Genomic DNA, 461,373 nt, shown 5'->3' with positions numbered 1-461,373 from the left:
GAGGGTTTGCCGTGCCACGATTATCGTTATGGTACATGAGCATAGACGGTAGGCGGTAGGCGGCTTAATTGTACTTCGTACAACTAAAATGTCTGATTTGCTACCAGTTATCCGTTTAGCTGTATTTTGTACAATTAAAACCTCCACTTGTCTTGGTTCTCACCTATCCGGGCAGATTTAGTTGTATAGACTACAGTTATAAGAGTCACGCATTCCTTTTCACTGTTTTTAATTGCACGTTATACAGCTATCACTGAATATTCACTTAGAACAGAACTCCATCAATTGCTGCAATGTTGAATACACTCACTTCTTAGGTTCTGAACTGTAGGCGCAATAGCGTCTGCCTATAAAGCAAAAGCCAAAAAATTGGGTCATAACAAAAAGGATTGTCCCTTTAAGCGCGATATTAGATTCGATAGAATAAAGATGTTCTCTCATATGTAAGCGGTTACCTTCACTACCATTTAATTAAAGGAGGGCAAGTATGAAGCGACTTCACCTTAGGGATATCGGATTTAAACAGAAGGTATTATGTTTGTTCCTGAGCTTAGTGATGCTGGCCGGCATCGGCCTGCTGCCTGCTTCGAGAATTCAGACGGCGGAAGCAGCAGGTATCACTGTTAGCTCCATGACCTATTTTTCAGCAGCAGACGGTCCAGTTATCTCCAAATCAGGGGTTGGACAAGCGAGCTTTGGCTTCGTCATGCCAGTGTTCAACGGAGGCTCTGCCACCTGGAATGATGTGTCGGATGATGTAGGCGTCAAAGTCAAAGTAAACGGCAACTGGACAGACATCGACAGCGCAGGCGGCTATGTCTACAACCAGAACTGGGGGCACTGGAGCGACGGCGGGATGAACGGCTACTGGTTCACGCTCTCCGCTACAACCGAAATTCAGCTCTACTCCAAGGCTAATAGCGCGGTCACTCTTAATTACACACTGGCCTTTCAGAACCTGAACACAACAACCATCTCGGCTATGGCGCCTACACAAGGGCCGCAGATTACAGCAGGCTTTACAGGCAGCGCAGGCTTTACCTACCCTACCTTCAATAATGATCCGGCCTTAACTTATGAATCCGTGGCGGATGATCTGAAAGTATACGTGAAGCCTGTTAACAGCAGCACCTGGATTGATATCGATAATAACGCAGCCAGCGGCTGGATCTATGACAGCAACTTTGGCCAGTTCACCGATGGCGGCGGAGGCTATTGGTTCACCGTTACGGAATCCATCAATGTCAAGCTGGCATCCAAGACCTCTTCGGCCAGTCTCATCTATACGATTACCTTCAATCAGCCGGTCCGGAATTCATATGTCCTATCGGCATATGACGGTACGGCTTACACAGCGGATAACAACGGCTCCATCGGCTTCCCTCTCCCAAAAATAGACGGAGGCGCACCGGTTGGCAGCGAGCTTGGCAAATTCGTCTATCAGATCAAAGCGGGCGGCCAGTGGGTGGATCTCAGCGATTCCAGCCAGAGCGGATTCGTCTATGCCGGCAATGGCTATAATAATATGTCCGCTGCCAACCAGTGGGGCTACTGGGCCGATTACATCTATGGCCTGTGGTTCCAGCCGATCCAGGTGAATATGGAAATCCGCATCGGGTATCCGCTGAACGGGCAGCAAGGCGGAAATGTCGGCAGCAATTATGTCTATTACACCTTCACCGGTAATCCCAATGCCCCGCGTCCCGATGAAAGCGACCAGGAAGATATTACGCTGGGAACACCAACAGACCCGGCTGTGGCCGGGATGAACCTCCTCTGGCAGGATGAGTTCAGCGGGACAGCGCTCGACACCGGCAAGTGGAATTATGAACAGGGGTACTATATCACTAATGACCCCAACAGCTGGGGTTGGGGCAATGCGGAGCTGCAGCATTATACCAACAGTACCCAGAATGTATTTGTCCAGAATGGACAGCTGAATATCAAGGCCATTAATGAACCAAAGTCCTTCCCGCAGGACCCGAGCCGGTATGCGCAATATTCCTCCGGCAAAATCAACACCAAGGACCATCTGTCCTTCCAGTACGGCCGGGTGGACATCCGCGCCAAGCTGCCTACAGGCAATGGCATCTGGCCTGCACTGTGGATGCTGCCGGAAGATGCCGCTTACGGGGCATGGGCCGCATCCGGTGAAATCGATATTATGGAAGCCAAGGGACGGCTTCCCGGCACGACCAGCGGCGCCGTACATTTCGGCGGACAATGGCCTGTGAACCGGTATATCGCCGGTGAGTATCACTTCCCTTCGGGGCAGACCTTCGCGAACGATTATCACGTCTATTCCATGGTCTGGGAAGAAGACAATGTGAAATGGTATGTGGACGGCAAATTCTTCTTCAAGGTCAACAGAGAGCAATGGTATTCCGTAGCAGCACCGAACAATCCGAATGCCCCCTTCGACCAGCCCTTCTATCTGATTATGAATCTGGCGGTCGGCGGACATTTTGACGGCGGGCTCTCCCCCGCTCCGTCTGACATCCCGGCAACGATGCAGGTAGATTATGTACGGGTCTACAAGGAAGGCAGCGGCGGCGGGAATCCCGGCAACCCGGGCAACGTTCCGGTTAGCGGTGTCTCCGTAACTCCTTCCACCGCCCAGGTGCAGGCCGGACAGAGCGTCCAGTTAACTGCCAATGTGGCGCCGTCTGGTGCAACTAATAAACAGGTTGTCTGGAGCGTATCGAACAGCAGTACTGCCTCCGTGAACCAGAATGGTCTCGTAACCGGTCTTGCCCCGGGTACAGCAACCGTTACGGCCACAACGGCAGATGGCAACAAAACAGCCACCAGCACGATTACCGTGGTGCCCCAGCCTGCAACTGTAATTGTGATCGGCGATCAGGTGCGCGGCCTGAAGAAAACAGGCAATAACCTGCTGTTCTATGTGAACGAGGCAACCTTCGCCGACCTGCATTACAAAATCAACAACGGCGGACAGCAGAACGTGGCCATGACCTCAACGGGCAACGGCAACTACACCTACGCGGTAAATAACCTTCAGCAGGGTGATACCGTGGAATACTTCTTCACCTACAATCCGGGTCAGGGGGCGCTGGATTCCCCATGGCAGACTTATGTGCATGGGGTGACCCAAGGAACCCCGGAGTAGGAAGAGCATCCTGGCACAGATAAGCGGCTGAACGTATGGCCGCTTCATATGACCGCTAATACAGGGGATGGGGAAGTCTTAGGACTTTCCCATCCCCTGTTCTATTTCACTCAAGGGCCGGTAATGCAGCCCAAATAAATTTTGCGGAAACAAAATGTGACCAAATGCCGTCCTTAAGGGTGTTATAGGTAAAGGAGGGCATAACCTCATGCAGCAACCCATGACCCGGCCGGGCAATCATGTGATACAAAGTTACGAGGTCTACTCAGATATGCTGTTCCGGATTGCCCTGATCCATCTGGGCAGCCGCCAGGATGCCGAAGAAGCCACGCAGGACACCTTCATCAAGCTGATGGAGAAAGCTCCCGCATTTAAGGATGACGAACATCAGAAGGCATGGCTGATCCGGGTAATCACCAATCATTGTAATAATCTGCTGGGCAGAGGCTGGCGCAAGCGCGAAGTCAAGCTGGAGGGTATTGAGCCGGTTGCGGCCGACACCCCCGAGGATATGGCGATCCTGCAGCTTGTGCTGGCGATGCCGGTAAAGTATAAAACGGTGATCCATCTGTATTATTACGAGGATTACCCCATCCAGGAAATCAGCAGGATTCTGCAAATCAGCGAGTCTGCCGTGAAGATGAGACTTCAGCGGGGACGTCAGCTGTTAAAACTGGAGCTGGAAGGAGCGGACCCGAGTGAAGGAAGAAGATTTTCGCACAAACTATAAGAAAGCGGTGAATTCAATGAAATCCAGTGAAACCATGAAACAAGGATTAACCGATAAAATGGAGCAGAAACGCCGTCCGCGTAAAATGGTCTATGTGGCAGCAAGCGTACTGCTCGCCGCCGGAATCGGCTTAGCCGGACCAAGCATTATGCAGCAGCTGAATGGAACGGCCTCCCCGGGTCAAGTGGCTCAGGTAGACCCGGGCACACCTGCTGCGGGTACTTCCGCCAGCATCGTCATTCCCAAGATAGAGCTGCCGGATAAAAGCTCCGGTGTTTCAGCAGATATGATCGCCCTTGTCGTATATAAGGGCAACATCTATACTCAAGCGGCGACCCGTATCGATGCGGCTGATGCTGCAGCACTGCGCGGCGAGAAGCTGGGCCGGACGTCCGGCGGCATTGATGAATGGAGCGGCAAGGATGACTATATCGAGCTGGCCTCCAATATTGGCGAAGCGGATATCTATGCCGTAAAGGGATACGATTCCGGATTCCTGCTGATGTCCTATACGGAGATTGACGGCCAGGTATATGCGGAGCTGTATGAACACACGAATGGTATTACTGTAAGCAGCGGCGCTGATTTGTTCGGCAAGCTGAATCTGGAAGGCCGCATTGCCTCCGCCCAGTGGGAGAGCTTCAGCAGCTGGAATAATGGCCAGCAGCAGTATCTGCCGCTGCCGGAGGGTGTCGCGCTGGATGGCTTCCTGAGCGCACTTAATGCCGCCAAACCACTGGCAGCAGAGCCGCTGACGGAGCAAGGCATCTATGACAGCGAAGACCGCAAGATCATCTACCTTCAGCTGGATGACAAGGCCCGGGTGGAGCTGACCCTGTTCGGCCAGGGACTGGTACGCTACGGCAATGCTCCGGTATTCTTCGAGGTCGAATCCGGCGCTTTCCAGGCGCTGTGGAACAGCATGAATCCTTAAGCTGCTGCTTACGGGCATCAGCCCACTTCCACCAGAATCAGGTGCACTTTTACCCCTGAATTACCTCTTCAGCGGCAAACAAGTGGATAAAGGTATCTTAATTAGCCCAGTTCCGCGGGATATACGGAAGCAAGTGGAAAAACAGCATCTAATCTAGTTAGTTTTCGCTACTGTGGATGAAATGGGCAGATTTAAGTGTTATTTTTCCAACTGTTGGTTTAGATGCTGCCATTCGTTCATCAGCAAGTGGAGGAAATCCAACTAATTCCGCTTCCCCTCCCCTCTGCGCTTATCCAATTCACTCCATTCACCTTATCGGGTGCAAAAACTTTTAGAGCCAACGGCAATTTGTCCGTTGGCTCCTTTCTATCTTCCCGTTGCATTATAAACCGGACAGATGAACTCCTGGGAGCCTCCAGTTTCACGTTCATACACCCGTCCCCTTCTTCTCCTCACCAACGCTCTCATGCCATTTTAACCCAATGTATTCCTTGATCTGCTCCGCCAGCAGGGCTGGCGGCGTAGAAGTCGAGTCAAACGTAGGCATCGGCGGATCATAATCTGTATCCGCATGCTCAAGCAGCCACCGGGCGAACTCTTCATGCCGCTTCAGCATACCGTCATTCCACATCGCTGCATCTTCACGGGTACGCAGGCGGCTGTTCCGGGTAGAATCATCACAGTGCAGATTAATAAAGTGCAGTTCACTAAATGTACTGTAGACATCACATTTCCTGGCATCCCAGGGCATGAACGTTCCACATATAATGGTCCCTCTTCCCGACATGGCGACCGCATGGGCACAGTGCAGCAGCACGTTATACCGGTCCTGATATTCCAGCTTCCCAGCCGTTGTCCCGAAATTATCGTTATCCGTGCTGAACAGCACAAATTCAGGCATCCGCCCTCTCAGTTCGTGCATAACCGTAGTCTTTCCCACGCCGCTGGCTCCAGTGATAATGAATAATGGCAATTTCGCTTTCATAATCCCGCTCCCTTTAGGTATTCCGAAACAGCTTAATCATACCGGTGTTTGAGGACCGTTCATATGCCGGGAATGATTTAAGGTATTCCCGCCATAAACAATCCTGCACATAATACAACATTTCCCTCGAGATCCCGGCTTAAATCCAAAATTGTTGTACAAAAGGCAAGATTTCTCCTCCTGCAAGCGGTTTAAAGGAATAAATCTTGTATTTCATACAACAATCTGTCCAAACACCTAGGTTTCTGGCTAGCCAAGTTGCATTACGTACAACATTTAAGCCACATTGTCTGAAGAATCCCAGGTCTCCCAGCAACCAATGAGGCGCGGAAACACATATAATAAAAAACCAGCTGCAGCGCAGCCGGTCGGTTACTGTTCATATTTTCTCTATGATATGGCATTCAGAGCGTTCTTCATTTACCGCTAAGTGCACGTATCTTATTTCGCATGGACTCCTGATGGCTGGCAAACTGCTTATGTCGATGTCCGTTGGCGCCGGAAGGATGAGGGAATCCCCATAGACAGTCTCGTGCATCCAGCATCCCGTCCGCTACCAGCCGCTGAAGCACCTGCTCTACATTTTTGCCCAGAGGTATGATTAACGGCTGATTCATGAGACTGAGTTCATCTTGCAATGAGCGTAAGACAGTCTGGTTCAGAAAAGGGTTGGTCAGCAGAGGGGGATGGGTTCCGTTATAATTATTCCCCGCCACAAAAACCGGAAACCGCAGCAGAGAAGTGGTGTGCAGCAGCTCATGCTGATCCTGAAACAAATCTCCGCAAGATCCGGCACCCAGATATCGGTGCAGTTCAAGCGCGTCCAGCATGTCAATTAGATGGGTTCTCATGGTTCCGGCAAAGCCGGCCGCTTCCTTCGCCAGCCTGCACACTGCCTCATCGGAGAGTCCGGCCTTAAGGCCGGCTTTGGCTGCCTGCAGCGCTATTCTCATTTGTGTCCATCCGGGCGTAATTCCGATAATCACTACTTTGGCAGCAGGATTGACATACTCGTTGTGCGGAGCATAATACATTTCAAGCAGGCCGCTGCGCTTCATGAGCAAGTCACTGGCCAGCAATTCCGCTTTGGACAGCATTTTATCTTCCGGGAGCCCAAGAATCGTCTGTTTATACTTGTTCAAATGACTGGAAATAAGCATGCATCCACTCCTTTCAAGAAATCTCAGGGTATAACCTGCGCTTATCACTCCGCCAGTTCATACAATGCCGGGTCTTCCTCCCGGATGAAAGGCGTCCATTCCCCCGTCGTGTACAGCTGAAGCACATGCATCGCCCGTGTACATGCGGTATAAAAAAGCTTCCGCTCGTTCTCCCTCCGGTACGTCTGCGGGGAAGCATCATAGATCAGCACAGCGTCGAACTCCACGCCTTTGGCCAGATAAGCAGGAATCACCTGTACCCCTTTCTCAAAAGTAGGCGTGTTCTTCGTGATTAGCCGCAGCTCAGCGGCGCCTCCAGCGGTCAACTTCTTATAAGCTTCTATACTCTCAGCCGCAGTCTTCGTAATCACGGCAATTGAAGTGTACCCTTCCGCCTGAAGCGTGGCAAGATCTTTCACTATGCGTTCCGCCTTCATCTCATGGCTCTCCAGCTTAGTTAGAACAGGCTTTCTGCCTCTCCGCTCAAAAGGGACTATCGCCTCACCGCCGGGCAACAGCGGCTTCGTGAACTCCACGATCTCATAAGTTGACCGGTAGCTCCGGACCAGCTGATACTGCGTAGTCTCCGCCTCTCCATACAGCTGAACCAGCGGTGAACCCGCACCTGACAAATTCGTCGCCTGGGTGAAGATTGCCTGGCCGAAATCACCAAGAACCGTCATACGGGCGCGGGGAAACAGCTTTTTGAGAAACTCATACTGGAACATGGAGTAGTCCTGGCCCTCATCAACGAAAATATGCCGCACCTGCGTGTTCGTCCGGACGCCTTCGATCAGCTCTTTTAAATACAGATAGGGTGTCGCATCTTCATAAAAGAGTTCCTGCCCGCTCAGCTTCTCCTTCGTCTGCGCACAGATTTCCGGCCAAAGCTCCGGCACCTCCGCTTCACCTGTCATTTCCCTGTAGGCCCGTTCATCAGTGAACAGCTGGCGGTATAACCCGCTCATGTCGATAAATGTGAACCGCTTGATTCCCCGTCTCAGAGGTCTGAACTGCTCCTTCACGATCATCTGGCCCAGCAGCTCTTCCTCACGTTCGGCGTAATCAAAATCACTCTCATCCAGCTCGCGCTTGTGCACCAGCATTTCCTGAAGCCGGAGGTATTTCTCGGCAAAGTCAAACACCCCCTTCTCTCTGTGCAGCATGCCGTATACCTTAGCGTATTGCTCATTATCGAGGTAATTCATCTCCTCCTCTACCCAGGACGCTCCCTGCTCTTCCTTTTGTAGTCTGGCCAGCTCTTCCAGCAGCCATTTCTGCACCAGGGTGACGCGGTTCGGCAGACGAATCGAAGGATCATAGCTATACAGCCTGGTCTTGATCTGCTCTCCTGAGATCAGCACGCGGTCCCGGAAACAGATGTCGTTAAACAGCATGCCCTCTTGCTTGAGCCACTGCGAATAGCCCTGAAGTGCCCGGAGGAAGGCTTCCGATGCCTTATATTCAATAGCCTGAAGGCGGGAGCCATAACTCCTGTCCTGCTCCCCGGTCAATACATATTCAATCTGATCAAACGGATCTTCAAGCCGGAATTCCGGACTTAGCCAAGTTTCCAGATATTCCTGAAAAGTCGTCTGCTGCATATTCTCTTCACCCAGTTCGGGAAGAACAGTAGACACATAGCTGTTGAACATCGGGTTAGGGGAGAACAGCACGATCTGATCCGCCGATAGCCGCTCGCGGTGTTTATACAGCAGGTAAGCTACACGCTGCAGCGCTGCTGATGTTTTGCCGCTGCCGGCGGCTCCCTGCACAATGAGCATCTGGCTGTTATCGTTGCGGATGATCGCATTCTGCTCCGCCTGGATGGTTGCCACGATACTTTTCATTTGGGCATCCGCACCCTTGCCGAGCACCTGCTGCAGCAATTCGTCGCCGATCGTTACATTCGCATCGAACAGATGCTGAAGCTGGCCGTTACGGATCTGGTACTGCCGCTTCAGACTCATTGTTCCGCTGATCCGTCCTCCCGGTGTGTCGAAGGCTGCTTTTCCCGGCGGATAGTCATAGTACAGGCTCGCAATTGGAGTACGCCAGTCATAGACCACAAAGCTCAGTCCGTCTGTATCGACGAAGGAGGAGACCCCGATATAGACCAGTTCTTCAGCACTTTGCCCATCCTCATGAAAATCAATCCGCCCGAAATAAGGGGACGGCAGCAGCCGCTTCATATTCTTCCACTGCTGCAGCTTCCGCGCGTGGCTGCGTTCCCGCTCAGATAAGACGGCATCCTGCTGAGTTATGGTAAAGAAGCTCTCTTCAAAGTCTTCCTGGGTGCTGGTATTCACCGTTACCTCTTCCCAGAATCTTTTGCGGATATCTGTTGCCTGCTCCTTTAACCGGCCAACCTCCGGCTCCAGGTTAGCAATCCCCGATTTCAGCTTTTCTTTTACCTGCTCCAGCCACTCCTGTTCCTGCTCCCAGCTGCTTATCTTCTCCATCACCCGACCACTCCCTTTTCTTGAATGATATTCCTTATCTTCCCCGCTGCAATAATCCCAAACTGGCGGGTTGACAAACCGGATGTCCATTTGCTATAATTAAAATATAAGTAAGATGCATTACCTCCGTTCTTTTTTAAAAAAGTCAACAGTTCTTTAACATTAACATATTACTTCTTTGTATGCAATACTTCCCGATACATAATTAACCCTGGCGCTTGCGCCAGGGTTTTGTTGTTCAGATATAAGAAACTGAGTATAACAGACTTCCTACGGCTGCCTGTTTACCAGCACAGCCTTAAACCGGGCGCTCTATGGTAAAAACCTCACCAATCCCCGCATAATTATTCCCTGCCAGGCGGCTTACCGCTCCCAGCTGTACCGGATCAATTCTCCCCTGATTATAAATATCCTCATCGATATGAAACTGTACAATCCTGCCGATAATCAGGTCATTATTAGGCAGCTCCAGGCAATGCTCAAGTGTACATTCCATCCGCACCTTCGCTTCCTTAACCCCCGGAACAGTAATCTGCAGGCTATCTACAGGCGTCAGTTCGGCTAAAGCAACTTCACTCTGGTCCGGTGGCAGGGGCGCTGCGGTGATATTCACCTGCCCGACATTCTGCTGATCCACAATATGAACGACAAACTCCTTCGTCTGCATAATATTCCGCGCCGTATCCTTGGACTGGCCCGCAGCATGCTGAATCGAAATGGAGATCATCGGCGGGTTGGAGGAAACAATATTGAAGTAGCTGAACGGCGCACCATTCAAAATCCCCTCTCCCGACATCGTCGTCACAAAAGCAATCGGCCGCGGGATAATACTCCCGGTCAGAAGCTTATAATTATCCCGCTCGCTATTCTGCAGTGGATCAATTGAAATCATCTTAGCATCCCCTCTTCTCTGAAAGTCGGTTAATCTACTGCTCTTACGGTAAAAGGCAGCAATACCTGCTCAAGCTGTTCTCTGTGCGGCTCATATTGTGCCGGCAGCATCAGGTGGCTGCCCATCGTTTCCGGCGTTTCGTCATGGGCGAAGCCAGGAGGATCAGTAGCGATCTCAAACAGGATCTCCCCATGCTCTCTGAAGTAAATAGCATTGAAGTAATTCCGGTCCTGAACAGGCGTTACTCCATATTCATTATCATGCACATATTCCTGCCATTCAAGCTGATCCTGGTCATCCTTCGCTCTCCAGGCAATATGATGCACGGTGCCGACACCCATTTCGCCGCGCTGTACCGCTGTTACCTTCAGTTCAACCACATTTCCGAGGTCCGCAGTGGAATGGTAACGGGCGATATCGCCTTCTTGTCCTGCGAATGTAAGTCCCATCACCTTCTCCAGCAGCTCAGCAGTCTGCTCCGGATGCGTGGACAGCAGTGTCGCACCACCGAAGCCCTTGATCGCAACCTCCGGAGTTACCCCGCCGAAGGTCCATTCGTTACGCTCTCCAGCCTCCCGTTCCACCAGTTCGAGATGAAGACCGTGGGGATCATCGAATTCCAGATACTGCTCGCCAAACCGCTCCATTTCGGTAAAAGCAACCTTGAACTTCGTCAGTCTTTCTCTCCAGAAAGCCATCGCCCCTACCGGAATCACATATGAAGTAACGCCGACCTGCCCCCCGCCGATTTTACCCTGATATGCATCTGCCCACGGGAAGAAAGTAATAATCGTCCCCGGCTTGCCGCCATTGTTGCCGAAGTAGAAGTGATATGTTCCCGGATCGTCGAAATTGACCGTTTGCTTAACCAGCCGGAGTCCCAGCACACCTGCATAAAAATCCATATTTTCCTGCGGATGGCCGACAATTGCGGTGATATGATGAATGCCCATAGTTTGTTTGTTCATTTAAATTCACTCCTAATTAAATTTGGTTAGCTTAGATTAATATTTTATCTTTACTTTAAGATATTAGGTTAAATATTATCTTTAAGTTAAGATAATTTATATTCTCACTTTACTTTTTATTATTCCGCTTGTCAAGCACTTGTCTATCTCTCTTACTATTTACAATCCTGCACAAAATACAACATTCTCCTCCCAAAAACGTCCATAATCGAAAATTGTTGTACGGAATGCAGCATTCCGCCTCCTCCAAGCCGCTGAAAGAGATAATTCCTGCATTTCATACAACAATCCCCTCGAATACTTAGGTATTTATGAATCAAAGTTGCAATATATACAGCATTTTATAGTTTTATAACGTGAGCCTTAAATAAGCGTTTTTTCATAGAAGCACAAAGTCAGCTTGTCATTGATCTCTTTGGTCTCACCTGTTCTTCTGTAACCCAGCTTCTCATACAAGTAGCAGTTTCTTTCCTCTTGCACGATGGTAGCCAGCCCCCAAGACTTGGCGTCAGCATAGATGCGCTCAATCTGATTGAAAACTTGCTGGGCAATGCCTTGACCTTGATATTCCGGCAAGATAAATATTTGGCCGAGCCAATATTTCTGCTCATCTGTCTTCTTGACTCTGATACTGCCTGCCGCAACACCCGCATTCCGGATGATGTAATAATCTACACAAGCTTGATTGAGCCGCTCCACTACTCTGTCTACAGTCTCATTAGCAGGGTTCGTACCATAATCCTGATATTTCTCGAGCAAGGGCAGGAATGCCCGGGTCTGCATCTCATGAATCGCTGCCGCATCTTCTGCTACCGCTTTACTTAAAGTAACTTCCATCCTATGTACCTCCAGATTTTATACAAAATATACATAATCCAAGTGTTCGCCGACCATCCCTGCAATATGTTGATTCGGCCTTGTCTGATACATGGTGAATCCGATACTCTCATACATCCGCCGGGCAGGAACCAGATCATCATTTGTTGTTACAATAATTTTCCGGACTTCATTTTGGAGGATTCTATTCACTGCTTCTTGCAGCTGCATTTTACTGTAACCTTTACCTTTGTGGGCTGAAGCAATGCAGTTATGGCCGATTTCCGCAACCTCAGGCAGGTTCCTCGGGTCCCAGGAAACGAAGCCGACAGCTTCATCATGCAGCGTTGTGATGAACCCGTATTTATCTGCAATCGGCGGATTGTCAAAGAAAAAGTTATCAAATTCCCGCCATTCAGCAAGGCAGCTTTGCTCATACCGGCAATCAAAGGCATAGGCATCTTTCAATAATTCAAACAATATTCCCCGTTGAAAACTGCTCACCTTCTTAAATTCAATACCCATGCCTCGCCTCCTCGCCAGCTCCTCTTTAATTCACTTCCAAACATTACATTGAATTACATCATTCTACCATGACATATTGCATGTAAGTGATTGGACGCGAACAGGCAGAACTTCACTAAGGAAGCCCGCCTGTTTACACTTATTTCGCCTTTACCGGCTCCAGAAGGTTCAGATCATACAGGTTGCCGCTGCCCTCCGGATGATCGTTACGGATATGCTCTTCGAGGCAGAGCCTTCCGCGATCTGAACGGTACTTCTTGCTTTGCGATAATTGATTCATCAGACTTTTCCAGGAACCGCCGATGTCGTCACTGCTACCAAGCATGGCATACAATCCTCCCGGCAGCTGCATTTCCTTGAAAGGCTCTGGAACAACGACGGCCGCTGGAATTGACGCACACATCCCGTAACCATAGGGTTTGCCCGCACTGCTTGGCATGGGCTTCATATTACCACCGAAGAGCCGCGCCGTACCCAGCAGGTTCGCTGACTTCAGCCAGTCCATTAAAAAGCCCATCGCTTTGTCTTCGGGAGCTGCGTCCACAACAATATGAAAAGCCACTCTCATGGGAGGTAAATCGATAATTTTGAATACATGCGGTTCCGTTAAACTGCTCATAAATACAGCCTCCGTCTCGGTAAGAATATTATCCAAGTCCAGCTTGCCTTCGTTCTGCCGCTCAAGGTATTCCAGGACCCGGTTTAACTGCCGTTCAACAACCCCTATCTCTTCCCTTTGCTTCCTGATAGAATTCAGTTTATTCACTATGACTTTGCTAAGCCCGGCTACTGAATTCGCAATAATCACTGACTTTATTTCTTTGATCGGTATGTCCATCTTCCGCAGCACTGCCGTGATCCGAATACATGCCAGCGCATGTTCATCGTAGACACGCCATCCCGAGGAAACATCTCTACCGCTTTGGAATAACCCTTCCGCTTCCCAGTGGCGCAGCGTGCGGCTCGTCAGCCCAAGCTGCTCCGACATTTCTTGTATAGCAACAGATCTGTTCATTTCGCTCTCCTCTCTGAGATCTCATAGCTATCGTATCACTTGACGCCGCGTCAAATTCAAGGGGTGTTTCCATAAATCCAATAATAAAAATTGACTTTCGCCCGCATGTATTGTAAAAATACAGTAATACAATAGTATACAACTTTGCAATGACGAAGAGAGTACGCATAACGAATACTCCAGAGAGCTGATGATTGCTGCGAATCAGTGTAGGGATTATGCCGAAGTGGGCTTCTGAGCATCCAAACCGAACCTTCAGGAAGTAGGCTTTGGCGAAGGTCTCATCGTTACAAGAGACGCGTATTCAGGGCATATAGCGATGTCGCGATACGTTTAAGCGGGTCCGGATCATAATCCGGGCTAATTAAGGTGGTACCACGGGGTTCTCTCGTCCTTTTCAGGATGAGAGGACCCCTTTTTGATTACATAAACGGAGGGATAACATGAGTAAGGAAATTGTATTAACCGGAATTAAGCCTACGGGCAAAGTCCATCTGGGAAACTACATCGGAGCAATCAAGCCTGCCCTGCAACTCGCCGGGGCCGGTGATTGTACTGCACTTTATTTTATCGCTGACTATCATGGATTAACTTTCATTCAGGACAGAGACGAGTTTCGTGATCTGTCTTACGGTATCGCAGCTACATGGCTGGCACTGGGACTGGACCCGGAGCGGGTAGTCTTTTATCGGCAATCTGATGTGCCGGAGATCTTCGAGCTTCACTGGATTCTATCTTGTCTGACTTCCAAAGGTCTAATGAACCGAGCCCATGCGTACAAAGCCATTCATGAACAAAATATTCAATTAGGCGTGGATGCAGATGCAGGAGTCAATATGGGCCTGTTCACTTATCCGGTGCTGATGGCTGCGGACATTCTGCTGTTCCAGTCTGACAAGGTCCCTGTCGGTAAGGACCAGATTCAGCATGTGGAGATCGCCAGAGATATTGCCGAGGGCTTTAACCGGATTTATGGAGATACCTTCAAGCTCCCTGATTATAGGGTCGATGAGAACACATCCGTGATTCCAGGGCTGGACGGGCGGAAGATGAGCAAAAGCTACAATAATACGATTCCGCTGTTCGAAACACCAGAAAACCTGAAGAAGCTGATCAGCAAAATCAAAACGGACTCTACGCCTCCCCAGGAGCCGAAAGACCCGGATACGTCAAATATTTTCTTGCTGTACAAAGAGTTTGCGGCTCCCTCTCAAGTACAGGATTTCAGGAAGCAATATCTAAGCGGCATTAGCTGGGGTGAGGCCAAACAGGAGCTGTTCCAGGTGATTAATGCTGCTCTGGATGAACCCCGGAAGAAATACAATGAGTTCATGGCAGCGCCAGAGCAGATCGACGCGATCTTGAGTGAAGGTGCCCGGAAGGCAAGAGCCATAGCTGCTCCTCTGCTTGCGCAGGTCAAAGCGAAGATCGGGCGTTTTTAAATAAGCTCCCTGGAGCGGAGTTTAACTCAAACGGACGGTATGGTAAAATTATCAAATTCAAACTTTTACAAATAGCCGGTTGGGAGGCAATAGCTATGAACGTACGTAACTCCACGTATAATTTCCAGAATGTCAGTAACGGGGCAGAATCAGAACTGCTGCGCCTGCAGGAACAGGCTTCGATGGGCTGGAACAAAGAGTACCGCACCTTGCAGCAATTCGGATTGGCAGACGGGATGAAGGTTCTGGAGGCCGGTGCAGGTCCGGGATTCGTTACCGCCCAATTGCTGGAGCATTTCCCGCACAGTGAAATCACAGCCCTTGATATCGATGATGCTTTACTAGAAGAGGCTAAGCTCAGGTTAAGCCACATCCCCGAATCACGGCTTACCTTCGCCCATGCTTCGGTGTATGAGACTGGACTGCCCGACAATCAATACGATTTTGTTATTGCCCGTTTAATCTTTCTTCATCTACATAACCCGCAGCAGGCAGCAGCAGAGCTTAGACGTGTCCTCAAACCAGGCGGCAAATTAGTCATTATTGATGTGGACGACGGTGTCTTCGGGGCAATCGAGCCTGAGATCCGAGTTATGCCTGCTATTATCCAAAAGCTGGTCCAGCAGCAGGCTTCAAGAGGCGGTAACCGCAATATCGGCCGAAGCCTGCCGCGCCTGTTATCCGGCTCCGGCTATACAGATGTAGATATGGATGCCATCCTCCAGCATAGCGATCTGCATGGTATAGAAGGCTTCAAACGTCAATTTGATATTAACCGGTTCACCGGGTTCTATAAGAAAGGGATCATTACGGAATATGAGTATGAGGAATTGAACAGAGCCTATGAACAATTCGACCATTCCCCGGATGCGCATGCGATGATGCTATTTTTTATGGCCTGCGGCACCAAACCTTAATAGAGTACTATAGCATTCCGTTTAGTCTTGGTGAGCTATTGTCATAGACAGCACAAAGAAACCACTTCTTTAAAAGGTTTAATCCTACTTTAAGAGTGGTTTCTTTTGTATAAAATCGTTTCCCGCTTAAACAGCGGAGAGGACGGAATGATTGTGGAAAAGCGGCAGCGGTCGCCTTTGTCCCCGGATTTTCACCGCTAAGGAGAATCAATAAAATCTGGGGACAACAGCGATTGGAACAACAGTCCGTTCGCGCAGCGTCCACCCAAGTGCTCACGTTGATCCTGCTCAAGACAACAATGGCTACAACCTCAGAAACAACCGTTCCCCGCTAATCCGTATATATCTGTACATCCCGGCGCAGACCGCTGCCATAATAACACCGTAGCCCAGCAAGATGAGATTTCCATTCACCGAACGAAGCAGCATGAACAGCGCGGCCGGAACAACCAGACTGATGAACCCCAGAATCATCGATACCAGCACCGCTGCGCTCTGCTTGATCGCTGTTACCTCACTTGTCCAGTCCAGCTTAGGCAGCTTCAGGTTCACAATAACGCCCAGCATGGCAGAATAACAAGCGTAGATCACCGGGATCACAAGCATTAATATACTTTCCATCCATCCGGTCCGCAGTGTATAGATAAGCAGCACCCAGCTCACGGCAATGACCGGTAGCGTAATGGTGAGATTCACAGCTACTTTGCTGAGTATAATGGCGGGTTTAGAGACGGGCGAGCTTTGTAAAATCCACAAATGATTCCCTTCAAGCGAAATCGAACTCGCCGTAGTGCAGCTCAGAACCACAAATAAAGAAACCACAAGCGGACTCAGCGTGCTCAAATACTCCGATAGTTGCGGAATGTCGAGCACGACCCCAAGCTTCTCTGAGCTGACGAACAATAAGGAAACCGACATAACCAGCAATAGAACCATACCGATGCCTGTGTTCAGCACATAATTGGCTGAGCTGAAATAGCGGCGCAGCTCTTTGAGATACAACGCCTTAAAAGCAGAATTCGCCTGCAGCGGCTTCATGGTATATTTGCTGCCTGAGCGGCTGGTCATAAGGCCTGTATGAATGGCTTTGTACCGGGTTGCCAGCACGGCGGAGAAGAGTACAAATGCAAGGACAGACAGGGCAATGAAGAAGATCAGTGAACTTACTTGGTACGAGCAGACCGCATCGACATACACGGACGCCAGGGGATACAGCTTAAAGATCGCATCACCCAGCCCTGCCCCCATATCAGCAAGCTCCTGCTGGTCTCCATCCAGATTAAATGAACCCAGCATGAAGAGAATAAGGACGGCGAAAGTGAACACTACACTAATCATCTTGCTTGCTCTAAATCTCGAAGACACCCAGCTGATGAGTGCGGCAATGATCGTTGCCGCTATAATCGGCAGCAAGGTGATGAATAAGAGCGTCATTAGAAAGAACAGATAAAACAGCACTCCCGGATTCACTTGTATCGCATACACCGCACCCGCAGGCAGCATAACCAGCAGTGTAAAAAACAGATTCATCACATACAGCTGAAGCACACGGCTTGCCACCACATGACTCGTCTTCACCGGCAGCGACATGATCATATCATAATCCTTATAGCTGAATAATACCCCGCTGGCCTTATAGACCGTGGTGAAGAACCCGACAATCGAAGTAACGGCCATCATAATCGCCAGCAGCAGATCCATCCGCCCCAGCTCTTCAAATGCCATCGCCATCATGAAGCTGTAGCTGAAGGAGAACGCCCCAATCATGAGCACACCGGCCATAATCGTTATGCTGAGCAGCAGCGCCTTGCGTCTCTCTGCCGGGTCTTTCGTATGCAGCGCTTTATTCAGCCCGAAGGAGGACAGCAGCTGCAGCTTCGTCAATCTCCAGATATTAATCATTGTCGATCAGCTCCATGAATACTTCCTCAAGGCTGTTCTTGCCCTTCACCTCTTCAGTGCTGCCATGAGCAATGAGCTGGCCTGCCTTAATGATCGCGATCTTATTACAAATCTTCTCTGCCGTATCCAGCACATGCGTCGAGAAGAAGATCGCCCCGCCGCTGCTGCATAGCTCAGCCATGATGGTTTTCAGCGTATGCGCAGCTTTGGGATCCAGGCCTACAAAAGGTTCATCCAGCACCAGCAGCTTCGGCTCATGAATAAGCGCAGAGATAATCGCAAGCTTCTGCTTCATCCCGTGAGAATACGAGGAGATCATATCGCCCAGATTAGCCGTAAGCTGAAAGGCATCGCTGTATTTTTGAATAAGCCGCTCACGGTTGGCCTTGGATACTCGAAATAGATCGCCGATGAAATTCAAATACTGGATGCCCGTAAGATGATCGTACAGATCGGGGTTATCCGGAATATAGGCAATATTCGCCTTGCAGGCTACCGGATCTTTTTTAATGGAGATTCCATCAATTTCTATTTCCCCTTCTTCAAAATCAAGAACACCTACTACAGCGCGGATGGTCGTTGTTTTGCCCGCCCCGTTGTGTCCGATGAAGCCATAGATATCGCCCCGTTCGACCACTAAGCTTAAGTCATCTACCGCCTTCTTCCCGCCCTTATAGCTCTTCGTAAAATGTTTAATCGTCAGCATGTTCTCTCACCTCTTCATTGGTGTCTGCAAATAAATATAATACGTACAGCCCTCCCTAATCGTTCATTTGCGATCACTAAATCCCGATCTCCCGCATTTTCACCGTAATCATCTCCACCCGGCCCTCTATGTCCTTGCCGCTATATTTCGGCAGACGCATCTCGCTGACGATTCTGCCGTCACACATGAACATAATCCGCTCCGTCCTCGCAGCAATCGTTGCATCATGAGTGACCAGCATGACCGCAGTACCTTCCGCGTTAATTTCTGACAGCAGGTTCATTATGCCCTGAGCCGCTGCCTGGTTAAGTGCACCGGTCGGCTCGTCAGCAAAAATAATGCCCGGGCTGCTCATCAATGCGCGGCATATCCCTGCACGCTGAAGCTGCCCTCCCGAGGCCTGCGTAATATCCCGCTTCGCCAGCTCCGCGATTCCCACCTTCTGCATAAGCTGTCTTGCTTTCTCTGTAATCCCTGCTGCGTTGCGCCTGTTGTCACGCATGGACGGAAGGATAATATTATCCAGGATGTTCAAGTTCTTCATTAATGTCGGCTGCTGAAACACAAAGCCCATTCCCGTTCTGCGCAGGTCAGCAAGCTCATTCTCCGCAAGTGTCCCCAGATCCCTGCCGTCAAAAGTAACCCGTCCGCCGTCAATCCGCTCCATTCCGCTCAGCGCAAACATCAGCGTCGACTTGCCAGAGCCCGAAGGTCCCATAACCGACACGAACTCCCCTTCTTTAATTTCGATAGACACTCCGCCCAGAACATTACACTTGTCATCACCGGAGCCGTAATGTTTGGTTATATTTATACCGGTAATCATCATCTTCATCTCCATAACCTACTCCTTAATATTCCCGGATATTTGAATTCGCCCTGTTCCTGCTGTACCAATAATCGTGGCGATCAGCACTGAGCCTGCCATCATCAGCGGGCATAACACATACGCCGATAGCGGATTGATCACGAACTTGAACGATGAAGCTCCAAACGAGGAAATCAGCACCCCCGCTAGTACCTGCCCGAGCGTGTTTGCCAGCAGTGTGCCGAGAACCATCCCGATAAGCAGCACGAATACCGAACGTGAGAAATACTGTACAGTCAGATCCGAATTTGTAAACCCGAGTGACTTCATGACAGCAATGGAATGCCGGTCCTTGGCCACAAGCATCCGCATAAACAACAGCGTAATCAGTACATTGATGAACAGCATCACGGTAATGGCTACCCGGGAGGCCTTACCGACTGAGCTGATGGTAGAGCCGAAGGTCTGTGTAACATATTCATCAATGCCCGACACCTTCGCATAATTGAAGCGGTCCGCATATTCGGTTACCTTACTGCCGGTTAGCGACGGATCTGCAAGCTCCGCATAAATAACGGACCACATAACCTCAGCCGATCTCGTAGTGAACACCGCTTTGGCTGTTTTCCCGCCATTGGTCACATCCGAATAAATGCCGCTTACCGTGAGCTCCCTGGCCTCCCCGTCGATCATCAGGCTAAGAGCATCTCCGGTCTTTTTACCCAGTTCATCCGCATTCACAGCGGAGAGGGCAATTTCATGCTCCGCAGCCGGTCTGTTTCCCTGGGAATAAGCCACCGGGAAGATCGAATGATCGCCAAGCTCAACCTTTAACCGTTCCTCCGATCCATCCTCCAGCTTCACCTTGAGAGCCTGCGTTGTCAGCACTGCATAGCGGGAGATGGCTGCATCCTGCTCCATAGCCTGTGCAATATCTGCCGCCTTCACGGCAATATTACCGGTCTGCTGAATATCCAGGCGCAGATCACTGTCCCCGATTCCCATGTAGGTGATGAAGCTTTTGGAGGCAATCGTGTTGTAGAGGTTCTGGGGAACAATCATAATAAATGCAGAGATCACGAGTACAGCGAGCATTGTGCCGTATAGACTTTTCCTCGACAGGACATCCTTGACGCCTAGAAAAACATTCGTATTCAGCAGCCGGTTCCCGCTCAGATTGAAACGCTTCGAGCCCGCCGGTTGTTCCTGTGAAGTACCGAAGCGGATGGCTTCTGCGGGGGAAATCTTCCGGAAGCGTGTAAGCACCCTATTCACATAAGCGGTAACCGCAAGGAATACAAGCAGAACACCAATGCCCCCGCAGGCTAAGGCAAGCGCAGAGTTCTCACTCTCCCCCATGTATAACCTGATATTCTCAAGCAGCAGACCTCTGAATACGAACGAAAGCGCGAATCCGAGAATACTGCCCAGCGCCGCCACACCTGCGTATTTCGCAAGATAGATTTTCTTCAGGTCAGATACACGTAATCCGATGGCTTTCATCACACCGATCTCGCGGTAATCACTTTCTATGGTTGCAAGGAGCGTAAAGCGTATACACATAAATGCAATAACAACCACCAGCACGCTTGCCAGGAGGATGACTGTAATCATGAGTCCGTCGGATATGGCATTAAGCATTTTGAATAGCGGATAGGTTAGGGTCGGTCCGTTGGCTTCAAGACCTGCTGCGGTGTAATCTGATTCGAATGCGCCAAGCGTGGACAAGTCCTTGAGTCTGAATTCAATCAGATATTCGGTGCTTCCTGAATCCTTAATTTCTGCATAATCATGCTCGCTGACGAGGAATCTCTTGGACGAGGCAAGCAGCGAATTCATCTGTGAATCACGCAAAAAACCTGCTACAGTGAGAGTCTTGCCGGCCACTGCGAGCGTACTCCCAACCTTTGCTGAGCCGTTCTTCATATAGGTAACCGGAACATAGACCTCACCGTCAGCTGCCGTAATCACGTTCCCGTCCAGGTCCAGCAGATAATCAAATTTCCCGCTTTGCGTACTGAAGCCGTTATCCTGAACGCTGTCCGCAAGCGATTGGCCGTCAATCACAATCCTCGTACCTTCAACATTGAGGAAATCGAGCACCTGAAATTCGTCAACCTTGCTGTTCTGCTCGGCAAAGGCGGTAAACCGCGGCTTATCCAGTTCACCGGAATGCATCTGCATGAAATGCGGTGTTCCGGCCTGCTTCATGAGCGTATCAATGGCCCCGGACAGATTGACGACCAGGATTGCTGACAGAGAAACCAGCATCGCTGCGGCAGCCACAAATATCATCGTGGTCAGGGTAATCCCTTTGCTTTTGAGAATATCATTGCGGATTATTCGGTAGTACATATGTCACCTCTGTTCTCAAGGCTTCTAATTGATTTCAAATGATAAATGATGAGCGAGGCTAAGCTTAACAGCAGCCCTGCGATAATAATAAGCAGTCCCATGCCCCGCCCGCTGCCTGTGCCGATGACCCTCCCCACACTGCCGGCAAGCACTCCGCCTGTCACCAGCAATGGAGTGAACACATAATCAGCCAGCACACCGGATAGCGTATAAGCGGCGACAAACCCCAGTTGTGACACCAGTCCAATCAGTGACCAGGCTCTTCCCTGAACGGAATTATCGATGTTGGTGCGGACCAGATAATCCAGGGCTGTGTTCGTGAATGGCAGCATGGCAAAAAAGAGAAATCCTGAAATGCCAAGCAGCACAATATTCTCACGGAGTCCGAAAGCCGCCATACTTATTCCCGAGCAAAAGAGCGACACTGACAGGATTTTGACAAAACCCTTCTTCATCGGCAGCATTCCTATGATCACACTCGACACAAGCATCCCCGAAGCAATAATAGTCTCAAGCGTCCCTAATACCGCACTGTCCGAAAAAGTCAGGATCATCGGCATGGACAGGGTCTCAATGAAACCAATAAAAAATGTCATTACAGAGGTCATAACCACAAGCACGAGCACGCCCCGGTTACCGGAAACAGCTCTCCAGCCGTCTTTGAATTCACGGATAAAGGGTTGTGCATGCCCGGAGCTCTTCGGGGAAAGACCGCTGCGTACAGCAAGTGTTACAGCAACAGTTACGAAAAATGTGCAGATGTCGATGACCAGCAGCAGCTTCACATCTGAAACAACGAGCAGAAATCCGGCGATGACAGGCGAAATCAGATATTTGGCCGAACCGGCCACCTGAACAAAACCGCTAGCCTTCGTGTATTGCTCCTCGCTGAGCAGATCCGTAACCGTAGCCTTGTAAGCCGGATCAAGCAGCGAGGAGAACACCGAGCTAATAGTCACTCCTATACAAATCTGCCACAGCTGCGCTTCTCCGTTCAGTAAACAGATTAGAATGAAAATAAGTCCTGTTGCGGAAAGACTGTCGCCCAGTACCATCAGCAGCCTGCGGTCATAGCGGTCCGCCAGCACCCCCGCTAGCGGACTCAACAGCAGCGAAGGCATAAACGCCAGCAAAGTTACCAGTGCCATGGCGGATGCCTGACCGGTCTGCTGAAAAATATAAATCCCCAGCCCGAACGAGGTAAGCCCGCTTCCTATTGCTGAAATCAGCTGCCCTGACCAGAGCAGCAGAAATTTACTGAACCCTTTGCCGGATCTATTCGCCGTCTTCATCTCTGGCTTCCTCTCCGTTACCGAACATCTGCATTACGCTCATCAGACTTCCGCTTTCGGCCCCGAGCAGCCTTTCTACATTCGAAATAAACGCCAGTACCCGTGACATGCGTACCTCATCCGTCATTTCAACCATATCATCATCAAAAATCGTGTTCGCATAGATCACAACCATTTCCATACATTCATAGGGGTACTGGGTGTTGAATATTCCCTGCTCAATGCCTTCGCAGATAATCGGTGTCAGGATCGGCGGAACACCGCTGATGATCGCTTTTTGAATCTTCTGATGCATAAGCGCGTTCTGCGGCTTGTGAATATGCTCCATGATTTCCGTGCTGCTTCCGTTTCCGCCGCTAATGTTCAATGCCATAACCACGCGGAGAATCCGGTCAATGACAGGTATGCTCTTGTCAGCGGCAATGTGCTGCGCAGCCCCCAGAATATTGGCATTCGTCCGTTCAATCAGCGCATCCATAATATCCTCCTTGGACTTGAAGTGATAATATAGCGTCCCCCGTGCAATCCCGACCTTGCCCAGAATATCGCCCGTGCTGGTTCCGTCAAAGCCCTTCTGGCCGAAAAGCTCTTCCGCTGCGTCAAGAATTTCATTTCTGCGTATTTCGGCTTCTTTTACAATTCTCATGGTTTAGTTCTCCTTAAATTGTACCGACCGACTGTCTGTCGGTAATTGATTATAGAATAACATGCTTTTGCAGAGCTGTCGCGTTAAAAATGTTACAAACAGGAAAAAAGGGCGCAGCTCCGGCGCCCTTCTTCTTGCAAATATAGCGGGAATCACATTTTAATTAAAACTTCAGGCTGTTTAGATGAATGGATGAGGGATATAAAGTTCTTCCAGGCTTGTGATTTCTTCAGGTGTCAATTGAACAGACAATGCCGAAACCGAATCTTCAAGCTGGCCGATCCTGGTAGACCCGATGACCGGAGCTGTAACCTCCTCCTTATGCAGCAGCCAGGCAAGCGCAATCTGTGCGCGCGGAAGCCCACGGTTCGCAGCAACCTCAGCAACTCTCTGGGCAACCTTGCGGTCCGCTTCCTCCGTTCCTGTGAACATCGCCTTGGCTATCTGGTCTTTCTCTGATCGTTCCGTGAGCTGATCCCAATCCCGGGTTAACCGGCCCGCAGCCAGAGGCAGATAAGGTGTGATCCCTACCCCCTGATCTTTACATAGCGGGAGCATTTCCCTTTCTTCTTCCCGATACAGCAGGTTAAGTCTGTTTTCCATAGCCATAAATCTTGTCCAGCCGTTTCGCTCTGCGGTGGACTGCGCCTTCGCAAACTGCCATGCCAGCATGGAGGATGCTCCAAGGTATCTCACCTTGCCCGCCTTCACTAAGTCATGGAGAGCCTCCATCGTCTCCTCGACCGGCGTATCCGGGTCATAGCGGTGAATCTGATACAGGTCAATGTAGTCTGTTCCAAGCCGTCGTAGACTGTTATCAATTTCGGTCATTATGGTTTTACGGGAAAGGCCCATTGCATTGGGACCCTTACGCATCGGTACGAACACCTTCGTGGCAATCACCGCTTCGTCCCGGCGGGTAAAGTCCTTTATTGCCCTTCCGAGAATTTCTTCACTTGTGCCGTCGGAATACATATTAGCAGTACTGAAAAAGTTAATGCCTAATTCTATTGCTCTTTTAATAATCGGTCTGCTGTTCTCTTCATTCAACGACCACGGGGTATTGCCGCGTTCAGGTACCCCGAAGCTCATGGTTCCAAGACTTAACTTCGATACGTCCAAGCCGCTTCGTCCAAGCTTCACATATTCCATTGAACAGTCACACTCCTAGTATGTTTATGAATCTTTAGGTTGACATGTCAACCAATAAACACACAATAGCATCTTGTGGTTGATACGTCAACCGTGCTATGATCCTTCTATGGACAATATGAGCGAATTAAACGAAGATGAAATGCAATTATGGAATATGTGGAAAGGCTCCTTCAAACGTATCTTCGGCCGGGTTGTGAAAGAGATGTCTGAGCATACCGGGCTATCCGAGGGCGATTTCGGAGTATTAGACCGGTTAGTACAATTCGGGGAGGGCAAGCTTCGCCAACAGGAGCTGGCTGACTCTATGGACTGGGATAAAAGCCGGTTATCCCATCATCTGACGCGGATGGAGAAACGGGGTCTCGTGCTAAGAAAACCGCTGGACACAGACCGGGGTGTACAAATTATCATCACCTCCGCCGGCAGCTCCGCCTTGGAGGCAGCCCTTCCCATAGTCTCGAAGGCAATACGCAAGCATTTTCTGGACCAGTTAACCGATGAGGATATTAAGTCAATTACTACACTGGCGGAGAGAACGAAAACACCCTGACTACTTAAGATACGGCTGCCGCAATACATCATTACGGGTAATTCACGGGAAATTCCAGGCCTAGCCCCTCGCGGGCTGGCCTCTTCTCTATGTTCATTGTCTATATGCGGAGTCACCTTGGAATGAAGAGCTTCATGAATGTCACGTACACCGGATTAACCATAAGACCTTCCGGGTTTACGGAATACCTCTTCCCCGTGTCCAACCTCCGGATTCGTTCCATTTCCTCCCAATTCAATGCAAAGTCATAAATTTCGCTATTCTCTTGGATCCTCTGCGGATTGGACGACTTAGGGATAACAATACTCCCCCGCTCCAGATGCCAGCGCAAAATGACCTGCGCAACCGACTTGCGGTGAGCATGAGCGATGGCTGTCAGCTCCGGATGCTCCAGCAGCACCTTGCTTCCCTGCCCGAGCGGCCCCCACGCCTCATGAAGAATCCGGTTCTGAACCATATAGTCATACAATTCGTTCTGTTGGAACTCCGGATGAGTTTCGATCTGATTCACCATCGGCAGGATCCGGGCGTTCTTCTTGAGCTGCTCCAGATGCCGGATACCGAAATTGGCAACACCTATGACTTTGATCCTGCCTTCATCGTACAGCTCCTCCATCGCCTTCCAGGCCTCAACATAATGAGGGCCTGCGAAATGTATCAGATACATATCGAGATACGTTACGTTCAGCTTCCGGCAAGTCTGCTCGAACGCCTTTCTCGTCGCATGATACCCAAGATCCGTCGTCCAGGCTTTGGAGGTAATGAAGAACTCCTCGCGGTCAATGCCGCTGTGCAGGATGACCCGGCCCAGTGCCGCTTCATTACCGTATATTTTCGCTGTATCGAAATGGCGGTACCCGCTCCGGATAGCATTCTCTACCGTCCGCTCAAAGGCTTCCCCATTCTTGATCTTATACAGCCCAAACCCCAGTTGGGGAATGTTTACTCCGTTCACCGCTTGAACTGTCTGATTCATTGACGGTCCCCTCCCTTTTTCTTCCGGATTACGGCTCCGATGATTACCTGTCACATTGTGCAAGGGCCTTCTCCAATTCGCTTACTAAGCTTTTCAACAACATCAGCTTGCTTCCGGTGTCCAGACGATAATAGTTGCGTGTTCCTTCTTTCCGGACGCTTATAATCTGTGCCTCTTTCAATATTTTCAGATGATGCGAAACGGCCGGACGGGATAAGTGGGTTTCCACCCTTATCTCACCTACACGCATACCGGGATTCTGCGGCCCTTGAAGCAAGGCCATCAGGATGGCCTGCCGGGTCTCATCTCCGACCGCGTTCAGCACCTTGAGCGAGTTCCTAAATTCGATGGCAAGAGCAGCCACAAGTTCCTGGTCTACGGAAATCATCCCTTTTCATTTAATCGTTTATTTCTTTGGACGGAAATAAGATACCACAAATTCCACCCCGGCTGCATTTCGGGAAAGAAATTCAAGAACCTTTCTTTCCCATAACAGGAAGCAAGTCCGTTACTTTACATTAGCTTGGCCAACCGCCTGATCTCATCACTTAACCTTGGATTGACCGGATACACCTCTTCCAAGAAATCCAGAATGCATAGTGCCGATTCGGGCACATGATCGTATCCCTGAATCATCCCGCCGATAATCTCTGCAAAACGGGGGTATCTCTTCTCCAGCCGTCTTTCATTTCCAAACGGGTCGGGATAATAATCAACCTCGTCCTCCAGCAGATGGAGTACAGACAGAATCCTGTCTATAGCATATCCCTGAATAAACCGCGTAGCGGATAGACGCTCACCTCTTGCATAACGTCCGAGGCCTACGTATAGATTGGTTAAGGCTTCGTTCAAAGGAAAGTCCAGGGAATCCTCCTTCGGAGAAGGGAGAGGTCTTAAAGGTCTGGCGATTGCCGTATTGGCATACAGGGGGTTCTTCCATATCACCCGGCCCTCCGTATAAGCGGCGTCCGCCAGCTCCGATTCCTCGAATACAGCATATTCCGCGAAAATCCCATCCTCGAACAACACCTTATATCCAAGGTCCGAATTCTTGAAAGCATAGGCAAGAGGCTGTATGGCTTCGAGCCAATCCAACTGGTCGATATATCTCCGGGTCACTCCCGGCTTCACAATAACGAAGAAATCCAAATCTGAATACTCATCCATCCGTGCCGTCTCGACCCCAACGGAACCAACACCTAATAATAATAGAGCATCGCCCGTACGCTCCAGTGACTTACCGATTTCGTCCAGCCGCTGCAGCAGCAATTCTGTTCTCCGCATATGAATCCTCCTCTGGTCCGGCAATGCAAAAAGGGCCCAACCCCACTTCTCAGCGAGGTTGAACCCTTAGGTTACATTGCCTTTATTAATCTACCGTAAAGTTATCATGTTTGAATTGTTGCTGTCAAGATATAAGCGCGCACCAGCAATTTGACAAAAGAAGTTTCATCTCTTATGTTGAAATGAGAGTAAAGGGGGATGTCCATTGGCGCTCGAACAGAGTGAGAACAGCATTACTAAGACAGTTATACATACAATCTCTTCTGTAGCGGAAGCTATTGCATTATTATCAAGTTATACCGAGGCTGACCAGCATTCCTATGCACAGCATGAGCATGAGCTGTTGCATCAAGCGTTATCTGCTGAGGCCATTGCCTTGATTACTAACTGGAGAATAAGCAGCCGTTGGGATTTCATGTACCTGTATGAGTTTTTTATTCCGTTTCCCCATTTCAATGATATGGCTTTATTCCTGGATGAAATTTCCGGGCTGTCTGACGAGTCTTATCTATTCTATATTTTTGGCGGGGAAGTGCCACAGCAGCAGATTGCTGAAGCTTTGCTCCATCCGGATACAACTGCTGATTTTGGCCTTAATCCGGCCTCCATGTTTGGCGATAAGCCGGAATTTATAAAGGTCATGTTCACTGATATAAAGCCGATTCGTGTATCCATCAATCTCTTGCTGCAGGAGATAACAACCTCGGCTGTCTTTCAGGAGCACCTGAACACTAAGCAAGGTTTATATGAAGCTGCCATCCAAGAAGCCCAGGCTTTCGGGCTGGAGCCGCTTCACTTGGCGCAAAAGCTGATGGAAAAATCGTTTCGCAGAGTCAGTAACTATCAGACGTTCTACTTCATCCCTTCCTATTTCCTGACTCCCCGTCATATCCGGATATTCGATAATCATACCTGCATCGTCATTTATGGCTGTTATAACACTCCATTGAATACCCTGGAGCGGAGCCAGGAGCTGGAGAAGCAGCTGAAGGCATTATCCGACCGTAACCGCATTATGATTCTGCGAATTCTGCATCAGCATAAGGAGTACGGGGCAAGGCTTGCGAACACACTCGATTTAACGACTGCGACAATCTCGCATCATTTGGAAATATTGAAGCAAGCCGGTCTGATCGTTGAGGAGAAGGTTGGCAACATTAAATATTTCGAGCTTGATCATTCCAGGTTCAACAGGCTGCTGCAAGAGCTGAGTTCATTTGTGCAAATGGAATAGCTGTAAATTAGACGATCACCCGTTAACCGGGTGGTCGTTTTTCATTTCATCATAAAAAATGTACTTGCCTAAAATAGAAATGGGATGGTATTTTAATATTAGACGTTTATCTTATATTATAAAGGTGGTTATCTTACATGAGCATAGAGATCATCCAGGTTCATAATATGAAGCGGACCTATCAAACCGAGGAAGGCATTTTCAGAAGAAAGCGAAAGGTTGTCGAGGCTCTTCAGGGTATCAGCTTTTCTGTGCGTGAAGGGGAGATTCTCGGGTTATTAGGTCCGAACGGCGCTGGTAAAACAACAACGATAAAAATATTGACCACGCTGCTAACGCCGACATCCGGCGAGGTCCGTATTCTCGGGCTTGACCCTGTGAAGGAATTCAAGAAGCTGCGCTCACAGATCAACTTTATTCTCGGTGGAGAGCGCAATCTGTATTGGCGGTTATCGGCCTATGATAATCTCGCTTATTTTGCAGATTTATATAAAGTCCCCCGCCAGGTGCAGAAGAGCCGGATTCCACAATTGCTGGAGCTGGTAGGTTTGACCGGAGTTGCCCACCGCAGAGTCGAAACCTTCTCCAAGGGCATGAAGCAAAAGCTGCAGATTGCCCGCGGTCTGGTGAATGAGCCGAGAATTCTGTTCCTGGATGAACCGACGATCGGGCTTGACCCGGTGAGCGCAAGGCAGCTGCGTGATATTCTGCATCATTTAAAGCGGCAAGGTACGACGATTCTGCTCACTACGCATTACATGCCTGAAGCGGATGAGCTCTGCGACCGGATAGCTTTTATAGATAAAGGGCTGATTTCTGTACTGGACACTCCAGAGGAGCTTAAGAAGCGAATCGATCAAATTTCCGTTGTAACCTGCAGCATCACTGAATTTACGGAGGAGGAACAGGCGATAATCACGGCGCATCCGGCAACCCTCCATCTGCAAATTGATCAGCCGGAGCAGCTGCAGCGATTGCGATTGCGAATTCAAACCCGACTTCCCCAAGAGCTCATCATGGAGCTGTATCATATTGCAGGCCCGGTAAGAATGGCGAATTTGTCGATTACAACGCCTACTTTAGAGGATGTCTATATTCAAATATTAGGCGGGGATGCCTCATGAGTTACACCCTTACACCGGATCTGAGATCCTTACTCCATACGATTAAAGTACATATGAAGCTCTCACTCGCCCGTCCAATGTTCCAGTTTATTATCTTCCTGATGCCATTCCTGTTCTCGACCATAGCGATATTGGTATATGGAAATTCCTCTGCGGAGCAAATTTTTCAGTATGTTGTGCTGGGCTCCGGGTTCATTACCCTTTGGTCCTCCATCGTATTCTCTTCCGCCAGTGATGTTAACCGTGAGAAGTACTATGGAACTTTAGAGCTGTTGTTCACAGCCCCTACCCCATTCGGGCTTACGCTGGCCGGCAAAATTATTGCCAACACTCTATGGGGAATAGTATCCATGCTGATTTCTTATTTTTATTTAATCGTCATTTACCGCGTTCCAGTGATTATCGGGCATCCGTTGCAATTCATACTCGCTTACCTATTTGTCCTATGCGCTCTGTCGGTCTTCTCCTTCTTTCTGGCCATGTCTTTTACGCTGTCCCGTCAGGCTTATGCCCTGATGAACATGCTGGAATATCCGGTGTATCTCATATGCGGTTTTATGTTTCCGGTCTCCGTACTTCCAGACTGGGTCAAGCCTTTATCCTGGGTGCTGCCCCCTACTTGGGCCATTGAATTACTAAGAATCATTAGCAGGAAGGATATGAAACAGGATGAGCTTGTTGTTGCTTGGGGAGTACTGCTGCTGTTAACCGTCTTTTATCTCGTTATTTCTCTTGCCTACTACCGGCTTGTAGAGAAACGAGCCAGAATAAATGGAAATTTAGGGGTGTTCTAAAATGGAATCTGTTGCCCGGTTTTACCGGCATGCGCACCTGTCGTTCAAAGCACTGTTCGGCTGGCTTAATCCCGGTGTCTACCTGATGGTTATGGTCATTAACCCGTTAAGCCAATTGCTCTTCTTCGCAATGCTGGCCAAATACGCTTTCCAGGGAAGCAATCTTGCCGGTTATGTGGTTTCGAATGCGCTTCTGTTATGCGTGATGAACGCTGTCTTCGGCATGATGACCGTTATTAACTCTGACCGCCAGATGGGTACACTGCAATTGGTAGTGGCAAGCCCTGCCAGCAAAATAGCCGTCTTCTTTGCCCGGGCTATCTTTCATATTGTCAGCGGCCTGTTCACGGCAGCACTTGGACTCGCTTTCGGAATGCTGATCTTTGGGCTTACCTTCTCGGGAGAGCAGCTTGCATGGCTTGGCCTCGTGTGGACCGTATCCATTTCCGCCGCCTGCGGACTTGGGTTTGTGATCTCAAGCTTTGCGCTCTGGTCGCCTTCGATGCATATCTGGTCCAATTTGCTTGCAAGCGTGTTGCTCCTGTTCAGCGGAGCCAGCTTCCCGCGTTCTTATATGCCGGACTGGATGTACACATTATCTGAATTCTTCCCGCTGACAAGAGGTGTAGAAGCGACAAAACTGCTTATTCGTACCGGGGATAATGAATTTACAACCATCCTTACCCGGATGGCCGAAGAGGGTTTGCTTGGATGCGGATTTTTTCTCCTGGGTATACTGCTGTTCTATTATGCTGAATATTTAGCAAGGGTTAAAGGCACTATGGAGATGGAGTAGGATACATAGAGGCTTCCAGTGATGGCGGCCTTTATTCGTTCTTCCAATAGATATTAATCTTCATGTCAGGATATGGTATCCTTGATGACAGGTGAATATTGGGGGGATACGTATATGATTACCGCTACAGCGGCAAGAATCATAAATTTTTTGCCGGATAAATGGGTCACATCCATATCGAGAAATATTATTAATAATTACCTCAACAAATATGCAAATATACATATAACCGGCAGTGAAAACTTAAAAGAAATACAAACACCGACTATTTTTGTATGTAATCATCTAAGCAATTCGGATGGATTAGTGCTGGACAAAGCTCTAAAAGCGATTGATCCGACTTTTGTAGCAGGTGAAAAGCTGTCAAATAATGCAGTGACCAGCATCGGTGTTAATGTAATTAAGACTACAACTATTAAGCCCAATACCGCTGACAAAGAGGGTCTCGAAAAGATAATCAAGCTTGTTAAACAAGGGGAAAGCTTACTGATCTTCCCGGAAGGAACCCGAAGCAGAGCCAGCAGTTTGATTGAAGCGAAGAAAGGTATCCTTCTTATAGCAAGATTAACCGGAGCTCCCATTGTACCTGTCGGGTTATATGGGACAGAGAAGCTTTTACCTATTCATCAAGATGGCGATATGAAGGCGGAAACGTTCAATAAGGCAGATGTGCATATCCAGATCGGACAACAATTCGAATTGCTTCAGCGGGCGAAGGAGCAGGATAAAAAAGAATATGAAGAGTCCACCCTCTCATACATAATGAAAAAAATAGCAGAATTATTACCCGAAGGCTATCGGGGAGTCTATAAATAATCTGAGCTATCCTTTGAAATTTCTAAGGCCATCCTTTGCGGATGGCCTTCTTTCTGTTCAGCGACTCGCCCCAGGCGCAGTAATCAGAATCTTACTGGCAAGAGCAATAGTCTGTGCACGTTCCGCTTCAGTAAGACCTGCGGTTACCTCCGTAATCTGACGTTCAATCTGCTCTCCGACTTCATGAATGATCTGCCACCCTGCCGCAGTTGCCCTCACGTTGAATCCCCGCTTGTCGGCCGGTGACACGGTCCGCTCCACCAGTCCGCGGCGCTGGGCACGGTCCACGAGTCCGGTAATACTGGATTTATCAAGTCCCAGATGCTTGGCCAGCTGCAGCATACCCGGTTCCCGGTCCCTCAGGATACCCAGCAGACGGATCTGAATGATCGAGAGATCATGCTCCGCCCCTATTCTGGCGAGAATGTTCTGGATCAGGAAGGATAGCTGCACCAGACTGTCCACAATCGACAGATCATCCAGTTTATCAAAAGAATCATCGTAACTGCTCATATTCGCCCCTCCGGAATTCATCATTTATCTAACCTGCTGTCCACATTGTATCATAATCGCCGTTGACTTTGTACGTGAAACAAACTATATTGTTTGTATTACAAACTTTTTAGTTTGTGTCACAAACAAAATTCGCCCATGGGGCAAATGGAGGCCAATATTATGTATGCTGTTGTTGTACGATCCTTCGATTCAGATCCGAAATATGAAATTCACGATACTCCGGTTCCCTCTGGAGAACATGAAGCTCTAGTTGATGTGCTTGCAGCCGGGTTGCATCTCCGGGTACGGGCACAAGCCAATGGTTCTCACTACACCAGTACGGATGAATTACCCCTGATCCCTGGTGTTGACGGGGTAGGCAGGCTGTCGGACGGTCAGTTGGTCTATTTCGTTACAACAGATACTGCTCTAGGCTCTTTTGCCGACAAAACTGTAATTGACCTGCGGCGCAGTGTGCCAATTCCCGCTCATGCCGATCCTGTGCTCATCGCTGCCGCTATGAATCCGGCCATGTCAGCCTGGGTGACCCTGCGCCGCAGGGTTCAGGCACAGCCGGGGTTCAAGGTTCTCATTCTGGGAGCAACCGGCAATTCCGGACAGATGGCGGTCCAGATCGCCAAGCTTATGGGGGCCAGTCAGATTATCGCTGCCGGGCGGGACCCGGAGCGTCTCCGTTCGCTTACGCCGCTTGGCGCGGATGTAACGGTGTCACTTGCGGGTGATCCGCAAGCAGCTGCCCGGCGCCTCGGCGAGGCGGCTTCGGAAGTGGATATCGTTCTTGACTATCTGTGGGGCGAGCCTGCCGGACTGGCTATGATTCCGCTGCTGACCCGCCGGTCTGACCGCAGCCGGCTGCTGACCTGGATCCAGATTGGTTCCGTTGCCGGAGCAGATGCCGCTATCCCTTCTGCCGCACTCCGCTCGGCCAACTTCCAGATCATCGGCAGCGGTCAAGGGTCTGTGACTCCAGCCGGATACTTGGCCGAATTCCCGGCGCTCATCGATGCGATTGCTGGAGGCAAGCTCATTGCGAACCCTATTGCTTTTCCGCTGTCCAAGATTGAAGAAGTGTGGAATACTCCGGCAGGCAGTCAGCAGCGGGTAGTATTCACGCCGGCGAATTAAGTAATTCCCTGACCTGAATTGTATAAGCAGGTCCGTGTCCGGCTTTTGTCAAGCTTTGTTATCCCGGTTGTAACTTCTCCTCTTGATAAATCTGGAAAGTGAGTGATAAACTTAGCAGGGCATCCCGCATAAGGAAGCATGCTTACTCTCTACAGAACAGGAGGCCGAAGGAAAATTGGCGATTTATTGGGTAAGACACGGCAAAGATGATGAAGGATTCCGTGGCGGATGGAGCCAGCGGGGACTTATCACGCAAGGTTACCGACAATCCGAGAAGCTCGGCCGCTATCTTCAAGATAACCAGTCTTCATTTAACATAAAGCGTATTGTCAGCAGCGATCTGCAGCGGGCTCTGGATACGGCTGGTGAGCTGGCAAGAGAGCTCGGATTGCCGCTCGAGCGCAGTATGGACTGGAGGGAAATGAATAATGGCGTGATCGCCGGCATGCCGAACGAAATCGTAAATGAACGGTTTCCGGGTTTGTATTTCTCCGGTTTACGGATGGACGAGCGCTATCCCGGCGGCGAAAGCCCGCTGGAGTTCTTCACACGTATCAAGGAAGCGTTCGGCCGCTTATGCGAAGAACAGGCCAACCGCCATCCGGAAGGTAACCTCATGATTGTTACTCACGGCGGAGTCATTAATATTATCTATCATATTATAAAAGAATTAGACTGGAACAACCGCGGCAGTAAATTCCCGGCTTCCTATACCGGCTTGCACACCATCGAGCATCAGGACGGCAAATGGATCGTTTCCCTGGAGAATTATACTGTGTAGCTTACAAAAAAGGCAGACCCGCCAGCCATTACGGCTTTTGGGTCTGCCTTTTTTCAAACCTAAACCTATTCTTCTGACTGAACATCCGGACGGTCCGGCAGCTGCTCAAGGTAACTGTTAGACATATTCAGCAGCTTCTGCACGTTATTGAACTGCGCTTCAGTCGATCCGCCAGCAATCACAGAATTATCCTTCTGGCTGAAGTTGGTTCCGTCCGCGTAGGCTTCTCCGGTTACATAAATACTTGAATTATTGATAAAAGAGCCCGTCGGCAGGAAATGCCGGACCGGTAACAGATTGGTCTCCTGATTCAGCAGATCCTCCCCGAAGTGAAGCTGATTCTGCACGGAGACGCCCAGCAGATTGGCTACAGTCGGCAGAATATCAATCTGTCCTCCGGTATGACCGATCTCGGCAGGCAATATTCCGGACGGAGAGTGCACAATGAACGGGATATTGAACATGTCGGTATAACCGTACTCATACCCGATCAGCTCTTTCAGCCAATCCTTCTCGTTATCGCCAAGCGCATAAAGCGGTACGCCCTGGTGATCCCCGTAAAATACAATCAGGCTGTCGTCCCACACTCCGCTGGCCTTAAGTTCATCCAGGAACTGCCCCATCGCATAATCCGCATAATTCTGGGATTGGATATAGTCGCCAAGCAAGGTCCCCTGATACTGCACAGGCAGAGTCATCTTAAGCTTATCCTCCGGCAGACGGAAAGGATGATGAGCACTCATGGAGATAACCATGGCATAGAACGGCTCTTCCTTCGCATCCAGAGCGGCCAGCTCGGGAACGGTTTTGGCGAACAGCACTTCGTCTGAAGAACCAAAAGCAATATGGTCATCGTCGCCATAGAAGCTCTGATCATAATACTTGTCGAATCCGATGGCTGTGTAGAGCTCTTTGCGGTTCCAGAAATCCACGCTGTTGGTATGGAAGGTATACGTATGATAGCCGTTTGATTTCAGCAGACCCGGCAGACTCGGCAGTGCTTTGTTCATATAATCGGAAGAAGTCGCCGGCTCATTCTTGGGCACATAAAAAGAAGTATTCACTACGAACTCCGCGTCCGAGGTTGTACCTTGACCCGCATCCGTATAAAAATTATTAAAATAAGTATTGTCTTTCACCAGCTTGTTAATGTTCGGCGTAACTTCCTGTCCGTCAATGGTCAGGCCGACCAGGAAGTTCTGGAAGGATTCCATCTGGACCACGATCAGATTCTTGCCTTGGTCGGCAGCAAAATACTGGGGGGACTCTGGCACGGTAATGCCTTTCAATTCATTCACAGCCGTCTGCGTAATCTCTTTGCTGTCGATGATTTCTTCCTTCTCCGTAGAATCTGCGAACAGGGTATATACCTCGTAGTTGAGGATGCCCATACTCTCGGCTTTCTTGATCTCATTCATGCTCGCATGGTTCGGCCAGATATTGAAGATACACAGTCCGATGGAGACAGCAGTGATCACTGTCAGCACCGGCCGGCTCATCCGCACTGTACCTCTTTCTTTCCAGCGCGAAATATATTTCGGCCGGAACATCAGGAACAGGAAGAACACGACGTCCACGAAGATAAACAGATAATAAGGAGTGATGAGGGAATAGGTGCTCTCCCCAACCTTCGTAACTTTGTCGGCCTGCTGCAGCGCATGATATGTCGCAATGACGCCATAATACTTGTAGTACATCAGCACAGCGAAATAAATGACCGTTATAAACAGATTGGCCACCATATAATAGAGAATCTTCCGCTTGCGTGCCAGCCACTCGATGAGACTGAATACAATGAGGAAAAATGGAATTTCCGTAAACATGGTGCCCCAGTTAGGCCCGTCATTAAAAACAACATACCACGCCACCCCACTCTTGAGCAGCAAGAGAAAAGTGAACAGCAATATAGGCTTGTTGCGGATATCAAATGATTTTTTCATAAGTGGTCTCTAGCTCCTTGTATTTCAGAAAGAATTACATCACGTTTCAATAATATGCATAACAAGAGGTCTTTGCTCCAGCTGTTGCCATAGAAGGACTAACGATTGGTCACTTCCTCACATTTGTTGTAGGCATAAATTGTACTACTGAATTAAAACACAAATTACGTAGGTTATCAACCTATTTTAATTAGGCGGGTAAAAACGGCAATGCCGTCCTCCAAGGGACGGCATCTGTTTCATCCTTCATACTCGAACGGATCGTCGCACGAGTAAATCTCATCGAAAAATCCGTTATATAGAATATCGTCTTCCAGGCATTTAATGAGAAAAGACAGCCGCCCGCCACATTCCGGTTCCCCGCCGTTATTCCGCATGACCTCGAAGGCATCCACAACACTTTCCATCAGGGTAACTTGGATGAATAAAGGCAACTGATCCAGCACCGCTGGTTCAATCCGGGTCTCTGACCTGTACCCTGCGAGAACGGTTGCAAAGTAATCAGCCATGAATTCCTTACGTTTACCGGGATCGGGTTCAAATTGTATCCAGCCCACTCCATGTGTCCAGAGAGCTGCCAGCTCAAACATATACCAGCCGAAACAGCAATTGTCGAAATCGTATACGGTAATTTGTCCGGTATCATAATCTATTGAATAATTCCCGTCATTGTAATCGAAATGAAGCATTCCGAAAGTCTCCCCGTTCGCTTCCACTTCTCGCAGGGTGCTAAGCAGCTCAATCAGCTTCCCCTTAAGCAAGGCCAGGGATTCAGGAATCAGCTCATCCAGATATGCGGGATTGTATTTGTCAAAAAAGCTATACCGGCGATGGACCGGCGTGTACTCTTTGGATAACTGATGCAGTTTCCCCAGTACTTTACCGCAGTTATAATAATATTCGGTAATGGGCACACCTTCCCTGTACCGGTAATGATGCTCCACCAGCATTTTTCCTGCGGCCTTAGTGAACAGGCTGACAAAATACCTGTGATTATCGTGAGTAATCTCTTCCAGCAGATTCCCGTTCCGGGAGCTGATCACATTCGCGACGCTGCCTCCATGCTCATACAGGTAGCGGACATACTCCAGTTCACCCAGGAAATCGTCGCGGCTCCGGTCAGGCAGGAAAGCGAACCTGAGTATTTTGGGGCTGGCGCCTGCTTTTTCACAGGTGTATACAATATTACGCCCACCCTCATGCGCCTCAATCTGCCCGAACTCATAGCCGTATAACCCGTACAACTCTGATACCAGGGGAAGTAAGTGTGCAGTACTTTTTTGGGCAACCTCAATATAGTTTATGATATCTCCTCCAAATCTAATTTGCGCGGCGATTTCCTGTACCGGAATCCCAACCACCATATTTTACCTATAGCAACCACTCAAGCTCCATGGATAGTTTTTATATATTCAAACTTTACTGCCATTTATTTCATTCCGCTTCTATACAGTCATCCGCCAGCTTATTGAAGCTTTTTTGAGATTCACTTCCCCCTTTGGCCGGCAACATAGTTACGGAAATAATCAACAAATGGGCTATACAGCCTTTTCGCCTCAGCAATAGCACTCTGAAACTCTCTTTCCACACTCTCCGCCTGTTCAAGCTCTAACGGGCTCCAGTATTCATGATCCTCATAATCATTAAGCATATAATAAAAAAATTCACAGGGTTGCTTCACTGCCTGGTAACTGTCAGCAAATCTACCGGAGTCCGCCAAAAAGGAGGCCCATGAGATTTCCTTACGTTCATACCGCAAATAGAGACAGCCAATATGCAGATCGTATACAGTATCCGGAAAAGCCTCAAAGGGTTCTGAGAATGCGTACGTATTCACTATTCTTATAGCGTCCCCAATGTACTTTTGGGTTGCCAGGTCCATAATCCAATATGGCGGTTTATCCATCTGTTCAATTATTTCATCACAAAAGAAGTAATAATGCTTGTACCAGATAAGCCTGGCTTCAAGCATAACCCCCATTTTTCTTGCGAATAGTCTATTCAATTCGATTTCCATAGATCTGCTCACCTCAAACCTAATTTATTCCTTCAATATAGCACACTTCCAATTTCCAGAATGCTGCGACATCAGTGAATTAGAATATAATAACTAAACACAAAAAACAGCCCCGGTCATTCGCTGACCATCGGGCTGCTTTCTATTCGTATAAACAACGGTTCGAAGGAATTACACCTGCGGTTAAGACGTATAATTCTTGCCCAGTCCCAGGCTGGTCAGCAGCTGTCTGTAGGCAATCGATGTCCGGTCTGCCGGGATATGGGCTTCCGCCTGCAGATCGAGCGGCAGATCCTCCGGAGTCTGCGACTCCACCATCTCCGCATCCTCCTGGAACACCTGCAGATTGAACTTGATCGTATCCTCTACAGGGGCGCTCTTGTCAAAGTTACGGGAGATCGGGCAGAACAGCCGGGTATAGCGGGCGGATACCGGGGATGCACAGTTCAGAATCTTCAGCCTGCCCTCATCCGGGAAATAGACAGTCAGCGAAGCGGCAAACGGTGCAAAGACGCGGAACTCGCGCAGCCACATGAACCCTTCGGGTGCAGGGTTCTCCTGACCTTTGCCGTAGTTGCTGACTGTGCTCCAATACTCCGCTACCAGCTCCGTATCCCCTTCACGCCATACCTTATACTGGGGGACCTCTGTGTTGTTGCGGTCACCGAAGGTTGCCGTATGCACGTAAGCGAAATGCGATACATCCAGGAAGCCTTCCATCTGCCGCCCGGAGGAACCGGCAATATCAAAGCTCGGAATTAGAATATTAATGTAGTCGGGATCATCCCAGGCCGGAAAAGATGGGATTTGCTCCGGCGCGCCACCAAGGCAGGTCCAGATCAGGCCATAACGCTCCACGGCGGGATAGACAATCAATTTCAATTTGGGTGAGATCTTGCTGCTTGGATGCGCCGGCACCGCCGTACACTTTCCTTCACAGTTATACCGGAAGCCGTGATACGGGCAGACAATCTCACCGTTCTCAACCCAGCCCTTGCTTAAGGGCGCTCCACGGTGGAAGCAGAGGTCCCGGGCAATGACCACCTTGCCTTCGCTGCGGTACAATACCAGCTTCATATCCAGCAGCTTCACTGGAACAGGTTTATCCTGAACCTCATCTGCCCTCGCCACCGGATACCAGTACTGGGCCAGAATATGCCAGTCTTCTGGCGAGAAGGTGCAATCACGCGGGAGCTCCAGTTGTTCCTGCCGTTTCTTTTCCTCTATCATGACCGCTCCACCTCTCAATTCGCTATGAATGCATAAGATGATTTAATTATATGTTAGAATAACTAACTTGTTGTGTATATTTTAAACTGATTTCGCTACTAAAATCAATTACAAATCCATTCCTTTTGTAATTTCGCCTAAAATACACCTGTCAATGTTATGCATCATGACATAATGGGGGCAAAACCTTAATAGATGTATATTCAGGCCATCCTCCGCAAAAGTTAACAGGTGCGCTACCTTAAGCTGCAATACATACAGCATTGTGAATGGTACCGCTTTGCACACTGATGAACGGGTGCTTTCAATTATATCTGTCTAGTAAGATTCGGCTAATAATAGTTTCTAAAAATAACTTGCTTTATTTAAGTTATAAGCTATAATAAAAATATAAGAGATACTTCAAAAAACTTACAACACATTCGAGGAGGAATTACAATGACAACATTAAACATCGGAATTATTCTGGGAAGTACCCGCCAAGGCCGCGTTAGCCCACAGGTAGGCGAATGGGTGAAAGGTATTGCAGATGCACGCGGAGATGCCAATTACGAGATCGTGGATATTGCCGACTTCAAACTGCCGCTTCTCGGTGAAACCGACAGCTATGCGGAAGCCCAAGCGTGGGCAGCCAAGCTGGCAACACTGGACGGCTTCGTGTTTATCGTACAGGAATATAACCACAGTCTTACCGGAGCACTCAAGAATGCCCTGGACTCCGCCCGTGAAGAATGGAACAACAAGGCAGCCGGTATCGTAAGCTATGGTTCAGCCGGAGGCGTCCGCGCCGCTGAGCATTTACGCGGAATTCTCGGCGAGCTGTCCGTAGCGGATGTCCGCGTACACCCTCTGCTCTCCTTGTTCACTGACTTCGAGAACGGCTCCGTCTTCAAACCGGCCGATCTGCATACCGCCAACGTTAACGCCATGCTCGATCAGGTTCTGGCCTGGAGCGGCGCCTTGAAGACTTTGCGTCAGTAAATAAAGGGTAATGGCAACGCAACATTATCATTAATAAAGGAGTAAAGGGGTCTCAACCGCCAGAAATGGCTATTGAGACCCCTTTTTACATTGAGATAGATGGATGGATGGATAGATAAGATAGCGGAACTATGTGAGAATGCTGCGCGAACAGACTGTTGCTCCAAGCACTGCGGGAATGGCGCCGGCAGAATGGAGACTACTTGGTAGACATAAAAAGCTTTGTAGACATAAATGTTGCACGTTTTGCAACTTGTATTGGTATATACCCGGGTGTTCAGGCCGATTGTTGTAAGAAATACAACAATTGTCCCGCTAAACCGCATGGTGGAGGAGAAATGCTGCATTTTGTACAACATTATTGGATTTGAGCCGAAATCATGAGGAAAATGTTGTATTTTATACAACAATTTTGTATTCGGGCCGAAGTTATAGGTTCAGCCGATACCTCCATCCATACGCATACGCACAAGTCTAATCCTATCTTTAAGATGATTCATCAGGACCCCCGCTCTTCTTATCGTGACAGCAGCCTGCTGATCAGCTCCCGGCGGCTGGACACGCCTGCTTTGGCAAAGATTGACTTCAGGTGATCCTGAACGGTATAAGCAGAGATATGGAGCGACTCCGCCAGTTCCTTGGTGGATAACCCCAGCAGCAGCATCTCTGCAAGCTGTTTCTCGCGTGCGGTTAAGGTAAAGGCATCGGCCAGCAGGCGGAATACATCGGAGGATCTGGCATTTACAAATGAAACGGCCAGCATGCCTTCCGGACCGTCCAGCCTGCTGGCTGTAACGGTCAGATAAGTCCCATCCCCGGTTTGAAGGCATATTTTAGCGCTTGAAGGGACAGTACCGGAAGCTCTCTCCTCCGCTACGACCCGTAAGCACACGGCCCGTACCGGACCCGGCAATACTCCCGTATCCAGACGTTCGAACTTCTGCATCTGCTCCAGCCAATAATTCGCCGCTGCATTCGCACTCAGCGGAACCAGCCGCTCATTCAGCATCATAATTCCGTTATCTTCCGGCGCCCCGCTGTCCGAATCCTTGCCGGGCTGCGATGTGGCGTAACTGCGCAGTCCGGCAGCAATCAGCGGAGCAGCGGAAGCGATCCGGGCACATTCCTGCGCTTGAAACGGAAGGCTATCCAGCGGACGGAATAACGTCAGGAAGCCCCAGCAGACCCCGCCTGCCATGAGCGCTGCGCGCAGCTCATCTCCGAACCCGGCGGGCTGCAGTACTTTGCGGTAACGCTGACTCTTCTCAAGGCTTCCGCCGGTAACTCCGCTTAAGCAGGCTACCGGAAGCTCCGCCTCAGCCAAGTGCTCATACTTCATATAATCCTCATGCAGATATTCATATTCGAACAATACAGAGTGCACAGCTGCGAGCCCCTGCTCCGTGACCGCCCCGGTGGTTAGAAGCGTATGGGGATCTACTGTTGTGCAGCAGGCCGCGGCAAACGGGATAATAGAACGGAGTTTAGCAATAACCGCTTCCCTGTATTGCTGTGAATTCATAACTCTCCAGCCCCGGGCCGGGTCCAGCTGTAGAATGCTTTTCATCGCCTCGTTCATCTTGGTGTCCTCTCTAAATCCCACATATGTGGGATGGTCTCCCGTCCTTGAAATCCCGATAATGAAACATAATTCCTATTATATCGCAGGTAAGCTTACATTCAATATTCAAGGACGGAGAAGATACAATGAAAACAGATATTATAGTCATCGGCGGTTATGGTCATGTCGGGTCACAGATTTGCCGGCTTCTTGGCGGGAAGCATCCCGGGAAGGTCTATGCGGCGGGAAGAAACCTGAAACGTGCCGAAGAATTCTCCCGGAGTACCGGCGGTTATGTGAAGCCGCTGCGTCTGGCGGCAGAGGAGCCGCTGGACCAGAGGCTGCTTGAACGGGTGAAGCTGGTTGTGATGTGCCTGGACCAGCAGGATACCCGGCTGGCAGAAGCCTGCTTACAGAGCGGCACGCATTATGTAGATGTCTCGGCGAACGGCGAGTTCCTCAGCAAGCTGCAGAAGCTGGCCCCGGTGAAGAATGGCCTCCAGGCTGCAGCCCTGCTGAGTGTCGGTCTGGCTCCAGGGCTGACCAACCTGCTCGCGGCACGGGCCATGCAGGAACTGGAGCATACCGAGTCCGTTGACATCTCCATAATGCTCGGGCTTGGAGACAGTCACGGACAAGCTGCACTGGAGTGGACAGTGGATAATCTGGGTGCAGCCTTTGAGATTACTGAACACGGCAAAGCGCGCACGGCTTCAAGCTTCACCGGGAGCAAGTCCACCGACTTCGGCTTTGATCTGCGGACCCGGACAGCCTACCGCTTTCCCTTCTCTGATCAGCAGACTCTGCCTGTAACTTTAGGCGTTCCATCTGTTTCCACCCGGCTCTGCTTCGATTCCCGCATCTCTACCTCCGCTGTTGCTGTGCTGCGCAGATTAGGTCTGCCTGCGCTGCTGCGGAACAGAACCTGCCGTAACTTTGCTGTCCGGGCTTTCGGCAAATTCAGGTTCGGCTCGGCACGCTTCGCGGTTAAAGTGGATGCCTATGGGTTGAAGAACGGCAAGCCCATGCAAATAGAATATGGAGTAGAAGGTGTACATGAAGCAGACATTACTGCAATAACTGCCGCTGGTGTAATCCTTAACCTCTACGAATCTGCACCTCCGTCAGGTGTCTATCATATTGAGCAGTTATTCACACTTCAGCCGGACGGGAACCGTCTGTCACTGGTATCCGCAGGGAAGGCCGGAACCGGCGTAAGTATGTCCTACCCTCTGAACGGCGTCACTTTCTGGACGCGGAGTACTGTCCGATAGATTCTCTTTTTGCAAATAATGATGCGATTCGCTACAATAAAATGAATCATTAACCCGTCCGCCAAACATCTTAAATATGCAATTTTGGCGCGTCCAAGCTATCTATCTCTCCCTAAGGAGGACTACTCATGTCCAGCCAAGAACCCGTTCAGCCGACAGAGCTCCAGGAACAATTCACCCTGCTGATGCGCGGACTGGGAACCCGGACAGTACAATACCAGCAGAATGTGGCCTCCGCCCTCGGACTATACAATAATGACTTCATATCCGTAGATATCCTGCGTGAAAAAGGTCCGATTACCGCCGGAGAACTGTCGAAGCTAACCGGACTGACTACCGGCAGCGTCACCGCATTAATCGACCGGCTGGAGAAAACCGGCTATGTCCGCAGAGAAAATGACCCGGGTGACCGCCGCAAGGTGATTATCGTTCCGCTGTATGAGCATAAAGCGGATGTCATAGAGACATATTCCACACTTCATTCGGCTATGATTGCCTTGGCTGCTTCATATACGGAAGAAGAGCTCCTGCTGATTACTCAGTTTCTGGGCAAAGCTGGCGCAGTGCTGGAGCAGCAGATCGATCACCTGAATGCCAATCCTCCGGGCAGTTCTAATTCCTGACGCCTTCCTGAATACAACAAGGCGGCCGTTAACCTAACGGCCGCCTTGTTTATGATATTTTATTGGATTACGGATGAAATGAATCTGGCCATCTCACCGCTGGTCTCATTCAGCTTCTCAATGACATCGCTGAACTGGGTAACGAGCTCAGCCTGCGCCGAGGAAGACTTGGCGATTGCCTCAATCTCCTGTTCCATCTCCCGGATCGAGCGCTGTACCGTGCTAAGAGAATCCTCAATCGACTTCGTAGCTTCCTTCGTATGTACCGACAGCTTGCGGACCTCTGTCGCCACCACACCGAAGCCTGCCCCCTGCTCTCCGACCCGCGCAGCCTCAATCGCCGCATTCAGGCCCAGCAGATTCGTCTGCTCGGAGATCTCCCGGATGAATCCGGCAACCTTATTCACCTGCTTGGACTCTTCCACCGTCTTGCGGGAATTGTCCAGAATCTGCGCGGTTGTCGCCGACAGCTCCTGAGACTGGGCCGCCACATTCTGAACCATATCCACAAGCTGGCCGCTGATCTGATTAATGCTTTCCGTCAGCTGTTCCATTTTATCTTCATTTTCCAGCGTATAGGCAATTGCGAAAGCCCCGATCACTTCTCCCTCCGTACCGTAAATCGGGACTGCCGAAGAAATTACAGTTGCTCCATACAGCTCAGGTGACAGACGGTTTGTCGTGGCGCGTCCGGCCAGGGCATTGCCGAGGGACGGATCATCCGGCGAAACTGGACTTCCTTTGGTTAAGCCGAAATCCAGCACTTTACTGGGTGCATAATAATGGAATATTTCCCGGTCCGTAATGCCGATCATAATATCCTGTGCGTGAATCTGTTTGAAGAAAGGTGCTGCTGCGACCAATGCTGCCAAGTTATCCATAAGCATCTCCTAAATGTGAATGTTTAGAATTATTATCGACACATTTAGCCGATTAGTGAAGAGTGCTGATTATGAATTATGAACGTCCTGAATTATGAACGCCCTGCCTTAACATGCTTAAGCTGAGCCACAATAATGACGCTGATGATAATTAGCAGAAACCATGAGCTGATCTTGCTGAAGCCCACCAGATGCCAGGCTTCATGCTGGTCCGGATATTTCCAGGCACCCAGGAAGGTAGCGATATTCTCAGCGATCCAGATGAAGAAGCCTACAATGAAAAAAGCCAGCGTCAGCGGCATCCGGTACGTCCGCTCCTGCACCCGGTAGATGATCCATGTCCTCCAAAAAACAATTACCACGAGCGCCGTCAGCCACCAGCGGAAATCCGGAATAAAGTGGTGCGTGAAAAAGTTCAGGTAGATCGCTCCGCCCAGCAATCCCGCAGAGGCCAGCCCCGGCCAGCCGGTCATATCCATCTTCAGCCTGCGCCAGATCTGGCACATATAGCTTGCCACGCTGGCATACATAAATCCGCTGTACAGCGGTACCCCGAGCAGCTTCGTGTATCCCGGATCAGGGTATGCCCATGAGCCCATTCTTATTTTATAAATCTCCAGCACCAGACCAATCACATGAAATACGCAGATTACCTTGATCTCATCGAGGGTCTCCAGCCCGCTGCGGTACATAAGGTACTGCACGGTCAGCAGGATCAGCAGAATGGCATCATACCGGTGGATGAAGGGCACTTCTACTTTACTGGTAAGTATCAGGGTTCCAAAGATCGCAACGGGAAAAATGCAGCTCATCGCGTGATGATAGCCGAAATGCAGCAGCCGTACCAATGATTTCAATATCGTCCTCTCCTCGTTCCCCGCTCCCTTTTATTCTGTAGCTTCCGGAGTGTATTCTAATATATCTCCCGGCTGACAATCCAATGCCTTGCAGATTGCCTCGAGCGTTGAGAACCGGATCGCCTTCGCCTTGCCGTTCTTGAGTATAGACAGGTTAGCCATCGTTATGCCCACCTTCTCCGTAAGCTCAGTTACACTCATTTTCCGTTTCGCCAGCATCACGTCAATATTGATTATAATCCCCATGGTCATCACCTCAGACTGTCAAATCATTTTCAGATTTTAGTTCAATAGCTTCGTTCAACAGCTTCTGGAGCACTGCAGCGAATACAGCGATCACCATGGAAGCCAGGATAATGATCATTCCGATGACGATAATCCCCGGGGCATCATCCCTCTCCGCCATCAGATAGAACAGGGGCATGCCTATAACAAACATACCGCTGATGGCGACTGCACAGTTCTTGATATTCTTCAGCACCTGTACAGAGGTATCCGAGAATGCCTTGTTCTGGTCGATGTAACCTAATAGCTTAAAGGCCTGATAGAGTGCGATGTAAAAAGGCAGTGCCGCCCCGTACAGATCGATCATCACGAGAGCCTGTATGTAAGCCATATCCGGATACAGCTCTGCTGCAAACCCCGCGATCTCCGGCACTACAAATACACATAGAGCAAGTGCAGCCAATCCAAACAGCACAATCACTGCCTTCAAAAAAGTGGTCGACCCTGGTTTGCGTTTCATTGTAAAAGCACCTCACTTCAGAATTGTGAGTTTAATTTACCACATAATTTATCGTTTATCAATATATTTAGATTGAAACATGATATTTAATTATTGTTTATCTGTTACTCATTGGCGGCAGATATCAATAAACTGCTGCAGCGCGGCAGGCAGGGATTCATTCTTACGCGTGCAGACAGCAATATGGTTGCTTAGGTGAATCCCCTCCACATGCACACGGGAGAGCTGCTTCCACTCCACATATTCGTGCACTGCGAGAGAGGAGATGAAGTTTGCACCATACCCCGCGATTACTGAACGGATGGCTTCACCCAGTCCGCTGAATTGCAGTGCGACCTCTGGCGGCTTCAGGCCATAAGTCGTACATAACGAGACAAGGCGCTCTCTTGTTGAGCTGCCCTCCTCCCGCATAATGAACGGCTCCTGCATCATCTCCGGCAGTGAAACCGTACGGTCTGCATAGGGATGGGAAGGGGCTACCACGAACCACAGCTCATCCTCGAAAAGCTCCAGCCATTCGACATCCTCCGGTTTCTCCTTGGCTCCGCCCCCATAGAAGGCAACGTCTGCTTCATGCCGCTGCAATTGCTCAAAGGCCTGCTGGGAGTTCGTTGTTGTAATCTCGATCTCAATCCCGGGATGTCCCGTTTTGAATCTGGCAGCCCAGCCGGGAACCAGGAAATTAGCCGGCAGATAAGTAGCGGCGATACGCAGCTTCCCTTTTTTGCCCTGGCGGTAGTCTTCTACAAATTCATCCATTTGTTCCTCATAGGTGAAGAGATTCCCTGCCTGCTTCGCCAGTTCTGTTCCAAAGGAAGTAAGTGAAATACCGCGGCCGCTGGGGTTAAACAAAGGCAACCCCAAATCCTTCTCGAACTTCTTGATTTGGCTGGTAACCGCCGGCTGGCTGATATTGAGCCGTGCAGCCGCTTTCGTGACGCTGCCCGTCTCGGCAACATAATAAAATAGCCTTAGTGCATGCAGGTTCATGCAGATCGCCTCGATTCATAATCAAATTATATGCAAACTATAAAAACATATATTAGTTTTATGAATTATTTTACCTTATATTTAAAACAGATCCAATACAACACTTAACCAAACGGAGGGATTCACATGAAAGAACAGAACAAATGGAGTAAGGTTGACGCGTATTTCAATGACAAGCTGCTGGCGGCAGATCCGGTGCTGGACGCCGTTCTGGGCGCTAATGAAGGTGCAGGATTACCGGCGATTGATGTTGCTCCGAACCAGGGGAAGCTGCTGTATCTTCTGGCTAAAATGAAAGGTGCCGTTAATATTCTGGAGATCGGCACGCTGGGCGGCTACAGCACCATTTGGCTGGCCAGGGCGTTGCCGGAAGCAGGAAGACTGGTTTCGCTCGAGTTCGAGCATGAACATGTAGTCGTCGCTGAGGATAATCTGAGAATGGCAGGGTTAGCGGATAAAACGGAGGTGATTGAGGGGCCGGCACTTGAGACGCTGGCGACACTTGAAGCCCGGGGTCATGGCCCTTTTGACTTCATCTTTATTGACGCCGATAAACCGAACAATCCCCATTATCTGAAATGGGCATTGAAGCTGGCCCGGCCGGGAGCGGTAATTGTGGCCGATAACGTAGTGCGTGATGGTGAAGTCATTCAAGCGCATAGTACAGATGACCGCGTACAAGGCATCCGTCAGTTTATAGACCTGCTCTCCGCGGAACCACGGATAGAGGCCACTGCACTGCAGACGGTAGGCAGCAAGGGGTACGACGGCTTCGTGCTTGGCATTGTTATTTGAATGTCTATATCTTGCTGTTATTGTGCATGAATCGTCAGTATGAACAAGATAAGCGATTCTCAGTCCGCTTCACTCTCTTGTACAATACAAAAGTGCCCCGCAATATCACAGGGCACTCTTGGCTATCGGTTATTTTAAGTAGAATACATCTTTCAAATTCTTGGACACCGGGCTGTGGTCAGGGTTAGTCTCCATTAACGGCTCCATATACACCCACCACTTCCGGCAAATCTCCGTCTGCGACATCTGATCCCACCGCTCTTCGTCTTCAATCTCTACGTAAGCAAACAGGCTGCCCGTTTCTTCATCCAGAAAAATAGAATAATTATGTGCGCCATGGTTCTTCAGCTCTTCAGCCATATCCGGCCAAAGCTCATCATGACGGCGTTTGTACTCCTCATAAGCATCGGGATAAACATGCATAACACTCGCTTTTCTAATCACTGTTCAGCTCTCCAGACATATAGGGGTGTAGTTATAACTTAAATGAACTATTATATTGAACATTATAAAGCACAAGTGAACTTTATTGAATATAAATAAACACAAATAAACTCGAATATCTGACTTAAATCAAGGAATCCCCTATATCGCTGATCAGATGCCGCTTGAGCTTGTCCGCCTCTGTCTGCTGTAGCCCCTTCGCTACCAGTCTGGCCATTTCTATGGCCCCGGCTTCCGAGAAATGCGTGTTATCCTCTGCTCCCTCAGGAAGGTTAGCATATTGGCCCGGTTCCGCCCACAGAAATACTTGCTTGGAACGAGCCTCACCAAGCTCCTCAAAATATACTTTGCTGAGTGAAGCGAGATCCACAAAGGGTACAGCTTCCCGGACGGCCAGCTGCCTCATAGCTTCAATATAATCCCCGTGGGTATTCCGGATGGCCCCATCCTCCTCGAAGAACCGCCGGTGCATGGGTGCTACAAGCACAGGATACGCGCCGGCTGACCGCGCAAGATCAATATATTGCTTCAGGTAGTGCTGATAGGTTGTGAACGGACCCGCACCTTCTTCTGTTTCCTTCTCATCGTTGTGGGCAAATTGTACAAGCAGGAAGTCGCCCTTGCGCAGTCTTTTGGCTATCCGCAGCAGACGGCTCTCCTCAATAAAGGTTCTGGCGCTTCTGCCGGAACGTGCATGATTCGCCACAGCAATGTCTTCATCCAGGTACAATCCGATCATTTGGCCCCAGCCTGTATAAGGGAATTGCCCCGAGGCCTGATCCGTTACGGTAGAATCTCCGGCAAGAAATAGAGTAGGGATGGAGCTTACCCGGTTAACCGTCACCTGCCGCACACTTGGTGCAGCACCGCCGAAAGCCAGCTTGAGCACACCATCCTCGACATGCACAGCAAAGCTGCGGGTGGTGATCTCACCGGGCCCGGTCTTCAGCTCAAGCAGTCTGAGCCGGCCGAGTCCTTCTCTTACGGTAGTAACGGCGGAGGTGTCCGGTGAACCGATCTCCAGCGTTACGGTGTAATTGCCATTCGGCACATCCATCAGCAGTGTCGGCACCGCAGGAGAGAAATAATCTCCGGGCCATGAATCCTTGAGCTCCTCATTCTTCGAGCCTGCCGGCGCAGCGGCAAAGCCATAACCCTGTTCCATGTCATACAGGCTATCCAATGCGGGTACAAACGAATAGTTAAATATCATACGGGCATCCACCTTTCTTTTCCCGTCTACACTAATTCATCCGGCTATAGAAGACAATCGGACTCTTTTGCCGGTTTTGCACTTTTTTATTCCCGGACAATCTCCTCCAGCACTCTCCCGTCGCCATGCCCGAAATCGATCCCCAGAATTCTTCCCAGCGTTGGCGCAATATCGACCATTTCGATGTCGCCGATGGAATAGTCCTGTTTAATCATGCCGCCGGAGACGACAAAATTGCACCGGTAGCCGCTTTTGTCAGGAGAATAACCATGCGTAGCATAACGAATTCCATGTGTCTGCAAATCGACAACCAGCTGCTCCTCCAGACTCTCATCAAAGGAATAGCCGCGCCGCGCTTCAAGCATTACTCTTGTGGAATGGCTTGCATGAAGACGGTCTAATGTCTCTCTGTGGTATACGCTTTCAACCCCTGACATGTCATTCTGCCTACATTCTTCAATAGCCGTGAGCGCGAGCCGCTCTGCTTCTTCGTCTCCCGGCCGGACATGCAGGTACGCTGAACCTCCGCCGCACTGGAAGTATGCCCGCCATTTCATTACGCCGCCCTCTTCATAGATCAGACCCTTTGCCTGCAAAAGCTTGTTCAAATGCACTTTGTAGCGCACATTGAACTGGCCGTGGTCTCCGAGCACCATAATTACCGTATCCTGCCTGATCCCGGTATCTTCCACAGCCTGCAGGATCTCACCCAGCCGGTTATCCATGCGCAGGATGACTTCTTTCACCTCTTCGCTGTCTGTCCCGTACAGATGTTTGGCATCATCCAGGTCAATCAGATGCATCATGAGCAGATTAGGCTTGTTGCGCTTAATCGTGTCTATCGCACACTTCGTTGTAAAGTCATCCAGATAAGGCTGGGTAATCCCTTGCCTGATCCGGCCGTATTTCAGCTCCATCCGGATGCAGTAGGCGGGACTGCCGCTTCTCAGCACCTTAAGTGCCTGATTCTCACCTTTCAGCGCCCTGATTTCCGGGATATTATACCGGATCGAGGACTTGCCCGAAACCGGCCAGAGGAGTCCGGCGGTACTGAGCCCTGCCTTACGTGCAGCATCATAAATTGTCGGTACCTTGACCGCCTCACGGAACCAGAACCAGCGCTGATCCTCCTCCTTCACGAACGGCTGCAGCGGATTGTTGTGGTGAATGCCGTGCTTGTCCGGATGAACGCCGGTAGCGATGGTGGTATGAACTACATAGGTGAGTGTGGGGTATACGCTCCGCAAGCGGTTGCTGTGGGCACCTTGCTTAATCAGTCTGGATAAATTGGGCAGCCGGCTGGCCAGTTCCCAGTTGTCCTCCGAGAAGGCATCGTAGGAAATGACGATCAGATGTTTAGCTAATGGCGCGCGAGGCGTTGTCGGTTCCATGTCAGTTCCCCTTAGGTAGTGTGATGAAGATGAAGAATCCGATCAGAAACAGCGGAATGATGGATAAAATGCTAAAGCGGGCCTCGCCCGTTAACGTCGTAGTCAGTGACATCAGCGCCGGGCCGAGAATTGCCGCGAACTTGCCGAAGATATTATAGAAGCCGAAGAATTCATTGGAATTCTCCTTCGGAATGATTTTGGCGAAATACGAGCGGCTGAGCGCCTGGATGCCGCCCTGGGCCGAACCGATGAGCGCGCCGAGAATAAAGATATGCCACACTGAGGTGATGAAGAAAGCCGCAATACAGGAAATGATATAAGTGAAAATCCCGAAGATAATCAGCTTGCGGGCAGAGTGGGTTTTGGCCAGATTACCATAGAGGATCGCACACGGAAAGGCAATGATCTGGATGATTAGCAGAATTCCCAACAGGGTGAAAGTGTCCAGGGAATCCCCGCCCAGTACCGAAGTCGCATACGGCACCACCATTTTAATAATGGTATCTACCCCGTCGATATAGAAGAAATAAGCAATCAGGAACACAAATACAATTTTGTGCCGGCGGATATTCATGAAGGTGTTCGCCATTCTTTTGAAGCTGTTTGCAACCGGATTAGGTTCAGGCTCAATGTAGTAGCGCTGCTTCACATCTCTGATCATAGGCACAGTGAGCAGCCCCCACCATAGTGCAGTGATGATGAATCCAATCTGATAGCCGATGGCCTTATCCATCCCCATCATGAAGATCAGCAGCAGACTGATTCCGAACGGAATACAGCTGAAGATGTAACCGAAGGCAAACCCTCTTGTGGATACCTTATCCATCCGCTCATCATCTGTAATATCAACCAGGAAGGAATCATAGAAGATATTAGCCCCGGCAAACCCGACCGCTGACAGAATGTAAAAAGCAATCAGCAGCTGCCATTGTCCGCTATCCGGTGACACGAAGGCCAGGGAAGCCGTAGCAAGCACGCCTACCGCAGCGAAGAAGATAAAGAAGCGCTTCTTCCTGTCCTTGTAATCGGCAATCGTCCCCAGGATCGGACTGAGCACCGCCACCAGAATACTGGCAATGGAATTGAAATAGCCCAAATCCATACTGCTGCCCACAGTGGTGAACATGCCGAAGATAATGGGCAAAAGCGCCGTAGTCACCGCCATCGAGTAGGCAGAATTACCGCAGTCATACAGAATCCATGATTTCTCCTCTTTACTCAGCTTCATCTAATCTTCTCCTCCAATAACCGATTGTTTCAGTTATATCACGCGAACATATGAAGCATGTTAATGGGATGTAAAATCACAGAATCTCTGGTTTAGTGGCAATAGCCTTCCTAATATCCTGCAATATACATGGTCATTATAACCTGAATTACCAAAGGATAGGGTGAAAAATATAGATTAAGCTCACTAGATTCACGGAATACACGGGCAGAGGGCGCTGCAACAGAATGGAGACTTTTCAGTAAACACTGTCGACATAAATGTTGTACGTTTTACAACTTTTGATCATTGATAGTTAGGTTTCCGGGAGGATTGTTGTATAAAATACAAGAATAATTCGGCTAAGCCGCTTGAAAAAGGTAAAATCCTGCATTTCATACAACAATTCCGGATTTGGGGCGATATCAGAAGGGAAATGTTGTATTCTGTGCAGGATTTCATGACAAGTTATCAGAAATCAGCCACAGAAAGCCGATGAAACGGTAAAACCGCAGCTAAGGCGTCTAAGAACACCAGCAATTGAAACGCCGGGACAATACCTAGTCCGCACATAAAAATGGCACCTGTCCCGGAAGGTCCGGGAAGGCGCCATGCTTTTAATATCAGAAACCGGGCAGCCGTTCACGCCGCCTTCCGTTTGTATACGCGCATCGCAAACAGATATGCGGCAACCAGTATCCCCAGGCACCAGGCAAGTGCAGTCCAGATGTCATGTCCGGCAGGCTGCCCCGCCAACAGGGCGCGGATAGTCTCCACTATGGAGGTCACCGGCTGGTTCTCGGCAAAGGCGCGGACAGCCCGCGGCATAGTTTCAGTAGGCACAAATGCGGAGCTGATGAAGGGAAGGAAGATTAGCGGGTAGGAAAAGGCGCCTGCGCCGTCTACCGATTTGGCGGACAGTCCGGCAATCGCCGCGATCCAAGTCAGGGCCAGCGTGAACAGTGCGAGTATACCGGCCACGGCAAGCCATGATAATACGCCAGCCGGAGAGCGGAAGCCCATAAGGAGCGCTACAAGAATGATGACGGCAACCGAAATCGCATTGGACACGAGTGAGGTCAGCACATGCCCCCAGAGCGCCGCCGAGCGCGCAATCGGCATCGAGTGGAACCGTTCGAAGATGCCGCTCTGCATATCCATGAACAGCCGGTAGGCCGTATAGGAGATGCCGCTGGCAATTGCAATCAGCAGGATGCCGGGCAGCAGGTAATTCACATAGTTGTCCGTGCCGGTCTGAATGGCCCCGCCGAACACATAAACGAACAGCAGCAGCATGGCAATCGGAGTGATGGTGACTGTGATGATGGTATCCAGGCTGCGGATAATATGGCGCATGGAACGTCCAAGCATAACGCTCATATCACTGAAGAAGTGTCTCGCTGTCATTTCCATTTTACTTTCCCTCCCTATTACCGGTGATGGCAAGGAATATCTCTTCTAATGTGGGTTGTTTCTCCACGTACTCCACCTTGTCAGGCGGAAACAGCTTCTTCAGCTCCGTGAGTGTGCCGCTCGCAATAATCCTGCCCTCATGCAGAATAGCGATTTGATCGGCCAGCTGTTCGGCCTCCTCCAAATACTGCGTGGTCAGAAATACAGTCGTGCCCTTAGCGGCAAGCTCTTTGACTGTCTTCCAGACTTCGATCCGCCCTTCGGGGTCAAGTCCGGTGGTCGGCTCGTCGAGGAAGATAAGCTGCGGTTCTCCCACAAGGCTCATGGCGATGTCGAGCCTCCGGCGCATCCCGCCTGAATAGGTTGATACTCTGCGGCTCCCGGCTTCAGTCAGGCCGAACCGCTTCAATAGATCGTCTGCTAGCTGAAGCGGATGGTTCAGGTGCCGGAGCCTGGCGATCATGATCAGATTCTCCCGCCCGGTCAATATCTCATCCACGGCAGCAAATTGTCCGGTCAGGCTGATCGACTGGCGTACATGATCAGGCTTCGATGCGACATCAAAGCCGTTTACGGTTGCACTTCCCCCATCCTGTTTCAGCAGCGTAGTTAGGGTTCTGACAATTGTTGTCTTCCCCGCACCGTTGGAACCGAGCAGAGCGTAAATTTCGCCGCTCCGCACCTCAAAGTCGACGCCCTTCAGAACTTCTATATTATTGAAGGACTTTCGCAGACCTTTCACTTCAATGGCATTGCCCATTTCTGCTTCCCCCGTTCACTTTGTTTAGTCCGTTGCCTTTTTCATGGCCTTGGCTACTTCCTGGTCCACAGATTCCTGATAGAGATCAGCGTAGGTTTTGGAATCTTTGATGAGGTCGTCGCAGAACGCCGCTACGTCATTGCCCGTCACTTCAAGCACCCCTTTCCCCAGTGCAGCGCCCTCCTCAAAAAGATCGACAATCCCCGAGAGCAAGCCATTCCCCTCCGTCAGCTCCACAGGACCGACCTTAAACAGATATTTTTGCAGCTCTTTATAGACAATCTGGTAATCCTGCGGCAGTGCTTTGACACGCGCAACATGCGCCCGCCACTCTTTTTTCCCCTCGATCATATCCCGTATTTTCATTGTATCCTCCTCCTACTTCCCTAATTTCCGGGCAATATTATCATTAAGCTGCTGGCGCCACTTGTCGCGGTAAGACTTTGCCCCTTCTTCACCCGCCAGCGCTGAACAGAAGCCCCGGATATCATCACCTAATACCTCCCGGGCATTCTGGCCGTCCGCCGCCGTTTCTTCCAGCAGGCCAAGCACACCGTCAAGAATGGGCATGAGGTTACGGCCGGTGAAATCAGAATGCGGCCAAAGCTCGGCTTTAATTTTTTCCCAGGCCGTCTGATAATCAGGCGGGAGCTTTTTTACCCGCAACTCAAAAGCCTGGAATTCTTTGGTCATATCTCTGCCGGTGATCTTATCCCAAAAATTCATTGATTTCTCTCCTTTAACTCGTTCATTTTGGATGATACAAACTCCCATTTCCCCCAAAACTTCTGCAGCTCCTCACGCCCCGCATCATTCAGCGCGAAGAACTTTCGCGGCGGCCCCATATCCGAAGGTTTCTTAGTGGTATCGACCAGCTGGCTTTTCTCAAGCCGGATCAGGATGGTGTACACCGTTCCCTCTACAACATCGGTGAAGCCGAGGGCATTCAGCTGCCTTGTGATTTCGTAACCGTAGGTTTCGTTGCGGCTTATAATTTCAAGGACACAGCCCTCAAGTACGCCCTTGAGCATTTCTGTCAGATTATCCAGCACAATTCCTCCTCACTACTCTGTATGACTGGTATTCAGTATTACTTACTACCACTACATAGTAACACATAGTAGCAGATTGTCAATAGCTGTTAATCTGATAATTATGCTAAAGGGCGGATTTGTTTAATCCCCCCTCGTCCGTTAAACTAAAGCTGTATTTAGCGGGCTAAAATGTAACATAAGGAGGCTGCATATGGGACGTGTAATTCTGCAGATGAATGTGACACTGGACGGTTGCTGCGACCACACGCAGGTGATAGCGGATGAGGAGCTCCACCAGTATACGGCGGATTTGATGGACCAGGCCGATGGCCTGCTTATGGGACGTAAAATCTACCAGCTGATGGAAGGCGCTTGGCCAGCCATTGCTATTAGCGGTGAAGGACCCCAATTTATGGTCGACTTTGCACATAAGCTCGACCGGAAACCCAAGTATGTCTTCTCGCGGACGCTGGATCACTTGTCGTGGCAGAACTCTTTTTTGCTAACGGGGACCGTATTAGAGGAAGTGCAGCAGCTTACGGCAGAAGGAAAGAGCCTGATCGTTAACGGCGGTCCCGGCCTGGGCTCCACTCTGGCAGGGCTAGACTTGGTGGATGAATATCACTTCCTGGTACAGCCAATTGTTGCCGGACACGGTCCTAAGTTATTGGGGGAAATCCGTGACCGGCTGGATCTGAAGCTGAGCGGAACCACAACCTTCGGCTCCGGCGTCGTGGTGCTCCACTATACGCCCGTCCGTTAACCGCCTGACTGATCACCGAGTTTATGTAAGAAGCGCTTCAGCATAGCATACCTGGTTTCTGCCTTTTCCTTTAGCCTCATATAGAGCTTCGTCGGCTTTCTCCAGCATTTCTGCCGGGGCAGATTCCGGAAAAGAAGAAACCCCTACAGAAATCGTTATCCTTAGCTGGGACTGGTCAGGGAGTACAAAGATGCTGTCTTGAACCGAGGAACGCAGCTTCTCGGCAACCGTCATGCCCTTATCCGCCGTACACCGCAGAAGCAGAACCGCGAACTCTTCCCCTCCTTTGCGCGCACAATAATCGCGTATACGGATACCGGACTGGAGAATATCAGCGAGTTTGGACAGGACCACATCTCCGGCCGCATGCCCGTATGTATCATTAACAACCTTGAAATGATCGATATCTATTAACAGCAGAGAGAACGGTTCATTCTGGAGCGCGCTTATTTCCGCCGTTTTTTTGAAAATCAGATTAAAGGACCGGGGATTATGGAGTCCCGTAAGAAAATCCCGCTCTGCCGCCTCTTTAAACATTTCTAATGCGTCATGGGATTTCTCCAGGTGGTTAATGAGCAGATAATTAAACAGGCATGCCATGAAACAGATCATGTCAAATAAAAGAATCGTGCCTATGTTAGTCCAGCCTACCAGCGGAAGCAGTATACAGGTGGAGAGTATGACCATACCGCAAGCTGCAGCCAGCCACCGGTAAAATGCGGGGATTTTAAGCGAAAAAGCAAAAACGCCCACCAGAAAAGTAATCACGATATTTACAACACCCAACAGGGTCGCTTCATTAATTTGACCAAGGAAAAAAAGCCGGAACAAAGCAATTAAACTTGTCGAAATCATCCCGGTAACAGGCCCGCCAAGATATGTGGATGCCAGGATTGAGACTTGCCGGAAGTCTATAATGGTGCCATCGCCTAAAGGAAAAGCAAAATACAGCTGAACAATGCCAAACAGTCCAAACCCGATTCCGTATAAAGCATGTAATTGAAGCTTGGAGAACGCCCGCTTTCCTTTTAAGAGGGCCAATATCATATCCCCGAAAAAGATAAACGTAGTAAGCAATGAAAAATTGATGAGCAAATTAACAAGCATAACATACCCCTTACAAAATAAGTGATATCCCCTTTGATTCTATAGGGATAGTTGAAGACACCCCATCAGTATAGCATGTACATTCGTGTAATTCTCTATCAAAATAACCCCCAAAATCGTTTGCATTTTTGTCGAAAGATGGGGTCGTTTTATATAGAAAAAATTCCCTTTAATTGTTAAACTAATTGGAGTCAACTAATACATTAAAGGGGTTTATTATGTCACGTTCAAAAAAAGCTCTCATCATTAGTGCAATTGTTATTTTGTTTGAAATCCTCCTGCTATTATCCTTCCCTTTCCTTGTAGTAATCGCCTTCAATTTCCTTTTCCTTGCCCTCGCCGCCATCCCTGTCTGGTTATTCGGAATGATCTTCCCTCAGAAAGTGATCTGGTGGGGGAATGAGGATCACCGTAACCGGAAGAAGGTTTCAAAGTACGCAGGAATTCAGCTGCTCCTTTGTTTCATTATTGCAATCGTTATTATTCCCAAAACCGAAGATCAGACTTTAAGCGCGGCAGCCCCCTCACCTTCACCAGCTCCTGGGGCCACCACGAAGTCTGTTGCAACAGAGGAACCGGGTGTCTCAAGAAATACACTTGCCTCCATTCCAACACAGAAACCTGTTCCAACTAAGAAACCCGTTACTACAACCAAACCTAAAGCCACCAACAAACCCGTCACCACAACCAAGCCCAAGGCTACCAACAAACCTGTCACCACAACAAAACCCAAGGCCACCAACAAACCTGCGGCCACTAAAGCACCTGTCCAGGATGTATATTACAAGAATTGTGATGCTGTTCGGGCGGCAGGAGCTGACCCCATCCGTGCCGGAGAACCAGGGTACTCGCGCAAACTGGATCGGGATGGTGACGGCGTAGGCTGTGAATAAAAATAGGTGAATACACTCAGCAGCATATCAAAGAGGCCCATGCGCAAACCGCATGGGCCTCTCATATTTCATCCCGCCAATAGATCAGATGAGGTTATTGCCCCATCAATATTTTGGCATATGGCGAGTCAATCGGTATCATAATAACCGGCTCATTCTTCAGCGTGGTCACATAACTCTCCAGCGTACGATAGAAGCTATAGAACTCGGGAGACTTTCCATAGGCCTGGTTATAGATTCTGGCGGCTTCCCCTTCTCCTTCAGCAATGATTTTCTTAGAATCGGCTTCGGCCTGGGCCATCAGCTCTCTTGAGGAGCGGTCGGCCTTGGAGGTTATTTTCTTGGATTCCTCGTCACCTTCGGACAGATAACGCGCGGCAATGGACTGGCGGTCCGATATCATCCGGTTGTACACACTTTGTTTGTTCTCCTCCGGCAGATCCGTACGTTTGATCCGTACGTCAATCACTTCAATCCCGTAATTATCACGGGTTAAGGCGGCAATGACATCATTGGTGATCTCATCGTTAATATTGCCCCGTCCGGTGTCTTCACTGATAATATTCTCATAATTGACTTCCGACAGCTTGCGCCGCACGGAGTTATATACCGCTTCATCAATACGCTGAATCCCGCCGCCTACCGATTGTACGGTTCTAAGGAATTGCGAGGCATTGGTAATTCTCCAGACGGTGTAATTATCAACCACAATCGGCTTCTGGTCCTTCGTCAGAATGCTGGTGGGTGAGCTTTCGTATGTCATCTGATACTTGGGGAGAGCTGAGACATTCTCGATAAAAGGGATTTTCAGCCTCAGTCCAGGCTCCTCAACGGTACGCATCGCTTCACCGAAGCGCAGGACTACCTTGTATTCACCCTCCTTCACTACATACATAGAGCCTGCAAGCAGAATAGCTAGAACAATAGTTGATATCAGTCCGATGATCTGGTTTCTTGTCACTCTGCATCTCCTCCTTGCGGCGTGGCCGAAGCTGCCGGGCTGACCGGAGTGCTGCGCATCAGCTCATTCAGCGGCAGATAATTCACAGTATCGCTATCCGAGTTGGTAATGAAGATTTTGGCGCTAGGTAATATAGTCTCCAGTGTCTCCAGAATCAACCGGCTTTCGGTTACGCTCTTATTGTTGCTATATTCGGCAAATATGGCGTTAAACTGGGCTACATCGCCTTGCGCATTCAGGATACGTGATTTCTTCTCGCCCTCGGCTCTCTCAATCAGCGCCTGCGCTTCACCGCGTGCCTTAGGGATGATATCGTTCTCATATTTCTTGGCGTTGTTAATCTTCGTGTTCTTCTCTTCACGGGCATTGGTAACCTCGCGGAAGGCTTCTTCTACCTGACCGCTCGGCGGCTCAATATCCTGGAATTTGATATCAATGATCTGAATACCGGTGTTGTATTTCTTCTGCAGATCGACGAGCAGCACCCGGACCTTATCCTGAATAACCGTCTTTCCGTCTGTAATGGCATAATCCAGCTTCTCGGAACCAATGACCGCACGGATGGAGGAGCTGGCCGAGTTACGCAGAAATTTGTCCGGGTCATCAATGTTATACAGATAATTGCGGACATTGCTGATCTTCCACTGTACTACAGCATCGGCAGATACGATGTTCTCATCGCCTGTTATCATCATCGCCTCATCTTCAACAGCTACAGCTCCATCTGCCTCCTGGCGGTACCCGATATGTATCCGCTGGGTCAGCTCCGCAGGCACTGTTATCACTTCCTGTATTGGATAAGGCCATTTGAAATGAAGTCCTGCCGAGGACTCGTTGGTGTATTTGCCGAAGGTCAGGATAGCTGCACGTTCCTGCTCCTGCACGGTATAGAATGAAGTTGCGCCAATATAAATCAACACAGCGGCAGCGGCTACCCCTAATCCAATCTTCTTGTACATTCCCGGTTTCAGCTCGGGAAGCTTGCGTCCCGGGATCGGATTATTCCCATCCCCATTCATGAAATTCAAGATGCATCGCTCCTTTTTACGTATTTAAGTCTATATAGAGATACATATACGTAAATAAAACAAAAAAGTCGCAAATTTCGCGACTTTGTTCAATCTTATTGGATTTTACTGCGTTTCTCTTCTTCGCAGTAAGACTAGCGCCGGATATCTGTATGAAGGGTTGCTTTCACAGCAGAAACCAGCCACAGGAATAGCGGAATTCCGATCATATTCACAGGCAGCACATAACGGATCCATACCCCCTTCAGCAGCAGCCCGGCCGGAGGATTCAGAATGATCACCAGCATGGTGAGGATGAACGAGACTGCGGCTACGATCAGGGATATTTTTTTCCAGCTGCCGGTCTTGCCGGTCCACTGGGCCACGCCATAGCTGGTAATGAACATATAGATGGACAGCTTGACGAATATGCAGACCAGCCACACCGCCATCACAAATATATCCATATTCTGAATGAACTCCATCAGATAGACCAGCTTGACCATCTCAAAAAAAGGAAATTGCAGCCGTCCGCTTACAGCCGGACCGAAGGTCATAATGACCCACAATACGCCAAACAGCAGCATTACCGAGGATAAGGCCACTCCCAGCAGCACCGCTTTTCGGGTTCCTTTGCCGGGATGCTCCACAAAGGGAAACAGCATCATGAGCAGAACGGATTCGCCCAGCAGCGAGACCGGTGCCAGGGCTCCTTGCAGGATTGGTCCCGGTCCGGTATCTGCATATACGGGCAGCAGCATCGGCGCATTGAGATTATTGATGGTGAGCGCAAAGGTGAGCGCAAGAATAATCATCAGAATCGGCCCCCACAGCTCACTGACTCTGCCGATGGCTTCAATGCCTCCATGATAGACCGTGTATATAACTACGCCCAGCATCGTTCCGATGACTACCCAGGCAGGTGTTTTATAGAGGACACTCAAGCGTATGAACAAGAATTCATCGCGCAGAATGAGACTGATCACCCAGAACCATTGGAGAATGAACGGAATGACAATCAGCTTGCCGCCCCATTTTCCCAGAATAGTCACACTGTACTCTATCAAGGTCTGCCGGGGATACCGGGAGCTGAGCTTGGACGCAATATAGGTAATGACCAGACCCGCGCCTCCAGCCAGAATGTAGGAAATCCAGGCGTCCTGCTTGGCATAAAGAATCGTTGCTGTCATCGAAATCAGCAGGTTGATCCCGATTTCCAGCATCATAATCATCCAGAACAGCTGCCGGTTGTTGATCTTCATTTCCCTTCACCGCCGTCTCTCGTTGGAAGCAGCGATTGTCCTGTCAGGCCTGTTCCGGTGAGGTTCAGCTTAACGGTAACGTCCATATCAATATCCGGAAAGATCGTGTCCCAATCCGCAGCAAGCTTCTTCCACTGATAAGGATGGCGGTGATGAATCGTATCTCCGAAACCGAAGATATCGCATTTGAAATCCTTCTGCACTTTGGTTAAGACTTTCTTAATCCTCGCTTCAAGGTCTTGATTCATCCGGGCTTCGACCTTTTGCACATTGTCCGGCCTCGAGAGATTCAGCGGTGAATTATTCTCTTCAATGAACCCTTTTCCCTCCAGCAGAATCCGGAATTTGGGCAGAGCTCCGGTCATAACCGGCGTAATTTGACTCTTGAAGGTGTCCACATTAATGCTCACGGTCTTGCCTCTGGTTGCTCCAGAGAGGGCATCCGCTGCCGCTCCCCCCGGCTTGTCAGCATCAATAGAGTTGATAATTGTAGTGAAATTCCGGAAGGCCAGCCGGTTCGTAATCCAGAGTCTGACCCAGAATTCATCATAATTCAGATATCCCGCCAGCTTCAGCTTCTCATTAAAAACAGCCGCCCCGTATAAGCTTAAGGTCGTCTGCGGCGGGCTGTCCTCCGGTGTCTTCTTGTCCGTATTAACTTCCGGAGTTTCAATCGAGAGTGCAGGCATGACGCCGCAACCGGTGCCATTGGCCATGATGAAGAAGTCCAGCAGTGAGCGGCTGATCGGTGCCCCGCTTTTCTCCTGAATCTTCTGCACGGCAATTGCCGGATTGGCTTCAAGCTGATAAGCAATGCTCATCGCCTCCTGCGCAGTCCCGCCCTTGACAACAAAAATATTCGACCGCGGGCGGACCATCGGGCTTCGGCCATACTCGTCCATGATGGAGAAGACCCCCTTCTCCGCCAGCTTCTCCCCGATAAGGATATTCCGCCGGTGTCCCGGAAACAGTACCCGCGAAAGCTTTCTCTGCATATTCTGTTCGGCATCCCTGTTGTTCTTGCCGAAGGCACTTTCGGTCATGAACCCGGATGTGCTGCTCTGTCCTCCGCTTTCCTGACCGCCTGATTTGGATACCAGCGGCAGCACAAGATTGGCCGTAGCCAGATATTCTCCGTTCTCCATCAAGTCCATGCCCCAGCCCAGGACAATCGCCTGGTCGTTCAATTCCTGACGGTCCCAGCAGCCGGTCAGAATCAGGGATAAGGCGAGGAACACAGAGCTTATTTTCCTGAACATATGCCCCCGTCCCTTCCTGCCGGTTATTTGGTGCGTTTGGGGAACCGCTCAGTCTTGCCATTGGCCAGCCATGGCATCAGCCTGCGCATCTTATATTTGGGTGCACGTACAAGCACATCATTCAGATTCTCCATAGACAGCGGCGCATAAGGCGCCATATAAGGTATCCCAAACGGCTTCAGCGTCACCATATGCACCGAAAGCATAATCAGAAACAATACAATTCCATAGAAGCCGAGAATTCCGGCGGCAATGAGCAGAGGAAACCGGAGCATCCGGTAGGCAGCTCCCAGGTTATACAGCGGAAAAGCAAAAGAAGCGATCCCCGTCAGAGACACAATGATTACCATGGGTGTAGATATGATTCCCGCAGCTACTACCGCTTGTCCAATAACAAGGGCTCCGGCAATACTCACCGCAGGCCCTACCTGCTGGGGCAGCCTGATCCCTGCTTCACGCAGACCCTCGAAGATAAACTCCATAATCAGAGCCTCAAACACTGCCGGAAGTGGAACGCCTTCTCTGGCAAAGGCAATACTGACCACGAGCGGTGTAGGCACGACCTGCAGATGGTAAGTGGTCAATGCCACGTAAAGGGAAGGCAATAAAAGTGAAGTATGGACGAAGGTATATCTGATCCAGCGCACAAAGGAGGCATACATAAATCTGTCGGTATAATCATCTACAGCCTGCAGCCCGGACCAATAGGTCATTGGAACGATGAGCACAAACGGCGTGTTGTCCGTAATAATAATAACCTTGCCTTCCAGCAGGCTGGAGACCGCCACATCGGGCCGCTCGGTATTCTGAATCTGCGGAAAAGGCGAGAACACGTTATCCTCAATGTATTCTTCGATATTGCTGGAATGAATGATCCCGTCAATTTGGATTTTTTGCAGACGGGCTCTCACTTCCTTGATCAGGCTCTCCTTGACGATACCCTCCATATAGCCGATTACAATATCCGTTTCCGTGATACTGCCGAGTGTCATACTTTCCAGCTTCAGCTTGGAGGAGCGGATACGCCGCCGGAGGAGGGAGGTATTGGTCCGCAGCGTTTCCATGAATGCATCCCGCGGGCCGCGGACAACCTTCTCCGAAGTAGCCTCCTCAATCGAACGTTTCTCCATCTTGATCAGGCTGGCCACCATCGCAAAAGCGTTGGCCTCTGTGAAAATAACCGTCTCCCCGCGCAGAACGGCCTGGATGACTTCCTTCGTATCATAGACTATGCGGATTTGCAGCGTCGGAATAAAGACCTCTTTCAGCTCTGCCTCTCTGCCTTCATTGACCTTAGTGCTTCTGCGGAAATGCTCCAGCAGCGGCTGCAGCACAAATTCATCCACGGCATGCGTATCGCACATCCCGTCCACATAGATCAGTGTTGCCCGGTTGGTCCCGTCAATGCTGCAATTCCGGTACATAATATCAGAGCAACCCAGAAACTCCAGCTCCATCCGTTCTACGTTGAATGCAAGATCCGGATACAATCTCTCTGGCTCATTATGCTCTTTGGCTGTTTGTTGTTGTTCCATGCGGCATCCATCCCCCTCCAGTTGGTATTTGCTGGAGGGGACGAAATTATGCATAGATCCAGGACATTCACCGTTTAAGCCAGCTCAGTCCCAATCCCCATTTCTCTCGCCTTTTTAACATAATGCACCGCCACAGCGATATCAAAAACAGCCATGCCCATCGGACAGAAAAGGATTGGATCATCGGCGGCGAATGTACTGAGGCTGCGGCGGCAGACGACATCGGCAAGCGTCTGTGTTCCGGAACGGGTCAGCCCCTGTTCCAGGTGAAGCTGCTCGATATCCGTATTCTCCCGGCATACTTCCTCCCAGTCGTCGACGATGATCGCTTTCAGTGAAGCCAGCGCCTCCGGCTTGTAATCACGCAGTGAAACATTCAGCAGCAGCATGCCTTTGGCGGGGGGAATATCAATATACCGCTGATCGGACACTGTACAGGTGATGAGAATATTAGAATACAAGTAGACATCCGCCCACGTCTCTGCCACTTCCATACGCTCCATGTATGGAGATGGAATTCCTGACAAGTCTGCTCCCCGTATATCGTAGATACGGACCCGTTCAATCCGGTCTCCGAACAGAGCCATAACCATCTGACAATGATATTGCCCGATAGGCCCCCAGCCGATAATGCCAAGCTGAATCCGCTCCATTGAACGGCTCTGCAGCACATGGCGGATCATCAGCCCGCTGACAGAAGCCGTTCTGACGATGCTGGGAAGCGGCGAGTTCAGAATAGCTGAGGGCTGGCCCGTACCCTGGTCATTTAATACGATGATACTATGCGCACGCGGGAGACCCGACCTGATATTGTCAGGGAAGCTGGAAATCCATTTGATCCCGGCTGTATTGACATTCCCCCCGGCATAAGCCGGCATGGCAATGATCCGGTTACGGGGATTCTTGTACCTCAGGTAGGGCTTTACCGGCTGCACATAATCACCGGTATGAATGAGGTGCACCGCAGCTTCTGCTGATTCTGCAAGAGCAGCCCAATTCAGGCCCACTGCCCGCAGATCCTGGTCATTTAAGTACAGCAACCTGTCTCCTCCTTATGCGCTCAAGTTAGGAACTCTTCATCTGCTGGCGGCAGCTGTTGTCCGAACTGGCTCTGAACCCAGGAATCCGAGAATACCGTATCGAGATAACGTTCACCCTTATCGTGCAGAATAGCGGCGCAGACAGCTCCGGGAGTGAGCTGCTGCTTCATCTGCCGGATGGCCGCAAGAACTGCCCCGGAGGACGCTCCGGCCAGAATGGATTCCTTCCGCGCAAGCGCCCGGCAGCCCTGAACCATATCGGAATCGTTAACATGCACAATATGGTCAATCAAATCTGTTCTGCAAAAAGGCGGCACAATGCCGGCACCAAGTCCGGGGAACCGCCGTTTCTCCTGATTGCCGCCAAAAATTGCGCTGCCCGCCGCATCAACAGCCACAATCCGGGTCTGCAGCCCGTTGTCCTTCACGTATTCTGCAAGCCCGCGGATCGTCCCGCATGTACTGACAGCACAGAACAGATAATCCACCTGTCCAAGCTCAGTCACGATCTCTTTCATGGTTGTATGATAATGGGACAGATAATTATTGGGGTTCGCATACTGGTTCGGCCAGTAGCTGCCCGGCACCTCCGCGAGCAGCTGCTGCACTAGCTTCAGTCTGGCCGGCAGAAATTCCCCTGTTTCGGGATCGGGACAGGCAACATAATCGATGGTTGCGTCCAGGGCCCTCAGAATCTGAAGATTCATCTCTGTCGTCCTGGAATCCACAACACTGATGAAGCTCATTCCCAGATATTTGCAGATCATAGCCAGGCTGATCGCCATATTTCCCGAACTTGATTCAATGATGACTGTACCCGGCCCGATGAGCCCTTCCTTCCAAGCCTCCCGGATCATCCACAGTGCCGGACGGTCTTTCGCGCTTCCTCCCGGGTTCATCAGCTCCATCTTCGCGTATACGCTGAACCCGCCTCGCGGAAACAGATGGTCCAGCCTGATCAAAGGCGTCTTGCCGATGGCCGACAAGATACCGGTGTCCAGGTTCAGCTCTGCCCTGTCATTGACTCCATCCTTCTGATAATACAGCTTCTTGTTCTTCACCTGTCCGGTCTGGAGCTTCCCGTCCTCTGCTGCCAGAATGACGTCAATATCGTCAAGCAGATGATTGCGGATCATCAGACCGATTTCCGGAATGCATTCCCTGATTTCTTCCCTGATCGCCGGAACTGCGGATGGAACCGCAGATCTGCTCTGGATATACACAGTTAAAGCATTATTGCTGACCTGGACCCGGATCATTGCATCCTGGAGATGACGGTAGACCACCTGTTCAATATCGTAGATACTGATCTTCTCCCCGTGCTTCAGCTCGCGGCCCACCCGTTTGACGATAGATCCGAAGCTCTGCTTCTCCGTCCCGTCTATCTTCACTGTCCTGAAATCCCTTACGACATCATAGGTAACAAAACGGATAGCGGGCAGCAGCCTGCGGACAGCTGAGGTAAGCACCAGGATGCCTTCGCCAACTCCCAGAGGGTCCAGCCCTTCCCCTAATGCCTCAGTTCCGATGACTTCCGCAACAATTCCGTCAGCAAAGATATACCGGCCCAGATCATGCGAATAGTACGCGATTGTGCCGATTTCAATAGACCCGTACGTATCGGTAATGTCCTGCGGCTCAAGGCCGAACAGCCGGGCCATATTCCGCTGCCACTCCACTGTAGCGATCTCACCAACCAGAATGATCTTGCGGATTCCGAGCGAACGCGGATCTTCAGCAGCATATACGATATGGTCCAGAATAGAGGGCATCGTATACAGCAGGTCGGGCTTAAATGCCTGAATCCGCCCGATATGCTGCTCTATCGGCAGCTCGAAGGGGATTGAGCTGTTGACAAGTCCCAGCCGTTCGAAAATGGCCAGCGCCGTATTCGCAGCATGTCCGGTTCCCATATCGGCCAGCGCCCTAGTACATCCGCTTCCTGCAATCAACTCACCGAACAGCTTGGTTTTGATATTGATATAATGGGCGTCATCTTCTTCTGAGTAGACTATAGCCTTACGCCGGCCTGTACTTGTACCCGATGTCCGGTATACGGCGAGCGAAGCATCGGGTGAGCTGCTATAATAATGGGTTTCAAGAATGTCCGAGGTCATCAGGGGAAGGTTCTGCAGACTGTAATTCATAGTCTCACTGCTGCTAATAAGCCCCTTGTACCAGGGAAACTGCCCGATGACTTCAAGTACTTTATCCCGCCAATTGTCCATCAGCATCATGGATGCCTCCTGCTCCGGCTGCATGCCGCAGCCTCTTGGATTCACACCTTCAATAACATATGTAGCAATCTCCCGGTGTGTTCTGCCCATCACGTCTGCCCAATCAAAAGCCCGCTCTCTGCCGTACTATGGCCTATAAGAAGCTACCGGACGGAGGGTTACGATGAAGAAGCAGATCAGCCGGATTTCCAGTAAACTGACGAAGACAAGAGTACTGGCGGAGAAGCCGGAATTAAAGAGGCATATCCCGGACACACGAAGAATGAGCCGGAGTGTTCTGCATGCAATGCTGCAGAAATACCAGATGGTATATATTAAGCCCTGCTGCGGCTCACTTGGCGAGGGGGTTATCCGGGTTGAACAGAGGACACCTGCAAGCCGGGGCAGCTCTGGCGGGAGAGATTCTGTCGTGACGCAAAAATGCACCTACCGCTATCAGGCAGGTACACGGGTGAGCACATTCGCTGATTATGACAAGGCATATCAAGCAATCATGGAGGAGACCGGAGGGAAATCCTATTTAGTACAGAAGGGTATCCGTCTTCTGACATACGGCGGGCGGCCGTTTGATATCCGCGTAATGGTGCAGCGCAATCCTCAGGGAAAGTGGGAAGCTACAGGAGCGGCAGGACGCGTCGCGCATCCGCAGAAGGTGGTTACGAATGGAAGTCAGGGCGGGACCATATATCCGGTCGAGGAACTGCTTGGCGTTCACACCAGCCTGAAGAAGCACAGCGCTCTGATTACGCAAATGAACGAACTTGGCGTGAAGTCTGCCATTCAGTTAAGCTCTGCCTATCCGGCGCTGAATGAAATCGGCGTAGATTTCGCCTTAGACCGGCGGCTTAGCCCATGGATTCTGGAAGTGAATACCGCCCCCGATCCCTGCCCGTTCACCAAACTTAAGGACACCCGTATGCTTGACCAAATGATCAGATACGCCAAAGCCTACGGCCGCACCTATAATCTGAAGTGCATGAAGGCAAAACGCGGGATGAGATGATAGCATGAATCCCGCATTCTGCTCGCCGCCCCTCCGGGCTAAGGCTTCAATGCGCCTCCCGGTAGGCACCCGGTGTACTGCCGGTATATTTCTTGAATACTTTATTGAAGTAATGCTTATTCTCATACCCGACCCGGCGCCCGATCTCGCTAACTGGCAGATCACGGTGGGCACTAAGCAGCTTTTGCGCTTCTTTGATCCGGGTGGCATTCAGATAATTCACAAACGTATCGCCGGTCACCTTCTTGAAGAGGTTGCTGATGTAGTTGGGATGAAGCTTCATCAGGTCGGCCAGATGATCGAGGGAAAGGTCGTTCATATAATTCATTCGGGTATACGCAAGAATCCGTTTGGCATGAGGAGGACAGTCCGTGCTGTCCATAGAGGGAAGATCCCGGTTCACTTGACTCAGCAGACGGGACACCTCCTCCTTGTCCACTGGCTTCAGCAGGTAGTCCACCACGCCGTAACGGAGCGCCCGGCGGGCGTATTCAAAATCATCATATCCCGTAAGAATAATGAAGCGCTCACATAAACCGTTCTCCTTGGCCTCCTCCATCATTTCAAACCCGTTTTTCTCCGGCATATGCAGATCGGTTACCGTAACATCCGGCATGTATTCCTTCATGATCCCAAGAGCCTCGAAGGCGTCGCCGGCCTCCCGGATTTCAGTTCCGACCGGCGCGGCTGCGCCAATCACCTTGACCAGTCCTCCAAGGATGATCGGCTCATCGTCTACTATTAAGATTCGCATGCTCGCTCGCCGCCCCTTTCGCTATGATAATAGTCAAGCAGGTACCCTTGCCCTCCTCACTCTCCAGAACCAGCCGGGAAGCTCCGCCATAGAACGATTTAATCCGCTCGCTGACGTTATACAGCCCCACGCCTCCTTCCGCCTCCTCCCGGGGCTTCACCTCATCTCCCTGGGATAACCGGCTGTGGATCTGCTGCAACCGGTCTTCGGGAATCCCTATGCCGCTGTCCGACACACTTATCCTGATCTCGTCCTCCGTCTCGGCGGCCTGAATGCGGATATGGACAGGCCGGAGCGTCACGGAGGCTCCATGGATGATGCTATTCTCGACCAGCGGCTGGAGGATGAACCTTGGACAGCTCATCTGCTCGGCAGCCACAGCGATATCGACCTCATAGGTCAGTCTCTTCTGCAGCCGCATTTTATGAATATTGAGGTAGAAGACCACAGTCTCAATCTCTTGGGAGAGGACCGTATGATCCTCTTGGGCGGACAGGCTGTACCGCATCAGCTTGCCAAACCAGTACGAGATTTCAGCCACTTCCTGGTCGTTGTTGGATTCCGCCAGCATCCGGATCGTCTCCAGCGTATTATAGAGGAAATGCGGCTTGATCTGGGCCTGAAGGACTTTGTAAGCGGCTTCCTTATTGCGCAGCTCCGCACGGTGGACATTGTTGATCAGCTCATCCATACGCAGGAGCATGGAATTATAAGTCTCGGTGAGGAAACTGATCTCATCCTTGCGGCCCGGCTTGTCTTCCTTGCTGATCGACTGCTTCAGATTATCATCATTCAGGTTGCGCATATGCCGGGCCAGCCGGAGGACGCGCTTAGTGATCGTCGCAGCCAGCGTGTAATAAGCAAAAGACAATAACGCCAGCAGGACGGCGAAGGTGGTAATCATCACGATCTCCTGGCTCCTGATCGAACGGAACACCTCGGATACCTTGCCGATCACGGCGACCCGGACACCCAGCTCCTGAATGAACAGCTGGTTGACGATGACCTTACGGTTGATGAAATACGTCTGCGACTCCTCCGATGCCATTCTTGCCCAGGTTGCAGGATCAACCGCCGAGGGAATGCCTTCCCTCTCCGGCGGTAGAAGCAGCGCGGTCCAATCCCCTCCGCCTGTCGCCCGGTAGAATTTGCGGATCAGCTCACTGCCGACCCGCAGCTCCAGCAGTCCGACAATCTCGGTAAAGTCATGATTATATATGTTCTGATAGAACACCAGCGGGGGTGCTTCGACCTTGGAGTCGGGGAGTATCCATTTGCCCTGTCCCGGCCGCAGCATACGGGTAGCCTCGGCACCCTGTTCATCCAGCGCTGATAGTTCGAGCAGCCGGTCAGTAATGGGCAGCACGCCCTGCTTGGTTATATAGATTCTGAACGTGTCGATCTCCGGACTGATATTAAGCGATTGCAGAATCACCGGATTAATATAACGGTTATAGGCATATATGCTCTCTGAGTCCGTCTCATAGCTGCCGTCCAGATAGTCAGTGACATACGGGTTGTACTGGAGCATCCGCTGGGTGGAATCGATCCGGGCCAGATCCGCCTTCATATTGGAATAGGCCTGCTCCAGTATCTTCTGACGGCTCTCCACAAACTGTCTGCTTACACTGTCATAGAGCTTGCTGTAATAATAATAGCCGAAGGTAACGACCGGAATAAAAATCAGCAGGATATATCCTAATATCATTTTGCGTACAATGCTCACGGCAGCCTGTCCCCCCCGGTGCCCGACTTCTTTTTTTCTAATCCTACCATGAACATGTAAAACCCGGTAGAGACAGGTCTCTACCGGCAGGAATTCCCTTACTTGAATAATTCTTTTTTCTTCTGATAGGTTGTATTCGCCCAGTCGGTGAGCTTCTGCAGCCCTATGTTCTCTGCATTCTTCAGCATATTCTCATAGGCTGCCACTGCCGCCTCCTCCGATTCTGCCAGATAGATCTTGACCTTCTCATTCTTGACCATCTCGTCAATCTTCGTCTTGATGGTCTTCTCCTGTGAATCCGGCTGGGTCTGGATCAGCCCGATCTCCGGCTTATAGATTCTGACGGACTTCAGATCCATCAGCGCCTGCGTCTTCTGCAGCTCAGGAACATAAGACAGCATGCCCTCGGTAACCCCATCGTTATAGAGATACCACCACTTAATCCCGTTGCTGTTCACAAAATCGGCATCGGACGGATTATATTTGAAGTCGGGGTGGCCCTCTTCATTCCAGGTCCAGTGTACCCCTTCGACTCCGAACATCGTCAGCTTCTTACCCTCGTCGCTGGCCAGATACTGGATGAATTTGATGGAGGCCTCCGGGTCCCTATTCTTCTTGGTGATGAAGGTTCCGGAGAAGCCGAGTCCTGAGCTGACTACCTTGGCATCCTTCGACAATACGCTTGGCAGCATCTTGAAGGAGAAGTTCCCCTGATTGCTCTTGATCTTGATGTTATCGGTATCTGCGGTGGATACGGTATGGCTATGGGCGAAGGCTTTGCCGCCCGTAGCATATTGATCATCAATCTGGTCATTGGCCAGTGCGAAATTCTCAGCCAGGATATAGCCATTGCGGTACAGGCTATTCATGAACTTGAAGAAGTCCAGCATCTTGGGCTGCCTGATCGCATATTCCACCTTGCCGTCCTGTTCATACCAGCCGTCGAGCAGGGTCTCCGTACCGAACTGGGCCAGGAAATACTGTTCAATCCAGTCCTTGTCCATGATCAGCGGGACCATCTCGGGATATTTCTCCTTGACCATGCCCAGCACCTTGACGAAATCATCCAGGGTCTTGATCGGCGGATTTCCCAGCTCCTTCAGAATATCCTCCCGTACCGCGATGCCCGGGTTGCCGTCGCTGCCTAACGAATATTTACTATTCTTCATCTCCTCCTGGGTCGCAAAGGAATTCCGCACGGTATAGAACTTGCCGTCATCCATGGTATGGATGGCAATCCGGGTCTTGTCAATCTTGAAATCCGGCGCATATTTCTCAATCAGCTCATTCCAGGAATATGACAGCTTCGAGTCGGATAACCGGTCTATGTTGGAAGAGGTGAACACCAGGTCCGGCAGGTCACCGGAGGCAATCATCAGTGGAAGCTGCTTATCATCGGTAGCGACCGTAACCTTGAGCTTCACTCCCGTCTTCTCGGTAATCATGTCGGCGACCGGGCCCTTCCATTCCGTAACCGGGTACCACGACGCATCAATGAACAGGCTCAATTCCTTCACTTCCGCAGGTTTGGCCGGAGAATTCCCGCCTACTGCTGCGTCCGGACTGACGGACGGGGCGACCTGGACGGCATTTCCTCCGCTGCCGCAGGCGGATAATACGGCAATTGAGAGTGCGGCTGCAACCATCTTGAAGCTTCTGCTTTTGTTCAAGCTAATCCCTCCATGATTGAATTAATAATGGTCTAACCTTTTACCGACCCCAGCATGATGCCATGTACGAAATACTTCTGCAGGAACGGGTACACACAGATAATCGGAACAATGGACACGACCATTGAAGTGACCTGCAAGGAGAAGCTGGTGACACCCGCCGAGACACTGTTGGCTACCGCCAGCGAATCCATCGGAGAGTTGCTCTTGTTGATGACCTCCATCATGCGGAAGGCCAGCGTGCGCAGCTCTTCGGACTGGACGAAATAGGCTGAATCCAGCCAGGAATTCCATTGCCCGACCCCCATGAACAAGGCCATGGTCGCAAGCACCGGTGTTGAGACCGGCAGGATGATGCGGAAGAATATCGTAAGCTCGCCGGCCCCGTCTATATGCGCAGACTCTTTTAGCTCAGCAGGAATCTCGCGGAAGAACGAGATCGCAATGAGCAGGAAGAACGTGCTGAGCATGGACGGGACAATGTACACCGCAAAGGAATTAAGCAAGCCGAGTGAACGCAGCACCACATAATAAGGGATCAGTCCGCCGGAGAAGTACATGGCGAATACGATCACTGTGAAATAGACCTTGCTGAACAACAGATCACGATGGGACAGGCCGTAAGCGACGATGCTGGTGAGCAGCAGTCCGAGCAAGGTGCCGGAAACCGTCCGCAGTACGGAGACCAGGAATGCCTTCACCCACTTGGGATCATCCATGAACACCCGGTAATTCTCCAGGGTAAAGTTCCGGGGCCACAGATACACACCGCCCAGCAGCGAGTCCGAGCCTTTATTGAAGGAAGCAATTAACACATAATAGAACGGATACAGCATCGTGAGCATAATAATGAACAATACCACATAGATCACGCTGTCAAAAACAACATCCTTCTGCCGCTGACTCTTCAGCATAGCCTTTCCTCCTCTCTCTAAAAAAGACTTGAGCCTGACACCCGTTTGGCAATATAGTTACTGGAGAATATCAGGGCTACCGAAATCACTGATTGAATTAAATCTATCGCCGCTGCATAGGAGAACCGCCCGTCGCTTAGCCCCACCCTGAATGCGTAGGTCTGGACAATCTCAGAGGTTGGATTATTGATACTGTTGCCGAACAGGTAGGCCTGCTCGAAGTTGGAGCCCACCAGTCCGCCGCCGAGAATACTTCCGATGGTCAACACCAGCACAACAACAATGGTTCCCTTCATTCCCGGCAGGGTGATATAGCGGATTCTTGCCAGCCTTCCGGCCCCGTCAATCTCTGCAGCCTCATAGAGGGAAGGACTGATCCCCGATATCGCCGCCAGAAAAATAATCGTCCACCAGCCCATCTCTTTCCACACCGCACTCCCTACCGCCAGCCCCCAAAAGTAATTCGGACTGGTCAGGAAGGCCAGCGGCTCATCCGTGAAGCCTATAGCCATCAGCGCCTTATTGACCACACCGACATCGGCGGACAGGAAGGCATAGGATACGCCAACCACGACTACCCAGGAGATAAAATGCGGCAGATAGCTGATCGTCTGCACCAACCGCTTGAAGGCCATGTGCTTCACTTCATTCAGCATGATCGCCAGCAGAATCGGCGCCGGGAAGGCGAAGATGACCTTCAGCAGACTAAGGACCAGCGTGTTGCGGACCAGCTTGCCGAATTGATAATCATGCACGAATTCATCGAAATACTCCAAGCCGACCCAGTCACTCGTGAAGATCCCTTTAATCCCGCCGGAGATGCTGTAATCCTTGAAGGCCATCAGAATACCAAACATTGGAGTATAGGCGAAGATCAGCAGATAGATCATGCCCAACCCGACGAACAAATGCAATACCTTCTGTTTTTTGAAACGCTTCCATAAAAACGACCGCCGGCTTCCGCCGGTCCCGGGACTCCTAACCTGTGTTTGCAATTCCATATTCGCTCCTCCCTCGTACCTTTAGTTTACCTTCGAGCCCAGGGAGGGCGTAAGCCAACATTCTTAAGAAAGCGTTATCATTTTTACATGCGGTTATTGAACCGGCGTGGCTATCCATTTAAAGTGCGGTACCGGCTCAGCGATCTATCTTTATTCATCAGATTGCTTTACCCTAGTAGTATCATACTGTTGAAGGATACGGGTGCTGACTATGAACGCTAAGGAATACGGACTCAGCGAGGGTCCGCTGGTGAAGGGGAACGGGTATAAGCCACCCAATCTGCACAGATGGGGACCGGGCGTCCGTGATGTATATGCCCTGCATTATATCGTAAGCGGCAGGGGCTATTTGAAGACAAGCCAGGCGGTTTTTCCTTTGGAGGCCGGCGACAGCTTTGTGATTTTCCCGCAGATGGAGGTGTATTATTACCCTGATCCACAAGACCCGTGGGCGTATTGCTGGATTGAATGTGGCGGAACGGAGGCTTTGCGGTTACTGGATATGATTCATATATCACCGGATCACCCCGTTGTAACGGCTGCTCCGCAGGACCTCAAGCCCATGTTCGATAGAGTCGAGGCGAATGCAATCGAGCCGTATGAACGGGAGCGGTCGGATGCCGGATTTCGCCTGTTGTTAACCTATTACATGGAGTATTATCCAAGCGGACAGGCTTCCCTCAAGAAAGACTATGTAGGTTCAGCCAAGGCATATGTGGAGAGGAACTATTGGAAATCTGCCTTGTCGGTTCTGGATGTTGTAGATTATGTCAAAATCGAGCGCAGCTACTTGTTCCGGCTGTTCAAGAAAGAGACGGGCACCTCCATCTCAGGCTATCTCACCGCCTTTCGGATTCGGCGGGCCTGCGGGCTGCTGGGCGAGTCCCGGTTATCTGTGAAATCCTTGGCTTATTCGGTCGGCTACCACGACCCGCTGTATTTCTCTAAGATCTTCAAGAAGGTTACTTCTTACACGCCGTCACAGTACAGGAAGGTGTATAGGGAGGGGAATGTACTTCCTCCGGCGGATGGGGGTGGGGGGTGAGATTGGCGGATGCCTTGGTGGGCGCGGGGATAACTTACCTGTGCGGGTGAGCGATGTTGGTGCGGGTGCTAAGTTTTTCGCATACAATTGGCCCATACACCTCAGCACCGCCCAATGTGTTCGGTTTTTCGCTTACATTTGGCCCACACGCCTCCGCAGCGTCCAATGTGTTCGGTTTTTCGCTTACATTTGGCCCATACACCTCCGCAGCGTCCAATGTGTTCGGTTTTTCGCTTACATTTGGCCCACGCGCCTCAGCACCGCCCAATGTGTTCGGTTTTTCGCTTACATTTGGCCCACACGCCTCCGCACTGCCCAATGTGTTCGGTTTTTCGCTTACATTCCGCTCGTACGCCCCCGCACTGCCCAATGTGCTCGGTTTTTCGCTTACATTCCGCTCGCACGCCCCCGCACTCCCCAATGTGTTCGGTTTTTCGCTTACATCCCGGGTTGTACTATTCTTCAGACCAAATCCGGGCTTTGAATGGTACCTATGTACTCGTAGTATGTAACCCGTGGAGATATCCCTCTCGCTACAGGGCGAAATTTCCCCTTATCCACCAGCATACGGCTGTATTTAATAACTGTCGTGTTATGTAGCTCAAGTTCTCTCGCGGCATCACCCGGACGGAGGACACGGTGGTTACGGATGGCTAACCGCATCAGATCTCGTTCAATTCGAGAATAGGATTTGTCTTTTCTTTTATTAGCAGTTCCGGCCGACAAATAAGGAGCCAGAACGTTCCGCATTGTGGAGAGAACAAAAGGCGGATTGTCTTTCATCTCATCCAGCGAGATATAGAGAACCATGTAGTCCTGTGATTGCAGGAAGAGACCGCGATTCAAGTCCATCCGGTATTTGCTCCGGTCCGTGCCATGCGATCCATAATCCATAATCTCAAATGCAATACGCGAGGAACCGACCTTCCACAGTAAATCAATAAAATACGATCTCCCACGCCAGTCCTTAACTTCATATTCCGGATGGAGTCCCTGAAAATATCCAACAAGCGGCCACCACACATATTCCACGAATAAGCGGTTACCGTAGCTGTGTCCCCGCTTTAGCGCATCAAGGCGCTCCCCCTTTCTTCGTTTCAAATGATTGCTTAACCAATGGTCATGTTCTTCTGTAAATCCCACTCCAATTCCCCCGCTCTGCAATAAAATTAATCTCTAAACGCACAAAACCCCGCCGCCTTCTTAAAGAGAAGGGAGCGGGGCATTCTTTGCCACGTTTACTGCATCTATTACTAGTGTGCCACTTTTGGTCAGCGAACGCAAGATGAAGATCTCAGAAGACCTTATGGTCCAGCTACACAAGTACAATGTGTTCGGTTTTTCGCTTACATTCCGCCCACACGCCTCCGCACTGCCCAATGTGTTCGGTTTTTCGCTTACATTCGGCCCTCGCGCCTCCGTACTGCCCATCTCACAAAAAGGCTGCTCCCGGCGCGTCTTACCGCGCATGGGGAGCAGCCATATTCACGCATCAGAAACAGCCTTGTTCACACTTTGGCAACAGCCCTTATGCTGAAGGCCTGCTTCAGCTTACTCAGCCGGAACGGGTTCCAGCACTGGTTGGAGATCCAGTTGAAGCTCTGGCTCGACCATACTGTCCGGCTGGATCACACTATCCGTGATATCCATACTGTCCGTTGTTTCCATGAGAGCCGACGAGCCGCCCAGGTATTGCTTGAGCCATTTCAGCGCCGGACGCTCTGATCCGTTAGAATTCAGCAGATGCGTATTCGGTTCCCAGGTCTGATTCTGGATGTAGCCCCAGAGGGTCACGCCTTTCACCGCAGGATTCTCCCACAGCACAGGGAACTTCTCCTTATATCTGGCCAGCTGTGTATTGTCGTCACCGGTCATATCCAGCTCGGAGACGTAGATAGGCAGGCCTGTTGCGGACAGTTTACCAAGCACAGTATTCATGGTAGAGACACTAACTGTATTCATATTGAAATGATGGCACTGAATGCCGATGCCGTCGATCAGACCTCTGGACTTCAAGTGGTTGATAATCGTCACATATTTATCGGTCAAGCTTGGATCACCAATAATGCCATATTCATTGATGAGCAGCTTGGCGTTCGGGAACGCGGCTCTGGCCTGCTGGAAGGACCAGATCACCCAATCCCAGCCAGTACTTCCGTCGCCGCCGATGGCGTTGCGGTAAGAGGGCTTGGCATGCAGCGGTTCATTGACGACATCCACGAAGGCCGACTTAGGATAACGCTGTCCCGCTGCGGTAATCCATGCGCTGACCTCCGACTTCTGTTCTGCCGCCGACAGGCCGGCAACCCATGCAGGCTCTTGGCTTCCCCAGACCAGTGTATGGAACTTGAAGGGGAGGTTTCTGCTTACCGCATAATTATAGGAAGTATCCGCACCGCCCCAGTTCATATTATTGCGGTTGCCTTCAACCGCTCCCCATTTAGTTGCATTCTCAGGCGTCACCTGATTCCAATAGGTGGCGAAGCTCGCAGGAGCACTGCCTGCAATGATATTCCCCAGGAACTTAGGCCCATTGGTAAGTGCTGCGCTGGCATTGCCTGCCATGACAGAGGTGAGCAGGACACTGGCTAAAGCCAGCCCGCCTACAAGCTTTTTAATATTGTTCTTCAATTTGAATCCATCTCCTTTGGCGATTATAAGCTCCATTCAATATAATCCACAGAAGCATCCCAGGCTCCATTGTCCGTAGTTACGATCAGCTTAACCTCCTGATTTCCGGTGCCGTGGGCCACATTGGACAAGGTCTGCACGGTAGGTGTGGTTCCGCTGAAGTAGAAGGAGCCAACGGTCACCCCGCCAATTTGCAAATCGACCCTGGCTGCGGCGGAGCTGCTGGAAGCCCCACGGACTGAGATATTATGGGTACCATAGGCAAAATATTGATTGAACGCAGCAGCATCATCATTCCCGTACAACATTACCCCGCTGAACGGAGAAGTGATCTTGCCCGCATAAGTGCCGCTGAGGGTCATATCCTCTGCTTCCACTTTGCTTCCCGTTCCGGGAGCAGTGGTGCCCGTGGAGAACTGCCAGTAATCCAGATTAAACAGATTGCCCGAGCCTGATCCGGTGAATACCAGGTAGAGTCTGTGAACACCTGTCACATTGCTGACAGGGGTCTCAACCTCTTTCCAGGTCTGCGCGCCTCCGGTAGACGGTACATCAAGCGTGCCTGCGAGTGTGCCTGTTGCGCTATCCAGCCGGATTTCAATTTTGCCGCCTGTGGCGGAGGCCACATTAGCCTTGAAGCTGCTTGCCCCGGAACCGAAATCCGCGTTGCCTACGGCAATCCAGTCCCCATTGTTAATGCTGGTCACATTCATATTGCTTACAGGGCCGCCTGCAGCCTGAGTAGCTTCAGTAGCTATGCCTGCATTCCAGCCGATGGTTTCGGCTTCCACTCTGGTGAACGGATTCAGATTGGCAATCTGGGCAATGCCCGCCATGTCTCCCTGAACCTCCTGAATGTTCCCGTTCGCATTATGGACAAGCTTGTTGATATGCGGTGAGCGGTAGCCTTTGCCATCGCCGAGTACAGCCTTCGCTACGGTCTGGGCATGGTACACTACATACCATTGGTTGTTGAAGTTAAATACCGCATGGTGGTTGTTGCCGCCTACTCCGAAGAAGGTGTACGGATTCTTCAGGAAATGTCCGGTATACGTAAAAGGCCCCATCGGGCTGTTGCTCACCATGTACCCGATTTCACCGGCCGGATAGGCAGCCGGGTGTGTGCCGGAGAAATTGAAGCAGTACGAGTAATAATATTTGCCGCCATACTTATGAATGCCCGAATCCTCGAACATATAAGGGGCATCAATGGTGGATGCGCTTCCAACAATACTCGTCATATCCGCACCCAGCTTCAGCACACGGGCTGTCCGGGGATTGGCTATGGATGCCGGGTCCGAAGTGTTGGGGATACCCCCGCCTGCATACAGATATCCGCTGCCGTCATCGTCCACCAGGACAGCCGGATCAAATAGCCAGGTCACCCCGGACATGCCGGGTGTAGCCCCTGTCACCAGCGCTTTGCCCAGCGGGTCCGACCAGGGGCCAATCGGAGAATTCGCCGTTAACACGCCGATGCCTGATGCACCGTTTGCAAAATACAGGAAAAATTTATCCTGGCCGTTAATTTTTTTCACCGCCGCCGAAGGCGCCCAGGAGAGAGAGGCCCATTTGGCAATGCCGGCGCTGCCGTTGACATTATTGGCTCCGGCCACCGGGATGGCGCCGTGATCTGTCCAGTTCACCATATCCGCCGAGGAGATGACATTGATTTTGTTCAGGGCGCTGAAATCATTGTCCTTCACGGTTCCGTTGCTGTTATAGACGTAAGCATCACTGGACATATAGACATAGACTCTTCCGTTATACGTCAGTGCGAAAGGATCGGCACCCAGCTTGTGATCCATCAGGGGATTGGAATTCCCCGGCTGCTTGGCCGTGGCATTGTTTGCAGCAGACACAGACATCAAGGGCAGACCGTTCAGGAATAACACAAGGGTTACTGCAATGACCAAGAGCTTTTTAAACATCGGCATACCTCCATTAAGATTAATTGGTAATCCCTTTCAATCGGCTGCCGCACAAATAACGGTCGCCCGGCAGCCCCTCCCTTCTAGCATTCTTTGTACAAATCTACTAATATTTGTTATCTGAGATCATCTTAATATAGATTCCGGCTTGGAACAATGTAGTTTTTTGTTTGAAAAGTTGAATTTTTTTGGCGTTTTATCTGCAAAAAAAAAGCCGGAGCAAAAGCGCCAGGCTGCTTCTTCAATATTTACGGTTATCTATCTCCCTACCAGCCAGTTCTTGCGTGTAAATGTCCTCCGGCGTTACCATTCGCTTGGGCAGCGTCCGGCCAGCCATAATCTCTTTGACTGCCTGCATCAGCAGGGGACCCAGCATCGGATTGCATTCGACAACAGCATTAATACTTCCCGCCGCCATCTGCTCAAATGCCCGCCGTGTGCCGTCCACTGAAACTATTATAATATCGCTTCCCGGTACAATACCGGCCTCCTTCATAGCCTCCACCGCACCAATAGCCATATCATCATTATGTGCAAAGAGCACCCGGGGCCACTGCTCCTTCGGCTGCTGCAAAAAAGTCCGCATTACCTCACGGCCGCCGCTTTGTGTGAAATCTGCCGGGGCAGTCATTGTAATCCGGAGGTCCTGCTTATCCCCGAGCATCTTCCGGAACCCGCGCCCACGGTCAATCGACGGTGTCGAGCCTACGGTACCCTGCAATTCTGCGATATGGATGGCTTCGCTATGATGGCGCATCTTATCAATCACATATTTGGCTGCCTTTACCCCTTCTTCATAAAAGTCAGAACCGATAAAAGTGACATAGAGCGAGCTGTTCTCCACGTTGACTGAACGGTCCACAATAATAACCGGAATCCCTGCCTGCCTGATTTCCAGAAGAATCGGTTCCCAGCCGGTCTGAACCACAGGAGCAATCGCTATGACATCAACATCGCTCCGGATAAAGGCACGAATGGCATCGAACTGCTGCTGCTGATCCTGTTCGGCGTTCTTCAGGATGAGGGTAATCCCCGCCTCCCCGGCGGCTTCCCGGATCGAAGCGGTATTGGCCTCCCGCCAGGTACTCTCCGACCCAAGCTGGGAGAAGCCCAGCACAATCGGCTTGGCCATGGCTCTATCTGCCGGCGGCAGCAAGCCGGGATTCACTGCAGGAGAATGATGAGGCATCATCAATGCCTGCGTATTGTTGCCTCCGCTGCCTGAGCAGCCGCCCAGCAGCAGTAACAGCAGCAGAACCAGGCACCCCTTGGCCGTTCTCAACAGGACCCCTCCTTCATATGATAGCGATTACAATTATATAGCAAAAACATGGGGAGACAAGAATTTTTTGTCTCCCCATCCAATCTTCTTATTCTTTAAGAGTCAACCGCCTTGAGCTTAACACCCGCTGCAGGAGGATAAAAATGAACAGCAGCAGGCCAATAACAATTTTGGTCCACCAAGAGCTGAGTGTGCCCTCGAAGCTGATAATGGTCTGAATCACACCTTGGATGAGTACACCGAAGAAGGTGCCCAGCACATAACCTACACCGCCGGTCAGCAGTGTTCCGCCAATGACGACAGCCGCGATGGTATCCAGCTCAAAGCCTACGGCATGAAGCCCATAACCCGACAGCATATAAAAGGTGAAGACCACTCCTGCAAGTGCCGAGCACAATCCGCTGAGCGTATAGACAAGCACCTTGGTTCTTGCCACCGGAAGCCCCATCAGCAGAGCCGATTGCTCATTGCCCCCAAGCGCATACACATTGCGGCCAAACCGGGTGTAATGGGCGGTGAAGATCGCCACAGCAACGGCAACAAGAGCAATAATGGCGCTGATCGAGAGAAAGCTGCCGCCCGGCAGCGGGATTCTCGTCTGGGCAATGGCGGTATAGAAGGAATTATCAATGGTAATGGTATCAATGCTGATTACATAACATAAACCCCGGGCCAGGAACATTCCCGCCAGCGTTACAATGAACGGCTGGATTGCAAAATAATGAATGATCGCTCCCATAATGCTGCCAAACAACGCACCCATCAGGAGCACCAGCGGAATAACAACAGCCGGCGGCCACCCCTGCTGCTGCACCAGGCTTGCGGAGACCATGGTCGACAAGGCAATGATAGAGCCGACCGAGAGATCAATGCCGCCTGACAGAATGACAAAGGACATGCCAACGGCCGTAATCAGCAGAAAGGCATTGTCGATAAGCAGATTCATCAGCACCTGCAGGGAGAAGAATCCGGTATACCGGAAGGAACCGGCGGCGAACATGACGAGGAACAGCGCGATGGTGACCACAATCGGAATAAACTTACGGTTAAGAGACATGACGGGTCACTTCCTTCTCTGCGGGATAATGCCGCGACTTCCAGCGGGCGGCAATAGCGGCCCGGAAGGTATCCGACTGGATCAGGCAGACCGCCAGCACGACCAAAGCTTTGACGACCAGTGTAATTTCCGGCGGGACGCCGATCATATAGATGGTTGTGGTCAGCGTCTGGATAATCAGCGCACCGATTACGGTACCTGTAAGATAAAAACGTCCGCCGTTCAACGACGTCCCCCCAATGACTACTGCCAGAATAGCGTCGAGCTCATACCAGAGTCCGGCGTTATTGCCGTCAGCGCTGGAAACATTCGAGCTGAGCAATAGTCCGGCAATGCCGGCACATAAACCGCAGAATACATACACCGACAGAATAACCCAGCGGGCGCGGATACCGGACATGGAGCTGGCCGCCGGATTGCAGCCCACCGATTCTATAAACAGGCCCAGCGCTGTCTTACGGGTAAGCAGCACGGCAATGACCAGAACCAGGGCTACGACAAATATTGAAAATGGCAGCGCAGCAAGTGAGCCGGACCCGATATAGGCATATTTCGTGCTGGTTACCGTAATAATCTGTCCGCCTGTAACCAGTTGGGCGATCCCCCGCCCTGCAACCATCAGAATCAGCGTGGCTATAATCGGCTGAATTCCGGCCCCGGAGACGAGCAGACCGTTCCATGCGCCAAGCATCAGCGACAAACCTGCTGCCAGCAGCACCGAGGTTAGAATCAGACCCAAGGCATTCGGGTCTGAAGCTTGGCTGATGCTCAGGCAGGCAATGGCGCCGGATATAGCGACAATGGAGCCGACAGACAGGTCGATGCCCTTGGTTGCCACTACCAGTGTCATCCCAATGGCCACCAGAATAAGCGGTGCTCCGAAGTTAAGAATATCAATCAGGCTTCCGTATAAGTGTCCGTCATGGATTGTAATCGAGAAGAAGTCCGGCGAATAGCACAGGTTGAACAGCAGCAGTACAGCCAGAACGCACAGCGGCCAGAATAAATGATGTTTTACCAGTTGGCTCATGGTCGTGTCAGCCTCCCGCAATCGCCTGCATAATTTGCTGCTGGCTCATGTCCTTATCCGAAATTTCCTTCACTTTGCGGCGGTCGCGCAAGATAGCGATCCGGTCACTGACCCGCAGCACTTCCTCCAGCTCGGAGGAGATGAACAGGAATGACATGCCCTGCCGTGAGAGCGTCAGCACCAGCTTTTGAATTTCCGCCTTGGCTCCAATGTCGATGCCCCGTGTCGGCTCATCGAGAATGAACAGCTCAGGCTCCGTCAGCAGCCACCGTGCCAGGAGAACCTTCTGCTGATTTCCGCCGCTTAAATTCTTGATCAGCAGGTCGGGATTCGGAGGATTGATATTCAGCATGCGGATATATTCTCCAGCCATCTCCTCCTGCCGCCTGCGGGAGATGGTCTTGAACGTGCCGTACTTGGCCTGCAGCGCAAGGATAATATTCTCTCTTACCGTCAGATCGCCGATAATCCCCTCTGTCTTGCGGTTCTCGGAGCAGAAGGCGATCCGCCGTCCAATGGCCTCCCGCGGCGAATGTACCCCACCTCCTGATTCCGCCAGCTTCAATTGCCCGGAATCCGGTTTGTCGGCACCGAAGAACAGCCGGGCTGCCTCAGTCCGCCCTGAACCGAGAAGTCCTGCCAGCCCTACTACCTCACCCTTGCGGATCGACAGATCGAACGGCTCAATCCCGCCTTTGCGGCCCAGCCCTTCAGCCCTGATCAGCTCATCACCCAGGGCATCCTTGTATTCTGCTGCCAGACCCGGCAGCTCTTCCAGCAAATTAAGCTCCTTGCCGATCATTTTTAAGACCAGATCCAGCCGGGTTAGCTCCTTAACCCTATATTCACCGACAAGTTCACCCCCCCGCAGGATGGTTACCCGGTCGCAGATTTCGTACATCTGATCCAAAAAATGCGTGACAAACAATATCGACAAACCATCCTTTTGCAGCTTCCTCATAATGCGGAACAGCTGCTCCACTTCATTCTGATCCAGACTTGAGGTCGGTTCGTCCAGAATCAGTACCTTGGCTGAAATATTCAGCGCTCTGGCGATTGCGATCAGCTGCTGAACCGCTACGGAATACATATGCAGCGGAAGGGTAACGTCGATCTGCAGATTCATCCGTTCCCGGAGCAGCTCCGCAGCGCGCAGATTCATTTCCTTCCATAGAATGCATCCGAATCTCCGCGGCTCTCTGCCAATGAAGATGTTCTCGGCAACGGTCAGATTGGGGCACAGATTGACTTCCTGATATACTGTGCTGATTCCCGCAGCCTGCGATTCCTGCGGGCTGTGCAGGGAAATGGGCGCACCCTCCATTTCTACGCCGCCTTCATCAATGGAATAGACGCCGGTCAATACTTTGATCAGCGTTGACTTGCCGGCACCATTCTCCCCCATCAAGGCATGAACCTCACCAGGGAACAGGCGGAGGTTCACATTAGTCAATGCTTTTACACCCGGAAACCGTTTATGAATCCCGGTCATTTGCAGTATGGGCAGCTGCGTGCTCATGGTTGCATCCACTCCTCATTCTCCATAGAAACGCCAAGGTGGTTGTCCTGCCGCCTTAGCCGCGTTCTATTAGGCTTGCTGATTAATATTCCCGGCCAGCCAGCGCTTCCTTGGCCTGCTCGGAAGTGAAGGTTGATTCCTCAGTCACAATCCGGGCCTCAACCGCCTGGCCGTCAACTACCTTCTGCACCACCTGCATCAGCTGCGGTCCAAGCAGCGGATTACATTCAACGATGAAATTGATTTTACCTTCGCTGGCTGCCTGCATTCCGTCCTTCACCGCATCGACAGAGATTATCTTAATATCCTCGCCCGGCTTCAGCCCTGCCGCCTCTATCGCCTGAATCGCCCCGAGTGCCATATCATCATTATGGGCGTACAGCACATCAATATCCTTATTGGCCTTCAGGAACGCCTGCATAACTTCCTTACCTTTGGCCCGGGTGAAATCGCCGGTCTGAGAGGCAATGACCTTGAGATGCGGATTGCTCTTGATGACTTCGGCAAACCCTGCCATACGGTCATTGGCTGGAGCAGAGCCTGTTGTTCCCTGCAGCTCCACAATATTAACGTCCTCTGAAGCGTCTTTATACTGCTCAGACAGCCACTCACCCGCCTTGCGGCCTTCTTCCACGAAATCGGAGCCGAGGAAAGTAACGTATAGCGAGGTGTCTTTGGAATCTACCGCACGATCGGTCAGAACCACCGGAATTCCTGCAGCCTTTGCCTCTTTAAGTACAGTATCCCAACCGGATTCCACGACCGGGGAGAAGGCAATCACATCCACCTTTTGCTGGATAAAGGAACGGATGGCCTTGATCTGATTCTCCTGCTTCTGCTGCGCATCCGAGAATTTCAGCGTATAGCCTGCTTCCTTGGCTGAATCCTGAATGGACTTCGTATTGGCGCTACGCCAGCCGCTCTCTGCACCCACCTGCGAGAAACCGAGCGTAATGTCCTTGGCCTCCGTCTTGGTTCCGCCATTCGCCGCCGGTGCTTCTGTTGCCGCATTCCCGGCCTTTCCGGTATTCGCCTTGCTCCCCCCATTATTGTTGCCGCATGCTCCAAGCATGACCATAGATAAGGTTAGTGCAAGTACTGCTCCCATTTTCCCGAATCTCTTCATACGTATATATTCCTCCCCCTCGGCATTCACCAGGTTCTGGTGTTCTGCCCATTATAAACCGCTTACAAAAGTCCGTTATACGGGCAGCCTTTGGCGTTTGCTTTCTATTTTTGGCATTGTTCTGTCCACGGGAGGATTTTGTGTATTTTTTTATTTAAAAGGTGTGAATTTTGATTGCGCTTTCTTTTCGGGTATCGGCATCCCAGAATTTGTTATAAACTATATATTGAAGCCAAATCTACTCTACTTGCGAAAGGGAACTTCCGATGATGCGGATCACACACTGGATCTCCTCCAGTCTGAGGGCCAAACTGCTGGCTTTGTTTATTGTGCTGTCCACGATACCGCTGATCGCTGTCGGCCTCATTTCTTACCAGAAATCCTATACTTCCATTTCCAGTCACAGCAAGGCTTCAAGTATGCTTCAGGCTGACATGCTGGGAACGAATATCGATAATCTGTTCAAAGATACCGAGCGGCTGCTGGAGCTCAGCAATAACCCCCAGGTCATCCATTTTCTTTTCTCACAATCTGAAACCTATCAAGAGGCCAAGGCAATTCTGCAGACCTTCACACTCTACCGGGACACCTACAAATATGAGGATGTACTCAATATCAGCCTGATTAATCTGTACGGCAAGGGGATCAGCGAGCGGAGGGGCATTTTTCAATCCAATATTAATCCGCTGCGCAATCCGCATTTCCAGACACTGTCCCAGAACCCTGAGCTCATTCTCCGGATTCCTCCGCCCCTGATTTCCGGTTATGACCGGGTTGATGGCTTCACCTATAGGGATCAGGGCGTCATATCGATCATGACAGCCGTCAAGCAGCGGATCACGCATGAGGTGATCGGATTCATCATTGTGGATCTGAACGATTCCTTCATCAAGGAATTCTGCGACAAGATGACGATTGGTACAACAGGGTTCTTCTACCTGCTCGATCAGCAGAACAACCCCATCTATGTGCCGCCTGTTCAAGAAGCGGCTGTGGCCCTGGTTCAAGAAACGGGATTACCTGCCGGGCAACTAAGCGGGAGCGGGAGCTTTGTGCTTCAGACCGCCGGCCCGCCCTGGTTCATTGTCCATACCTCCTCCCTATCGACGGGCTGGAAGATTATCGGCATGGCCCCGCTGCAGGAGATCGTTGCCGAAGCCAACCGGATCAGGCAGCTGATTATAGTCAGCGTAGGCTTAAGCATCATTTTCGCGATAACGCTTAATTATTTGCTTACGCGGCGGCTGACCAGGCCCATCCAGCTGCTGCAGCACAAGATGCGCCTGACGGCAAGCGGCTACCTGGAAGCCAAGGTCAAACCGGACGGCAATGATGAAATTGCCGATCTGGGACAAAGCTTCAACATTATGGTCGAGCAGATCAAAGCGCTGCTGGAGCAGAGCATCCGCAAGCAGCAGCAGCTGCAAAAGGCGGAGCTGCGGACGCTGCAGGCGCAGATCAATCCACATTTTTTATACAATACACTGGATTCCATTGTATGGATGGCTGAAGCGGGGAATAACGATGGGGTCATCCGGATCGTGAAAGCGCTATCCGGGTTCTTCCGGCTTAGCCTGAATAAAGGGCGCGACTGGGTACTGATCCGCTCTGAGCTCGCCCATGCCCAAAGCTACCTGATTATCCAGCAGATGCGTTACCGTGACATTCTGGAGTTCAAGATTGAAGTTGCGGAGGAGCTGCAGGGATATCCGATTCTGAATATGACGCTGCAGCCATTGATAGAGAATGCCCTCTATCACGGAATCAAAAATAAAAGAGGCAAAGGGCTGATCAGCATTATTGGACACACAGACGCGAACTCCATCATGCTCACCGTAGCCGACAACGGAATTGGCATTCCCGGAGAACGGCTGACGCTGCTCAGAGAATATATAGAGCATCCCCTTCAATCGGAGGATACGGATACCGCTCAGAACGGATTCGGTCTGCAGAATGTACATCAGCGGCTGCAGCTGTATTTCGGAGACGAGTATGGAATCCGCTTGGACAGTTCAGAAGGTTATGGCACACAAATTACCGTTCGCATACCCAAGAACAGGGGGACCCGAAGATGAAAAAGGTTATGCTGGTGGATGATGAGATCCTGATCCGTGAAAGTATACGGGAATCCGTAGATTGGGAGAAAGAAGGCTTTATCTTTTGCGGTGACGCCCCCGACGGTGAGCTTGCACTTCCGGTCATCGAAGAACAGCTCCCCGACATTCTCATTACCGACATCAAAATGCCTTTTATGAACGGGCTGGAGCTGAGCTCTGTCGTCCGGCAAAAGTTCCCAAAGATCAAAATCATAATTCTAAGCGGTCATGATGACTTCCAATACGCCAGGGCGGCGCTACGGCTTGGGGTTGAGGATTATTGTCTGAAGCCGTTCAGCTCTGCGGATCTGCTGCAGCTGCTCCATAGTGTCAGCTCCAGGATTGATGAAGAATTGCGGATGAAACAAAAACAAGCCTATACCCCCGAGAATCTGTTCGCCGATCTGTGCGGAGGACTGATCAGTACCGCTGCCGCCATCGAATCGGCGGAACAGCTAGAGCTGATGATTATGGCCCCTTACTATGCAACTGCCATATTTACGTTAAATCCATTGGATAGCGATGCAGGAACGGGTTCCCCAGGTGCGCCGCAGGATGCCGAAGAGCTGCTCGCAGGCCTGCTGAAGGAGCTGGCAGAAGGCTTCATTTATAAGCGCAGCCGCACTGAAACTGTCCTGATCTATAAAGGCAGTAATCCGGCCCAGATGAGCATCGCCCTGGAAGAGATCTGCGGGATTCTGAAGCAGAAGCTGAGAGCGGCTTGCGGCCTGGAGCTATCCGTCAGTCTGGGTGATGTCCGGGAACGGCTGCAGGGCATTCATCTCTCCTATCTGGAGGCCGAGGATGACCGGATGTTCAAGAAGATGTCCAGACTGAATTCAGCAGCGTTGCTTGATGCATATTTCGATCCATCCGCCAGCGGTATCCTGCTCGACCGGAACCGGCTGATCCAGTTTCTGAAGCTGGGTGACCACAAACAGGTTCCCGCATTTCTGCTGGAGCTCTCTGCGGAGCTCCAGCAGATGAATTGGCAATCCGTGTACGCCTATTACCTGATGAACGACATCACCCTGGAGCTGGTGCAGACGGCTAAGAAATGTTTTCGCGCGGCCCCAAATCCTGAGGAGCTCATTAAGGAATTCCAGACACAGCTGAAGCATATTTCCAATACAGATGAAGGTCTGCATTATTTGAACCGGCTATTGGAGCGGCTATGGGAATGGAGATCCGAGGGGGCAGATAAATATCGTGAGCTGATTGACAAAGTTAAGCATTATATCCGTGAGCATTATGACAAAGAACAGCTCTCCCTTAACGACATCTCCAGTCAGGTCAGGGTCAGTCCCAGCCATCTGAGCAAAACCTTCAGCCAGGCGACCGGACAGACGATCACTGAATTCCTGACGGCCACACGCATGGATAAAGCCAAAGAGCTGCTGAAGTCAACGGGACATAAAACGTTTGAGATTGCGTTTAGTGTAGGCTACAACGATCAGCATTACTTCTCCAATCTGTTCAAGAAAGTAACGGGGATGACGCCTATGGAATATCGCAAGCACGGAAATTCCGGGGACCAGCTTCAGCCCAGCCGTAAAGGAGCGGGGAATTAGTGACTTCTTCCAGAATGCGGATCCGGAATGTCTTTATCCTGCTGCTGGCAGCAGGCTTCATCCTTGGCGGCTGCTCCCGTTCCTCCGGAGCCACTAATATTCCTTCGGAGGAAGCCCTGGACTCTTCATCAAGTCGGAGCGGGGAGCCGCCGCTGACTTTCGGTATTATCTATCCCATGGTGAACGCCACCTATGAAATGATAACAGAGAAAGCAGAAGCTGTGGCAAAAAAGCATAATGTAGAGCTGCTGGTTCAAGCGCCTGACGAAGCCAATCTGGAGCAGCAGATCCGGATTATGGAGACGATGATCAAGCGGGGTGTAGACGGAATCGCCATTGCCCCGGCGGATTCCCTGGCGCTTACCAGCGTTATTAACAAAGCGGTATCCCGGGGGATTCCCGTGGTTTGTTTTGAGTCGGATTCGTCTGCCAGCAGCAGAGAAGCCTTCATCGGGGCTGATAATAGAGCAACCGGCGCTACTATTGGACAGACTGTGGAACGCCTGCTTGGCGGAAAAGGGATGATTCTGGTCGAGTCTGGAATGTCCCGCATGCGGGGCACTCAAGAACGGCTGCGCGGATTGCAGGATTATTTGGCGGAGCATACCGAGATAGATGTACTGGAAATCCGTCATAATGACGGCAGTGAGGACAACGCAGCGTTGCAGCTGGAGCAAATGATCTCGGCCCATCCCCATTTCAGCGCTCTGGTCAGTCTGGATTTCGTGTCCAGCTCAAGCTCTGTCCTGGTCTGGAAAGCCAAAGGCCTGACGCGCTATAATATCGCTCTGGGCCTCACGCCTTCGTTGAAGCAGGCGATGGACAACGGGCAGATTACGCGGGTGATCTCACAGAATGAGCAGAATTGGGGAGAGGATATTATCAACACTCTGCTGCTAAGGGCCAAAGGCATAGCTGTAGCCAAATGGATCAATACGGAAATTACAATCATTGGTGAACAGCCTTAGCCCTCCAAAAAGCGGAGGGCCCGGGGTTCCATATTGACACTGCATCACCCTACTGGGCAGATACATTGATACTGTCTACATTCGGTCCTTCCGTACCGGTAGTCACCACTTTTACCGTATTGGTCCCGGCATTCATGGCTGCCTGAACCGTCTTCTCTGCCCAGGTTGACCAGCTCCCCGTTGCTGCAAAGGCGGTATTGCTGATGACCTTGGTGCCATTCACATATACATCCAGATTTCTTGTACCTGACTCCAGCGCATAGCGGAATTTCACATTCTTGGTCCCTGCAACCGCACAGTACACGCTGTTCCATTGAATTGCGGCATCGGTTGCGGCATTAAAATTGACGTAGCCGCTGCCGGTGTAGCCTGCATTGATCGTTTCTGCTGCAGCAGCCGTCAATGCTGTGTCTGTCTCGGCCTCATAGGTGGTGCCCGTTCCGGTGCCACTTCCGCTGCCAAGTGCAGCTACAAAGGTTGTCACACTTTGGGCTGGAAGCTGGGCCGTGAAGGAACCGTTCGACACATTAATGGATGTCCCGGCGGCTACCTTACGGCCGGCATCTGTGATCCAGGCGGATACGCTCGCTGCCGTGCCATTCTGCAGGACAAAGCTCTGGCTTGCAGCCGAAGTGCCTTTGTTAATGGCCACAATGACCACCTTGTTATCCCCTTTGTAGGCCGAGGTGTAGATGTTTGTATTGGGATTTTTGGTGGCGTCTACCCTTACATATCCGGGCCGGATGAATTTGGAGAATTGTGCCATGCTGTCTCCGCGCTTGCTGATCGTGCCATCCTCATTCATCGGACCGTATTGACGGCGGATGTACCACCACACATAGGCCTGGAAATCCGCCTCTGTCATCGCGTTGTGCATATGATAGGCTACTTCCAGTGCTTCCGGCCAAAGATTGGCCGAGTTATTATTGCTGTTGGGGTAGTAGACTTCTGTCATCCACAGCTCTTTCCCTGTCCCCTTCTGTTTGAAAAGAGGATAAGCAAAGTTGTTAAACGAAGTTCCATACGTATGCGCGCCTAGAATATCCATATTGGCAAGCGCCTGTGAATCATTAAGAATAGGGTCGGACATATTCTTCAGGTAAGAGAATGACTCAGGAGCTATAACCCTGCAGTTGATAGATCCGGCATTATTTTTCATGAAAGTAAGCATTTCTGCGGGAGTCCACCAGGTCCAGGTATGGGCATAATCCGGTTCATTCTGAACCGAAATCGCATACAGCTCCACTCCGTTATTCTTCATGTACGTAACGAAATCGTTCAGATGCTGGGCATAGGCTGCGTACTTGTCGTATCTGAGGCGTTTGGCCGATGTATCGCCATCGTGGTTGAAGGTCTCTGTCATATCGCTTGGGGGATTCCAGGGTGAAGCAAAAACAAGGGCTCCCTTAGCAATAGCTGCCTTCGCCGTATCTAATTCCTTGTACCAGTTATTCTTATTGTCATCCACATAGATTCTCAGAATAGAGAATCCCAGCTGGTTCGCACCATTGCCGAAGGCCGTTTCTCTTTGCGCTGCGGTCAGATCGCCTATCCAGGCAGGGAGGTTGATGCCTCCGAAGCCGCGGATCACCTGTTTCTCGGCTGACAAATTCACGTTCACATCGCTTGCTGCTGAAGCCTTGGGAGGTGCGGGTACCATCATAACAGACAGCACAGTTACACAGGCCAATAAGGTGCACAGTGATTTTTTTACCCTTGAAATCATTAATTCCATCTCCTCTTCGTGTAATCTCGGCCAAACCTTGTTCTTATCACCTCCAGTCCGGTCGAAGCGCAGCTGTACCACTCGTATGCTTGTCCAATTTTCTCACAATACTTGCAAACGCTTCCTTTAACTGTATTATATAAATTATTCGCTGTATAATCCTTGCATATTAACGATAATATATTGCGCGAATGCCTATTATTACATTAAATTACATTAAAGGGAATGTTAGCTATGGATCGGGACATACACTATATTTTCACCCCTATTCAGGAAGAATTGCTGTGCTTTCATAAAACAACAGATACCGAGCTCATTAACCCGGCCTTGCCTTATCACCGCCATGATGCTTACGAAATCTATTTATTTCTGAGAGGCAATGCTTATATGTATCTGGAGCAGTCCTGCTACAAACTGGTCCCCGGCGATTTAATCATTATCAGCCCCGGCGAAATGCACCGTTGTATCTGTATTGACAATCAAATGTATGAACGGATAGGGCTGAATATCAAGAAGTCAGCTTTGGAGAGACTTTCAAGCGGCCGCTCTAATCTGTTAGCCTGCTTTGAATCCCATCCCTTGGGACAGAACAATCTTACCCGGCTCTCGCGGGAGCAGACGGTGTTGTACTGCCGCCTTGCAGACCAATTGATTACTTGCCTGGGCTCGGAGGCATACGGACAGGATCTGCTGGCAGAGTCCTATGCAACCCGCCTGCTTGTGTTCATCAACACCTTGTATCAGTCATCTACCTGCTCATCGAACAATCTTATGCCGGCGCTGGTTAGCCATACGATGACCTACATCAAGGAGCATCTGGCCGAAGCTATCTCCTCTGAGCAGCTGGAGCAGGAGTTTCATTACAGCAGCAAATATATAAGCCGGCTGTTCAGGGAGCATACCGGACTTACGGTACGCTCTTACATTATCGATCAGCGCATATCACTTGCCAAAAGCCACCTGTCTGCCGGCAACTCAGTCGCCGAAGCTTGTGAGCTTTCGGGCTTCAGCGATTATGCCAACTTCATCCGCAGTTTCACCAAGATTACCGGAATCTCGCCTGGAAGATACGCCAAAAAAAACGCAAGCCTCCAGGAGTAGAAGGCTTGCGTTGCTCTATTATAAGACATGGAATTATTCAGAATTTATCAATCTTGTACCAGAACAGCGGCAGCGGGAACCAGCCTGTAGGCGCATCCACTTCCATGCAACGGCTGTGTTGTGACAGCAGAAGCGTCTGAGCCTGCAGCCTGTCAAGGACCACAGCTCCCGGCCGGGCAGACCGCTCAACGCTCACGCCCTCTTCGTCCACCCGCGCCGTCACCGGCTGTCCGTCCATCACTGCGGAGAATTCCCCCGGGACCAGACCTGTAGTCTTGAGCTTCAGCGTCAGATAAGCCTTCAGGACATTGGCGAAATCCAGAATATGATACATATCTGAGTTCTCGGTCACAAAGTCTTCGGCAATACCGCCAAGAGCCTTATTCAGCGGAATCTCATATTCCGGCGCGTACATCGTTATTCGCCCTGCTCTGCTATAGGCCATGTATGCCTTAAGCGTCCGCAGAATGTCGTCCGCCTTCTCCAGCGCGAATTCAGCTATATCATCGCCCGCTTCGTTGACAACCAGATAGCCGATCAGCTTACCCTGATCCAGAACGCCAAGTGCCTTTTGACAGAGGGTGCTGAAAATCAGCGGCAATTGCTCTAAGTTACGTTCAACATAAGCAAGGCGCGAGATGTTCAGGTTATGCGCAAATTCTGCTCCTCCTTCAATCTCAAACAGCGGACTGAAGGATATACCGGTGTCATCCACCTCTCTTAAGCCATGGCGCACATTGGCTTCTGCCACAGTATACTTGAACTTGACACCGCCAAGCGTGAAGCCGAAATACTCATATCTCTGCCGCTGCCCATATAATACAACCATATCGCATGTACCCCGCAGCTCTTCAATCCACAGATTCATAAGCGCTTTCATATGCCCTTCACCGCGCGCACGCGGATGGACCGATACGGTCCCCAGATAGCCGGTCCGCAACGTATCCTCACCTACCCGTAGAGACTCGGGGAACACAGCCACCAGTGCGCGCAGCCTGCCCTGCTCATCCTCAGCAACCTTATGCATGGCCGAAGAATCTACACTTTTGTCATAAGCCTTGGGCATCAGGATTTCAAAATCAAAGCGGAATGCCAGGTTGGCCAAATCTATGTATTCCTCGCGCTCATGCGGAGCTGCCGTTCTGTATTTAACCATTTGCCCCATCCACCCTTTCCCTTCCACTTTACACTCTCTCGCTATATAGATAAACATAAAGCAGCGGAGGTAACGCGTTTTAACGGAACAACACACATTTCCCCGACTCCCTGAAGTATTTGATCAGCCGCTCAATCGGCTCGCGCCCGCACTTCAGCTGCTCTCCAAGACAATCGATACACAGGAAATCCTGGGCATTGCGCGTGACCAGCTTCAGGTAAATCGCCACATCATCCGTCATCAGGGGAACACCGCATTGTCTGCATGTTCTATTCATGTTCACGCCCTTCTCTTCTCTACACCAATTTAGCCCGCACAATCAGACAATCATGGGCTGCAACGACCAGAGCATATCTTTCTCTGAATACGCCAAGCTCTTTATGCTCCCAGCAGTCATACAGGGACAGCGATTTGCCGGAGGCATACGGAAGTCCGAAATCCCAGAATTGCAGCGACATCTCTCTCTGTCCATCGCTCAGGTTGAAGAAGCCGATCGCAAGGTCTCCGTCCGACAATACTTTGACCAGCATGAATACATCATCTGCATGGAACCATTGGGGTTCCGGCTTGATGCGGTAAGCCCCGCGGCTCTCCACATCCTGATTGATCGCGATCAGATCCGGGTTCAGCAGAATATTCCTGGTAGCCTCGTTAGCTTTGCGGATATCGCTGCCAATCATCAGCGGAGAACCCAGCAGGCTCCATAGTGAGAAGTGGGTCTTGTACTCCACATCCGTGCAGCCTCCGATCTGGCTGCCGATGAAGTCGCTGTTGCTGCCTCCGTACATGCCGACTACCAGCATATCCAGATCGTTATGGCAGTAGGCGCCGGTGTAGGCGGCTTTATCCAGCTGCGACAGAGCCAGGGTCTTGATGGATTCCCAGCTGTCCTGGATATCTCCGGTAGAACGGTACATATGCGCGCCGGATTCACGAATCCACTGATAGACGTTGTCCTCGCCCCAGTTGCACGCGGAGAACAGAATGTCTCTTCCGCAGTTTTTAAGCGCCAAGCTCATCCGCTTGTACAGCAGCTCTCCCGACATATGTCTGGGCTTGAAGCAATAGTCATACTTAAGAAAATCCACGCCCCATTCGGCCAGCGATTCCGCATCCTGAAATTCATGCTCGAAGCTCCCCGGATACCCGGCGCAGGTATGTGTGCCTACACAAGAGTACATGCCGAACTTCAGTCCCTTGGAATGAATATAATCTGCAAGCGCCTTCATTCCGCTCGGGAATTTAACCGGATCGGCGACCAGCTTACCATCCTTGTCCCGTTCTTTCAGGCTCCAGCAGTCGTCAATGACAATGTAATCATATCCCGCATCCTTGTAGCCGTCTGCCACCAGAGTATCGGCGGCTTCCCGGATCAGTTGCTCGTTAATATCCCAAGTGAAGGTGTTCCATGAATTCCAGCCCATCGGAGGCGTCAAGCCGAGCTGTTGTTGTTTGTCCATAATTCGTATTCATCCTTTCGCATCATTCCAAATGTAGGTTCCAGAGAAAATGCTGTATTCTTTATGTATTTAATCACACACGAACCTTGTAATCTATAGCTTGACGTTGCTTTCATATCGACGAATGTTGCTTTTATTAAACGTGGAAATCAACGGATTGCAGAACAGGCTGACATGGAACGTAAGTGGAAATTGTACAACTAATTATATGATTTAACGCTACTGTCCGGCAGCAAGTGGAAAAACAGCACTTAATTATCCTGTTTATGCCATAAACCAGGATATCGGATTTATTAGTTGTACTTTTTCAGACTGTTGAAAAAGTCTTTATTTCACACGACACCGCGTTAATTTAGTATAATATAGGTAACTTTATTGGAAAGCGCGGTGTCTTATGTTAAACGAAAAGGATCACGGAGATAGAGGGAAATATCAAATGGAGCTTGTTTGTTTAGACCAATTGGTCCCCCCCGATCACCTCCTTCGGTTGGTCGAAAAGCATGTGGATTTTTCGTTCATCACCGAAATCGTGCGCCCCTATTACAGCGAATCCCAAGGGCGACCCTCGATCCCCCCCATCCGTCTATTCAAAATGATGCTGGTTGGCTATCTCTTTAACATCGGCTCCGAACGGATTCTGGAGAAAGACATTGGTGTGAACCTGGCCTACCGCTGGTTTTTGGGCCTGGGCCTTAGCGACCCCGTTCCGGACCACTCCACGATTAGTTCGAATCGCAATCGACGATTCAAGGGAACGACCGTCTTCCAGGATATTTTCGACGAAGTAGTACGGCTTGCGATCTCTCACCACATGATTGCGGGACGGCTTCTCATCACCGATTCGACGCATATCGAGGCCAATGCCAATAACAATCGCTACACGCAGCAAATCACAAGCGGGTCGCCTCAGGCCTATCTGCAGGAGTTGGACCGGGCTGTCCAGGAAAGCCGGGAGGCTCATGGAAAAAAGCCCCTGGCTCCTCTACGTAAAAGAGCGGCAGAGGAGCAACCGAAAAAGGAAAAGGCGAGCCTAACCGATCCCGAGAGCGGCTACATGAGCCGGAAGAACAAACCGGAAGGGTTCTTTTACCTGGACCACCGGACGGTGGACCACAAATACAATATGATTACAGATGTGTATGTGACGCCAGGCAATGTCAATGATTCCACGGTGTATATGGAACGTTTAAAACGGCAACTGGAGACCTTTGGTTTTGGCGACACGCTTGAGGCAATCGCCTTGGATTCAGGCTACATGGTCCCCCACATTTGCAAGCAAACGATCTCCTGGATGACGGTCATTGCCGAGCGTAAACCACCTAGCAAACCTGGCTTTTATACGAAAGAAGACTTCACGTATGATGCGCAAAAAGATGTATATGTCTGTCCCTTAGGACAAGAACTCACGTACCGAACGACAAACCGCTATGGTTATGATGAGTATGTCTCGGCCAAAGGGCACTGCGCGACCTGCCCGAAATTGACGCAATGTACCGAAAACCAGAAGCACCAGCGTTTGATTCAGCGGCATGTATGGGAGGACTTTAAAGAAAGAGTGCAGCAAAACAAGAAAAGCCCGGAAGGCGAAAAGATCTACAAGTACCGCGCTCAAACCATTGAGCGTAGCTTTGCTGATGCCAAAAACCTCCATGGGTACCGTCGATGCCGGATGCGAGGCAAAGCCAAGGCACAGGAGCAGGCGTTGATGACAGCCATTACGCAGAACCTGAAGAAAATAGCCCGGCATTTAGCTAAAAAGGAGGCCTGCGTTTTTCATTTGGGTATGAAAAACGATAGATCTTCTGATTTTAACCACTATTTAGGAATTCCCGGGAATGTAGCAGCTTGAAAATCGACTTTTTCAACAGTCTGCCTTTTTCCACTTCTTTTGCGGAGAGGACATGCTCATGATCCCATCCGGATTTCACCTCATAATAGATCAATAAGTGGTGAGGATCGGTCATTGTTAGTAGGTAGATGATAATTTATTATAGATTTCATATATGAAAGCGTTATCAATATAGAAGGGTTAGGGGAAACAATAGGGGAAACAACGAACAGCGCACTCCTCGGGGCCGTTGAAATTGCTTTTGAAAAAGGGGGATGACAGGCAGACTTAGACTTCCAGGAATAGCAGTCCTGGAAAGCTTCAACGAGGCAATTATACAAAGAGAATACGAAGAGGAGTGAAACGATGCGCAGCCAGAGCATTAGAAGCAATTCTTTCCGGAAATTCCTTTACATTTCGCCCTTTATGGTTTTACTTGCTGTCTTTGCGTATTACCCGCTCTACGGATGGGTATATGCCTTCTTTGACTATACCCCGCCCATTCCGTTGTCCCAATCGCCGTTTGTCGGCTTGAAGTGGTTCCACTCTCTGGTTGAGAATCAGGTGAAGGTCGACCAGTTGCTCCAGGTCATCAAGAACACCTTCGGCATTAGCGGTCTGGGCATTCTCTTCTCCTGGCTCCCGATGATCTTCGCCATCTTCCTGACCGAGATCAAGGCTGTGCGTTTCCGCAAATTCATTCAGACCGTAACCACGCTGCCGAACTTTATCAGCTGGGTCCTCGTCTACTCCCTGGCCTTCTCCATGTTCTCCAGTGAAGGTATGGTCAACGGCTTCCTCCACATGACGGGGCTGTCCGATTCTCCGGTCCTTTTCCTTCAGAGCTCGGATCATGTCTGGCTTACCATGTGGTTCTGGGCTACCTGGAAGACACTCGGCTGGTCAGCGATCCTGTATATCGCCGCCATCATGGGTATTGACGAGTCGCTGTATGAAGCGGCTTATGTGGATGGTGCAACCCGGATGCAGGTGATCCGGCATGTCGTATTGCCAAGCATGATGCCGACCTACTTCGTGCTGCTGATGCTCCAGATTGCAAGCTTCCTGAACAATGGACTGGAGCAATATTTTGTCTTCCAAAATGCGTTTAACAAGGACACTATACAGGTTCTCGATTTATATGTGTATAACCTCGCCATGGGCGGCGGCAGTTATTCCGTCTCCGTTGCCATCAGTATGCTGAAGAGCCTGATTAGTGTGGTGCTTCTCTTTTCGGTAAACGGACTGTCCAAATTGTTGAGAGGAGAGGGCATCGTATGAGTGACAGCCAGACGGGTCTTACGCCAAACAGCCGGGATATAGACATCTCCAAAACGGTCAAAATGCAGGTCAGCGCCACCGACAAAATCATTTCCACCGTCATCTATATCCTGTTCTCCCTCTTCGCCTTCATCTGTGTCTATCCGTTCTATTCGATCATTATCAATACCATCAGCGCGAACGATCTCAGTGCCAAGGGTGAGATTATCTTCTGGCCTAAGGGGATTCATTTCCAGAACTATGTCGATGTATTCAAAATACCGGGCCTCGGCAATGCCTTTGTCATTTCGCTGGCCAGAACGGTAATAGGTACCCTTCTCACTGTCGGCGCTTCTGCCTTCCTGGGATTCATGTTCGCGCAGGAGGATATGTGGGGCAAGAAATTCTGGTACCGCTTCACCATCATTACGATGTTCTTCAATGCCGGGATCATCCCGTGGTATCTGACCATGAGAACCCTGCATCTGACCGACAATTTCCTGGCGTATATTCTTCCGTCCGTGGTAGCTCCATTCTTCATCATCCTGGTCAAAACCTTCGTGGAAGCTACGCCCAAAGAGCTGCAGCAGGCGGCCAGCATTGACGGTGCCGGGATCTTCACGATTTTCTACAAAATCATTCTGCCGATCAGCAAGCCGATCCTTGCAACCGTTGCCATCTTCTCGGCAGTCAACCAATGGAACTCCTTCCAGGACACGCTGCTGCTGGTGACGGACAGCAAATTGTACAGCTTGCAGTTCATTCTGTATAACTACATCAATCAGGCAAGCTCCTTGTCCACTATGGTCAATCTGCAGAATGCCGGATCAACGGCGATGGCAACGCTGGCGACCAAGCAGACCTCTACCTCCATCCGCATGACGGTTACCATTATCGTAGTCGCACCTATTCTGCTGGTCTATCCGATCTTCCAGAGATTTTTTGTCAAAGGAATTATAATTGGTGCAGTCAAAGGTTAGTGCGCCTGCGCCATTATGATACATTAATCATTCGGGGGGCTACACATGAGAACACACATTAAGCTGGGAAGAAAGTCCGCGCTGTTACTCGGGTCGACCATTCTTCTGGTAACAACGGTACTAAGCGGTTGCAGTGGAAATTCCAACAATGCAGGACCTGCTGCCGGGACGGCCGAACCAGGGACACCTGCCCAGTCATCCGATTCGGGTACAGGCATTGATCACAGCAAACCTTTGACCCTTACGGTATTTAACAACGCAGCTAACTACCAGGGCGAGCAGACCGGGTGGTACGGTAAACTGCTGAAAGACAAGTTCAATATCACGCTGAACATTCTGGCTCCGCAGGTGGCCGGCGATCAGCTGTACAAGACCCGATCGGCATCCGGAGACCTCGGGGACCTTCTGATTATTGAGAACAGCCAGCTCGAGGAATTGATTCCGGCGGGGATGATTATGGATCTTACGGACTTGATCAAGAATACAGAGCATCTGTCCAAATATGTAGACAATCACTTCAAGCCGTTCAATGTTGCCTTCGAGAAGCAGAATCCGGACGGTAAAATCTATGCCCTGCCGGCCTTCACCGCCGATACTTCGCCAACCACCTTCTCGGAAGAGCTGCCATACTCCAGCCCGATTCTGCCTTGGGACTATTACAAGGGAATCGGCGCGCCGAAGCTGAATAATCTGAACGATCTGATGACCGCCCTGAAGGACATGCAGGCCAAATATCCGAAGACTCCGGATGGCAAGCCTATTGTTCCGATCACGCTGTGGAAGGACTGGGACGGCGGAAGCATGGAGAATGTCCGCTGGCTCAGCAACTGGTATGGCTACGAGCAGCCGAACGGGACTACAACCATTCAACTGAATGCCAAAGGCGATATCGTTCCGATCGTAGACGACAACAGTATGTACAAGAAGATTCTGCAATTCTACTATGACGCTAACAAGATGGGCCTTGTCGACCCGGACTCTCCTTCCCAGGACTGGAACAAGGTGTCCGAAAAGCTGACCAACAAACAGGTTCTTCTCCTGTGGTACTCCTGGCAGAGAGGCTTCTACAACACGATTGAAAGAGGCAATCAGGGCGACGGCAACGTTGCGGTTCCGATTGCGGACACCCACTTGATCCAGAACAGTGATGCTTACTTCGGGAACGGAAGAGTCTTTGCCATCGGCTCCAAAGCGAAAGAACCGGAACGAATCATGGAACTGATGGACTGGATGTCTTCCCCTGAAGGTCTGCGCTATTACACCAACGGCTTCGAAGGCTTCAACTATGAAAAGACGCCTGACGGCAAATTCAAGCTGACCGAGGTAGGCCAAACGGCATTTCAGGAGAATACCCCTGTACCTGATGAGTACGGCGGCGGCGGTTATCAGGATGGCCAGAGTAAGGTAAACTCGATGATTATGAGTGATTTCGTAGTCGACCCGGAAACCAAGGAGTTCTACAACAGCACCTATTGGGCTTCCACCATTGAAGCCAACAAAACAGCGCTGACTACAGACTGGCAGAAAACCTATGACGCGATCACTCCGACCGAATACTATCAGAAGAACAATATGATCGATATTGTACCTAACATCAATACAAGTCTCGGCTCCGATTCTTCAGACGTCAAGAACAAACGCAGCCAGATTTCGGATTATGTGAAGAACACCTCCTGGAAAATGATCTTTGCCAAGGATCAGGGCGAATTCGATCAGCTCTGGACGAAGCTCAAGGGCGATGTCGAAGGTCTCGGCTGGAATGATGTCTTTGCTGTCGACAAAGAAAGAGCAGACAAAATTGTTAAAATGCGTGCCGATGCGATTGCGAATAAATAAGCGTTGACCGGCAAGGCCAGGTATAAAAGAAAAGGCAGCCCCGGAGCCATGTACATGGCTTGGGGCTTCCTTTTTCGCGCTTAAGTGAGTATATATAAGCTAACTTCTCCAGCCTACTGCCGCCCAATTCCGGCCAATTGAGCCCCTCGTCGGCCAACCCGCCTGCTCCTATCCAACCAATCGCCCTCGTCAGGAAACAAGTGGAAAAACGTATCTTAATTAAGCGGATTCCGGCGTTTGCAGGCAAGCAAGTGGAAAAAGAGCATCTAATTTTGCTGTATTCTCCATTTAAGGTGAATTGCAATGAATTAAGTGCAGTGCAGTCTTGTGCGATCGGTGGACGAAAGGTGAGTGATTAGAGGCTGATTAGTTGGCGTTCGTCGGACGTTGGGTGTTTTTTTAGTGGGCGATTGATGGGCAAACGGCGGATAATCAATACTCAATCAGCACTTAATCAATGCCCGATCAGTACTCAATCAGTACTCAATCAGTACACGGTCAGCGCTTGGATCAACGCTTGCTCAACGGACAATCAGTGTACGTCCGGCAGGACGTTTCGCCGCTACAATAGCAGCACTTCCAGCGGCATACGAGGTGCCCATTCCGAACGCCCCTAACCATTTAAAAAATAAGCTGCGAGAACTGATACAAGCCGTTCTTCCAGACCGGCCAATCATGATCACCCTGTTCTTCAACCCAGATATGCGGCACCGCATGCTCCGCGAAATAGGCATGCGTCCGGTCGCTGACATACTTGAGGCTGTCCCGATCGCCGCAGGATAACCAGAGCAGGCTAAGCGCTGCGGACGTCTGCTGCGGGTCCGGTACCAGCAGCTCAGGCTCCTTCGTATTGGGAGCCGGGGAGAACGCCCCGATCCAGGCGAACCGGTCCAGTTGGCTCAGACCCATGTTGAGCGATTGCCCACCGCCCATGGATAACCCGGCCAGGGCACGGTGCATCCGGTCCGTCAGGACTGAATAATTCGCTTCTATATAAGGAATGAGATCGTTCAGCAAATCCGATTCAAATGTCGCAAAGGCCTGCACCTTGTCGGGGGCGAAAATATCGCCTTCCGCCCGGTCATTCAGCATCGCCCGGCCGTTAGGCAGCACAACGATCATGGGCTTCAGCAGCTGATCGGCATACAGATTGTCCAGGATGATCTGCGGTTTGCCGTGGGTATACCATTCGTCCTCATCTCCGCCAATGCCGTGGAGCAGATACAAGACGCTGTATTTCTCTGCACTGGAATATCCGGGCGGTGTATACACCCGGGCCTTCCGCGTGTTGCCTACTGTCGCAGAGGGGTATTCTATCATCGTGATCTCGCCACGCTTGATCCCTTCCCGCTCCTGATCATACCCTGGCTTTTGTGTTAAATACTTCGGATTATTCCCGTTCAATGTACCTCATCCCTCTCCTTGAATTTATGTATATCCCATACTTAGTTTATTTAATAAACCAAGTGTGGGAGCCTTGCCCGTTATTCTGCGTTACAGCACAATTTTCACCGGACTATCATCTAGCAATTCAAATGGTCCAGGCGTCATATTTTGATCCGGGCGCTGTTTGCCAAAAAAGTCGTGGTCAAAACGGTAGGCGGAGCCATCCGGTTCCTCGTAGTGCATCTCCGCGTGATAGCTTCTGCCGAGCAGCTCAGTCGTAACTACCGCTGGAGCTGCAGCATGCATCATTTCAGGGCTTTTAATATACAACTGCACCTTGTTTACAGCTGGATCGATTTCGATCTCAACACCGTTGTCGACATAGGCCCTTGCATCCGGCTCATGAGAACTGGGGACCGCGCCTTTCAAATACACATTGCCCTGTATCGCGACAGGAAGTGCCATCCTATCAGGCTGGAACGGCTTTCCGGCTTCCTCCATCGCCGCAATTTCTTCCTTGGTGTATTCCCACCACCGCTTGTGCATGGAGTCCGGGTAATCGTTGTACCCGCCAAGCCCCACAGGATGAAGATAACAGCGGGAGTTATCCGGGATACCGTCCATTACCCGGGTACCGCTATCATCCAGATTTTCTCTTGGAGTGAGTGGGAGATGCTCGAAAAAAGTCATCGGCAGCGGCTCGTTGCGCGGATCGTCATCACCTATAAATAGGTTGTTATAATACTTGTCGTCGCCACCCGTGATATTACTGAACCCGGCAACAGCTGTCTCATGAGGCATATGGTAGGGTGTATAACGGGTAAGCTCGGAACGCACCACAAACCTGCCGGCAAACAGATTATGAACAAACGCACCGCCTTGAGCCATATTGCGAAAGTTCATCGGAGACAGGAACAGGTTGTGATCCACCATATAAGGGCCGTGACAGACCTCTACAAAGAGATCCTCGGACAAATTGTCGTAAAAGGTGTTTCGGCTGATACGGGTGCCCTGCGCCTGCCAATCCAGCCAAAGTGCCCGGTAGCAGCTGTAAATGACATTCCCGCAAATCTGGGTATCCAGTGAAGCATGGAGTTTGATGCCTCCGACTTCTGCACCGTGGAAAATACGTTTATGATGGATATTGTAAATGCGGTTCTGATAGATTTGGCTAAAAGCACCTCCTAGATGCCCTACGATTCCAGCCTGTTCACAGTCATGAATCACGTTGTTGCGGACAATATGGCTTCCAATCCGGTCCTTGTGCCAGTCCTTGCGCAAAGCACGGAAAATAACCTCCTGCTCCCGTTGCGTTCCGCCCTTGATCCGGTTCTCCGACCATTCGTTATGCCCGGTGGTGATTTCTTTGCCGAGGCTGATGCCTGTACATTTGGACTCGCTGATCAGATTATCCTCAATAATCCAGCCCTTGCTCCAATGGGGGCCAATGAGCCCTTCCTGCAAAGCTGTTGGCGGAGCCCACTGGGGTGAGGCCTGCCGGAGTGTGAAGCCCCTGACAGTTATGTAGCTGCGGCCGGTCTTCTCCGGCCAGAAGCAATAAGGGCGCACATTGATTTCCACATTCTCTTTGCGCGGGTCCCTGCCGCCGAAGTTCGCCCATATTGTGGTGGCCGTGGAGCTTACTTCCGCATACCACTGCAGCAGAGAGTCCTCCGCATATTTGGCCTGAGGCCAAACCTGGGGATTGCGCAGCTTGTCAACGCCATCACATTCATATAGAGACTTGCCGTCAAGGTATACCTCTCCCAAATGCGGCTGGAACGCGCCTTCAAACAGCCAGTCCCCGTGCAATTTAACCTTATAGGGGTTGCGGACAACAAACAGGGTGTTCGGTACCTCCGTACTCCAGACGCCGTCCCCTTCATCCGTCCAATCGGCCACAGGCTCAGCACCGGTGATAACCACTTCCCCATCCCCGGCAGACTGATATACAATCCGCTGTTCCTCTGTACCTCCATTGGCCGGGCTGACCCATTCCCTGTATATCCCCGCATGTACTGTAATCGTATCTCCCGGCACCGCAAGAGCCGCAGCACGGGAAACGGAGCAGAATGGCTGTTCCGCCGTACCCGGCGCCTGATCGCTCCCTTGAATGGCAACATGATATTCCATAATCAATTCCTCCTCTTCCTTGCAAGTCTTCTGCATATTAAGGGCGTTATCGTCCACAATGATGATCCCGTTCATTCTTGCGTTCACTCTTCCAGGGAGACGCTGATGCGGATAACAGACCCACTAGCTAGCCTACGTTCACTTCCATGGATACCTGCTTCAGCTCCGGATTCAGGTCCTTATCCTCTGTGAGATCCAGAACCGGAGCACCGTCAATGTCAAAATGCACACGGCGGAGGCCGGAGCTTCGCGGTCCGTCAATTCCCGGTCTCGCATGATAGGCGTTCCAGATGACCCCATCCTCGTCCGTCACGTAAGAATTATGGCCCGGACCGTATTCTCCCGGCACACTTCTGGAGGTCAGCAGCGGATAATTGCCTTTGGTCCAGCTCTCTATATCCAGCAGATCCGCCCCCTTATCTGCAGTCAGGAGACCGACAACATAGGTGGCATCCACCGCTGCGCTGGCAAAGGTCACGTAGAGCTTGTCATCCGAATACAGGGCAAAAGGCCCTTCATCTACAAAGGTATGATTGTTGGCCCACCCATAGTCGGGCCGTGTCAGCAGCACCGGATCACTGGTCAGCTTCCACGGCTCCTGCGGATCGATGGTTGCGATATAGACCCAGGCCCCCAGATCGACAGGCACGAACTGGCGCTCCGACCATGCCGCATAGAGCTTGCCGTTCCACCGGATGACAGTCATGTCCAGAGAAATCGTCTTGCCTGCTTCACACAAATATGTGCCGTCCTTCTTCACTACACGCTCCGGGATGGTCCAGTCCGCCGCGTTCATCGGATGACCACCTGCCCGCAGCTTCATCACATGCGACTCTTCATAGAAGAATCCACCAGAGGTTGCCGCATGAAAAATGTACAGCTCATCTTCAATGACATGGAATTCCGGCGCCCACAGCAGACCGCGAATCTGTTCATGGGTGGACGAATCGAGAATCAGCACCTCTTCAGCCGTTACCAGTCCGGGAATAGTATCCGCTTCCCTCATATACAGCGTATGATTCTGATCCGCATCATTGGTGGCAATGAAATAATATTTCCCCTTCCACTGTGCAATGCAGGGGTCTGCACGGTCAAGTGCGATTGGAAACGGATAATGCTCCTGATGGATCTCCCCGGTAATTCTGTAGGTTCCCGACTGGCTCCAGTCGATGGCGCCCATATTCCAATCCACTTTTTTGGACGCCTGCGTACCATCGCTGTATAAGGCCGTTGCCCGCACAGCCTTCACTTCCTCTACCGAAGCCGCACTTACGCGGTCCGGTACCACGATAGCAATGTTCTCTGGAACAGTAAGCTTGCAGAAGAGTCTGCGGGCTGTCTCTGCGGAGACAGAGATCACATTACGCGGCAGAATCCCTTCAATATCGGCAAGCACGGTATCCAGAGTGAACGGCTTTGCTTTTTCCGGAGCCGAGACATTTTTGAGGCTCATGATGTCGGTCATCCAGCTCTCATACCCCTGACCATATTCATCTATCCAGCTGATCAGGTAACCGTTCCGCTCAGGATCGTATTGGCAGTAGACATCGCTTACAAAGGTATCGGCCTTAAGCTCCAGCAGTCCCACCTCGCTGTATTGCAGTAAATCGGCAGAGGAGAACAACAGCACCTTCCCCTTACTCTCTTCCTCGGCTTCACCGTCTGCCTCAGTACGCACGGCAATTACGCCGTAATTCCCGTTAGCCAAGTGGAAAAGATACGGATGATTCAGGCTCTTGGCCCGGAGTGTCCCGTCTTCATTCTCCGTCGCCTTGGCGAACAGAACACCCGAGTTATGATTCAATTCCTGAAACAGAAGCCCGTCTGTGCTGTAAGCCAAGTGCATGCTGTGGGCAAGCCTTGAAGCGTACACCATATCCTCCTGCGGCAGCCTTGTATAGCAAAGGATCTGATTCCGATCCTCGTTTCGTTGTGGTATCATTAATCAATAACCTTCCTTCTTATTGATAATTTCTAATAACCAGCAATACACCTTCCACTGTCATTATTCAGTTACGCTCGTGATACACACTATAAATTATAGAGATTGAGCGAATTTCTAACAATGATATTTACTGACCATTAATTGATCTATCCGAAGGAAGGAGAAGCCAATGCCCACAATACACTACGTTGAATATGACGCTGCGCATCAGCATGATTTCGTGTACAGCATTCCGGAAGGGCTGGATGCCTGGCTTCTTGTACTGACACAGACTCCGGCACTGTTTGAAGTCAATGGGGAATTGAAGGAATTCCCCGCTCATTCTGCTGTCTTGTATCCGCCTAAGCACAGCATCTATTACCGGGCCTGCTCCCGGAAGTATGTGAATGACTGGGTCCGCTTTGATGCGGATGAATCTTATATTACAGAGACCGTCTTACCGGTAGGTACTCCGTTCTCGCTGCCGGACCCCGGCTATTGTCATCAGCTGTTTCAACTGCTGACACTGGAGAACTCCTTCCAGAACGATTACCGGGAGCTATCCATTGACTACCTGTTCCGGCTCTTGTTCAATAAGCTGTCCGAGGCGTCCGAGGACAAGCTGACTCCGCAATATTATAATCTTCTGGAGCTGCGCAAGACGCTTTACAGCAACCCCGGCCACCCTTGGACCGTGTCCTCTATGGCCGGGCATCTGCATATAAGTACAGGCTACCTGCAGACCATATACAAATCCACCTTCGGCATCTCCTGCATGGAGGATGTCATTCACTGCCGGATTCGGCTGGCCAAGGAGAAGCTTGGCTATGGCCAGCACAAAATTGCGGAGATCGCCGCACTCTGCGGCTATGCGAATGTCGAGCATTTCTGCCGGCAGTTCCGGCAGCTTACCGGCTTCTCCCCCCGGGCCTACCGCGAGAAGCTTGCTTCCAAACAGGCTGAAACCCGGCAGGAAGAATAGGCAATTGTAGTTATCTCGGCAGTTTTGCTGGAGCGGGTGCGGGCTAGACGACAAGCAAATGAGAAGCATTAACCAATGCCCCTCATTTGTTGATTACGCCACTATTTGCACACCTTTACTCTGTGGCCGCCTCTGGCAGGTATTCTTAAATTGCCCCCTCCGCCTTCAGTATCCCAGGCTTCCGGGTTCGGTTTCAAGACCCGGACTTAGCCTTGTCTGCGATAACGGAAATAATCGAAATCGGCATAACCGCCGGCTGATTGGGTTGCATAATTGAACAAGCCAATCCGGTAGCCCATGAAATGATCCAGTGTATATTTCATATGCAGCGTCCCGCCAATCGCCTTCCAGACCGCCCCGTCCGCCGAATAGAAGAAATGGGCCTGGTCCACGCTATCCTCGAAATTGAAATCGATTCTTAGATATATCCTGTTGCCGGTGAATGGAATACTCTCCACCGTCTGCGGATAGCCGTCTCCGCTGTTGACGCACATATTCACGCTGAACCCGCCCTGCTTCAAGGCCGCAGCCTCGACCGTCCCGTACCCGTTCTGCAGGGCAACCATACCTGCCTTGTCGCCGGTCTGCATGCCTGAGAGATCAATCAGCGTCTCCGCGCTGCACGCCGGACCTTCGGTCCGCTGGGTCAGTGTATTACGCGCCCGCAGAATGCTGTCTGCTGTGCGTCCGGTGCGCAGACGCAGATAACCCGGCCGCTCGGTGAGCGACCATAGCCCGTTGTCGGGATTATGGTTCCACTGCCAGTTCAGCGCCAGCCGGCCGCTGGTATAATCGAACTCATCACTGATCACCAGCGGCTTCGGCTCACCCGCAGGAAGCTTCGTCCGGAACACTTTAGGTGCTTCACCGTTCTCCCCGATCACCGGCCAATCCTGCTCCCAGCTTACGGGGAGGACGCAGGGAATCCGTCCGACAGCCCCATGATCCTGGAATAGCACCGCGTACCAGTCACCGTCCGGTGTATCGACAATGCCGCCTTGCGCGACACCGTTATTCTGGTAGCCCAGATCATCATCCAGAATAACCTTCCGCTCGTAAGGACCCGGCAGCTCACGGGAACGGTAGCATAGCTGCCGTCTGCGCTGATTGCCGGTTCTCGGCCATTCAATGAAGAACAGATAATAATAGCCGTTCCGCTTATGCGCATGACAGCCTTCAATGCGCAGACCGATGTCTTCCCGTTCGCCTTCCAGCAGCAGCTGATCCGTTCCGCCGGGCTTCACAGCCGTCAGATCCGCTGTCAGCTCCTTGAGCATGATGTCCCCGTTCCCATAGATCACATAATTGCGGTTATCTTCATCCAGCAGCAGAGCCGGGTCATGATGAAGTCCCGGAATCACCGAACGCTCCCAGGGCCCATGCTCAATATCTCCGGTCCGGTAGATATAGAACTGGTCCATATCATTGGAGGAGAAGCATACATAGTAGATTCCTTCCTTATAGCGGAGAGAGGCCGCCCAAGAACCGCTGCCGTATATCCCTTGGCCGTCTTCCAGCCGGTGGGCCTCATGATCCTCGAAGGTGCCATAGACATAATTCACTATTTCCCAGTCGTACAGATTCTCTGACTTCATAATCGGACAGCCCGGCATGGAGTGCATGCTGGTGCTGACCATATAGAATACAGGGCCGACCCGGATAACATCCACATCCGGGACATCTGCCCACATTACAGGATTGGTAATGATCGCGGTATTCAATGCTTTGGCCTCCTTGAAGTTAGTTATGCTTCTGTCGTGAATTTCCAAGCTGCCAGCTTGAACAAGTCCTTGCCGCTCGCGCCTGTGAATACCAGATAGAGTGAATGTACCCCTATGGCTCCATGGACCTCCGTCTTCAGCTCCGTCCATTCTGCCCCGTTCGCCGCAGGCACGGACAGCTTGCCGGCGAGCGGGCCAGCCGGGTCATCCAGATGCAGCTCCAGTACACCGCCGGCTTCAAGGCCCAGAACCGAAACCTGGAACGCTTTTGCTCCCCGGCTCCCGAAGTCCACTCCGGATAATCCGATCCAGCCGCCGTTCTCTATATCCGTTACGATCTGCTCTCCCCCGGCAGTGAGAAATTCTGTCTTCACCCCCGCGCTCCAGCCCATTGTTGCCGCCGGAATGCGTTCATACGGGTTCAGTGTGACAAGCTGCTGCACGCCCTCATAGTCCGCATGAATCTCTTGAATGGACCCGTCCTCAAGATGAGTCAGGCGGTTAAGATGCGTGGAGCGGTAGCCGTTCGCAATCCCTTGTGCCTTGGATAAGGTCTGGGCGTGATAAGCAATATACCAGCTGTCATGAAATTCAAACACCGCATGGTGGTTGTTCCCAGAGACTCCGAAGAAATGTCCCGGGTTCTTCAGGATCGTCCGCTGATATGTCCAAGGACCCATGGGACTGTCACTCGTCATATAGGCGATCTCCCCCGCCGGAGGGCTGCCCTCTGGCCGTTCCCCGTCATAAAAGTTCGAGCAGTAAGTATAGTAGTAGACACCGTTCCGCTTATGAATCCCGGCATCCTCGAACATGAATGGCGCCGGGATCACTTCAGCAGTACCCACTACGCTGGTCATATCCTCACCCAGTCTCATCACCCGGGCTGTGCCCGGCTCTGCGAACTGTCCTTCCGGGACACCGCCTCCGAAGTAAATGTAGCCCTTGCCGTCGTCATCGACCAGAACCGCCGGGTCGAACAGCCAGGTCACATCCGCCACCCCCGGTGTGGAGCGCAGAATCAGCGCTTCCCCGATTGGGTCAACCCATGGCCCCACCGGACTGTCACTTGAGAGAACCCCAATCCCGCTGGCATTATTGGCGAAGTACAGGAAGAACTTGTCCTTGCCGCCAATCACCTTATGAACTGCTGCCGGTGCCCAGGATTGGGTAGCCCACTTCGCAGCGCCCTCCGGTCCGGCCACGGCAATCGCGCCATGATCGGTCCAGTTGACCAGGTCGGCAGAGGAGATGACGGTAATGGTATTGATACTGCTGTAAGAGTTCTCTTTCACCACACCGCTCTCATCATATTCCAGCGCGTCGTTGGTCATGTACAGGTAGACTCTGTCCCCGAATACCAGGGCATAAGGGTCGGCTCCGTATCTGTGCGCTACCAGCGGATTACCGTTAGGGGGTACCTTTCCGGTAGCCTGATTCAATTGAGTTGTCATTTAATTCCCTCCATTGTTGTTAGCGATAAGATGGTTATAACAATTAGGATTGCGAAACCGTCCAGCCAGGTATAATCATCGGCCACGCCTCAGAAGATCACCGAATCAATGGAAGCTTTGTATTCCAGCAGAAGGGCGAAGATCTCCGCATAACGCTCCTCCTGGAGCCTCAGCATTTCTAATGTTGGCGCTTTCAAGTCCGTGCGCTTATCCTCATTACGGAACATGGAGATATCCAGCTCCGTAATCAGGATTTTGAGCCCCAAAAGAAGCGTACAGCTCAAGGGCGCTGCGGATTTCTTCAATGGACGGGCCATAGATATTCCAATGGGCCTGCATGCCTATGCCGTGGACCTCCTGTGAATAACAGCATTGTTGGACAGCTATCTCTATCATAGCGAATTTGTATGCGTTTACCATTACCATACTAAATACATGGACCCTAATAAATTAATGGATCTATCCTTTATCAGACTGGGACTGTTCGCGGAATGCCACCGGCTTCAGTGCCGTCCGTTTCTCAAACTCTCTCAGGAAATGGTGATAGTGCACATAACCCACACTTTCCACAATGCTCCTGACTGTGTCGCGGGTTTCGATCAGCCGCTTTTTGGCTGCTTCTATACGCAGATTGTGAATGTATTCCAGAATGCTGATCCCATGCTTTTTGATGAAGGCCTGGCCCAGGTACACCGGATTGATATAGAAGTGCTCGGCAATCTCTTTTACAGTCAAATGCCTGGAATAATGATCCCGCAAGAAGCATTCTACGCGGATAAGCGGATGCTCTGAGTTACGTTCCTTGTGCTGCCGGATATAATTCATACTTGTTGCCAGCGCGCTCTGAAGGGTGGCTTGCAGGGCTTCCAGCGATTTGGGCTCCGTTCTGAAAAAATCAAGCGAACCGATCCACTGATCGTCCGCTCCGCCGAATTCCTTCAGCAATTCCATGCTTCTCAGCATGATATCCATGCTGGTCATCTGTACAACTCCCGGATCTGTCCGGTTCTCCTTGAACACGCTGAACATTTCGTTCAGCTTCTCCTGAACCTTCTGCTCCTGCAGCCTTTCCACAGCGCTTATTATTTCCTCGAGCAACTCTGTGGCAGGGAGATTGTAGTTCACCTGGCCCTCGCCCTCAATGGCCGAATGCACCGGACCGCTTCCGTCTGAATAGAAATAGTGGCGGGCCGCAGCCCCTGCCGCTTCCCTGTAGGAGACAGGCAGCTCGCGGAGTGACTGCACACTCGGCCCGATGCTGACGGAGCCCTTCACACCGCTGCGGACCAGCCCAGCGTATAGCTGCTCCGCCAGCCCGGCCGCCCCCGCCGAGCTCTCCACAACCAGTCCGGCCTGATCGCCGGGCAGGTCAATGAACAGGGCACCTGCCGGTCCGGCCAGCTCCCGGCAAAGGTCTGTGATATTGCTGCTATCGCCCTCCACATGCAGATACGTCCAGCCCGTGACGGTCTCATCCAGACGGTCCATCTGCTCGGCCGCCTCCTCTTCAGGCTCGGCCCAGTGGCCCTCAAGCATGCGCGCAATCGCCAGCGGCAGCAGCCGGCTCGCCAGCATGCTCTGCTGCATCCGCTGCTTAACGCGCAGCTCCAGCTCATCCGTAATGTCTGTAAGCACCTTATCCCATTCGGCCTCAACGACCGGCTTCAGCAGATAGTGTCTTACCCCATAACGAATGGCAGTTCTTGCATATTCGAATTCGCCGTAGCCGCTGAGAACGACGAAGATCGGCTGCTCCATCTCAAGGCTGCGTACGCGCCTTATCAGCTCCAGCCCGTCAATCCCGGGCATACGGATATCTGTAATCACAAGATCGGGCGAGTTTTGTACAATCGCAGCCAGCGCTTCCTCCCCATTCTCGCAGGCTCCGCAGATTTCAAAGCCCAGCTCTTCCCAATCCGTCTGCGTCCGCAATCCCTCTAATGCGATGGTTTCATCATCCGCGAGTACCACTTTATACATGAGATCCCTCCACTACCAGATCCAGGCTCAAGTCCTCGGGAATCCGGATGGTAATGACCGTCTGTTCATATTCGGTGCTCTCAATGCTGAACCTGGCTCTGCCGTTATAGTACAACATCAAGCGTTTATACACATTGCGAAGCCCGACATTTTGTCCGGAATCCTGCTCCGTTTCCAGATGGGACTTGATCCATTCCAGCTTCTCCTTCTCGATTCCCTTGCCATTGTCCGTCACTACGATCAGCAGGCCAGCGTTATCCCTCGCCGCGGACACGTGGATTTCCCTTGCCCATTTGACCGACTGCAGGCCATGCTTGCAGGAATTCTCCACCAAGGCCTGTATGCTCATCTTGGGAATCCGGCATTTCAGCACCTCCGGCTCAATATCCAGCACATATGAGAACCGGTTCTGAAAGCGGAACTTCTCAATCTGCAGATACATTTCGATAAAAGAGACCTCTTCCTCTACAGTAATAAGATCATCCTTCCAGCTTAGCAGCCTGCGCATAATCAGAGCCAGATTGCGGATGACATCCGTGACTTGTTCATACTTATATTTCTTGCAGATGACCAATATGGCATTAAGCGTATTGAAGAGGAAATGAGGGTCCACCTGGCTTTCCAGATATTTCAGCTCCGCCCGTACCCGTTCAAGCTCCAGGTCCTTCTTCTGAATCTCCAGCTTATAGACATCATTGATCAGATTGCGGATTTTCCCGGTCATCAGATTGAAGCTGCGGATCAGTCCGCCGATTTCATCCTTCCCCTCATACATATCAATGCTCTCGAACTGTTCATATTTGACCAGCTTCATATGCTTGTAGAGCAATCTGACCCGCAGATTATAGGACCTTATAATCACAATCATGAGCAGGGTAGGGAGAATTATAGTTAATAGAGCAAGAATCAGTGAGATCCTTAGGGCATGGACCATTTCATGATTCACCTTCCGGCCCTCCGGAGTTCCGACCAGACGCCAGCCCTTGGTGTAGGCTGCACTGCTGAGCGTACGGACAATCTGCTTGGATGGCTGATCCAGGCTTGTGTCCACATTCAGCAGAGCATTTGTGTCCAGCGAGTAGAAGGATTGACCCGATGCCAGCACGATCCGGTTCTTCTCATCCAGCAGCTTGAAATCCAGATAATCACGCTCCTTCTGGAACAGCTCCTGCACATTGTTCAGCCGCAGATCAATCCGCAAATACTTATTGTAGGGCTGGCCCGTAAAGTTATCCAGCTTGCGGATAAGGCTGACAAACACCTCCTGCTGGGGCGGATTAAGCGGGTTGGTCCCCTGATAGGAGGTCAGCAATACCTTGTCTGTGCTGCTTGATATTTTGCGGTACCATTCACTCTGCTTATCCTTGTCTGACAGAATAAAATAGCTGCTGCCATTCTGGATCGTCGGATTGGAGGTATATATGCCCATCCAGTAGATATAGGAGTGGAGATTGCTGTACTGCCGCAGCTTGTCCTTGAGAAAATCGTTATAGGCATCATAATAAGCCTCATTATCCGGGTAGGCATAATCCATCATCTCCATATAGGGCCGGTCTGCAGCCACCGTATTGCTGATCGCCACACATTCATTCACGATCTGCATCAGATCATAGACCACCCGGTCTACCGAAATCCCCAGATTCTCCCTCTCCCGTACTTCCACGTTGCGGCTGATCTGCACATAAAAAAGGGCGTTGATGCTGAGTATGGGGACGAGAACACACAGTAAGTAGATAAACAAAAACTTGTATTTGAGCGGAATATCATTGATGAAGGCAGACGGCTTCCGTTTATGCTTCATGCAGTCCCCCCCTCCCCTTGATTTAGCTCTTCTTGTATACGGTAGGCGTAACGCCGTTGAGCGCCTTGAACTTGGCAGCGAACACATCAGCGTCCGCATAGCCCACCCGGCTTGAGATATCGGAAATACCCATATCGGTCCGGCGCAGCAGCTTCTTGGCTTCTTCAATGCGGTATTCATGGAGATAGTCGTTAAAAGAGCTGCCGTAATGCTTCCTGAACCGTTGTCCCAGGTAAGCGGAATTCACATGCAGAACTTTCGCAATATCCTGCAGCTTCAGCTTCTCCTGATAATGCCTGCGGACATACTCCGTCACGGCAGACACTATCTGGTCCTCCCGCCTGCCGTCCGCAGCAGCTGCGAACCATTCTGCAGCCTCGCACAGCTCCTCCTCCGTCTGCCTCTCCAGCAGAGGCAGGCAGCTGGCCGTATACCGGGACGGAAACCATTTTTTCACCCACTGCGCATAGTCTCCCCCTCTGGCAGTAATTTCACGTAGCAGCTCAGCTTTGATATTGGCCAGAAAAGCGTCGATCCATGAGCTTGAAGCCACCTCCGCCGAGAATATCTTGAACACATCGCGGAGTTGCCCGCTCAGGTGCTCAAGCTTCCCTTCAGTGACGGATTGCAGCAGCGATCTTCTCAGCTCTGCCGGAAGCATCGCCATCTGAGTCTTATCCTGCTTCTCGAAGAAGCCGGTCGCTCCGCCCTCCGCGGCATCCGGCCTGCACAGCTCAGCAGCCAGCGCATCCTGATAAGCCGAATTCAGAGCTTCCGGTCCGTGATGCTGAAGGCTTGCCGTGAAACAGACCGGAGTGCTGTACAAGGGACGTATTTCATCCATCCAGCTTGTGAGCATGGCCGGGTCAAGCTCCGGTCCTTCCTGCGGGGACACCAGCAAATATCCATGCTTCCCGCTTCCTGCAGTGAACGGATAGACGCTCAGGCTGCACAGCGGCTCCTTGCCGCCCATGGCAGAGACCTGCTCACGCAGCTGAAGACTGTCAGGCGCTGTTCCATGGACCAGTATACAGCATATCCGCGAGGCGGGGGTGATCCCAAGGCTCTTCATCCCCTTCTGCCGCTCCTCTTCCGTGTTCTCCCGCATCAGGAGCCGGGATACCGTATCCGCCTGCATCAGAGCCGAAAGAGCCTCGCGCCGTGAGGACACCTTGCGCTCCTTATGGATTTGGTCGGTTACGATCTGCAGCGCCTCTGTCAGTTCCTTCTCATCCAGAGGTTTGGTCAAATAGTTGGATACCCCGTACTTAAGCGCCCGCTTGGCATATTCAAAGTCGGCGTAGCCGCTGAAGATAATAAACTTGGGCCGGAAATCGGTTTTGGAAGCTCTTTTTATTAGTTCAAGACCGTCAATTACCGGCATGCGCACATCAGTTATAACCAGATCAGGACGGGTGCTGTGAATCAGCTCCAGCGCGTCCTCCCCGTCCAGAGCCTCACCGCATACTTCAAAGTTTAATTTCTCCCAGTCTACCAGGAATCGCAGCCCTTCCAGCATAAGCGGCTCATCGTCGGCAAACAGTACCTTAAGCATTGGATCACCCTCTTTATTTAAGTATTTTGAGTTCTGCAAGGCTGACCAGTATTGAACAGGAGAAACCGCTTCGGCTTCACCCGAAACGGTTATATTATCCATATTTTTCTTATATCATTCTAAATGACAATTATTCTTTCACACTTCCCAGGTTCAACCCTACCACGAAATACTTCTGCAAGAAAGGGTAGACGAACAAAATCGGGACAGCCGTAACGATCGTGATCGCGGAACGGATGGAAGCCGGTGTAACCAGGGCCTGCACCTGATTATTCTGGCCTCCCGCAAGCATGGAAGGATCATTGTTCGTGCTCATCGTGGAACCCAGCAGCTTCATCATTTCATATTGCAGTGTGCTTAGCTTAAGATCCGAGGAAGCATAGAGGAAGGTATCGAACCAGGCATTCCATGAACCTACCGCAATGAACAAAGCAACCGTTGCCAGTACAGGAGTACACAGCGGGAAGATGATTTTCCAGAAAATCCGGAAATCCCCCGCCCCGTCGATCTTCGCCGATTCGGTTAGACTGAACGGAAGACCGCGGATATAGGTCCGCATAATGATCAGGTTGAATGCGCTGACCAGACTCGGAAGGATATAGACCATGAAGCTATGCAGCAGGCCCATATTCTTGATCAGGAAGTAGTTCGGAATCAGTCCGGCATTGAAATACATGGTCAGGATGAACAGCAGGCCGATTTTTTTGCGAAAAATATATTGTGGCTGCGCCAGTGCATAAGCCAGCATAGTGGTGAGAAAAACACCGAGCAGCGTTGAGATGACCGTGCGGGATACCGAGATAAATGCGGCATGGTAGATCGTCCCTGAAACAAAGACCGCCTTGTAATTCTCCAGCGTCCACGAACGGGGCCAGAGATAGATTCCACCGGCCAGCGTGTCACTGCCGTCGTTGAACGAAACAGCCATCGTGTGGAGGAATGGATACAGGGTTACAGCAACCACAAAGAGCATGAACAGCGTGTTCAGTGTATGAAACACAACCGGCTCTATGCGGCTTGATCCTTTTGCTACAGCTTTCATAAGGGCTTCCTCCTTTAGATTAACCGCTCTTCGCCGAGACGTTTGGCAGTATAGTTGGCCATGAAGACGAGAACAACACTGACGATGGTCTTGAAGATCCCTGCTGCCGTAGCCAGAGAATAGTTCCCCATAGAGATCCCGTACTTAATGACGAAGATGTCGATGGTCTGCGAATAGTCTATAGTAAGACCGTTGCCGAGCAGGTACTGAAGTTCAAAGCCGGCATCCAGAATATGTCCAATATTCATAATCAGCAGAATCACAAAGGTTGCTTTAATTCCCGGAAGAGTGACAAAACGCATTTTTTGCAGACGCGTAGCGCCGTCGATGGATGCTGCCTCATACAGGGAAGGGTCAATGGAGGTAATCGCGGCCAGATAGATAATCGTGCCCCAGCCTACTTCTTTCCACACGTTGGAAGCCCCGACAATGCCCCAGAAATACTTGCCCTCACTGAGCCACATAATCGGATCTTTGATCAGGTGAAGCTTCATTAGAATGACATTGACAATCCCGTCATCAATCGACAGGGAGGTAGCGACAATACCCGCTGCGATAACCCAGGACAGAAAGTGCGGCAAATATGAAATTGACTGGACGATACGTTTGAAGAACTTGAGTCTAATCTCATTCAGCAGCAAAGCCAGGCCGATGGCCGTCACCGTACCGAGTACAAGATTGATGAAGCTCATGGCAACCGTGTTGCGCAACACCAGCATGAAGGTCTCATCGGAGAATAAGAATTTGAACTGCTGGAAGCCTACCCACTCCTGCTGGCCGAAGGACAGCGCCGGGCGGTAATTCTGAAAGGCCATAATCCAGCCCCAAACGGGTACATAGTTAAAAATAATTAGATAGATGGCAATCGGCACAGACATGAAAATAAGCTGTTTCTGTATCTTTAGCGTCTTCCAGCTGAGGCTCACACCGATTTCCGGATCGACTTTGCTTCTACGGGTCTTCTGTTTCTTGACCTGTTTGTCCAGTACGGCATCAGACATGTAGTATTCCCTCCTGTGTAATCGTTCTCTCCACTCCTATTTAGGAAAAGCGGGAAAGTTCATTTCCCGCTCCGTTTCAACCCTTAGTGCCGCTTACTTGACGCTCCATTTTTCGATACGCTGCTGGATACCTTCATTAATCCGGTCTTCGTAGGCCTTGATGTCCAGCTTGTGGATTTTGTCCACATAATCCTGCCATACACCTTCGAACTCATCCGGACTGGCCATAATGGCTTTGGGCAGGAATTTAACCTGAAGGTCATTCAGCTTGGACTGTGCAAGCTGAGCTGGCGAACCATCCTTAAGCACGATGGAGTACGCCGGGAAGTAGATATTGTTCTCTTTGGGTTCCTTGAAGAATTCAGACCAGGATTTCTTGTTGTACGCCTTCAGAATCTTCTGGTCATACGGCTTCAGGCTGTCGAAGAATTCCTGTGGCTGCGTACCCGGATCTGCTGCATTTCCGTCGCTGTACGTACCTTGAATTTTAGGCATATAACCGTGCATACCTGTGATTTTGTTAGCTACCTGCCAGCTTGTCTTGTCAGCGTTTGCCCGTTGTTCCGGTGTCCGGTAGAACGAACCGTCCGCATTCACTTCATAATCCTCGCCCTTGACTCCCCATTGGATCGTCTTCTGCCATTCCTCAGTGATCATCTGATCCCAGAATTTGATAATGCGCTCAGGGTCCTTGGCATTGATCGAAATGCCGAAGCCGCGGTTGGTGCCGACTGCTCCGCGGTCACGGTACCATTCCTCAGCACCCGGATAGAGCAGAGGGAAGCCGATGTACGTATCTTCGATTTTGCCCTGGGAGATCAGGGAAGTCTCACCGTCCTGAAAGTTCCAGTGCTGGTCAAACATACCGACGACCTTGCCGCTTGCGATTTTGGCCAGATACTGGTCATAGTTCTGCACGAACGCTTCCTTATCCATCAGCCCTTGAGCGTTAATCTCATTAAGCTTCTTGTAGTAATCCTTGGACATATCCTTGTCGGCAAAAATCTGCGCTACATTGTTGTCTACAATAACCGCTCCGTCATTCGGATGTCCTGACAGATGCTCAGGCGCATTCTGCAGCGGAAACACACGCCAGTCGAAGTTGAGCGATTCGAACCCGATGACATCCGGGTGTTTTTCTTTATATTTGGCAATGATATCGAAATATTCATCAAGGGTCTTAGGCGTTGGATAGCCCATTTCCTCCAGCACCTTCTTTTGCAGCCAGAAGCCTGGTCCCTGGTAAGTCGGTTCAGTAATTTTACCTTGATATACGCCATAGCTTGGCAGTACATAGATGTGGCCGTCACTCTCATCCTTGATCTGGTTCCACACATCGGCATAATGCTTCTTCAGGTTGGGCGCGTACTTCTCAATCAGATCCTCCAGCGGAATGTAAGCTTTGGCATTGATCAGCTTGTCGTCCCCTGACATGATGTCCGGATAGTCACCTCCGGCAATCATGACACCCAGCTTCTGCTGCAGGTCGCCGACCAGGAATTCCATATTGAAGCTGACCCCGGTTTTTTCTTTCATCAGTTTGAGAATTTTGTTGTCAGGCGTAGGCTGCTGCCCGGGACCACTCATAAATACCGAGAATGTTACCGGAGCATTATCGTCTCCGGCTGCCGCCGGACTGGCGTTTCCTCCACTGGCGTTATCTTTGCTTCCGGTGTTGCTGCTGTTGTTGCCAGAACCACAGCCTGTAAGTGCCAGTGTGAGTGCTAATACACCGGCTGCCGCGGCCTTGGCTGAACGTTTTGCCGTTTTGTGCATGTTGTTATGCCTCCCCTTTTTGGCTAATCGCTTATGCTTATAAATTCTCTTGTTGACATCTCTAATTATACGTTTTCAGAATGCGCTTACAATTCATAAACTATAGTACTTCCCCCCGAAAATTCGATAAAAAGAAAACGCTTGCTTGCTGCGCGGCAACTGAATTTCCGTTCTTTAGTACAGGAGCAGCCAGCGGTTGTTGAGCCGCTCCCGGCATTTCAAATGACTTAATGCACCCGCTGGCGATTACACGGCTGCAGCTATAAATGAAGAACAAGACAGATAGTTTACACCTTTCTCTTGCCTGCGCACATCGGACGGATTGAGGGGCACTTTTGCTCCTCATTTCCTCCTTGTCGCCGACTTTCGGCGGATTCAGGGGCACTTTTGCTCCTCATTTCCTCTTGTCGCCGGCTTTCGGCGGATTCAGGGGCACTTTTGCTCTTCGTTTCTTCCTGTCGCCGACTTTCGGTGGATTCAGGGGCACTTTTGCTCTTCGTTTCCTCTTGTCGCCCGCTTTCGTTCCTGAACATCGCCGACTTTCGGCGGAATTAGTGGGATTTATCCCTTTCATTTCCGCGTATCGCCCACTTTCGGCGGAATTAGAGGGATTTATCCCTTTGATTCCCGTGCATCGCCCACTTTCGGCGGAATTAGTGGGATTTATCCCTTTCATTCCCGCACATCGCCCACTTCCGGCGGAATTAGAGGGATTTATCCCTTTGATTCCCGTGCATCGCCCACTTTCGGCGGAATTAGTGGGAATTATCCCTTTCATTTCCGCACATTGCCCACTTTCGGCGGAATTAGAGGGATTTATCCCTTTGATTCCCGTGCATCGCCCACTTTCGGCGGAATTAGAGGGATTTATCCCTTTGATTCCCGTGCATCGCCCACTTTCGGCGGAATTAGTGGGAATTATCCCTTTCATTTCCGCGCATCGCCCACTTTCGGCGGAATTAGAGGGATTTATCCCTTTCATTTCCGCGTACAGCCAACTTCGGGCGGGTCTATTTTATACGCAGAATTTCCTGCATCTAGAGTAAAGGCCTGGTGCAACCCAGTCCCTCCTCATCAAACCGTACGTGAGGTTTCCCTCATACAGCTTTCCGATGTTTGTCATTCATGGGCATGCAGATCACAATAGCGTTCTTAGTCCATACATGTTGGCAATATACTTAACCTCAGGTAATGAACTCATCCATCTCCCGCGTTGTCTCTTCTTCGCGTACCACCGGGTTAATCGCTGCAGAATATACCAATCCAGTTTCGCTAATCTCTTTTGGCTGTAGTTCGTGCAGTAATAATTTCTCCATCCCTGAATCTTTGGATTGAGCCATTTCACATGTTCCGCGAACGATCTCCAGCGCATACCGGGTGCTGCTAATCTTTCTTTGACCACACCCCGAATGCGTTCCTCTGCCTTCTTCGTTAGCCACTGTTGCGTGGTATAGTACACTTTCCCTTGAGACGTTTCTGCTTTCGTTTTTCGGTGGTGCATCCCTAAAAAGTCAAATCCTTCGTCTCCTGTCCATAAGCCTACAATGCGGGTTTTGGCCGGGTGTAGGGTTAACTCTAGACGTTCCATGATTCTGCGTATAAGTTCATACGCATGTTCCGCGTCCTTTTTGGTTTTGCAGACCACCACAAAGTCGTCTGCATACCTTGTCAGTTCTCCCACTCCACTTCCGTGTTTCTCCCACAATCGGTCAAAGTAGTTCAGATAGATATTCGCCAACAGTGGTGATATGACACCACCTTGCGGTGTCCCTAAATCAGAACGCCTTACATTTCCTTCTTCCATGATTCCCGCTTGAAGCCACTTCCGTATTAACTTCAAGATCCGCCTGTCATTGATACGCATTTGTACCAATTTCATGAGCTTCTCTTGATTAATGTTGTCGAAGTAACCTTGGATATCGACGTCGACTACCCAATTCCCTTTACGGTTACAGGATTTTCGGATTCGTTCCAGCGCTCCTTTCGCACTTCGTTTCGGGCGGAATCCAAAGGATGCCTCTTCGAAGTCTGCTTCGAAGATGGGTTCAATGACGAGTTTGGTTGCCATCTGTATGACTCGGTCGCGCACGGTGGGTATGCCCAGCGGTCTTGGTTTCCCGTCTTTCTTTGGGATATAGTGCCGCCGTACGGGCTGCGGATGGTAATTGCCTTCTTTCAGTTCTCGCTCACAGCTTTTGAGGAATCTCGTGACTCCTTGTTCCTCGATTTCAGTGAGTGTCACGGCATCTACTCCCGCAGCCCCCTTGTTCGCTTTCACCCGTTTCCAGGCTTCGCCTAGCACATCCCAGCGGTAGACTTTGTCGAACAGCGCATGGAATTTACGCTTGTTGTTCTCCTTGGCCGCATGACCTAGCTTTTCTTGGAGTTCTTGAACTTTTTCCTTGGGTGTCGTTAGCCGGTTGGCATTCACTCACTCGTACCTCCTCCAAAAGCATAAACAAAGCAGGGCTCCTTCCCTCCCTAGGGTTATGTTGTCCTTAAGTTCTTCGGTACTATGAGCCCCTCGGACTCCCTTTCCACAGACGATTCATTTCATCTTTTGGACTTATAGAGCGTCTCTTTACAGGGTTTCTTAAAAAAAAAATCCCGTGTGGGGGAGGGTCTCCCCAGTTCACTGCATTATCTTTCAACCCATGCCGTTCCCTATACGCCGGAGGATTCTTCACTGTTGCTCCAAGTTCTGTACAGTTTCCTTGGCCTTCGTCTAATGACTCGAGACTCGGCACCCTCTTTTCCCCTTCGCAGGGCCTTTTTGACGACGCGGCAGGATTCACTTCATGTTGCGGCCTGGATCGTTGCTCGCCCGGTCTCTGACCGGTACTTTCGTCGATGCGCTTTTACACACAGATTTCGCCATGCGCAAGCATCCTAGCTACCAAGGTGGCTTGGCCCCTCCTTGGGTTGGACTTTCACCAACTAGATAATGCGTGCCTCTGGGCACGCAATCACAGAAAAGGATTGGCGCAAATGCGCCAATCCCAGCACAATCTTCTATAATCATCCATTCTGACCGTATCCTGTTTCCGTAGTCTTCTATAATCAGCTACTCTGCCAGCTTCCTGTTTCCGCAGTCTTCTATAATCATCCACTCTGACCGTATCTTATTTCCACAATCTTCTACAATTATCCACTCTGGCAGCTTCCGGCTCACGCTTACCGGGTAAACGTATAAGAGCCTCCCGCTTCCCCTATGAAGAAAACGGAATCCAGGCCCGGGCCTTCGATCCGGCAAGGACCGGATACGGTACATGATACCACCGCTTCCGTAACGAGTCCATCGGCCCACGAGAAGTCGAGGGTATAGCCGCCTCTTGCCCGCAGCCCCTTCACACTGCCCTCGCTCCAGCTTGCAGGCAGCGCGGGCAGCAGTCTGATGCTATCCGTGTGACTCTGCAGCAGCATCTCGGCAATTCCCGCGGTTCCTCCGAAATTCCCGTCAATCTGGAACGGCGGATGGTTGTCGAACAGGTTAGGCAGGGTCGAATGCTCCAGCAATGCCCGTACATTCGTGTAGGCTTTGCTCTCGTCCTGTAGTCTGGCCCAGAAGTTAATGATCCAGGCCCGGCTCCAGCCGGTATGTCCGCCGCCGCTTGCGAGTCTGCGCTCCAGCGTAGTCCGGGCTGCTGCCGCCAGCTCCGGTGTATGCTCCACCGTGAAGGCATCCCCGGGGTACAAGGCGAACAGATGGGAGATATGGCGGTGTCCCGGCTCCACCTCTTCGTAATCCTCCATCCACTCCTGAATCTGGCCGTATTTCCCGATTTGCGGTCCAGGCAGCCGGTCCAGCGCAGAGCGCAGTTCTTCGCGGAATGCCTCGTCCCGGCCGATAATCTCGGCACTGCGGACGACGGCCTTGAACAACGCTTCAATGATCTGGAAGTCCATGGAGGCTCCGGCGCACAGCACGCCCGATTCTCCGCCAGGCAGCTGATACGTATTCTCCGGCGAGACAGACGGGCAGGTAATCAGCCGGCCAGCCTCATCCTCTATCAGGTAATCCAGCAGGAACTGCGCAGCTTCCTTCATGGTATCGTACGCCTGCGCCAGATAATAACGGTCCTGGCTGAACTGGTAATGCTCCCACAGATGCAGGCATAGCCAGGCCGCACCCAGCGGCCAAAAGGACGCCGGGAGATAGGTATCCTGCGGAGCTGTATCTGCCCAGATGTCCGTATTGTGATGCGCCGTAAAGCCTCCGCAATCGTACATCACCCTAGCCGTCACCCGTCCCGGCTCCCGCATCCGTTCAATCAAATCGAACAGTGGCTCATGGCATTCCGCAAGATTACAGATTTCAGCAGGCCAGTAATTCATTTGCGCGTTGATATTGATGGTGAATTTGCTGTCCCAGGCCGGGGTGAAGCTGTCATTCCAGATTCCCTGCAGATTCGCAGGCAGAGAACCCGGACGGCTGGAGGAGATCAGCAAATAACGGCCATACTGGAAATAGGTTGTGATCAGCCCGTGATCCTCCTCCCCCTGCTGAACCCGCTTCAGCCGTTCGCCGGTCGGCAGCCCGTGTAGCTGCGGGTTCTCGGGGAGCGTCAGCGCAACCCGCCCGTACAAGCTGCGGTAATCCGCAATATGACGGGCCAGCAGCTCTTCATAGGGAACCCGGCTCAGTTCTTCAAGCTGCATCTTGGCATGCAGCGCCGGATCGGGATGGCGGAATGTGGTTCCTGCGGCAAGCAGCAGCGTAACCGAGCTTGCCCCCTCCACAAGCAAATATTCTCCGATATTGCGGCAGGTGCCGTCTTCCGTAACTGCCTTCAATACGGCAGCGAAGGAGCTGCCTCCGCGGCCGCCGCATTCTCCGCCCATCACCAGTCCGCTGTTCTGCCACTTCTCCGTCTTCTCCAGCATTCTCCAGTTCTGGCGGTTGAACCTGGCCTTCAGGGAGATTGCGTTCTTCCGGTCGGAGGTCAACCGAACCACTATGGCCTGATCCGGGAAGCTCGCAAACAGCTCACGGGTATACCGGACCCCGCCGGTTGAATAGCTCACCCGGGATACGCCGCGCTCCAAATCAAGCTCCCGTCTATAATCCGCAGCCGGCTGCTTATGCCCGCTGAACGACAGCAGCAGCTCGCCCAGCGGCAGATAATGGCGCTGCGCTTCCGGCAGTCCCGTCATCGTCATCGCGGCGAGTTCCTCCGCCTCCTTCAGCTTCCCCTCAAGGATCAGCTTGCGGAGCTTGGGCAGATGAGGCAGCGCGTCTTCGTTGTTGCGGTCACGCGGACCTCCGTACCATACGGAATCCTCATTGAGCTGCAGCTTCTCCTCGGCTGCCCTGCCGAAGATCATCGCTCCGAGCCGCCCGTTGCCGATCGGCAGCGCCTCATTCCATTCCTGCGCCGGTTCACTGTACCATAACCGCTGGCTCTGTTCCTTGCTAGTCATCGCTATTCCGCTCCTTCGTATTTAATCGAGCTCTACCAGTGCCTTAATTACCTTAGACTCCGGATTCAGCCAGCTCTCGAACTGGCCGGTCATATCTTCGAATGAGCAGCGGTGGGAAATATAGCTGTCCACCTCAATATAACCGTCAGTAATGGCCCGAATCACCTGTTCAAAATCCTCCCGGGTCGCATTTCTGCTCCCCTGCACGGTCATTTCCCGCGCATGGAAATCCGGATCACTAAAGGTTATATCTCCTTTGACCAAGCCGACATAAGTCAACGTCCCTCCATGCCCAACCAGGCCAAAAGCACCCTCCATCGAGGAGATATTGCCGGTGGAATCAATGACATATGGCAGGAAGTTGCCTTCTGTCAGCCCGGATAGCTGCTCCTTCGGTTCGCGCAAGGCGCTCACTGTATGCTCCGCCTGCGCCCAGCCCTTGCAGAATTCCAGGCGTTCATCGTTGACATCCATCGCAATCACCTGCGCACCGGCATATCTGGCCATCGCCATCACACCCAGTCCGATAGGTCCGGCTCCGATAACCAGCACTTGATCACCTGATCCCAGACCCGAACGCCGCACGGCATGCGCCCCGATAGCCAGGGGCTCCAGCATGGCCGCCTGATCCAGCGTCAGTCCGTCTGTCTTCAATAGATTGCCTACAGGCAAGCTCACCCGCTCACGCATTCCGCCGTCCAAATGAACGCCGAACACTCTCATTTTCTGACAGCAGTTCGTTGTGCCGCTCAGACAGGCCCGGCACTCTCCGCAATGCAGATAAGGAATCACACTTACCTGATCACCGGCCCGCAGCCCTTGCGGATTGTCGCCAATGCGCTCAACCGTCCCGGACAGCTCATGCCCAAGCACACGCGGATAAGTGAAATAAGGCTGATTGCCCCGGTAGGCGTGCAGGTCTGTGCCGCAGATTCCGATCCGCCGGATGCTTACAATGGCTTTTCCGTCCTGAAGCTCCGGCTCCGGCAAATCTTCCCTGTATACGAGCTTCCCGATCTCCTCACAAATAATTCCCTTCATTATAAGAAATCTCCGTTCCGGCCTTGCATCACGTTCCACTCCGGCTGGCCGCTCGGCCAGGTTGCCCCGTCGATAGGCTTCAGAATGCCCCGTACCTCTGCCAGTAATTGTTCATCCATCGGCTCATCCGTCCATTTAATATTGTTGCGGATATTCTCCGGTGTCGCGGTGCTTACGAGCGTTGTCGGAATCTGTTCATTCGCTGTAGAGAACTGGACCGCCAGCTTGGCGATGTCCTCTCCGTTGTCCCGGCAATATTCAGCGGCGCGCTGACACGCGGCCTGGATCTCTGCACTCGCCGGATGCCAGTCTGGCACTTTACGGTTGCTGAGCAAGCCCATGGAGATAGGCGAGGCATTAATTAGTCCCGTGCCGCGGCTCTCCAGCAGCGGAAGGAGCTGAAGCAGCGCGGTGTCATTCAGCGAATAGTGGCAGTAGGACAGGATGACATCCAGAGCGGTCTGCGACAACACGGTCTCGAAGATAGGAAGGGGCAGGCCGGTCACGCCGGAATAACGGATTTTACCGGATTGCTTCAACTCCTCAAGCGCTGGAATTCCCTCTTCCATTACCTGTTCCAGAGAGCCGAATTCAATATCATGCAGCAGCAAAATATCCAAATAGTCCGTCCCCAGACGGCCCATACTCTCTTCGGCGCTGCGGATAATCCGCTCTCTGGAGAAATCAAACTCATCCTGGCCGTAACGTCCGGCTTTCGTACTCAGGATGTAGCGGTCCCGCGGTACAGTCTGCAGCGATTCTCCCAGAACAGTCTCCGCTTTCGTCAGGCCGTAATAGGGAGAGACGTCGATGAGGTTGATCCCCATATCAAGCGCCGTATGAACCGTGCGGATTCCTTCTTCCTTGGGAACATCCCGGAATACGCTTCCCAGCGACGATGCCCCGTAGCTTAATACGGAGACTTCCAGCCCTGTATTCCCCAGCTTTCTGTATTTCATAGCGTTCTACCTCCTGTAGTTTGATATTGCACTTAAGATTTGAACTTGTAGCATCATCGTCACTGCGGTGAACATTTGGACTTCCGGCCGCTTCTGTGCTTTTTGTTTATTTCTTTAGTGCTTCTTACTATAGTGAATTCAACTTGTAAAATCTCACAGCATTCGCTCCAAAGACCGGCTCCATCTCTTCCGGTGACAGCCGCTCCTGCAGTGCCGTGCGCAAGATCTGAAGCACCTCATCATAGGTTGCCGCCATCAGACACACGGGCCAATCGCTGCCGAACATCACCCGCTCCGGTCCGAACAGCTCCAGCACCGCATGGATATAAGCCGTGAAATCCTCCTGTGTCCAGCCCTCTGGACCGGCTTCCGTTACCATCCCGGACAGCTTGCAGCAGATACCGGGGTGCTTCGCAATCTCCGCCATCCGGCTTCGCCATGGTTCTAATTGGCCCGCTGCAATCGGGGGCTTGGCCAAATGGTCGATGACCCCTCTTAGACCCGGAACCCGATCCAGCAGCCCTATGAGCTGCGGAAGCTGATCTGCCAGAACCAGCAGGTCCACGGGGACATCCTCGTCCGCAAGAAATGTGAGCGCTTCTATATATGGACGGGTCAAAAGCAGGCCGGGGTCCTCCATCTCCTGGATCATCACGCGTAGACCGGTGAACTTCCGGTGCCTGCAAAGCTGCTGATACTGTTCCTTGAAGGAAGGACTCGCAAGGTCCAGCCAGCCAATCACACCGGCTATGGAATCCGCCTGCTCGCTGAGTCCCAGAATGTATTCCGTCTCCTCCAAGGTCGGCGCAGCCTGTACCACAATCGAGTGGCTAATCCCGTGCTTGTGCAAATGCGGTTCAAGGTCAGCGGGCAGATAATCCCGGAACAGCACCGGAATATCCGGTGTAATCCATCCGTAATCGTCCCTGTCTATCTTCCAGTAATGCTGATGAGCATCAATATACATCTCAGCACCTCCATTCCACCTTATTTTAAACATCCGATAAAGGAATAAAAATAGCTTAAACAAACAAATTTATACCTTATTTTGATATGATAAGGATAAGAATTCATAGCCTTAGCTAAGGAGGCCGCGTCATGGAACCGATCCGCAAGCATTTCGACAATGAATTGCCGTTCTCTCTGCTTCTGGACTACAAGGAGACCAAAAGCCCGCAGCGCGAGCTGCCCGACCATCAGCACGACTGGTACGAATTCATATACGTATACGGCGGCAAAGGCACCTTTTTCATCGATCAGACCTTTTATGAAATGCGCCAGGGGGATGTTATCGTCGTTCCCGGAAACACGGTGCACCGGGGATTCCCCGACAAGGAGGAGCCGGTGACCTCTTCTGCCGTATTTTTCAGCCCGGGTCTTGTTCTTAACCATACCTACAGCGAATCTTATGCTTATCTGAAGCTGTTTGACGCGGCCAAGAAGAATAAGCAGTACAAGTACACCCTATCTCCTGAACACGCCGGAATCTTACAAAACGATATCGATGTCATCCACGGCGAACGGGAGCAGAGCCGTCCGGACGGCGGACAAGCCCTGACGCTGCTGCTCCATCTCACGCTGCTTCACTTGAACCGCTACTGCCTCCCGCAGGCTGCCGAGCCGGTAACCTCAAGCGCCTTGCTGCCGGACTGGTTCCGTGAGGCACTCAGCTATATCAACGACCACCTGGATCAGCCGCTGGAGCTGTCCGCATTGGCGGGGCGGGCGGCGATCTCTCCGGCCCATTTCAGCCGGGTCTTCAAGCAGCGTCTGGGGATGAATGTGACGGATTACATCGCGACCAAACGGATTTTTGCCGCCAAGGACTGCCTGCTGCAATCAAGCTATACCATCGAGCAGATCGCTATGGCCTGCGGCTTCGAGAGCATGCCCCATTTCTACCGTACATTCAAAAAGATCACGAAAGTGACGCCGGCCGCCTACCGGAGAAACAGCAGAACGCATTGAGGGCTTCAAAGTCAAGGGTTCAGGTCTGCTTCCCGGACGGTTACAGCTTCACCCTCATAAGTTACAATACAGCTTCCGGCCTGTCCGGCGATCTCTACAGTAAATTGTCTGACCGCCTGCATACCGGCATAATCTCCTGCCCGCTTCCCAATGGTCAAGCTACGGGCCGCTTCGCTCCAGGTCATCAAGATCATGGAATAGGAGCCGTGCTCATAATTGTAGTTATCCCCTTCATCTTCATACAGGGTGAAGGAGACATCCTTGCCGCCGTATACCTTGAGGCTAATCACAGCATCCGGCTGTTCATCCGTATATTGAATCTCCGGGCCAAGCGGAACAATCGAGCCGGCGCGGACGAAGAGCGGAAGTGTCTCCAGACCGGCATTGGCTTCAATCGTCTGGCCGCCCTCTATCCGTTCATCGCTCCAGTAATCGTACCATTCCCCCGCCGGCATGTAGACACTGCGCTGCTTACAGACACCCTCTAGCTCACGCGAGCCGGGACCGTAATACATTGCCTCCGTTACGGGAGCTGCCATGAAGGCCGGACCGAACATGAACTGGTCGCCGATCGAATGGACCTGCACATCTTCCCGGTAGTCGAAGGCAAGCGCACGGAACAGGGTATAGCTGCGGTGTGCGACGGCTCCGGCCAGTGAGTAGATGTATGGCATCAGCCTATAACGGAGCTTCAGATATTTCACAAGCGTATCGTACATCAGCTCTCCCTCTTCTCCGAACCGCCACACCTCTCTTGGCGTATCCGTCCCATGGGAACGGAACATCGGCAGGAAGGCCCCTAGCTGGAACCAGCGGACGTACAGCTCACGGTATCCGAGATCGGCAACCCCTTCGTCATAATCCCCGTTCGAGAACCACTGCTCCTTCTGCTTCTTCACGAAAAAAGCGCCGATATCCAGTGTCCAATACGGAGAACCTGTCAGGCAGAAGTTAAGGCCGTCAGCAATCTGCTTCCTCAGCGTCTCCCAATTGGCCGCGATATCGCCTGACCATGTAACCGTGCCGTACCGGTGCTGCCCCGCGAAGGCGGAGCGTGTCAGATTGATCACCCGTTTCTCTGAGGTCGCTGCACGCTGGCCTTCATAGATACCTTTGGAATGCTGCATGGAATAGGCATTGATCAGCCCCGGATCGAGATAACGTTTGGATTCCGAGGTGTTGATCAGCAGGCGCTGCTCCGGTTCCGGCTTCACCGCACCCTTCCAGTCCGCCTCAAAAGGCTCCGTGCAATCGCACCACCAGGCATCGACCCCGTGGGAGAACAGCCCGTCATTGGCCTGCTTCCAGTACAATTCGCGCGCTTCCTCCCGGAAGGCGTCATAAGTAGCCTGATTGCCGAGCAGGAAGCCGCTTTCCTTCATCTCCTCATGGTTGGCCCCGCCCGCGCCCATAATCGGCCAGATGGATACCATGAGCTTGGCATTCATGGCGTGCAGGCTGTTCATCATCTGCGAGGGATCAGGGAAACGTTCGGGATCGAAGGTCTTTTGCCCCCACAGATTCCCCGTCCAGGACTGCCAGTCAAGCACAATACAATCGAGGGGAAGCGACCGCTCACGGTACTCCTGCACGGTGGCAATGAGTTCTGCCTGGGAGATGTACCTTTCCTTGGACTGTACATAACCGAAGGACCACTTGGGAAGCATCGGCGCATCCCCTGTCAGGTAACGGATTCCCCCGGTAATCTGATCGAACTCGGGCCCGTAAATGAAATAATAATCCATTTCTTCATCGGCATCACTCCAGAGATAGGAGCCAAAGGCATCATCATGGAAGGTCATGTACGACCCCGAATCTACCAGAATCCCGTAACCGCGCGTAGATACAAGCACCGGAACAACCGCTTTCATATTCTGCTGATACAAGTATTGCTGCCGGCCCCGGAGGTTCATCATCCCTTCCTCGTGGGAGCCAAGTCCATACAGGGCTTCGTCTTCCTGCCATTCAAATTCCAGCTTCGTATGAAAAGCCTCTCTGTCCAGCCTGCGGTTGACCCCTTCGGCTCTCGCGCGCAGACCATCGGCCCCCTGACCGGTCTCAACCGTATCTGCCGAAGCATCGAAGACCGTATGATAGACCTCTGTCCGCTCCAGGGTTTTGCCGCCTCTGGACGGCTCCCGTGTCAGCAGCCTGCCATCCGCATCCCAATAACTGAACGCGCAGGTTAACTTGTCCACCTTAATCTTAAGAAGCACTGTCGAAATTTCCAGATGGCCGGAGTGTTCCTCAACCGTCCACTCTACACTCTCCGCCTCCGGGCGGCTCACTACCATAAGACTCTCTTTCCCGCTTAGCTCCGCATTCAGGGTATACCGGATTCTGGCAATGCCTGGCGTATACATGGCGATATGCATAATCCCCTCTGTAGTCTCCAGCCTTACGCCATCTGTACCGGAGTGTGTAGCGATCAGATTCACAATAGTTCCACCCTTCATTATGACTTCTTTGATTATAATGATATTATTATTAATATCCGTTATCTAGCATATATTTGTGATTTATAAGCACAATATTGCGATTCGCAGGAGGTAATCATGTACGAACACCGTTACCGTGAGAACAAGCTGCATGGTCAGCCTGAATTCCCGCTTCATATCTACAGGGTAGAGCATCAGGCCTGCGTTCATTCGATTCTACCCGTGCATTGGCATAATGAGATGGAGATCATTTATCTGGCGGAAGGCCGGGCTACCTTCCAAGTCGAGAGCCGGGAATTCACCATTCAGGCAGGCGATGCCCTGATCGTTCACCCGGGGGAACTTCATTCGGGCATGGACACCGTCTCAGGCGGCACCTGTTATTACTCCATCGTGTTCAAATGCTCCTGGCTCTCTTCACCGTATCCGGACCGGGTGCAGTCGTTGTTCCTAGACCCTCTATTGCAGGGGACAACCCGGCTGCCCGCCTTGTTATCTGCTGCAGATGATACTCATACTCCATTGCTCTATCTGATAAAAGAGCTGCTGAACCGCTATGAGCATCAGTCTGCGGCGTATGAACTGAGCTTGAAGGCTCTCCTGCTGCTGTTCATTGCAGACAGTCATCAATACAGGCTCACCGGACAGAATCCGGATCCGGAACCCCGCCACAGGCGCGAATACAACCGGCAAATCAGGGAAGTGCTGAGCTATATGGAGCAGCATTCCCGTGACAGGCTGGAGCTGGATCAGCTTGCCTCCGTTGTATCGCTTAGCCGCTCGCATTTCTGCAAGTTTTTCAAAGCCCAGACCGGCATGCGCCCAATGGAGTATTTGAACTATATCCGCATCAGCCAGGCGGCCAGTCTGCTCCGCAGCGGATCATACAACGTGCTGGAGGCTGCACTGGAGTCAGGCTATCAGCATGTCAGCTACTTCTCGAAGTGGTTCAGGCATTATATGAACATGACGCCTTCAGACTACAAGGCCCGTTATTCTTCCGGGGTGTAGCGGTAGTGCGCTTAGCCTAGCTACCTTCATAGCGGCTCGCTCCCTGCTTCCTGCTCACAGCTTGCAGCAACAAAAAGCAGCACCCGGGAACTTCCAAGTGCTGCTTGTGCATCAAGCCATATTCAGCATATTCTCCGGGTTATTTCAGCGTAAACGAAGCAAGCTGGGCGCCGCCGTTGCCGGTGTACGTGAAATACAGCGCCTGAACGCCGTCCGGAATCGCCACTTCCGCAGTGTATTCTTTCCAGACATTCGTGAACCCTACCGGGATACGTCCGAGTGCCGGGCCGTCCCAGGCCGCTTTCACCTCGAACTCGCCGTGGCAATAACCGCGCACCTTAATGGAGACCCGGGTAACCCCTTCACACTTGAAATATTTAAATCCGGCGGTAGCAGAATCGGTCATATTGGCAATATAGCCGGTCTCTTCATCGCCATCCCTGCCGTCCTGGGTAATCTTCGGGAACCGGCTGTCCATCCAGGCACCAATCGGGCCGAAGCCTCCGGTGTACATCTCCTGATCCTTGCAGAACAAATGGCAGGCCAGATAGGCCGGATATTCGCCGCTTCCTTGGAGCGGGCCTCCGTTCGGACCGCAGGAGGTCATCTCCACCTGGGGGATCGTGCCGTCTGCGCGGAATTCAATCCGCTCAATGCAGCCCTGGCGGGAGAATGCTGTCCCGTTGGTATGGCGGTGGTAGAAGATATACCATTCTCCATTAACCTCTACGATACTGCCGTGGTTATTGCCGCCATAATACATCGGCTGGTCCGCAGGCTTATACGTATCAATATGCAGGTCGCAATTGCTTACAATGACTCCCTGATAGACGAAATCCCGGGTCGGATGCTTACTGGTCGCATAACACAGCTCATGCATCGAGATCGAAGAATAGATCAGGTAGTAGATATCCCCTCTTTTGCGGATAGACGGGGCCTCGAAGAACTCATAGCCTTCAAATCCTGTCCCCCCGCTGTAAGGCTGACTCGGCGCTACGAACACAGGCTCCTCAATAATCGTAAGCATATCGGGACCCAGCACGGTAGCCATGGCGCCGTGTCTGGACTTGTCCCCGTATCCGCAGAAGCCGGTGTACAGGTAGGTGGTGTCTCCTTCGGTCAATACCCCCGGATCAAACTGCGGCTCGTCGCCTTCCCGTTCGCCCAGACGCGTACCGTCACCGTAGGTTACATAGCCGTAGAATTCATATTTGCCGCCCGGCTTGCCGCAGACAGCCACCGATACGACAGGAACCTTGTCCAGTACATAGTAGAGATAATACCGTCCGTCCGGCCCCTTCGTCACATCCGGTGCATAGAGGCACATGCTGCCTTCCGGGTTCAGCGGGTCATCCGTAGTCCGGTAGATCACACCTTCATACTGCCAATCGGCCAGATTGTTCTCAGGAGCAGACCAGCAGGCATAGTCGTTCAGACAGAAGGCGTGTCCGTTAAACCGGTCATGTGAGCCATACACATACACTCTGCCTTCAAATACATAAGGTTCAGCATCCGGAATATATTCACAGGATGGCAAATACGGATTGAATCCCTGTTGTTGCGTCATTTCTGTTGTCCCCCTAGTTGTTCGTTATATACATGGATATGTCGGGCTACGCCAGCACCGTCACCTGTATGTCCCTATCCCTTTCAGTATAGAGAAGCCGCTTTAGCGAAGTCCATGACATATAGACACCTAAGATTGATCTATCCTTAGATGATTGGACGCGGCCGGACTCACCTATAAATTTCAAGGAAAACGCTTTAATTTCTATACTTCCGGTTATGTTATACTTTGGGCAAAATGCTATCCATTGGAGGATTGTTATGAATTTTTTCACAGAAGGCTCCTTTTATACGGGAAAATACAGAAACCTGTTCCTTGAGAACGGTCTGGAGGCAGAGGCGATCTCCCAGAGGCTTGAAGATACCTGGAACGAGCTGTTCTACGGCGCTCCCGGGGTCCGAATCTACCATCCTATGGGTGACGATAAGGGATATATCGTAGATACCGGCAATACCGATGTGCGTACCGAAGGCATGTCCTACGGGATGATGATGGCGGTTCAAATGGATAAAAAGGAGGAATTCGACCGGCTCTGGAAGTTCGCCAAGGTCTATATGCAGCATACGGAAGGCCGTTACAAGGATTATTTTGCCTGGCACTGCAAGCTGGACGGCACGCGGCTGTCTCCCGGTCCGGCGCCGGACGGTGAAGAGTTCTTCGCCATGGCGCTGTTCTTTGCATCGGCGCGCTGGGGCGACGGCGCCGAGCCGTTCAACTATTCCGGGCAGGCCAGAATCATTCTCCGCGCCTGTGTACACAAAGGCGAAGACGGAGAAGGCGATCCCATGTGGGACCCTGCAACCCGGCTGATTAAGTTCATTCCCGAGACCCCATTCAGCGACCCTTCCTACCATTTACCGCATTTCTATGATTTATTCGCTCTGCAGGCAGATGAAGCGGACCGGGCATTCTGGAAGGATGCGGCAGCCCAAAGCAGAGCCTATCTGCACAAGGCCTGCCATCCCGAAACCGGCCTGTCGCCGGAATACGCCAATTATGACGGGACTCCGGCTGAACCCCAGCCGCACGGTGACTTCCGCCACTTCTTCAGCGATGCATACCGGGTCGCCGCCAACATCGGGCTGGACTATGAATGGTTCCGCTGTGACCCTTGGCAGGTGGAGCAGTCTAACCGGATTCAGGCGTTCTTCCGTGACACCAAGCCTGAGGATTACCGGCGTTATACCATTGACGGGCAGCCGTTTGACGAGCTTTCCCTGCATCCGGTCGGCCTGCTGGCTACACTGGCTATGGCCTCGCTTGCAGCCGATGGACCGGATGCCGGGCCTTTCGTCAAGCTGTTCTGGCATACGCCGCTTCGTACAGGGGAGCGCCGGTATTACGACAACTGCCTGTACTTCTTCACTATGCTGGCGCTGAGCGGAAACTACCGGATTTATAGATAGACAGGGAACCCGCTCCTGACAGGGGCGGGTTCTTGTATTCGCTATGCTAGTACGCCATGTCTGCCAGGAGGAGAACGCGATGGCCCTTATACACTATGTTGAGTGCAATACTTCACACGCCGGTAATTTTGTTATTGATGTTCCCGTAGGCTCTCATTGGCTGCTTGTTATTACCAAGACTCCAGCAGAGTTCTGGGTACATGGCGGACTTAAGCTCTATCCCGCTCACAATGTAATCCTCTATCGTCCACAGCAAAAAGTCTATTACCGGGCCAGCGCCGGTCAATTCGTCAATGACTGGCTCCGCTTCGAATCCGATGAACCTTATATCACGGAATCTCCGCTTCCTTTTGGTGTGCCCTTTGCGTTAAGTGACCCTGACTACTGCCAAAAGCTGCTTGAGCTGATGGTCAGCGAACACAATTTCAACCGGAATTGCAAAGAATCCTCCATCGATTATCTGCTCCGGACCTTATTCAACAAACTGTGGGAATCCTATTTCCAGGATAATATTACACCTCAATATTACAAATTGCTGAAGCTGCGCACGGCTATTCAGAGCAACCCCGGGGATTACTGGACCGTGTCAAAAATGGCTGATTTTCTCCTCATTAGCCCGGGCTATCTTCAGAACATTTACAAAAAAACATTCGGAATCTCCTGCATGGATGATGTCATCAGCAGCCGGATCCGTATGGCCAAGGAATACCTCATTCACAATGCCCAGAGCATTGCCGATGTGGCTTCAAGGTGCGGATATCAGAATGTGGAACACTTCTGCCGGCAGTTCAAGCAAATGACCGGGCATACGCCGAGAAATTTCCAGAAGCAGGCCAAACGCTAGAATTGGAGCTCTTCAATCAAACCGGTTTATTCGCGGTTCCTGAAATATTGCTGAACAAGGAAATTCATCATGGCCTCCGGTTGTTGTCCGGAAAACTCCGCCTTGTCTGCAAACAGCATCCCGTACGGCGCGTCCGGGGTATACGGCTCCCACCGGGGTAATTCCGCTCCTGTGGAGTCTGGGCCGTTCGGGTCTCCGGAACGGATGAAATGGGCCCAATAATTGCACATCTGCCGGGCCAAATCATAATGCTTGCCGGTAAAAGGCCTCCAGCATTTGGCGAGCGTCTCGAAGAAGAACCAGAGATCTACAGAGTGGAAGGTGCCGGGATTATCCCAGCCCGGTATTTCAGCATCGAAATTATAATAGTAAAGCGGAGTTTCGCTGCCGGTGTCGGCATTGGCCCGCGCAGCAATGCGAATCGCATATTCTATTCCGCTAACCGAAGCTCTCTGTCTGGCTTCCTCTATTGGAACGGTCTGATCTCCGCAAAGCTCGAGGAATGTACCGGCATCCTCACCGAACATGTCTGCGGCCAGCTTCTTGAGCTCGTCGAATGTCCCGGCGTCCGGGGTACTAAAGAACTCCGAGGAGGTATGACCCAGCATTACCGGTACCTTCAAGCGCTTGTTCTGAAGAAACAATTCGAACGGGTTGCCTGTCTGGAATCTCTGGTCTGCAACCGTGCCCCAGAATCCCCCGTACTCTACGGCCTTGTCCCGAAGATAGACCGCATCCAGCTGCCGGGCTTCTGCAAGTGAGGATACGCCCAGGTAATTGAAGAACCGGGTACCGTCATGCTCAGCCTCCTGCAGATCACTGCGGTGAGGAGGCAGCAGGGTTCCCGGATACAGCTTTGTGAAAATCCCGCTTTCAACAATCGCCCTCTGAAATAGACCTTCGTTCTGTGGTGAAGTGAGCTGGCTCATGACACTCCCGCCGCCGGCTGACTGTCCGCCGATGGTGATATTGTCCGGATCGCCTCCGAATGCCGCAATATTTCGCTTCACCCAGCGGGTCGCTGCCTGTTGATCGAGGTTGCCAAAGTTGGCGGGCGCCTCCGGCGCTTCCGCTGTTATTTCCGGATGGCAAAGAAATCCGAAGGCATTCAGGCGGTAGTTGATTGTCACTACCACTATGCCTCTGCGTGCAATACGTTCACCGTCAAATTCCATCTCAGCCGGATGGCCTACCTGCAGGCCTCCGCCAAAATACCATACGTATACGGGGAGCTTCTCGTCCGGAAGTTTAGCTGGTGTCCATACGTTCAGGTACAGACAATCCTCGCTCATTGCGATGTCCGGTTCTACGGCCCATTCGCGGGTATAGATGTTATTATCATCCAGCTCTTGCCTCACCTGCATGGAGACCGCTGCGAACTGGTAAGCATGCAGCACACCCTCCCAGTCTGCAGCCGGCTGCGGCGCCCGCCAGCGGTTGTCGCCTATAGGCGGAGCAGCGAAGGGTATCCCCTTGAAGCTTGTAATCCGGGGATCGGCTGCCGGCAGTCCCTGGACTGTCCCGTTTTCGACTTTTACTATTCTAAGCATGTTACCGGCTCCTTTGTGAAGATGAATTCGTTTTCATTAACTTATACTTGAAATTCTAATTTACCGCCCCATCTAAAACAATGATCTAAGCCAAATCATATTTGATGTATTCTAACATTCGAGTGAATCAGAGTTTATGGCTCCACAAAAAAATCCCCCAACGGGTAAGCCGGCGCGTAAGAACATCTTACAGATGTCTTCGTGCGTTTGGCTTCCGTGAGGAGATTTTGCTGAGGAAGTGGTTATTCCGGAAATCCGCCGCTTAAAAAGATATTCGATCTGCCAGCCAGGACAGCAGCGGCAGCCGTCTTCCCCGCAGCAGCGTGTAGACCGGAGCGATAATTAGAACGGCAAGAAGAATGTAAACCAGATAGTATCCGGCATAGAAAGTGATATAATTGATGCCCGGTATGAAATACAACAGCGGCAGTACGAATTTTATAAGGGTAAAAACAACAATGAGTGTAAGAATCACCTTCAAATGATCCTGCAAATATGTATTCGTGATGAATAAATAAATAACACTGAGAATGACAAAGAAGTAGGACAACTTCAGATACGGACCCACCAGCATTGTATATTCATAACCGCCAGACTTGGAATAAATATTGTACAGAACTGGTACCGCCGCCAGAATATAGAGCATAATCATACCTAGCTTAGCGGTTACCACTGGGCCGGAATCATGGTTACTGCCGGAAGACAATTTGACGCTCTCCTGCTCCGCCTTCCCGGCCGGTTCTTCAGGTTCTGCCGGCGGCAGTTTAACCAGAAACAATACCGTCAGCACGCTGACAACCACTGTATAGATCAGATTGGTTGGCCGTAGAATCTGCGACGGGTGCAGGCATAGCTGGTACAGAATAGATATCAGCTCCACGGACAGAAACATCAGCACCAGACTATGCCTTCTCCCAAACCATATCACGCATACAACTGCAGCTATGGCTGCTACTATCGATATTAAGCCAGCCATACTACCGCTAGAACTTTGGTTGTTGTCGATATAAGCGATAAAGCTATAAAACCGGTTACTGAAAAGAGTGAACAGAAGCTGCAAACCAAATAATACATACACTATCGCATTGAGCTTACCCGGGCGAACTCCGCCTGTTTCCAAAGTCATCTTCCCTTTCAAATATAAGGATATACGACCTTTATTCTCTACTCCAGACGATTTCTCCTGCTTTATTGATCAGACATGCGGATTGTTCATTGTTGATATTTGTGAACCCTTTGCCTGCTCCGGCTTTGAAATCCCGTACCTCTGAGAAAGCAGGCTTTACGATCACATCACCTGCCACATTTTTGAAGCCGTACCCGCCGTCCTTATAAGAAATCATGCCATCGCCATAACCATTAATTTGCTCGGCACCCGGAATAGCAATAATATTCCCATTAGCATCAACAAGCCGCTGCTTGTAATCGTGTTCGCCCCCGCTCAGCGTCAGCACAATATAACCGTCATGGAACTGCCCTACGAACCCATTACCAGTACTGAATTCAGGCTTCAGAATCAACTTTCCTTTGGTATCGAGGAGACCGCTTTTGCCGTTCAATGCCGCGGTAGCAACGCCTTCGGAGAACGAACTCGCAGAGTCATAGATTGGCTTGATTGCCCAATTCCCTTTATTGTCGATAAAGCCGGTCCGGATGACGCTTTTACCGCCGCTTGTGGTACGTACAGTAACGAGCGCCAGACCATTCGAGAACGACTCGCTATTCTGCAGCCCGGATACGCCTGGTATAACTATTTTTCCACTGTGGTCGATGTACAAGGTTTTGCCTCCGGCTACCTTCGCGAGCCCATCCGAGAAATCATACACACGGCTGTAGATTGCCGGAATGACGATCTTGCCTGCACGGTTCATAAAGCCCATTTTCACTGAAAAGCCGCCGCTTCCCGTCTTGACCATATCCTTGAACCAGGCCAGCCCCTCATAGAACTGTCCCACTTGATAATGCGGCGTATCTAACACCAGTTCTCCTGCCCGGTTCATGAAACCAGCCGTATAGGCGGATGTCTTCACCGGAAGCAGTTCTTCATAACCAAAGTCATACACCGGAGTATTGGAAGTCCGTAGTTGCTCCTGCCCCTGATTATTAACAAATACCGTTTTGCCCTTATCCATGAAGTTGAACCAATACTTCTGCTCCAGCTGCTCCTGGGCATCGCCTGACACGGGACGAAGCTGAATCAGATTTGTCCCGGGAACTGTAGAGTGTCCTTGACCGCCCATGGCTCCTGCCAGCGCCAGATCAATAAACCATGCACCGTTGTAGTTGCGGGGAATCTGCGCCATCAGCTGCGTTTTCGAACCGCCGTCATAATCGAGCAAAGCTGTTTTGGTGCCCAGCCGGACTACGGCTCTGTGCCCTTCCGCATTCTTAAGCACAATTTCCTTATTGCTTACGGACACAAAGGTATAGCCAAACCGCTCCGCTATCGGGCGCAGGGGCACCATAACCACTCCGTCAATCTCAATTGGCCCCTCCGGAAAAAATAAATGCTCGCCCTGGTCAAACACCTCCCAGCGGTCCGCATGGGCATATGCGCTGCCAAGCCCGAAGAAAGCGGCCAGCGCGAACAAACCCGCTGCCAAAACTGCCGCCAGCCGGTGATTCTGAATAAACGAACGATGTGAGTACATAGAATAAATCCCCCTGTGAAATGCTCCGAATGGATGATACTGGAATCTATTCTTTTAGACGCGAGTATTGTGAATTAGTTGCTGAGCTGCAATACTCCGGATTAGCCTACCCTCTATGCACCTGTGACTGGCGGAGGATAACCTGCTCCCGGTTCGGGCCGACAGATACCGTCGTAATCCCCACTCCCAGTTCTGATTCTATATAATCGATATAATCTCTTGCGGCTTCCGGTAAGTCTTCCAGCTTTGTAATCTGCGATATATCGCATTTCCAGCCCGGAAACTGTTTATATACGGGTTTGGCCAGGCTTAACTTATCCTGGTAAGGGAATTCGTCTACGACTTCCCCCCCGATCTCGTATCCCACACATACCGGAATCTCATCTAAATAACCCAGGACATCCAGGTTTGTAAGCGCTACGCTGGTTGCTCCCTGGATTCTGCAGCCATATCGCGTCGCGACCGCATCAAACCAGCCTACTCTCCTAGGCCGTCCTGTTACCGCTCCGTACTCACCGGCATCTCCACCCCGGCTTCGAAGCTCATCGCCTTTGCTGTCTTCCATTTCCACAACGAATGGCCCTGCACCGACGCAACTGGAATAAGCCTTTGTTACCGCTACGATCTTCTCAATCGAATACGGCGGAAGCCCGGCCCCTACTGAAGCATATCCGGCAAGTGTAGAGGATGAAGTCGTGAAAGGATATATCCCATGGTCAGGATCTCTAAGCGCCCCAAGCTGTCCTTCCAGCAGAATCCCTTCTCCATTCCGATAGGCATTATGCAACAACGCTGTTGTATCGCACAGGTAAGGAGCGATAGCCTCTGCCTGCTCGCTTAACTTGGCTAACCACTCCTCTACCTGAATCGTTGACTGTCCATAAAGATGCCGGAGCAGTATATTTTTACTCTCCAACAGATTTTCCAAACGTTCACGAAGATAAGCCTTGTTGAATAAGCCGGAGATTTGAATTCCAAGCTTTGCATATTTATCGGAATAGAACGGGGCAATCCCGCGTTTCGTCGAACCGAAGCTGCGGCCTCCTAACCGGTTCTCTTCGAGCTCGTCCAGCAACCGGTGCACTGGCAGTACAATTTGGGCTCTCTCCGATATTCGTAATTGAGGGGCCGGGACTCCTCTAACGGTTAATGATTCCAGTTCATGCAGCAGCACTTCGATATCCACAGCCACTCCGGGGCCGATAACATTCACCACATTGGAATAGAAAACCCCGGAAGGAAGCATCCGCAGCGCGAATTTCCCGAAAGGATTAATTATCGTATGTCCTGCATTGCTTCCGCCTTGATATCTCACCACATAAGATGAAGCAGCTGCCATCATGTCCGTCACCTTCCCCTTGCCCTCATCTCCCCAATTTGCACCCACGATTGCTGTTACTGTCATATTCATAGCCTCCAATCCTAATTTGCTTACAAAACTAATGATAATCTAAGCAAAGTATATTAGAATAATGCATATTAGTAATACTAGGTATAAAGAGAGGTAATATGAATGTCTATCAATTTGGAATGGTACCGAGTCTTTTATTGGATTGCCAGAACTGGCAGCTTATCGCGGGCAGCAGAGCATCTTCATATCACTCAACCGGCTGTCAGCCATACCATTAAACAGCTGGAGAACTCCCTTGGTGGACAGTTGTTCTTCCGCACTGCTAAAGGAGTCATCTTGACCAAGGAAGGCGAGGTACTGTTTCATTACCTGGAGCAGGCTTTCAATTTCGTAGATATCGGAGAAAAGGCCCTTGCAGAGATGAATAACTTGAACAGCGGAGAAATCGCAATCGGGGCAAGTGACACGTTGTGCAAATATTTCCTGTTACCGTATCTGGAGCAGTTTCATGCCCTGCACCCCCGGATCAGAATCCGGGTCACTAACCGGACGACACCAGAGACAATAACGCTGCTTAAGGAAGGAAAAATCGACTTCGGTATAGTCAGTCTGCCTGCCTCTGACAAACAGGTCGAATTCTACGAGAGCCAACCGATCCAGGACAGTCTTGTCGGGGGAAAGGACTTTCAGAATTTGGCGGCAGAAGGCCCGCTTGCCATCGAAGCCCTCCATCACTATCCTCTGCTGATCCTGGAGCCGGGAAGCAGCACAAGACGTTATCTGGATCATTATGCCGCTTCATGTGGAGTAAAGCTGGAGCCTGAATTCGAGCTGGGAAGCGTGGATCTTCTCGTGCAATTCGCCAGCAGCGGATTTGGTCTTGCTTTTGTCGTGCGGAATTACATCACCGAGGAGCTGAAGTCCGGTAAGCTCTTTGAAATCCCTTTGAAGCCACCGGTTCCTGAACGGCGGATCGGAATTGCGACGCTGCGGGGAGTCCCTCTATCGTCGGCGACCCGGGCTTTCTTAGAGCTATTACCTAGAATGACCTGAATACGTTCAGGCAAATCGGGTAGGCAATCATAATCCAATCTTCCACTCCGTGTCTCCCTTTGTTACGCAGGAAATTACATTAAATTTGTATGATTATAATTTTCATATCTTCAATTAATGCCAAAAGCTGTCGATATACATTTGACACCTATTTTTGCGCAGCATATTGAGGAGTGGGAAACATGAAAGACACACAGAGAAACCTGTTGGGGAGCATGAAGTTGACGATTCGCATGAAATTATTGATGGGATTTCTGGTTGTGGTTGCACTGCTCGCCTTCGTAAGCACCTATGCCTTAAATCAGATCTATGTAATGTCCGAAACCTCCGAGGAAATCGATCAGGAGTGGATGCCGAGCGTCAGCTTACTTGGCATGATGAATGGTGACATTTCAGATGTGGAGCGGCTGGCTCTTGCCGTCATCGTTGAGACGGATCTGAGTGAAATTGCGAAGATGAATGAAGCTTTGGAGCAGCTCAAAGTCAAAATTGAGGATGAGCGCAAACAGCTGTTTACCCTCATTGAGGGCAGTGACGAAGCGATGGTAATGTATGATGCCTTCAGCACCAACTATGATGCCTATATGGCGAAAATGCCTGCCTTTATCGAATTTGGGTTAGCTAACAACTTTGAGGATGCCAGCAGGCTGCATACAGAGGCTTACCCGTTATGGTATACAGCCAATGACACACTCGCTCAGTTAATTGCCATGGGCAGTGATTTATCGGGACAGGCTACAAAAGATTCACTGTCAGAGGCCAATCGTGCATTCATTATCATTTTGGCGGTGACGATTATTTCCTTCCTGATTGCCTTATTTATAGCCTTCTTCATTGCAGCCATGATATCAAGACCCATTCAGAAAATGAATGCTTCGGCGTTGCTTATAGCGAACGGGGATCTAACCGGTGAAACCATCACACTTAAAAACAAGGATGAGCTCGGTACATTGGCTGCCTCCTTCAATACCATGACTGGTAACTTGCGGTTGATGATTCAATCCGTCTCCATGACTTCCGAGCAGGTAGCCGCTTCTTCGGAAGAATTGCTGGCGAGTGCAGAGCAAAATACGAAAGCCTCCGAGCAAATCTCCGAAACCGTCGAGGAACTAGCCTCTGGTACTTCTAATCAGGTGAAGATGGTGAATAATTCTTCACAGGCAATGAGCGAGATGGCCGATGGTTCGGAGCAGATCGCCCTCCTTGCCCAGAGCGTATCCGTACTCGCTGTAGATGCCGCGAATCAATCGGCTGAAGGCAATAAGGTTATCCGGCAGGCAGTGGACCAAATGGGCTCCGTCCGTACTTCCATATCCTCACTGACCGAGCTGGTTACCGGTCTGGGGGAACGCTCTGCTGAGATTGGCAGTATTACCGGGGTAATCAATACTATCGCAAGTCAGACCAATCTGCTCGCATTGAATGCGGCTATCGAGGCTGCACGTGCAGGGGAACACGGCCGGGGCTTCGCTGTTGTAGCCGGAGAAGTACGTAAACTAGCCGAGGAATCCTCGAAATCCGCGCAAAAAATTACCGATCTTGTCCAGCTGATTCAGAATGATACGAACCATGCAATTCTGGCTGTGAAGGTGAACAGCAATGAAACCGAAGCCGGAATTGAGATTGTTACAGCGGCTGGAGAAGCATTCGAGCATATCTACGAAGCCGTGAACAGGGTCGCTGATGACATTCAGGGAGTAACTGCCGGTTCAGAAGAAATGTCAGCCAGCGCAGATGAAGTGGTCGGATATATAAGCCAGATCTCCAGCATTGCCGGGGAAGCATCCGGCGGGGTTCATAATGTATCTGCTGCAACCGAGGAACAGCTCGCTTCCATGGAAGAGATTGCAGCGTCGGCAGAATTCCTCTCTAAGATGGCAGAAGAATTGCAGGGACAGATCAACAAATTTAAAGTGTAGATAGTCACCATCAAATACTGCTCGTATGGAAAAGAGTCAGAATAAACAATATACTAGCTATACAGTTATTTGTTGAGGTGAATATCCAATGGATGAAATCGATGAATCAAAACAACTTGTATTACAAATCGGCAGTGCCTTGAAAAGGTACAGAAAAGAAAAAAACATGAGTCTGGAGGATTTAGCGGAATCAACGGGCGTAAGCAAACTTACTCTGGGTAATATCGAACGCGGAGAGACCAATCCGACTCTGGCGATGATATGGAAAATTTCAAAGGGCATCTCATTACCGCTGTTGGCTTTGTTCAAATCAGAGGACCCCGTCAGCTTGTACCGGGCAGGCGAAGGGCTCCGGTTTTCGAATGACAATAAGAATTGGAGCATAGAGCCCGTCTTCAAAAATGCCAGCAACGATATTGAAATGTGCCGGGCTTATTTAAACCCTAATAGTTCGTACCATCCTGAAGGTCATCATGTAAATACAACTGAAATTGCAACAGTAATGACGGGTTCTATTGAAATTCAGGTCAATGGAGAGCGTTACACCTTGAATCAATATGATACAATCAGTTTTCGTGCAGATAGTCCTCACTCTTATACCAATAATACGAATAGCGAAACAGTACTCCATATAGCCTTGAAATATGGTTTCTAAAATTCAAAGCCCCACTACAATATGCAACTCTGTATTCCATTTATATATGGGAACGCAGCGTTGCATTTTTGTTTTTAACGAATGTAATAATTTTAAATATTCAGGAATTAAATTCCTTAAAATCGTTAATTATAAAATACTTATTGTCAATTTTAATATATTATATTATACTTTCGTTGTCCGCGCGGATATTATACTATACTGTTCTGGTAGGAGAATGAAGAATGCCGAATAAAAAAAATTCACCATCATCTATTGGGCTGCTAATACTCGGCATTATCATTATTGCAGCTAATTTACGTGCTCCCTTAACCTCAGTCGGTCCTTTAGTAAGCCTTATAAGGGATGACGTTCATATTTCCAATACTTTAGCGGGCCTCTTAACAACGGTACCTCTGCTTACCTTTGCTTTATTATCGCCTCTAGTCCCAAAACTGGGACGGAAGCATGGAGTAGAACTTTTAATCTTGATTGCCCTGATCTTTTTGACTGTTGGTATTGGAGTACGTTCTTTATCTGGCGCTGTAAATCTGTATATTGGAACAGCAATTCTCGGATTCGCCATTGCGGTTTGTAATGTATTATTACCGAGTCTAATCAAACGTAATTTTCCTCACAAAATCGGTTCCATGACTGGTATTTTTGCAATTTCAATGAGTTTATCCGGAGCCGTCGCATCGGGAATCAGTATACCGCTAGCCGCGGATGCTGGTTTCAAATGGCAGGGGTCCTTGGGAATATGGGGAATCCTAAGCTTTATATCGATTCTCTGCTGGTTACCTCAAATGAGAAATCATACGAAGCAAACAACCCTGACGGGCCAACAGCAGGCTGGCAATGATGTGAATGTCTGGCGTTCACCTCTTGCGTGGCAAGTGACGCTGTTTATGGGTACGCAGTCCATGATTTTCTATGTACTGATCGCTTGGTTGCCTGAAATTCTACAACAGCAAGGCATTGACTTAAACCAATCAGGATGGTATCTCTCAATTATGCAATTAGCGCTGCTTCCCTTTACCTTTATTGTCCCTGTTATAGCCGGGCGTATGTCAAACCAGCGTTCCCTGGTAGTCATCACAACCATTTTACTTTTGACAGGAACGCTAGGAATGCTTTATGGAAGCTCCAATATCATTTTGTTGTGGATTATAATACTCGGAATTGGCGGAGGCTTCGCCTTTAGCTTATCCATGATGTTTTTCGGGTTACGTACTCATAACGCGCATCAGGCAGCAGAACTATCAGGCATGGCCCAATCGGTCGGATACCTACTTGCCGCAATCGGCCCTGCCCTTATCGGTTATCTGCATGATGCCACAAACAGCTGGAACCTGCCGCTCTTCATTCTGCTTGGAGCTTCAGTCCTACTCTTCATAGTCGGCATAGGAGCAGCAAGTAACCGTTTTGTAGGCAGCAAGTCAAGTCAACGTGGTTAATGGCGGCCACAAGGATGTACAGCACGTAGAACATTAGCTCAAAAAAACAGCGGCAGTCAAGGATATTATTACATCCATGGCTGCCGCTAAATATGCTTTGTAGCTGGTAATCATTGCTTTATCACTCATAGCTACCCAATCCAAACTCCAACCTTATCTTTTTCATGAAGTGCTACCTTTATCATTTCCAGCGCATTTCTTATTCTGAATTCAATAAAGTCTTTAATATAGTCAGTGTGTTGGCTTATAATATCTAAATTATCTAGCAAAATGAGGAATTCACTTTTCAGCTTTTCTATCTCCTCATTAAATACATAAATATCTGTATCTTTTAAAGAATGTACTAATTCACACCCAAGTTCACTAATTAATTCATTTCCCCAGAGCGTTTTTCTGCATGACTCGAAACCAAATAAATCATTGTGTGGTGCTGGTACCTGAGCTTCCAGGAGATTAGTATCTATTAATATACCTCTTTTTTCAATTAGACTAACTGTCAAACTCATCTAGTCCACCCTTTCAGTGAGTTCACTTCACAACGTTCGGCTGTCACTGCTTCCTGATCTCCTGTTTCTGAAGTTAACGCGTAAAATATTTGGTAATTACTCTCAATAATAGACAAGTGGGTGGATGAAATTTCAAAAAAAACCTTCATCTTGATTGTATTCATCATTATATTTCAAGGGTGTTCACTTAAGGATAACACTACCGAATATCCCGTACTTCCCTACCCACCAGTTATTGTATGGAATAACAAAGCCTACGTAGTTACTGATGACACAATAGCAGCAGAGCGGATAGGCAAAGAAATCGGAACTGTAAAAAGGTACATCGACCCGGACAAATCCTTGCCGGAGCAGGATGGCGATTCAACCATTGCCCCGAAGGGGAGTCCATTTTATGAAGTTGAGGGCCAGGACGAGGCTTCCGTTATCGCTGTCCAGATTGAAGGAGAGTATAGAAAAGCTTTCAGATAACTGCACGGTAATAGTCACTGCTGGGAAGCCGCGGCATCGTCAGCCTTCACACAATCAATGGCGACCACAATCGCGATGATGATGGCCTCCATCTCCTCTTTGAATACTTGAACACTGTAGCTATCGCCCCAGGTGAACCACTTCTTGTTGACTTCACCTATGACGGCTCCGCGTTGGATGACCTGAAAATCCATGTCCCACCAATTCCCATGCACCTCAATGTCAGCCGAATCTATCGTATAGCGTGCTTTCAGGAAAGAAAACTCCTTCTTAATCGTAAGCACCTCCCGGCCGTCCACCTCCACAAAAAACTTCGGTAAAAAGCTGAATACCTTCTTGGTAATCAGTGCGACTTCCTCATCAGCTGTATTCATAATGGAGAATGTCTTTGGAATCCGCATAAAACTGCCCTCTACATAATAGACATCCTGCTCCTGCTGATTCTTCACCGTAAACTTCTCTCTTAGACTGAACACCTTCTGCTTAATAAAAAGCTCCGTCATCCCCGTCTCCTCCTATGTCATAGAGTCTGATTGCTTTCTGAATACTATAAGTATGAGGCAACTATTTAACATTAACCAGCAATGTAGTCATTGACATACGCCCATGTATACAAAAAAAGCCTGAACCCTATGAACAGGCTCAGGCATTCAGGCATTTCAGTCACCGGCCGGGCTTGATGCCTACTTGAAGGTCTCCCTCCAATTCTCTGCGTTCGTCGCGAGATATAACTCCTTCAATTTGCCGTATTTCTTATACGGACAGCAAAATTCCTTACGCAGTACAAGCAGGCAAGCGTTACAGGAAATACAATCCGCCCTGGTGAGTCCTTCCCCGTGCAGCCAGCGGTTAGGCAAATCCGGCTCGGAAATAAGCGGACGGCACAGCGACAGGAAATCGGCGTTTCCGTTCTGCGCGATCTCTTCCATCCGCTCGATATTACGGTGTCCGCCTACCAGGATAAGCGGAATGGAGAGACGGATATCCTTGATATAATCATAATAATACGACTGCTTGGCAAGCCCGCCAATCTTCGTTCTTGCTTCGGGAATCGGGACCGGTGTAAAGCCTAATTCGTCCTCGGACCGGACGAGACAATCCCACATGCCCCCGCTTACCTCGATGGCGTCGACGCCGGTCGTTGCGATTTCGTCCAGCAGCTCCGGGAAGTTATCCTTGTTAATGCCGCCTTCTACGTGATCGTCGCAGTTCAGCTTGATGAGGATCGGAAAGTCGCCAACTTCCTCTCTCGCCAGCGCAACGATGTCCCGGATAATGTTCGCCCGCTTCTGCACCGAACCGCCGTACCTGTCAGTACGCCGATTCGTATAAGGGGACAGGAAGGAGCTGAGCAAATAGCCGTGCGCCGCATGAAACTGCACACCGTCGAACCCGGCTTTTTGAACCCGGACAATCGCATTGGCGAAATACCGGATGATTTGCCCGATTTCTTCCGGCTGCAGCTCCCGGGCTTTTTTGATCAGAATCGGAGACTCCACAGCCGAGGGCGCGATGCAGTCCGCCGTTACATAGTGATGCACCTGCCGGCCGGGATGGTTTAACTGCGCGATGACGATGCAGTCCGGATCGGTCTCATGAACGGTGTGCGCGATTTTGGCTACCTCGGGAATGAATTCGTCATCGTAGATGCAATATTGGCCCTCCGTTCTTTTGGCCGTCGGCGTTGCCGCCATGGCGCCGGTAACGATGGTTCCGACTCCGCCCAGCGCCAGATCCTTGTACACCTGCAGAACCGATTGCGATATTCTCCCGTCCGTCGACATTTGGCTCTCACCTGTAGCAGAGCGCACCAGCCGGTTTTTCATGACGAGATTGCCGATTCTTCCTTCGGAATATACCTTATAATGCTGCCTGCTCATGAGTAAGTCCCCCATTCTAATGATTCGCCCTCTGTATTTGATTCTCTTCAATTAACGCAGCGATCGCCTCGGCCGGCGGACCTTCCATACGGTACAGCATTCTGCAAAAGGTTCGTACCGCTTCCATCGCGCGCAGATCGGACAACATCCGGTAATGGCTGTCCGATCCGGCCGTCATAACCGACATGCGGGGCAGCCATTCTTCCCACGCCTTCCAGTAAGGGATAGCGTCAGCCGGTCCTGTCCCGTTGTCATCCAGACAAAAATAAGGCTCCAGCTCTCCATAGAACGACCCGCCCCGGCAGCGGAAATAATAACAGGACGGTTCTTCCGGTGCATCCAATGGCGCAATAACGTACCGGTCAAGCCCGTAAGCCTCCTGAACCCGAATGCTTTGCTTCAGCCGCTCGCGCCACGCTGCTTCGGCCCCGTTCAACCCCCGTGCACCGGCCATCTCTAGCAACTGCTCCAGGAACAACTCTGGATCTTCGTGCAAATAAGCACGGGCCTCGTCCTGATGGATAAGACGGCCCGCCCATGATTTGGGCTCCGGTGATAACGCGGATAAGAGTGCCGAGTTCACCGCCTGCAGCGCAATCGTTTTTCTATAGAATGTCTCGTCTTGAAGCGCTTCCCGGTAAGGGGTGTGCAAATAAGAATCGAGCATGACGATTGTCTGAACGCCCTCTCCAAGCTCTTGAAGCTGCCGGGCAACTTCGTAAGCGATGCGCCCGCCAAGCGAGAAACCTCCGAGGTCATACGGACCGTGCGGCTGAACAGACATGATGATATGGACATAGTACGCCGCCATCGCTTGAATGCCGTGCAGCGGCTTGCGGCTGGACATCCAGCCCCGGGCCTGGATGCCGTACATCGGACGCTCAGCTTCTTGAGCGATCGGCTTGTAGCCGCTGACGATGGCGCTTCCTCCGTGAATCCAAAACACAGGACGGCCGGAAGTGCGGTGGTTGAGCGCAATCAGCTCGGAAAATAAGGGCCGTGGGCTGGCGGCTTGGCTGGCGGCTTGGCCGGCGGCTTCAGAGCGCTCATGCAGCTTAATTGGGGCTGCCTGAGCAGTTGCATGCACTTCTTCTATAGGCTCATATATGGGCAACGTGACAATAGGGAAATGTTCCGCAGGGACCACGGCCGCCTCTGCGTTCACGGCGGAAGCCAGCCATACCGAAAGCTCCCGCAGGCTCGCGTGCGCATGGATATCCTCCAGGGTAACCGGGACGCCGAACCGGTTATGAAGGTCCCGGACCCATTCGACCCCCGATATGGAGTCCAGCCCAAATTGGGTGAACGGCTCCTCCGCGTCCACATCCCCCGGCAACATGTCGAGAACGCCGGCCAAGCTTACCGCCAGCTCTTCCCTCAGCTTCTCCGCAGTTGCGGTTCCCGCTACAGCGCGGGAGTGGCCTTCATCTGCAATGCCCGGCAGCAAGGCTTCGGATAAAGGGCGAAGCGTAATGCCGCCCGGCTTCGCGGATGCCAGGGGAGACACTGCGGGCTCTGCTTCCGGTGATAACCGCTGCACCTGGTGACCAGCCACAGCCTCATGAGAGTAAGAACGGGCTGTGGACAGCTCCCCGTTCGGCTCTTCAAGCACATTGCCGTGAAATTGCCGCAGCAAATCAAGTGCCTCGGCCTTGGCCAGACGATGCTGTTTCATCTCATTCAACACATATTGCAGGAATTCAGCCATAGGTCCTCCTTTGACGGATCACGTCTCTTATATTCGATTGGATCTCATCGGCCGCACGGTCGATGCTGATGGAATCGTCCATGATCCGATCCAGCAGCTTGCCATAGAAGCTGCTGTCAAATACATCGCTGCTCAAGCCGCTTGCAGCTGTTGACGCCAGCATGCCGGGGGTCCCGGTTCCTGCCGTCATGAGCCCCGCGGCTGCCGGTTCATCCTTATGCGGGACCGGGATCGCAAGCGGCTCAGCCGGCGGCTGTTCCGCCTGAGGATTTTCTGCCAGTGGCTGACCTTGGCTGCTTCCCCCTCCGCCCTCCGTAAACCAATACCGTTCTCTGGCGAACGGATAGGTCGGCAGGCTGATGCGCTGCGGATGCGGGCCGTCGTAGAGCTGTGACCAATGGAGCTGCATGCCTTTGGTCCACAAGCTCAGCAGCTTGTCGAACTTGCGCTGCCGCATCCACTTGCTCAGAACCTCCTGCATTTCATCGTCGGAGCTGAGTGCGGCGATTGTGTCTTTGTTCTCCTTAACCCGTCCCCGGTATAGACCCGGTGCCTCCGAAACACCGTTGCCGAGAAGCTGCAGCACTGCGCCTAATTCTTCAAGTGTTCCGGCAACGCAGGCAGCTCTTTCTTCCATCGCTTCCCGCCCCGTCTGGAGCGTATAAGCGATCCGGCTCAAGTCTGATTCTTTATACCGTCCTTCCTGAATGGCAGACGCAAGCTGCTGCGCGATCAGCTTAAGCTGATCCCCGCTTCTGGCCGACAGCACAATGAGGCACGGCCTGGATGCATCCGTTCTCTGCTGCGGCACGGTGTACGGATTCGGCATATATTCCTCCACGACAAGATGCGCATTGGCGCCTCCCGCCCCAAACGAAGAGATGCCGGCCCGGCGCGGATATTCCCGCCGGGTGCCGTCAATGGTAAGGACAGGCCGGTTCCAATCGGCAAGCTCCTGCTGGACGACGAACGGCGTGTTACCGAACTCGATGCCCGGATTCAGCGTTGTTGCGTGCAGAGAAGGGACGAGCTGCCGGTGGCGGAGCATAAGCAGCACTTTGGTCAGCCCGGCGATGCCGGCTGCGCTCTCAGAGTGCCCGATGTTGGACTTCACCGATCCTAAAGAGCAGAATTGCTTATCTTGCGTATCCCGTTCAAACGCCCGGGTCAATCCGGTGATCTCAATCGGATCGCCAAGCGCGGTTCCAGTCCCGTGAGCCTCTATGCAGCTAATCGTTCTGGCATGGACATTGGCCCGTTTGAGCGCATCTGTAACGACCTCATACTGGGCCAGCGGGTTCGGGACCGTATAACCGTTCGTCCGTCCTCCCGCATTGAGCATGCTTCCTTTAATAACGCCATAGATGTGGTCGCCGTCCCGCACCGCTTTGTCCAGCGGCTTAAGCACAATGGCGCCTACGCCTTCCCCATCAACGAAGCCGTCCGCTCCGGCACCGAACGACCTGCATTGATCCCCGGAGGACAGCATGTTCATGGCCGACAGCCTTAAATAATGGTTCGGAGACTGAATCAAATTGACACCGCCGGCGATTGCACATTCGCTTGTGCCGTTGTTCAGGCTGTCAATGGCCAGATGAATCGCCGTTAACGAGGAGGAACAGGCCGTATCGACCGCCATGCTCGGGCCACGGAAATTGAACAAATAGGAGATGCGGTTCGCGATGGACCAATAACTGGCACCTGTCGGATAATTCCCGTTCATCGCCCCGACATATACGCCTACCTTGCCGCTGGCGCACAGCGTAGCAGGCGTATAGCCCGCATCTTCTATGCTTGCATAAGCGGTTTCGAGGAATAGCCGTTCTTGAGGGTCCATCTGTTTCGCTTCTTTCGGCGAGATGCCGAAGAACAGCGGATCGAACCGGTCGGACCCTTCAATGAATCCGCCCCATTTGCTGTACATCGTCCCTCTTTTGCCGCGCTGCGCTTCATAATAATCCGCCCAGTCCCAGCGATCCTTGGAAATTTCGGTAATGCCGTGTCTTCCCGCCTTCAGCTGCGCCCAGAATTCACGGATGTTTCCGGCACCCGGATAACGTCCCGACAGCCCAACGATAGCGATATCGGCTGACGCCGTTACGGCGGCGGATGTCCGGGCAGTATTCTGCGGAATCGAAGCAAACCGGCTGCCCGGCCGCGGATTTCCGGCTGCGCCTGCAAGGGCCGGCTCCGGCTGTGGCCCTTGGATACCGCCGTCATTAGGCCGTGCCCCGCCGGTCCCGGATTCATCCGGTCCGAGCAGCACCGCGAGCGTCTCCTGATGGGCCGTCAAGAAATATCCGGCAAGCTCTTCGACTGTCTGATATTCGAAGAACACCGTGCTGTTCACGCTGCTGAACTCTTCACTTAACGCATTCGTAAGCTGCACAACCAGAATGGAGTCGATTCCGTAGTTTTCGAACCGCTCCCTCGGATCGAGCTGTCCGGTTGGCATTTTGAGCACCTCCGCTATGCGCCGGCGCAAATACGCAATTGTCTTCTCCCTCAGCGTGCCTGCGTAACGCTCTCCTGCCCCTGCCTTCACCGGCTGGACGGGCAGAACGCTAACCCGATTCTCCTTGTCCGCCGGCTCGCTTTTCTCTTGAACGGGCTTCACCTGCTGCCGTACCGCGCCATCGCTTTCCGCCATAATAATCTGCTGGCCCCATGCGTGGACAGGCTCAGCAGGAAAATGGACCGAACGGAATCCTTCGTCTTCAAGCACGTTCAGCCACATCCCCGGCGATAAACCGGGTGAGCCCGGTATACGAAGCCGGGCGTCTTCATACCGCCACCACCCATCGAGCAGCCCGAAGGTCAGATGCGTAAACATGGATTGTCCGTGCAGCTCGTTCAGCAGCAGCAGGCCGTTCTTTTTGAGTACGGCTTTGGCGTTGCGCAGCGTGTGGCGAATGTTCTTCGTAGCGTGAAGTACGTTAGCCGCAATGGCGATATCGTATTCGCCCGGAAGAATCTGCTGGCCGGATAGCGGTGACTCGACATTGAATAGCTGATAAGTCAGGAATGGATGGTCCGGTCCATATGTCTCCTTGGCATGGATCAGGAAGGCTTGGGAGATATCGGTATAGCCATATTCCTGAATGTTGTCCGCATATGCCTTCAGCTTGCGCAGGACGCCGGCACTCGTGCCGCCGGTTCCCGCCCCGATCTCCAGAATGCGAATGCGGGCGGACGGATCTAGCTGAATCCGCTGCTTCACATAAGCGGCAACGATATCGCCGAGCACTTCATTGAAAGTGTCCGCCACCGGATTATGCTTATAGACGCCTTCTACGAGCTCCATGGATGAATTCGGAAACATAATATCCGTTGCCGGAAGCTTGCCCGATAAAATATCCGGAAGTGCACGCAGCGCCGTCTCCGCGAGCGCAATCTGCGCCGCCATTCCGCCGAAGGCGAGCCATTCCTTCTTTTTGCGGTCCCAGTCGGACCACAGCGCCTCCATCCTGACATTGGCTGGATACAGCCCCTTGCCGGCACTGTCTTGCTGCACACCCTTTCGCTCTCTAAGCAGCGCAATGCTCGCATCAAGCCATCTTGAATACCGGCCATGTACGCCGTTTCCCTGCACGAAACCGGTATTATCCGCTGCCCGCCTGAACATGCCGGACGCAAGCAGCTGCCCTTCGAGCATCCGGCAGAGCTGCGACTCCATGTCCTGAAGCGCCGCATATCCTTCTCCGGTAAGTCCTGCCGTCGCAGCCTCCGGGTCAGGGAGGACGCGGGCAAGCTGCTCCGCCGATTGAACGCTATTGTCCGGATGCAGGAATAGCTGTTCGTCCTGCGAAATGCCCTCGATCGTAAGGCCCCCAGTGGTCTTGAGCAGAGCCAGCTGATTCAGCGGGCCGGACAGAAGTCCGCCGAGCGCCTCCATCGCCTCCTCCGGCTCAATGGAGCCTATCCCCATCTGTGCCATGCGTTCCTGATAAGCATCGGAAGCAACGACACCAACCCCGCCCCAGTAACCCCAGTTCATCGTTTTGACCGGGTAAAGCGAGCGGGCGGCAAGCTGATGCGCATAAGCATCCATGAATGTGCATCCGGCGGCGTAATTGCTTTGACCCGCCGATTTCATGAAGGCATTCATGGACGAGAAGAACAGAACGAAATCGGGCGTTTCCCCGGCGAGCAGCTCCGCCATATTGACGCTTGTATCGACCTTGGCCGCAAGCGCGGACCGAAAACGGGCTTCGTCCATGTTCGCAAGGCTTTGGTCCGCCAGCACGATGGCCGAGTGAACAACACCGTCAATGCGGCTGAACCGTTTCTTCGCCGCGTCGTAGGCAAGCTGCAGGGAGCTGCGGTCGGATGCGTCCCCGGAAATATAGACAGGTGCTTCACCGAAGGCACCCAACCGGTCAAGCTTCGCCTGGATCAGCTCATCCTTCTCGCGTCGTCCGATCCAGACGATATGCGCCTGCCAGGTGCGGATCATATATTCGCTCCATACCTCGCCGATGCCGCCGGCTCCGCCGATCACCACGTAGACGCCACCTTTTCTGTACAAAATCCGTTCCGGGGTATTATTGTTACTCCGGTTGACCGGAATGAGCTTCTGGCGGAACCACTCGCCGCTTCGGTAAGCCCAGGCGTTGCCCTGCCGGTCTGCGGGCAGCGACAATAGCTCCTGAAGCGGCCACTGACCGCCGGACTCCAGATCGATTAGCCGTACGCTCCAGTTCGGATATTCTTTGGCGAGCGAGCCGATCAGCCCATGCACGCCTGCGTGTGCCGCATCGGCCTCTTCTCTCCGGCCTACGCTCTGCGTGTGTCCGGTAATGACCGTCCAGCTGGTCTTGCTGCCTCCTCCGCCTGCAAGCAGTACGGCCTTGATCAGCTTGAACAGCTGGAAGACGCCGGCTTGCTGCGCGCGGGTCAGCGAAACACCGGGCAGCGAGCCTTCGGCAGCATCCGGCGCAATCCAAACGATATGCTCCGGCATCCCTCCGTCCGCAAGCCGCCGGGCGATCTCTTCGATCGTATCCTCCGGCTGGAACCTAAGTGATTGCGCGTGTGGAAGCAGCTGTTCCAAAGCCGAACTGTTCTTAGGACCGGCATCGCCGACAATCGTTATGCGGCTGTCAGGCTTCGGCCACTCCTGAACCCGTTCGACAGGCACGGTGTCCCATACGGGGTGTAACGTCATAAGAGCGGAATGAGTCTGTCTATCCGCTGCCGCCGTTGCCATAATACTCGGCTCCGTCCGTACAGCGGTTACGGCATCGCCATCCATCCCCCTTACCGAATAGCCCTTCAGACTTGCAATAACACCACCCTGCTCATTGCACAGGTCAATGTCCATCTTCCGTACTTTGCCGCTGGCCGTGTCGCCCCCGCTCCAACGGACATAAGCCCATACGACGGAGGAGTAACGGCCGTAAACGGTCAACTCCTCAAGTGTAAACGGAAGCATCGGCTTCAAGCCGGCGTCCTCCTGCCCGATGCCGTCCATCAGACCGATCGCAGCTTGGAACGCCGCGTCCGTCAAGCTCGGATGCAGAATGAACCGGTCCGCCGAAGGGATGGCCGATGCAGGAAGAACCAGCTTCGCAAGCGCGCGCCCGTCACCCGCATACACGCAATCAACAGCCCTGTGGGCTGCGCCGTACTCAATCCCCATCCTTTGGAACGCCGAATAACAATCATCGGCCGTCAGAACGCGAATGCCGCACTTTGCGCGCAGGGACGCCAATTCCAGTGCAGGAGCAATTTCACTGCCGCTCCATTCCGCACGTCCTTGGCTATAGATGTTATCCCCGCTTGCTCCTGCATTGCCGCCGTAGATCTCGAATGCGATGTCCCCGCTCTCCTGCGGGCGCAGCCCGATATGAACGTTCGACGTCCCTTCGCTGATTGTGCAAGGTCTCACCCAGACCACCTCCTTCAGCCGAAGGCCCACCGGAATGCCTTCATTCCTTCCGCTGGCTTGGGCCGCAGCATAAATGGCCATCTCCAGCTGCGCCGCGCCGGGCAGCACCTTCTGCCCCCTGACGACATGATCGGCAAAGAAAAACTCGGTTCCCGTAAAGGCCGAGCTGTAACGCTGCTCAGAGAAGTCGGATGTATTGGCGTACAGCAGCGGATGCAGCAGCTCACCGGCAGGAGCAGCAGACCCGCTTCCCTCGCCTGCGGAGCCGGTATGACCGCCTCCCGCATCCGCCCCCGGCTTCGGAGACCAGTACCGGTTCTTGGCGAACGGGTATAGAGGGAGGGCAATCCGCCGAGGCTTCCGTCCCTGGTACATGCTGCTCCAATCGACCGAAAGCCCTTGCACCCACCAGTCGAGCAGCTTCGTATACTTTCTTTTGGCAAGCCATGCATCGACCGTGTGCTGCAAATCCTCATCTGCCGTTAAGACGGCCGCTGCGCCGTCATTAATTCTTCCCCGGCCGTAGAACAGATCCCCTGTCGTACGGTCTCCTCTCAGGTAAGCGGCCAGCTTGCTCTCAACCTCGCCTATGCTGTCTGCCAGAAGCGCGAGCCGTTCCTCCATCACCTCCCGGCCGGTCTGCAGCGTATGGGCTATACTGGCCAAGTCGGCATCGGTGAACGCTTCTTCACGAACTGCATCCAGCAGCGCCTGCGCAAGCGCGCGCAGCCGTTCCTCGTTCTTGGCGGACAGCACGATCACCGCAGGCAGCGGATAAGCCGCCGCGGGATCCGCACCCGCCTCTGCGGCAGGAATATATTCCTCCACCAGCAAATGCGCATTGGAACCCCCGGCCCCGAAGGACGATATACCCGCCCTGCGCGGATATTCCCGCACCGAGCCGGACTCACGCAGGACCGGCCGCTTCCATTCCGCCAGCTCCCGCTGTACGACGAATGGCGTTGAGGAGAAATCGATGTTCGGATTGAGCACGGAGGCATGCAGGGACGGCGCCAGCTGCCCATGCTTCAGCTGCAGCAGCACCTTCGTCAAGCCGGCAATCCCGGCCGCGCTTTCGCAATGGCCGATATTAGACTTGGCCGAGCCGATGGCGCAAAATGCCTTATCATCCGTATATGCCGAGAACGCGCCCGACAAGCCCGCGATTTCTATAGGATCGCCGAGCGATGTCCCGGTACCGTGAGCCTCGATGTAACTGACCGTTCTCGGGTCGAACCCCGCCCTGCTCAGCGCCTGCTTGATCACTTCAGCCTGGGCATTGGGATTCGGAACCGAGTACCCGTTCGTTTTGCCGCCGTGATTGATTGCACTTGCTTTGATCACGCCGTAAATCCGGTCCCCGTCCGCAACCGCTTCGGACAACGGCTTGAGCAGCACCGCGCCGACGCCCTCCCCGGGCACGTAGCCGTCGCCGCCTTCGCCGAAGCTTTCGCAGCGGCCCTTGCTCGACACGAATTTCCCCTGCGCAAGCATCAGATATTTGTTCGGATGAAGCGACAGGTTGACGCCTCCGGCAACGGCTACGCCGCACTCCCCTTGCTGGATGCTTTGGCAGGCCAGATGAATGGCGGTCAAGGACGAAGAGCACATCGTATCGACGGCTATGCTGGGCCCCTGGAAGTTATACCAATAGGACACCCGGTTCGCAATCGAAGACGGGCTGCCGGCGTAAGCGATTCTTCTGCCCGAAAGCTGCTCCTGCGCCCCGTACAGCTGGTACTCCTCATACATGACGCCGGCATAAATACCCACCGGAATCCGGCGGTTCAGCTTCCGGTTGAACGCAACCGATTCCCTCGTATAACCGGCGTCCTCCAGTGTATGGTAGACGCATTGCAGAAACAGCCGCTCCTGGGGATCCATTACTTCTGCCTCCAGGGGCGAAATCTGGAAGAACAACGGATCGAACTGATCCATCCCGTCCAGGAAACCTCCCCATTTGCTGTAAGTGGTGCCCAGCTTGTTCTTATCTTCGTCGAAATAAAGGGAGTGATCCCATCTTTCCGGCGGGATCTCCGTAATGCAATCCCGTCCCTGCTGCAAATTGCGCCAGTATTCCGCCACGTCCGGCGCTCCCGGGTAACGTCCCGCTATGCCGATAACGGCAATATCGATTGGACCGCCCTGCCCGTGCTGCCTTAATGACGGGGAAGGGCTGCCTGCCGCCGCCAACGCCGGTGAAACCCGGGAACGGGGCTGCCTCCCTGTAGAAGGCCGGATAAGCCCGGTCACCGGAGGTGCTGTCTTGGCAGCAGCTCTGTTATCATCCGCAGGTGGTCTGCCGGAGCCCAGAAGCTCCTTCAGTTTGGCTTGATGCACCCCGAGGAAATAGTCCGTTAAGGCGGCAAGGTTCTGGTATTCAAAAAACAACGTTTTGGACAAGGGGCCGAACACTTTCTCCAGTTCTCCGGTCAGATCCATCACCATAATTGAATCGATCCCGTACTTCTCCAGCGGGACATGCTCGTCGATCCGGTGGGACGGCAGCTTGATCGCAGACGAGAGCAGCTTTTTAAAATATTGGACCGCCTGCTCCCGGAATGCGGCCGGCAAGTCGGCAGGCGCGGAGGAAACCCCTTCCGCATGCACTTCAGGAGCCTCCAGTGGTTCAGCTTCCCTTGGAGTAGGCATACGTTCCGCTAAATGCTCTGCCAGCTGGCGAATGGTCGGATATTCAAGCAGTTCGACTGGCGTTACCTTGAACCCGACGGCCTCGCCTATGCTCACTGCGGCAGTTTGCATCTGATGCGCATCGAAGCCGAATTCGTCCCAATCGGTATCGATATGAATCTCGCTGCCGGGGACGGTGAGCAACCCGGATACGGCACGGACTGCGGCAGCGAGAATCTTCTGCTTCGTATCGCCATCCGTATTCCGCTTCACAGGAGCTGGCGCCGGGGACGGGGTTGCCCCAACCTTTGAGCTAGCCGCCAGCTTGTGCAAGGCGCTCCGCAATTGTGTCGGCTTGCCTTGGACGACCATGACCTGGCTTCGCTCTGAAGCGAAGGCGCGATAAAAGGCGGAGAAGCCGCTGTCCGTCTGAAGCGGCACGAAGCCGAACGTCTCCCGGAGCCTCTTCACCGTGCTTTCGCTCACGCTCATCCCGCCGTCCTTCCAAAGCGGCCAATTGATAGACAGCGTGCGGCCTTGGCGCTGCCCGGCTGCCGCCAGCTCGCTGCGGTATGCAGCGAATGCATCCATATAGGCATTGGCTGCCGCATAATCGGCTTGACCGGCATTCCCCATGCTGCCCGCAGTGGACGAAAACAGCACAAAAAAGTCTAGCTCGAGATGGCGGGTCGCCTCATCCAGATAGGCTAAACCGGTTACTTTAGGAGCCAGTACGTCCGCAAGCTCCTGTATGCCCTTATTCACGATCAAGCTGTCACGCACGATTCCCGCGCTGTGGATAATACCATGCAATTTGCCAAAGCGTTCCCCGATATCCCGTATAAGGCCGAACATGGCCTGCCTGTCGTTCATGTCGGCCTGCCGGTATTCTGCCCGGACGCCTGTGGCGCGAAGCTGCCGGAGCTGCTCCTCCTTATCCGCATCGAGCGGAGACCGTCCGGTCAGAACAAGCGTTGCCTGCTTGGCCTGCCGGCCTGCCTCTCTGGCGAATAGCCGGCCGAGGCCGCCTGTGCCGCCTGTAATTAAGTACACTCCATTCTCTCTCCACGGCTCAGCCGCAAGCCCGCCGGATGCTTCAAGCTCATCCCACCGTAATACATAGCGGATGCCGTTCTGATAGCGGATTCTCGTGTCCTGCGGGCTTCCGCCGTCGTTCTGCAGCTGAATGGCGAAGTCCGGAGCACTGCTTCCGGCTCCGGCTTCCGCTTCGATCAGCTGAACGGCAAGCTTCGGATGCTCCAGGGCGGCCGTCTGCAGCATTCCTGCCAATCCAGACAGCAGCCGCTCTTCGCCCTTGCCGGAGATGATGAGCTGCACCAGAGCCGAGCCGATGGAAGAATCGTTCGCAACGGCTTGCAGCTCGTTCAGTGCCAGCGCTGCGTACCGGCTGAAACGCAGACAGGTTTCTTCCTCCGCAGCAACCAGATTGCAAATGCGCCAGCGGCGGCTAAGCGGCCTGCCGTTCCAGCAAGCATCCAGGCTGTCTGCCAGCTCTTGCTGCCCGCACAGCATGACGAGATGAAGATCGAACGGTGCCGTTCTGCTGCCCTGATCGGATTGGCCCGCTGTTTGCTCTTCCCAGACGGGCTCAAGCAGCAGCGTTTCCGTTGAATCTTCTTCCGCCGGGTGATCCAAAGCACGAACGGAGAAACCTCTGATCTTCACGCATACGGCTCCTTGTTCATCGCATAGGTCGGCATCAAGCTTCCGAACGCCGCCGTACACCTCTCCTTCACCTGAGCGGATGTATACCCACATCGACGAAAGGCATGGACTGATCACCTCCACGTTCTCCACGGCAAAGGGGAGAAGCGGGCGAAGGGGCGCCCGACTTTCTTCCCCGATCAGCAGCCCGAGCGACGCCTGTAAAGCGGAATCCAGCATGCCCGGATGCAGAACGAAGGCATCGCCCGTTCCCCATACCATTTCGGGAAGCTTCAGCCTGGCGAGCACCTGTCCCTTGCCGATATACATTTCTTCCAATCCCCGGTGGGCCGGGCCATACCGGATTCCCATCGCTTCGAACCGATCATAGCTTTCGGAGGCAGTTATCCGCGCTGTACCACATTGCGAGCGGATCGCATGCAAATCGATCACGCTCCGCGCTTCGGATGAAGCCTCCAGCATCAGCCGGCCTTGGCTGTGTACGGCCGCAATGTCCCCGGATTCGGCTGAGGAGCCGGTGATCTCGAAGGATACGCTGCCGTCCTCTTCCGGATACAGCGCGATATGAACGTGAACTGGCTCTTCCCCTGCGGCGAGAGGACGGGACCACGAGACATGCTGAAGCCGGATTCCTGCCGTTCCGGCCCGAAGCGATTGCTGTGCGGCAGCATCTGCCGACTTCTCCAATGCGGCCCGGGCCATTTCGAGATAGGCCGATCCCGGCAGGAGCCGCTGGCCGTTGACGACATGATCCCTGAAGAAAAACTCGTCCCCCGTGAACACGGAGGTGAATTTCTGCCCGGCAAGATCGGACGTATTGTGCTGCAGCAAAGGATGACCCGGCGCTGCCGGACCAAGCCTATCCGCCAAGCTTGTGCTCAATACGGGCTTGATGTCAGGAATAGCAAACCTTTCCCGGGCAAAAGGATGTGTCGGCAATCCCGCCAGCCGCTGGGCGGCCGTATGGCGGTACTGGAGGACAGCCTGTCCCACATCGGTTCCGCCAACCCACAGCTCCGCCAATTTTTTGTATTTCCCGCCCGTCAGCAATTGCTGCAGGAATTGTCTGCCTTCCGCCGTGTCGGCGAGATCGGTGCCTTCCTTCTTGCCGGCCGCTCCGGCATAACGGCCCAGTGCCGGTGCCGGAGCAAGCCGGTGCTCCCCGGCCAGTTCCTCCAATTGCTGCGTAAGCTGGGCTACGCTGCCGGTTACGGCCGCAAGCCGGTATTCCATCGGGGTTCTGGCGGCTTGATACGTATACAGGAAGCTCCCGGTGTCCACGTCAGGGTGTGAACGTAAATACGCATGCACAGACCGGGCGTACTCCCGCAAGCTTGCCTCGCTGGCCGCAGAGAGCATGAACAAGCCTTGTTCCACGGCAGCCGGCCTGTCATCCGCCAACGGCACGGCTACTTCATGCGCCTCAACGACGAGATGCGCGTTCGTGCCGCTGAAGCCGAACGAGCTTACCGCAGCGAGCCGCGACGATTTCGCGTTTAGCGGCCATTCCTGCAGACAGGTGTTCACGTAGAAAGGGCTGCCTGCGAAATCGATATGCTCATTCTCTTTGCGGAAGTGGATCGAAGGCGGCATCTGCATATGCTTGAAGCTAAGCAGCACTTTTATTAAGCTAAGCACGCCTGCGGCGGCGGTCGTATGCCCGATATTGCCTTTCAGCGAGCCGATGGCACAATACTGTTTGTTCGATGTAAATTTGCCGAACGCATGGCTCAGCGCATGAATTTCAACCGGGTCGCCCAGCTTCGTGGCCGTTCCGTGCGCTTCCGTATATTGAATATCCTCCACGTTGATTCCATACCGCTCATACACCGATTGCTGCAGCTTGCTCTGGGAGAGGAAGCTCGGCGCCGTAATGCCTGAAGTTTGACCGTCCTGATTGGTGCCGCTCCCGCGAATAATTCCATAGATCGAATCGTTGTCGCGCAGAGCGTCCTCAAGCCTTTTTAGAATGACGATGCCTGCGCCGTCACCGACGACGATGCCATCCGCATCGTTATCGAACGGGCGGCACATTCCCGTAGGAGACAGCATGCCGGCATTGTTCATGAACAGAAAGGCACCGGGATGGGTATAGATCGTTATTCCGCCGGCAATGGCCAGATCAATAGCGCCATTCCGCAGCTTCTCACAAGCAAGGTCGATGGCGACCAGGGAAGAAGAGCATGCCGTGTTGACCGCAAGCGCCGGACCTTTGAGATCCAGGCAATACGCAATGCGGGCCGCCATAATACTCGTGTCGGTGCCCAGCATAGTATGGTGGGAGTAATCCTGCGCAGAGGGATACCCCATCGAGCCTATGAACGTGCCGACCTGTCCGCCCTGGCGGGCATATCCGGCATCTTCCAGCGCACGGTAGCATTCCTGCAGAACGATGCGCTGCGCCGCATCCATCGCTTCCGCTTCTTTGGGCGATATATTGAAGAACAGCGGATCGAAGTGCTCGATACCGTCCATAGCGCCATACCGGAGGGGCACAGGCGAGGAGGAATGCGCTTGGATGTAAGCGATCCACTCCGGATTGTCCATCATCCGGATGCAGTCCTTTCCTTGCGAAACGATCTCCCAGAACTCGTCTTGATTAGCAGCCCCGGCGGTCCGGCACGACAGCCCGATGACGGCGATCCCGCCGGAGACGGACCCTGCAGGGTCCGTCTCCGGCGGCCGGGGTACACTCCCCTGTTGCTGCGATTGCTGCACCTTCTCCTCGCGGGAAGGTGCACCGGCAGGCATTCCGGCCGGTCCGGGAACCGGAACGAAGTCCACCGCGGGACCCGTTATTTTTGCCGCGTATTCTGATGGCACCTTCGTTACCGGCCCGGCGGACGGCAGAGCACCGCTTGCGTGCAGCTGCCCGGCGACATAAACGGCCAACGCTTCGAAATGATGGCATTCGACGAGAATGCTGGTCGGGAGTGACAAATCGAAGCGTACGTTGATTGCTTCCAGCAATTCGACCAAATTAACGGACGAGATGCCAAGCTCCTTCAGCGATTCCGCCTCCAGCAATTCTTCCCGGTCCAAACCAAGGACCTGCCCGAATACGAGCACCAAGCTTTCTCTAACAACATCCAGCCTTTCTTCAAGTGAATCCGGCCTATTCCCAGAAATCATAAGATTGCTCCCTTCAACGGTCTCTCCTGCTGCGTTATAGACGCCGGCGGATAGCTCTTCTGCCCGAGATGCTTCATTTCGTTCAGCGCTTCCGCGTACGGGGTTTTGTGCGCGATTCTGATTTCGTTGAACGATTTCAGCTCCGCTTCGGTCATCGCCGTCTCCTTGCAGAGCTTGAACAGGCAGTAGCTGGTCCAGCCCCGCTCGAGCGAGATGGCGTTATTGGCGTAGCTGCGCAGCGAATCACGCGCGACCGGAACTAATCCTTCCGTGTTCCGCTCGCAATCCGGATCGTACAAATAATTGGCGACCCGGGACGAAACGTCGATAATCTCCTCGATAGCCAGGCCGCAGTGCGCCAGCACGCCGGCCCATTCCGCCGCAGTCGCAATCGCAATGCCAATGTCCGCATCTACGATCGGCCCGCGCAGATTCGCGATGAAATCCATCAGCAGCACTTGGCCGTCTTCCGCCAAGGAAGCGGCAATATTCGCGAACAAGGCGGTTTTGTCCGGGATGTGGCAGCACACCTCAATCCCGATGACGAGATCGTAGCAGTCAGGGAAGCGGTCAACCGTGCTGTCCCGGTGATAAATTGCTGCACGGGAGCTTAGATTCAGCCCTTCAATCCGTTTGTTGCCCAGCTCCGCCTGTCCCTTCGAAATGGTATACCCGTGCGCCTGGATATCTGGATACAGCGAAGCGATTTGAATGACATCGGTACCATGGCCGCAGCCGATATCCAGTACGGAGCGGACACGGCGGAAATCCGCTTTATAGAACAATACCTGCCGCAGTTCGATCTGTTTATCCTTGACAAGGGCTGCTTCATCCGGATACCGCTCCGGATTCAGCATCACCCTGCTCATCGAGAAGCCGGGAATCCGCGATTCGAACGGGCAAAACGTTAAATATTCTTCCTGAAATTCCGCCGAGCGGTCGACGGTGTTGAACGAGTACAGCTCCGCCGCCTTATTGCCGCCGTCCGGCCCCGAAGGAGGCAGGCTGCCAGCCATATGCTGAACGGATATGTTACGGTTCTCTTGCGGCCAACATTTTCTTCTTCTGAAAGGATACCCCGGAGCTGAAACGATTCTGGCGCTTCCGGCTTCGTACAGTTCAGCCCACGGCACCTGCATCCCCCCGGCCCAAAGCGAGGCGAGCTGGAGAAGGTCGCGCTCCCTCACCGCCTTACCGGCTGTCCCGGCAGTGGCGGATGCAGGCGTCTGATGTCCGTGAGTTCCCGAACTTCCGCCATAGATGGCAAGCCCGCCGGGAAGCGTTGCGGCCGTTCCGTCGATATAAGCGCTTAAGCCTTGCACCAACGCTTCTTTCGATGGTGTCACTATCGCAAGACGACATTTCATCGCCTCTCTGCCCACGCTCAGCGTATAAGCCAGGTCGCGCAAAGCGACGTCAGCCGAACGGCCGCTGTCCATATAATCTGCTAATTGCCGGGCCGCCGCCTGCAGGCGTTCATCGTTCTGCGCGGACAAAATAACGGCATAAGCCGCCGGTGAAGGGCACTCCCCCTGCGGCTCCGTTAATGAAGGAATATATTCTTCAATCACGGCATGCGCGTTCGTCCCGCTAATTCCGGTCGTGGATACCGCTCCAAGTCTGGCCTGGCCGGGCCGGGATGTCCATTCCCGCACTTCCTGCGCAATATAAAACGGGCTTTCCTTGAATGAAATCAGCTCGCTCAGCGATTCAAAGCCGGACACCGGCACAATCGTCTTCCGGTGTAGTGCCGTCACCATTGCGATTAGACTGACAACCCCCGAAGCGGCGAAGGTATGACCGATCAGCGGCTTGACGGAACCGACAGCGCAGTGGCCTTTCACATCGCTAAGCTTCCGGAATGCAGACGAAAGAGCCTCCATTTCGATCGAGTCTCCGATCTTCGCGCCAACGCTGTGTGCCATCAGAAACCCGATTTGTTCGGGACGTATGCCGCTGCGTTCATAAATCTGCTTAATCAGCTGCTCCTGGCTTAACGGGTTCGGAGCGGAAATCCCATTCGTCTGGCCGTCATAATTGACACCGCTTGCTTTGATCGTGCCGTAGATGCGGTCATTATCCGCGATTGCCTTCGACAGCGGCTTGAGGACGACAACTGCCGCTGCCTCGCCCGGAACGAGTCCGTTGGCCCTGCCGTCAAATACGCTGCACGTACCGTCCGGCGACAGCATGTTCGCTTTGCCGAGTCCGGCATACATACGGGGCGATACGGTTAGGCTGACGCCTCCCGCCACCGCCATGTCGCAGTCCCCGCTCCGCAGCGCCAGGCAGGCTTGATGCACTGCTACCAGGCCGGAGGAGCAAGAAGCCGTCAACGTGAAATTCGGCCCTTTCAAATCCAGCTTGTATGCGATCCGTGCCGACAAGGTTGCATTCTGATTGGAGCTGATCTGCCCTTCCCCTCCGGTGACATCAGCATATTGGCTCTCTTCCGCTCCCACATACACACCGCAGAGCTTCCCTCTGATCCTTTCGCCCATGTAGCCCGCATCTTCCAGAGCATGCCAGGCTTCTTCGAGGAACAGCCGCTGCTGAGGGTCCATCAGCTCCGCCTCTTTGGGCGAGATCTCGAAGAACAAAGGATCGAACCGGTCAATATCCGGGATGAACCCTCCCCATCGGGACACGCTGGTTCCCGGCTCCTTGCGGGGATCGCCGCTATATTTCCTCCAATCCCATCGTTCGGACGGTATTTCCGAAATGGCGCTTGTTTCCGTCACAAGATTGCTCCAGAAGGTGTCAATGTCGGATGCGCCGGGGAACCTCCCGCTCATGCCGATGATTGCAACCGGCTCCGGAATACCGGCAGTTGAAGCGCCCTTCGACACCTGCGCCTCCGGCTGCGGCGAACCGGACGATTCGGATACCAGGGCAGATTTCTGTTCACCGGAAACCTCACCGGACACCTCGTTGACAACAGGTTCCAGACTTGCCTGCACATCCGCTTCTTCAGCGCGCAGGTAATAGGACCGGACAGCATTCTCATGGCCCGTAAGCAAATATTCTTTTAGCTTCTCAATCGTCGGATAGGCGTAAAATAACGAAGGCCCGAAGTCGATTTCATACTGCTTGGCCAGCAGCCTGGCGAACTGCGTGAGCGAGATGGAATCGAAGCCATAGTCTACGAGATTCTCCCCGGAATCCAGCTTATTCAGCGGAATGCTGAGCAGGCTGCCGATATGATTCTTCAGATCACGCTCCATGTACTCCTCCAGTCGGAGAGGACCCTGCGCATACTCCGCTGAGCTCCCTGAGCGGACGAAAGATGCAGGCACGAAGTCCGCTGAAGAGGTACCGGTGCCCAGAAAGCGCCCGATTCTTCTGCTGTCCCCGGCAAGTACCAGATAGCGGCCGCCGGCCCTAGAGATGAGATCACTGAATACAGCAAGCCCTTCTTCCGCTTCAAGATACCGCTGTCCGCTCGCTTTCAGATACATGCCGCTCTGCTCTTCCTCCGAGAAGCCCATGCCCCCGTCTCTCCATAGAGGCCAGCCAACGGCAGCCGTATGGCCGCGCCGCAGCCCCTGCTTCCGCAGGGCGTTCCGGTAATCCGCATAAGCCATCTGGAACCGGTTGGCGGCGGCATAGTCACAGGAACCGAAGTCACCCAGTACGGCAGAGGTTGAAGAGAACAGACAGAAGAAGTCAAGCGGCTCCTCCAGCAGCAGCTCGTCCAGGATAGCCGTTCCCTCCGTCTTCGGAAGAAGCACCTGCCGGAATTCCTCCGCACTCTTCTCCATAACGCTGCGGTTCACCTGGATACCCGCAGCGTGAATAACTCCGTTAATCGGGCCGAACCGTGCTTTGGCCCGGGCGATTCCCTCCTGCATACGCGGAAGATTGCATAGGTCTGCCTGCACGTATTCGACACTGCTGCCCAGTGCCTCCAGTGTCCCGAGCTTCTTCTTAATTGTGTCATCCACAGCCGAACGTCCGGTTAGAATAAGCTGAACCCCGTGCGTCCTGGCGGCGTGCTCGGCGAACAGATAACCAAGTCCCCCGCAGCCGCCTGTAATTAAATAGGTGCCCCCCTTCTTCCATACCGGCTGAACACAGACATGATCTGTTGCCCTGCGTACTGTGCAGACGTTACGCTTACCTTCAACATACAGCACATTCCGTACGCTGGAAGAGCGCAGCTCTGCGCCTATTTGCTCCAGCCAATCCTTCATGCCCGCGTCCTGCCCGTGTAATCCGGCCTCCGCCAGCCATACCCCCATAGACGTATCGGGAAGCACATTCCCAAGCGAGCGCTGTATCCCGATCCACGATTCGGCATAGCAGCGCTCAAGCCCGTTCGCAAAGGCAGCCGCAGCTATTAATTTCCGCACCTCGAACTTCGTAGAGGCAAGTGCCTGAATGGTATGAACAAGTGCAGACGGATCTTGAATATGCTGCGGATTTTCGAGCGGCCACATGTAGAGCAGCGCATCAGCGTTACCATACTTGACGGCTATGTCACGGAAAGCATCAGCCAAGGAGGCGCTATCGTCTCCCCGGGCCCTGTACGTATCCTCAAGCCGCTCGCCGCCGTCTGGTTGTTCGCTCACGAAGACGATGCGTGCAGTAGGTGAGCTAAGCCTCACCGCATTGGATAGAATCTGCTGACTCCGGCGGTCCGACAGGAAGCACACAACCGTTTCAAGCTGAACTTGCCCGGCAGCAGGCATTTCTGCCCCGGTCTCTTCCTCCCAGATTTCCTCAAAGATCATGGGTTCGTCTTGCTCCTGCGGCGCCGGGTGACGATTCGGCCTTTCGGCCTGACTGTTCTTCGGGAGTACCAGCTGCGCACCGGCTGTGTCCATGGCAGGTGCCGCAGGGAAGGGACTTCCCTCCATCCAATACCGTTCTCTGGCAAAAGGATAGGTCGGCAGCGATATGCGCCGCGGCTTAGCCGGCAGACCATCATACAGCCCGCTCCAATCCAGACGAAAGCCCTTGACCCATAGGTCGAGGAGCTTGGCGAATTTGCCGTGCCGAATCCATTTGTCCACGGTTTCCTGCATATCCTCATCCGCCGTCAGCGCCGCCAGCACTTCCTGGTTCGCTTTCACATGACCGTGGTGCAGCTCTGGCTGATAGCCGTCCCCGCGCAGATATTCGTGAAGCCGCAGGTGCAGGTCGGCCATTGATAACGCTGTGAACGCTAACCGTTCCTCCATCTCCTCGCGTCCGACCTGCAGCGTATAGGCGATGTCCGCAAGATCGGCATCAGAATAGCCATTCGTTTCGGCCGCCGCTAGCAGACGCTGGACTCTCTCCTTCAGGCGGTCCCCGTTTCTCGCTGACAGCACAATCAGGAACGGACGGCCTGGTGCAGCCGCTGCGGGTCTTTCGCTCCGAACCTCCGGAACAAATTCTTCAACGATCAGATGGGCATTCGCTCCGCCTGCTCCGAAGGAGGAAATGCCCGCACGGCGCGGAAATTCCCTGCGGATGCCGCCGAGCTCCACAGTCGGCCTTTGCCATTCCCCAAGCTCCTGCTGAACGAAGAACGGAGTCTCGCCGAATGTAATATCCGGATTGGTCTCCTGCGCATGCAGAGTAGGCGCAATCTTGCGGTGCTTCAGTTGAAGCAGCACCTTAGCCAGCCCTGCCATGCCCGAAGCGCTTTCCGTATGGCCGATGTTGGACTTCACAGAGCCTATAGCGCAAAACTGCTTGTCGGACGTTTCCCGTTCGTACGCTTTGGTAAGACCGGAAATTTCGATCGGATCGCCGAGCGCCGTCCCCGTGCCATGCGCCTCCACATACGTAACGGTTCGGGCCGGAACGCCTGAGCGCCGCAGCGCTTCTGAGACCGCCCCGCGCTGAGCATCCGGGCTGGGAACCGTGTAGCCGTTCGTCCGCCCGCCTGCGTTCAAGGCGCTTCCCTTCAGAACGCCATAGATATGATCGCCGTCTGCAAGGGCGGCCTCCAGCGGTTTAAGCACGACTGTGCACACGGTCTCGCCATCGACGAAGCCGTCCGCTCCCGCACCGAACGCCCTGCAGGTATCGCCAGGGGAGAGCATGGTTGCAGCCGACAGCTTCAGATAATGGACCGGGTCCGCGATCAGGTTAACACCGCCGACGACGGCGCATTCGCTCATCCCGCTGTAGAGGCTCTCCAGCGCCAGATGCACAGCCGTCAAGGAAGACGAACAGGCTGTATCGACCGCCATGCTTGGCCCCTGAAAGTTCAGCAGGTATGAGACCCGGTTGGCAATCGACCAGTAGCTGGCCCCTGTCGGATAGCTGCCATTCATCACCCCGGCGAATACTCCGACCTTCCGGCTGGTGCTAAGATTCGCAGGCGTATAGCCCGCATCCTCTACGGAAGCGTAAGCAGATTCAAGAAACAGCCGCTCCTGAGGATCCATCTGGGCGGCTTCCTTCGGCGATATGCGGAAAAACATCGGATCAAAAGCGTCGATATCCTCAAGAAAGCCTCCCCACCGGGTATACATCGATCCGCTCTTGCCTTTCTCTTCGTTATAATAACTTCGCCAATCCCACCGCTGCGGCGGAATCTCAGAGATACAGCTTCTTCCCTGCTTCACGTTCTCCCAGAATTCGTTCACCCCGCCGGCCATCGGGAACCGGCCGGATAAACCGATAACCGCGACGTCCTGCACGTACGATGGCTTGGATTCCGAATTTGATACCGGCCTCGGTATCGATTCCGGCTCCGTTGCCGTCCTGGAAACAAACCGGCGCTTGGTCATCAAGGATGCCGTAGGTGGACGAAGCGGCGCGGAATGCACAGAAGGCGCGGAACCGGCTCCCGGACCGGCCGCAGAAGCTTCCGGTAATCCGGCTGCCACCGCAATGCCGTTCTCCATGCCGACCAGCTTCCGCAATCCGTCCTCCTGTGTCAGAATGAAATGCTCGACCAGCGAATCAATCGTCCTGTGCTCGAAAAACAAGGTTGAGCTGACCGAAGGTAACACTCCGCGCAGCGAATCCGTCAGCTGAACGACCAGAATCGAGTCGATGCCGTAGCTTTCGAACGGTTCTGAGGCGTCGATCCGGTGATCCGGCAGTCTAAGCACGTCCCCGATCAGCCGTTTGAAATAGCTGCGGCTTCGCGCGCGCAGCTCCTCCTCAGGCACACGGGTATCCGCAGCCTCCGCAGCAGCCGCAGGTTGGTTCCTTTGGAAGCTAACGGCTTCAACTTTTGCTGCCGCATGAATCGCCTTTACTTCCTTATGAACCTTTGGACTGCCGTCCGGCTGGGCCTGGAGACGTTGCCTTGCGATCCCGTCACTGTGCGCCGCAATAATCTGCTGCCCCTTGTCATGGGCGGCACCGGCCGGGAAGATGATCCGCCCGAACCCTTCCCCGGCGAGAACAGCCTGCCACGTATCTGGAGCAAGCCCCGGACAACCCGGCGCGCGCAGCGCAGCATCTTCATACGCCCACCAGCCTTCCAGCAGACCGAAGGTGATATGGGTGAACAAATCGCTGCGCGTGATTTCGTTCAGCAGCAGAATGCCCCCGCTCCGCAGCAGCGCCTTCGCATTGCGCAGCGCCGTGCGGATATCTCTGGTCGCATGCAGAGCATTCGCCGCGATGACGACATCGTAGACGCCGGCCGCATACCCCTGCTCCTGAATGCCGTTCTCGGCATTAAAGATGCCATAAGCCAGATAAGGATAACGCGGGCCGTATTCCTTCTCTGCATGCTGAAGAAACGCCCGTGAGAGATCCGTATAGGCGTACTCCTGGATCCGGTCCCGGTAAGGCTCCAGCTTGCGCAGCACCCCGCTGCTCGTTCCGCCGGTCCCTGCGCCGATCTCCAGAATGCGGATCTTTGCGGACGGATTGTGCCTGATACGCTGCTCCACATAGGCGACAGCCGTGCCGGCCAATACGCCGTTGAAGTAATCGGCATGGGGATTGTTCTTATATATTCCTTCGACCAGATGCATGGAGGAATTCGGGAACATGACATCTGTGGCCGGCCGCTGCCCGGTTAGAATATCAGGCAGCGCGCGCAGCATCGTCTCCGCCAGGATAACCTGTGCTTCTAACCCTTCGGTGTCCAGCCATTCCTGCCTGCGGCCGCTCCACTCCTGCCAGAGTGCAGCCGTCTCCTCCTCAGGCAATTCATTCAGCGGATCGGACACTCCAGCGTGCTCCGCAAGCAGTTGTACACTTGCCTCCAGCCACTTACCGAACATCGCCTGCCGCTCCAGCCTGCCGTTAGCAAGGGGGGCAGCGGTTGTACGAAGCTGCTTGAGCAGTAGCCGCACTATCAGCTGTTCCAGCTCACGGGCCGCCGGGCTGCTCAGCGCTTTGGCCTGCCGGGTCTGCCCTTCCTGGATATCTTCCGCCATGTGATGGAATATGCCGGCGCCCGGTGAAGCATCCGCTTGTGCGGAATAGACTGAGGCTGCCTGCCGGACATCGATCATTTCCATAGTCCCGGGGTTCGCCGTCCGGACCAGTGCCATCTGATTCACCGGACCGGCCAGCAGCGACTCCAGCGCAGCCATTGCCTCCGGCGGCTCGATGGAGCCGATTCCCCTGTTAGCCATGCGCTCGCTGTATTCCCGGGATGCGACAGCTCCGACGCTTCCCCAATATCCCCAGTTCATCACCTTGACGGCACACGGCCACACTCCTGCCAAATAGCTGGCATATGCATCCTTAAAAGCGCAGCCTGCGCTATAATTGCTTTGTCCTGCGGATCTTGCAAACGCATTGATGGAGGAGAAGAACAGCACGAAATCGAGCGGCTCGTCCCGGAATACTTGGCCTATCCTCACAGATACATCTACCTTGGCGGCAAGGGCCGCCTGGAAACGTTCTTCGTCCATGTTCGCAAGTAACTGATCCCGCAGCACAAGCGCCGCATGCACAATGCCGTTAATGCGGGAATAGCGCTGCTTGATCTCAAGATAAGCGCGCTGAAAAGACTGCAGGTCGGCCGCATCTGCCGTAATATATCCGGGTGCCGGACCCAGAGCCGCAAGCCGGTCGATGCCGGCTTGAATGCCGGAATCCTTCTCCCGCCTTCCAATCCATATCACATTGGCCTGGTAGGTACGGATCATATATTCGCTCCACGCTTGGCCGATGCCGCCTGCGCCTCCAATTACCACATACACGCCGCCCTCCTGGAAGAGCGTCGGTTCGGAAGCGGCTTCCTGAATCGGGACGAGCTTCTGCTTGTGCCATTCGCCCGTACGGTAGACCCAGGAATTTCCTTGCGGTTCCGCCGGAAGCCTGAACATGTCTTCAACAGGGAACTCCCGTCCCGCTTCCAGATCGACAGCGCGTATCTGCCAGCCCGGATATTCTTTGGCCATTGACCCTGCCAGTCCGTGAACCCCGGCATGTGCCGTCTTCAGCGGGTCACAGGAATGGATGGGCTGCGACTGCACCGTCACCAGCGTCCATTCCAGCGGCTGGCCGCCATATTTTAATTGAAGAAACGCTTTGATCAGGCGGAATACTTGCAGCACCCCGCGCTCCTGCTCCCCAATCCATGCTTCATCGGCAGGAGATTCGATCGTATTCTGCGGCGCAATCCACACCACATGGCGGACCGGACCCTGCGCCTGAAGCCGCTGCGCAATCATATCCGCCGTTTCTCCCCCCATAAGCTCCATCAGGGTAGCGCCGGCAAAGTGCTGCATCACCCGGTCGCGTATCACCCCGGGTGTTCCGACCACTAATAATCCTTCCCCATCCCGTGTATTGTCCTGCCTCATTTCAGGTTTAACGGCATCCCAGACCGGCAGCAGGCTTAATGTCTGCATCTGCGGCTTCGACTCGCTTGCTGCCGCTCCTTCTTCCAGCAGGCGCAGCGCTTCCGGACCGGTTTTACGAACCGTGAACCCTTTTAACCGGGCACAGACCTTCCCGCTCCGGTCGCATAAATCAATATCGAATTTGTCGGCGCTACCGTCTGCCGGGCTTCCATCGCTGTAACGGACATGGGCAACCATCCGGGAAGCGCACGCTCCCGTCACCTCCAGCTCCTCCAAAGCGAAAGGCAGATAGAGCCCCTGGGCGTCCGCTGCCTTTCCTGCGTCAGCCTCAGCGAGGCGCAGTCCTGCCGACGCTTGAAGCGCCGAGTCGAGCAAGCTCGGATGCAGCATATAGGTATCCTCAGTCCCCGCCAGAAAGTCAGGCAGCGTAAGCTCGGCCAGCACTTGTCCTCGGCCGGTGTGCAGCCTCTCGATCCCCCGGTGGCCGGGCCCGTACCCGATCCCCCTTAAGCGGAAGCTTTCATACACGGTACCGGCATCGAACTGCTGCCCGCTGCAGGCCGCATAAAGGGCGTCCAGGTCTAGATGCGGTGCATCTTCTACAGCATACAGCTCTGCCCGGCCGCTGCTGTAGACCGGCGCACTGCCGTCTTCCCCGTCCCCGTATATGTCGAACATAATTTCATCCCGCTCACCGGGATGGAGTCCGATATGCACTTGAACGGGCTGTGTTCCCGCGATAAGCGGGCGGGGCCACGTTACGCCGGACAGCCGGATGGCTGTCGGCTCGTCCGTCACGCCTGCAGCCGCGTCTTCTACGGCAGCACGTGCCATCTCCAGCAAAGCGGCGGCAGGCAGCATGGATTGCCCGTTCACCACATGATCCTCCAGATAAAATTCCGCCCCCGTAAACAAAGAAGTATACCGTTGCTCTGCCAGATCAGATGTATTTACATGCAGCAGAGGATGAAGATAAGCTTGCCCGGCACTGCCGCCGGATACATCGGCATGTTCTTGTCCGCCGGCAACCCAATACCGTTCTCTGGCGAAAGGATAGGAAGGCAGCCGCAACCGCCGCGGCAAGAAGCCCGAACCGGTGTAAAGCCGGGACCACTCCACTGCCCCGCCCCTCACCCAGAGCCCGAGGAGCTTGTTCCATTTGCCTTTTGCCATCCAATGATCCACTGCAGCAGCCATATCTTCATCTTGGGCGAGCAATGCCATCATTTCTTTATTGCGTCTGATCCCGTCCCGGTATATGTCCAGGGAGGCTGCCGCAGGGTTCTCTGCGTAAGCCGTCAGCTTCTGCACCGCATCCGCCATCGTCACCGCCGCAAGCGCCAGCCGTTCCTCCATGGCTTCGCGGCCGACTTGAAGTGTATACGCCAAATGCGGCAAATCCGTATCAGACAGTCCTTTGCAGCGTATCGCCTCGACAAGCCGCTTCGCCTGCTCCCGGAGCCTCTCCTCATCTCTTGCGGATAACAGAATAAGCGCAGGATGCACCGGTGTACCCGCAGACTCCCCGTACATTGCCTCCGTTCCGGCCGGTACGTATTCCTGAATAATGATGTGGGCATTCGAGCCGCCCGCGCCGAACGATGACAGGCCCGCTGTCCGCCGGTGCTCCTTCGCCGTTCCGTCCAGGTTAAGCAGTGGTCTTGGCCATTCTGCCAGCTCCCGTTGAACGGTAAAAGGCGTATTCGTAAAATCGATATTAGGATTCAGCACTTCCGAGTGGAGCGATGGCACGAGCTGTTTATGCTGCAGCTGCAGCAGCACCTTGGTGAGTCCGGCAATGCCGGCCGCGCTTTCGGAATGGCCGATATTCGACTTGACCGACCCGATCGCACAAAATTGTTTATCCTGCGTATAGGTCCCGAAGCATTTGGCTAACCCCGCGATTTCAATCGGATCGCCCAGCGAAGTGCCCGTTCCATGCGCTTCGATATACGTGAGTTCCCGGGCATCGAGTCCCGCTTCCCTAAGCGCTTTGCCGATGACCTCCGCTTGGGCGTTCGGATTCGGGACGGTGTAGCCGTTCACCTTGCCGCCGTGATTGACGGCCGTTCCTTTAATCACGCCGTAGATCGGGTCGCCGTCGGCAATTGCCTGATCGAGCGGCTTAAGCAGCACGGCACCGACTCCCTCGCCGGGCACATAGCCGTCTCCCCCGATACCGAAGCTTTCGCATCGGCCTTTGCTCGACACGAACTGGTTTTGCTCAAGCAATATATATTTGTTCGGATGAACCGATACGTTGACACCGCCGGCTACGGCCATCTTGCACTCGCCCAGCCGCAAGCTTTGGCATGCCAGATGAATCGCCGTCAGAGAGGACGAGCACATGGTGGCAACCGCCATACTCGGTCCTTGAAAATTGCAATAATACGACACCCGGTTGGCGATGGATGCCGAATTACCCGAAAGTGCCACCGCTTTTCCCTGTATCTGCTCGCGAACACCATACAGCTGATATTCCTCGTACATGACCCCGACGTATACGCCCACACTGCCCGTATGATACGGGGCGGAGGCTCCGCCTGTCAGGCGCACATAGCCCGCATCCTCCATCGCTTCATAGACACGCTCCAGAAAGAGCCGCTCCTGCGGATCCATCATCTCCGCTTCGCGCGGGGAGATGTTGAAGAATAGCGGATCAAATTCGTCGACGCCATCGATAAAACCGCCCCAACGTTCAGCGTTCCGGCCTTCGCTCCCTTTGCGGTGGCGGCTGTTATCCCAGCGCGCAGCCGGAATTCCGGTAATACAATCCCTGCCGTCCTTCAGTACCTGCCAGAACTCCTCCAAGTCCCATGCTCCCGGGTAACGTCCCGACAAGCCGATAATGGCGATATCCTTTGCGGCAGCCGGCAGACCCGCCGCTTCTGCAGCGGTATCCTCGCTATTACCGCGGTGCAGTCTGCCGGATGGCCGGGAGCGGGGCGTGAGCCTCTTCACCGTGCCGTCTTTTGCAGTCTCAGCCGGAACCTTGGCGGCTGCTGTCTCCTTCAGCCCGGCCGGTTCGCCTGACAATGCGGATATCCTGCCCGGGTAAGCTTTGGTCAGATATGCCGCCAATTCCTGCAAATTCCGGTATTCGAAGAACAGAGTCTTCGGCAGTGTCCCGAATCCTTTCTCCATTTCAGCAGTCAGCTGCATCGCTACGATCGAATCCATGCCGTACTCCTCCAAGGAGGTGACGTCATCAATCCGGCTGACCGGCAGCTTGGTCACTTCGGCCAACAACCTGGTGAGGTACCGTACTGCAAAGCCGTAAAGCACATCTATTTCGGCCAAAGTCCCGTCCGCACCGGCGCCGGTCTGTTGTTCCCATGTGGCGGACTGCTGCTTATCGATGTCCAGCATACGGGCAGCGTCTCCCTCAAGTACCAGTACATGATCCTTCTGTGCAGCCCATGCCCGGTACAATGCCCGGATGCCGGAGGCCGTCAGCAGAGGAATCAGGCCTTTGCTTCCAAGCAGTGCTGTCTCCGCTTGTGCCTCCAGCCTCATTCCGCCTTCCGCCCACAGCGGCCAGCCAACCGACAGCATCCGGCCGTTCCGCTTGCCGGACTGGTAGAGCGTATTGCGGAACCCGGCATAAGCATCCATGAAAGCGTTGGCCGCCGCATAATCCGCTTGACCGGAATTGCCTAGACTCCCGGCTGCCGATGAGAAGGCGATAACAAAGTCGAGCGGAAAACCGGTGCTGGCCTCATCCAGATGAACAAGCCCGTCCACCTTCGGTGCCAGCACCTCCTGCAGCTCCGCAGCTGTTTTGTGCATGAGCATACGGTCACGAACCAGGCCCGCGCTATGTACAATGCCGTTCAGCGTGCCATATTCGGAGCGTATGCTGTTCATTAGACTGCAAACTGCCGTAAAGTCGCTGACATCTGTCTTCACGTAACAGACGCGGGTACCGCTTCTGCGCAGCTCGTCAAGCTCCGCCTCCTTTGCCTTGTCCAGCTCGGAGCGTCCAGCCAGTATAATTGACGGAGCGGTAACAGAATGTGCAATTTCCCTGGAAATAATCAGGCCAAGCCCGCCCGCTCCGCCGGTGATTAGATAGACGCCTCCATCTTTCCAAGGCAGCGAATGAGGAGCATCTCCGCCGGAAATGTCAACCGCCTGGCGAATGGCCACATGCCGCTTCCCATGCTCGTAACGGATATGTTCGTACTCCAAATCTGTGCTGTCCTGCTTCAATTTGTACGCGAGGGAACCGGCACTGTCCCCAGGTTCCAGCTCAATCAGCTGCACGGCCAGAGCAGTGTTCTCCAGCTGCATCGTTTTCAGCATTCCGAAAAGTCCGGCATACAGCCGGAGCTCGCCCTGGTTCGGGACCGCGAGTTGAATAAGCAGCCTCTCCGCCGGAGAGCTTGGGCCTATGCGCTGAAGATGCTCGAGCAGAGCGGCCGCAGCCCTGCGGTAACGGGCGGCCGTCCCCTCCTCCTCATGAGGAAATTGGACGCATTCTGCACCATCCAGATTGGCACGAAGCGCGGCTAAATCGAACGCCTCCTGTCCGCTAAGGACAACGAGATGTTTAACGTCCGGGCCGGATAAACTATGCGCGAAGGCAGCCGGCCGTTCTTCCCATTCTTTATGCAGCAGCAGAGTAGAAGCCGGTTCTGTCTTCGTACCCGTGAGCGTTTCAAGCTCCAGCGGACGAACGGATAAGCCTTTTAGCTGAACGAGCATACTGCCCTGATCATCACAGAGGTCCAAATCATATTTGAGCAGCGGAGAGCCAGTCCCGCTTCCCGGGCTATAGCGGGTCCAGACCCACATCCGTTCCGTGCAGGCACCGTGAATAACCAGCTCTTCCAACGCGAATGGAACCAAAGGCTTGCCTGCCGCCCCTGCCGCCCCCGCCGCCGGAGCAAGTCCGATGCAGGCTTGCAGTGCCGCATCCATAGAGCTTGGATGCAGGACATAGGCCTCTGAAGCAGCCGCTTCCGCCGGCAGCGTCAGCCGCGCAAGCGCCTGGCCCTCGCCTAGCTGAAGCCTGTCCACTCCGCGGTGGGCTGCGCCGTATTCGGTTCCCATCGACCGGAACAGCCCGTATAGTGCTGGCGCATCCAGACTATCCTCCGCACATTCCGAGCGAACCCGGTCCAGATCCATCCGGGCGGCTTCTACGGTGCCGGAAGCAATTACCGCAGTTCCCTGGCAGTACACAACCGGCTCCTCTCCCGGCGCATGACTAAAGATATCGAATGTAATTTCATTGTCCGTCTCAGGAAAAAGCGCGATATCGACACTTGCCGTTCCTTCGCCTGCGATGAAGGGGTTAGACCAGACAATATGCTTCAACCGGATACGGAGCGGCCCTTCCGGCATTTCGCCGGCAGACATCGCCACAGCGGCCCGGACCATTTCCAGGTATGCTGTGGCGGGAAGCATACGCTGTCCGTTCACAATATGATCTGCCAGAAAAAACTCGCTGCCGGTAAAGACCGTCCGGAAGCGCTGCTCCCGGAAGTCCGAGACGTTCTCGTGGAGCAGCGGATGCAGCAAGGACGAAGCGGACAGCCTGGCACCCGCTGGATGGCCGGATACCGGTACCCAATACCGTTCTTTGGCAAAAGGGTACGATGGCAGGCTCAGGCGAAGAGGTACGGATTCACCGTACATCCTCTTCCAGTCGACTTCCCGTCCGTGGACCCATGCGGCGGCAGCGGAAGCCAAGCTTTCAGCAGCCGCCTCCGGAACGAGCCGGTCCTCAGCCGCGTCAAATCCCGACCGGCCAAGCCATACTGAGCCGGTGCTCTCTTCTCCCACTGCCAGCAGGCGCAGCCCAGCGACAAGCTCCGGTAAATCCCTCACCAGGAAGGCAGCGCGTTCTTCCATCGCCTCACGGCCGACTTGAAGCGTGTAGGCCAGCGCATGCAGATCAACGGCGCGGTAATCCGAATCCGGCTGTAAATAGCCGGCCAGCTTGCCGGCATATGCGTGAAGACGTTCCTTGTTTTTGGCGGAGAGCAATACAAGCGCGGGACACTGGCCGTTCTCACCAAGTGGCGGATTGACCGGGACCGTGCCTGCCGCGTGAGCCGCAGGGTCGTATTCTTCAAGCAGGAGATGGGCGTTGGAGCCGGTGGCTCCAAACGAGCTGATGCCCGCCCGCAGCGGTAGGCTTATCTCCTTGCCCTTATCCGTCACAACTGGCCGCTCCCATGCCGCGAGCTTCCGCTGTACATAGAAAGGAGACCGTTCAAAATCGATATATGGATTAAGCTCCTCCGCATGCAGCGAAGGCACCAGCATCCGGTGGTAAAGCTGCAAAATGACTTTCTGAAGCCCGCAAATGCCGGCAGCCGACTCTGCATGGCCGATATTCGATTTTACGGAGCCGACCGAACAGAACTGGGTATCGTCCGTATGGGAGCGGAATGCTCTAACGAGTCCCTCCATCTCTATCGGGTCGCCCAGCGGCGTCCCCGTCCCGTGAGCCTCGATATACGAAACCGACCTCGCGCCGACACCGGCCTTCTGGAGACATTCACCGATCAAATCGGCATGGGCCACAGGGTTAGGCACGGTAATGCCGCTCGCCGAGCCGCCGTGATTGATCATGCTTCCTTTCAGAACAGCATAAATATGATCACCGTCCGCAATCGCCTTGCTGAGCGGCTTGAGCAGAACGGCGCCGACTCCTTCTCCCGACACGTAGCCGTCTCCGCCGCTGCCGAACGTGCGGCAGCGCCCGTCGCTGGCCTGCATGTCCATCATGCCGTAAGTGGCATATTTGGCCGGATGGAGCGACAGATTGACGCCGCCTGCCAATGCGGCTTCGCAGTCTCCGCTCCGAATGCTCTCCATGGCCAGATGAACCGCAGTCAGCGAGGAGGAGCATACCGTATCGACGGCCATGCTGGGTCCATGAAAATTGCAAACATACGACACGCGGTTCGCTATGGGGGCATAGTTCAGCGATAGCGGAAACGGGTGCCCCTGCGCCGCCGCTTCAGCCCCGAGCAGCGCGTAATCCTTATGCATCACACCGACAAATACCCCGACGCGGCGGCGCTGATGCGGTCCTGCCGGTACTGCCAATGAATCCGGCGTATAGCCCGCGTCCTCGATGGTCTCCCAGCAGGTTTCCAGAAACAGCCGCTCCTGAGGGTCGAGCGTCTCCGCCTCTCTCGGCGTAATTCTAAAAAATTGCGGATCGAAGCAATCCGGATCGTCGATGAATCCGCCCCAGCGGGACATCGGCTTCCCCGAGGCGGAACGAAGGCCCGCCAGCCGCTCTGACTTCCAGCGGGAAGACGGAACCTCGCGGATACAATCTTTGCCGGCCGTCAGATTCGCCCAGAATTGTTCCAGGTTCGCAGCGGACGGATATCGCCCGGCCATGCCGATGACCGCGATGTCATCACCGCGAGCAGACGCGTGCGCTGCCGGTTCAGCCGCACCGGAATTCACAGGCCATACGCCGCCGTCTGCAGCCGGCAGATTCGTGCTCAGCTCCGGCTCCTCCGGACGAAGCTGCTCCGGATAGGCAGCTCCCAAATACTGCGCTAAGCGTTCAACCGTCGGGTACTCGAATAGAAGCGTCGGGGAGATGGCCGTCCCGAGACGGTTCTCCACAGCCTGGGCCAGTGTAAGCATGGAGGCCGAATCAAGCCCCATTTCAAAATAGCCCGCCCGCACATCAATCTGTTTCTCGTCCCGGTCCATCCGCTCCGCAATCAGGCTGACGAGAAAACGGCGTGCGGCGGCAGCCGCGCTCTGAGCCGCTTCCGTTACGTCCGGCAAAGCTTCTTGCGGCTGCCGGGGAAGGAGCTGACCAGGGCCCTCTGCCTCCCCGCCGCGGACCAGCTTGTTCGTAATATTCTTCAGCTCGCCGATTTGCCGGCCATCCCGGTTAAAAAACGCCAGCGTAAACGACAATAGTCCATCCCGTTGAATTACCGATGAATGCTTGACTACGGCCATACAGTTCGCTTGAATCAGCTCCGCAGCACAAAATGATTCGATGTAGACAGGCAGAAACAGCCGCCGGTCCTCCGCCAATTGCGTGAAGTGTGCCCCGGCCCCGACGCAGCTTCCGTCGAGCAGTGCCGGGTGGAACATGAAGCTATCTGCTTCCCCGAGGCTATCCTGCGGGAGATCCAGGTCCAGCAAGAGCGAATCGGCCTCGTCAAACAGCCTTCCTTCCGCCTTCATGAATCCGGAATGTACAAGTCCGAGAGCCCGGCACTGCTCATAGAGCAGCGCCATATCTGTCCTGCTGCCAGCCAAAGAACGGATACGGTCCGCATCGACCGAATGCTCGAACCGCACCGGCGGGCAGCGGTGCATCTCGGCGGTCATGAAAGGCCCGGCGGACTCTTCCTCCGTCCCGGTAATTTCGCCTTCCACCCGGATTTGCCATTGTCCCTTCTGCGCTTCCACACAATGAAGCTGCAGCCGGATCTCCTCGTTCTCCCGGACGGTTACGGGGCGGAAGAGGGTAACCTGGCGCAGCTCCAGCTCTGCGCAATCATATCCCTGCTCCCTGAACCATTGGTAACAGATATCAATGTAAGCCAATCCCGGCAGGATGCCGCTGCCCATCACCTGATGATGGGCCAAGATCGGATGATCGCTTTGAAACCGGAATTCTGTTGTTGTCATCCCGCTTAACCCTCCAGTCTTAATCTCTCTGCTCATCCTCGAATCTCATCAGCCGCTTTGGTCTGCTTCAGCCACCAGTTCGGCTTAACCGCGCCTGCGCCGGCATGCTGTTCAATGGCCTCCTCCGGCAACGGAAGCGGACGGCGGACGGCACTCGGTGCGCGCAGCTCCTCCCAGCTCTCCATGATGACATGCGCGTTCGTGCCTCCGTCTGCAAAACTGTTCAGCGCAGCGGTTCTGCGGCCCGGCCATTCGGCGCAATCCCTGCTGAAATAGAAAGGTGACGCTTCGATATCAAAGTGCTTCATCGGCCTTTGGCCGGACAAATACGGAACTTGCTCTCCATGATTCAGCATCAGCACCACCTTGATCAATCCGGCAATTCCTTCTGCACATAAAGGATGACCGATATTCGGCTTGACCGACCCGATGCCAAGCGGCACTCCGCCGTCCTTGCGGTACACGGCCTGAATTGCCTTCAGCTCCAGCAGATCGGTCACTACCGATCCGGAGCCGTTCGCCTCGATGTAACCGATCTCCTCCGGCCGCTTGCCGCTTCTGGCCAGCGCCTGGCGCATCACTTCCTTCTGTGCCTGCAGGTTCGGTACGGCAGGACCTGCCGTCCTCCCGTCATTGTTCACGGCGGTTCCTTTAATGACCGCGTAGATCCGGTCCCCGTCCTTAACCGCCTGCTCTACAGGCTTGAGCAGCACGACTCCCGCTCCTTCCGACAACACCACGCCCTGCGCGCGGCTGTCAAACACGTGAAAGTTCGGCTCCGGGCTTAAGATGCCCCGCTGCTGAAACAGCCGGTGTATCTTACTGGAGGTCAGCAGGCTGACTCCGCCGACAAGCGCACATTCGATTTCTCCGCTGCGCAAGGCCTGGACCGCCAGATTGAGGCCGACAAGCGCCGAAGAGCAGGCGGTATCCAGGACGAGACTCGGGCCGTGGAGATCGAAATACTGCGAAATGTTGGCGGCCAAATAATTCGACCCGACCGCCAGAATCGGATTCCGGGCTTGAAGCAGACTTGCTTCATCAGGATCATGCTTGCTGCGCGCACCGATGTATACGCCAACTGAACGCTCTTTGATCTCCTCCGGCGTATAGCCTGCATGATGCCATGCCTTGAGGCTTTCTTCGAGCAGCAGCAGTGCCTGCGGGTCCATCGCTTGCGCATCTTCATTCGATAAGCGGAATACAGAAGCCGGCATCGCCCGCGGCCGGCCGAGCAGACCGGCATAATACAGCTCCGGCCCCGGCCAGCGCCCCGCCGGAACAAGGCGGATGGCGGAGCTTCCCTCTGACAGCAGGCGCCAGTAGTCGTCCAGCGTCTCCGCTCCGGGAAAGCGGCAGGACAAGCCGATAACCGCGATATTCGGCGCATCCGTGCCCGAATCTATCATTCGGCCTGCGGCAGCAGTCTGCGGCAGCGGTCCTGATAACGGTACCGGCTGCCGCTTCAGAGCGGCAGCCGGTTGAACCGGGCGGGTGTCCCCTTGGCCCGGGAGCTCCATCGCCTCCCCGCTGTGTGCAGTGAACGAATCACCGTGATTGTCTGCAAGCCACGCCGATAAGGAATGGATGCTCGGGTGTTCATACAGGATTGACGGGTCCAGCTCAGTGCCGGCCTCCTGCTTAATGATTCGCAGCACCTGCGCCAGCATAATGGAATCCACGCCATATTCGGCAAAAGGCAGGTCGGGATCAAGCCGCAGCGGATCAAGCTTCAGCTCTTTCGCGAATACGCCTGTTACGAATGCCCCTACCGCCGGCAGCACACTTTCTGCATCCCGCTCTTCTTGCGGCACAGGCTTCCTTGCCTCAATCCGGGCGTCCCCCAGCTCACGCAGGCTGCGCAGCAGCAGCCTCTCCGGCTTCCAGCGCCGGGGATCGACCACGGCCGGCAGCACAACCGGTCCCAGGCCGCCGGACAAAATACGGTCCAGCATCAGTAAGCCCTCGGAATCCGTATGCGTAAGCATTCCCGTCTGTTCATAAGCACGGCTCTTAACCTCGCCGAGGCCCGTCTCCTTCCAGCTCGGCCACTGGATGCTGACCACCGGGCATTCCCCGCTCCATGCCTGTGCGGCGTAATCCATATACGCATTAGCCATCGCATAATCGCTCTGCCCCGCCGCCAGTGTCGGCACGATCGCTGACACCGACGAGAACAGCACAAAAAACTGCAGGGGCTCCTCTCTCATGCAGCGGTATAAGACATTAAGGCCCTTCACTTTCGGCGCCCACACCTCTTCCATCCTGCCGCCTGATTTGCAGATAAATGCCGGCGTGTCCAAATTGCCCAGTCCGGCGCAATGAAGCACGCCGCCGACCCCGCCCCAGGCCGCCTTCACCTCGCTTATGCAGCGGCGTACGGCCGCCTCGTCGGTCAAATCAAGGGCCAGCACCTTCACCTGAGCCCCTAGCGACTCCAGTTCGCGGACCATCCGTATTTTCTGCCCGGTCGGACTGGCCTCGTCCGCCGTATAGTCATCCCACTGTTCGCGGGGCGGAATGGCTTCGCGTCCTGTCAGCACCAGCCTGCGTACACCCCGGCTTCTGACAAAATGCTTCGCGCATAAGGCCCCAATGCCGCGGGTGCCTCCTGTAATCCATAGCGTATGCCCCTCCGGAAACGGGCCGGGCACCTCTTCTCCGCAATCCTTAGGCAGCTCAGCCAGGCTGGCGCGGTACCGCATCCCTTCTAGATAGCGTACCTCGGCATCTTCGCTGTCTGTCAGCAGCTCAGCCGCAATCGTCTCCGCCATAACGTGCCCCCCGCAATCCGGCGCGAAGTCGACGTGGCGAGAACGCAGGTGGCTGTATTCACTCTGCAGCATCCGGTATAAACCCGCCCGCATAGCCCCGGCCAGATTGACCGGGCCCTGCTTCTGCCCATGCGTTGCTTCCAGACCCGTGGTCACGCCCAGAAGCATCATGCCGTCACGCGTCCCTTGCTCTATCAGCCGCTGAAGCCAGGGAATCCAGCCATCCGGCTCGTCAGTCTGTTCTTTCCCACAGCCGGTCAAGTCGACGACGTATGAGTAGACATGCTCATCCAGCTCAGAGCGAAGCTCTTCGGAGCCCAGTATCCGGGCAGCTGGCAACTGCCGGGCAAGCCGGAGAGCAAGCGGTCTTGTCTCCTCCGTCGTGAGAATAGCCACAGCTCCGGACAGGCTGCAGATAGATGCTGGCGGTGAACACGGCTCCCACTGCTTTTGCAGCATCCGCATGCTCCGCTCGGCCGGTAGAGCCCCGCCATCACGGCGGGCAGACATAGGCGGCCATCCCTGTTGTCCAACTGCATGATCGTCTGGAACAGCCATTGAAGGCAGCCAGTACCGTTCCTTCGCGAACGGATAAGACGGCAAGCTGAGCCGTTTCGGAACATTGCTCCCATACAACTGTTTCCATTCAATACCGACGCCGTTTACCCAAAGCTGCGCGATTTTTTCCAGCTGTCCTTTGCTCAGCCACCGCTGCAGCAGCTCGCCGAAATCTTCATCCGCCCGGAATACGGAAGCCAGCTCGCTGCTTGGCTTGACCGCCCCCCGGAACACCGATGCAATATTCTCTTTCCCCTGCGCAATTTGTTCGAGCTGAAGGATCAGCTCCCGGCTGCTGCGGGCAACGCAAATCACGCGATCGTTCATCGGCTCGCGTCCCACTTGCAGTGTATAGGCTATAGCTTCAAGGTTCTCTGCATCCAGCCGGCCTGAACCTCCGGACTTTTCAACGGCGGGTGAAGCGTCTTCCTCTTCTATACCCGCCGTCCCTTCGGCAATCCGTTTCGCCACGGCGGCAGCCGAACGAAGCGCCAGGATCGTCTCGCTGCCGAGCTCTATGCCGAAGGCAGTCTTTAATTTATCGTGAAGCTGGATGAAATGGACCGGCTCCAGTCCGTATTCGGACCAGTCCTGCTCCGCATCGATGATTCCGTCCTTCATCTGAATGATGTCCGAGACGATGCTGCATACCCGGTGCTCAGCCGTTTCCAGAATAGCGGCGCCATGCTGCTTCCCGCCCGCTGCCGCCTTCTGTTCAGGCAAGGAGGCTTGCAGAAAAGCAGCCAGCTTGGCGGCATAAGCTTGCAGACGCTCCTTATTTTTGGCTGACAGCGGTATCAAATGTAGCCGTTCTCCCGGCTCAAGGCCTGCTGCGTTTACTGGCTTCACCATGTCCGGTTCCGGCATGTATTCTTCAAGGATGATATGGGCATTCGATCCGGTCGCCCCGAACGAGCTGATACCAGCGCGCCGCGGGAAGACCGTCTCCTTGCCGCCGATAACGGCCTTCGGCCGCTCCCAATGCTTCAATGTCCGCTGAATATAAAAAGGTGAGCCGGCAAAATCAATATACGGATTCGGCTCCTCCGCATGGAGTGAGGGCACCAGCTTCTCGTGGTACAGCTGCAAAATTACTTTGTGCAGCCCGCCGATGCCGGCTGCCGATTCCGCATGTCCGATATTGGACTTCACCGAACCGATTGAGCAAAACCCGGTGTCGGATGTGTAATCCCTGAACGCCTTGACAAGCCCTTGCATTTCAATCGGATCACCAAGTGACGTCCCCGTCCCGTGCGCCTCGATATAAGAGATAGTCCGCGCGTCGATGCCCGTTTTGTCCAGACATTCGCTGATCAATTCAGCCTGGCCGACCGGACTGGGCACTGTAATTCCGCTGACCGTACCTACGTGATTGATGACGCTGCCTTTAATAACAGCATAGATAGAGTCTCCGTCCCGGACCGCCTTCCAAAGAGGCTTGAGCAGCACGGCGCCGGCGCCTTCACTGGACACATATCCGTCCCCGCCCTCGCCGAATGTACGGCATCGGCCGTCGCTGGCATGCATATCCATCAGGCCGTAGGAGACGTATTTATTCGGATGCAGGGACAGATTCACACCCCCTGCCAATGCAACCTCACACTCTCCGTGCCGGATGCTCTCTGCCGCCAGATGAACCGCCGTCAGTGAAGAGGAGCATACTGTATCGATGGTCATGCTGGGACCGTGGAAATTGCAAAAATAAGAGACCCGGTTAGCAATCGGCGCAAAATTGAGCGACAAAGGAAACCTATTGCCCTTCGCCGCCTCTTCCGCTCCAAGCATCGCATAGTCCTTATGCATCACGCCGGCGAATACACCGACCGGCTGCCGCTTATGGCGGCCCCGGGGTTGAACGAGCGTACCCGGTGTATACCCCGCATCCTCAACCGTTTCCCAGCAGACTGTTAAAAACAAACGTTCCTGAGGATCCATCGTCTCCGCTTCCCTTGGGGAGATCCGGAAAAATTGCGGGTCAAAGCAATCCGGATCGTCGATGAAGCCGCCCCAGCGGGACACCGGCTTGCCCGAAGGCGAAACAATATCCTTATAGCTTTCCCATTGCCAGCGGGTGGACGGAACCTGGCGGATACTATCCTTGCCCGACTTCAAATTGTCCCAAAAGGCGGCTAGCCCGTCCGCATCGGGATACCTTCCGGCCATCCCGATAATAGCAATGTTACCGTCTGCACCGGCATCTGGCGACGGCAGGGCGTTCGCTGCCGCTTGTTCCCCGCCTTGCGGCTCGCCGGCGGACCTGAAGGACGGGATGTTTCCGTACGTATCCTTCCCGTACGCCTCCTTCTCGTACGCCTCCTTCCCGTACGTATCCTTCCTGCCAAAACGACCAGAATAGGCCGATGCCAAATAGTCGGCCAGCTGCACGGCCGTCGTATGCTCGAACAGCAGCGTTGGCGGCACAGCGTCTCCGATCTCATTTTCGATGGCATTCGCAATGGCAAGCAAGCCTGCCGAATCCAGACCCAGCTCATAATAGCCGGCATGGGGATTCAGCTCCTCTTCCGTCTTCTGCAGCTGTTCCGCCAGAAGCTTCCGCACGAGCTTCAGCGCTGCCGCAGCCCCCGCCGCATGGCTCTGCCGCTGTTGTCCGTCCGGGCGAGACTCCCCGATAATAATTTCCGCTCCTGTATTGTCTTGGCGAATCAGCTTCATTGTGAAGTTCGTCAGCTCAGCTACTTTACTCCCTTGATTATCGTAATAACTGATCGTCATCGACAGCAGCTCTCCCCTTTGTTGGACGGATGAAGAGAGTACCTTGGCGGAACAGCCGGTCTGCAGCAGTCCCGAAGCGCGGAACGATTCGTAAAATAACGGCAGCAGCAGACCTTTACCGGTCTGTAATCCACCCTTGAACAAGCCTCCGAGAATCCCGGCCCCGCTACCATCCAGGAGTACGGGATGGAACATAAATTTGTCCGCCGTCAGGAGCGCCTCCCCGCTGACAGCCGTTTCCATGATATAGGCTTCGTCTGTTTCCCATAACGTTCCCGCAGCTTTCATGAAACCGGTATGCAAGACTCCGCGCTGCGTCCACTCCTCGTACATCCTGCCCAGATCCCGGGAACGTGCCGGGGCCGACCTGTATTCGTCCGGATAGAGCTTATCGTTGAACAGTACCGGTCCGGTCCGGTGCATTTCTGCCGCTGCATATAAAATTTCCTCACCGGAGCATATTCCGCTGCGCCGGCTCTCGCCCCCGAAGCGTACCGCCCAGCGGCCTTCCGCGGTTTCCGTCACCTGGATGGTGAGCACAATATCCTCGCCGGGCCGGGCGGTCAATGGCTGATGGATGGACAGATTGCGCAGTTCAAGCTCGTTGAACCGGTATTTGTACTTCCGGAAGATTTGATACAGTATATCGATATAGGCCTGGCCTGGCAGAAGCGATTGTCCGCAGACCTGATGATGCCGAATCATCGGATTATTTTGATTAAAGACCAGCTGCTGCTTCATTCGTGATCCTCCTTTAGGCGTACGATTCCCAGATGATCGGTTCGCTCTCCGCTTCACCCGGCTGCGAATCGTCAGTCCCCTCAAGCCCGATGGTGACGCCCGGCCCTCCATCCGGCTCCATAGCCGGCAGCGGCAGCGGACGGCGGAGCGCATCCGGCCCGCGAAGCTCCTCCCAGCCTTCGAGGATGATATGCGCGTTCGTGCCTCCGTCCGCAAAACAGTTCAGCGCTGCGGTACGGGGACCCGCCCACTCCTGATGCTCCCTGCTGAAATAAAAAGGCGAAGCGCCGATATCGAAATGCTTCATCGGCGTATGGCCGGACAGGAACGGAATATACCCCCGGCGGTCCAGCATCAAGACAAGCTTAATCAAGCCGGCGATGCCTTCTGCACACAGCGGATGTCCAATGTTGGGCTTGGCAGACCCGATGCAAAGAGGCGGTCCGCCTGCCTTGCGGTACACGGCTTGGGTCGCCTTCAGCTCCAGCAGATCGTTCACCTCCGATCCTGACCCGTTCGCTTCGATGTAGCCGATCTCCTCCGGCTGCTTGCCGCTCCGGGCCAGTGCCTGGCGCATCACTTCTGTCTGCGCCGTATAATTCGGCGCGGCCGGTCCCGCTGTCCGTCCGTCATTGTTCACGGCAACTCCCTTAATGACCGCATAAATCCGGTCTCCGTCTATCAGCGCTTGCGCTACAGGCTTAAGCAGTACGATTCCTGCTCCTTCCGACAGCACCACGCCACTCGCTTTCCCGTCGAAGATATGGAATTGCGGCTCAGGACTCAGGATGCCGCGCTGCCGGAACAGCCGGTGCGATTTATCGGATACGAGCAGACTGACACCGCCGACAAGCGCGCATTCGATCTCGCCGGCAAGCAGTGCCTGTACCGCCACGTTCAAGCCGACGAGCGCCGACGAGCAGGCCGTATCCAAGACCACACTCGGACCCCGAAGGTCAAAATATTGCGAAATGTTAGCCGCCAAATAGTTCGTTCCGACCGCCAGAATCGGATTCCGGGCCTGGAGCAGGCTGGCTTCGTCCGGCTCATGCCGGCTCCGCGCGCCGATATAGACTCCGATGCTGCGCTCCTTGATCTCCTCCGGCACATAGCCTGCATGATGCCATGCCTTCAGGCTCTCCTCGAGCAGCAGCAGCGCTTGAGGGTCCATCGCGTTCGCGTCTTCCTCGGACAGGCGGAAATGTGAGGCAGGCATCGTGCGCGAACAGTCAAGCAGCCCTGCATAATCAGCTGCTCCACCCGTCCAGTTATCCCGGGTTACCGTTCGGATCGCCGACCTTCCTTCTGACAATAGCCGCCAGTAGCCGTCCGGTGTCTCCGCTCCCGGGAAACGGCAGGACAGGCCGATGACCGCGATATCGGCCGGCCCCGTTCCTGTCCTCACTGCCGTGGCAGGAACGGGGTCTGATTTTGGTTCGGGAGTCGGTTGAACCGGCTGCTTCTCCCGGCCGTTTAGCGTCGCTCCGAGAATACCCTTGTCCTTATCCGAAGCTTCTTCTTCCGGATTCGTTGCTGCCCCCAGGGAGAACGATGCGCCGTGTTTATCCGCCAGCCATTCCGACAGCAGGCGGATAGTCGGATATTCATATAGTACCGACGGGTCCAGATCAATGCCGGCCGACTGCCGTACGGTCCGCAGCACCTGGGCAAGCATTATGGAATCGACGCCGTATTCGGTGAACGGCGTATCGGGATCAAGCCGCGACTGTGCAAGCTTCAGTTCCTTCGCAAAGATGCCGGTCAAGAGTGCCGACGCGGAATACAGAAGGCCTTCTCTCCCGTCTTGTCCGTTATTATGGGCCGTCCCCTGCCGCACAGGCTGAGACTGCGGTTCCCCCTGCCCGCTCCCCAGGCTGCGCAGCAGCAGCTGTTCCGGCTTCCAGCGCTGCGGATCGATGACGGCCGGCAGCACGACCGGTCCAAGGCCCCGGGCTAGAATACGATCCAGCAGCCTTAAGCCTTCGTCATTCGTATGCGACAGCAGACCACTTTGCTGATAGATCCGGCTCTTCACTTCGCCTATGCCCGTTTCCTTCCAATTGGGCCATTGGACGCTGACAACCGGGATTTCCCCGCACCATGCCTGTGCCGCGTAATCCATATAAGCATTCGCCATTGCATAATCACTCTGTCCGGATGCAAGCGCCGGCACAATGGACGACACGGACGAGAACAGCATGAAGAACTGCAGCGGCTCGCTTTTCATGCAGCGGAGCAATACATCCAGCCCCGCTGTTTTTGGAGCCAGCACCTCCCGGATGCCGCTGCCTGATTTCCGGATAAACGCCGGCGTCTCCTGATCGACGATCCCGGCGCAATGAAGCACGCCGCCGATCCGGCCCCAGGCGGCTCTGACTTCATCGAAGCAGCGGCGCACCGCCTCCTCATCGGTCAGATCAAGGGACAGCACTTTCACCTCGGCCCCCAGTGCCTCGAGCTCTCTTACGGCCCGGATTTTCCGCCCGATCGCGCTGTCTGCGTCCGCCTCATATGCCTCCCACTGCTGACGGGGCGGAAATGCTTCCCGCCCCGTCAGCACCAGCCGCCTAACACCCCGGCGGTTGACGAAGTGCTTCGCACAGAGCGCCCCTATGCCTCGGGTGCCCCCGGTAATCCACAGCGTTTGCCCTTCCGGAAACGAGACGGGCGTAGCTTCTCCGATATCCATAGGCAGCTCACCCAAGCAGGCGCGGTACCGCGTCCCGCTTAGGTAGCGCACCTCGGCCTCCTCACTATCCGCCAGCAGCTCGGCGGCAATCGTCTCCGCCATAATAGGCTCGCCGCAATCCGGCCCGAAGTCGACATGCCGTGAACGAAGATGACTGTATTCGCTCTGCAGCATACGGTACAAGCCGGCCCGCACAGCACCCGGCAGATTGGCCGGGCCATCCTCCGCCTCCAGCCCCCGGGTTACGCCTATCAGCGTCATACCGTCCCGGCTCCCGAATTCGACCAGCCGCTGAAGCAGGGTTATCCAGTCTTCCGCCTCATCGCTCCGCTGCTTCCCGCAGCCAATTAAATCAATGAGTCCCGAATAGGCCGCTTGCTCCGGTGCGGGCTTGTCCAGCTCGCCGCACAGCTGCTCGGGGCCGATGATCCGGGCCGGAGCAAGCTTATGCGACAGCAGCAGCGCTAACGGCTTCGTCTCCTCCGACGCCAGAATGGCGACCGTTCCGCGGTTGCTGCCCGGCTCTGCCCGGAGAGGGCAAGGCTCCCATTCCTTCCTCAGCATCCGCAGACTGCGCCCGGCAGGCTCGTCTTCGCCATTACGCTCCGCCTCCTGCCGGTGCTGTTCCGCCGCCGCGATGTCCCCGGCACCTTGTACAGGCGGCAGCCAGTACCGTTCCTTCAGGAACGGATACGTCGGCAGGCTGATCCGCCGGGGCTTGCAGTCCCCATACCATGCGTCCCAGTCCGCCGCCGCCCCTTGCACCCACAGCTCAAGCGCCGGCTTAGCCTTCCTTTGCCGGATACAGCGGTTCATCAGGGGAGTCAGATCCTGCTCCAGCAGGCGCCGGTCGGTGAGTGCGCGGCCTGTAATCACACCGTCTCCCCCGCCAGCAGACAGGTAACTGTTCAATGCATCAATAACCGCTTTTCTGGAATCCGCCTGAAAAGCAAGCCGTACGTCCATTGCATCACGGCCAGTCTGCAGCGTATAGGCAACATCGGCCAAATCGATCTGCTCCCGGGAAGCGATCACAACAGCCAGGCTTCGGGCGTAGTCCGCCAGCTGCTCACCGCTTTTGGCCGACAGCACGAACAACGGCTGAACGCCCGTCCCGGCGGAAGGTCTCTTGTCGGTATATTCCTCAAGGACAAGATGGGCATTGGTTCCGCTGAAGCCAAACGAACTGACCGCAGTGCGGCGCGGCGCACCTTCGCGGCTCTCCCAGTCCTTCGTCTCCGTATTCACATAGAACGGCGAATCTTCGCAGGAATAATGCTCATTCGGCACCCGGTAGTGCAGCGTCGGGACGAGCTTCTTATGACGCATAAGCAGCACGGCCTTCTGGATGCCGGCGATGCCGGCTGCCCCGGATGTATGGCCAATATTGCTTTTCACGGAGCCGATAGCGCAATAGCCTTTACGGCTCGTTCGTTCCTTAAATACGGCCGATATTGCCTCAAGCTCGATCGGATCGCCCAGCTTGGTGCCGGTTCCGTGCATCTCCACATAACCGATGCTCTCCGGATCAATGCCGTACTTCTCATAGATATCCCGCACAAGCTCCATCTGGCTGCTCAAGCTCGGCGCGGTGATGCCGTTCGTTCTCCCGTCCTGATTGACGCCCGATCCGAGAATGACACCATGAATGGAGTCACCGTCCGCCTCTGCGTCTCCCAGCCGTTTCAGGACGATGGCGCCGACTCCTTCGCCGGGTACGAACCCGTTGGCGCTGTTATCGAAGGCTTTACACTGCCCGTCAGGTGAGAGCATGCCCGCATCGCACATTGAAACGTACGTTTCCGGGGTCAAATATAAGCTAACGCCGCCGGCCAGTGCCATGTCGATTTCCCGGTTCAATAACGCCTGGCAGGCCAGATGAACGGCAACAAGCGAGGAGGAGCAAGCCGTATCAATCGGAATCGCCGGCCCCTTCAGGTTCAGGTAATAGGCCAAGCGGGCGGCAGCTATGGCGTAGCTGCTTCCTGTCGTATGGGCAAAGCCAAAGCCGGAAGACATGTCCGCCTTTCCCCTCTCTCTGCACAGCGCCCCGTATTCGCTGCTCATGATGCCGAGATATAGACCGCACTTCATGCCGTCCAGCCGCTGCGGGCTATACCCGGCGTCCTCAAACGCCTTGTACCCTTCCTGCAAAAACAACCGGTGCTGCGGATCCATCCATTCCGCTTCCGTCGGCGATATATGAAAAAAGAGCGGATCGAAATCCGCAAAGTCTTCGAGCATTCCCAGCCACTTGGCATAAATTTTTCCTTTTTGAGGATGCGGATTGTAGTAGTTGCCCGTATTCCAGCGCGACGGGGGAATCTCCTTGACGGAATTCCTTCCCGCCGACAAATTGTCCCAATACTGCGGCAAATCGTCAGCCTCCGGATATTTGCCGGACATTCCGACAATCGCGATGGCTTCCCGGCCGGCAACCGTCCGGTCCGCAGGCTTATTCCGCCGCCCGTCTATGTTCGTATACGATTCGGCTGCGGCTGTCTGTCCTTTGCCGGATGCCAGAAGCGCCTTGGCTTCATCCGGCCGGATTTCCTTTCGCATCAGCGCCTGCAATATATGTTCCGCATTCATCGGCATTCCCTCTTTTGCCATAAATTCAATTCCCGAACAAGTTCATAATCCGGTCCCGCACTTCATCCTGAAAGAACGTCTTGGTGTGCATGTCAAGCTCCTGTTGCACAACTTCCGGAAGCTCCCTGCGCAAAGAAGCGGTCAAATGGTCTTTGAGCGTTATTAAGGATATTCTTGGTTTCTCCGCTAACTGTCTGGCTACGCCGTACGCATGCTCCAGCACTTCATTCCTTGGCAGTACAGGGAACGGAATACCTCTTCTCTGCAGCTCCGCGCCCCGATAGCTGCCTGCGCTGAGGAGCATTTCCTGCGCCAGGCTCATGCCCAGCTTACGGGGTACGATCAGCGTGGAGCCGAAGCCGGGCGTAAAGCCGTATTTCATAAAATTCGTATTGTATACGCTTTCCAAACTAAGAATGACTATATCTGAAAATAACCCGAGCACGAATCCTCCGCCAATTCCGTGACCCTGCATGGCGGATATCACCGGAATTTTGCAATTTAAGGCCAGGCTGTACACATCGAGATCGGTGAACCGGGCGCGGCCTTCATGAAGGCTTAGCAGTGACTCTCGGGTACCGCCGGAGGCGAAGTAGCTATCGTATCCGGTCAGAATGACCGCTTTGCCATCCGGATTGGCATCGATCTCCGCAAAGGCCGACCGCAGCCCGGCGATCAGCTCTCCGGAGAACATATTCCGGTTAGCACGGTCCTCCATCGTAATTTGGAAAATGCCTGCTTCCGCTTCATCCAGCCGAACGACCGAAGAGAACATTGCCATCAGTCCCCCCAGCTGTATTCACGGTGATAATCCCGGACCTGTACAAGCTCCAGCCGGCCTTTACCCCGCAGTGCCTGCCAAGCCTCCGGGATCAGCTGTGAATGGGGTTTCGCATTACGGGTTCCGAATTTGATCGCCTGCGTATCCCGCAATAGCTCATCGTATTCCGCCATTGACAGCGGATAACGTTCGCCCAGCGCCCGTTCGATGCCGAAACGCCGCTGCCGCCTCTGGCCTGCCGCCGTCACGACACCGCTATAAAACTCGGAGCAGCATCCCGAGCCGTAAGAGAAACAGCCGATTCGCCCCGGCGTCTCGAAGCTGCCCTGGTCGATGGTGCCGGCGAGAGACAGAAACAGCGTCGCCCCCATAATATTGCCTACCCGCTGGCAATAGCTGATTCCCGGCATGACACGCCGGAGGAAATCCTCCTCGATTTCAGCTTGACCCGCCTTCGCTTCCTTTCGCATCATGGTGCGGTGGGCACCCTTGACCATTCCGCCGAATGGCGTATGGCTGGCCAGATACTGGAACGTACTCCGGTAATCCGCGCCGATTACCCGCTTTTTGTATTCCTGGAACGTTTGCTGGCAGCAATCCAGGTAGGAGAGCAAGGATAGATCCACATCGCCCGCCTCCGTATCCGGAACAGGGCGGCAGGTATCCATCACTTCATATCCGTAATAACCGTTCGCTCCGATATCGGCTTCGAATACAGCCGGATTCTCGCCGACCAGCACCGCTGCTGCACCCGAGCCACCGCTCGGTTCAGCGAACGACCAGTCCGCCCCTTCGGCCTCGGCGGCGTCAGCTGCCGAGAACCGGGAGATGTCCGTCGCGATCACCAGCGCTTTGGCTCCGGGCGAGGTTTGCGACAATACGAAATTGACGGCCATCTGGAATCCTGCTGTACCGGAATAACAGGCCTGTTTGATTTCGAATAGCCGGCAGTTCCGGCTTAAACCCAGATAATGATGGATGTAGGTGCTGAGCGATTTGCCGAAATCGATGCCCGATTCCGTGCAAGTCACAAGCAGCTCTATCCGCCCGATCTCCTCCGGTGTCATATCATCGAGGAGCGGTTTGGCGGCGTTGACGCCGAACGTAACGGCATCCTCGTAGGGCATCGCCACCGTTTTTTCCTTCACCAGCAAATTCTCGAACCGGGAGGTGTCCAGGCTGCGGAATTTGGCCAGCTCGAGAACATCCAGGCTGGCTGACCCGCCGTACACATTCATCGCTTCGATTCCAACCGAGACCATCGTATCGCACTCCCATCGTTTATTTTGAAGCTCCCGTATAGCGAAGCTGCTGCAAGTAATGACCGGCTTGGCCGCTGTCGAGCGTCCCCGTGTATACCTTTTCCAATATCTCGTCGACCGACAGCTCGGCCTCAGCTGTGCCCGCGTTAGGCGGACCTTCCTTTTCTGCCTGCGTTTCCTGAACGTATTCCGCAAAATCATACAGCGTCGGATAGGCGTAGATTTGGGTTGCCGTTATTGCTGTACCGAACAGGCGGTTAACCGTCTGAATCCATTCCACGCCGATGACCGAATCCAGCCCCAAATCAACAAATTTCCGGGAAGGATCAATCTCTTCAGGCTTCATATACAAAGCTTCCGCCAAGCTTACAGCCAGCTGCTTCAGCAGATCGGACGGCCTTGCGGATGGAGCGGACACCGGCGGGTGAAGGACCCCTTCCTCCTTCGGCAGATCAGCAATACGCCCCTCGGATGACGGGGATATCAGCTGGACCAAATAGCTAGAAAAATCCCGTAGTGTCGGATACTCGTACACTTTCGTTGCCGGAATTTTCGTGCCGTACCGTTTGTTAAGGGTCTGAATCCATTCGACCCCGATAATGGAATCCAGCCCGAAATCAACGAACTTCCCGCCCGGGTCGATCTCGCTGCGCTTCATGTAGAGCGCCTCAGCCAAGCTAAGTGCCAGTTCTTCCTGTAACGCGTGCTCGTTACCGGCTTCGCGCAGGTCCGGCCTGCACTGCGGCTCCCTGCCGCTGGACGCTCCGGCGGCAGGGGGCAGCAATTCGGAGGAAGGCTTGAGCGAGATGAACGGTCTGGAACGGTCTGCCGCTTGTACTGTGCTCTTGGACCCGTATTCGGTTACGGGCCGCAACGCTGTTATCCCCCGCAGCTCCGAAACTTCCTGCGTGCGTGCTTCAGCCGGTGTAGCCGTCTGCGGCTCTACATGCGGCTTTGCCGCGGCCGGAGCGGAGTCCGCCGGATATGAACCGGACTCGTACCCAACCGGCGCAGTGTCCGGCGCTTTCGGCTGCTGATCCGAGGCCACTTTGCCCCTTCTGTCACCAATCCAATACCTCTCCCGCTGGAACGGGTAGGTCGGCAGTCCAATCCGGGGAACGGGAACGCCGGTGTACATCGCCTGCCAATCGAGATCGTAGCCTGCGGCGTACAGCTCCGCCAACGCATGAAGGCCGTTCTCCAGGGCCGCGCCCCGTACCGTTTCTATTTCCCTGATAATGCCCTGTCCCAGCTCTTCGAAGAGCGGTTGACGGCGGAATTTCCCATTCACACCAAGGTGCCCGGCACTGAAATACCCGCCCGAATCGCGTCCTTCAAGCAGCGCCTCAAGCTTATCCTTCATGACTTCCCCGCTCTGAACGACGAAGGCGGCCCGTGCCCCTGCGAAATGCTCCCTGCCGTTCAGCAATGCGGCGCATACTTCGGCGATCCGGTACGATCCTCCATTCCGTTCTAGCCATAGCAGTAAATCTCTCGCCCGGTTCTGTAACGCTTGCTCCGATTTAGCGGAGATGCACAGCAGTTCGTGTGAACGGTCCAGCGGGGACAGAATCTTTCGCTCCGGCGCTTCTTCCACCAGCACATGGGCATTCGTACCTCCGGACCCGAAGCTGCTGACGCCTCCCCTGCGCAGCGGATGACCATCCGGCAAAGGCCAGGACTGCTGCTCCGAGGCAACGAAGAAGGGGGACTGGTCCAGCGAGCAATGCGGATTCAGCACATGAAAATGCAGTGAAGCCGGAATACTCCGGTTCCGCATGCTGACCACAAGCTTAAGCAGCCCGGCGATCCCCGCAGCTCCCTCGAGATGTCCGATATTCGTCTTAATCGAGCCTAAACCGCAGTAAGGCTGCGGGGAATCCTCCGTTTTACCGCCGGACAGCCTGGTGAACGCCTCCTTCAAGCCGCCGATCTCCACCGGATCACCGAGCGAAGTGCCCGTTCCGTGCGCTTCGATATAGCCGACCGTTTCGGGAGCAAAGCCAGCCTTAAGAAGAGCGGCGGCTACCAGATCGGCCTGCTTGGCCGGATTCGGAACCGTAAGTCCGCTGGCCTGGCCTCCATGGTTAACAGCCGTGCCTTTGATAACGGCAAGGATGGTATCCTGATCCCGCAGCGCTTGATCAAGCGGCTTCAGCAGCACCATACCGGCTCCTTCCCCGCGCACGTATCCGTTCGCTTCGGCATCAAACGTGCGGCAGGCGCCGTCCTTCGACAGCATCCCCGCCTGGTAATAGGTGATGCTGTTGGCCGGGTGGCACATCAGATGGATGCCGCCCACAAGCGCCTGCCCGCATTCTCCATCAGTCATGGAACGTACGGCCTCATGTATGGCTACAAGCGAGCTGGAGCAGGCCGTATCGATCAACAGACTCGGACCATGCAGATTAAAATAATACGAAAGGCGGTTCGGCAGGGCCGCCATAGAAGCGCCGGGACCGTAGTAAACCTCGTGCTTATCCAGCAGCCTCTGATAATCAGAGCCGCTGGCCCCGATAAACACACCCGTATCGCTACCGGCCAGCTCCTTGGCCGGATAACCTGCGTGTTCGAAGCATTCCCAGGCAAGCTCAAGCAGCAGACGCTGCTGCGGGTCAATCCATTCGGCTTCCTTCGGGGAGATCCGGAAAAACGAAGGATCGAAGCCCGAAATATCGTCCAAAAAACCGCCCCTATCGATCCCCCTATGGGATTGAGCCGTATCGACGGAATCCGGCCACTCCCATCTGCCGTCCGGCATACGCCCGACGGCGTTTCTTCCTTCCTGCAGCAGCTCCCACAGTTCATCCAGATTGGACACGCCTCCGGGAAACCGGCAGGCGGCGGCAACGATAGCGATACCGTTATCCGGTGCCGCTTCGCCAATCCTGGCAGCAGCTTGACGCAGGTTCCCGCTATCCGTGCAATCCGGAGCATCAACGGGCTTCACAGCGGCAACCTCCTCTTCGGCTTGCGGCTCCTGAGGGACAGCCTGCTCCTCCAAGTAAGCAACGATGAGCTGCGGCGTATTATATTGAAAGAAAAAGGCCGGCTCCAATCGGACAGAATACTCGTGGCTGATCCGTTCGTTCAGCTCCAGCAGATCCGCCGAATCCAGTCCCATCTCCATCAAAGGCTGGTCCATGGAGAATTCTTGACCGCCCCCCAGGACGAGACCGATAACCTTCGTCACGTAGTCGCGGATCAAGCCGTTTCGGGATGGGACATTTCTGGCCGGCTGCGGCATCTGCACTGCGGGTAACGCTTTCACTTCTTCAGGCGAAGGCGATGCTGCATACTTAAGCTTCTGATGCCGGTGCTGCAAATCGTATTCGATCCAGACGCCTTGACCCTCGTTCGCGGTATCGAGCGGCCGGTAGCCCGGTATCAATTGCTTGATTCCCGCCCCATGCCATTCGTGAAATCTTAAATTCGGGTCCGCCGGGCTGCCATGCTCGTTGCGCAGCCGGATATAATCCTCCAGCGGGACCCCGGAATTCCGCGAGTAATTCTTGCACCGGGTAATGCCTGCTACGGTATGTACTCCGCTAATCAGGCTGCATCGCAGCAGCATAAATTCCAGCAGCTGGTCCCCCAAATTCCGGTGCTGCATCCCGGGCAGAATGTTCAGTCCAAGCAGCTGGACTACCGGTCCATTCTCCTCTTGCAGCTCTTCCAACCGGCCGAAGGAAGCCTGCCTCAGATGCCCGGATGCTCCAATTCTCTGGGAGTACACCGCTCCGGCTATTCTTCCATCCACTTCAAGGACAAGCTGACCCGCCGGGTCCTGCTCCCATCTGCTCCGGATGGAGGAGGGCGGTGTCCGAAGATCCGGCTCCCAGCATGCCTCCTCCAGCTCCTCTAGAGCCGGCATATCGTCCAGACGGGCATACCGGATTCTATAGTCTCTCCGTTCGAACCGGTTCAAGGTAATACGGCCGAAGGGCATCATCTTTGGGTATTTGCGGAAATAATTAGAATCCGGAAACAAGCCCGCCTCGGATGCGGCCATTAGAAACTGCTCTGCACTTACAAGAAGCTGCTGGGAGAAAGCGTGGTAGGCATCGAAATGCAAGCTTTCGCATTTGCTTATATAATCGCGTACAGTCCGCGTCTCCAGGCCGTGTACCTCCAGGATGATTATACCGTCCTTACCCATGACGGATGCCCAGCGCTCCAGATGCTCCACCAGGCTTTGAAACACGTCGGTTCCCGGAATTTCATTCCCTTCCGAGTCGGTATACGGCTGGTCGAAACGGACCCGCGAGCGGGCAGCGGCCGAGACCTGATCTGCCGGCGGCAGGTAGGGGCGGTCATGATCGAGAAACGAACGGACATGCAGAATATGCTCCGGGTCCCCGATCCCCAGCTCCCTCAAATCCCGGATCACCTGGGCCGGATCTCCAATATTGCCCTTGAGCACCAGATGCTCCGTCCCCTGCAGGGTCAGGCTTGTCGCGTCCAGCGCCTTCCCGTTATAATCGATGCCGATCAGCTTAAGCGGATATTCCTGCAAATGCCGGCCCCGGACCGTTTTGTCCCGGATGATGGCATGCATCTTCTTCAGCAGGGAGCCGTCCCCGCATCCCATGTCGGCGATATATTTCGGCTGCTCCACGAGCGGCTCACGGTTGAATATCGCCAGGACGATTTCCTCCATGTCGGAGAAATATTTCTCATGCTGAAATCCGCTGCCCACGACATTCAACGTCCGGTCGATATGCAGCTCATGCCCTTCCCCGTCATGTCCGAAGACCGCCCTGGAATCCCCGAACAGAATCTTGTCCATACTCATGAGCATCGGCCGGTAGGCGGCCATCGCCGCGGTAATGAAAATACGGTCTACCATAAAGCGGCCCGTATCAGTCAGGCAATCCTCTTCCTTAACTTGCGCCAGCCAGCCGTGATGTGAAAAGTAACGCTTAATCTCCTTACGGGCGCGCGCCCCTACGTTGTTCAGCAGCAGCGTGTTGCTTCCGTCTTGCCCATAGCTTAGCTGGCCGTTTTCTTTCAGTGCCAGGAGGAGCGGAATCACCAGCAAGCCGTCCATAAACCGGGCCATGACCGGGTTCTGCATATCCCACTGCCGCTCCGACCGCTCGATCCAATGCTCCAGTGTGAGCTTGGATGGGTTTCTTTTTAAATATGATTTCATCGGAAAAGACAACAGCGGCAAGCCTTCCTCCCGCATCTGTTCATGAACATCGGCCGAAGCCGTGCGGATATAAGCGTCCCCTTCGCTTCTCTCCACCCAATGCATCGATTCAAGCATGTTCAGCGCGATGCGTAAAAAACCCTTGTTGGCGTTCAGTTTCCCGGAAAGCTCCTGAAAAGAAACCGGGTCCGTCAAGGACAGCTCCGCGAAAAGTCCCTGCTTGCTGCATGCTGCAATGACGGGAATGGCTACATAGCCATTACTATAATCGTTCAATATCGTCAGCATAGATTATTCGTCCTCCCAAGGAAATTGTCCCTTCTCCACATAGCGGTAAATCTTCTCCAGATTCCGGGGGTCCGCGAAAATCTTCTCGTTAGCCGCCAAAGCTAACGGTTTGGATGTCGTCAATATCCCGCGCAGCTCGTTCATATAGGTTTTGTAATGCGCAATCGCGGGTTTCGGCAGCTTCTTGAGCCGGAGTAAATGCCTGCGGAGCAGCATTTCGCTGTCCGGGCCGTACCCGTCCACAATCCCCCACGCATGCGCTTCCTGTACCGGAATCGGCTTCGTTGTGAGGGTCATGTAATGAGCCTTCTGAAAGCCCGTCCGCCGAATGAGAAACGGTAATACGCAAGCAGGAAAAAGCCCGAACAGAAGCTCGGACAAGCTGAACTCCGCCTTCTCGTCTGCCAGCACGATATCGCAAGCGGCTGCGAAGCCTACCCCTCCGGCGTTCGCTTTGCCTCTGACATGGGCAATCGTAATGAATGGACCTGTCGCCAGCTTCTGCCACAGGGCATACAAAGGCTCCGGACGATTCCCCAGCGGCTCCCCCGCCGTCAGCTTCGCATGTATACCCTTGAAGTCAGCACCTGTGCAGAAAATACCGTCCATGCCTTCCAGTACAATGACCGACGCACTTTCCTCACATTGCGCCAGCGCGTGTGAGCATTCTTCGACCAACCGGTCGTTTATCGTATTGCCGGCTTCCGGACGGTACAGCTGAAGATAACAGACCTGCCCCTCAACCCGGACCTTAATCGTGTCATAGTTCATGAGGTCCACCTGTATTCCCGGTGATATTCCCGGATTTCCTCCAGAACAAGGCGTGCACTCCCGCTTGCAGACTTCAGTGCGCCGGGCAGTACTTCCGGATCAATCTTCAGATTGCGTGTGCCGAACCGAAGCGCGTTCGCAGGCTGGAACAACAATTCATATTCGTCAATCGATAGCGGATAACGCTCATCGAGCTGTTGGCCGATCATGAAACCGCGCTGAAGCTCCTGTCCCTTAGCTGAAGCAACTCCGCTAAAAAATTCGGAGCAGCAGCCGGAGCCGTAAGAGAAGCAGCCGATTCGGCCCGGCGTATCGAGACTTGCATGATCGATCGTACTCGCCAGCGAGAGCAGTGCAGTCGCGCCCATAATATTGCCTACCCGCTGGCAATACACCATACCGGGCCTAACCCGCCTTTGGAAGTCTGCTTCAATTTCAGGCGGCTTCGCCTGGGCCAGCTTCCGCATCATCGAACGGTGGGCGCCCTTCACCATTCCCCCGAAAGGGGTATGGAAAGCGAGATATTGAAAGGTCTCCCTGTAATCGGCTTCCGGCACCCTTTTTTTGTACTCCCGGAATGTCTGCTCGCAGCAGTCCAGATAAGACATCAAGGATAAGTCGGCATCGCCGGCTTCGCTGTCGGGAACCGGGCGGCAGCTGTCCATCACTTCATAGCCGTAATATCCGCTCGCCCCTACGTCGATCTGAAATACATACGGACGGGAGCTGACCAGCACAGCAACAGCGCCGGCCCCGGCACTCGGTTCGGCGAACGACCAATCAGCCGTCAGCACCTCCCCCGGCTCCACAGTCATGAAGCGGGAGATATCCGTCGCGACAACGAGCGCCTTCGCACCCGGTGATGCTTGGGACAGCACGAAGCTGATGGCCGTCTGCAGGCCCGCGATGCCTGAGTAGCAGGCCTGCTTGATCTCGAATAACCGGCAGTTCCGGTTCAGACCCAAATAATGATGTATATAGGTGCTAATCGACTTGCCGAAGTCGATGCCTGATTCCGTACAGGTGATAAGCAGTTCAATCCGATCCTTTGCTTCCGGCGGCAACGCATCAACTAGCGGCTTCGCCGCATTCACGCCGAAGGTGACCGGATCTTCGAACGGCAGCGCGACAGCCTTCTCTTTCATCATCAAATTGTCGAACCGGGTTGTATCCAATCCGCGATGCTTGGCCAGCTGCAGCACGTCCAGAAAGGCGGAGCCTCCATAGATATTCAACGCTTCAATTCCGACAGGCATTCTATTCCTCGCCCTCTCTGCTTTAAGTTTCTTCCTATCTGCTAAGACATATAGCCGTTTTCATTACGCTAGAGCCCGGTCGGGCAGCAGCGCATGACGAGCCCCATCCGTAACGCCTTACGCTTCCAAATCATACTTATGGTGACAGAGCTGCTCGCCTCCTTTCCTTTGACAGGGCCCCCTTAGGGTTCACTGCCGGAACGATACTGCCGCATTCCCCTTTCCCGGACAAAATAAAAAGACCGGACACAGGTGTGTCTAGTCTTTACATATATGTATTGAAATTTGGAATTCATAATGTCGACAGCTTCGCCCTTTCATGCTTCCTTCCGGAAGGCACTACCATTTCTATCCTATGTCCATCGGTTGCCATATAACGTGCCGAAACATCGGTTATACAGCTTCCGGTTTCATTAGCTAAAGTTATTCCTGTACAAGATTCGTTTCCGGCTCCAAAAGGATAATTCCTAAATCGATCGTTCTCCCACCGCCCAACAACTGAAGACTGACCTTCGCGCGCCTTTTGCGTTTGTCAACTTTGGTGACGAGCTCCTCTTTTCCAGTTAAGGGGCCCGACACGACGTTCATACGGGAGTTCTCAAAATACACCCTAGAATTCTCCGCCACATCGTCATGATCGAGCAGCCCCAATATAGGACTAATCTCCTCTTCCGGTATTTGCTTAAAATACTGCTCCTCAGAGTTCTCCAAATCATTCATAGCTTGGTGCTTATAGATAAGATCCTTGCGGCTGCAGTAGTTTAATAACCGGTAGACATGGGGGTTCTTCTGAAGGATATAATAGGTAGAGTAATTCATTTGAGTCTGGATGAACACATAGCCCGGAAATAACAGCCTTTCAATTAAATCATATTGACCGGCTCTTCTTTCCGAAATTTGCTTCTTGGGAACGACGCAGCGGAGCATCTCTCCGGAAAATAGCCGCTGCAGAGATGACTTCACACGGTCTTCGCAGCCGTTTCGAACGAATAATACGTACCAGCTCATAATATCCCCCAATAGTAAAAGATTAGAGACAGGCGGACTTTCCGATGAATGAATGCCCAAACTTGTTATAATCAACATATTAGAAAAGAAATTATATAATTGCTATTTTACTCATTATATACCAAAGGTTAGGAGTCTTCAACGATCAGTTACTAGAATCATTGCGCTATTTCTAATTCTTCATTTATTTGCAGCATTTGCTTCTGAACATTCTGATGTTAACAGAAATCCAGTATATATCCCTCCTCAAATGTCATAAATTAAAGGAGAAATCAATGGTCAAAAAAAACACTATCTTTAAAAATACTATCCTTAATAAGATTCCTATCTTAATTTTCATATGTTTGTTCTTGCTTACTTCTTGTAATAAGGATGCTGAAGTATTTATTGGAACTGTACACACAATAGATATAGAAAATAAAAGACTGCTAGTTATATCTGGCTTAAAAGAAGAGGATTTGAAGAAGAGTTACAAAGAACTTCTCAATTCTAGTGAATACGCTAAGATCATTTGGGTGAGTAAAGTTTCTCCCTCTAAATTCAAACAAGGGGATGAGCTTGAAATAACCTATACTGCAAGTGATGATTCTTATCCGGCACAAGTAACCGCCCAAAAAATCAATAAAATTAGTAATTGATTCAATAAATAAAATCTAGCAGATCAAAGCATCGTTTCTAATAAGAAGCGGTGCTTTTTTGATGTGAGACTAAAGCTACTCACAACCACTATTAGTATTTCGAGAAAGCTGCTCCACACAAAAATTCCCGATGAGGGAATTGCCTCACCGGGAATCATTAAATATTTCTCCTATTTAAAGCACTTGGCAGAATCCGTTGCGAAAGTAGTCATTTTTATGTGATGGATCATCAATGCTGCACAAATAAAGATTGAAAAGCCTAATTCCATCAGAATTATGTCTCGCCAAAGTTGAAAAAGAAGTCTAAAATTATTTAACAACGCCTATAATGACTCATAGAAGTTGCTAAATCCTCCAAACAGCAAAACTGTATAATATACATACTATTCATGATAATACAGTAAGTTTTATGCTTATGAATACTCTGTTTAAAATGCCCAGATATCCCGGAATAATTGTTATGATGGTTAAAGAGCAAACATAGAGTCACAAACTACCACGTTTTTAATATACTAACCTCTTCCATTAATTTCCATCTTCACTTTTATAGGTGACTTCTCCTTCATCATCAAAATCCATTTATCTAGATCTTGGTCAAATATAATTTTGTCTAACTTATCATCAAGAACTTTAAATACTAATAAAGCTACCTTTTCCCCTTGATCAACAACGCTCTCTATTACAGTTTGTCCACTTGAAAATCCATAATCAAACCCTCTTACTCCTACCAAAATCTTGACCACGCCTGGCAACCATTCGAAATGTCGTCTCATTCCCCGGATTTTCACCATTAAGGCGAATGAAAGAAATCTTGAGAGCATAACGATCGGAATAACAGTCTGTTGGTGGAGCATCCACCCAAGTACTCACGTTGACTCTACAAAAAAAGGAGGGGGTCTATGGGACCCCCTCCTCCCTCTTGCATAATTATACTTACACCACAATGCTGATTTTATTAAGCGGCAATATGAGCTTTTCAATAACCAGCACAGGAAGTGTATTAGCATTAACTGCTTTTCCCGGGTAAATGCTGAGTTGAATGACAAACCTTCCTTGTTTGTTCAGAGGTCCATCCTTGCGTTTCATGCATTCATTTAATTGTCTGCAGAATTCCGCAACCGCCCCTTCATTCTCGTTATACACACTCACATGTTTAAAACAGATTGGAACTGAGATTTCAGCCGGCTCCCCCGTATCTTCATTTTCATCTGTTTTCACGGATAGGTATGCAAACTTATAAGATGCTGAGCATACTATCGAATGCGGCAGCAACGGAGTGCCTCCATCTTCGAACAAACGGTACAATAAGGTGCCTACATGCTCTTCAATGGGATGCTCCATGGTCCCGGAGAGTGTTGAAAAATCAATCTCCCTGGTCGTTCTTAAACGGGGTGCAATGGAGTCCGTGAGGCTGACTTTTGGCGACCGGTAAACAAATTCTTCCACCGTTTCTTCCTCATAGGAGCTACAACATTTCATTAAGTTCTCATTGCGTGTCTCATAGAGACTTATCCGGGATCTCTGGAGTCTGAAAATGTTGAACTTCTCGATTCGAACGGTTCTCTCCGTATTTTCCGGCAGAATACGCTGATCAAACTGTAAATACTCCCGGTTCCCGTCTGCCTCCACAAAATAGAAGAGAAATGCTCCCGGGCCGGCGGGTTCTGATTGGTATTTACCTATCTGCATGGAGAAATCCCCTACCGAGATCGGACCTGTCAACTTATCCAGCATTACTTTCAACCGGGAAGAACTATCCTGCTGTTCCAAAGTATCGAATGTGGTGGGCTCGCTGCTGTTCACTCCGAATGCCGCTTTGGGTAACCAGGAGCTCCATTTCGATGCGATCTGTTCCATACATTTTTTCAAACTCTCCACCGCTTTGGGAACTCCTGTTGAATCAGCTCCGGGCTGTAAAGCCTTGCGTATATCCGGCATGATATGGATGAACTGGGCCAGAGTCTGAGGCAGTTCATCTGCGAATGCGCGCTTTGCAACTGGCGGTTCTTCATTCCAGACGATTTCATGCTTCAGCCGATCTTGCGCTGTCATTTCTTGCCGAAGCTTATACGTATACGTATACTTCCATTCTTTAGCCAAATCAAGAAGAGTCCCGGCATTGGCAATATCCGGTTCTTCCTGGTCGATATAGCCATGGTGCAGAAGCAACGGGGGTTCCGGATGTCCTTTTATCGCTACAGGGATAACCATATCTCCTAATGGAAGATCATACGGCACGATCAACGATATCCAAGCTGATGAAACAACCCCCTTCTCCACAAGCGCATATTCCAAATGAGTGACCCGATAATTCACACCTTTGGCTTGATACCGCGGGAAATGACCGGTGTTCTTAACATCAAACAAATAGGTCAATTGTTGTGTGCCTCTGTGAAGCGACAGCTTAGCTGGAGTAAAGCTTGCCTGGACGTAAGTCTCAATTCCCGGTTCTGCCTTGCATTCATCAGACAATCCAATGAAGCTTTCTGCCTCAACCGGCCCATAAAAACTCACTTGATCCATTTCACCCGGATCACCGCAAGCGATTTCCACGTTAAACGGCTGCTGTATGACTGTATCCTGCTTATAGGCTTCGGCGAGCTGGACGAGCATTTGCTGCTTGAATCGTTCACGGGCAGCGGCCAAATCGGAATTATCGGAAACCTTCAGCTTGCCCAGATGACTGACTTTGCTCGCATATGCTTCGGCTATGTCGCTTTTTGCCTTGCGAAGACTCTCCAGTTGTATGGCTCCATCATGTTTGCCTATCACACTCAGACAATCCTTGTCGAGCATTTCGTCTATGAAAGCGAACACTTGCTGAACCCAAATATCCAAGTCTTCCACGGATTCCGTCTCCACAGCATCAGCCAATACTGTACCGCCTGTGGCAGAGAATAATTCATACGGCTGAACGGTTAATGTGCGGCTGCGCTTCATGGCCTCAAACGGTGCTGCACCGTAGAAGAATTCAGCGGCTTGTCGTTCTGTTTTCAAACAAGCTGCGGCTGTGGTACCTATACCGACAACCCAGAGTCGGTTGCTATCCTCGCTGTCACGCCATGCACCCATACCTATCTTTCGATCAAAAGCCAATTCAAAATATCGGGCGAACGCTTCGATCGTTTGCGCTCCAGCAATTCTGGTTGACGATTCATGCTGGATGCGGCTGGTGCCACTGACTGCCTCTGGAATGGAGTTCATGTCAGGATCTATATGCTCTTCGAATGCGCGTAATATTGTCAATTCAAGGGTCAGCTCATAGAGAGGCTTCTCCTTGGTGAGTGTTATCGCTGAAGGTTCAATTTCACACTTCTTTATCACCGGATTATAAGGCTCGCCGGAAAGCTTCTTGCAAAGCGAACGCCAGCATTCCAGGACATATTCAATCAGGATATCCCTCACATCATGCGTCTTTGCCTCATCGATGGATAAGGTCACTCCTGCTTCGACATACTCCTGCGACAACTGATGATAAGCCAGCGCATAGCTGTCTTTGGCAGCGCAGGCTTGTTCATCTGTCAGACCGTCCGCAGAAAAAGCCAGAGTTACAACAAGCCCGTTCAGATCCAGACTGTAGCGCAGAGTTGTCCCCGGCCACTGGTGAGGAGGAACAACAAAATCACGGTAAAGCACTGGTATAGTGTAATTGTATCTTGGTTTGGACAGTGTATTTCCAAGAACGTCCCGTGGATATAGGGTTATTACTACTTGTTCTCCCAGCCCGGTATATGGGTTGTCAGCGGGTGTACCACATTCTACAGTCTCCGGCGGCTGTATGGCATGCTTGACAATAGGCAATACAGGCCGATACTGATACCACGGTCCCAGCCACCTGGAGGGATCTGTGGGTAATTCACAGGGCAGTACATCTACTTCCCCAACCGGTGCGATGGGTACGTCTGAAAGATCCTGCTCAGCGAATGCCAGACTGCCCTCCAGTTTTGTACCGATCAGATAAAACATCCTGCGCAAATACGCCTTCAGATCGGTTGACTCCATGACTGCAGGACGGTATACCTCGATACCTGCATGACCGGAAGGAAATGCGGGTTTGCTGCTTTGGAGGGTATCCAGAAAATAAAAGGATTCATCAGAATCGGGACCTATTACCGTATCCGCCGCATTCACGTATGCAGCGAGAGGCGCGTTGTTAACATACCGGAAAAGTATCTGTGCAAGTATGGGATTTTCCGGGTCTGGCGGCTGTTGGTCAAATCGACTCTCATACCAGAGACAAAAGCCTCCAGATCGGACATTGCCGCTTGTATACAGTAGCTGTGCGAATGTTGCGGGAGTTTGGGCTACCGCCATAGACAAGCTGTTTACTGGAGGTTCAGTGAACATTGTCAGATTACTACTGAGAACCAGAGGCAGATTGCTGTCCGAACTCCAAATGACCTGATCATCTGATTCTTTACGCAAGTGAAGTACATGAACACTCTCCAGACCTACCGGACCTGTACTTGATTCATTTGCGATCGCCCAGCTAAGCCGTTCAAGAAGCAGCTGTCCGTGTCCACTCGCGCCTTTCAACTCATACATATTGGGTACATTCGTTGGCCACAACCGGACTTCCACAAATGTCGCAAGTCGATATTCATCGCTGGCAGAATCTAATTTACAAGTTTGAAGCTTGTCCATTTTCCATAATCCAAGTGTTCCTGTCTGTGCGGCCAAGCGATGACCAAGCGCTGGCGTGAACACACTCAGTTTCCGTCTGAATCCTGTCACTGAACGGGTGTCTTCCCAAATCTGCGGCTGTTTCCCCGAATAGGTGTTGGGTACGTCGACAAAAGGCCTGAGCGGACGGACGCATGACCAATCATCATCCGGTAAATCAGTATGCTGCAACGCTGTTATCCGATCCAGCTCACACTTGGGAAAAACGACTGTGAGTGTAGACGGATCACCGTGAGGCTCTGTGCAATTGTTCATTGTTACCGGCAAATTGCTTGGCAGACGCTCAAGTTTTATGGTAAGTCCAGTCAACGAGTCGGCTAACGGAAATTGCTGCCCAATCTCGCTATATACAGATTTTTGCTCCGCAAACTCATTCAGTTTCACCCGGAGTCCGAACAAAGTGAATTGGGAGATGCTTGCTGCGACTATTTTCATCCGAACGTTATTGTCGACCACTTTATCAACAAGATCGCTTATTAATATCATATCCCTTGGCAAATCTAATCCAGATTGATCAACGGCTTCTCTGGCCAGGGCACGCGTACACAAGGTTACAACATCCTGAATCCACAAGGTAGCCATTGATGGCTCTATACTAAGCAATGGTCGCGGATCGGGATGAGAGTTAGTTACTTCACACTTATCTTCATGGACCGGCTCGGCCATCATCCGACGCGAATGTTGTCTTATATACTCAAGCTTATCCGTAGAGATCGTTTGGTTATTTGTGAAATCAATTTTTGAGGTTTGCGGAATTGCTACCCCAAAGAGTGTCTGTTCGACTGTCAGTTCGATATCGGGGAAGACCGGAAAAAATACTAATTGTTTGATTTCCGGCGTTCCGCTGCAATCTATTTCCGGATGGCATATCGAAATCTCAAAATATTCAGCCAGAAACGATACAATACCTGTACCACTCTGATTATAGATAATCGGTGATTGGCCGTCTGTTGTGTATCTTTCAATACTCTTTAATTCTTCTTTAGTAATGTTCTGTTGAAGCAACCTGTCGATGGGAGTACCTGAGCTAGAATTACGGTTCAAGTAAGCATTCAGCGTCCATAGCAGTACCCCCTTAGCCCATGCCTTAAATCCGTCGGGTTGAAGAGGATCGTCAATCATGTACAACATGGCTGAGCACTGAACCTTCTTACTGCCGCCCTCTTCTCCGACGGAAAGCTGCGGCATACAATAGAGCGTTAATTTGCGCCGTTCCAGCACAGGAACGATAACCGGCCACCAGACCAGATTGTCCGTAGTCAATGAATGGTGTGGGGATTGAAGGGGAGAGCATGTATCCCATGGAGCTGTAGTCTCTTTGCCCATTACAAAATCCATATTCATTTTGTCGTGAAAGCTTCGTGATATCTTCCCCTTTGCGATACCGAAATCGGCTTCTATTTCTCCATGCGCATGGACTTCCAGCACAAAATCGATATTCGTTTCCTTATAGGCTTCAATGATCATGTTGGCCGTTGCGTTGACTTCGCAATCCACTACGGCCTTAAGTACCTTTAAATCCACCTCTCCAAAAACTTTGCCGGATAGTCCCAATGTTCCTTGGTACCAGCTGAACTTTGCTCCATTCTTGGAAGGGTCGCAATTCGCATTAAACGTTGCATTCGTTCCTTCCAGGATTCCAATCCCCGTCAAACTAAGTCCGGCATTAAGCACTCCCCGCTTGAAGTATTTGCCGTACCCCAGATTGACAGCTAGTCCGGCCTCAATAATTGAACTGAAAGTACCTATTGTCGCACTAATTTCTGGAACTCTGCTATACGCAGACGTCTCAGCGCTTAAGCGGGCAAAATAAAAGCCTCCCCATCCAACATACGGCGAAGCCTCTATGCATAATGAACGGCTAAAATCCAAGCCGACCGGAAAACCGACATCGATCTTGAAATCTCCGTTTCGGTAGAGATCGAGTGCAACTTCGGGGACGATCACGGTTACAGCGCCCATCTCGATACGCCGCTGTTCATCAGGTAGACTGATAGCTCCGGTGAACCGCCCAACGGAGCCTTTTCTTTTTTCATAACTGAAATCACCGTTCAATCCAGCGAAGGGACCTGCCCCATCTCCAAGTAATTGAACAAAAATGCCATAACGGTTATGCTCATCCTGAAATAAAGCGGCAAGATCAACGAATGGAACCGGTTTGAACTGGATACCGGCGAGCCACCTGGCGTTGGGGTTATAAAATAGATCATTCGGTAAATGGCCATCATCCATCACTTTAAATAAGTCTTTTATTTTTTTGACCGTTGCCTGGGTTTTCATATCAGCTGTTAACTCGTCTGAACTTACAAATTGTCCTAATCCTGCAAACAGATCACTCAAGCTCTTTCGCGCTCCTTTCAAACACCATTTGTTGTTAGATACCAGCCGATCTGTCCTTTTTGATTACTGGCTTGAAAGATCGTAAATTGAGTCGTGTAGCTTGTCCCGAACAAACGTATATCAGCTTGAGTGCTCATTAGATAACCATCACTGGTCAAAGCAAGCTGAAGATCGTTCGGCAGCTTCAGATCCAGCATTTCCTCCAGAGCCAGTAGCCCCTTTTCCTTATCCAGATCAAGCCCTGGTATTTTGAGCCCGCAATAAAATTTCCCCTCCGCATTCCAGCCTGCAATCAAATTTCCGACAAGCATGCCCTCGGGCAACAGCTTGCCAAGAGTACCCATTTCGAAGTCAAAAACGAGTCCGTACCATGGTCCGTTTGCAGCACTATGGTTTGGCAATCCGGCAATGGGCACATCACGGTAACCAAGCTTATTCCAATCAGCCACAGATTCTGCGGATACCAGATAGCGTAGACGGAGCGGAAAGTTGGCCCCTAAGCTGCCGGGGCGTCCGTTGCTTTTGGCGGGATCGAGGGAGACTTGTGAAATATCAAAGGCAAACTTACCGGAATTTATGGGGTCATTAATGTCAAAATCCATTGTGATCCCTAAGTTGCCAAACAAGAGACCCAACAAACCCTCATCGACTCCATAGCCAAACAAATCAATCACCTGATCAACCTCTGGATTCAACTTATCAAGAAAAATTTTCGAACCGTATATGGAAAATACAGTCTTTATATTTTGTTTATCCGAAGCGTCGAGCGTCTGGAAGCTGATTTTGTCTAAGCGCATGTTTTGTAATATTGGTGGGAGAACCAGTTCCTGGAGAGCTGCACGCACAGGTGTCTTCGTTTGAAAGACATAGGTAGGTACACCTTCATGCTGCTCCATCGTTCCATATAAAGTAAGGATAGGCTTTGGAAACTCATGGCCACCATCCTCGCTGACTTTTACAGGACTCCCGTATAATGTACTCACAAGCAGCTCAATTTTGGCGTGGAACAATTCAATTTTTGTGTTTGCAAATCGGGCCTTCAGCTCGGTAATGCGAAATTTGTATGTGTGGATGTCCCAATCGACAGTATCCAGATCCTCGTACTTGACATACCCGAATAGCGAGCTTGGCTTGTCCAGTTTCAGGCCGGCAGCAGCATCCCACTCCACCAGGCTGGAATCGAGGCCCACATGGTGTGCGCGCAGGCCTCCTGGTTTAATGCCGCCAATAAGACCTATCAAATCATCCGGCATCTGTTCCGGTATAATATCCACATTGAGAGCAAGAATTCCGTTCCATTTCGGATCACGGCACATCCGGTAAAATGGAACCAATTCTGGGGGAACCTCATTTTCGGCCGCTCCACCCATACAGTAATCGCTCAACCACTTTGATAATATGCCCAATTGCCCTGCTTGATTGAATGCTTCACCATCCGTCCAGCGTCCGGGCTGCTCGATGCCATCCAACAACGATCCCTGGCAAAATTTGAAGATGAGGATATTCTGGTAATTCGTACCACCCGGTACTGTCAGTTTGAAGGGCCAACCCGATATAGTCACCAGGTCATCAAACTTTTCCCATAGCGGCGAAGCCGTGGGATTCATTGAAACGACAAGAAAGAGCCTGCTGGACAAGAGGGCATTTCGGAAAGTCGCCGAAGGGTTAGTAAATTTCAGCATGTCCCATGCTTCGGCTGCCCCCGGAACGAGACCTGCTGCGTTTCGGATGTTCTGCCCGATAATTAATTCCGACCACTGTCCGGCGATTTCTTGAACAAACAAGCCTTGCGGTGTGCTCGAAAGGCCATCTGTAAAGGCAGTGCTGTTGATGGCTGATCTCGCTGAGAGTTGGTTCATACGCTGCTTGCGATCCGGGGCAATTCCTCGCCGCTCCAATGTAAGCGCCTGTGTGAGCTGCATTTCATCATTCCGTTGAACCCCGAGAAGAGGAACCAGAGGTATGCTGTTTTCTGTATCCCTTGTCCAATCGAAGATAACCGGTTCATGAAAGTGACTAACACTTTCAGCCGCCGGGCGGTAATGAGGATCATCCTCAGGCTGTGCCGAATAAGTGATTGGCGGAGCCTCGAAAATACGGTTGTCGCTCGGGCGTACCGCTATCCAGGACGTATAAGCCTCATCCGTTAATTCTGGAGGTTGTTCAGTTTCGCTGCCGGCTGGATCAGAGGGCCAGAAAGCAGGTTTGCCTCGTATGAACTCCATGCGGTCACCTCTGTAACCATTGCCTTGAGGTACAAAAGCAATGGTTTCCGTTCCAGTGCTGCCACAAAGCAGGCGCATAGCTCCTGCAAACGGTTCTGCATCGGAGACCGAAAGGTAAAAGTTCCCTTGTGGGACCGTATATGCCGGTTCGAATGCCGCTATTTTATACTTCGGAGATAACACCAGCAATCCACTGCCAGGCAACGGCCGCGGCAGTACCCCTTCAACATTTGGTTCCAATCGGACATCTGGTTGGAGTTCTATAGTATGACCGAATGGGGTTCGGAAATGACTGGGCAATGCATCCGTCGATGGATCAAAGGCTAGATAAGACCGAAGACCTAAATCAGGCAGAGTCTCATAATTCCGGTTAAATGGATCAAGCTCATCCAGAGACACCAGATAATGAAGCCACTTCCCATCTTGTTTCTCAAAAACCGGGTAGTTATGTTCCTCAGTTGCGGTGGTATGCCCATTCTGTTGTGCATAAAAATATTTAAGTCCGACATTAAAATTCCCGTTCTCATCAAACATAGAATCAGAGGGTATTTCGATGCGAAATCGAAAGGTCCCGGCGTCCTTGCCGGCAAACGGTAGATGGATCACTCCTCCATCAATGCTTGCATTATCATTGCTCATAAAATCAATAAACGCAGAGGTGGTATTGCATAAATCAAGTCTCATGTCCTCGTACAAAAAGTTAACTTTTACGCTCATATCAATATCTAATTCATAGGCGCCATTTCCTATCATTACATTTAGATTTTCTTTTACTTTCATTCCCCCAATACCAGATACGATCTTGAGGATACTACATTTGTCAAGCTCAATAGTGTTCAGCCAGATAAGCTGGATTTCATCGGAGTCTCTTCTGTTTCGCTCGTACTCTTCCAGAGCATCTAAAAGTTGATCTTCTTGCGGACGAATTGCCGCAAACAGGAATATTCCCTTATCGCCCCAAGCTTCAACCAAACTCAGAGTATCCCGCTCGTATGTCCCCTCACGAGGTCGATACCCCCTCCAACCAACAGAAGGGTCATCCTGGGCCTCAAATAAGCTTCGACTGCTCATTTTTTTATAAAACAATGATATATCACCTCATCCGTTGATGTGAGTTCATTCACTAATATTTAAGTCCATTGTTTTAACAAATTCGGCTCTATGCAATGCCATTTATTTTGCGCTAAGTAATATCCATCTATACATAAGCTCCCATACACTTCTGCACTCGGAATGGTCATGCGAAGACTGTTAATCCTGATCTCTTTAACAACACTATCTGAAAAAGGGCCTCCTGCCGGAAATAATGCGACGTATTTTTCTTCCAGATTTTGATTGAACAGAAAGATTGGGTCCTTTTGTCTCCTTCCCACCTTGTAGGCTTGAACCAAACCTAAACCTGTTGCTATATCGACGAAAGATATGGAAGCCACATTAATTGCTGGGCAGGAATTGGCCTCCTTCACAAAATCTTTCGAAAGTTCAATATCCATTCTCAGCGGACCGCATATCGGAGAGCTTGTTATAGGAGCGCCGCATAGCCTCGTGATACAGAGGTTCGTCATTCCCTGCCATTCTGCGATTAAATAGGAAACGGATTTGGGAGAGTGGCCATATCGATCTGTAAGTAATCCCTGGACATATATTTTTCCGCTCTGGCGGTCGACCGCTGGCACGTAACTGATGCATACATGGAACTTTTGCGGACAGCCATGTATCCCGGATACAAAGCAGGTGGATTGCTCTAGACATTTATTGTCCGACAGCACACGGTCAATCGATGATCCTTCAATGACCATGTATGAAGTTCCGATCCTGAATTTAACTCTTGCAAGGTCAACCTCACTGCCTTTCAGCGAATAAAGCTCAACTACAGCTTCGATCTTATAATCACCTTTACCGATTAATGTAAAACATACCAAAGGTCCTGTGCATGGTGCGATCTTTCTTTGGACGATGTCAATATTGCTGTTTATGCTCAAGTGATTTACCTCCCTGCTATCATTGCTGCATTATATGTATAAATGGGCTTTTCCTGTGAAGAGTAAGCCCAGGCAAAACAAAAAAATGTTATGAAAATAAAGAGGTGAACTGGAGCAGTTGATTTCATCAGCTTTTTGGGCACGAAAAATAAGCATTGAAAAAATATGTAGTAGACTGAGAATGAGATAAAGAACGTTCTGCAACTGACGCTCAGCCTGCGGATCGCAGAGAGACTATGTCTTGAATGAATCCAATACGTGCTTTTCAAACGATGATAATTTGAATTGCAACTCACAGCAACTTCTCTATACGGTATGTAATGCGTCCTTTCAATCCCGATATCTTGACGCTATACCAAACAAAAAATGCTCCCTTAAGGGAGCAGGCCGACGGGAAAATACATTTAGATCTTCGAGCCTCACACTCGACAGCCTCAAACATCCACAGGAATTGTTTCTACAGTCCAATGGAGCAATCATCATTAAAATGCCCTTTGTACTTGATGTTCCATCTATATCATCAACTTATATAAATACCGCAATAAATTTCATTGATACGAAAAAATCTCGCTCATCACAGATTGGGCAAATTAAATGGCTTTTCTGACGCTCAAATTGGCTACTTCTACAGAAGTTATTTTCTCTGTATCTCACTTTATTAATCTCTGCTCGCTTATTTCTTCTAGCTCTCCACTAGGGATAACCTGCTCACAACCATCAAACGGTTCCAAATAAGCAAATTGCGGCTCCCTCCCTAATATGAGAGTCCATCGACTCATTTACTTATAATTCCAATAAAGATATTCGATATAATAAAAAATGCCAAACATAATTTATTACATTCAAAAAGTCCCGATATAGGAAATTCCTAATCGGGACTTTTTGAATAGTTATTTATTTTTCCATATACAAATTTCTGAGAATACAACTATATTGTATTTAATCTTAGAAACAAAAGAAAAACAAAGTGAATAGCATTGCAAAATTCAGCATAAATATGCTCTATTGAATGTTCATGCAACAAAATGAATATTCATTGATTCCTCATTTTTCACGAGCCATTTTTATCATCATTTGTGGCCGTTTTTTCAACTTTCGTGATCCACCACATTTTAATGAGTCATCATGCCAATAATCTACTCAACCACACCGGCTATACCCGCAATTCCCGCAAGTCTTACATCCCTCAATATTAATCAGCGATGCACTTCCGCAGGAAGGGCAGAGATCCCGCGAAGCAGTCGCATGGCTATGCGCACCATGGCCCCCGTGCCCATCATCAGTAGCCGTAGCTGGAACACTTGATTTCAGCTCGGCGTTCAGCGCTTCATTGAAATCAAGCTCCAGTGTAGCTGCGATAGGTGCAGGCACGTGATCGTCATGGGCGTTGTTCAGCACATGGGTCTCCAGCGCCTTGGCTACAGCGTCGGCGATGGACTCGACGCGGTTCGCACCGAAGCCGATGGCGCCGGAGCCGCCGATGCCTTTGAGATGCTTAATCAGCAGCTCGACCTTCTCGCCGTGATCCCCGTAACGCAGGAACAGCGAGCAGACGCGGCCCAGAGCTTCCGCCATGGCGAAGACGTCGGAGCCGGCTTTGCCGACGTTCAGGAAGATTTCGGCCGGCGTGCGGTCGAGATCGTTGATGGTGATATACGCCATACCGAATGGCGTGTTGATCTTATAGGTAGCGCCGCGCAGAACCTGCGGGCGTTTCTTGTATTGTTTGTCCACTACATTAGGCGCAGGCTGCGGTGCAGGCGCTGCTGCTACTGTGACTGGAGCCGGAGCAGCTTCAGCTGCCGCTGGCTCAGCTTCAGCAGTCTCAACTGCCGCCGGAGCGTCTTTCTTTTCTTCCTTCTTAGTCGTTTCCAATACCTGTACGTCACGGCTGCCGTCACGGTAGATCGTTACACCTTTGCAGCCCAGGTCGAAGGCCATTTCGTACAGCTCGGCAGTCTCTTCTACGGTGAAGTCGGACGGGCAGTTCGCCGTCTTGGAGATTGAGCTATCCACCCAGCGCTGAATGGCAGCCTGTGCACGGATATGATCCTTAGCGGACAGATCCATCGAAGTAACGAAGTATTCAGGGAGCTCTTCACCCGGATGGGCTTCCAGCCATTCCTGGGCAATCGGCACGAACTGCTCGTCATAGCCCAGACGGCTCTGGCGGTAATATTTGAATGCGAAATAAGGCTCGATACCGGTCGAAGTGCCGACCATGGTTCCAGTACTACCTGTAGGTGCCTGGGTAATCACTGTAACGTTGCGCATGCCGTGCTTACGGATGGATTCGCCGACTTCCGGATAGACCTCGGTGATATTACGCATGAAGCCGCTCTGCAGATATTTATCGGTATCAAAAGCCTGGAAAGAACCCTTCTCGCCAGCGATCTCAGCAGAAGCCAGATAAGCTTCGCGCGCCATGAAGCCGTAGAGCTTGTCCAGGAACTCCAGGGATTCCGGGCTGCCGTAACGGATATTCAGCTTGATCATCAGCTCAGCCAATCCCATTGTGCCGAGTCCTACGCGGCGTTCGAGCTTCTGGTTGGCTTCATTTTCCGGGAAATGATACGGTGTCTTGTCGATGACATTGTCCAGGAAACGCACGGAATAGCGGGTCGTTGTCGCCAGATCTGCCCAGTCCACGTCGTGATTCTCCGCATCGTAGAACTTGGAGAGGTTGACGGCCGACAGATTGCACACGCCCCAGCCCGGCAGACCCTGCTCACCGCATGGATTGGTGCAGATGATCGGGTTGAAATACCAGCTGTTGGACATCTGGTTGTAATATTCCATGAACACTACACCCGGCTCAGCCGACTTCCAGGCCGATTCGATAATCGTATGCCACACATCGCGTGCTCTTACGGTACGGTAAGGAATGACGCGGCGGCCGTCTGCTTTCCATTTATCCAGATCGCCGTCCCAGATTGTATCGTAATCCGGATCGGTGGTATCCGGGAAGACCAGCTCCCAGTCCAGATCCTCCTTGACGGCTTTCATGAAGGCATTGCTCACGCATACCGACAGGTTGGCATTGGTTACCTGACCCATCGTCTGCTTCACGGTAATGAAGTCCACCACATCCGGATGCCAGTCATTAATCATCAGCATCAGCGCGCCGCGGCGGCTTCCGCCTTGCTCAATCAGTCCGGTCGTATAGCTGAAAAGACCGCCCCAGGACACTGAGCCGCTGGATGATCCGTTCACGCCTCTTACAATCGCGCGGCGCGGGCGCAGCGAGGATAAGTTAATACCTACACCGCCGCCGCGGGCCATAATCTCGGTCATTTCGGAGAGCGTCTGCATGATGCCCCCGCGGCTGTCTTTCGGGGAAGGAACAACATAACAGTTGAACAGCGTAAGCTCCTCGCTTGCTCCGGCACCTGCCGCAATCCGACCGCCCGGTACCAGCTTCCAGTCATCAAGAATAGAGCGGAACTTGCCTGTCCACTCTTCCTGAAGCTCGGGAGTCTGCTCTACGGAAGCCATGGCTGCCGCAAGACGGTCCCACATTTCCTCCGGGGTCTTCTCAATATTCAGTGTCAGCTTCTCCACATCCGATTGCACGAGTTCACCGCTGCGGGTCTTCACCGTAACAATCCGGCCGGTGCGCTCAACAATCTCGCCAACCTCCTTGGTTGGAAATTTCGGATCATCCTTCGTCAGGACAAGCACCACATCGCCTACCTTGGCATTATTGCTGTCCGCGTCCTTCCAGGCATAACGGTCCAAAAATATTTTCTCACTCAGCCCCTCAAGACGCTGCTTGCGTTCCACTGTACTCAATAGAAAAACCTCCCGGATGATTGATAGGTAATACTTCCGTTCCTTGGTGTGGGCTTAGACTTTTTGTAACCCACAACAAGAACTTCCAGCGGCAGGGTAGCCGCAGCCTGCATGTACAGCGGAAGTTCCTCTTGTCAATAACAAATAACCGCAAAAACCCGCGAATAATCAAATTTTCAAGCTTTTGTAACAATATATTGTATACATCAGCTTTTCAACTATACCACATATTGTATCAGAGTTCTTTTTCCAAAAAAGCGGCCCATGGCGGGAATTTCGGAAAAACGGTAAAAGATAGTGGATTTTCTCCCTCTTTCTCGCTTTTTTACAGGTTCCAGATTGATAAGCTTCCGGGCCCGGAAGACAGATTCCGCCACGGATATTCAAGATCCGCCGAAGCCGCCGCAGCACCAGCAGCAGTACCGCCGCAAGGCTCCGCAAGATTACTCCACGGCAGCAGCCGGAGGATAGCAGGTTATGAAATCTCTCTTTTACGCGCATACTACTGCTACGCATTTCGATATGAAACCGCGCCGGAGGAGGCTGCAACATGACGCAATTATTCCGCAATTCCTTGCCGCAAGGGGGAAGTACGCCTGCCCCGCTGCTGCCTGTTCCTCTGTCCTTTGAGCGTAACTGGCTGCAGGACCTGGAGTCGAAGCTCGATAAAGGCGGACCCTGGGGAGACTGGAGATTATCCCGGCTGGCCATACAAGGAGAGCAATCGGGACTCGTTACGAGCTTCGATGAGCTGCAGTGTCTGAAGCATCTGTCCGGGTTATCCCCGCTCCCCCACCAGCTGGATACCGCCCATAAGGTGCTGTTTGAAATGTCAGGCCGGGCCATTCTGGCAGACGAAGTAGGGCTAGGCAAGACGATAGAAGCCGGACTGATCCTCAAGGAATATCTGGTGCGCGGGCTCGTAAGTAAAGTTCTGATCCTTGTCCCTGCGTCTCTGGTCCTGCAGTGGGTGCGCGAGCTGAACAGTAAATTCGGTATTTCAGCCGTGGCACAGAAGAAAGCTTACTCCTGGGGCAACGATATTGTTGTCGCCTCCATGGATACGGCGAAGCGTGATCCGCACAAGGAGATGCTGCTGAGCCAGGAATTCGACATGCTGATTATCGACGAGGCCCATAAGCTGAAGAATAAGAAATCAACAAACTATCTGTTCGTACAGCAGCTGCGCAAGAAGTACTGCCTGCTGCTCACCGCCACTCCCGTGCAGAATGATCTCGGCGAGCTGTTCAATCTGATCACATTACTGAAGCCGGGACAGCTCGGGAATCAGGGGGATTTTGCCACCAATTTCGTGGTCGATAAACGCCAGCCGAAGAACGAAGTCCAGCTGAGGGGCGAGCTCTCCAAGGTGATGATCCGCAACCGCCGCGGCGAGGGTCCCGTGAACTTCACGAAGCGCAAAGTGCGCAATATCCCGCTTACCCTCTCTTTAGAGGAGAAAGAATTATATGACGGCGTCACCGCCTTTGTCAAAGACCAATATCAGGAAGCGGGCGGCAATCTCAGCAGCATGCTCTCCCTGGTTACGCTCCAGCGCGAGGTATGCAGCAGCCGGGATGCGGTGTTCGTCACGCTTGTGAATCTGATCAAGAAGCTTCCGGCGGATTCACCGAAACGTGAGCGCATGATGGGGCTGCTCCAGACGATTCGTACTGTTAAGACGAATACCAAAGCGGAGAAGACGATGGAGCTGATCCGCCAAATGAATGAGAAGGTCATCGTCTTCACCGAATACCGCGCGACCCAGGAATATCTGCTGCAATATTTCCGTGAGCATGGACTGCAGTGTGTCACTTACTCCGGCGGGATGAACCGCGGCAAAAAGGACTGGATGATGGACCTCTTCCGCGGGCGCGCCCAGGTAATGATTGCTACGGAAGCAGGCGGCGAAGGGATCAATCTGCAGTTCTGCCACCATATGATCAACTTCGACCTCCCCTGGAACCCCATGCGCGTAGAGCAGCGGATCGGCCGGGTACACCGGCTTGGCCAGGAGAACGATGTAGTTATCTACAATCTCTCTACCGAAGGCACGATCGAGGAGCATATTCTTCACCTGCTGCACGAAAAAATCAATATGTTCGAGATGGTCATCGGCGGGCTGGATGTTATCCTGGAACGCTTCGAGAAGAAGGAGTCGCTTGAGAAAAGCTTATATAAAATCGTCCTCGAAGCCCGCAGCGACGAGGAGCTGCGCAGCGAGCTGGATCAGATCGGCGATTCACTCAGCGAGCTGACCCATGCCAATCTGGATGAAAGCGAGGTGGCTCCTTAATGCTGACCCCTGTGGAAGTACGTAAACAGGTCATGGATTACCTGGAAGCGACAGAGTGTACGATTCTCGAATCCTCTCCGCTGCATGTGACGGTGAAGCTCTCGCCGCGCGCGGACCGGATGCTGACGGACCGCCCTTATTATTGGGGATTCGTGGAGCGCACCGGCGTAGATCCGGAGACCCTGTCCTTCAGCTTCGTCTTCGATCCGGAGAAGTACGATGAACTGGCCGCGCAGGCAGCTGCGCCTGCGGCCCGTCCGCGCGGCGGGGCGGTCCGCCCGGCGGCAGGACCTCTGACGGGCGGCATCGGCGCGGCGGGTGCTGCGGATGCTGAGGCAGGCGCGGAGCCTGGCGCCGCACCGGCAGCTGCACCCGGAGGCGTGGTGCCGCCCGGGGTCTCCGCTGATCCGGAGGACAGCATCCTCGCCCGGTACTTCGGCATCGTCCCGCAGCTGCCGCGCATCGGGCCGGGCATGATCCGCCGCGAGGATGTGACCTACGGCAGCAAGCGCCTGCGGCAGATCTGGTCAGCGGCACGGGATGAGGGCAAATGCCTGCAGCTGTTCGAGGACCCGGGACTCCGGCAGCGGACCACGCTGTTCTCAGCCGCCTACGAGCCTTGGCTTGCCGTCTGCTATAAGGTGGAGATGACCTGTGATCTTAAGCGTGAAGAGCTGCATTTCATCGCGGTGTCACTGACCTCCGGGCTGATTGTTCCGGACTTCGAGGCCCGGCTGGCTTCGCGGGAGCTTACGCCAAGGCTGCCGGAGAATATCCACATCCAGCCTTCCGAGCTGTCCGTTACTGCCGGAGCCGACAGGCTGGAGGGATATCTGACCTCGAAGCTGGCTCTGCTGGATTACACCTGGGCCGAGGAAGCCCGCGAACGCCTGCGTCTAGAGCTGAGCATCGTGGATATCTATTATGAGGAGCTGCTGAAGGAGCAGGATGAGGAGAAACGCCTCGGCATAGAGGAGCAATACAACCGCCGCCGCAAAGAGACCACCTGGCAGTATGAGCCGCAGATTGCAGTTTCTGCCGTAACGTACGGGCTGTTTCACCTGCGCAGCACATAGAATGCGACCCGGCTCGCTAAAAGCAAACAAAAAAACAGCGGAATTCCTGCAGGCTGCCGCGACAGTAAGCAACAGCCTTTTCAAGGCTTGTCCCCTACAATTAAAAGTATGAAGCAGAACCTCCCGGGCTCCGGCTTGCCGGACGGTAATTCTTGCGATTAACCTTTGGAACAGGAAAGGTGAACGATAACATGAAAATCAAAGCGAAGCAGAAGGGGCCGCTAGGGCGGCGTACCCGCCTGCTCCTCTGTCTGACTCTCGGGCTGACTCTGTTCGCCGCGAGCGCCTCCCCGCCTCCGGCGCTCGCGTCTGTAGGCAGCCGGGCCACTGTCACACAAGCCGTCCTGCAGGAGCTGCTACCCGGACTTGTGATGACACAGGCGCCCGCATCTGAAAGCTTGCAGGATTTCACCCGTCTCACAATTAGCCAATTGTCGGCGGATGCTCCGTTTAAGGAATGGAAGAATGCCGGAACTGAGGTCTATCCACTCGGGCCGGGCACACGCAGCTGGCTGGTCAATGTGATGAACGGGGAGCAGCGGATCGGATATCTCATTATTTCTGCTGCGGACGGGGGCAAATATCTGCTGAGTGAATACGGAGCCGGTACCTATGGTCTCCCTTATAGTATGAGTGATCTGCGCCAGTATCTGGTGCAGGAAGGACTGATTACCTCCTCTTATTCAGGTAAAATAGAACTATCGGCGCTGTACGCTCCGCTGCTGCCGGTCTGGAAGCTCACGCTTGCGGACAAGACGCTGTATCTCAATGCCTCAGTACTGCAGGTACTGCCTTGGAGCCTTAGCCAGGCAAACCGTATCCTGGACGGCCAGCTTGATGCTAATGCCCTGGTGGTGTACACCGGGTCTGGACAACAAGTCCGCGCTCCCTTGCCCGCTCTGCTTAGCAGCGGTCAGGATGACCCGTATGCAGATTTACAGTGGCTGACCGCTCCTGAACTGAAGAATATCAGCGAAGCCAGCTTAAATACTTTGCTTAAAAACCGGGGCAGCCTTGCCTTCCAGTCGACAGGACGCAATGATGCCTTGGGTGCTCCGTTCATGATTACAGGCTGCCAGAGCTGGCTTACGGCCTCCGCCGGAAGTAAGGCGGGTGCTGAACCAGCAGTTATATACGCCGCTGCCGGTCCAGGAGCGAAGCGGTACCTTCCGCTCACGGCCCTCCAGAAGTACGGAACCTTCCACAAGCCGCCGCTGCCGCTATCAGGAGGAACGGCGCTCGGCGCGGCGCCGCATTAATATTGAAGGTTTCAGCGATAATCCTATATACAGCTGTACATGCCAAACAGCCTTCCCTTCAGCCGTGTCAAGCGGCTTTAAGGGAAGGCTGTTTCGGAATTCGGGTGAGCTGCGGCGCTGCTAGGCTGGCTACTCCCGATCCTTGCGGCTCCATTTGCTGCGCCAGACGGACCAGGCGAGCGGCAGCGTGCCGAACCATTTCTCGGCCCAGGGCTGCTTCTCTGCCTTCCGCCGTGCATGTACGGCGCGCGGGTCCTCCATATATATGACTACTTTCTCCGTAATGTATTTGACCAGATCATCTCCGCTGGATGCCATTACTATCCCTCCCATGCAGGCGCTGGCGGGTCGCCGCCTGCTGCCCTGCCTTTTCTCCATGACTTTAGTGTGCTCCAAATCCCCGCTCTCTAAACCGGAACCGCTAACCTTCGTATAGGTTTGGCTGTTAAGGCACAATCTAACAGAGATTCCACCTAAGATACTGATGATGATTCCGGCAGGGAGGTTATTCACTTGAGAATTTCGGAACATTTACAAGAAGATCATGCAGGAGGGGCCTGCTGTCCTGGGCAACATTTCCGGCTAGGGCGAAGGCTGCGGAGGATACTGGCTTCGATAGCGGTGCTGACTCTGCTGACAGCTGGACATGCAGGGACCATCCTGGCCGCCACACCGGGAGTAAACCACTTAACCGACAACCCGTCAGACCGCCAGCATATGCTCGGTCATGACCAGCGGATCATTCTGATTGATGCCGGACACGGAGGGATTGACGGCGGAACCTCACACGGCACCATCCTGGAGAAGGATATTACCCTGGCGATCTCACGCCGGCTGTTTCTCCTGCTGCGCAGTGACGGCTTCGATGCCATATTGAACCGGACCGGCGATTATGCGCCGAGCGATGAGAATCTCTGGCTGCGCAGTAAATCCCGGCACCTGCGTGATCTGGCCCAGCGCAAGGAACTGGCCGAAACGCTGCCGGCGAATGTCGTGGTCAGCATTCATATCAATTGGGCAAAGTCACCCTCCAAGCATGGTCCGCTTGTCTTGTACCGCCAGGAAGGGCGCAGCTTCCTGCTGGCCAGATTGATTCAGGATCAGCTGAACGGGCTGTATGGAATGAAGAATGACCCCAGACAAGGCAAACCCTTCTACCTGCTCAACAAAATAACCGCCACAACGGTTATCGTCGAGGCGGGATTTGTAAGCAGTCCGGCGGACCGCGAGAAGCTGTGCACCCCGAAGGGTCAGGAAGAGATTGCCGAGGCGGTTGCCAACGGAATTGCGGCGTACCTTATGGAAGTGTGACCTGCGAATTCCATTTCCACTCTTCCCGGACAAGCTCGGAGATTCCGATAAACTCAACGCTGTCCTTCATTCCGGCAATGCCGCTGCGGATGCCCGCTGCGGTTTCTTTGCCTTGAATGCCGACATGGCCAATCGTCACGCAGTATCTCTGGTTCAGGGCCCGCTCCTGGACCAGCTTCATCTGCTTAACCACATGGCTCGCAGAATGCACGTCGTCCAGGAAAATGTGGTTCTCCACTGGCGGGAGCCCCAGCTCCCGGGCTATTTTACCGGCAACTGAGCGATAATTGGTATGGCTGTCTACGAAGAAAAGTCCGCGCTCCTTGCATACCGCGAGCACAATACCCATCACCCGCTCGTCACCGGTCACCTTGGAGCCCATATGGTTGTTAATGCCAATCGCATAAGGAACATTCTCAAGCGCCGCCTCCACCCTCTGGCGGACTTCTGCATCACTCATCCTGGTCAGCACCGCTCCCGGTCCAAGCCATTCCGGCTTGCCCTGGCGCGGCTCCATCGGCAGATGAACCAGGACATCGAAGCCAAGCTCATGCGCACGGCGTGCATCCTGCTCGCTCGAGGGCAGGAATGGCATCACCGCAACGGTAATCTTGACCGGCAGCTTGAACATCTCCTCCGTGCCCCGCATGTTGTTGCCGAAATCATCGACAATGATGGCCACCCGGTTGGGCAACTTCTTATTCTCCGCCTGCCGGTCAACTGAACCGCTGTTTCCGCTGCTGTCTGCATGCGTATCAGTTACCGGACGGAGCGTGGAGACTGCAGCTTCAAGGTTACGGGCAGAGTGCCCACCAGGTTGCGATGCGGCAGATACGGACTGAGGCGCTGACGGAATCAGCGTGGTCATCAGAACAACTACGGCGGCCAAAGGATAGAGAATGATGTGCTTTACGCTGTGCTTGCTTTTCTCCAAAATGGAACACCTCCTTCGTGATTCAACAATTGTTCTCATTGTTTGGCTCACGGAGGATAAATATGTACGCTGAAGTTACGCAATAATTAACAAGGCTTAAACTAACTCCCCAAAACATATAAATTATCTTTTAAGAAACCTTTGCCCCGCGGCGGTCGGCTTCAAGAATCGCCTCCAGCACCTGCTGCGGTGTCACGGCAAACGGCATGTTGGCCATCGGACTGCCCTCGCTGCAGCTCGCCTCAGCGGCATAGAGCAGCCGGTCCTGTGCAACACCCGCTAACCTTAGCTCCGCCAGCGTAACAGGCAGACCTGCCCCCCGGCAGAAATCCACCGCCCCGGTAATCTCGGCTTCCGCTGCTCCTTCAAGGATCAGCTGCACCAGTGTGGTGAACGCCACTTTCTCCCCGTGAAGCACGGTCCGGCATTCCTCAAGCAGCGTCAGCCCGTTATGAATGGCATGGGCCGCTGCCAGTCCGCCGCTCTCAAAGCCGATGCCGCTGAGATATATATTGGCTTCGACAATATGTTCAACTGCGGCTGTCGCGCGTCCGTCAGCTGCATCCTGCAGCGCCTGCGCGCCGTCGGCGAGCAGCGTATCCAGACATGTACGGGCCAGTGCCAGGGCCGCGAGAGTGCCTGTCCCTCCTGCGCTGGTAACTGCTCCGGATCTGCTGCAGGCTCTTGCTTCGTAATACGTCGACAAGGCATCGCCCATTCCGGCAGCAAGCAGTCTTACCGGAGCTTTGGCGATAATCTCCACATCCGCGACCACGATATCCGGACTGCGGCGCAGCGGCAGATACCGGTCGAATTCGCCCGATTCGCTGTAGAGGACCGACAGGGCGCTGCAAGGCGCATCTGTTGACGCTACGGTCGGCACAAGCATCACCGGGAGCCCGGCGAAATGACTGACGGCTTTTGCCGTATCCAGTGTCTTGCCCCCGCCAATACCCACGATGACATCCACACCGCTGCTACCCAGCTCCGCCACAATCTGGTCCACCTGTACTAGACTGCATTCGCCCTTAAATTCACGCAGCAGCAGCGGAATCTGCTCCGACGCGAAGCCCTTGCTGATCTCTTGTCCGTACAAGGAGAGAATATAGGGATCTACAATGGCATAGGCTCCTCTCGCCCCCATCTGCAGGCAATACACCCCCAGTCTCGTAATCTCCCCGCTGCCCTGAATATATTTTGACGGTGAATAGATGATCTGTGACATGATGAATTCCTCCTGTTCTAATTCTTTTCATTCTAAGGAAGAATCTGGAATCCAGCAATGACCAAACTCCGCTGATCCCTATGTTAATTGCAGATACATAAATAGCAGTTATATAAAATGTCAGTCACAGGGCTGCAAAATTAGCAATTGGAAAAACGTATCTTAATTTCGATCTTTTGGACCATCTGAGGCAAGTAAGTGGATAAACGTCATTTAATCTCATGCATTCCCTCCACGCTGAACGATTTGCCGCATTTTAAGTGCCGGTTTTCCAACTGTTGTCTGGTAAGGGCTCTTCCGGTCATGAGCAAGTGTTGAAAATCCACCTATTTCCTGCTGCCGACTTAGCAAGTCCATACTAATGCTGCTGTTCCCGGCGCTTTAGCCGCTTCATAGGAGTTATACACATTGTTCCATTGTATTATTTCCTGATAGGTGAGTTATCACGTGAAACAGCTGCATGCCTGCGTAATATTAGCAAAAAGCCCCACTCCAAAGTGATTTGGAATGAGGCTGTGCGGTAATAAGGTCAGCGTTTGCGGCGTTCAGGCATTTTGCGGGTATCGCCGGTCAGCTCACATGTCTGCGGTCCAAGATTGCCATGCTCAATCTTAGTGTCAATAAAATCCACAATCTGCTGCAGCGAAGCGATCTGTTCCAGGATCTTCTGTTTATGATTCAGGATCATCTCATGCAGCTCCGGATATTCGGACAGGTCTGAATCAAGAGACAGGTTGAGATATGGACGCATGTCGTCCAGCGACATCCCCGTCTTCTTAAGGCAACTGATCAGCTTCATCATCTCCAGATCCTGATCGCTGTAGATGCGGTGGCTGTTTCCCTTGCGCTGCGCCCGGGGCAGCAGTCCGATCTTCTCGTAATACCGGATGGTATCTTCCGGGATCCCGGTCCGCTCGGCTGTTTCTTTGATCGAATATCCCTGAATGATATTAGCATCAGCCAGACTCATAGGCCCACCTCATTTGAATTGTATGGTCTTCAGTTTATTCTATTGTATAACTTGGAGTCAGCTCCAAGTCAATCGTTAATTTCCGGCCTTGACTTGGAGTCGGCTCCAAGTTATACAATGGGCACCATTCACCATTACATTTCCAAAGGAGCCCTTATTATGACTATACAACAAGCACAACGCACTGCGCTGATCACCGGCGCGAATAATGGAATCGGACTCGCCTTGACCCGCCGAATGCTGAGCGAAGGCTGGGAGATTATCTCGCTCATCCGTTCAGCTTTTCCAGAGGACGATTCCCTTATCCGTGAGGCGCTCAGCAGCAGACAGCTGCGGACGTACAAGGCAGACCTCTCCGATTTCGCCCAGTTGAAGCGTGCCTTGCAGGATATTACTAGCCATGAAAAGCAGATTGATCTGCTGTTCAATAATGCCGGCGGCAGCTTCCCGGAGTTAAGCTTCTCCAGGCAGGGACGTGAGCTGCACTATGAGCTGCAGACGGTTGTCCCGTATATCCTCACGATGGAGCTGAAGCCGCTGATCCTGAAAGGCACAATGCGCACAGTGATTAACACTTCTTCCAACGCTTTTATGATGAAGCGCAAATTCGATCCGGCCGCCCTGGAGCATCCTGCCAAGTTCCAAAAGCTAACCGGGCCTTATGCGGACACCAAGCTCGCCCTGTCCTTGTGGACCAGTGAGATCGCCCCGGCGCTTGCGGCGGAAGGCATCCTGATCCGCAGTGCCGATCCAGGCGGCAACAATACGATTCGCGGAGGCAAGAAATCCGGAATTCCTTTTTGGCTGAGACCGGTTATCCGTATGTTCTTCCCGGAACCCACTCATGGAGCTGGCTTGTTATATCAGGCCGCACTCGGCGAGCACAGCCGCAAGCCCGGTGTGTTCCTGATCAAGAATCAGGTGACCCCGCTTAAATTCACAGAGCACAGCAGCACTATTCTGAAGAACATCCAGACCATTTATCAGCAGGAGTTCCGCACGGCCGGCAGCAGCTCCTGATTCATTGGGAAGGCTGCAATACCAAAGAGGCTGTCCCAAAATCCATAAAACGGATGCTCGGGACAGCCCTCTGTTTTTAAGCAGGATCAACGTGAGCACATAGGCGAACGCTCCGCTTTTTCACCATCAGTCCGTCCTCTCCGCTGTTTAAGCGGAAAAAGCCTCCGGAAGTTTCGTCAGGATCAGCTGCTCTTTCGGTCCCTTAATGCTCAGCTATCCGTCCAAACTCCCGCAGCAGCAGCATATTCTCTATAACAATATGTGCCTTCCACCAGTTCTCGCTGATGGCAAACTCCCGCTCATAACCGGCCCAGGTCCAGGTCAGGTTCCAGACCCCTTCGGGATTTCTGGTCTCCACGATATGATCCAGCTCCTGGTGCATCAGCCCGGCAAGCTCTGCATAACCCGGACTTTGCGGCGACTTCAGGAAAAAGGACGGTCTGCAGCTGTATCCGTTCCATTGCCCCTCATCGCGGCTGATGAGCTGAATGGTCTGCACCTTGACCGCTTCCTTCAAGGAAACGTAGGGGAACTGCTCCTGCAGCTCCGCCCAGGCGATACATTCCAACAGCGTGGCAACACATCTCAGCGGATGCATCTCAAGTGCGGGATCTTGCAGGAATAAATCAGTCAATTCACGGGCGATGCCCATCCCCCGTTCATACAGTGCACTGTTCCTGACAGCATACTTCAGGATGAATCCGGCCAATATGGCTGTCGGATTATAGATACTCCGTGCGGTACTGTTCGAATCCGTGTGCCACCAAGGAGCATGCGGGTAATCATTGTTAGAGGCTACCACATTCCTCCAGGTCCGGTCTTCCATGTCCGCACCGCTGTCCAGATACTTCAGAATGCCCTGCACCACCGGATGGCCGCCATTTTCAAATTCCAATTCCAGCAGTCTCTCCACAGCCGTTCCCGCCATGACAGGTGTAGAATCCGGATTCCAGGCATCCGCTTCCAGGGCATGTCCGAAGCCCCGTCTTCATTCTGATAGGCTGATAATGCTTCCAGCACAGGCGGTATTCCGCCCTTTTCAAAGTGAAAATTCCATCTCGCCAGGTCCAGCGGGCGGGCATTGCGGTACATCCATCGCCGTATAACCTCATAATCCTCCAGTAGCAGCTTCATGAACAATCTCCTTTTGGCAAAATAGTAATGAACCGGCTCTCAGCAAGTGCTATGATTTCACACATATAATTCTAAGAGATTTCCAGTAAAATACAAGAGGACACTCATTGCCAAGGAGGATACATATGACTGAAGATTTCTACTGTGATGAAGTATTAAGCGGCAAAACAGTTGTGCAAAAAGTATTCGAAACGGACAATGTGCTAGCCTACCACCACACCAGGCCCTTTTATCCCGTTCATATTGTGGCTATCCCTAAGCGGCATATCTCCTCACTTATGACTCTTCAAGACAGTGAAAATGACCTGCTGCTTGAGCTTATCGGAGTAATTAAGCAGGTGGCCGCCCAGGTAACCGGAGAGTATGGGGCTTGCAGAGTGAGCACGAACCTTGGGAACTATCAGGATTCGAAGCATCTGCACTGGCATATCAGCTATGGCGAGCCGCTGAGATAAGTCCTACAGCTTCTCCGGATATCCCCCCATCTCCCCCCAGCGGCTGCGCAGCATACGGGCGGCGGCTTTGGGCTGGCGCTGGCGGGTGAACACGCCTTTTTTGTTGCCGTTAATTCTAGTGATGCCCTGCTTGGTGGCAAAATCGGCAAAAGCCCAGACATGCTCCCCGATCACGAAATTCAGCCGGTCAAACACATTGTGGTAACGGGTGAGCAGCTCTTCCTGATACTCCTCGGTGAACATCACCGGAGGGTCCTGATGAAATCCGGCGATGGCATCGGCGCCATATTCCGTCATGATGACCGGCTTGCCGAAATTCCGGTACCAGTTCATCAGCTCCCATTCCACCTGATGCTCCACCAGCTCCAGGGCACCCGGGTCCTGGTACCAGGAGTAGTAACGGTTCACACAGATGACGTCAAAAAAATGCGCCACCTTGCACTTATCCGGCAGCGGCCATTGGACAATCGTAATCGGACGCTGCGGGTCCAGCCTGCGGGCGGTATCAGCCAGCTGGCGGAAATACGGCACCGCTTCGTCCTGGAAGGTGGCCGCTTCGTTGGCAAGACTCCACATGACTACGGATGGATGGTTCTTGTCGCGGGCAATCAGATCGCGGAGAACATCATGATGATGAGCCAGCGTCTCCTCATTAGCCTGATCCGGTGTATACACCTTGTCGTTATAATTGAAGAAAGTGAAGCCTACAGCCGGCACCTCGCCGATCACCACGATGCCTTCACGGTCTGCCAGCTCCAGCAGCTCTTCGGCATACGGATAGTGGGAGGTGCGGAAGGAATTGGCATTAATCCACTTGAGCAGATTGAAGTCCTTCACATTGACCGCGTGATCCAGCCCCTTGCCCCTGATATCACTATCCTCATGCTTCCCGAAGCCCTTGAAATAGAACGGCTCACCGTTGATCAGGAACCGGGTCCCTTCCACCTTAACCGTGCGTATGCCAGTCTGGAGCTGATAATGGTCAGCAAGTTGTCCGTCAGGATGAAGGAGCTCTACGTGAAGTGTATAGAGATACGCGTCCAGCGGCTTCCACAGTCTGGCGCTCTCCACCTGCAAGATGCCTGAGCTTCCCTTCCCGGCGGCAGCTTCCTTGCCGTCCTCGTCCAGCAGCCTGACCCTTACCTCTCCTTCCGGCTGCGAGCAATCCATCGAATATCTGACAAGCCCTGACTCCCCCTGCACATCAGTAGTTACCGTGATATCCTGAATGAACATTCCGGAAGTCCGGTACAGCTTCACAGGCCGGTGTAATCCCGCATAGTTGAAGAAATCATGAAAATATTCCTGCACCCGGTAACCCTCAGGATGCTTCTCATCCTCGAAGGTCTTGATCCGTCCCGGCGGCAGTGTCTGCCAGTTAAGCACATTGTTGACCACGATCGTTACGCGGTTCTCCCGCCCGGGCACTGCAATCCCTGTAATATCCGCTTCAAAAGGCAGGAAGCCTCCTTTGTGGGAGGCCACCTCCACTCCGTTGACCCAGACAACCGCATGATGGCAGGCACTGCCGACCCAGAGCATCATCCGGTCGCCGGACCAGGAACGGGGGACGATGAAGGTCTGCTCATACCACACGTCACCGATGTGGTCGCGCAGCGCCGCATCCTGGGTGATATCGTTGTAGCTGGCCGGAACCGGCATAGGAATGGTATCCTGAAGCGGCTGATTATGCCACTTCTCTTCCCGCCCCCGGTTGCCGGGATCTGCCTTAAAGCGCCAAATGCCGGACAGATCCTTGATTTCGCGCGTCAATGTATCCTTTGGAAACAGCATGGTTTGTCCACTCCGATCTTCTATATATTATCTCTGACTTTCACTTATGCTCAGACTCATGCCCATGCTAGAACAGGCGTCACTGCTCAAGCCGAACAGTAACCCGATACTCTCTTCCTGCTTCATAAGGAAGCACGGCATCCATCCAGTCCTCTCCGTCAACCGTTACCTTCACCGTTCCCCGGCTAATCCGGGCGGGATTAAGCACATGAATCCGGTACGAGGCGGACCGGTATTTCCGCTCCACTGTATACTCCGGCCATTCCGCTGGAATGCAGGGGTCGATAACCAGTCCAATAGCCGTAGCTCTGATCCCGAGCGCATATTCAAGCGTAGTCCAGAGCATCCAGCCTACCGTTCCGGTAGAGACATGATGGCTGGACTTGCCGTAGTTCGGGGAATCCGCCAGGCCGAAATAATAATTCGGCACAAAAATCGGCACCTGCCCGTTCTGCCCGGGCGGATTGCCCGGGTTCGTCGGCAGCGTCCGGCTGATCGTCTGCCAGGCTTCGCTTCCCCGGCCTACGATGCAGTCGGCGAACGCTTTGAACATGGACGCGTGGCAATAGACGGAGCCATTCTCGGTAGTGCCCGCCAGCTTAAGGCTGATCCGGCCCCATTTGGGATTCCAGCTGCTGAACGGCGGCTCCAGCAGCCGGGGTCCGAACGGTGTATCCAGGCTGTCAATCGCAGCCAGGCATTGCTCCAGCCGCTCCCCGCGGGCAATACCGCTCATGATCGCCCAGGTCTGGGTGTTCAGGAACAGCTTGCCCTCTTCATCCTGCGCGGTTCCGAACGGTATACCGTCATCATCGAATCCGGCCACATACCAGCCTCCATCCCAGCAGGTGCGGTTAACGGCATCCGCCAGCTGCCCGGCGAGAGTATTCAGATGCTCTGTATTCTCCTTATCGCCAAGCCGCCCGCAGAAGGGGAGCAACGCCTGAATGGCATAGACCAGCGCCATCGTATTCCAGGCTGATTCCCCGCGGCCCAGCCGCCCCGGTCCGTTAATCGGGTCATTCCAGTCCCCGTCACCCATCAGGCACAGTCCATGCGCTCCGGTCTCACCGGCCATATAATTCACCGCCAGCAGCAGGTGCCGATAGATGGTAGCGCTATCAGAAGATCCCTTGAAGCCCACCTGCCGCAGCAGCAGCTCCGGATCTCCGCACTGGTTCAGCAGTGCCGTCATGCAGATAACCAGCCAGACCGGGCCGTCCGTATGCTTCAGCAGGCACAGATTCTTGGGCGGGGAGCCGTCGGTCATAATCCACTGCTGGATGAAGCCGCTGCTCTCCTGGCCCTGAAGCACAGAGATCATATACTCTGCCGCCCCGGCAGGATCAACCAGCGCATAGCCGAGGGCATCCTGAAGCTGATTGCGGACCGGGCAATAGCTGGACATGCGGTTCGTGCGGGTCTGCATGACGATCTGTTTTTTGAGCCAGATATTCATGAATGCATTCACATCCGCATCCGGTGTCTCCACCCGGAACATGCCGGTGATTCCTTCCCAGTAGTCCTCAGCTTCCTGAAGCAGAACAGCATATCCCTTGACGGCCAGCTCCGCCTTGCTGCTGCGGATCTCTTCCAGGGAAGAGGCGCAGCCCGCTACAAAATGACGCACTGCCTGTTCACCCGGCTGAAGAGTCATGATCTGCTGGAGGGCTCCAAGCGGATTCTCCGCCTCTGCCTGCCGGCCCGAACAGTGCCCCTTCTGCACGGCTGCCGGAAGCTCGTACATATCGTCGCCCCCGAAGAATGCACGCTGGCTGCAGTCATAGGAATCCGCCGGATAATCTGAGTACACGTACACCACGTTGGTATGGTCATCGCATCCGGCCTTCTGTTCATACGTGACATGATAAGGGAAGGAATAGGAGGACAGGATTTGCGATTCCTGATCGAACCGGCATTTGCTGCCCATCACGCCCCCGTTCTCCAGTGAGAACGCCGTGAACAGCGATAAGCTCCTCGGCTTAACGCCCGTATTCGTGAGCGTTACTGTCCAAATCTCCTGCTGGCCCGTGCGTGGTACAAAGACATGAATAGAGGATGTTATCTCCTGGGATACGGAGCGGATCTCGGTACTCCCCAGGCTATGAATACACTCATACGCCTCCGGCTCTGTCTTCAGCGGCTGATAGAACGGCGACCAGGCTTTCCCCGTTTCCTGATCCTTCAGATAAAAGTAGCGGAAGCCTCTGCTGATCGTCCGGTTATGGGGCTGAAATGCAATACTGTCCCCCTGCCCCGTCTGGGATACCTCCATATAATAAGTGTCGTTAAACAAATAGTTGAACCATCTTGCCGGTGTCCGGGGAGTGGTAATGACATAATCTCTCCCCTGATTCCGGAAATACCCGTAAGCACCGCTTTTGTTCAAATGAATTACACACCTTTCCTGTTCTCCTTAAGCTCCTGCTGCCCTGCCCTACACAACACAAGCTGCTATTCCACCAGGTTGGTCCGGTACTGGCCCGGAGTAATCCCTTCCATCTTGCGGAAATAACGGATGAAGTTCGCCGGATTATTGTATTTCAGTTTCATTGCGATCTCGGTGATCGTCAGATCGGTATCCTTTAGCCATCTTTTGGCCACGGTAAGCCGGTATTGCGCCAGATAATCGGTGAAGCTGGTCCCGGTCTCCTGACGGAACACACGGCTGATATACTGCGGATGATAATTCAGCCTGGCCGAGCATTTCTCCAGCGTCAGATCTGTGTCGAAGGCTTCAGCAATCAGCTGCTTCACCTCTTCCGAGATACTGTTGAACTGCGTCTCCTGCCGCTCTTTCAGCAGCCCGATAGCCGGACAAACAATGACCTTCCCGAACCAGGCTTCTATATCACCGGGACTATGCATGCCAAGCAGCTCCTCGAACAGGGAATCCTCCCCTGCCCTCAGCAGATGGTGGGAGATGCCTGCGTCCTGCAGCAGCCGGATCAGATCCATCAGCAGCCGGACCAGCGACATCTGATATTCCTGATGATCGGATTCCTCGCTGGCCAGCGCATTCATCACCTGGGACAGGCGTTCTTCTGCCCGGCCGCTGTCATGTGATTTAATCGCTTCGCACAGCTCATCGGCAATTTTCTTAGGATAGACAATTTCCTTACGGCTTGCCGGCTGCACATCTTCAATGAACAGAATGACCTCTTCCCCGAGACGGGCCCGGTACTTCAGCGCATTCTCCCCTTCTTCATACCCCCGGCCCACTTCAGGCCAGGCTGTACAGGAGCGGCTAATGCCGATGCTGGTCTGCAGCTCAAGATAACGCTTCACGGAAGCCTGTACTTCAGCAGCCCTGGCATACACGGATTCCTTGAAGGCTTCTTCGGACTGCGTACTTGTGCCAGTCAGGATCACCACGGACTCCCGGATGACAATCGGCGGAAGGCGGTCTCCTTCCGGGACCACCTCCAGCGCGATATTGCTGATGGCAAACAGCAGCAGATCCCGGTCCTGCTCTGTAAACCGGCTGCTGTCAAGCCGGTCTATCTGCACAAGCAGCACCCGCATGACTGTCCACTGGCTGGTGTGCCCGTAACCATAGTCCATGAGCCGCTCCTGAATACCCTGGGATCGCGCTTCACCCAGCATCATTTTGCGGACCAGAAACTCCGCCAGCTGCTGCTGCTGTCCTTCAAGCTCAAACTGCAGCTTGGTCTGATCCGAGAGAATGCCCTGTATCCGGTCGGAGATGGCGATGAACTCATCCTTTCGGGGTCTCTGCTCCTTATCAGGCAGCAAGGACGAGTAGATATGCCGCACGGGACTATACATCCGGCGCGAGCCGATCAAAGCTGTAAACACTGTGGCAGCAAGCACACAGAGACTGATCAGGATCGAGGTCCTGCCAATGGCAGTAGCCTGACGGGTAACCGCCTGGGTAGGAACGACCGATACGTACGTCCAGCCGTTATAAGCTGACTTCCGGTAAGAGATGGAGGCCTTGCTCTCATCGGCTATGCCGTTGAATACTCCGGCGGTATCTTCCTTGTCCCGGATTGCAGCGATGTAAGCTTCAGCTGACAGATCCTTATCCAGCAGCGAAGGGTTGGAATGGCTAATCGCCCGGCCATCCTCATCCAGTATGAATACGCTGCCCATGCCCGGCTCATTGGCGATCAGATCGTTCAGCTGCTGGGAGGACAGCACCACCGCGATCATACCCCGGGGTCTGCTCGAATTAATCGGCCATTTCTTGATATTAATGACGGCGTGGTTCAGTTCAACCATGCCGTCGGCCCCCTGGATGCTGGCTGAATTGCCGCTGATCCACACCGATCCGTTAGGCATTCCGGCGAACGGCCGCAGCTTCTCCTTCAGACCCGGCTGGCTGTAAGCATCCATACCGGAATTGGTAATCAGCCAGTCCTGTTCCAGACTGAACAAATAGACATCCTTAATCCCCAGCTCGAACGTCTGGATCGAGGAGAGATTTTTATACAGCTCATGGATCATTTCCATATCTTTAATGCCGAGTTTAGTCGCAATTGCATTGGTCACTGTCGGCAGCCCCAGAAGCTGCGTGGTGGAGAAATCAATCATCTTAAGCGTCTGCTCCACCCGCAGCTGGCTCTGCCGGAGTACCTGGGAGTTGCGTTCTTCAACCTGCTGAAGCACCGACTGCGAGGAGTAGTGATAGGAATACCACCCTAAGATCAGCACCGGAAAAGCACCGATCACCAAGGTAAGAATGATTAGTTTCAATAAATAGCTGGATATCCGTATTCGCATGACTTACTACCCCCGCAATCGTATGTTGCTTTTATTCTAGCATATGGGGATTCTCAGGCACGCTTATTGCGCATTCGCATTGTTGTAGGCCGCAGTATATTCTTCAATCACCTTCGCCCCGCCGTCCTGCTCCCATTTCGTGACAGCCTGATTCCACCCGTTCTCGTCCAGATCCCCCATGATAAAGCGGACCCGGGCATCATCAACAATTTTACTAAGCTCCGAGCCCCGTTCGCTGTAGGTATCGGAAATGAACGGCTGAACCGGGTTGACCACAGCGATTTCCGCATTCTTTTTCCACATCTCATCACGTAAATGCACCAGCGAATTACCATAGGTCACCACTTTATCCCTTAGGACAGCCAGCTGGGAGGAATCGCCCATGCCGTATTCAGCCAGCAGCTTGGAGTCGGTGGTCTTGACATAATTCCCGTTATCCAGGGTGAACTGGCGTCCTTCCAGCCCGTTGACCAGCATATTCTGCATATCCTCATCCGACACTTTGTCAAAAAAGTTCAGAACGGCCTTGAGATCTTCCTCTGTCTTCACCGAAGTCTTGGGAATCATGAAGATGCCGTATGAGCCTGAACCGCCGGGACTGCGGAGTCCTTCCGGACCTTCCAGCGCGTTGACCATCGTAATCGTACCGGCTGGCGTAACCTTCTTCACACTCTCTTCAATGCCGTTGGCATCATTCAGATTCGCAATCCACGAGCCTGCTTTGCCTGCGTTAATCATCTGCTTGCCGTCTTTCACCACAGCGAAATCCAGGTTGATGAGCTTCTCATCATACAGCTTTTTGTAGAATTTCATCGTTTCCAAAAAGGCAGGGGACAGATGAGCCGGACTCGCCTTCCCGTCCTTGATCTCCCAGTCCGCCGGACCGCCCATCCAGGTCAGCATAGCCCGCCAGCCCGCTGCCACCTGCTGCTCGGCCAGACCGATCGTATCGGCTTTGCCGTTCTGATCCGGATCCTCCTTCACGAATGCCTGCAGCACTTTATAGAAATCATCCACCGTCTTTGGCTCCTGCAGCCCGAGATTCTCCAGCCAGTCCTTGCGCAGCATCAGGCCGTCACGTGCCAGATCCCGTTCGCGGTAGATCCCGTACACTTTTCCGTCAATGGAAATAGCATTCAAGGCTACTTCGTTCATCCGGCTTAAGTTGGGATAATCCTTCAGGTAAGGACCCAGCTCCCAGAACATGCCGGAGCGTACCGAATTGACAATGTAGGGCAGCTTCTGGTCGAGCACAAGCACGGTGCTGGGCAGCTCGCCCGATGCGATGGTGGCGCTGAGTTTATCCGAATAGGTGGTCGAAGGGACCCAGGTGATTTTGAGATCAGTATTCGTCCGTTCCTCCAGCTGTTTGTAGATTTCACCTTCCGGGTCCATCGGCTCCGGATTGTAGCTGGTCAGCATCATGGACATTTTGTAAGGCCCGGCAGGTGATGCGGTTCCGTCTGCGCCTTGAACGGCATTCTCTTCTTTATTGCTGTTACTGCCGCAGCCGGCTAATGCACCCAGCACCAGAGCTGCCGAGAATGTCGTCAGCGCCAGACTTTTAAAGCCTTTTGCCCCTTTGGTTGTTTTCATGATTGATGTTCCTTCCTTAATATGAGGTGGGTGGTGTAATGCGTCGAACTTGAGAAATGGAATACTCGGCTTGGTCGCGGCTGCGGGGAATGTTTGGACTTCCGGCCGCTGTTAGGTATGGATTTCCTGAATTTTTACCGCTGGCTGCGGTTGAAATCCAAAGCTAAAGGCGGACGCTACCGCTCCTACAGTTCCAAACTTCCCCTCCGCACTACTGCCTTTTATTATTTTCTCAAGTTCTCCTTATTTGGGTGTGTGATAGCAATTTCAAGTGCAGGGCCGTGACTACGGGGAATGTTTGGCCCTCCGGCCGCTGCCCGTCTGCAGATTCCTTGAACTGCACCGCTCTTCGCGGTGGGAATCCGCAGACTGATGAGGCTTCCGTAGCAATCCGGTAACGCTCTGGAAATCTTGCACATAATACAACATTTCCCTCACCAAATCGGTCAAAATCCAAAATTGTTGTACAAAATACAGGATTTCACCTTTTCCAAGCGGCTTAGCCGGAATATTATTGTATTTCGTGCAACAATCGTCCCAAACACCTGGCTATCCGTGAATCAAAGTTGTATAACGTACAACATTTCTCTCTACGCTGCCTCCTAAGAGGACTCAAATCAGCCGGTACGCATCAAGCGTACTAAATTTCCGAAGTGTACTGAATTTCCGTGCTGCCAGTATCACAGCGACTGACCGGTAACGTGTATTGTTATTGTCCAGCTCACCGGCGGTATCAAACTCCCCCTCCGCATTCCTGCCCTTCATGAACCTTCAGACCTCAGCCCTTCACCGATCCCAGCAAAGCGCCTTTGGCGAAATGCTTCTGCAGGAACGGGTATACGATCAGAATCGGAATCGTGGAGACTACGATGACCGCCATTTTGACAGCCTGGTCCGGTGGGATAAAGTTACTCTCCAGCGAAGACGTATCTCCCAGACTTCCGCCCTGGGACAGCATTACAATCTGCCGCAGCAGCACCTGAATCGGCCACTTGGTTGAATCGTTAATATAGAGAATGGAGCTGAAGTAAGTGTTCCAGTGGCCTACTGCATAGAACAGCGAGAACGTAGCCAGCACCGGCAGGGACAAAGGTATGACAATCCGCACCAGAATGCCGGGATCGCTGGCACCGTCGATTTTGGCCGATTCCTCCAGATCCGGCGGAAGCTGCTGGAAGAAGCTGCGGACAATAATCAGGTTAAAGGCACTGATGGCACCCGGCAGCAGCAGCGACCAGTACGTATCCAGCATCCCCAGCTCTTTGACCACCAGGAAGGTGGGGATCATCCCGCCGCTGAACAGCATCGTGAAGATGACCATGAGCTGGATCGGAGAGCGGAAATCCATATCCCTGCGGGATAACGGATAGGCCATCAGGCAGGTCAGTGTAATGTTGATCAGCGTACCTGCGACTGTGATGAAGATGGTTACTCCCAGGCTTCGCATCAGCGTATTGGTGGAGAAGATATAGTTGTACGCCTCCAGTGAAAACTCTGTAGGGAAGAGAATAAACCCCTTTTCAAGCAGCTCCCGCTGCGTTGCGAATGAACCGGCAACCACATAAATGAACGGAACAATAGTAATGAGCGCAATGACTGCCAGCACGATGATATTGAACAGATCAAACAGGCGGCTCGGCCATGATGTTTCTTTTACCACAATTCTACCTCCTTTCGCTGTTTTTCCTAGAGAATTCCTTCCTCACCGAACCGTTTGGCCAGGAAGTTGGAGCCGAAGACCAGCACCAGCCCGACAACTGACTTGAACAGTCCGACCGCAGTACTGTAGCTGTACTCTCCCTGCGAGATCCCCGTGGTATACACATAGGTATCGAAGACTTCGCCAACCTCCCGGTTGAGCGGATTCAGCATCAGGAAAATCTGTTCAAACCCCGTATCGAGGAAATTGCCCAGCCGCAGGATCAGCAGAATCACAATGGTCGAGCGGATCGCCGGAAGTGTAATATGCCATAGCTGGCGCATCCGCCCGGCTCCGTCTATTTTGGCAGCCTCGTAGAGCTGCGTGTCTACACCCGCCAGCGCGGCCAGGAAGATGATCGTTCCCCAGCCCGTTTCCTTCCACATAACTTCACCGGTGATGAAGGTCCGGAACCAGCCGGGACTAAGCAGGAACTGGATTTTCTCGCCGCCCACAGAGGCAATCGCTTCATTGACCAGCCCTCCCTCGGTTGTGAAGAACAGGTAGGCAATGGAGACGATAACCACCCAGGACATGAAGTGGGGGATATAGACCAGGGTCTGAATTGTCTTCTTGTACGTCTGCGATCTTAATTCATTCAGCATCAGTGCCAGCACAATCGGCAGCGGAAAAAAGAACAGAATATTGTAGGCCGCCAGCACGAACGTATTCTTCAGCAGCTTCCAGAACAGCGGGTCCCCGAAAAAGCGGTCAAAATGCTTCATCCCCACCCATTGGCTGTCGACAAACCCCAGGAAGGGCTGATAGTTCTTGAAGGCCAGCAGGATCCCATACATCGGTACATATTTAAAAGTGATAAAATACAGCAGTCCCGGCAGCAGCATGATATACAGCCAGCGGTTGCGGGCCAGACGCTTCAGCTTCTGCCTGCGGAATACAGCAGACATTGACGGCTTCGAAGCCGCTAATGGATTTCCCATGTTCCTTCCCCATTTCCGGCACCCTTGGATCAGTTATTTTTGTTTATATAAGTGCACTTAAGATTTGAATTTGAAGCTTCATCGTCACTGCGGTGAACATTTGGACTTCCGGCCGCTGTTGTCTCCAGATTTCTTAATTTTGAACCGCTGTTAGCGGTAGAAATCCGGTGACAAAGGCGGTCGCTACCGCTCCTACAGTTCCAAATTTCCCCTCCGCTTCTTTTGCTTTTTGTTTATTTCTTTAGTGCTTATCTAGAACCTGATCCTTCAGTGCATTGAATTGCCCGGTTGCCCGGTTATAAATTTGATACCAGCCATTGTCATCCCATACGGAGAAAGCAAACTGTCCAGCAATAGCCTTGTTCGCGATTTGACGGTACGAATCCAGAAGTGTGTCCGTAATGACTCCCCGGTGCTCGTACCCGAATTCGCCCAGATACACCGGAATGTCATGCACATCGGCGAATTCCCGCTTCACATCGTCCACACGCTTCAGATGATCCGCCAGATTCTGAAAATACGAGTGATAAGTCCCCATAATATAGCGGTCCGTCCCCCCGCCCGGCAGGTCCTGCGGATTGCGGTACGTATCGTACAGCCCCCAGCCGCTGTTGTAGTTGTACCCGCCGAAGATCACAATCCGCTTGGCATGCGGCTGCATGCCGCCGAAGGTATAACCGCGGATCGCCGCATACGCCCGCTTGTTGAGCTCAATGACGCTCGCTTTGGCAGCTGCCCCCGTATTCAGGCTCAGATGCGGTTCATTGAACAATTCGAACACCAGCGTGTCCGGTTCATCCTTGAACAGCTCTGCGATTCCTGTCCAGATGGTCTCCAGCCGCTGCATGTTCGTTTCGAAGGCAGGCTCGCCCTGCACCGCGTTCATTGCCCATTCCTCGTGATGTGCATTCACAATCAGAATGACAGGCGGCTTGCCTGCGCAAGCCCGCTGAACGTTCACATCCTTCAGGACATAGTCCACCAGACGCTTCACTGTCGCCACATTCGGAGCGCTGAAGGAGAAATGCCCCGCTTCATCCGCAGTCGAAGCATATTTATCACCCCGTCCGCCCCAGTTGACCGGAATCCGGATGTTGGTGTACCCCGCCGCAATAAAAGCGTCCACGGCCGCCTTCACATCATCGTAACTCTGGCTGTTCCAGTTCCCTTCAAACGTGTTGCCCAGATTGGTTCCCCTGCCCATAAGACCGGCCATTTCCTCCGCCGTCAACGGAGTGGAAACGGCAGCTCCAGACGATGTCTCCGCCTTCGCACTGGCTCCGCCGGTCAGCAGTGCAATCAACAGAATGGCACAGACCGGCCAGATCATTGCAGATTTGAAGCTAGTCGGGAATCTCATTAATCATGCCTCCTCAGGATGGTAATGGTTCAATAGAACGGTATACATCTAATGGAAAGCGTATTCATTTCGCAGCTGGATAGAGACATACTTCTCCGGTCCAGCAGGTTCAGGCAGCAGCTGCTTGCTCTGCCACCAATATAGAGGAGCCTTTGAATTGCCGTCTATAGTCATCTTAGTACCACTGTGTGAAGCCTTGCTGCTGCTGGGTTTGCGGCGCCCGGTTATTCATTACAGACTCTGCTGTTGTCATTATCTAACCTGAGCTTTGGCTTCCCTGGAGTCGGTCCGTTTACAGATATCTCTTCCCAAATGCCCATATGTCTACTGCCGGACAGCAAAAAGGACCGGCCCGGCCATTCCCTGGCTCCGGGTCAGTCCTTATTCATTCGATTACTTCAGATTGATCTCTTTAATCTTATCCAGCGGAATTTTCGGCTCGCGTGCCTCTGTCAGCAGACCGTTGATTTCCTGCTGCACATCGGTGAGCTGGGTATAGCAGTACCCGCAGATATAATCCACACTCTTGATCGCCTGAGTCAGGCTTGCGAAGCGGTTCAGGAATTCTTCCTCCGATGCCACCTGATGCCCGTATCCCCAGCCCTTATCGGACTGGAAGGCGATCCCGCCGAATTCCGATATAATGATGGGCTGGCCTCTGTACGCATACCCCTCCGCGAATGCATATTTCCATTGATTGCAGGTGGTCTCTTTATTCACGATGGCTTCTTTATTGTCACCGTATCTGCTTAAGAAGCCTTCACCCATTTCAACGTAGTCATGCAGGGTCAGAATATCCGACACGGTATGCTCCCAGCCGTCATTCGTAATCACCGGGCGGTAGGGGTCAATCGCTTTGGTTAAGTGATAAATACCTTCTGTGAATTTCTGCTGCCTCTGGTCGTGCAGAATGTTCGGGACGCCCCACGACTCATTGAACGGCACCCAGGTAATAATGCTTGGATGATTATACTGCTGCTGGACGATCTCCAGCCATTCATTCGTAAATCTCTCAACGGCGCGGTCATGAAATTCGAATGTTGCCGCCATTTCCGACCATACCAGCAGGCCCTTTACATCGCACCAGTACAGGAAGCGGGCATCTTCAATTTTCATATGCTTGCGTACGCTGTTGTAGCCCAGCGCCAGAATATAATCAATATCTGCAACTATCGCTTCCTCGCTCGGCGGTGTCAGGTGGCTCTCTGTCCAGTAGCCTTGATCCAGAATAAGCCTTTGATAGATTGGCGCATTATTAAGCAGCACCTTGCCGTTCCGGATCGATACCTTCCGCATCCCGAAATAGGAATGCACGCGGTCCGCGACTTTGCCGTCCACATAGAGTATAAACTCGACATCATACAGATTGGGCTGTGCCGGTGACCAATAGCTCCGCTTCCAGGGACCGCTTGCCTCATGCAGCAAATCGATTTCCACCGTCTGGCGGGGCCGGTCTATAATCTGGCTTGTGGTCTTAACCGGGACTCCCTTTAAAGTAACTGCAGCCTCCAGAAGGATCTTTCCTGCCGCCGTCTCCAGTCCGTGTACCTGAACATCGAACGAGACGCTGGAGCGGTCGATATCCGGAGTGATTTTTACAGAATCCAGCCTCTGCTCTTCCACATATTCCAGCCAGACGGTCTGCCAGATTCCGGTGCTCTGCACATAAAAGCATTCAAAATTGTCCTTCGTCCAGCGCTGCTTCCCGCGGGGCTGGGTACAGTCATTACTGTCTTCTGCCTTTAACGTAATGTTATTATCCTTCCCGGATACAAGATAGGGGGTAATGTCGAAGGAAAAAGCAGCATATCCTCCCTGATGACTGCCTGCCAGGATGCCGTTCACCCATACTTTGGCGTGATAATCCACCGCCTGAAAGTGGAGGATCACCCGTCTCCCGGCAGCAGCCTCCGGAATGGACACGGATTTGTTGTACCACACCCGGGGATGAAATTCCTGAAGACCGACTCCGCTTGCCTGCGTCTCGTAAGTATAGGGAACGGTAATGGTATGGGTTGCGTTCAGCTGTTCCTGCCATCTCCCGCTTTCTCCGGTATTCTGGTCATCAAACCGGAAGCCCCATTCACCGTTAAGAGACTGCCACTCCCTGCGGACGAACTGCGGTCTGGGATAATCCTTGATATACGCCTTGGTTGTCATGGTGCTCCCCCGTCCCGTGTGTCAGACCCGGTTCTGAATTCCAGTGCATAGACCGATGCCGGACGCAGCAGACAGTCCTCCGCCCATCTTTCAGCGGAAACCTCGTTAACCTTGCAGGAGATACGGCTTGGCGCAAAGACAGAATTGATCTCCCGTTCAGATTCTCCCGTTATTTCATATACAACTACAGTACCGTCAGCCTCGAATCCGTGCAGTGTGAAGGAAGCCTTCACTTCCTGCAGACTCCGGTTAACGGCAAACACGGTGACTGTATCGCCGGACCCGTTCGTGAACGCTGCGATATCCAGCTCCGGCAGGGCGTCCAGATTGATCGGCGCCGGTTTGCCGGAGCTTACGGAGAAAGTGCCGCACTCCGTATCCACGGGCAGCAGGCGGGAAATATCACGGCCCGCATAGAGCTTCATGACTTCATAGGTTGGCGTGCCATAGACGGTTAACGGGTGCCCGCTCCAGCCCGGCAGCTTGCCGCAGTATTGATCGGCATAATAATCCCCCACCCGGATACAGCCGCCGAGCCATCCGTTCACCAGATCGGAGAAGCTGCCGATATGTACCATCTCACTGGCACGGAGCATCTCGTTCAAATTGGCAGCATTGGCTACCGCAGCGCCCAGCGTGTGTTCGTCCGGCAGCCCTTTGCGTACCGTGTTGGGATAATACATCGTATTGTATTCGGTAATTGCCAGCTTCACATGACCATGCTTCGGATTGGACCGGATCTGTCCCGCCGTCTGTTCTATATTGTAGCGGGTCCATTCCGGGAATGAAGCTATGGCTTTATAGCGTTCTTCTTCCGGAGTATCATGGTCCATTGCAAAACGGTAGTAGCCATGATAGAGATGCAGGGTCAAATAATCGATCTGCTCACCTGCGATATCCAGTACGGTCCGGTTCCATTCCTGATCCGTATGTCCGCAGGCCAGAATAACAAGGGAGGGATCTGCCTGTTCCATGGCTTGAATGAAGGACACGGTCCGCTTGGCGAACTGCTCCGCCGTGGTTGTTCCGACCTGCCAGGGTCCCCACACCTCGTTGCCAATCTCCCAATACTTCACATTATAGGGCTCCGCATACCCGTTCGCGGCCCGCTTCGCTCCCATGGGAGTTTCGATCCCGCCATTGCAGTATTCCACCCACCTCGCTGCCTCCTCCGGCGAGCCGGAGCCGTCATTCACACAGATGAGCGGTTCCACACCGAGCTCCCGGCAGAACCGGATGAATTCATCCGTACCGAAATATTTGCTGGTCCATCCTCCCCATGCCTCATTGAACATGACCGGACGCTCCAGCACCGGACCGACGCCGTGCTCGAAATGATAGGCGCTGATATAGTTGCCCGCCAGCCGCATCATCCCGGCGTTCAGGTCTTTCGTCATTTCGACCACCTTACGTTTTACGGTGCCGATGTGGTCTTCCGGGAGCAGAGAGACATGATCAATCCATAACATGCCGGTAGATACATGATCCCTCCATCTGGGGTGTTCGGCCGGCACATACACACGAAACTCTGCATCTGCGCTGTCCCGGCTGACAGACAGCCTGGCTTCATACTGCTGCCAATTATGGCCCGCCAGTCCGACACGCTCAAGCCCCAGCCGTGCCTGGGTAATCCTGTCTATCGCTTCTATAATAATGTAGTCCAGTTCAACGGAAGCTCTAAGCACCAGCTTGACCGTATACCGCCCTTCTTGGAGAGCGGTCCTCTGGGCGATGCCGGCATAGGCCTCATCATCACTCAGCAGCCGGATGCGCTGGGCGCGGCCCGAATGCTTAGGGGCAGACGCTTCAAGTGCATATCCGGTATTCCGTCCATTCGTATAGGCATACCAGCTTCCCGGCACCCCTGCCGTACTCCCCGGCTCACTTTCGAAATCCATATCCTTCAGCGGATACGCCAGCATGGCTTCCATATGATCGCGGATATCCTCCACGAAATGTCCGAACAGGTACGGGTTGACCGTATGCCCGCTTGGCTGGCTGCAGTCGATCGTTATCGTTGCTTGGTTAGACAATTTCAATCCTCCGTTTCCGATTAACCTTTTATTGAACCAATCATTACCCCTTTAACGAAGTGCTTCTGAACAAAAGGATACATCAGCAGCACCGGCAGGCTGGATACGATAATGACCGCGTATTTAATGCTCTCGGAGAGCAGGATTTTATCCTCCAGCCCGACATTCCCCCCGTCTACAGAGGCAGCCTGGCTGATCATCAGTATTTCGCGCAGCACCAGCTGCAGCGGGTACCGGTCCTCGCTGCGGATATAAATCAGCGCATTGAAGAATGAATTCCAGTGTCCCACGGCATAGAACAGAACCATTACGGCAATAATCGGCTTCGACAACGGCAGAATGATAGTGATCAGCAGCCTCCAGTTGGAGCAGCCGTCGATGTGCGCCGCCTCCTGCAGCTCCCACGGGATACTGGATTCAAAGTAAGTTCTCATAACAATGAGATTGTACGTAGAAATGGCCCCGGGAATAATGAGCGCCCACATTGTATCGACCATCCCGAGATTTTTGACCAGCAGATAACTGGGAATCAATCCTCCGCTGAAGAACATGGTCAGGGTCACAATCAGCATCAGCAGCTTGCGTCCGGGAAGATCCGGTCTGGACAGCGGGTATGCGGCAAGCAGAGTCATCATAATATTGACACTTGTACCAACAACTGTGTAGATCAGCGTATTGCGGTATCCGGTCCAAATTTTATCGTTGTGCAAAATATTGCTGTAGGCTTCCAGTGTCACGCCTTTGGGCAGCAGCCATACTTCCCCGTTCAGTACCCTGGCGGGATCACTGAACGAAGCGCTGACCACAAATAGTAATGGATAGAGCACTAAAATAATGATTATTGCTGCGAGCAGGTATACGATAACGTCGAACCGCTTCTCATCGGGTGGGGCTTTTATAATTACATCCTTAGGCATTGCCCGTCTCCTCCTCCATTACCACAGGCTCGTATCCGACGTTTTGCGCGCAAACCGGTTCACCAGCAGGAGCAGCGTCAGGTTAATCAGGGAGTTGAAAAGCCCTATTGCCGCAGTATAGCTGTATTCGCCCTTTAGAATTCCGGTAGTGTATACAAAAGTGGAAATTACATCGCTTGCTTCAAGATTCAAATTATTCTGCATCAGCAATATCTTCTCGAATCCGATGTTCATGAACTGCCCAATATCCAGAATCAGTAAAATAACGATAACCGGGATGATTCCGGGCAGAGAGACATGCCAGATACGCCGGATACGGGACGCGCCGTCCATCTTGGCTGCTTCGTACAGCTGCGGATTAATTCCGCTAAGCGCAGCGATGTATATAATGGATTGCCAGCCCATGTTCTGCCAAATATTTGAGCTGATGAAGATTGTTTTGAACCATGCGGCCGATTCCATGAAGCGGGTCGGCGTACCGCCAAGCGCCTGAATCAGCATGTTGACCGGGCCGCTCGGTGACAGGAGCACTGTCAGAATGCCCACGATAACAACAACTGAGATAAAGTGCGGGATATAAGTGACGTTCTGCAGTAATTTACTGTATCTCTTGCTGCCGATTTCGTTGATCAGCAGTGCCAGCATAATCGGAACCGGAAAAGCAATCAGCAGGGAGAACAGGTTGATGGACAGCGTATTCCAGAGAAGTCTCCAGAAATAATAGGAGTCAAAAAACCGCTGGAAATGCTCGAATCCCACCCAGCTGCTGCCGAGAATTCCTTTGCCCGGATTGAAATTTTTGAAGGCAATCTGCAGCCCGTACAGCGGTCCGTAATGGAACACTAAATACCAGGTGACCGGAATCAGCAGCATAAGATACAAGTCGTATCTTCTGGCAATTTGCCTGACCAGGCGGCGCCCCGGTTCCCGGCGGAACCGGGGCACTGCAGCCTTATTATGAATCTCCGCCTTATTCATGAACATCCGCTCCTATCCAATAGGATCAGCCTATTTCTCCATCTTGTCGTAGGCTTCCTGATAAATTTGCTGAAGCTCTTCGACATTCATCTTTTGCAGGGTTGCCTGGAATTCATCCCACTTGTCGAAGCTGAGCGCACCCGCGATGAATTTCGTGCTTTGTTCTTCATAATATTTGTCGATGTCATTGCGCAGCATGTTCACCTTCTGGGCCGTTGCTTCGTCAAACATTGGAGCGGCATAGCGGATTGCCGGCATGTACGGATCCAGCGCCTTTTGCGCTTCCTGCACTTGAGGCGGATTGATATAAGAAGCTACATGCTCACTGATCAGATGCGGCGCCCCTCCGCCGGCGTACGGAGTGATTTTCGGCTGGGTCTCGGAAGTAGAATACTCTTCCTTGTAATAGGGAATCCCGTCCTTCAGCTCATAATGTTCGCCTTCCCGCCCGAACCGCAGCAGCGTCGAGCCTTCGTCGCTATAGAAATAGTCGACCCAGCGCATGGAGATTTCCGGATATTTATTGACTGAAGTAATGGCATACGCCCCAAAGTCACGCGGGATCGGAGCCGTCTGGCTCTGCATCCGGTCTCCGTGCGGACCCGCCGGCGGCGCAATGCCGATATATTGATCCGAGATCGGCAGGAAATTGTTATTCGTCTGGTCGAAGAACATGCCCGTTTTGCCTGAGCCCTGCTTGGCCAGGAACTGGGCCTCCGTATGGGAGAATACTTCCTGGTCCAGCAGCTTATCTGCATACAGCTTGCTCAAGTACATGAGCATTTCCTTGTTCTGTTCGCTGCCCATCCAGATTTCGACTTTATCGTCTTTGATGTTGATGTTGTAGCCGAACTGCTGGTCCAGTCCAAACGAACCGCTCATCATCGTCACGATACTGAGGCCGACGCGCGCGGTCAGCGGCAGCTCATCCTTTTGGCCGTTGCCGTTCGGGTCCTGATCGCGGAAGGCGACCAGCACATCGTACAGCTCATCCGTCGTCTCCGGCACCTTCAGGTTCAGCTTCTCCAGCCAGGCCTGGTTGATCCATTTCTTGTCCGTCCGTGCCGCGCCCAGGGTAACAATGCCCGGAATCGCATATATATGGCCTTCCGGCGTCGTGATACCTGCACGGATCTCCGGATACTCATCCATCAGCTTGTTGAAATTCGGGGCATAGTCGCGGATCAGATCCTCCAGCGGAATGAGCTGGCCGCCCGAGCCGTAACGGATGGCCTCCAGTTGGGTGATTCCGGAGCGGTACATCACATCTGGAAGCTCATTGGAGGCGAATAGGAGATTCTTTTTCTCCTGAAAGCCATCGGTTGGTGCTTCAGTGAACTCCACCTGCACATTGCTCAGCTTCTCGTAATCCTGAAAGACCGGCATATCCTTGAAGGGTCCGTTGACGGGAGCGATCCGGGTGAACATACTCAGCTTCACCGGTTCCTGCACGATCGGAAATCCGTCCTTGCTCACCGATTGGTCTGCGGTCGCCTTAGGTGCAGCCTCATTGCCGTTGCCTGCTCCTGAATTGCACCCCGCCATTGCCAGTGCGGCAATGACCATCAGGCTTAGCGCCGTTTTAGTCCGTTGTTTACGCATGTCTGTATAACCTCCTTTTAGATCTCGCTCAACCCATCGTTGTAAGCGCTTCCCTTGATGTGACTTTATTATAGCCGGGCACGCAAAGAGGGGAATTCCACATATATGACTTTTTACTACACTTATCTTACCGTTTCATTTCGCAGCAGGCGGACGGCTCACAAAGGCATGCGGCGTCGTGCCGGTCAGCTCCTTGAATACTTTGAAAAAATAATTGTACGTAGTGAACCCGACCTGAATACTAATTTGTTTAACCGTGTATTTTCCGCTTTCGAGCAGTCTGCAGCTTGCATCAATACGGACACGGTTCAAATATTCGGAGAAGGTCGTCCGCGTCTCTTCTTTGAAAATCCGGCTTAAATAAGACGGGTTGAGCCCGATCAGGTCAGCGGTCAGCTCCAGCGTAATGTAACTCTGGTAACGTTCCAGAATAAGCTGAACCGCCTGGGACACATGTCTCGAATAGGAGCCTTGCGCCTGTCTCCGGCGGAGCCGGCCCAGCAGACCTTCATAATAAATTATCAGCCACCGTTCCAGCCCGGCTACGCTATTGATATTGCCAAGTTCTTCCCGGGAAGGCAGTCCGCCATCTGCAGCTTCATCTCTTGTTAATGTCTTTTCCCCTATGGCCAGCAGCTCGCTGACAATCATCTGCACACTTGGCGAATGAAGCGGATGCTTCTGGACAGAGGCGAACGCACTGGTAATTGACCGCTCTACCTCTTCCATATCCAGCCGTTCAATGGCTAGAAGCAGCTGCTTCTGATTCCCGATCGTCATCAGGAGGCGGGGATCGTTAAGACTGCTATCCGGCTCCAGCCGTGTAGCAGCGTTATCGAGGACACGTTCAGCCGAACGGTAACTGTCTTCGAGCTTGGACAGGCTGCTGCACATATGGCCTATAGCATAAGTGCATTTCAAATTCAGGAATAGCTCAAGCGAATGGCTGACATTGCTCATCAGCCGGCCAGCTTCGCTGGCGGCAGCCTGCTCGCTCCGTTCTCTGAATGCGAACAGGATGGCCAAACGGCCATTTTCTACATAAACGGCCATCCGCTCGGGCAGATCGCCGAGACTCTGCTGCATTAGTTCTACCGCCTGCCGGACCAGACCGTTAATCTGCACATCACTGCGTGTTTGGGTCAACAGCAGGAAGGGAACGATTTGGACAGCGGCGGCCATATAACAGACCACACCAGGCAGAAGTCCGCTCAGGCGCATGCTCTTCTCAAGTATGGCGGCAGCCTCCGGCTTGCCGGCCAGCAGCTGGAGCGTCTGCTCACGTAAACTTTCAGTTCTGTTGCCCGTATCCAGGCTCCCGTCCTCCAGCCGCAGACCCGATGTTTCGGTCTCCTCCTCCAGCTCCCGGGCAGCCTTCTTCAGAATGGCGATCAGGGATTGGTCATTCAGGCGGTGCTTCAGCAAATAGTCTGCAGCCCCGTTCCTCAGGCATTCCCGCACATAATCATAATCATCATAGCTGCTGAGCATAATTGTCTTTACAGCCGGATACCGCTCCCGGATGGTCCGCTGCAGCTCCACACCATTCATGCCCGGCATATTCACATCTATAATTGCGATATGCGCCTGCAATTCTTCAAGAGCCTGGAGCGCCATTGGACCGCTATAGGCTTCTCCGCAAATCTCAAAACCATGACTCCGCCAATCCGTCATCGTTGACAGATGATGATGTACCAGCGGTTCATCATCCACCAGCAGCACTTGAATCAACATTCAACCTGCCTCCTCTGCGGATCGTTCATCCGTACGAATCTCCGGCAAACGAATGACCACCTTGGTATACAATCCTTCTTCACTGAACAGCGTGATACCGTACGGCTCCCCGTACATTCTGCAGATTCGTTCATGCACATTCCGCACGCCGATTCCGCTGAAGCGCGACGCGCTTCCCTCCCTGCCGGATTCCAGAAGCAGCCGCATTTTCTCCCGCGACATCCCCGGCCCGTTATCCATGATTTCTATGAACAGATCCCCGCCCTCCCCGTATACTCTGATCAGAATAAGTCCGCCTCTGGCCGACGGGACAACCCCGTGCAGGATGGCATTCTCCACAATAGGCTGGAGCATCAGCTTAAGCACCCGGCATTCCAGCAACTCATCATCTTCCACTTGAACCTGAACCGTTATCGGCTCCATATACTTGTATTTCACAATCGACATATAGCAGTTCACATAATCCAGCTCTTCCCTGACGGTAAGAAATTCACTTGAATTCCCCAGCACCCCGCGCATAAGCTCGATTAAAGATCCAGAGACCTCTTCAATATTCGGCACACCGTTCAGATTAGCCAAATATTTGATGGTATTGAGCGTGTTGTACAAAAAATGAGGACGGATCTGTGCCTGCAGTGCCGTAAGCTCAGCTTCACGCTTCGCCTGCTCGCTAATCCGGATATCCTGCATCAGCCGCTTCAGATCATCAATCATGCTGATGAACACAGTGTAGAGTTCACCGATTTCGTCTTTCGAGTTAATCTCCATACGCGGAAAGGATAAATTACCGTCCTTCACCCGCATCATCATCGTTTTGAGCCGCCGGATTTGCAGTGTAGTCCTGGAGGACATCTGCATGGCTCCCAGCAAAACTGCGACAAAGACGATAACTGATACTTCAACCATCAGATTCCGGACCTTCACCGATTCACTCACGAGAGAATCCAGAGGAATAAGCGCCCGGGTAATCCAGCCGGTGTGCCCGGAGCGGCGGCTGACGACAATATAGGACTTACCGTCAATCTTCTGCTCTGCCGCCTCTTGAACAGCTGTTCCCGCAAGCTGCGGAGCGGTATATATCGTTCTTGTCATTTGCGGCGAGAGTGATGCAGGGGCAGAATCAGACTGGTATACCAGCTCCATCTGTTCATCCAGTACATACAGGACACTGTCCGCTGTCGGCTTGACGCCATACGTGTTGCGGATGAAATCATAGTTCAAATCCACCATCACCACACCAATGGATTCCCTGTTATACCGGATGACACGGCCGACGGAAATCACATCCGGGCTGCCCTCTTGTTTGAAATAAGCGTGGCGTTCCCCGTTGTTTAACATGTAGTCCATCGCCTGCGTCTGCAGGAAATTACGGTCAATCCAAGGTCCCCCGGTGAAGAAAACCTTACCGTTCAGGCCAATTACAGCGATGCGTGTTATATAAGGCTTATAGCCGATCAGACCTGACAGAAATTCATTAATCCGCTTTTGCTCCAGAAACCACTCATAGCTGATTTCCTCGCTGGGGCTCAGCAATATATCGATTACCGTATTTTTATTCGTAACGGCAACCGTGTTCAGACGATCGATCTCCTCAAACATAAGATTCAGGGATTCGTCGGCTTGACGGATACTGTCCGCAACCGAAGTAATGGCGTTATGCTTAATCGTCTCACGCATATTCAGATAGATAATGGAGGTGATCGTTACAATAGAGAATAGACTGAGCAGTCCGAACGCGATGAATATTTTCCCCTGAATCCCCAGCTTCGGTGATATTTTATTGCGCAGAGCTGTAAATCTCATTCTCGGTCTCTCCTTCACATGAGGGAAATGACTTTCAGTAAGCGCTATCATATTATCAGAAAACAAAACCGTGCCGTTATCCGCCTCCAGCTGAACGGGTATGCAGCGGGGAAGTCTTGTAGTAGGACTTGAATGCCCGGGTAAACGTATACAGGTTGGGATAGCCGAGTGACAAGGCGATTTCCGTGATTGAAGCATCGGTTTCAGCAAGCAGCCGTTTAGCCTTGCCCATACGGATGTTCTGGATGTACTTCTGCGGAGATACGCCGGTCTGGCTTGTAAAAGCACTGGTGAAATAGGATCGGTGTACACCCGCATACGAGGCAACCTGCTGAACGGATATCCCTTCAGTAGCATGGAGGTTCATAAATTCCATACACTCCGATACCCAGCCTGAAGGTGATGGTGTATCAGCCGGGAATGCTCCGGGCATCAGGACGGCCAGCAATTCGCAGGTCTGTCCCTGCAGCTCCAAGGACACAGCCGGGTCCCACCGCCCGTACCTTGTCATTGCCCCGAATATGCGTTCCAGTACTTCCTTAATGCGGGATGTCACCTTACCAAGAGCATACGGCTTCTCAGGCACCATCCCGGTTAGCTTCAGCAGCGGCATCACTCTGCTTCCATCCAGCGCAAGCCAGCTCATCTGCAGCGGTGATTCCGCGGGAATGATGTAATAATGATACGTCTGATCCGGAAACAGACAGAACATGTCGCCCTTTTGCAGTTCAATGTGCTCATCTCCATAGTTAAGGCCAACCTTTCCTTCATACACGAAATGAAGGCTGTAGCACTCGATCCTTTTGGGACCCACCCTGTAGTTCGGCTTAGCCTGACTACGGCCGGCACGGACAGGCCATAGCTGCCCCTCCCTATCCAAATATCCGGGTGAATAGTAGATAAACTCGGCATATTCATATTCGTATTCCTGCAGATTCTGCAACACTCCTGACATATCCCCACTCCCTCCATCTAACAAAATGACAATTCAAATCTAACATCAGGCTATTTAAAAAATGTTGTTTTTTCAATATTATCATAATAGGAGGCGATAACCATTGTCCAGTAGACCTAACATTTTACTAATTACCAGCGATCAACAGCATTGGAATACCATCGGTGCCTTCCAGCCCGAGATTTCCACCCCGAATCTGGACCGGCTGGCACAGCAAGGGACAACCTTCGGCCGGGCTTATTGCCCGAATCCCACCTGCACGCCAAGCCGTTCCTCTATCATCACGGGAATGTACCCGAGCCAGCACGGGGCATGGACACTCGGAACGAAGCTATTGGAGGACCGCCACACGGTAGGGGAAGACTTCAGTGAAGCGGGTTATCAGACCTCGCTGATCGGCAAAGCCCATTTTCAGCCCCTGAAGTCCACGGAGGAATATGAATCGAAGGAAGCTTACCCGCTGCTGCAGGATTTGGATTACTGGAGCAGTTTCCACGAGTCCTTCTACGGATTCGACCATGTGGAGCTTGCCCGGAACCATACGAACGAAGCACATGTCGGCCAGCATTATGCCTTATGGCTGGAAGAACAGGGCTGTCACAATTGGCGGGATTATTTCCTCCCTCCAACAGGGACAATGGACCCGTCTGCAACCTACACATGGCCCATTCCGGAGAAATATCATTACAACACCTGGATTGCAGAGCGGAGCAAGGCCCGCCTGGAAGAGCATCAACAATCAGGAGATCCGTTTTTTCTCTGGGCCAGCTTCTTTGATCCGCATCCTGAATATCTGGTGCCGGAGCCCTGGGATTCGATGTATAACCCTGACACGCTGACTATTCCTTCACTGACGGCCGGGGAACATGACCGGAATCCGCCGCATTTCGGCATGACACAGGAAGACAACCCCGACTTCTCGCAGTTCATGGAAACCGGCTTCGGCATTCACGGGTACCGCTCCCACCTGTATTATGAATACGGGGATAAAGCGCTTCTGACGGATTACGACAAAAAGAAACTGGTAGCGGTCTATTACGGAATGATCAGCATGATGGATAAGTATATCGGCAGCATTCTGGATAAGCTCGATGAACTCGGACTCGCCGGGAACACGCTCGTCGTCTTTACAACTGATCACGGGCATTTCTTCGGACAACATGGTCTGCAGGCCAAAGGAGGATTTCATTACGAGGATTTAATTAAGCTTCCGTTCATCGTCAGATATCCCGGGCATGTTCCGGCAGGCAGACAGACGGATGCGATCCAGTCACTCGTTGACCTGGCGCCTACCTTCTTATCATTTGCCAATCTTCCCGTTCCTTCGTCGATGACTGGTGTGGATCAGAAGGACGTATGGCTGGGCCGCAAGAATCAGGCGCGTGACCATGCCATTTGCGAATTCCGTCATGAGCCTACGACCATTCACCAGAAGACTTATATTGATGCAAGATATAAAATTACGGTCTACTACAATCAGCAGTACGGCGAAATCTTCGATTTAGTGCAGGACCCGCACGAACTTCATAATCTGTGGGACGAGCCGGAACACGGGCAGCTGAAGACTGAGCTTCTGCTGAAATATATTTGGGCGGAGCTGGGCAAGGAACCGCTGCCTATGCCGAGAATTCATCATGCCTGAAGCAGGCCGGTCCATGGAGAAATAAGAAAGCGTGAGCAAGGATTCCTCCCTTCGCTCACGCTTTTTTCAGAATAATATATTTAGTCAGAAAATAACAATGCCTGCTACCGCCGACAGGAGGATCACCGCAAACGGATGCATCTTATATTTGGCAACAAGAACGAGGCATCCGCCGCAGATCAGCAGCGAGCCCGCCATTGTCCAGCTTAACCAGGATCCGCTTTGTCCGCTAAATGCGAAATGAACCGCCGCGTAGAGGATTAAGCCGGTTACAATCGGACGCAGTCCGTAGAATGAAGATCTGACCCAGTCATTGCTCTGCAGCTTCAGAAAGAAGACAGCGATACAAATGACGATAATTAGCGATGGCAGAATAATGCCGACCGTTGCCGCTATCGCTCCCCCCAGCCCTGCTTTGGAGTATCCGATCAGGGTCGCGGTATTCGTCGCGATAGAGCCCGGAGCCATCCCTGCCAAAGAAACAATTTCCTGAAAAGCGCCGCTGCCCATCCATCCTTTTTCGGAAACCTCCCGCTGAATCAGCGTTATAACCGCATAACCGCCCCCAAAAGAAACTAACCCCACTTTAATAAAAACCAGCAACAGCTCCCACAGCATAAGATAATCACCCTTCAGATGTAGTATTCAGGAAACTGCAGGTCACGGCGTTCCTCCGTTCGCACCTTTTCCGTAACTACGCTCATCCCCTGTTTCTTTTTGTACAGAACCACCAGGACTCCGGCTGTCAGCCCGCCCACAATCAGATAAAACGGATGAATCTGGGTGAACAACAGCAAGGCCAGCGATACAGCTACAAGCACAAACGTCGCCGCGTCCAGAACAGAAGCTTTCCACATCTTGCCGGCCGCAACAATAATCAAGGCTGCTACCGCAGCATGAATGCCCTTCAAAGCAGCTTCTACCTTGACGTTGTCTTTGAATAAAAGCCTGAGCCCGCTGAGGAGGAACACGATCAGAAAGGTAGGCAGGGTTATTGCAGTGACGGCAGCCACGGCTCCCGCCACTCCGCCAAGACGATAGCCGATAAACGTTGCGCTATTGACGGCCACCCCTCCGGGAGCGGAACCGGACACGGATATCATGTCACCCATTTCCTCTTCGTTCATCCAGCCCTTTTTTCGTACAATTTCTTCTTCGATGGTTGCAATCATGGCATAACCGCCTCCAAAGGTGGAGGGTCCAATTTTGAAAAATACGCAAAAAATACTCCAAAGCAAATTCATTTTCCTGCCCGCTCTTTGCTTCATTCCAGTTCACCCTTACATTCTTTTCTGCTCTCCCAAGAGATGTCACTTGTATTTTAGCATAATTAATTTCATTTTGGATTAAAGTCATGAATTTTATTGTAAATATTCTGTTAATACTTCATAATCAGAGTGTATAAAGTCTTATTTTCGTTGAATAAAAATCATTTTGGAATTATCTTAGGTATTCCTACTAATAAACTTGGAAATGGAGATAAGCCTGATGCTGCCCCACCCTAATGCGTCTATCAAAAAACAGGTCTATGACCGCATATCCTATCTGGGAACTGCCTCCAAAGCCGATTTGTTGAATGATTTTGCACTGACCAGCAGCAGTATGACACGTCTTCTTGATGACATGTCATCCCAGGGGTTAATTATTGCCTCCGGGCTGGGAACCTCCAAAGGCGGGAGGAAGCCCATCCTGTTCCAGTGTAACCCGGCATACAGGTATCTGTTCGGGCTGGAAATTTCCCGCATTCATTCTTCACTTGGCTTGTATGATATGCATTTCAATCTGCTGTCTATGACCCGGTGGATAATGGATGATCGCATGACGCCCCCGCTGCTCGCGGATCATGTTGCGGACAGTGCCCGGGCTCTTCTGTCGGAGCACGGAATATCGCCAGGCAGCGTTCTGGGGTTGGGGATAGGCGCTGTTGGTCCCTTGAACTCAGAACGCGGGATTATTCTGGAGCCGGAGCACTTTCCGGCCGCCTCCTGGACAAATGTCCCCATCTGCGAAATGCTGGAGGAACGGCTTGAAATACCGGTCAAGCTTGACAATGGCGCAAACTGCGCCCTCATCGGTGAGCACCGGGCTCTCAAGTCCAACAATTATAAGCACATCCTGTATGTACATGCCGGAACAACTATAAGGTTCGCGATGATGTCCGGCGGCCATATCGTTCGGGGAGCCTCCGGCGCAGAGGGTGCGCTGGGTCAGATGATTATCCAGACCAACGGCCCCAGACTGCACGGCAAAGGAAACTACGGAGCCCTTGAAGCCTTCGTGTCTGTTCCGGCGCTGGAAGAGCGTGTACGCACACAGTTAAAGATTGGACGCAGCAGCTTACTAGCGGAAATTTCTCCGGAACAGGTCACCTTTGCCTCCTTATCTGAAGCTCTCCAGCAAGGGGACAAGCTCGTTACTGAACAATTCACGGAATCGTCTGCGTATCTGGGGATCGGGCTGGCTAATCTGATTAATACCCTTCATCCGGAGTGTGTCGTTCTGGGCGGCCCCCTGGTCCGGGCACATCAGCTTGTGTTCGACACTTCGGTTGAGGTCGCCAGGAAGAACACTTATCCCTCCCCCGAGAACAGTCCGTTTTTTACGCAAGGATATCTTAAAGAAGAGGCCGTAGCCACCGGAGCGGCCATCATGCTGCTAAATGACTGGTATGTGGAATAAATAGGAAGACAGGAGGGGATTGCTGTGTCTCTCAATTGCGCTGCCGGTTCTCAGTCCGGTTTAGGTGTCATGTGGAAGACGGTATCAGAGGATTGTAATCTGGCTTGCGACTATTGTTATTACAGTACCTGTGGAGGGAAGCCCGGACCGGCAATTAACCGGATCGATTCTTTCGTTCTGGATAAATTCATCCAGGATTATATGCGGCACAGCTCAGGCAGTGCCACCTTCGCCTGGCAGGGCGGAGAACCGCTGCTGGCAGGTCACGAATTCTTCGAAGAAGTCGTATACCGCCAGGCCCTGCATGCCCCGCCGCATACGGTTATCAGTAATTCCCTGCAGACCAACGCTACACTGATCAGCGGGCGGTGGGCTGCCTTCTTCAAAACTTATCATTTTCTGATCGGAGTCAGTCTGGACGGCCCGCAGCAGATTCATGACTCACGCCGGGTGAATGCCGCAGGCAAAGGCAGTTATAGTCAGGTAATGAACGGCATCGGCCATCTTCGCCGGCACCAGGTTGACTTTAATATTTTGACAGTAATTCATAAAGGAAATGTGGGCAAAGCCCGGGAACTGATGGCGTTCTACCGGGAGCAGGACTTCCGGTTCATTCAGTTTATCCCCTGCATGGACTTCAGAGCCCAGCAGGTTGATCAGCCGGGGGAATATGAAATTTCAGCGGACGAATACGGGGAGTTCCTGTGTGAAGCCTTCGACGAATGGTATCAGGACGGCAAGCCCGAAATATCGGTACGGTTCTTCGATAATATGCTCAGCGTCTACCTGGGCGGGGAAGCGGAATCCTGTGTACACCGCGCTGCATGTCCTTCAAGCCTGGTGCTGGAGCAGAACGGGGACGCCTTCCCCTGCGATTTCTACATCAATGAGGAGTGGAAGGTCGGCAACGTTGCCGAAGATTCCATTGCGGATATGCTTGCCCATCCCAACTTTAGGCGGTTCCACCGGATGAAGCCCGCTCTCCCGGACAAATGTCAAACCTGCGAATGGCAGCGGTTATGTTATGGCGGATGCCCCCGGAACCGGAAATGGAACACGGAGGAAGGCCTCAGCGGTCCAGATTATTTTTGCCAGAGCTATATGCGCATCTACGCTTACGCTGATGAGAGAATGCAGAAGCTGGCGGACCGGCTGCGTCTTCCCAAGGTCATGCCTTAACTTGTTCCGTAATTAATAGTCCACTGCCATTCTGTTTCTTACCTCCCCCTGTGTTAAAATAAGACCAAGCTTGCTGAACCTAAGGATAATTTTGTGCGGGACACATATATATGGATATATTTTCATAAACAAGCCTATACCGCAATAAGTGAAGGAGGGCTATATGAGCAGAAGGACTGCCGGTTCCGGCGGCACATTCACATTCATCAAACAGCTGCTGCAAAAAATCAAAGCCGATGATGTCCAGGGGATCAGCGCACAGCTGACCTATTATCTGATTCTGTCGCTGTTTCCCTTTCTGATCTTCATTATGACCCTGATCGGGTACGCGAATATTTCCCTGGAGGACAAAATCCAGCAGCTGGAACAGGTGATGCCTGCCGAAGCCGTCTCTATTATAGAAGAGATTCTGCAGGATGTGTCCGAGGGACGCAGTCAGGCGCTGTTATCCTTCGGGATGCTGGCTACACTCTGGGCCGCTTCCAAGGGGGTCAATGCAATCATTAAGGGGCTTAACCGCGCTTATGACATTGATGAGAGCCGGGCCTTCTGGAAAATTAGAGGGATCGCCTTCCTCGCTACCCTGACTATCGGTTTTGTCGTACTGCTCAGCATTCTGCTGCTTGTCCTCGGTACCTGGCTCAAGACACAGGTCTTCCTGTTGACCGATCTGCCTTACGGTTTCCAGAAGCTATGGGATCTGCTGCAATACGCCGTGCCGCTGCTGGTCATGTTCATTGTGTTCACCCTGCTCTACTGGATCGCCCCAAGCCGCAGGCTGGCTCTGCGTGAGGTGGTCCCCGGTGCGCTGTTCTCGACCCTCGGCTGGATTATTACATCAGTTCTATTCTCCATTTACGTCAATCAGTTCAGTGATTTCACCAAAACCTATGGCAGTCTCGGAGGCGTTATGATTCTGCTCATCTGGCTGTATATCAGCTCGATTATTATCCTCGCCGGAGGCGAGATCAACGCGATCCTACTCAAACGCAAGGTTGACGGAGCAACGGTAGAATAACCGGATTATCAATATTTTTAACAGCAACTAACTTGGGGCTGCATCCGCTGGGATCAGAGGGATGCAGCCTCATTCGGCTCGTCCACCCTGTCATGGGCACATTGTATTCGGTTTTTCGCATACATTCGGCTCGTCCACCCTATCATGGGCACATTGTATTCGGTTTTTCGCATACATTCGGCTCGTCTACCCTATCATTGGCACATTGTATTCGGTTTTTCGCATACATTCGGCTCGTCTACCCTATCATGGGCACATTGTATTCGGTTTTTCGCATACATTCGGTTCATCTCCCCTGTCATGGGCACATTGTATTCGGTTTTTCGCATACATTCGGTTCATCTCCCCTGTCATGGGCACATTGTATTCGGTTTTTCGCAAGGTGTACGATTCCTGTACAACAAGACAGGCAACCCCCCGCTGACCGGGGGATTGCCTAATTGGAAACAACAACTATATGCTAACTAGCATTATTTGGCTTCGTCTCTCAGTGATACCTCACAGGTTCTTCCTCTTCTCCTGCCGCCGCACCCGGATCACCAAATACTGTTCCTTCTGTGGCATCCGGCAGATAAGCCCCCTCCTCCTTCAGCCGCTTGCGCAGCACAGCTACATCCACTGCATGCACGTCATAATCCGGCAGATTCGCAGCAAGTGCTGCGGCAATCCCGGCCGCTTCGCCCATCGCCAGACAGACCGGCATCACCCGGACACTCCCCTGCACCTCACGGACACAGGAGATCGAACGTCCCGCGACCAGCACATTCTTCAGTGAACGCGGCGTCAGGCAGCGGTATGGAATGCCGTGCGATTCTCCCGGACCGTAGCGTTTAATGACCTCCGGCTTGCCTCCCGCCTGCTTCTCTTCCTTCTCCGTCCCATGGATATCAATGAAGTAGCTGTTACGGCAGATTTCATCCGCGAAGCTGCGGCGGTTAACGTAATCATCCACACTTAGCACATAGTCTCCGGTAATTCTCCGCGTCTCCCGTACCCCCATCAGCGAGCCGGTGTTGGCTACGTAAGAGCTGCCGAACGCAGCAGGCATGTATTCTGCCAGGGCATCCCTATAGACGGAGGCCAGCTTCCTTCCCTGCATTAATGCAGCGGATACGGAGAAGGCATCCGTATTATCCACATCCCATAGATGTCCCGCGTTGAAGCCCACCGTCCGGGGAGCAATGACATTGTTACAGATATGCGAGTCCGGAATTAAGGGGAATTTGCCGGAGCCCAGAATATCGAAGATCGGGCTGTTTTTGTTATTGTTATGCAGCAGCGGACCGTTCAGATAAGCATATTCATCGACATTACCCAAGGTAAAACAGTGCGTGGCAGGCATCAGCTCACCGGTTGCCGTATCACCCTTGAGATATTCCGCTCCCGCCCAGGCCGCTACATCGGCATCGCCCGTGCAGTCGATATAGACCTTAGCCTTCAGCGCCTGCAGTCCATTCTTGCTGGCAGTGATCAGCGCCAGCACATTACCTTCCTCATCCGCCTCCACGGAACCCAGCTGCGTATGGAACAGCACCGTTGCCCCGGCTCCGGCTACCAGCTCATCATAGATGACCTTGAGCTTCTCCGGATCGATCGGAACCCAGTCCATCGCCTCTTGGCTTACATGCGGCATCTGCGCCTTCAAAGCTTCAAACACCTTCATCGCCAGTCCCCGGTAGATGATCGTCTTCATGTCCGAGAACGGGCACCAGGCCGGCACAAGTCCCGATGTGCCCATTCCGCCCAGGCTGCCTGTTCCTTCGATCAGCAGTGTCTTTGCCCCTTCCCGGGCTGCGGCAGCGGCCGCCGTACAACCGGCCGGCCCGCCGCCCACAACAATGACATCCCAGGAATCCTGCAGCGGAATTTCACTACTCCGCATCCTGTAGCTGTTCATTCTTTTGCCTCCTAAAAAGTCTTCTTTGACTCTATTTCTTCACTGTAGCATACCAGTCATTCACCTCTTTGGTGCTGGCCTCTCCGCCTGCGGCTTTATATTTCCCGGCGAAATCAGCCACGGCATCCGGGGACTCTTCACCGACAATGACTTTGACGGCGAAATCATTAATCATCTGATTCAGCGAAGCATTGTTCTTCGAATATTCCGGCAGGGATGGAGCCAGCGCCAGCGGATCGGCAATTCTTGCTTCCGCCGGAAGCTCATTGTTCAGGTAAGAGAAGCCTGCAAACAGGCGTGCATCCTTCTGCACCCGGGCCTGCCAGTAGATCGGGTACAGCTTCTCGTCTATACCGGTCAGATAATTGCTGGCGTTGCCGCGTTCGTCCGTGAACAGCGGCAGGATCGGGCTGTATACGCCGTCTTTATACGTATGATGTTTGCCTTCTTCACCGATGGCAATCAGTTTGAAGGTTTCTTTTTCCAGCTTGGCGTTGATCCATTTCATCGCATCTTCAGGATGCTTCGCAGATTTCGGAATGAAGGTAATGCGGTCGAACCCGCCGCTCATGCCGAGGCCCATTTGACCGTCTTTGCCTTTGAGGGCAGGAAGATAAGCATATTTGGCATCAGGAAAGTTCTTGGTCAGGGCATCGGCAATTCCGGGAATATCATACCAAGGCAGCTGAATAACCCCGATCTTGCCGCTGGTGAATTTCTCCTTCAGAGTAGCATCCTTGTTCACGGCAAATTCTTTATCGAGCAGACCCTGTTTATATAGATCGGACATGTACGTCAAATATTCCTTGAAGCCCGGATGCAGCGGGGCCGGAACCAGCTGGCCGTCCACCGTATTCCAGCTCGTGCCTATTCCGAAGGCACCTGTAATATTCGCCGTTGTTGCCAGTGCACCATCGATTGACATCGGGGCGCCGCTGTTCCCGGTTCCGCCTGGGTCCTTCTCCTTGAATGCCTTCAGCACTTCCGTGAATTCATCCAGCGTAGTCGGGGTCTTCAGCCCCAGCTTATCGAGCCAGTCCTGGCGGATCATCAGATCGGCACCGGCAAATTGTGAGGAGCTGTTGGGAATACCATAGATTTTGCCGTCAATTTTCATTGCATCGAAGGACGCCTGGGAGATGGAAGCTTTGATATTATCGCCGAACTCCTCGATGAGCGGGGTCAGATCCACCAGTGCGCCCATTTTGGCATAATCGGTATACACGGCTTTTTCACCGGAAATGGTAATGACATCATACGGCTCGGCAGAGGAGATCAGCAGATTGAGCTTATCCATCGCCTTGTCGGCGGGAAGCATCTCATACTTCACCTTATAGCCGGTCCGCTCTTCGATCACCTTGGCCAGCGGATACGTATTGTAATCATCCTTCGACCACAGATTAAGCGATTTTAGCTCCGGCTTGGCAGCATTCTCTGACGTTGCCGGTGCGGCAGTTGCTTCTGCAGAAGCTGGTGCTGCTGTTGAAGCGTTCTCCCCGTTACTATTCGTGTTGTTAGAAGAACCGCAGGCAGTTGCAGCGAGCAGCAGCCCGGTACTCAGCAGGAGTGACAGCCACTTCGTCTGTTTCATTAAGATAACCCCCTATAAGTTTTGTGAGCTTAAGCTTCCAGTCTTACTTCGTACAAAATCCGCCTCAGCCTTTAACCGAGCCAATCAGCACACCTTTGATGAAATACTTCTGCAGGAACGGGTATACGAACAGAATCGGGACCGTCGAAGCGACCACCGTTGCCGCACGTATGCCTTCCGGTGACATGTTCATCAGATCATCCACACTTTTATTGATGGCATTGGCGGCACTGGCATCCATCACCACATCCTGCAGATAGAGCTGCAGGGTCTTAAGCGCGGTATCGTTGATGTAGATCATTGGCCCGAAGTAATCATTCCAGTACCCGACGGCATAAAAAAGCGCAATCGTGGCAATCACCGGCATACTGAGCGGCAGAATAATCCGGAACAGAATCGTATACGTCTTGGCTCCGTCAATCCGTGCGGACTCCTCCAGGGCTTCGGGAAGACTCTCATAGTAGCTTTTGATCACCAGCATGTTGAACACACTGATCATTCCGGGCAGGATAAGCACCCACAGATTATTGATCAGATGCAGCTGGCGCATCAGCAGATAATTGGGAATAAGCCCGCCGCTGAACAGCATCGTGAAGATGAACAGCACCATGAAAAAGGAGATGCCCGGCAGATTCCGTTTGGATAACGGATAGGCCGTAAGTGCCGTCATTAAGATGGAGATCAGGGTGCCCACTACCGTGACGCCTACGGATACGCAGAACGCCCGGATGAACATTGAGGAAGAGATAACCTCCCGCAGGGTGTCGAGCTGGAAGCCTACCGGCAGAATGCCTACTTTTCCCGAAGTAATCGCCCATTCCTCACTGACCGATTTCGATAATACGTTAACCAGCGGCAGCAGCATCATCACTCCGAGTGTGATCAGGAACAGGTAGACAAAGATATCAAGCAGCCTGTCGCCTTTGGTTCGTTTGGTCATGGATTATACTGTCTCCTTTCCCGCCTACCAGATTCCGCGGTTCAGCAGCTTCCGGCTGATATAATTTCCCGAAACGATGAGGATGAAGCCTACTACCGAGTTGAACAGGCCCACCGCGGTGCTGAAGCTGTAATCCATTTTGCCCAGCCCGATGCGATAGACGAAGGTTCCGATCACATCCGCTGTCTCATAGACTACCGGATTGTACATGGTCAGAATCTGCTCCGTTCCCGCATCGAGCACCGAGCCCAGCCGGAGAATGAACATCAGCACCACAGTCGGCAGGATACCCGGCAGTGAGATATGCAGCATTCTGCGGATTCGCCCCGCCCCGTCAATGGCAGCCGCCTCGTATTGCTCCTGATCGATCCCGGCAATGGCGGCAATGAAGACAATCGCGTTCCACCCTGATTCCTTCCAGCCGGCCGTAAAGACAACCACACTGCGGAAATAATCATTGCTGACAAAAAAGCTGACCGGTTCTCCGCCGAACCACTGAATGATATTATTGACCAGTCCGCCCGAGGTGGAGAGGATGGTGACGAACAATCCGGAAATAATCACCCAGGACAGAAAATGCGGGAGATAAATAATCGTCTGGATCGTCCGTTTGAAGAACATCAGCCTGACCTCGTTCAGCACCAGCGCGATGAGGACCGGCACCGGGAACAGCAGGACAATCTTGTACACACTGATAAGCAGTGTATTCATGAATACCCTTCCGAATTCGTCCGATTGGATAAGCTTATGGAATTGCTCCAGCCCTACCCATTCACTGCCTCTGATGCCCTCGAAAATGTTGAAATCCTGAAATGCGATCAGCACTCCGTACAGCGGTGTATATTTGAAGAGCAGCAGAAACAGCAGACCGGGTATCAGCAGCACATAATAATCCCTGTTTCTCCAGGCGAGCCTCCACTTGCTGGCGGACCTGATTCTCGTTGCCTGAAGTTTGCTCTTCCGGTCCAAATCCGTGACACTCCCACCCAAGTTCATTCACCCCCATCTGTTTGTGAGTTGATTATACTGAGAAACCGGGGGGCGGTTGTAGGTGGTAATCTGATTATTTCTGGTCTTACGCGACTGTATATCAGGCAATCTGCTTATTCTAATGGAACCGCTTTAATTCTGATGTTGATCACAGTTCCTTGGCCGGGCTCCGTTTCAATGGACAAGCCACACCGGTTGCCGGCAAAATATCGAATCCGCTCGTTGACATTATAGAGGCCGAAGGAGCCCGGCATCCCGTCACTGCGCAGCTCGGAGGAAGGCTCCAGCAGCAGCCGTCTGGCCTGCTCCGGACTCATGCCGATCCCGTCATCGGACACCGCCAGAAGGATATCCTCCTGCTCCCGGCGGGCTGTTATGGCGATATTCCCCTGCTTCCTGCGGGTTTTGCGGATACCATGCAGCAGCGCATTCTCCACCAGCGGCTGGAGGGTAAGCTTGGGAATCATATACTGTTCAAGTCCCGGCTCTACTTGGACGCTGAAGGTAAAGGTGGACGGAAAGCGGTTCTGCTGAATCTCCATGAACACCTTGGCCAGATTCAATTCATCGGCAAGGCTGACATTGTCGCGGCCCTGATTCAGGCTGAGCCGGAAATAGCGGGCCAGCGCCTCAATCATCTGGCTGGTATCCTCCGCATCATGCGAAATTGCCGACCAGTTGATCATATCCAGCGCATTATAGAGAAAATGCGGATTAATCTGGGCCTGCAGGGTTCTCAGCTGCGCCTCCCGCTCCTGCATCTTCGCCTGATAGGATTCCTCCATCAGAATGTTGACCTTGTGAATCAGGTGGTCCACACTGCGTTCCAGCAGCCGGAAATCCCCCCCTGGCATCGTCCTTCTGTCCTCCAGCCAGCCGATGCCCTCCTTGCGGATCATCCGCAGTATCATCTGTACTCTGCGCTGCATGTTCTGCACGAGGAACATCAGCAGCACAAACACGAGTACCAGGAACATGACCGTGATCCCTGCCAGCGTGGCAATGCTGGTGAACTGGTTCATTGCCGTTGCCCTATGCGAAATCTCTGATTCAGAGACTTGGGAGATCATTTTCCACCCTGAAGTTCCGATCGTGGTATAGACCACATTAACCTCTTCACGCCCAAGGGTCCGCTTAACGATTCCCTCCTCCGATTGCTTAATCGTATCCAGCAGTTCTTCCGGCAGCATGCTGACTTCCTGCGGACCGTTCTCTCCGGTGCTGTAGATCAGCCGGCCCTCACTATCCAGAAGATAAGGGGGATAGCTGTCCGAGAAATGAAGCTCTGACATGACTTCTGCGATCAGATCCTGGGATACATCCATCACCAGTATGCCGATGGTCTCTTCATATGCCTTCGGATTGCGCAGCATCCTTGCGACAGAGAAAATCTTTTTGTCACCGAAATCGATATAACTCTCCTCATACACCCCGGTCCAGACCATACCGCCCCCGGCCTCCAGCACCTGCCTGTACCACGGATAATGCTCTATCTCAGATAGCGGATACAGATTCACCCGGTCCCCTCCGTACATCCGGGAAGGATCAACAAAAAACCGCAGCCGGAAAATATCCTCATTCTCCTGGGCGGTTTCGGCTAAATTGCGCAGCTCCTTAAGCTGGTTAAGCTCATCGGTGATGCTGTCCTTCTGCTGCAGATTGCTGTAGAGCACCTGGTTCATGAAGACCGAATTGCTGCTGTCACGGATATGATCCAGCTTATAGGTCAGATTCATCCCTGCCTGCTTAAGGGTCAGCTGCATCGTACTGGTGACTTCTTGCTCCAGAATGTCACTGGACCGCTGATAGAAGGAAGCCAGCATGACGGATACCGGCAGCAGAATGAGTATCACATAGGCAATCAGCCACTTTCTCGCCGCCAGAATCCCCTGGCCCAGTCCGGTCAAATAGCTCCAGCCCTTTTTCACTGCACAGCCTCCTTATATGGCATGCTTACATTCCTGTGCGGCCTGATCTTCATAGGATTGCCCCTGCTCATAGACTCTGCTCCCTGTAGGCGCTGGGGGTAATTCCGGTTATTTTCTTGAAAAGCTTGCTGAAATGGCTGGGATCGCTGTAGCCGACGGCATAACAGATTTCGTAGAATTTGTTCTGCGGGTCTCTAAGCAGCTTCTTCGCCTGCTCGATTCTGACCTTGGTCAAATATTCGAACAGCGTTTCGCCCGTTTCCTGCTTGAACAGGAGCCGGACATAGGTCGGACTGAGATAGACGCCTGCCGCAATATCCGCCACTGCCAGATTCTCCGGGTACCGTTCTCCAATCAGCTGACGGACCCGTTCTATCACTTCGCTTGTCTTGCCGCTGCGCTTCATCCCGACGAAATCACAGACCTCAAGCAAATAGGCTTCTGTATATCCCAGCAGATCCTGCATCGTCTCCTGGCGCGCAACCTGTTTCCAGGCGGCCGTCTCACGTTTTTCCCATTCCTCCGTCATTCCGCCAAGCTCCAGCAGCACCTGGCCGGACTGCAGAATCAGATGCAGACTGACATTCTGCGCATACCGCGCCCCTTGCCCCCGGTTCTGCCCAAGCAGACTGAAGATGTCACTAAGCTCCGTCTGCAGACGTCCGCGGTCTCCGGATTTCAGGGCAGACCACACCCGCTCCCCCCACTCCGGCTCGTACCGGTAACGCAGATTCTCACCGCGCTCTCCGGACACGATATTGTCCATGGTCAGAATACGGTTTTTGCCCAGATACCACTTCTGGTCAGCTGCATCCCTCGCCTGTTTATAGGAGGACGGGATCTCCGGCAAGTGCTCAACCCCCTCACCGACACCGATGGTTACACTGAGCTTCAGCCATTGCCGCAGATTGCTGCGGATTGATTCTGCCAGCACCAGCAGGTCATTCTCGGGAGATTCGCTGAACTCCTGCGGCTGCAATTGTCCGGCCAGCAGAATCCCGACGTACTCTCCCGGCTCCTTCTCGAAGGTCACGCCGCGCATCTGATTGTCAATCAGCTCCTGGATGATATTCAGCACCGTATAGGACAGCAGCTGTCTGTCCTGCTCGCTGCGGGTGTCCAGCACCTGCGGCACATCATCGAGCAGAATGACCATGAGGATGTAGCTGTCAGCCGCGAGCTGCTGCAAGCCCAGAAATTCCAGCTTGTCCTGAATATGCGCGGTATGAACACCATCGCTGATTACGGACAGCAGGAACTTCTCGCGCAGCAGCGGCATACTCTGCGTCAGCTTCACCTGCATCTCCTTGATCCGCTTGCGCTCCTGCGTCTCCGCATCCAGCGCAGCAGTCACCTTGCCCATCACCACCGACAGCTCCTTGCGGCTAACCGGCTTAAAAATATAATCCGCCGCATGCATCTGCAGCGCGGACTTAAGGTATCCGGCATCGTTGTGGCCGCTGATGAAGACGATCTTGGCCTCCGGCAGCAGCGCCCGGACCTCAGCCGCCATGCGGATGCCGTCCATTGACGGCATCTGGATATCCGTCAGCACGATATCCGGCTTCAGCTCCCGGATCAGCGCCAGCCCAGTGTCCCCGTCATCTGCGGTTCCAACCAGCTCAATCCCCTGTGCCGCCCAGTCCACATAGGTCCGCAGCCCGTTCACCACCGAAGGCTCATCATCCACAATCACCAGTCTTTTCATTTCCTTGTCCCCTTCAATATTGAATCTGTCCAGGTTAGACGGAGTTTGACAATATAATGGTGCATATGGAGAGTAAATGGTTTTTACTGGATTGAATAACCTGCTGACCTGAATTTCTACATCCAAAGTGCATCTCCTGCAAGAAGGCAATAAATAAGGGGCCGATGATGCAAGCAGACCACGAATAACAGCACACAGGCAGCACAAACAGCCGTTCCACCCGGACTCAGAATCCGTTATTTTGGGAAAAACAGCTGTTTTGCCGGCTTCGCGGACTGAGATTCCGCTATGCCCTGAATAATGGGTCTAATTCTGGTGTTCTAGGCTGAATAGGCGATTCTCAGTCCGCTTCATCTCAAAATTGGCTGATTCCGGCAAAATAAGGTCCCTACAGTCCGTCACGGTTGGATGGGAGCAATCAGCATCTCAACTCTACATCACCAATCGCAACTCCCCTCCCCCGATCAGCGCCTCCACTCCATAGCATATAGCATCAAGCCCCCCGCTACCCCTCTTCACTCACCGTGTAAGCCAGGCAGGCAAGGGCTTCCGCCTGCTTGAAGCCTTCCCCAATATACAAAGCCTGCGCCCGTTCGTTCTCTGCATTCACACACAGGACGGTGCGCGCATACGACTGTTCTGCCGCGAACCGGAGTGCTGCCCGCAGCAGAATTCTGCCGAGTCCTCTCCCCTGAGCCTCCGGCAATACTGCCAGCGGCCCAATACTCATGGCAGGCTCATCCTCATACTCATCGGCGCAGCCGCGTACAATTCCCACAGCTTTGCCGTTATGGTACAGTATCTGTAAACCGCCTTCGATATAGTCGGCTCCGCTGATCATCTGCTTCACCATCGCTGGTGTGGCCGGCGTCTCGTTGCCCTGAAGCTTAGCGAAACCGGCATTTCGTACTTCACACCAGACGGCTTCATCCGTTCCGGCGCGGAAGGGAATGAGCTCGTAACCGGCGGGCAAGCTGACCTCTGGAATATGCGGCTCCTCTCTTACGAGGACATAGGTATACCTCTCCACCGCAAACCGCACAGCCCCCAACGCCTCCATCGCCGCAGTATTTCCCGCGGGAACAAATAGATTCAGCTTATCCATTCCGGCAGCATGGGGCAGAATTGCCTCAAGCAGAGCCTGGTATACATTTACATCTTCGGTTTCCGCATGAAGGATTCTAAATCTGGCCTTGCGCCCTCTGCGGCTGTAATCATTCAGGATGAGCGAGACTGCTGCGGTAATTTGACCTGAGGAATTGGCAACAATATATGTAGGATGGTCCGGGGAAAGCGTGAACCCGGCAAGCTCCTCATCGATCAGGTAAGAATCATCCAGTTCGTCCCGGTGCTTCCGGCAAAAATTCAAAAACGCCTCCACTCTGCTCTGTTTGAGTGCTTCAGCTTTCATCTTTCTCATCCTTTCCCTTTCAGCATTTCCCTTTCTAAAATAACAAAGTATTCAATTCCCGCAAAGGATAAAATAACACTATGAAACATTCACTGATTGCTGCCATTACCAAAAGCCCGCTCCGCACTTCGTTATACCACTTCACCCGGGCCCGGAATTTGCCCGCCATGGCTGCACTTGACGCATTGTACGCCTCATCCGTATTGAGTCCGGCGCATGCAGCCGGAGTACGCCGGACTACAGCCCTCCAGGTACAATACGCCGGGCAGCCGGTTGTCCTGAATTCCCATCTGCAGATCACACCTGAAGCAATGGACCCGGACACAACCCCTGAAGAATTCCGTCTCTGCCTTGACCGCCATGTCTTCTTGTGGCCGACCTGGCGGGATTGCCTAGCCATGGCGGCGATGTACTCCCGCAGAGAGCCCGGCGAAGTTTTTGCCATCCTGAAATTCAACGCCAGCGAGCTGCTCACCGGACAGTTTGACCGGATCAAGCTTTCCAAATATGATTCCGGCAGCTCGCCCAGATTCCCGCACCGGATGTCCTACCGCAAAAGCTGCGGGATGCTGCTGCCCATTGCAGAGTTCATGTCAACAACCGGGCAGGCGATACCCACCAAACCATCGGAGATCAAGGAAGTGCTGGTCGAAGGACAAATATCCCCGCTCAGCCGGTATTTGCAGACGGTCTATTGTTCGGAGCCGCAGCTGGTTCCTGAGATCTGGCAGCCTGTATGTCAACTGCTGACTCTGACGGCACATTAATTGCCGCTAGCCTTGAAACTTATGTCGCATCGTGATATAGTCACGTTATGACATAGTCACGGCAAGACATATTATATTGAAGGCCATGAGTTATGCACAATGAACTGGCGAAGCAGGTGAATGCGTTGTCCACAATGGATAAAGTGCTGAAAAAGTACGTGCCGATGACAGAGACGGCTTTCTATATTCTGTTGTCCCTAACCATACCCCGCCACGGATATGGAATCATCAAGCATGTGGATGAGCTCTCTGAAGGACGGCTTAGACTGGGTTCCGGTACGGTATATGGAACTTTGACGAAGATGAACAAGGATGGACTGATTGTTGTATTCGCCGATGAAGAGAGAAAAACAGTGTACGAGGTGTCAGATCTGGGGAAAGGAGTAATGCGCGCAGAAATCAGCAGATTAAAGGAACTTCACCGCAATGCCATTACCAGTGAGGAGGAATTTGTATGAAGAGGGTATTTCGGCCCTTCTGGAGCTACGACCTGCCCAAGTCAGAAGCCTGGCTGGCCGATATGGCGAGTCAGGGTTGGGTGCTGACGGAGTGGAACCTGCTGCTCCGGCGGTTCACCTTCCGGCAAGATCAACCGGCACAACGTTCCTATCAGATCGGGTATGGACCATCCTCCCAGCCTTCCATGTCTTCCTCTCTTGCTGCTGAAGGCTGGAGCAAGCGCCTGCAGCAAGGCAAGTGGAGCGTCTACGAGAATGATCAGCAGCCGTCACAGATTAAGGCCTCCCCTTCCCGCAAGGATGTCTTGAGGCGAAACCGCACAATCTCATATATTTTTATGGGAATACTTCTTTATTTGCTGCTCATTGCAATGATTCCGCTGATTGCTCTAAGCTTCTCCTTGACCCAGGATGCTCCGCTTCAGGTACAGCAAAGCCCTATGTGGGCGGTTACCTGGGCCGCAGCAGCCTTGGCTGTGATCCTGCTCGTACTTGCAATCTATTCGATTATTAAACTCCGGGCAGCCAGCAAGGGGTTACTCTTGAATCATGAGGAATTCAAGAAGTCTCACGATCCGCAGAAGCCAGCGGGTGTTACGATGAAGAGGTTGAAGTTAGGCTGGATGTACGCTCCTGACCGGCTGGAGGAATGGCTGGAGGATAAGGAACGGCTGGGATGGAATCTGTATAAAGTCGGCCCTGGAGGCACCCTGTTCCATTTCAGCCAAGGCAGTCCACGTATAATGAAGTATCACGCCGACTATCAGGTCATTGGCGATGAAGAGTATTTCGAGCTGCACCGGCAGGCAGGCTGGCATAAAGTATATAGCTCATCCTCTTCTCTGCAGAAATGGACCCTCTGGAGCCGGGAGGAGTTGGATCGTGCTGAACAACCGGAAATCTACAGTGACCCGTATCACCGCTTGAAGCATGCCCGTAAAATTGCCATCAGCTATACAGCATTGTTTCTTCCGACGATTCTGCTCTACAGCCTGAATGTGACGGCATTTATTGACGGCATGCTGCAAGACGGAATCACCGCTTCCCGGGCATGGAATACTTCACTTATGTTCCTCTGTATCCTTCTCTTCGGCTCGTTCGCAGGCAGAACCTGGCTGTATTACCGGCGGCTTAAGAAGCTGTAGTTATTGCACCGCAACAAAAGGCGTATACCGGAAGTCATGCTCCAAACGGAGCAGGCTTCAAGGATACGCCTTAAGCATTTAGACTTTACCTTATTTCAGAAGAATTGCGGATATTGCTTGGACATCACCTGTACCCGTTCCAGCAATGTATTGGAATGCTCCATCACAATCTTGCGCATTCCCTCCACGTCACGCTTGCGGGTGGCCGCTACCATCTTCACATGTTTATCAATATCGGATTGCTGCACGCCCTCCATCTTGCCATAGAGCAGACGGATACGGTTATAGTGCGAGGCTACCTCTTCAATCGTGAACCAGGATAGCTCTTCCCCGGCCGTCTGAAAGATCAGCTGGTGGAAACGATTATCCTTGAAGTAAAATTCCCGGAAATATTTCTTATCCATATATTTCTTCTGTTTGTTAATCAGTTCCTGCATCGTATCTGCTACAAGCTCACTGCACTTGCGGATGAATTCATCAATCACGGCAGATTCAAGCGATGTGCGGATGAACCATTCCTCGCGGACCCGCTGCAGATCAATTTTGGAGACTACTGTTTTGCGCTGAGGATATATTTCCACCAGTCCAGACTGTTGAAGGCGGACTACTGCTTCCCGTACCGGTGTCCGGCTTACGCCATAGCGTTCAGAGAGCTTCTGCACACTGACATCCATTCCCGGCTCCAACGTCATATTCATGATGTCTTCTCTTATTTTATTGTAAGTTACATCATTTAGTGAATTACTGTTATTAATAATCTTCAACGGGTTCCCTACACCTTCCTGAACTCACTCCTAGTACATCACGATATATTTTCTCCGCACTGGCAGCATCATAGCTGTAATACAACAGAACATCCAGAATAAACGGCGGGTAGCTGAGTCTATTCAGTTCCTGTGTAAAGGCCATGGCTCCTACTTCACTCAAGGTGCGTATTGTAGAATAATTCTTGAACCCAAGCAGGTTCCATAGCAGAATCTTCTCAGTCCGGGTGTAGATTTCATGTGCAAACTGGTCTTCTACAAAATGAAAAATTTCGTGTCCAAGGATAGTATTCATTATACCAGCTTGCTGAAAAAGTTCAACTAGCGCCGGCTCTTCCTCCTGGACCCGCTCCGCCGCTCTGCGCACAGGCTCCTCCATAATTTCGATTGTGTACGGCGGCGTATAGCAGGCAAATAGCACACGTTTCCCTGTCATAAGCGCACTTTGAAATTCTAGCTTCAGCTTCAATTTGTCCGCGATCACGCGGACATCACGGGTTCCGTATTCACGGATGATCCTCTGTGCATAGGCTTTGCCGCAGGCATTAGCTTTGGCAACCATCTCTGTCTTGGTTTCAGGCAGAATGCGCCGGTTCAGAATGTCCCTGGAAAAAGCGTACAGCCCCCAAGCCTCATCCTCTACCTGCAGCAAATCACGCATCATTACACCCAGCTTCATCTGCACCTGCATGCTGCCCCCATTCTTCATTCCTTCATTAATATGGCTATGAATAATTTCAATAGATTAGCGTCAGCTCTGCTTGACATTGGCAGCGACAACGATAACCTCCGTATCCGGCTCAAACGTGGAAATTTCGATATCCATCAGCAGCTCCAGCTGTTCGAAATCGGAAGCGGTAAAGTCCATCACCCGGGCACCGATACACAGATAGAAGTCCGGCCGGGCAATCAGTTCAGTCTGGTAGACGGCCATAGCCTCCCAGAGCTTTTTGACGGCATTCAGGTAATCTCCGGCAGTTGTCTTAAGGGCCATCGCCCGGCCTCGTTGCACCTTAATGAACCCTTTGGTGTCCAGAATGCGGACTGCACCCGCTTCACCGGCCTTCTCAACCTTTTCGCCGAAAATGCTGACATACCTCGTTTTCTCAAGCAGCTGTGTCCGGTCGATGGAAATACGCATATCCTTCGCGGCCAGCTCGCGGAGCTCCGCTTCATCACATTCCTTCAGCAGCTCGGTCGTCTTCACTTCCGTGGAACCGGTAGCAATCGCGGTAACCTTGGAGGTCTGCGGATCGATATCGATATGGATCTCGATGCTTTCCGGAGTGGCTCCGCTCTGAATCGCCTTGTTCATCGCTTCCATTTTGAGTGCGGCAATCACTTCTTTGGAAGGTGACGGAATGATCCGCTCTACCACGTCCCGCACCATGGACAGGGCAACACCGATGGACGAGATCACCTCTGCATTCTCAGGAATGCTGTATTTCAGACCCATTTTCTCAGAGAAATAGACGATCAGCGAAGCGGCTCCCCCGCCAACTCCCACCAGGGAGATCTGGTCTTTCTCCAGTTTGTATTTCTCGGCCAGCGACAGGATGATCGGTTCGATCTTCGCATACGCTTTTTCCATAATCTGCTTCGCAATATCCTCGACCGTGGTTCCGCAATAATCGGCTAATGCCTGCATCGCCCGTCTGGCGGCTTCCACATTCCCGTAGGAGAAATGCTCCGGCTTCACAAGGCCCAGCACGTTCGCAGCACAGGAATTCGTGATCGTCACACGCCCCCCGTTCTCCAGACGGATGGCGACATAATCTGCCGGATCACCCGGCTTAGGTGAGAAAAATTCCACCTTGGCGCCCTTAATCTTGTCCGGGTCGGTAAATACCGAATAATCCAATCCGCCGATATGTGCCGATCTGGGGCCGACATCCACTACTCCGCTTTTGTTCGCCCGGATCATGGAGCCGCCAGCAACACCGAGGACGCGCACATCCAGTGAATTGACATAGGTCGGATGACCGCCGACGATGGAATAGTCAATGGCCGGACGGCCGTTTTTGATAACCCCGATATTGGTTGTGGTTCCACCCACCTCGAAATACACACCGTTAGAGGCTCTCAGATACATCAAAGACCCCATAACTGAGGCTGCGGGACCCGACAGCATCGTAAGCACAGGACGTTTCTTCATTTCGCTGATTTCCATAACCCCGCCGTCGCCTCTCATGATCATCAGAGGTACATGGACGCCGGCTTCCCTTACGGACTGTTCGGTTGAATTGGCGGTATCCAGCATCTTGGGCAGAATACTTGCGTTGATCGCTGCCGTTCTCGTTCTGCGGGTGAGTCCGTACAATTTGGTGATATCGGATGCCATGGTGGTCGGAATGCCTTTTTTCTCAGCTTCTTTATAGACGAGCTCTTCAGGTCTGCCATTATCTACGCCAAAAGCCATGGAAGGCACAATCACCTGTGCACCCTGACGCTTAAGATCATCGATGACCTGCAGCACGGAGGCTTCGGACATTTTCTTAATATTAATGAAGCTATTGTAGATTTTGATCTCTTTGCTGTTGCCCAGATCGATGTTCTGCAGTTTGGTCTGACGTTTGGCCAGCCAGCCTTCAAGACCGCCCTTAGCCATGCCAATGATGCCAACCTGTGCGATATCACCTTCAATCAGCGCATTGGTTGCCTGCGTTGTGCTGTGTGCAACGAAGACTACATCTTCCGGCTTGATGTTATTTTCCTTCAGACAATTCTGAAAACATTTCACAACTCCGGCGGCTACACCTCTCGCATGATCATGCGTAGTCTTGACGGACGATTTCCCGATAATTTCATGTGTTTCGTTGTCGATGGCAACTGCTTTTGTATGTGTTCCACCGACGTCGATCCCCATTCTAACCATTTTACCCATATGATTTCTCCGTTTCTCTTCATTAAATTGTACTGAAGGTTGATTAACCGGCTCCTGACGGACATAGGCGCAGCAGCCGGTTCTGATTGGACGTAAGCGATGCTACACCAAATTGCCGTACATGAAGAATACAATCGCGCAGAGAATAATCCCGATAATCCAGCCTGTAGGAATGGACATCTTCATATATTCCTTGGCCGGAACCTTCGTATATCCGAAGCCCCAGGCTACCCAGGATTGGGTAACGTCCAAATGCTGCGGCGCTACTGTAGTGATGGCGAACAAAGGATACAGGAACTGTACAGGCCAGGCTGCGGTAGCCACAACTACTGCCAGAATGGCCGAACCGGAACCGACCAGGTTCATCGGGCCGCGGAAGAAGCCAAGCGGTGTCAGGATGGCGAATACGATACAGAGCAATAACGCCGTCTGAGGCATTGCACCGTCAAGCAAGGTTTTGAAATAAGGGGAAGCATAGGTTGCCGCATTATTGAACATGGACAATGTGAGCAAGAATCCGATCATCGGCGCCACATCGATAGCCCCGTCTGCGAATTGCTTAGACAGCATTCTGCAAACGCTTGCAAAACCACCCTTTAACTTGCCGCAGGTCAGTAAGGCGAACAGACCGGCAACGATAAATCCGAAGATAATCGGAAGCTTGAACACCACCACACCGATTACCGGCAGGATGATGGAAATCCAGGAGATTGCAGGGGCATCAACCGTAGTTCCGGCATCCGGAGTGGCTGCCCAGGCACGGGAGACCTTCTTGTTCATGGACAGGTTAGATACCACCAGAACAACGATCAGGGAGACCGCCATCGCAATCATGCCGAATTTGAAATATGTATTGTAGTCGTAGCTGGCATAACTTTCATTGGCTGTGGCAAAAATAGCCTGATACTGCTTGAAGTTAACAATGTTCCCGAAGATACCCGCCATAATGGAGCCCATGAAGGAGAACAAGGCAATCGGTGAAGGAATACCCAGCGACAGCATGATCGGCAATACGATTACGGCAATGGAGATTACCGGACCGATACCGGTCATAGAGGTGAAGATTACCGCAGTAACAATACATAAGAGCGACATCGTAATTCTTGGTTTGTCTCCGCCGAGCTCTACCACCTTACGGATCAGCGTTGCAGCAATCCCTGTGTCGATCAAGACTCTGCCGAAGAAGGCGCCGAAGAAGATGTTAACCAGAATCGCTTTACCGTAGTTCTCCGGACCCGTCTGGAAGACGTTCGTCAGGACATCAATAAAGGTCTTGCCCTCCATAACGGAGGTTGGATGAATAGAATTGCCGATCAGGGCAATCGAGGTCCACAGGACCGACATGACGAAGAAACCCACCATGAGGTTATACCCCTTGACGCAATACCACACCAATCCAAAAAATGATAAAACCATAATGAAACCGATTACAACATTAGCCACATCCACAAAATAACCTCCTGTAATAGGAATATATGAATAACATGCTAACATGCTATATAGCCTCACTGACATGTTAGTTTGTCTCGGGAAAATATTAACATGTTAGTTGCTCGGGCGTCAATACAATTCTGCGCTGCGAATTTCAGCTGTTTTTGAAGTCAGGCGCGGGTAAGAACGGCAGCATTTCAGCACGAACAGAGAAAGCCCCCGCGGCATGGCCGCAGGGGCTGGGTACTGCTTATTAAGGCTGAATGCCCGGTAGAACTACAGCAATAAACAGCAAGCCCGGCATTAGGGTAGCAGGAAACCCTTTGAAGCCTGCTCTATTCTTCAAGGCCGCAATAATTGCCAGGTTCAGCAGCTGGCCTGCCAGGATAGGTAAGACTGCAATGAGTGGTCCTGCTCTATTGACGGATTGCAGGGGAACTATTGTCAGCAATGAATAGAAGACTAGATCCCCTGTACCGATGACCGGAATGAGCCCCCGCTTCCCGGGAACCGGAAGGCAGACCGATAGGCGGACGGCTGTATTCTTACGCTCCATTAATCTGGCGTTGAGCGTGAAGCCGCCTCTCTTGGTGAAGCTGAACACATCCATGACTACAACTCCGAAGGCAGCGCCAATGACCGTACTGTCCGAGACGAATACGTAGGCTGACAGCAGATACGCCAGCAGAACTGCACAGATGATGTTCAAGCCATTATGCAAATAGACCACAGTCCGGCTGACAGTCTGCTTCCAGACCCAACAATTTAGCGCTAAGGCTGCTGCAAATCCTGCAACAGCCATCTGCTCTGAACATCCGCGAACGGCAGCTGCCAGCAGTATGATGAGACCAGTAAGCAGGAAAATATAGGTTAACTCCCAATGCATCCTGTTCTTAACAGGCACATCCATCAGAAATTCCTCCAGTCAAATATAGAACATCGTCTTACTCTTCCACTAGTCCGGTTACATCTGCTTACTGTACTTACGGATGTAGAACAGCTGCAGGAAACAGCCGAAAACATATAGTCCGATGGTCGACAGCACTACCCACAGAGCGGTCCCGCCAAATATGAACAGAAACGGCAGCGCAATCATAACCACAATCATAACATCGAAGGCTTTGGCCTTCGCTTTCATCCGGATGGCCGTATGGCGTTCGTCGCGCAGTTCAATGACAGCCTGCTTCCTCAGCTTGGGGTGCTTGGCATAATAACACTGAATGATAAGCTGGGCGGCACTCATACTGAACAGCCCCGAGCCTATACCAAGACCTAACCCGGCTAGTCTCTCTGTACTTTCATTCATCGTCAGAAGCCCGGCAGCAGCCAGAATCCCCCCAAGCAGCAGCAGAAAAGAAAACAGCCAGATCTTCTTGTTCACCTTCATTCGGATTCCTCCTCATAGATAAAAATATCCTCAATGGCCAGTTTGAAATAGCGGGCGATTTTGAAGGCCAGAATGATGGACGGGTTATACCTCCCGTTCTCAAGCGAACCGATAGTCTGTCTGGAGACCTCCAGCGCCTCAGCCAGCTCTTCCTGTTTAATTCCCCGCTCCTTCCGAAGCTGCTCCAGCCTGTTATCCATACCTTCACCTCGCATATGTAAAGTTAACTTTCCATCATAGTATCACTCACTTTCTAATATGTAAAGCGTACTTTCCATCATTCTGTGTTTATTCACACAAAAAGAAAAGCATAAAATACCCCTAACGGGTAATTATGCCGGAGTTTATCGATTTCGTATTCCTTCAGTTGTCACTTGGCCTTTCATTTTTCTTAATAGAATTCAGCTCTTCTTGTCCGTGATAAGAACCTGCACGTATAACAGCATCTATCTTATGAAGATTCTGAACACTCTCCAAGGGATTGGCATCCAATATCACTAAATCCGCATTCTTACCTGCCTCCACTGTGCCCATATCATCCAAACGCTCCAGAAACTCCGCTCCGTTAAGGGTAGCCATTTGGAGAACGTGAAGAGGTGAGATACCCGCTTTTTCGAGTTCATCAAATTCCTGATGAATAGAGTTACCTGCATTTACGCCAATTAACTCCGCCGCCTTCATCTGTGCCAACCATCATCTTAACGCCTTTGGAATCATAGGTCTTTGCCAATTTCAAATAAAGATCGTAGAGCCCTTGTGCAATGGTTGGATCACTATCATTTGAGAATAGACCTAAATGCATACGTACCAGAGTCGGGGTTTGCCATGTGTTGTTTTCAACGAATACACCGGCAAGCTGAATGGCCTTCTCTTCACTGTAAGTGTCAATCAAATGTTGCAGTACTGCGGAATCCTCTTCGCCCCCGGAAGTCTCAATAGCTAACTTGACGACTTGCTCGTTCACAAAATCTCTAACACCCTTTATCTTCATGAATTGCACGAAGACTGGATTTGACGTGATGGAGGGAAGTCCTGTGGCCTCTGCTCTCAAGTTGTTCTCATCAGTTGAGGTAGAGATTAGCGCCCCGTTGTTGATTCCGAAATGTTCGACACTATAAAATCCGTTTTTCGAAGCCTCCTTCAAGTCCAAATCCGGAAGCACATGGCCTACAAACGCAAGATTTAATTTGTTCGCCTCCGCTTGGACGGCATCAAATACTTCTGGTGTAACAGCCCCCGCTTTTATAAAGCCAGCCCCTTCCTTTTGCTGCTCTCGAACGAATTCCACTGCAACCTTTGGCGTAGGCGCGTTGATCGGTGTTAACACATCGCCAGGCATCGCGAGCAGTGCCGGCTCTTCCGTAGAACTGGTATAGGCACCGGCTCTCCATTCCTTCAACTGGTCGGCTGAACCACTCATCTGTCTGAAGCCGGTAACACCGTTAGCAAGCAGCAGAGACATAACTTCAGGGGTCTTCTCATCTCCCAGCACGTGCATGTGCATGTTCAGGTACCCGGGCACCGCATACTTCCCGGTGGCCTCAACAATCTTCGTGTCTTCGCCTGTCTTAATGCTTCCAGCCGGTGCAATGTCGATGATTGTCCCATCCTTAGTCAGGATGCTCATGTTAGAGGTTAATTGACCGTTTTGTGTATCCACAATGGTTACATGATTCAGCAATAGCTGATATGGAACGCTTGGTTGTTCCAGATTCATAGCGGTGTAGGGCTGAATATTCATCGAAGGTTGGCCAGCATACAAGCCGCTCCATACGATGACAAGCGCTAATATCCAATATAGCGGAACTCGCCATCCATGCCATAATTTCATTCTTCTCAGGGTAATGAGGAAGCCGGCGCAGGCAGCCAGAATCAGATAACCATACCAGCGTTCATCACTGCTGATCATCAACACTAGTACAATTCCAAAAACAAGAACAAATAATAGCCCAAATCCGATGGTGCTTAGAAGTTTTCTTTTTGTATTTTGCTCCATCGCAAGCAATCCCTTTCTTTATCAAGATTTCAAGATCTGCACTGTTCCATAAACTTCATGGCAAGCGAACCACATTCCTCCGGCTTATCCAGCCACGGAAGATGCCCGGCATTCTGCAAGGCATGAAACTCCGGCCGTTGAAAACAAGAGGCAACCTCCTCTCCGATGTCAATGCTGCCAAACGGATCATTTGTACCCCACAGGAACATCGTTGGTTGCTGCACACGATTCAGCTCTTCTTTTTGCAGCATGACATCCGGCTGAGAGCCCCACATGGTGTTAATACGGCGCATGAGACTGAGACTCGAAATTTTATAGTTGGGAAGCTGTTGAAAATAATAGTAGCAGTCTGCGAGTTCACTGGGCAGCTTCTCCAGTGTTTCCTCAGAATGCCCCATAAAACGCAGGCTTTCCAACGATTTATCCGGTTTCTTGGACATAACCAGCTTGTACAGGACATTGTTGAGACCAGGTATGGAAAGTGCACGCAGCGCGGCCGGCGGTCTTGTGCTAATCAGGTTCCCTGGTACGCCTAGCAGTACAAGACTGGATACACGTTCCGGACGGTCGATCGCTGTCAGAATACTCATGTGCCCGCCGATGGAATGAGCTATAATCGGAACCCGGTCAAGCTTGAGCTCGTCCAACACACTTATAACCGTTTGAACCGCAAATTCTCTGAAGTTAATATTCCGGTGGTCCATGCCGTCACTCATTCCACCGCCCGGACGGTTGATGGCGATTAAACGCCGGCCGGTCAAATGGGCCATCAAGGGAATCAGCGGAAAGGTATCGCCGGTATTGCCGGGAACAAGAACAACAGGCTCTCCGTGTCCAATCTCGGTCACTCTGATTGTATATCCGAAATTGCCGAACGGAATGTGGCGGATTTCCGCGTCAAACTGATAATAATCAAGCAATTTCTGTTCTGCATTCCGTGCCTTGAGGACGCGGGGATCGTTATCTTTTAGAATAAGCGATGAATTATTCATAGAGCCACTCCTCCACTTGTGTATACCTATGCTGGATAGAATCACTGTGCATGACGACTAATCGGTATCAATTTCAGCTTGCTAAAAAAAACGATCCTGTGATACAAATGTATCATAAATACAAATGAAAAAAACCCGAAATGCAGAAGTGGAACAGGAGTGAGCGTAATGTATCGTATCGGAAAGGATAAGCGAAAAACACAATCCGCAAAACTTATTTGCAAAGGCATGGAAGATTTGATGCTAATACAGGATTATAAAGATATCTCCATCACACAGATTATCAACACGTCCGGCGTGGGCAGAGCAACCTTCTATCGGCTGTTTGACGATAAATCAGATGTTGTGCTGTACCAAATGGAGTCAGTATTCGATGAATTAATCCGGCGTATGGGGCCGCATACCGATTCCAGTATAGTAGTTAAAGCTTTATTTGATATCTGGCTTCCCCAAAAAGCTCTCTTTTTATCCTTGGTAAAAGCAAATCTGTATGGGGAGTTTCAAACCCGGTTATCCTTTGTAATCGGAGAAAAACTGAACTTTATTAAAGAAGCTGTTGGTATGGACGACAGGAGCTGGCAGTATTTCATACACATCCGGGCAGCCATGCTCTTTACTGCGCTAAGGGTCGCAATCACTCAATTTAGTGAAGATGATTCGCAGGATATTTCCAGCACGCTGAGCGATCTATTCGGCAAACAGCCGGTATTCAAATCGTAATTGGATTATCCGGCCAACATGAGATAGAACTATGGGAAATGTTGAATATGAAAGGTAGCGTCACTGCATTGGAGGGGACGCCTCTTGGATAAGGGGGAGCTTTCGGGAATGGCATAAGTATCATCGGCCCAAGGGATGAGCAACGTCCTCAGCTATCTGCCCTAAAAAAACAGGCTCTAAACCAGCTATAAACAGCCGATTCAGAACCTGTATTTATTAAATATGATGCGGTCAAGAGGACTCGAACCTCCACGATATTGCTATCACTGGCACCTGAAGCCAGCGCGTCTGCCAATTCCGCCATGACCGCATATTAGGTTGACTTGCTTACGCAGTCACAAGATAGATCTTATCATGCTGGGATTTCAGAGTCAACCTTTTTATCTTTTTTTAATTTTTGATTATTTCCAATAATTTTCAAGATGAATATTGCATTTACTTACCCAAAAGATGTATAATGAGAACAAAGGTTCGCATACTATAAATGAGGTGATTTATATGGCGACTACCAAGAGAAACACCCTAATCACACCAACACTTCCTGAAGATATAACCAAAGACGAATTGTCCCTTGTCAGAAGCTATCTGCTGCTAACGTTTATCCATAAAGTGTTTGAGCGCGATTGCCGAGTTATTGGTAAGAGCGGTCTCTTCAAGACTCCACAGCTCTACATGGAGCTCGTCTCCAGCGCCACGAAGAAGACTTCGCTGATGCTGCAGGAGGTTACCCGTGAGCTTACTTCGCATCAGCTGAAGATCAATACCATCCGCCAGGATCAGCGCGGAGTTACGGCCGAGTATACCTGCCGGGGATACTCCGGGGATATCCATATCCTTTGGCCCGGCTTCCGCAACGAAATGATGCTGCGCATGCGCGCTTATCTCGGGCTGGGTGCCGAGCTTGCCTCCGTTCTTCCCAGAGAAGAACGGGTGGAACAGATGGCCTTGTCCTTCTAGGCAGTTACTGGTTAATCCACAAAGAGCCTCGTCCTATTTACTGGACGAGGCTCTTTGTGTACCTACACTTCCTAGAGGTTCCATATAGTTTGAATTTGAACAAAAGCGGAACCATTCCATTTCCTCATACCTGTCCCGTTGTCCGCAGAGCGAGCCTGAGATTGTTAAATTAACACTACATAGGCATAATTGTTGTACGTATTGCAACTTTGATACCTCGATACCTGGGCATTCGGACAGATTGTTGTATGAAATACAATAATTCCTCCACCAAACCGCTAGAACAAAGAGAGATGTTGCCTTTTATACAACAATTTTGGATTAGGGCCGAATTACGGAGGGAAATGTTGTATTCTGTGCAGGATTTTAATAAGCAATGTGATCTCCGGTACAAATATCGGGATAAGAAATATTTGTGGCAATAGCAGCCGGATGTTCACCTATTCTCTGTAGTCACGGCAAACCATAACCAAGAATTTAAAAGTTCAATCTGTATCGCGCCCAGCGCTCCTCTACTTAATGACCTTTTCAATCTCCTTCATCCCCGCATCCGGGAACAGCTTCGCCACATGCTCAGCAATCCGTGATTTCGATTCCGCAGGCTTATCAGCGTAACGCGAGGTAACCCATTCTTCCCCGTATACATGCTCACTCATCGCATACCGCCCGACTCCCCAGCCGTACGGACGCCCCTCTTTATCATGCTTGTATTCGAATCTGCTGGCTGTAATATAGGTCTGCATCTGCAGATGCGTCATTGCGGTGTCGAAGCCCTTGGCCCCGTTTTTCCCGAAGCCGGCCAGCTGCTTGAGCTCATTGGAGAGCAGTCCCTCATTGTGTTCCATCAGCACATCCATAATTTGTTTGCTGGGCATGGAGGCCAGTCCATCATCATATCTGGCGTCGAAGTCGTATCCGTCCCTGCGGTAATTGGCGAAGTCAGGGTACCATGCTTTGCTGATAAACCCGGCTTTTTTGTTAAAAAGCTTCGCATAAGCGATCTCGCCCCCTGCCGCAACTTCCTCACGCCATTCCCACGGACCTTCCACATCCTTCACGAACCAGTAGCCCCCAGGAGTACACTCCTGCAGGGAGAAACCATCAATCTCACAGCGGAATAACGGAAGGAAACCGATCTCACGCACCAGATCAGCTAACTCCTGCGCATTCTTAATTACAGGCAGCTTCATGACCGACCTCCCGGTTCATACGTCCAGCCTTCGTCCCCGTGATAGATCATCAGCTTGGACATTCCGCCATCGATATTTATATTCTCCCCGGTGATGAACCCCGCAGCATCACTGCACAGGAAAAGCACCACAGCCGCGATATCCGGCGGTATTCCGACCCGTCCGGCCGGATGCTGCAGCCGGTCCGGTTCTGAATGAACCGGGTCCACTGCTTCTCCCGTACCATGATAGGCAGTGGTATCAATCCAACCGGGGCTGATCGCATTCACCCGCACTTTACCGGCCAGACTTACACTAAGGCCATGGGTCAACGCGCCAATCCCGCCTTTGGCGGCCGTATAGCTCTCGGTATCCGGCTGGGACATGCGCTCCCGGCTTGAAGATATATTCACGATGGATGCTCCCGGAGCGAAATATTCCTTAAGCCGCAGTGTCAAATAATATGGCGCAGTTACCCCGATCCGCTGCACATATTCGAAATCCTCGTAGCTGCACTCCGACAGCAGGCCTTTTTTGCTAATGCAGGCATTGTTAATCAGGTAATCCACGTGTCCGAATCTGCTGATAACCTGTGCGGTGAAATCCTCAATGACCGAACGCTCAGCAATATCTCCCGGATAGAAAAACAGCCGCTCCGCCCCATACTGCTCCTCCAGCCAGCGTCCGGCCGCAAGATCAGTATCTATACAGGCAACCACCGCTCCCGCCTCCAGCAGCTCCTCCGTAATACAGCGTCCAATTCCGTTAGCACCGCCGGTGACGACAGAGATTTTATTCTGATGGTTCATATGCTCCTCCTTAGGCAGTTCAATGTAAGGGTCCTGCAAAATCAGCAAAAGTACGCTCTGCAGCGTACTCAGCTGAGTGTAAAGCTGTATTTAAAAACGGCATCTAGCGTATCCCGTTTGCTTTTTACAAAGTATCTGCTTCCGGTCTCGGCTCGCTGAACGGCTGATACAGGTAGTTCCGGTCCAGCTTCACAACACGCTTATTCGGACGCCGGATCATTACCTGGGACTCATCCCAGGCCAGCACAATCCCCTTGACATCATTGCTCTCCAGTCCATCCCGCACAACACGTATTCTTTCACCGGAAATCCGGTAGGCATCCAGCTGTTCATCACTGATCATAATTGTTCTACTCCCCTCTCTGTCCTTAGCTTGTCCAATATTTGCCTAAATCGAATCATGAAAAAGACCCAAATGATAAATCATCCGGGTCTAGTTACGATCTTGGTAAGTCTGTATGTCTTATGAAGTTCTTATATCAGCGCTTCATTCTTCTCAAACCAGAAGTCAAGAACTTTAGCGGACATCACCCGTTGTTCCAGATATTCTACCTGATGATCGGTGAATTTCTGTCTCCAGTTGAAGGACAGCTCTTCACACAAACTTGTGATTGTCAGAAGCTCCGACCAAGCTACGTAGCGTTTGTACCAGAAAAACTGAGGATGTTCGATCATATAGGGATACAAATCGTCGAACTCCGTATGTTTGCAATCCAGCGCACGTTCGAAGTGATCCTTAGCCTCGGTTAGTTTATCAATAAAAAATTGCTCTGTCACCGGTTCTTTCCCCATTGTGACGCCTCCTCTCTCATGTCTAATTTTTATTATAAAGGAAAACTTATAGGGTGAAAAGCAGATGTTTCAAAAATAGGCTATGTTCCTGTATTTGTCACTTTATTCTTACCCAAAAGTAATCGTTCCCTCACTAAGTGAGGTAATATCGACAAGCGACTCCAGACGGATACCCTGTTCCCGGATTGTACGGGCGCCAGCCTGGAAGCTTTTCTCGACCACTACGCCCAGACCCACAAGTTCGGCACCGGAACGCTGGATGATCTTGATCAGGCCGCGCGCGGCGTCGCCGTTGGCGATAATATCGTCGATGAAGAGGATTTTGTCATTCTCCGAGATGTATTGGCGGGACAGCATAATGTCCGTGACGATCCCTTTGGTAAAAGACGGCACCCGTTCGCATAAGGCATCGGGATCAGCGAGCAGCGTTTTTTTGCGCCGGGCAAAGACCAGCGGCACCTTCATCTCATAAGCGGTGGCAAATGCCACGGCAATACCCGAAGACTCCACGGTAACTACGCGTGTCACTCCAGCCTCAGCAAATCTGCGGGCAAACTCCCGTCCCATTTCCATCGTCAGCATCGGATCAACCTGGTGGTTGAGTAGACCGTCCAGCTTCAGCACCTGATCCGAAATGACGACCCCTTCCTCCAAAATCCGCTGTTTCAATATTTCCATGACTTTGAACCTCCATTACCTTTATAATTCCAGACGTTCCACTGTAATACCAGCTTATTCACAAGGCGGAAGTCATGTCCTTCTGTTCCTCATCATAACCTGTACTATGCGGACTGCACAAGGCAATCCTGCCCGCACCGCTATTTAAATCTTCGCAGCATTCAGAGGAGGAGAGCCATGAAGTCCCGAGTCCGCACATTGCAGATCGCTTTTACCTATATTGGCACCATTGTGGGTGCCGGCTTCGCCACCGGCCAGGAAATTCTCCGTTTCTTCACAAGATACGGCCACTGGGCCCTGCTGACCATCCTGTTCTCCACCGCGATATTTATTTGGCTCGGCACCAAAATGATGATTATCGCCCGGCGGATCGAGGCAGACTCCTACGAAGATTTCAACCGCCATCTGTTTGGAGAAAAGGCCGGGGCCAGTATCAGCCTGTTCACCATGATTATTCTGATTGGCGTGAACAGCATCATGCTGGCGGGTGCCGGGGCTATTTTTAAGGAGCATCTCGGAATGCCCTATCAGGCGGGGCTGCTGCTCACCATTCTCGGGTCCTACCTGCTCCTGAAGCGCGGCATTTCCGGAATCCTGCAAATCAACAGCCTGGTGGTCCCTTTGATGCTTACTCTGTCGCTGATTATTGTATTTAATACGCTGGGTGTACCCGGTGCAGAAAGATTCCTGTTCCTGCCGACAGACCACAGCTTCTTCAGTGCCTGGATGTCTCCGCTCCTGTATACCGCCTTCAATCTCGGCATGGCCCAGGCTGTGCTTGTTCCGCTGGCCCGGCATACCGAAGACGAGCAGGCGCTTGTACGCGGAGGGATTCTGGGCGGAGCCGGAATCGGGTTCATGCTGCTGGCAGCCCATTTTGCCATGAGCTCACAGATGCCGGGAATTCTGCAGTTCGAGATTCCGATGGGCAGCATCGCCTTCCGGCTGGGTCCCATCGTGCAGACGATTTTTCTGCTGCTGATCTTCATGGAAATCTTCAGTACCTTCGTCGCTGACATCTATGGGGTTAGCGTTCAACTGCAGCAGCGCCTGCCGGTCGCTCCAGCCCTGGTAACCCCGCTGCTGATGCTGGTCTGTTATGTGTTCAGCCAATTCGGCTTCAGTTCCCTGCTCGGGGTATTCTACCCGATCTTCGGCGCCCTGTGCCTGGTGTGGGCGGTCATGCTGATGCGCGCTCCCATGTCGCAACCGCCGCGGCCAAGCGGTCCGCCTGCCTCTGGAAGCGGAGGTAAGGGCATCACCATTGTGGCGGTTAAGCCGGTGATCCGGACTACACGGAAATAACCGCAGCAGCAGGTATGATCGCCGCCACCGCTTCGGCCACATGCCGGTGGCAGGTCATCATCACAATCTGCCTGGATACCGACAATTCGCCAAGTAATTCAAGAGCCGCATGCAAGCGGTGTTCATCGAAATTAACAAACAAATCGTCGAAGAACAGCGGCAGGTTCACCTGACTGCTCATGGTCTCCGAAAGAGCCAGCCGGATCGCCAGATACAGCTGTTCCGCCGTCCCCCGGCTAAGCAGTCCGTTGTCCAGCAGTCCGGCGTCCTTATGCTCCGCCATCAGCTCCTTGTGCCCGAGAGTCATTACGATCCGGCGGTACTCCCCATGCGTCAGCTTGGAGAAATATACAGAGGCAAGCTGCAGCACCTGCGGCTGCTTCTCCTGTTCATAGATCCGCCTCGTCCGTCCCATAAGCTCTGCCGCCAGCGCCGTTACCGCATATTGCCCGGCCAGATTACGCAGCGCCGCCCGCTGTTCTTCCAGCTGCTGAAGCACCGAGTCCTCCATGCACCGTCCCCTCAGGTCCTCCCGTTCCTGCAGCAGCTTGCCGCGCTGCTGGAGCAGGAAACTGCGTTCTTCCTCCAGGTTCAATACCGCCTCTTCCGCCGCCAAGCGTTCCTGTTCAAGCACCCGGGCATCCTGATGCTCCAGCAGCCGGAGCAGCTCTGCCTTGCCTTCCTGCTCCCATCCGCCAAACATCGCCAGCTCCCACTGACGTACCGACCGCGTCAGCTCACTATGCCTCAGCCAGGCCGATGAACGGCGCAGGAATTCTTCACCGTCCTCAGCGCCGCCTTCCTGAAGGAGCCTGCTGCTCCGCCCGTTCAGCTCCTCCTGCTCTCTCCGGTTCGCAGCCAGTTCCTCACGAACTTGGGTAAGCCGCGCTTCTATACTCTCCCTGCGCAGCAGCTCTGTCTTCAGCGCCTCCCATTCCCGCTTCCGCAGCTCCAGCCAGGTTAGCAGTGAAAGAGAGTCCGGTGAAACTTGAGTTATAGCCCGGGCTCCGGCAGGAGGTTCAGCTTGGGGCTCCGGCTGCGGGCCTGATTGTGAGCCGGGATGTGCGGGAGCCATCAAAGTAACAGAGGAGTGATCCCTGCGGGCCTCGGCAGCAGCCTCAGTATCTCTAAGCAGAATCATCCCTTCCTGCTCATAAGCAGCGCACTCTGACTCCAGTCCGCTGAGCCGGAGGGATAATTTGCCCTGCTGGCGGAGCAGTTCATTGCCCTGCTCCGCCAGAGCGAAGATATCCGGCAGGCCGTCCGGTGAGAGCCCTTCCGGCAGCCCCCGCTGGCGCAGCCATTCTTCATAACGAGCGGCCAGCTCCGTGAAGCTGGCTTCGGCATGGTCCAGCTCCTCTGCCAGTACCCGCTCCTGTCCGGCCAGCACCGCGAGCTCCGTGCGGCAGGCCTCCACCTCAGCGGTCTGCCGTTCGACGCGCTGGCGCCAGGCACTCCACGCCTCCATCAGGCGGCGCAGCTCCTTCATCCCGGCCTCCAGCCCGCCGGCATCTTGTATGCCGCTCTCCGGCTTCGCCCCGGAGAGCAAAAGCCCGCGCAGCCGCAGCATCTCCGCTGCGGCCTTGCCCGCCTCCCCGCCGCCCGGCGCAGGCGGCGTCTGGTCTGCTCTGCTTGCACCGCGCAGAGCGAAGAGCAGTGCAAGGTCCGCTGCGGCCAGCAGGCCGAGCGCGGACCACGCGCTGACCGGCGGCGCGCCGGTCAAGAGCAGCGCAGGCGGCAGCAGCAGCGTAAGCGCTGCGCCCGCCTGCAGGAGGCGCCGGTAGCGCTGCGCCAGGCGCCCGTTCCCGCCGGGGCGGCTGTCCCCGGCGGCAGTGCCTCTGCGGCGCGGGACCTCCGCGCCGCCTGCAGAGCCGCCGAGCAGCGCTTCGCGCCAGCGCTCGGCGGCCTGCTGCAGCTCGTCCCACAGCTGCAGCAGTTCACGCGGGCTGCGCGGAGCGAGGCCCGCGAAGTCCGCTGCGCCGCTTGCGTGTTCGCGCGCAAGCTGGCGCTCGGCCGCCTGCAGCGCAGCGCCGGCGGCGGCCGTTCTGGCGCGGAGGCTCAGCAGCTCCGCGCCTCTGGTCTCCATTTGCCGGTCGTATCCGGCAAATGACGCAGCGTAGCGCCGCGCGGCTTCCCGGTCCGCCGCGCTGGCTGCGAAGCCCGCCAGCTCAGCGGCGCTCCAGCCCGCGCCAATGCTGCGCAGGATACGCTGGAGCTGTTCGCCCAGCGCGGCAAGCTCACCCGTCAGCCGCTGCCGCTCCGTGCGCTTGTCCTCATAGCTGCCCCGTCTGCGGTCCAGCGCTTCGAGAACCGGCCCCTGCTGCTCCAGCAGGGAATCAGGCGGGTTCGCGGCAAGCTCAGCCGCAAGCTCTGCCTGCAGCCGTTCCAGGCGGAACGCTGCGCCCTGCAACCCCCGCAGATCACCCTCCAATGCCTTCCAGCGGTCCACTCCAGCTTCAGGGAACGCATCGATCTGCGGAAGCTCTGCCAGCTCAAGCCGGGCTTCAGACCATTTCAGCCACAGCTCACGGATCTCCTGCGCCTTCCGCAGCTTAAGCAGCCGGCCAGCCGCGGTTTCCCGGCTATCTTTCATCTGTAACAGCTTCTGCTCTACCGCTTCCAGAGCCAGGGTATTCTCATTATATCTGGGCAGATAGGAACGGCTCTCCGCTACCTCCCGTTCCAGCTTCTCAATAGACTGCAGAATCTTGGCAGCATCCTGCACCTTGCCCCGTGGCTTATAGAGCTTCTCGGCATCCTGGACCAGGCGTTTCTCCGCCCGCATAATCTCACCGCCGCCGCCCATCCCGGCATGGAACAGGTAGCTGCTCATCTCACCGGACTGCAGCGCGCCAAGCTCCTGCAGCTCGTCCAGCGAGACGGCGAACAGCTGGCGGAACATACTCCGCGAGATGCCGCCCAGCAGGCGGCGCTCCAGCTCAGCCTGCTGCAGCTCCTCAGTGCTTCCATCCGGATGGCTAAGTGTAATCTGCAGCTTCTCTCCTCTTCCAGGTCCTTCACCGCCGGAAGCAAACCGGCGGATCGTCCAGAGGGCGCCTCTATCATCACGCGCATTCAGCACCCCGCCATGTGTTCCGCCCTGCAGCGGCTCATACCGCTCGGCAGGATACGCCCTGCCGGGGATGCCGTACAGCATCGCGCGGATAAACTGCAGGGTAGTGCTTTTGCCGGCTTCATTACGCCCGAAGAGCACAGTGACCCCTTCGTTCAGCTTCATCTCCCGCCGGGCCAGACGGCCATAGCCGTCAATCCGCAAAGACTCAATTTTCATTCAGCATCCCCCCGCTCCCGCCATACAGTCAGGTCCGCCGCTTCCCTGTCACTGTCCTCTTCCTCCGGCATCGCCATATTCACCGCTGATCCGCCGGCTCCGTCTCTTTCCGAGGGTCCGTTGGCCCGGGCAGACACAACCTCTTCTCCTGCCGCAGGACTCTGCGGCACAGTAGCCTGCTCCTCTACTCCGCTGAGCAGCACAATGCCCAGCTCCGCAGCACTGCTTAGCCAGTCCCGCTTCTCTTCGCTCCCTGTGGACATGAGCAGTTTGCGCAGCTCCTGATTCTCCATTAGCGGCCTTAGCGCAGTGGAGATCAGCTCCTCCAGCTCCTCGTCGTTCCCGCCGCTACGTCCGGCAAGACGCAGCATTTCTCCGAGAAAGCTGTCCTCCAGCAGCAGACGGCCCCGGTCAATAGCCAGTCCCGTTTCTATAGCGAAGCCTTCGGTCCACACGAGACCTGCATACTCCTTACGTTCCGCACGGACCGTTTCCCGCCGCTGCAGCTCGGCGAGCAGATCATCCGCAGCCCCCTTCTCCGTCAGCACCTTATGTATAGCCCCCCGCCCGGTCAGGCGGAATCTTACCACAGACATCAGCTGCGGTGTTTCTTCCCGGAGGTCTTCAACCGCATTCTCAACGGCCCGCGTCCACTCAGCCTCATCCGCCAGACCCTCCACCGGGATCTCACGGACCTGCCAGCGCACACTGTCCAGTTCATGGAAGGTCAGCGACGCAGCACCTTCTGCATCCACATAAACGATATAGCAGCCTTTAGGGCCAGTCTCTTTAATACTTCGCCCCTGAATATTTCCCGGGTAGACAATCGGCGGACGATCGTGCAGAATACTGCGTTTATGAATATGCCCCAGCGCCCAATAGTCGTAGCCCCTGCCGATCAGATCCTTGCGGCTGCACGGAGAGTACGTCTCATGCTGGAGATCCCCGTCCACATTGCCGTGCAGCAGGGCAATGTGGAACAGGCTGCTGCCCGGTTGACGGTTATACCGCAGCGCCGTATTCTCAGTCACTTTGGCAGTTGGATAGGAGATCCCGCTGATCACGGCTACCTCCCTGCCGTCCTCTCTGCTGCGGGCAATAGCCTGTTCCGGCTCATTGCCGCCGAACACCGTAACGTGATCAGGCGGTGCCTCTACCAGACGCGGCCCGTCCAGCGGATCATGATTTCCGTGAATCAGGAACACCTGAATCCCGTGCCGCCCGAGTTCCTCCAGCGCTTCCCGGAACCGGAGCTGACCCTGGAGAGAGGCATCGGAGACATCATAAACATCGCCGCTGATGACAACGAAATCTACCTTTTGCTCTATAGCTACGCCAACAAGCCGCCCGAGGGCGGCGAAGGTGGACTCCCGGAGATAGGAGCGTATGGCCTGCGGAAGATGGGACAGCCCTGCAAAGCGGCTATCCAGATGCAGATCCGCAGCATGCAGGAATCGAAAAGGAATCATACCCTCACCCCTTCATTCCCGGCTGAAACTGCAGGTAAGTCTTCTTCAGTTCATTGGCTACCCGGGTCAGGGAATAGAGGCTTTTGGCCTTATCCCAGGCCGAACGGGACAGCTCATAACGGTAGCCGGGATCACTGATCACTTTCTCAAGGGCATCTGCCAGTCCAAGCTCATCATCCGGATTCACCAGCAGCCCGTTGACGCCATCTTCAATCTGCTCGGGAATCCCGCCGACATTTGTCCCGACAAGTGCGAGGCAGCTGAGTGCAGCTTCCGCAAAGACTGAGCCGAATGCCTCCGCCCGCGAAGGGAGGACAAAAATATCAAAGAACGGCATGAATTCCTCCGGATGCAGCGTATAGCCGTAAAAGATCGTTTCATTATAAATCCCCAAATCCTGCGCCAGCTGCTCCAGCTCCGCCCGGCTCGGTCCGTCCCCGATAATATGCAGTACGTATTCATGACCCCGCTTTTTGAGCTCGGCACAAGCCTTGAACAGTGTATCTATCCCTTTGGCCGGTACCAGACGGGTAACAGTGACCAGCTGCGGAATATCATTGTCATGCGGCACAGGCTTGAATCTCTTCTCGTCGAACCCGTTGGGAATGACGCCGATGCTCGCAGGATGATCAATATAAGGAGTTAAATATTCGGCAAAAGCGCGCGAAACCGTCATCAGCCTGTCGCTGACATGCTCCAGCTCGCGGTAAATCGAGACCAGAAACTGATGCTCCAGGCCGCCCTCCTGGATGGCTCCATTCAGAATCAGCTCGCGTTCATAGCTGGAGTGCAGCGTTTGAATTAAAGGAATTTCCGGATATATTCTTTTCATCGCCAGCCCGGCAATCGGGTGATGGGCATGGATCAGATCATAGCTTTTGCTCATCCGCAGCTTCGTCCACCAAATATAATCGCGGTAGGTTTGGATATATTTTTGCACAACCGGACTTTCGCCATATTGCGTCCAGTCAAAGGTTTCAAAGACAATTTCTTCGCGTCCCTTGCCCCGGATCCGTTTGGGCAGCCAGAACAAATCCATCTCCCAGCGGCTGGACCGGAAGCGTTCCTGCAGATAAGGGATCATAGAAGATACACCACCGGGCTGCTCCGGCGGGAAGAATAGCGCTTGCAGCAAGTTCATAAGGTACATCTCCCTTTACAATTGCCCTGATTACGGTGAGACCCGGCAATTATGATATAGTTGTGTATATGTAGAAGTACAATTACAGGTACGCTAAGGTCCATACTTTGATTTTATCGGTATCTACCTGAAACAGCAACTAAGATGACAGCTTTACTTATCTTGGATTTTGACTAGAGGAGAATGAAGTATGAATGAAGAACGGCTGCCTGCCGCTTACACCGCTGACATTAGAGAGATGCTGGGGGATACGGCAGACGCTTTTCTGGAGAGCTATCATGCACGGCGGACCCAGGGTCTGCGGTTCAATGGTTTAAAAAGCATTTCAGATCCGGGCCGCGCCGCAGCGGAACAAGCAATATCCCAATTTAGCCTGACTCCGGTGCCATGGTGTCCGGCAGGATTTTATTATGAAGAGCCTGCACGGCCGGGGAGACATCCTTACCATACCGCCGGACTATATTATATTCAGGAGCCCTCGGCAATGTCCGCAGCTGAGCTGCTTGGACCGCTTCCCGGGGAAACTGTACTCGATCTGGCTGCCGCACCGGGAGGCAAAACCACCCATATTGCCGCGCTGATGCAGGGACAAGGCTTGCTGATATCCAATGAAATCCACCCGGAACGGGCCAAAATACTCGCAGAAAACGTAGAGCGGCTTGGGATAGCTAATGCGCTTGTCACCTCGGCCACCCCGGGGGAACTCTCCAAGCGGTTCCCTGAAGTTTTTGACCGGATTATGCTTGATGCCCCTTGCTCCGGTGAAGGAATGTTCCGCAAAGATCCCGCTGCCGTAAGCGAATGGTCACCGAAGCATGTGGAGATGTGTGTTGCCAGACAGTGGGATATATTGCAGGATGCCTACCTTATGCTTAAGCCGGGCGGCAGTATGGCTTATTCGACCTGCACCTTTAACCGCAAAGAAAACGAAGAGACGATCGAACACTTCATACAGAGCTATCCCGATATGGAGCTGATCGTTACGAAACGGCTCTGGCCTCATTTGGAAAAAGGTGAAGGGCATTTCGTAGCCCTGCTGCGCAAGGCAGCTGGAGAGGAAGATGCCGAACCTGCACAGCGCCAGGGCCGCAGCAAACGCGGAGACCGCGGCAAGAACAGTCCGAAAGTAAGCTCCTCGCTCCGGGATGCCTACCAGCAGTTTATAAGCTGGTCGTTGGTAGAACTGCCCGGGTTTGCCGGAAGCGGCGTACCGCTTCTCTTCGGTGAATCCCTGTATCTGCTGCCCGAAGCATTCAATGACCGGCTGCACACCGGCCTGCTCGACGGCCTTAAGGTTCCGCGTGCCGGACTGCATATTGCCCACTTGAAGAAAAACCGGATTGAACCCGCCCACGCTCTTGCCATGGCGCTGAGACCGGATCAGGCGGCGCGGAGCTATGATATGCCTGCCGGGGGTCCGGAAATCCAGGCCTGGCTGCGCGGAGAGAGTCTGCCCGTTCCGGCCAGCCTGCATGGCTGGACACTGGTCAGTGTGGATGGCTTGCCCGTAGGCTGGGGCAAAGCCAGCTCCGGCCAGCTGAAGAATCATCTGCCCAAGGGCCTGCGGATACTGAAAGCCCATATTGATGAGGTTTAGGCTGCTGACCAGTTCAGGGAGCCTCCTTACGCATATGATGTCATTATCCCATGGAGCTCCGCTGAACTACTAACGCGGCAATGGGAACAGACATGAGTCAAGGGAGGAATCAGACATGGGTGCAGTTCCAGGCTTCACATCGACCGGTGCGATTTTGGTGCTCTTCATATTGCTCGTTATCATTTCCCGTTCGTTGTTTGTCTAATTCCGCTTAAGCAGCATAGCGTATAGACACAAGCGGCCCGGCCGTTCCTTTCAGGAGCGGCAAGGCTGCTTTTTTGCGTTTTTTATTTGCACTTTTCATTTGCACTTTTTATTTGCGTTTTACATTTTCACTTTACATTTCCACTTTTTATTTGCGTATTTCTTTTTATCTGAACGGGGAACTCCACAAAAAAAGCACAGCACAGAGCCGCCAAGGCACTGAACCATGCTTTATGTGGTCTTCGTCTTCTGCAAGCTTCACTGATCCTGAATGCGACGAAGCAGCCCGGGTTGTGGGAATAGTTATGATTTTCAACACTTAATCATTCCGTCTCTGCTGCTTTGCCAATAATAAGTGGATTATCGTCACTAATTCCGCCCATATTCCCGATATTCTCCAGAGGGAGCGGAATTAAGTGTCTTTTTTCCAACTGCTGCCCTGTTTCCTGAGATTTCCGCATAATTAGATGACGTTTTTCCACTTAGTACACCGCCGGGGCCAATCAGGACAGAAGTCAGGAAGACAGGCAGTATTTCACCAGCGCATCGCGCACGCCATTGTCATTATTCGTTCCGGTAACCGCATCTGCTGCTGCTTTGACTTCAAGCGGTGAGTTGTCCATAGCAACACCCAGGCCGGCATACGTCAGCATAGAGATATCATTATAATAATTGCCGATCGACAGGACCTGCTCCTGGGGAATGCCCAGCTCTGCGGCCAGGTTCTTCAGGGCATTGCCTTTGGAGGCTTCCGGGTGCATGAAGTCCACGAAGAACTCTCCGCTGCGCAGAATGTTGTACTGCTCTCCCCAGGTAGACCATTCCCGCTGCGCTTCATCCAGAATATCAGACTGCGTGAACACGGTGAATTTCACAATCGGTTCGCGGAAATCCTCCCAGGCCGGCAGCGATGCAGGCATAATCCGGAAATGCTCATACATGAAGTTGGCTTCCTTGGTCAAGTTCTCGACATTATCGACATACATATCGAATGCAGTGTTAACATCGAAATGGATATCATGTTCGCGGCAATACGCGATATACGGATCGAGCCCCCTGGCATCCATTCCATATTGGTGTAGTACTTTGCGGTCCTTCACACTCACCGTCACCGCTCCGTTATGCCCCAGCACATACCCCGACAAGCCCATCTCTTCCATGAACGGAATCGAATTCTGCGGGCTGCGTCCTGTACACAATACGATCTGGCCGCCCTGGCGGGTAACCTCGGCAATGGCCGCTTTATTCTCGTCACTCAAGTGATGATCATCGTTCAGCAGCGTTCCATCCACATCAAGTGCTATCAGCTTGTATTTCATACTCCACCATCCTTATTTCTCTGTATAATCTGCTGCACATACTTTATATCAAAAGCTTACCTGTACCCCATCAGCTACGATTTCGTTTATATCAAAGGTTGTGTAAATCCTTCACCCGCGCAGCTGCCCAAAATCGGCTGAATAGTACGTGAGTCTCGTAGGTACGGTAAGCGAGCCATTGCATTGACCCGATTACGGCATTCAATATGCTTAATTGTACTTTGTACAACTAAAACGTCTGATTTACAACCAATACACTATTTAGTTGTATTTCGTACAATTAAACTGCCATTGCACCTTTGTTTTCACCCATTTAGGCAGATTTAGTTGTACAGAATACACTTATAAGACGCAAGCATCCCTTTTCGCTGTTTTTAATTGTACATTATACAACTATCTCTGAATCTTCATTAGGACTGAACACATCACTAGCAGCATTGTTGAATACACTCACTTTTCAGTTCTGAAGTTGCACTAGCTAGTATCTGCTACGGTCCGGCGTACAGTCATTTCAGCTATACTGCATGCAAGCCCAAGCCCCGGCGGTCCGCCGAAGTTGTATTAGCCTTCCACCATTTAGGATCTGGCAATCTGCCAGGTCCGCTCTTCATTTGCTGGATATGGCGCTGCATCACTTTACCCGCCTGCTTATTCCTCCGCCCCGCCCCGGCGCAGCAGCTCCAGCTCTTCAGCAGTCAGCTCCCGGCATGCGCCAAGCGGCAGGCTCTCATCCAGCTTCAGCTCCCCCATCGATACGCGCTTCAGGAAGACAACCTTCTTCCCGACCGCCACGAACATCCGCTTCACCTGGTGGAATTTGCCTTCCGTGATCGTGAGCGAGATATACGACAGCACCTTGCTGCCTCTTTCTCTGCTCAGAATCCTCAGGCTTGCCGGAAGTGTCACATACCCATCCTCCAGCTCCACACCGGCTGCAAAAGCGGCCACATCCGCCGCATCGACCTCACCTTCGACCGTAGCTTCGTAGGTTTTGGGTACATGCTTGCGCGGGGACAGCAGCTCATGAGCCAGCTTGCCGTCATTGGTGAGCAGCAACAAACCCACGGTATCCTTATCCAGCCGCCCCACCGGGAACGGCTCGAACAGCGCATACTCAGCTTTAAGCAGATCCAGAACAGTACGATCGCGTTTGTCCTCAGTCGCGGACAGGACGCCCGGCGGTTTGTTCATCATCAGATAGATATATTCACGGTAGAGAACCGGCTCACCGCCAACCTCGATCACATCCTGCCCGGGGTCTACATGAAAGCCGCTGTCTTTGACTACAGCGCCATTCACCGTAATCAGCCCCTGCTTCGCCTGCTTGCGGATATCGCTGCGTGAGCCAATGCCCATATGGGACAATACTTTATCAATCCGCTGCTTCTTATTCGTATTTCCTGCTCCACTCATAATCTATGTCCACCTCCAGCCAGCGGGATATTCGTTCTTGAGCATACCGTCCTGCCATTTGCCCCAGCCTGCGCTGAAGCCGTCAATGCAGACGAGCATGTAACCCTTGGAGGCATGACCGGCCTTAATGGACAGACGTTCCTCCGGAATCGACAAGGTCTCTCCCTTCAGGTAGGAGACAGCTTCACCGCTTGCACTGGACAGCGACACACTTCGGCTGCTCTCCGCAGGATGCAAGGCTGTTGCCAGCGGATGCCCGGGAATGAACCGGCCGCTCTTCATATGTCCGACATACCAGCCCGGACGGATCGTCTTCAGTCCGTCCAGCGCTTCACGCGGCAGCGGCGAGATATACAAGTGATCTCCGAACCATACCGGATATCCGGCGGGCAGCTTCCCAAGCAGCTCCTGAATAAAACCAGCATACACCGCAAGCGATGCTTCTTCTCCGGTTCCCTGGACCTGCCGTCCGGCAGCAGCTCCAGTTTTGCCAGGCCCCCGTCCGCCCTTACCTCCACGCCCGTTCTCAGCTTTGCCTGCCGAAGCTTTGGCAGGGGAAGCGGACCTTGTATCCCGGTTACGCGGAGAAACGGATACGGTCGCCTCTTTGAAGTCTGCCCTTGCTTCTATGAGGTCTGTCTTTGCTTCTATGAAGTCTGCTCTCGCCTCTATATCTGCCACTCCAGCTATATCAGGACTTCCGTCATGCCGCAGCACGGCCATGAAGTGTCCTTCGCCCTTGACCTTATGCGGCCACAGCCGCGCAGCTCCCGGCAATGGACCTAATCCGGCAGCAAAAGAACCGCTGCCGCCCACCGGTACGAGCGAGAACTGCGGATGACCGGATAAGAAACCGTCAATCATCTCTTCGTTCTCTTCCAAGGCGAACGTACATGTCGAGTATACGACCGTTCCGCCCGGCTTCAGCGCTGCCGCTGCCGCCGCAAGGATCTCCCGCTGCATACCCGCATATTTGGCCGGAGTTTCCGGTTCCCACTGCTTGACCATATCCTCGTCCTTGCGGAACATGCCCTCACCGGAGCAAGGCGCGTCAATCAGTATCCGGTCGAAGAACCCGGGGAATGCGGCTGCAATCCGCTCCGGGCTCTCATTCAGTACAATTCCGTTACGCACGCCGTACAGCTCCAGATTCTTGGCAAGTGCCTTCGTCCGTTCCGGATGCAGGTCGTTGGTAACCAGCAGACCTTCGCCTTGCAGCTTGGCGGCAATCTGCGTGGATTTGCCGCCGGGCGCGGCACACAGATCCAGTACCCGGTCACCCGGCTGAACGCCAAGCAATTCGACCGGTGCCATGGCACTGGGCTCCTGGATATAGTATAACCCGGCATGATAATACGGGTGTTTGCCGGGTCTGGCTCCCTCTCCGGTATAGAAACCGGTAGGGCACCAGGGAATAGGCTCCAGCCCGAAAGGGGATCGTCCGCGCAGCTCGTCCACAGTAATTTTCAGCGTATTTACGCGGATTCCTCCGTAGGGGGACTGCTTATATGTATCCACAAATTGATCGTATTCAGTTCCCAGCAATTCTTTCATGCGCTCCATGAAAAGCCCGGGCAGTTGTGCCGCCATGATGCCGTCCTCCTGCTCAAATAATCAAGGAACACCCCTGCGGGTGCTCCTAATGTTGCCTTGCTATATTCAATCCGCTCTATGCCTGGGTCTATCCGGCCGCTGCGGCCCCCGCCGCTGGGGAAGCTGCGGCTTAAGAGACTGCGCAGTCATTCCCGCCGCTTCTTCCAGCACAGGGTCAACAATACGGATCGTCAGGTCATAATAGGGAAACGGCTGCTCTTCATAAGCTTCAAGCCGGGCGGCATACTCTCCCACTTCCTGCACGAGCTTCGCCAGATCAATCCCCAAGGTAACCGCCGGATATCCACGCAGTACTTCATAGGACTGCCTCAGCATGATCCGTCCGCCGCGCACATTGGCGTTGCGGAAATGATACAGCCCGACCGCTACCTGCAGCAATGCTTTGTAGAGCGGGTCGCGCTGCTGTTCCAGCCATAGCTCCTCAAGCACCTCATGACATTCGAAGTAATCCCTGTCCCGGTTGAAATAGATCAGATACTCCAGGTACAGCGGCTCATAGGCCATCCGGCTGGCTGCCCTTCTTGGCATTCGAGAGCAGCTCCCGCACATGATCCAGCAGCTCCCGCATAGCGTCCATATCCTGCACCTGCCAGATGGCATTGAACCGCTCCTGGCACTCAATCGCTTCATTCACGAGGTGATAGAAATACAGCTGATGGATGGCTTTGAGCAGTTGAGTCGTCGTATTCGAGTTCTCCTCGAAGGTCTTCTGGGCTTCCAGAATCTCTTCACGGATACTGGACATCTCGCTGTCCAGGATCGATGCCGCTTCCGCTGCCGTCTTCAGGCGGACGCGCATTTCATCCGGCAGGCTCTCGCGGTATTTATAATTCAGCGAATGCTCAATGGTTGCCCAGAAATTCATCGCCAGCGTGCGGATCTGGATTTCGGCCAGTACAATCTTTTGTCCAAGTGCAGTCTGTACCGGGTATCTGATGATCATATGGAAGCTGCGGTATCCGCTTTCCTTGTAGTTGGTGATGTAATCCTTCTCATATAACACTTCAAGGTCCTTGCGGGCGCGGATGTACTCCGCCACTCTGCGGATATCCTCGACGAATTGGCACATAATGCGAATGCCGGCGATATCCTCAATGCCCGTTTCCAGATCCTCCATCTTCACGTTTAACCGCTTAGCCTTTTCGAGTATGCTCGACAGCCGTTTGACACGTCCGGTTACGAACTCAATCGGTGTATATTCTTCTCTTTTCTTGAGTTCCGAGCGCATTGTTTTAAATTTAACCTTCAATTCCTCCACAGTCTGTTCATATGGAAGTAGAAAAGTTCCCCAGTCCCTGACGTCCATCGCCTTGTCCTCCTGTCCATTCATCCTTCAGTGATGATCAGCGCCCACCGCTTCTAGGAGCCCGCGGAAACCGTCCCGCCGCAGCAGCTGCCGTAATCCGGCATGCACTTTGCGGTTAACCTCCGGTCCTTCATAGATGAGTGCTGTATAAATTTCGACCAGGCTTGCGCCTGCCCGGATTTTGTCATAAGCATCCTGGGCTGTAAAAATCCCGCCCGAGCCGATAATCGGCAGCTTGCCGCCGGTCTGGCTGTAGATTCTGCGGATAATCTCTGTGGAGCGGTCACGCAGCGGCTGGCCGCTGAGTCCTCCCGTTTCACCGGCTTTGTCACTCTTCAGCCCTTCACGGACGAGTGTCGTATTGGTGGCAATCACGCCGTCCATTCCAGCCTCTGTGATTGTATGTACCATATATTCCAGCTCGGCGTCGCTGACATCGGGAGCGATCTTCACCAGCAGCCCTTTGGCTTCCCCGGTCTTCACCCGCTGCAGCTCCATTTCCTCCTTCACCTGGCTAAGCAGGTTCGAGAGCTCACTGCCGTGCTGTAGACTCCGGAGATCCGGCGTATTCGGCGAGCTGATATTGACCACAAAAAAATCACCGTACGGATATAGCGTACGGATACACTGGCGGTAATCCTCATGCGCCAATTCATTCGGGGTGGCCTTGTTGCGCCCGATATTGACCGCTACCGGAATCCTGCGCTTCTTCATCCCCTTCAGACGTTCAGCCATTGCCGCTGCGCCTTCATTGTTGAAGCCCATCCGGTTAATCAGCGCCTTGTCGGGCAATAGGCGGAATAACCGGGGGCTGTCATTGCCCGGCTGGCCCAGCGGCGTCACTGTGCCCACTTCCATAAATCCGAAGCCGATTGAAGAGAAGCCTCCTACCGCTTCAGCATTCTTATCCAGTCCTGCAGCTAAGCCTACCGGTGTGGGGAAATGCACGCCAAACAGATCCACTGCCAGATCAGCAGTCTCAGGAACACCGTACATGAGGCGCATCGCCGCACTTCCGCCGGGAACTAAATTCGCTTTATTTAGTCCGCCTATGACGAGATGGTGCGCCTTCTCCGGGTCCATTTTAAAGAAAATTGGTTTACCAAAATGTCGATACAGCACCGTTCTCGCTCCTTCAAGGGAACCACAAATCGCAGGGCGACTCCCGTATCTATAGGTTTCTTCTTAATTTTATCCGTTTCCGGGTGAAAAGAAAAGTTTTTTGCCGCAGCGATTGTTCCAGCCTGTCCCTCAGAGTATAGTAATTTTCTTGTAAACGCATTACAATGTAAGGGTAATCACAGATAAAGAGAGAAAGAAGGATGACAATATGTCAACTAAACGCAAACCTCCTACACTGCAGCAGAAAAAAGAAGAGGTTAACCGCAAGGCAATCCTATGGATCAGTGCAAGTCTGGTACTGCTGGTTCTTCTCATTGTCGTTTTGTTTCTCGTAGCAGGGAACTAATTCAACCAATGGTAGACCTTATGGGGGTTGGTCTGATTTGGGGGCGCATCCGAAGGGAACCGGTCCTCCGGCACGACTAGCTCCTCAGGCAGAACCCCTTTACTAATCTGCACTTTCGTGCCCATCGGCACCATCGCGAACAGCTCCTCCACATCCTTCCGGCTCATCCGGATACAGCCCAGTGATTCATCCTTCCCGATGCTTTCCGGTTCATTCGTGCCGTGTATCGCATAATTACTGTCCGAGAGCTGCATGCCCCGGCTGCCGAATTCACCGTTATCACGTCCATTCGGATTGACCACTTTATCCCGGATCACGAAGCTACCCTCAGGCGTCTTCTCCCCGCCCAATCCGACTGCATAGTTCCGCAGAATAATATTGCCGCTGGTTACTGCCAGACGGTGTTTTTGTTTATCCACAATAATTGTGAGCGGTGCTGTAAAAAAGGGCATATCTGCCCCGCCGGCTCCGCTGCCCGCCTCGGTACTGCCCCCGCTTGTCTGACCTTGCCCCGGTGAACCGGCGGCCGGTGTTACGGCAGGTTGCGGAGAGGGGCTTGGCACTGCAGCAAGTCCCGCTGCTGCCCCGCGGAGCGGACTGAACTCTTCCTTCATGAGCGGTGTCGTGCCGCCCAGCCAGTTGGCCGGAAAAGGCTTCACCAGTTCCTGCAGTGAACCGGGAAGGGCTCCTTTGCCCGTCTTATAGGCCCGCATGGCACTCCAGAGCACGGCAAGCTCCTCCTGCTTCTCCTGCCACAGCCCCGCCTGCTTCTTGATTTCCGCCGGATCAGGCGGCTGGCAGTCACAGACAACCGGATTATAGGACTGGTACACTACGCGTCCGTCCCCGCTCTTGGCAAGCGTAGCCGCCAGCGGAAGCTTCTTCTTCCATACCAGCCACTTGCCCGCCCGCTCCATGCTTAGCATCGCCGTGGCGGAAGGCGTTTGTGCCTTCTGCAGGATACCCGCCAGTCCCTGGCCGCCGGAAACGGCATCTGCCCCTACAGCGGTGAAGGACAGGCTTGGCTGAACTGCCGGGGTCTCTTCTTCATCTGATGCCGGCAGCTCAGCCAGGGCAACAGCCGCATTCTCCCCGTCCGGTGCTTCAGAGCTTTCCTGGCTTACCCCCGGTGCCACTGCAGCCGGGATCAGCAACAGCAGCAGAAGCATCAAGGCCAGCAGCACACGGCGTTTCCGCAGCCTGCCTGCCTGGCGTTCCCGGGCGGATTGCAGCAGCCCATCCTCATATTGCTTCAGCATATCGGCCGGCACCTTGCTGTGCTCAAAAGCTTCATACACTTCGCCGGCCTGGTTGAAGCAGTAATTGGCTTTTCCCTGCTGACCGTTCTTATAGTATTCCTTACCGAGCAAGTACCATGCCATCTTGTTATCAGGATGCATCTGCACATATGCTTTAAGATGCTGCGAATTTTTCACATTGGCCTCCGGGAATCTATGATTCAACTTAGTTTCTTTATATTTTATATCGGTCAGGACATTAAAAAAAGACATCTCAAGCCGCATTTATCACGGTCAGGAGATGCCTTTATGTTAATGTAAGGATCAAATACGAGTATCACCCTATATCTGATCCTTACATTAGGTACTGATGAATTGAAGTCCGGACTTAGCCTTCTTTGTTGAACGGCGCATCCGCAATCTTAATGGAGTCTGTTGGACATCCGTCAGCGGAATCCTGCAGGTCATCGAACAAGTCGTCCGGAATCACTACATTCCCGTGGTTACCGTCATTCTCGTAGATCACTTCTGCCAAACCTTCGTCATCGTAATCAAAAATATCAGGGGCCGTCGCGCCACAAGCACCACAAGCGATGCATGTATCTTTTTCGACCCAAGTGTACTTAGCCATTTTATCTCTGCCTCCCGTTAAACAATACAGCCTGCAGTAGCAGCCTGTTATTTTTCTCATATTAATATAAATAGGATACAATTTCAATGAATTTTCAATGTGTTTACAGTATTGCCCTATTAACCGGCCGCATCATGCTGCTATTCCGGGCCAATATCTCAGTCGGTATCCCGGTCCGCGCCGCTAAGATTGTCCTTCTGAAGTGAAGTCCCCCGCTCCTTGTGATTACGCAGCCGCGCCGAGTGGCTGTCGGTGAGCATCCCTGCTGTCAGCACCGCATTCTCGCCGAACTTGTTGCGCAGCATATCCATCGCCTTATTCAGCGATTCCTTCTTCGGCTGCCGTTCGTAATCGAACAAGTCCAGCTGAATGGCGGAATCCTCCTTGAGCGTCAGCCCCTGAAGGGTCACCCCCAGCAGCCGTACCGGCTTGTCGCCCTTCCAGTGGCGCGCGAACTGATCCAGGGCAGCCTTATAGATGTCTTCAGCGCTCTCTGTAGGTGCCTCCAGCTGGCGCGAACGGGTAATCGTCTTCATATCCGGTGTACGGATCGTTAGCTGCACTCCCGCAGCGACCAGACCCTGCTTCCGCAGCCGCCGCGCCACCTGATCGCTGAGATTCAGCAGGATTGGACGCGCCTCCGCCAGCCCCACCACATCCCGCGGCAGCGTAGTCGTGTGGCCGATGGACTTGCTCTGTTCCCGCTCAGGGTTCACTACCCCGTGATCGATCCCGTTGCCGGCCCGCTTCAGCCACGAGCCCATCACGCCAAAATGTCCGACCAGCATCGCCTCATCCGCTGCCGCCAGCTGTCCAATGCTGTAGATGCCCAGCTTCTTCAGCTTCTCGGCCGTCTTGCTGCCGATTCCGAACATCTCGTTGCAGGGTTTGTTCCATAGAATGGACGGCACATCGCGCAGCCGCAGCACGGATATGCCATTCGGCTTTTTGAGATCAGAGGCAATCTTCGCCAGCAGTTTATTGGGGGCAATCCCTATGGAGCAGGGCAGACCCAGCTCTTCCATAATACGCCGCTGCAGCGCCTCGGCAATCTGCGGAGGGGTCCCGAATTGGCGCGAACCGGTAATATCCAGATAACATTCGTCTATCGATACCGCTTCAAGCAGCGGAGTATAGCTGTAGGCAATATGCATAAATGCATTCGAGTACTTGCGGTATAAATGAAAGTCCGGCTTAATAAGGATTAAGGATGGACAGATTCGCAGCGCCTTCTGCACCTGCATCCCGGTTGAGATGCCCAGCCTGCGTGCGGCGTAGGAGCAAGTGACGATAATCCCCCGTCTGGACTCCACACTCCCGGCAACGGCCGTCGCTTTACCTTTATACTGCTCCGGATCCTCCGCCTCATGCACCGAGCAGTAAAAGGCATTCATATCCACATGTAGAATAACCCTGCCGCTTGCCGGATAATACTGATCCACATTCTGCATGGTATCGACCTTCTTATCTTCAGGGTTCCATTGTTATTGTCAGCATACCTCTTCACCTAGCGGGAGGTCAACTTGCAGAAGAGCCTCATGTGGCGTTTAAGTGAAAAGTTCTTTGTTACTTTCCCGCGTAAAAATGCTATAATATAAAAATTAATTTCATATATGTGTATGCTAACTACAACTACAACTTAAGCTAATGCTTCCGAGGCCAGTTTTGCACGAAGCGGTTTCAAGGAAGTTATGCCAAACAACACTTTTAGGAGGACACTCATGTCTAAGTCTATCTCCATCTTCGATACTACCCTGCGCGACGGCACTCAAGGCGAAGGGATCAGTCTGTCGGCGGATGACAAGCTGAAGATTGCCCGGAAACTCGACGATCTGGGTGTCCATTATATTGAAGGCGGCAATCCGGGAAGCAACAATAAAGACATCGAATTTTTCAAAAGAGTCCAGGAGCTCCACCTGAATGCCAAAATCACGGCATTCGGCAGCACCCGGCGCAAGAATTCGGTAGCGGAGCACGACGACGGGCTGCAAAGAATGATTGATGCCGGCGTTCCGGCAGCGACCCTGGTCGGGAAGTCCTGGGACTTCCACGTTCATACTGCGCTGCAGACTACCCTTGAAGAGAACCTTGCCATGATCGGCGACTCCATCTCCTACCTGAAACGTCAGGGACTGGAGGTCATTTTCGATGCGGAGCATTTCTTCGACGGGTATAAGAACAATCCCGAATATGCTTCTGCCGTACTCGCCCGTGCCCGCGAAGCCGGAGCCGACTGGCTTGTAATGTGCGATACCAACGGCGGAACCCTGCCGCATGAAATTCAGGAGATGGTCTCCGGCATGGGCATCCAGCTTCCGGGTGCTGCTCTGGGCATTCATACACACAACGATTGCGAGCTTGCGGTAGCTAACACTTTAAGCGCAATCGGTGCGGGTGTACGTCAGGTCCAGGGAACCATCAACGGCTACGGCGAACGCTGCGGTAACGCCAATCTGTGCTCCATCATTCCAACCCTGCAGCTGAAGATGGGGTATCACTGTATCCCGGGAGACTCGTTACCCCAATTAACCAACACCGCCCGGTTCATCAGCGAAGTCGCCAACGTGAACATGCCGGTAAACCAGCCTTATGTCGGAACCGCGGCTTTTGCCCATAAGGGCGGCATTCATGTCTCGGCCATTCTGCGCGATTCGCGCACCTATGAGCATATCGCTCCCGAGCTGGTCGGCAACAAACAGCGTGTGCTTGTCTCTGAACTCGCAGGACAAAGCAATGTGCTGTCCAAAGCCCAGGAGATGGGGCTCAGTCTCGATCCAAGCAGCGAACAGGCCCGCAAGGTTATTGATAAGATCAAGGACCTGGAGCATCAGGGGTATCAGTTCGAAGGGGCGGATGCCTCGCTTGAACTGCTGCTCCGGGAAGCTACCGGGGAGATGAACGAGCTGTTCACCTTCGAGTCGTTCAAGATGCTGGTAGAGAAAACTGCCGGCCGCCCCGTCGTCTCTGAAGCCTTCGTCAAACTGAAGGTCGGCGGCGAGAACCTGTATACTGCCGCAGAAGGCAATGGTCCGGTCAATGCGCTGGATAACGCGCTGCGCAAGGCGCTGCAGACGTATTTCCCGCAGCTTAAGGATATGCACCTCTCCGACTATAAGGTCCGGGTGCTTGACGAGCAGGACCAGACCGCAGCGAAGGTTCGCGTACTCATTGAATCCAAAGACTACGGAGACACCTGGAGCACAGTAGGCGTATCCAGCAACGTGATTGAAGCAAGCTGGGAGGCACTGGTCGATTCTATGCGCTATGCCCTGCTCGGACAGATTTCGCTGGATCATGGCACCCAGGCCAGCAGTGAGCCGAGAGGCTTAGTCAATCACTAACTGCCTTTATCCATAGGTTGTTCAAAATCAAAAGCCCTCCGGTGCGGAAGTACATCCGCACCGGAGGGCTTTGCAGCACCTTGCCGCCGGCCTCGTCAGGAGCCGGTTAAGGCGATAATCTTCTGCTCCAATTCCTCAGCGGTCAGGACACCCAGAATGATCTCGCTAATTACACCCTTCTTGTCAATTAGTACATTGGTCGGGAATACGGCTCCATTATATTTATCGAAGATCTGGCCTTTCAGATCATACATCACCGGAAAAGCCAGCATGTACTTTTTGACAAACCGTTCTGCGTTCGGTTTATAATCCTGGCTGGTAACATTGATGCCGTAAATATCCAGCACATCGCTGTATTTCATTGCCAGCTTGTTCAGCTCCGGAGCTTCCTGCTGACAGGGATCACACCAGGAGGCCCAGAAATTCAGCATTACCGCTTTCTCCCTGGCTCCCCCGACTTCATACCGTTTGTCGCCTTCCTGCAGCATGAATGAAGGAGCTCTCAAGCCTGCGGAAGCACCTGTCTCCGGCTCCGCCTGCTGTTGAAGGACCGCGACCGCTTTCGGTTCAGCCTTGCTTCTATGCTCTATGGCAAGAACGGCCAGAAAAACAATCAGGGCCAGAACAGTCAAATTCCGTTTATGGACTGCTTTCATAGGAGTCAGTTCCTTTGCTTAGAGGATTTTCCTCTATTGTACCCCCACCTGCTGCAGTTTCAAACGTTATTTGCAATAAAAAAAGAGGATTCCGTCAAAGACGAAATCCCATGAAGAGAGAGGGGTGAAGATATGACAGCGAGCCAGGGAATCCCCCAGTCGATCAGACTGAGCTCTTCCGTACAGCATATGCTGGGGAAGCATCTGCTATCCTGTTATCCGCAGGAAGCCTGCGGAATCCTGCTGGGAGCTGCCGCAGCGGGCGGCATGTGTATCGACAACTATGTGCCGGTACGCAACGTAGCGCCTGACCCGCTGCATTCTTTCGTACCTGATCCCGGAGAGTGGATCAGAGCCGTATACCGTGAACCCGCACCTGTCGGATTCTTCCACTCCCATCCGCATGCTGCGCCCTGGCCTTCTCTTGCCGATCTGAACGGCCTGTCTTCGCTGGGGCCTGAGTTCAAGGTATACCTGATCGGCTCTCCGGGAACCGGCCATACCGGTACTCCGCTGCTGAACGGCTTCCTAATACAGCGTACGGACAGCAATGGCTCTGCACAGACACCTGCCTTACAGCATGTGCCCTTAAGTCCTGCTTAGATAAGCGTACAGATCGCCCAGTGTCTCCACCTGGTTCTTCTGGGAAATCTGCCGGAGATACGCTACCCATAATTTCGCCGTCATTTTGGCATCCTCCAGCGCATGATGACGGCCTTCAATCGGGATCTCGTGGATGGCCAGCAGCTCATCCAGCGTGTAATTACTACGGTGCGGCTCCAGCCAGCGGGCCAGCATCATCGTATCCAGTACCCGGTGGGTCAGCTGGACCTTGGAGGTTTTCCATAAGGCGGCATTCAGAAAAGATTTATCATGTGCACTTCCATGCGCTACCAGTACTCTCTGGCCTACAAAGGACATGAAATTGTGCAGTCCGTCCATCAAAGACGGGGCACTGGATGTCATTTCCTCTGAGATCCCGGTCAGCCTGGTAATATTATCAGGAATAGCTGTCCCGCAATTCACGAGCGTATAGAAACATTCGTCTTCCTTGATCTCTTCCCCTACCACACGGATCGCCCCGAAGGACATAATTTCATCCCCGCCCTGATGGGAGAAGCCGGTAGTCTCAAGATCAAATATAACGGTCTCCAGCTCAGAGAGCGGCGTGTGCAGCACTTCCGGACGCCGTTTTTCGCGCATAAGAGAACGGATAAAAGCCATCTGCTGTGCGGTTTGCTGCGCCGATTCTCCGCCTCTCATGGAAGCGATGGCGGATGGCATTCCGCCTTGTCTCAGGTTATTCCAGAACCCTCCGCCTTTGTTCGGCTCCTTCATGGCTGTCTCCTTTCCGCGGACCGGAGCTGACGCTGCAGGGCCTTGTGCAGGCGCCTGACCAGCAGCAGACTTTCCCGCAGCTCACTTCTGAGCTGCTTATTCTTCAAATCATTCTCGGCATAGTAATCACTGCTTGCTAGCAAACCGTCCTCCACCGTATAAGGCGTATTCACACGCATCTTCAAGGCAGTCAGAAATGCCCGCCGGATCTCTTCAAGATGCTGGTATTTGTCCAGTCCAGCCAAATGCTCAAGCCTCTTCAGCGTCGAAGAATCCTCTATCCCGTGCAGCAGCGACAAATGCCTGACAATATTGACAAGCGGGATATAAAGCCCGTATTTGACATCAAAACCGCCGGCATAATCGCCAAACCGTTCCGTGAGCACCTGTCCAAGCAGATTAAGCGTTGCTTTATGACGCACGGTATTGCGCAGCACAGCCATCGCCAGTTTGTGATTGTCTGCAAAACCGGCATGAAAAGCTTCCTTCCACCTCGCGGACAATTCTACGCTGCCGGCCACATGGCGCATATCAGAAGCTATGATCAGGTAACGGACAGGCTCCCATTCCAGCTGCTCCATCCATCCCGCCAGCTGATGCTCCCATTCAGGCAGTGTTTTACGCCACAAAGGCTCTGAGCACATCACCTTGCCATCGCATTTCTCGTATCCTGTAGTTTCAAGCACATCGGACAACATGGCTCCAAAGGCTTCGAAATAGCTTTTCTTGAGCCCATCCAGCTCTCCTTCTACAATCAAACCATTATCCTGATCACTCCACAGCGTAGCTTCCTGTCTGCCTGCACTGCCGAATACAATAAAGGAATAGGCGCAGGGAGGCAGGCCATAGCCCGCCTCCTTCATCTGCGCCTCACATATGTGTACCGCGGTTCTTGCAATCTGATCATGCATTGCATTCACCCGGCACATCCATTCCTCAACCGGAATAACGTTTAATTGCTCCAGAAGTACTTTTTGACAAGCGGTACGCCTGGCCTTAAGCTCCTGCGGCGAACCGGCCGTTACGATGGACAAGTATCTTTCATCTTCGTTCCAGTCTGCTGTCTCCATCGAAGCCACTCGGTCCGCCTCCCTATTGAGTAGAAGATATAATTATTTCAAGGGTTTGGATTCCGATTCTGTAATCAGTTTCATTTGTTCAGGATAACCGTAAGTACCATGCTCACTGATATCCAGACCCATCAATTCTTCTTCTTCCGTTACACGAAGTCCGATAACCATCTTCATCACGTAGAGGATAATGAAGGACATCACCGCTACGAAAGCAAAGGTTCCGATGACACCAAGCGCCTGTACTCCCAGCTGATGTGCCCCGCCGCCGTAGAACAAACCGGCTTTACCGACACCAACAGTTTCAACAAGCTCAGGTGTTGCGAACAAGCCTGTAGAAATGGCTCCCCACATCCCTGCAATACCGTGAACGGAGAAGGCGTAGATCGGATCGTCGAGACCTGCACGTTCCAGCCACTGTGATGTCATGAACGTGAATGCACCAGCGATAAATCCAATAAGAATTGCTGCCCAAGGTTCTACAAATGCACAGGCACCAGTGATAGCAACGAGTGCAGCCAGAACACCATTCAGCATTGCCGGAATATCCGACTTGCCGAAGTACAGCCAAGAAGCAATCAGTGCCGCCAGACCGCCTGCCGCAGCAGCCAGGTTCGTTGTCAGTGCCACGTGGCCGAAGAATCCGCCCATCGGGGACAATGCACTACCCGGGTTGAAGCCAAACCAGCCGAACCAGAGAATGATAACGCCGAGTACTGTGAATACCTGGTTGTGACCAGGAATGATAACCGGTTTACCTTCTTTATTGAACTTGCCCAGACGGGGTTTAAGGAGGATTGTAGCCACAACAGCTGCAGTTGCACCTGTAAGATGGACAACTGTGGAACCTGCATAGTCCTGCATGCCCAGCTCAGCCAGCCAGCCGCCGCCCCATACCCAGTGAGCTACAACCGGGTAGATCACTACTGAGAAAAGAATTCCGAAGATGATGTATACGCTCAGCTTCGCACGTTCCGCCATACCACCGGATACGATCGCCAGAGAAACCGCTGCGAAAGCCATTTGGAACAGGAATTTAACATTTAGAGTGACATCGGAGAATAACAGGGATTCGAACGAGGAAGCCGTTGTATCTCCACCGTAGAAGAATCCTGTAGTACCGAAGAAGCTATTGCCGTTACCGAAGCCAAGACCAAAGCCCAGAGCCCAGAAACACAAGCTTGCAATGGCCAGTGTCAATACCGTCTTACCGGCAACGTGGCCGGCATTCTTCATCCGGACCGAACCTGCTTCAAGCATTGCAAAACCAGCTTGCATAAAGAATACAAGGATAAATGCCAGGAACGTAAACGCAGTGTCAAGTCCGATTTGCAGATCCGGTGTTGCCGGACCCTCAGCTGCAAATGCGCTGACCGGATAGATCATCAGTGTAACCATGGCCAGGAACATCATCAACATCTTTTTTTTCATACTTTACCCCACTCCCCAATGTTATATTTTCTAACAAAGCGTGAAACTCTTAATGTCATTATAATCAGAAGTCAGGGAAATTGACAAGACTATTTTTTTGAATGTTTTAATTTATTATCGGAAGCTCACGATTTATTCACCGTATGACAATTCCCCCGCCAGATCGCAGATAATCCGCAGAAACCGCCAACTTCCATACCAGTCAAGGATGCAAGCGCATACACTTCGTGTAGGATTCTAGATCTTTCATTATGTATTTTTATTAACATCAGTTAGTAAACATACCATTTCATGCCGGATTTTGCCTGACATCACCCTTGTTTATCTTCAATATAAAATATGTTTAACCGCTTTTCCTAAGCGGCTGAGTATAATATCCGGGATATTTTGGGTTCTTAAGTCTATACATCACATGTCGTGTTATATATTAATCTTGCCTTCCCTGTCTGAATCCCCACCATTATGGAAATCTGTGCTCCCGCACTCCGCAAAGAAGGTATCCCTCATATAAATAAACAGCGAATCTTTCAGAAATTACAGCATATACTTTAAGTAAGTGTGACGTTTGACTGTATGGTTTGCGATTTGGTATCATTAATTATAAGAATAATAAATGAAGCAGAGCACATAGCTGTATTACAGCCTGCCGCTTCGAACGAGGTGAGATGACTTGGAGATATGACCCTTTACCGGATTGGTGAGCTGGCCAAGGCGGCCGGCACAAGTGAACGTACCATTGATTATTATACGAAGCTCGGACTTATTACACCCGGATCAAGAAGCATGAAGAACTACCGGCTGTACAGTCATGAAACCTTGATCAATTTACAACGTATTAATCAGCTAAAGCAGGAGAAATATACATTGGAAGAAATCAAATCCCTGATGGGCAAATGGAACGCAGCTACACCGGAAGCCGAGGTCTCGGGCAAACTGGTTCAGCTTGAGATTCAGATGCAGCAGCTTGAGCGCGAGGTCAAGGCTCTTGAACCGGTAATTAGCGGTTTGAAGCCCGGACAGGCCAACCGGGCATTAGCAGCATTAATTCCGCAAGGTGTTGCCTGCATGGAAGCGATCCGGCTTCTGCTGACGCAGGGGCCGCCAATGTAACAGCTTGTAACTTAAAGTGGAGGAATGAGACATATGATGCCCCTAATGTATCTATTATTAATTATCGCTTTTATCTTCTCCGTGTGGGCGCAGTTCAGGGTCAAGGGTAATTTCAAGAAATGGGCCAAGGTGCCCAACATGAATGGATTGACCGGATATGAAGCCGCACGCCGCATGCTCGACGCCAACGGATTATACGATGTACCCATTGAACCGGTACGGGGCACCCTCTCCGACCACTACGACCCTATCAACCGTGTTGTCCGGCTGTCTGAGCCCGTATATTATGAAAGCTCCATCGCAGCGGTTTCTGTCGCCTGTCACGAGATTGGCCATGCGATTCAGCATAAGGAACATTATCCGATGCTGACACTCCGCCACCGGATGTTCCCGGTTGTTAACTTCGCATCAGGTGTTGCACCCTTTATGCTGCTGGCCGGTTTTATTTTCAGCTCATTGAATCTTATTGGCCTGGGGATCATTTTCTTCTCGGCCGCAGTAGCTTTCCAGCTTGTCACGCTGCCTGTTGAGTTCAATGCCAGCAGCCGGGCACGCCAGATCATGGTCCAGCAAGGCTTCATCCGCAATGAAGAGGAACGCGGGGTCGCCAAGGTCCTGAATGCCGCAGCACTCACGTACGTGGCAGCAGCATTAGTCTCGCTGCTTGAGCTTATCCGGCTGATCCTCATGTTCCTGGGGAACCGCGACTAAGAGCAGACCCTTAGATAATTACAAACAATACCCCGGTAGGCTATGAGCCGACCGGGGTATTGTTTTGCTGTCTGTCTTTGAAATAGGTTAGCAGGAAGGTACGGAATGAACGGGCCACCAGCGGCAGCTTGCCGTCCGCCCTGTGAATCAGCCCCACCGTTCTTGTAACCGAGGGTTCAACGACCCGGACCTGCGCCGGCTGCATCGGATTGGTCTGGTAGAACGCCATCTCCGGCAGCAGACTCACTCCCATCCCGGCAGCTACCAGACCGCGGATCGTATCTGTCTCCCCGCCTTCAAAAGCAATCTGCGGCTTGAAGCCCGCCTGCAGACAAGCCTGCCATACAATCGGCCGCAGTGAGTAGCCTTGGCTGAATAAGACAAATTTCTCTTCCCGCAGCTGTTCCAGCCGGATCACTTCCTCTCCGGCCAGCGGATGATTCTGCGGCAGAATGGCGAACAACTCTTCAGTCATCACAATATCTCCGGCCACATGCCCGTCATTCTCCGGAAATGGAGAAATGAAGGCCAGATCCACCTCACCCGAAATCACATCCTTAATTAACGACGGATAGGCCCCCTGCTTAAAGCGGAATTTAACATGCGGATAATGACGGCGGAATTCCGCAACAATGGAAGGAATGAGATGGGTCCCGAGACTATGCGGGAAGCCGATGCGGATCTCCCCGCGCTCCGGATCAAGGAATTCATGAACCTCCGCCACTGAACGGTCCAGTTCATTAAGGAGCGACTCTACTCTTTTGCAAAAGAGCTGTCCGACGGGAGTAAGCTGCAGGTTCCTCCCTTTCTGCATGAACAGATCTACACCGAGCTCCTGCTCAAGCTGATGGATCTGGCGGCTTACTGCAGATTGTGCGACATGCAGCTCCTCCGCCGCTCTGGTGACATGTTCCTTTTGGGCAACCTTTAGAAAATACTGCAGCTGTCTAAGCTCCACATCTACACCCTCTCTTATCGTCGGTTTCGTTTGAACACGCGGATCATTAGTCCGTAAATGAAGAAGCCGGCTATCAGACCGCCGATATGGGCCATATAATCTACATGCGGTGTGGCAAACGACATAATAATCCCCATCACCAGGAGGCCGTACAGCGTCTTGCGCGAGCCCTCGTCCATCATCGTTCTTTGCAGTAACGCAATGTAGAGGAATGCTCCATAAACGGCGTAGATGGCTCCAGAGGCGCCTACAGAGACAATCCCGATCTCTACTACTCCGCGGCCGCTGATGGCAACCCCCAGAAGGTTCGCCAGGAACCCGCCGGCCAGATACAGCAGCGCATACCGCCACCAGCCCATCAGCCGCTCCAGGGGAGGCGCAAATACCAGCAGGGCGAAACTGTTAAAGAACAGATGGGCAAACCCGTTATGCAGGAACATGGCCGCAGCGTAGCGCCACAGCTCATCTTTCTCCGGTCCGACATTTACCGTTGCCCCGAACTTCACGAGAGTCTGCAGATTCGTTGAGCCGCCATTCAGCGACAGTACAATGAACATCAGCACATTGGCCAGAATCAGCACACAGGTTACCGGATAATACCGGAGATAACTTTTCCACTTCTCGTATCGTATGAAAATCATAGCACCCATCCTTTTATGTATGTTTGTCCGGCTCGACATTCAGCTTCTAAAAAGATTATAATTTATTGTGGCAGTAACAATCCAATATTGCAATCCAAGGAGGAAACAAGGACATGACGCAAGAAAGAACAGGCGTAGCTACTTTTAAAGGCAATCCCATTACTCTCGTAGGACCTGAACTGAAGGCAGGAGATTCCGCACCCGCATTCGTGGTAAGCAAGAATCTGCTGGAAGATGCTTCACTCGGTGATTATGCCGGCAAAATAAAGCTGATCAGCGTTGTGCCTTCCCTCGACACCGGCGTGTGCGATGCACAGACCCGCCGCTTCAACAGCGAGGCTGCCGGTCTCGGCGATGACGTGGTTATCCTCACTATCAGCACAGACCTGCCTTTCGCTCAGGCACGCTGGTGCGGCGCTGCAGGCATTGACAGTGTAATTACACTCTCCGACCATAAGGAAACCTCTTTCGGACAAGCCTACGGCGTACTGATCAAGGAATTCCGTCTGGATATGCGTTCCATCTTCGTTGTGGACAAGAATGACAAGCTGGCTTATGTTGAATACCTCAGCGAAATGGCGGAGCATCCGGACTATGAAGCTGCCATCTCTGCTGTTCGGGCACTGCTGTAACCGCAAGCGCACCATACTTATACATTTTCAGTCTTACTTTTGTGAAAAAAAGCGGCAGAAGGTCATCCTTCTCCCGCTTTTTGCGTATGATGAGCCCTATTTATTAATGCCCGGCACGGCCTGTACCGCGCTTAGAAACCGCATACAATCTCTGGACAGAAAAGTGCAGCTTGCTCTTAGTCAGCCTTATATTTGCCCAGCTTCTTATCCAGTGACTGGTACAGACGCTGAATGACACGGTAATTGGCACCCAAATCGCCAAGCGATCCTCTGGATGCGGAATACATATCTACGGCACAGCGTACCGGCGAGGTACTCAGCACAGATACGGTGATATCCAGTGTGCGGCCGAACGCCGTTCTCTTCTCCAGGGTGATCTCCCCTACAGACTGTACTTCGTGAAGCACTTTGAATCCAGGAATCTTCTTCAGCGTTGCGGATACTTCATCCCACGCCTTGTCTCTTGAAAGAGTGTAATAACGTGTTTTGAGTGTCGGATCTTTTGCACGGTCGCTTGTTCCGTCATGACTGCGAAATAAACCGACCAAGGTTCTTTTCAACGACAAAATTCTTCCCCCTCTTCAAATCCCAAGTTCATTACTCTAAGTGTAACACTCTTATCCCCGGAACAAAAGAGCATAGCGCACTTTGTCCGGGTAAATAGCCCGGCCAGACAGGGCAGTCCTAACATCCCGCTTCCATTAGCTGGCGGGAACAGCAATGCACTTACAAGTGCTCACAAAAAAACCGGAACACACACCATAAAAGGCACCCTACTCCTGCAGTGAGCAGGTAACAGGGTGCCTTGTCAAAAACAGTAGAAAACCCGCCTATGCCGTCCGGCTGCAGTGTCTTCTGAACCTGCTATAGCAGGTGGGTGACCGCAGAAGTCGTTTTTGAATTCCCCAAGTCGTATAGACAGGGCTGTTCAGCCGCGCTTCATGTAGATCTCCCAAGACATTATCATTGGTTCAAAACAACGAGCAACCATAACGTACATCGCAGGATTTATTAATATTATATTGCGTTTTAACGAAAATGTAAACCTGTATGCGCTTTAATTAACACTGGAATAAATTTCCGTCAAAATTATTGATCTTTCGGTTACCGGAATGTTAACTCTTCTTGAGGTTAATACCCTCTTCCGCTTCCTCATCATCCTCGTCAGAAGGCATGCCTTCATTCTCGGCTGCTTCCAGCGCCGCCTGCTCTTCAGCCAGCTTCTTCTTCTCCACCTGCAGCTGCAGCTTGTTGTACGTTGCATAGAAGTTAAAGAAAGCAAGCATAGCAATGAATGTAGGAATACAAAGAGCGTAGAGCACCGGATACCGCAGACCTATATAGAGAAGAACCGCTGAACCAATTAGTGTTGAGAATACACGGATCGGCCGGGCGATGGTCAACAGAATGGAGTTGGTCACCACTTCCTTGAAGGTCATCTGGTAATGAACCACGATCGAGAAGAAATTGAACATGGAAACGAACAAAATAATCATCAGCACGAGCATCAGGATACCGACGATTTTGAAATTGGCCATTTGTGTCATGTATACGGTAACATCAACGTACATAATCACGAACAGCAGGGTGTAGATAATACCTCCAAGCATGCTTTTGAAATAATTCTCTTTGTACCCCTGAAAAAAAGTGCGGAATGTGCTTACATCTGTGTTGCCCATCACCCATTTGCGCACCACTGTAAACAACGCCGCCGTAGCGGGAAATACAGTGAATGGCGCGAGTACGCCAAGTACCCAGTTGAGCGTGATCTGCTCATTCGGTCCGCCTGCTTCCGAACCCAGCATAATCATCTTCATAACTCCTGCGAACAGAAATGGAACCGAACACAGTGCCCACAAAATATTACTGAAGGCAATACGTGATATCCATTCTGTGATGCGGTATAAACCGCCCATTGCTCCCTTAAACTCCAATTCCCTTCCTCCTGTCTATCTAGCGCATACTGCGTATCTTAACTATACCCTATTTGACCCGGACTTTTCCAGCGCCCAAGTTTACAAGTTATAGGTAAGTGTCTACGCAAGCTCTGTGATTCGTCCATATATTAGAATCGTAACCACAACAACCACTGTTTAAAGGAGGTTAATCCCATGTCCGCACCCGGTTGCTGCAATCCTTGGACTTCCACCGGCACCATTCTGGTCCTGTTCATCCTGCTCGTCATTATTACCCGCACTTTCATCTAATCGTGCATGATAAGGATAAGGTATTACTCGAAGCATATAAATTCTTATCTCTGCAAAAAAAGAAGACGAGAACCGCTCGCGGTCGCTCGTCTTCTTCCTATGTCAAACACAATGCTTAAACGTCGTAATCCTGTTTAGCCGGACGGGTGCTTGTGCTGCTTGGGCGGGCCGACGGTTTACGGTCTGCGCTGCGGCTTGCACCGCCATCGCGTCCTGCTCCCGCATCACGGTTGCCTTTGTAGCCGCCGCCGTAGCTGCTGCCGCTGTTGCTGCCATAGCCGCTGCTGTAGCCGCCACGCGTGCTTCCGCCGCTGCTGGCATTATCACGGTTACCGCGATAGCCGCCGCCACTGCTGCTGCCAGTTCCGGAGCCTGTACGGTTGCCGCCATAGCCGCCGCCGTTAGGCTTGCGTCCGCTGCGGATATCGTTCTTGCCTCCGCGGCGTTTCGCGCGGATCGGATCTTCAGGAGTCAGCTCGATTTGCGCATCCTTGTTATCGCCGGTAAGAAGCTTCATAGCTGCGGATAGCAGCTGTACAGAATCATATTGTTCCAGCAATTGAATGGCAATACCTTTGTATTCGTTCAGTTCGCCGCCGTCCTCAACCATTGCCAGCAGACGTTCAGCTGTAATGCGCTGTTTGCCTTCAATAGCCTCAGCCATAGTAGGAAGCGGTTTACGGGTAATGCGGTGACGGGTAACACGTTCGATCAGGTGCAGGTGATCCATTTCGCGAGGAGTTACGAAGGACCATGCAGTTCCTTCTTTACCGGCACGGCCGGTACGGCCGATACGGTGTACATAGCTTTCCGGATCCTGCGGAAGGTCAAAGTTAATTACATGAGTTACACCGGAAACGTCCAGACCGCGGGCTGCAACGTCTGTAGCAACCAGTACATCAATACTGCCGTCGCGGAATTTGCGCATTACAGCATCGCGCTGGTTCTGCGACAAGTCACCATGCAGGCCATCAGCGGAATATCCGCGTTTCTGCAGTCCTTCAGCAAGCTCGTCTACCCGGCGTTTGGTACGGCCGAAGACGATAGCCAGATCAGGGGACTCCATATCAATCAAACGGCTGAGCGCTTCAAACTTCTGGCGTTCAGGAACTTCAATATAAGCCTGATCGATTAGCGGTGCACTGATTTGCTTAGGAATTACGGATACATGCTGTGGGTTCTTCAGGAACTGCTGGGCAAGACGTTGAATGTTAGGAGGCATAGTAGCCGAGAAGAGCATCGTCTGGCGTTCTTCCGGAACGAGCTTGAGGATCGTCTGGATATCCTCCATGAATCCCATATCCAGCATTTCATCAGCTTCATCAAGTACAATGGTCTGTACATCATCAAGACGGATGGTTTTGCGGTTGATATGATCCAGGAGACGTCCAGGAGTACCAATAATAATCTGTGGTTTCTTCTTAAGTCCGCGGATTTGACGGCCGATATCCTGCCCGCCGTAGATGGCCAGTGAACGAAGTCCCTTGAAGCGGGTCAATTTGCCGATTTCTTCTGCTACTTGGATAGCAAGCTCGCGTGTAGGCGTCATAATCAATGCAACAATTTTCTCTTCTTCCCGGGCGATCTTGGAAATGAGGGGAATCCCGAAAGCAGCGGTCTTACCTGTACCCGTCTGTGCCTGGCCGATCAGATCCGATCCGGCCATTGCAAGAGGGATAGCTTGCTCCTGAATGGGTGTTGCTTCCTCAAATCCTAGTTCAGTGATTGCCTGTAGCACTTTTGGCTCCAAGCCGAATTCTGCGAATGTTTTCAAATTATTCATGCTCCTTCTATACAGTGGACATTCCACATGCTTGTCTGTATTCTTAAGTAGCGGTAAACACATTTATAGGCTGTCCAATCATGCCGTATTTCCTGCATGGTTTAGCGCGTATTGGGACAAAAAAAATGTCCTATGATCAGGCCACTACATATACCTGACAACTGTAACTTCGCATTCTAAGCAATGCAAAAATACCATTGTAACGTCCTACTCAAGAATATCCTATACATTATATCACAAACCGGATCAGGAATACCAGTACATTCCTTTCTTTCATTACTTACATTAAACATAGAGGTGAATTTGTTTGTTGAAACTCAGACTATTCGGGAGTTATATGGCCGTAATCTTCGGTTCTGCGATGATTGCCTGCGGCTTCAATCTGTTCCTGATCCCGCACAGACTGCTCAGTGGAGGAGTATCAGGCCTGGCCATGCTGGTCGGTTACTTCACTCCATTTAACATCAGCCTGCTGTATTTACTCTTTAATGTGCCACTGCTTGCCGCCGGCTGGTTCCAGCTTGGACGGAGGTTCATTATCCTCAGTATCCTCTCTGTCGGAGCCACAACCTGGCTGATGACCCTGGTGCCGGTGCATCAGGTATCCTCGGATATGCTGCTGGCTTCCGTCTTCGGAGGGGTGCTTGTAGGTGTCGGGGCCGGAGTGTCTTTCCGTGTGGGCGGCTCGTCCGGCGGTTTCGATATTCTGGGCTCGATTATTACACGTTACCGCGATTTCCCGATTGGCAATGTCCTGGTCGGCCTTAACGGGCTCGTTATTCTGGCCGCAGCTTATTTCGATAACAACTGGAACCTGGCACTTGCATCCATGGTCTCCATTTATGTAAGCGGCAAGGTCGTCGATCTGATTCATGTCAGCCACATCAAAGTCACCGTCTATATAGTAACAACCCGGACGGATGAGCTTCTGCAGCAATTGCTGGGGCTTCAGCGCGGTGTCACAAAGATTAAGACGGAAGGTGCTTATTCTCATGTGGAACGGGACATGCTAATGACAGTGACCACACGGTACGAACTCGCAGAGCTCAAACGGATCATCAAAACAAGCGACCCGCAGGCTTTTGTGAACATCGTTGAAACAGTCGGGGTTATGGGGTCTTTCCGCAAAAGATAGGCTCCGAAAAAAATGCGCATATTTTAAAATTGTGATATATTAGTACCACGCAGGACCCTTATCAATTTCATGAAGATTGTGATTTACCCCTCTTTTTTCCAGGCACTTCGTTTTTCCGGGTGGACCCTGAATTCTAATTCAGTTCGATTCGAAAAAGGAAAGGGTGATTTTTGTGGAAATGGAAACGGTAAAACTGTCAGCAATCGTCATGAGGTGGTATCCCGATATGATACCGTTTCTGAAGCAGGACGAACTCAATTCTGTAATCGTTCTGCGTGACGGTCTAAGCATTCTGGAACCGGCAGATGCCATGGATATCATCCATTACAGCATTTGCGAGCATCAGAATTCTGCGTATCTTCACTAAGCAAGCTGCCCTAAGAGCAAGTTTTTATAGTTGCCGCTTCGGATTCGGCCTTCGTGCCGGATCCGAGCGGCATTTACTTTTTAATTCAGCGGTTCAAAATCCGTACATCCCGTTTATAAACAACAAGAGCGGTTTTTTATGACACCAAAAATTACGGGTATTGTTACAAGTCTGTTCTTTTTGAGTGCATCCGTTACTTTATACTTTAAGGGAATGTACATAAAGGGAGCGAATAACGAATGAACATCACCTGGGCATTACTGATGATGGCCCTGGGAGGCGTTGGAGTGCCGAATAACGGCCACGACGCTGATGTGGCAGCAGCACTGCAGAGCGCCATGAATCCCCCCATCGTCGCAGAACACACTACGAATCCAGAGGCAACAGCGATTACACCGGGTGGAGCTGGCAGCACGGCAGCACCTGAACCCTCACCAAGCGCAACACCAGACGCAGCACTTCATACCGATCCGCAGCCGGATGCACCTAAGGTTAAGGGGATTTATGTAACAGCCTACAGCGCCGGGGGCGAACGCATGGAAACCCTGCTCGCTCTGCTCGACAAGACGGAACTGAATTCCATGGTCATCGATATCAAGGATGACGCGGGTTACATCACATACAAAACGGATAACACAGAGCTCCAGCAAATGGGACATCCCCAGCCGTTCATTGGAGACATCAACAAGCTGATGACACGTCTGAAGGAGCATGACGTATATCCGATTGCCCGGATTGTTGTTTTCAAGGACTCTGTATTGGCCAAGAAGAACAAGGAATTATCCTTTGTAAATACCGACGGCTCAGTCTGGGCTAACAAAGGCGGAGACAGCTTCGTGAATCCTTATAATGAAGCGGTGTGGAAGTACAATGTGGATATTGCCAAAGAAGCCGCGAAGCTCGGATTCAAGGAAATTCAATTTGACTATGTACGCTTCCCTGAAGGCTTCGAGAAACGTGCAGATACATTGAAATACACCAAGAGTGACAGACCGCGTGTAGAAATCATTGCCGACTTTGTCAAATATGCCAAAGCAGAGCTCGCGCCGCTGGGCGTACGTGTATCTGTTGATATTTTCGGCTATGCAGCGTCAGTTCCTGCAGCAGAGGGCATTGGCCAGGATTTCGTCAAAATATCGAAGAATGTGGATGTCATCAGCCCGATGGTCTATCCAAGCCATTACTCTACCGGCTGGTTTGACGTCAAAGATCCGGACAAGGACCCTTATGCTACAATCAAAGGCTCAATGGTCGATACGCACAAGAAGCTTGATCCGCTCGGCAGCTACAAGCCGGTAATTCGTCCATGGATACAGGATTTCACCGCCAGCTGGCTCGGCAGCGGCCATTATGTCAAATACGGCAAAAAGCAGGTTGAAGACCAGATCCGGGCCTTGAAAGACGAGAACGTGGATGAATTCCTGCTCTGGAATGCCAATAACCGTTATACCTCGGAAGTGGATTACGAACAATAAGCTTACAGCAATTATCTGATGTATCCAATCTCCATAAGACATCACCATAAGACGATCCGGAACCCGGCAGCTGCCGGGTTTTTTACTGAGAATTAAGCAAGTACATCCTACAACTACTATTAAGATAACGGGGCACCCACTATTATGAAACAGACTTCTTCCATTAAACAAAAAGCCGGACAGTTTCTGCATATCCTGCTTCCGATCCTTATTACTCAGATCGCCTTGTCAGCCATTACTTTCTTCGATACGAACATGTCCGGTAAATTCGGTACGAACGATCTCGCCGGTGTTGCTATCGGCACAAGCTTGTGGATTCCGATCCAGACCGGACTAAGCGGGATTCTAATGGGAATTACGCCGATTGTCTCCCATCTGATCGGCAGCCGCCGCAATAAAGATGTCGCCCACCAGGTCATGCAAGGCATGTGGCTCTCCTTGCTCGTATCGGTGCTGGTGCTCATTCTGGGCGGATTGGCCTTATCGCCGGTACTCAATTTCATGAACCTGGAGCCAGAGGTACGCGATATCGCATTCCGGTTCCTGCGGGCGATTTCTTTTGGCATCATACCGTTGTTCGGCTATACCGTAGTCCGCAGCTGCATTGACGCACTGGGTCAGACCCGCGTCTCGATGTTCATCACACTGATTGCTCTTCCGGTTAACGTGGGACTCAATTACCTTCTGATCTTCGGTAACTTCGGATTCCCCCGCCTTGGCGGAGTAGGTGCCGGTGTAGCCTCAGCCATTACATACTGGGTAATCTTCCTGATTTCCCTGGTCTTTATCTATCGTGCCGAGCCCTTCAGAGGCCTGCAGCTCTTCCGCAAATTCCATGCCATGTCGCTGGGCAGCTTTAAGGAACTGCTGAAGATCGGTGTACCTATCGGCTTCTCAATCTTTTTTGAAACTGCGGTTTTCTCAGCCGTAACGCTGCTTATGAGCCGCTTTGATACGGTTACTATTGCAGCCCACCAGGCAGCGATCAACTTCGCGTCCACCCTGTATATGATTCCGCTGAGCATCTGTATGAGTCTGACGATACTTGTCGGTTTCGAGAGCGGCTCCGGCCGGCTTAAGGATGCCCGCCAGTACGGATTCATGGGCATTGGTACGGCAGCGGTCCTCTCCCTGCTTACCGCGCTGGTGCTGCTGTTTGCCGGCAGCCATGTCGCCGGGCTATATTCGGATGCACCTGAAGTGATATCGCTAATTCAGCATTTCCTGATCTATGCAATCTTTTTCCAAATCTCCGATGCTATCGCAACTCCAATTCAAGGTGTTCTGCGGGGGTATAAGGATGTTACCCCTGCCTTCATCATTTGCTTCGTTGCATACTGGGTAATTGGTCTTCCGGTTGGCTATCTGCTCGCCACTTATACGGATCTGGGCGCTTACGGCTACTGGATCGGGCTGATTACGGGTCTGGCTATTGGAGCTATTCTGCTGCTGTCGCGGCTCATTCGGGTGCAGCGAAGATTCGCTCTTGAGAAGGCTTGAGTAATTTACAGCTTATATTCGAAAAACAGCCGCAGGCAAGAGGTTAATCCTCCTGTCTGCGGCTGTTCTATTTTACCGGCTTTTCACAAGCAGTTGTACTGCTTCCTTGATGACCTGATCCGGAGTATTTCCCTTTGCCAGCTCCTCCTGAATGCAGTGCTCCAGATTGTCTCCAATAACTGCACCAGCAGTGCGGTCTACGGCGGTTCTGATCGCGGTCAGCTGGGTTACAATCTCCCGGCAATCCTTGCCCTCCTCCAGCATGCTGAGAACACCCCTAACCTGACCTTCTATACGCTTCAATCTGTTTATTATTGCCTTGTCATATTCCACGGTTTCTTCGCCCCTTTAAATGAACAGATTAACTCCCGAATCCTCTGCGGCACCGAGATAGCTGGCAACACCGCCGATCTCTACCCCTTCTATCAATTCTTCCTGTGATATACCCATGATGTCCATACTCATAGAACAAGCCATCAGCTTCACACCGGCATTAAGTGCCCCCTGCATAAGCTGCTCCAGTGAATCTACATTCTTGCGTTTCATCGTGTAGCGGATCAGCCGCGCACCCAGCCCGCCCATATTCATTCTTGATAAGGGTAGCTTACGTGTCCCTTGCGGCATCATCATTCCAAACATTCTGTCGAGTCCGGCTTTCTTCACCTGCGGGGTCTGCCCGCGCCGCAGCACATTCAGCCCCCAGAAAGTAAAGAACATCGTTACCTGCTTCCCCATCGCGGCAGCACCTGAGGCAATGATGAAGGATGCAATGGTTTTGTCCAGATCGCCGCTGAAGACAACCATGGTCGTCCCTTCTGTGACTTGGGGATTCTGCACCTGAAACACATCATCTGCTGTATTCCATGACCCTTTGCGTACCAGCGCCTTCACTTTGCCCTCAGATACATCTACAGATTCCAGGGTGTTATGCGTCTTGCTGCACCACTGCCTGATGTCAGCGGCAAAACCAAAATCCGTTGCAGAAATCTCAACCCTCTGGCCATCTTCCATTGACTTTAGTGTCTCATATACTTTGAGTATAGGGCCCGGACATTGCAAACCGCAAGCATCCAGTATAAGACGCTGTTCATTCCCGTGTTCTGTCCGGTTATTCACGGCATTGGCAGGAGCCGCTGAACCGGACGAAGCCTTGCGCTTCCCGGTACTCTGCAGCTGACTTTCTTCCATCACAGCATAAGTCTTATATCCACCGTCAACATTCCTTACCTGATAACCGTTTTGGCTTAGTATTCTGGCAGCAATATAGCCGCGCAGCCCTACCTGGCAGGATACCGCAATTTCCTTATCCCGCGGGATTTCCGTTAGACGCTCTCTCAGCTCTGGCAGCGGAATGTTTATAGAGCCGGGTATATAGCCTGCTGACCGTTCCACTTCTTCCCTCACATCAATGATAAGTCCGCCGCCGTGCGAAAAGTCATCCACCTCATGCCACTGGAGGTTTGCTACAAGTCCCTCCAGCAGATTGGAGGCTACGTAGCCTGCCATATTTACCGGGTCCTTGGCTGAGGAGTATGGAGGAGCATATGACAATTCTATATCGGCCAGCTCATTAGCCTTAAGATTGCCGCGGATGGCTGTGGCAATTACATCGATTCTTTTATCAACACCGGTGCTGCCCGCCGCCTGCGCTCCGTAAATGGCTCCTGTCTGCGGATTGAATAACAGCTTCATGGCTATCGGTGCAGCACCGGGATAATATCCGGCATGGGAATTCGGATGTATATGCACCGCTTCATAAGGTACCCCAAGAGACTTAAGCGTCTTCTCGTTATTACCGGTAAGAGCGGCAGTTAAACCAAAAATCTTAATAATCGCCGTTCCCATTGCCCCATTGTATGAAGCTTCGCGCCCATTAATATGATCTGCAGCGAGACGGCCCTGCCGGTTCGCCCCCCAGGCAAGAGAAAACATGGTATCAAACCCTTGAATACGGTCCTTGACTTCAATGACATCCCCAACGGCATAGATGGCCGGATCACTGGTCTGTAATTGGGCATTTACTTTAACTGCTCCACGGACACCAAGTGCAAGCCCGCTGCTGCGTGCCAGATCATTCTCGGGACTGACACCAATTGCCAAAATCACCATATCGGTACTGAGCACTTCACCGGAGGAGAGGCGCAGCAGGCTGCCCTGTTGTTCAAAAGCCTCTACACCTTCATTCAGCCGCACTTCAACACCATGCAGCCGCATATGCTCTTCCAGCGGGCGGGCCATTTCCGGATCGAGCGGATTGAGAATCTGCTGTCCCCGGTCAATTACAGTTACTTCAAGACCCCGCTCCCGCAGATTCTCCGCCATTTCAAGGCCGATAAAGCCTGCGCCGATAACTGTAGCATGTCGGGGCTTTCGGCGGTCTACATAAGCTTTGATACGGTCGGTATCGGGAATATTTCTTAGGGTGAACAGATTCTCCGCTGCAGAAATACCCTCAATAGACGGCACTATCGGCCGCGCACCCGGAGACAGCACTATAATATCGTATGGAATTTGTTCAACCTCTCCGGTCTTACTATTCCGGCACTCTACCCGCTTATGTTCACGGTCAATCTGCGTGGCCTCAGTAAATACTCTCACATCGATATTGAACCGGGCCCGTATACCGGCAGGTGTCTGCAGAAACAGCTTTTCTCTGGAATCAATAGTTTCTCCGATGTAATAGGGCAGCCCGCAGTTGGCAAAGGAAACATGCTCTCCACGTTCCAGAATAATAATCCGGTCTTCCTCATTCAATCTTCTTAAACGTGCAGCAGTTGACGCTCCTCCTGCTACTCCGCCAATAATGACAATAGTTCTTCCCACTTCTAGTTCCCCCTTATAAAATAATACCCCTACGGGTATAAATATATACGGGTGGGGGTATATAGTCAAGTGAGAAAAAGATGTTTTGCTGTAGGTCATGGCACCCGTATATGGAATAATACTATTTATCTTTTCCAGCTCAGAGCAAAGAAATATCGAGTTAAGCATATCCTTCTAATTATGATCACAGGAAAAAGACCGCCTGTCTCCAGGCGGTCTTAAAGGCAATATAATAGTTCCTATTGGGACAAACGGGAAGCCAATTCATACAGATCCGTGTCGAAGTCTTTCTTAGTGTTCACAACTTTATCAATATCAGTAAGAGTCAGTTCACCCTTGATAATTCCGCATGCTTTGTCCGATTCGCCCTCAATCAGCTTGCGGACTGCGAAGTCACCCAGACGGCTGGCCAGGTTGCGGTCACCAGGAGTAGGTGTACCTCCGCGCTGGATATGTCCCAGAACCGTTACACGGGCATCCAGAGAAGCATGGCGGTCCTTGAGCGCCTGTGCCACATCTTCGCCTTTGCCTACGCCTTCAGCAACAATTACAATACTGTGGCGTTTGCCGCGGGCAAAATTGTCCTTCATCCGGTCTGCTACTTCATTCAGGTCATACGGCATTTCAGGCACAAGAATCGTTTCTGCACCGGAGGCAAGACCTGCATGCAGCGCGATGTCTCCGCAATGGCGGCCCATAACTTCCACGATCGAAGAACGCTCATGGGAAGACATGGTGTCACGCAGTTTGTTAATCGCATCTACAACAACGCCTACGGCTGTATCGAAGCCAATCGTATAATCTGTGAAGGAAATATCATTATCGATGGTACCCGGCAGAGCCATGGTGTTAATACCCAGCTTGCTGAGTTTGTTGGCTCCTTTGTAAGAACCGTCACCGCCGATGACTACCAGGCCGTCAATGCCCATTTCATTAAGAATGTCAGCACCTCTCTGCTGGCCTTCAGGCTTCAGGAACTCCAGACAGCGTGCAGATTGCAGAATGGTACCTCCGCGCTGGATAATGTCACCCACACTGCGCAGATCCATTGGGAAAATATCACGGTTGAGCAGACCCTGATACCCGCGCTGAATGCCGAACACTTCAATTCCGAAGTAGATCGCACTGCGGACAACCGCACGTACAGCGGCGTTCATGCCCTGTGAATCTCCTCCACTGGTTAGTACTGCGATTTTTTTTACGTTTGCCATTCTGTTTGTTCCTCCTTAAAATTGCGCCGGATGTCCTCCGTGTCAGAATGAGCCCCGGCAGCATCTAGTGCGACTAATACATGTGTTTGCGTATCCAGCGGCTGTTAACGAAGAAGAATAGCCGGGTCAGCGGGCTTTTTCTCATCAGCCGTTTGGATACAGAGCGAACCTCCCGCTGTTCGCTGACTTTTGGATCGGATAAATAAAGTGCCAAGAGCCCCTCGATGACCATACGATGCATTGAGGTCTCGGGAAGAGTCCGGACATCCTTGCGGGCCCACTCCACGATGGAAGCGATCCGATTCAGCATGGTATCAGTGTCGTCATAATAATTGCAGAAATTGAGGTCACCGCCTGCCCGGTCTTCGTCCTGGTCAATCAGATAATCCAGCATAATGTGCAGTCCGCACACATGCGGAAAGTAAGCAGCACGAATCGAAGCCGATGCGCTTAGGCTTAGCTTGGGATCACATGAGGCCAAAAAAAGCATAAAGACGCCAAGGGTTGAACCGGTTGCGGCTGCAAACTCATTCCACCCGAGATGAGGTGCACGATGGCCCTCTCTCTCCCACCATTCCTTCAGGGCGGCTTCCCTGAGCTCCGGACGAATGTGCTTATAGACCTGAAGATCGGTGTACAATACGGCCAGATCATGAATCTCAGCTGCGGCGGCGGCATATCCGGGAAGCTGAGAGGTCATCTCCTGGCATTTGCGGACCAGCCTGTACAAATATCCGCCGTCATTCTGTTCATTGCGCAGCGCGTAGTAATTCACCGGCTCCGCCTCTGGGTTAATAGCATCAAGCATGGATTGATGCAGCAGCCGGAAATCGGCAGGGTCAAGCGAAGTACTGCGATCACATAGGTTGTCCAAATAATCACTGATCGTCTGATAAGCAACAATTAGCGGAATCAGTATATGTCTCATCGACAAATTGCCGGCGGCATAAATACCGCCGCCTTCGCAATGAAACTGCTTCGTTTCAATGCTGGCAAGCGCTTGCTTGCGGAGCTCGGGATCGGGAATCCCTTCTGCATCCTGGCGCCAGAAATCGAGGCATGCCCGCACTTCCGGCAGCACGTACTTGTAGACCCTGTTCATCAGTCCAATGGGACCGCGCGGACTAAGGTAACGGCCTTGCTCAAATTCATTCAATGACAGTGCCTCCACATTGTTGTCTCCTTATCCAAATCATCATTATTATAATATGCAGAGCGTATTTGTACAAACAACAAAATCACTTTCGCAAAACCTTGAAAGATTCAGAAAAACGTTTTTTAACGTAACCCCTGCCTCACCAGCTTTATGCTATACTATTACCCGTTCGACATTAAATGTATGAGATTAGGCTTATTTCATATCCGGAGGAGTGCAGGTTCATGTATGCAGGACGGAGCGGCGGCCAATATAGCGATCAAAACTGGCTGCGATCCTTTATGTTCACCTTATACGGCACCAGCGTGCTGGTTGTATCCTATTTCCCTTTATTCTATTCACATTTGGGCTTCAGCAGCCCGCAGATGGGTCTGCTCTACTCTGTCGGCCCGCTGATCTCCATTCTCTCCAATCTGTTCTGGAGCATGATGAGTGATCGTCTGGGCACTGTCCGGAAGATCATGGCCCTCCTGCTAGGAGGCCAGCTGGTAACCGCTATCATTCTCGCCAGAGCCGCAGATTTCTCGAGTGTTATGCTTATTTTGTCCGTTTTCTATTTCTTCTATTACCCTGTATTTCCGCTTGCGGACACCATGGCTATCAAAATTGCCCAGCGTCACGGCCGGAACTTCATTGCAATCCGTGTATTCGGCTCGCTCGGGTATTCGTTCTTCGCCCTAACGATCGGTTATGTGCTGAGAGCACTTGGTCCTGAATATAGCGTAGGCATTTGTATCGTGATTGTCGTGACCGCACTGCTTATTACCTTCGGACTGAAGGATGTGAAACGCAGCGAGCCAGCTCCCGCAGATGTAAGCGGGGACGCTTCAGGCAAACCGCTTAAAGGCGGCGGACTCAAAGAAATTCTATTACAAAAAGAAGTGCTGTGGTTCTTCAGCTGTGTCTTTCTGCTCGCTATCGGTTACCGCATGAATGAAGCCTTTTTGACCATCAGCCTCAAGGGAATGAATGCCGGGGATGAGATTATCGGCTGGGCATTGCTGGCTTCTGCTCTTAGTGAGATCCCGATCTTCTTCCTGCTGAGCAAATACGGCGACAAGTTCAAGGAACTGCCGCTGCTTGCTTTCGCAAGCCTGATGTTTGCCTTGCGGTTCCTGTTCATGTCACTGGCTCAGGAGCCGGGAGCTGTAGTTGCCATTCAGGCTATGCACAGCGTCTCCTTCGGCATCTATTATGTAACCGCCGTCCGTTATATCACGCGGATTATCCCGGATCATCTCCGGGCAACGGGAATGGCACTGTTCACGGTTGTATGGTCCAGCGGTGCCGGTCTGCTTAGCGGTACCTTCGGCGGCCTGATCTATCAGGATGCCGGACGGATTGTATTCTATATGGTGGCTACCGGATTCTCAATTCTTGCTTTTATCGGCTTCCTGTCCAAGCATCTGATGGATGTGGGGGGAGGCCCCGACCGGCCGCTCCGGAGAAAAGCCAGGACTCCGCTCTGAGTATTGTATTGTAGGAATTATCCAAACAGCCATGCCATCCCGGAGCCGGGAGCGGCATGGCTGTTTGGATTCATCATTCTATAGAAGAAATAAAAAAACACAGTTCCCGGGAGAACTGTGTGCTGCTTAAGTTGCTTGTTGCTACTCATGCAAATGCGTGTTGCATCAAATATATATTGCGGCTGGCAGAAGCGCTGCCTGACCGTATCTTATAATTTAACTACGTTCGCTGCTTGTGGACCGCGGTTACCGTCAGTAACATCGAATTCAACCGCTTGGCCTTCATCCAAAGTCTTGAAACCGTCGCCTTGAATTGCTGAGAAGTGAACGAATACATCTTCGCCGCCTTCTACTTGAAGGAAACCATAACCCTTTTCTGCGTTAAACCATTTTACTGTACCTTTCAAATGAACAACCTCCTAAAAATACCGCCATATATGGCGTATGCTTACATTATACTCCATCTATACTTGTAAAGCAATCCATCTTTTCCCTGTATTCGTGATTTAATTTGCTTTTCCCTTCTCCGGTGCGTTATCATTGAGCCAAAAGCCAAAAATCGCCAGGGTGGTAATGATAATGATCAAAAAACATGAAATATACAAAACAGACAAATGGAATATGATGACAGTGGAAGTTCAGGGACGTTATATTATCCTCCGTGAAATTTCCGATCAATGGGGAGAAGAAACACATACCTTCATGAGCCGTCCGGCCATGATGCAGTGGGTCAACAACCGCTTCAACAAAGAGTCCTACAAAGACAATGAAGAAGAGTACAAGAATATCATCGCTGCCTTCAAACAGGTATAAGCGGGAATGAACAATGAGAGCCTTGTAATCTATGTAATTGTCGTTCTGTGTATGGGTGCCGTGCTCGTTATGAGCAAGGACAAGATGCCGCCGCGTCTGAAACGCGGCATGGCCTTAACTGCAGTCATCATGATTGCACTCGCTTTTGTCTTCATTATTTACAGCATGCTCGCATAATTTCACCGCAAGTACTTTAAGATTAATAATCAGGATTTGGCAGGACATACTAAGCCTACTTTAAGATTCAGGAGGCTGCTGTCATGTCGTTTACTTCCAAATCCCTCCCGCTGCTGCTTGTTCTCGGCCTGCTGCCGGGAAATGTGTCCGCAGCAGTGCCGCAAGCCGAGACTATGTCTGCTGCATCCCATCAACCGAGGAGGATTTCTATGGAACAATTACCTAAGAGAAGTGAAGTACCCGCCGAGAACCGCTGGAAGCTTGAAGATATGTTTGCTTCAGAGGAACAATGGGATGCCGAATACAAGGAAGTGAAGGAGCTAATCACAAGCGCCTCTGACTTCCAGGGCAAGCTTGATTCTCCTCAGGCCCTCAAGAAATGCTTCGAGCTGGACGACAAGCTGTCCCTGCTGACCGAACGCCTCTATGTATATGCGCACATGCGCCAGGATGAAGATACGGCGGCTCCTAAGTACCAGGCACTCTCCTCAAAAGCCAAGAAGCTGGGCGTTGAAGCCGGGGAAGCTCTTTCTTTTGTCACACCGGAAATTCTGGCCCTGCCAAACGAAACCCTGGACCAGTTCATTGCCGATCCTTCTCTCTCTGACTATACCTTCACCTTAACGGAAATGAAGCGTGAGAAAGCGCATGTCCTCTCCAAAGCGGAAGAAGCATTGCTCGCTCAGGTTGGCACTCTTGCCCAGGCTCCGCAGACTGTGTTCGGCATGCTGAACAATGCGGATCTGAAATTCCCGAAGGTCAAGAATGAAGATGGCGAGGAAGTTGAGCTCACCCACGGAAGCTACATTCAGTTCCTGGAAAGCCCGGACCGTGAAGTGCGCAAGAATGCTTTCAAAGCGGTCTATGAGACTTACGGCAAGCAAAAGAACACCATCGCCGCTACGCTTAGTGCGAATGTGAACAAGAATGTATTTTACTCGCGTGTGCGCAAATACCCTTCCGTGCTGGAAATGTCCCTCTACGGTGATAATATTCCGAAGGAAGTCTACACTAATCTGATCGACACCATTCATGAGAGCCTGCCGCTGATGCACCGTTATATGAAGCTGCGCCAGAAGCTGCTTGGAGTAGATGAGTTACATATGTACGATTTGTTCGCCCCGCTCGTGGACGAATACAAGCTGAATATTACTTTTGAGGAAGCCAAGAAGATCACTAAGGAAGGCCTTAAGCCGCTCGGCGAGGACTACCTAAGCGTGCTGCAGGAAGGCTACGACAAAAGCTGGATTGACGTTTATGAGAATGAGAACAAACGCACCGGCGCATACAGCTGGGGAGCTTACGGCACCCACCCTTACGTGCTGCTGAACCATAATGACAACCTCAACAGCATGTTCACACTGGCGCATGAAATGGGCCACGCCCTGCATTCCTACTATTCAGACACGACGCTGAAATACCGGGATGCCCAGTACACCATTTTCCTGGCAGAGGTTGCTTCGACCACCAATGAAGCCCTGCTGATGGATTATCTGCTGAACAAGTCGACCGATCCGAAGGAAAAAATGTACCTGCTCACCTATTATGCCGACCAGTTCCGCACTACCGTGTTCCGGCAAACGATGTTCGCCGAATTCGAGAAGATTATTCACCAGCGTGCTGAAGAAGGCGAATCGCTTACTCCTCAGGACCTCTCTGCAATCTACTACGACCTGAATGTGAAGTATTACGGTAAGGATATGGTCGTGGATAAGGATATCGAGATGGAATGGGCGCGGATTCCGCATTTCTATAACAGCTTCTACGTCTACAAATATGCTACCGGATTCTCGGCGGCGACCAGCTTCGCCAAACAGATTCTGGAGGAAGGCAAACCGGCGGTAGACCGTTACCTGGGCTTCCTGAAGAGCGGCGGCAGTGATTATTCCATTAATATCCTGACCAAAGCCGGCGTCGATATGTCTTCACCTGAACCGATCCGCGAAGCAATGAGCGTCTTTGAAAGTGTGATTGAACAGATGGAACAGTTGACCAAGTAAGGCAGAAAGCTTAGTATTACAGTAATCCCTTGCCCTTTGCGGGCAGGGGATTTGTATTGTCAATATGGCCCGAGGAGGAAGTACTATGAAATTTCAATGGTCACTTATATTAGGTTTATTCTTTGCACTGCTGACCGCTGTTTTCGCTGTCATGAACGTGGATACGGTACCGGTTAATTTCGGCTTCGACGTTGTCAGCATCCCGCTTATTCTTGTCATTCTTGGCTGCGCGCTGATCGGCGGCGTTGTTGTAGGTTCCTACGGGATTTTCCGCCAATATAAGCTGCAGAAGCAGATTAAAAGCTTGAACGCAGAGCTAACCAAGCTCCGTGATGCAGGCAATGCCATGGATTCTCTGACTGTCCCAAATGATGTCCTCTCTTCAGAAGGATCAGCCCAGATATAACCATACACCGAATAGGAGGAACACCCATTGCTTAACATTCAGCCTAATGAAGAATATATCCTTACCCTGCTCAAAAAACTGCTCGACACCCCCAGTCCCAGCGGCTTCACCGCCCAGGTGATGACTCTTGTGGCCGAAGAAGCGGCTGCACTGAATATTCCGCTGAGCTGGAATGAGAAAGGCGGGGCGATCCTGACTGTTCCCGGACTTGATCCTTCGCGCACCATCGGGATCAGTGCCCATGTAGATACACTGGGCGCAATGGTCCGCTCCATTAAACCAAACGGCTCCCTGCGCTTAACCTCTGTCGGCGGATTCAGCATGCAGAGTATCGAGAATGAGTACTGCACGATTCATACGCGCAGCGGATTAACCTACACCGGTACAATCCTGAGCAGCCACCCTTCCGTGCATGTGTATGCCGATGCGCGCGATTTCAAACGCGTAGAAGAGAACATGGAAATCCGTATTGATGAAGTGGTCTCCACTAAAGATGATGTGCTGAAGCTGGGCATTGCTGTGGGTGATTTCATTTCTTTTGACGCCCGTGCGGTATTGACGCCAAGCGGTTATGTTAAGTCCCGGCATCTCGACGACAAAGCCAGCGTAGCGGCCATCTTCGGCCTCCTGGAGAGCATCCGGCGCGAAGGCTGGAAGCCGCTCCATAACCTGTCCCTGCTGATCTCCAATTACGAAGAAGTCGGACACGGCGCAGCCTGGATTCCGGGCGGGATTAACGAGATGATCGCTGTGGATATGGGCGCTATGGGTGACGATCTGAGCTGCAAGGAGACCGATGTCTCCATCTGTGCCAAAGACTCCTCCGGACCTTATGACTATGCCATGACCAGTAAGCTGATTGAGCTCGCTAACGGGCTGGCGATTCCTTTTGCGGTAGATATCTATCCGCAGTATGGCTCCGATGCTTCAGCGGCGCTGCGTGGCGGGAATAACATCCGGGCCGCGCTGATCGGTCCGGGCGTGCATGCCTCCCACTCCATGGAGCGCACACACAAGCAGGCCGTGCTGAATACTGCTAAGCTGCTTGCCGCTTATGTTGGGGCGCACTGAACTAGAGAAATGGCTGCGGAGTTTGCGGAGAGCTTAGGCTGTGCGGACTGAATCATGGAGACTATGAAGGCTAATGCCATGCTGCGGGGTTTACGGAGAGCTTAGGCTGTGTGGACTGAATCATAGAGACTATGAAGACTAATGCCATGCTGCGGAGTTTGCGGAGGGATGCTTGTGTCGGTGCGATTTGAGTTTGGGGGATGGCTGCAGAGTTTGCGGGGGCACCGCAGGTGGTGGATTGTTGCTGCCGCAGTGCTGCTGGTGTTGTTTGCGGTCATCCTGGCTGCGCTTAGGCTGACGGATGATGATGAGCATGAGGTCTTTGACGGCCTCCCTCATAGTTACATCTATGCCGAGAGTTCAGGCGAGATTCAGCTGCATATGATGGCGGTGAAGCCGGAGGATATCGTGCTGCGGCGCGCAGGGCAGCCGCTGCGACAGATTGCCGCCTATGGGATCAATGGCGGCTTCTTCTATGGCGATGACCTGCTGTCCATCGCCATCATGAACGACGTGCCGGTGAACGGCGCACCGCAGGGCTACGGCTCCGGCTGGTTCAACGCGAAGTACGAGCGTGGCACCCTGGTGTGGGATGGAGCCGCGGGAGCGTTCAGCGTACAGGTCGTTGCCTCCGGCGGCGACCTGGCGGTGAGTGACCGCGGCAATTACTGGGCGCAGGGCGGGATCAGCATGAACCTGCAGCATGAAGAGCTGTGGGCAGCTGCGGCGGCCGCAGAGCATCTTCCCTTTGAGGGCGAGCGGCGCCTGCGCTCCGGGCTGGTCTATGACCAGTCCGGCAAGTTGTGGCTGCTCGTCACGAATTCGCGCTGCACGGCGGCGGAGTTCCGCACCGCCGTGCAGCGGGCCGTCCCCGGCGAGGGACGGGAAGGGATCTTCCTCGACGGAGACGGTTCATCGCAGATGAACGCTGACGAGGTGGTGCTGACCGGCGACTCGCGGCCGGTCGTGCAGATGATTGCCGTGGCGGGCGGGAAATAACCGGGGCCCGTGGCCATATCCGGCCATGGGCCTTCCTGCTTGCCATAGCGCTTAAACCTATGCTATAGCGTAATAACCAAAGAGTGCTGTGCCAGTTCCATTCATAACTGGCACAGCACTCTTTCTGTTAACTGTATAAGATAAGCTGAACTAAGGAAAGTATCTGCGGGAGACACGTCTCCCAATTTTTTACTATAGAATAATAATTTTCGGGTGAAGAGGACTGAAAATCCGCTATTTGAGCAGATCCAGCGGATTCGCTGTCCAAGCGGACTCAGTGCCCTTATATGACCGATTATGCCTCATTTCGGGCTTAAATGAATAGTATAAAACGGAATCTCAGTCCGCTTCATCCTCAGGTCTGAGTTATTAACAATTGATCCAACAGTAGAATGTAATGTATTGAAATTTAACGGGATGGCACAAGCTCAATTCGCGGCACATCCCCGTTCTTATAGACCGGGATGAGCTGCACGGGGCTTTTGCCGGAGTCAACTTCAGCTATAATCAGATTCTGTTCTGAAGTTTCCTCATGCCTGCGGGGCAGCTTGTTATCAGCTGAAATAGGGTGAGCTATAACTGGTGCAGAGGTATTCTTGTAATATTTGAGCGCCTCTACATTGTGTTCAATGTGTTCATTGGTTTCATCGGTCACATCCGGCCTTCCGAAGAAGAAAACAGCAGAAACAAACATGACACTTAAGCCTATCTCTCTCAGTCGTATGTTCATCATTCACACCTCCGCAAACAGTAAGATCGAAGCCACAATTATTCTATATTTAAGCACATATACACAAAAATATTCTACCATAAATTTACTATATAAGATGCACTTAAGATTTGAATTTGAAGCTTAGTCGTCACTGCGGTGAACCTTTGGACTTCCGGCCGCTGCCCGCCCTCAGATTTCTTGATGATTACCGCTGTTCGCGGTGGATATCCGGTGACTGATTATGCTTCTTTCGCTAGTTGTTTTTTTTGTGCGTCTTGTATAGTACATAGCTATTCCTGGGAAATCTAATGTTGTATTTCCTTCCACAGCGCAAAAAAAAGAAACCCGGCCTCTGAACTTCAGGTGCCGGGTTTCCTATTGCGCGTTTATATCACCATACCTGCTCCAGCTTATCTGCATAGAACATAATAGCCTTGCTGTAACTATGAATACCTGCATCGGCAGAGGTTTCGGACAGCAGCTTAAGCAGCAGCTCCATTGCCTCTGCATGCGCACCCAGATTATGCAGTGTCATGGCGAGGAAGGCTTTGAACTCCGCACGATGCGGAAATTCAAGCACGCCCTGCTCCAGCAGCTCCCGGGACTGTGAGTACGCCCCAAGCGTCCGGTACGTGCTTCCCAGTCCCAGCATTGCACCTGCCTTCTGCTCCTCATCCGGAAGACCATGAGCAAGACTCTGCTCATAATAGGACACGGCCTCGCGTTCCATGCCGAGCACATCATGTGTCCAGGCCAGCTGATAGTACAGCTCGGCATTGCTGTCATCCGCTGACAGCAGCTGAAGCAGCATGACTCTTGCTTCCTCCGCTTGCCCGGAGGTCCGCAGCGCAATGGCAGCTTCGAGAGTATTTGTCACCGGCAGCGACCTCCTTCTACAATTTAACTCTGACAGGGGAAATTAATAACTATATAACTGCTCTTTAGATAACAACCCTTCAAATTACCGGCCAGTTGCTGAGAGACTGGCGGAGATACGACAATCGTCAATTCCCCACACTTGATTCGTTGCCGGCTAAATTGAAACTTCTTAGAGTTAGGAAGCAGCAGTGCGGACATAAATGTTGTACGTTTTGCAACTTTGATTCATGAATAACAAGCTGTTCAGGCGGATTGTTGTACAAAATACAAGAATAATCCTGCCAAGCCGCTTGAAAAAGTTGAAATCCTGCCTTTTATACAACAATCGGGGATTTGGGCCGATAAAATGAGGGAAATGTTGTATTTTGGGCAGGATTTTATATCGCAACGAAGGAGAGCAGCAGAGATAGGTTGGTCACAACCTTAACCCAGCCCGAAGCGCTTCAAACCTCACGCCTTACCCGCGATCTTCTCCGCCAGCTCATTCAGATACGTCCAGCGCTCCATCAGGCGCTCCAGCTCCGCTTCGGCCTGCCGCTGCTTATCCACCAGCTCCTGGAGTTTACCGGAGTCGGCAAAGGCCGCCTCCATCTCTGCCGAGATATCTACGAGATGCTGCTCGGCCTGTTCGATGGCCTCGTCGATGCCCTCGTATTCCTTCTGCTCCTTGAAGGTGAATTTCAGCTTCTCGCGTGACGGCGCGGCTGCTGGCGCATTCCCGCTCTGCTCTACAGCTGCAATAGCACTGCGGCCTCCAGCGCCTTCAGACTTGCCGGAGCCCCCACTTCCGGAAGGTACGTTCTTTGCCAGCCATTCTTCGTATTCACTATAGTCACCGACATGAAGCCGGATCGATCCGTCCTCGAAGGCAATCAGCTTATCTATGGTACGGTCCAGGAAGTAACGGTCATGCGATACGGTAAAGACTACGCCGGGGAATTCATCCAGATAGTCCTCCAGCACGGCCAGCGTTCCGATATCCAGATCATTCGTCGGCTCATCCAGCAGCAGTACATTCGGCGCTCCCATAAGCACGCGCAGCAGGTAGAGGCGTCTCTTCTCGCCCCCGGAGAGCTTGGAGATCGGGGTCCACTGCATCGCCGGAGGGAACAGGAACCGTTCCAGCATCTGCCCGGCGGTGATGACACTGCCATCGGCAGTCTTGATGATTTCCGCTTCTTCCTTCACATACTCAATCGCGCGCATGCTGAGATCCATATCCTGATGCTCCTGGGTGAAGTAGCCGAGCTTAACGGTTGTCCCCAGCTGAACCTCGCCGCTGTCCGGCGTAAGCTTTCCGGCGATCAGGTTGAGCAGGGTCGACTTCCCGCTGCCGTTCTTGCCGACAATGCCCACCCGGTCCTGCGGCACCGCGATATAGGTCAGGTCCTTAATCAGGGTCCGGCCGTCCATGGATTTCGTGAGATCCTGGATCTCAATGATTTTGCGGCCCAGTCTGGTGGAAGCCACGGAAATATCCATCGAGGCAGATGAAGCGCCACCTGTACTCTCCTTCAGCTTCTCGAAGCGGTCGATACGCGCTTTCTGCTTCGTGGATCGTGCTTTGGCCCCCCGGCGGATCCACGCCAGCTCGGTGCGCAGCAGATTCTTGCGCTTCTGCTCCGCCGAGGCTTCGCGCTCTTCGCGGTCAGCCTTCAGCTCCAGGAAGCGGGAGTAGTTCGCTTCATAGCGGTACAGGCTCCCTCCATCCAGCTCCAGCATTACGCTGGCTACGCGCTCCAGGAAATAACGGTCATGCGTAACCATCAGCAGGGCGCCGCGCCGTTTCTGCAAATATTGCTCCAGCCAGGCTACGGAATCCGTATCGATATGGTTGGTAGGCTCATCCAGAATCAACAGCTCTGAAGGCGTAATCAGCGCTGCGGCAAGCGCTACACGTTTGCGTTGACCGCCGGAGAGGTTCTCCATCCGGGCATCAAATTGTGTGATCCCAAGCTTGGTCAGGACAATCTTGGCTTCGCTCTCCAACTGCCAGGAGCCGGCGGCATCGATGGCCTGCCCGATCCGCACGAGTCTGGCTTCCAGCCCGGAATCGCCCGGATTCTGCTCCAGCAGAGACATAATCTCCATGTACTCCCGCATCGTGGCCAGCTCCGGATCATCTCCGGCAAACACCTGCTGCAGCACGGTATTGCCAGGCTCATACGGCGGATTCTGCGCCAGATACTGTACACGCACGTCATTGCCGATGGCAATCTGTCCGGCGTCCGGTGTATCCAGCCCGGCGATAATCTTCAGAAAGGTCGATTTACCCGTTCCGTTGACACCAATGACGCCAATCTTGTCCCTGTCGTCCATGCCAAAGGATGCATCAAGGAATAATGTTTTCTCCCCGTAACTCTTGGAGAGGTGTTCCACGGTCATAATATTCATCAGTTGTCCTCGCTTGCCTTATATTTATAAACCAGGTCTGGCTGTATCTCTTAGGATTATTCAAACGGAAGGTCACTGAGTGCCGAATTCAAGCTGCCCAGCGCCCCTGTGATGAAGAGGTTCGCAGCAAACTTTGCCCGCTTATACGCATCTTCTTCCGCAAAGCCGGGGTTAAACAGGATATCCATCTTCAGACGGTCCAGCATACCGATATAAGACTGCGCCATCAATTCCGGCTCGGATGCCCCGCCTTCCAGCAGCACCTTCACTACCGCCTGCATATAGGCTTCCATGAACTGCGCCATATAGTCTACCAGCTCAGGATTATTATTGGGTGCGCGGAAGAACAGCTTCGTATGCTGCTTGCGTTCATAATAATAGAACAGATGGTGCTCGGCAATAACGGAGAGCTTATCCGCCAGTCTGGAGCAGGTGCCCAGCTTGCCTTCAAGCTGCTCCAGGAACCCTTCACAATCCCGGCGGGTAACCGCCATGAACAGCTCTTCTTTGCTTTTAAAATATAAATAGACCGTGCCCTTGGCAATTCCGGCCCGCTCTGCCACTTCCGACATCTTCGTTTCGTAGAAGCCGCCTGAACCGAAAAGCTCGTAAGCGGCATCCAGAATAGCTGCATGTTTGTGTACGGATGCGCTGCTCAACGGTTCACCTCCCAACCTTGTATAATAAAATTGTAGCCGGATAACGTAACTAAGGCCCGCATATCTCCTATCCCGCTCCTATGTAGCTGGCCAGCAGGGCCACCACGCCGCCTATAATTGAACTTACAGCATTCACGGTATCATTGTCCATCCAGCGCCAGCCCCGGGCGTACACGGTCGGCTTACCGCAGTGCATCGAGGCTTCCACCTCGCGGCCGCAGACTGCGCAGCGGTTCATCCGCTGCACCGTTGCCCCCAGCACCGAGTCGGCAAAGGCTCCGGCAAGTCCGCCCAGCAGTCCGGCAAGCGCCAGCGTCAGCAGAGAATGCGGCGGCATGCCGGAGGCTGCCCGCAGCAGCCAGGAGGCCGCGCCGATCAGCGCACCCCCGGCAGCAGCGGCCAGCGTCCCCGGGAGCGATACGCCGCCGGAGGTGCCCGCCTGCAGCACCTTCCCGGTCAGTACAGACCGGGGAGGCCGCTTAGCGAGCGTCCCAATCTCTGTTGCCCATGTATCGGAGGTCACGGTAGCCATGACTCCGATAAACAGAAAGCCCCAGATTTCCAGCGGATAAATCGCGTTAAGCAGCACCAGCAGCATGCCAAGTCCGCCGTTGGCGAAGACCTGGCCGGCATCCCGGCGCCCTGTCTTATCATAGGTGGCCTCAAGCTCGGCCTTATTCTCATGATGAAGCTTCGACAGCAGGCTGGAGGAGATGAAGAACAGCAGCAGAATGCCGAACCAGAAGGCATTGCCTGCCCCAAAGTAGATGGTTCCCATCACTATCGCCGCCAGCATGCCCGAGAGGCTCAGCGACTGCTTCCAGTAAGCGGCCCCGGCGACCAGCAGCGCACCGCAGGCCCCGATCAGCCATTGCAGCACTTCAAGTCCTGATAACATCGCCCTAACCGATCAGGCAGGTGCCCATTAGCGTATCGCCCCAGAACAGCTCGAACGAATCGCCGGGCACTACAGGTCCCACGCCAGCAGGAGTTCCGGTGAAGATGATATCTTCCTTGCCGAGTCCGTAGCGGTAGGCAATGAATTCAACAATTTTTTGCAGCGAGAAAATCATGTTCTGCACGTTCCCGCGCTGGACCTCAATTCCGTTCTTGCGGACGGTGAAATCCGTTGCTTCCAGCTCCTCCTGCTCCGGAAATGCAATGTAGGGAGTCAGCGGAGCCGCATTCTTGAAGCCCTTGGCTGGTGTCCAGGGCAGGCCTTTTTTCTGCAGATCATTATGCACATCACGGAGCGTGAAGTCGAGGCCCAGCGCCATCACATCCACCAATTCCTCCACACTCATCCCCGGCACATAATCACGCGCAATACGCAGCACCAGCTCACCTTCATAATGGATCAGTCCCGCATCTTTGGGCAGATGGATGATCGCTTTATCAAGCGCAACAGCAGCATGTGACGGCTTCAGGAAGATCAGCGGCTCGGCCGGCACCTGATTGCCGAGTTCCTCCGCATGTAATTTATAATTGCGTCCCACACAGTACACATTATTGACCGCTCTACTCATTGATCGTTCAGCTCGCTTTCTTCTCAGATTATTAGAATGAATAGATCGTTTTAATGGATTAGTCTATATCCTAAGTCAGGCCTGCAGAAAGATATCGCCCCAAATATCCGGGCGGTTCGTACAGATCATGATATCCGAATGCATGGCGGATAAGCGCCGCATCTCCTTAGCTTTATTCACTGTCCAGGCCATGATCTTCACGCCCCGTTCAGCCAGGGATTTCGCCAGAACCGGGCTAAGCCGGTCGGAGCTGATGGATAAGAAGGAGCAGCCCAGCTCATTCAGCTTTTTGGCCGGATCGCCGGACCTGGAATCATAGATCAGACCGGTACGGAACCGCGGGTCCAGCTCCTTAATCCGCTGCAGCGCACCGGCGTCGAAGGAGGTGAGCACCACATCCTCGCGCATTCCCATGGTATTCACCAGATCGATGACCGCTTGCTCAAGGCCAGGGTACATCTCCCCGCTGGTCTTCAGCTCAATGTTAAGCCGCAGTCTGCCTGAAGCCAGGCTGAGCACTTCTTCCAGGGAGGGCACCCGTTCTCCGCGAAAAGCACGCCCTTTCCAGCTCCCCGCGTCCAGACGCCGTATATGTTCATAATCCATGTTCTTCACCTTGCCGTGTCCATTGGTCGTGCGGTCCAGCGAATAATCATGGATGACCACAGGCACGCCGTCCTTCGTCAGCTGCACATCAATCTCCATCCACCGCACAAAAGGCAGGGCTATCGCCATCCGGACGGCCGCCAGCGTATTCTCGGGGGCTTTGCCGGAAAATCCGCGGTGGGCGACACACATGTTATTCATCATCATTGGCACCTCCAGCAGAAGTAGGATTTATTGGGCCGACTGCACAACGGTACCATCATTGCGGATCTTGACCAGACCGGAAGATAAGGATTCAACCTTATGCAGCAAAAGCTGTCCGTCCGCCTCATTCATCGGCACCGGTTGTCCCAGCTCAGCATCCATCGGACTCAGCTTAAGGGAACATTGTCCCTCCTTGCTGCATTCCGCCTGGAATACAGCCGTCTCCCAGGTTGCCGGAAGACTGGAACGTGTGAAGATAAAGTTGCCTGTGCTGTAGGCAATCCATTTCCCTTTGTAGGGCTCAATCCCCTGCAGCACATGCGGATGTCCGCCCATCACCAGATCGGCTCCCGCATCGATAAAGCTATGCCCCAGCGTCTGCTGGGTCTTGTCATATTGCTCCATCCGCTCCTTGCCCCAATGGACAACGACTACGACAAGATCGGCTTGTTGCTTGGCAGCGGCAATGGCCTTGAGTGCTTCTGCGCTGTCATAGACAGAGGCGAGGCCCGGCTTGCCTGCTTCGGCCTTCCATTCGATCACCGGCATCACCCGTGTGAACCCGAGCAAGGCTATTTTGATACCCTGCCGCTCAAAATACTGCGCAGAGTAAGCTTCCTTGCTGTTCTTTCCTGCTCCGACATAGGGAATGCCCCGCTTGCTCAGATGCTTCAGGGTATCCAGCAAGCCCTCTTCCCCCTGATCCAGGGTGTGGTTATTAGCCAGATTGACCGCATCTACGCCAGCTGATTTCAGTGCATCCAGCGCTTCGGGGGCACCCTTGAATACAAATTGCTTGTTCGCGGCACCTACACCGCCAGTAGTGATCGGCGTCTCCAGGTTGACCACGGTCAGATCATCCTTTTTGAACATCCCGTCAAGTGCACTGTAAGAATAATCGTACCCCTTCTTCTGCAGCAGCTCCGCTACCTTACCGGCAAAGATAACATCTCCGGCAAAATTCAGCTTCACCGTACCGCCGGAAGAGTTCTCAGGCAAGCCTGATATCAGGCCGCCAGGATTGCCCGTTGTCGCTTGAGGTTCAGCCGTTGCTGCCGCTTCCTTAACCGTTGGAACAGGCGTAATCACGGCTTCCGCAGTCTCCGTAGGCAGCGCAGTGGCCTCCGGTGTTGCTTCTGGTGTTGGCTCCGGACTGGCTGTAGCCTCTGCTGTAGGTGCCACCTCCACAGGAGCTGCCGCTGTTGCAGAAGCTTCAGGCGAAGGTGACGGCTCAGTCACTGCTACCGGAGGAGCTGAACTCTCCTTCTCTTTGTTATCCATGAAAGAATAGGCCAGCAGGCCGGTAATCATCAGAAGCAACACTACATTAAACCATGCCCAGACCGTTCTGCGCCTCTTTTTGCTGCTATGTTTCTTGCTCTGTCTACTGCGTGACCTCGGCGGATACATGAGTACTGGTAATCTCCTTTACCCTTAAAGTGTTTCTATTATAGCATATCTCTTCCGTGTCGCTCCAAAGTAACCCATAGTCTTCCCGCCCCGCGGAGCGTGGCCTTGGCTTCAATGATTATTCCGGCACTTTATAAATTCCCCAATAAAAAAAGGGTGAAGCGCCACTGCTCCGCTCCACCGCTTCCGTTATACCGTTACAGCCGCCGGTTGTTCCGGCAGCTTCTCTAAATGGGCTGCAGCAGTCTCAGCCGTAAGCTTCGCCTGCTTAATGCAGTCCGGCATGCCGATGCCGTCATAGCCGGCGCCAAAAGCATACACACCCGGCAGCTTCTCCTCCAGCTCACTTCGCAGGCCGGCGATCCGGCCTGGATGGCCTACCGGATATTGCGGCATGGAATGCCTGAGCCGGGTAATCTCGGTGAACAGGGGAGCTGCAGTGATCCCCATAATTTCCTTCAGGTCTTTGCGCACCAGTTCAGCCAGCGCCTCATCCGGCAGGTCTACATTCTGTTCATCCCCCGACCGTCCGACGTAACAGCGCAGCAGTACCTTATCATCCGGGCTGGTATGCAGCCATTTCGTAGAAGTCCAGGTACAGGCCGTGATGTTCCGCCCCTCTTTGCGGGGGACCAGGAATCCGGATCCGTCATATTCGGTAACGATATCCTTTTTGGTAAACGCCATGACCACATTAGCCACTGACACATAATTGACAGCATCCAGCGCGGATACATCCACATGCGGACGCAGCAGCTCTGCGGCAGCGAAATTCTGCACGGTTACATAGATATCATCAGCTTGCAGCAGTTCACCGTTGTCCAGCTCCACCTCATAGCGCGGTGCAGCAGAGGCCTCTGCGGATATCCCCGCCCCGCTCCGTACTTTGATGGACACCGCTCCCGTTCCGGTCCGCTGCTGGGCATCCTGCAGATCATGGATCAGGGCATGCACCAGGCTCTGCAGCCCCTGACGGAAAGTCAGGAACGCGCTTTTCTTGGTTCCGGTATGGGTCTCCGCCGGCTTCCTGCCGGTCGTCATCCCGCGGATCAGACTGCCGTACTGGCGTTCGACCTCGCCGAACTGCGGAAAAGTAGCCTGGAGGCTGATCTTGCGCATATCACCGGCATAAATACCGGCGAGCAGGGGCTCTGTCATATTCTCCAGCACCTCTGTACCCAGACGCCGCTCGATCAGGTCACCGAGCGATTCATCCTCGGAGCTGCGGCGAGGCGGAAGTACGAAATCCATCATCGCCCGCATTTTACCGCCGAAGGAGACGAGGCCGCTCTTCAGAAACGGCTTCAGCTCCGTAGGAATCCCCAGAACAAGCCCTGCGGGCATCGGGTGGAGCTTGCCTCGCTGCAATATGTAAGTCTTCTTGGCATTCGGATTCGTGGTCACCAGCTCGTGATCCAGCTCCAGCTCTCTGGCCAGATCAACCATGGCTGTTTTGCGGGCCAGGAAGGAGTCCGGGCCTTTCTCAATGACGAAGCCGTCACGGTGCAGGGTCTCGATTTTGCCGCCAAGGCATTTATCCTTCTCGATCAATATAATTTCCGGCTGAATCCCGGCTTCCCGGTAAAACTTGCGGACGTAGTAAGCGGCACTGAGGCCGCTGAGGCCTCCGCCGATAATTACTACCTTGCGCGGTGAACCGCTCATGATTGCTTCACCTGTAACTGCCCGGCCTTCGTACGCACCACATCGCTAAGCACAGACATATACGCCGGATCGCTGTTCAACGAATCAATCCGCAGCAGACGCATATCCAGCTCTGAAGCCAAGGCCTGCGCCTCAATATCCAGATCGTACAGCACCTCTAAGTGGTCAGATACGAAGCCAATGGGAGCAGACAGCACATATTTCACCTGAGCTTCGGCCAGCTCACGCAGCGTATCCAGAATATCCGGACCCAGCCACGGCTCTGCAGTTCTGCCCGCGCTCTGCCAGGTGAACTGCCAGGACTCCACACCTGCCTGATCGGCAATGGCTTTGGAAGTTTCCAGCAGCTGGTCACGGTACGGATCGCCCATAGCCAGAATGCGTTCCGGCAGGCTGTGTGCGCTGAACAGTACACGTACTTCATCCCTCGCCGCTCCGGTTTCCTCGAATTCATCCAGCTTCGCAGTCACCCGGCGGCTAAGCACATCGATCAGCTCCGGATGCATATGGTAACTCTCGACAAATTCCATATTAATTCCGCAGGCATCCGCTTTTTCCTTGGCCCGCTTGATATAGGTTCCAACGCTCATCACCGAGTAATGAGGGGCCAGCACAATGCCTATCGCCTGGGTAATCCCATCCCGGACCATCGCCTCCACACCATCTTCAATGAAAGGTCTGGCATGCTTCAGCCCCTGGTAGCAGACATACTGAATCTGCCCGCTGTTCAGCTTGGCCTGCAGGGCCTCCACCTGGCGGTCTGTATTCTCCCTGAGCGGGAACACGCCTCCTACGATCGCTTCATAGCGGTCCTTCAGCTCTTTCAGCTGTTCAGCGGAAGGTGCATTGCCTCTGCGGATATGCGTGTAATACGCCTCCACATCCTCCAGACTTTCAGGCGTGCCATACGACATCACGAGTACTCCAATTTTGGTGGTCACGGTTTCCATCCCCTTTTACGAATAATGTCCTGCGCCTGCTCATTTCACAATTCCATTATGCTCATAAAAAACAAAGAGAGCAGCAATTGCTGCTATCTCATGTACCTTGCTTTAATTACGCGAGCGGTCCTGCTGCCTGTTTCAATGCCGCTGCCGAATACTCATGTACATAATCCGTTAATTCCTTAAGTGTGTCCAATGAAGCTTCAGGAAATAATCCATGGCCCAGATTAAAAATATAACCCGGCTGTCTGATGCCTTCATCGATCAGTTCTTTCGTCCGTTCTTTCAATACGTCCATTGGTGCGGTCAGCAGATAAGGATCCAGATTGCCTTGAATCGCGAATCCTCCGCCCGTTCTGCGTCTGCCTTCGGTCAGGCTTACACGCCAGTCCAGTCCGATCACATCGGCCTGCAGCCTGGCCAGGCTGGGGAGCAGCTCCCCTGAGCTGACACCGGGGAAATAAATCTTCGGAACGTCCAGATCAGACAGCTCGGCAAAAATCCGGGTGATTGTCGGCAGCACATATGCTTCGAAATCACGCGGGGCCAGCGCGCCAACCCAGCTGTCGAACAGCTGGAACGCCTTGCCGCCGCTTGCGACATGGGCGCGAAGATATGCGATAACCATATCGCCCAGCTTCTCCATCAGCTTCTCCCACACGCGGGGCTGGCTGAACATCATTTCCTTGGTGCGGTGATAGCTCTTGGAGGGCCTGCCTTCAATCAGATAGCTGGCGATGGTGAAAGGTGCTCCTGCAAAAGTGATCAGCGGCACGTCCAGCTCTTTGTCGAGGAGGGCAATCGTCTCCAGAATGTGGCCCAGATCCCCTTCCACATCAATCGGCTTCAGCCGGTCGACATCCGCCGCCGAGCGGATCGGATTCTCAATGACCGGGCCAATATTCTTCACGATGTCGAAGGCCACGCCAAGGGAAGCTACAGGATTCATAATGTCGGAATACAGGATGGCCGCGTCCACACCCAGCTTGCGCACAGGCATCAAGGTTACTTCAGCTGCAAGCTCCGGCTGTCTGCAGATCTCCAGCAGCGAGTATTTCTCCTTGATTTTACGGTACTCGGGATCATAACGGCCGGCCTGCCGCATGTACCATACGGGAACGTGCTCCGTGCTCTGCTGTCTGCAGGCGCGGATAAAAGTGTCGTTGTAGGTCATGATAAGATCTCCATTAGATTTGATAGTATATTTAGAAAACACATATCATTATTATGCCCCTTTTGCCAGCGGGTAACAACCGCTTCACCCTTAAGGGAATGACAATCCCATGACATTACTATGACAAGTGTTGCACTGCACAGCTAAAAAACTATGATATACTGATATAATGTCAATTTTTCGTGAACTATTTATCTTTGAATCCCCTGAAAGGAAGTGAAAGCACTTTGAAGAATTGGGAGACCTGGAAAGTCAACCTCATGGTGCTTTGGTTTGGCCAGTTTCTGGTGAATGCCGGCATGACTATGATTACCCCTTTTCTGTCCCTTTATCTCGCCAAAGACCTGGGTGTGACCGGAGATCACGCGATCGGGATGTGGGCCGGACTTATTTTTGCCGCAAACTTCTTGACCTCGTTTATCTTTCAGCCCCTGTGGGGCAAGCTTGCCGACAAATACGGCCGCAAAATCATGCTGCTGCGCTCCAGCTTCGGTATGGCAATTGTTATCGTGCTGATGGGCTTCGCGCAGTCCCCGATGCAGCTGCTGCTGCTCCGCCTGCTGAACGGAACCATCTCCGGCTTCAACCCCGCCTCCATCGCGCTGGTCTCGGGAACCACCCCGAAGCCGCGTATGGGCTTCGCGATGGGACTGATGCAGTCCGGCGCTGTAGCCGGTACGATTCTCGGTCCGCTGATCGGCGGCTTGCTGGCGGACTGGATCGGGTTCCGCCCGATCTTTTATGTCGTGGGTGCGCTCTTGTTCGTCGCCTCCCTGCTGGCGTTATTCCTGGTCAAGGAGAAATTCGACCGGGTGGAAGCTGCGCAGGTGCCGCAGGTCTCTGTGCTCGAAGGCTTCAAGGAGCTGGCTAAGGTTCCGCAGCTGCCGGCACTGTTCGGCGTAACGTTCCTGCTGCAGTTCGCCATGATCAGCCCGATGTCGCTGCTGCCGCTCTACGTGGAGAAGCTGCACGGCTCCGCTGTGAATATTGCCTTCTGGGCAGGCATGGTCAGTGCCGTCACCGGTATTTCGAACATGCTGGCTTCTCCGCTGCTCGGCAAGCTCAGCGACAAGGTAGGCGCCCACCGGATACTGACCTATGCGCTGATTGGCGCGGCGCTGTTCCTCATCCCGCAGGCCTTCGTGACCAGCGTGTGGCAGCTGATCCTCGTCCGCTTCCTGATGGGCGTCTTCATGGGCGGCCTGCTGCCGAGCGTCAACGCCCTCATCCGTTCCTATACGCCCGACGGCAAGGAGAGCCGGGCCTTCGGCTTCAACAGCAGCACACTGGCACTCGGCAATATGCTGGGCGCAGTCATCGGCGGCTTCCTGTCCGGATATATCGGGATCGAAGGGCTGTTCATCATCTCCGGCGCGTTCCTGCTGATTAATACGGTCTGGGTAAGGCTCAAGTTATATAAGAAGACAGAACCCAGGTTGTTCCGTTAACAGACTTTGGTATGCGTGGAGCGTATGGGCTCCGCCTGCAGAGGACAGGCTATTTAACCATCGCCAAGGCTAGTCCGTCGTAGGCCGGCAGCAGTGTGCTGGTCAGGCGGGGATCGCCGGCAATCATCTCATTGAAGCGGCGCATCGCCTGAACGGCAGGTCCGTTCTTCTCCGTATTCAGCGTGCGGCCTCGCAGGAAGATATTGTCCCCGGCAATGATTGCACCCGGCGATGCCAGCCGGATCGCATATTCCAGATAATTCGGATAATTCTCCTTGTCGGCGTCGATGAAGAAGAAATCATACTTTTGGCCCTGCGCTTCGAGCTGCTTCAGGCTGTCCAGTGCGGGGCCGATTTTGTATTCTACCGCGTCCCCGAAGCCCGCCTGCTCCAGATGGCCGTGTGCAAGCTTGCCATAGTCAGCGTTAAGCTCCAGGGAAGTCAGGCTGCCGCTCTGCGATAAACCACGGCATAGGCAGATTCCGCTGTAGCCGCCCAGTGCACCGATCTCAAGTATCCGGGTGGCGCGGGAAAGGGTAACCAGCATTGTCAGCAGTCTGCCGTAGCCTGGAGCGATGGACACCTCCGGCATTCCGTTTGCTGCGATGGCCTGTTTGACTTTTAATAGTAATTCATCCTCTGTATATAGCTGTTCACTGTATTCTTCCTGATTCTGCATATGTATTCTCCTTCAAATTTCATTTTGTGTAGCGTGAACGGGCATTGTGTAGATCTCTTCATTACCCTATACTGATATCTGAACGTTCTAATGGTTCACATTCACATGGAGAGCAAGCTTCTCTTATTGTACTGGCTTTGCGTATTTATCCACAAGTTAAACGGAGTTGAGAGCATTTGGGCAAATTACAATTGATCGCCACCGCCCCCATGGGGCTGGAGGCTGTAGTAGCGCGTGAATTAAACGAACTGGGTTATGAGACCACGGTCGAGAACGGACGGGTATTATTCAGCGGAGATTACATCGACATCTGCCGCTGCAATTTATGGCTGCGCACCTCTGACCGTGTATTGGTCAAAATGGGCCAGTTCCCGGCCAAAACCTTCGATGAGCTGTTCGAAGGCGTCAAAGCCATCAACTGGGAGGACTGGATTCCCGAGAACGGCGAATTCCCGGTAGAAGGCCGCTCCCACAAATCACAGCTGACAAGTGTTCCTGCCTGCCAGGGGATCGTCAAGAAGGCGATTGTCGAGAAGCTGAAGCTGTCCTACCATACCGAGTGGTTCCCTGAGAACGGGCCGCGTTATGTGGTTGAAGTTATTCTGCTGAATGACATCGCGCTGATCACCCTGGACACCACCGGACCGGCGCTGCATAAACGCGGCTACCGCCGCCAGGCCACCGAAGCGCCGCTGAAGGAGACCATGGCTGCAGCCCTGATCCAGCTCAGCCGCTGGAACGGCCACCGGCCGCTGTACGATCCATGCTGCGGTTCCGGTACGATTCTGATCGAGGCCGCGATGATCGCCTGGAATATCGCACCGGGTCTGCGCCGCTCCTTCCCGTCCGAGCACTGGCCGGAGATCCCGCAGCGCCTGTGGGAGGAAGCCCGCGAGGAAGCCTTCGACGCTGTGCGCGACGACTATCCGCTGCAGCTGACCGGCACCGACATTGATCCGGCAGCGATTGAGATTGCCGAAGCCGCCGCCAAGAGCGCCGGACTCTCCGGTGAGATCACCTTCAAGCATATCGCTGCCGCCAAGGCCCGCCCGGAAGGCGAGTATGGCTGTATTATCACGAACCCTCCATACGGGGAGCGGATAAGTAACGATACGGAAGTGGAGAAGCTGACCCGCCAATTCGGCGAGATGATGCTCTATCTGCCAACCTGGTCCTTCTTCGCCATCAGCCCGTATAAGGAATTCGAGCAATACTACGGACGTAAAGCGGACAAGCGCCGCAAGCTCTACAACGGCCGGATTGAATGCCAATACTATCAATACCTCGGTCCGCTGCCTCCGCGTAATTAGCAGTGGCGGTACGGATTTGATTATCAGAGGTGGCACTTAAACAAACTAATAACAAGCCTTAAGCTCCATGCAGCCGGTCTGTGCTGCGGACTTAAGGCTTGTTTCGGTTTTCACTGCTGCTGCGCGCTACGCCAATAGTGCTGCAATATGCAGGCTTGCCATAGGAATAACTCAGCATGGACTGCAAGCCTAGGAGCTGGCTCGGAATGTTGTACAGAATGCAAGATTATCATTGGAACGGCACCACTCGGACCCCGATTGTTGTACAAAATGCAGCATTTCAGCCTAACTGAGCTCTCACTAATTCAGATTGTTGTATTTCGTGCAAGATTTCCGAGTTTCGGACGTCTGCCCATTGCGATTGTTGTATTTTGTGCAAGATTTTTATCTATCGGCCACCTTTTACAGTACCTTCCCCCCACACACGACATAATCCCGCAAAGTTGCGCTTTAGCTCCACATGATTACTCAGATACTAGGTACTGTGCAGGGAACTAAAATAGACAAACGCTCATATCTCAAACAAAACAACCCCCGCAAACTTATGCGGAGGCTGTATTTGTTCTATCACACTATCAAAACAATTCTACCAGACCTGATCTATTTCTTCACTGCCGGCTGTTTGACGAAAGCTTCCGCTTTGGCCAGCACCTCATCTTCTGTCGGAGCACTGATGTAACGGCCGTTGATATAGACAAACGGGCGTTTGCCGCAAGGTCCGCAGTAGGAGATACAGCCTGTTTTGATCTCGGCGTCAGGCGCCATCTTCAGCAGCTTGGGCACGATGCTTTTCATTTTGATATGATTGCACTCGTCACATAATCTTATATCGTTAGCCATGAAGCAACCCTTCTTTATGTCCGTAAAATACGGGCGGATCAATTAGTGATCGCCATGATTTCCTTTAGACGGATTAGTAATAACGAAGCCTTCCTCAGGGAAGTAGAGATAATCAATCTTCACACCGTCCAGCAGCGGCTGGTTCGGATCAAGAATAACATCGATTTCTTTGTCGGTGGAGATGACTACGTCGTTCTCCTTAGGCGTGTCCAGATCCAGGCCGTAGTGGGCATGGTCACCGTGGGAATGCGTAATCGCTACGCGCAGTTTAAGCTCGCTGTTGCCTTCAAGCTCCATAGTTTTCTTTATCACTTTAGCCGCATTGCGGGTAATTTTGACGTTCATTCGATTCCATCTCCCGGGCATCTATAGTTTAAATACTCAATAATTCATTTTAAGGAATATAGGATGTAAAAGCAACCATATTGCTGAAATACATCAGATAGAGCAGTCAAAATTGTCGTAAAACCGTCATCTTAGGCTCTTCAGCGCCGGGTATTTGCGGTCCATCCGCGAGACGAACCAGCCCATCAGCAGCATCGTTACCCCGATGTCATCTATTGGTATGAACGGCATGAAGTCAGGCAGCACCCAGTACAGCAGCGCCGGAATAGTGAACAGCAGCTTATCTCCCATAGTGACGTTCGGTGAAATGATATACTGCCAGGAGCTGCGGAAGATATGAGACCATTGTTTGAGCGACAACAGTTTTCTGAATTTCATTGAGTAGTCCTCCCTGCTTCATTTGCTTATATCATTAGAAAAGAGAAAAGGGCACAGCCGCCAAACACCCGTTGAAAGGATTGCGGCCATACCCTTTGCTGTTATCTTACGCAAATTTGCAGAAATCGTTTCATTTTTAACTAAAATTTGACCGGATCATCCCGCTAAACTTTATTCCGTAACCTTGACATCATCGATCCGGGCGGTGCTGGAATGCATCCGGATGCCAATCTTCCCTCCGGCCGGCTGCGCCGCCGTATCGGTCCACTGGATCAGCTGGGTACCGCCGGCAAAAGCCGTAACCGTACTGCCGCTGACCGTCACCTTCAGCTCCGTCCACTGTCCGGGTGTAACGGCAACATCGGCACTGCTTACCATCGTGAGCGTTCCGGCTGTTTTTTTGAACAGCTCCGCTTTGTCGCCTGAATCATTCAGTCGGAACATGTAATAATTCGAGGCATCCGCATACCGGAACAGCAGTCCAGCGTTGCCGAAGGCATTCAGCAGCTTAATTTTGGCCGAATACGTGTAGTTCCTCCAGGAGGCATCGCCGGTATACGCCAGCGCTTCCCCTGACGACGATGTCTGCGTCAAAGCTTTCGTACCGTCATCCGCTACGCTCCACGCCCCGCCTGAAGTCGTCCAGCCGCTGTAATTGTTATCCTCGAAATCATCCTGAAGCAGCGTAACCGACGGTGTGATTGTACCCTGGAACTCGTATACACCGATATCCGGCACGCCGTTATACAGTGTATTTCCGAAGTAATCGAGACCCCCGTTGCCTGCAACCACCGCCCCGGCATTGATCAGCGGAGAGGTCTGCGCCAGCTTATAACCGTCTGCCGAAGCGAGTCCTGTGGCCGTGCCTGGACTGACGAAGCCGGGATTGCCGGTGATTTTGTTAGGATCGCTGGGAACACCCGAATTAAGCCCATAGAAGCTGTTGTGATCATATGTCATTCTCGGACTGTTCGTGTATTGACCGCTGGCAGCATTATAAAAGATATTATTAGTGTAATAGGCCATTCCTGTATTACTTGCATGGGTCAGCGCCTTATTCTGCGTTCCCGAACGGTAGATGATATTGTTGTAGATGTACAGATTGCCGCCGCCGTTCACCAGATGGAACACCCCGTTAGCATCCTTATCATTCTGGCTGATATTGTAGCGGAAGATATTATTATTCGTGTTGTTCATGACCAGCAGTGTGCCGCCCTCGTTGTTATAGCTATAGTTATACTGGTAGATGCTGTCGTGCACCTCAATATCAAAGTCCCACGGCTGGCCGTCTCCGCCCAGCATCCGGGTATCGGAGGCCTCGTTGTACTGGAAAATAGCACCCTTGGTATAATATGCCCACTGCGCCGCAACGACAGTGATATCCTCAAGGTAATTGACGATGGATGTATTCACATCGGTGGCTTCTCCGATGGATTTCGTCTTGTTGTATTCGATCAGCGGCGAGGCGCTGGCTCTGACCAGGATGCCGTCCCGGTGGATATTCTCCACCACATTGCCCCGGATCACGACATTACTGAAAGCATCGAACTTATGAGTCCATGCACTATTGAAAAAAGCATCCGTCATCGTCTGAATCCCGGTATCCGCCACGTTGATGATTGTGTTATTCTCGATCAGAATATCGTCCCAGGTGCTCTCCGGTGCGGTATTGGCTCCCCGGGCATGAACATTAATTCCGCCCGTTCTGCGGTCCGTGCCAAAGATATCGTGGATGTCGAGATTGCGGATATAAATATGCCGGAAGTTCCCCGCCCCTGCTCCTTCGCCCACAACGAGCACGCCGTTTCTCCGCATATCCGTGGGCTGCTGTCCGCTTGTAATCTCCAGATTATTGATCTCCCAGTAGGAGACATTGCGCAATCTGACCCCGAAGCCTTCACCGCCCATGGCGGTGTTGCCGAAATCTATCAGCGGCTTCCCCCCGCTCCCATAGCGGTCCACCGTAATCGGATTCCCCTCAGTTCCTGAGCCCTGCAGATCAAGATACTGGTTAGTCCACACACTGCCTGCCTTCAAAAGAATCCGGTCACCCGGGCTGAAGGTAGTGCTGTTCACTTTGCCCAGCGTCTTCCAGGCGGCCGTTTCACTGGTACCGGAGCTATTGTCGCTGCCCAGGGCAGAATCGACGTAATACGTCGTCCCTGCGGCGGCGGCCATAGGTCCTGATGCTCCCGATACCAGACTGAACAGCAGAAATGCGACGATGCCAAGGATGGTCAGCCTGCCCGGCTTTTTTTTGCTTGAATTATGTTTCACATGGTTATTTGTCATTCTAATCACTCTCCCGCAATTAGTTATAACGCTGCCAATGCTTCACCAAGCCAGGCTCCCTGCTGAACCAGCCCGCGCTGAAGCGCGGTGATATCTACCTTCCGGCTCTGGCTGTCCGTACCGGCAGCCATCGCTGCCGCCATTCCCGCCGCCTGCCCCATAGCGAAGCAGTTGGGCATCACGCGCAGCGAGCCTTGCACCACACGGTCCGAGGAGGCAGCGCGTCCTGCCACCCACACATTATCGAGACCAACCGGCAGCATGCAGCGGTAGGGAACGCCGTGGGATTCGCCGGGTGGCAGATGGTGAATATGCATGGCTCCGCTGCTGCGCGCCATATGGATATCGATGAAATAGCTGTTGCGGGCAATATCATCCAGGAAGGACACCATATTCATGAAATCATCCTGTGTCAGAACATAATCGCCCACAATCCGCCGCGTCTCACGGATACCGATCTGCTCTCCGGTGGACACGAGGTGGGCCTGTTCAAAGCCGGGCACGTACGCGCGGAAGAATTCCAGCTGGCGGAGGACCAGCTTGCGTCCTTCCACGGCGCCCCGGGTCAAATCCTCCGCTCTGGAGCCGTCGATGCCGAAGACATGGCCGAAGTTGACGCCGACCAGATAATCGGCAACCCAGGACAGGCCAGAGACCGAATCCCGGCCCTGCGGCAGCTTCCCGTCCGCTTGGGCCTGCTGCACCGCCCGATGAATCTGATCGGTGTCACCGCTTTCATTCAGATAATCCAGGAATCGCTTGCGGTCTACATTAGCCAGCAGGTAACACATCGTCGCCGCCTGAAGCTCACCTGCCTCCCCGCCTTTATGGAACGGCGCTCCTGCCAGGGCGGCCAGATCGGCATCTCCTGTCGCATCAATCACCGTCTTCACCTTGATGAGGCTCCGGCCGGATTTATTGACGATGACGATACCTTCGATCTTGCGCCCGTCTGCGTCCATCACAGTCTGGCTGGCAATGGTATGCAGCAGCACCCCGGCTCCGCTCTCTGCCACAGTATCATCGTATACACGCTTAAGCACCTCCGGATCGATGGGCACCCAGTCCAGCTCAGTGCCGAAGCGTTCGCGGAATTCCGGTTCACATTCCGCCTTCATCTGCTCCAGCAGCTGAAGGCCGATGCCGCGCACCACCGCCTTCTCCCCGTCACTGTAGGGACAGAAGGCCGGCACCAGGGCAACGGTGCCCATGCCGCCCAGGAAGCCGCGCTGCTCAATCAGCAGCGTCCGCGCTCCGCTTCTGGCGGCGGAAATCGCAGCCGCCACGCCCGCAGGCCCGCCGCCTGCAACCAGCACATCCACTTCATGCGAAACGGCGATTTCTTCCGCAGGTAATCTAAACGTAATTTCACTCATTACAATTCCTCCTTAATACAAGCCTATATAGATTGAAGTTGAATTGATTCCAATGGGGATGTTGTTCATTCCCTTGTCTAGTCTGCTCGTTCCTCGCCCGCGCCCTCTTCAGCCGGCCCGGCTTTGTATTCACTGGGATTTCTGCCGCTGTACTTCTTGAACACTTTGGAGAAATAAGCCCGGTCAGAGAAGCCTAGGGTGTAGGCTACATTCTCCACCGTCTCATGCGGGCGTGCCAGCATCGTGATCGCCATATTCATTTTGTACTGATTGACGTAATCGGTGAAATTGATGCCGGACAGCTTCTTGAAATAGCGGGAGAAGTAGCTGGCATTCAGATGCAGATGCTCCGCCATATCGGTCGAGGTCACCATCTGGTCCACATGCTCCTCCAGGAAGCGGTCCACCTCCTGCAGCCGGATATCCTTCTCCTGCGCCGCCACGGGTGCCAGCGTATGCTGTCTCCACAGATTCCGCAGCTCCCGCTTGGTCAGGCGGGCAGCCTCCTGGATATGAACCGTCTGCTCCAGCTGGGTGAAGAAGTCCTCCTCGGCAAGTCCTCCGGCTTCAAAGGCCATCTGGCGCACAAAATTGCCGCAGGCTTCCTTCACCAGCCGGGGCAGCAGCCTATCCGTGGTGACCTGCTGCGTCCATTGATTGATTGCCAGATCAATCCAGGCGGCATGCCCTTCTTCCAGCGCCAGCGACAGCATCCCGCGTTCCTTATCTCCGCGCCATTCGGCGGTCTGCCCGAAATCCGCCTGTTCATCGAGGACAGCAATAGGAGTAACCGCCTGATAGAAGTTGTGATCGCGGCTGTCCATAAGCGTCTTATACAGCGAGTCGAAGTTCCGCAAGGGCACGGAAGCCCCTGAATAGAACCCCCACAGGGTAATCTTCAGGTACTGCTCTACCTTGTCCAGCACCGATTGCATAAAATCAGTCAGCCCCGTCCCCGGGCAGCCGGGTTCAGCTACATTCCAGACCAGATAAATGTCTGCGTCCCTGCTCATAATTGGTGTAATGGAAGCTTCTCCGGCGGACAGCTCCAGCGCTATATTGTTCACGGCAAAATGAATCAGCGGAATATCCTTGTACCGGTAACGCTCGGTTACAGAGGCGGCATCCATATGGATAAACCCGTGGCGCAGATAAGGATGCTTCCAGGAGATCCCGAGGCGCTGTCCGAATTCAAGCGTATTCTCCTGATCTGCCGTACCGGACAGCAGCTGCTTGAGGAAGCTCTGCTTCAGCACTTCCTTATTGCGCTCAATCGCCTGGCGGAAGGAATAACGCTCCAGCAGCTCTTCACGGCTCTTGAAGCGGCTCATCGCTTTGCTGAGGCTGCTCTTCAGCTGTTCAGGGGATAATTCATCCTTAATGAGATAATCATCCGCCTCCAGCTGGATGGCCCGCTTCGAGTAATGGAAATCCTCATAGCAGGTCAGGAAGATCAGGCGCACCTCCGGCTTCGTAATACGGAAGGCATCCGCAAGCTCCAGCCCGTCCATGCCCGGCAGGCCGATATCAATAATGACGACATCCGGCAGAGCCGCATGAAACTGCTCCAGCGCATCCTCACTGCTGAAGGCCGAAGCCACCAGCTGCAGCTCCAGTCCCAGTGACCCGAGCAGATATTCTACATATTCCAGCATCGGGACATCATCATCAATCAGCATCAGGGTCATCAAGGGGAACCGCCTCCTTCTCACTGGTTATGGGGATATATAGGGTAAAAGTCATGCCATCATCATCTGTTCTTGCCTGCGCGCTCAGCCGCGCGCGGTATCCGTACAGCACCTGCAGCCGGCGTGCCGTGTTCACGAGTCCGACCCCTTTTTCCGGCCACAGGGCCGTGTCTTCATTTCCTTGCAGCCGCCGGTTCAGACGCTGGAGCTTATCCTCCGGCATCCCCCGGCCGTTATCGCTGATGCTGATCTTCAGCATATCGTCTTCAAACGCTGCCTCGAGCAGGATCGCCGGCTTCGCCGGACGTGCAGAGAAGCCGTGGCTGATGGCATTCTCGACAATAGGCTGCAGCAGCAGCCTTGGCAGCATAACCTCGCCTACCTTCTCGTCCAGCACACATTCAAAAGCGATATCCAGCCGGTTGCGGATCTGCATCACCTGCACATAGCTACCCAGCACCTTGCACTCCTCCGCCAGCTCCAGCGGCTTATCTACATGAACGTATACGCGCAGCAGCTTCATCAGCGCATCGATCATCGCGCCATGGGGCTGGTCCCCGGAGAGCAGCAGATCCACCTTGATCGAGTTGAGCGTATTCAGCAGAAAATGAGGCCGGATCTGCGCCGCCAAGGCCTGAAGCTCCAGCAGCCTTTTCTCCTCCTGTTCACTCTCGACCTGCTGCAGCAGCTGATTCATATCATCCAGCATCTGGTTGAAGGCTGAGGACAGCACTGCCACTTCATCCTTGCCCCGGACCGGAATCCGCACCGCGCGGTTGCCGCCGACATACTGCTTGACGCTTGCCCGCAGCAGACTGATCGGCTTATTGATATATCCGGCCCACAGCATGGACAGGATCAGAAACGCCAGAAAGAACAGACCGACGATCGAAATTGAGACCAGAAACTCGCGGTTGATATGGCTGTCGATGGAGCTGCGCGGCGTCTTGCTGGTGAGCAGCCAGCCCACTTTTGGAATACGGACCTCGCTGACCAGCATCTGACTCTCCTTCGGGGTATCCGCTCCGCCCGTGACCGCGATGCTTCTGCCCAGCCCGTCAGCCAGGGAGAGAACGTTGGCGCTATTGCCCGTATCCAGCAGGTTATGAAAATAATGGCTCGGAATGCCCACGTACAGCGTCGCCAGCTTCTCCTGATTCAGCGGATCGGTAATAAAGCGTACAGCGTAATAATAATCCGGTGCAGAGGGGTCGCCGCCGTAGGGGAACCATTGCAGTGAGATCTTCTCCTGCTCATTCAGCTTGCTGCTCTCCTCTAGAAGCTGCTCCGGCAGGCCCGAAAAGACAGGAATATTCTGGTTGCCGATCAGAATCCGGTTCTCCCGGTTGACCAGCATAATCTGCAGATCGGCATCCAGCGACTGCACGGACAATATATTGGCCGTGGTCTTGAGTTTATTGTAGTGGGTATACACTCCGTAGTTCCCGAAGTTCCCGGTGTTTTTTAGGTAACGCAGACTTTCCAGCACGGCCGGATCATATGCCTCAGAGAAATAAACCGAGACAAACGAGATGCTGTCTACGGTTTTTTCGATTTGACTCCCGATAACCTTCAGTGTCTCTTCGCCTGCACGCGAGATTTTATCACTCACATTCTCTCTCACGGAGGTGTACGACCAGAAGGTAACGACAATAAAAGGCAGCAGGATCAGGATCAGGAACGTGAACTGCAGTCTGCGATGGAAAGAAAAACGGCTTAACCATTTCATAATGTATCCACCTTGTACTGTAATGTAAATTCAACGTCCCTATTATAATCCATAATCGCTGCCGCCTTTAGCTTAATTCATTATTTCTGGTTGGCCTGAACCACTTTCTCCACTTCGGCTGTCATTTCAGTCTTGACCTCATCGAAGCTGCGGTTATCCAGGATAAAGCTGGCGAAGCCATTCTCCACAATCGCTTTCAGCTCACTTCCGTAAGGAACGCTGAAGGTATCCGGCATTTGAATATTCGGATCGAACAGCGTTTTGGATAAGGAGGCGGTGTCGATCAAATCTGTATTTTCGCCGAAGAAGCCGTTGATTAGCTCTGCTCCGTCTACACCCTTGAATGCCGGAATTTCTTTCGTGAATTTATAGGATTCCTTGGACATCCAGCGGATGAAATCATAGGAGGCTTCCTTATTCTCCGATTTCGCGCCCATAGCGAGGCCGCCGCCGGAAATATTCGTCATGCCCAGCTCTTCCGTATCCACGGAGCGCGGCAGCGGAGCGTACATCGTCTGGAACTCATGCGGGAATTTCTCCAGATTCAGCGCCGCCCGGACAGCATAGCTTGGTACAGCGAGCATACTGGCATTTCCGGCAAAAAACTGCTGCAGCACATGATAGTTCGAAGCAAGCACATCGGCATACGGTTCAACACTCTTATCTTCCTTCTCCATAGTGCGGCGGAGATTGAAGAAGTACTCGAAGGACGGATCATCGAAAATCGGCTTCAGATCTGCGCTCAGCTGCGGATGCGGCTTCTCGGTGTAAGCGATGATGTTCGGATATTCACCCCAAGTGTGGAAGTAGGTTCCGTAGTGCTCAGGTGTCGTCAGCTTCTTGGCATAGTCGCGGAAGTCATCCCAGGTCCAGCCCATCTCAGGCAGAGACAGCCCGGCTGCTTCCAGATGATCCTTGTTAAAGACTGTCAGCCACTGGGTAGAGCTCGGCAGAATGCCGTATACCTTGTCATCCAGCTTCAGCAGCTTGGAATATTCATCCTCCGGTGTAATACTCTCCTGCTCAAAGAAGGAGTTAAGCGGTTCCACAACACCGCGTGAAGCACGCTCCAGCAGTTCATCCTCATTGCCGGTCATGAATACATCGACCACTTCTCCGCCGGCTACGAGAATATCCAGCTTCTTCATGAAATCAGTACTGTCGCTGTTCTGAACCAGTGATTCATATTCGACTTCCACTTTATCCTGGGATTCGTTATACGCCTGAACGGCCTGGTAGATCGGTTCTTCCGGCTTATCGGCCTTGAACGTGTAGAATTTGATCTTCGCCTTGCCTGCGGGCTGGTCTGTACTGCTGCTTCCGGCAGCCGGATCAGCCGAAGCCGGCGCGTCTGTTGCCGCCGAATTAGTGCTGTTTCCGTTCCCGCCGCATGCGGTAACGGAGAGCATAAGAATCATACTTGCTAATACTAAAGATAGTTTTTTCAAAGCAATTCCCCCTTGATTTGTTGTCTGCAGGCTCATTATACAATCTAAGGCCCGCGCACACCGTGTACAGCTTTGCGGTGTGCGCGTACACTTTTTTGACCTTCCGGTCCGGGCAGCTTTATCTACCCGGAGACATTACTTTAACCTTTGACTCCGCCAATGGCAATGCCGTCAATGACTTGCTTTTGCAGGGCCAGGAACAAGATAAGCAGCGGCAGAATCGCAGCTACGGAAGCCATCATCATGACGGAGATTTGCGTGCCGAACTCTTCCTTGAAGAATTGCATCCCCAGCGGAATGGTGTACAGCTTGGTCGAATTCAGCATAATCAGCGGTCCCTGGTAATCATTCCACGTCCAGATGAACTTGATAATCCCTACCGTAGCCAGGATCGGCCGGCTTAGCGGCAGCACAACACTCCAGAAGATGCGGAAGAATCCGGCACCGTCGAGCTCGGCAGCTTCCAGCATATCATTATGAATGCCGATCATGAACTGGCGCAGCAGGAAGGTGAAGTAACTGGAGAACATCCCCATCAGGATCAGCGCTGCATGCGAATCGTAGAGTCCCAGCTCCTTGATCATAATATAGCGCGGAACGAGTGTCGCCTGCTCCGGAATCATCATGAAGGCCAGCATCAGGGTGAAGATCAGGGTTCTGCCCTTGAAATCAAGCTTGCCGAGCGCATAGCCTGCCATGGCCGATATCACAATTGTAGCTATGGTGGATATCAGGGCGATTTTAATCGAATTCATATAAAATAGTCCAAACGCGACGTCGCCCATCCACACGGCCTTAAAGTTAGCGATCAGATTCCAGTCGGTCGGAATCCACTGAATCGGGAAGGTCCAGACCTCCTTCTCCGTCTTGGAGGCTGCGGACAGCATCCAGACCAGCGGCATCAGAAAGAATACCGAGAGCAGGGCGAACAGGGCGGTAAAGATCAGATTGCCTGTCTTAAATTTTCTCATTGTCATTGCCTTTAGTTCCTTTCGCCGTAGACTAATAATGGACTTTGCGATTCTGTGTCATCCAGGTAATCGACGTAACCAGCATGATGATGAGGAACAGCACCCAGGACATTGCCGAGGCGTAGCCCATTTTGAAGCGCTCGAACCCTTCCTCATAAATCTGGTACACGATTACCGTACTGGAATAGTTGGGACCGCCGTCCGTCAGGAACTTGATCATATCGAAGATTTTGAAGGACGAAATTGTGCTGGTAATGGCCAGGAAAAAAGTAGTCGGACCCAGCAGCGGCAGCGTAATCCGCCGGAACTGTCCGATCCCGCTCGCACCGTCAATCGTTGCGGCTTCATACAGCTCTTCCGGAATATTCGTCATGCCGGCCAGGAAGATGATGATCTGATAGCCCAGCAGCTGCCAGACATAAATAATCATAATGGCGATCAGCGAGAAGCTGGTATCGACCAGCCAGCGCGGCGGCTCGGACAAGCCGATCTGCATCAGAATCTGGTTGATCGGCCCTTTGGACGGGTGATAAAGCGCCTGCCAGACGGCGGCAATCGCGACGGTTGAACAAATGTAGGGCACGAAGAAGGCTACTTTGAAAAAGGTTTTGGCATACAGCTTCTTATGGATCAGCGCCGAGAGCACCACCCCCAGCAGCATCGTGACCGGCACCGTGCCGATCGTAAACAGCACGTTATTCTTCAGAGCCAGCAGGAAGCGGTTATCTCGGAACAGCTCGATGAAGTTGTCCAGGCCGACAAAATGGATGGCGGACAAGCCTCCGACCAGATTCCATTCCGTTAAGCTTAGGAAAAGGCTGAACAGCAGCGGGAACACGGCGATCACCAGCATACCGATCACTTCGGGAGCGATAAAGAGCCACCCCGCCAGCTGCTCCCTTCTTTTGCGTGTCCAGTAAGTTTTGGGCTCAGCCCCGGTTGTCTTACGGGTAACAGCAGATTCACTCATTGCATTCTCTCCCCTGCAGTTTCAGCTTGGTTGTCCGGCAGATAGCCGCCTTCTTCCCGGAGACGGGTGCGCAGACGCGGGACATCAACGGCATGTACGTCGCCGCAGGTCTGAGCGGCAGCCAGTGCGGCAGCGAGTCCGGCTGCTTCGCCCATCGCCAGGCAGACCGGCATCACCCGGACACTGCCGAGCACCCTGCGGTCGCAGGAGATGGAACGGCCGGCGACCAGTACATTGCGCAGTCCGCGCGGCGTAAGGCAGCGGTACGGAATGCCGTGCGATTCACCCGGCCCGTAGAGCGTGATGGATTGGCTGGACCCGGTGCCGCTCTGCTGCTCCTTCTGTGTGCCGTGCACATCAATGAAGTAGCTGTTGCGGCAGATCTCATCGTCGAAGCTTTTGCGTGAGATGTAGTCTTCCGCCGTCAGGACATAATCGCCGGTAATCCGCCGGGACTCCCGCGTTCCGATCAGCGTGCCTGTGCTCATGACCACCGCGTTGCCGAAGGCTGCGGGGTGGACAGCGGCGAGCATGTCCCGGTAGGCAGCCGCCATCCTGCGTCCTTCAACCAGCGCCCCGGATACAGAGAAGGAATTCGTGTTATCGACACCCCAGAGATGTCCGGCGTTGAAGCCAACGGCACGCGGAGCCACCATGTTGTTGCACAGATGGGTGTCCGGAATTGCCGGGTATTCCCCCGAACGGACCACTTCATGGATCGGGCTGTGCGGGTTCTCCGCATGCAGCTTCGGCCCGTTCAAATACGCGTAATCATCCACGTTGCCAAGGATGAAACAATGGGTAGCCGGCTGAAGCTCGCCGGTCTCTTCGTCCCCCATCTGGTACTCGGCGCCGGCCCATGCGGCGACATCGCCGTCTCCCGTGCAATCGACATAGACGGCAGCGCGGAAGGCCTGCAGGCCGCCTTTGTTCAGGAGGAGTAGTGTGGTGATGTTGCCGTGGTCGTCTCTCTCCACATCCGCAAGCGCGGTCAGGAACAGGATATGCGCACCCGACTCCGTTACGAGATCGTCATACACCCGCTTGAGCTTCTCCGGTTCGATCGGCACCCAGTCCATCGCATCCTCCCGGACATGCGGCATTTGCGCCTTTAAGGTATTGAATACCTTGGCCGCGAGACCACGGTAGACCATCTTCTCTTTATCCGAGAACGGGCACCAGGCCGGCACCAGGCCGGAGGTTCCCATTCCGCCCAGGCTCCCGGTTGCTTCGACCAGCAGCGTCCGCGCCCCTTCTCTTGCCGCCGCAGCTGCGGCAGTGCAGCCCGCAGGTCCGCCTCCGACTACAATGACATCGTAGGAGGAATTCAGCGGGATCTGTTTACTTTTCAGCGTATACGTATCATTCTCCATATGGCCCTCACTTTCCCGGCGGCCGGCCCTCTTTCCGTGAAGCCGTCCGCCACTATTCTATACGCTAATTTTAGCAAGAGACATTTGCGAGTACGGTATAGCTTTCATACGCCTTGATGTGCATTATTTTGACTATAAAATGCCTAGGCGGGAGACTCAGGGGGGTTGGGGTTGGAGTTGGAGTTGGAGTTGGAGTTGGAGTTGGAGTTGGAGTTGGAGTTGGGGAGTTGGCGTTCGAAGTGGAGTTGGAATTAGAGTTGGAATTAGAGTTCGAGTTCGAGCTTGGGTTCGAGTTTGAGTTAGAGCTGGAGCTGGAGTTGGAGTTCACGCTGGTGTTCGAGCTGGTGTTCGAGTTCGAGTTGGAGTCGGAGTTCGAGTTGGAGCTGGAGTCCGAGTTGGAGCTGGAGCTGGAGTTGGTATAGGCCGTTGGAGTAACGTTAGCACCTTGTGTGGGGGGATGTGGAGGAATGGACGTATGTATGCTCTGCGAGCGTGCATTGTCTTTGCGTATACTTAGCAGAACCTCTGCCAGGTTCAACTAGTGATGAGGACTGAGATTCCGCTAAATGATGGAATCAGGCGAAATCGCCTGTCAAACGCACAGATTCCGTTATGTGTCAGAATATCCCCCATCTTGAGCCCGAATGAACAAATTAACGGAATCTCAGTCCGCGTCTCTCCATTAGAGTGCCCACTCCTGCATCACCAGTAACCAATTTTGGCAAGCCACTACCCAAGCGGCTGTCTCCGGAAAAATTAGTTTAACTTATTCGTCCATCCAGCCCACTTCCGGCGGAATCAGGGGCATTTCTGCCCCTCATTTACTCCACCCAGCCCACTTCCAGCAGAATCAGGGGCATTTCTGCCCCTCATTTACTCACCCAACCCACTCCAGGCGGAACCAGGGGCATTTCTGCTCCTCATTTACTCACCCAGCCCACTCCAGGCGGAATCAGAGACATTTCTGCTCCTCATTTCCCCCTTCTCCCCAGCGAATACAAAAAGAAACCGCCCCTTAAGCGTCGGGGGGCCAGCCCGCCCGCTCTTTAAGGAACGATTTCTTTGTGCGTTTATTATTGCGCTTATTATTGCGACTCTTAAACGACTCCATGGACCCGATTTGTCTCCAACCCGCAATACAATAAAAAAGGATACAGCCGCGGAGGATCGATAGGGAGGATTGCGGCCGTGCCCTTTGCTGCTATCTTACGCAAATTTGCAGAGATTGTTTCATTATTATTTCAAATTTGAGAGTATCGCCCCGAGTATGAGTCCGGTCTCCAGGGCCATATCCTCAAAATCAGCCGCAGGCAGCGGATTCTTGCCTATGCCCAGCTCTACCGTGAATCCCGGCTTGCGGAAGCGCTGGATGAACCAGTCCTTGTATCCGGCATCGCTGCCGGTCAGCTCGACGGCCCGGTAGCCGCTCACCGCCGCAAGCCCCGCTGCCCACCGCTTACTCTCCGGCGGCTCGTAGCCCCGGTAGTTCCAGTAAATCTCTGCACCCTGGCTGTGCAGGGATACGGCCGCATCGCCGGGAATCCGCTCGGTCAGAGCCGACAGCGCCGCTGCCTCCGGCTCACAGAGCGGCGCATGCCCGCTGTAATCCCGCGGAGCCGGACCGGGAACCTGCCGCCGGTCGCGTTCCTCTTCCCAGTGGGCAGGGAACTGATCGCCAAGATCCACGCCGCGGATGTTGGCCTTCCAGTGGCGGAAGCTGCGCCTGCCGCTGTTCCATTTCATCAGCGCATCGTAATAAGGATGGTCCGGCAGCACACCTTCCTGCACCAGCTCGACACCATCGGGATTCGCCATCGGCACCGCCCATAGCGTCCAGTCCCGGTGCCAGTCCGCCGGCTGATGGCCATGCCACGCGCTGCCTGAAGCAAAAGCTGCTGCGTATTCTTCAATGAAGCGCATCAGTGCAGGCGCTGTCAGCCATTCGTTTGCATGCAGCGCGCCATTCACATGCAGATGCCGTGCGCCGCTGCCGATCCGCAGCAGAGTGATTGGCTTGCCGAGCACGCTGGTGCCGATGGCTTCAGTGCTGACAAAAGGATATTTGCCCGCCAGCCTGGCGGTATCCGCCTCCAGGTCAGCCGGTCCGTATTCACCGCGCAGATAGACTTCCTCACGGCGGGCTGCGGCCGGAATCACAAGCACCTTGCCCGGTATGCATATGCGCCCCGAGCTTACTCCCGGATTCAGCATTTCCAGTTCGTCAATTCCCACACCGAACAGGGAAGCGATGCTGTGTGCATCGTCCCCTTCCTGCACCGCATAACGCTTACGCGGAGCAGACGGCAGGAACAGCACCTGCCCCGGATATAAATAAGGCTGGCTTCCAGCCCATGGATTCCCTTGAATGACATGCTCCGGTGTCAGTCCTTGTCTTGCGGCTATACGGCTTACGGTATCTCCCCTGCGGGCAATATATTGCTGCATATGTCTCATCCTCCCGGCCCTCTTGAGCCGCCGTCCCCTCCAGCCTGTCCGGGTCTCTCCGCGAATACAGGCGGGACACAGCCCTAGCCTAGTATATGAGCAGCAGCTCCATGTCATGAAAGATTTGAACATACAAAAAGCCGGGAATCCCGCTCCCGGCTTGTAACATCCGCCCCGTGATGCCTGGGGGTTTGTCCCTATTCAATTCACCACAGAGAGCATCCCAGCCTACATCGAGGATACCTGCCATACTACAGGGGTACGGCTAATCTGCTCGCCAAGCCAGTCCCGGGCGATCCGCTGGAACATCTCTGCATCGCCGCTGCAGAAGAATTGGTGGATCGGGCTTTCATCCCCGCGCGCCAGCTGGCCTTTGTCATACAGAATGGTGCTGATCTCCCGCGCCGTCTCGTCTGCCGAGCTGATCAGCTTGACTCCCGGCCCCATTACTTTACCGATCGGCTCGACCAGGAACGGATAATGGGTACAGCCCAGAATCAGAGTATCAATCGGCTCGTATTTGATGCCGTTCAGCGACTCTGCTACGGCAAGGTGACTCTCCTCCGAGCGGAACAATCCCTGTTCTACAAAGGGGACAAGCGCCGGGCAGGCCTGGCTGACCACCTGCACGAACGGTGACAGCTGCTTCAGCGCCGCCGTATATGCACCGCTTTTGATCGTACCGATGGTACCGATGACGCCGACCTGGCCATTCTTGGAAGCGCTGATGGCTGCGCGGGCACCGGGGTGAATGACTCCGATCACAGGAATGGCTACCTTGGCGGAGATATAATCAAGAGCTGCCGCTGTTGCCGTATTGCAGGCAATAACAATCATTTTAGGATTAAATTGAATTAAGTAGTCCACGATTTGTTCAGTGAACAATTTCACTTCCTCAGTCGAACGGGGTCCGTACGGAGCTCTCGCCGTATCGCCGAAATAGATGATTTTCTCCCTGGGGAGCTGTCGCATCACTTCCTTGACAACGGTCAATCCTCCCACACCTGAGTCTAATATAGCTATTGCTTGCTGCACGAACACACCGCATCCTTTAACTTGTTTTGTGTAGCTTATGTAAGGCCGGAATAAAGTGTACCAGGATTTCAGCCCCAATTGCAGATAATACCCCATTTACCGGCTTAGTTCAAGTAAGGGATTCATCAGGCACAGCCCCGGGCCGGAACAGGCCCGACCTGGGGAGGGACAGGAACGGCAAAAGCCGCCTCCCGCCAGTCTGCGGAAAGCGGCTCCTCTATTGTTTGGTAAGCTTAGGAAAGCTCGCCTTCACTTTTGCCGTCAACAACCTCTTCAGCTACAGCAATATCCGTGTCTGATTCAGCTTCGATCTCAGCTTCAATGGCTTCCTCTTCCAGCACAGCCTCAGCAATTTCAGCAACTTCATCCGCTTCTGAGGCTTCCACAGCCTCTTCAGCAATTCCGCTTACGGTAGCCGTCTTAGCTTCTTCAACTGTATCTGTGACGGCTTTGCTCCATTCTTTGACTTCACTGACGACCGAAACTACAGCTTCTTTAGCCTTGCCGTAGATCTCTGTAGTCTTCTCACTGGCCTGAACAGCGATTTCCTGGACCTTATCGACTGCTTCCGTCGTTCCTTCGGCAATATCCTTACGGAGCTCCTTACCCGGTTTAGGCGCGAACAGCAATGCTGTCACCGTTCCGACCACACTGCCGGCAAGCACACCCCAGAGCAAGCTTTTGGTATCCTTTTTCATCATCAATCTCTCCTTTGGATTCAAAGTGCCTCTGCCCGGCCGCCCGGGCGATCGCCTAGTTCTGGTATATCATAAGCATAGAGAGTTTGTCCTGTGACTGATCATTTGGAGATTTCCGAAGTTTTCTCCTTTTTGTTCGGTGTGATTGCATAACGGCAGCATTGGCCGCCTTCCGCCATACATTCACTGCGGGTAACCTTCGCATCCAGCAATTCCTCGAACAAATGCTGCTCGCACTGGCAGGCCTTGCGGTACTGGGTAGCGACCTGGCGGATGGGACAGTTAAATTCACGCATCACATATGAACCGTCCTCTTCCTTACTCCATTCCGCCATATACCCTCCGGCATTCTGAATCGCTGACAGCTCGGCAACACGCTGCTCAAGATCGCGGTTCTGCATCATAGGGGTGTACTGGGCAAGCATACGCCGCCTGCGGCCTTCAAAAAGCACATTAACCGCATCCAGCCCGCTCCCGTGATCCAGCTCCCGCAGCAGCTCCAGCGCCAGATTGTGATAGCTTTTGGGAAAATGATCTTCCGCCCGCTCGGTAAGCGAGTATACATGCATAGGACGTCCCATGGCCTGGCGCACCACCTTGGTCTTGGCAAGCGACTCCTGCTCCAGTTGAAGTACATGGCGGCGGACGCCCATTTCGGTAATGCCCAGCTCTTCCGCCAGAGCGCCGATTGTCAGCGGCCCTTTCATCTTCAGCAGCGTCATAATCATCCGCCTTGTCGAACCGCTTTCCTGACCCTTCTTCGCCATAAAGGACCTCCTTTCTGTCTGACTACATACTTTACGTTATGATTACACCGTTACTTCAATTCCCAGCTCCCGGTCCAGATAGCCGCGCACCTCGGAGGCGAACTGTTCCAGCACACCCGGCAGCACCAGCGTCAGCGGATGCAGCGCCTTCCGTTCCCACACATAATAGTCCTGAACCAGAGGCTTGCGCAGGGCTACCAGCGAGGTCAGATCAGGGTAAATCCCGCTGTCACCCAGCACCTTTTCCTCATGAATAATGGAAATAATATCTTCATAGCTCCCGGCATCCCGCATAATGAACCCGTCGATCAGACAGCTGCCCACATCGGTAACCACTTCTACCGCCAGATGCAGGCAGCGTTCCTGTACAAGACCAAGTATCGTACTGCCATCCCAGGAAGATGCCGCGTGCCGGAGACCGTTATTCAGATCAGGGATTTGTTCAAGTATCGTTTCAATTTGCTTACGGTTGACATAATACACAGATGACCCTCCACCCTGCAGTAATTTGTCCTGCCACTCCATAATTGCCGCTACTTCCCGCGTTTGCCCCGGCGCTTCAGCCAGAACAGCATAATGAAGCAAGCCGCCAAAAATACAACCAGATACGTTAACGCTTCCATTGGATACTCAAGCTCACGCATAACCGTCACCGCTTTCCGTACTTAATGGGTTCCAGCCTTGCAGATCATTTGCTGCCTAAATCTCGTAATCCACAGCCACAGAAACATCTTTGACTTCGTTAATGTGGGCGATAACTTCCTTGTGGGCCGGATGAACCTGGTAAGCCTGCAAATCTTCCATGGAGGCTACAACGGTAACCAGGGCAATATCATACGAACGCTCGGAGTGAATCAGATCAGCCCCTACTTCAATAGAGATAAGCTGCGGAATTCTTCCTTCCATGTTGCGTAGAACGGCTACTGTCTCTTGTACTTTGTCCGGGGACCGGTCCTTTAATTTGAAGAATACAATATGCTTGATCATCTATCTCGCTCCCAGCTCTTGATTAATATAAATTTGATTACTAAAAATATATCATAAACAGCAGCATTACTGAAAGAAACTTAGCGCTGCACGAAACGGAGGCATTTGATCTGGACGAAAGCATTGGTGTAATGTTAAAGTCATATACAGCTAAACTAGAAGAATTACCACTTCATTAATTCAGTATATCGGAGGAATTATGCCTAAGAATCAGCAAGAACCACATAAAATTCAGGCCTGGTCTCTGATCAACCGCAAATATCTTGGACAAGGTGTACGTGTCAAAAGATTCCGCCGGCCAAAGCGCAGCCAGATCCGCAACCGCGTTCTGCTGGCCATTCTGATGGCTAAGGACATGAAGCTCTCCAGACTTGCAGAAGAGCTCTCCGTTTCCTCGCGCAGCGTAAGCGCATGGGTGTATGAAGGCCGCATTCCCTCCAGAACCAATCTGGACAAGGTCTGCCGCCTGCTCGGTTATCCGTCCCATATCTTGTTCAATGAAGCTCTTCTGCGGCAGAGTCCGATTGTGTGCCAGCCGACCCCGTCCCGTTTCATGAAAAGAACGATTGCCCGTTCACCGCAAAGCAATGCCATCCTGACCGGACTCTGCATGGTGTATGACTTCTCGGTAACCGATGTCAGCATCTGGATCGGTGTCCATCCCGGCACGTTCCGCAAGTGGCTGCACCAATGCCATCTGCCTACGCTGGCGCTGCAGGAGAAAGCCGAGAATTTCTTCCGGATTCCGCGCCATATCCTGTTCGCCGATTGTGAGCTTCACTAGTGTAACCGCCTGAATAAACATCTGAATAAGGCCCTCCTCCTGTTTGGAGAAGGGCCTCTTGATGGTGCGCTCCTGCACCTGTTTATTTTTTGCGCGCCAGAATGTACCTTAGTATGTATTCATGGGTCCCGCCCTGCGGACTCTCCAGCGGTTCGGTAAATGCACCCGTCTCCAGAATCTCAGTACCGGCAAAATGCCCTCTTAAATCGCCGTCGCTGAAAAAATGGGCATACTTATCTGCCTTATATTCATAAGTGCCCGGTTCAAGCTCCTTCCCACACCCATAATTAGGATCTTCATCGGAGAAGCTGGTGAAATAGAGCAGTCCTCCGGAGCGCACCTGCTCAAGACACGCTTCAATCAGCCTGCGGCGGTCATCCGCCAGGAATAGATGCAGCACGTCATAGCAATACACGGCATCCACCGGATGTTCAAGCTGCAGCTGCAGCGCAGATCCGGCGATAAAGGTTGTCCCGGGATCCCATTCTGCGGCCAGCTCCAGCGCGGCTTCACTTAATTCTATGCCGTAAACGGTAAATTCGGGGGCAAACACTTTGGTGTTCCGCCCGTAACCGGCACCCGGAACCAGGACGGAAGACGCCCCGTCTTCCATAAACCTTTGTTTGGCCCACCCGGCAGTCGGACTGGGCCGGTTCCCCCAGATCATCCCCTCCCGGGCAAACCGCTGACTCCAATACTGTGACATAACGCTTCCTTCTTTCTATCCAGGAAATTGTGATGGTACTTTGGGCTCCCCGCTCCCGTTTCCCTGCTCAGCGGCGCTTACTGCGCATAGCATTCAGCAGCTTCAACCCGGCTTCACCGCTGGAAGTATAATAATCGTACTCTGGAGACTCTTTGGCGTACAAGGCGATTTTGCCTTCAGCATCATAGTGGACTCCCCAGCCGTACTTCTTGGGCAGCATGGAGGCCCGCAGGCAAGGATGATTCTTCGCGAACAGCTCTGCCCAAATCTCCTCCCGGCGTGAATCCCGCTCCTCTTCTGGAATTTCTTTGTGCCGCACATGTACCTGATACAGCAGTTCTTCATGGTTATATTGGTAAGGAGCACCTGCCAGTAGCTGGTATTGAATGACATGAGCGGGCGGAAGCGGCCGTCCCGAGACCGGGATTGTGCCAATTTCTGCCGGGCAATCTTCAGCAACACGGATAAAAGTATCGGTATAGCTCATTTAGAAGCCTCCTTCAGCTGCGGAATATCTTTTTCCTCTATCATAATTCACTCCGCTGCATCAGGCAAAGTCAATGAATACGGCAAAACGGCTGGTCCCCTGTATCCCAGAGAATCAGCCGTCTTGCGGCAGAGCATCTATGAAGTTAACGGTCTACCAGCTGGACTTGGTGATACCGGGAATTTGTCCCTGGAGTGCGAGCTCGCGGAAGACGATCCGGGAAACATGGAATTTGCTTAAGTACCCCCGTGGTCTGCCGGAGACGGTGCACCGGTTTTTTTGACGGGTAGCCGAGGAATCACGGGGCAGCTTCTGCAGCGCCATATAATCTCCCGCCGCTTTCAGCTCTCTGCGTTTGTCCGCATATTTCGCTACCAGCTCCTGCCGCTTCAGTTCCTTGACAACCTTCGATTTCTTAGCCATTGTATGGATCAGCCTCTCTTCTTCTTATTCGTTCAGCGCCGCGCTAAGCGCTTCAAGATTCTGACGCATAACGCCCAAGTAATCCAGATTATTCCTGGTGTCTTCCTCCGTCAGTCCTTCAATCGGATTCAGTACAGCTGTCTTGGCTCCAATTTCCTGGGCAATAGTGTCAGCCACACTGGAGGATACCAGAGTTTCGAAAAAGATCGTTTTTACGTTATTCGCCTTGGCAAATTCTACGATCTCTGCCATTTGAGCAGCGGAAGGCTCCTGCTCCGGTGACAACCCGGCGATAGGCACTTGAGTTAAGCCATATTCACGGGCCAGGTATCCGAAAGCGGCATGCTGGGTAATAAAGTCCCTACGTTTCGTATCCTTCAGCCCGTCTTTGAACTCCTGGTCCAGCTGCTGCAGCTTGGCGATATAGGCTTCGCTATTCATTTTGAAGGCTGCTGCATTCTCAGGCGAGGCTGCGGATAAAGCCGCTTCAATCGTGCGGACCTCCTGGATCGCCATAGCCGGGGCGAGCCACACATGCGGATCAAGGCCGCCGTGATCATGGCCATCTCCGGCATGTGCTTCTTCCCCATGTTCGTCCTCGTGGTCATGTTCGTGATCGTGATCAGCCTCGCCGGACACTGTGCCTTCTTCATGGGCATGCTCTTGGTCATGGTCATGTCCCTCTTCCTCTTCCGTTCCTTCCATGATTTCCAGCCCTTTACTCGCTTCAATGGTAATCAGTTTGCTGCCGGAAGCCCCGTCCACAACCTGCTGCGCCCAGCCTTCCATACCGGCTCCGTTATAGACAAGCACATCCGCATCGGAAATCTCAGCCATATCCTTAGCGGTCGGCTCCCAGTCATGCGGCTCGGTGCCGGCCGGAATCAGGACTTCCACATCCGCAAGCTCACCGGTAATATTCTTCGTGAATTCATACATCGGATAGAAGCTGACCTTAATATTCAGCTTGTCCGCCGCAGGTACGGTTGTAACTGCAGCCGCAGAGGACGGTGCGTTAGCAGGGCTGCCGGTAGAAGCAGCATTACCTGCAGTATTGTTTCCGCAGCCGGAGACAATTAGCATAGCGGTGAGAGACAAGACAGCAAGGTGGCGGATTTTGAATTTGGACTTTGATTTGGAATTTATCATATTTTTCGGAGACCTCTTTTCTTAAATGGTAGTAGATTTATGAATGTTGCGGCGGTTTTTCAAGGTAATCAGCCGTTGCACAGCAATGGCAATTAGCAAAAATACGAGCAGAATAAGTGCAATCGTGCCTCCGGGAGGCGTGTTGATATAATACGAAGCCGTTAAGCCGCTAAACACGCCGGTCAAGCCGACAGCGACTGAAATCAGAATGGCTGTGGTAAAACCGGACGCAACCCGCAGCGCAATGGATGCCGGGAGCACAATAAGAGCGGATACCAGCAGCACACCTACAACAGGCATGGCTGCGGCAACGGTCATGCCGGTAAGAACAGCGAACGAGAAGGACAGTAATCCGGTATGGACTCCGCCGATGCTGGCGGTTTCCTCGTCAAATGTCAGGTTGTACAGCGGCCGGCGCAGCACAATGAAGTAGACAAGTCCGGCAGCGGCCACGATGGCAATCAGCTTAAGCTGGGTATCACTCACGGCAACGATGGAGCCGAACAGGTAGGAGCTGAAGCTCTTGGTCAGGTTCTGCTTCAGGCTCATCAGCACGACGGCCAGCGCCAGGCCGGAGGTCATAATGATAGCTACCGGAAGCTCACTGTATGTACGGTAAGAACGGTGCAGCTGCTCGATAACCAGCCCTCCGGCTACGGCCACAGCGAAACCGCTGATGGCCGGGTTCCACTGCAGGACTGAACCCAGGGCCACACCTGCAAGTGAGACATGGGACAGGGTGTCCGCCATCAGCACCTGCCTGCGCAGCATCAGATATACGCCAAGCAGCGGACCAATAATGCCAATCAGGCCTCCTGCCCAAAATGCACGCTGCATGAATTCGTAACCAAGCATGTCCAGCCCTCCTGTTCCTGCCGTTCCAGGCTGATCACCGTATCCAGATAGGATCTTGTCTCTTCCAGGCCATGTGTAACCATAATGACGGTGCGGCCATGCTGGCTGACATAATGCCGCATCAGCTTGTAGAAGCCGCTGCGGCTGGCAGTATCCATGCCGGTTGCCGGCTCATCCAGCACCAGCACCTGCGGCTGCTGGGCCAGCGCCCGGGCGATGCAGATCCGCTGCTTCTGCCCGCCGGACAACTCGCCGATTCTGCGGTTGCGGTACTCCCACATATCGACCTGACGCAGGCTGCTCTCCACCAGCGCTTCCTGTTCCTTCGTGAAGCGGCGGAACAATCCCAGCCTGGAGTAGCAGCCGGAACGGACCAGCTCGATGACCTTGCTGGGGAATCCGGCATTGAAGGAGGCAACTTGCTGCGGCACATAGCCGATCACAAGCCCGCCCCCGACGGTAAGCTCCTTGTTCAGGGAGACCGTTCCGCTCCAGGGCTTCAGCAGGCCCAGCATAAGCTTGAGCAGCGTTGTCTTCGCCGCTCCGTTGGGGCCGGTGATCCCGATGAACTGCCCGGCTTCAATATCCAGCGACAAGCGGTCAATGACCGGCTCGTTCCCGTAGCCGAACACAACATCCCGCATGGATGACAAAATCATAGCGTATCGTCTTCCCTTCTTCATTCAACTTCAGACGGAGCTGATGCACCGGCAAAGTCTATTAACATTAGCAGATAATGAATTTATTCGTAATAATTACGTTTTGACTCCATTGATATTATCGTAATAATTACGATCTGTAAACCCAAAACCGAAAATTAATCGTAAACAAACTGATTAACACCGTAATCTAGGCAGCAAAAAGCCGGAACCGACAGTCCCGATTCCGGCTCTTCCGCGAAATTAGATGCTCTTCTTGCATACCACCGTAACTCCAGATGCCTGTCTTGTATTCCACCCGGATATAAATCCCCTGTATCACCCGAGTTCAATTCTTAAACCCTAACCTTCCGCCCGCTGCACGCTCCTCCTCAGCCCTCTATTCCTGCCCGGCAGCAAGCAGCTCGTCTGCCGGCCATGGCAGCGGATTGTTGAACTCATTCCAGTCCAGCTGCATTTCTTCCGCGCTCAGCAGGCAGCGGTCCAGCCGGGCTTCGATGTCTGCACGGTTCATGCTGACGCCGATGAACACGATCTCGTTCAGCCGGTCGCCCCACTGCCCGTCCCACTTCGCCTTCACATCCGGCTCGGCGGCCAGCACCTCCTGCTGCTGGTCCTCCGGCATCGTCGCCAGCCAATAACCGGCCGGACCGAACTGAATGGACGGTCCCGCCTGGCTGACGGTTGCGGCCAGATCCCCGCGCGCGGCCAGCCATACCAGACCTTTGGCCCGGACTACCTCGGCCGGCCAGTTGCTGAAGAAGAAGCTCAGCCGTTGCGGATGGAACGGCGTTCTGCGCCGGTAGACAAAGGAGGTGATGCCGTATTCTTCCGTCTCCGGTGTATGCTCCTCCTTGCCGAGCTCCGCGATCCAGCCGGAGGACAGACTGGTCTGCTCGAAATCAAACAGACCCGTATTCAGGATCTCTGAAGGGTCGACCTCCGCATTAACCGTACGGATGATCTTCGCGCGCGGTTGAAGCCTGCGCAGCACAGCCTCCAGCTTGTTCAGCTCCTGCTCGTCCACGAGATCGCATTTGTTCAGCAGCAGCACATCGCAGGTCTCAATCTGGTCAATCAGCAGATCAACGATATCCCGGAAGTCGCCATCGCCCGCAGTCATATTGCGGTCAAGCAGACTGTCCCCCGATGCAAAATCATGCCAGAAACGGTTGGCATCGACTACCGTAACCATCGTGTCCAGTCTGGCAAGCTCAGTAAGATCAATATCCAGCTCCGGGTTCGCATAGGTGAAGGTCTGGGCTACCGGAACCGGCTCGCTGATGCCGGAAGACTCGATCAGAATATAATCGAAACGCCCTTCCGACGCGAGATTATTCACTTCCCGCAGCAGATCATCGCGAAGCGTGCAGCAGATGCAGCCATTGGACATTTCCACCAGCTTCTCCTCTGTCCGGGAGAGGGTATTGCCGGATTTTACCAGGCCCGCATCCACGTTCACTTCACTCATATCATTCACAATGACCGCTACCTTCAGGCCATCGCGGTTATGCAGAATGTGATTCAGGAGTGTGGTTTTGCCGGAACCGAGGTATCCGCTGAGTACAGTAACAGGAATTCTCTTCATTGATTTACTCCTTACACAAATTTAGTTTAGGACAGCAGCGCACCCGCCGCCCGTCTATCAGAACTTCTTCCTTCCCAAGGTACGGCTCAGCATGCTTAGCGGGTCTCACGGTGCAGCGTTACACGCTTCAGGCGCGGGCAGTATTTCTTCATCTCAAGCCGTCCGGGCGTGGTTCTCTTATTCTTCGTAGTGGTGTAGTTGCGGTCGCCAGTCTCTGTGCAGGCCAAGGTAACGATTACTCTCACTGAATTCAACTCCCTCTTATTTAATCGTAATTATTACGATTTACACATTCTACATGGTCCGCCTGTCCGCTGTCAACTGGTGATCCGCAAAATTTCAACTCTCTTAGAATTGTGGTCTTTCCTGCGGAGGAATTACGTATAGATGGAATTACAAGTGAAAACGGCTTGGCCTCCTTCAAGAGCGGGGCCGTTTCAGCAGGAAACAGACGGTTGCTCTGGTGAGATGCATCGAAGGTTGTATTACAAAGAAAATATGATTCTTGCAATTCCAAGAACGAAGCGGGAGAGTGAGCCATGAAGATACCTGTGATCATACTGAGCGGATTTCTGGGGAGCGGAAAAACTACTCTGCTGTTAAGTCTGCTGAAGGAGAGCAAGCGGCGGGGGCTGAATCCCGGCGTAGTCATGAATGAGCTGGGGAAAAAGGATGTCGACGGCTATATTCTGCAGGAGAATACCGGCACTAGTGTGGAAAAGCTGCTGGACGGCTGTGTATGCTGCAGCCGCAAGGAAGAGCTGCCGCGCAGCCTGGCCGCCCTGCTGGCGCGCCGTCCGGATATCATCTACATCGAGCTTACCGGCGTAGCGGACCCCGATGAAATTGCCAAATCGCTGCTGGAGATGCCTTTAGCAGACCGGCTGAAGCTGCACTTTACCATCACGCTGCTCGACGCCGAGAATGCGCTGGACTATAACAGCCGCTTCTCCGCCGATAAACAGCTGGTCCGCACTCTGCGCAAGCAGCTCACGGTGGCCGATCTGATTATCGTGAACAAAAGCGATCTGGTCGAACCGGAAACCCTATGGAAAATCGAGAAAATGGTCTATAAGCAAAACTCTGAATCTGAGATTGTTTTTACCCATTACAGCCAGATTAATCTGGCCCCGCTGCTGGCAGGCATCGCCGCCCGTGAACTGCGGAGGCCTGCGCCGCAGCGCGGACCGGGTACTATAAACGGCACATCGCTTAAACGAACCAGTCCTGGCTACGGGGGGAGCGCGACTGCTGTGCAGGAGCCCGAGTCCGGCCCAAGCACCTCCTACTCGCAGGTAGCGGCAGTTACGCTGACCGTTCCGCAGGGGGGAAACGGAAGTATCCGCCGGGAGCAGCTGGAGCTTTTTTTCCGGGAATGGGGAGACAGTCTGCTTAGAGCCAAAGGTCATGTCCAGCTTGCGGAGCAGGATTCCGTACAGCTCGTGCAATATGCGGGACACCGCACAACCTGGGAAGCCTCGCGTTATCCGGGCCAGCCTTACATTGTGTGCATCGGCCTGAATTTGGACGAGAGGGCGGTCAGCCGCCGCTGGGCAGCCTTGTTCAGCTAATATCAGGCGCGGGAAGGAGCCTATGAAGCCTTTGACAACCTTTTCTCCGTTCAAAATACTGCCGCTGCTCATTCCCGCTGCCTTCCTGCTCACGATTTGCATTCTCTGGCTCCCCAGTCATCCGGAGCTGCTTAACAACGGGTATGTGGACACCTTCAAAACAGCGTTTCTCGGCATTCTGCTCGAAGCCCTGCCGTTCGTGCTCCTGGGTGCGCTACTCTCCTCACTGCTCCGCGTCTTTGTTCCGGACGAGATGATCTCACGCTGGATTCCGCGCCATCCGGTTCCGGCTATTCTATTCGGCTGCCTGCTCGGGATCATCTTCCCCGTCTGCGAATGCGGGATGATTCCGCTTGTCCGCCGGTTAATGCACAAAGGCATGCCGCTCTACGTCGCCATCGTCTTCATTCTATCTGGTCCGATCCTGAATCCGGTCGTCTACGGGGCCACCCTGACGGCTTTCCGTTCCCATCCGGAACTGGCCTATGCGCGGATGGGACTGGCTTTTGCCGTAGCCGCCCTAATCGGCCTTGTCATCTATGCCACCGTCCGCAAATCACCGCTGCGTCTATCCATCCCCCGCGAGGGCGGCGAGGAGCATCACCGCACTACCCGCGGCGGGCGTTTAGTCGCAGTCTTTGTGCATACGTCGGATGAGTTTTTTGAAATGGGCAAATATCTGATCATCGGCTGTCTGTTAACCGCCGGTATCCAAACCTTCATGAATCACGGCAGCCTGGCCGCTATCGGAGAGCGCCCGCTGGGCTCCTACCTGTTCATGATGGGGCTGGCCTTTGTACTCTCGCTCTGCTCCACCTCAGATGCCTTCGTCGCCTCTACCTTCCTGCATTCCTTCCCGGCCGGATCATTGCTGGCGTTCATGGTGCTGGGCCCGATGCTCGACTTCAAAAACTCACTGATGCTGCTGTCGCTGTTCAAAACCAGATTCGCGCTTTATCTGTTCTTCCTGATTGTCTCGGCCGTCTTCACCGGCTCGGTGCTGGCTTCACTCTGGCTTTAGCACCCTCACAAACTCAGCATATGCTTCCGATGCAGTTTGTCCGCAGAAACTCAGGGAGCAACCCTCACAAACTCTTAGGAGGTTCCGTATGAATAACGCCCGGAGCATCCGGTTTCACTATTTACTGAGGGCGGTTATTCTGCTCGCCTTCGCCCTCTATATCGGACATCTGGTCCAGCAGGACGCGCTTCATTATTACGTTGCCCCCAAGCTGGCCCGCTGGATCAGACTGTGTCCGGTTCCGCTCTCCCTGATGGCGCTGAGCCTCGGGCTTCAAGCCGTCCTTGGCAAAAGCAGTGTCCTGTGCGACTGTGAGCACCGCCTCCCCCGTTCCGGGCTGGGCAGCTCCGCACTGTACAGCCTGTTCCTGCTTCCGCTGCTGCTAGGGTTTCTCCTGCCTGACCGCGCACTGGGCAGTGCTGCAGCGGCCAGAAAAGGCCTCACCCTGTCTTATACAGCTTCAGAGTCCGGCAGCGGCGCGAAGTTCACTCCCTCTAACCCCTATGAGGCGGAATTTGCCGAGCTGGCCGGCAAGCTGTACGGACAGTCCGTTATTCCTGTATACCCGGAGATTTTCTCCGAGACCCTGGGCGCAATCAACCTGTATAAATCACAGTTTGAGGGCAGGGAAATCTCGGTATCCGGCTTCCTCTACCGCGAGCCGCAGGGTGCGGGCCAGTCCAGCTATGCGGTCAGCCGGTTCCTCGTCCAGTGCTGCACGGCGGATGCCACTCCGTTCGGTATTCTGCTGAAGCCGGGAACACAAATAAGCCTGCCCGCCGATACCTGGATTGAGGTTCGGGGCAAGCTTCATGTGGTGCTCTATCAGGGAGTGGAGACACTGCAGATTACTCCGGAAGTCCTAACCGCAGTTCCTGAGCCGTCCACACCTTATGTATACACTAGTGCCGACGCCGCAGCGGCCTGGGAGGAGCTGCAGCCTTGAGTGCCAGCTTAGATCACCGCATCCAGCGCATCATCGTCATCAATGGATGAACCGGGATTTACGACCTCAATGAGAAGCCGGGCCGGAATACAGATAATCTGCTGTTTGGGCCTGGAGATGAACCCCATATCCAGCGCAATGGTCAGGGGAGCATCCGAGTAAGTCATCTGTATCCCATAGTCGAACACCTTCAGGGTATTGTGACCGAACTTGGTACGGATGTCTATAATCTGTTCTTCCTTGGTCAGGGTTACCGTCTTGTACGCCTTGCCGTTCACTGTAATAACAGCCTTCAGATCTCCCTGTGCATAATGCTCATTGTGATTCGAGAACCACTTATAGCCGTAAATGGAACCGGCGGCAAGCAATACGACCAGGATCATGATGAAATCGCCACGTTTCATGGTTTTCAATGCCGTAACCCTCTCGCTGACTCTTTTATAATCGTAAAAATTACGATCCCTATAAATAATAGTTTAGCCAGGGGAAGATTGTCAACGTCTGCCCAGCCGCTTCAGCAAACTCCGCAGCCACCAGGTAATTCCGGCATAGATCAGCAGTACAATGGCCAGTGTCAGCATCCGCTCCCGGAACGATCCGTCAGCCAGCAGCACCGGCCCCAGCCCATATAGCGTTGTCAGCCCATAGAGTATGGCAAATAAAATATAGATGATCCATCTCATTCCTGTTTGCTCCTCCTCAAGGCTCTGCCTGCTAATTCCGGAGATTAATCGACCATTCCCGCAGAACCCTGTCCAGCTCTTCCACCCGGATCGGCTTGGAGATAAAGTCCTGCATCCCTGCTCGAAGGCACATTTCCTTATCTTCCTTCCGGGCAAAGGCGGTAACCGCAATAATAACCGGAGATAATCCCATCGCCTCGCGGATCCGCCCTGTAGCCTCAATACCATCCAGCACCGGCATCTGAATATCCATAAACACCAGATCATAATGACGTGTGAGCACAGCGTGAACCGCCTGCTCCCCGTTCAGGGCCACATCCGAGGTATAGCCGCGCTTATTCAAATACTTCTGCAGCAGGTGCAGATTCACCGGATGATCCTCGGCAATAAGGATCGACAGCGGACCATATTGCCCCTCCGGATAATCCATATCAAAAATTCCGTTCTTATACTCTTCAGCTGCAAGGATCTCCAGGGGCAACGGAGGCCCCGCAACCTCACCAGACGGCATAACCTCAATCGTGAAATAGAACTCCGAGCCCTCATCTTCGGTACTGTCCACACCGATCGCACCATCCAGCAGCTCGACCAGCTTCTTGCTTATGGCCAGCCCCAGTCCGGTTCCGCCGTATTTGCGGTTAATGGAAGGATGCAGCTGGGAGAACGACTGGAACAACAGGCTCTGGCTGTCCTGCGGAATTCCAATACCGGTATCTGTCACCGAGAATCTGAGAATCATTGACCCGGGTTCCCGTACAGGTTCCAGCTTCACGGAAATACCGACTTCCCCTTCTTCCGTGAATTTCACCGCATTGCCGACCAGATTCACGAGGATTTGCCGCAGCCGGATTTCATCCGTTATTACAAGACCGGGAATCTCCGGGTCTGCTTCGCTGCGCAGGGTCAGCCCTTTTTCTTTGACCCGCGGATAAAAGAGTTCACATACATTCTGAATCACTTGCCGGACATCGACCGGCTGCAGATCCAGCGTCATCATACCGGATTCAATCTTGCTGAAATCCAGCACCTCATTCAGAATATGCAGCAGTGCTCCGCCGCTTTTATTAATAATCTGCGTGTAGTATTCCTGCTCTTCCGTAAGCTCTGTCCCCGAGAGCAGATCAGCCATGCCAATAATCCCATTCATCGGAGTGCGCAGCTCGTGGCTCATAATGGCCAGGAATTCTGATTTGGCCCGGTCGGCCTGCTCCGCTGATTCCTTGGCACGCACAACCGCCTTCTCCTCGGTAATGTCACGGAATACCACTACCGCACCCTTGCGTTCCCCGTTATCATATAATGCCGTCATGCGGTATTTAACGAGGAAGCTGGAACCGTCCTGTCTCCAGAAAATCCCTTCCTGCTCCCGCTCATAGGAGAGATTAGTCGTAAGCAGCTCTGCGAGGGTCCTATGCCCTCCGCGGTAGAGTTCCCCGTCCATCCAGGTCTGGGCGATCGTCTGCAGCTTGATATTGCTGGCCAGCTCCCCGGGAGCGTAACCCAGCATAATGGAAGCCGCCGGATTAATAAAGACCGTATCCCCCTGCAGATTGATGCCAAAGATCCCTTCCGAAACCGAATTCAATATCAGCGCATGCTCATAACTGAGCTTCTCAATCTGTTCCAGATGCCGTTTGCGTTCGGTGATATCGCTCGTGATCGCAAACACGCCTACCACCTGGCTGTCCAGCAGAATAGGTACATAAATCATGCCAACCTCAACCGTCTGCCCGTCACGGCGGATGATCCGGGTCTCAAAGGTCTGGGCCATCCCCCCGGCAGCGGCAAGAAAACGGTTATTCACAAATGCCAGCTCATCCGCATCAATAATCTCACTGTAGCTTGAATGCAGCAGTGTTTCACGGGAATAGCCGGTGAGCTGCTGCAGACTGGCATTCAGCGACTGGATGCAGCCCTGCAGATCCATTGCACTGATCGCGGACGGATTATATTCGAACAGCGACTTGTACCGGTTCTCGCTTTCCAGCAGCTTCAGTTCATATTGCTTGCGCTCAGAGATATTCCGGGTAACCCCAATCATCTCTGTAATTCCCGGGGTTCCCGTCTCCGTATGCCGCAGCGTAGTCTCCACCCACAGATAAGAGCCGTCCTTGCACAGATAACGGAAGACGATAGGCTCCAGCTTCAAGCCCTTCTTACTGTCGTCCAGAAAAGCCTGCACACAGGCAAAATCGTCAGGATGGATATAATCCATCCCATTCGTGCCGACCATTTCTTCCGGAGTATATCCGAACATCTGCTGGCAGACCGGAGAAGCATACAGATATGTCGCCTGTTCATCTGTCGCATTGCGTGAGATAAAGTCCTGAGAATTCTCCGAGATCAGGCGGTAATTCCGTTCGCTGTCGCGAAGCTGTTCTTCCATCCGGTGGCGTTCCGTAACATCCTGCACAATGCCGCGGATCTGCTGAACCTTGCCTGTCGCATCAAGGATAACCTCCCAGTGCGCATAGATCACTTTACGCCCGCCGCTGCCATTCCTGATTCTGAAGGTCGCCTCACCTTGGGTGCCTGACTTCAGTGTATGATGCAGCTCCTCACGCAGCGCCCCCAGATCATCCTTCACCACACAATCCAGGAGCAGCTGATAATCAATCCGGGTATGACTGCCCTGGCAGCCGCCCATTTCAAAAATAGCCCGCATCTGGCTGGAAACCGTCAACTCCGCATAGACCGAATTCCATTCCCACGAACCCATCTGCCCAAGCTCCTGCGCAGACGCCAGCATCTCCTCATATTTCTTCCGCTCTGTAACATCACGGGCAATGGTCAGTACCTGCTGCACTTCACCTTCACGGTCCCGCATAACCTGAAACGAGCTTTCAATCCAAATGTAATGGCCGTCTTTATGCCTTGCCCGGCGGGTAAAGACATCGTTGTCCGAGTATAGCTTGCCCTGCTCGGTCATCTCTAGCGCGTCAACTTCATGATAATATTCCGGCCTTTTCCTGCCGATCATCTCACTTGCGGAGTAACCCATCACTTTCTCAACAGAGGGAGAAACATATCGCAAGGTTCCATCCGGATCGGCAAAGGAGATCATGTCCGGAGTATTTTGCGTAATCAGCTTGTAGAGCTGGTGATCCTCCTCAATCTTCTTCTCTGCTACCTTGCGTGCGGTAATATCAGTCATCTCCGCAATCAGCTGCAGGGGCCTGCCTGTCGATTCATCAATAATTAAAAATAGATGCAGCGCCACCCAGATGATCTCCCCATCTTTGCGCACAAACCGTTTCTCTTTATCTACAGCCGCGCCGGGACTGCGCAGCAAATACTTCATAATCACGCCGTGATCCACGGTATGCTCATCCTCCGGATAGGCAATATCCAGATAACGCAGATCCTTAAGTTCATCCTCTGTATATCCGAACATCCCGCAAAAGGCAGGATTGGCCATGAGCATTGTACCATTGTCAATGGATACTACCGCATAGCCTATGGAAGAACGTAAATACAAATGCTTAAAAAGTGTGTCAGACAAAGCTCCGAGCCTCCTCTGTGAAAGTGGGGGACATAAATTATTATCAGTATACCTTTATTTCGGAAAATATGCTCCAGCTCTGAAGTCACACCAATAATCAGGCAATATATTCAATGCGTCAAAAAACCGCCCCGGTCAAATAAATGACGTCAAGGCGGTTGTTATATGATTTTTATAATATTGGATTGTACCTGATATAAGACAGGGCAGGCCTCTATTAGTCCAGCCTCTTGCGCGGCAGCCAGAAGGCACAGAACACGGCAAGGACAAGAGAACAGCCTGCGAGCAGCCATTTATCGTTATCCCATTCGCTATTTATCAGGCCGAATAAATAAAATCGGCCGGTCAGCTTCCCTTTGGTCATGAAATCAAGCAGATACCAGGAGAACCCGGCAATGTATCCGGCAGAGATGTTGCCGATTAAGAGCGCAGCCGTCATTCCCGCTGATCCTATCGCAACTGCGGTAATCACTGTCCCGCCGATCATCGGCCACAGTTCAAAATCAGCACCGCTCCCATGCATCCATGTGAATAAGGCAGTCACCACAAGGAAGATATAGAGAACGGTGAGCAGCCAGCGGAAAAGAAATACCGGATGATGCCTTACCCGCTTGGCATAGAGCACTTCACCAATCCCGCCATCCTCCAGCAGGCCCAGGTGGGGGAAGACAATCAATCCCAGAAAGCTGATCAGCTGTTCCCCCAGCTTCGCAGCCTGAACCCTGTTCATCAGTGCCGGCTCCATGAAGAACGGGACGACAGCCAGAAGCACTGCGGACAGGAGCCATGAATAATGTGCAGTCAGCCTGAGGTTGTACCCGGCCAGCGGGCGGATGATCTGCCGGCTCATCTAAGCGCCTCCGCTGCAGATGCCGCCACACTTCCTTTAGCTGTCTTCCTGCTCAGCGTTTTGGCTGAATCCAGCCGGCTGCGGTTTCTTTCCCATAACCAGGCGGCTCCTGCAGCCAATAATACAGAGAGTATTAAATAGAAGCTACGGTTAAGTGCAATCTCATCCGTCCACTTCCAGTATAACTCGTAGTCATTAGGCGAGTTGAAGCGGATGAACAGCCGGTTCAGCCCATAAGAGCCCAACAACGGCAGTACCGATACGAACCACCAGATAATCTGCAGGGCGATGGGTACGATCCCCCGGCGGAACAGCATCGAGCCGAACATCCCGAAGGCAACGGAAACCCATAACGTCGGCAGTAGCCACCATGCTGTGTATCCAAGGAAGATTACAACAGCCTGTCCCGTCTGGCCGGTAAGCCCCAGTGAATATACGGTCTGCCAGCCGCCGATGACAGCCAGGATGAGGTAGATCAAAGAGAGCATGACACCTTGTGCAATAAACTTCGAACCGACATACACCCAAGGCGAAATCCTGCGGCTGTAAATCAATTCATTCATCCGGCTTGAGCGGTCCCGGAGCAGCAGAAAGGCAGACAGAAAGACCGGAAAGATCCCTGCTGGCAGCGAGAGATAATCACTGAAGTAGCGTGCGGCTCCGGGCAGCAATTCACCTGCATCCACCTTAGCGTTATAGCGGGCAAGATCCGCTTCCTGCGCCTTTATGGCTTCATCAACAGACTCAATGGCAGAACCGAATTCCCCCAGCCCTTGCTGGTATATACTTTTCCCGCCCAATTGATTGTTCACTGACTCAGCGATAGTGTATACCTCATCCATAGTATACTTATCCGGATTCTTCAGAACCTCATCCAGCTGGGAGATCGCTGCAGACAGGGCTGTCTTCTCCTTCTCGCTCAGCTTAACCTTGAATGGAAAACCCAGCCTGATCTTCTGGCTGGTTCCGGCATCCAGATTCCAGCCCATTTCCTTCCTCATTTGTTCGGCCAAATCGCGGGTATCCGCCGGCTGCTTCCAGCCGTAATACGGGTGTTCAATAGTACCTACATTCTGCGGCGTACTTATAACCGGGGAACCCAGCTCGCCCCAGGTTTCCTCCGTAGCATAAGAGGTGAAATAGAAGAACACGCTCGCGATAATAAACAGATAAAAAACCAGGCTGCGCAGCGTCATGCGCATCTCTTTGCCGATCAGTGCCATCATACGAAGGATTCCTCCCTGCGCATGAGATGCAGATAAGCATCTTCAATCGACGGCGCGGTCTGCTGTGCCCCTGCATAAGGCTGTTCATCTGCAAGCACCCGCACCCGCATATTCCTTCCTTCCGGCACAGCAGACAGAACCGGGAACCGGTCGCGGTCCCGTTCCCACTCCACCCGGTCAAGCTCGGCTATCCAGACACGGCCGGCGGCGGCGGCAGTCAAATCGCCTATTCTGCCGTGATAACGCAGGCGCCCCTTATGCAGCACGGTCATCTGCTCACAGGTGGACTCCACGTCTTCGACGACATGCGTGGACAAGAGAACAATTCTGCCTTCGGCAAACCGGCTGAGCAACCGCCGGAAACGGATCCGCTCTTCAGGGTCCAGCCCTGCAGTCGGTTCATCCACGATCAGCAGCTTCGGCTCATGCACCATTGCCTGGGCTACGCCGAGCCGGCGCTTCATTCCCCCGGATAATGCCTTCACCTTCGTACGGCGCTGCTCGGTAAGGTTAACCAGCTCCAGCAGCTTGTCTATTCTCCGCTTCCGCTCTGCACGGCCGGATATGCCCGATAGCAGCGCCAGATAATCCATCGCCTCCACTACCGTCATCCCCGGATAAAAGGCGAATTCCTGCGGCAAATAGCCAACCAGTTCCCGGATCCGGGCCTTATCTTTCAAGGCAACACCACCAATCTCCACCGTTCCAGAGGTAGGCTCCAGCAAGGTGGCAAGCAGACGCATCAGCGTGGTTTTACCTGCTCCGTTAGGTCCGAGCAGGCCGTGAATGCCTTCGCCCACCCGGAAGCTGATATCCTGCAGTGCCTGCTTGTTTCCGTAGGTCTTGGTTAAATGATTAATAATTAGCTCCATCCCAGTCTTCTCCCCCGTTCTTACAATTCCCTGTTCACCCGTCATTCTCCGGACTCCACGACAATTCAAGCTTCTCAATCAGCAGACCTGCTGCGATCAGAAGGAGCGACAGCGCCACGCATAGTTCCTTATCAATCTTTCCAATCGAGATCATCAGGGCAAAAACAGCCGTTAGGATTGTGACACATGATATTGTCATTGCCTTGCGCCTGGCCAGCATCCTGCGGTTATGCAGCACTTTCTCTGCATCACGCTTGTCATATTCCAGCAGACGCGCTTTGCGGTAGACCTCATCCAGAAATAACTGTTCCGGTTCGTTTGACCTCACAATCCCACTCCTCCTTTTCGTAAATCTGCCTAAGCTTCTTGCGCGCCCGGTGCAGCAGCACCTTGAAGCTAACCATATTGCGTCGCATTACTGCTGCCGCCTGCTCATAAGACATCTGTCCCACATCCACCAGATAGACCGCCTGGCAGTAATCCGGCTTCATCTGGCGCAGCCTTCTGCGCCATTCCAGGTCTTCTTCACGGATAATAGCCAGCCGCTCGGGATCGTCTGTTCCCTGTGTATGTACGCAGCCGTATCTCTCGAATCCGCCGCGGTCTGCCGGACCATCACCCTGTGACCTGCGGTCTTCAGGATTATGGCTCTCTTCCGCGGTCAAGGTACGCTGTCTGCTGCGCTTGCGGATGGAGTCAATGCTTTTATTGCGCAGGATCGTGAACAGATAGGTTTGGAAGGATGCACGGTGATCATACTTCTCCGGATACACCAGCAGATAAGCGAAACAATCCTGCGCCAGATCCTCGGCCGTATGATAATCTCCGGTCAAGTGGTACGCAAAACGTACCGCCGGCTTCCTGTACTTACACACCAGCCACTCAAAAGCCTCCAGGCTTCCGTCCCGGAACCTGACCAGTACAGCCTCTTCTTCCGCGGAATTATCCTTCGCTTCCTCTGACTCAGGGTCTTCCGCATGTTCTCTTCCGTTTCCGTTCGTCTTACGCCGCCTCCTCTCCCGCTGAGCCATCTACTGGTTATTCGTTTACCTCCGGCAAAAGGTTACAGTCTGTCCGCAAAAAATAACCCCACTAAGTGGGGACCCCAAAACAAAAATTATCCTTACAACAGAAACGGTAATGCCGTCCTAATGAGGGCTGTCGTTTCTTCAAGAAGCTGGATGGAGCAGCAGACTATGGCTTACGCCTGCTGCTGGGCCAGCTGTGAGATTCCTGCAATGATTATTTTCAGGCCTGTACGGAACATGTTATCCGAACCCAGCTCGCGGAATAAGCCATTATGGTGCATACGCTGCACCACGTTCGGTCCTTCTCCGGACAGATGTGCAAGCGAATCCATAAACATTCCTTGCGCTCCGTCCTCCGCTTCCTTCTTCATGGCTGTATCGACTCTGCGTTGCTCATATTTATCGAGTTCAAAAGCAATCACATAGTTCAGCAGGCAGGCAATCGAGGAAAACTTGTCGCTGTCGCTGACGGGAAGATGATCCACGATCTGCAGAAGCGAGTTGATTAAGGCCAGATAGTCCGGCTCGGAAGGTACCGTTCTCATTAACAGCTGGGCGGAACACGGATACTTAATCATTACGCTGCGGATCATCGATGCACATTGAAACAGCTGCTCTTCCCACTCTCCTTCGAGCTTAGCAGACTGCAGGGCCTCTTTCGCCACCTCATTGGCGAGCGTCTGAAACAGGCTCTGCTTGCTTTTGAAATGCCAATACAGCGAAGGGGCCTGGATATGCAGCAGATCCGCCAGCTTCCTCATACTGAAATCCTCAATGCCTATTTGGTCAAGCAGCTCCCAGGCTGCCTTGATGATATTTGGTTCGGTAATTTGCAGATTTTTGATTCTCATACGAGCCCTCCCGAGTACAAGCTGTTTCTATTCTAAGCGATCCTGCAAACAGGGTCTACCATCGTTAGATAATTCATGCGGCAGAATAAACTTACATCGTTAGATATTTTCCTTTACAGTTAAAAAAGGCAGTGCTATATTAATCTCACACCGTTAGATTGAGGGTGCAGAGATCCTTACCGGCCGGAGGGGTCAGCTGCTTTCCGATCATTATTCAAGCTTCGCAGGATGACCCATATTAATTTTAAGAGGACGTGTACTGCAATGAATCCATCCGCAACAGAAGCCGCCCTGCAAGGCGGCAAGCCTTTTTCGATCAAACCGCTTATCCCTGTACTCTTCTCGCTCATTGCCGGAATGCTGCTGGTTATGCTGGACAATACCATTATGAATGTGGCCATACCTGAGCTGGAGAATGTATTTCACACCAGCCTAAAGACCATCCAATGGGCGATTACCGGCTACACGCTGGCTACCTCCATGATCATTCCGCTCGCAGGGTGGTTCTCGGACATATTTTCCGCTAAGCGTGTTTTTCTTGTATCTATTCTATTGTTCACTGTCGGCTCCCTGCTGTGTGCAGCGGCCCAGTCCCCGGCTCAGCTGATTGTTTTCCGGATTATGCAGGGTCTTGGCGGCGGCATGGTGGCTCCTATCGGCATGGCCTTATCCTTCAAAATCGCCCCGCCTGAGCGGAGAGGCGAGCTGATGGGCTTCCTCGCCATGCCCATGCTGATCGCTCCGCTGCTCGGCCCCGTGTTATCCGGATGGCTGCTTGAATATGTGAGCTGGCATTGGATTTTCCTGATCAATCTGCCTATCGGCCTGATCGCAATCTATTTAGGGATGAAGTATCTTCCGGTCTCCGAAAAAGGAACCTCCGCCAAGTTGGACATTTGGGGAATGATCCTGTCCCCGCTGGCCTTCTCCAGTCTCGTCTTCGGAGTGCACAGAGGTGGCGCGGAGGGTTGGACAGACTTCTATACATTGCTGCCGCTTACCTTCGGCTTAGTTGCTCTGTCATTATTTATTGTTGTAGAGCTGCGACAGAAGGAGCCGCTGCTTGAGCTGCGCTCCTTCCGTTCCTTCGAGTTCACCAAAGGCATTATTCTGGTCTGGATTAACCAGATCGCGTTATTCGGTTCGATACTGCTCATTCCCTTATACCTCCAGCAGGTTAGAGGCTTCTCTTCGTTTGAATCGGGGATGATGATCATTCCGCAAGCGCTGGTCAGCTTCGCCGGCGTTATGGCTGGGGGCAGACTTCTCGACAAATACGGAGCACGGATTCCTGTGTTCTCCGGTCTTGTGCTGCTCTCGGCTGCACTCGTTCTTCTGTCACGGCTGGACAGCGATACGACGATCTATGCGATGATTGGATCCTTCGCCCTTCTGGGACTGGGCCAGGGCCTCACCACCATGCAGCTCGGCACCCATGTACTCAAGTCGGCACCCAAAGACCTGATCAGCCGGGTAACCCCGCTGACCACCTCCGCCCAGCAGATTGTCGGCTCCTTCGCCATTGCCATCATCTCCGGTCTATTGTCTTCCAACATCGCTGAGCACATGAGCCAGGCCAGCTCCGCTTCAGCTTCTGCCCATACTGCAGCGATGGTTGCAGGGTTCCACGACACCTTCCTGCTTCCGCTGAGTCTGGCACTTTGCGGGGTTGTATTGAGTCTGTTCCTGCGGAAGCAGGAGCACGGAAGCGGGCAGTGAATAAGGTATTTAAAGAGGCCATCGCGCTACGCAAGTTGATCGGCATGAAGTTAAGTGCATCCGGCTTCGCCTCACATAGCGTACATCACGTATATCACGCATCACGCATACTTGCATATCACGCACATCACGCATATCACGCATATCACGCATATCACGCATATCACGCATATCACGCATATCACGCATATCAAGCATATCACGCATATCACGCATATCACGCATATCACGCATATCACGCATATCACGCATATCACGCAAAAAAAGATGCTCCCCTTACCGGGTAGCATCTTTTGCGGCTTCACGTTTCTCATCCCGCCCACATCAGTCCTATAATTGGTGCATTGTCTTCGGTTTTTCGCATACATCCGGCCCATCTGCCCTAACATTGGTGCATTGTCTTCGGTTTTTCGCATACATTCGTCCCATCTGACCTATCGCTGGTGCATTGTATTCGGTTTTTCGCATACATCCGGCCCATCTGCCCTAACATTGGTGCATTGTATTCGGTTTTCCGCATACATTCGGCCCATCTGCCCTAGCGTTGGTGCATTATATTCGGTTTTTCGCATACATCCGGCCCATCTGCCCTATCGCTGGTGCATTGTACTCGGTTTTTCGCATACATCCGACCCATCTGCCCTAACATTGGTGCATTGTCTTCGGTTTTTCGCATACATTCGGCTCATCTGCCCTATCGCTGGTGCATTGCTCCGATTGTATTCGGTTTTTCGCATACATCCGGCTCATTTGCCCTATCGCTGGTACATTGTATTCGGTTTTTCGCATACATCCGGCTCATCTGCCCTATCGCTGGTGCATTGTATTCGGTTTTTCGCATACATCCGGCTCATCTGCCCTATCGCTGGTGCATTGTATTCGGTTTTTCGCATACATCCGGCTCATCTGCCCTATCGCTGGTGCATTGTATTCGGTTTTTCGCATACATCCCGCTCATCTGGCTACTTTTGGTGGACTCAGAGGGAACTTCATCCCCTGATTTCCCCACAACGCCTACTTTCGGCGAATTCAGGCGCACTTTTACCCCTCATTTCCGTTTGCCGCCCAATTCCGGCAAATTCAGGGGCACTTTTACCCCTCATTTCCGTTTGCCGCCCAATTCCGGCAAATTAGGGGCACTTCTGCCCCTCATTCACCCACCTAGCCTCTTTCCAGCCTACATTCCACCCATTAGCTCAAAAATCAAAATGGCTCGTAATTGCCTGAGCAATTACGAGCCATATTTGTAAAACGGATGCGGTCAAGAGGACTCGAACCTCCACGATATTGCTATCACTGGCACCTGAAGCCAGCGCGTCTGCCAATTCCGCCATGACCGCATATTATGTAGTTCAGTGATTCAATCACCGTAATTAAGAATATACTCTCTTTAAATATAAATTGCAAGCATTATTTATTGGTGATTATTACAGCACTATGAAAGTCCTGCTATCCACTCAATGACCCGCAAATAATATGCATGGAATATTATTGAAATACTTATTATTATAATGTATATTCCTCATATGGATTAATAATATAAGGAGGAATAACATGGATTCTTTAGATTACAAGATCATCTCAGCAATAATGAACAACGGCAGGATCACCTGGTCCGAGCTTGCCGGACTGCTGGGCCTTTCTTCTCCTGCCACTGCAGACAGGGTTCGGCGGCTGGAAGAGCAAGGTGTCATTACCGGATATACGGCGCTGATCGACGCGGAATCTGCCGGTTACGGATTGGCTGCACTGATTGCCGTATCGCTGGAGCGGCCGGAACACCGGCAAGGCTTCATAGAACTCGTGATGAAGCTGCCGGAGGTTCAGGAATGCCATCACACTGCCGGGGATGATGATTACATCCTGAAGCTGCGCTGCCGGGGAACAAGGGATCTGGACAGGATCATCAGCGATGAGATCAAAGGCCTGCCGGGTATCGTGCGGACCCGCACTACGATTATCCTCGGAACGGTCAAAGAAACTCCGCATGTACCGCTGCCCCCGGCAGAACGCACACGATGAATATATGGCTGGCCATGTTAAGCGGTCTCAGCTTCGGCTTCATTATTGCCGCTCCTGTCGGCCCGATGTCTCTGCTGTGCATGAACCGTACACTGAAGTCCGGCTTCACTGCCGGTCTCGCCACGGGCGCCGGAATAGCGCTCGCTGACGCCTTCTATGCGCTGGTGACCGTTGCCAGCTTCCGGGTTGTGAATGATTTCACCACCACCTACGCCCTTCCGCTTCGTCTGCTAGGCAGCCTGTTTCTCGGCTACCTGGGGCTGAAGGCGATATGGCCGGGTCCGGCCAAGGCAGAACCGGTAACAGCAGCCGTGCGCAACGGAAATATCTACAGCCTGTCCTCCGCCTGCCTGTTGACACTAGCCAATCCGGCAACACTTCTGTCCTTCATGGCGCTTGCCGCTTCCCTGGGCCAGTCAATCAGCGCCTCCCTGTTTCTTCCGGCAGGTATTGCTCTGGGCTCCTTCGCCTGGTGGCTGCTGTTATCCGGCCTAATCGCCCTTATCAGGGGCAGGCTGTCCGGCAGCTTCAGCCGGTTCCTGAGCCTGGGCACCGCAATCATACTGGTTCTGTTCAGCTTATACGGCAGCTTCACCGTATTGTCCACTTATTGGGGGCAATTGTTATGAAGACCGCCCGCGGTTCCTCTGCTAATCCAGCCTCTGCTTTGCCGCAAGAACAACAGCGTCACTCCCGGCCGCACAGCCCGCTCCAGCTGGTGCATTTCCTGGCCGGATATTTCATTTCCAGAATCGGAGACGCCATATACACCTTTTGTCTGCCGCTGCTCTCCTACAGGCTGACCGGGTCTGTGCTGGTAATGAGCTCGCTGTTTGCCGTCAGTGTGCTGCCGGTCATACTGTTCGCCCCTTTTGCCGGAGTGATCCTCGACCGGTTCAATCGCAAGCGGCTGATGCTCTGCGCAGATCTGATCCGAATGGGGCTCATTGCCCTCATTCCTATACTGGCACATTACGGACTGCTCGCCATTTGGCATCTGTACGTCATTTCTCTGCTCTTATCCATTGTATCAACAGGTTATGATATAGCGGTTGTAACCCTCATTCCGGCGCTGTCCGGGAAGAATCTTACCCGGGGGAATGCCGGAGTGCAGACCGCAGGCCAGCTGGCCGATATGCTGGGACCGGCAATCGCTGGCGGATTGGCCTCGCTTATGAGCATTACCTCCATCCTGTGGCTGGATGTCGCTTCCTTCGCGGTCATTCTCTACGTTCTGTATCGGCTTCCGCAGGAACCCGCACGGACACGCAGCGCCAAGCCTGCTTTTGCCGCCGAAATGTCCCAGGGCTTCCTCTGGCTGATCCGCAGCCCGGTCCAATTGGCCCTCTCTGTACAGGCAGCCATCGGCAACTTCGGCTACAGTGCAGCGTATGCCACCCTGACCTACTACCTGATTACCAATCTTCATTTAACTACAGGTCAAATGGGCATGACTTATACCTTGCTCGCTGCCGGAGGAGTCGCCGGGAGCCTTGCGGTTATATATCTTGACCGTCATTTCAGGCGCGGCCGCCTGATTCCGTTGCTGCTGCTGGCCGGAACCTGCGGATTTGTGCTGGCCGGCTTTGGCGACTCCTGGCTGGCGCCGGGAATCGGCTTCGGCCTGGTTGCTGCCTGCAACACCTCCTGGTCCGTCTTGTCCGCTTCCATCCGCCAGGAGCAGGTTCCGCCCGAGCTGCTCGGCAGAGTGCTGAGCTTCTCCAGAGTCGTCACCCGCACGGCTATGCCGGCCGGTGCATTACTCGGCGGCTGGATGAGCGGTGCATTGGCCCCCGGTGCAGTATTTCTGCTGGCCGCCGCCGCCAAGCTGATCGAGGTGCTTATTGCTGTTGCTTCACCAATCCGCAGACTGTGACTGGTGCCTACGCCAGTACCTTCAGCACATCCTCGATTTTACGCTGATGGGACAGCACACCATAATTCATCCAGGCCATGAAATCAACCTCGTACACGCAGCGGTTGCGCACAGCGGGCAGGCTTCTCCATAGCTGTGTATCGAGCAGCTCCCGGCTTTCACCTTCCTGCTTGTCAAAAGTTATAAACAGATGATCTGCAGTCAGCTCAGACAATTCTTCACGGCTCAGGTTCACACGCTTCTGTCCCCGGGTAAGCCTGCTGACGAATCCATGCCGCTGGAGCCCCAGATCCTCATGCAGAACGCTTGCTGAATATCCCAGCTCATCACAGCCATACAGAGCAACTCCATAAGCGGATATCCGCAGTAACGCTACCGTCTGTCCCCGGATGCTGCGGCTGAGCATCCGCTTGGCCTGCCGGGCCTGCTGCTCATAATGGCCGATAACTTCCTGCACCCGTTCCGTTCTGCCGAAGACAGCAGCTGCGGAGCGGAGCGTTGCCCGCCAGTCCTCCTGATGGAACGGAAGCCGGAGCAGCGGGGCCACCTGGCGGCATTCCCCCAGCTGCCAGCGCTGAAAGCCGTCATCCAGTATAATCAGCTCAGGCATATACCGGGAGAGTTCTTGCCAGTCTCCGCTCGAAATATCAAAGGCAGGAACCTGATCAAGACCCAGATACTCCTGCTTCCCCCACTGGGCATGACAATATTGCACCACCGGAGTAATCCCCAATGCCAGCAGATAATCCTCCAGAAAAGGGGCAAATACGCGGACTCCCTCCTGATGAAGGTTCCTGTATTGGCCTGGAGTTACTCCAACTGTTCCTTTGAAGCGGCGGTTGAAATAATACTCATTGCTGTAGCCGACAGCCAGTGCAACATCATGCAGGCGGTCCCTGGTCAGCAGCAGCTGCTGCTGTGCCCGTTCAATACGCAGTCCATTCAAGTGCTCCAAGGGAATCTGACCGGTAATTTCTCTAAAAAGCTGGGTATAACGCGCACGGCCAATCCCTGCAAGCTCAGCCAGCTGGTCGACAGATAAGGATTCATTGAAATGGTCCTCCATATAGCGGATCGAACGCTCCACCGCCTCATGATCATCCCTGGTCTTCATCGCCGGAGAATTCGCCCGCATGAGCAGCAGCAGGAGCTCCTGAAAACGGGTCTGAGCCGCAAACCATTCAATATCCTCGGAACTCCTGCGGCTATGATAAATGGAATCCAGCAGCAGTACACACTGCGAATAAGGTCTGCAGTTAAGGAATCCCGGCCGGAGCATGCCATCTCCAGACTCCCTTTCCACTCCGTTAGGTTTGCTGTCTCCGGTATGAATAACCTCAAAGCCTATCCGGTAAAAGCTCAGCCCCCGCTCTCCGGCCCGGATTCTGTTTAGTGATCCGGCCTCTATCAGAAATGCGGCACCTTTCTCCAAGGGATATTGCCTGTCATCCGCTTTGAGCCAGCCCTGCCCTTCCGAAACTATAATTAATGTATGTTCCTTGTACACATCTGTCGGTTCATTTCCAGACGGGGACTGGGCAACGGTTTCTATGTTAATCAGGCTATAGAATAGCCTTCTTCCGGTATTTTCCTGTACTAGATCCGCCATTCCACCCCTCCTTATTGAGAATCATTATCACCAACTCAGTGTAAAACAAAAAAGAAGATCTATCAACTGTGCTGATAGACCTTCTTTTCACTTGCTTCATCAAAATTATGTTATTTCACCATTACCTTCAGCAGATCGTCGAGCTTCATCGTATTTGCCGTGATTGCACCGGATTGCCAGTGGGAACGTTCCATTCTGTAGATGTTCCCGTTCTTCACCGCAGGCAGGTTCTTCCACAGAGGGCCATCGAGAATCTGGATCGCCTCCTGATTAGCCGCAGTATCCCAGTCCCCATTGTCAGGGAATACAATGATGTGATCCGCTTCAAGCGCTGGTATCACTTCTTCGGAAATAATGGACTGATATTCCGTCATCTCAGCAGCCATCGGGACAGGAGTCAGACCGAATTGATCATAGAGCACACCGGTAAAGCGGTTTTTAACTCCAAAAAGAGCAAAGGTTTTGTCCGCGACATTAAGCCGGATTACAGCTACCTTTTCCTGTCCCAGAGCCTGCTGCAGCTTGGCTTTACCATCGGCTACCTTCTGGTCATACTCAGCAAGCACAGCCTCACCCTTCTCCGGAATACCCAGCGCATCGGCAATCGCTGTGAGCATTAGCCTTGAATCCTGCAGCACGCTCTCCGGCAGACGGTAGGTTGGCGCCACCATGGAATATTGTTCATACTTAGCGGCATCTGCACCGCCATCGGTAATAATCAGATCGGGATTTTTGTCGAGCAACGCTTCCATACTGCCGCTAATATCGAATTCAGGCACATCCAGATTCAGATAATCCTGCTTGCCCCAGCTTGGATGATACCACTGCACCACTGGAGTAACGCCTAGTGCCTTCAGATAATCTTCTACATAGATCCCCGCCACCCGCTTAGGATTTACGGGAATTTCTACATCTCCGAATTCTCCGGTAATCGTACGGGTCGCTCCTTCTTCTGAGGCATTATTGCTGCTCTCTGTAGGAGTTGCACTGGCTGCTGCTGCCTCTTCCGCTGTATTCCCTGGTTGGACAGCGTTGCCCTCCGCAGCCTTGTTAGCAGTCCCGCAAGCCGCCAAAGCGGACATTGCCAGCATAAGTACGATTGTCCAGATAAACTTCCGGCCCCGGTTTGTCATTTCTCTTCACTCCTATGTCTGTTTTCATTGATTATCATTCTCATGTAATCTTAATGACAATAGTAGCATGTCCTGATCAGCTTTCAATGCACTTTCTCTGCCAAAATCTTATACAAACTAAGCGTATTGAATTTAGCTGTAAGCGGGAACGACATTGCCGCCCTTGTGTATGGACGGTACCGTTTCAGTGAGAAATAGAAGGATAAGTGATCCTGTGAAACATATAAATTCTTGTAGTTATTAAAAAAATTGACCCCGCCAGCAAGCGGCGGAGTCCATAGTTCATAAACATATATAGCACATACAAGCTGAGGATATCCTTAATATACCATCCGTTTGTAAATGGAATGTGTGAGGTAATCCATGAAAATAATAAATATATCCGTGTTCATTATAATCCGCTATCCCCTGTCACCCACGTATCTGTCGCGTCCGGCCCCCATTCCTGCCGCGAACAAGAGCACGCTTGCTGCCGCCAGCAGTGCCAGCGGTGTGTTCCAGCTGTTCGTAGCATCATGCAGCAGACCGAACAGTGCCGGTCCCATCGCGGCCAGCAGATAACCGGCCGACTGGGCCATGCCCGACAGCTCACTGGCTTCCTGCGTAGTCCGGGTGCGCAGGCTGAAGAACATCATCGCCAGTCCAAAAGCAAATCCCCCGCCGATTCCGATGCATACCGCCCATACCGCCATCAGCTCCGTGCTGCCCAGCCAGATTCCAAGGATGCCAATGATAAACAGGATAGAAGTAATAACTACCAGCAGACGCTGGTTCTTCATCCGTCCGGCCCAGAGCGGTACAAAGAATGTAAACGGCAGCTGTGCCAGCTGCATCAGTGAGAGAATCCACCCCGCGTGGCTGGAGGACATTCCCCGCTCCCCGAGAATAACCGAAAACCAGGCGATCAGGACATAGTAGAGCAACGACTGCAGCCCCATGAACAATGTAACCTGCCAGGCGAGCGGGGAGCGCCATACGCGCACAGCCGAAGACCGCACGGCGCCTGTACCGCTTGGGCTAAGGCTCTTCATCTGCGGAATCCAGAGCAGTGTAGCCAGCGCAGAGATGATAAACCACAAAGCCAGGGTTCCCCTCCATCCAAGCCCCGCATGGGAGGCCAAAGGAACACTGATTCCTGAAGCAGCAGCTGCACATATATTCATCGAGACCGTGTAGATTCCGGTCATCAGGCCGATGCGGTGCGGGAATTTCCCCTTGATCAGTCCCGGCAGCAGCACATTGCAGACGGCAATGGACAGGCCAATCATTGCCGTACCCGCAAACAAGGTGACGGTTCCGGAAGCCGAACGGACGAGTATTCCCATAGACAGCGTAAGCATAGCCAGCATCAGGATATTGGCAAGTCCCACTTTGCGGGCTAGCTGTGGAGCGAATGGAGATAGTAGCGCAAAGGCCAGTAGCGGCAAGGTCGTGATCGCTCCGGCCAGGGTATTAGACAATCCCAGGTCATCCCGGATTGTCTCCAGGAGAGGTCCGACTGAAGTGAACGGGGCGCGCAGCGCAGCAGCGACACAAATTATGCCGGTGATGAGCATCCACCGGCTGGCGGTATTTGAATCATGCGCGGGCAAACCTGGCTCCGCTATGTTGCTTTTTTGACGGCTGAATTTCATGTTGTTCCTCCAAGGCCGCAGCAAAACACCCGTCAAGCCGGGGGCTTGTCAGGGAATAAAGCTGCTGTATGTAGTAGACTTTCAGATCCATGGCACATGTCGCCATTATATCTCTTTACGCTGGAGGCTGCACAAATTTAAGTTAGTTCCGAGGGTTGACAATACGTCTGAACATCATCCGCAGCAGGAAAAACCGCCGGTCTCCGGGGACCGGCGGCGGCACACATAAGTGAGGCTTAATTAAATCCAGAAGGATTTAGTAATGATTACGAGCAGGATGAACAGAACCAGAATCGCGCCAGTGGAAGTGAATACTCCGCCGTATCCCCCAACATTTTCGCTCATGTTAACTCCTCCTTTATACTTGAATACAGTTAAACTATGTGGAAAAAGCCATTCGCGACTGGGTGAACCGGCAATAAATCAGATGAATTACATGTAATTTTAAACATCTTACCGTTGACAAATCATGTAACCCTCTTTAGTATCCTAAGAATAAGGTTCACTTGAGAATCAATCTCAATAACCAGATACATAACACACTACAGAAAAGAGTGAACAAGAGATGCTGCGTCGTTTTTTCTCCTATTACCGTCCTTATAAGAAGCTGTTTATCCTCGACTTCACCTGTGCGGTAGGTGCCGGTCTGCTGGAGCTTGCTTTTCCCGTAGCGGTCAATAAATTCATTGATGATCTGCTGCCGGGTCAGGACTGGCCGCTGATTCTGATTGCCTGTGTGGTCTTGCTCGGAATTTACGCGCTGAATACGGCAATGAACTATGTTGTCACTTACTGGGGGCACATGCTGGGCATTAACATTGAGACCAATATGCGCAAAAAAATGTTCGATCATATCCAGAAGCTGTCCTTCCGCTTCTTCGATAATAACAAAACAGGTCATCTGCTCGGCAGAATTACCAATGACCTGAACGATATCGGCGAAGTGGCCCATCACGGGCCGGAGGATGTGTTCATCGCTGTCATGACACTGATCGGTGCATTTATTCTGATGGCGGATATCAATCTCCAGCTGGCTGTGATCACCTTCATCATCGTGCCGGTTATGGCCTGGGTCATCATCCATTTCGGCCGCAATATGACGGAAACTTACCATCGTCTGTTCGGCAATGTGGGTAACTTTAATGCCCGGATCGAGGACAATGTCGGCGGGATTCGTGTGGTTCAGTCTTTTGCAAATGAGGAATATGAGAAAGAGCTGTTCGCTGTGGACAACCAGAAGTTCCGCCAGACCAAGCTGATGGCTTATAAGCTGATGGCCAAAAGCTCCTCGGTCAGCTATATGATGACCCGTCTGATTACCATTGTAGTAATGGTCTGCGGCGCCTGGTTCTTCATTCAGGGAGAGCTTGAGATCGGGGAATTCGTCGCTTTCATCCTGCTGGCTAACGTCTTCTTCCGCCCGATTGAGAAAATCAACTCCGTCATCGAGAGCTATCCGAAGGGGATTGCCGGGTTCAAGCGTTATCTTGAAGTCATTGATACCGAGCCCGATATCGCGGACAAGCCGGATGCTGTAGAAGTAGGCTCACTCCGCGGGGATATCAGCTTCAGCAATGTCAGCTTCAGCTATGAAGCGGACCGTACGGTTCTGGCGGATATTAGCCTGAACGTAAACGCCGGTGAAACCATTGCCTTCGTCGGACCATCCGGCGCCGGTAAAACAACGATCTGCAGCCTGCTTCCCCGCTTCTATGATGTGACCGGCGGAGCCATCTCCATCGATGGGATCGATATCCGCGATATGAAGCTCACCTCGCTGCGGAAGCAGATCGGGATCGTGCAGCAGGATGTGTTCCTCTTCTCCGGCACGATCCGTGAGAATATCGCTTACGGTAAGCTGGATGCAGAGCTGCCGGAGATCTGGCAGGCCGCACGTCAGGCTCACCTGGAAGAGCTGATCAACAGCCTGCCGAACGGGATGGATACCGTTATCGGGGAACGCGGCGTCAAGCTGTCCGGCGGACAGAAGCAGCGCCTGGCGATCGCCCGCATGTTCCTCAAGAATCCGCCGATTCTGATTCTGGACGAAGCCACCTCGGCCCTCGACACCGAGACCGAAGCGGCGATTCAGCAGTCGCTGGCTGACCTGTCCGTGGGCCGCACAACCCTTGTCATCGCCCACCGCCTGACAACGATCAAGAATGCCGACCGGATTATCGTGGTCAGCGAGGACGGCATCTCTGAGGAAGGCCGCCATGAGGATCTGGTGGGCGCCGGAGGCACTTATAGCCGCCTGTATCAGGCGCAGTATAATGCTTAGGAGTACACATTAAAAACCTTGCGAGATGCGGCCTGCGTGCTGCACTTCGCAAGGTTTTTTTCGTTCACGGGCCTCATTCCCGCAACCTCCCGTGAACAGTTTCGTCAATTAGTATATGTAATGCAACTGAAGAAAGGCGGGGGTCTTAGGATGAAAATAAAAATACTCATATTGCTAACGGCTGTTATAGTCCTATGCGGCTGCTCGAGTAGTACTCGGATTAAGGGCGGCTCTGCAATTGATTGGGTGGATTTCCTAAAGTTGAATGGACATTCCTACACCGGATCTTGGGAAAACGTGATTAAGAATCCGGATCAAGTCACCACTGAGACTGTTGGTAAAGTGGACTTTAAAGTCGCGGATGTCGTTACTAATCCTCATTACCAGACGAAGGATGGCGATGCTGCCTTTTTGGAAAAAGGAACTAAGCTATACCGCATTGAAGGCTTTAAGACAGACGAAGTTATTGCCGCTAAAGATGAAACACGCATCGGCGGATACCGCTTATATGTGGAGGATGATTACTCCAATAACCTGCAGCAGCGATATAACGACGTCATTAAACACAATATAGAGCGGGTTGAACTATATCATCAGGATGATGTGAAGCCTTACAAAACTCTAACCGATGATGAAACCAAGCGCTTCATTCACTTGCTGGAAAGCGGAAAAAACACGCAAAATTACAGCCCTCAGAATAAGGACGGTGATCCGGAATATTATCAGGTAGTCCTATATACCGGCGGGCCGTTTGCCTTCTCCTTTTCTCTTGTTGATGACGGTGTGAATGTGTTCTTTTCGCCTTGGGATACCAGAATTGTCGGCGACGAAATCCGAAGTTTATTACAACCTTAGAAACGGCCTATAAAGTACAATCAACCAAACTGCAAGGTTACCTATGCCCCAGTTTGTTCGTTTAAGATTGGCATCTGCTCATCAGCGTTAAGTGTTCTAATCATCAGTCCTGCCCAGAAAACGGATCGCCAGCTCTCTATAAAAGTCGATTGATTCCAGGTAAGCCTCAATATCCACCCACTCATCCGGCTGGTGGGCAAGGCGGTGGTCGCCCGGTCCGTAGATCAACACCGGAAGCCTGCCGTTATCATGCAGCACGGAGCCGTCCGTGTAATAGGGTACGCCTTGAATTGGAGTTACGTCTCTTGCCGCATCACCTTCTGCTTTTTCAGCAGGGCCTCCCGCTTGGCCCTGCCGCCTCTGCTGCGCAGCAATTTCCAAAGCCGTAGTAATCAAACGCTGGCCGGGATCAGTATAGACCACACTGCGGTCCAACAGCTGCTCTACCTGATAACGGTAGTCCGGATGAAACTGCTGAATCTCCTGCAGCTTGTCCTCAATCTCCCGCAGCAGCGGACCATGCTCCAGCGGCGGAACGGTGCGGATATCCACATCGATGGTGCAGGAATCCGGGACCACATTGGTCTGTACACCACCGGTAATCTTGTTCACGGACAGGCTGCTTGAACCAAGAACCGGATCTGTGGCCTGCCACTCCAGAGCATGGCGGTGCAGCAGCGCGATTACCTCCATCATGCCCTCCACCGCATTGAGTCCAAGCTGCGGCATGGAGCCGTGGGCGCTGCGCCCGAAGAGGGAAATGCGCAGCCAGAGGGCGCCTTTGTGGCCGACCGCCACCCGGCTGCATGTCGGCTCGCCGATGACGAGGCCGTCCAGCTCCGGCAGGTCGTGCCTGTGCTGCTCGGCATATAGCCGTGCGCCGCAGCTGTCCACCTCTTCCCCGGCTGTCGCCAGGATGAGCAGATCACCGGCCAGCCGGATGCCGTCCTGTTGCAGGGAAGCTGCGGCGAGCAGCATGGCGGCCAGGCCGCTTTTCATATCCGAGGTGCCCCGGCCATACATCCGGTCCCCCTCAATCACCGCGCCATGCGGGGGATAGCTGCCTGCTGCTGCGCTCCACGGACTGACCGTATCAAGATGGCCGCAGAACATCAGCTTCCGGTTGCCGGAGCCGGCAATCACCGCCTCCAGGTTGCTCCGTCCCTGCTCCACAATCGTAATGCTGCTGGATATGCCCAGCTCCCGCAACACCTCCTGCAGCAGCAGAGACAGCCTGTGCTCATTGCCGGGGGGATTACAGGTATCCACCTGGATCAGACGTTGCAGAAGAGGCACGGCAAACTCGCGGCTTCTCACATTGATCATAGTTCAACATCCTCCTTGGTTAGGTAGTTTCAGTTCAATTTAGTTTAATTTAGTTTAATTTAGTTCAACTCAGTCCAGTTCATCCTCGTTTCGGCCAAGTTTACAGCACGCCCATCCAGATCGTGCAAATAACTTATGTTGAAATCTACGTGATCTCCGTGATTTTTGCAGCCGCAAAAGTCACGTTGTCCTGGAGCATACGTATCACTCAGGACAAAACCTTGGCGCCGCTAAACGTATCAGCTTCTTCCCCTCCAACATTTCCCGGATGATCGGCTTCCCCAGCTATCGAAGGCATATTGTATTCGGTTTTTCGCATACATTCGGTCTGCTTACTCCATTCGTGACACATTGTACTCGGTTTTTCGCATACATTTGGCTCATCTACTCCATTCGCGGCACATTGTATTCGGTTTTCCGCATACATTTGGCCCGTTTGCTCCATTCGTGGCACATTGTATTCGGTTTTTCACATACATTTGTTCGCAGGCTCTCATACATCGCAAAAAAGCCGCCACCCCGTATAACAATTGGTGTGACAGCTCTTTGAAACGGCTTATTTTTTGGCGATATGGCACTTCAGCAGCTTGCCCTTCACGGTTGTCTCCTTCATCGCCTGCAGCACAAGCGATCCCTTGCCGTTCAGAATATCGACGTAGGTTACGTTGTCCTGGATCGTGATGATTCCGATGTCCGCAGCCGTGATGCCCTCAAGCTTGGCGATAGTGCCGACGAAATCGACCGCGCGGAGCTTCTTTTTCTTGCCGCCGTTGAAGTAGAGCTTCATGATGTCCTGGTTCATGACCTCGGTTTTGCCGGCTTTGCGGACCTGCTGCTTGCCCAGCTTCAGATCGAAGGCCGGTTTGGCATAGGCCACGGCATCATCCGAAGGAGCTTTCATCTCCGGCAGGGTGAAGCCGATGTAGCCTTCGATTTCCTTGACCCATTTGTGCTCATTCGGCGTAACGAAGGTGATCGCTTTACCGCTTTTGCCTGCGCGGGCGGTCCGGCCGGTGCGGTGGACGTAGCTCTCTTTTTCCAGCGGGATATCGTAGTTAATGACATGGGTGATGTTCTCGATATCAATCCCTCTGGCTGCAACGTCGGTGGCGATCAGATAACGGAACTGGCCCCGCTTAAAAGCATTCATGACCTCAAAACGCTCGTCCTGCTCCATGCCGCCGTGGATTTTGTCCACCGGATATTCCAGATCCGCCATCCCGCGGAAGAGGGCATTCACCTGCTCCTGGGTGCGGCAAAAAATAATACAGCTATCCGGATTCTCCACTGTCAGCAGGTCGCTCAGCAGTCCAAACTTGGCAGCTTGTCTCACTTCAATCAGCGCATGCTCAATCGACGCCGTCGTAATTCCGCTGGCTTCGATCTCGATATCCACCGGCTCCGTCATGTACTTACGGCACAGATTCTTAATCACTTCCGGCAGCGTCGCCGAGAACAGCATCGTTACACGTTCCTTCGGCAGCTGCTTGATAATCTTCTCAATCTGCTCAATGAAGCCCATGCTGAGCATTTCGTCCGCCTCATCAATCACCAGATATTTAATCCGGCTAAGATTCAGCGTTCCGCGGTCGATATGGTCGAACACACGGCCCGGCGTGCCAACGACCACATGCGTCTTCTGAGTCAGCTCGATCTTCTGCGGGGCAAAAGGCTGCTTGCCGAACAGCGCTACCGCCTTAATCCGCTTGAAGCGCCCGATATTCGTAATATCCTCACGCACCTGCTGGGCCAGCTCCCGGGTTGGGGTCAGCACCAGTGCCTGGGGTTTGTTCTCATTCCAATCGACCAGCTCACAGAGCGGGATGGCGAAGGCTGCGGTTTTGCCGCTGCCCGTCTGTGACTTCACGATCAGATCCTGCGCCTTCAGCGCTACCGGAATGACCTTCCGCTGCACCTCGGTGGGGTCTACGTACTTCAGAACCTCCAGCGCGCGGATAAGCTCTTCATTCAAACCATAATCACTAAACTGTACTTGTACTTCACTCATATTGTATCCAACCTCTTCTATGCCGATTGTTCCGGTTCAAGCGGGGTTTCCCGCGTTCCATCCATCTTGCGCATTATTCCATTATAACACCTACTCTGCCCCTTGATTCCATTCCTTATGAAATTGCTCCAAAAAAATCAGCATAAACTGATGCCGCTCCTCCGCCAGCTGTTTGCCGTAAGAGGTGTTCATGAGGTCCTTCAGCTTAAGCAGCTTCTCATAAAAATGATTGACCGCCGTTCCCTTGGAATAGTTGCGGTATTCCTCTTTCAGCGAGTCGTCCCTTGGCGGAATTTCCGGATCATAGACCGGACGGCCCTTCGCTCCTGAAAAGACCATTGTACGCGTAATCCCGATCGCCCCCAGCGCATCCAGACGGTCCGCATCCTGCACCACTTGTCCTTCCAGCGTAGACATCGGTGCGCCACCGCCGCCGCTGAACGACATCGTCCCGATGATCTCCATAATCTGCTTGTTTGCAGCTTCATCCGGGAGATGTGCGGCCAGCCAAGTATGTACTTTGAGCAGTCCTGCTTCTTTGGAGGGATTCAGCTTCTCGTCGGCCACATCATGCAGCAGCGCGGCGATTGTGCAGATCACCACGTTGGCCCCTTCCATCCCTGCGATCAGCGCCGCTGTATTGCGCACGCGGTTAGTGTGAAACCAGTCATGGCCGGTGGTATCCTGGCCCAGTTGCTCCTTGGCGAAGTTCTCTGCTTCTGTGATAAGCTCTGTATGATTCATTATGATTGCTCCTTTGTAAAAATAGGGATATGGTGTTGCACAGCTGTCCCTGATCCGCTATAATGTGCAGTAATTAAAAGCTGAAGGGAATTGATTCACATGAACTGCCTGTCCATCATACCGAATCAACTTCATCATCACAAGCAGCGTTAGCACACACCTGAATTCATTCAGGGAGGGCTAACGCATTTCGCGTTTGACCTCCCTGCGGCATACCGAAGCGCGCGGGACCACGGGGTCCGGCGCGTTTTTTATTTTACCGGAATTCAATAACAAGGGAGCTGCTAATGATGCAAAATATTAAAGGAACTTATGATTATTTCGGCCGCGAACAGGCCATCCGCCAGAATGTCCGGACCACACTCCAGGAGCTGTTCGAGCTGTACGGCTTCGAGTCGATGGATACCACGCTGCTGAACGAGCTGGAGCTGCTGACCTCCAAATATGCCGGGGGCGACGAAATTCTCCGCGAGATGTACCAGCTGGCCGATCAGGGCGGGCGCAGGCTGGGGCTGCGGTACGATCTGACGATCCCTTTTGCCAAGGTGATTGCCATGAATCCGGGAATCGAGTTCCCATACCGGCGTTATGAGATCGGCAAGGTGTTCCGCGATGGGCCGGTCAAAAAAGGCCGCCTGCGAGAATTCCTGCAATGTGACGCGGACGTCGTCGGCATTGCAGGCCCGCAGGCTGAAGCGGAGCTAATGCAGCTGGCAGCGGAGGTCTTCCGCAGACTGGATATTCCGGTGGTTCTGATGTGGAACAACCGCCGGTTCCTGGGCGAGATTCTGGGCGCGGTCGGCGTTCCGGCGGAGGAGCAGCTGTCCGTGATGCTGACCCTCGACAAGCTGGCCAAGATCGGCAGCGGCGGGGTGCTGGCAGAGCTGACGGACAAGCAGCTGACTGCGGACACGGTTCGGCTGATTTCGGAGCTGCTGGAGCTGGATAACCCGGGGTTCGGGCAGCTGGTGGAGAAGTATAAGCTTGAAGGCCAGCCCGGCGCGCTTGAAGTACTCGCGCTGCAACAGCTAATTGATGCGATTGGCCTTGGCACAGTGTGCGTCTTCGATCCTTTTCTCTCGCGCGGCCTCTCGTTCTATACCGGGACCGTCTATGAAATTTTCGACGCATCCGGCAGCTATACCTCAAGCCTGGGCGGCGGCGGCAGATATGATGCGATCATCGGGAAGCTAGTCGGGCGTGATGATATCGAGTACCCGACAGTCGGGATCTCCTTCGGGATGGAGTCGATCATGGCCCTGCTGGGCGAACGTCCGGCGGATACGGCGACCCGTTCCGGGGTCCTGATCATTCCGATCGGCGGATATCTGCCGGAGGCTCTGGTTGCCGCCGCTGCGCTCCGGACCGCCGGCATCCGCACAGGTGTAGACACCGGCTCGCGCAAGCTCAAAAAAACGTTGGCCACAGCGAGTTCTAAAGGTATACGGTATGTGATTATGGTTGGTGAGAGCGAGGCGGCTGAGGGCAAGCTGCGGCTCAAGGATATGACGCTGGGGAGCGAGAGATTGGTTACGGTGGGGGAGGCGGCTCAGTTGATTGCCGGGTAAAGCTTGTTGAGTCTGCTCCAGGTCCAAATTCACTGTCAGACAGACAAGTTTGCATACGCTCCACTCACCAGTATCTGAATACAGATGCCGGCGGCTGATAGTTGTACGTTTTGCAGGTTGCTATAAGCTCGACCTCTGGGACAACTCATTGTTGTAATTGTGCAAGATTTCCGTCAGCCGGGTGCGCCGAGCCGAAAAATGTTGTACTTTTTGCAGGATTTCCGCTCAGTTGGCGGCTGCGTTCACAAATTGTTGTACTTTTTGCAAGATTATCTTCAGATTGGCGCATCCCGGGCGCCGATTGTTGTATTTCGTACAACAATTCCCTAAACGGGATTTAAAAAGCACCGATTGTTGTATTTAGTGCAGGATTTCTCATAGCTCCGTGCTAAAAAAGTTAAAAAGCTGCCTCCGTACGATTTCCGTACCGGAAGGCAGCTTTTCTATAGCCTGGACTTAACAGCATGAGCTTCGCCTAACTATTCCTACGCCTATTTCCCCTCATTAATCGCCCGGATCAGCTCCAGCGGCAGCTTCGGTACGCGGTCATACGTCAGCAGGCCGTTTATCTCCTGTTCCACATCCGTAAGCTGGGTGTAGCAGTAGCCCTGCACCACCCCGGACAACAGCAGCGGCTGTATCACCGCCCGCAGACGCGCGGCGAAGTCTTCGTCGTTCTCTGCGCCGGAGTAGCCCCAGCCGTCCCAGTCGCTTTTTTTGTAGGCGACACCGCCGAATTCTGTGATGAGAATCGGCTGGTCCGCATACGGGAAGCCTTCTACCGCCAACTTGCGGTTACCCGGCAGGCCGCTGACGGCCAGCTCCACGGAGGAATAGCGCTGCTCAAGCACCTCGCGCCGCCACTCGTAATCGTGGATGTTGAACAGGTCTGTGGCGACCAGCTCCCAGCCGTCATTGGAGACAACCGGCCGCATCCCGTCCAGCGACTTGGTCAAATGGTACATCGCCTGGGCATGCTGCTGCTGCTGTTTGTCGGCGGCGATGTTCGGCACGCCCCAGCTCTCGTTGAGCGGAACCCAGACTACAATGGAAGGATGGTTGTAATCCCGTTCGATGCTCTCCTGCCATTCCTGGGTGAAGCGGCGGACATACTCTTCCGAGTATTCATAGGCATTGGCCGCTTCGCCCCAGACGAGCAGACCCAGCTTGTCACACCAGTACAGGTAACGCGGGTCCTCCAGCTTCTGGTGCTTGCGCGCACCGTTGAAGCCCATCTCCTTGGTCAGCTCGACATCCCGGCGGATCGCCTCATCGCTGGGCGGTGTCAGGTTGCCGTCCGGAAAATACCCCTGATCCAGCACCAGCTTCATGAAATAAGGGCGGTTGTTGAGGCAGAGTCTGCCGCTTTCGACCGAGATTTTGCGCATACCGAAATAACTGGTTACCAGATCCAGCACCTTCCCGCCATCCAGCAGGGTAAAAGTGACATCATAGAGATTCGGCTGCTCCGGCGACCACCAGTGCCCGTGCCCATGGTCATTGAAATCACTGAGGGTAATGCTCCGGGACTCTTCCGGGTTGCGCACAGAGTACATATCACTTGAAATCGGCTGGCCTTCAAACGTGATCTCCACCTGAAGTTTCAGGGAATCACTGTTCAGCTCTCCATTACTGGTCAGCGCACCTTTAATGAAGGAGCGGATTTCGATACTTTTGTGGTCAATATCCGGCGTCAGCTTCACCTTGCCGAGATAGACGGAGGATACCGCCTCCATCCACACGGTCTGCCAGATACCCGTTGTGCGGGTATAGAAAATGCTGGCTGAATCGCTCTTCCAATATTGCTTGCCCCGGGGCAGAGTTACGTCCTTGCTGTAATCCACAGCTTTGACCACCAGAATGTTAGGCTGACCCACAGGCGCGAGTGCGGCGCTGATCCCGGTATGGAACGGCGTATGCCCGCCCTCATGCTTCGCCACCAGTATTCCGTTGACCCAGACGGAGGCCTCATAATCGACAGCACCGAAATGCAGCAGAATCTCCTTACCTGCAAAAGCCTCCGGAATCTCCAGCTCCCGCCGGTACCAGACGATATCATGAAATCCGGGATCGCCGATCCCGCTCAGGCTGCTCTGAAAAGCAAATGGAAGCTGTATCCGCTGAGCCAACGGTTTATTTCCCAGATGCCACTGTTCCCGGCTGCCTACATTGTCATCGTCAAAAGCAAACTCCCACTCCCCGTTCAAATTCACCCAATTGTCGCGTACAAATTGCGGACGCGGATATTCCGCACGTTGCTGATTTGTCATTATTTCATCCTCCAGTTTCCCGTGTGATTAAATTTCATTGCCATCCGGCCTTGCTGCTGCAACCCTTATTAGTCCTTACTGTCACTCCCGGCCATCCATAGAAGCCGCCTGTGCCTTGCGTATGCTGTCCCTGTATTCTTTGGGTGAGAGACCGCAGCAGTTCTTGAACACCCGGTTGAAGTGTCGCACATTGCCAAAACCTGTCTCCTCAGCAACCCTGCTGATTTTCTCACCTGTGAAGGCCAGCTTCTTGCGGGCTTCTTCTATCCGGATATGTGTCAGGAACTCGATAAAAGTAACGCCGGTCCTCTGCTTGAACAGATTGCTGAAATATGCCGGGTTCAAATACACCTTGTCCGCCACTTCCTTAAGGCTTAGCGGATGATCATAATGCTGCGAAATGTAGCGCTGGGCGGCGGCAACCGGATCGAGATCCTTCACCTCTCTGGACTTCGCAATACAACCCGTCAGGGTAAGCAGCAATCCGCGGCATTTCTCGGCCAGCTCCTGCCGCGAAGACAGGCTGCACACATCGAACAGCACCTTGCGGATATCCTTTGACCCCAACCAGGATTCGGTAACATTAAGCTCTTCGGATAATTCGTAGTAGTACAGCAGCAGCTTGCAGATTTGCTGATGAATGCTCTCCGGCGATTCTGCCATACTGCACAGCTCTTCAATCATATGTTCAACAATCGGGCCGATGCTGGCCACTCTGCCCCCGGTAATCGACTTCTCCAGCATCTCCCATGACCATTTCAAGGGTCCGCTTCCGGAATGGGGGCGCTCTGTCATTTGGGCATAATCGAGCAGCTTGTCACCGCCTTCGATTAACCGGTATAAGAGGGCAATTCCGGCTTCATTATAAGCTTTCGGAATACCCGGCAGTCCTTCCGCCGGATTACTGACCCCGATGGTTACCGTCAGGTTGGACAAAGAGCGTATCTGTCTGCGAATCAGGTCGCCTAGAGCTCCCGGTGCCGATAAGGAATGCTGCGGCTCAGCTATATTCAGCAAAGCCACGACCTCGGTATCCGATAGCACGAAGCTTATGCCTGTAGCATGGCGGTCAATCATTTCCTGGACTACCTGCTGGATATACAGGAGGAACAGGGAGGCATCGCCCCGCTGATAACGCTCCTTCTCCACCGAATGCTTATCCAGCTTGATCACCATGCAGATGAAGTAGGGATGCCCGAAGGCAAAACCCATCTCCCGCAGCAGCTGCAGGTCGCTGTCTTCTGTTTTGCCCTTCAGCAGACTCTCGATCAGATGACCGGCCACATGCCGCTTCAGCACAGGCTGGACCTGCCACAGTTCTTCCTTACGCGCCGGAAGCGCCTTGCGCTCGGCCAGTTCCCGCCCCAATCTCTCCAGCACACGCCCCAGCTCCTGGCGTTCGACCGGCTTCATCAGATAATCCTTCGCTCCCTGGCGCATTGACTGCTGCACATAAGCGAACTCGTCATAGCCGCTGACCACGACGGTCATCAGATCCTTGAAACGTCCTCCCGCCATCTGCTGCAGCTGGATTCCGTCCATACGCGGCATTCGAATATCAGTGAGCAGCACTTCAGGCGACAGCTCGGCCAGCTTGTCAAGCGCATCATAGCCGTCAGTGGCTTCACCGACCACCTCCCAGTTCCCCTCCAGGCTGGTGATCATTTTGCGCAGACCTTTGCGGAAGACAGATTCATCGTCAACAATTAGTATTTTAGGCAACTCCGTCATCCTCCCTTGCTCTGCCCTGATGGGTAATAACCGGCAGCTTGAGCACTGCCTTGAAACCCTGATAAGGCATACTCTCCAGCGAAAGACCATATTCATCGCCATAATGCAGCACAATCCGGCGGTGAACATTCAGCAGACCGTTGCCTGAGCGTCCTCCCAGCTCCTGCGTATTCCGCAGATGCAGCCGGAGCGCCTCAAGCGCTTCCGCATTCATGCCGATGCCATCATCTTCAACGGCGATTCTAAGCACCTGATCGCTGCTGTCTGCAGTCAGCGATATGCGGCCCCGGCCAACACCTTTGTCCAGTGCATGATTAATTGCATTCTCCACCAGCGGCTGGATCATCAGAGGAATGACCTCACAATCCAGCAGCGAAGGTTCGATGGTCATCGTGAAGTGAATGCGTTCTTCATAGCGCATCTGCTGAATTGCCATATATCCGCCGACATGGTCCAGCTCATCCTGAAGCGTCACATGCTCCTTGCGTCCGCTGAGGCTGTAGCGCAGCAGCTTGCTTAGATTGTTGGACATTGTAATAATCTCCGGACTTCCCTCTAGCTCGGCGTACATGCTGATGGAACCCAGTGTGTTGTACAGAAAATGCGGATTGATCTTGCTCTGCAGCGCGGCAATCTGCGCATCCTTCTCCCGGATCTCCGTCTCATAGAGCAGATACCCCAGCTCGCTGAGCTTGGCAAGCATGCCGTTAAATGAATGGCCCAGCATTCCTACCTCGTCCGTACCGCTCACCGGAAAAGCCCTGCTGAGATCACCGCGCTCGACACTGCGCATCAGCCGGCTCAGCTTGCGCAGAGGCTGGGTGATCCGGTAGGCGATGAACACATACAGCAGCAGGGCCAGGCCTACACAGATGATGCCAATAAGAATAATGTATGTGCGCAGAACCTCGGTATCTTTCATCAGACTGGAGACCGGTACAACGCCCACCGTGGTCCAGCCGGTCACTTCAGAAGTTACGTGGGCCATCAGCAGCCCTTCCCCCTCCGACTTCACATGCCTTACCCCTTCACTGGCATTATCCGGAGACAGGGAAGGCGCTGCCTGTGGCAGTCCATGATCCTTACCGATGACCAGTTTGCCGGAATCATCCGTAATGTACAGCAGCTCCTTGGCGTCCAGCTTTACTTTGGACAGAATCTCACTGATGAACTTGGGGTCCACATCAATGACAATGTACCCGAGAGTCACCCCGTCATCGAAGCTGCGCAGCTCCCGCACAATGGAGAACGCCTGATACACATTTCCGCCGCTTGAGCTTAAGTCATGTGTAGCAACATACACGGGCTGCCCGTAGTGACCCTTGAACTTGTTCAGCCAGCTGACATTTTCATCGAGCTTATAGGTCGTCACATACTGGCTCTCCGGCATGACCACATAAGAGGCACCGCCGGTGCCGTATAATGAGACACCCAGAATATCTACCCGGCCGTTCAAAAACACCTGAGTGACGAAGCTGTTCAGTCCGCTAATCTCATCCAGTGTCAGAGGTTCGCCAGGAGCACGCTTGGTTGCAAGATAGTCGGTAACCTTGGGATACTGATAGGGCATCACGGTCAGCCGGTTCAGCTCATTCATATAGGTGTCGATATTCAGGGTAAGCTGCTTCAGCGTCTGAAGCTGATAATCGCCAACCTTGCGCTCCGTTGTTTCGGTGAAGCGTGCGAAGGCGAAATAGCCCATCAGCCCCAGCGGCAGCACAATGAATACCACATTGATAAGAATAAGCTTGCGCGCGAGCGCCAGATTCCTGAACCAGCCGCGAAATGATTTCAACCGCATTCTCCCCTTTGATCCCCTTACAGTCATTTCTTCAGCTGAAGGTTAATGCTGTCCACCGCATTTTGCAGAGCCTGCTCCGGGCTTTGCTCCTTGTAGATCATTTTCTCAAACTGCCGGATAATCTCTTCATTAATACTCCACTGCTTCACATTTCTCGGCCAGTAGGCTACGGAGTTGGCGGTATTGGCATAATCACTGCGGAACTTCAGTGCAGCATAAGCTTCGCTCTCCACGACCTTCCGGGAACTCGGCACATGCCCTGCTTCCGCCCACATCACTCCATGCTCCACCGCCCAGCGGGTAAAAATCATAGCAGCATTACGCTTCTCCGCACTCATCTCACTTTTGGCCGGAATAGCCAGCGTATGCGAATCTCCCCAGACCGCCGGATGGTCGTAGATGACCGGAACCGGCACCACGCCCAGCTCCAGGTTCTCATCCTGCTCAAAAGCGCCGGTTCCCCACACACCCGTAATCAGCATAGCGGCCTCCCCGTCATAGAACAGCTTGAACGCATCATTAATATCCGGCGGAATCAGCTCCTGCTGATACAGGCTGTTCACGAACTCCAGTGCCTGAAGCGATTCCGTGTTGTTAAAGACAGCCTGCGTACCTTCCGGATTGTAAAAGACACCACCGCCCTGCATCTGATTGTACAGGCTCCACCACAGCCACACGGAATCAATACGTGTGCTGGGCAGAGCCAGCGGAGCCACACCTGGCGGTAACTCTGCCTTCAACTGCTGCAGGAACTCCGTAAATCCCTGCTCTCCTTTGCCGATCAGCGGTTTGTCCCCGGCATCCAGCAGCCCTGCTTCTTTTAAAAACTTCTTATTGTAATAGAGCACTAACGTATGCGTATCTAGGGGTACAGCATAATGGGCACCGCCGTAGACCGTGGACTCAGCGATTCTAGTATTGAACTGGCCCCAGTCCAGCCCGGTATCCGCAGCGAGTCCGTCAAGCGGCTCAATATAACCGTTCTGTACGAATTGCGGCAGATTGGTAGCATGGATAATCGCCAGATCCGGTGCATTACCGGACAGAATTGCCGTACGCAGCCGCGAATAATAATCATCAAGCCGGGAATTGATCTGATCGATCCGGATATCCCCGTGCTCCCGGTTGAATTGCTGCACAAGTTCGGTCATGAAAATGTTATCTCCGCCGCTGAATGGAGTCCAATACTCCAGAGTTACCGGCTCAGCGGCAGACTGTGGGGATTCCTCTGCCCCGTCTGTACCGCAGCCGCCCATCACCAGCACCAGAAGCATAGCCAGCAGCAGAATTGAAAGCGCAATCAGTTTGTTCCGTTTGTGTCCGCTAAAGCGTCCCGTATCTCTCATATGATTAAGCCCCCGTCAAGCATGCAATCTATGAATCTACCCGGCTTATTCACTCTTCTGCCATATATCCATATAATCTATACCGAAGCTGCCTTGTCTGTCAAAAAGAATAATTTCATTCGCACCGCCCTGTAATTCCAGCTCCAGTTCAATGAAGGATACCCGGTTTCGTCCCTGAGATTCCGGGGTCAATACGATCGTAGAATCCCCGTTCACCCCTACCTCCAGCTTCGCATCCGGTGAAGCGTTAAGGACAGCTACGGAGACAGTGTAAGTCCCGCTTCCCGGTAGACGGATGTTGCTGAAACGCAGCGCCGCATCACTTCCGCTGAGGGTTGCCGCTGCCCCGCCCGAGGCATACGGGTTATCCTCCGCATCAGCATTCCCCTCCAGCGTCTGGGCTTCACCTTCATAACGCGGAATTTCAATAGCCTTCAGTTCAACTGCGCTTCCCTCCGGCAGCTCAAAGGCTACTGTATTCATCCCGGCTGTGAACGGTATGCTCAGATAGGCGTATCCGGTTTGGCCTCCCCCGGTAGGCGGCAGCTGAAGCTTTGACGGCGTTCCAGCATTCACTGAAACTGCCGCCTCCGCCGGTTCTCCACCCGGATTCACATAATGCGCCAGCAGCGGAGTATCGCTATCTACTGTGGACGGCAGAGACGGGAACTCCAGCCGGTTCCCGCTGCGGATGGCATTCTCAGCCTGGAATACTCCCATTCCAGCGGGAACCTCAAGCGCCGTGCTCAGCGCCAGCGGCTTCCCGAACACAGGTTGGCCGCCATCGTCCCAGTTGACCGGCTGGGACCGTGCTTTGCGGTTGTTCCAGCCGTCCGCCGCTCCAGTAGTCGCGTGATAGACAATCCACTGCTCGCTGCCATCCGGCGACACCGTAAACGAGTTATGCCCCGGCCCGTACACTCCGGCGGCTTCATCCATTGCCAGCAGCGGCTGCTCCGTCTTGGTCCAGTCTGCCGCCTCCAGCGGATTGCCGCCGGGCTTCAAGGCCAGCAGGCCCAGACTGTAATGCGGTGTCCAGCTGCCCGCGCCGGAATAGACAATGAAGACGCGTCCGTCATGATGAAGGACCGACTGGCCTTCATTGATGTACGGCGGACCTCCAGCCTGCTCCCACGGAAGCAGCGGCTCGCTCAGCAGCACCCTCGGACCGCTGATTGTCAGCGGATCACTCATTGGCGCAATATAGGTGTTCTGCGCAGCGTTGACATCGCCCTCCCAGCCGGACCAGACGAAATACAGCTCATCATCCACTTCCATTGCCAGCCCGTCGATCGCCCACTTGTTGGTGTCGTCGGTGACTTGGCCCTTGAAGGTATAATCGCCCAGCGGATCACCGCTGTCCCCCTGCAGCACATACATCCGGTGATTCTCGTTATTTCCATCATCTGCGGCAAAATAGATATACCAGCTGCCCCGGATGTACTGGAGCTCGGGCGCCCAGAGATTCGCCGAGTAGGCGGTCTCCGCCGGCGGATACCATACCACTCTCCGCTCGGCCTGGCGGAAATCCAGGGTACGTGACTTCATCACCATAATATCCGTTCCGTTATGGGTGAAGGTCATGTAATAATATCCATCCTTGTAGATCACGCTCGGATCAGGCGTATCGATCCCGGCAAGTGTGTTCTTAAACGTTCCGCCATGCCCGTTATAGACTACATCTATCCTGCTATTATTGTGCTGCTGCACTAAATATGCACCTCCCGCCAATATAAGTAACAGAACCACCGCAAGGGAGTAGACTATTCTACGTGAGTTTTTACCTGTCCATGCCTTGTGCGGTTTCGCTGATTTCATTTCCATCTGCTTCCCTCCAAGGGTTATGGAACAGTTTTATATAAGATGTACAATAGAAATTAACAAAAAGCAGGTAGGAACGAATGGGGAATTTGGAACTATAGGAGCGGTAGCGACCGCCTGAAAGCTTTCCGCAGGAAAGCTCCCTACGGAAGCATAATCAGTCACCAGGTTTCCACCGCGAAAAAGCGGTTCTAATCAAGAAATCTGGGGACAACAGCGGCCGGAAGTCCAAATGTTCACCGTAGTGACGAATTTGCTTCAAGTTCAAATCTTAAGTGCGGACGGAAGTCCAAATATCTACAGTAGTGACGCCTGAGCTTTATGTTAATTTATGAAGTACAGCTTATATCTCCTGTTCTATCACCCGTTATTTCACACCCGAGCTCGTAATCGCCTTAACGAACGACTTCTGGCCGACAATGAAGATAATTAGCACCGGGAGCGCCGCGATGGTAGTCATGGCCATTAATTTGCCGTAGCTCTGGGTGTAGCTTCCGGTAGCCATCATAGCAATCCCTGCGGTGATCGTCCGCATCTCCGGTGAAGTGGTTGCATACAGCGGCCAGACAAAGTCATTATAGATCCCCATGAAAGTGAAAATGCCCAACGTCATCATGATCGACACTGCGGAAGGCAGCAGGATCCTGGCATACAGATCCCATTTGTTCACCCCGTCGATCCGGGCAGCCTCTTCGATTTCTTTCGGGAAGGAGACAAAGAACTGATACAGCAGGAACACGCCGAACGCCCCGGCTGTAGCCGGCAGAATCAGCGCCTGATACGTGTTGATCAGCCCCAGTGTATTGAACTCAATGTACATCGGCAGAAAGGTCAGCACGCTGGGAATCATCAGCGAGGCAATGAACATGGACAGCATCGTACGGCGCAGCGGCAGATCCGGCAGCCGGGCCAGGGCAAACGCCGCCATCGAATCAATCAGCAGCACGATAGCTGTGCCCACAATCCCTACTGACAGGGAATTGATGATCCAGCGCAGAATCGGCGTATTCATCAGCTCCCCGCTCAGCCCCTGAACGAAATTATCAAGGGTAGGCTTCTGCGGGAAGAAATTCATCCGCCCGGAGAGGGCTTCGAAGTCATTTTTGAACGCAGTGGACAGCATCCACACGAGCGGCAGCAGCACGAACAGTGCAATCAGAATGGCCAGCAGCAGCAGGCCGGTTTTTTTGGCTTTTCCCATTTATACCTTCTCCTTCCGGTTCGTAAGACGGAACTGCACGATGGACACCATCATGATCAGCAGCGCCATCAGAATCGCCATCGCGGAAGCTGAGCCGATATCCTTGCGCACGAATGCCTGGTCCAGCACATTGATCAGCAGCACCTTGGTGGTGTCTCCCGGCCCTCCGCGTGTCAGCAGAAACGGCTGGGCATAAATGTTGAAGGACGCGATCGTTGAGGTAATCATCACGAACAGCATCACCGGGCGGATCGAAGGCAGTGTAATCGACACAAACCTGCTCCACGCGCCCGCCCCGTCAATAGCAGCAGCCTCGTAATAATCTTCAGGCACTTCGTTGAGCGCATTCACAAAAATAATCATATTGAACCCGATCGTCCACCAGAGCGTCGTGAGCACCAGCGCAATCCACACCCAAGGCGTAGCCGTCAGCCACGGGATCCCCGTCAGGCCCAGCTTTTGCAGCAGACTGTTAATGAATCCGGCATTGGTATCGAACATCATCAGCCAGATCACGGCCATAACCGAAGCCGACAAGGCATATGGCAGGAAATAGAACGTCCGGAATAGCCCCCGGAGCTTCGCCGGCAGTGCATTGACCAGCATCGCCATTCCCAGCCCCACAACGATCAGCAGCGGCACGGAGTACAGGACAAACTGGAAAGTCGTCCACAGCCCGCGGAAGAAGATACTGTTCTCATAAGTCCCCGGGGTAAAAATCGTTATATAATTCCGCAGTCCCACAAAGGGATGCGCGGCAGACAGCAGCTCAAAGTCCTGCAGGCTGATCACAACACCGTACAGGATCGGAAACAGCAGAAACAATCCGAAGGCTGCAAGATAGGGCAGTATGAACAGAAATGAGGTGAAGCGGGAAGTCCATGTGCTTATCAAAAGAGATTCCTCCATTCCTTCGTATAAAGAAAAGCGGGAAGCTATTCCGCGCTCCCGCTTTTGCTTACCGAAAAGTTCACTTCGTCATGAGTGCTATTTCATCGCCTGACGGGATTTGGCTACAGCATCATCCATGGCCTGCTGTGGTGATTTTTTGCCAAGAATGGCATTGCTCAGCTCGCTCCACACCGGCTCGACGATGGTGCCCCAGTTCAGCACATTCGGTGCAAACTGTACGGAGGAGAAGCTCTGGGATACGGTACTCTGGAACTCCATAGCTTTGAATTCTGCACTGTCCATAACAGTTTTGGAAGCTACCGCCTGACCGGATTCGGCCCAGTCCAGCGAGTTGCCGGAGACATATTTCAGGAAATCACCGATGCCGGCTAGCGTATTGCTGTCTGTCACAGCCTTCGGAACCACAAAGCCGTGGGAGCCTGCATAAATAGCCTGCTTTGCTTTGCCGATCTGCGGCATAACGGCTACGCCATAATTGAGCCCGGCTTCATCAAACTGTGATTTCATCCACGGTCCGTTGAACTGAATTGCATTCTTGCCCTGCAGGAACAGCGTGTTCTCGCCATCCTGCTGAACATTGGCCGGGGAGATGCCCTTGTCGACCATATCGCGTAGCCACTGCACCATTTCTACAGCTTCCGGGGAATTGTAAGCTACATCTGTTCCGTTCCACAGCTCTCCGCCATTCTGCCAGACGAGTGACGGGAAGATGAACTGCTGAGGCCAAAGGGTAGGAACTACATATCCGTAGACTCCTTTGGATTTATCCGTCAGCTTCTCTACGGCAGCGTCGAATTCAGCACGGTTTGTTGGCGGGGCGGTGACTCCCGCTTTCTCAAACAAATCCTTGTTGTAATACATCACTACGGGATGAATATCGAGCGGAATGGTGTACAGCTTGCTGTCGATGGTGGCGTACTTCACCGGGGCTTCGGCAAAATCAGCAGGATTAATTCCGGCAGTTGCCGCCAGCTCATCCACAGCCTGCAGCTGATCCTTGCTCTGGTAGGTCGGCACCTGATCCACGTGCATAATCATTAGGTCCGGCCGTTCCTTGCCGGTGCTGAGCGCAACATCCAGCTGCTTGTAATACTCACCATTGGGCTGGATCACGAAATTCACTTTGTATTTATCCTGGGAGCTGTTGTATTTATCTACGATTTTCTTCATGAACGGGCCATCCGAGCCGGAGAACGGTGACCAGAACAGAAGCTCTGTCTTCTTGCCGCCGCTGCTGCCTTCTCCCTGCGTCTCCTTGCCGCTGTTGCCGGCGTTTGCGCTGTTGTTCTTCGCATTGTTCCCGCTGCAGGCGGTTACTACCATTGCCAGCATCATAACCATCAGTAATAGTGATGTTACTTTTTGCATGGATCGTTTCATCTGTGTACTCCCCTTTTACCCGGTAATTCAAAGCTGGCTGCGCTTTGATGTCTTTATGTTACCGCCCCAAGGGATCGCAAAAAATGTCCTCAGTCTAGGATCAATGGACATATTTACAGATTGGCGGGCACGTTGCCGGGGTCTAACGTATGAATTCAACGCTCAGAGGTCCGAATCCAACGGCGGCTCCCGGAGAATAAAATCGCCCTGAGGGCGATCAAGCAGCACAACAAAAGTTCAATTAACGCAACTTGCCCTTTCCGGTAATTTAAAGGGATTTCCTCCACCCTATTCCCTCGCTGCGACACATTGTATTCGGTTTTTAACATACATTGGGCTCAGTTACTTTCACAGTGAAGCATTGTATTCGGTTTTTCGCATACATTAGGCTCGGTTACCCTCGTTGCGACACATTGTATTCGGTTTTTCGCATACATTGGGCTCGGTTACCCTCGCTGCGACACATTGTATTCGGTTTTTCGCATACATTGGGCTCGGTTACCCTCGCTGCGACACATTGTATTCGGTTTTTCACATACATTGGGCTCAGTTCCTCTCACAGTGACACATTGCTTTTACAGCACATTTCCTCCATAACTCACTGCGGGAATCTCATTAATACATCGCATAACTTCCCAGCATAATTACTTAAACTGCACAAAAAAACGGTTGATCAGATATCTCCTAATACATCAAAAAAAAGCTGCCCCACCGGCATAATCACCGGGGAACAGCTGATGTTGAAGAAACAGACCGCAAAGGGCTCTGCTATTTATTAAGTACAACTGGACGCTGCCCTCACTCTATCACGAAGGGTTCGATGCGGCTGAACAAAAAACGCTCACCCTGCAGATATTCTCTCAGGTAAGCCAGTGCATACGTCTGTTCTTCCCGCAGACCGGGGATTTCATCCGGATTAGAGATGTGATGGCTGTAATTTCCGATCATGATCATAACGAAGAAGCATTCCAGCTTCCGTTCATAATCCGGCTCCAGCTCCCGGACACTGCTATATCCCTGGATCAGGCTACCGCGCTGTGCCGGGGAGAGCTCCAGCAGCGCGGCAGCCATATCATAGAGGAAATATCCGTATCCGCAGCGGCCGAAATCGATCGCACGCGGCTGGCCTTGGTCAAAAACTATATTTCCGCTATGCAAATCGCCGTGAATCAAGCCGTAGCTACTGGCGTCAGGCTGCATGGCTTCGAGATCAGTCCGTATTTTCGCGGCAGCAGCCTGATAGAGCTTCCATTGTTCCTCCGTTACCATTACCGCGTGATGCTCCTCCAGCTTGCTCCACTCCAGCTTGAAGCTGTCTGCTCCCCATACCGGGCGGGTGAAGCCGGCAGACGGAACGAACGTTGTGGCCGCTTCGTGCATACCGGCCAGCATGTTCCCCATCCTGAAGATATGATCATCCGGCAGATTGACCTCTACGGGCTCTCCTTCCACCCAGTGCATCACCGTTGCCCAGGCAAGCCGCCGCTCTTCGCATCCAGTCTCCAGGATATAGCCGCCGCCGGAGCTGGCCAATCCTTGCGGGACCACAAAGCCCGCCGTCTGATTGAGATACCGGGTCCATTCCAGCTCCGACAGGATCTCCTCCCGGCTGAAGCGCTCACCATGAATCCGCAGCAGAAAGCTGCCGGAATCTTCTGTCTCAATCCGGAAGGTGACGCTATCCGACATCCCGATAAGCTCAATCCTGTTCCATTCCAGATCATACTCTGCCAATGCCCTGAGTGCTATATTCCTGCCCGATCTCCAGAGGGCCCGCGATGAATCACCCGTACTGCCGCTGTATAAACTATCTTCCGTCATCTTCCTGCCTCCCGCATTGTATGTCTGTAATTATATGGGCGGCTCACCGGATGGACATAGATAATAAACAGCTGCAATTCATTTTTTGCACAAAAAAAGAAAGAGTCCTGTTCGACTCCTTCTCTCTCAATTCAATATGAGCGCTGCTCATATCTGCTTGCTTCCATAAACAATCTTCTTGATGCTGTCACCCGACAGGCAAAATTGCTCGGCAAGCTCGGTTACGCTTAAGCCTCCGGCATAATGGTCACGAATGGACTGGTTCCGGGCCGTCAGATAGGTTCTGCCGCCTGAGTTCTCCCCCCACCGTTTCCGTTGTCCCTCGGGCTTGGGGATGTAGAGCATCCCGCCCTGCATATATTTCTGTACTTCCTGCAGCAGCTGCTGCGGTAATACCAGATCTGCATTTACATATTTCATATAGCTCCGCTCCTTTAAAGTAGTTAACTTGTAAAGGCAGCAAAGTCTATAGAACAGACCATTTTAAGCGGCGAATCGTTGCAGCGGAGACTTGCTATCAGCTCTACACAACAACCACTGCCATGTCGTCCATAGACTTTGCGTAGAGCTGAGCATTAATCTTCTCATGAAGCGTCCTCCTTCCATTATCTGACTTGGATTATATTTAATATAGCATACTGAAACTGCGATTTCCCGCTAAAAGTTCCATGCCTTGATAAACAAGGAGAGGCGCCCCATTCAGCCATTGAATAGCTGACAGGACACCTCTGGGGGATTAATTCGTTTTTGTTTTGAGATATTCATCTAAATACTTCTGGTGAAAGCCATCTGTAGGATGTAGTCCTAGAATTTCATACTCCCAAATTGTACGCTGTTGTGAAGGGGAATACAAAACAGCATCATAATTATAATTAATATTAAATTTGCCTGATTGACTTAAATACATAGTTAAATTTGTCCATTGTTGAGGATTGTTTTTGCTGGATTCCGCATTAAGATCAACAAAGCACTTTTCTAATTCACTACACAGGCGGTCATAAATGCGCTCATCTACCCCATAAATTTCAGGAATATTATGACCAAATATCAACTCGTTCCGGGGGGTAGATTTGTAATAAAAATAGACTATTCTTGAACCGGGCAATATCTCAGCATAGAGATGAATTTCGTCCCACTCATCAGGAATGATTCCTACGAGCTTATTGCCTATATGCTGATATAATTCTTCAATTTTTCCCACAGCTACCCTAGCCTCCACTCCAAATTCAACGCTACAACCCAGTTTACACCATAATTCACCATTTGCGGAGTCTTGGGAATGTGGAATGGGTGAGCCGGAATCCCAGGCAAAAAAAGGGACCCCGCCAGCGTCCGGCGGGGTCTAAGTTATATTAAAGGGGGGTTATGTGATTAATATATACCCCGAAGCTTAAAATCAGATGAAGCGCGGGTAAAAATCTGCTGAAACCGGCTTAGATTTTGAACTTCTCTACCAGGACCTGCATCTCCTTGGCGCTCTGCGTATTCTCATCAGCCATGGTGGCCTCATGGAAGGTCTTCTCCACAATATCCGCCGTCTTCTCGGCGATATCCTGCACACCGATCGCGCCTTCATTCACAGTAGCCGCCACTTCATTGACGGCGATGGCGATGCTGGACACCGTTTCGTTCAGGTGATCGGCTGCCTCCTCGAACTGGTTCATCAGCTCATTAATCGTTGAAGCATCGCTGTTATACTGCTGGCTGACTTCGTTCAGCCGCTCATAATCGCCCAGCACATTCTGATCAATGAACGTCAGCATGGCCTCGGAATGTTCAATCATCTGCTCTACGGAGTTGTAGACATTCTTGACGACGCCCTGGATGCCTGCCGCAGTCTCCGACGACTTCTCGGCCAGCTTGCGGATTTCACCCGCCACAACGGCGAATCCACGCCCGGCATCGCCCGCCCGTGCAGCTTCAATCGCTGCATTAAGTGCCAGCAGATTGGTCTGGCTTGTAATGGAGAGAATCGTATCCGCCAGCACATTGATCTCGTTGATGGCTCCCGATTGCTCTATAGCTTTCTGCATCTCACCACGGACCGAGCCGTAGATCTGTTTGGCATTCTCGGTTGAAGTTACCGCATCATGCTGAAGCGCCAATGCACGCTCCGTAATTTGCCCGGATACACCGGAGCCTTCTTTTACCCGGGTGGAGATCATTCTGACATTATTCTCGATCTCATGAATCGCTGCCGTCATCTCCTGGGTAGATGCCGCCGTTTCTTCCATTCCTGCCGACAGCTGCTCCGTAGTGGCTGAATTATCATGCGCATTCTCTCTGACGTCGATGGACAGCTTCTCCAGCGTTTCCGCATTGTCCAGCACTTTCGAGGAAATCGAGATCAGGCTTCCGGCCATCTCACGCAGTACGGCGCGGGTATGGAACATCGCTTTGGCAATGGTGCCTGTCTCATCTTTATTTTTAGTTAAATATTCATACTGGTTGTCATACTTCAGATCCAGCTCTGCTGTGCGGTTAATCAGCTGGGTAAGCTTGATAATCGGTGAGGAGATACGGGTAGCTACAGTAACCCCAATCAACAGCGTAAGCAGCAGACTTCCCAGTCCGAGCAATAAAATGTAGTTCGTCATTTCGTCCACAGGCAGCATGATCTCCTCCAGATCTCCGGTCAGCACCAGGGTCCAGTGGGTCTCCGGAAGAACGGTGAATGCCGCTTTTTTCTCAGCGCCCTCATACGTGTATTGCACCGTTCCATCCGGTACGGTCTCGCCCACCTTCACACGCTCCACGACCGCTTTGATTGATTCATTCTCAACCACTGAACCAATCTTCGTTTCATCCGGATGGTAGAGGATATTGCCGGTTTCGTCCACCAGATAGGCGTAAGATGAAGGCGCATTAGTCACCTTGGCATCGGCCAAATATTTAATAATACTGTTAGCATTAACCGCCGAAGCGACGAAACCAATCATCTTGCCCCCGCTCTTCACAGGATGGACAAAGGCTAATACGTAGGCTCCGGTAGATTTAGATTTCAAGGTCTCACTTACAACAGCTTCACCTGTCTTGAATACATTCTTCGTGTAGTTTCTTTCGCTGAAATCGGTGCCGACCAGCTTGGTGTCACTGTCAGCTACCGCAATTCCCTTCATATCAGCCACAAACATGTGCTCCAGGTTGCCTGCATCTTTGACTAAGCCCTGAAGCTTCACATTCACTTCATTCTGCAGCGCATCCCCGTTAGTAAGTTCGCCTTTTCCGGCCTGAAGCAGCAGTTCCGCGATCTCGCTTTCACCTGCAACGAGCTGCATGCTGCGCTTTTCTTTATCGATCATTGCCGCAATCGTCTGCGCTTTGTTGGTGTTCACCTGTTCCATAGAAGATTCAGTCAGATTCATGATGGTGCCAGTGGACTTGCTGTACGTAAAAATCCCCATTAATGCTGTAGAAATTAGTGTAACGACAATCATCATAACCGATAGCTTCATACGAATCTTCATAGTTTTCTACACCCTTCCGCCTCTATCTAATCCACTAGTACCTAAACAGCTAAAAACTGTAACATTTATTACAATTACTATCGGATTTCCCACAGAAATAATTAATATTTCTAGACGAATTTTCGGAAATAATATCGCATTTTGTCGAATCATAGTGAAATATAGCTATTTTTATTTATATTCAGCCTGAAAAACCCGCAATTCCCCAGCCGCAGACAGCGGCACTCAAAATGGGGGGAAATATGCGGGATTGCCGGGATATCCTATAACAAAATGCGGCTCTCGGCCGGTGTGGCCTTTGGCCCTTCTGGAGTCAGGGCTTCCGCCTGGTGCAGACGTTTCACTTGGCTGCGGATGAACATGCCGGAGCAGGCAGCCAGAATCTGCTGGAACAGCATGCCGGAAATCACAGGCAGGGCGACGGCCGGCGGGAAGTATTTCACTGCCAGTACTGCACCTGCACTCAGATTGCGCATACCGGAATTGAACTGAACGGCGACGGTATTCTCATAATCCCAGCGGAAGCTGCGTGAGACTACAGCACCGATGATATAACCCAATACGACAGTCACGAAAGTAACGGCAATAATCAGGGCCAGCTTGCCATCCGGATGCTTCAGATACCGTGCAATGCTGGCGCCATTGATCGACACAACGATGAACAGGCCAACTTTGACAAACGGCGCCAGCGGCGGTCCGCAGACTGCCGTAACCTTGCCTTTGCTGAACTGATTGAGCAGCATCCCCGCTACGGACGGCAGCACCACCATGTAGAGCAGTCCCCGCATCATCTCCCCAATCTCAATCTGCACACTCGCCCCCATCAGCAGATACAGCGTGCCGGGTACAACCAGCGGCGAAAGCAGTGTATCGATCAGGATCAGCGCCAGCGTAAGAGCAACATTCCCGCCATGCATCGACACCCAGACCACACTGACCACACCGGTCGGAATGGCGAACAGCAGCACATACCCTGTAACTGTATACGGATCTCCCGGGAAAAAGGCCATCGCTGCCAGCCAGCCGATCAGCGGCATCACAATATGCAGAATAATCAGCAGGATGATGAGCTTCTGCGGTTTAGCCAACACTGCCAGCAAGTCACGGAAATTAGATTTCAGACTGCCGATCAGCGTCATAAAAGCAAAAATCCACGGCACCAGCCAGGTAAACGGCAGCAGCACCGCCTCGTTAAGCACACCAACCACAATGGCTGTAGGTGTGAGCAGCGGCATTATTTTCTCAAGCACAACATTGGAAGATATTAATCCGCGTCTTTTTGCACTAAGCATGTTGTATCCCTCTATGTATGGCGGGCCACACATTCCTTCTCTGCAGATTTCTTGGTCTTGGTTAACACCTCTAATGAAATCATAACAGAACCAAGCCGCCCGGAAGAGTGGAAAATTGCCAATTTGCGGAATATCCTACGCCATGCTATTGGCGATCCCCACTACAATCCAGGACAGAATCAATATTATATTCCCCCACAGCAGCAGCTTCTTGGGAGCAGCGAACCCTTTCCACTCTCCGTCCTTAAGTCCCCACGCATTGCTGATGATCAGCGACAATCCGTTGAAGGCAAGCCAGCCCACGACGGAGCCTAGCGGACCGAGTAATGCGGTTGCCTTGGCATAGACACCGAGTGCCAGGAACCACACCGCAGCGGTTAACAGTGCCTTACCGTAGGCCGGGCCTGCACCTTTGGCAAAATAATCCTTATAGGTCCGGTTCTTGATTAACAGGATAAAAGCATACGCGAAGTTGGCGATGAAGCCGCCGGACAGCGTAATTACCCAGGAAATAAGATTGGCGCTAATCCTGGCTGTTCCATCGGCAACGGCAATATCCGCCGCCTGACTCGCATAGGAGAAGCCGATATTCATCGCAGCAGAGCCTAGCCCGGCAGCTGAAGCGATAATCAGGCCTTTGGTCAGGTTAGTACCGGAGCTTGTCCCTTGGCCGGAAGCGGTGATAATCTTTTCTTTGAGCAGGCCGGCCTTGGTAATCACGGCAACGCCAGCCAGCATAATTGCTGTGCCGGTCAGCAGTACCGTAAATGAGCCAGCCGCCGGGATATTGCCGAAGATGAACAGCGGAATCAGCGAACCCAGCGATGCCGATATCCCCATGTTAACACCATAGGTCAGCGAGACACCGATGGAATCAATCGCTTTGCCGAACATAATCGAGCTGATGCCCCACAGGAAACCGCAGAAGGAAGCCGTCCATAGCACATCAGCAGGCGTCTGCCGGATATAGCTGAAGAAGTTGGGCACTTCGATCCAAGTCCAGACAACCGGAATAATTAATATCCCTACCAGCGAGAAAATCGTCCAGAACGCTTCCCAGGAGAACGGCTGGTATTTCTTCATCCCCAGCCCGAAGCTGCCTTGGAAGCAGCAGGCCAGCAGCAATAGTAAAAACCCGTAAATCATGATGAAATCCTCCCAGTCCAAATGTGTTATCTCTATTTCTATAGTAATGAAGCAGAAGGTTTCTGCATTGTTATACAGTTCATGCTGATGATTATACATGAAAGTTTTCATTCATAGTTGAAATAAAGTCAGAAATACCTGTCATTCAAAGTCATTCCCAGCAAAAAGCAGGACCACAGCGGTTGGGCTGCAATCCTGCCTGATATAATGCACAATAATAAGTTCCGCTCATAAGCTCTTCTGCTGCAGCGTCCGGACTATACCCCTTGCGGGAAAAGCGCATCCAGCGCCGGGCAAGGCCGCTTCTCCAGATACTTTTCGAGCGGTGCAGGCATGTTGCTGTACAGATCCTTCAGCGAGGTACCGCTGTAAATATTGCCGATAATAACCGGGTGGCATAGCTCGGAGATCAGAATATCGCCATTGCCGTGCAGGTGAAGCTGCTTCATGCCCTCAATGCAGTGCGGGAAGTAGACACCCGGCTGTTCCTCGAACCCCATAGCCTCCATGAACCGGTCCATACATGTGAAATAGAGGGTGGTATCCGCCGGTTTACGGGCAATCAGCTCGTTCACGGCATTCTTCAGCTGTTCCCGGGCCGCGATCGCTTTCCAGCCGGTATGCCCCATAATAATGCTGTTCTGGATCTCATGCGTTCTTACACCCATGGAATAGACATGATCGCTGATCTCGCGCATATTGTCCTGTGTTTCGTTGAACAGCAGCGTTTCCAGCACAACATTTACATTTGTTTTGGCGAACATGGTGATGTTCTCTCTGATTTTGTTATAAACGCTTGTGTGGATATTGTAGTAAGCAGAGAATGCTTCGGCAGTAGTGAAATTGAAGGATATATGTATCGTAGTCAGTCCTGCATCCACCAGCTGCCCGATCCGCTCTTCATTCAGCAGGCTGCCGTTCGAGTTCAGCTGGGTCTGAATCCCGCGGGAGGTGCAGTAAGCCACAATGTCCACGCAGTCCTGGAACTTCAGCGTCACCTCACCGCCCGAGAGGCGCACACGCTTCAGATTAGGCAGCTCCTCCAGAATGCGGATAACCTCCTTGCCGTTAATGCTCTGTCCATCATTTCTATTGTAAGCGCAGCAGTAATCGCAGCGGAAATTGCAGTTCGAGGTGACCCCGACTTCCAGCCCCTCCAGCTCATAAGTCATCGGTTTATCCAGTTCCAGTGCTTTGTATTTCGTACTCATGCTCTATAGTCCCTCCTATATTTAGAATCGTCAATTTAAAGGTCAACCTTTAAAATTATACAGGTTTGCCCGTCAGGTTAATGTGACATTTGATATCGCCAGCCCGAATATACAAGATGCTGCATAACAAGGAGGACCTGAGGAGGACTCATATAATGAAAGATTTACAATCATATATTCATCAAAAAGACTGCCGCGCGGTCAATATCACCATACGGCAGTCTCTCTTCAGCCAGATTCAAATTTAGCTATCATTGCATGAATACTTGCTGCACATTCTACAATTCTACCGATTCTCCCATTCTGCTGAACACCGGCTGGCCAATGAGACCCAGACGCCAGATGGCAATTCCTTTGAGACCGTAACGTTTGGCCAGGCCAATCTTCGCGTTGACGGAGGAATCATTCTCGCTGAATACTGAAATGCCGAGAATCAGCTTGTCTTTGCTGACCTGCTGCAGGGCCAGCCGGATACCTTCATCCACTTTGTCCATCGGCTCCGGCCCCTTCTCGCCCTCGTAGGCATAGGCCATAATGACCAGATCGTCAGCGAGAGAAGCAAGCGTTTTGTAATCATAACCTTTGTAGGAGCTGTTGAGCGGATGCAGAATCACCGTCAGCTTCAGACTGGCAGCGCGTGCGGCCACGGAGAGATTTTTGACAAAAGCATTATACTGGCTCTGCACAAGCGCCTTATCTCCGGTCAAGCCCAGTCCTTCCAGATCCAGTCCAATGCCCTGGAATCCCTTCTGCGAGGCCAGATCCACGATGCTGGCGATGGTCTGCTGCTGCAGCTGCGGGTCCGCCAGATTCTTGCTCAGTTCCAGAGCTGAGTCACTGGAGTAAACCATCAGATACGGGGCTGTACCTCCCGCTGCTGCATTCTGGACAATGGATTCCGGCGTTACCTCTCCTGCAGCCTCCGGCCACCAGAAATCCTTACCGGTTGTAGTGAATTGACCGGTAGGGTCAATCCGGCTCCAGCCAAAGGCTACCGCATCAAAGCTTGGAATCAGCGACACTTCACTGTAGGCCTTCTGCGCATAGAATCCTAAAGTGTACAGATCCCGCTTGGGCGATGTAATGGATACGGTCTTGGAAGCCTGATTCCAGGAAGCAACCGCTCCAAACTGCTGGCTGAAGAACTTGAGCGGAATCATCGTCGTCCCGCGGATATTCTGCGGCGCTACATCAAGCTTCACTACGGTTCCGTTCACGGATGCATTTTTACTGCCCAGGGTCAGGATAACTTTTGCCGGAGATGCTTCAGCAGCGGACTTCTGCGTCGCGGTAATCTGGCGGGCCGCCTGGTTCCATTCCACCCCAATGCCCAGTGCCTCAGAAATCGCACGGAAAGGTACCATTGTCGTTCCGCTCATGACTACCGGTTCTACCGGAAAGGGCAGCGGATAGCCGTCCAGCAGAATACTGACACCGCCTGGTGCCGCCTGTGCAGCACTTGCAGGGAGTGCCGAGTAGCTACCCAGTGAGATCGCTGCGCATAATACTATTTTAGCCAGATGCTTCATTAATAAGTTCCCCATTCTCTTATAGATAGATTATGAATCTCTCAATCTTACATCCCCTACCATTTTACCAAACCAGGAAATTATAGCAAATTAAGAGATTGTAACTATTGGGAGATTCAATTGTCTGCTATTGAAGTAGGGTAGCTGATGCATAATTCCATTCCACTTACTTCACACTTACATAAACGCGCTCAAAAAGACGCCAACCGCCCGTTCAGCCTCCACATCCACCGCCACTTCGATGAAATGTCCGACCTTCGGCTGCGGCCGCAAATCTGCCACGACCATACCTGAGGTGAACTCTCCCTGATGCTCCACGCGGACCTTCATCCGGCGCGTAGTCACCAGATCCGGCTGCAGCGCAGCCATGAGGGCCAGCGGATCATGCAGCGGCGCACTGTTGATCAGATAATTGGCTTCCCGGTAAAATCTGAAATAGTATTCGAGTGACTCCTCCATGAAGTCTATGATGGACTTGTTCTCTTCGCGCCCATGGCGCTTCAGCAGCTCAAGATGCTCTGAGGTAATCCGTGTCTGCAGTGTAACGTCCAGCCCGATCATCAGCACAGGCAGCCCAGAGGTGAATACACGGTCAGCCGCTTCCGGGTCGCCCCACAGATTAGCTTCGGCCACCGGAGTCACATTGCCCGGCTTAAAGACCGTGCCGCCCATGACCACTACCTTCTTCAGCTTGGAGGTCAACTGCGGGTCCAAATCCAGCGCGAGCGACAGATTGGTCAGCCGTCCGAGCGTTACCAGCACAATCTCACCCGGGTTCTCATCCGCCATCCGCACAATGAACTCCGCCGCTGTCTCCTGCACCGGCACTTGCCGGGAAGGGGGAAGCTGAACGCCGCCAATCCCATTCTCCCCATGCACATGGGTCGAGAAGCCTGTCAGTTCGCGCACCAGTGCCTTGGACGCTCCAAGCGCTACCGGAATGTCGTATCCGGGATCTGCGAGTGCAAGCAGCCGCAAGGTATTATCCGCCGCCTGCTGCACATCAATATTACCAAACACCGTCGTTATCCCCTCAACTACCACTTCCGGTGTGCGGAGGGCATATAGAATAGCCAAAGCATCGTCTATTCCTGTATCACAATCAATAATCATCCGGGTTGTATTGCTGCTACTCATCTCTATCTCTCCCACTCTCTATATATACTTACTCTATCAGCCGTACTGCCCATCTTAACACGGGTCTGCGGTCTGCTCAATAAGCGGTTGTGGTTGAAGCGCATGCCGGGAAGGGGCAGCAAGGGGTGTTCACCGCGAGGTTGGCGGGACACCTTCAATCTTCGCAGACAGCGGTATAACAAGAAATCCGCTACCCCTAAGGGCGCGGATTTCTTGATCGCTGTAAATGTTTTAATATAGCGTCTGATTTATGGTACGCTACCTTTTCGCTGCTTGTAATTGCACAGTATACAACTATATGCCGCAGCTACAAGCATACGTATAAGCTTTATTGCTGAACATAAGGGGCAGCAGCCTGAGTGAACCGCTCCAGCGCTTCGGCAAGAACGGAACGCGGACAGGCCAGATTGATGCGCAGATGGCCTTGGCCTTCCGTTCCGAAGACAGAGCCTTCGTTAAAAGCCACCTTGGCCTCGCGGTACATCAGGTTCTTGAGTCCGTCCGCATCCAGCCCCAGGGCCCGGCAATCGATCCACAGCAGATAGGTGGCTTCGGGTTTCATTGGCTTCACCTGCGGCAAATGCTCTGCGAGGTAGCTGATGGCATACTCGGCATTGCCGCTGATATGCTGCACCAGCTCATCCAGCCATTCTCCGCCTTCATTATAAGCCGCTTCAACCGCCTCCGGCGTGAAGAATGCCGACATATGCAGACTGAGTGCCTTCAGCTTGTACTCGAATTTCCGCTTCAGCTCGGGACTAGAGGTTACGATATACGAGGTTTGCAGGCCCGGCAGATTGAAGGTTTTGGTCGCTGCCAGCGTAGTCAGTGTAATATCCGACAGCTCCGGCGACAGGGACGCAAACGGGATATGCTTGTAGCCCGGCATTGCCATATCGCAATGGATCTCATCCGAGATTACCGTTACACCATACCGCAGGCACAGCTCACCAAGACGCAGCAGCTCTTCCCGCTCCCACACTCTGCCGCCAGGATTATGCGGACTGCACAGCAGCAGCAGCTTGGCGCCGCCGGCCATCAGTTCTTCAAGCTGGATATAATCCATAACATAATGGCCTTCTTCCAGCTTCAGCGGGTTGATCGCCACCTTGCGGTCATTCATCCGGATTACATCATAGAAAGGATAGTAGACCGGCGACTGCAGAATCACCTGATCTCCCGGCTGGCTGAACAGCTCTACGGACAGGCTGAGCGAGGTCACAATTCCCGGAGAATCGGTGATCCATTCCTTCTGAATCTCCCAGTCATGACGGCTGCGGTACCACCCGGCAATCGCCTCCTTGTAGGAGTCACTCGTCACACTATAGCCGTACACCCCTTCCTGTACACGGCGCAGAATCGCTTCCTTCACGGCAGGGGGACTCTCAAAGTCCATATCCGCGACCCAAAGCGGAAGAATCTCCTTGTCTCCGAACAGCTTCTCGGACTGGTCCCATTTGTATGAGCGGGTATTGCGGCGGTCAATGATACGGTTAAAATCATACTTCAACTAAATCACCCATCCTTTCTGCTTGTCCGTTTATTGTAACATGGAGAGAAACTTCCGGCATCCTGATTCAGTCTGGCGGCTTCGGGTTTACTCCGGCATACGCTTCAGCTTCCCTTACGCAGCCGTTCGAGTGACTGGCCCAGGCGGACCTCCTCCAGCGGCTTCAGCACATAATCCACAATGTCTTGGTCGAAGGCCCAAAGGGCATGCTGTTTGCTCTCTGTGACAATCACAATTTGAATATCCGGCAGCTTCTTTTTTACCCGTTCGGCTACAACCATTCCCTGCTGGCCGGGCAGCTGAAGATCCAGAAACAGCACATCAGGCTGCAGCAGAACAATTTTGTCTACAACATTCTCGGGATAGGCCGACATTCCAATCACATTCACCTTGCCTGTATGCTGCAGCATGGAAGACAGCTTATAGAGATCCTTCTGGTTCATATCCAGCAGAAATGCCTTGATCACTCGGGTTCCTCCTCCTTCCGGACGGGTGAATTACGCAGTCGTCTATCGGTACAGGTGTCTAAAAAAAGTGCTGTCCCCCGTTTGCTCCAAACGTCAGAGGACAGCCATTGTTATTATTATTTTGCAGCCTTCATTGTTGTCTGAGCTGCTTCTGAAATGAATTCTACTTGAAGGACGCCGGCAGCAGGCTCCGCAGATCCTCCATATTTACAACCAGATGAATGTTGTTCATGGTCCGCAGCGAACCGGAGATAATTCCCGCAAGCTGGCCATGTGTATCCAGCAGCGGACCTCCTGACATCCCGCTTGCCACCTGGGCCGAAGTCAGAATCCGGCTTCTTCCATTGATCTCCGCAGCAGGCGTGTTGACAATCCCTTCGGTGATAATCGCTGTATTCTTAAGCGGATAGCCCAGTGCGAATACAGCTTCTCCATGCTTCAGGACGTCCTTACGCAGCGGAAGATAAGCATACGCATTACCCTTCTGCTTCATAGCAGCAGGACTTGGCAATTCAAGAACAGCCACATCCTTAAGCTCATCGAATTTCGTGACTTTGATCGGACTGATAATACTACCATCCGCCATCACCCCTTCCATCCGCTCCGCACCTTTGACCACGTGATACGCCGTTGCTGCTGTTCCTGCCGGAGACAGGATAATTCCTGTCCCCGTGGAACTTGCGGTGCCGTCACTTTTGAGTACCCGCAGATAAAACATGGCTTCATTCGCAATTCCGTAGCTCTGTTCAGCGTTATACACACTTGGTGTGTCGGCGCTGGTAGTGTCTGAATAGAAGAGCACTGCCGAGATCAACGAGAAGATCAGGCTTACGGCAAGCAGTTTTGTTTTCATCCGCCAATCTCCTTCATCAAAGAATTACAAATTATTGCACAACCGACATGATGTCTTTGTAAGCCCAGTGTGTTGCCGGAAGATCCTTGAAGCGTACTGCTGTTACAGCCAGCTTCTTCGTACCGGCAATCCGGTTGATCAGCACTACAGCCTGAGCACGGGTAATCGGTGATCCCGGTTTAAATGTGCCGTCAGGGAAGCCTTGCACATAACCTGCTTTGGACAGGGCATTCACATAATTCTCTGACCAGTGGCCCTTCAGATCCGACTGCTTCGTAATTCCGGTATCTGTAACATCCAGCTTCAGCACTGTAGTCATGATCTTGGAGAACTCGGCTCTCGTCAAGCCCTTCGTTCCGCCGAAGCCGCCGTCCGGATAGCCTTCAATAATGCCTGCCGAAGCGAAGAATCCGGTCAAAGCCTCGTTGCCTGCACTTACATCATTGAACAGGTTTCCTACATTCACGTCTTCCATATCCAGCAGCGGAGCAAGGGATTGGATCAGCTCATATCTGGTAATGGCTGCATTAGGCATAAACAAACCATTCGGATAAGCAGCGATATACTTAATTTCTCCCGCATTGCTCTTCAGGCTGTATTTGGCATTCTCCGCTACATATTCAATGGTAGTCACAGTATCATTTTTATCTGTGATCATTTTGATCGTCATGGTCTTGGTAATCAACAGCTCACCGGTATATTTCGTGCTGTTTACTGTCGGCGTGCTTCCGTCCGTTGTATAGTAGATCGTCTGCCCTTCCGGAGCTGTCAGCTTCAGCTTGCTGTTCTTGGCAATCTTCACTGGAGCTTCACTGTCTCCATTCACCGTCGTAGTACCGGCAATAGCGGTAATCACCGGAACAGGAGTTGGTGTTGGGGTCGGGGTCGGCACAACTGCACCGCCACCGCCACCGCCACCGCCACCGCCGCCGCCTCCACCACCGCTGGAAACTAACAGCGTCCAGGTCCAGGCCGATACCTTGCTGTATTCTTTGCCCGGAACAATGGTGACGGCTTTAACAGTCGTCTTGTCCTTCAGCACAATCGCTTCGCTGTATAGCTGAGAAGCTTCCGTAGGATCTGTGCCGTCGAGCGTGTAATAAATTTGGCCGTCCGGCTCCGCTGTTGTCAGCTCTACTTTCACTTCCGTCGAGAAGCTCAGCTCCGCAGGTGTTGCAGTTGGTGCAGCTGCCGAGCCAGGGTATTGCAGTGCAGCCGCATTAACTGTAATGCTTCTGCTCTGTCCTCCGGCTATTGCCTTCAGCACTGCGCTGCCGCCCTGTTTCAAGCTTCCTGCAGCACCGTTCACATCAGCCTTGGACGGATCTGCACTCCATACCAGTGCTCCGCTGCCGCTCAAGCTGAATGCCGAACCTACACGGTTAATCAGATCCTGCGGGTTCAGTATAACAGCCGCTGAAGCAAGAGTTCCTTCTTCTGTTCCGTCAAAGGCCAGAAGTACCGGATAGAATGTGTTCTGTGCTGTCCAGATTCCGGCATCCAGACCTGCTGGAAGATTCGGGCTGGTAAGCTCTGTGCCAAGCAGCCCCATTGCACTGCTGCTGTTGCCAGCCACTGCTTGGCCATCCAGATTGTAGAAGGCAATATTATTCTTCAGCATTTGTCTGTTGAACAAGGATTGGCTGATGGTTGCATGATCAGACTTCTGTCCGGCAATCCCTCCGAAGAAGGCCTGCAGCGGAAGAATTTTGCCTTTCACTCCAGCTTTCACTTCTCCGGTATTCAGGGAAGAAGTAATCGCTCCGCTCTCCGCCAGACCGGCGATACCGCCAGCCCATGCTGTAGACATTCCTTCTGCGTAAATGGCCCCGGCAGAATAGCTGTTCTTGATCTCTCCCGCGTTCAGACCGCTGATCCCTCCGGCTATAGCCTGGGCCGAAGCCACATGGATATCGCCATAGACAATCGACTCAGAAATTGTACCTTCCGCACTGTTCTCACCGGCAATGCCGCCGGTTGCCAGTGTGGCAGTAACATCAATATTGCCTTTGGACACTGCCTGGTGAATCACTCCGGCGTTGCGTCCGGCAATTCCGCCTTTACGGCCCTGTCCCGAAAGAGTCACTCCGTCATTAGCAGCCTTCTCAATGAGGCCTAGATTCACACCTGCGGCTCCGCCTGCCGTGGCACTGCCAGCTACAGAACCACTGACGTTAACCTTGCGGATTACTGCACCTGCGTGATTGATCCCTGCAGCAATACCGGAATTTACTGCGCCGGAAATATCCGCTCCGGTAAAGTTAACATTCAGAATCTGGCCATAGTTTTCTTTTATGAATCCGGCTGTTTGCTGCTCTGGGGTTTTCAGTGAAAGTCCGCTAATCGTATAGCCTTGACCGTCAAATACTCCCTTAAAGCTGTCGAATGCGGTCCAAGTGCTTCCGGCAAGATTAATATCCGCCCCAAGCAGGATGGTTGCCAGCTCCGGTTTGTCGTCAGCTGTTCTGTTGAACAGCTTGTAATAATTCAGGCCTGTCTCGTTATAGAACATGACTGCACCCGAGAGCTGCAGCGGAGTCTGAACCGTGATTGTTCCGTCTGTCAGTTCGTTCAGGAAGGAGGTATCATAATCCATAATCCATGTGCCTGAGCTGAGCGGATTAACCGCTGCTGAACTCACGGCGCCAGCCGCCGCACCTGCATTGTGGCCTACTGCCTTCAGTCCAGCCGTAAGCGTACCTGTCGTATACGACGAACCGGAAATTTTGCCGTCCCGGAAGTTATAGCCGACCAGTGCGCCTGTAGAGACGTTATTGCCTGCTACATTAACGGAAATCTCCGGAACATTGGCATAGACGCCTGTCAGAGTCCCGTCATTATAACCGGCAAAGCCGCCGTTGTAAGAACGGGTTGAAGACTTCACTCCGACTGTAGAAATCTTGTTCTGCAATGCGTAAGAATTGCTGATGCTGCCGCTTCTCTCCACCGCTGCTGCGAAACCGCCGCTGCGTGTGTCGAAGCCGGTATTGCTGATGTCACCGGAAGCATAAGAGTCCGTAATCGAATAATGATCTACAGAACCCGCGAAGCCGCCGACATAAGAGCCTAATCTGCCGCTGACATTCAGCTTGCCTGCTGCATAGGATTTCTGAATTTGTCCTGCAAGCGTACCATTATCACCCAGAAGTCCGGCAAAACCGCCCGCATAGATGGTATTGTCCTGATTGGTATCGGTGATTTGTACCGGAATATCCGTATGGGTATGCGTAATTTTGATAGTATCCCCCATACCGATTACCCCGCCGGCATGTGTCGCCGGTACAGATTGACCCAGCGTTAACGCTGTGCCAACCGTCAGAGCTTGTCCAGATCCGGCGATCACCTTGCTGTAATGAATCTCGCCGCCTGATCCCCAGCCGACAAGTCCGCCGGCATTATACACTCTGCTGGTATCCGCATGCAGACCGGTCTTCACGATGGTATCTACAATGATACCGCTGCTGTATCCGGCAACTCCGCCTGCATTTACTGTGTTGCCGCCGGTTACATTCAGCCCGGAAGCAACCTCTGAACTATAGATTGAGGCATTGTCGTTCTTGCCTGCCACACCGCCCGCATAGAGATCAGCACTATTGTCTGCTCCAGTGACCGTTATCTTGCCGCTTTGAACTTTGGCAATGTAAATGCCGCTGTACAGCGGATAGGCTTTGCCGAAATCATAGCCCCGGTGGATATCATCCGCAGAGACTGTTCCGGCAATCCCGCCGACTGCTGCATCGCCGTTCTTCGCTGCAACCTGAAGATCAGGTGATGCCTCTGCATGGTACAGGATAGAATTCACACTCTCTCCCAGGATACCTCCCGCAGTAATCTCTTCACCTGCGGCCTGCAGAGAAGCATTGAACCGGACATCATGGATCGCCGTATGGACAGCCGATCCGGCAATCCCCCCGATAACAGCCTTCAGGCTGTCGCCCGTAGTAGACAGCTTCACGCCTTCAACTGCTGCATGTTCAATGTCAAAGCTGTTTCCCGGATCAATGGACCGGGCCAACATTCCGCCCAGCTTGCCTTCTTTAACACCTACAACACCACCGGCAGTACCGTTGGCGGTCAACTGCACACCGCTTCCGAAGCCTGTCACTGTGACATTGCTGATGCTGTTTCCGGCATCCGATTGGCCGATGATGCCGCCGAGAATCGAGCCGAGTCCGCGTGCTTCAAGCGTTCCGTCAGCGAAGGTCAGCGTAATATCCTTCGCCTGGCCCGAGGTGAATTGGCCAATGAGTCCGCCGACAGTGGATTCCATTCCCGTAGCCGAAACCCGGTACCGCGAATTCACTTCATGCCCAAGACCTGTTACATCGCCCGTCTGGACTCCGATAAGTCCGCCGACAATCGCATGATCAGCAGCGCTGCCGGTGCTTCCGTCTATATCCTTAATGGTATAAGTCCCGGTTGTGAAATCTGCTGTATTCTCACCGATCAGTCCACCGGCAATGCCGTGGTCAGCAACCGTCTCAATCCGGCTTCCGCCGTCCAGCGTAAGGTGGAGCCCGGTAATACTGCCCGAGTTGCTGCCGATCATCCCCCCGACAATTCCGCCGCTGACCTTCACGCCGCCAAGCAGCTTAAGATCCACATTGTTCACTGTACCCAGGTTCATCCCGGCAAGGACTCCGGTATACTGGTTGCCGGCAACAGAGAGCGGCTCCAGATTGATATTCTGGACGATCGCCTTCGTACCGATGACTCCGAACAATCCGGAATGAGTGTACACCGGCTGCAAGGTTAAGCCATCGATCAAGTGATTGTTTCCTTCGAAGGTTCCTTCAAAAGGATTGGCTTCCTTGTTGCCGATCGGCACCCACTGCTTGGACTGGATATGGATCGGATTTATGATCGTCACGGTTCTGTCCGTGAAGTCGAATTTGTCGGCTCCGGCAATCGTGCCGTTGACAATTGCTGCCAGACCGGCAAGCTCTGCTTCCGTAGTAATCTGGAAGTTGATAGCATCCTTATCCTTCATGTACCAGTTGATATTGGCATTGACATCATTGCCGATATCACCGCCGGTATTGGCTGCACGGTTTACTTCAGGATATTGGTATACTGCGTTAAACGAGCCATATTTCCATGCGCCTTCAAAGTCCCAGCCTGACAAGCCCGGGAAGACCGTTCTGTCCTTCAGCGTTTCCGAGAGGATCGTAGTCAGCCGCACATGCACATTCAGCCAGCGGTGATTGCCCTCTGCGAAATCAGGCAGGTCAGAGTTGATGTTGAGCGCTTCATCTTTAATGTAATAAGACTTGTAGAGCAGCTCTTTGCTTGCATTGTCATAACGTCCGGCGAAGCCGCCGGCATAAGCGCCCGAACCAGCAGTAACTTCCGCCGCCGAGTATACATTGTTCACTTTACCGTTAGTTATTCTGCCGATGAAACCGCCAACGTAAGAATTGGCTTTGGCAGCTGCTACACTTTTGGCTACATAAGAGTTCTTGATGGTACCGCCGGAGTGTTCCCCGACCAGACCGCCAACATTCGAATATACGCCGTTTGCCGTAACCTTGGAGGAGGTATAAGATTGCTCCACCGTACCGGCTGTGTTTCTGCCGATCAGTCCGCCCAGGTAGACCGAACCGCTTGCTGTTCCAGTTGCATTGCCTGTAACGTCGATATCTACATAGGAGCCGAGAACTGCCCCTGCATTCTCACCAGCCAAGCCGCCAGCCAGTGTGCCTACACCCTCAATGGTCAAGTTGGCATTGGAGTACGTATAGTAGAGAGTTCCTGATGCCGTGTTCACCCCGGCCAAGCCGCCGATGATGGAAGAATTGCCTCTGGAGATTACTGTGATTTTATCAGTAATGCTGTTATTGGCAATCAGAGTGCGGTTCTCGCCGACCATCCCGCCCACGATTGCAGTAGGTGAAACAGCGGATACAGTTCCAAGTGTGCGCGTATTCTGAATCGTACTAACCGCTGTGGCCGGATTCAATACGGGATCAATTGTCTGGGCATCATTCAAGCCCACAATCCCCCCGATATAAGATGAAACCGCTCCGGCGTTAGCCTTCAGATTCAGAGCACCTATATAACTGTTCGCAATAATTCCTGAAGAACTACCGTGGTTGTACCCTGCCACCCCGCCTGCAGTAGCGCGTGGTGCATTAATCGTCAGATTAACCGTTGTACCTACCAGACGGTCAAGCTTGGAGGCTTCATTGTAGCCGACAATACCGCCAATATAGGCATCTGTAGCGGCTGGCGCTACCAGAATCAACATGTTTTCCAAGTTCACTATTTTGCTGTCACTGTAGATAGCGCTGTTCTCCAGTGTACCCGCCAAGCCGCCGACAGACGGTTTAGCTGCCTGCGCTTGGATGAACGCCTGCGCGTCATCCGCTGCGTTCACCTCCGGATTAGTAATATCCGTAGTTTTCGCAGCCCCAACGATCGCTCCTGCTTTGGATTCCACAGCAGTCAGCGTAATCATCGGGTCATACCCGGGAACATTCAGCACAGCTGACTTCATTCCCGCCCGGTCAGCAGGAGCTGCCGGTCCTTCTGAATGTCCGGCAATCCCGCCGGCTTCAGCACGTACACCATTCGCCTCAATAGACAGCCGGGTAACTGTAGCGTTAACCAGTTGACCGGTATTGAGACCGGTATTACCGCCGAGTACGTTATCCGCACCCGTTGAAGTGATGACTACATTCTCCGCATGATTGAACGGAGCCGCTGCTGCCGAATGGTTCTCACCGAACATTCCGCCAGCTTTTACCGAAGCACCTGTAGCTTTAATTTCAGTACGGCTCGTGTGTCCGTTGAACTGGGCAGCCGAGTTATGCCCTGCGCCGCCGCCGAAGCTGACCTTGTCGGCCTTCAGTTCAACCAGCAAATCCTGTACTTCCGCAGGCACGGCGACAGTGCCGATTACCGCATCCGCAGTAAGCTTACCGGCTGCGCCGCCGATGGTATATCCGCTTTTGCCGGATTCATTCAGGAAGCTGATCCGGGCAGCCTTACCACCCGTCAGAACCAGTGGCTTAGTGTTCACGCCTACAACTCCGCCGAACGTGATGTTATCCTGGCCGTCTGCCGGAGCAGCTACCACAGCTTTCAGAATTAACGTGCTGTAGCTTGCCGAGGAAGCATCTCCGGCAGTTATGTTGTTCATGGTTCCTTGTGCATTACCGGCAATTCCCCCGGCAATCCCGCCTGCAGAAGTTACCTGAAGTGTTGCATATTTAACAGAAGAATCATTCAGGGTACCTTCCAGATAACCGGCGATTCCGCCGATTGTACCATCCGAAGTTATCGCCAGAAGATCGCTTGCGGTTTTGCCTGTTACTGATGATGTAATCGTTCCGCCGGCTTCATACCCTACGATACCGCCGGTGTATACATCCGCTGTCCCTTTTACATTCAATGCACCTGTGGAGGAGGCCTGGCCTATATTCCCGCCGGCATCATAACCGGCAATCCCGCCAGTATAGATTCCTGTTCCTCCGTTAACCGAGACAAGCGCTTTATTCTCAAACACCCCTGCTGCAACGTTGCTGGTTACCAGTCCGCCTGCAGCATGTCCGACAAATCCGCCAGTGGATACATTTTGTGTACCTGTAGCTGTAATCGGCTGCGTGTTGATGTAAGCATGTGTCCAGGTGAATTTGCTGCCGGTGTATCCGGCAATTCCTCCTGTGTATACATTCTTGCCGCCGTTATTCACTACCGGTGCGGTATTTACAAACGTAATCCCAACCTCCGGACTGACCACCGTACCCGTTGCTCCTACAATCGCTCCGGCTGCCGAGCCTTCTGCCGCAGGTGCATTAACCGTAACTGCACCCTTATTGGTAGTCATGTTAGAGAATACTACGGTATTGTCCACTTTACCGGCAATTCCGCCTGCCACAACCCGGTTTCCGCCGGCGATGGTGACAGAAGCATTATTGATGATCGGAGTATCTTCATCATTCAGACTAAGCGGTCCTGTAGTATGACCAGCAATCCCGCCTGTGGTGAGAACGGCACTGTCAGTACCTTGTGCGAGAATTGCTGCATTATTGACCACTTTTTTGATGATGATGCCTCTGGATGTGCCGTAGCCTAGGATCCCGCCGATATCAGCTGAACCTTGCGCCGTAATGGTTCCGTTGTTGATAGAGTTAGAGATCATACCTTCGCCCATTCCGACAATTCCGCCCGTGAAGGAGCGGTACGGAGAAGCGTGAGTGCTGATACTGATATTGTTGGTAATATCGAAAACGATGCTGCTGCCGCTCATTTTACCTACTGCAGAGCCTGCATATACATCATAGGTTACACCGGTAACAGTGATGGAGCCAGACCCTTCAAAAGTCAGACCGCCGACTGTCCCGCCCTCCATATTTCCTACCAGACCCTGATAGGACAAATTTGTAACGACATTCATATTGGAGATTTTCTTGATTAGACCACCCTCAGTGATCAGAGTACCCTTGAATGGATGTTCGGCTGTACCAATGGGAATCCATTGATAGTTTTTGAGATCCATGTCTCGCGTAATTTCAAGAATTTTGCCTTGCAGACCATTCCCAGTGCCTTCATTAACCAGCTTGGCAACACCCGCAAGCTTATCCTCACTATCAATTTTGAAGGTATCATTGGTAGATATATACCATTCGGTCTTTGCCATGCTGTCCCAGGTCTGCGGATCAGCCTTAGCCATGATTCCGCCGGCAACTGCCGCAACGACAACCACTGCCAGCGCTATTAAATACCCTATAATTGATTTCCGCTTCAAAGCCATTTTGACACCACCCAAATAGTATTATGAATTCCCAGCAGAGTGTGCCCGCACTCCACAATAGGCGGTACGGGCACATTCTTGTTATTGCTTGGCTGTAATCAATTGATCAAGTCTGATAGCAATGGCTGCCGCCTGTTCACGCGTAAGCGGACTGGACGGATTCACCTTGTTGCCTTCCCCAAGGATAATGCCGTTCTTGATGCTCAATGCTACTGCTTGTCTTGCCCATGCGGGAACTTTATCTTTATCGGTGAAACCAGCCAGAATTGCTGTTACTTCTGCATCACTGATTTCAGTGCCTGGGCTGACAAGGGTGAGCAGTCTGCCCAGCATCGTCATGGCTTCCATTCGTGTCAGCGTACCCTGAGGCGCATACTTGCCGCCTTCGAATCCGGTGACAATACCCAGCTGTGCAGCAATGGAGACGCTGCGGTTATACCAGCTGCTGCTGCCGACATCACTGAAGCCTGCAGAAGGTGCCTGCTTGTTCATCAGACCTGCGACGCGCAGCAGAATCGTTGGATACTCTGCTCGGGTCACTTTGCCGGTCGGATCAAAGGTATCTGCAGATTTGCCTAATACGAACAGCTTGGCGGAGGCTGCTGCAATACCGTCCTTGCCCCAGCCTGCAGGCATATCCTTGAAGATCTTCTGATTGCGGATGAAGTAGAGGCTGCCTTCTCCGGTCAATTGCACATTCACTGCCGTACCGCTGCTGTCCAGTTTCCATGGCACAGTAGTCCAGTTACCGGCTGCATCCTTCAGCACAATTGCTGTAATTTCGTTTGCTGCAAGCGGCGAAGGAATGGCGATCTTGGCTGCAAGTGCCGGTGTCCAGCTGCCTGCTGGCAGGTTAGCCGTTACCGTAACACCCTGTCCTGCGGCCATAAGCGTGAAGCCCTGCTGATCGGCTATGGTCTTCATGGCCTGCTGATCGGCAGTGCTGTTCTGGCCAATGCCCACCACAAGCTCACCATTTAATGCGGTAAGATTCTCAGGTTCAAGAACCAAACGACCCATCGGCACCTCTATAATCACTTTCTTCTTCGCTGCAACGGCCTGCTTCACAACATTCTGATCTACATGGATACTGAATGCTTTTGCAGCCGGATCTGCGGAACTAACCGTGAGATCGCTGCCCGCTGCGGCTTCTTTATCCGTAATCCGGATTACCGCTGTAAGCCCATTCCATTCTGTGACAACCGGCTGTCCGTTAACAGTTACTTGTGCGGCTGTATCTGGTGCTTGCTCTTCTACTACGCCTGGTGTGGCAGCTCCGCCACCACCACCGCCGCCACCGCCACCGCCTGTTCCAGCACCGCTGCTGGACCATACAGTTGCTGTAACCTGACCCGCTGCCTTAACCAGCTTATCGGTAGATGTCCGCTTAGCGAGCACGATTACATCACCGTATGAAGCGCTGATTATACCGTCCAGCGGAAGGAGCGGCCAAGAGCTGACATTATCATCGAAGGCCGGCTGCACAGCGCCGGAACGATAAACCTTATACGCAATCTGCTGTCCGGTCATATCCCCGGAGGAAGTAATGGTGATCTTGGTACGGCTGCTGTCTGCATAAATATAAGAAGTGCTGGCTTGAATTGCACCAAGCTTCTCTGGTTTCGGTACGGCTACTGTGGCCGCAACCATGCCTTTGAGCGTTACACCCTCGGACACCTTATACTCTGCTTCAATTAAGCTGGAGCCTGTGGCAAGCGCCGTAACACTGCCTTCTGCCGACAAGGACACTGCATCGCCTACGGCGACTGTATAAGTCAATTTCTGCAGATTCTTATCTGCAATTGGCTCATCCTTGAATTTCGGCTTGCCGGTATTCTCGTCCTGTCCATCCGAGACCTTGAGATAAGCCTTAACTTTGCCTGTTTGCCCTGGCTCCAGGTCCTTTTCCATTCCCTTCAAAACCAGTGCTACAGGAACCTTGTAACCAGCGTTCGTGATATCCACAACCGCTGTGTTCAGATTCTTTGCCTCATCGGAGGCAACAATGTTAAGTGCCACGGAAGGCTCATCGGATTTGATCTCCACAGTTCCATTAAAGTCCCCCGTCAGCGGGTCCACCTTAAGGGTAGTAGGAATCTCCACTTCCTTGTATTTGCCATCCGGCTGCAATTGGTTCACTGTATATTTCGCTGTCAGCACAGTTCCTGTTGTTGTAGTTCCTGCTACATGAACAGCGCCGTTTGCGGTACGTTCACCCGTTACCGGCTGATCAAGATACAGAACCGGAGCGATCGTATCTACAGTCATATACAGCATCGTGACCGAGATATCCTTGGTCGTCATGTTTCTGGCTCTCAGTTCAAGAGCGAACGGTCCGTCTGTCTGGAACTGGTCGAGATTCAGAACGCCTTGGCTTCCGCCGCCGGCCTTGTTCGTCAAAGCTACCGACCCGATGGACTTCTCAGCATTAAAGACCTCCACCGTCACATTGGACTGGTCTGAAGTGAGCGTCAGCTTCTGCTTCGTTTCACTGGTCAGCAGGTTAATGTAATTTCCGGTATCCTGCACGGTACCAGATCCGCTTGCCACAGTAAGCTTTGGCAGGCTTGGAACCGGCAGCAGCTTCTTGCTGCTGTTCTGGTGCTCAGCATAGTGATAGTTCTGATTCTTGTCCGCATCTTCAGTTGGAACCGTTGCGGCAGTGACACCGACAACATACTCCGTTCCAACTTCCAGACCGGTATACTTCACCTTGGTCACATCCGTAACCGTTCCTTCAAGGCTGGTTGTATTCACTTCATCCGAAGTGGATAGGGCCTTCCAGCCTCCGATCAGAATACCTTCATATTTACCGGTTGCTGCATTCCAGTAAGGCTGAAGTTCTTCTTCGGTGTACAAAATTTCGCCAAATGGAGAATAAGTCTCCAGCTTGCCGTTCACTTGGACCTGAGCATCAATGACGAAGCTATGCTCGTAAGCGTTATGTCCCGCTTTTTTGGCTCCCGGCTTGAAGGAGAGCGAGAACAGTCCGTTACCGGCAGGTACAACCGAGACGTCACTGACAACCTGCGGTGCAAGCGGATCAACGAGCTCGAATCGCTGCGGTGAAGTCTTCGTGCCGAAGGTTGCGCTGGATTTCAGCTCGGCCCGCAGATAATAATTGCCTTGTCTGAGCAGCCCGCGGATATCCTCGGGATTGCCCATCAGCGATACATTCGTTACATCAATTACTGTACTGCCGCTGGTTATGCCACCACTGACAGAACCGCCGGCGCCAACCGGCACATCTTTGGCAATCAGCATCCCCGGATCTCCCGGTGACAGCACCTCTTGCCCTTCCACGATAGTCTTTTCAGTGGTTACCGCATCTTCAGCCAGGTACAGATTCACTGTATCTCCTTCTGCTGCGTTGGCTACTTTCCAGGATGCCGTGAATTTATTGACATTCGAGTTATCCTTCGCGAGATTCACTTCGCTGAGCTGAGGCAGGGTTGGAACATTCATCAGCTTGGTTTCTACAGCCGAGACTGCAGTAAGCGTCCAGGTTCCGCCTTTCTTAGCTTCATTCTCAGGAATAATAATGTAAGCTCTGCGGATATCCACTTCAGCATTAAGCTTGGATGGATCCGGTGATACATCACTTGCAGGAATATATTGTGTAAAAGCATTAGCTTTAGGATTAGGCTTGTCCGGATTCGCAAAGGTTTCGAATACCACCGGATAATCCTTGCCCGCTGCATCCTGCAGCTTAAATTCCGGCATATCCTTACTGCTGTATTCCATTTCGATAATGGCATTACCGGTTGCAGCCCCCATAGGAATCTCATGGATTCTGCCGCCGTTCTTGACCGTAATGCCGCCTACGCCGACATTAACCGATCCGTTCTCAACAATTTTCACACCTTCTGCTACTTCACGGTAGATAATCTCCTGATTCTCTTCCTCAGCAGCAGGGGCGGCCGAAGTGGCAAGAGTCTCTACACCTTCACCAATAACCATCAGGCGCGGTCCATTATCGGGATCATCCACTACGAGATGAATCATACCTTCCGGCAGCTGATCGCTTGATGTACCGAACTCTATGCCTCCGCTCCAGTAGTAGGTAATACCCAGCGAGATGAAGAGAATGCCGATACTGCCCCATACCTTATCATTGTTGACCCCGAGGAACATACTGGACAGCGGCATTCCACCGACAACCGGTACACTATTCGGAATCTGTACTTTGGAGCCGATATAGCCTTCAAAGTCAGTGCGGTTCTTCTCCAGATTCTGTCCGACGAAGATTCCCGCCTTACCGATGATGATATCCCAGCCGCCGATATCCATAGCTGCCTCTACCCGCACGAACCATGGAGTCACCCATTGCGCTTCAAGCAGCGCTTTGGTGAGCATTGGAAGCCGGTCATCCTTCTCAGCTTCTGCGTCTGCGGAGAAGTCAAGCCGTCCTTCCACCTTGAGGCCGGTACGCTTCACCGTCAGGTCAACATCCCCGAAGAAATACGCCGGGGCAATCCCGAACCGCATGCCTACGCCAGCTTCAATCGTCAGCGGGAACGGGTCCTGCGCCGTACCGCCGGCAATGGTATCCGCCAGCTCGCGCACTGCACCGCGTACAGCGGTCAGATAGGTTGCACCGGTGACAATAATACCCGGAGCCGGCAATTCAGCCCCAAAGGCGATTACATCCGGAAGAATCCGGCCGTCTTTTACCTTTTTGAGCGAGAATTCAATCTCCACACCCAGCATGTTCTTCAGCTGTGCCGCGAACTCCAGGCCATATTCATTACCAACTCCGCCGCCCTGCACGGCATGCTTGATGGTAACCTTACCGCTGGGAGCATCCGGACCTTTCTTCTTATCCGCGTCTTTCTTCTTATCCGGTCCGAACAAGCCCATCTCCTGATTCAGATCGAAGCCGAGTGAGGCATCTACGCCATAGAAGCCTGCGCTGTTGAATATGACATTCTTAATTTCTGAGTTAATGATCTTCAGGGACAATGAGCCGCCGAAGGAAATCCCATTCTCTCTCAGAATGAAATCATTGAAGGAGAAGCCAAAGCCGTCAATCGCGAAGCTTGGAGCCCCAAACAAAGACTGCTTGTTGAAGTACACATCCCCGATCATGACCTGGCGCAGCGGATTCAGTCTGTCGCCCACACCGCCGATAGCCCATTTCAGACTGCCGTTCTGGCTGTCGTCTTCCGGATTACCGTCATTTCCTTTATCTTCCTTACTGCCTTCTTCCTCTTCATCGTCATCCTCTGGCGTCTCCACCTTGGACGGATTGTAGTTCTCATCTCCAAGGGATTTGGAGAAGCCGTTGAAGAAATCAAGCGTCCATTCGCCCTTATGGAAGACGAAGCCGCTGCTCGCTACACTGAGCGTTCCGTCACCCTTGATGAACAAGGTATCCAGGAAGGGAAGATCGCCCGGAAGGCTGTTTCCGAAGATGTCCAGCTTGCCGCGTACAAAAGCCAGATCCTTGCCTGTATAGGCAACAGCATCATTAATAATTGCCGGTTCTGTCTTGGTATCCACGATGACCTGCTCTTCATCACCCGTGCCGACCTGCTTGATCATTCCGCGGACCGTAACCAGAACCTCACGGTCGAATTCCGGGTCCTCGGATTCTGCTTCTTCCTGGAAGGCTTCAAAATCCTCTTCTGTTGCAAACAATTTGTAGGCATACAGCGGAGTCTCTTTGAGCGCTTCATCATCCATGAATTCACTGATATCAAATTCAGGATCAACCGCCTTGCTGGCTGCTCCGAACAAGGCCTTGGTCTTCTTATACTCGGTGACAGCAGAGTACAGGAACGAGCCGTTCTTAAATGGCTCACCCGGGAACAGCGAGTTCAGCTGATCCAGCAAGTCATCCTTTACAGAGGCGCCGTTCGCGAGGCCGCTGATATCCACAGCTTCCCTGTACACAGCCATAACTCCGGCTTCACGGATCCGCGTCTCATCATTATCTGTAACCAGGAAGGATTGAGGGGTAGTAATATCGTAAAGGGCTGCTACTTCCTCGTCGCCTCCCGCATCGCCTTTATAGTCGATCTCCACTGCGTATTCACCCAGCGGCAGCTCGGGTCCCAGTCCGGATTCCAGCACATTGCCGCCTTCATCAACCCGTTCCCCGCCGCGGTAAGTAATCCGCATGGCACCTGAGAAACCATCGTCTGTAGGCTGCATAACCACTGCATCCTGCACATTCACCTTGTACCGGCTTCCGGATACCAGATCCTTGAGGTACAGGTCAAAGTTCGGTGCTGTGGTTGCATTGCCCGTATTATAGGCTTCAATGTTCGACAGATTCACAGTCAGATATTTCACATCTGAGCTATACAGCTCTGCCGGTGACAGAGCGTATGAATACGTAGCCGTTGCTTCGCCTACCGGCGGCAGCAGAATGAAGTTTGTACGGTTCGACTCATATTGGGCTTTGATGCCTTCATCCTCAATGCCCTCAATCTTGCCCTGTGTTTCCGGGCTTCTCGCGGAAATCATGTAATCCCGCGTTACCGGCCAAGGTCTGCCTTTAGCCTGAACACGGAAAGTCGCAGTGATGGCATCACCCGGCTTGTACTTCGGCTCAATTCCCAATGCAGCTTCCTCAGGAGAGGCTGACTTTTTGAATTCCAGCATTTTGCTGCGGTCATTCTCCAGGACTGGCTTGCCATTTGCGTCCAGGACGTCTTTGCCGCTCTCATCCTGCCTGACGAAGCTGAGACCGCTCTCCAGCGTCATCTCCACTTCGATCTTGGAGTGCTCCATATTGTAGGCCTGCAGATTCTCAACCTCGGCTGTGATCGTGAAGACTCCGTTATCCACGTACTTCGACGGAACCGTCTCCCCTTGTTCCAGCGCAGCCGTAGCCAGCTGTTGAACCTGATCTACATAGCGGATCGAGAACACTTTATCCGGAGCAGTTATTTCTCCAAGTCCATAGACAGTTTCGAAGCTCTGGAAGCCTCCGGCTGCCACTTTATCCGGGTTCCAATAGAAGGCAACGGCGGAGTCCGCCGTGCCGTAATCATTGGTGTCTCTGGTGAAGTCCAGGTTGGGATGTACTTCATAATCCCATTTCGTATTCGCCAGGCCGTTCCAGTGACCGACAATCATTTCATCCACAATATTAATGTTCTGTTCGGCAAAGTTATTGAAGCCATAGGCAACGACATTGGTTGCCTGGGGATTAGTCAAATCCAGCTTGTCGCGCATTACCCAGTAAGAAGGAATCTTGAAGTAAGCTCTGTCCTCTTCAGGGATTCCGGCATTATCCTCCGGATTATGCACCAGCTTCCGCTCTACCTGCAGCGGTGACTTGTAAGCTGTTCCAATCTGGAACTGCGGCCCGTCGTTACCGCCGACCATCGTATCCAGCAGGATCCGGCTTCCGATCTCTACCTGCGCATTGCTCCGGTTATTCACTTCATAGCGGATGTTGACATTTCCGGAATTGACAGCATCCTTGCTGTCGGTGTAGAGCATCAGAATCTGCTTAATCTCTACGCCTTTAATCTTCCAGATCATCTCCAGCTGCTTCGTGCCATTCGAATTCTCTACCACCTTGGGTGTAGTAGTCTCTGAATAATGACTGTTGTCAAACTTGTACTTATTCCCGTAAATATAATCAGTTCCGTCAATCCGGAACGTCGTGAACGACGTTTCCGGATCATCTCCCTGGAACAGCAAGTTTACGTTGTTGTCATTCTTGCGGATGGGCTGGCCATCCACGGTCCGAATCCCGTAGCGTCCGGTTTCATTATCCACAGTAACCTTAATAAAGTTATTCTCTACAACAGTTGTCTTTGTACTGCTGGCCGCCTCCACAAGCGCATGAAAGCTCTCGGAGGTGGACAGAAATACCATGATTATTGTGAGCATGAGCGCGGTAGCGCGTTTGAGCAGCTTCACCATGTATTCCCCCTGTTTATCTTTCATTTATTTCATGTTGCCAATAAAGAAGGTGGCAAACTCGCGGTCCCGCTCCTGTGTTCTCACGACAATCGTGTACCAGCCTGTTTTCGGGAAGGTGACTTTAAATTGACTGCTCACGAGTTCGTCATAAGTCAGCTTCTGCTTCACCAGCTTCAGCTGTCCTTCGCGGTACAAACCAGGGTAATACAGAATATCAAATGTTCCTGCCTGATTGACCTTGTCTACTCCGGCTACCTTCATATTGTTGTAGCCTGATACCTTAAAGGTAAGTGTATTGGTATTGAACAGTGCAGACTCGCCGGAGGATGCCGAGATTAAGGTATCGTTACCGAAGATCAGCAGTCCGCCATCCTTCACGACCACCACATCCTGATAAACAACCGTCTCATTCCCTACCTGGTCAACCGCCGTATAAGCTACACGCTGGCGTCCAAGCTTGCTCAGATCCAGCCCGCTGACCGATACCTTCACACCCGCTGCTTCCGATACATTATCGGAAACTGTGAAGCCGCCGAGATCTGCGCGGAAGTTAAAGTCCTTCTTGTTCTGGACAATACCTGCTGTTTCGTTATTCAGTGTCAGCTCAGGCGGTGTGTTATCAAGACCCGCTATTGTAACCGGAACCTTGTTCACATTGCCCAGAAGATCCGAGATGGCGACTACCGCTGACCCGCTGCTCTCAAAGGCACGTGAGTAGCTGAACGTTCCATCAGCTTTACTGATCTGATTCGAATACGCCGCTCCGCCCTCAATAGGTCTTACTCCGAAGAACATTTTATTAGGTGCTGTGACGCTGCCGCTAATCGTAACCTTCACTTTACCCTTGGCATATTTCTGTCCGCCGATCGTAACAATCTGATCTGCCGGAACCGCTTTGCCATCCGCATCTACAAAGGTGTAGGCAATTTTATCAGCTTCAGGCGGTGCGGAGAGAATATTCGTAACCTTCTCTTTAATGACTGTCGTATTGCCGTACTCATCTACAACTGTGAAGGAGGCTGTTCCA

General features: G+C 52.7%; 346 protein-coding genes, 2 tRNA genes, 1 other RNA gene, 1 pseudogene and 1 other annotated feature (1 of these 351 running past the window's edge). Of the genes and pseudogenes, 91 read left to right on the top strand and 259 right to left on the bottom strand.

The window, feature by feature from the left end:
* Positions 1-487: 487 nt before the first annotated feature.
* The 3 genes from NSU01_RS13365 (at position 488) to NSU01_RS13355 (ending at position 4,794) form a co-directional block, all read left to right on the top strand.
* Complete coding sequence (locus NSU01_RS13365) at positions 488-3,130, top strand: family 16 glycosylhydrolase (RefSeq protein WP_076246684.1); 2,643 nt, start codon at positions 488-490, stop codon at positions 3,128-3,130.
* A 208-nt stretch (positions 3,131-3,338) separates the two neighbouring features.
* Positions 3,339-3,860, top strand: coding sequence for a sigma-70 family RNA polymerase sigma factor (locus tag NSU01_RS13360; RefSeq protein WP_076246686.1), 522 nt, complete (start codon positions 3,339-3,341; stop codon positions 3,858-3,860).
* Complete coding sequence (locus NSU01_RS13355) at positions 3,829-4,794, top strand: hypothetical protein (RefSeq protein WP_076246688.1); 966 nt, start codon at positions 3,829-3,831, stop codon at positions 4,792-4,794. Before NSU01_RS13360 ends, NSU01_RS13355 begins: the two co-directional genes overlap by 32 nt.
* Before the next feature lie 427 nt (positions 4,795-5,221).
* Here the strand turns inward: NSU01_RS13355 and NSU01_RS13350 are convergent, their stop codons facing one another.
* The 8 genes from NSU01_RS13350 to NSU01_RS13315 form a co-directional block, all read right to left on the bottom strand.
* Positions 5,222-5,779: an AAA family ATPase gene (locus NSU01_RS13350; RefSeq protein WP_042136051.1), complete on the bottom strand. Its 558-nt coding sequence runs from the start codon at positions 5,777-5,779 to the stop codon at positions 5,222-5,224.
* 416 nt (positions 5,780-6,195) lie between these two features.
* Positions 6,196-6,939 carry a hypothetical protein gene (locus NSU01_RS13345; RefSeq protein ID WP_076246694.1) on the bottom strand — a complete coding sequence of 248 codons (744 nt, stop codon included), beginning with the start codon at positions 6,937-6,939 and terminating at the stop codon, positions 6,196-6,198.
* Positions 6,940-6,983: 44 nt separating this feature from the next.
* Positions 6,984-9,401 (bottom strand): RNA polymerase recycling motor HelD, encoded by a 2,418-nt coding sequence (helD, locus tag NSU01_RS13340; RefSeq protein ID WP_076246696.1) that lies wholly within the window; start codon positions 9,399-9,401, stop codon positions 6,984-6,986.
* 298 nt (positions 9,402-9,699) lie between these two features.
* Positions 9,700-10,293, bottom strand: coding sequence for a flavin reductase family protein (locus NSU01_RS13335; protein WP_076246699.1), 594 nt, complete (start codon positions 10,291-10,293; stop codon positions 9,700-9,702).
* Between the two features lie 29 nt (positions 10,294-10,322).
* Positions 10,323-11,261, bottom strand: coding sequence for a ring-cleaving dioxygenase (locus NSU01_RS13330; RefSeq protein WP_076246702.1), 939 nt, complete (start codon positions 11,259-11,261; stop codon positions 10,323-10,325).
* A 363-nt stretch (positions 11,262-11,624) separates the two neighbouring features.
* Positions 11,625-12,098, bottom strand: coding sequence for a GNAT family N-acetyltransferase (locus NSU01_RS13325; RefSeq protein WP_042136042.1), 474 nt, complete (start codon positions 12,096-12,098; stop codon positions 11,625-11,627).
* A gap of 18 nt (positions 12,099-12,116) precedes the next feature.
* Positions 12,117-12,602 (bottom strand): GNAT family N-acetyltransferase, encoded by a 486-nt coding sequence (locus NSU01_RS13320; RefSeq protein ID WP_042136040.1) that lies wholly within the window; start codon positions 12,600-12,602, stop codon positions 12,117-12,119.
* A gap of 139 nt (positions 12,603-12,741) precedes the next feature.
* A complete protein-coding gene (locus NSU01_RS13315) occupies positions 12,742-13,617 on the bottom strand; it encodes a MerR family transcriptional regulator (protein WP_076246705.1) in 876 nt (291 codons plus the stop codon).
* A gap of 140 nt (positions 13,618-13,757) precedes the next feature.
* Positions 13,758-14,016 (top strand) — a binding site (T-box leader).
* Positions 14,017-14,060: 44 nt separating this feature from the next.
* On the opposite strand from NSU01_RS13315, the gene NSU01_RS13310 reads away from it, so the two are divergent.
* Both NSU01_RS13310 and NSU01_RS13305 read left to right on the top strand, forming a co-directional pair.
* Positions 14,061-15,059, top strand: a complete 999-nt coding sequence (locus NSU01_RS13310) for a tryptophan--tRNA ligase (RefSeq protein ID WP_076246707.1) — start codon at positions 14,061-14,063, stop codon at positions 15,057-15,059.
* A 95-nt stretch (positions 15,060-15,154) separates the two neighbouring features.
* A complete protein-coding gene (locus NSU01_RS13305; RefSeq protein WP_076246710.1) occupies positions 15,155-15,976 on the top strand; it encodes a class I SAM-dependent methyltransferase in 822 nt (273 codons plus the stop codon).
* 303 nt (positions 15,977-16,279) lie between these two features.
* On the opposite strand, the gene NSU01_RS13300 is transcribed toward NSU01_RS13305, so the two are convergent.
* The 7 genes from NSU01_RS13300 to NSU01_RS13270 all read right to left on the bottom strand — a co-directional run bounded on the left by NSU01_RS13300 (position 16,280) and on the right by NSU01_RS13270 (position 24,837).
* Positions 16,280-17,878 carry a hypothetical protein gene (locus tag NSU01_RS13300; RefSeq protein WP_076246712.1) on the bottom strand — a complete coding sequence of 533 codons (1,599 nt, stop codon included), beginning with the start codon at positions 17,876-17,878 and terminating at the stop codon, positions 16,280-16,282.
* On the bottom strand, positions 17,871-18,584 hold the full coding sequence (locus tag NSU01_RS13295; protein WP_039308926.1) for an ABC transporter ATP-binding protein: 714 nt from the start codon (positions 18,582-18,584) through the stop codon (positions 17,871-17,873). Before NSU01_RS13295 ends, NSU01_RS13300 begins: the two co-directional genes overlap by 8 nt.
* Before the next feature lie 76 nt (positions 18,585-18,660).
* Positions 18,661-19,419, bottom strand: a complete 759-nt coding sequence (locus NSU01_RS13290; protein ID WP_179093587.1) for an ABC transporter ATP-binding protein — start codon at positions 19,417-19,419, stop codon at positions 18,661-18,663.
* A gap of 9 nt (positions 19,420-19,428) precedes the next feature.
* Positions 19,429-21,747 carry an ABC transporter permease gene (locus tag NSU01_RS13285; protein ID WP_076246717.1) on the bottom strand — a complete coding sequence of 773 codons (2,319 nt, stop codon included), beginning with the start codon at positions 21,745-21,747 and terminating at the stop codon, positions 19,429-19,431.
* Positions 21,732-23,039, bottom strand: coding sequence for an MFS transporter (locus NSU01_RS13280; protein ID WP_076246719.1), 1,308 nt, complete (start codon positions 23,037-23,039; stop codon positions 21,732-21,734). Before NSU01_RS13280 ends, NSU01_RS13285 begins: the two co-directional genes overlap by 16 nt.
* Complete coding sequence (locus NSU01_RS13275) at positions 23,023-23,685, bottom strand: TetR/AcrR family transcriptional regulator (RefSeq protein WP_042136024.1); 663 nt, start codon at positions 23,683-23,685, stop codon at positions 23,023-23,025. Before NSU01_RS13275 ends, NSU01_RS13280 begins: the two co-directional genes overlap by 17 nt.
* A gap of 180 nt (positions 23,686-23,865) precedes the next feature.
* Positions 23,866-24,837, bottom strand: coding sequence for an aldo/keto reductase (locus NSU01_RS13270; RefSeq protein ID WP_076246722.1), 972 nt, complete (start codon positions 24,835-24,837; stop codon positions 23,866-23,868).
* Between the two features lie 142 nt (positions 24,838-24,979).
* Between NSU01_RS13270 and NSU01_RS13265 the strand changes: the two genes are divergently transcribed.
* Positions 24,980-25,390 carry a MarR family transcriptional regulator gene (locus NSU01_RS13265; RefSeq protein ID WP_246354360.1) on the top strand — a complete coding sequence of 137 codons (411 nt, stop codon included), beginning with the start codon at positions 24,980-24,982 and terminating at the stop codon, positions 25,388-25,390.
* A gap of 112 nt (positions 25,391-25,502) precedes the next feature.
* Here NSU01_RS13265 and NSU01_RS13260 read toward each other — a convergent pair whose 3' ends face one another.
* The 3 genes from NSU01_RS13260 to NSU01_RS13250 all read right to left on the bottom strand — a co-directional run bounded on the left by NSU01_RS13260 (position 25,503) and on the right by NSU01_RS13250 (position 27,650).
* Positions 25,503-26,366, bottom strand: a complete 864-nt coding sequence (locus NSU01_RS13260) for an aldo/keto reductase (protein ID WP_076246727.1) — start codon at positions 26,364-26,366, stop codon at positions 25,503-25,505.
* Between the two features lie 43 nt (positions 26,367-26,409).
* Positions 26,410-26,754: a metalloregulator ArsR/SmtB family transcription factor gene (locus tag NSU01_RS13255; protein ID WP_076246730.1), complete on the bottom strand. Its 345-nt coding sequence runs from the start codon at positions 26,752-26,754 to the stop codon at positions 26,410-26,412.
* 125 nt (positions 26,755-26,879) lie between these two features.
* On the bottom strand, positions 26,880-27,650 hold the full coding sequence (locus NSU01_RS13250) for a hypothetical protein (protein ID WP_076246733.1): 771 nt from the start codon (positions 27,648-27,650) through the stop codon (positions 26,880-26,882).
* Between the two features lie 205 nt (positions 27,651-27,855).
* Between NSU01_RS13250 and NSU01_RS13245 the strand changes: the two genes are divergently transcribed.
* The 5 genes from NSU01_RS13245 (at position 27,856) to NSU01_RS13225 (ending at position 32,414) form a co-directional block, all read left to right on the top strand.
* A complete protein-coding gene (locus tag NSU01_RS13245) occupies positions 27,856-28,884 on the top strand; it encodes a metalloregulator ArsR/SmtB family transcription factor (RefSeq protein WP_083705668.1) in 1,029 nt (342 codons plus the stop codon).
* A 137-nt stretch (positions 28,885-29,021) separates the two neighbouring features.
* The gene (locus tag NSU01_RS13240) at positions 29,022-30,008 is read left to right on the top strand and encodes an ATP-binding cassette domain-containing protein (protein WP_076246736.1); all 987 of its coding nucleotides are present in this window, start codon (positions 29,022-29,024) and stop codon (positions 30,006-30,008) included.
* Positions 30,005-30,802, top strand: coding sequence for an ABC transporter permease (locus NSU01_RS13235; RefSeq protein WP_076246738.1), 798 nt, complete (start codon positions 30,005-30,007; stop codon positions 30,800-30,802). The genes NSU01_RS13240 and NSU01_RS13235 overlap by 4 nt, the downstream gene beginning before the upstream one ends.
* Position 30,803: 1 nt before the next feature.
* Positions 30,804-31,598: an ABC transporter permease gene (locus NSU01_RS13230; protein WP_042136007.1), complete on the top strand. Its 795-nt coding sequence runs from the start codon at positions 30,804-30,806 to the stop codon at positions 31,596-31,598.
* A 114-nt stretch (positions 31,599-31,712) separates the two neighbouring features.
* Complete coding sequence (locus tag NSU01_RS13225; RefSeq protein WP_076246741.1) at positions 31,713-32,414, top strand: lysophospholipid acyltransferase family protein; 702 nt, start codon at positions 31,713-31,715, stop codon at positions 32,412-32,414.
* Positions 32,415-32,471: 57 nt separating this feature from the next.
* Here NSU01_RS13225 and NSU01_RS13220 read toward each other — a convergent pair whose 3' ends face one another.
* Positions 32,472-32,951 carry a MarR family transcriptional regulator gene (locus NSU01_RS13220; protein WP_231575348.1) on the bottom strand — a complete coding sequence of 160 codons (480 nt, stop codon included), beginning with the start codon at positions 32,949-32,951 and terminating at the stop codon, positions 32,472-32,474.
* A gap of 138 nt (positions 32,952-33,089) precedes the next feature.
* Between NSU01_RS13220 and NSU01_RS13215 the strand changes: the two genes are divergently transcribed.
* Both NSU01_RS13215 and NSU01_RS13210 read left to right on the top strand, forming a co-directional pair.
* A complete protein-coding gene (locus tag NSU01_RS13215; protein WP_076246743.1) occupies positions 33,090-34,055 on the top strand; it encodes a zinc-binding alcohol dehydrogenase family protein in 966 nt (321 codons plus the stop codon).
* A 175-nt stretch (positions 34,056-34,230) separates the two neighbouring features.
* Positions 34,231-34,836 (top strand): histidine phosphatase family protein, encoded by a 606-nt coding sequence (locus NSU01_RS13210; protein ID WP_042136004.1) that lies wholly within the window; start codon positions 34,231-34,233, stop codon positions 34,834-34,836.
* A gap of 65 nt (positions 34,837-34,901) precedes the next feature.
* Here NSU01_RS13210 and NSU01_RS13205 read toward each other — a convergent pair whose 3' ends face one another.
* The 4 genes from NSU01_RS13205 to NSU01_RS13190 form a co-directional block, all read right to left on the bottom strand.
* The gene (locus NSU01_RS13205) at positions 34,902-36,776 is read right to left on the bottom strand and encodes an LTA synthase family protein (protein WP_076246745.1); all 1,875 of its coding nucleotides are present in this window, start codon (positions 36,774-36,776) and stop codon (positions 34,902-34,904) included.
* 239 nt (positions 36,777-37,015) lie between these two features.
* Positions 37,016-38,020: a phosphotransferase gene (locus NSU01_RS13200; protein ID WP_042141049.1), complete on the bottom strand. Its 1,005-nt coding sequence runs from the start codon at positions 38,018-38,020 to the stop codon at positions 37,016-37,018.
* A 242-nt stretch (positions 38,021-38,262) separates the two neighbouring features.
* Entirely contained in the window at positions 38,263-38,793 is a 531-nt protein-coding gene (locus NSU01_RS13195) for a hypothetical protein (RefSeq protein WP_076246748.1), read from the bottom strand.
* Between the two features lie 183 nt (positions 38,794-38,976).
* A complete protein-coding gene (locus NSU01_RS13190; protein ID WP_076246750.1) occupies positions 38,977-40,023 on the bottom strand; it encodes an aromatic ring-hydroxylating dioxygenase subunit alpha in 1,047 nt (348 codons plus the stop codon).
* A gap of 438 nt (positions 40,024-40,461) precedes the next feature.
* Here NSU01_RS13190 and NSU01_RS13185 point away from each other — a divergent pair, with 438 nt between their 5' ends.
* Positions 40,462-41,004, top strand: a complete 543-nt coding sequence (locus tag NSU01_RS13185; protein WP_042135999.1) for an NADPH-dependent FMN reductase — start codon at positions 40,462-40,464, stop codon at positions 41,002-41,004.
* 517 nt (positions 41,005-41,521) lie between these two features.
* On the opposite strand, the gene NSU01_RS13180 is transcribed toward NSU01_RS13185, so the two are convergent.
* Positions 41,522-42,583 (bottom strand): helix-turn-helix transcriptional regulator, encoded by a 1,062-nt coding sequence (locus tag NSU01_RS13180; RefSeq protein WP_083705669.1) that lies wholly within the window; start codon positions 42,581-42,583, stop codon positions 41,522-41,524.
* 128 nt (positions 42,584-42,711) lie between these two features.
* Between NSU01_RS13180 and NSU01_RS13175 the strand changes: the two genes are divergently transcribed.
* Positions 42,712-43,839: a saccharopine dehydrogenase NADP-binding domain-containing protein gene (locus NSU01_RS13175; RefSeq protein ID WP_076246753.1), complete on the top strand. Its 1,128-nt coding sequence runs from the start codon at positions 42,712-42,714 to the stop codon at positions 43,837-43,839.
* A 128-nt stretch (positions 43,840-43,967) separates the two neighbouring features.
* Positions 43,968-44,462: a MarR family transcriptional regulator gene (locus tag NSU01_RS13170; RefSeq protein WP_076246756.1), complete on the top strand. Its 495-nt coding sequence runs from the start codon at positions 43,968-43,970 to the stop codon at positions 44,460-44,462.
* A 59-nt stretch (positions 44,463-44,521) separates the two neighbouring features.
* Here NSU01_RS13170 and NSU01_RS13165 read toward each other — a convergent pair whose 3' ends face one another.
* The 5 genes from NSU01_RS13165 to NSU01_RS13145 form a co-directional block, all read right to left on the bottom strand.
* Positions 44,522-45,343: a methyl-accepting chemotaxis protein gene (locus NSU01_RS13165; RefSeq protein ID WP_042135993.1), complete on the bottom strand. Its 822-nt coding sequence runs from the start codon at positions 45,341-45,343 to the stop codon at positions 44,522-44,524.
* 92 nt (positions 45,344-45,435) lie between these two features.
* Entirely contained in the window at positions 45,436-46,200 is a 765-nt protein-coding gene (locus tag NSU01_RS13160; protein WP_076246759.1) for a DUF817 domain-containing protein, read from the bottom strand.
* Positions 46,201-46,230: 30 nt separating this feature from the next.
* On the bottom strand, positions 46,231-46,446 hold the full coding sequence (locus NSU01_RS13155; RefSeq protein WP_042135991.1) for a helix-turn-helix transcriptional regulator: 216 nt from the start codon (positions 46,444-46,446) through the stop codon (positions 46,231-46,233).
* A 10-nt stretch (positions 46,447-46,456) separates the two neighbouring features.
* The gene (locus tag NSU01_RS13150; RefSeq protein WP_039308893.1) at positions 46,457-46,945 is read right to left on the bottom strand and encodes a DUF2975 domain-containing protein; all 489 of its coding nucleotides are present in this window, start codon (positions 46,943-46,945) and stop codon (positions 46,457-46,459) included.
* Between the two features lie 108 nt (positions 46,946-47,053).
* Positions 47,054-47,935 (bottom strand): LysR family transcriptional regulator, encoded by an 882-nt coding sequence (locus NSU01_RS13145; RefSeq protein WP_076246761.1) that lies wholly within the window; start codon positions 47,933-47,935, stop codon positions 47,054-47,056.
* Positions 47,936-48,061: 126 nt separating this feature from the next.
* On the opposite strand from NSU01_RS13145, the gene NSU01_RS13140 reads away from it, so the two are divergent.
* Positions 48,062-48,730: an O-methyltransferase gene (locus tag NSU01_RS13140; protein WP_076246763.1), complete on the top strand. Its 669-nt coding sequence runs from the start codon at positions 48,062-48,064 to the stop codon at positions 48,728-48,730.
* 129 nt (positions 48,731-48,859) lie between these two features.
* On the opposite strand, the gene rhaM is transcribed toward NSU01_RS13140, so the two are convergent.
* The 9 genes from rhaM to NSU01_RS13095 form a co-directional block, all read right to left on the bottom strand.
* On the bottom strand, positions 48,860-49,174 hold the full coding sequence (rhaM, locus tag NSU01_RS13135) for an L-rhamnose mutarotase (protein WP_076246765.1): 315 nt from the start codon (positions 49,172-49,174) through the stop codon (positions 48,860-48,862).
* 124 nt (positions 49,175-49,298) lie between these two features.
* Complete coding sequence (locus NSU01_RS13130; RefSeq protein ID WP_076246767.1) at positions 49,299-50,387, bottom strand: rhamnogalacturonan acetylesterase; 1,089 nt, start codon at positions 50,385-50,387, stop codon at positions 49,299-49,301.
* Positions 50,388-50,473: 86 nt separating this feature from the next.
* On the bottom strand, positions 50,474-51,778 hold the full coding sequence (locus NSU01_RS13125; protein ID WP_076246769.1) for an ectonucleotide pyrophosphatase/phosphodiesterase: 1,305 nt from the start codon (positions 51,776-51,778) through the stop codon (positions 50,474-50,476).
* 1 nt (position 51,779) lies between these two features.
* Entirely contained in the window at positions 51,780-53,006 is a 1,227-nt protein-coding gene (locus NSU01_RS13120) for an MFS transporter (RefSeq protein ID WP_076246771.1), read from the bottom strand.
* Between the two features lie 621 nt (positions 53,007-53,627).
* Positions 53,628-54,398: an ABC transporter permease gene (locus tag NSU01_RS13115; RefSeq protein WP_042135981.1), complete on the bottom strand. Its 771-nt coding sequence runs from the start codon at positions 54,396-54,398 to the stop codon at positions 53,628-53,630.
* Between the two features lies 1 nt (position 54,399).
* Positions 54,400-55,158 (bottom strand): ATP-binding cassette domain-containing protein, encoded by a 759-nt coding sequence (locus tag NSU01_RS13110; RefSeq protein ID WP_076246773.1) that lies wholly within the window; start codon positions 55,156-55,158, stop codon positions 54,400-54,402.
* Between the two features lie 24 nt (positions 55,159-55,182).
* On the bottom strand, positions 55,183-55,524 hold the full coding sequence (locus NSU01_RS13105; RefSeq protein ID WP_042135978.1) for a DUF1048 domain-containing protein: 342 nt from the start codon (positions 55,522-55,524) through the stop codon (positions 55,183-55,185).
* 12 nt (positions 55,525-55,536) lie between these two features.
* Positions 55,537-55,884 carry a DUF1048 domain-containing protein gene (locus NSU01_RS13100; RefSeq protein ID WP_042135976.1) on the bottom strand — a complete coding sequence of 116 codons (348 nt, stop codon included), beginning with the start codon at positions 55,882-55,884 and terminating at the stop codon, positions 55,537-55,539.
* Entirely contained in the window at positions 55,881-56,189 is a 309-nt protein-coding gene (locus NSU01_RS13095; protein WP_269323273.1) for a PadR family transcriptional regulator, read from the bottom strand. Before NSU01_RS13095 ends, NSU01_RS13100 begins: the two co-directional genes overlap by 4 nt.
* Positions 56,190-56,403: 214 nt before the next feature.
* Here NSU01_RS13095 and NSU01_RS13090 point away from each other — a divergent pair, with 214 nt between their 5' ends.
* The gene (locus NSU01_RS13090; RefSeq protein WP_042135972.1) at positions 56,404-56,955 is read left to right on the top strand and encodes a dihydrofolate reductase family protein; all 552 of its coding nucleotides are present in this window, start codon (positions 56,404-56,406) and stop codon (positions 56,953-56,955) included.
* Positions 56,956-56,976: 21 nt separating this feature from the next.
* On the opposite strand, the gene NSU01_RS13085 is transcribed toward NSU01_RS13090, so the two are convergent.
* Entirely contained in the window at positions 56,977-57,996 is a 1,020-nt protein-coding gene (locus NSU01_RS13085; RefSeq protein WP_179093584.1) for a diguanylate cyclase, read from the bottom strand.
* 845 nt (positions 57,997-58,841) lie between these two features.
* Here NSU01_RS13085 and NSU01_RS13080 point away from each other — a divergent pair.
* Positions 58,842-58,955, top strand: a pseudogene (locus NSU01_RS13080) (excalibur calcium-binding domain-containing protein); the annotation flags it as partial.
* Between the two features lie 94 nt (positions 58,956-59,049).
* Here NSU01_RS13080 and NSU01_RS13075 read toward each other — a convergent pair.
* The 7 genes from NSU01_RS13075 to sbnA form a co-directional block, all read right to left on the bottom strand.
* Positions 59,050-59,916 (bottom strand): protease modulator HflC, encoded by an 867-nt coding sequence (locus NSU01_RS13075; RefSeq protein ID WP_042135968.1) that lies wholly within the window; start codon positions 59,914-59,916, stop codon positions 59,050-59,052.
* Positions 59,913-60,935: an FtsH protease activity modulator HflK gene (gene hflK, locus NSU01_RS13070; RefSeq protein ID WP_081970485.1), complete on the bottom strand. Its 1,023-nt coding sequence runs from the start codon at positions 60,933-60,935 to the stop codon at positions 59,913-59,915. The genes NSU01_RS13075 and hflK overlap by 4 nt, the downstream gene beginning before the upstream one ends.
* A 143-nt stretch (positions 60,936-61,078) precedes the next feature.
* On the bottom strand, positions 61,079-62,185 hold the full coding sequence (locus tag NSU01_RS13065) for an endospore germination permease (protein ID WP_076246778.1): 1,107 nt from the start codon (positions 62,183-62,185) through the stop codon (positions 61,079-61,081).
* A complete protein-coding gene (locus NSU01_RS13060; protein ID WP_076246780.1) occupies positions 62,182-63,444 on the bottom strand; it encodes a Ger(x)C family spore germination protein in 1,263 nt (420 codons plus the stop codon). The genes NSU01_RS13065 and NSU01_RS13060 overlap by 4 nt, the downstream gene beginning before the upstream one ends.
* Positions 63,445-63,467: 23 nt before the next feature.
* A complete protein-coding gene (locus NSU01_RS13055; protein ID WP_179093585.1) occupies positions 63,468-64,979 on the bottom strand; it encodes a spore germination protein in 1,512 nt (503 codons plus the stop codon).
* A gap of 74 nt (positions 64,980-65,053) precedes the next feature.
* Complete coding sequence (locus NSU01_RS13050; protein ID WP_076246786.1) at positions 65,054-66,019, bottom strand: 2,3-diaminopropionate biosynthesis protein SbnB; 966 nt, start codon at positions 66,017-66,019, stop codon at positions 65,054-65,056.
* A 20-nt stretch (positions 66,020-66,039) separates the two neighbouring features.
* Entirely contained in the window at positions 66,040-68,346 is a 2,307-nt protein-coding gene (gene sbnA, locus NSU01_RS13045; RefSeq protein WP_305954221.1) for a 2,3-diaminopropionate biosynthesis protein SbnA, read from the bottom strand.
* A 73-nt stretch (positions 68,347-68,419) separates the two neighbouring features.
* On the opposite strand from sbnA, the gene NSU01_RS13040 reads away from it, so the two are divergent.
* Positions 68,420-69,259 carry a YheC/YheD family protein gene (locus NSU01_RS13040; RefSeq protein ID WP_042135960.1) on the top strand — a complete coding sequence of 280 codons (840 nt, stop codon included), beginning with the start codon at positions 68,420-68,422 and terminating at the stop codon, positions 69,257-69,259.
* 46 nt (positions 69,260-69,305) lie between these two features.
* On the opposite strand, the gene NSU01_RS13035 is transcribed toward NSU01_RS13040, so the two are convergent.
* The 5 genes from NSU01_RS13035 to NSU01_RS13015 form a co-directional block, all read right to left on the bottom strand.
* The gene (locus NSU01_RS13035) at positions 69,306-70,013 is read right to left on the bottom strand and encodes a helix-turn-helix domain-containing protein (protein WP_042135958.1); all 708 of its coding nucleotides are present in this window, start codon (positions 70,011-70,013) and stop codon (positions 69,306-69,308) included.
* Complete coding sequence (locus tag NSU01_RS13030; protein ID WP_042135956.1) at positions 69,988-71,739, bottom strand: sensor histidine kinase; 1,752 nt, start codon at positions 71,737-71,739, stop codon at positions 69,988-69,990. The genes NSU01_RS13035 and NSU01_RS13030 overlap by 26 nt, the downstream gene beginning before the upstream one ends.
* A gap of 98 nt (positions 71,740-71,837) precedes the next feature.
* Positions 71,838-73,409, bottom strand: coding sequence for an extracellular solute-binding protein (locus NSU01_RS13025; protein ID WP_083705670.1), 1,572 nt, complete (start codon positions 73,407-73,409; stop codon positions 71,838-71,840).
* Positions 73,410-73,441: 32 nt separating this feature from the next.
* Positions 73,442-74,323, bottom strand: a complete 882-nt coding sequence (locus NSU01_RS13020) for a carbohydrate ABC transporter permease (protein ID WP_076246789.1) — start codon at positions 74,321-74,323, stop codon at positions 73,442-73,444.
* A 17-nt stretch (positions 74,324-74,340) separates the two neighbouring features.
* On the bottom strand, positions 74,341-75,324 hold the full coding sequence (locus tag NSU01_RS13015; protein WP_042135954.1) for an ABC transporter permease subunit: 984 nt from the start codon (positions 75,322-75,324) through the stop codon (positions 74,341-74,343).
* Positions 75,325-75,535: 211 nt separating this feature from the next.
* Here NSU01_RS13015 and NSU01_RS13010 point away from each other — a divergent pair, with 211 nt between their 5' ends.
* Positions 75,536-76,369, top strand: a complete 834-nt coding sequence (locus NSU01_RS13010; protein ID WP_042135952.1) for an AraC family transcriptional regulator — start codon at positions 75,536-75,538, stop codon at positions 76,367-76,369.
* A gap of 462 nt (positions 76,370-76,831) precedes the next feature.
* On the opposite strand, the gene NSU01_RS13005 is transcribed toward NSU01_RS13010, so the two are convergent.
* From NSU01_RS13005 to NSU01_RS12970, 8 genes are all read right to left on the bottom strand, one after another.
* Positions 76,832-77,512: a hypothetical protein gene (locus NSU01_RS13005; protein ID WP_042141040.1), complete on the bottom strand. Its 681-nt coding sequence runs from the start codon at positions 77,510-77,512 to the stop codon at positions 76,832-76,834.
* 408 nt (positions 77,513-77,920) lie between these two features.
* The gene (locus tag NSU01_RS13000; protein ID WP_256703979.1) at positions 77,921-79,000 is read right to left on the bottom strand and encodes an endo-1,4-beta-xylanase; all 1,080 of its coding nucleotides are present in this window, start codon (positions 78,998-79,000) and stop codon (positions 77,921-77,923) included.
* A 23-nt stretch (positions 79,001-79,023) separates the two neighbouring features.
* A complete protein-coding gene (locus tag NSU01_RS12995; protein WP_076246791.1) occupies positions 79,024-80,931 on the bottom strand; it encodes a carbohydrate-binding protein in 1,908 nt (635 codons plus the stop codon).
* Between the two features lie 241 nt (positions 80,932-81,172).
* On the bottom strand, positions 81,173-82,213 hold the full coding sequence (locus NSU01_RS12990; protein ID WP_256703980.1) for an ABC transporter substrate-binding protein: 1,041 nt from the start codon (positions 82,211-82,213) through the stop codon (positions 81,173-81,175).
* 88 nt (positions 82,214-82,301) lie between these two features.
* Positions 82,302-83,270, bottom strand: a complete 969-nt coding sequence (gene yjfF, locus NSU01_RS12985; protein WP_042135946.1) for a galactofuranose ABC transporter, permease protein YjfF — start codon at positions 83,268-83,270, stop codon at positions 82,302-82,304.
* Entirely contained in the window at positions 83,260-84,300 is a 1,041-nt protein-coding gene (locus NSU01_RS12980; RefSeq protein WP_076246794.1) for an ABC transporter permease, read from the bottom strand. Before NSU01_RS12980 ends, yjfF begins: the two co-directional genes overlap by 11 nt.
* Before the next feature lie 7 nt (positions 84,301-84,307).
* A complete protein-coding gene (locus tag NSU01_RS12975; RefSeq protein ID WP_076246796.1) occupies positions 84,308-85,819 on the bottom strand; it encodes a sugar ABC transporter ATP-binding protein in 1,512 nt (503 codons plus the stop codon).
* Positions 85,820-85,901: 82 nt separating this feature from the next.
* Positions 85,902-86,945, bottom strand: coding sequence for an ABC transporter substrate-binding protein (locus NSU01_RS12970; RefSeq protein WP_076246799.1), 1,044 nt, complete (start codon positions 86,943-86,945; stop codon positions 85,902-85,904).
* A 266-nt stretch (positions 86,946-87,211) separates the two neighbouring features.
* On the opposite strand from NSU01_RS12970, the gene NSU01_RS12965 reads away from it, so the two are divergent.
* From NSU01_RS12965 to NSU01_RS12955, 3 genes are read left to right on the top strand one after another with little or no spacing between them, the layout of a single operon-like run.
* Positions 87,212-89,020 carry a sensor histidine kinase gene (locus tag NSU01_RS12965; protein WP_256703981.1) on the top strand — a complete coding sequence of 603 codons (1,809 nt, stop codon included), beginning with the start codon at positions 87,212-87,214 and terminating at the stop codon, positions 89,018-89,020.
* On the top strand, positions 89,017-90,612 hold the full coding sequence (locus NSU01_RS12960) for a response regulator (RefSeq protein ID WP_076246802.1): 1,596 nt from the start codon (positions 89,017-89,019) through the stop codon (positions 90,610-90,612). The genes NSU01_RS12965 and NSU01_RS12960 overlap by 4 nt, the downstream gene beginning before the upstream one ends.
* Entirely contained in the window at positions 90,612-91,580 is a 969-nt protein-coding gene (locus NSU01_RS12955; RefSeq protein ID WP_231575343.1) for a substrate-binding domain-containing protein, read from the top strand. The genes NSU01_RS12960 and NSU01_RS12955 overlap by 1 nt, the downstream gene beginning before the upstream one ends.
* A 49-nt stretch (positions 91,581-91,629) precedes the next feature.
* On the opposite strand, the gene NSU01_RS12950 is transcribed toward NSU01_RS12955, so the two are convergent.
* Positions 91,630-93,306, bottom strand: a complete 1,677-nt coding sequence (locus NSU01_RS12950) for a carbohydrate-binding protein (RefSeq protein WP_076246804.1) — start codon at positions 93,304-93,306, stop codon at positions 91,630-91,632.
* A 234-nt stretch (positions 93,307-93,540) separates the two neighbouring features.
* Between NSU01_RS12950 and NSU01_RS12945 the strand changes: the two genes are divergently transcribed.
* Positions 93,541-94,407, top strand: a complete 867-nt coding sequence (locus NSU01_RS12945; protein ID WP_076246807.1) for an AraC family transcriptional regulator — start codon at positions 93,541-93,543, stop codon at positions 94,405-94,407.
* A gap of 37 nt (positions 94,408-94,444) precedes the next feature.
* Here NSU01_RS12945 and NSU01_RS12940 read toward each other — a convergent pair whose 3' ends face one another.
* From NSU01_RS12940 to NSU01_RS12930, 3 genes are all read right to left on the bottom strand, one after another.
* Positions 94,445-95,563, bottom strand: a complete 1,119-nt coding sequence (locus tag NSU01_RS12940; RefSeq protein ID WP_076246837.1) for a GNAT family N-acetyltransferase — start codon at positions 95,561-95,563, stop codon at positions 94,445-94,447.
* 79 nt (positions 95,564-95,642) lie between these two features.
* Positions 95,643-95,840, bottom strand: coding sequence for a hypothetical protein (locus NSU01_RS12935; protein ID WP_042135931.1), 198 nt, complete (start codon positions 95,838-95,840; stop codon positions 95,643-95,645).
* 19 nt (positions 95,841-95,859) lie between these two features.
* Positions 95,860-97,023, bottom strand: coding sequence for a glycoside hydrolase family 27 protein (locus tag NSU01_RS12930; RefSeq protein ID WP_076246810.1), 1,164 nt, complete (start codon positions 97,021-97,023; stop codon positions 95,860-95,862).
* A gap of 394 nt (positions 97,024-97,417) precedes the next feature.
* Here NSU01_RS12930 and NSU01_RS12925 point away from each other — a divergent pair, with 394 nt between their 5' ends.
* The 4 genes from NSU01_RS12925 to NSU01_RS12910 all read left to right on the top strand — a co-directional run bounded on the left by NSU01_RS12925 (position 97,418) and on the right by NSU01_RS12910 (position 102,927).
* Positions 97,418-98,872: an IS1182 family transposase gene (locus tag NSU01_RS12925; protein ID WP_076248992.1), complete on the top strand. Its 1,455-nt coding sequence runs from the start codon at positions 97,418-97,420 to the stop codon at positions 98,870-98,872.
* A gap of 345 nt (positions 98,873-99,217) precedes the next feature.
* Positions 99,218-100,132, top strand: coding sequence for an ABC transporter permease subunit (locus NSU01_RS12920; RefSeq protein ID WP_076244398.1), 915 nt, complete (start codon positions 99,218-99,220; stop codon positions 100,130-100,132).
* Entirely contained in the window at positions 100,129-101,091 is a 963-nt protein-coding gene (locus tag NSU01_RS12915; RefSeq protein WP_144026091.1) for a carbohydrate ABC transporter permease, read from the top strand. The genes NSU01_RS12920 and NSU01_RS12915 overlap by 4 nt, the downstream gene beginning before the upstream one ends.
* A 45-nt stretch (positions 101,092-101,136) precedes the next feature.
* Positions 101,137-102,927, top strand: a complete 1,791-nt coding sequence (locus NSU01_RS12910; RefSeq protein ID WP_083705534.1) for a hypothetical protein — start codon at positions 101,137-101,139, stop codon at positions 102,925-102,927.
* 621 nt (positions 102,928-103,548) lie between these two features.
* On the opposite strand, the gene NSU01_RS12905 is transcribed toward NSU01_RS12910, so the two are convergent.
* The 3 genes from NSU01_RS12905 to NSU01_RS12895 form a co-directional block, all read right to left on the bottom strand.
* Positions 103,549-104,331, bottom strand: a complete 783-nt coding sequence (locus tag NSU01_RS12905; protein ID WP_076244396.1) for an alpha/beta hydrolase-fold protein — start codon at positions 104,329-104,331, stop codon at positions 103,549-103,551.
* A gap of 90 nt (positions 104,332-104,421) precedes the next feature.
* On the bottom strand, positions 104,422-106,446 hold the full coding sequence (locus NSU01_RS12900; protein ID WP_076244429.1) for a right-handed parallel beta-helix repeat-containing protein: 2,025 nt from the start codon (positions 106,444-106,446) through the stop codon (positions 104,422-104,424).
* 127 nt (positions 106,447-106,573) lie between these two features.
* Entirely contained in the window at positions 106,574-108,388 is a 1,815-nt protein-coding gene (locus NSU01_RS12895; protein ID WP_076244393.1) for a family 43 glycosylhydrolase, read from the bottom strand.
* A 172-nt stretch (positions 108,389-108,560) separates the two neighbouring features.
* On the opposite strand from NSU01_RS12895, the gene NSU01_RS12890 reads away from it, so the two are divergent.
* On the top strand, positions 108,561-109,352 hold the full coding sequence (locus NSU01_RS12890; RefSeq protein ID WP_042135921.1) for an AraC family transcriptional regulator: 792 nt from the start codon (positions 108,561-108,563) through the stop codon (positions 109,350-109,352).
* Positions 109,353-109,558: 206 nt separating this feature from the next.
* Here NSU01_RS12890 and NSU01_RS12885 read toward each other — a convergent pair whose 3' ends face one another.
* From NSU01_RS12885 to NSU01_RS12840, 10 genes are all read right to left on the bottom strand, one after another.
* On the bottom strand, positions 109,559-111,073 hold the full coding sequence (locus tag NSU01_RS12885) for a glycoside hydrolase 43 family protein (protein ID WP_042135919.1): 1,515 nt from the start codon (positions 111,071-111,073) through the stop codon (positions 109,559-109,561).
* Between the two features lie 23 nt (positions 111,074-111,096).
* Positions 111,097-112,527, bottom strand: a complete 1,431-nt coding sequence (locus NSU01_RS12880; protein ID WP_042135917.1) for a glycoside hydrolase family 43 protein — start codon at positions 112,525-112,527, stop codon at positions 111,097-111,099.
* Between the two features lie 89 nt (positions 112,528-112,616).
* Positions 112,617-112,793, bottom strand: a complete 177-nt coding sequence (locus NSU01_RS12875) for an endo-1,4-beta-xylanase (RefSeq protein WP_305954208.1) — start codon at positions 112,791-112,793, stop codon at positions 112,617-112,619.
* A complete protein-coding gene (locus NSU01_RS12870; protein ID WP_305954207.1) occupies positions 112,744-112,866 on the bottom strand; it encodes a hypothetical protein in 123 nt (40 codons plus the stop codon). Before NSU01_RS12870 ends, NSU01_RS12875 begins: the two co-directional genes overlap by 50 nt.
* A 120-nt stretch (positions 112,867-112,986) precedes the next feature.
* On the bottom strand, positions 112,987-114,507 hold the full coding sequence (locus NSU01_RS12865) for a response regulator (RefSeq protein WP_076244388.1): 1,521 nt from the start codon (positions 114,505-114,507) through the stop codon (positions 112,987-112,989).
* Entirely contained in the window at positions 114,500-116,308 is a 1,809-nt protein-coding gene (locus NSU01_RS12860) for a histidine kinase (protein WP_042135915.1), read from the bottom strand. Before NSU01_RS12860 ends, NSU01_RS12865 begins: the two co-directional genes overlap by 8 nt.
* A gap of 22 nt (positions 116,309-116,330) precedes the next feature.
* A complete protein-coding gene (locus tag NSU01_RS12855) occupies positions 116,331-117,863 on the bottom strand; it encodes a response regulator transcription factor (protein WP_076244385.1) in 1,533 nt (510 codons plus the stop codon).
* Positions 117,864-117,993: 130 nt separating this feature from the next.
* Positions 117,994-118,905 carry a carbohydrate ABC transporter permease gene (locus NSU01_RS12850; RefSeq protein ID WP_042135910.1) on the bottom strand — a complete coding sequence of 304 codons (912 nt, stop codon included), beginning with the start codon at positions 118,903-118,905 and terminating at the stop codon, positions 117,994-117,996.
* A gap of 14 nt (positions 118,906-118,919) precedes the next feature.
* The gene (locus NSU01_RS12845; protein ID WP_052421801.1) at positions 118,920-119,906 is read right to left on the bottom strand and encodes an ABC transporter permease subunit; all 987 of its coding nucleotides are present in this window, start codon (positions 119,904-119,906) and stop codon (positions 118,920-118,922) included.
* A 93-nt stretch (positions 119,907-119,999) separates the two neighbouring features.
* On the bottom strand, positions 120,000-121,682 hold the full coding sequence (locus NSU01_RS12840) for an extracellular solute-binding protein (protein ID WP_076244382.1): 1,683 nt from the start codon (positions 121,680-121,682) through the stop codon (positions 120,000-120,002).
* A gap of 335 nt (positions 121,683-122,017) precedes the next feature.
* On the opposite strand from NSU01_RS12840, the gene NSU01_RS12835 reads away from it, so the two are divergent.
* A complete protein-coding gene (locus NSU01_RS12835) occupies positions 122,018-122,728 on the top strand; it encodes a hypothetical protein (RefSeq protein ID WP_339303200.1) in 711 nt (236 codons plus the stop codon).
* Positions 122,729-122,820: 92 nt separating this feature from the next.
* On the opposite strand, the gene ltrA is transcribed toward NSU01_RS12835, so the two are convergent.
* From ltrA to NSU01_RS12810, 5 genes are all read right to left on the bottom strand, one after another.
* Positions 122,821-124,113 carry a group II intron reverse transcriptase/maturase gene (gene ltrA / locus NSU01_RS12830; protein WP_076244377.1) on the bottom strand — a complete coding sequence of 431 codons (1,293 nt, stop codon included), beginning with the start codon at positions 124,111-124,113 and terminating at the stop codon, positions 122,821-122,823.
* Between the two features lie 743 nt (positions 124,114-124,856).
* Positions 124,857-127,103 carry a glycoside hydrolase family 95 protein gene (locus NSU01_RS12825; RefSeq protein WP_076244374.1) on the bottom strand — a complete coding sequence of 749 codons (2,247 nt, stop codon included), beginning with the start codon at positions 127,101-127,103 and terminating at the stop codon, positions 124,857-124,859.
* A gap of 21 nt (positions 127,104-127,124) precedes the next feature.
* Positions 127,125-128,144 (bottom strand): zinc-binding alcohol dehydrogenase family protein, encoded by a 1,020-nt coding sequence (locus NSU01_RS12820; protein WP_076244372.1) that lies wholly within the window; start codon positions 128,142-128,144, stop codon positions 127,125-127,127.
* Positions 128,144-129,103, bottom strand: coding sequence for an aldo/keto reductase (locus NSU01_RS12815; protein ID WP_076244369.1), 960 nt, complete (start codon positions 129,101-129,103; stop codon positions 128,144-128,146). The genes NSU01_RS12820 and NSU01_RS12815 overlap by 1 nt, the downstream gene beginning before the upstream one ends.
* Before the next feature lie 127 nt (positions 129,104-129,230).
* Complete coding sequence (locus NSU01_RS12810; RefSeq protein ID WP_076244366.1) at positions 129,231-130,070, bottom strand: amidohydrolase family protein; 840 nt, start codon at positions 130,068-130,070, stop codon at positions 129,231-129,233.
* 131 nt (positions 130,071-130,201) lie between these two features.
* Between NSU01_RS12810 and NSU01_RS12805 the strand changes: the two genes are divergently transcribed.
* A complete protein-coding gene (locus NSU01_RS12805) occupies positions 130,202-131,071 on the top strand; it encodes an AraC family transcriptional regulator (protein ID WP_042135896.1) in 870 nt (289 codons plus the stop codon).
* A gap of 11 nt (positions 131,072-131,082) precedes the next feature.
* Here the strand turns inward: NSU01_RS12805 and NSU01_RS12800 are convergent, their stop codons facing one another.
* On the bottom strand, positions 131,083-133,527 hold the full coding sequence (locus tag NSU01_RS12800; protein ID WP_076244364.1) for a TIM-barrel domain-containing protein: 2,445 nt from the start codon (positions 133,525-133,527) through the stop codon (positions 131,083-131,085).
* A 99-nt stretch (positions 133,528-133,626) separates the two neighbouring features.
* On the opposite strand from NSU01_RS12800, the gene NSU01_RS12795 reads away from it, so the two are divergent.
* Positions 133,627-134,520: an AraC family transcriptional regulator gene (locus NSU01_RS12795; protein WP_076244362.1), complete on the top strand. Its 894-nt coding sequence runs from the start codon at positions 133,627-133,629 to the stop codon at positions 134,518-134,520.
* Positions 134,521-134,659: 139 nt separating this feature from the next.
* Here NSU01_RS12795 and NSU01_RS12790 read toward each other — a convergent pair whose 3' ends face one another.
* On the bottom strand, positions 134,660-136,087 hold the full coding sequence (locus NSU01_RS12790) for a family 43 glycosylhydrolase (protein ID WP_076244360.1): 1,428 nt from the start codon (positions 136,085-136,087) through the stop codon (positions 134,660-134,662).
* 260 nt (positions 136,088-136,347) lie between these two features.
* Here NSU01_RS12790 and NSU01_RS12785 point away from each other — a divergent pair, with 260 nt between their 5' ends.
* On the top strand, positions 136,348-137,493 hold the full coding sequence (locus NSU01_RS12785; protein WP_076244358.1) for a glycosyl hydrolase family 8: 1,146 nt from the start codon (positions 136,348-136,350) through the stop codon (positions 137,491-137,493).
* 79 nt (positions 137,494-137,572) lie between these two features.
* Positions 137,573-138,337, top strand: coding sequence for an AraC family transcriptional regulator (locus tag NSU01_RS12780; RefSeq protein ID WP_076244356.1), 765 nt, complete (start codon positions 137,573-137,575; stop codon positions 138,335-138,337).
* A gap of 26 nt (positions 138,338-138,363) precedes the next feature.
* Here NSU01_RS12780 and NSU01_RS12775 read toward each other — a convergent pair whose 3' ends face one another.
* The 4 genes from NSU01_RS12775 to NSU01_RS12760 all read right to left on the bottom strand — a co-directional run bounded on the left by NSU01_RS12775 (position 138,364) and on the right by NSU01_RS12760 (position 143,943).
* Positions 138,364-139,887, bottom strand: coding sequence for a carboxylesterase family protein (locus tag NSU01_RS12775; protein ID WP_076244353.1), 1,524 nt, complete (start codon positions 139,885-139,887; stop codon positions 138,364-138,366).
* Between the two features lie 262 nt (positions 139,888-140,149).
* Complete coding sequence (locus NSU01_RS12770; RefSeq protein ID WP_076244351.1) at positions 140,150-140,785, bottom strand: hypothetical protein; 636 nt, start codon at positions 140,783-140,785, stop codon at positions 140,150-140,152.
* A gap of 259 nt (positions 140,786-141,044) precedes the next feature.
* The gene (locus NSU01_RS12765; protein ID WP_076244349.1) at positions 141,045-142,538 is read right to left on the bottom strand and encodes a WG repeat-containing protein; all 1,494 of its coding nucleotides are present in this window, start codon (positions 142,536-142,538) and stop codon (positions 141,045-141,047) included.
* 106 nt (positions 142,539-142,644) lie between these two features.
* On the bottom strand, positions 142,645-143,943 hold the full coding sequence (locus NSU01_RS12760) for an adenylosuccinate synthase (protein WP_042135883.1): 1,299 nt from the start codon (positions 143,941-143,943) through the stop codon (positions 142,645-142,647).
* A 108-nt stretch (positions 143,944-144,051) separates the two neighbouring features.
* On the opposite strand from NSU01_RS12760, the gene NSU01_RS12755 reads away from it, so the two are divergent.
* The 4 genes from NSU01_RS12755 (at position 144,052) to NSU01_RS12740 (ending at position 148,952) form a co-directional block, all read left to right on the top strand.
* Positions 144,052-144,942: a LysR family transcriptional regulator gene (locus tag NSU01_RS12755; RefSeq protein ID WP_076244347.1), complete on the top strand. Its 891-nt coding sequence runs from the start codon at positions 144,052-144,054 to the stop codon at positions 144,940-144,942.
* Positions 144,943-145,157: 215 nt separating this feature from the next.
* The gene (locus NSU01_RS12750; RefSeq protein ID WP_076244426.1) at positions 145,158-146,861 is read left to right on the top strand and encodes a methyl-accepting chemotaxis protein; all 1,704 of its coding nucleotides are present in this window, start codon (positions 145,158-145,160) and stop codon (positions 146,859-146,861) included.
* Positions 146,862-146,949: 88 nt separating this feature from the next.
* Positions 146,950-147,516, top strand: coding sequence for an XRE family transcriptional regulator (locus NSU01_RS12745; protein ID WP_042135880.1), 567 nt, complete (start codon positions 146,950-146,952; stop codon positions 147,514-147,516).
* Between the two features lie 224 nt (positions 147,517-147,740).
* On the top strand, positions 147,741-148,952 hold the full coding sequence (locus tag NSU01_RS12740) for an MFS transporter (protein WP_076244345.1): 1,212 nt from the start codon (positions 147,741-147,743) through the stop codon (positions 148,950-148,952).
* Between the two features lie 131 nt (positions 148,953-149,083).
* On the opposite strand, the gene NSU01_RS12735 is transcribed toward NSU01_RS12740, so the two are convergent.
* Positions 149,084-149,458, bottom strand: a complete 375-nt coding sequence (locus tag NSU01_RS12735) for a hypothetical protein (protein WP_076244342.1) — start codon at positions 149,456-149,458, stop codon at positions 149,084-149,086.
* 120 nt (positions 149,459-149,578) lie between these two features.
* Here NSU01_RS12735 and NSU01_RS12730 point away from each other — a divergent pair, with 120 nt between their 5' ends.
* Positions 149,579-149,929 (top strand): hypothetical protein, encoded by a 351-nt coding sequence (locus NSU01_RS12730; protein WP_042135878.1) that lies wholly within the window; start codon positions 149,579-149,581, stop codon positions 149,927-149,929.
* A 14-nt stretch (positions 149,930-149,943) separates the two neighbouring features.
* On the opposite strand, the gene NSU01_RS12725 is transcribed toward NSU01_RS12730, so the two are convergent.
* The 13 genes from NSU01_RS12725 to loaP form a co-directional block, all read right to left on the bottom strand.
* Positions 149,944-150,432, bottom strand: coding sequence for an LURP-one-related family protein (locus NSU01_RS12725; protein ID WP_076244340.1), 489 nt, complete (start codon positions 150,430-150,432; stop codon positions 149,944-149,946).
* A 180-nt stretch (positions 150,433-150,612) separates the two neighbouring features.
* Positions 150,613-151,809, bottom strand: coding sequence for an NADH:flavin oxidoreductase (locus tag NSU01_RS12720; RefSeq protein ID WP_076244337.1), 1,197 nt, complete (start codon positions 151,807-151,809; stop codon positions 150,613-150,615).
* A gap of 16 nt (positions 151,810-151,825) precedes the next feature.
* Complete coding sequence (locus NSU01_RS12715; protein ID WP_076244334.1) at positions 151,826-153,517, bottom strand: thioesterase domain-containing protein; 1,692 nt, start codon at positions 153,515-153,517, stop codon at positions 151,826-151,828.
* Complete coding sequence (locus tag NSU01_RS12710) at positions 153,510-166,856, bottom strand: SDR family NAD(P)-dependent oxidoreductase (RefSeq protein ID WP_076244332.1); 13,347 nt, start codon at positions 166,854-166,856, stop codon at positions 153,510-153,512. The genes NSU01_RS12715 and NSU01_RS12710 overlap by 8 nt, the downstream gene beginning before the upstream one ends.
* A complete protein-coding gene (locus NSU01_RS12705; RefSeq protein ID WP_076244329.1) occupies positions 166,853-185,209 on the bottom strand; it encodes an SDR family NAD(P)-dependent oxidoreductase in 18,357 nt (6,118 codons plus the stop codon). The genes NSU01_RS12710 and NSU01_RS12705 overlap by 4 nt, the downstream gene beginning before the upstream one ends.
* A 32-nt stretch (positions 185,210-185,241) precedes the next feature.
* Positions 185,242-192,015 carry a beta-ketoacyl synthase N-terminal-like domain-containing protein gene (locus tag NSU01_RS12700; RefSeq protein WP_076244326.1) on the bottom strand — a complete coding sequence of 2,258 codons (6,774 nt, stop codon included), beginning with the start codon at positions 192,013-192,015 and terminating at the stop codon, positions 185,242-185,244.
* Between the two features lie 13 nt (positions 192,016-192,028).
* Entirely contained in the window at positions 192,029-197,296 is a 5,268-nt protein-coding gene (locus NSU01_RS12695; RefSeq protein WP_076244324.1) for an SDR family oxidoreductase, read from the bottom strand.
* A gap of 25 nt (positions 197,297-197,321) precedes the next feature.
* Positions 197,322-198,071: a polyketide synthase gene (locus NSU01_RS12690; RefSeq protein ID WP_042141021.1), complete on the bottom strand. Its 750-nt coding sequence runs from the start codon at positions 198,069-198,071 to the stop codon at positions 197,322-197,324.
* Between the two features lie 5 nt (positions 198,072-198,076).
* Positions 198,077-199,339: a hydroxymethylglutaryl-CoA synthase family protein gene (locus NSU01_RS12685; RefSeq protein ID WP_076244322.1), complete on the bottom strand. Its 1,263-nt coding sequence runs from the start codon at positions 199,337-199,339 to the stop codon at positions 198,077-198,079.
* A gap of 19 nt (positions 199,340-199,358) precedes the next feature.
* Positions 199,359-204,782 (bottom strand): beta-ketoacyl synthase N-terminal-like domain-containing protein, encoded by a 5,424-nt coding sequence (locus NSU01_RS12680; RefSeq protein WP_076244320.1) that lies wholly within the window; start codon positions 204,780-204,782, stop codon positions 199,359-199,361.
* Positions 204,783-204,785: 3 nt separating this feature from the next.
* On the bottom strand, positions 204,786-205,553 hold the full coding sequence (locus NSU01_RS12675; RefSeq protein ID WP_042135868.1) for an enoyl-CoA hydratase/isomerase: 768 nt from the start codon (positions 205,551-205,553) through the stop codon (positions 204,786-204,788).
* A complete protein-coding gene (locus NSU01_RS12670; RefSeq protein ID WP_076244318.1) occupies positions 205,550-206,809 on the bottom strand; it encodes a hydroxymethylglutaryl-CoA synthase family protein in 1,260 nt (419 codons plus the stop codon). The genes NSU01_RS12675 and NSU01_RS12670 overlap by 4 nt, the downstream gene beginning before the upstream one ends.
* A 423-nt stretch (positions 206,810-207,232) precedes the next feature.
* Entirely contained in the window at positions 207,233-207,817 is a 585-nt protein-coding gene (gene loaP, locus NSU01_RS12665) for an antiterminator LoaP (protein WP_076244315.1), read from the bottom strand.
* Positions 207,818-208,092: 275 nt separating this feature from the next.
* Between loaP and NSU01_RS12660 the strand changes: the two genes are divergently transcribed.
* Positions 208,093-208,455, top strand: a complete 363-nt coding sequence (locus tag NSU01_RS12660; RefSeq protein ID WP_076244313.1) for a DUF3221 domain-containing protein — start codon at positions 208,093-208,095, stop codon at positions 208,453-208,455.
* Positions 208,456-208,967: 512 nt separating this feature from the next.
* Here the strand turns inward: NSU01_RS12660 and NSU01_RS12655 are convergent.
* The 5 genes from NSU01_RS12655 to NSU01_RS12635 form a co-directional block, all read right to left on the bottom strand.
* Entirely contained in the window at positions 208,968-209,228 is a 261-nt protein-coding gene (locus NSU01_RS12655; protein ID WP_144026089.1) for a hypothetical protein, read from the bottom strand.
* Positions 209,229-209,388: 160 nt separating this feature from the next.
* On the bottom strand, positions 209,389-215,478 hold the full coding sequence (locus NSU01_RS12650; protein WP_076244308.1) for a hypothetical protein: 6,090 nt from the start codon (positions 215,476-215,478) through the stop codon (positions 209,389-209,391).
* 17 nt (positions 215,479-215,495) lie between these two features.
* The gene (locus tag NSU01_RS12645) at positions 215,496-218,675 is read right to left on the bottom strand and encodes a hypothetical protein (RefSeq protein WP_144026088.1); all 3,180 of its coding nucleotides are present in this window, start codon (positions 218,673-218,675) and stop codon (positions 215,496-215,498) included.
* Positions 218,676-218,833: 158 nt separating this feature from the next.
* Positions 218,834-219,685: a hypothetical protein gene (locus tag NSU01_RS12640; protein ID WP_083705525.1), complete on the bottom strand. Its 852-nt coding sequence runs from the start codon at positions 219,683-219,685 to the stop codon at positions 218,834-218,836.
* Positions 219,686-220,825: 1,140 nt separating this feature from the next.
* Positions 220,826-223,477 carry an adenosylcobalamin-dependent ribonucleoside-diphosphate reductase gene (locus NSU01_RS12635; RefSeq protein WP_076244306.1) on the bottom strand — a complete coding sequence of 884 codons (2,652 nt, stop codon included), beginning with the start codon at positions 223,475-223,477 and terminating at the stop codon, positions 220,826-220,828.
* Positions 223,478-224,027: 550 nt separating this feature from the next.
* Between NSU01_RS12635 and NSU01_RS12630 the strand changes: the two genes are divergently transcribed.
* The 3 genes from NSU01_RS12630 (at position 224,028) to NSU01_RS12620 (ending at position 228,108) form a co-directional block, all read left to right on the top strand.
* Positions 224,028-225,773 (top strand): SNF2-related protein, encoded by a 1,746-nt coding sequence (locus NSU01_RS12630; RefSeq protein WP_042135858.1) that lies wholly within the window; start codon positions 224,028-224,030, stop codon positions 225,771-225,773.
* Positions 225,773-226,849: a YqhG family protein gene (locus NSU01_RS12625; RefSeq protein ID WP_042135856.1), complete on the top strand. Its 1,077-nt coding sequence runs from the start codon at positions 225,773-225,775 to the stop codon at positions 226,847-226,849. The genes NSU01_RS12630 and NSU01_RS12625 overlap by 1 nt, the downstream gene beginning before the upstream one ends.
* A 191-nt stretch (positions 226,850-227,040) precedes the next feature.
* Positions 227,041-228,108, top strand: coding sequence for a hypothetical protein (locus tag NSU01_RS12620; protein WP_076244304.1), 1,068 nt, complete (start codon positions 227,041-227,043; stop codon positions 228,106-228,108).
* A 129-nt stretch (positions 228,109-228,237) separates the two neighbouring features.
* On the opposite strand, the gene NSU01_RS12615 is transcribed toward NSU01_RS12620, so the two are convergent.
* Positions 228,238-228,426 carry a YqzE family protein gene (locus NSU01_RS12615; protein WP_042135853.1) on the bottom strand — a complete coding sequence of 63 codons (189 nt, stop codon included), beginning with the start codon at positions 228,424-228,426 and terminating at the stop codon, positions 228,238-228,240.
* A 195-nt stretch (positions 228,427-228,621) separates the two neighbouring features.
* Here NSU01_RS12615 and NSU01_RS12610 point away from each other — a divergent pair, with 195 nt between their 5' ends.
* The gene (locus NSU01_RS12610; RefSeq protein ID WP_339303188.1) at positions 228,622-229,419 is read left to right on the top strand and encodes an N-acetylmuramoyl-L-alanine amidase; all 798 of its coding nucleotides are present in this window, start codon (positions 228,622-228,624) and stop codon (positions 229,417-229,419) included.
* Here the strand turns inward: NSU01_RS12610 and NSU01_RS12605 are convergent.
* From NSU01_RS12605 to NSU01_RS12595, 3 genes are all read right to left on the bottom strand, one after another.
* A complete protein-coding gene (locus NSU01_RS12605) occupies positions 229,406-230,353 on the bottom strand; it encodes a divergent polysaccharide deacetylase family protein (RefSeq protein ID WP_256703876.1) in 948 nt (315 codons plus the stop codon). The two genes, NSU01_RS12610 and NSU01_RS12605, sit on opposite strands and share 14 nt — an antisense overlap.
* 130 nt (positions 230,354-230,483) lie before the next feature.
* Positions 230,484-231,578 carry a glycerol dehydrogenase gene (locus NSU01_RS12600; protein ID WP_076244301.1) on the bottom strand — a complete coding sequence of 365 codons (1,095 nt, stop codon included), beginning with the start codon at positions 231,576-231,578 and terminating at the stop codon, positions 230,484-230,486.
* A 529-nt stretch (positions 231,579-232,107) separates the two neighbouring features.
* On the bottom strand, positions 232,108-232,548 hold the full coding sequence (locus NSU01_RS12595; protein WP_042135848.1) for a MerR family transcriptional regulator: 441 nt from the start codon (positions 232,546-232,548) through the stop codon (positions 232,108-232,110).
* Positions 232,549-232,707: 159 nt separating this feature from the next.
* Between NSU01_RS12595 and NSU01_RS12590 the strand changes: the two genes are divergently transcribed.
* Entirely contained in the window at positions 232,708-233,568 is an 861-nt protein-coding gene (locus NSU01_RS12590) for an SDR family NAD(P)-dependent oxidoreductase (protein WP_076244298.1), read from the top strand.
* A gap of 202 nt (positions 233,569-233,770) precedes the next feature.
* On the opposite strand, the gene NSU01_RS12585 is transcribed toward NSU01_RS12590, so the two are convergent.
* Positions 233,771-234,463, bottom strand: coding sequence for a hypothetical protein (locus NSU01_RS12585; protein ID WP_144026087.1), 693 nt, complete (start codon positions 234,461-234,463; stop codon positions 233,771-233,773).
* On the bottom strand, positions 234,418-234,702 hold the full coding sequence (locus NSU01_RS12580) for a hypothetical protein (protein WP_083705523.1): 285 nt from the start codon (positions 234,700-234,702) through the stop codon (positions 234,418-234,420). Before NSU01_RS12580 ends, NSU01_RS12585 begins: the two co-directional genes overlap by 46 nt.
* Positions 234,703-234,827: 125 nt before the next feature.
* Between NSU01_RS12580 and NSU01_RS12575 the strand changes: the two genes are divergently transcribed.
* A complete protein-coding gene (locus NSU01_RS12575; RefSeq protein WP_076244296.1) occupies positions 234,828-235,157 on the top strand; it encodes an HIT domain-containing protein in 330 nt (109 codons plus the stop codon).
* A gap of 3 nt (positions 235,158-235,160) precedes the next feature.
* Here NSU01_RS12575 and uidA read toward each other — a convergent pair whose 3' ends face one another.
* From uidA to NSU01_RS12495, 16 genes are all read right to left on the bottom strand, one after another.
* Positions 235,161-236,951 (bottom strand): beta-glucuronidase, encoded by a 1,791-nt coding sequence (gene uidA / locus NSU01_RS12570; RefSeq protein WP_076244294.1) that lies wholly within the window; start codon positions 236,949-236,951, stop codon positions 235,161-235,163.
* Between the two features lie 79 nt (positions 236,952-237,030).
* Positions 237,031-239,340, bottom strand: a complete 2,310-nt coding sequence (locus NSU01_RS12565; RefSeq protein WP_076244292.1) for a hypothetical protein — start codon at positions 239,338-239,340, stop codon at positions 237,031-237,033.
* Positions 239,341-239,405: 65 nt separating this feature from the next.
* Positions 239,406-241,697 (bottom strand): helix-turn-helix domain-containing protein, encoded by a 2,292-nt coding sequence (locus NSU01_RS12560; protein WP_076244290.1) that lies wholly within the window; start codon positions 241,695-241,697, stop codon positions 239,406-239,408.
* Between the two features lie 63 nt (positions 241,698-241,760).
* Positions 241,761-243,293 (bottom strand): extracellular solute-binding protein, encoded by a 1,533-nt coding sequence (locus tag NSU01_RS12555; protein WP_076244288.1) that lies wholly within the window; start codon positions 243,291-243,293, stop codon positions 241,761-241,763.
* A gap of 612 nt (positions 243,294-243,905) precedes the next feature.
* Positions 243,906-244,058 (bottom strand): hypothetical protein, encoded by a 153-nt coding sequence (locus tag NSU01_RS12550; protein WP_179093522.1) that lies wholly within the window; start codon positions 244,056-244,058, stop codon positions 243,906-243,908.
* Positions 244,059-244,071: 13 nt separating this feature from the next.
* Entirely contained in the window at positions 244,072-244,953 is an 882-nt protein-coding gene (locus NSU01_RS12545; RefSeq protein ID WP_042135835.1) for a carbohydrate ABC transporter permease, read from the bottom strand.
* Between the two features lie 26 nt (positions 244,954-244,979).
* The gene (locus NSU01_RS12540) at positions 244,980-245,900 is read right to left on the bottom strand and encodes a sugar ABC transporter permease (protein WP_305954209.1); all 921 of its coding nucleotides are present in this window, start codon (positions 245,898-245,900) and stop codon (positions 244,980-244,982) included.
* A gap of 274 nt (positions 245,901-246,174) precedes the next feature.
* Positions 246,175-247,293, bottom strand: a complete 1,119-nt coding sequence (locus NSU01_RS12535; RefSeq protein ID WP_076244284.1) for a cellulase family glycosylhydrolase — start codon at positions 247,291-247,293, stop codon at positions 246,175-246,177.
* A gap of 393 nt (positions 247,294-247,686) precedes the next feature.
* A complete protein-coding gene (locus tag NSU01_RS12530; protein WP_076244282.1) occupies positions 247,687-249,453 on the bottom strand; it encodes a glycoside hydrolase family 2 in 1,767 nt (588 codons plus the stop codon).
* Entirely contained in the window at positions 249,450-251,486 is a 2,037-nt protein-coding gene (locus tag NSU01_RS12525; RefSeq protein ID WP_042135827.1) for an alpha-L-arabinofuranosidase C-terminal domain-containing protein, read from the bottom strand. The genes NSU01_RS12530 and NSU01_RS12525 overlap by 4 nt, the downstream gene beginning before the upstream one ends.
* A 20-nt stretch (positions 251,487-251,506) precedes the next feature.
* Positions 251,507-252,403: a carbohydrate ABC transporter permease gene (locus NSU01_RS12520; protein WP_042135825.1), complete on the bottom strand. Its 897-nt coding sequence runs from the start codon at positions 252,401-252,403 to the stop codon at positions 251,507-251,509.
* Positions 252,404-252,421: 18 nt separating this feature from the next.
* Positions 252,422-253,387 (bottom strand): ABC transporter permease subunit, encoded by a 966-nt coding sequence (locus NSU01_RS12515; RefSeq protein WP_179093521.1) that lies wholly within the window; start codon positions 253,385-253,387, stop codon positions 252,422-252,424.
* Between the two features lie 24 nt (positions 253,388-253,411).
* Entirely contained in the window at positions 253,412-254,983 is a 1,572-nt protein-coding gene (locus NSU01_RS12510) for an extracellular solute-binding protein (RefSeq protein ID WP_042135822.1), read from the bottom strand.
* A 135-nt stretch (positions 254,984-255,118) separates the two neighbouring features.
* Positions 255,119-256,717 (bottom strand): response regulator, encoded by a 1,599-nt coding sequence (locus tag NSU01_RS12505; protein ID WP_256703872.1) that lies wholly within the window; start codon positions 256,715-256,717, stop codon positions 255,119-255,121.
* Positions 256,718-258,520: a sensor histidine kinase gene (locus tag NSU01_RS12500; protein ID WP_042135820.1), complete on the bottom strand. Its 1,803-nt coding sequence runs from the start codon at positions 258,518-258,520 to the stop codon at positions 256,718-256,720.
* A 76-nt stretch (positions 258,521-258,596) separates the two neighbouring features.
* Entirely contained in the window at positions 258,597-259,475 is an 879-nt protein-coding gene (locus tag NSU01_RS12495) for an AraC family transcriptional regulator (protein WP_305954206.1), read from the bottom strand.
* A gap of 103 nt (positions 259,476-259,578) precedes the next feature.
* Here NSU01_RS12495 and NSU01_RS12490 point away from each other — a divergent pair, with 103 nt between their 5' ends.
* Positions 259,579-261,117: a sulfatase-like hydrolase/transferase gene (locus NSU01_RS12490; protein WP_042135818.1), complete on the top strand. Its 1,539-nt coding sequence runs from the start codon at positions 259,579-259,581 to the stop codon at positions 261,115-261,117.
* 84 nt (positions 261,118-261,201) lie between these two features.
* Here the strand turns inward: NSU01_RS12490 and NSU01_RS12485 are convergent, their stop codons facing one another.
* Entirely contained in the window at positions 261,202-261,735 is a 534-nt protein-coding gene (locus tag NSU01_RS12485; protein ID WP_042135816.1) for a chromate transporter, read from the bottom strand.
* A 14-nt stretch (positions 261,736-261,749) separates the two neighbouring features.
* Entirely contained in the window at positions 261,750-262,385 is a 636-nt protein-coding gene (locus NSU01_RS12480; RefSeq protein ID WP_042135815.1) for a chromate transporter, read from the bottom strand.
* A 220-nt stretch (positions 262,386-262,605) separates the two neighbouring features.
* Between NSU01_RS12480 and NSU01_RS12475 the strand changes: the two genes are divergently transcribed.
* The 3 genes from NSU01_RS12475 (at position 262,606) to NSU01_RS12465 (ending at position 265,993) form a co-directional block, all read left to right on the top strand.
* On the top strand, positions 262,606-263,796 hold the full coding sequence (locus NSU01_RS12475) for an ROK family protein (protein WP_076244280.1): 1,191 nt from the start codon (positions 262,606-262,608) through the stop codon (positions 263,794-263,796).
* A gap of 24 nt (positions 263,797-263,820) precedes the next feature.
* Positions 263,821-264,975, top strand: a complete 1,155-nt coding sequence (locus tag NSU01_RS12470; protein WP_231575338.1) for an anaerobic sulfatase maturase — start codon at positions 263,821-263,823, stop codon at positions 264,973-264,975.
* Between the two features lie 163 nt (positions 264,976-265,138).
* Positions 265,139-265,993: a YihY/virulence factor BrkB family protein gene (locus NSU01_RS12465; protein ID WP_042135811.1), complete on the top strand. Its 855-nt coding sequence runs from the start codon at positions 265,139-265,141 to the stop codon at positions 265,991-265,993.
* A 487-nt stretch (positions 265,994-266,480) separates the two neighbouring features.
* Here NSU01_RS12465 and NSU01_RS12460 read toward each other — a convergent pair whose 3' ends face one another.
* The 7 genes from NSU01_RS12460 to NSU01_RS12430 all read right to left on the bottom strand — a co-directional run bounded on the left by NSU01_RS12460 (position 266,481) and on the right by NSU01_RS12430 (position 276,458).
* The gene (locus tag NSU01_RS12460) at positions 266,481-267,890 is read right to left on the bottom strand and encodes an FAD-dependent oxidoreductase (protein ID WP_083705522.1); all 1,410 of its coding nucleotides are present in this window, start codon (positions 267,888-267,890) and stop codon (positions 266,481-266,483) included.
* A 31-nt stretch (positions 267,891-267,921) separates the two neighbouring features.
* Positions 267,922-269,481 carry an extracellular solute-binding protein gene (locus NSU01_RS12455; RefSeq protein WP_076244278.1) on the bottom strand — a complete coding sequence of 520 codons (1,560 nt, stop codon included), beginning with the start codon at positions 269,479-269,481 and terminating at the stop codon, positions 267,922-267,924.
* A 64-nt stretch (positions 269,482-269,545) separates the two neighbouring features.
* Positions 269,546-270,421: a carbohydrate ABC transporter permease gene (locus tag NSU01_RS12450; RefSeq protein ID WP_042135807.1), complete on the bottom strand. Its 876-nt coding sequence runs from the start codon at positions 270,419-270,421 to the stop codon at positions 269,546-269,548.
* Between the two features lie 24 nt (positions 270,422-270,445).
* On the bottom strand, positions 270,446-271,357 hold the full coding sequence (locus NSU01_RS12445) for an ABC transporter permease subunit (RefSeq protein ID WP_042141012.1): 912 nt from the start codon (positions 271,355-271,357) through the stop codon (positions 270,446-270,448).
* Positions 271,358-271,524: 167 nt separating this feature from the next.
* Positions 271,525-273,339 carry a sensor histidine kinase gene (locus tag NSU01_RS12440; protein ID WP_076244276.1) on the bottom strand — a complete coding sequence of 605 codons (1,815 nt, stop codon included), beginning with the start codon at positions 273,337-273,339 and terminating at the stop codon, positions 271,525-271,527.
* Positions 273,340-273,406: 67 nt separating this feature from the next.
* Positions 273,407-275,047, bottom strand: coding sequence for a response regulator (locus NSU01_RS12435; protein WP_076244412.1), 1,641 nt, complete (start codon positions 275,045-275,047; stop codon positions 273,407-273,409).
* Between the two features lie 505 nt (positions 275,048-275,552).
* A complete protein-coding gene (locus NSU01_RS12430) occupies positions 275,553-276,458 on the bottom strand; it encodes a GNAT family N-acetyltransferase (protein ID WP_076244274.1) in 906 nt (301 codons plus the stop codon).
* 80 nt (positions 276,459-276,538) lie between these two features.
* On the opposite strand from NSU01_RS12430, the gene NSU01_RS12425 reads away from it, so the two are divergent.
* From NSU01_RS12425 to NSU01_RS12415, 3 genes are all read left to right on the top strand, one after another.
* Positions 276,539-277,225: a hypothetical protein gene (locus NSU01_RS12425; RefSeq protein ID WP_076244272.1), complete on the top strand. Its 687-nt coding sequence runs from the start codon at positions 276,539-276,541 to the stop codon at positions 277,223-277,225.
* Positions 277,226-277,317: 92 nt separating this feature from the next.
* Positions 277,318-277,683, top strand: coding sequence for a PadR family transcriptional regulator (locus tag NSU01_RS12420; protein WP_256703871.1), 366 nt, complete (start codon positions 277,318-277,320; stop codon positions 277,681-277,683).
* Entirely contained in the window at positions 277,680-278,828 is a 1,149-nt protein-coding gene (locus NSU01_RS12415) for a DUF2812 domain-containing protein (RefSeq protein WP_076244270.1), read from the top strand. The genes NSU01_RS12420 and NSU01_RS12415 overlap by 4 nt, the downstream gene beginning before the upstream one ends.
* Positions 278,829-278,923: 95 nt before the next feature.
* Here the strand turns inward: NSU01_RS12415 and NSU01_RS12410 are convergent, their stop codons facing one another.
* The 10 genes from NSU01_RS12410 to NSU01_RS12365 all read right to left on the bottom strand — a co-directional run bounded on the left by NSU01_RS12410 (position 278,924) and on the right by NSU01_RS12365 (position 288,282).
* Positions 278,924-279,592, bottom strand: coding sequence for a GntR family transcriptional regulator (locus tag NSU01_RS12410; RefSeq protein WP_039309052.1), 669 nt, complete (start codon positions 279,590-279,592; stop codon positions 278,924-278,926).
* Positions 279,579-280,271 (bottom strand): hypothetical protein, encoded by a 693-nt coding sequence (locus NSU01_RS12405; RefSeq protein WP_339303485.1) that lies wholly within the window; start codon positions 280,269-280,271, stop codon positions 279,579-279,581. Before NSU01_RS12405 ends, NSU01_RS12410 begins: the two co-directional genes overlap by 14 nt.
* Positions 280,272-280,343: 72 nt before the next feature.
* Positions 280,344-282,476, bottom strand: a complete 2,133-nt coding sequence (locus tag NSU01_RS12400; protein WP_076244268.1) for a hydantoinase/oxoprolinase family protein — start codon at positions 282,474-282,476, stop codon at positions 280,344-280,346.
* Between the two features lie 102 nt (positions 282,477-282,578).
* The gene (locus NSU01_RS12395) at positions 282,579-283,925 is read right to left on the bottom strand and encodes a citrate transporter (protein ID WP_218639448.1); all 1,347 of its coding nucleotides are present in this window, start codon (positions 283,923-283,925) and stop codon (positions 282,579-282,581) included.
* Positions 283,926-284,160: 235 nt separating this feature from the next.
* Positions 284,161-284,817 carry a hypothetical protein gene (locus NSU01_RS12390; protein WP_076244264.1) on the bottom strand — a complete coding sequence of 219 codons (657 nt, stop codon included), beginning with the start codon at positions 284,815-284,817 and terminating at the stop codon, positions 284,161-284,163.
* A gap of 54 nt (positions 284,818-284,871) precedes the next feature.
* On the bottom strand, positions 284,872-285,294 hold the full coding sequence (locus NSU01_RS12385; protein ID WP_042135785.1) for a hypothetical protein: 423 nt from the start codon (positions 285,292-285,294) through the stop codon (positions 284,872-284,874).
* Positions 285,291-285,494: a helix-turn-helix transcriptional regulator gene (locus NSU01_RS12380; RefSeq protein ID WP_042135783.1), complete on the bottom strand. Its 204-nt coding sequence runs from the start codon at positions 285,492-285,494 to the stop codon at positions 285,291-285,293. Before NSU01_RS12380 ends, NSU01_RS12385 begins: the two co-directional genes overlap by 4 nt.
* Positions 285,495-285,657: 163 nt before the next feature.
* A complete protein-coding gene (locus NSU01_RS12375) occupies positions 285,658-285,975 on the bottom strand; it encodes an amidohydrolase family protein (RefSeq protein WP_076244262.1) in 318 nt (105 codons plus the stop codon).
* Positions 285,938-287,290, bottom strand: a complete 1,353-nt coding sequence (locus NSU01_RS12370; protein WP_076244260.1) for a hypothetical protein — start codon at positions 287,288-287,290, stop codon at positions 285,938-285,940. Before NSU01_RS12370 ends, NSU01_RS12375 begins: the two co-directional genes overlap by 38 nt.
* Before the next feature lie 29 nt (positions 287,291-287,319).
* Complete coding sequence (locus tag NSU01_RS12365) at positions 287,320-288,282, bottom strand: alpha/beta hydrolase (protein WP_076244258.1); 963 nt, start codon at positions 288,280-288,282, stop codon at positions 287,320-287,322.
* A 168-nt stretch (positions 288,283-288,450) separates the two neighbouring features.
* On the opposite strand from NSU01_RS12365, the gene NSU01_RS12360 reads away from it, so the two are divergent.
* The gene (locus tag NSU01_RS12360; RefSeq protein ID WP_042135777.1) at positions 288,451-289,002 is read left to right on the top strand and encodes a TetR/AcrR family transcriptional regulator; all 552 of its coding nucleotides are present in this window, start codon (positions 288,451-288,453) and stop codon (positions 289,000-289,002) included.
* A gap of 226 nt (positions 289,003-289,228) precedes the next feature.
* Here the strand turns inward: NSU01_RS12360 and NSU01_RS12355 are convergent.
* Positions 289,229-289,312: transfer RNA gene (locus NSU01_RS12355), tRNA-Leu, on the bottom strand.
* A gap of 188 nt (positions 289,313-289,500) precedes the next feature.
* On the opposite strand from NSU01_RS12355, the gene NSU01_RS12350 reads away from it, so the two are divergent.
* Positions 289,501-289,959, top strand: coding sequence for a hypothetical protein (locus NSU01_RS12350; protein WP_042135775.1), 459 nt, complete (start codon positions 289,501-289,503; stop codon positions 289,957-289,959).
* A 512-nt stretch (positions 289,960-290,471) separates the two neighbouring features.
* On the opposite strand, the gene NSU01_RS12345 is transcribed toward NSU01_RS12350, so the two are convergent.
* The 5 genes from NSU01_RS12345 to NSU01_RS12325 form a co-directional block, all read right to left on the bottom strand.
* Positions 290,472-291,149, bottom strand: a complete 678-nt coding sequence (locus NSU01_RS12345; RefSeq protein WP_076244256.1) for a hypothetical protein — start codon at positions 291,147-291,149, stop codon at positions 290,472-290,474.
* A complete protein-coding gene (locus NSU01_RS12340; RefSeq protein ID WP_076244254.1) occupies positions 291,146-291,937 on the bottom strand; it encodes an SDR family oxidoreductase in 792 nt (263 codons plus the stop codon). Before NSU01_RS12340 ends, NSU01_RS12345 begins: the two co-directional genes overlap by 4 nt.
* A gap of 124 nt (positions 291,938-292,061) precedes the next feature.
* Entirely contained in the window at positions 292,062-292,280 is a 219-nt protein-coding gene (locus NSU01_RS12335) for a hypothetical protein (protein WP_076244252.1), read from the bottom strand.
* A 131-nt stretch (positions 292,281-292,411) separates the two neighbouring features.
* A complete protein-coding gene (locus NSU01_RS12330; protein ID WP_039309077.1) occupies positions 292,412-292,729 on the bottom strand; it encodes a hypothetical protein in 318 nt (105 codons plus the stop codon).
* A 108-nt stretch (positions 292,730-292,837) separates the two neighbouring features.
* Complete coding sequence (locus tag NSU01_RS12325) at positions 292,838-293,407, bottom strand: xanthine phosphoribosyltransferase (RefSeq protein ID WP_042135769.1); 570 nt, start codon at positions 293,405-293,407, stop codon at positions 292,838-292,840.
* Positions 293,408-293,584: 177 nt separating this feature from the next.
* Between NSU01_RS12325 and NSU01_RS12320 the strand changes: the two genes are divergently transcribed.
* Positions 293,585-294,712: a hypothetical protein gene (locus tag NSU01_RS12320; RefSeq protein WP_076244250.1), complete on the top strand. Its 1,128-nt coding sequence runs from the start codon at positions 293,585-293,587 to the stop codon at positions 294,710-294,712.
* Here NSU01_RS12320 and NSU01_RS12315 read toward each other — a convergent pair.
* Genes NSU01_RS12315 through NSU01_RS12305 form a run of 3 tightly spaced genes read right to left on the bottom strand, consistent with a single transcriptional unit; the run spans position 294,699 to position 300,614 of the window.
* Positions 294,699-298,004, bottom strand: coding sequence for an AAA family ATPase (locus NSU01_RS12315; protein WP_076244248.1), 3,306 nt, complete (start codon positions 298,002-298,004; stop codon positions 294,699-294,701). The genes NSU01_RS12320 and NSU01_RS12315 overlap by 14 nt on opposite strands.
* Positions 298,001-299,473, bottom strand: coding sequence for a DNA repair exonuclease (locus NSU01_RS12310; protein WP_083705520.1), 1,473 nt, complete (start codon positions 299,471-299,473; stop codon positions 298,001-298,003). Before NSU01_RS12310 ends, NSU01_RS12315 begins: the two co-directional genes overlap by 4 nt.
* Before the next feature lie 4 nt (positions 299,474-299,477).
* Complete coding sequence (locus tag NSU01_RS12305) at positions 299,478-300,614, bottom strand: glycosyltransferase family 4 protein (RefSeq protein ID WP_039299792.1); 1,137 nt, start codon at positions 300,612-300,614, stop codon at positions 299,478-299,480.
* Between the two features lie 190 nt (positions 300,615-300,804).
* Here NSU01_RS12305 and NSU01_RS12300 point away from each other — a divergent pair, with 190 nt between their 5' ends.
* Both NSU01_RS12300 and NSU01_RS12295 read left to right on the top strand, forming a co-directional pair.
* Entirely contained in the window at positions 300,805-302,211 is a 1,407-nt protein-coding gene (locus NSU01_RS12300; protein ID WP_076244246.1) for an RsmF rRNA methyltransferase first C-terminal domain-containing protein, read from the top strand.
* A gap of 115 nt (positions 302,212-302,326) precedes the next feature.
* Positions 302,327-302,416, top strand: coding sequence for a sporulation protein YjcZ (locus NSU01_RS12295; protein ID WP_197073075.1), 90 nt, complete (start codon positions 302,327-302,329; stop codon positions 302,414-302,416).
* Positions 302,417-302,738: 322 nt separating this feature from the next.
* On the opposite strand, the gene NSU01_RS12290 is transcribed toward NSU01_RS12295, so the two are convergent.
* The 7 genes from NSU01_RS12290 to NSU01_RS12260 form a co-directional block, all read right to left on the bottom strand.
* Entirely contained in the window at positions 302,739-302,897 is a 159-nt protein-coding gene (locus tag NSU01_RS12290) for a hypothetical protein (RefSeq protein ID WP_156118593.1), read from the bottom strand.
* A gap of 33 nt (positions 302,898-302,930) precedes the next feature.
* Positions 302,931-303,734, bottom strand: coding sequence for a Cof-type HAD-IIB family hydrolase (locus tag NSU01_RS12285; RefSeq protein ID WP_042135759.1), 804 nt, complete (start codon positions 303,732-303,734; stop codon positions 302,931-302,933).
* A gap of 648 nt (positions 303,735-304,382) precedes the next feature.
* Positions 304,383-305,147, bottom strand: a complete 765-nt coding sequence (locus NSU01_RS12280; RefSeq protein ID WP_042135757.1) for a pseudouridine synthase — start codon at positions 305,145-305,147, stop codon at positions 304,383-304,385.
* Between the two features lie 3 nt (positions 305,148-305,150).
* Entirely contained in the window at positions 305,151-306,737 is a 1,587-nt protein-coding gene (locus NSU01_RS12275; protein WP_076244244.1) for an RsmB/NOP family class I SAM-dependent RNA methyltransferase, read from the bottom strand.
* Between the two features lie 69 nt (positions 306,738-306,806).
* A complete protein-coding gene (locus NSU01_RS12270) occupies positions 306,807-307,289 on the bottom strand; it encodes a DUF309 domain-containing protein (RefSeq protein WP_305954205.1) in 483 nt (160 codons plus the stop codon).
* Positions 307,255-308,067, bottom strand: a complete 813-nt coding sequence (locus NSU01_RS12265; RefSeq protein ID WP_039299775.1) for a GTP pyrophosphokinase family protein — start codon at positions 308,065-308,067, stop codon at positions 307,255-307,257. The genes NSU01_RS12270 and NSU01_RS12265 overlap by 35 nt, the downstream gene beginning before the upstream one ends.
* Positions 308,068-308,094: 27 nt before the next feature.
* Positions 308,095-309,189: a quinone-dependent dihydroorotate dehydrogenase gene (locus NSU01_RS12260; protein WP_042135749.1), complete on the bottom strand. Its 1,095-nt coding sequence runs from the start codon at positions 309,187-309,189 to the stop codon at positions 308,095-308,097.
* Between the two features lie 208 nt (positions 309,190-309,397).
* On the opposite strand from NSU01_RS12260, the gene NSU01_RS12255 reads away from it, so the two are divergent.
* Positions 309,398-309,535 (top strand): hypothetical protein, encoded by a 138-nt coding sequence (locus tag NSU01_RS12255; protein ID WP_171718430.1) that lies wholly within the window; start codon positions 309,398-309,400, stop codon positions 309,533-309,535.
* On the opposite strand, the gene NSU01_RS12250 is transcribed toward NSU01_RS12255, so the two are convergent.
* From NSU01_RS12250 to NSU01_RS12240, 3 genes are all read right to left on the bottom strand, one after another.
* Positions 309,532-310,971, bottom strand: coding sequence for a L,D-transpeptidase (locus NSU01_RS12250; RefSeq protein WP_076244407.1), 1,440 nt, complete (start codon positions 310,969-310,971; stop codon positions 309,532-309,534). The genes NSU01_RS12255 and NSU01_RS12250 overlap by 4 nt on opposite strands.
* A gap of 190 nt (positions 310,972-311,161) precedes the next feature.
* On the bottom strand, positions 311,162-311,404 hold the full coding sequence (locus NSU01_RS12245) for a ferredoxin (protein WP_036702186.1): 243 nt from the start codon (positions 311,402-311,404) through the stop codon (positions 311,162-311,164).
* A gap of 158 nt (positions 311,405-311,562) precedes the next feature.
* A complete protein-coding gene (locus NSU01_RS12240; protein ID WP_076244242.1) occupies positions 311,563-312,855 on the bottom strand; it encodes a DNA polymerase IV in 1,293 nt (430 codons plus the stop codon).
* 270 nt (positions 312,856-313,125) lie between these two features.
* On the opposite strand from NSU01_RS12240, the gene cimA reads away from it, so the two are divergent.
* Positions 313,126-314,745, top strand: coding sequence for a citramalate synthase (cimA, locus tag NSU01_RS12235; protein WP_076244239.1), 1,620 nt, complete (start codon positions 313,126-313,128; stop codon positions 314,743-314,745).
* 95 nt (positions 314,746-314,840) lie between these two features.
* Here cimA and NSU01_RS12230 read toward each other — a convergent pair whose 3' ends face one another.
* Complete coding sequence (locus tag NSU01_RS12230) at positions 314,841-315,401, bottom strand: TlpA disulfide reductase family protein (protein ID WP_042135743.1); 561 nt, start codon at positions 315,399-315,401, stop codon at positions 314,841-314,843.
* Positions 315,402-315,533: 132 nt separating this feature from the next.
* Between NSU01_RS12230 and NSU01_RS12225 the strand changes: the two genes are divergently transcribed.
* The gene (locus NSU01_RS12225; RefSeq protein ID WP_052421788.1) at positions 315,534-316,004 is read left to right on the top strand and encodes a M67 family metallopeptidase; all 471 of its coding nucleotides are present in this window, start codon (positions 315,534-315,536) and stop codon (positions 316,002-316,004) included.
* Here the strand turns inward: NSU01_RS12225 and NSU01_RS12220 are convergent.
* The 3 genes from NSU01_RS12220 to NSU01_RS12210 are packed head-to-tail and all read right to left on the bottom strand — an operon-like array spanning position 315,990 to position 319,240.
* Positions 315,990-316,739 (bottom strand): exonuclease domain-containing protein, encoded by a 750-nt coding sequence (locus NSU01_RS12220; RefSeq protein WP_042135741.1) that lies wholly within the window; start codon positions 316,737-316,739, stop codon positions 315,990-315,992. The two genes, NSU01_RS12225 and NSU01_RS12220, sit on opposite strands and share 15 nt — an antisense overlap.
* Positions 316,736-317,809: a DUF294 nucleotidyltransferase-like domain-containing protein gene (locus NSU01_RS12215; RefSeq protein ID WP_042141006.1), complete on the bottom strand. Its 1,074-nt coding sequence runs from the start codon at positions 317,807-317,809 to the stop codon at positions 316,736-316,738. The genes NSU01_RS12220 and NSU01_RS12215 overlap by 4 nt, the downstream gene beginning before the upstream one ends.
* Positions 317,810-317,851: 42 nt before the next feature.
* On the bottom strand, positions 317,852-319,240 hold the full coding sequence (locus tag NSU01_RS12210; RefSeq protein WP_042135739.1) for an ammonium transporter: 1,389 nt from the start codon (positions 319,238-319,240) through the stop codon (positions 317,852-317,854).
* A 678-nt stretch (positions 319,241-319,918) separates the two neighbouring features.
* Between NSU01_RS12210 and NSU01_RS12205 the strand changes: the two genes are divergently transcribed.
* Both NSU01_RS12205 and NSU01_RS12200 read left to right on the top strand, forming a co-directional pair.
* Positions 319,919-320,350 carry a MerR family transcriptional regulator gene (locus NSU01_RS12205; protein WP_076244237.1) on the top strand — a complete coding sequence of 144 codons (432 nt, stop codon included), beginning with the start codon at positions 319,919-319,921 and terminating at the stop codon, positions 320,348-320,350.
* 36 nt (positions 320,351-320,386) lie between these two features.
* The gene (locus NSU01_RS12200; protein WP_039299808.1) at positions 320,387-321,061 is read left to right on the top strand and encodes a zinc metallopeptidase; all 675 of its coding nucleotides are present in this window, start codon (positions 320,387-320,389) and stop codon (positions 321,059-321,061) included.
* 40 nt (positions 321,062-321,101) lie between these two features.
* On the opposite strand, the gene NSU01_RS12195 is transcribed toward NSU01_RS12200, so the two are convergent.
* Both NSU01_RS12195 and NSU01_RS12190 read right to left on the bottom strand, forming a co-directional pair.
* Positions 321,102-322,019, bottom strand: a complete 918-nt coding sequence (locus tag NSU01_RS12195; RefSeq protein ID WP_039299738.1) for a LysR family transcriptional regulator — start codon at positions 322,017-322,019, stop codon at positions 321,102-321,104.
* A gap of 14 nt (positions 322,020-322,033) precedes the next feature.
* Positions 322,034-322,660 carry a rhomboid family intramembrane serine protease gene (locus tag NSU01_RS12190; RefSeq protein ID WP_042135735.1) on the bottom strand — a complete coding sequence of 209 codons (627 nt, stop codon included), beginning with the start codon at positions 322,658-322,660 and terminating at the stop codon, positions 322,034-322,036.
* 113 nt (positions 322,661-322,773) lie between these two features.
* Here NSU01_RS12190 and tpx point away from each other — a divergent pair, with 113 nt between their 5' ends.
* Complete coding sequence (gene tpx, locus NSU01_RS12185; protein ID WP_042135733.1) at positions 322,774-323,292, top strand: thiol peroxidase; 519 nt, start codon at positions 322,774-322,776, stop codon at positions 323,290-323,292.
* 176 nt (positions 323,293-323,468) lie between these two features.
* On the opposite strand, the gene NSU01_RS12180 is transcribed toward tpx, so the two are convergent.
* The 3 genes from NSU01_RS12180 to NSU01_RS12170 form a co-directional block, all read right to left on the bottom strand.
* A complete protein-coding gene (locus NSU01_RS12180; protein WP_039299722.1) occupies positions 323,469-323,858 on the bottom strand; it encodes a DUF1499 domain-containing protein in 390 nt (129 codons plus the stop codon).
* A gap of 253 nt (positions 323,859-324,111) precedes the next feature.
* Positions 324,112-324,303, bottom strand: a non-coding RNA gene (gene ssrS / locus NSU01_RS12175) — 6S RNA.
* A gap of 104 nt (positions 324,304-324,407) precedes the next feature.
* Complete coding sequence (locus NSU01_RS12170; protein WP_076244234.1) at positions 324,408-325,226, bottom strand: DUF624 domain-containing protein; 819 nt, start codon at positions 325,224-325,226, stop codon at positions 324,408-324,410.
* Between the two features lie 177 nt (positions 325,227-325,403).
* Here NSU01_RS12170 and NSU01_RS12165 point away from each other — a divergent pair, with 177 nt between their 5' ends.
* Positions 325,404-325,499 (top strand): hypothetical protein, encoded by a 96-nt coding sequence (locus tag NSU01_RS12165; RefSeq protein ID WP_039299719.1) that lies wholly within the window; start codon positions 325,404-325,406, stop codon positions 325,497-325,499.
* A gap of 115 nt (positions 325,500-325,614) precedes the next feature.
* Here NSU01_RS12165 and NSU01_RS12160 read toward each other — a convergent pair whose 3' ends face one another.
* Positions 325,615-327,273 carry a DEAD/DEAH box helicase gene (locus tag NSU01_RS12160; RefSeq protein WP_042135729.1) on the bottom strand — a complete coding sequence of 553 codons (1,659 nt, stop codon included), beginning with the start codon at positions 327,271-327,273 and terminating at the stop codon, positions 325,615-325,617.
* A gap of 346 nt (positions 327,274-327,619) precedes the next feature.
* Between NSU01_RS12160 and NSU01_RS12155 the strand changes: the two genes are divergently transcribed.
* The 4 genes from NSU01_RS12155 to NSU01_RS12140 all read left to right on the top strand — a co-directional run bounded on the left by NSU01_RS12155 (position 327,620) and on the right by NSU01_RS12140 (position 331,759).
* A complete protein-coding gene (locus NSU01_RS12155) occupies positions 327,620-328,417 on the top strand; it encodes a YitT family protein (protein ID WP_076244232.1) in 798 nt (265 codons plus the stop codon).
* 178 nt (positions 328,418-328,595) lie between these two features.
* The gene (locus NSU01_RS12150) at positions 328,596-328,784 is read left to right on the top strand and encodes a hypothetical protein (RefSeq protein WP_171718441.1); all 189 of its coding nucleotides are present in this window, start codon (positions 328,596-328,598) and stop codon (positions 328,782-328,784) included.
* Between the two features lie 239 nt (positions 328,785-329,023).
* Entirely contained in the window at positions 329,024-330,259 is a 1,236-nt protein-coding gene (locus NSU01_RS12145; RefSeq protein WP_076244230.1) for a putative glycoside hydrolase, read from the top strand.
* 144 nt (positions 330,260-330,403) lie between these two features.
* Positions 330,404-331,759 carry an MATE family efflux transporter gene (locus NSU01_RS12140; RefSeq protein ID WP_042135723.1) on the top strand — a complete coding sequence of 452 codons (1,356 nt, stop codon included), beginning with the start codon at positions 330,404-330,406 and terminating at the stop codon, positions 331,757-331,759.
* A gap of 72 nt (positions 331,760-331,831) precedes the next feature.
* On the opposite strand, the gene NSU01_RS12135 is transcribed toward NSU01_RS12140, so the two are convergent.
* The 4 genes from NSU01_RS12135 to NSU01_RS12120 form a co-directional block, all read right to left on the bottom strand.
* A complete protein-coding gene (locus NSU01_RS12135) occupies positions 331,832-332,092 on the bottom strand; it encodes a metal-sensitive transcriptional regulator (RefSeq protein ID WP_042235028.1) in 261 nt (86 codons plus the stop codon).
* Positions 332,093-332,107: 15 nt separating this feature from the next.
* Positions 332,108-334,582, bottom strand: coding sequence for an FAD-dependent oxidoreductase (locus NSU01_RS12130; protein WP_076244228.1), 2,475 nt, complete (start codon positions 334,580-334,582; stop codon positions 332,108-332,110).
* A 239-nt stretch (positions 334,583-334,821) separates the two neighbouring features.
* Entirely contained in the window at positions 334,822-335,793 is a 972-nt protein-coding gene (gene pfkA, locus NSU01_RS12125) for a 6-phosphofructokinase (protein WP_039299701.1), read from the bottom strand.
* A gap of 73 nt (positions 335,794-335,866) precedes the next feature.
* The gene (locus NSU01_RS12120) at positions 335,867-336,949 is read right to left on the bottom strand and encodes a tetraprenyl-beta-curcumene synthase family protein (protein ID WP_042141005.1); all 1,083 of its coding nucleotides are present in this window, start codon (positions 336,947-336,949) and stop codon (positions 335,867-335,869) included.
* A gap of 224 nt (positions 336,950-337,173) precedes the next feature.
* Here NSU01_RS12120 and NSU01_RS12115 point away from each other — a divergent pair, with 224 nt between their 5' ends.
* On the top strand, positions 337,174-338,418 hold the full coding sequence (locus NSU01_RS12115) for an MFS transporter (protein ID WP_042135717.1): 1,245 nt from the start codon (positions 337,174-337,176) through the stop codon (positions 338,416-338,418).
* Between the two features lie 209 nt (positions 338,419-338,627).
* Here the strand turns inward: NSU01_RS12115 and NSU01_RS12110 are convergent, their stop codons facing one another.
* Positions 338,628-338,825 (bottom strand): cold shock domain-containing protein, encoded by a 198-nt coding sequence (locus NSU01_RS12110; protein ID WP_036725228.1) that lies wholly within the window; start codon positions 338,823-338,825, stop codon positions 338,628-338,630.
* A gap of 172 nt (positions 338,826-338,997) precedes the next feature.
* Between NSU01_RS12110 and NSU01_RS12105 the strand changes: the two genes are divergently transcribed.
* From NSU01_RS12105 to NSU01_RS12080, 6 genes are all read left to right on the top strand, one after another.
* Positions 338,998-339,231, top strand: coding sequence for a hypothetical protein (locus tag NSU01_RS12105; protein WP_036702226.1), 234 nt, complete (start codon positions 338,998-339,000; stop codon positions 339,229-339,231).
* A 6-nt stretch (positions 339,232-339,237) separates the two neighbouring features.
* The gene (locus tag NSU01_RS12100; RefSeq protein WP_179093519.1) at positions 339,238-339,408 is read left to right on the top strand and encodes a hypothetical protein; all 171 of its coding nucleotides are present in this window, start codon (positions 339,238-339,240) and stop codon (positions 339,406-339,408) included.
* Positions 339,409-339,617: 209 nt separating this feature from the next.
* Positions 339,618-341,408 (top strand): oligoendopeptidase F, encoded by a 1,791-nt coding sequence (gene pepF / locus NSU01_RS12095; RefSeq protein WP_042141004.1) that lies wholly within the window; start codon positions 339,618-339,620, stop codon positions 341,406-341,408.
* A gap of 85 nt (positions 341,409-341,493) precedes the next feature.
* A complete protein-coding gene (locus NSU01_RS12090; protein WP_042135712.1) occupies positions 341,494-341,814 on the top strand; it encodes a lipopolysaccharide assembly protein LapA domain-containing protein in 321 nt (106 codons plus the stop codon).
* Positions 341,815-341,841: 27 nt separating this feature from the next.
* Positions 341,842-342,885, top strand: coding sequence for a M42 family metallopeptidase (locus tag NSU01_RS12085; protein WP_042135710.1), 1,044 nt, complete (start codon positions 341,842-341,844; stop codon positions 342,883-342,885).
* 174 nt (positions 342,886-343,059) lie between these two features.
* Positions 343,060-343,884 (top strand): hypothetical protein, encoded by an 825-nt coding sequence (locus NSU01_RS12080; protein WP_339303159.1) that lies wholly within the window; start codon positions 343,060-343,062, stop codon positions 343,882-343,884.
* Between the two features lie 409 nt (positions 343,885-344,293).
* Here the strand turns inward: NSU01_RS12080 and NSU01_RS12075 are convergent, their stop codons facing one another.
* The 11 genes from NSU01_RS12075 to hemE form a co-directional block, all read right to left on the bottom strand.
* Positions 344,294-344,617, bottom strand: a complete 324-nt coding sequence (locus NSU01_RS12075) for a hypothetical protein (RefSeq protein ID WP_144026086.1) — start codon at positions 344,615-344,617, stop codon at positions 344,294-344,296.
* A gap of 370 nt (positions 344,618-344,987) precedes the next feature.
* Positions 344,988-345,473, bottom strand: coding sequence for a tetratricopeptide repeat protein (locus tag NSU01_RS12070; protein WP_042135704.1), 486 nt, complete (start codon positions 345,471-345,473; stop codon positions 344,988-344,990).
* A gap of 452 nt (positions 345,474-345,925) precedes the next feature.
* Positions 345,926-347,869, bottom strand: coding sequence for an ABC-F family ATP-binding cassette domain-containing protein (locus NSU01_RS12065; protein WP_076244224.1), 1,944 nt, complete (start codon positions 347,867-347,869; stop codon positions 345,926-345,928).
* A 56-nt stretch (positions 347,870-347,925) separates the two neighbouring features.
* Positions 347,926-348,528 carry a TetR/AcrR family transcriptional regulator gene (locus NSU01_RS12060; RefSeq protein WP_076244223.1) on the bottom strand — a complete coding sequence of 201 codons (603 nt, stop codon included), beginning with the start codon at positions 348,526-348,528 and terminating at the stop codon, positions 347,926-347,928.
* A gap of 67 nt (positions 348,529-348,595) precedes the next feature.
* Complete coding sequence (locus NSU01_RS12055; protein WP_076244405.1) at positions 348,596-349,405, bottom strand: DUF92 domain-containing protein; 810 nt, start codon at positions 349,403-349,405, stop codon at positions 348,596-348,598.
* A gap of 25 nt (positions 349,406-349,430) precedes the next feature.
* Positions 349,431-350,054 carry a fumarylacetoacetate hydrolase family protein gene (locus tag NSU01_RS12050; protein ID WP_076244221.1) on the bottom strand — a complete coding sequence of 208 codons (624 nt, stop codon included), beginning with the start codon at positions 350,052-350,054 and terminating at the stop codon, positions 349,431-349,433.
* 75 nt (positions 350,055-350,129) lie between these two features.
* The gene (locus NSU01_RS12045; RefSeq protein ID WP_042141002.1) at positions 350,130-350,861 is read right to left on the bottom strand and encodes a glycerophosphodiester phosphodiesterase family protein; all 732 of its coding nucleotides are present in this window, start codon (positions 350,859-350,861) and stop codon (positions 350,130-350,132) included.
* A gap of 30 nt (positions 350,862-350,891) precedes the next feature.
* Positions 350,892-352,274 carry a CapA family protein gene (locus tag NSU01_RS12040; RefSeq protein ID WP_076244219.1) on the bottom strand — a complete coding sequence of 461 codons (1,383 nt, stop codon included), beginning with the start codon at positions 352,272-352,274 and terminating at the stop codon, positions 350,892-350,894.
* Between the two features lie 189 nt (positions 352,275-352,463).
* Positions 352,464-353,939: a protoporphyrinogen oxidase gene (gene hemG, locus NSU01_RS12035; protein ID WP_076244217.1), complete on the bottom strand. Its 1,476-nt coding sequence runs from the start codon at positions 353,937-353,939 to the stop codon at positions 352,464-352,466.
* The gene (gene hemH / locus NSU01_RS12030) at positions 353,936-354,880 is read right to left on the bottom strand and encodes a ferrochelatase (protein ID WP_081969925.1); all 945 of its coding nucleotides are present in this window, start codon (positions 354,878-354,880) and stop codon (positions 353,936-353,938) included. Before hemH ends, hemG begins: the two co-directional genes overlap by 4 nt.
* 115 nt (positions 354,881-354,995) lie before the next feature.
* Positions 354,996-356,057 (bottom strand): uroporphyrinogen decarboxylase, encoded by a 1,062-nt coding sequence (gene hemE, locus NSU01_RS12025; protein WP_076244215.1) that lies wholly within the window; start codon positions 356,055-356,057, stop codon positions 354,996-354,998.
* Positions 356,058-356,284: 227 nt separating this feature from the next.
* On the opposite strand from hemE, the gene NSU01_RS12020 reads away from it, so the two are divergent.
* The gene (locus tag NSU01_RS12020; RefSeq protein WP_042135690.1) at positions 356,285-357,505 is read left to right on the top strand and encodes an MFS transporter; all 1,221 of its coding nucleotides are present in this window, start codon (positions 356,285-356,287) and stop codon (positions 357,503-357,505) included.
* 49 nt (positions 357,506-357,554) lie between these two features.
* On the opposite strand, the gene NSU01_RS12015 is transcribed toward NSU01_RS12020, so the two are convergent.
* Positions 357,555-358,184 (bottom strand): O-methyltransferase, encoded by a 630-nt coding sequence (locus NSU01_RS12015; protein ID WP_076244213.1) that lies wholly within the window; start codon positions 358,182-358,184, stop codon positions 357,555-357,557.
* 176 nt (positions 358,185-358,360) lie between these two features.
* Here NSU01_RS12015 and NSU01_RS12010 point away from each other — a divergent pair, with 176 nt between their 5' ends.
* Positions 358,361-359,494, top strand: a complete 1,134-nt coding sequence (locus tag NSU01_RS12010; protein WP_076244211.1) for a class I SAM-dependent RNA methyltransferase — start codon at positions 358,361-358,363, stop codon at positions 359,492-359,494.
* A 600-nt stretch (positions 359,495-360,094) separates the two neighbouring features.
* Here NSU01_RS12010 and NSU01_RS12005 read toward each other — a convergent pair.
* The 11 genes from NSU01_RS12005 to NSU01_RS11955 form a co-directional block, all read right to left on the bottom strand.
* Positions 360,095-360,334, bottom strand: coding sequence for a DUF1450 domain-containing protein (locus NSU01_RS12005; RefSeq protein ID WP_039308771.1), 240 nt, complete (start codon positions 360,332-360,334; stop codon positions 360,095-360,097).
* Positions 360,335-360,376: 42 nt separating this feature from the next.
* Entirely contained in the window at positions 360,377-360,679 is a 303-nt protein-coding gene (locus NSU01_RS12000) for a heme biosynthesis protein HemY (protein WP_039308768.1), read from the bottom strand.
* Between the two features lie 126 nt (positions 360,680-360,805).
* Positions 360,806-361,057, bottom strand: coding sequence for a hypothetical protein (locus NSU01_RS11995; protein ID WP_039308765.1), 252 nt, complete (start codon positions 361,055-361,057; stop codon positions 360,806-360,808).
* Between the two features lie 171 nt (positions 361,058-361,228).
* Entirely contained in the window at positions 361,229-363,349 is a 2,121-nt protein-coding gene (locus tag NSU01_RS11990) for a family 16 glycoside hydrolase (RefSeq protein ID WP_076244209.1), read from the bottom strand.
* Between the two features lie 23 nt (positions 363,350-363,372).
* Entirely contained in the window at positions 363,373-364,725 is a 1,353-nt protein-coding gene (locus NSU01_RS11985; protein WP_076244207.1) for an FAD-dependent oxidoreductase, read from the bottom strand.
* A 77-nt stretch (positions 364,726-364,802) separates the two neighbouring features.
* Positions 364,803-366,413: a helix-turn-helix domain-containing protein gene (locus NSU01_RS11980; RefSeq protein WP_076244205.1), complete on the bottom strand. Its 1,611-nt coding sequence runs from the start codon at positions 366,411-366,413 to the stop codon at positions 364,803-364,805.
* The gene (locus tag NSU01_RS11975; protein ID WP_042135677.1) at positions 366,394-368,142 is read right to left on the bottom strand and encodes a histidine kinase; all 1,749 of its coding nucleotides are present in this window, start codon (positions 368,140-368,142) and stop codon (positions 366,394-366,396) included. Before NSU01_RS11975 ends, NSU01_RS11980 begins: the two co-directional genes overlap by 20 nt.
* An 80-nt stretch (positions 368,143-368,222) precedes the next feature.
* The gene (locus NSU01_RS11970; RefSeq protein WP_042135675.1) at positions 368,223-369,590 is read right to left on the bottom strand and encodes an extracellular solute-binding protein; all 1,368 of its coding nucleotides are present in this window, start codon (positions 369,588-369,590) and stop codon (positions 368,223-368,225) included.
* Positions 369,591-369,730: 140 nt separating this feature from the next.
* Positions 369,731-370,567 (bottom strand): carbohydrate ABC transporter permease, encoded by an 837-nt coding sequence (locus NSU01_RS11965; protein ID WP_039308750.1) that lies wholly within the window; start codon positions 370,565-370,567, stop codon positions 369,731-369,733.
* Positions 370,568-370,592: 25 nt separating this feature from the next.
* A complete protein-coding gene (locus tag NSU01_RS11960) occupies positions 370,593-371,531 on the bottom strand; it encodes a sugar ABC transporter permease (protein WP_076244203.1) in 939 nt (312 codons plus the stop codon).
* Entirely contained in the window at positions 371,528-372,904 is a 1,377-nt protein-coding gene (locus NSU01_RS11955) for an FAD-dependent oxidoreductase (protein ID WP_076244201.1), read from the bottom strand. The genes NSU01_RS11960 and NSU01_RS11955 overlap by 4 nt, the downstream gene beginning before the upstream one ends.
* Positions 372,905-373,032: 128 nt before the next feature.
* Here NSU01_RS11955 and NSU01_RS11950 point away from each other — a divergent pair, with 128 nt between their 5' ends.
* Entirely contained in the window at positions 373,033-373,326 is a 294-nt protein-coding gene (locus NSU01_RS11950) for a hypothetical protein (RefSeq protein ID WP_339303150.1), read from the top strand.
* Between the two features lie 814 nt (positions 373,327-374,140).
* Here the strand turns inward: NSU01_RS11950 and NSU01_RS11945 are convergent.
* From NSU01_RS11945 to NSU01_RS11920, 6 genes are all read right to left on the bottom strand, one after another.
* Positions 374,141-375,349, bottom strand: a complete 1,209-nt coding sequence (locus NSU01_RS11945) for a M14 family metallopeptidase (RefSeq protein ID WP_076244199.1) — start codon at positions 375,347-375,349, stop codon at positions 374,141-374,143.
* Between the two features lie 228 nt (positions 375,350-375,577).
* Positions 375,578-376,384 (bottom strand): glutamate racemase, encoded by an 807-nt coding sequence (gene racE, locus NSU01_RS11940; protein WP_039308737.1) that lies wholly within the window; start codon positions 376,382-376,384, stop codon positions 375,578-375,580.
* 233 nt (positions 376,385-376,617) lie between these two features.
* Positions 376,618-377,085 (bottom strand): YtxH domain-containing protein, encoded by a 468-nt coding sequence (locus NSU01_RS11935; protein WP_081969923.1) that lies wholly within the window; start codon positions 377,083-377,085, stop codon positions 376,618-376,620.
* A 98-nt stretch (positions 377,086-377,183) separates the two neighbouring features.
* The gene (locus tag NSU01_RS11930) at positions 377,184-377,849 is read right to left on the bottom strand and encodes a metalloregulator ArsR/SmtB family transcription factor (protein ID WP_042135667.1); all 666 of its coding nucleotides are present in this window, start codon (positions 377,847-377,849) and stop codon (positions 377,184-377,186) included.
* Between the two features lie 42 nt (positions 377,850-377,891).
* Positions 377,892-378,332 (bottom strand): HepT-like ribonuclease domain-containing protein, encoded by a 441-nt coding sequence (locus tag NSU01_RS11925; RefSeq protein ID WP_042135666.1) that lies wholly within the window; start codon positions 378,330-378,332, stop codon positions 377,892-377,894.
* A gap of 216 nt (positions 378,333-378,548) precedes the next feature.
* On the bottom strand, positions 378,549-378,836 hold the full coding sequence (locus NSU01_RS11920; RefSeq protein ID WP_039308729.1) for a Dabb family protein: 288 nt from the start codon (positions 378,834-378,836) through the stop codon (positions 378,549-378,551).
* Positions 378,837-379,035: 199 nt separating this feature from the next.
* Between NSU01_RS11920 and NSU01_RS11915 the strand changes: the two genes are divergently transcribed.
* A complete protein-coding gene (locus NSU01_RS11915; protein WP_039308727.1) occupies positions 379,036-379,620 on the top strand; it encodes a helix-turn-helix transcriptional regulator in 585 nt (194 codons plus the stop codon).
* An 82-nt stretch (positions 379,621-379,702) separates the two neighbouring features.
* Here the strand turns inward: NSU01_RS11915 and NSU01_RS11910 are convergent, their stop codons facing one another.
* The 8 genes from NSU01_RS11910 to rpmG all read right to left on the bottom strand — a co-directional run bounded on the left by NSU01_RS11910 (position 379,703) and on the right by rpmG (position 385,732).
* Positions 379,703-380,326 (bottom strand): class I SAM-dependent methyltransferase, encoded by a 624-nt coding sequence (locus NSU01_RS11910; RefSeq protein ID WP_076244197.1) that lies wholly within the window; start codon positions 380,324-380,326, stop codon positions 379,703-379,705.
* Positions 380,327-380,393: 67 nt separating this feature from the next.
* Positions 380,394-380,813, bottom strand: coding sequence for a DUF6157 family protein (locus NSU01_RS11905; protein WP_076244195.1), 420 nt, complete (start codon positions 380,811-380,813; stop codon positions 380,394-380,396).
* Between the two features lie 153 nt (positions 380,814-380,966).
* The gene (rpsN, locus tag NSU01_RS11900) at positions 380,967-381,236 is read right to left on the bottom strand and encodes a 30S ribosomal protein S14 (RefSeq protein WP_039308720.1); all 270 of its coding nucleotides are present in this window, start codon (positions 381,234-381,236) and stop codon (positions 380,967-380,969) included.
* 24 nt (positions 381,237-381,260) lie between these two features.
* The gene (locus tag NSU01_RS11895) at positions 381,261-382,385 is read right to left on the bottom strand and encodes a metal ABC transporter substrate-binding protein (protein ID WP_076244193.1); all 1,125 of its coding nucleotides are present in this window, start codon (positions 382,383-382,385) and stop codon (positions 381,261-381,263) included.
* A gap of 21 nt (positions 382,386-382,406) precedes the next feature.
* Positions 382,407-383,246, bottom strand: coding sequence for a metal ABC transporter permease (locus NSU01_RS11890; protein ID WP_076244191.1), 840 nt, complete (start codon positions 383,244-383,246; stop codon positions 382,407-382,409).
* Positions 383,192-383,899: a metal ABC transporter ATP-binding protein gene (locus NSU01_RS11885; RefSeq protein WP_076244189.1), complete on the bottom strand. Its 708-nt coding sequence runs from the start codon at positions 383,897-383,899 to the stop codon at positions 383,192-383,194. Before NSU01_RS11885 ends, NSU01_RS11890 begins: the two co-directional genes overlap by 55 nt.
* A 379-nt stretch (positions 383,900-384,278) precedes the next feature.
* Positions 384,279-385,487: a GTP-binding protein gene (locus NSU01_RS11880; RefSeq protein ID WP_042135660.1), complete on the bottom strand. Its 1,209-nt coding sequence runs from the start codon at positions 385,485-385,487 to the stop codon at positions 384,279-384,281.
* Positions 385,488-385,582: 95 nt separating this feature from the next.
* On the bottom strand, positions 385,583-385,732 hold the full coding sequence (gene rpmG, locus NSU01_RS11875) for a 50S ribosomal protein L33 (RefSeq protein ID WP_042135659.1): 150 nt from the start codon (positions 385,730-385,732) through the stop codon (positions 385,583-385,585).
* A gap of 294 nt (positions 385,733-386,026) precedes the next feature.
* Between rpmG and NSU01_RS11870 the strand changes: the two genes are divergently transcribed.
* From NSU01_RS11870 to NSU01_RS11860, 3 genes are all read left to right on the top strand, one after another.
* Positions 386,027-387,058 (top strand): GTP-binding protein, encoded by a 1,032-nt coding sequence (locus NSU01_RS11870; protein ID WP_076244187.1) that lies wholly within the window; start codon positions 386,027-386,029, stop codon positions 387,056-387,058.
* A gap of 22 nt (positions 387,059-387,080) precedes the next feature.
* Positions 387,081-388,079, top strand: coding sequence for a permease (locus tag NSU01_RS11865; protein WP_076244185.1), 999 nt, complete (start codon positions 387,081-387,083; stop codon positions 388,077-388,079).
* An 88-nt stretch (positions 388,080-388,167) separates the two neighbouring features.
* Complete coding sequence (locus tag NSU01_RS11860; RefSeq protein WP_042135654.1) at positions 388,168-389,025, top strand: TIGR03943 family protein; 858 nt, start codon at positions 388,168-388,170, stop codon at positions 389,023-389,025.
* Positions 389,026-389,033: 8 nt separating this feature from the next.
* Here the strand turns inward: NSU01_RS11860 and NSU01_RS11855 are convergent, their stop codons facing one another.
* The 9 genes from NSU01_RS11855 to NSU01_RS11815 all read right to left on the bottom strand — a co-directional run bounded on the left by NSU01_RS11855 (position 389,034) and on the right by NSU01_RS11815 (position 398,037).
* Positions 389,034-389,429 carry a NusG domain II-containing protein gene (locus NSU01_RS11855; RefSeq protein ID WP_042140998.1) on the bottom strand — a complete coding sequence of 132 codons (396 nt, stop codon included), beginning with the start codon at positions 389,427-389,429 and terminating at the stop codon, positions 389,034-389,036.
* Positions 389,430-389,519: 90 nt separating this feature from the next.
* Positions 389,520-389,708 carry a hypothetical protein gene (locus NSU01_RS11850; protein ID WP_042135652.1) on the bottom strand — a complete coding sequence of 63 codons (189 nt, stop codon included), beginning with the start codon at positions 389,706-389,708 and terminating at the stop codon, positions 389,520-389,522.
* Positions 389,709-389,739: 31 nt separating this feature from the next.
* Complete coding sequence (locus tag NSU01_RS11845; RefSeq protein ID WP_076244183.1) at positions 389,740-393,210, bottom strand: PAS domain S-box protein; 3,471 nt, start codon at positions 393,208-393,210, stop codon at positions 389,740-389,742.
* Positions 393,211-393,427: 217 nt separating this feature from the next.
* Positions 393,428-394,060: a hypothetical protein gene (locus NSU01_RS11840; RefSeq protein WP_042135648.1), complete on the bottom strand. Its 633-nt coding sequence runs from the start codon at positions 394,058-394,060 to the stop codon at positions 393,428-393,430.
* On the bottom strand, positions 394,057-395,286 hold the full coding sequence (locus NSU01_RS11835; protein ID WP_076244181.1) for an ABC transporter permease: 1,230 nt from the start codon (positions 395,284-395,286) through the stop codon (positions 394,057-394,059). Before NSU01_RS11835 ends, NSU01_RS11840 begins: the two co-directional genes overlap by 4 nt.
* Positions 395,283-396,203, bottom strand: coding sequence for an ABC transporter ATP-binding protein (locus NSU01_RS11830; RefSeq protein WP_231575334.1), 921 nt, complete (start codon positions 396,201-396,203; stop codon positions 395,283-395,285). The genes NSU01_RS11835 and NSU01_RS11830 overlap by 4 nt, the downstream gene beginning before the upstream one ends.
* Positions 396,193-396,486 carry a hypothetical protein gene (locus NSU01_RS11825; protein WP_042135644.1) on the bottom strand — a complete coding sequence of 98 codons (294 nt, stop codon included), beginning with the start codon at positions 396,484-396,486 and terminating at the stop codon, positions 396,193-396,195. The genes NSU01_RS11830 and NSU01_RS11825 overlap by 11 nt, the downstream gene beginning before the upstream one ends.
* Positions 396,449-397,189: an RNA polymerase sigma factor gene (locus tag NSU01_RS11820; RefSeq protein ID WP_076244179.1), complete on the bottom strand. Its 741-nt coding sequence runs from the start codon at positions 397,187-397,189 to the stop codon at positions 396,449-396,451. The genes NSU01_RS11825 and NSU01_RS11820 overlap by 38 nt, the downstream gene beginning before the upstream one ends.
* Positions 397,190-397,359: 170 nt before the next feature.
* Complete coding sequence (locus tag NSU01_RS11815) at positions 397,360-398,037, bottom strand: TetR/AcrR family transcriptional regulator C-terminal domain-containing protein (protein WP_076244177.1); 678 nt, start codon at positions 398,035-398,037, stop codon at positions 397,360-397,362.
* Between the two features lie 264 nt (positions 398,038-398,301).
* Between NSU01_RS11815 and NSU01_RS11810 the strand changes: the two genes are divergently transcribed.
* Positions 398,302-399,756, top strand: coding sequence for an MDR family MFS transporter (locus NSU01_RS11810; RefSeq protein WP_076244174.1), 1,455 nt, complete (start codon positions 398,302-398,304; stop codon positions 399,754-399,756).
* Between the two features lie 9 nt (positions 399,757-399,765).
* On the opposite strand, the gene NSU01_RS11805 is transcribed toward NSU01_RS11810, so the two are convergent.
* Positions 399,766-400,017 (bottom strand): hypothetical protein, encoded by a 252-nt coding sequence (locus tag NSU01_RS11805; protein ID WP_339303141.1) that lies wholly within the window; start codon positions 400,015-400,017, stop codon positions 399,766-399,768.
* Between the two features lie 995 nt (positions 400,018-401,012).
* Positions 401,013-401,096, bottom strand: a tRNA-Leu gene (locus tag NSU01_RS11800).
* Positions 401,097-401,310: 214 nt separating this feature from the next.
* Here NSU01_RS11800 and NSU01_RS11795 point away from each other — a divergent pair.
* Genes NSU01_RS11795 through NSU01_RS11785 form a run of 3 tightly spaced genes read left to right on the top strand, consistent with a single transcriptional unit; the run spans position 401,311 to position 403,654 of the window.
* Positions 401,311-401,778 (top strand): Lrp/AsnC family transcriptional regulator, encoded by a 468-nt coding sequence (locus tag NSU01_RS11795; protein WP_042135639.1) that lies wholly within the window; start codon positions 401,311-401,313, stop codon positions 401,776-401,778.
* Positions 401,775-402,407 (top strand): LysE family transporter, encoded by a 633-nt coding sequence (locus tag NSU01_RS11790; RefSeq protein WP_042135638.1) that lies wholly within the window; start codon positions 401,775-401,777, stop codon positions 402,405-402,407. The genes NSU01_RS11795 and NSU01_RS11790 overlap by 4 nt, the downstream gene beginning before the upstream one ends.
* Positions 402,404-403,654 carry an MFS transporter gene (locus NSU01_RS11785; protein ID WP_083705519.1) on the top strand — a complete coding sequence of 417 codons (1,251 nt, stop codon included), beginning with the start codon at positions 402,404-402,406 and terminating at the stop codon, positions 403,652-403,654. The genes NSU01_RS11790 and NSU01_RS11785 overlap by 4 nt, the downstream gene beginning before the upstream one ends.
* Positions 403,655-403,661: 7 nt before the next feature.
* On the opposite strand, the gene NSU01_RS11780 is transcribed toward NSU01_RS11785, so the two are convergent.
* The 4 genes from NSU01_RS11780 to NSU01_RS11765 all read right to left on the bottom strand — a co-directional run bounded on the left by NSU01_RS11780 (position 403,662) and on the right by NSU01_RS11765 (position 408,375).
* On the bottom strand, positions 403,662-405,263 hold the full coding sequence (locus tag NSU01_RS11780; protein ID WP_076244170.1) for a helix-turn-helix domain-containing protein: 1,602 nt from the start codon (positions 405,261-405,263) through the stop codon (positions 403,662-403,664).
* A gap of 110 nt (positions 405,264-405,373) precedes the next feature.
* Positions 405,374-406,396, bottom strand: coding sequence for an ABC transporter substrate-binding protein (locus NSU01_RS11775; protein ID WP_076244168.1), 1,023 nt, complete (start codon positions 406,394-406,396; stop codon positions 405,374-405,376).
* A 401-nt stretch (positions 406,397-406,797) separates the two neighbouring features.
* The gene (locus tag NSU01_RS11770) at positions 406,798-408,030 is read right to left on the bottom strand and encodes an MFS transporter (RefSeq protein ID WP_076244166.1); all 1,233 of its coding nucleotides are present in this window, start codon (positions 408,028-408,030) and stop codon (positions 406,798-406,800) included.
* 240 nt (positions 408,031-408,270) lie between these two features.
* Positions 408,271-408,375 (bottom strand): YjcZ family sporulation protein, encoded by a 105-nt coding sequence (locus NSU01_RS11765; RefSeq protein WP_216626667.1) that lies wholly within the window; start codon positions 408,373-408,375, stop codon positions 408,271-408,273.
* A gap of 220 nt (positions 408,376-408,595) precedes the next feature.
* Here NSU01_RS11765 and NSU01_RS11760 point away from each other — a divergent pair, with 220 nt between their 5' ends.
* Together NSU01_RS11760 and NSU01_RS11755 are read left to right on the top strand one after the other, a co-directional pair.
* The gene (locus NSU01_RS11760) at positions 408,596-410,311 is read left to right on the top strand and encodes an ABC transporter ATP-binding protein (protein ID WP_076244164.1); all 1,716 of its coding nucleotides are present in this window, start codon (positions 408,596-408,598) and stop codon (positions 410,309-410,311) included.
* A gap of 150 nt (positions 410,312-410,461) precedes the next feature.
* The gene (locus NSU01_RS11755) at positions 410,462-411,166 is read left to right on the top strand and encodes a hypothetical protein (protein WP_144026084.1); all 705 of its coding nucleotides are present in this window, start codon (positions 410,462-410,464) and stop codon (positions 411,164-411,166) included.
* Between the two features lie 96 nt (positions 411,167-411,262).
* On the opposite strand, the gene NSU01_RS11750 is transcribed toward NSU01_RS11755, so the two are convergent.
* From NSU01_RS11750 to NSU01_RS11740, 3 genes are all read right to left on the bottom strand, one after another.
* Complete coding sequence (locus tag NSU01_RS11750; RefSeq protein WP_076244160.1) at positions 411,263-412,492, bottom strand: M20 family metallopeptidase; 1,230 nt, start codon at positions 412,490-412,492, stop codon at positions 411,263-411,265.
* 556 nt (positions 412,493-413,048) lie between these two features.
* Positions 413,049-414,500 carry a DEAD/DEAH box helicase gene (locus NSU01_RS11745; protein WP_076244156.1) on the bottom strand — a complete coding sequence of 484 codons (1,452 nt, stop codon included), beginning with the start codon at positions 414,498-414,500 and terminating at the stop codon, positions 413,049-413,051.
* 90 nt (positions 414,501-414,590) lie between these two features.
* Positions 414,591-415,244, bottom strand: coding sequence for an HD domain-containing protein (locus NSU01_RS11740; RefSeq protein WP_076244154.1), 654 nt, complete (start codon positions 415,242-415,244; stop codon positions 414,591-414,593).
* A gap of 287 nt (positions 415,245-415,531) precedes the next feature.
* Between NSU01_RS11740 and NSU01_RS11735 the strand changes: the two genes are divergently transcribed.
* Positions 415,532-416,812: a histidine--tRNA ligase gene (locus NSU01_RS11735; RefSeq protein WP_339303135.1), complete on the top strand. Its 1,281-nt coding sequence runs from the start codon at positions 415,532-415,534 to the stop codon at positions 416,810-416,812.
* Positions 416,813-417,303: 491 nt separating this feature from the next.
* Here the strand turns inward: NSU01_RS11735 and NSU01_RS11730 are convergent, their stop codons facing one another.
* The 23 genes from NSU01_RS11730 to NSU01_RS11620 form a co-directional block, all read right to left on the bottom strand.
* Positions 417,304-419,082, bottom strand: coding sequence for a sugar-binding domain-containing protein (locus NSU01_RS11730; protein WP_179093517.1), 1,779 nt, complete (start codon positions 419,080-419,082; stop codon positions 417,304-417,306).
* Positions 419,083-419,163: 81 nt separating this feature from the next.
* Entirely contained in the window at positions 419,164-420,804 is a 1,641-nt protein-coding gene (locus NSU01_RS11725; RefSeq protein WP_076244147.1) for a response regulator, read from the bottom strand.
* On the bottom strand, positions 420,797-422,608 hold the full coding sequence (locus NSU01_RS11720) for a sensor histidine kinase (RefSeq protein WP_256703866.1): 1,812 nt from the start codon (positions 422,606-422,608) through the stop codon (positions 420,797-420,799). The genes NSU01_RS11725 and NSU01_RS11720 overlap by 8 nt, the downstream gene beginning before the upstream one ends.
* 29 nt (positions 422,609-422,637) lie before the next feature.
* Positions 422,638-423,960: an ABC transporter substrate-binding protein gene (locus NSU01_RS11715; protein WP_076244143.1), complete on the bottom strand. Its 1,323-nt coding sequence runs from the start codon at positions 423,958-423,960 to the stop codon at positions 422,638-422,640.
* 45 nt (positions 423,961-424,005) lie between these two features.
* Positions 424,006-425,670 carry a family 43 glycosylhydrolase gene (locus tag NSU01_RS11710; protein WP_256703865.1) on the bottom strand — a complete coding sequence of 555 codons (1,665 nt, stop codon included), beginning with the start codon at positions 425,668-425,670 and terminating at the stop codon, positions 424,006-424,008.
* A 478-nt stretch (positions 425,671-426,148) separates the two neighbouring features.
* Positions 426,149-426,982, bottom strand: coding sequence for a carbohydrate ABC transporter permease (locus NSU01_RS11705; RefSeq protein WP_076244141.1), 834 nt, complete (start codon positions 426,980-426,982; stop codon positions 426,149-426,151).
* On the bottom strand, positions 426,983-427,876 hold the full coding sequence (locus NSU01_RS11700; RefSeq protein WP_256703864.1) for a sugar ABC transporter permease: 894 nt from the start codon (positions 427,874-427,876) through the stop codon (positions 426,983-426,985).
* Positions 427,877-427,969: 93 nt separating this feature from the next.
* Entirely contained in the window at positions 427,970-429,274 is a 1,305-nt protein-coding gene (locus NSU01_RS11695) for an ABC transporter substrate-binding protein (RefSeq protein ID WP_076244137.1), read from the bottom strand.
* 798 nt (positions 429,275-430,072) lie between these two features.
* On the bottom strand, positions 430,073-431,095 hold the full coding sequence (locus NSU01_RS11690; protein ID WP_042135604.1) for a phosphotransferase: 1,023 nt from the start codon (positions 431,093-431,095) through the stop codon (positions 430,073-430,075).
* Positions 431,096-431,242: 147 nt separating this feature from the next.
* Positions 431,243-431,515 carry a CD3324 family protein gene (locus tag NSU01_RS11685; protein ID WP_042135602.1) on the bottom strand — a complete coding sequence of 91 codons (273 nt, stop codon included), beginning with the start codon at positions 431,513-431,515 and terminating at the stop codon, positions 431,243-431,245.
* Between the two features lie 316 nt (positions 431,516-431,831).
* Positions 431,832-432,296 carry an immunity protein YezG family protein gene (locus tag NSU01_RS11680; RefSeq protein WP_076244135.1) on the bottom strand — a complete coding sequence of 155 codons (465 nt, stop codon included), beginning with the start codon at positions 432,294-432,296 and terminating at the stop codon, positions 431,832-431,834.
* A 232-nt stretch (positions 432,297-432,528) separates the two neighbouring features.
* Entirely contained in the window at positions 432,529-434,562 is a 2,034-nt protein-coding gene (locus tag NSU01_RS11675; RefSeq protein WP_076244133.1) for a methyl-accepting chemotaxis protein, read from the bottom strand.
* A 263-nt stretch (positions 434,563-434,825) separates the two neighbouring features.
* Positions 434,826-435,854, bottom strand: a complete 1,029-nt coding sequence (locus NSU01_RS11670; protein WP_076244131.1) for a bile acid:sodium symporter family protein — start codon at positions 435,852-435,854, stop codon at positions 434,826-434,828.
* Positions 435,855-435,989: 135 nt separating this feature from the next.
* Entirely contained in the window at positions 435,990-437,000 is a 1,011-nt protein-coding gene (locus tag NSU01_RS11665) for an L-rhamnose/proton symporter RhaT (RefSeq protein ID WP_042140993.1), read from the bottom strand.
* Between the two features lie 257 nt (positions 437,001-437,257).
* Positions 437,258-438,211 (bottom strand): radical SAM protein, encoded by a 954-nt coding sequence (locus NSU01_RS11660; protein ID WP_039303158.1) that lies wholly within the window; start codon positions 438,209-438,211, stop codon positions 437,258-437,260.
* Positions 438,212-438,489: 278 nt separating this feature from the next.
* Complete coding sequence (locus NSU01_RS11655) at positions 438,490-439,740, bottom strand: stalk domain-containing protein (protein WP_042135594.1); 1,251 nt, start codon at positions 439,738-439,740, stop codon at positions 438,490-438,492.
* Positions 439,741-439,917: 177 nt separating this feature from the next.
* Positions 439,918-440,877, bottom strand: a complete 960-nt coding sequence (locus NSU01_RS11650; RefSeq protein ID WP_076244129.1) for a nucleoside hydrolase — start codon at positions 440,875-440,877, stop codon at positions 439,918-439,920.
* A gap of 328 nt (positions 440,878-441,205) precedes the next feature.
* Complete coding sequence (locus NSU01_RS11645) at positions 441,206-442,387, bottom strand: MalY/PatB family protein (protein ID WP_042135592.1); 1,182 nt, start codon at positions 442,385-442,387, stop codon at positions 441,206-441,208.
* A 104-nt stretch (positions 442,388-442,491) separates the two neighbouring features.
* Positions 442,492-442,854 carry a response regulator gene (locus tag NSU01_RS11640; RefSeq protein ID WP_052421783.1) on the bottom strand — a complete coding sequence of 121 codons (363 nt, stop codon included), beginning with the start codon at positions 442,852-442,854 and terminating at the stop codon, positions 442,492-442,494.
* A 163-nt stretch (positions 442,855-443,017) separates the two neighbouring features.
* The gene (locus NSU01_RS11635) at positions 443,018-443,707 is read right to left on the bottom strand and encodes a serine protease (protein WP_042135591.1); all 690 of its coding nucleotides are present in this window, start codon (positions 443,705-443,707) and stop codon (positions 443,018-443,020) included.
* A gap of 31 nt (positions 443,708-443,738) precedes the next feature.
* Entirely contained in the window at positions 443,739-452,462 is an 8,724-nt protein-coding gene (locus NSU01_RS11630) for a chitobiase/beta-hexosaminidase C-terminal domain-containing protein (protein ID WP_339303126.1), read from the bottom strand.
* A gap of 81 nt (positions 452,463-452,543) precedes the next feature.
* Positions 452,544-460,346, bottom strand: a complete 7,803-nt coding sequence (locus NSU01_RS11625) for an S-layer homology domain-containing protein (RefSeq protein ID WP_076248725.1) — start codon at positions 460,344-460,346, stop codon at positions 452,544-452,546.
* A 24-nt stretch (positions 460,347-460,370) separates the two neighbouring features.
* Positions 460,371-461,373, bottom strand: partial view of a hypothetical protein gene (locus NSU01_RS11620; RefSeq protein ID WP_144026226.1) — the 3' end only. It continues 4,568 nt past the right edge of the window; 1,003 of the gene's 5,571 nt are visible here — the last part of the coding sequence; the start codon falls outside the window, past its right edge — the gene reads right to left on this strand; it ends in the stop codon at positions 460,371-460,373.

The sequence above is a fragment of the Paenibacillus sp. FSL H8-0259 genome, from assembly GCF_037963255.1.
Lineage (GTDB): Bacteria > Bacillota > Bacilli > Paenibacillales > Paenibacillaceae > Paenibacillus_AQ > Paenibacillus_AQ phytohabitans.
This window is presented reverse-complemented; position numbering and strand designations above follow the sequence as displayed.

Excerpts from the sequence above, each read along its gene's own strand:
- NSU01_RS12305 (WP_039299792.1), bottom strand. The coding sequence starts at position 300,614 with ATGAACTTGCTGCAAGCGCTATTCTTCCCGCCGGAGCAGCCCGGTGGT.
- NSU01_RS13185 (WP_042135999.1), top strand. The coding sequence starts at position 40,462 with ATGACAACATTAAACATCGGAATTATTCTGGGAAGTACCCGCCAAGGC.
- NSU01_RS12040 (WP_076244219.1), bottom strand. The coding sequence starts at position 352,274 with ATGTATCCGCCGAGGTCACGCAGTAGACAGAGCAAGAAACATAGCAGC.
- NSU01_RS11685 (WP_042135602.1), bottom strand. The coding sequence starts at position 431,515 with ATGAAATATGTAAATGCAGATCTGGTATTACCGCAGCAGCTGCTGCAG.
- NSU01_RS13220 (WP_231575348.1), bottom strand. The coding sequence starts at position 32,951 with ATGATGAATTCCGGAGGGGCGAATATGAGCAGTTACGATGATTCTTTT.
- NSU01_RS13150 (WP_039308893.1), bottom strand. The coding sequence starts at position 46,945 with ATGAAACGCAAACCAGGGTCGACCACTTTTTTGAAGGCAGTGATTGTG.
- NSU01_RS13300 (WP_076246712.1), bottom strand. The coding sequence starts at position 17,878 with ATGATTAATATCTGGAGATTGACGAAGCTGCAGCTGCTGTCCTCCTTC.
- NSU01_RS11660 (WP_039303158.1), bottom strand. The coding sequence starts at position 438,211 with ATGAGTACGAAATACAAAGCACTGGAACTGGATAAACCGATGACTTAT.
- NSU01_RS11895 (WP_076244193.1), bottom strand. The coding sequence starts at position 382,385 with ATGATAAATTCCAAATCAAAGTCCAAATTCAAAATCCGCCACCTTGCT.
- NSU01_RS12285 (WP_042135759.1), bottom strand. The coding sequence starts at position 303,734 with ATGAAATACAAGCTGATAGCACTTGATGTGGATGGAACGCTGCTGAAC.
- NSU01_RS12045 (WP_042141002.1), bottom strand. The coding sequence starts at position 350,861 with ATGAATAACATGTGTGTCGCCCACCGCGGATTTTCCGGCAAAGCCCCC.
- NSU01_RS11790 (WP_042135638.1), top strand. The coding sequence starts at position 401,775 with ATGAATATATGGCTGGCCATGTTAAGCGGTCTCAGCTTCGGCTTCATT.
- NSU01_RS11835 (WP_076244181.1), bottom strand. The coding sequence starts at position 395,286 with ATGATGGCACTGATCGGCAAAGAGATGCGCATGACGCTGCGCAGCCTG.
- NSU01_RS12415 (WP_076244270.1), top strand. The coding sequence starts at position 277,680 with ATGAAGAGGGTATTTCGGCCCTTCTGGAGCTACGACCTGCCCAAGTCA.
- NSU01_RS13265 (WP_246354360.1), top strand. The coding sequence starts at position 24,980 with ATGCAATTATGGAATATGTGGAAAGGCTCCTTCAAACGTATCTTCGGC.
- NSU01_RS12890 (WP_042135921.1), top strand. The coding sequence starts at position 108,561 with ATGCCCACAATACACTACGTTGAATATGACGCTGCGCATCAGCATGAT.
- NSU01_RS12615 (WP_042135853.1), bottom strand. The coding sequence starts at position 228,426 with ATGGCATCCAGCGGAGATGATCTGGTCAAATACATTACGGAGAAAGTA.
- NSU01_RS12465 (WP_042135811.1), top strand. The coding sequence starts at position 265,139 with ATGAGCAGAAGGACTGCCGGTTCCGGCGGCACATTCACATTCATCAAA.
- NSU01_RS13100 (WP_042135976.1), bottom strand. The coding sequence starts at position 55,884 with ATGAATTTTTGGGATAAGATCACCGGCAGAGATATGACCAAAGAATTC.
- NSU01_RS11795 (WP_042135639.1), top strand. The coding sequence starts at position 401,311 with ATGGATTCTTTAGATTACAAGATCATCTCAGCAATAATGAACAACGGC.
- NSU01_RS11915 (WP_039308727.1), top strand. The coding sequence starts at position 379,036 with ATGCCTAAGAATCAGCAAGAACCACATAAAATTCAGGCCTGGTCTCTG.
- NSU01_RS12495 (WP_305954206.1), bottom strand. The coding sequence starts at position 259,475 with ATGTCAGGAGTGTTGCAGAATCTGCAGGAATACGAATATGAATATGCC.
- NSU01_RS11655 (WP_042135594.1), bottom strand. The coding sequence starts at position 439,740 with ATGAAGCATCTGGCTAAAATAGTATTATGCGCAGCGATCTCACTGGGT.
- NSU01_RS12205 (WP_076244237.1), top strand. The coding sequence starts at position 319,919 with ATGACCCTTTACCGGATTGGTGAGCTGGCCAAGGCGGCCGGCACAAGT.
- NSU01_RS13285 (WP_076246717.1), bottom strand. The coding sequence starts at position 21,747 with ATGTACTACCGAATAATCCGCAATGATATTCTCAAAAGCAAAGGGATT.
- NSU01_RS11630 (WP_339303126.1), bottom strand. The coding sequence starts at position 452,462 with ATGGCTTTGAAGCGGAAATCAATTATAGGGTATTTAATAGCGCTGGCA.
- NSU01_RS12420 (WP_256703871.1), top strand. The coding sequence starts at position 277,318 with ATGCACAATGAACTGGCGAAGCAGGTGAATGCGTTGTCCACAATGGAT.
- NSU01_RS12785 (WP_076244358.1), top strand. The coding sequence starts at position 136,348 with ATGAATTTTTTCACAGAAGGCTCCTTTTATACGGGAAAATACAGAAAC.
- NSU01_RS12385 (WP_042135785.1), bottom strand. The coding sequence starts at position 285,294 with ATGAAGGTGAACAAGAAGATCTGGCTGTTTTCTTTTCTGCTGCTGCTT.
- NSU01_RS12530 (WP_076244282.1), bottom strand. The coding sequence starts at position 249,453 with ATGACAACCAAGGCGTATATCAAGGATTATCCCAGACCGCAGTTCGTC.
- NSU01_RS11780 (WP_076244170.1), bottom strand. The coding sequence starts at position 405,263 with ATGGCGGATCTAGTACAGGAAAATACCGGAAGAAGGCTATTCTATAGC.
- NSU01_RS11765 (WP_216626667.1), bottom strand. The coding sequence starts at position 408,375 with ATGAGCGAAAATGTTGGGGGATACGGCGGAGTATTCACTTCCACTGGC.
- NSU01_RS11885 (WP_076244189.1), bottom strand. The coding sequence starts at position 383,899 with ATGATTTTGTCATCCATGCGGGATGTTGTGTTCGGCTACGGGAACGAG.
- NSU01_RS13170 (WP_076246756.1), top strand. The coding sequence starts at position 43,968 with ATGTCCAGCCAAGAACCCGTTCAGCCGACAGAGCTCCAGGAACAATTC.
- pepF (WP_042141004.1), top strand. The coding sequence starts at position 339,618 with ATGGAACAATTACCTAAGAGAAGTGAAGTACCCGCCGAGAACCGCTGG.
- NSU01_RS12360 (WP_042135777.1), top strand. The coding sequence starts at position 288,451 with ATGTATCGTATCGGAAAGGATAAGCGAAAAACACAATCCGCAAAACTT.
- NSU01_RS12580 (WP_083705523.1), bottom strand. The coding sequence starts at position 234,702 with ATGAAGCTGCTACTGGAGGATTATGAGGTTATACGGCGATGGATGTAC.
- NSU01_RS12895 (WP_076244393.1), bottom strand. The coding sequence starts at position 108,388 with ATGATACCACAACGAAACGAGGATCGGAATCAGATCCTTTGCTATACA.
- NSU01_RS11855 (WP_042140998.1), bottom strand. The coding sequence starts at position 389,429 with ATGAAACGTGGCGATTTCATCATGATCCTGGTCGTATTGCTTGCCGCC.
- NSU01_RS11810 (WP_076244174.1), top strand. The coding sequence starts at position 398,302 with ATGAATCCATCCGCAACAGAAGCCGCCCTGCAAGGCGGCAAGCCTTTT.
- NSU01_RS13250 (WP_076246733.1), bottom strand. The coding sequence starts at position 27,650 with ATGCGGAGAACAGAATTGCTGCTGCAGCGGCTGGACGAAATCGGTAAG.
- NSU01_RS12165 (WP_039299719.1), top strand. The coding sequence starts at position 325,404 with ATGTCCGCACCCGGTTGCTGCAATCCTTGGACTTCCACCGGCACCATT.
- NSU01_RS13230 (WP_042136007.1), top strand. The coding sequence starts at position 30,804 with ATGGAATCTGTTGCCCGGTTTTACCGGCATGCGCACCTGTCGTTCAAA.
- NSU01_RS12320 (WP_076244250.1), top strand. The coding sequence starts at position 293,585 with ATGAAGTCCCGAGTCCGCACATTGCAGATCGCTTTTACCTATATTGGC.
- NSU01_RS13090 (WP_042135972.1), top strand. The coding sequence starts at position 56,404 with ATGGGACGTGTAATTCTGCAGATGAATGTGACACTGGACGGTTGCTGC.
- NSU01_RS12840 (WP_076244382.1), bottom strand. The coding sequence starts at position 121,682 with ATGCACAAAACGGCAAAACGTTCAGCCAAGGCCGCGGCAGCCGGTGTA.
- NSU01_RS12000 (WP_039308768.1), bottom strand. The coding sequence starts at position 360,679 with ATGAACGTCAAAATTACCCGCAATGCGGCTAAAGTGATAAAGAAAACT.
- NSU01_RS11695 (WP_076244137.1), bottom strand. The coding sequence starts at position 429,274 with ATGAAACGATCCATGCAAAAAGTAACATCACTATTACTGATGGTTATG.
- NSU01_RS11665 (WP_042140993.1), bottom strand. The coding sequence starts at position 437,000 with ATGATTTACGGGTTTTTACTATTGCTGCTGGCCTGCTGCTTCCAAGGC.
- NSU01_RS12380 (WP_042135783.1), bottom strand. The coding sequence starts at position 285,494 with ATGGATAACAGGCTGGAGCAGCTTCGGAAGGAGCGGGGAATTAAACAG.
- NSU01_RS12790 (WP_076244360.1), bottom strand. The coding sequence starts at position 136,087 with ATGACGCAACAACAGGGATTCAATCCGTATTTGCCATCCTGTGAATAT.
- NSU01_RS11715 (WP_076244143.1), bottom strand. The coding sequence starts at position 423,960 with ATGAGAGATACGGGACGCTTTAGCGGACACAAACGGAACAAACTGATT.
- NSU01_RS12310 (WP_083705520.1), bottom strand. The coding sequence starts at position 299,473 with ATGATTCCTTTTCGATTCCTGCATGCTGCGGATCTGCATCTGGATAGC.
- NSU01_RS11995 (WP_039308765.1), bottom strand. The coding sequence starts at position 361,057 with ATGAAATTCAGAAAACTGTTGTCGCTCAAACAATGGTCTCATATCTTC.
- NSU01_RS11985 (WP_076244207.1), bottom strand. The coding sequence starts at position 364,725 with ATGAGTGAAATTACGTTTAGATTACCTGCGGAAGAAATCGCCGTTTCG.
- NSU01_RS12375 (WP_076244262.1), bottom strand. The coding sequence starts at position 285,975 with ATGAAGGCGGCGGAGTTAATTGGCGTAAATGCAGGTAACTCTATTCAT.
- NSU01_RS13175 (WP_076246753.1), top strand. The coding sequence starts at position 42,712 with ATGAAAACAGATATTATAGTCATCGGCGGTTATGGTCATGTCGGGTCA.
- NSU01_RS11705 (WP_076244141.1), bottom strand. The coding sequence starts at position 426,982 with ATGGGAAAAGCCAAAAAAACCGGCCTGCTGCTGCTGGCCATTCTGATT.
- NSU01_RS12505 (WP_256703872.1), bottom strand. The coding sequence starts at position 256,717 with ATGTTGATTCAAGTGCTGCTGGTGGATGATGAACCGCTGGTACATCAT.
- NSU01_RS12940 (WP_076246837.1), bottom strand. The coding sequence starts at position 95,563 with ATGGTTAAATACAGAACGGCAGCTCCGCATGAGCGCGAGGAATACATA.
- NSU01_RS12775 (WP_076244353.1), bottom strand. The coding sequence starts at position 139,887 with ATGCTTAGAATAGTAAAAGTCGAAAACGGGACAGTCCAGGGACTGCCG.
- NSU01_RS12050 (WP_076244221.1), bottom strand. The coding sequence starts at position 350,054 with ATGAGTAGAGCGGTCAATAATGTGTACTGTGTGGGACGCAATTATAAA.
- NSU01_RS12090 (WP_042135712.1), top strand. The coding sequence starts at position 341,494 with ATGAAATTTCAATGGTCACTTATATTAGGTTTATTCTTTGCACTGCTG.
- NSU01_RS11980 (WP_076244205.1), bottom strand. The coding sequence starts at position 366,413 with ATGACCCTGATGCTGATTGATGATGATGTCCCGATGCTGGAATATGTA.
- NSU01_RS12735 (WP_076244342.1), bottom strand. The coding sequence starts at position 149,458 with ATGAGTTTGACAGTTAGTCTAATTGAAAAAAGAGGTATATTAATAGAT.
- NSU01_RS11760 (WP_076244164.1), top strand. The coding sequence starts at position 408,596 with ATGCTGCGTCGTTTTTTCTCCTATTACCGTCCTTATAAGAAGCTGTTT.
- NSU01_RS12660 (WP_076244313.1), top strand. The coding sequence starts at position 208,093 with ATGGTCAAAAAAAACACTATCTTTAAAAATACTATCCTTAATAAGATT.
- NSU01_RS12220 (WP_042135741.1), bottom strand. The coding sequence starts at position 316,739 with ATGAAGGAGCCGAACAAAGGCGGAGGGTTCTGGAATAACCTGAGACAA.
- NSU01_RS12685 (WP_076244322.1), bottom strand. The coding sequence starts at position 199,339 with ATGGTCTCGGTTGGAATCGAAGCGATGAATGTGTACGGCGGGTCAGCC.
- NSU01_RS13040 (WP_042135960.1), top strand. The coding sequence starts at position 68,420 with ATGAAGAAGCAGATCAGCCGGATTTCCAGTAAACTGACGAAGACAAGA.
- NSU01_RS11735 (WP_339303135.1), top strand. The coding sequence starts at position 415,532 with ATGATGCAAAATATTAAAGGAACTTATGATTATTTCGGCCGCGAACAG.
- NSU01_RS12190 (WP_042135735.1), bottom strand. The coding sequence starts at position 322,660 with ATGATTTTCATACGATACGAGAAGTGGAAAAGTTATCTCCGGTATTAT.
- rpsN (WP_039308720.1), bottom strand. The coding sequence starts at position 381,236 with ATGGCTAAGAAATCGAAGGTTGTCAAGGAACTGAAGCGGCAGGAGCTG.
- NSU01_RS13110 (WP_076246773.1), bottom strand. The coding sequence starts at position 55,158 with ATGGGCAATGCCATTGAAGTGAAAGGTCTGCGAAAGTCCTTCAATAAT.
- NSU01_RS12900 (WP_076244429.1), bottom strand. The coding sequence starts at position 106,446 with ATGGAATATCATGTTGCCATTCAAGGGAGCGATCAGGCGCCGGGTACG.
- NSU01_RS12560 (WP_076244290.1), bottom strand. The coding sequence starts at position 241,697 with ATGCGAATACGGATATCCAGCTATTTATTGAAACTAATCATTCTTACC.
- NSU01_RS12880 (WP_042135917.1), bottom strand. The coding sequence starts at position 112,527 with ATGACAACTCAATTGAATCAGGCTACCGGAAAGGTACCCCCTAACGGT.
- NSU01_RS11625 (WP_076248725.1), bottom strand. The coding sequence starts at position 460,346 with ATGGTGAAGCTGCTCAAACGCGCTACCGCGCTCATGCTCACAATAATC.
- NSU01_RS12700 (WP_076244326.1), bottom strand. The coding sequence starts at position 192,015 with ATGAAGCAGCAGCTGGTCTTTAATCAAAATAATCCGATGATTCGGCAT.
- NSU01_RS12280 (WP_042135757.1), bottom strand. The coding sequence starts at position 305,147 with ATGAGTGGAGCAGGAAATACGAATAAGAAGCAGCGGATTGATAAAGTA.
- NSU01_RS13225 (WP_076246741.1), top strand. The coding sequence starts at position 31,713 with ATGATTACCGCTACAGCGGCAAGAATCATAAATTTTTTGCCGGATAAA.
- NSU01_RS13060 (WP_076246780.1), bottom strand. The coding sequence starts at position 63,444 with ATGTTCAGGAAAATAAGCTCTGTGTTCCTCGCCTTATCCCTGATTCTG.
- NSU01_RS12690 (WP_042141021.1), bottom strand. The coding sequence starts at position 198,071 with ATGTTCTCTTCGGTCGTTCGGCTGGATGAAGCGGAAGCAGGCATTTTC.
- NSU01_RS11990 (WP_076244209.1), bottom strand. The coding sequence starts at position 363,349 with ATGACAAATAACCATGTGAAACATAATTCAAGCAAAAAAAAGCCGGGC.
- NSU01_RS12270 (WP_305954205.1), bottom strand. The coding sequence starts at position 307,289 with ATGCCAAGAAGGGCAGCCAGCCGGATGGCCTATGAGCCGCTGTACCTG.
- NSU01_RS12720 (WP_076244337.1), bottom strand. The coding sequence starts at position 151,809 with ATGAGCAGGCAGCATTATAAGGTATATTCCGAAGGAAGAATCGGCAAT.
- NSU01_RS12805 (WP_042135896.1), top strand. The coding sequence starts at position 130,202 with ATGGAACCGATCCGCAAGCATTTCGACAATGAATTGCCGTTCTCTCTG.
- NSU01_RS12485 (WP_042135816.1), bottom strand. The coding sequence starts at position 261,735 with ATGCTGTGGGAGCTGTTGCTGGTTTTTATTAAAGTGGGGTTAGTTTCT.
- NSU01_RS11815 (WP_076244177.1), bottom strand. The coding sequence starts at position 398,037 with ATGAGAATCAAAAATCTGCAAATTACCGAACCAAATATCATCAAGGCA.
- NSU01_RS12455 (WP_076244278.1), bottom strand. The coding sequence starts at position 269,481 with ATGAAACAGACGAAGTGGCTGTCACTCCTGCTGAGTACCGGGCTGCTG.
- NSU01_RS12155 (WP_076244232.1), top strand. The coding sequence starts at position 327,620 with ATGGCCGTAATCTTCGGTTCTGCGATGATTGCCTGCGGCTTCAATCTG.
- NSU01_RS12965 (WP_256703981.1), top strand. The coding sequence starts at position 87,212 with ATGATGCGGATCACACACTGGATCTCCTCCAGTCTGAGGGCCAAACTG.
- NSU01_RS12370 (WP_076244260.1), bottom strand. The coding sequence starts at position 287,290 with ATGGAGCAAAATACAAAAAGAAAACTTCTAAGCACCATCGGATTTGGG.
- NSU01_RS11955 (WP_076244201.1), bottom strand. The coding sequence starts at position 372,904 with ATGGAGAATGATACGTATACGCTGAAAAGTAAACAGATCCCGCTGAAT.
- NSU01_RS12705 (WP_076244329.1), bottom strand. The coding sequence starts at position 185,209 with ATGACAACAACAGAATTCCGGTTTCAAAGCGATCATCCGATCTTGGCC.
- NSU01_RS11935 (WP_081969923.1), bottom strand. The coding sequence starts at position 377,085 with ATGATGAAAAAGGATACCAAAAGCTTGCTCTGGGGTGTGCTTGCCGGC.
- NSU01_RS12295 (WP_197073075.1), top strand. The coding sequence starts at position 302,327 with ATGGGTGCAGTTCCAGGCTTCACATCGACCGGTGCGATTTTGGTGCTC.
- NSU01_RS12925 (WP_076248992.1), top strand. The coding sequence starts at position 97,418 with ATGTTAAACGAAAAGGATCACGGAGATAGAGGGAAATATCAAATGGAG.
- NSU01_RS12350 (WP_042135775.1), top strand. The coding sequence starts at position 289,501 with ATGGCGACTACCAAGAGAAACACCCTAATCACACCAACACTTCCTGAA.
- NSU01_RS13035 (WP_042135958.1), bottom strand. The coding sequence starts at position 70,013 with ATGCGAATCTTAATAGTAGACGATGAGCCGATCATCCTTGGAGGACTG.
- NSU01_RS12865 (WP_076244388.1), bottom strand. The coding sequence starts at position 114,507 with ATGTATAAAGTGGTACTCGCGGATGATGAAACCATCGCATTAGAGGGA.
- NSU01_RS11770 (WP_076244166.1), bottom strand. The coding sequence starts at position 408,030 with ATGAAATTCAGCCGTCAAAAAAGCAACATAGCGGAGCCAGGTTTGCCC.
- NSU01_RS12695 (WP_076244324.1), bottom strand. The coding sequence starts at position 197,296 with ATGAATGCGGAACATATATTGCAGGCGCTGATGCGAAAGGAAATCCGG.
- NSU01_RS11745 (WP_076244156.1), bottom strand. The coding sequence starts at position 414,500 with ATGAGTGAAGTACAAGTACAGTTTAGTGATTATGGTTTGAATGAAGAG.
- NSU01_RS12315 (WP_076244248.1), bottom strand. The coding sequence starts at position 298,004 with ATGAAAATTGAGTCTTTGCGGATTGACGGCTATGGCCGTCTGGCCCGG.
- NSU01_RS12210 (WP_042135739.1), bottom strand. The coding sequence starts at position 319,240 with ATGAAAAAAAAGATGTTGATGATGTTCCTGGCCATGGTTACACTGATG.
- pfkA (WP_039299701.1), bottom strand. The coding sequence starts at position 335,793 with ATGGCAAACGTAAAAAAAATCGCAGTACTAACCAGTGGAGGAGATTCA.
- NSU01_RS12405 (WP_339303485.1), bottom strand. The coding sequence starts at position 280,271 with ATGAAGCTGGGTGTAATGATGCGTGATTTGCTGCAGGTAGAGGATGAG.
- NSU01_RS13315 (WP_076246705.1), bottom strand. The coding sequence starts at position 13,617 with ATGAACAGATCTGTTGCTATACAAGAAATGTCGGAGCAGCTTGGGCTG.
- NSU01_RS12515 (WP_179093521.1), bottom strand. The coding sequence starts at position 253,387 with ATGTTCATGAATAAGGCGGAGATTCATAATAAGGCTGCAGTGCCCCGG.
- NSU01_RS12715 (WP_076244334.1), bottom strand. The coding sequence starts at position 153,517 with ATGGCTGAATTCCTGCAATATGTGTTGAATGAGATGAAACAGCATCGT.
- NSU01_RS12435 (WP_076244412.1), bottom strand. The coding sequence starts at position 275,047 with ATGAAAAGACTGGTGATTGTGGATGATGAGCCTTCGGTGGTGAACGGG.
- NSU01_RS11730 (WP_179093517.1), bottom strand. The coding sequence starts at position 419,082 with ATGACAAATCAGCAACGTGCGGAATATCCGCGTCCGCAATTTGTACGC.
- NSU01_RS12630 (WP_042135858.1), top strand. The coding sequence starts at position 224,028 with ATGACGCAATTATTCCGCAATTCCTTGCCGCAAGGGGGAAGTACGCCT.
- NSU01_RS12575 (WP_076244296.1), top strand. The coding sequence starts at position 234,828 with ATGACTGAAGATTTCTACTGTGATGAAGTATTAAGCGGCAAAACAGTT.
- NSU01_RS12520 (WP_042135825.1), bottom strand. The coding sequence starts at position 252,403 with ATGCCTAAGGATGTAATTATAAAAGCCCCACCCGATGAGAAGCGGTTC.
- NSU01_RS13325 (WP_042136042.1), bottom strand. The coding sequence starts at position 12,098 with ATGGAAGTTACTTTAAGTAAAGCGGTAGCAGAAGATGCGGCAGCGATT.
- NSU01_RS12855 (WP_076244385.1), bottom strand. The coding sequence starts at position 117,863 with ATGCTTAAGGTACTGTTTGCCGACGATGAGCCGCTTATGCTGGAAGGG.
- NSU01_RS11880 (WP_042135660.1), bottom strand. The coding sequence starts at position 385,487 with ATGAAGAGAATTCCTGTTACTGTACTCAGCGGATACCTCGGTTCCGGC.
- NSU01_RS11975 (WP_042135677.1), bottom strand. The coding sequence starts at position 368,142 with ATGAAATGGTTAAGCCGTTTTTCTTTCCATCGCAGACTGCAGTTCACG.
- NSU01_RS12540 (WP_305954209.1), bottom strand. The coding sequence starts at position 245,900 with ATGTCTGCTGTATTCCGCAGGCAGAAGCTGAAGCGTCTGGCCCGCAAC.
- NSU01_RS12675 (WP_042135868.1), bottom strand. The coding sequence starts at position 205,553 with ATGAACTATGACACGATTAAGGTCCGGGTTGAGGGGCAGGTCTGTTAT.
- NSU01_RS11635 (WP_042135591.1), bottom strand. The coding sequence starts at position 443,707 with ATGAAAACAAAACTGCTTGCCGTAAGCCTGATCTTCTCGTTGATCTCG.
- NSU01_RS11905 (WP_076244195.1), bottom strand. The coding sequence starts at position 380,813 with ATGAGCTATACCGATACTTTTATCCGTGTTGCTGAAGATTGCCCGGCA.
- NSU01_RS13120 (WP_076246771.1), bottom strand. The coding sequence starts at position 53,006 with ATGAAGCTGAGTAAAGAGGAGAAATCATGGATTCTGTATGACTGCGGT.
- NSU01_RS12425 (WP_076244272.1), top strand. The coding sequence starts at position 276,539 with ATGAAACATTCACTGATTGCTGCCATTACCAAAAGCCCGCTCCGCACT.
- NSU01_RS12390 (WP_076244264.1), bottom strand. The coding sequence starts at position 284,817 with ATGGATGTGCCTGTTAAGAACAGGATGCATTGGGAGTTAACCTATATT.
- NSU01_RS12625 (WP_042135856.1), top strand. The coding sequence starts at position 225,773 with ATGCTGACCCCTGTGGAAGTACGTAAACAGGTCATGGATTACCTGGAA.
- NSU01_RS13205 (WP_076246745.1), bottom strand. The coding sequence starts at position 36,776 with ATGAAAAAATCATTTGATATCCGCAACAAGCCTATATTGCTGTTCACT.
- NSU01_RS13360 (WP_076246686.1), top strand. The coding sequence starts at position 3,339 with ATGCAGCAACCCATGACCCGGCCGGGCAATCATGTGATACAAAGTTAC.
- NSU01_RS11755 (WP_144026084.1), top strand. The coding sequence starts at position 410,462 with ATGAAAATAAAAATACTCATATTGCTAACGGCTGTTATAGTCCTATGC.
- cimA (WP_076244239.1), top strand. The coding sequence starts at position 313,126 with ATGTCTAAGTCTATCTCCATCTTCGATACTACCCTGCGCGACGGCACT.
- NSU01_RS12680 (WP_076244320.1), bottom strand. The coding sequence starts at position 204,782 with ATGCTGACGATATTGAACGATTATAGTAATGGCTATGTAGCCATTCCC.
- NSU01_RS13310 (WP_076246707.1), top strand. The coding sequence starts at position 14,061 with ATGAGTAAGGAAATTGTATTAACCGGAATTAAGCCTACGGGCAAAGTC.
- NSU01_RS12845 (WP_052421801.1), bottom strand. The coding sequence starts at position 119,906 with ATGTCTGATGCCGTACTGGACAAACAGGTCAAGAAACAGAAGACCCGT.
- NSU01_RS13055 (WP_179093585.1), bottom strand. The coding sequence starts at position 64,979 with ATGGAACAACAACAAACAGCCAAAGAGCATAATGAGCCAGAGAGATTG.
- NSU01_RS13215 (WP_076246743.1), top strand. The coding sequence starts at position 33,090 with ATGTATGCTGTTGTTGTACGATCCTTCGATTCAGATCCGAAATATGAA.
- NSU01_RS13180 (WP_083705669.1), bottom strand. The coding sequence starts at position 42,583 with ATGAACGAGGCGATGAAAAGCATTCTACAGCTGGACCCGGCCCGGGGC.
- hemG (WP_076244217.1), bottom strand. The coding sequence starts at position 353,939 with ATGAGCGGTTCACCGCGCAAGGTAGTAATTATCGGCGGAGGCCTCAGC.
- NSU01_RS11965 (WP_039308750.1), bottom strand. The coding sequence starts at position 370,567 with ATGACAATGAGAAAATTTAAGACAGGCAATCTGATCTTTACCGCCCTG.
- NSU01_RS12815 (WP_076244369.1), bottom strand. The coding sequence starts at position 129,103 with ATGAAATACAGAAAGCTGGGGAATACAGGGCTGGAAGTCTCCGTATTA.
- NSU01_RS11740 (WP_076244154.1), bottom strand. The coding sequence starts at position 415,244 with ATGAATCATACAGAGCTTATCACAGAAGCAGAGAACTTCGCCAAGGAG.
- NSU01_RS11785 (WP_083705519.1), top strand. The coding sequence starts at position 402,404 with ATGAAGACCGCCCGCGGTTCCTCTGCTAATCCAGCCTCTGCTTTGCCG.
- NSU01_RS13260 (WP_076246727.1), bottom strand. The coding sequence starts at position 26,366 with ATGAATCAGACAGTTCAAGCGGTGAACGGAGTAAACATTCCCCAACTG.
- hemE (WP_076244215.1), bottom strand. The coding sequence starts at position 356,057 with ATGACCTACAACGACACTTTTATCCGCGCCTGCAGACAGCAGAGCACG.
- NSU01_RS11820 (WP_076244179.1), bottom strand. The coding sequence starts at position 397,189 with ATGGCTCAGCGGGAGAGGAGGCGGCGTAAGACGAACGGAAACGGAAGA.
- NSU01_RS13195 (WP_076246748.1), bottom strand. The coding sequence starts at position 38,793 with ATGGAAATCGAATTGAATAGACTATTCGCAAGAAAAATGGGGGTTATG.
- NSU01_RS12500 (WP_042135820.1), bottom strand. The coding sequence starts at position 258,520 with ATGAGATTTACAGCTCTGCGCAATAAAATATCACCGAAGCTGGGGATT.
- NSU01_RS12400 (WP_076244268.1), bottom strand. The coding sequence starts at position 282,476 with ATGGGTAAAATGGTTAGAATGGGGATCGACGTCGGTGGAACACATACA.
- NSU01_RS12910 (WP_083705534.1), top strand. The coding sequence starts at position 101,137 with ATGAGAACACACATTAAGCTGGGAAGAAAGTCCGCGCTGTTACTCGGG.
- NSU01_RS12975 (WP_076246796.1), bottom strand. The coding sequence starts at position 85,819 with ATGAGCACGCAGCTGCCCATACTGCAAATGACCGGGATTCATAAACGG.
- NSU01_RS12115 (WP_042135717.1), top strand. The coding sequence starts at position 337,174 with ATGTATGCAGGACGGAGCGGCGGCCAATATAGCGATCAAAACTGGCTG.
- NSU01_RS11670 (WP_076244131.1), bottom strand. The coding sequence starts at position 435,854 with ATGCTTAGTGCAAAAAGACGCGGATTAATATCTTCCAATGTTGTGCTT.
- NSU01_RS12725 (WP_076244340.1), bottom strand. The coding sequence starts at position 150,432 with ATGACGGAGCTTTTTATTAAGCAGAAGGTGTTCAGTCTAAGAGAGAAG.
- NSU01_RS12740 (WP_076244345.1), top strand. The coding sequence starts at position 147,741 with ATGCCGAATAAAAAAAATTCACCATCATCTATTGGGCTGCTAATACTC.
- tpx (WP_042135733.1), top strand. The coding sequence starts at position 322,774 with ATGACGCAAGAAAGAACAGGCGTAGCTACTTTTAAAGGCAATCCCATT.
- NSU01_RS11840 (WP_042135648.1), bottom strand. The coding sequence starts at position 394,060 with ATGAGCCGGCAGATCATCCGCCCGCTGGCCGGGTACAACCTCAGGCTG.
- NSU01_RS12245 (WP_036702186.1), bottom strand. The coding sequence starts at position 311,404 with ATGGCTAAGTACACTTGGGTCGAAAAAGATACATGCATCGCTTGTGGT.
- NSU01_RS11750 (WP_076244160.1), bottom strand. The coding sequence starts at position 412,492 with ATGATCAATGTGAGAAGCCGCGAGTTTGCCGTGCCTCTTCTGCAACGT.
- NSU01_RS13190 (WP_076246750.1), bottom strand. The coding sequence starts at position 40,023 with ATGATAGAGGAAAAGAAACGGCAGGAACAACTGGAGCTCCCGCGTGAT.
- NSU01_RS12345 (WP_076244256.1), bottom strand. The coding sequence starts at position 291,149 with ATGAAGCTGCCTGTAATTAAGAATGCGCAGGAGTTAGCTGATCTGGTG.
- NSU01_RS13105 (WP_042135978.1), bottom strand. The coding sequence starts at position 55,524 with ATGAAAATACGGGATATGATCGAGGGGAAAAAAGAGTGGCGGGCGCAT.
- NSU01_RS11930 (WP_042135667.1), bottom strand. The coding sequence starts at position 377,849 with ATGGCGAAGAAGGGTCAGGAAAGCGGTTCGACAAGGCGGATGATTATG.
- NSU01_RS13295 (WP_039308926.1), bottom strand. The coding sequence starts at position 18,584 with ATGCTGACGATTAAACATTTTACGAAGAGCTATAAGGGCGGGAAGAAG.
- NSU01_RS12980 (WP_076246794.1), bottom strand. The coding sequence starts at position 84,300 with ATGAGCCAACTGGTAAAACATCATTTATTCTGGCCGCTGTGCGTTCTG.
- NSU01_RS12970 (WP_076246799.1), bottom strand. The coding sequence starts at position 86,945 with ATGAAGAGATTCGGGAAAATGGGAGCAGTACTTGCACTAACCTTATCT.
- NSU01_RS12330 (WP_039309077.1), bottom strand. The coding sequence starts at position 292,729 with ATGGGGAAAGAACCGGTGACAGAGCAATTTTTTATTGATAAACTAACC.
- NSU01_RS11945 (WP_076244199.1), bottom strand. The coding sequence starts at position 375,349 with ATGCAGCAATATATTGCCCGCAGGGGAGATACCGTAAGCCGTATAGCC.
- NSU01_RS12100 (WP_179093519.1), top strand. The coding sequence starts at position 339,238 with ATGAACAATGAGAGCCTTGTAATCTATGTAATTGTCGTTCTGTGTATG.
- NSU01_RS12480 (WP_042135815.1), bottom strand. The coding sequence starts at position 262,385 with ATGAAGCAAAGAGCGGGCAGGAAAATGAATTTGCTTTGGAGTATTTTT.
- NSU01_RS11865 (WP_076244185.1), top strand. The coding sequence starts at position 387,081 with ATGAAGCCTTTGACAACCTTTTCTCCGTTCAAAATACTGCCGCTGCTC.
- NSU01_RS12225 (WP_052421788.1), top strand. The coding sequence starts at position 315,534 with ATGACAGCGAGCCAGGGAATCCCCCAGTCGATCAGACTGAGCTCTTCC.
- NSU01_RS12800 (WP_076244364.1), bottom strand. The coding sequence starts at position 133,527 with ATGAAGGGTGGAACTATTGTGAATCTGATCGCTACACACTCCGGTACA.
- NSU01_RS13240 (WP_076246736.1), top strand. The coding sequence starts at position 29,022 with ATGAGCATAGAGATCATCCAGGTTCATAATATGAAGCGGACCTATCAA.
- NSU01_RS13270 (WP_076246722.1), bottom strand. The coding sequence starts at position 24,837 with ATGGAATATGTGAAGCTTGGACGAAGCGGCTTGGACGTATCGAAGTTA.
- NSU01_RS13235 (WP_076246738.1), top strand. The coding sequence starts at position 30,005 with ATGAGTTACACCCTTACACCGGATCTGAGATCCTTACTCCATACGATT.
- NSU01_RS12005 (WP_039308771.1), bottom strand. The coding sequence starts at position 360,334 with ATGGCTAACGATATAAGATTATGTGACGAGTGCAATCATATCAAAATG.
- NSU01_RS12995 (WP_076246791.1), bottom strand. The coding sequence starts at position 80,931 with ATGTTTAAAAAGCTCTTGGTCATTGCAGTAACCCTTGTGTTATTCCTG.
- NSU01_RS13010 (WP_042135952.1), top strand. The coding sequence starts at position 75,536 with ATGAACGCTAAGGAATACGGACTCAGCGAGGGTCCGCTGGTGAAGGGG.
- NSU01_RS13130 (WP_076246767.1), bottom strand. The coding sequence starts at position 50,387 with ATGATATTTAACTATTCGTTTGTACCCGCATTGGATAGCCTGTATGAC.
- NSU01_RS12105 (WP_036702226.1), top strand. The coding sequence starts at position 338,998 with ATGATCAAAAAACATGAAATATACAAAACAGACAAATGGAATATGATG.
- NSU01_RS12670 (WP_076244318.1), bottom strand. The coding sequence starts at position 206,809 with ATGCCTGTCGGAATTGAAGCGTTGAATATCTATGGAGGCTCCGCCTTT.
- NSU01_RS13290 (WP_179093587.1), bottom strand. The coding sequence starts at position 19,419 with ATGAAGATGATGATTACCGGTATAAATATAACCAAACATTACGGCTCC.
- NSU01_RS12015 (WP_076244213.1), bottom strand. The coding sequence starts at position 358,184 with ATGCAGAATCAGGAAGAATACAGTGAACAGCTATATACAGAGGATGAA.
- NSU01_RS12240 (WP_076244242.1), bottom strand. The coding sequence starts at position 312,855 with ATGCAGAATGTGGATCAGTATTATCCGGCAAGCGGCAGGGTTATTCTA.
- NSU01_RS13140 (WP_076246763.1), top strand. The coding sequence starts at position 48,062 with ATGAAAGAACAGAACAAATGGAGTAAGGTTGACGCGTATTTCAATGAC.
- NSU01_RS12780 (WP_076244356.1), top strand. The coding sequence starts at position 137,573 with ATGGCCCTTATACACTATGTTGAGTGCAATACTTCACACGCCGGTAAT.
- NSU01_RS12460 (WP_083705522.1), bottom strand. The coding sequence starts at position 267,890 with ATGAACAGCTACAGGATGCGGAGTAGTGAAATTCCGCTGCAGGATTCC.
- NSU01_RS13255 (WP_076246730.1), bottom strand. The coding sequence starts at position 26,754 with ATGATTTCCGTAGACCAGGAACTTGTGGCTGCTCTTGCCATCGAATTT.
- NSU01_RS12365 (WP_076244258.1), bottom strand. The coding sequence starts at position 288,282 with ATGAATAATTCATCGCTTATTCTAAAAGATAACGATCCCCGCGTCCTC.
- NSU01_RS13280 (WP_076246719.1), bottom strand. The coding sequence starts at position 23,039 with ATGAAGACGGCGAATAGATCCGGCAAAGGGTTCAGTAAATTTCTGCTG.
- NSU01_RS12950 (WP_076246804.1), bottom strand. The coding sequence starts at position 93,306 with ATGATTTCAAGGGTAAAAAAATCACTGTGCACCTTATTGGCCTGTGTA.
- NSU01_RS12590 (WP_076244298.1), top strand. The coding sequence starts at position 232,708 with ATGACTATACAACAAGCACAACGCACTGCGCTGATCACCGGCGCGAAT.
- NSU01_RS13335 (WP_076246699.1), bottom strand. The coding sequence starts at position 10,293 with ATGATTTCAATTGATCCACTGCAGAATAGCGAGCGGGATAATTATAAG.
- NSU01_RS12960 (WP_076246802.1), top strand. The coding sequence starts at position 89,017 with ATGAAAAAGGTTATGCTGGTGGATGATGAGATCCTGATCCGTGAAAGT.
- NSU01_RS12850 (WP_042135910.1), bottom strand. The coding sequence starts at position 118,905 with ATGAAAGCTGTAGCAAAAGGATCAAGCCGCATAGAGCCGGTTGTGTTT.
- sbnA (WP_305954221.1), bottom strand. The coding sequence starts at position 68,346 with ATGGGCAGAACACACCGGGAGATTGCTACATATGTTATTGAAGGTGTG.
- NSU01_RS11870 (WP_076244187.1), top strand. The coding sequence starts at position 386,027 with ATGAAGATACCTGTGATCATACTGAGCGGATTTCTGGGGAGCGGAAAA.
- NSU01_RS12915 (WP_144026091.1), top strand. The coding sequence starts at position 100,129 with ATGAGTGACAGCCAGACGGGTCTTACGCCAAACAGCCGGGATATAGAC.
- NSU01_RS12595 (WP_042135848.1), bottom strand. The coding sequence starts at position 232,548 with ATGAGTCTGGCTGATGCTAATATCATTCAGGGATATTCGATCAAAGAA.
- NSU01_RS11910 (WP_076244197.1), bottom strand. The coding sequence starts at position 380,326 with ATGTCACAGTATTGGAGTCAGCGGTTTGCCCGGGAGGGGATGATCTGG.
- uidA (WP_076244294.1), bottom strand. The coding sequence starts at position 236,951 with ATGCTGTTTCCAAAGGATACATTGACGCGCGAAATCAAGGATCTGTCC.
- NSU01_RS12150 (WP_171718441.1), top strand. The coding sequence starts at position 328,596 with ATGGAAACGGTAAAACTGTCAGCAATCGTCATGAGGTGGTATCCCGAT.
- NSU01_RS13350 (WP_042136051.1), bottom strand. The coding sequence starts at position 5,779 with ATGAAAGCGAAATTGCCATTATTCATTATCACTGGAGCCAGCGGCGTG.
- NSU01_RS11675 (WP_076244133.1), bottom strand. The coding sequence starts at position 434,562 with ATGAAGATTCGTATGAAGCTATCGGTTATGATGATTGTCGTTACACTA.
- NSU01_RS11850 (WP_042135652.1), bottom strand. The coding sequence starts at position 389,708 with ATGAGATGGATCATCTATATTTTATTTGCCATACTCTATGGGCTGACA.
- NSU01_RS11690 (WP_042135604.1), bottom strand. The coding sequence starts at position 431,095 with ATGACGGAAGATAGTTTATACAGCGGCAGTACGGGTGATTCATCGCGG.
- NSU01_RS12810 (WP_076244366.1), bottom strand. The coding sequence starts at position 130,070 with ATGTATATTGATGCTCATCAGCATTACTGGAAGATAGACAGGGACGAT.
- NSU01_RS13115 (WP_042135981.1), bottom strand. The coding sequence starts at position 54,398 with ATGGAAATGACAGCGAGACACTTCTTCAGTGATATGAGCGTTATGCTT.
- NSU01_RS12760 (WP_042135883.1), bottom strand. The coding sequence starts at position 143,943 with ATGACAGTAACAGCAATCGTGGGTGCAAATTGGGGAGATGAGGGCAAG.
- NSU01_RS12620 (WP_076244304.1), top strand. The coding sequence starts at position 227,041 with ATGAAAATCAAAGCGAAGCAGAAGGGGCCGCTAGGGCGGCGTACCCGC.
- NSU01_RS12935 (WP_042135931.1), bottom strand. The coding sequence starts at position 95,840 with ATGAATAGAACATGCAGACAATGCGGTGTTCCCCTGATGACGGATGAT.
- NSU01_RS12535 (WP_076244284.1), bottom strand. The coding sequence starts at position 247,293 with ATGAGATTCCCGACTAGCTTCAAATCTGCAATGATCTGGCCGGTCTGT.
- NSU01_RS12065 (WP_076244224.1), bottom strand. The coding sequence starts at position 347,869 with ATGAATATTATGACCGTGGAACACCTCTCCAAGAGTTACGGGGAGAAA.
- NSU01_RS12475 (WP_076244280.1), top strand. The coding sequence starts at position 262,606 with ATGCTGCCCCACCCTAATGCGTCTATCAAAAAACAGGTCTATGACCGC.
- NSU01_RS12920 (WP_076244398.1), top strand. The coding sequence starts at position 99,218 with ATGCGCAGCCAGAGCATTAGAAGCAATTCTTTCCGGAAATTCCTTTAC.
- NSU01_RS12860 (WP_042135915.1), bottom strand. The coding sequence starts at position 116,308 with ATGAAGCATAAACGGAAGCCGTCTGCCTTCATCAATGATATTCCGCTC.
- NSU01_RS13145 (WP_076246761.1), bottom strand. The coding sequence starts at position 47,935 with ATGAACCTGCATGCACTAAGGCTATTTTATTATGTTGCCGAGACGGGC.
- NSU01_RS11960 (WP_076244203.1), bottom strand. The coding sequence starts at position 371,531 with ATGAGTGAATCTGCTGTTACCCGTAAGACAACCGGGGCTGAGCCCAAA.
- NSU01_RS13020 (WP_076246789.1), bottom strand. The coding sequence starts at position 74,323 with ATGCTGAAGAGTCAGCGGCAGAAGGATGTTGTTTTTGACAGCGTGATC.
- NSU01_RS12450 (WP_042135807.1), bottom strand. The coding sequence starts at position 270,421 with ATGACCAAACGAACCAAAGGCGACAGGCTGCTTGATATCTTTGTCTAC.
- NSU01_RS12145 (WP_076244230.1), top strand. The coding sequence starts at position 329,024 with ATGAACATCACCTGGGCATTACTGATGATGGCCCTGGGAGGCGTTGGA.
- NSU01_RS12750 (WP_076244426.1), top strand. The coding sequence starts at position 145,158 with ATGAAGTTGACGATTCGCATGAAATTATTGATGGGATTTCTGGTTGTG.
- NSU01_RS12340 (WP_076244254.1), bottom strand. The coding sequence starts at position 291,937 with ATGAACCATCAGAATAAAATCTCTGTCGTCACCGGCGGTGCTAACGGA.
- NSU01_RS13015 (WP_042135954.1), bottom strand. The coding sequence starts at position 75,324 with ATGGAATTGCAAACACAGGTTAGGAGTCCCGGGACCGGCGGAAGCCGG.
- NSU01_RS12550 (WP_179093522.1), bottom strand. The coding sequence starts at position 244,058 with ATGAAGGGCAGGAATGCGGAGGGGGAGTTTGATACCGCCGGTGAGCTG.
- NSU01_RS12745 (WP_042135880.1), top strand. The coding sequence starts at position 146,950 with ATGGATGAAATCGATGAATCAAAACAACTTGTATTACAAATCGGCAGT.
- NSU01_RS12600 (WP_076244301.1), bottom strand. The coding sequence starts at position 231,578 with ATGTCACAGATCATCTATTCACCGTCAAAATATATTCAGGGCAGCGGG.
- NSU01_RS11920 (WP_039308729.1), bottom strand. The coding sequence starts at position 378,836 with ATGATCAAGCATATTGTATTCTTCAAATTAAAGGACCGGTCCCCGGAC.
- NSU01_RS13365 (WP_076246684.1), top strand. The coding sequence starts at position 488 with ATGAAGCGACTTCACCTTAGGGATATCGGATTTAAACAGAAGGTATTA.
- NSU01_RS12140 (WP_042135723.1), top strand. The coding sequence starts at position 330,404 with ATGAAACAGACTTCTTCCATTAAACAAAAAGCCGGACAGTTTCTGCAT.
- NSU01_RS13095 (WP_269323273.1), bottom strand. The coding sequence starts at position 56,189 with ATGCTCAAGGGCGTACTTGAGGGCTGTGTCCTTGAAATTATAAGCCGC.
- NSU01_RS12335 (WP_076244252.1), bottom strand. The coding sequence starts at position 292,280 with ATGATCAGTGATGAACAGCTGGATGCCTACCGGATTTCCGGTGAAAGA.
- NSU01_RS13125 (WP_076246769.1), bottom strand. The coding sequence starts at position 51,778 with ATGGAACCGACAACGCCTCGCGCGCCATTAGCTAAACATCTGATCGTC.
- NSU01_RS12200 (WP_039299808.1), top strand. The coding sequence starts at position 320,387 with ATGCCCCTAATGTATCTATTATTAATTATCGCTTTTATCTTCTCCGTG.
- NSU01_RS12555 (WP_076244288.1), bottom strand. The coding sequence starts at position 243,293 with ATGAAAACAACCAAAGGGGCAAAAGGCTTTAAAAGTCTGGCGCTGACG.
- NSU01_RS13065 (WP_076246778.1), bottom strand. The coding sequence starts at position 62,185 with ATGAAGATCAACAACCGGCAGCTGTTCTGGATGATTATGATGCTGGAA.
- NSU01_RS12230 (WP_042135743.1), bottom strand. The coding sequence starts at position 315,401 with ATGAAAGCAGTCCATAAACGGAATTTGACTGTTCTGGCCCTGATTGTT.
- NSU01_RS13320 (WP_042136040.1), bottom strand. The coding sequence starts at position 12,602 with ATGGGTATTGAATTTAAGAAGGTGAGCAGTTTTCAACGGGGAATATTG.
- NSU01_RS11650 (WP_076244129.1), bottom strand. The coding sequence starts at position 440,877 with ATGAGTAGCAGCAATACAACCCGGATGATTATTGATTGTGATACAGGA.
- NSU01_RS12820 (WP_076244372.1), bottom strand. The coding sequence starts at position 128,144 with ATGAAGGGAATTATTTGTGAGGAGATCGGGAAGCTCGTATACAGGGAA.
- NSU01_RS12215 (WP_042141006.1), bottom strand. The coding sequence starts at position 317,809 with ATGGAGACAGCAGACTGGAACGAAGATGAAAGATACTTGTCCATCGTA.
- yjfF (WP_042135946.1), bottom strand. The coding sequence starts at position 83,270 with ATGTCTCTTAACCGTAAGTTTATTCCGATTGTGGTCACCATCGCGCTG.
- NSU01_RS12275 (WP_076244244.1), bottom strand. The coding sequence starts at position 306,737 with ATGGCGGCACAACTGCCCGGGCTTTTCATGGAGCGCATGAAAGAATTG.
- NSU01_RS11830 (WP_231575334.1), bottom strand. The coding sequence starts at position 396,203 with ATGACGGGTGAACAGGGAATTGTAAGAACGGGGGAGAAGACTGGGATG.
- helD (WP_076246696.1), bottom strand. The coding sequence starts at position 9,401 with ATGGAGAAGATAAGCAGCTGGGAGCAGGAACAGGAGTGGCTGGAGCAG.
- NSU01_RS13330 (WP_076246702.1), bottom strand. The coding sequence starts at position 11,261 with ATGAACAAACAAACTATGGGCATTCATCATATCACCGCAATTGTCGGC.
- hflK (WP_081970485.1), bottom strand. The coding sequence starts at position 60,935 with ATGAATGGGGATGGGAATAATCCGATCCCGGGACGCAAGCTTCCCGAG.
- loaP (WP_076244315.1), bottom strand. The coding sequence starts at position 207,817 with ATGAGCTGGTACGTATTATTCGTTCGAAACGGCTGCGAAGACCGTGTG.
- NSU01_RS12075 (WP_144026086.1), bottom strand. The coding sequence starts at position 344,617 with ATGATGAACATACGACTGAGAGAGATAGGCTTAAGTGTCATGTTTGTT.
- NSU01_RS12930 (WP_076246810.1), bottom strand. The coding sequence starts at position 97,023 with ATGGACAAACAACAACAGCTCGGCTTGACGCCTCCGATGGGCTGGAAT.
- NSU01_RS12655 (WP_144026089.1), bottom strand. The coding sequence starts at position 209,228 with ATGAGACGACATTTCGAATGGTTGCCAGGCGTGGTCAAGATTTTGGTA.
- NSU01_RS12870 (WP_305954207.1), bottom strand. The coding sequence starts at position 112,866 with ATGCAGGCCCATTGGAATATCTATGGCCCGTCCATTGAAGAAATCCGC.
- NSU01_RS12510 (WP_042135822.1), bottom strand. The coding sequence starts at position 254,983 with ATGCGTAAACAACGGACTAAAACGGCGCTAAGCCTGATGGTCATTGCC.
- NSU01_RS12795 (WP_076244362.1), top strand. The coding sequence starts at position 133,627 with ATGTACGAACACCGTTACCGTGAGAACAAGCTGCATGGTCAGCCTGAA.
- NSU01_RS13165 (WP_042135993.1), bottom strand. The coding sequence starts at position 45,343 with ATGGATAACTTGGCAGCATTGGTCGCAGCAGCACCTTTCTTCAAACAG.
- NSU01_RS12255 (WP_171718430.1), top strand. The coding sequence starts at position 309,398 with ATGTCAACTAAACGCAAACCTCCTACACTGCAGCAGAAAAAAGAAGAG.
- NSU01_RS13275 (WP_042136024.1), bottom strand. The coding sequence starts at position 23,685 with ATGAGAATTGTAAAAGAAGCCGAAATACGCAGAAATGAAATTCTTGAC.
- NSU01_RS12945 (WP_076246807.1), top strand. The coding sequence starts at position 93,541 with ATGGATCGGGACATACACTATATTTTCACCCCTATTCAGGAAGAATTG.
- NSU01_RS12325 (WP_042135769.1), bottom strand. The coding sequence starts at position 293,407 with ATGGAAATATTGAAACAGCGGATTTTGGAGGAAGGGGTCGTCATTTCG.
- NSU01_RS12765 (WP_076244349.1), bottom strand. The coding sequence starts at position 142,538 with ATGTACTCACATCGTTCGTTTATTCAGAATCACCGGCTGGCGGCAGTT.
- NSU01_RS13345 (WP_076246694.1), bottom strand. The coding sequence starts at position 6,939 with ATGCTTATTTCCAGTCATTTGAACAAGTATAAACAGACGATTCTTGGG.
- NSU01_RS11860 (WP_042135654.1), top strand. The coding sequence starts at position 388,168 with ATGAATAACGCCCGGAGCATCCGGTTTCACTATTTACTGAGGGCGGTT.
- NSU01_RS11775 (WP_076244168.1), bottom strand. The coding sequence starts at position 406,396 with ATGACAAACCGGGGCCGGAAGTTTATCTGGACAATCGTACTTATGCTG.
- NSU01_RS12710 (WP_076244332.1), bottom strand. The coding sequence starts at position 166,856 with ATGATTTCTGGGAATAGGCCGGATTCACTTGAAGAAAGGCTGGATGTT.
- NSU01_RS13155 (WP_042135991.1), bottom strand. The coding sequence starts at position 46,446 with ATGGGGATTATAATCAATATTGACGTGATGCTGGCGAAACGGAAAATG.
- NSU01_RS12755 (WP_076244347.1), top strand. The coding sequence starts at position 144,052 with ATGTCTATCAATTTGGAATGGTACCGAGTCTTTTATTGGATTGCCAGA.
- NSU01_RS12265 (WP_039299775.1), bottom strand. The coding sequence starts at position 308,067 with ATGGACGTCAGGGACTGGGGAACTTTTCTACTTCCATATGAACAGACT.
- NSU01_RS12300 (WP_076244246.1), top strand. The coding sequence starts at position 300,805 with ATGAATGAAGAACGGCTGCCTGCCGCTTACACCGCTGACATTAGAGAG.
- NSU01_RS12825 (WP_076244374.1), bottom strand. The coding sequence starts at position 127,103 with ATGACTAGCAAGGAACAGAGCCAGCGGTTATGGTACAGTGAACCGGCG.
- NSU01_RS12430 (WP_076244274.1), bottom strand. The coding sequence starts at position 276,458 with ATGAAAGCTGAAGCACTCAAACAGAGCAGAGTGGAGGCGTTTTTGAAT.
- NSU01_RS13305 (WP_076246710.1), top strand. The coding sequence starts at position 15,155 with ATGAACGTACGTAACTCCACGTATAATTTCCAGAATGTCAGTAACGGG.